Consider the following 461,373-nt stretch of genomic DNA (forward strand, 5'->3'; position numbering starts at 1 on the left):
GATGACGTAAGATCTGTCAGGCATTCAGCAGGTTTGATTTTTTCGATATTTCTCAGTGCCTCTGCGCCTCCGCGTCCTCTGCGTTCCCACCCCCTGTAGTAATATTCATTCCGGAAACACCAGCCTAACCACATCCTGATAACGTGCGGCGAAATGCGCCGTCATCTTCTCGGTGATGTGCCCGGGCAGTTCCTCGTAGTCGCGCCGGTTGGCCTCGGGCAGGATCACCTCGAATACCCGGTTGCGCCGCGCGGCGATCACCTTCTCGCGAATGCCACCGACCGGCAGTACCCGCCCGGTCAGGGTCAGCTCGCCGGTCATGGCCACCGGCCGTTTGATGCGCTGGCCGCGGGCCAGGGACAGCAGGGCGGTGGCCATGGTGATGCCGGCTGAGGGCCCGTCCTTGGGGGTGGCGCCCTCGGGCACGTGCAGGTGGACGAAGGCCTCGTCGAAGAAGTCCCGACGGCCGCCGAATTCCTGCAGGTGACTGGCGACGTAGCTGTAGGCGATGTCGGCGGACTCGCGCATGACCTCGCCCAGCTGGCCGGTGAGCTTGAAGCCGCGGTTCCTGCTGTGCACCAGGGTGGCCTCGATGTTGAGCGTGGCGCCGCCCAGGGCGGTCCAGGCCAGGCCGGTGACGATGCCCACGCCGGCAAAGGGCCGTTCGCGGGCGAACACCGGCTTGCCCAGCAACGCCTCCACCTGCTGCGTGCCGATGCGCACCGGCTTCGCCCTCGATTTTCGCTTCACGAACTGCACTGCAGTCTTGCGGATCAGCTTGCGCAGCTGTTTCTCCAGGTTGCGCACCCCGGCCTCGCGGGCATAGCCCTCGATGACGCGGCGGATGGCCGCGTCGGTGATCCGCAGTCGGGTGCGCGGGATGCCGGCCTTGTCCAGCTGCCGCGGCCACAGGTGGTGCTTCGCGATCAGCACCTTCTCTTCGGTGATGTAGCCCGACAGCCGGATCACCTCCATGCGGTCGAGCAGCGGGGAGGGGATGGTGTCGAGCTGATTCGCGGTGCAGATGAACAGGGTCTTCGACAGATCCAGCCGTACGTCCAGGTAGTGATCCAGGAACTCGCTGTTCTGTTCCGGATCCAGCACCTCCAGCAGGGCCGAGGCCGGATCGCCGTGGAAGGAGGCGCCGATCTTGTCGATCTCGTCCAGCATGATGACCGGGTTGGCCACGCCGGCCTCCTTCAGCGCCTGGGCGAACTTGCCCGGCATGGCACCGATGTAGGTGCGGCGGTGGCCCTTGATCTCGGCCTCGTCGCGCATCCCGCCCAGGCTGAAGCGGTAGAAGCGCCGACCCAGAGCATCGGCCACCGAGCGGCCGATGGAGGTCTTGCCCACGCCGGGCGGCCCGACCAGCAGCAGGATGGAGCCGGCCACCTCGCCCTTGAGGTTGCCGACGGCGAGAAACTCGATGATGCGGTCCTTGACGTCTTCCAGCCCGTCATGGTCACGCGCCAGGATGTCCCGGGCATGGTCCAGGTCGAGGTTGTCCTCGGAGTAGCGGCCCCAGGGCATGCTCGTCATCCAGTCGAGGTAGTTGCGGGTGACGGCGTATTCGGGCGAGCCGGATTCCAGTACCGAGAACTTCTGCAGTTCGTCGTCGATGCGCCGCTGCACCGCCTCCGGCATCGCCAGGTTCTCCAGCCGCTGTTTGAAGCGTTCACTGTCGGCGGTCCGATCGTCCTTGGAGATGCCGAGTTCCTTCTGGATCGCCTTGAGCTGCTCGCGCAGGAAGAACTTGCGCTGCTGCTCGCTCAACTTCTCCTCGACCTGCTCGCGGATCTCGACCTGCAGCCGGGCGACCTCCAGTTCCTTCTTGATCAGGACCAGGACCTTCTTCATCCGTTCCAGCACATGCGTGGTCTCGAGTACCTCCTGCAGTTCGTCGCGCGAGGCCGTGGTCAGACTGGCGGCGAAGTCGGTCAGCGCCGAGGGCTCGTTGGGATTGAAGCGGTTGAGGAAGAACTTGAGTTCCTCGCTGTAGAGCGGATTGAGCGGCACCAGTTCCTTGAGGGTGTTGATGATGGCAATGCCGTAGGCCTTGAGCTGCTCCTCCTCATCGAGCACGTCGTCGGGGAATTCCACCCGCACCAGGTAGGGCGGCTGCTTCGATATCCAGTCCAGGATGCGGAAGCGCTGCAGGCCCTCGGCGATGAACTGGAGCTTGCCCGAATTGCGCATGGGATGATGCATGCGCACGGCGGTGCCGATGAGGCGGAAATCCTCGGGCTGCGCCTGGTCGGCGTCGCGGGTATCGACCACCACCAGCCCGGCCAGCTGATGGGCGGTATCGCCGATGGCCTTGATGGTGTCCACCCAGGGCGTGTCGTTCATCAGTACCGGCACGCTCTGGGCCGGAAAGAAGGGCCGTTCGGTCAGCGGCAGCAGGTGCAGGGTGTTGGGCATGACCTCGCCCGGCAGCACCAGATCCGAGCCCGGTTCCGGGGGCGGCTGCGAGGTGATGATGCGTTCGGCGTCGTCGGAGGGGCTTGTCATTGGTTGTTCCCGTCGTCGATGATAGATCGCAAACATGGGACGGAATGCGGGCTGTTTCAACCCGATCATTGCATGATTGCGGTTGCCCTGCCCATTGTCGTCATCCCGGCCTGCGCCGGAATGACGGGAAAACATAGTCTTGTAGGTCGGGTTAGCGCAGCCTAACCCGACAGCAGGGCGGTCCGGGTGTCGGATTACGCCCTTCGGGCTAATCCGACCTACGGGTTTGGCGATGGATTCATGATTGTTCCGTGTGCTTCCGTGGCCGTAAACAGCCTTATACCAACCCGGCAAAGGGCTGGATCTGCACCATCGCGCCGGCCTCGGCGCCGCCCGATTCGGCCGGTAGAATGATGAAGCAGTTGGCCCGGCTCATGGACGTCATCAGGTGCGAGCCCTGGCCGCCGGTGGGGCGGACATGCAACTCACCGTTGGCGGTCGCCTCCATGAAGCCGCGCTGGAACTCCAGCCGGCCGGGGCTTTTCTTCAGCGGTACGGCGACGCGTGCCTGCAGCAGCGGCGGCGGGTTCGGGGTGGTGCCCATCATCTTCTCCAGCGCCGGCTGGGTGAACTGGTAGAAGGTGGCCATGACCGAGACCGGGTTGCCGGGCAGGCCGAAGAAGCGCGCCGCGCCCAGGCGGCCGATGGCCAGCGGTTTGCCGGGCTTCATGGCGATGCGCCAGAAGTCGATCTCGCCCATGGCCTCCAGGGTCTCCTTGACGTAGTCGGCCTCGCCCACCGAGACCCCGCCGGAGGTGATGACTGCGTCGGCCTGGGCGGCGGCGTCGGCGAAGGCCATGCGCACCGCATCGCGGCTGTCGGGTATCACGCCCAGATCGATCACCTCCGCGCCCAGCCGGGTCAGCATGGCGTGCAGGGTGTAGCGGTTGCTGTCGTAGATCCGGCCCGGTCCCAGCGGCTGGCCCAGCCCGACCAGTTCGTCGCCGGTGGAGAAGAAGGCCACCCGCAGCCGGCGCCGGACCCGCACTTCGGCCTGGCCCAGCGAGGCGATCACGCCCAGCTGCGGCGGCAGCAGCCGGATGCCGGCCTCCAGCACCGTCTCGCCGGCACGGATGTCCTCGCCGGCGTGGCGGACATTGGCACCGGCCTTCTGCCCCGGACCGATGCGCACGCGCCTGCCGTCGACTTCGACCTGCTCCTGCATGATCACGGTGTCGGCCCCCTCGGGTATCACCGCCCCGGTCATGATGCGCACGGCCTGGCCCGGGCCTACGCTACCATCGAAGGGGGTGCCGGCCATGGCCTGGCCGATCAACTCGAATGCGCAGGCAGTGTCGGCAGCGAGGTCGGCGCCGCGCACGGCATAGCCGTCCATGGCCGAATTGGCGAAGGCAGGCACGTCAATGCCGGCGCGCACCGGCTCGGCCAGGATGCGGCCGAGGGCGCTGCGCAGCGGCAGCATCTCGTCACCCTCGATGGGCGCGACGGCGTCGAGGATGCGGCTCCGGGCCTCGGCGACCGGCAGCAGTTTCTGTTCGGGGGCGGCACAGGGGTCCTGGTTACTGGCTGTCATGGCGAATCCATCAGGTTGAACGGACGTAGTCGAGAATGAAGGCAGTGATGGCCGGGATGTCGTTGATGTCCAGCTGCGGCAGTGTCGTGTCCACCACGGCATCGCTCAGCACGGCCATGATCGAGTCGTCGTCGGGATAAAGCAAGGGTTTGCCGGTGGCCGCGCGATGCAGTTCCAGCTTGGGAAAGCGTTCATGGCGAAAGCCCTCGACCAGGATCAGGTCCAGTGCGTCGCGGTCCAGCTGCCCGATGAGTTGGGTGAGGTCGGCCTCGTCCTGTTCCGGGGTTTCCGTCATCAGCGCCCAGCGCCGGCGGGAGGCGATCAGCAGCTGGCCGGCACCGGCCTGGCGCAGCCGGTGGCTGTCCTTGCCGGGGTGGTCGATATCGAAGTCATGGTGGGCGTGCTTGATCAGACCGATGCGCAAGCCCTGTGCGCGCAGCCGTGGCAGCAACTGTTCCAGCAGGGTGGTCTTGCCGGTGCCGCTCCAGGCGGCGAAGCCCAGCACCGGCGGTCGGTTGAACAACTCTTGCATCACTGCAACCCCTTGATGGCCACGCAATCCACGAAACCCACTAAAGGGGTTATTGCTTGCATTGCCATGGCGCTATGCGCCTGGCAATGCATACACAAGGCATTTTTGTGGTTTTCGTGGATTGCGTGGCCATTCACAGCATAGCCTCGATGCGCCGCAGATCCTCCGGCGTGTTGACGTTGGCGAACCAGTCCGGGTGGTCGCTGCAGTCCACGATCACCGGCGTCAGCGACTGCAGCCAGAGCTGGGTCTTGCGCTCGCCTGCGTCCAGGAACCGGCGCAGCGACGGCGCCACTTCGCGTTTGAGCAGGCAGAAGGTCGGCTGCAGCCGTTCGCTGTCGCGGGCCAGGCAGGCGATGCCGCCCTGACTGTCCTGGGCGGCGACGAGCCGGTCAAACAGTGCCGGCGATGCCAGCGGGGTATCGCAGGGCATGACCAGCAGGCGCTCTGTTTCCAGCTGTTCCAGCGCAGTCAGGATGCCAGCCAGCGGGCCGGGGTAATCGACCAGCGCGTCGGCCAGTACCGGCCAGCCGCGGCGGGCGTAGTCGGCCCGGTGGCGGTTGGCGCTGATCAGGATGCGCGGTGTGAACTGGCGCAGGACGGCGATGGCGTAATCGACCAGGGCGTGGCCGCCCACCTCGATCAACCCCTTGTCCCGCCCGCCCAGCCGGGTGGCCCGGCCGCCGGCCAGAATCAGGCCGGTGAGATCATGACACACAGTGGCGGTGGCGGACATGGTTGAGGACAGGGCAGCTGGTACGGTTGCATCAAGGGGATTCTAGCACTGTGCGCTGTTTCATTTCCGCGGGCGGACGGGGGTAGAATCCCACGCATCCATTCATCGCTTCCGGAGACCTTCCATGACGCCTTTGCTTCGCGGGTTCCCCCTCCTGTTCGCCGCCCTGGCCCTGCCGCTTGCCGCTGCCGAGGACGACCACTACAACCGCATCCGCTTCCAGGTGGAGGTGAACGAACGCGTCGCCAACGACCGCATGCAGGCAGTACTGGCCGCCGAAACCGAGGCGGCTTCGGCCGATGAGGTGGCCGACAGCATCAACCGGAGCATGCGCTGGGCGCTGGAGCAGAGTCGCGACATCGAAGGCGTCACGGTCAGTACCGGCAGCTACCGCATCACGCCCGTCTATCGCAAGGACCGGCCGGAACGCTGGCGCGGGCTGCAGGAACTGCGCCTGGAAGGCCGTGACTTCGCCGCGCTGGGGCAGCTGATCGGCACCCTGCAGCAGCGGCTGCAGATCAAGCACACCGGCTTTTTCATCGCCGCTGCCACCCGCGAGGCGGTCGAGACGCGCCTGATCGATCAGGCGATCGAGCGCTTTCAGCAGCGGGCCGGTCAGATCCGTCAGCGTTTCGGCGCTGAAACCTACCACCTGGTCGAGGCCAGTGTGAACGCCGCTGGCGGCGGCCAGCCGCAGCCGCTGCTGCGGATGCAGGCCATGGCCGAGGCGGCGGCGCCGCCGGCCCTGGAAGGCGGAGAGGGCGAGGTCACAGTCAGCGTCAGCGGGGTGATCGAACTGGAGTGAACAGGCCGGGGATTCGTCCCGGCCTTGATTTCGGTCATTACCCGTGGCGCGGGATCTGTACTAGATTCAAAGACAGGGAAGAACATCAGCGCCGGGGAGGTGCCCATGCAGATTCCGCTGGAACTCACTTTTCGCAATATGGATCCCTCGGATGCCGTGGAAGCGGCAGTTCGGGAAAAGGTCGACAAGCTGGAACAGTTCCACACCAGCATCACCAGTTGCCGGGTGGCGGTGGAGGCGCAGCACCGTCACCACCACAAGGGCAATACCTACCGGGTGCGGGTTGACCTGACCCTGCCCGGGCACGAGTTGGTGGCCAGCCGCGACCCCGGTCAGAATCACGCCCATGAGGACGTCTATGTCGCGCTCCGCGATGCCTTCAATGCCGCCCGGCGCCAGCTCGAGGCGCTGAACCACAAGCAAAAGCGCCACGTTAAGTATCACGAGGCGCCGCCGCACGGGCGCATCCGCCTACTGGACCGGGATCACGGCCGCATCGAGACCGCCGACGGCAGGGATATCTATTTTCATCGCAACAGCCTGGTCAATGGGGATTTCGATCAGCTCGAGCCGGGGGACGAGGTCCGCTTCGACGAGGAAATGGGCGACGACGGGCCGCAGGCGAGCAGCGTGCACGCCATCGGCAAGCATCATATCGTGGGGTAAGCCCGGTGGCCCTGGCGCAGACCCTGAAGGCGCACCTGGAGCGTCACGGTGTTGCCTGGCGCACGCTCCGGCATCCCGCCACCGCTTCCAGTCACGACACGGCAGCCGTCGTGCACGTCCCCGAGGACCACATCGCCAAGGCCGTGGTGGTGCGGGATGAGCGGGGCCCGGCCATGGTGGTGATCCCGGCCAGCCACTGGCTGCGCCTGGAAACCCTGAACGCAAAGCTCGACCGCGGCTTCGGCCTGGCGGACGAGTCCGGGTTGGACCGGTTGTTTCCGGATTGCGCCGCCGGCGCCATTCCACCGGTCGGTCCGGCCTACGGCCTGGAAACCTTCGTCGACGAAAACCTCGCCAGCCTGGCCCGGGTCTTCCTCGAGGCGGGCGATCATGAAGCGCTGATCGAGGTCAGCGGCGAGGATTTTCTCCGCCTGCAGGACGGGGCCCGCCGCGATTATTACAGTCACGACGGCACCACCTGAACCCTCGTCACATACCCGGGTCCCGGACCAGATCCGGTTCCGCGCACTGCGCCAGGATCACCGCCCGCGCCCGGTCGCGCAGCGCGATGACCGCGCTCCAGCCTTCGCCCGCGGACGCGAGCGGCTCGCCGGTATGGACTTCCACCCGGCCGCGGCGCGGGAACCAGCGGTCGCCGCGCAGGATCTGCCGGGTGCCGCGGATGGCCACCGGCAGCACCGGGGTGGCGGTGTCCACCGCGATCTGGAAGGCGCCCGGCTTGAAGGCGAGCAGGCCCGGGGCGGCGGTGAAGGTGCCCTCGGGGAAGAACACGATGCCGTTGCCCTGCTGCACCCGCCGTACCAGCCGTTCACTGGCGGCGATGCTCTCCCTGACGTCGTCCCGCTGCACGAACTCGTTGCCGAGCCTGCGCAGTACATGCCGCATCAGCGGAAAGCGGGCCAGTTCCTGCTTGGCGACGAAGTGCAGTGGGTGGTCGTAGGCGGCGGTCAGCACGATGGCATCCAGGTAGCTGGCATGGTTGGCGACCACCACCAGGGCGCGGTCGCGCACGAAGCGTTCCCGGTGCCTGACGTCCAGGCTGATGCCGGCCAGCCACAGGCCGGCCCGGGCCCCCCAGTGGGCGCTGCGCTGCGCCAGGCGTCGGCTCGGCAGGACCAGTACCAGCAGCCCGACCGCCAGGGCGCACAGGCCGAACAGGCTCCAGGCCCAGCCGGCATAGAGGAGGTCGACGCTGTGGTGGAGCAGGCGCCGCAGCCCGGTCATCGCGGCCCCGGCATATAACCTGGTTTTAAGCCGCCTTTCCACCTGTCCGGTCTCGCCGCCCTCGCCCAGTTTCCCCTGCTCGTAGAGGTGACGGCAGTCGCGGCGGCGGATCTTGCCGCTGGAGGTCTTGAGCACGCTGCGCGGCGGGGCCAGAACCACGTCGTCGACCGGCGTCTCCAGCAGGTCGATGCCGAGTTGGCGGATCTGTTCACGCAGTCGCTCTCGGGTGTCCGGGTCGCGCTCGCGGGTCTCGGCCAGCACCACCAGGCGTTCGGTATCCTCCTCCGCGGAGTTGGCGCCGAACACGGCCACCGAGCCCTTGCGGATGCCCTCCAGGTCGCCCACGGCCTGTTCCAGTTCATAGGGATAGAGGTTGCGTCCGGCGCGGATGATCACGTCCTTGGTGCGGCCGGTGATGAAGATCTCGGCATCGGCCAGGTAGCCGAAGTCGCCGGTGTTGCGCCAGTCGCCGCGGCACAGTCCGGCTGTGGCCTCGGGATTGCGGTAATAGCCGGCGCTGGCGGAGGGGCCGCGGAACTGGATCTGTCCCTGCACCCGCTCGGGCAGCGGCTGATCCTGCTCATCCACCACCCGGATGGCGTGGTCGGGCAGGGCCCGTCCGCCGCTGACCACGGCCAGGGCCTGTGGCTGGTCGGCGGCGACTGCGTCGGCGCGATTCGTGGTTGCCAGGCGTTCGCGGTCGATGTGATCGATGCGCGGGCCGCGCTCCAGCGGCGGGAAGGCGAGTCCCACGGCGTTCTCGGCCAGACCGTAGACCGGGGTCATGGCCTGACGCCGGAATCCGAGCGGTTCAAACCGTGTTATGAAATCCTCCAGGGTGCCGGCATGCACCGGCTCGGCACCGTTGAAGGCCAGCCGCCAGCTGGACAGGTCCAGGCCCTCGAGGTCGGCATCCTGCAGTCGCGAGGCGCACAGCTGGTAGGCGAAGTTGGGTGCGGCCGACAGGGTCCCGCCGTGACGGTCAATGAGTTGCAGCCAGCGGATCGGCCTGGCGATGAACGACAGGGGCGACATCAGCACCAGCGGGATGCCGTGATAGAGCGAACCCAGGCAGGCGCCGATCAGGCCCATGTCGTGATACAGCGGCAGCCAACTCACAAACACATCGTCGGCCGTGGCCGCGCTGGCCTCGCCCATGGCACGTACATTGGCCAGCAGGTTGGCGTGGCTGAGCATCACCCCCTTGGGGGTGCCGGTGCTGCCGGAGGTGTACTGCAGCAGGGCCAGGTCCGCGCCGCCGCCGGGCAGGAAATGTTCGGGCGCGGCCGCGCGGTAGTGCTCGGGCGTATGCACCGCCTGCAGGGATTCAACCTGCTGCTGCAGCCGCTCGGCGAAGGGCGCGACCTGGTCATCGGTGATCAGCAGCCGGGCGCCGGCGTTGGTCAGGATACTGACCTGGCGCTGCATGAACTCCAGGATGCGGGCGCGGCTGGCCGGCGGGTACAGCGGCACCGGCACGGCCCCGGCCAGCAGGACGGCGTAGAAGCATTCGAAGAAGTCGACGCCCGAGGGCAGCATCAGGGCGACGCGGTCGCCCGGCTCCACCGGGATGCGGCGCAGGTGGCCGGCGACCTGCCGGGCGCGGCTGAACAGCCGGGTGTAGCTCAGGTGCGTGACCTGGTCTTCACTGGCGTAGAAACTGAGATGGGTGCGCTCGCCGTGGTGTTCGGCGTGATGGGCCAGCACCGCGCCCAGGCTGTCCGCGCTCACCGGCAGCGATGCGATGCGCACCTCGCGGTTGGCCGTGGCAGCGGGCGCGGCGGCCGCTGCCGGCGGCGGTGTGCGGCCCAGCAGTTCCAGCCACTGCCGCGGGGTTTCCAGTGGCAGGGCGCGGTCCTGATCGATGGGCAGTTTCAGGTCGCGCTCGATCCGCAGCAGCAACTCCAGCCGGCCCAGACTGTCCAGTCCCAGCGTATCCAGCGAACTGTCCCAGTCCACCCGCGGCGGCCGGCGGCCGGGCTGGGTTTCCTCGACCAGCTGCTGGACCAGGGCCAGGAAGCGTCTGGCGATGTCGGTGTCGGACTCGGTCATGGGTACGGACAATGGACAGGTTTACGGCCACGATGCCATAGTAACCGGGTGATTTCACCGGATACCCTCCCAGCGCTGCCGGAATCCGATCGTCAGGAGATCGAGGGCTTTCTCGACCGCCTGTGGATGGAGGCGGGCCTGAGCGAGCATACCCTTGCCGCCTACCGCAGCGACCTGAGCCAGTTTGCCCGCTGGCTGGCCGGACGCGGCTGCAGCCTGCGGCAGGCCGGCCAGGCCGACCTGCTGGCCTACCTGGCCCACCGCGCCGGCAATTCCAAGGCGCGCAGCGCCGCTCGCGGCCTGTCCAGCCTGCGCCGCTTCTACCGCTTCCAAGTGCGCGAGGGTCGGCGCCGGGACGATCCCACTGCGCGCATCGACTCGCCCAAGCTGGGCCGGCCCCTGCCCAAGGCGCTGACCGAGGCCGAGGTGGAGGCCCTGCTGGATGCACCGGACACCCGCACTGCCCTGGGGCTGCGCGACCGCACCCTGCTGGAACTGGTCTATGCCTGCGGCCTGCGGGTGAGCGAACTGGTTGCGCTCACGCTGCCGCAACTCAACCTGCGCCAGGGGGTGGTGCGGGTCACCGGCAAGGGCAACAAGGAACGGCTGGTGCCGCTGGGCGAGGAGGCCGCCGGCTGGGTCGAGCGTTATCTCGGGCAGTCGCGGCCGGCACTGCTGCGCGGCCGGGTCAGCGATTACCTGTTTCCCGGCCGCGGTGGTGCGCCCCTGACCCGCCAGGCCTGCTGGCACCGGATCAAGCGTTATGCCCTTGCGGCCGGCATCCGCAGTCCCATCTCGCCCCACACCCTGCGCCACGCCTTCGCCACCCATCTGCTCAATCACGGTGCCGACCTGCGCGTGGTGCAGCTGCTGCTGGGCCACAGCGACCTGTCCACCACCCAGATCTACACCCACGTGGCCCGGGCCCGGCTGCAGCAGTTGCATGGCGAGCATCACCCGCGCGGCTGATCGCGGTGTGCGGTTGAAATGTGTAAACTTTCCGTCCCATCCGGCGTCTATACTGGCGAACCCACTGGGCAGACGCCTTTCCCGACCATTGCAGAGATTGTGATTTATGTCTGATTTGAAACGAATTGTGGCCGGACTCACGGCCCTGCTGGCGAGTCTTGTCAGCGTACCCGCACTGGCGCTGGAACTGCCGGAGAAGGTCAGCCAGGCGCTGGAGGACTTCCAGCCCGGGCGCAGTCCGGACGCGGTCAGGGAGGGGCCGATCGCGGGCCTGTACGAGGTCGCCTATGGGGCGCAGATCTTCTATGTCAGCGCCGATGGTCGCTTCCTGTTGCAGGGCGCCTTTCTCAATACCGAGACCGGCGAGAACGTGACCGAACAGCGCCGGGGCGAACTGATCCAGGCCGAACTGCAGCGCATCGGCGAGGAGCGGATGGTGATCTTCGCCGCCGACAAGCCCGAGCACACCGTGACCGTGTTCACCGACATCGACTGCGGCTACTGTCGCAAACTGCACCAGGAGGTCGATGAGCTCAATGCGCGCGGCATCACGGTGCGCTACCTGTTCTTCCCCCGCAGTGGTCCCGGCACGCCGTCCTGGCGCAAGGCCATCTCGGTCTGGTGCGCCGATGACCGTCAGCAGGCCCTGACCGACGCCAAGAACGACAGGCCCGTGGCGACCGCGCACTGCGACAACCCGGTCGACGCACACATGGAACTGGTGCGTGGTTTCGGCCTGCGCGGCACTCCCGCCATCGTCATGGAGGACGGCAGCATCATCCCCGGCTATGTGCCGGCGGAGAAGCTGGCCGCCGCGCTGGACGGCAAACCCTTGCGATGATGTAGACGCAAGAGACAAGGTGCAAGGATCAAGGATCAAAGGGGTTTGACTTGAATGGCACTTAGTTGGCCGTCATTGCGAGCGCAGCGTGGCAATCTCATACTGCAGAATCAATTGATTGGGGATTGCCACGTCACTTCGTTCCTCGCAATGACGGGTGTTATGTGGCTTAACTAAGCGCCATTCGGGTTTGACTTGTATCTTGTATCCTGAATCTTGTATTTCATAACAGGTAATTGGACATCTGCCGCCGGTAGCGGCTGACCAGTTCGCCCTGGTTGCCGAGGATCTCGAAGATGTCGATCAGGCCGCGCCGGGCGATGCCCTCGTTGTAGTTCTTGTCCCGCTTGAGGATCTCCAGGTATTGCTGCATGGCGGCCTCGTAGTCGCCGGCCAGGGCGTGGCGGGCGGCCAGCTGTTCGCGCGCCTGCAGGTTGGCGCCGTCGTCGGCGACCTGCTGTTCGAGCGCTGAGGTATCCGGCGCATCCTCCGCCGCCCGTGCCAGTTCCAGCTGCGCGAACAGGCGCTTGGTCTCGTCCTCTTCCTGGATTGCCAGCGGCAGGCAGGCCAGGGCCTTGCGCGCCTCCTCCAGCCGGCCGATGCGCATGGCGATGCGGGCGATGTCGAGCTGGACGCGGCTGTTGTCGGGGTCGTCGGCGGCGGCGATCTGCAGCATGCCCAGCGCCTCCTCGCCCTGGCCGGCCTCGGCCCTGGCCAGCGCCTGCTCGCGCACCGCGTCGGAGGGGCGCGGCAGGTAGCGGTCCAGCAGCGCGCGCAGTGCGGACTCGGGCTGGGCGCCGAGGATCTCCTCGACCACCTGGCCGTCGCGGAACAGTTTCATGGTCGGGATGCTGCGGGTCTGGAAATACTCGGCCAGTCCGCGCTCGGCCTCGGTGTCGACCTTGGCCAGCAGGAACCGGCCGGCGTATTCCTCGGCCAGCTGCAGCAGCACCGGCAGCTGCATCTGGCAGGGGCCGCACCACTCGGCCCAGAAATCGACCAGCACCGGGACCCGGCGGGAGTTCTCGATGACGACCTGTTCGAAGGTGTCGAGGGTGACATCCACTACGTTCGGATGGTCGCTCATGGGGGCTCCTTCAATACTCTTACTGAATCATTGCATGGATGCATGCAGGTCGGGTTAGCGAAGCGTAACCCGACAGAGATGCCGCGCCGTGAACGTCGGGTTACGCCCTTCGGGCTAACCCGACCTACGAGGTTCGCAGGATATGCAGGTATCAATCGATATCCAGCAGCACCAGTTCGCGCGAATGGGTGTAGAGGATACCGCATTCAATCGGCAGCTGCGGCCACAGGCGCCGCGCGCCGGCGGCATAGTAACGCATCTGGCCCTGGAAGGACGCGGCATGTTGCGCGGCCGGCGCGGTGCCCAGCCGATGGGTCTTGTAATCGATGAGCAGCAGCCGGTCGGCCCGGCGCACCAGCCGGTCGACGATGCCCTCGACCAGCACGCCGTTGTCCAGATAGTGCAGCGGCATCTCCTTCCAGGCCGTTTCATAGCGGGCCGGATCGAACAGGTCGGCCAGCCCGGGGTGGGCGAGCACGGCGCGGGCCTCGGCCAACCAGGCCTGCAGGTCGTCCTCCCCGGCATCCCGGCCCGCCCAGGCGGCCAGCCGCTGCAGGGCGATCCCTGCGGTGATCGGTGCCGGCGCGCTCAGCCATTCCAGCAGCAGGTGCACTGCCTGGCCGCGCAGGCGGCCGTCGGCATCGAACCCCTCGCTGTCGGCGATGGTCTCGTTGCCCCGGCTCGGCGCCAGTCGGTCGCGCGGCAGGGAGAGTTCCAGCGGTCGGGCCAGGCGCGGGTCCGGGGCCGGGGGTTCGGCCCCGGCCGGCGTTGCCACGCTTGCCGCCGCGGCCGGCGCCACGCCGGTTTCCAGCACCAGCGGCGTGTCGAGGGCTTCCGTCTCCGGTGCCAGCCCGGTGCGGATCAGGCCGTGCCAGCCGCTGCCGCTGCCGCGCGCCGGGGCGGTGCCGGAGACGATCAGCAGCTGCCGGGCCCGGGTCAGGGCCACGTACAGCAGGTTGGCGTCTTCGCGCGTCTCGGCCTGCTGCTGCGCCGCCTGCCAGTCGCGGCTGATGCGGTCGCGCCGCGCCTGGCCCGGGTTGAGCAGGAAATAACTGGGGCGCGCTTCGCTTGCCGGCCAGTCCACCAGCGCCTGCCAGGCGCTGCGGTCGCGTTCCGCCGCGGCGGCATCCAGCAGCAGTACCACCGGTGCCTCCAGGCCCTTGGCGCCGTGGATGGTGAGCATCCGCACCCGGTCGCCCGCCGCCGGCGGGGCGTCGTCCGGGGCCTCGTCGCTGCGTTCGCGCAGGCGGCTCAGCTGCTGCAGGAAGCGCGGCAGGCTGGGGTAGCGGCCGCTGTCGATTTCCAGCGCCAGTTCCAGGAACCGCTGCAGGTTGGCCAGTACCTGTGGGCGCAGCGCCGTGGGGGTGGCCGCGGCGTAGCGCGCCAGCACGTCCCCTTCGAAGAAGATCCGGTCCAGCAGGTCATGCACCGGCAGCCGTCCGACCCGTTCGCCCCAGCGCGGCAGGCAGTCGGCGGCCCGGCGCAGGGCTTCCGGCGTGGCCGGATCATCGGCCAGTGCACTCAGCCGGGCCATCCAGTCGCCCTGCTTCAGTCCGGCCAGGCGGACCAGATCGGCATCCGTGGCGGCAAACAGGGGCGAGCGCAGCACCTGGGCCAGGGCCAGGTTGTTGTGCGGCGCGATCAGGGTCTGCAGCAGCGCCTCCAGGTCGCGTGCCTCCAGGCTGTCGAGCAGGGCGCCGCGGGAGGTGCCCAGGCAGGGGATGCCGGCGTCGCGCAGGGCGCGCTCGTAGTCGGCGGCATGGGTGCGGCTGCGCAGCAGGATCAGGATGTCGCCGTAGCGCACGGGGCGGGCCCGGTCGCCTTCCTCCAGCAGACAGCCGCCGGCGATGAGCGTCTGGATGCGCTCGGCGGCCTGGCGGCCTTCGCGGTAGTAGCGCTCATCCAGCGGCAGTTCCCGCGGCTGGCGCAGCGGGTCGCGCAGGGTGGATGCGTCTGACGCGGGCTGTTCCTCCCCGTCTTCATCCACCGTCCCGGGCTGAATCAGGGGCAGTACCTCGACCCGGCCCCACAGGTCGGGATGGAAGGTGCCGTGCGGTTCGAAGTGCGGCATGCGGCTGCGCAGTTCGGGCTGGGCGAAGACCCGGTTCACGCAGTCGATGACGGCCGCGGCCGAGCGCCGCGAGTGCGTCAGGCTGTGGCGGCGGCTGGCGAGATGCTGTTCCAGCCACTGGCTGGCCGCGCCGAGCAGGCGCGAATCGGCGCGGCGGAAGCGGTAGATGGACTGCTTTTCGTCACCGACCAGGAACACGCTGCGCGGCCGCTCGCTGCCGGCGGCCAGTTCCTCCAGCAGCGGCAGCAGCAGGCGCCACTGGGTGGGGTTGGTGTCCTGGAACTCGTCGACCAGCAGGTGATCGATGCGGTTGTCCAGCTTGTACTGCACCCAGTGCGCCTGCTCGCTGCGGTTCAATAACTGATAGGCGTGCCATTCCAGGTCGCTGAAGTCCAGCTGGCGCTGGTTGCGTTTGATGGCCTGGAACTGTTCCAGCAGCCGGGCGCCGGCATGATACCAGGCGCGATTGAGTTGCCAGTTGGCACGGCGCTGGCGGGCGTCGAGCAGGTCGAGGAACTGCTCGCACAGCTGGGTATGCAGTTCCAGCAGCCGTTCCATGCCGTCAGCGCCGAGTTTGCTTTCCAGCGTCTTGCTGGCTTTGCGGCTGAGCGGTTCGCCTTTCTGCGTCAGCAGCGCCGGCCACAGGGCCTCGATGCGTGCCGGTGCCGGTGTGCCGGTGTTGAGGGCGGCAGCGATGGCCGCCGCCTGTTTCTTGTGGGTGGCGGTCGGATGCAGCAGTAGCAGGTCGCGGAACTGCTGCAGCCGCTGGCAGGTCAGGTCGTTGAAGAAGCTCCGTTCCGGGTCGCTGTCCGCATCGATATCGAGTTGTTCGCGCAGCCGCTCCCCGGCCCAGGCGGCCGGGTCGTCCCGGCCATCGGTGTAGGCCCACCAGTCGATGCGGTGGGCGAGGAAACTGCCCAGCGCCGTCTGCACGCTGCCCAGACCGCCGCAGCCGTCCATCAGCGTGTCCAGGGCCCGTCCGATGTCGCCCTCGGGCGCGGCGGTGGCCTCGGCATAGAGGGCATCCCAGGCGGCGTCGCGGGCGTCGCCCTCGGCCTCCAGCAGCTCGAAGCCCGGCGGCACCCCGGCCTCCAGCGGGAAGCGCTGCAGGATCTCCTGGCAGACCGAATGGAAGGTGGTGGCGCGCAGGTTGAAGTCGGCGCGCAGCAGGGTCTCATAGAGCCGGCGGGCCTGCCGGCGAAGTTCCGGTTCAGGCGCCACGCCCATCTGCGCCAGCAGCGGATCGAGGTCGGCGTCCGGCACCGTGGCCAGCAGACGCAGGCGTTCGGTGAGCCGCTCCAGCATCTCGGCGGCGGCCTTGCGGGTGAAGGTCACCGCCAGGATGCGGCCCGGCTCGGCCCCGTCCAGCAGCAGCCGTACCAGTCGGGTGACCAGCAGCCAGGTCTTGCCGGTGCCGGCCGAGGCATGGACGGTGGCGTTGGCCGCCGGCCGGGCCGCATCCAGGGAAGGGTTCGGGGGGGAGGTCATGGCGGCAGAGCATACGTCAGCCCCGCAGGCCGGTAAACTCGGCGGCGGAATGTCGGCGGCAGCGGCGTATTTCCGCCGCGTGAGAGCGGGGATCGCAGCCGCCGACAACAGCCGTTTCGGTTAAAAATATATTAAAAACAGCAAATAAAGTATTATTCCTGGGATGATACGCCAGCTTTGGCACGGAATTCGCTTGTTTCATGGCGAAACACAGTACAGGGACAACTGTGCAAGCCAGGGGAAGCAACAGGGACAGGTCCGGGACGGACAGGATTACAGGGAAGTAAGGGGACAGGGATGCCCGTGGGAAGGGCGGCCATGCGGCCGCCCTTTTTCTTTGTCAGTCAGGCCGGCCGGGCGCGGCAGACCCCATCATTCCGGCGCCTGCCCCGTCTGTTGATCCCACAAGGCTTTCCGGCACAGGCCGTCGTACTCGCAGCGCCGGCAGGTCTGTTCGTCGCCCCAGGCCGGCAGGTCGGCGCCGGCATCGATCTCTGCCGTCACTGTCTCCAGGCGTGTCTGCACGGCCCGGCTGAGTTGTTCCAGGTCCTCGTCCGCGAGCGCGACCCGGTCCTGCATCCTCCTGTCCTTGTCATCCAACGGCAGGTAACTGCTGCGCGCCACCGGCTGTTCCAGCAGCAGCCGGTAGAAGGGCAGCTGCACCGCCTCGCCGCTTGCCACCTGTTCCGCGTCCGGGGTCCGGCCGGTCTTGTAGTCGATGATGGCCAGGCCGTCGGCACCGCGATCGAGGCGGTCGAGGCGGCCGCGCAGCACCAGGTCCGGACCCAGCGTCCGGTCGATGCGCTGCTCCACCGCCTCGACCTGCCAGTCGCGGGCCCGTTCGATCTGCCAGTCGATATAGGCGGGAATGCGCTCCTGCCAGCGCTTGAGCCAGCCGCGGTGCTGGAAATTGTCTTCCAGATCGCGGGCGAACACCGCCTGGCTGATTTCATCGAGCAGGGTGATGGCCGCGTCCCGGTTGGCCGCGGTGAGCGGTTCGGGGAAGGGGCCGGGCAGCCCCCGCACCCGGCCGTGGAAGGCCTCCAGACATCTGTGCACGCGCTCGCCGTAATCCTGTTTCTGCAGTGCCTCGCGGATGGCCTCGGGCGGTTTCAGGCCCAGGCCGTCCGCGGCAAACCAGGCATAGGGACAGTCGATCAGGCGCTGGTGGCTGCTGGCGCTGACCCGGGGCGGGCGCAGGCCCGCGGGCAGGATCGGGCGCGGACGGTCCGGCGGTTCGGGCAGCGGCGGCGGGGCGGCGGGGCGGACCCGGCTGGCGGGCTGGTCGAGCGCGGCGGCAAGCCCGGTGTCTTCCAGGTCGTCATTCCAGGCCAGGCGGTGGAAGCCCTGCAGCAGTTCCAGCCAGGGGCTGGGCAGGACCGGCTCGCCCTGATCCTCGCGCCGGTGGGTGAGCAGGACCTGCCCGGCAGCGCCGAGCAGGCAGCGGAACAGGGCGAAGCGCCGGTCCAGGCGTTCGCGCCACACAGGCAGGCCCAGTTCGCGCCGTACCCGGTCGTTGAAGAAGGGGCCGGTGGGCGGACCGCCGGGCAGATGCCGGGCATCGCAGGCGGCCAGGATCAGCCCGTCGAAGCGCAGGCCCTGGCTCTGCTCCAGCGACAGCAGCCGCACCGGGCCGCCGGTGCCGGGCGGCGTGAAGTGGGCCGTCTCCAGGCTGCGGCCGAACCAGGTGCGGAACTCGGTCCAGTCGAGTGCCAGCGGGGTCAGGTTCACCGCGCTGTGCAGCCGCTCCCACACCCGCAGGATACGTTCGCCCGCCGGGTCCTGCTCCAGGGCGCGCCACACGCCCAGTTCATCCAGGCTGTCGCGCAGGGCCTGCAGGAGTCGTTCGGCGGGATGCCTGCCGGTGAGGCATTCGCGCAGGCCTGCGGCGGCCGACTCCAGCCGGTCGAGCAGGGCGAACAGGCCCTGGTACTCGGCGGCCGGCCAGTCGCCCAGCAGTTCCTGGCGGGTGCCCAGCTGCCGGCGGTAGCGGGGGATGCCGCGGGCGATGCGGCCCTGCAGGATGACATCCTGCTCCAGCCGGTAGACCTGCAGCAGGTGCTGTTCGCGCTCGGCGCCGCTGGCGAAGGGGGATTTGAGGAAATCCAGCAGCGGCCGGTGTTCGAAGTCCTGCTCCACCGATTCCAGCCAGCGCTCCACCACGGTGGCCGCGCTGGTGGTGGACAGGGCCCAGCCGCCGGTATCGTTGAGCGTCACCCCGGCGCGCTCCAGCAGGGCGCGCACCCGCCGCGCCAGGCGCCGGTCCTCGGTGACGATGCCCAGGTTGCGCCGGCCCGCCAGCAGCCACTGGCGGATGCGCAGTTCAATGGCGCGCGCCTCCTGCTCGGCCGAATCGGCACCGAATACCGCCAGCTGCCCCTGCAGCGGGCTTGCCGGATGCGCCGCGGCGAACTCCAGTGCGCGCCGGCGCAGCTCCGGTGCGGTCCCGGTGTCGGCGTAAATGCTGTCCAGACAGCGGGCCGCAGGCGGCGTGGGGCCGGCAACGATGTCGATGCCGGGGCAGAGGGCGTCCAGGGCGGTGTTGTCGCCCTGGCGCAGCCACAGGCAGTCCGGGTGCTGCAGACGCTGCGCCAGCCAGGCGCGTTCGGCGCTGTTGAGATCCGGCTCGCCGACCAGCACCAGCCCGAGTTCATCGGCAGCCGGCACGGCGGCCCGGGCCAGGCACTGCAGCCTGGCCCGGGCCGGATCCTCGACCTGGAGCGCGGCAAGCTGCTCATGCCAGGCCCGCCACAGACGGTGGACGATCCCGGCCTCGCGTTCCAGTGCCGGCGGGGGGCGGCCGGCGATGCGGTAGGCCTGCCCCAGACGCCGGTGAAAGCCGTCCGCATCCGCCAGTTCGACCCGGTTCAGGGTCAACTCCTGGAACAACTCCAGCAGGTGTTCGGCCAGGCGCCAGGTGTCCTCGTCGCCGAACAAGGCCTCGTGGCCGCGCAGGGCCTCGACCAGCGCCAGCAGCCCGGCCTCCCGGCTCCAGACCGGCTGCGGGGCATCCAGGTGGGTGTCGAGGTAGTCGGACAGGGTGAGCAGGCGCGGGCCGAGCAGGCTGCCCGGGCCGTCGGCGGGGAGGGCCGCGAGCAGACGTCGGCGCAGGTCGGAGGCCGCCAGCGGCTGCGGCAGGATGACGCTGAGCCGCGACAGGTCCGGCAGGTGTTCGCCCCAGCGCGCGACGATGGCGTGGGCGGCCGCGGCCAGCAGGTCGGTGTGCCAGGGGTGGCGCTGGACCGTGGATACAGGTGATGTGTGCATGTGCCGACCGCGGTCTGGTAGTCCGGTAGGGTGGGTGAAGCGCAGCGCAACCCATCGCAGTGGCGGCAAACGATGGGTTGCGGCGCAAACGCCTTCACCCATCCTGCGCCTTCAGGCAGTCCGCAGGTTGGGCTTTACTGCGTTCAGCCCAGCCTGCACCTGACGACGACATCCCACGCCGTCTTCTACTTTTCCAGCAGCTTCAGCTTGTCCGGCTTGCCGTTCCATTCGTCGGCGTCGTCCGGCGCGTCCTTCTTCTGGGTGAGCACCGGCCAGTTCTGCGCCAGTTCGGCGTTGAGTTCGAGGAAATGCTCCTGGCCCTCGGGGATGTCGTCCTCGGCGAAGATCGCCTCGGCCGGGCATTCGGGCTCGCACAGGGTGCAGTCGATGCATTCCTCCGGATCGATGACCAGGAAGTTGGGGCCTTCGTGGAAGCAGTCGACCGGGCAGACCTCGACACAGTCCGTGTACTTGCACTTGATACAGTTCTCAACCACGACAAAGGTCATAACGGGCTCCGTAATCAGTTCCGGTCAACGGCCCGTAATGATAGGGGATTACGCAGGGTTTGGCGAGACCGGCCGGGCGGCCGGGTCAGCCCGCGACGGGGATGTCGGACTTGACCACGATGCGGTTGCGGCCCTGGCTCTTGGCCTCGTAGAGGGCGGCATCGGCCTGCTTGAGCAGGTCGTCGGGCAGGCCGCCGCGCGGACTGGCGGTGGCGATGCCGATGCTGAGCGTGATGCGGTCGGAGACCTTCGAGGCCTCGTGCTCGATGTTGAGGTCGTGGATGACCTGCTGCATCTTCTCGGCCACCTGCAGCGCGCCTTCCTCGTCGGTGTCGGGCAGGATCACTGCGAATTCCTCGCCACCGTAGCGGGCCACCAGGTCGGAGGGACGGTGCACGACATGATCGAGTTCGCGCGCCACGACCTTGAGGCAGTCGTCGCCGAGCTGATGGCCGTGGGTGTCGTTGTAGAGCTTGAAGTAGTCGATGTCGATCATGACCAGCGCCAGGCCGGTGCAGTTGCGCAGGGCCCGCTGCCATTCCTTGTCCAGCATCTTGTCGAACTGGCGGCGGTTGGCGATGCCGGTCAGGCCGTCCAGCGAGGACAGGCGCTGCAGCTCGCGGTTGCTTTCCTCGAGCTGGGTGTTGCTTTCCTCGAGCTGGCGCTGGATCTCGCGCAGGGCGTGATAGGCCGCGTCGCGCTCCTTCTGCAGCAGGTAGCTGCGCGAGTGGGCGCGGACCCGGGCCACCAGTTCGATCTTGTCCGGCAGCTTGACCAGGTAGTCGTTGGCGCCGCAGCTGAAGGCGTCGCTCTTGATGGACGGATCCTCCTTGCTGGAGAGCACGATCACGGGGATGTCCTGGGTGACCGGGTTGGCGCGGTAGAAGCGCACCAGCATGATGCCGTCGATCTCGGGCATGACCAGGTCCTGGAGGATGGTCGTGACCTTGAGCTCAGTGGCCATCTGGATGGCGTTGCGCGGGTCCTGGCAATAGTGCAGCTCGATGCCCGGTTCATCCTCCACCATGCGGCGGATGCCCTCGGCCACCATCTCCTGGTCGTCGACCAGCAGCACCACGCACGGCTGATCCGTGTCGGTCTCGCTGGCCTGCGGCTGCATGAGTGCGGATTCCTTCATGAGCTGTGTGATGCTATCCCTTGTTGCGGCTGATCGCCTCTTCAATGGCGACGGCAATCTGATTCAACGGCAGGATTTCACTGGTTGCCTGCAGGTCGGCGGCGGTTTTGGGCATGCCATAGATGGCGCTGGTCTCACGATCCTGCGCGATAGTATGACAGCCGGCCTGTTTCAGGGCCAGCAGCCCGGCGCCGCCGTCGCGGCCCATCCCTGTCAATAAGATACCAACGGCATGATGCGTCCAAAATTGAGCCATGGATTCGAAAAAAACGTTAACCGACGGGCGGTAGGGGTAGTTTTCCGGCTCCCGGGCGTAGCCCAGGCGCTGCCGCTCGTCCATCACCAGATGGGCCTCGCCGCCGCCGGCGACCAGCACCTGGCCGACCCGGACCGGGTCGCCCTGGCGGGCCAGGCGCACCGGCAGGGCCACTTCCTCGTCCAGCCAGCGGGCGAAGCTGGGCGCGAACTGCTCGTCCACGTGCTGGATGATGACGAAGGCGGCCGGGAACCCGTCCGGGAAGGCCGACAGGATGGTGCGGATGGCGGCCGGCCCCCCGGTGGAGGCGCCGATGGCGACCAGGTACTCGCCCCGGTGCGGTACGGCCGGCGGTGGCGGCTGCGGCCGGTCCAGCGGCTGGACCCGCCGCGTGGCCTCGACCAGCCGGGCGATGGTGTCGAGCTTGTAGAGCAACTGCTCCCGGCCCTCCTGTTCGCCCGACAGCCCCAGCACCGGGGTGTTGATCGCGTCCAGGGCGCCCGCGCCCATGGCCTCGAACACCCGGGCGGCGTTGGTGTTCACGCTGGAGGTGACGATGACGATGGCGCAGGCGGCCCGCTGCATGATCCGCCGGGTGGCCTCCACGCCGTCCAGTTCCGGCATGATCAGATCCATCAGGATGATGTCGGGTTTGTCCTGTTCGGCCAGTTCCACGGCCTGGGCGCCGTCCTCGGCCACCCAGGCGATGCGGTAACGGCCGCTGGCCAGGATCAGCTGCTGCAGCACCTGGCGGGCGAGCGGCATGTCGTTGACGATGGCGATACGCAGCATGTGCGGTTAACTCCGTTTAAACAGCAAAAAAGCAACTCAAAAAATCAATACACAAATCTTCAACGTCATTGCGAGGCGCGTAGCGCCGTGGCAATCTCCCACCAGATGATGGGCCGTTTCGAGATTGCCGCGCTTCGCTCGCAATGACGGAACACTATAAGACTCACGGCTCCCCGATCAGGTCCTGCACGGCATCGATCAGGGTGGCGTCCTGGAAACTGCCCTTGGTCAGGTAATAGTCGGCACCGACCTCCAGCCCGCGGGTGCGGTCCTCGTCGCGGTCCTTGTAGGAGACGATCATCACCGGGGTATGTTTCAGGTTCGGGTCCTGCTTGATCTGGCTGACGAACTCGAAACCGTTCATGCGCGGCATGTCGATGTCGCTGATGACCAGGTCATAATCACCCATGCGCACGGCGTTCCAGCCGTCCATGCCGTCGACGGCCACCTCGACCTGGTAGCCGATATTGGCGAGCATGTTGCGCTCGACCTCGCGCACGGTGATGGAGTCGTCCACCACCAGGATGCGCTTGCCGGTCTTGACCGCCTGGTGCGAACGGGCCTGTTCGATCCGGTCCAGACGCCCGCCGGCGATCACCAGGTCGGCCGAGCGCAGCAGATCGTCCACATCCAGGATCAGACAGGGACGGCCGTCTTCCAGTATGGAGCAGGCGGCGATGTCCTTGAGCTTGCCCAGGCGCTGATCCAGCGGGTTGACCACCAGCGTGCGTTCGCCCAGGAACCGGTCGACCACGAAGCCGTAGCGGTCCAGGCGCTCGCCCAGCACGACGATGCAGGCCTCGTCTTCATCCGGCGGCCCCTCGGGCAGGCCCAGCAGCTGGTTGGCCGCCACCAGGCCGATGTGATGATTGCCCAGGGTGAAGTACTGGCGCCCCTCCAGGACCTGGATCTGGCCGCGGTCGAGCTTGAGCGTGCGGTTGATCTGGGCCAGCGGCACGGCATAGGGTTCGCCGGAGATCTCCACCAGCAGCGAGCGCATGACGGAAAGCGTGAGCGGCAGCTGCATGTGGAAGCGCATGCCCCGGCCCGGGTGCGAGACCGCGTTGACCAGGCCGTGCATCTCCTGGACCACGCTGTGCACCACGTCCAGACCGACGCCGCGCCCGGAGATCTCGGTGACCTCGCTGCGGGTGGAGAAGCCGGGCAGGAAGATGAACTCCATCAACTCGGATTCGCTCAGATCCTTCGCCATTTCCGCGCTGACCAGCTGCTTGTCCACCACCTTCTGCCGCAGCAGCTCCAGGTCCATGCCGCGGCCGTCGTCCTCGACGATGATCGACAGCATCCCGGCACTGTGTATCGCCTCCAGACGCAGCCGCGCCTGTTCCGGCTTGCCGGCCGCGGCGCGCGCCTCCGGCGTCTCGATGCCGTGATCCAGGGCGTTGCGCAGCAGGTGATTGAGCGGCGCCTCGATCTTTTCCAGGATGTCGCGGTCGACCCGGGTCTCCAGCCCGCGGATGTCCAGCCGCACCTGCTTGCCCAGCGCGCGGCTGATGTCGCGCACCATGCGCTGGAAGCCATGCACGCCGTCGGCGAAGGGCCGCATCCGGCTGGCCACCACCTCGCGGCTGAGCCGGCCGGCCAGGTTGTGGGTGCGGCGGTCGTATTCCTCCAGTTCACCCAGGCGATCGCTGAGCAGATGCCGGCAGTCGCCGGCCCGGCGCAGGGCGTCGTTGAACAGGTTGCGGCCGAAATCGTCGACCCGGGGCGAGTCCATGTAGTCGCGCAGTCGGTCCAGCAGCCCGATCAGTTCCGACTGATACTGCTTGATGTGCTGCAGGCCGTCGGCGAAGGGCCGCAGCCAGCGCGCCTCGACCTGAACCTCGCCGGCCAGACCCATCAGCCGGTTGAGGCTTTCGCTGGAGACCCGGATGGCACTGTCCGCGGCGTGAGTTGCGCCGCTGCCGGCGGCCGGCTGGGTGGGTTCCGGGCTGGGGGCGGTCGGAGCCGGGGGCTGAACCTCGCGCCCGGCCAGGACGTCGGCCAGCAGGCCGCCCAGTCGGTCGACCTCGCCGGCATGCTGGCGGCACCAGTCACCGATGTCGGGACTCTGGCTCAGGCGCTGCAGCATGTCGGTGCTCTGCAGCAGCACGTCTATCGCCTCGGGACTGGGTTCCAGCCCGCCCTGCTGGGCGGCAACGAAGATATCCTCCATGGCGTGCGCCAGCCGCACTGCGGTGTCGATGCCGACCATGCGGGCCGCGCCCTTGAGCGAGTGGGCCGCGCGCATCAACTGCTCGTGGGCGACACTGTCGCCGGGTGCGGATTCCAGCTGCAGCAATCCGTCCATCAGCATGGCCAGCTGGGCCCCGGCCTCGCCGCGGAACAACTCCAGCATGGCGGGCTCGAGGTTCGCGTCCGGCGCGGCGTCTGCCGCTTGCGCCGCGCCGCCGGAAGCGGCGGACCCGGAGGTGACCGGCGCGGTGGGCTGTGCGCCGGTGGGCGGATCCGTTGCCGCCGCGGCCTCACCGCCCAGGGACTGCACGATGGCGTCGATGGCCGCTTCCTGCTGCTGCAGCCAGGCCGGGTCATCGGCATGGGCGGCGATGCCGCGCACCAGGTCGGTGGCCCGCAGCAGGGCATCGATGTGTGCGGCGGCGGGGGGGCGGCGCCCCTGCTGGGCAGTGACGAACACATCCTCCATGGCATGCGCCAGCCGCACCGCCGGTGCGATGTCCACGATCCGGGCCGCGCCCTTGATGGAATGGGCGGCGCGCATCAGGCCCTCCAGCGGGGCGCTGGCCGTGGGATCCTCCTCCAGCTGCAGCAGGCCCTCGCCCAGCGCCCGGGCATGCGTCTCCAGTTCCGTGCGGAACAGTTCCAGCATCACCGGGTTGATCGACTGGCCGCTCATCGCAGGCTCCGTTCCAGGCTGTGGAAGATCAGGTCGTCGTCGAGGATGCCCACCTGGACCTCGCGCCAGCTCAGGACGCCGCGGGTGTAGGTGCCGCGGGCCTTGCTCAGTGTGGCCGGCGGGCTGTGCAGTTCACTGTCATGATAGCGATGCAGCCCGTGCACTTCGGTGACCGGGAACACATAACGCTTACCGTCGCGCTGGACCTGGATCATGCGATCGCCGATGCCGACGCTGCCCATGCGCGGGGTGTGGTCGCCGCGCTCCAGCCCCAGCAGTCCGCCGAGCGAGACGCACAGCTGCAACTCGCCGCGCAGGTTGACCAGCCCCTTGACCAGGTTGCCGGGTACGTTCGGCAGTCGCTGCACCGGACGGGCGCCGGTGATCTCGTCGACGCTGCGGCCGTTCAGGCCCAGCCATTCGTCGCCCAGCCGGAAGATGAGGGCACTGCGGTTGTGCCGCTGTGCCGCCGCCGGCGGCTCGGCATAGCTGCGGGTGAACTCGGCGCGCACCGACTCGGCCAGCGGGCGTTCCAGCATGCGTCGGCCAGCGCGGGAATAGACCTCGCAGTTGTGACAGTGCATGAGCTCGGCCAGCCGTGGGCAGGGCTCGCCCTTACGGCGCCAGATGCCGATGCGGTTCCAGCAGTCGTCGATGGTGAATTCCCTGTCGGCACGCGTGTTCATCGTGTATTGGCAGCCTCGCGTTGCTGGCAGCGTTCAAGGCGTTCCTGCATGCGTTGCGCCGCCCGGGCCTCGCCGCGGCGCTGCAGCACCAGGGCCAGGTGCAGCATGGCGGGACAGTGCGCCGGATCCAGGTAGATGGCCTGGCGCAGCAGACGCTCGGCTTCCTCGGGCTCGCCGGCGGCATCACGGATCAGTCCCAGCAGATACAGGGCCTGGGCCTGGGCGCCCTGGGCCTCCAGCAGCTGCTCGCACAACTCGGCCGCCTCGACCAGGTGGCCGTCGTCGGCCAGCCGGGTGGCCTGTTCGAGTTGCTCCACGCCCGGGTCGGCCGCGCTCTGCGGCGGCGCGGCCACGGCCTGCTCCTGCTGGTCGATCCAGTGCGGCCGCGGCTGGCGCCGCGGCCTGATCGGCGTGCGCCGTGACCGGCGCGACTGGCGCAGCCGGGGTGCGGCCGGGACTGCGGCGCCGGCCGTTCCGAGTTCGCGGTGAAAACCGAAACTCTGCGGCAGGTTCAGTGAGCGGAAGCCGCGACCGGCGAGCACCCCGGTCTCAGCATGGCCGACGAACAGCAGGCCGTCGCGGCCGAGCAGTCCTTCCAGGATGTCGATCGCCTGCGCCTGGGTCGGGCGGTCGAAATAGATGAGCAGGTTGCGGCAGAAGATCACGTCGTAGGGTGCGCGGTCGCGGCTGAATTCCGGATCGAGCAGATTGCCCTGCTCGAACCGGACCCGGTCGCGGATGTCGGGGTGCAGGTGGTAGCGGTCATCGGTCTGGCGGAACCAGGTGTCACGGTAATCGAGATGGTCGCCGCGGAAGGAGTTCTGGCGGTAGATGCCCAGGCGCGCGGTATCGATGTTGTACCGACTGATGTCCACGCCGTGCACCTCGGTCTGGTCCGGGGCCAGCCCCAGGTTGGCCAGCACCATGGCCAGGGTGTAGGGTTCCTCGCCGGTCGAGCAGGGCAGGCTGAGCAGGCGCAGCCTGCGCTCGCCCGCGCGCGGCAGCCAGTGCTGCTCCAGGTGCCGCTTCAGGGCCTGGAACGGGTGCCAGTTGCGGAAGAACCAGGTCTCGGGGATGACCACCAGTTCGATCAGCTCGCGCATTTCCTCCGGGCTGCTTTCCAGGCGCTGCTGATAGCGTTCGCTGTCGTCGATGTGGGTGCGCCGCATGCGCTCGCGCACGGCGCGCTGGATGGCGCTGGAGCCGATGGAGGCGGCATTCAGCCCCATGGTGTCCTGCAGCAGTTGCTCGATCCGGGTCAGCTGCATGCGGCCGCGTCCCGGAACAGCAGCGCTTCCACCTCGGGGGTGAGCAGCGCATCCGTCTCCACGGCCTGAAGCAGACCGCGTTCATCGCGGGCCACCCGGCCGAGATAATGGGCATCGGGGATCTCCACCCCGGTGTCGGTGAAGGCCTCCGGCGCCAGCGTGAGGGTTTCCACGACCTGTTCGGCCAGCAGGCCCAGCGGCCGGCTGCCGCCGGCCGTGAGCTGGTGGTCGATGACCAGGATGCGGGTGCTGTGCAGGACCCGGCTGGACCGTCCCAGCGTCAGGGCGGTCAGGTCGATGACCGGCACCGTGCGGCCGCGGTAGTCGAACAGGCCGGCCACGTATGCCGGTGCCCGCGGCAGTGGACGCAGTTCCACGAAGGGCACGATCTCGATCAGCCGCCCGGTGTCCAGGGCGTAGCGCTGGGCGTCGAGATGAAACAGCACATGAAGCATGGCGGTTGCCGCTCCCGCTCAGGCATTGAGCCTGATGTGCGAGACGCCTTCCTGCAGCCGGCGCGCCGCCTCGTTGAGTTGCTGGATGGCGCCGTTGGACTGGCGCAGCGACTCGGCCGTCTGCTGCGAGGTCTCGGCCAGCTGCACCATGGCATCGTTGATCTGGTTCGCACCCTGGGCCTGCGACTGCATGCCCTCGTGCACCTCCTCGTAACGCGGGATGAGATTCTCCACCTCCTCGATGATGCGTCCGAGTTGCGAACTGACGTTGCGCACGTCGTCCACGCCGGTGCGCACCTCGGTGGAGAACTTCTCCATGCCCATGACGCCGGCCGAGACCGCCGACTGCATCTCCTTGACCATCTGTTCGATGTCCCAGGTCGCCACGGCGGTCTGGTCGGCCAGGCGGCGGATCTCGGTGGCCACCACGGAAAAGCCCACGCCATACTCGCCAGCCTTTTCCGCCTCGATGGCGGCGTTGAGCGACAGCAGGTTGGTCTGGTCGGAGACCTTGTTGATGGTGGTCACCACGGTGTTGATGTTGGCGGCCTTCTCGCTCAGCACCGCCAGCTTGGAATTGATGGTGTTGGTCGCCTCCAGCATGTGGCGCATGGTCTCCTCCATGCGGGTGAGCGAACTGCGCCCGGCGTTGGCCTGCTCGGCGGTCTTGAGCGCGACGTCGGTGACCTCGTGCATGGTGTTGACGAGTTCGTTGGAAGTGGCCGAGATCTGGGTCACGGTGGCGCGGATCTCGTTGGTGGTGGCGGCCTGTTCGTTCACCGTGGCCTCCTGCTGCTTGGCGGTGGCGGCGATCTCGGTCACCGAGGAGGTCACCTGGATGCCGGCCTGCTGGATGCGGGCGACCAGGCTGTTGAGACTGTCCAGCATGCCCTGTACGCCGCTGGCCAGTTCCGAAATGATGTCGTCGTCGCGATAGATCATCAGCTGGCCGGTGAGGTCGCCGCGGGCGGCCATCTCGACGACTTCCTGAATGAGTTCCACCTTGCCGGTCAGGTCCTCGGCGGCCTGGCGCTCGCGCTCCAGGTTCTCCTTCATCTTGCGGGTCATGCGGTTGAAGGCCTGGCCCAGCAGGCTGAATTCGCGCAGCTGGTCCTCGCGCACCTGGCTGTCCAGATCGCCGTCGGCGCCGCGGCGCATGTCCTGGATCAGGGCATTGACCGGGGCGAACAGGAAGCGGTTGAAGATGCCCAGCGCGATCAGCAGCGCGCCGCCGAACAGCACCACGTAGGCCACGGCGGTCTGGTTGCGCACGTCGAGCATGTTGGCCACCAGTCGTTCCTGCGGCTGCTGGGCACTGAGGGTGAGCAGGGGGCTGCCCGCGGCATCCTGCAGCACGTGCTGCACACTGATGCGCTCGCCCTGCCTGCCGGACTGCCAGTCGGGAGAGCGGTACAGCGGCTTGCCGGTGCGGGTGGCGAGCAGCAGCGGCTGTCCCAGTGCGGCCTCCAGCTGCTGCACGGCGGTGTCCAGTCCGGCCTGGATTTCCAGCCAGGCGCTGCGTTGCGGGGTGCCGGCCGGCAGTGTCAGGCTCAGTACCGGCCCGGTCGGCGTCAGACGCAGCTGGCCGCTGTCTCCCGCCCCCCGACGGGCCTGCAGGGTCTCGGGATCGAGGGCGCCGTCCATGGCCAGTTCACCGCTGCCGGCCAGCGGCTCGCCGTCGGCGGAATAGACGCCGACCCGGTAGCCCTCCAGGCCGGTGGTCTGCCCCAGGTCGTGGATTGACTGCTCCAGATAGGCGGCCAGCCGGCGGCTGCCCATGCCGCTGTTGACCAGGATGTGCTGAAACGCCGGATCATTGCCCAGCGCATGGCCGACCAGACGGGCGTTGCGCTCGAGTTGCTGCAGCAACTGGCTGGCATGGGTCTGCAGCTTGCGCTCACTCAGGTCGGTCTGTTCCGTCAGGGCGGCCGCGCGGTAGCGGTTGCCGGAGTACAGGGCCAGTGCCACGGTGGTGGCGCCAACCAGCAGGATGGTGCCGATGGTGATGGCCTTCAACGAAATCTTGTTCAGTTGCATGACGCGTCCTTGTTGCCGATGGGGGCGACCCCGGGCTGTTGTTGTATCCGGTTTGAGTGGCACTTGTTTGTGCCGCGTCATCCCGCGACGGCAGGGGGCCAGCGTTTGTCGGTTCGGCCGCGCATGGATCCCCGCTTTCGCGGGGATGACGGAGAGACCGAAAACCGGCTGATGCAAGGGCCCTCATGTCCGAGTTGGCAGGTCGGGTTGGCCCGTAAGGGCGTAATCCGACAACATCAGCGGTACCTGTCGGGTTACGCTGGCGCCAACCCGACCTACACCTAAGTTTCTTATTTGAATAGCAAAATGGGTGCCATGCGGGGAGAAAAGGCAGCCGGCTGGAGAATGGTATTGATTTCAGAGGGTTAAGGGGTGACGTGAGGCGCGAGAACGGCGGCTGATGTGACGGTTTCGTGGCGGGTCGGGCGCAGCGGCGTCAGTCCAGCAGGCCCTTGAGCTTGTACAGCACATCCAGGGCCTGGCGCGGGGTGAGCTCGTCGGGCTCGATGCCCTCCAGGGCCTCCAGCAGGGGATGGTCGGCCGGGGTGGAGAACAGCCCCAGCTGGGGGCCGTCGGCCGCGCCGGCGGTGGCCGGTTCGATCGGCTGGGCTTCCAGTTCGCGCAGTCGCTCCCGGGCCTGGCGCAGCACCGGCTGCGGGATGCCGGCGAGCGCGGCCACGTGCAGGCCGTAGCTGCGATCGGCCGGGCCCTCCTTGACCGCGTGCAGAAAGACGATGCGCTCGCCGTGTTCCATGGCGTCCAGGTGCACATTGGCGATGCCGGGGTAGTGCTCCGGCAGCTGGGTGAGTTCGAAGTAGTGGGTGGCGAACAGGGTGAAGGCGCGGATGCGCTGCGCCAGGTCCGCCGCACAGGCCCAGGCCAGCGACAGGCCGTCGTAGGTGCTGGTGCCGCGGCCGATCTCGTCCATCAGTACCAGGCTCTGCTCGCTGGCGTTGTGCAGGATGTTGGCGGTCTCGGTCATCTCCACCATGAAGGTGGAGCGCCCGCCGGCCAGATCGTCCGAGGCGCCGATGCGGGTGAAGATGCGGTCGATCGGCCCGATCACGGCCGCTTGCGCCGGCACGAAGCTGCCGATGTGCGCCAGCAGCACGATCAGCGCGGTCTGGCGCATGAAGGTGGATTTGCCGCCCATGTTGGGGCCGGTGATGATGAGCATCCGGCGCGCGTCGTCGAACTCGACATCGTTGGGCACGAAAGGCCTGTCCATCACCTGTTCCACCACCGGGTGGCGGCCGGCGCGGATCGACAGGCCCGGGGTGGGGGACAGGCTGGGCCGGCGCAGGTCCAGGGCATCGGCGCGTTCGGCCAGGGTGGCCAGCACGTCCAGTTCGGCCAGGCCCTCGGCACAGCCCTGCAGCGTGGCCAGATGCTCGCACAGCTGCTCCAGCAGGCTGTCGTAGAGCGCCTTCTCCCGCGCCAGGGCGCGTTCGCGTGCGCTCAGCACCTTGTCCTCGAACTGCTTCAACTCCGGGGTGATGTAGCGCTCGGCGCCCTTGAGCGTCTGGCGGCGCTGGTAGTCGGCCGGGACCTGATCGGACTGGGCTCTGCTCACCTCGATGTAATAGCCGTGCACCCGGTTGTAGCGCACCTTCAGGGTGCTGATGCCGGTGCGTTCGCGCTCGCGGTTTTCCAGTTCCAGCAGAAACTGGTCGGCATGCTCGCTCAGGCCGCGCAACTCGTCCAGCTCGCTGTCGTAGCCGGCGGCGATGACGCCGCCGTCGCGGATCAGTACCGGCGGCGATTCGATGATGGCGCGGCGCAGCAGCTTGTGCAGCTGCGGATGCTCGCCGATGCGCTGGCGCAGTTCGGTCACCAGCGGATCGTCGCTGGCGCGCAGCTGCTCGCGCAGTGCGGGCAGCTGGCCGAGGCTGTCGCGCAGCCCGGCCAGGTCGCGCGGCCGCGCCGATTTCAACGCCACGCGCGAGAGGATACGCTCCATGTCGCTGATACCGCGCAGGCTGTCCTGGTAGGCGGCGTAATTGCAGTTATCGAGCAGCGCGTCCACGCACTGATGACGCTGATGCAGGCGGGCGGTGTCGCGCAACGGCCGGTGCAGCCAGCGCCGCAGCAGCCGGCTGCCCATGCTGGTGGCGGCGGTGTCCAGCACCCCGAGCAGGGTGTGGCGGCGCTCGCCCGAAGGCGCGCTGTCGAGTTCCAGGTTGCGGCGGCTGGCGGCGTCCAGAATGATGGCGTCCTCGCGCCGTTCGTGGGCCAGGCCGCGCAGATGCGGCAGGGCCGCGCGCTGGGTCTCCTGCACATAGCCCAGCAGACAGCCGGCCGCGCCCACCGCCAGCGGCAGGCCCTGACAGCCGAAGCCGGTGAGATCCCGGGTGCCGAACTGCTCGGTCAGCCGGCGATAGGCGGCCTCGGTGTCGAACAGCCAGGCCGGGCGCTGGCGGCTGCCGGGGCGATCATTCAGCCAGGCGGGCAGGGCCGCGCCCTCCGGCAGCAGCAGCTCACTCGGCGCCAGGCGCTCCAGTTCGCCGGCCAGGGCCTCCTCGCCGGCCAGTTCCTGCACCGTGAAGCGGCCGCTGGCCAGGTCCAGCGCGGCCAGGCCGTAGTCGCCCTCGTCATCGACCGCCACGGCAGCCAGCAGGTTGTCGCGGCGCTCGTCCAGCAGGGCCTCGTCGGTCAGCGTGCCCGGGGTAACGATGCGCACCACCTTGCGCTCCACCGGACCCTTGCTCTTGGCCGGGTCGCCGACCTGTTCGCAGATGGCCACGGACTCGCCCAGCTTGAGCAGCCGGCCCAGGTACTGCTCCACGCTGTGCACCGGCACGCCGGCCATGGGGATAGGCTCGCCGGCCGACTGGCCGCGTCGGGTCAGGGTGATGTCGAGCAGGGCGGCGGCGCGGCGGGCGTCATCATAGAAGAGTTCGTAGAAGTCGCCCATGCGGTAGAAGACCAGGATGTCGGGGTGCCCGGCCTTGATGCGCAGGTACTGCTGCATCATCGGGGTATGTTGTTCTGTTTTTCCTAATGAACTCATGCCGTTATGCTGCTCTACTTATTGAATTATAAGCATTTATAGTTTTTCTTCCGTCTCTTAAGGTCTCATTGTGTCTCACGAAATATCAGCCAATCTCACGAAAAAGTGTAACTTGAAGTGTAACTTTTGTTGGTGTAGCTTTTGTTGAAACCCGAAAAGTTACACTTTTCTCCGTTGCGTCGGACAAACTGACATCGATTCAAGAGGATACCAATGGCAACAGCACAGGGTACCAAACCTCTATCTTCCAGAACAGTGGAGGCGATGAAGCCGGGCGATAAGATCAAGGCCGACACGGGAGAAAACATTGGGTTGCGAGTGAAATGCGGTGTTACCGGGCTAAAGACGTTTTTCTATCGCTATACCAGCCCGATCACCGCAAAGCTCGTTCAGGTGAAAATCGGCAACTTCCCGGACACCTCCCTGGCCGAAGCGAGGTTGAAGCTCCAGGAACTGAAGCAGATTCGCCGCCAGGGGCGCTGCCCGGCATCTGAGGCCAAAGAGGAGAAACAGCAGGAACGGGAGCAAGCCCAGGAGTCGGAGCAGGGACAGGTTGAGTCAGTCGAGAAGGCCTTCACGATTGAGAAGCTCGTAGAACTCTACCTGACCCAATATATCGAAGACCGGAAATCGCCAAGCGGAAAGGTCATCGCCGGTGCACGTAAACCGAAAGGCCAGTCTGAGACGCGCAGAACCCTCTATGGCGATGTGATTCCCAAGTTGGGGGAGATGCCGGCAAATGCCGTCACGCGAAAGGCTGTGGTGGATATGATCATGGCAATCGTTCAACGTGGGGCAAATGTTCAAGCAGGCAATGTACTGAGAGAGCTTTCCGCCGCCTACGAATTTGCGATTGGTCTGGGCTATTTTTCAGATGAGTTTGCAAATCCGGCAATTCTCGCCAAAGCAAGCCTCAGACAGGCCAAGGTGAAACTTACCCATCAACGAGGAAAAAGAGTCCTCTCTGATACCGAATTGGCGACGTTGCTGAAATGGCTGCCCGGCGCTGATTACACCGCAACACAGAAGAATGTTCTTCGATTCACCCTCTGGACAGGGTGTCGTACCGGAGAGGTCTGCAATGCAGCCTGGAAAGACATTGACCTGGAAAAGAAGACATTCCACATAAGGGAGAGCAAGACCGAGGTCGAGCGCTATGTGCAATTGCCCCGTCAAGCGGTGGAGTTTTTGACCGCTCTTCGCCTGACCACTGGAGACTATCCGTTCCCATCCCAGAAAACCCGGCTGCCTATCCAGCAAAAGCAACTAACCGAGCAGGCCTGGCGTATGAGGCAAAGCAACAAGATGGTAGATCTACCGGCCTGGACACCTCATGATCTGCGCAGAAGCGTCAGAACCGGCTTGTCACGCCTGCAATGTCCTAGTGAAGTGGCTGAAGCTGTATTGGGGCATTCACGTAAGGGGATTGAAGGAACCTACGATTTACACCGGTATGAGGCGGAGTGTAGGCAGTGGTTACAGAAATGGGCCGATCATCTGGACTCGCTTATTTAGTAGTTGAGACTCGATCTGACAGTAAGCGTCAAGTTTCAATTGGCTTGGTTAGACACAAGGCGAGCATTCGCGAGGATTGCCCCGAACGCCGAGGTCAGGAAGGCCGTGACAACCTGGCGCGAAGAGGCTGCGCGACAGGGTTTGTCGCAAGCCGAGATCGATCGCATGGCCTCGGCCTTTGAACATGAGGACTTGAAGGCGGCGCTTTCTATGCCTTAACAGGCTGCTGAAAAAATACACACGAAACGAGCACTCATCGCATGACATGCCGATTTTTTCATGGTCCTGCGCATCAAGCGGTGATTTTGCATCGTTTCCCTCATGTTTTTCGCCCCTTTGCAGGGGATTTTCCGCCCAGCGGGCGGACTGCTCCTGTCGCCGGCCTACGCCGGCGCTGTACGCAGCAGGTTGGCCAGGTGCAGCAGGTTGAAGGCAACCGCATTGAAGCGCATCTGGTCGTCGACGTAGGCGGTGCCGCGCAGTTTGGTCTTGCGTATCGTGCCGATGGTCTTCATCCAGCCAAAGCGGGTCTCGATGAGCTTGCGGATGCGCAGGCTGACGGCGTAGCCGGGATGGCGCGTAGTGCGCTCATCAATGGCCGAGCGGCGGTTGGTGTCGTTCTGCGCCACGTGCGGAGTCACGCCCAGCAGGCGCAGCATGTCGACACACTCCGCCGTGTCATAGCCCTTGTCAGCTCCCATCGTCGCACCATGGGACAGATCGATGGCGAAGTCCACCGCGGCATCGCGCTCAGCCGTCCCGGAGGGCGGCGTGACGGTAGTGGCGACGATGAAGCCGTTGCGGTTTTCCATCAGCAGATGGCCCATGTGGCTCAGCTTGGAGGACTGGCCGGCTGCCTTGCGGTAGAGCCGGCACTGCGGGTCGGTGGTGCTTTCATGGGTGTCGTTGGTGCGGGTCTCGCCGCGGAAATCCACTTCGCCGTTGCGTCCCGGTCCGGGCGGCGGTGGCGGGTCATCCTTGCGGCGGAAGCTCTTCATCGAGGCCCACGCCTCGATGAGGGTGCCGTCGACGCTGAAATGCTCGCTGCTGGTCAGTCCCTTGCGCCGGGCCTGGCCCAGCACCTCGGCAAACAGCTTGTGCACGATCTCGGCCTGGAGCAGGCGGTCACGGTTGTGGGTGAACACCGTCGGCACCCAGACTTCATCATCCATCGACAGCCCGACGAACCAGCGGAACAGCAGGTTGTAGTCGATTTGCTCCATCAGCAGCCGCTCGCTGCGGTTGCTGTAGAACACCTGCAATAGCGCGGCGCGAATCAGTTTCTCCGGGGCAATGGAAGGGCGACCGAACTCCGAGTAGGCGGCATCGAAGTCCGCCGACAGGGCGGCCAGACCTTCATCCACCAGCGTCAGTATCGTGCGCAGCGGGTGGTTCTTGGGCACCCGCGATTCTGTCGATACGTAGGAGAACAGTCCTTCTTGCCGAGTGTCCGCGCCGCGCATGGTTTCAGGCTCCGTTATATTGAACTCTCCGATCTGATCGGCTCGGCTGGACAAAGTTCCGGGTGGGGACGTCATTTCGGGACTTTTTCAGCAACCTGTTAATGTCAGGTGAGCAAGGCCTTCTCTGTACGTTTGGTAATACCTGTGTTCTTGTTGTTCAGCTTAGTGGCCTTGGTAAACGGTCTCGTACGGCGGGATCTTCGACGATGGGGAGGCGGGCGAGAAAGTTCTTTTGTCGGCTCTTCCCCGGATCGAGTGGGTAGCTTAGCCTGTTGAGCCATGAGAGACATAGACTTGTACGCCCAGATTCTTGGATTGCGGTCGCCGTGGAAGGTGGCCGATGTGGAGTTGTTGCGTGAGCGGAAGAGGTTCGGGTTCACGTGGTGCCGGAGCCTGGCGTGACATGGACGTGTCCGCAGTGTGGACGCACCAGCCCCGGCTACGACAGTCGGCGGCGCCAATGGCGGCATCTGGATACCTGCCAGTACAAGACGGTGCTGGAGGCGGAGGTGCCGCGGGTGCAGTGCGCGGAGCATGGCGTGGTGACGGTGGCGGTGCCGTGGGCGGAGCCGGGTTCGGGATTCACGGCCTTGTTCGAGGCACTGGTCATCGACTGGCTGAAGGAAGCGAGTATTCAGGCGGTGGCGCGGCAATTGAAGCTGGGCTGGGGGGCCATCGACAGAGTGATGCAGCGCGCGGTAAAGCGTGGTTTGAAACGACGCACCACTCAATCGCCCGAGTACCTGAGCGTGGACGAGACCGCCTTCGCCCGGCGCCACGAGTACGTGACCGTAGTGACCGACCAGGAACGCGGTATCGTGCTGCACGTGGCAGATGACCGCAAGACGGAAAGCCTGTCGGCTTACTATGCCGAGTTGAGCGGCGAACAGAAGGCCAACATCAGGGCAGTAGCAATGGACATGTGGCCGGCCTACATCAGCGCCACCGAGGCGCACATCCCACAGGCACGGGAGAAGATCGCCTTCGATAAGTTTCATGTTGCCAACGAACGAGGCAGGAGCCGAGGAGCCCGCGGTAGGCGAGCCTTGGCGGGCGAAGCAGCCAAGGTGTGTCGCCGTAGAGTCATTGTGGCCAGGGCCTCAAGGAGGCCCGAAGCCGCAGGACGTGCCGCGGCTGCGCGAAGCGCATACTTGCCCCGAGTACGAATGTCGCCAGGGTGACTTGGATGTCCCGTGGCGACTTCATGAGGGCCGGGGCACGCTTGGTACCTGGGCGAGGCGGTGGACAAGGTGCGCCGGCAGGAGCGTCGCACCCTGCTGGCAGTGGGTGAGGATTGCCTCAAGGGCAGCAAATATGACTGGCTCACCAACCCGGCCAACATGACGCGCGCGCAACAGAATCGTTTCCGTGCCTTGCGCGACAGTAGCCTGAAGACGGCGCGCGCCTGGGCCATCAAGGAATTCGCCATGGGCCTGTGGCACTACAGCAGCCGCACCTGGGCGGCCAAGGGCTGGGCACGCTGGCTGTCCTGGGCGGTGCGCAGCCAATTGGAGCCGGTGAAGAAAACGGCTGCGACTATCAAGACACACTTGTGGGGCATCATCAACGCTGTCGTCTTGAAGGTTCACAATGGCCATGCCGAGAGCATCAACAGCCGCATCCAGCGCATGAAGAGTCGGGCGCGGGGATTTCGCAATCGGGAGCGCTTTCGCAATGCGATCTACTTCCATCTCGGTGGTCTTGACCTATACCCGGCTCAGGTGGGAAATCGGTGATTCAACCCACTCAAATGAGTGATGACCCCTTTTGTCTACTATTATGCGAAGAAAGCAGCGATACCACTCGTGGTGCTGACATGGGTAGTGTACCTGTCACTTACATTCAGCCTGCATCCGACGAAGTACGTGGTGTCGCAGGTGATCGGGCTATATCAAGGGCAAGAGCGCGATTCATTTGGCGCGTGTCTACGGAGAAAGGAAACGGAATTTCGTTGGACAGCATTTCTGGGCCCGAGGGTATTTCGTATCGACGGTGGGGCGAGATGGGGCGGTGATTTGGGAGTACATCCGTCTGGCTATTCCGACGAAGATGACCGTCGATTCCGACGATCGTGACCGCCTGTGAAGTGGCAGTCGCGCTGGTGGCGTTTTTGTAAGTCAACCGGTCACGATGGGTCAAGCTTTCGCTGCTTTTTACGCATTGAATCTCCTTTCAGCGGTAGTCGGTGGGCGTTGTGCAGCAGTCGGTCGAGAATGGCGTCGGCGAGGGTGGCCTCGCCGATGTATTCGTGCCAGCTCTCCACGGGTAGCTGACTGGCGATCAGGGTCGAGGACAGCCCGTTGCGATCCTCGATTACCTCCATCAGGTCGTTGCGCTGCGGGGCGGTGAGTTTCTGGATCCCCCAGTCGTCGAGGATCAGCAGGTCGGTATTGGCCAGCTGATTCATGAGACGGGCGTAGCTGCCGTCGCCGTGGGCGATGCGCAGCTGCTCGAAGAGCCTTGGCACCCGGAAGTAGCGGACCGAGTGGCCTTGGCGGCAGGCTTGGTTGCCAAGGGCGCAGGCCAGCCAGGTCTTCCCTGTACCGGTCGGGCCAGTGATGCACAGGTTCTGCTTACGTTCGATCCAGTGTCCATGGGTCAGGCTGGTCAAGTAGGAGCGGTCGATGCCGCGGGGATGGCGGTAGTCGATCTCCTCGACACAGGCGCTCTGGCGCAGCTTGGCGGCCTTGAGTAGGCGCGCCAGGCGGCGGTTGTCGCGGTAAAGCAGCTCCTCATCGACTAGCAGGGCGAGGCGTTCCTCGAAGGAGAGTTGGCCAATCTCCGGCTGGGCCAGTTGATGGGTGAGCGCTTCGGCCATGCCGGTCAGGCGCAGGGTGCGCAGGCGTTCGATGGTGTGTTGATGGGCCATGATGTGGGTTCCTCTCGAAGTCAGTGGTAGTAGCCGGGACCGCGGACGTTGGCGTGGACGGGCAGCTCGCCCGGCTCGGCCGTTGCCGAGGGCTGAGGCTGGCGGTCGAGGCCATGGTCGAGGATGGAGTGGATGCTGCGGTAGCTCGGTGAGCCAAGGGCCAAGGCCCGTTCGCAGGCATCCTCCAACCGGGGCCGGGTGAAGCGCTTGGCCAGGTTTAACAGCCCCAGGCAGGCGCGGTAGCCGTGCTCGGGGTGGGGCCGCTCGGTGAGCTGGCGCTTGACCACCTCCAGGGTGCAGGGGCCGATGTCGGCGGCCCAGTTCATGAAGCGCCCCGGGGTCCAGCTCTGATGGCGCTGGTGGGACTTGGGCATGTGCTCGGGATTCGTAGTGAAGCCGCCCTTGGGCTTGCGGGGATGGCTGGCCACGCGGGTGCCCTTGTGGAAGACCTCCACCAGGGCGGTGCTGGCGCGCACGTCCAGGCGCTGGCCGACCAGGCGATGGGGGACGCTGTAGTAGTGATGACCGACCTCGACGTGGTAGTCGATCCCGGCCTTGGCCTGCTTCCACTCGGCGTAGTCGTAGGCACTCGCCGGTAGCGGCTTCAGGGCCAGGCGGTCGAGCGATTCGAAGGCGCTCTGGCGCGAGCCGGGCAGCTTCTGGAAGGGGCGCTCGTTCAGCTCGACCAGCAGCTTGGCGATGGCGGCATTGAGCTGGTCCAGCGACAGGAAGGTGTGGTGGCGCAGGCGCGCCAGGATCCACCGCTCGACCACTTGGACACCGACCTCGGCCTTGGCCTTGTCCTGGGGCTTGTAGGGCCTGGCCGGGAGGATGGCCGTGCCATAGGCGGGCCAGCTCCTGGTAGGTCTCGTTGGGCTCCGGGGCGTAGCGGCAGGGGTGGCTGACGGCGCTGCGCAGGTTGTCCGGGACCAGCAGCGCCGGGACCCCGCCGAAGAAGGCGAAGGCGCGCTGGTGGGAGGCGATCCAGTCAGGCAGCCCCTGCGTCCAGGTCGCCTCGGCGTAGGTGTAGCTGGAGGCGCCGAGCACGGCGACGAAGACCTGCGCGTGGCGGATCTCGCCGCTGGTCGGGTCGACCACCTTGACGGTCGGCCCGCAGTAGTCGATGAACAGCTTCTCTCCGGCCTGATGAAGCTGGCGCATGCTGCGCTTCTGCCGACCGGCCCAGTCCCGATACAGGTTGCAGTAGCGGCTGTAACGATAGGCGCGCTCGCCGTGGGTGGTGGCGTACTCGGACCACTGCAGTTGCAGGGTCACGCCCTTGCGTTTGAGTTCCTGGTGGATGGTGGGGAAATCCGGTTCGACCAGGCGCACCGGCGTCTCGGCGACCGGAAACAGCTGCCGCTCCAGGGCCGTATCGTCGAGGTCCTCCGGCAGAGGCCAGCTCAGTCCCTGGGCTTGACTCAGGCTCAGATACTTGGCGACGGCGCCCTTGGAGACCCCGACCGCTCGGGCGATTTTTTCGTAGCTCAGCCCCGCCTCATGGCGCAGGCGTAGTACATCTCGGATCTTTCGCATTGGAATCCTCTTGGTCGGCATCGCCCTCTCCCCAAAAGGGGTGGGGTATGCCGCATTGGTTAGGAGAATTCCAGCGCACTGCCGGGTGATTCCGAGGCATCGTGACCGGCCATTCCGACATCGTGACCGATTCTTCGCCTTCGTCGGAATCCGCGGTCACGTTCCGTCGGAATGAGCGGTCACGCTCGCTCGGAATACGCACCGTCACCAGGAGGAGGAAGACAAACGCCTCGATCAGATAGATCTGTGGCGCTAAGTGTGGGCCACCGAACGGTGGCCCGAACGGATACGGGGCCGCGTCAGCGACCCCGAACAGCCGCTTTGAGCGGCTCACAAACTAAAGCCCCCGGCTCTGCCGGGGGATACTTACTCCTGTTGGCGTCGTCGGCATCGGCCAAGTGCCTCAGATCGGCCGCCGGGTTCGACTCCGCTTATGTCAGATCTCGATCACCTCTATCTTCGGCAGGCAATTTACATCGCCAAGAGTCATTATCTATACTAAACGTTCGTTAAGTTACCTGGTGGAAAGCATACATGAGCAGACAGGCGATCAAGACCATTCCCAAGCGAAAAACGCGGGAAGAGATTCTTGAGTTATCGGTGCCTCTATTTGCCCAACGCGGCTATGACGGCGTTTCGATGCGCGATGTTGCTGCCGCCGTCGGCTTTACCCAAGCGGCGCTTTACTACCACTTCTCCGACAAGGATCAGCTCTATCTGGATGCGGTGGGGTACGAATTCAGAGAAAGAGAGGCCGCGCTGAAAGACATGCTGGCCGGCAACGGACCTCCGTTGGAGCGGCTTGAGCGTTTTGTTGCCGAGCTCGCCCGGATGATGGCCATGGATAAGGACTTTCTGCGGCTGATGCAGTGGGTGCTGTTGGACACCGACGAAGCGCGTCAGAGCACCTTGGCCAAACAGGTATTCAGGGACATGTTCGTTGCCGTCCATGATCTCGCCAGCGAACTGTACCCGCATCAAGATGCCCACCTATTTGCGATGTCGATCTTTGGCTTGGTGATATTCCATTTCCAGGCCGGTACAACTCGCAAGTTTATGCCAGGACACCGGCCCCGCCAGGACAACCCCGAGGTGTTGGCACGCCACGTATGCGAACTGCTGCGACGGAGCCTGGCCGCTGATGGGGATGAGTAGTGATGATCGGTCTGCTGGCTAGCCCTGCGATACCCGGCCCTGTACAGGCCAGATTTTCCACACACTTCACTTTAGAAAAGGAGCAGCGACCATGGCAAAAACCAAATCCGCAGGCGCACGGAATGTGACACCGGAATCCGTTGCTGAGATGAACCCGCCTGTCACCGCGGAGGAACGCTATCGAATGATCGCGGAGGCCGCCTATTTCCGCGCCGAGAAGCGCGACTTTCTGGGCGGCGACGTGGCTGGAGACTGGCTGCAGGCCGAGGCCGAGGTCGACCGGATGCTCAAAGAGCAGGGACGTCTTCCCCTTCTCCCACCGGAGGAAATCGAGCGACAGGTACAGGACGCCCTCGCTACCGAGCCGGCCGCGATCGCCGATCAAGTGCGCGCGATCACGCTTGATGCGCTGACGCGCGGCCATCTTGATCGCGACGCGCTCAAACGCGTGACGGCGGCGGTGGTCAAAGGCGCCCGCGAAGGCGCCGCCCCGCTCGGGGAAGACGGCGGACGAGCGCTGAAAGAGGCAATGCGCGGTCTGGACGAGGCGCTCGCCGGGGCAGCGGAGGCCGCTCAGTTGGCCATTCAGGAGGCGGCGGGTCGCAGCAGCGAGTTCTCCCGGGAGGGACTGAAGCGAGCGGTGGACGATCTCGCCACGCTACAGACGCTGTTCCTTGAAACCTTGCAAGTTACCGCACGGGAGACCAAGGGCGTCGCCCAGGCAACCTTCACCGAGCTTGCCGAACATGCCCACCGCAGCGGCTCGGCCGTCAGCCGGCGGGTCAGGACGGCGCTCGAACAGTTGCCCCACGCCATGGAGGAAGGCGCGCGCGATCAGACCAAAAAAGGTGTGAAAGTCCTGCGCCATGAAGGCGCACTGCTGGCCGGTTTGGCCGCTGGTCTACTGCGGGGCGTCGCCGCGCGCCTGGAATCGAAAACCTCAGACAAGGACGTTTGATGCTCTGGCAAGCGATCAGCGCCGTCCGCGACCTGGGCCGCCTGCATGACATCGCCACCGTCCTGATCCGTTACGGCTTCGGCGACCTGGTGCGGCGAGTCGGCCTGGCGGGGGCGCTGGAGCGGGCCGGCCGCGCGCTGCACTGGCAGGCGCCGGAAGAGCTGGCGCGGTTGGATCCGCCGGCCCGCGTGCGCCGCGCGCTGGAGGACCTGGGGCCGAGCTTCGTCAAGCTGGGGCAGATCCTCGCCACCCGTGTCGACCTGTTTCCGCCGGAGTGGATCGCCGAGTTCAGCAAGCTGCAGGACGCGGCGCCCGCCCTTCCCTTCGCCGAGCTGCTGGCGCAACTGACGGAGGATCTGGGAGAGCCGCCGGAGACGGTCTTCGCACGTATAGAGACACAGCCGCTGGCTGCGGCCTCGCTGGCCCAGGTGCATCGCGCTTGGCTTGCGGACGGCACGGCCGTCATCCTCAAGGTGCGGCGCCCCGGGATTCGGCCGATCGTCGAGGCCGACCTGCGCCTGCTGGCGCGGCTGGCCGAGATCATCGAGTCAGAAGCGCCCGAGTTGCGTCGCTACCGGCCGCGGGAGGTGGTGCGCCAGTTCACCCAGTCACTGCGCCGCGAGCTGGATTTTTCCGCCGAGGGCCGCAGCGCCGAGCGCATCGCCGCCCACTTCGCGGACCACCCCGAGATCGTCGTGCCCCGCATCCATTGGCCGTGGACCGGCGAGCGGCTCAATGTGCAGGACTATGTCGAGGGCATTCCCGGCCGTAACCTAGCCGCCGTGGACGCCGCCGGCCTCGACCGCCAACTGCTGGCCCGGCGCGGCGCGCAGGCCGTGCTCAAGATGATGCTCGAAGATGGCTTTTTCCACGCCGATCCGCACCCCGGCAATGTCTTCTACCTGCCGGACAACCGCATTGCCTTCATCGACTTCGGCATGGTCGGCCGCCTCTCCGAGGAACGCCGCTATCAACTGGCACTGCTGCTGCACGGTCTGGTCAGCCACGAGGCGGGCGAGGTGGCCGACGTGTTGCTGGACTGGGGTGGCGACGTTCAGACCGACGGCGAAACCCTGGCTACCGAAATCGACGCCTTCGTCGACCAGTATCACGGCGTGCCGCTCAAGCGCCTCGATCTGGCTGCCATGCTCTCCGACCTCATCGCCATCCTGCGCGAGCACGGCCTCGCCCTGCCGCCCGACCTGGCACTGCTGATCAAGGCCTTCATCACGCTGGAGGGCATGGGGCGCCAGCTCGACCCCGACTTCGACATGGCGGGCGAGGCCGCGCCATTCCTCGAACGGGTGCTGCTCGCCCACGCCATGCCTGGCGCCCTGGTTCGGCGCGGCTGGCGCAGCGTGAGCAACGCGCTTGCCCTGCTCGCCAGCCTGCCCCAGGATCTGCGCCAGCTGCTGCGCGCCGCGCGGCGCGGCAAGCTCCAGGTGCAAGTCGAAGTCCTGCCCCTAAAGCAATTTGGCGACCGGCTCGATCGCGCCGCCAGCCGCCTGGCGATCAGCGTCGTCACCGCCGCCCTGATCGTCGGTTCGGCCATCGTCATAACCGTCGAGCGTGCGCCCGGCCTGCCCTCCCTCGGGCTGATGGGCTTCATTGCCGCCGTGATCGGCGGCATCTGGCTGCTGATCTCAATCTGGCGCGGGGGAAAAGGATGAATATGGCCCAACTTGAACGCAGTAGCGTTTCGACCCCGTCTGCGCACAAGGTCGGCCTGGCGCTGGGCAGCGGCTCGGCGCGCGGGCTGGCGCACATCGGCGTGTTGCGCGCTATCGAGGAGGCCGGCATCGAGGTGGATTGCATCGCCGGCACCAGCATCGGGGCCGTGATCGGCGCCATCTACTCGGCCGGTAAGCTGGAAGGACTGACCGAGCGCTTTCTCCAATTCGACTGGAAGCGCATCATCTCCCTGCTCGACCCGGTCTTCCCCCGCTCGGGACTGATCGATGGCCAGAAGATCGACGATTTCGTGCGCGCTCATGTGCAGGCCCAGCGCATCGAGGACCTGCCCATTCCCTTTCGCGCCGTGGCCACCTGCATCATGAGCGGCGAGGAGGTGGTGGTCGGGGCGGGCGACCTGATCGAGGCGGTGCGTGCCAGCATCTCGGTGCCCGGCATCTTCACGCCGGTGCGCAGCAACGGCCGCATCCTGGTCGACGGCGGCCTGGTCAACCCGGTGCCGGTGAGCGTGGCGCGCGCCATGGGCGCCGACCTGATCATCGCCGTCGATCTCAACCACGACATCGTGGCGCATCGGACGACGCACCCGCAGCGGGGCGTCCAGGCACTCAGTTCGAACGCCACCATGACGCGCCTGCTGACCAGCTTGCAAGCCGTGAAAAGCCCGGTCCTGGCCCAGTTCGAGGCTTGGCTGCACCAGGAACCGCTGCCGGGCATCTTCGATGTGCTGCTGAGCTCAATTTACATCATGCAGGCGCGCGTCACCCAGACCAACCTGCGGCACGACAAACCGGACATCCTCATTCAGCCGCCCCTCGGGGCGGTGCGGTTCATAGAGTTCGACCGCGCCGAGGAAATCATCGAGATCGGCTACCGCAGCGCGGCGGAGCAGCTGGCCCGCTGGAAAGCGATGCAAACTCATGACTGACACTCATCCCATGAACTTTGCCGAGACCGTCATGACTGGCGTGCGCGCCGCCGTAGCGGGCACCCTGTCCTGCGAGGCTGCGCCCGTCCAGCTTGCCTTGCGTCTCTTACTGTCGAACCAGCAAATGCCGATCCGTGCGTTTGTCACCTCTAGCCTCCATTCAGGCCAGACGGGCATCGATGCCGGCACGGCGCTGGACCTGATCCACATCAGCCTGCAGCAGTTGCACGCCCACGTCGATGCGCCTGGCGGCGTTTCAGCGCTGCTCGGCAACGCCGCCGCGGTGCTGGCGGGTGACTACCTGACCACCGGGGCCTTTCGCCTCCTGGTGCGCTGCGCCAATCCGCACGTCCTGGCCGTGGTTTCCGATGCGGTCACCCGCGCGGCAGAACTGGAGGCCGCCAATCTGAGTCGGGCGCAAGACACTAGCGGCGATCCGGTCCTATGGCTGCGGACTCGTCAACGATTGGCGGCGCCGCTGGGTGAGGCTGCCGGCACTGTGGGCGCCATCCTTGCGGGCTACCCTGATCCGCTCGCCGACGTCGCCCGGCGCTACGGCGCAAGCCTCGTGGCCAGCCAGGTCTTGATGCAGGAAGCCGATGTCATGGACCGCTGCGGGGCGCGCACGGCCCTGCATGGGGGCGCGCTCGACCTGTGCCGCCAGGCGACGCAGCACGCGCAGACCATCGCGACGGCCACCGGGAACCAGCGGCCGCTCGAACTGGTTGATCTGAACATGGCAAATATCGAGGCGGTGCGCTCGGCGCCATGACCCACACCCTTTCCAGCACCAAGAAAACCCCATCGGAAGATTGCATTTGATGAGAAGAAGAAACCTGTTGATAGGCGTGGCGCCGCTGGCGATGTCCGTGCTTTTGGCCGCTTGCGACAAAGCGCCGGAGGCCCAACTCCAACCGAACCCGAAAAGCTGGAACCTGCCGATCATGACGGCGCCGATGGGTGCGCCGATCGAGCACACCACGGTGGGTTCGGTGGTGTCCGACCAGCGTGTCGATATCGCCTCGCGCCTGAGCGGCTATATCCGGGAGATTCAGGTGCAGGAGGGCGACCGGGTACAGCGCGGGCAGGTGCTCGCCCGCCTGGACGCCGCCGATGTGGAAGGCGGCATCCGTCAGGCGGCAGCTGCGCACGGCGCGGCGCAGGCCGCCTTGCGGGATGCGCAAACCGATCTCGAGCGCTTCGAGCGCCTGTTCGAGCGCGGCGGCGTCTCGGACAACGAAATGCGCAAGGTGCGGCTGAAATTCGACGCCGCCCGCGAGGCCCTGAACCAGGCGCGCGCCGGTCTCGACACGGCACTCGCCCAGCGCGCCTATGCCGAGATCAGCAGTCCGGTGGACGGGCTGGTGGTGGCCCGCCTCAAACGGGTCGGCGACCTGGCCGTACCCGGCGTGCCGCTGCTGACCGTGGAATCGGGGCGCGACCTGCTGTTTGAAACCTTCGTGGCCGAAAGCCGGATCGCCGCCATCGAGACGGGCCAGGCGGCGCGGGTCAGTCTCGATAGCCTGCCCGCGCCTCTGTCCGGCAGGGTGACCCGGGTGGTGCCCTCCGGTGACCCGGTCAGCCGCCGCTACCAGGTCAAGATCGCCTTGCCCGAAACGCCTGGGCTGATGCCTGGGATGTTCGGTCGTGCCGTCTTTACCCTGGGGGAAAGCCCTGCGCCGGTGGTGCCCCGGCGGGCGCTGACCGAGCGCGGCGGGCTCACCGGCGTGTTCGTGGTGGACGGCGAAGGCCTGGCGCGCTTCCGCTGGCTGCGCACCGGCCGTGAATGGCCCGATCGGGTCGAGGTGAGCGCCGGTCTCGCGGCGGATGAGCGCTTCGTGGCGGCGGTCGAACCCGCCCTGCGCGAGGGCGACCGCGTCATCCCGGCGGAGGCCGCGCAATGACTGACCGCCGGCTCAACAGCGCCGGGCGCCTGGCGGACATCTTCGTCACCTCCAAACTGACCGTCTTGTTCATGCTGGCCTGCGCCCTGCTGGGGCTGCTGGCGCTGGCGCTCACCCCGCGCGAGGAAAACCCGCAGATCGTGGTGCCCGGCGCCGAGGTGCAGGTATTGTTGCCCGGCGCCTCGGCCGAAGAGGTAGAGGACCTGGTGATCCGCCCCCTGGAGGGCATCGTCAAACAGATCGCGGGGGTCGATCACACCTACGCCACCGCCGTGAACTCGATGGGTGTGCTGATGGTGCAGTTCAAGGTGGGTGAAGACAAGGAGCAATCCCTGGTCAAGCTCTACGACCGTGTGCTGGGCCAGCGCGACCGCTTGCCGCCTGATGCCGGCAATCCGCTGATCCGTAGCGTGGACGTGGACGACGTGCCCATCGTCACCGTCACCCTGGCATCGGAACACTACGACGACTACGCCCTGAAGCGACTGGCCGACCGCCTGCTCGAAGGCGTACGCAGCCTGGAGGCGGTATCGGCTGCCTACGTACAGGGTGGCCGCGACCGGGAGCTGCGCATCGAGCTGGATCCCGAGCGCCTGCAGGCCTTCGGCGTGACCCTCGATCAACTGCGCGCCGCCCTGGCCGCGGGCAATGTCTCCGCCCCGCTGGGCACGGTGGTGCGGCAGGGACAGAATCGCGACGTGTTCCTGGATGGCTTTTTCGCCTCGACGGAGGATCTGCAGCATCTGATCGTCGGCCATCACGCCGGCCGCCCGATTTATCTGGGCGACGTGGCGCAGGTCATTGACGGCCCGCCCGAGGAGCGTACGCAACTGAGCCGTCTCGCCTTTGGCCCCGCCGATGCGCGCTTCGGCAAGTCGCAGCAGCCTGAAATGCCGGCGGTGACGCTGGCGGTCGCCAAGAAAACCGGCACCAACGCCGTGCGGGTGGCCGATGAGGTGATCGAGCGCATCGCGCGGATGCAGGCGCAATTCGTGCCCGCCGGGGTTGATCTGGTGGTGACCCGCAACGATGGCCAGAAGGCCGACGCGGCCGTGAACGTGCTGATCATGCACCTGGGGGTCGCCGTGCTGGCGGTATTCCTGGTAACCGCGGCCTTCCTGGGGCTGAAGGAGGCACTGATCGTCGGCGTCACGGTGCCGCTGATCCTGGCGCTCACCCTGGGCGCGGCCTACTTCGCCGACCTGACCATCAACCGCGTCTCGCTGTTTGCGCTGATCCTCTCGCTCGGGCTGCTGGTCGATGCCGCCATCGTCGTCATCGAGAACATCCACCGCCGCTACGGCCGCCTCGGCCGGGCGGAAAAGCCCCGCGTCACGGTGGATGCCGTCAACGAGATCGGCTCACCCACCAACCTGGCGACCCTGGCGGTGATACTGGTATTCGGCTCGCTGCTGGTGGTCAGCGGCATGCCGGGGCAGTACTTCTATCCGGTCGCCTTCAACGTCCCTGTCGCCATGGCTGCCTCCCTGCTGGTGGGCTATGCCGTGGTGCCCTGGGCGGCCAACCGCTGGCTCAAGCCGGGCGAGGGTCATGACCTGGAGGACCACGACAGCCGAGACCGCCTGCACCGCTATTACCACGTGCTCATGACGCCCCTGGTGGACAGTCCGTCCCGGCGACGGGCCGTGTTTGCGCTGGCTGCCCTGGCGATCATGCTGTCGCTGTTCCAGCCCGCCTGGCAGTTTGTGCGGCCGGCCGGCCTGAGCGGGCCGCAGGCCTGGTTCGGCGTCGAGATGGCGATGATGCCCAAGGACAACAAGAACACCTTCAACATCACCCTCGACCTGCCGCAGACCGCCCCGGTGGAGACCACCGACCGGCTGGCCCGCGAGGTCGGCGCCCTGTTGCGCCAGAATCCCTACGTCACCGATTACCAGAGCTGGATCGGCCAGGCCGGGGTGATCGATTTCAACGGTCTGCTGCGCGGTGCCGGCAACAAACAGGGGCCACATGTGGCGGAGATCCGCGTCAACCTGCAGGACAAGACCACCCGCCGCGTGAGCTCGATCGAGATCGTGCGCGCGCTGCGCCCGGCGGTGCAGGCCATCGCCGCGCGTTATCCCGGCAGCACCGTGCAACTGCTGGAAGACCCGCCGGGGCCGCCGGTGCGCGCCACCGTGCTGGCCGAGATTTACGGGAAGGATCCGCAACAGTTGCGCGCGCTCTCCGCGCAAGTCAAGGCGGCTTTCCGGCAGACCTATGACATGGTGGAGGTGAATGATTCCGAGGGGGAGGATGTGTACGAGCACCGCTTAGTGGTCGACCGGGAAAAGGCCGCGCTGTCGGGCCTGAGCGTCGCGGAGGTGGCCATGGCGCTGCGCCGCCTGATCGATGGCGAGGAGTTGGGGCGCGCCCATGTTCAGGGCGAGAAGAACCCGGTGCCCATCCGTCTGCAGATCCCGCGCCGTCATCAGATCGCCCCCGAGCTGCTGTCACGGGTGTCGCTCACCAACCGGCAGGGGCAGCGCGTGCCGCTGTCCGAACTGGTGCGTGTGACGCCGGCCCTAGCCGATCGCCCCATCCTGCGCAAGGACGGCGAGCGCGTCAGCTTCGTGGGCGGGGAACTCGCATCCACCGCGCCCCTCTATGCCGTGCTCGACCTCGACCGGCGCCTGGACGGCCTGCTGTTGGACGATGGCAGCCGGCTGACCACCGGCAACCTGCGCCTCAACCCGGTGACCGCGGACACCCTGGACGGCCCGCGTCTGCTCTGGGATGGCGAGCTGCGCATGACGCTCGATACCTACCGCGACATGCTCGGTGCCCTGGGACTGGCGATCACCTTCATCTTCCTGGTGCTGGTGGCCTATTACCAGTCGTTCACCCTGCCGCTGGTCGCCATGGCGGCAATCCCGCTGGGGCTGGCGGGCGTCTTTCCCGGACACTGGTTGATGGGGCAGCCGTTCAACGCCACCTCGATGATCGGCATCATCGCCCTGGCCGGCGTGGTGGTACGCAACTCCCTGCTGATCATCGACTTCGTGCTCGACTACCAACGCCAGGGCATGGGCCTGCGCGAGGCCATCCTCGAGGCCGGCGCGGTGCGCTTTCGGCCCATCCTGCTGACCGCCCTGGCCATCGTGCTCGGCAGCGCGGTGATCCTCTCCGACCCGGTGTTCGGTGGTCTGGCCGTGTCGTTGATTTTCGGCACCATCGCTTCCACCGTGCTCACCCTGATCGTCATCCCCTTGCTCCTTTATCTGCTGCTCCAGCGCAAGCAGTAGGCACAAGCGGAAACGGCAACCATAATGGCAGAAGGAAAACCATGATACGCAAGCATCGTTTACGGAGGTTTCGCGGCGCGCTCCTGATCACGGCACTGATCGCGGGCAACGCCGCCGCCGAATCCTTGCAGCAGGCATGGGACACCGCCCTGGCAGTGGATCGCGGCCTCAGGGCCACACGGGAAAACACCGCCGCCACCGCCAGCCTGCTGGAGGCGGCCAAGTCGGCGCGCCTGCCCAATGTGGCGCTGGAGGCGGGTTACACTGCCCTCGACAACACGCCGGCAGCCAAGGCCGAGTTCTTCGGCCAGTCGCTGCAAATGCCGCTGGCGCAAAAAGAGAGCGGTGCCTACAAGGCCATGGCCACGCTGCCGCTCTACACGGGCGGGCGTATCGAGCGCGGCATCGAGGCCGCCGCCTCGGCCCTCGAAGCGGCCAGGCTGGGCGAAACCGGCGATGAGCAGAACCTCAAGCTGCGCGTGGCCGAGGCCTATGTCGGAGTGCTGCGCACAGGTCGCCTGCTGAAAGTGGCCGAAAGCCATGTGCGCAGCCTGGAAGCCCATGCCCGCGATGTCGAGAACCTGCTCGGCCAGGGCATGGTGGCGAGAAGCGATCTCTTATCGGTTCAGGTGGCTCTGGCCGATGCACGGCAGAAGGCTTTGCAGGTCGCCAACGCCGTGGACCTGGCTCGGGCCGCCTACAACCGGCCGCTTGGGCGGCCGCTGGAGCAGACGGTCAGCCTGGACGAGCTGACGCCGCCGGACGGCGATCCGCCGCCCCTGGCCGGGCTCACCGCGCGTGCGCAGGAACAACGCAGCGAGCTGGCCGCGCTCCGCCACCAGGTCGAGGCCTTGCGCCAGCAGGCGGCCGCCGTGCGCGGGGAGAACCGTCCACAGGTCGCGCTGTCCGGTGGCTATGGCTATCAGGAAAACCGCTATCAGGTCCACGAAGGCCAGTGGATGGTCACCTTGGGCGCCAAGTGGAACGTCTTCGATGGAGGGGTGGTGAACCACCGCGCCAGTGCCGTCGAGCGGCAGGCGGCCGCGCTTTCGGAACAGCGCGAGGACCTGGCCTCCGTCATCGCCTTGCAGGCACGCCAGGCCTGGCTGGATGTGCTGGAAACCCGCAAGCGCCTGGCCGTGACGCAGTCCGCCATCGCCCAGGCCGAGGAAAACCTGCGCGTGGTGCGCGACCGCTATGCCAACGGTCTGTCCACCCATACCGAGGTGCTCGACGCCGAAACCTTGCGTGCCAACAGCGAGGCCAATCACGCCGCCGCGCTCTATGACGCCGCGCTGGCCGGACTGCGGCTCAAGCGTGCCGTGGGCGATCTCTAGAGAGGGGGAGGGGGCCACCGTGAAGAAAAACATCCCACCCGTCTGGCTCGTTTCCGGATTGACCGTGCTGGCCCTGCTCGCCGTCGCGGGTTGGTGGTTCTGGCTGCGCACGCCGCCGCTGCCGGAGGGCCTGATCCAGGTCAACGGCCGTATTGAGGGCGATCACTATGCGGTCGCCGGGAAGGTCCCGGGCAAGGTGGCGGACCTCCCGGCCCGTGAAGGGGATAGCGTAAAGAAGGGCGAGGTGCTCGCCCGCCTGGACGATGCCCAGGTCCGCGCCAGGCTCGATCAGGCTCGCCAAGCGGTCAGTGCCATGGAGGCGCAATTGAAAGCGGCGCAGACGGCGCTCGCCGTGGCGCGCAAGGACCTGCCCTTGGCGATCCAGACCGCCGAGGCCCACCTCGCCCATGCCCGCGCGCAGCTCGCCTCGGCCCGTTCCAGCGCGGAGCAGGCGGCGCGGGATGCCGAACGCTTCCGCAGGCTGGCCGAGGTGGGCACGGTGGACCGGCACCGTTACGAGCAGATGGCGCTCGCCGCCGAGGTCGCGGCCAACCAGGCGCACTCAGCCGAAGAGGCCGTGCGCGTGGCGGAAAGGCAGCTCGCCCAGGCGCGTCTGGGCGATGAACGGCTGCGCGCCAAGGAGGATGAGGTCAAGGCCCTGGCCGCCCAGCTCGATCAGGCGCGGGCCGCGCTGAAAGAGGCCGAGAGCGTGCTCGCCGACCTCACCATCGTCGCGCCCGCCGACGGCATCATCACCCAGCGCCTGGTGAATGCGGGCGAGGTGGTCGCCGCGGGTGCGCCACTTTTCGACATCGTCGATCTCGACCGGCTCTATCTGAAGGTTTACGTGCCGGGCAAGGAGATCGGCAAGGTGCGTCTGGGCCTGCCGGCGCGCATCCACACCGACGCCTTCCCCGACCAGCCCTTCGCGGCCACGGTGCGCTACATTGCCTCCCAGGCCCAGTTCACGCCCAAGGAGGTGCAGACACCGGACGAGCGGGTCAAGCTGGTGTATGAGGTGCGCCTCTATCTGGATGCGAACCCCGAGCACCGCGCCACGCCGGGCCTGCCCGCGGATGCGGTGATCCGCTGGCAGGAGGACGCGCCGTGGGCGAAACCGCGCTGGTGAGCGACGCCGCGCCCGTGGTGCGGGTGGAGGGCTTGCGCAAACGCTACCGCAAGCAAACCGCCGTGGACGGGGTGAGCCTTGCGGTTCAACGCGGTGAGATCTACGGCCTGATCGGTCCTGACGGGGCGGGCAAGAGCAGTCTGATGAAGGCCGTCGCCGGGGTGCTCGCCTTCGAGGGCGGCCGCATCGAGGTTTTTGACCAGCGCATCGATTCGGAGGCCGCGGCGGAGAAGGTCAAGGGACGCATCGGCTTCATGCCGCAGGGGCTGGGGCTCAACCTCTACCCGGAATTGTCGGTGGAAGAAAACATCGATTTCTTCGCAGAATTGCGTGAGGTGCCGCAGGTGATGCTCGCGACGCGCAAGGCCAGGCTGCTGGCCATGACGCGCCTGGACAGGTTTCGCGACCGGCCGATGAAACAGCTCTCCGGCGGCATGAAGCAGAAGCTGGGCCTGGTCTGCACCCTGATCCACGAGCCGGAGCTCATCGTCCTCGACGAGCCGACCACCGGCGTCGATCCGGTCTCGCGCCGCGACTTCTGGGCGATCCTGACGCAACTGCTGCGCGAGCGCGGCGTGACGGCGCTGGTCTCCACCGCCTATCTGGACGAGGCCGAGCGTTTCGCGCGCCTGGCCCTGCTGCATGGCGGCCGCGTGCTGGCGGAAGGCCCGCCGCAGGCGATCCTGGACGCGGCGCCGGGCACCCTGGTCGAACTCGCCGCCCCTGCGCAGATGGAGGCGCTCGAACGACTCAAGCCCCACTTCCCCGATATCGAGGCGGTCGGCGGGCGGATTCGGGTCTTCGTCCCGGATGGGGCGCACGCGGCCGCCCTGGAACGGGTGCATGCCCTGCTCGATGGCCTTGAAGTCCACGAGACGAGCGCCTCGCCCCCGACCCTGGAGGACGCCTTCATCATCCTTTTGCGCCGCGAGCAGGCGGTCGAAGAGGAGCAGCGGACGGTCGCGCAGCGCACGGACGACCCGCCACCTGCCGATGGTGTGGCCATCGAGGCGCGGGGGCTGACGCGTGACTTCGACCACTTCCGCGCCGTCGATCAGGTCAGCTTCAGCGTGCAGCAGGGGGAAATCTTCGGTCTGCTCGGCGCCAACGGGGCGGGCAAGACCACGGTGATCAAGATGCTCACCGGCATCCTGCCGCCCACGGGCGGCGCGGGCGCGGTGGCCGGGGCGGACATGCGCCATGCCGGATGGGCCATCAAGGAGCGCATCGGCTATGTATCGCAGGCGTTTTCGCTCTACCAGGACATGACGGTACGCGAGAACCTGCGCCTGTTCGCGCGCCTCTACGGCGTGACGCGCCAGCATCTCGATGCCCGCATCCGGCGCGTGGTCGAGCTGACCGGGATCGGCAAGGTCTGCGATGAACTCGTCGCGCGCCTGCCGATGGGCATCCGCCAGCGCCTGGCGCTCGCCTGCGCGCTGGTGCACGGGCCGCGCGTGCTGTTCCTGGATGAGCCGACCTCCGGCGTGGACCCCATCGGCCGGCGGCGCTTCTGGGAGATTCTGGTGCACCTGGCACGCGTGGATGGCGTGGCGATCCTGCTCACCACCCATTACATGAGCGAGGCCGAGCACTGCGACCGCCTGGCGCTGATGCATGCCGGACAGATCATTGCCGACGATACCCCGCAAGCACTGAAGGACGCGCTGCAGCGGGAGGCGGGGCAGATGCTCGACATCGCCGCCGAGCCCGTGCTGCCGGCGTTGCAGGCGCTGGAACAGGCAGGCATGGGACAGCCGGCCCTGTTTGGCCGCCGCCTGCATGTGCTGGCGCAGGATGTGGACGCGACCCGCGCGCGCATCCGCACCCTGCTCGAAGGGAAAGGCGTGACGGTGCATGACATCACGCTGAAGATGCCGTCGCTCGAGGATGTGTTCGTTCACCGCATCCTGGCACGCGAACGCGCGGAGGCGGGGCGATGAACCTGCGCCGCATCCTGGCCGTGAGCTACAAGGAATGGCGCGAGATCGTCCGCGACCGGCTGTTCCTCAGCCTGGCCTTCGTCGTGCCCAGCGCCCTGATGCTGATCTTCGGCTACGGCCTCACGCTGGACGTGGAGCACATCCCCTTCGCCGTGGTGGACCACGACAAGAGCGCCGCCAGCCGCGACTACCTGCACCGCTATATCGACTCACGTTACTTCGACTACCGGGGAGAGCTTGCCAGCGAGCGCGAGATCGAACCGCTGTTGGCCGACAGCCGCATTCGCCTGGCCATCGTCATCCCGCCGCGCTTTGGCGAGCGTCTCGCCCAGGGGCGCGCCGTGGCGGTGCAGACCCTGATCGACGGCACCTTCCCGTTCCGCACCTCGAGCAGCCAGGGCTACGTGGTGGCCATCAATGCCGCCTACAACACGGAACAGCTCTCGCGTTACATCGCCGCCCGCCTGGGCGTGCCGCCCGCCACGGCCCAGGCCATGGCGCAACCGGTCACGGTGGAGATGCGCTACATGTTCAACCAGGCCATCCGCAGCACCTGGTCGATCGCCTCGGTGCTGGTGATGTTCGTGCTGATGATCACCCCGCCGTTTCTGACCGCGCTGGGCGTGGTGCGCGAGAAGGAAAACGGCTCCATCTACAACATCTATGCCTCGACGGTGACGCGCGGCGAGTTCCTGATCGGCAAACTCACCCCCTACGTCGGCATCTCCCTGCTCAACTTCCTCATCCTGTGGCTGTTCGCCACCCGCCTGTTCGGCGCGCCGTTCAAGGGCGACCCGCTGTTTTTCGCCCTGGCCTCGACGGTGTTCGTCGTGTGCACCACCGGCATCGGCCTTTTGGTGTCGCTGCTGGTGCGCACCCAGGTGGCGGCGATGATGCTGACCGTGGTGGTCACCATCGTCCCCTCGGTGCTCTATTCGGGACTCTTGGTGCCCATCGCCTCCATGGACCCCATGGGGCAGTTCGAGGCGCACCTGTTCCCCGCCATGTACTACGCCGACATCGTGCTCGGCAGCTTCCTCAAGGGCGTGGGGCTCGACGTGCTGTGGGGCAAGGTGCTGGCGCTGGCGATTTACGCCTTCGTTCTCTGGACGGCCAGCTTCCTCCTGTTCAATAAGAGGCCCAAGGCATGATGACGCCGAACGAGCGGATGACGAGCCGGCTCGGCCTGTGGCTGTGGCGCTTCTGGGCGATGACGCTCAAGGAACTGATCCAGCTCGGCCGCGATGGCCTGCTGGTGTTCGCCATCGCCTACCTGTTCCTGTTCGATACCTACATGGCGGGCAATGTCGGCATGAACCTGAACAACGCCGTGGTAGTGGTGCACGATGCCGACCAGAGCGCCGCCTCCCGCGAGCTGATCTACCGTTTCCAGCCGCCCTACTTCAAGCAGGGCGGCGAGGTGGCGGACGTGCGTACGGGTCAACGTCTGCTCGACACCGGCGGGGCGCTGGTGGTGCTCGATATTCCGCCGCGCTTCGAGCACGACCTTCTCACCGGCAGACCGACCGCCGTGCAGGTGCAGGTGGATGCCGCCAACACCGTGCTCGGCTTTCTCGCCGCCAGCTACAGCAGCCAGATCATCGGCCAGTATGGCTTCGATCAGGCGCTCGCGCGGCTGGGCCAGAGCGCCAGCGCCCTGGAAAACGTGCCGATCGTCCAAAGCGAGCATCGGGTCTGGTACAACCCCAACCAGAAGGATGCCTGGTTCATGCCGCTCTCCGAGCTGCTGGTGGTGATCACCATCATGTCCATCATGCTGCCGGCGGCGGCCGCAGTGCGCGAGAAGGAGCGCGGCACCATCGAGCAACTGTTGGTCACCCCGCTTTCCTCCCTGCAGATCCTGCTGCCCAAGGTGGTCGCCATGACCCTGGTGATCCTGCTGGGCACGGCGGCGAGCCTTGGGCTGGTGCTGCACGGCGCCTTCGATTTCCCCATGAAAGGCAGCCTTACACTTTTCTTCACCGTCACCGCGCTGTATGCCTTCACCACGGCGGGGCTGGGCCTCTACATCGCCACCCTCGCCCGCAACCTCGCCCAGGCCGCGCTGCTCGCCATCCTCGTGCTGATGCCGATGATCTTCCTCTCCGGCGCCTGGACCCCGCCCGAGGCCATGCCGGCGGGACTGCGCCAGGCCATGTACCTCTCGCCGCTCTACCACTTCATCGAGATGGGCTACGGCATTCTGCTCAAGGGCGCTGGGCTCGACGTGCTATGGGACGCATTGCTGGGCTTGGCGTTGCTCGGCATGGCGATTTTTGGGCTGGGTGCGTGGCGTTTCAGGCGCCAGTTCGGGTAGCACGGTATGAAACTTCCCAAGGGCGTCGTTGCACTCGGCCTTGTGAGCCTCACCATGGACCTCTCCTCGGAGATGATCCATAGCCTGCTGCCGGTGTTCCTGGTCACGGTGCTGGGCGCATCCGCGATGGCGGTAGGCACGATCGAAGGCATCGCCGAGGCGACAGCCTCGATCGCCAAGGTATTTTCCGGCGTGATCTCCGACTGGGTAGGGCGCCGCAAGCCGCTGGTGCTCATCGGCTATGGCATGGCGGCGCTGACCAAGCCGCTGTTCCCGCTTGCCACGGGCGTCACGGCCGTGCTCGTCGCCCGATTTCTCGACCGCATCGGCAAGGGTATACGCGGCGCTCCGCGCGATGCGCTGATCGCGGACATCACCCCAGAGGCGCAGCGTGGCGCCGCCTACGGCCTGCGCCAGGCGATGGACACGGTGGGGGCCTTCGCCGGGCCACTCGCCGCGATGGGCTTGATGGCGGCGAGCCACGACGATTTCCGTCTGGTGTTCTGGGTGGCGGTGCTGCCCGCTGTCATCTGTGTGCTCCTGATCGCTTTCGGCGTCGAGGAGCCCGCGGCCACGCGCTCCGCGGCCAGGACACAGTTTCCCATCAGCCGCGCCAGCCTCGCGCGGCTCACCGGCCGTTTCTGGCGGGTGGTGGCATTTGCCGCAGTGCTGACCCTGGCGCGCTTCTCTGAGGCCTTTCTGCTCCTGCGCGCCGAAGACGTGGGGCTCGCCCCGACCTGGGTACCGATGATCCTGATCGTGATGAACGTCGTCTACGCGGCGAGCGCCTATCCCTTCGGCAAGTTCTCCGACAACGGCGGCCGCCGCACCTTACTCGTCTGGGGCGTGGTTTTCCTGATCGCCGCGGACCTCACACTCGCGCTCGCCGCGAACGTCTGGGTCGTTGGCCTCGGGGCGGCGATCTGGGGCCTGCACATTGGCGCGACGCAAGGGCTGTTGTCGGCGCTGGTCGCTGACGCCGCGCCGGCCGACCTGCGCGGCACCGCCTTCGGCGTATACAATCTGGTGAGTGGCGCGGCTTTGCTCGCCGCCAGCGTCATCGCCGGCGGACTGTGGACCTGGGCTGGTCCGGCGATGACGTTCTACGCGGGCGCCGTATTCTCCCTGGTTGCGCTGGCAGGGCTTGTGGCGCGGCGCTGAGCGCGCCGTAGCGTCTCACCTGGTTAGCGAGCTTGCTTATCGATCTGCTGCGTGATCTCGTGGCGCGTGGGGAGTTTCGCGCGGCATGGAAACAAACAAACTGCAGGGTAGTTTGTCGAGGAGGGAATGGCCTACCGATCCGCGCCACCAGCGGTCGAAGGCCGAGCGCCGATGGTGGCCGACGATAACGAGGTCGGCGCCGACCTCGCGGACAAAATCGCCGATGGCCTCGGCCGGCGCCTCCCATATCCTGATGGAGCCGGTAGCGTCCAACCCCGCCTCGCGCAGGCGTGCGAGGCCTATCTCAAGGATGGCGCTGATGTAGGCACGGTCTTTTTCCGACAGATCTTCTTGCAGCGGACCCGCAGCCAGGAAATATGGCGACAGCGGCGGAACAACCGCCAGCAGATGACAGCGGGCGTTGAAGCGACTTGAAAGCGCGATACCCTCCTCAAGCGCATCTTGGCACTCGGCGCTGCCATCATAGGCGAAAACGATAGTCTGAAACATGCAATTGTCCTCCGATGGCGTCAAAAGTATGTCTGCTATTCACCAATTGTTTGCGGTCGCATATTCGGCAGCGCGGCCGTCACTCCATCGCCGCGTTCCCCCCGTTCACTGCAGCTTTCTTCGGTGACGCCCGCAACAGGATTATCAGCGGGATGGCGGCCACCGTGATCCACATCATCAGTCGGAAGTCCTGCAAGTAGGCCAGCGTAGCGGCCTGGCGCGTCACCTCGCCGTTGATTGCTGCCAATCCCTGGGGTGTCGTCAAATCGTAGGCACCGGCCTCGACGGCACGTTTGAGTGCCAGGTTGAACGGGTTGATGTAGTCGGCGAGGGCGGCGTGATTGGCCTGAGTGCGTTGCGCCAGATAGGTCATCACCACCGAGATGCCGATGCTGCTGCCGATGTTGCGCATCAGGCTGAACAGCGCTGTGCCCTCATTGCGGTATCGCGGCGCCAGGGTGGCAAAGGTGATGGTGGATAGCGGCACGAAGATAAATCCCAGCCCCAACCCTTGCGTGATGCCGGTGCGCACGATGTCCCAGCCGCTGATGTCCATGTCGAAAAGGGTCATCTCCCACAGGGAGAGACTGGTCAAAACGAGGCCCAGAAAAATCATGTGGCGCACGTCCACCTTGCCGGACAATTTGCCCACCGCAATCATTGCGATCATGGTGCCCACGCCGCGCGGGGCCAGCAGATAACCGACATCGATCACCGGGTAGCCCAGCAGGCCTTGCATGAACGGCGGCAGCAGGGCCATGGTGGCGAGCAGGATGACCCCAACGATGAAGATGAACAGCAGGCCGACGCTGAAGTTGCGGTCTTTGAACAGCCCGGGTTCGATGAACGGATGCTCGTGGGTGAACATGTGAGCGATGAAAAGAAAGAGCGCGAGGCCCGCGAGCATGGCCTCGATCACCACTTCCGGGTTGGTAAACCAGTCGAGCGATTCTCCACGGTCCAGCATCATCTGCAGCGCGCCGATGCCGAGGCTCAGCAGTGCAAAGCCGAGCAAGTCGAAACGCCGCGTACGGTCAATCGGCGTTTCACGCACGAACGACGCCAGGCCGAACCATGCCAGCAGGCCAAACGGTAGGTTGATATAGAAGACCCAGCGCCAGTTGTAATACTCGGTCAGCCAGCCGCCGAGCGTGGGGCCGAGAATCGGCCCCACCATCACGCCCACGCCCCACATCGCCATCGCCGATCCATGGCGCTCGCGCGGAAACGTATCGAGCAGTACGGCCTGCGATAGTGGTACGAGGCTCGCGCCGAATATTCCTTGCAGCAGACGAAAAAGTACGATCTGGTTCAGGCTTTGCGCGGCGCCGCATAGCATCGACGCAAGAGTAAAGCCGATCACCGACCACATGAAAACGCGCTTGCGTCCCCAGCGCGCCGAAAGAAAACCGGTCAGGGGCATGAAGATCGCTGCCGCCACGATATACGAGGTCAGCACCCAAGCAATCTGATCCTGGGTGGCGCCCATTGTCCCCTGCATGTGCGGTAGCGCCACGTTGGCGATAGTCGTGTCCAATGCCTGCATGATGGTCGCCAGCATGACCGATACGGTGATCAAGCCGCGATGTGCGCTTTCCGGGCTTGTGGCTGTCGTCGCAGCGGTCATTATTTGATCTCAGAGCGAAAATCCGAGTACGCGACGGCGATGGCCAGTGTCGATTTCCACCGTGGCGCTCAACCCCGCGCGCAGTCGCGGCAGGTTCGGTGCGGTTTCGATCTTGACCCGCACGGGCACGCGCTGTGCAATCTTGACCCAGTTGCCGGTGGCATTTTGAGCGGGGATTATCGAGAACTCCGCCCCTGTGGCGGGACTCAGGCTTTGCACCATCCCCTTCCATACCGTGTCGGGGTAGGTATCGACATGGATAGTGACCGGTTGGCCCGGATGAACGTAGGTGAGATCCGTCTCGGTGAAGTTGGCTTCGACCCACAAGTTCCCACTGACCACCAAGGCGAGCGCCATGGAGCCGGCGGCGACATACTGCCCGGGCTTAGGTGGCTTGCTGACGATGCCGGGCAGGGAGGCGCGCACCTCGACCCGCGCCAGATCGAGCCTGGCTTGCTCCAGTTCGGCCAGCGCCACCCGATAGCTTGGGTGGCGCTCCACTGGCGAATCGACGCTGCCTCCCATGGTTTCCGCGATGCGCTTTAGATCCTGCTCCAAGGCTTTGATTTGCTGCGTGGCGATGTCGGTACTTTGCGTGGCGTCGTCGAACTTCGACGCCGAGATAAGATGCCGCCCCACCAAATCTGCTTGTCGCCGTAGGTCCTTTTGGGCAAACGTGTACTTGGTTCGCGCCAGCGCGATTTCCGCCTGTTTCTCGCGGTAACTCGCCTTGAGTGAAGCTAGATCGATGCGCACCTGCGCCAGTTTGGCTTCGGCTTTAGCCAGCGCAATCTGAAACGGCGCAGGATCAAGCCGGAACAGCGGCGTGCCTGCCGCGACGGACTGGTTTTCTTGAACCAGCACTTCCTTGACCATCCCGGACACCTCGGCACTGACCGGTACCTTGTCGGCCTTGACATAGGCATTGTCGGTTTCGACATATCGCCCGCCCTTGAGGTAGACGATCGCAACGACGAGTGCAGCGACCAACGGAACCCCAAGCAGCAGCATCAGCCGTTTTAAGCGGTGCTTGGGTGGTCGTACGGTTTCGATGGTAGTCGTTTCGTCGACGATCGGGGAATCGCTCATGAACAGGTGGCTCCGGGAATAACGTTGATTTGCGGGTTCTCACCGCGATCCGAGGTTGTCGCGCATCTTGCGAAGAGCGAGGAAGACGAGGGCGACTTTTTGTTCGTCGAGATCGCGCAGGGCATCGGCCTGGATCGCCGCAGCGACCTGTCCAATTGTTGTCAGGCGGGAAGCAGCGGCTGGCGTCAGAAATATCTGATAGGCCCGCCGATCAACGGAATCAGGCCGGCGCTCTACCAACCCGGCATTGGCCAGTTGGTCGATCAAACGGGCGAGCGTAATGGGTTGCACTTCCAGCAATTCGGCCAACTTCACTTGGTGGACACCCTCATGGCGAGAGACATAAACGAGCGTCCGCGCTTGAGCAAGGGTGAGGGAACTGCTCTCCAAGCGCTGCTGGAACTCCCGCCGCATCAGACGGGAAACGTCCGCCAGCAGGAAACCAAGGCTGTCTTGTGGCAATTTCATGAGTTGGCATCATCAATTAATACGTATTGCTTATTATATAAGTAAGACATAATAACTGTCAAAATACGCCATATGTCGCACCTTTGGCCCCGTCCACGTAAGCCATTCAGCGAAATCGGACAGCTATCAAGGGGCGTGGATGTGGCAGAAGAGTGGCTGCAGGCCGAGATTGACCAGATGCTCAAAGAGCAATGCAAAGATTCAGAGGGCAGTTCGGATGAATCGAGTCGAAACGGAAAGAATGCATCCAGCGCTTTGATCACGCGGTCGGCGTCTGATCCGTTGCGCTCAACCGAAGCGAAACGCGCGATGCCGCGCCCAGGTATCGGGCGGCTCCCACTCCATGAAGAAGCAGGGGCCGCCGCCGTGGGGAGTGAACAGGCTGGGTTGACGCATCAGAACTCGGTATAGCCCTTCGCACCGGGGGTGTAGAAGGTGTCCGGATCGGGCGCCTCAAGTTCCGCGCCGGTCTTGAGTTTTTGCACCAGGTCCGGATTGGCGATGAAGGGGCGGCCGAAGGCGACCAGATCGCCCTTGCCGGCGTCCAGGTCGGCATTGGCGCGTGTGGCGTCGTAGCCGCCGGAGAGGATGTATTTGCCCTTGAAGGCCGCGCGCAATTTCGCCTTGAGCTCTTCGCTCACCGGTGGCGCGCCCATTGAGCTGTGGTCGACCACGTGGATATAGGCCAGACCAATACCATTGAGCGCCTCGACCAGACGCAGGTACAGGGCATCCACCTCAGCATCCGGCGCCATGCCGTTGAACACGCCATAGGGCGAGATGCGTATGCCGACCCGCTCTGCCCCGATGGCCGCCGCGGCCGCGCGGGCCACTTCCACCGCGAAGCGGATGCGGTTCTCCAGCGAACCGCCCCAGCGGTCGCTGCGCTGGTTGGAGGCGGTGTTGAGGAACTGGTCGATCAGGTAGCCGTTGGCGCCATGCAGCTCGACACCGTCGAAGCCCGCGGACCTGGCGTTCTTGCAGGCAGCGGCGTATTCCTCGATCGCCGCCGCGATGTCCTGCTCCGACATTTCGCGTGGTACGGGATGGGGCTGCATCCCTTCGCTGTCGGTCCACATCTCACCCGGCGCGGCGATGGCCGACGGCCCGACCATGCGGGCGCCTTGCGGCAGGTTGGCCGGATGCGCGATGCGCCCGGTATGCATCAGCTGCACGAAGATACGCCCGCCGGCCGCGTGCACGGCGTCCGTCACCTGGCGCCAGCCGGCGATCTGCGCCTCGGAATACAGGCCGGGGATGCGTGCATAGCCCAGGCCGTTGGGCGAGGGCGAGGTGCCTTCGGTGATGAGCAGCCCGGCCTCGGCGCGCAGACTGTAGTATTGGGCCATCAATTCGTTAGGCACGTTGTCCAGTGCGCGCGAGCGGGTCATCGGCGCCATGGCGATTCGGTTGGGCAGGGAAAGGGGGCCGAGCTGGGTCGATGTGAACAACGTTGTCATTCTCATTCTCCTTGTTGGGCAGCGGGAACCAGGCCTTCTGCGGCCAGCGCGGCCTGGACGGCGGGACGGGCGGCGACGCGGCCGAGGTAGGCGGCCAGCCCTGGCCAGGGCGAGAGGTCGATCCCCACGTATTGTCCCCAGCTGAGCACGGTGAACAAGTAGGCATCGGCCACGCTGAAGTCATCGCCCATCAGCCAGGTCTTGTCCCCGATGAGCCGCTCGACATGTCCGATGCGATCTTTCAGCTGCGCGGTGACGAGCGCCTTCGCGTCGTCCGGGAAGGCCGGGTTGAACAGCGCGCCGAAGCCCTTGTGCAACTCGGTGGAAATGAAGTTGAGCCGCTCCATCAACCGGTAGCGCGCCGGCGTACCCGCCGGCGGTGCCAGGCGCTTGTCGGGCACCTGGTCGGCGAGGTATTGCACGATGGCCGGGCCCTCGGTGAGCACCTGGCCGTCGTCGAGCTGCAAGGCCGGGACATAGCTCAGGGAGTTGATCTGGGTGTAATCGATACCGGTTTCGGTCGTTCCGGCCTGCAGATCGACGCGCTCGAGCTGGAAGTCGAACCCGCCTTCACGCAGGACGATGTGGGGCGAGAGCGAGCAGGCGCCGGGACTGTAGTAGAGTTTCATGAGGTTCCTCCCAGTTTATTTGTGAGTGTTGGTCTTATAAAGTAACCTTGCTATTTAGACAAGAAGGCACACCCACCGCTCATAGTTACCTTGAGAGAACCGACATGACGCCCGACGACCTGAATACCGACGCCGCTTCAGCCCTCGACCCGGCACCTTCGTCCACCGGACACCGCAATTGTCCGGTGCGCGACGTGCTAGATCGCCTGGGCGATAAGTGGTCGACACTGATCCTGGTCACCCTGTCGCAGAGCCCACAGCGATTCAATGCGCTGGCCCGCGCCGTACCCGATATCTCGCGCCGAATGCTGACCCAGACATTACGTCACCTGGAACGCGACGGACTCATCTGGCGCGAGGTCACGCCCTCGACACCACCCTCAGTGCGCTACGGACTCACTCCGCTCGGGGCCTCGCTGATGTCGCCCCTCACCGAACTCATCGCTTGGGCCGAGCGCCACCAGCCCGAGATCGTCGCTGCTCGTGCCCGATTCAATGGACGTATGGCCAACAGCTGAAGGGACAAAGGAATGCGATCAATGCATGCCGCATTGAAGCAGAATTTGACACTCCCAGTTGGGAGGAAGAGTAACTCCAATATCGTGCTTGGCAGCTTCCTCAAAGCTCGGGCGGGGGATTGCTTATTCGGAGCATGCGCCATTTCCCCTCGTTATTTTGTCGCTCGAGCTGATGCCTGGGGAGAAACCACGCCGCACCTTGATCGAGTTATCCGTTCCCTGATCTCCTTTTGTGATTCACGATAGCCATCTCATTCTCCGTGGGCTTTTCGTGCAGATGATCGGGAACAGATATTCAATACGCTTCTTCTTGCCGGTATCGGCTCTTCTCGCTGCCGCAGTTGCACCTGCGGGTGAACTGGTAGACATGCGTCCCCACATCGTCGAGGTATTTACCACGACCGAATCGCCTGTCACGGGTAAATCAACCTTCAACCGGCAGCTGGATTCCACGGGAATGGAGTTCCACATCTACGAACTGGATGGCATCCAGCGTATCGAAACAAAGCTGTCTGATGGCCTTACGGCCGATCCCGAGCAATCCAAGCAAGTTGTGCTGCAGCGTTTCCAGCAACTCCATGAAGAAGATCGCGCGCGGATGCAACGTGCGGCGATGGGTTTGGCGAAGGCAGTGCCGGCAACCGCACCGAAGACAGCTCCGACAACCGCGACCACAAGAACATGGTCTTCAGTGAGACGGATGCCATCGGGCATCCGCTCAGTTCGCTGTCGGGCGTCGTCGCTGGTGTCAGTATGTTTTGCCAGACGGAAGCAACCTCTTTCGTTCCGTATTTCCAATCCGGGCTCGATGCGCTGTCATGGCGCCAGGAAGTGCGGCCAGTGGCTCCTGTTCGACATCGACTGGATCTCCTATCCACCATGAGTAACGAGCAAGGATACCCAATGGGGACGACACACCGAACCACAGTCAATCAATTGGCCAGAGTCTGCCGCTTTTCTATAAGGCTTTTTACCACGGTCTGAAGTTCCTCTGTCGTCTTTCCTGAGGCGTAGGCACTCAACATCGTGTCCACTTCATGGGCCAGCCAGCCGACAGAACGATTGCCAAGGGAAACCCCGGGAGGGAACAAGCCTTCACTGATTCGGCGATAGAGGGTCGCGTGACTCATTCCGGTCCGATTTAACACTGCTGGCTTTCTTTCGATTCGGATTGTGTGGTGCTCAGGCATACGCGATCCAAAGTGGGGGTTGGTGTGCGATTGTTGGTTGCCTCATGAGTTCACGTGCTCCACCGTGCTTTGATACGCAGTTCATACTAACGGTGGGTCGTGCGAGAAAAACCTGGGAAAGCGACAAGACATGTGGGGGCTTTCGCGTTTATTCGCGCAACGCCTGAATAGGTGGGCTCACAGATATTTCTTGAAGTACGCCACGCTTATTCGCACGGTGATCGCGAAGATGGCAACAAAAGGCGGGATCACGCTCTTGGGATCAAGTGGGATGGGTGGCGCCAGGTAGACAGCGCATAGCGCAAATATCGCGATCCACAACGCAAACTTGGCCCGGTGATAGATGAACCCCGACTCGCGGTCGACCTTTGTGCGCCGCAGATACCAGGCTGCGGCACCGTCAACCGCCCCGCCGACAGCGGCCACCAGGAACAGAGGCAGAGATACCAGCAGCACGCCGAGTCGCAGCCCGATCAGCTGCACGCTCCAGTAGAAGGTTTCGGTCAGGTCACGCAGGCCGATGGCCATGCGCTTCGAGATCTCGTCGGCGCTGTTCTCGGTGGATGGTTCGGCCGCCGAGTGCATGAAGCCATCCAGTCCTGTCCACTCGAAGGTGATCCGGTACGCCCACTCGATGACCGTGCCGATGAGCTCAATGGACGGTCCCCCAGCCAGCTCCTCGACTCGGGCTCGCTCCACTATGACCGCCTCTCGCAGCGGTCCCGAACCACGCGGTGCTTCGGGCCAGGGCCAGACGGCGTAGATGAAGTGCACTGCCAGGGTCAGCAGGATGAGCAGGCCGATACCGATAGCCAGCCCCGCAAGCCCGGTGCGGCGACGATTATTCATGCAGTGCCACGTTCGGTGTTCATGCGGCCGCTCCGTAGCGATCGCGGCTCCACTCGGCAATCGCGTTCATGTCCTTGGGCAGGAGCGGGTCGTCGCCGGCGAGGGGCAGCCGCAGCTTGTAAAGTCGTCCGCCCTCGATGAGGGCGAAAGCCTGTCCCTTGGGCAGGCTCACCAGATCGGCCGGCATCAGCATATCGACCTCCGTCTCGGTGAGGCGGTCGGCGTTCTGGGAGGTGAAGTCGACCGGGCTGTCCGGGTCGTTGTTGTCGGTGGTACGGCTCTCCGCGATCTTGGTGTAGACCCGCACCTTGGGCAACTGGTCGGTGAGCAGGCAGGCGGTCTCCTCATTGCGTACGCGCAGCATCACCAGATTGTTGAAGTTGCCGAAGATCTGGCCCGCCTTGGCGCGGTCGCCGATACCTGCCTCCACATCGGAGGCGGTCTGGGTGTAGGCGGTCACCTGAATGCCGGCGCCGCCCGCCTTGTTGACCATCGGGATGAACTCCTTGCCGACGATCTCGTTGAACTCGTCCAGATGCATGTTGATCACCGGGCGGCGGCCTGCGTCACCGGGCAGGCCGTGGGCGTGGCCGTGCTTGTACAGGCGCCCGGCGATGGAGGTCAGGTCTGCCAGCATGGCGTTGCCCACCGCATGGGCCACCTCAACGTCGGAGAGGGCGTCCAGCCCCACGTAGACGATGCCGCCCTCACGGATCACCTTGTTCCAATCCAGAATCGGGCGCGGGTCGCTGGTGTCGTCGTAGTCGGGGGCGATCAGCTCGCCGACACTGCCGGAGGTCAATTTCTCGATGAGCGGCAGCAGACTCGCGGTGAGCTTGTCGAAGTAGGTCTTGTCGTATTCCAGCGTGCTCTTCAGGCTGTCGCAGACCGGATCGTAGAGATTGCGCTCCTTGTAGAAGGTCACCAGCGCCGCGGCGTAGCGGTCGCGGCTCTTGAGTTCCCTGGGCAGGCGCTTGGGGAACTCCTCGTCGGCCGCCATCCGGTCGACCGTCTGCTTCCAGTCCTCCGGACCGTTCTGGTCCAGCCACAGCTTGTAGTAGTCCACCAGCAGTGGCTCGATGTGGGTGACGTAACGGCCTAGGGACTTGAGATCGGGCTTGCGCCCGAGCCCCACCAGGGCCTGGGCGACGGCGTTGGAGAATCGCCAGGCGAACTCCTTGAAGGCCGCGGAGTTGCCCTGATCGGGCAGCGGTGAGGTGGTGCGGGTGGCCACCTCGGTGATGCGGCCGAACTCGCCCACCGGGTTGTAGCGCTCGCTGACCTCGGCGAAGCCCAGGTGGAACATGTGAAACCGATCGAGCCTGCCCGCGCGCTTCGCCTCTGCGAACATGCGGCGCAGCAGGTCCAGGTCACCCTTGGGGTCGACGACGATGACCACCTCGCCGCGGCGGATGTCCTGGGAGACCAGCAGCTCGGCCAGGCGTGTCTTGCCCACGCGGGTGGTGCCCAGCACCAGGGTGTGCCCCGGACGCTCCTCCAACGGCAGCCAAGCGTCGTCCTCGTCCTCAAGCCCGACGCCGTGGAGCGAGGCATCGCCGCCCAATGGCGGCAGGGGGCGTACCGGGTTCCACCAAGCGTTGGTGCGGGTGAGCTTCGACAGCCGTCGCAGCAGGCGCTGCTTCTCCCACTTCAGCTCCAGGGCGCGGGCCATACGGTAGATCGGTCCCGGCTCAAGGTACTTGCGGGCCTCGGGATTGCGGGCTTCCACCAGGCGCTGGCTGTGGCGCTGGTCCCAGCGGAAGCCGCGTCCGAGGAAAAGCCGGGAGGTGGACCAGGGGATCTGGTCGCCGCGGAGCACCCAGCGCGGCAGGCGCTTCAGGCGCGAGCGGTAGGCCAGCACACGGGCTGCCTGGACCGTGCGCCAAACCGCGGCGGCCGCGAACAGTCCAGCGGTCGTGGTGGCCACGCCGGGCATCATGGGGGCGATGGTGTCGGGCTGCAGGAAAATAATCCCACTAAGCCCGGTCAGCACCGTCGCAGGCAGGAGCTCGACGGCGGGTCGGAGGCGGTTATCAAACAGCTTGGCCATTTGCCGCCTCCTTTGAGTTCGAGTTACCGCCATCCTCGGTCAACAGGGTCACTGCGGGGTTGGGGGGAGGTAGTGTCACACCCAGGGCTTTCTCCGGCTCCGGGATCAGCATGACCTTGATGCGCGATTGCTTACGATCTTTGGCCACGCGGCAGGTCCAGATGTTGGTGCCGTCGGGGCGCTTGAGGTGGAGCTTCAGCTTCTGGAACCGCTTCTGCGCCTTGTCCCAGCACGCCCCATCGAAGTCACGGAAGATGCCCGGGGAGATGAGAGCAAGCCCCTCCTGCAGGACATGAATGCGGGCGCGGGCCGTGTTGATCTCCACCCGTCCGCTGGCGATGTTCTCTTTGAGCCAGGCGACAAATCGCCGGCCAGGGTCGTCGTCCTCTGCTGCCTTGTCGCCAGCCGTGGGATGCGCGTCTGTTGAAGGATGAACGGCTTCAGCAGATGCTGAGGCTGCCTGAGTGGTGGGCGTTTTCGCCGCTGAGAGGTCATAGGGCAGGGGAAGGTCGTCGAAATCAACCTCGGGCGCCACCTCTTGTCGGTCGGAGCCGGCAGGCGCTGTGGTGGAGGATGTTTCCGCAGTTTGGTGTTCGTGAGCCGAGTCGGGAACCTCAGCTTCGGTGCTGCCGGCAACAGGCGTCACCGAGCCTTCGAGTGGCGCGGGCCGGCGCTCCGGGTCAGGCCATACCGTCGAGGCCTCCAGCCGGAGCAGAGTGAGCCGATGCGCCCAATCGCCGATTCTGACCTCGCAGGTCCAAATCGCCTGCTCGTCATTGGGGATGAGCAGGCCATGCTGTTGCAGCTCGTCCATCAGCCGGTCATTGCGTGATGGGATGCCTGTCTGGCCCTCGCGGGCAAGGTGCTCCTTGATGGCGTCCAGGACCCGCTTCGAGACTAGCCACAGATCCTCGCCTACCAGGAAGCCGGCAGCACCACGTCGATTGAGGGGCAACTCCTCCTGTGCCAGCAGATGCCGCAGCGTGGTGATCAGGCGGTCGGCCAGCGGCTTTGTCCGTGCTGTCGGCATGCGGACCCGGTCACCACCGGTAAGGTCACGGGCCACCGACAGGCCGTCGGCCCTGGAAACGATGGCACCCAGCGGGCCCGCCTCCTCGTAATCGCCCTGCAGGGTAGCCAGCCAGGCATCCATGGCCTCCGGCTCGCTGGCGAGCCAGCGGAGGCCTTCAACCGGAACGATATGCCCCGCAAGGAGTGGCGTCAGGCGCTCATGGCGCCGGTACCGCCGCCTAGCCACGAACTCGACCCGGTAGTACCGGGCCGGCAGCCTCATAGGCCCGTCGGTAGGGTTCCACTGTCCCAGTGGCGCATGGTCGGCACCAAACAGGGTGACCCGCTGGTCAGCGAGTGGTTTTCCGATGTCGTGAAGCAATGCCGCACTGACACAGGCGTAGGTCCACACATCCTGAAGGCGTGCCAACTCCTCAGCGGATGCCCCCGGTGGCAGGAGCGCACCCCTGCGCAGCTTCATCGCCTCAAGGGCGACCTCCAGAGCATGACTCAGTAGGCCTCCAGGTCCAGCATGGTGGTGTGCTTCGGAGGCGGGCAGCTGCTGAACGAACCCAGCCAGGGCCTCGAACATGGGGCGGTAGAGCCTGTCCCAGTGGCTGTCGGGGACACCGATGAGGGAGCGGGTGGAGTCGAGTGTGGCCTGATGTGGAGACAGCAGTACCTTCCCTGGGGCGACACAGAGCCACCTATCAGAAGGGGTTGCCTCGTCAAGGGGAGTACTGCGATGGAACAGGCGGCCTAGCATGGGCCGCATGTTTCCTTTGCATAGTTCGGGAGTCTATGGATAATTCAGATAGGTTGGAGGCGGAATTTTTCTGTGCAGTTCGCTGATGGGTAGACTTCTCGACCCCGTTGTGTGATTCGATGATCCAGTCATTCCATGAAACACATTGTGGATATGGCAAACGTTGTTGGGTGTGATGTTGAAATCAAGGAAGGACGACAAAGCTTCGATGCAGACATGGGACAGTGACCAGGAACTCGTTATCACTGCCCTGCCAACGGACAGGCTTGTCGTCGATGCAGGCCCCGGAACTGGCAAGACCGCGGTAGCCTGCGCGCGGGTCGCCTACCTTATCGATGCTGAAGGCTGCGAACCTTCTGATATTTGGCTCATCAGTTTCACCCGTACTGCTGTCGCCGAACTTCGGCAGCGCATCGCCACGTACATGGAAGATCCCGAGGATGCATACTCTGTCCGTATCGCGACTCTGGATTCCCATGCATGGAGTCTGCATTCCGGTTTCAGTCCCGAAGCACGGCTGGATGGGAGTTACGACTCCAACATTGCCCAATTCACGGACACGTTGCGTCAGGATCCTGAAGTTCAGGAGTACGTGGGTTCGATTCGTCATCTGATTATTGACGAAGCCCAGGACATCGTGGGTATACGGGCTGAACTGGTGGAGGAGATTCTGAAGCATTTGCATGACGAGTGTGGTGTTACCATCTTTGCCGACCGTGCACAGTCCATTTACGGCTTCTCCTCCGATGATGTTGTTGACGAAGTCTCCGGTAGCGAAACGCTCATTGAGCGACTTGGAAAAGCCGGTGCGGACAGCGCATTCGATCATCTGGCTCTTAGTCAGGTGTTTCGTACTGACTCGGAGCGACTTCTTCAGATATTCTCAAACGTGCGCCAGCGTGTGCTGGAGGATGTGTCGGATAGCGCCAGCAGATTCCGCGATGTGGCTGAAACCATCAAGCAGCTCGCCGACGGCGAACCGGATGAAGAGTTCAGTGATGAGCTGCGAGAGCGCAACGACCTGTTGATACTGTATCGTCGCCGGGGCGAAGCGTTATTTGCGTCGTCACAGCTCAGGCAACGTGGTGTCGCTCACCGCCTCCGCATGTCCGGACTGCCCATCTGTATTAAACCATGGGTGGCACTCTGCCTCGCTGAACATGTCGAACCGACTCTTTCGCGCCAGCTTTTTTCAGAGCTGTGGAAACGAATGCCAGGGTGTCACGGTGATGAGGAGGCGGCATGGGCGGCTCTAATCCGCTACGGGGGGAAAACCGCCAGCCTTGTGGATATGGCCAGATTGACCTCCGTGCTTGGCCGAAATCGTCCCCCTGCAGACTTTTGCGTGCCGGACCTCGGCACGTCTGGCCCGATCGTGGGGACAATCCATGCGTCCAAGGGCCGCGAGGCACCAACAGTACACCTGATGATCCCACCGTCCCGCGGGGCTTCCGAGTCCGGCGACCTGGACGAGGAAACTCGAGTCATTTTTGTGGGAGCTACACGTGCGAAAACTGAGTTGCTCGTGGGAGAAGGCGACAAGCGTTTTTATCAAAGCCTGGACTCCTCCGGGCGGGTGTTCCGAAAGCTGAAGTCAACTGGAAGCTTCCCACGAGCCCAGGTCGAAATTGGACACGAGGGCGACATCGACGCAACGGGCGTAGCTGGCACAAAGCGGTTTTCGGAAGCATCGGATGTGCAGCGAGCTCAGGAGCGACTCAGGCGTATTGAACTTCCGCTTCATGCGCGCGCAATTATGCAGCATGAGAATGAGTTTGCTTACGCGATAACACCTGAAACTGATGACGTAATGCCATTGGCATTTCTTGCCGACCAAGTGAATAAAGATATGTTTGATATTGGTCGTCGGTCTGCCGAGCGATCGGAGTCCCGCAAGATACGTCCTCCAGACAAGATTTTTCATCTTTCGATAGTGGGGATATGCTCTCTCATTGTCGCACCCGACTCAGCTGAAAGAGAAAGCCTTCATTATCCGTGGTCTGAAAGTGGGATCATGCTGGCGCCCGTGGTGATCGGTTTCACCACCGTGAGTTTTCCGTTCCAGAAACACAAGAAAAAGTGGTAAGTCTATCGGTTGCCCGGAGGAATATGTGGACAGGGACATTATACTCGAACGTTTGTCGCAGGACCTGATGGGGCCATTCGAGGAGCTTGAAGAACTCCAGGATGCCAGACCATCCGATGTATATCTCACAGGCATACTCTGGCCGAAGCAGTCTGTAATGAGCGGGGAAGAGGATGACCGACTGGCCGCTGCCGGAGCCGGGGAGGATACAGAAGGGCCGGACCCTGAAGAGGAACAAGTACCACCGGCGAATCAGATGCGTCCGTCGGTCGCTGGATTGTCCTTTGCGGTCAATGCGGGGCCTCCGCATGTACCCACTATTTCCATTATTGTCACGTTTGGCACCTATGTAAAAACGGACGTTGCCTGCGATCCCGCGGATGCTTCTCGCGGCAAGACTGCTATATGGAAACGGCGGCACCATCACATCAGGATCGGGCCTATCATCTGTCCACATGAGCCTTTGAGTTTTCCACTGGCTGCCTCTTCAGAAACAGGTATTCCTATTTCCGCATTGACGGATGCAGATATGCCTGAAGGCGTGCGCGTCCATATCCGTTCCGTTCCGTGGGACGAGAATCGACTGGTCACGGTAACTCTTGTGAACGATTCACTTCCCGACTCCGCAGAGGGGCGGGCCGGCCGGGAGCGGGCAACGCTGTTCCAAACAGCAATACGGGTGGAGACCGCAGAAGGGACAATTTTCGTCGCGAGGCCATCGCGTCGCGCAGTCATTGATGATGAAGACAAGTCCCTTGCACTACTGTACCGAAATGCACGGGAGTTCGCGGCAGGGCATACATGCTCTGCCGAGTGGGATGAGCCGGAGGACGGCTCAGTCCCGTCGTGGGTTGGCTCAACCTGGATACCAACAGCTGTTGTACGGGCCGTCAGCAGTGCCGGTCATGAAGTGTTTGCATCTCTCCTGTCAGGCGAGAACCCGCTCCTCTCATTGGAATGGTTAATTGCTGCGAATAGAGAACAATTGGTGCAAGGCCTCAAGGGCTTTGTCGAAGCATACGGGAACTGGATCGATCTTAAGTCTGCCACGGTACATATGCTACCCACCGATATGCGGAATGTAGCAAACGATAATCTGCGTCAGTGCCGCGAAGTCAAGGGACGCATGCTGGCCGGGGCGAGCTTAGTTGGTAGTGATGAAAGAACATGGCAGGCCCTAAAGCTCGCGTTCATAGCAATGAGGCTTCAGTACACCTGGGGCCGCGGCAAACCAAGTCAGGGCCGCTTCACTTGGCGTCCATTCCAGCTGGGATTCATCCTGCTCTCGATTCCATCAATCGCCAGCCGGGAAGAACCTGAAAGGGCGGTTATGGACCTGCTCTGGTTTCCCACCGGTGGGGGAAAAACGGAGGCCTATCTCGGTCTCGTCGCGTTTACTGCCTTTCACCGCAGACTTCTAGGGGGGGATGATGAAGCCGGGGTGGCTGCTGTCATGCGTTATACGCTGCGGCTGCTCACTACCCAACAGTTCGCACGCGCTGCCGCTGTAATCCTCGCCTGCGAGACAATTCGGCGTGGGCGTGTGTCGGATGTTCCGGAAGGGCTTAATTTGGGGCAGGCTCCCTTCTCAATCGGGCTCTGGGCGGGCGATGCCGCAACCCCCAACCGTTACGATGATGCTCGCAAGTCTCTTCAGGGCAGCATGGAGGTCTCATCGCCAAAACAACTTGCAGTATGCCCGGCGTGTGGAACGGTTTTGCGTTGGGAGGCTGATGATAACCGCAAAGCGATATTGGCCAGATGCGTGAATGATTCGTGCATTCTTCACGACGAGTCACACCTCCCCGTGTGGACAGTGGACGATGACATCTACCGCGAGCGCCCGACTTTGCTCATCGGCACAATTGACAAATTTGCACAAATTGTCAGGAAAAAGGAGATTAACAGGCTTTTCGCAGTGAATTCCGGATCGCCGCCCGACCTTGTGATCCAGGATGAGCTTCACCTGATATCGGGGCCGTTAGGTACTGTAGCCGGCCTCTATGAAGTTGCAATTGACCTTATGTTCTCCAGGGAGAACAGGCGGCCAAAGATCATTGGTTCCACTGCAACCATACGCCGTGCATCAGAACAGGTCAGGGCGCTGTTTAATCGGGACCTGTGTCAATTCCCTCCTTCAGGTATAGATTCTGATGACTCCGGATTTGCAGTTGCTGAGCCGGTAACGCAACGTGCGCCAGGCCGGAGGTATGCAGCGGTGACAACTGCTGGGCGTTCTGCCAAGTTCACCTTGCAGGCGGTTTCAGCGTCTTTGCTGCAAAGTGCCGGTTCCCTGTCCGACAGCACCAGCCGTGATCACTATGGAACCCTGGTTTCATACTTCAACTCGTTGCGTGAGCTTGGGGGAGCACTGGTACTGATGCAGGACGACGTGACTGACTCAGTAAAGATGCTTGCGAAACGCCGTAGTGAGAACCCCAGGGGGTTGGAGAACCTTCAAGAGCTGACATCCAGAAGAACACAGGCGGAGATCCGGGAGATGCTCGATATGCTGGAGGTGCCCGCCGATCAGCCGGGCACGGTGGACGCTGTGCTTGCCACAAACATGCTGAGTGTCGGCGTCGATATACCACGCCTCGGACTGATGGTAGTCAATGGTCAGCCCAAGGGGATATCTGAATATATCCAGGCTACCAGCCGTGTAGGGAGGGGGAGTGTCCCGGGGCTTGTGGTTGCCGTTCTGAACAATGCAAAGGCAAGGGACCGCTCACACTTCGAGACGTTCCGCACTTGGCATACGACATTGTACCGCGATGTTGAGGCGACGAGCGTAACTCCATTTGCATCCCGTGCGCGTGATCGGGCTCTCCATGCGATTCTTGTTGCGCTATGCCAGCACATGGTGCCGGGCATGTTGGATTCCCCGAGGATTGATGCAACGAACGAGGCAGATGTCAGACGGATTGTTGACGAAATCACAGCCAGAGCAAGGGATGTGGATGAGACGGAAACTGATGTGCGGGCGGAACTGCTTCGTTTGGTTGAGGTTTGGAAGGCTAGAGAACCGGAGCAATACTGGAACGACTATGCACCAAGGAAATCATTGCTGCAAAGCGCTGAACGTGCTGCCGCGAAACGCACAATGGGCTGGAGTGAAGGGGCCGCATGGCCGACGTTGAATAACATGCGGAACGTTGAACCGGCCACGCCTTTCAGACTGGTGCCGGCGCTTCGTAATCCCAACAAGGGCGCACAGGAGGACGGTCATGGCAAATGATATAGGAATGTTGCGCCGTAGTGCCGTGGCGTCCACATTCGGACCAGGTGCGGTGGTCGATTTTCGGGCTGGTGGCGCACCGGTTTCGGTTGTGGTCGCGGGACTTGAGGAGTGGGACAGCAATTTTGGCCCCGCTGGTTTGGCAAATCCTCAAAGCACACGAGAGCCACGCCTACAGCAGAAACTTGGTGTTGCAGGGTTCCGGTTGCCACCAGTGAGCTTGGGAGATCTGGGTGTCCACAACACAGGGAGTGCGGATGATCGCAAACGGCTGATTGGGGTACGTTTCCCGCGTTGGCTTCAATGCCCTCAATGTGACCGGATTGCACCTGTTGAAAAGTGGGCAGATGATCCTGGCAAGCCTGGACGCCGCTGTGCGAGATGTACCAACAAGCAGCCAGGGACGCAACCTGTTTACGTCATTCCTGTACGCTTTGTTCTGGCCTGCGATAAAGGTCATCTTGACGACTTTCCCTGGCACTGGTGGGTGGGACACAAACCGGACTGTCCACGGAAGAAGGGATTCCTGAGGCTGAAATCCGAAGGGCCAGGGTTGGCGGGCCTTATCGTAAGTTGCCCGGAATGTGGCGCCCGAAGATCGATGGACGGAGTATTCAATCAGTCCACGTGGGAAAGTCACAGTTGCGGTGGATACAGCCATTGGCTTGGCACAAGGGTGGATGGATGCAAGGGCGATGTTCGTGCAATGCAGCGCGGCGCCTCCAATCTGTATTTCCCTGTTGTAGAGTCGGCCCTCAGCATACCCCCCTGGTCTGACCAGTTGCAGGAGGCGCTTGGAATGTTTTGGGGTACGCTGGTAAACACTGAGCCATCGGATCGCGCCAAGTTCATCGGGATGCTTGCACAGGGAGAACTGCGGGTCGTCCTGGACGAATTGCACATGACACCGGAGCAGCTTGCAGCAGAAATAGAGAACAGGGTCCGGATTCTGGCGCAAGAAGGTGGCACGGATATCCGAGGCGAGGAATACCGTCAGTTCACATTAGGACTGTCCGGGCAGGGTCTTCCAGACAGGGAGTTCGAGACACGGGGAGAGACGGTTCCCGCGGAACTCGGCAGCTTGGTTGCTAAGGTGGTCCGCGTTGTGCGGTTGAGGGAGGTTCGGGCTCTCCGAGGGTTCACTAGAATCAATCCACCCGACGGTGAAGACAGCAATGTTGCGCCGATCTCTCGTGGTAATCTCGATTGGCTGCCCGCGATAGAGGTGCGGGGTGAGGGGGTGTTCATCCAGCTGGACACTTCAGCCGTTAACTCATGGGAACAGCAGGACGTAGTGCAAGGGCGGGCAACGGTGCTTGATGAACGTGCTGTTGCAGAGTGGACAAACCGGTACGGCGCCGGACGGCCTCCAAGAATTGTGACCCCACGCCTACTGCTTGTGCATTCGCTGGCGCATGCTTTGATGCGGCAACTGACGCTCTCCTGCGGCTACTCAAGCGCATCGTTGCGTGAGCGGCTTTATGTCAGTGAAGGTGACGACGAGTAACCTGGGATGGCTGCACTTCTGATATACACGGCCACAACTGACGCTGATGGCACGCTTGGCGGATTGCAGCGCGAAGGGATGCCGGAGCGCATCGGCAGCACCTTTCATGCCGCGATAAGGGCAATGGAATGGTGCTCTTCAGATCCACTGTGCATCGAGGGGGCGATGGCCACCGCCCAGGGATTGTCGCTTGCAGCCTGTCACGCCTGCCTCTTGGCCCCTGAAACATCCTGTGAGGAGTTTAACAGCCTGCTTGATCGAGCGATGTTGGTGGGTACGCCGGATGCACCAGAGATAGGCTTCTTTACATCAATACTGAAGGGGGACTGAATGGCTAGGATGTGGCCGCGGGAGCTGCCGGACGAGATTCTATCCAATCCGCTTCGTTCTTCCGAAGTACGGGTATACATGGCATTAGCCTCGTCGCTTGATGACAGTTATGTGGTGTTCTACTCGCGGCCGTGGCTGGGTTTGACCTGGGACGGACGTGAAATCGATGGTGAATGTGACTTCGTCGTAGCGCACCCTAACAGGGGGATGCTGGCCATCGAAGTAAAAGGGGGTGGAATTGAGTACAATCCTGAGGAGGAACGTTGGTTTTCTGTAGATCGTTATGGCTGCAGGCACAACATCAAAAATCCGGTTGCACAAGCCCGAACGTCAAAACACGAATTGTTACGTAAGCTCAGAGAGGACACGGCATGGCGCGGTCGCTACATTAGAGCAAGGCATGGTGTCATCCTGCCGGACTGCCTGCCTTCTTCTTCGGACCTCGGTGCCGATATGCCAAGAGGCATTTTTTGCTTCGCAGATCGATTTGAACGTGATTTGCCCGACTGGGTACAGGAGCGTTTGGGCGGTGCCTCCACCACGAAAGAGGAGCCGCTCGGGGATAATGGCATCCGGGTACTTGAGAGGCTGCTTGCCAAACCTTTCAGGCTGCGAACCTCACTCGCTCCCTCTCTCCGTGAAGATGCCAGAGTACAGGATTACCTGACAACGCAGCAGTACCACATCCTCTCCATGCTTGACAGCCTGCCCAGAGCGGCAATTGCGGGCGCCGCGGGTACAGGAAAGACAATCCTTGCGGTGGAGAAGGCGCGTCGCTGCGCAGATGTCGGGATGGCCACACTTTTCGTGTGCTACAACAGACCGCTTGCGACAGCCGTTGCCGAATTGCTCACGGGTGTCTCTGTTCGCGTCGAAACATTCCATGGTTTGTGCGCTTGGATGGCGAAGGAGGCGGGAATGGATATCCCCAAGGGCGAGTCATCGGAACAGTTGTTTGACGATATATATCCTTCACTGCTCGCGGACTCTGCAGAGCTGAGACATGATATCCGATTTGACGCGATAATTGTGGACGAGGGCCAGGACTTCATGAGTCACTGGTGGGCTGCGATCGACGCTCTTCTGGAACCCTCACCGGGAAGCAATCTTTATGTCTTTTTTGACAGCAATCAGCGAGTATACGGGAGTGTGCCGTCACTTCCCGGCGACGCATCATTGCTGCCCATACGTCTGACCCGGAATCTACGGAACACGAAAGCCATACACGCTACGGCATCGGCATTCTACGAGGGTTTTGCTATCCAGGCTGCGGGCCCGCAGGGCACAGAACCTGAGTGGTTTGTGGTTGAACCTGCCAGGATCCCAAAAGCAGTAGCCGAGAAGGTGACCGAGCTTGTCCGCCATGAAAAGGTCGATCCGGAATCAATCGCTGTTCTGGTACCGAATCGAAGCGTCCGGGACGAGCTCATCGAAGACAACTGCTTGGGAGCCTATCCGGTCCACGAGGCGGGGAATAGAGGAACTCATTCAACCCTAACCGTTGACACGATACGGCGGTTCAAAGGCCTGGAAAGCCCAGTGGTGGTGCTGGTCGTCCCTGAAGCACTGACGGAAGAATTGGCTTATGTCGCATTCTCCCGCGCGAGGAGCCACCTGACCGTGATTGGTACAGACGGGCCGGTGAGCTATCTGCGCAGCGTCATTGAGTCGTCAGAGTAGGCTGGAATGCGTCTTCTAGGACGTACCGTTCCGGCGCTGCACACTTGGATGGTGCTCCCAGAGGCGGAATCTGAGTTGTGCAGCCAAGAGGTTCAGGTATATTGGTTGAGTGCCGAGTACACCTGCGCATCAGGTCTGCGTTTCATTGATCAGGCTTCGGATCAGTGAGACGCATGCGTCCAGCGAATCACGCACTTCATGCTCCCAGATTCGCTGGACATGCCAGCCCATTGCGGTTAGTTGCCGGTCGACTTGCCGGTCACGTTCCACGTTTCTGGCAATCTTGTTGGCCCAGAACTCCGCATTGTGCTCGGGTGCCTGGAAGTGCTCTGGGCACTGATGCCAGAAGCAGCCGTCGACGAAGATGGCCACCTTCTTGCCAGGAAAGATGATATCGGGGCGCCCGGGGAGGTTGCTCCTGAGCCGGTATCGTAAACCAACGGCCCAGAGGGCTTTGCGCAGCACCAGCTCCGGCTTGGTGTTCTTCCCCCGGATACGGGACATGCATCGGCTGCGTTGTTCGGGACTCAGAACATCCATAAGCCTGGTGTGTTGCTCGGACTTCTGCTAACTTGGCAATTAATATATAGTATCGCTTATGTACATGATATGCATAAAAATATTGAAAAAACAGCTCCCATGAAGTTTGTTGATCTCTTTTGTGGGGGGGGCTTTGGCGCCCGCGGCGCGGTTCGGGCTGGCGCGAAGCCGATACTGGCTGTGGATGCCTGGGATGTCGCGGCGAACACCTACAAGGACAACTTTCCGGATACCAAGGTGATCTGTTCGCCCATTGATGACCTCGCCCCTGAGGATTTGGCAAAGCACTACAAACCAGATGTTCTCCTGACCTCGCCGGAATGCACATCACATTCGATCGCTCGTGGTGCTCGCCCAGCCTGTGAGAAAAGCCGTGAGACGGCAATAGGGATTGTTCCATGGCTGGAGTCGATGTCACCGCGCTGGCTGATAGTCGAGAATGTGAATCGCATGAAGAAGTGGGATCGCCACAACGAGCTCGTACGGACGGTTGAGTCGTCTGGCTATACAGTCAGCGATCTCTACCTGAATGCCGCCGACTTCGGGGCTCCCCAGTCACGTAAACGCATGTTCTTGGTTTGCAGCCGGCACGGCTTGTCTATCAGCAGGGACGAACTGCTGGACATCCATAACAGGACCCCAAAAGACGCCGCATCGATTATCGACTGGTCCGGGAAATACGCGAGCCAGCCTCTGTATAGGAAAGGCAGGGCCAAACCAACCCTTGAGCGTGCCGAACGTGCAATGGCCGAGCTTGGGGAGGGTGTTCCATTCATCGTTGTCTATTACGGGTCGGATTACGCCGGTGGCTGGCAGTCGATTGATGTGCCGTTGCGGACGGTCACGACAATTGATCGATTCGGCTTGGTCACCTGGAAGGGCAAGACGCCTTATCTTCGGATGTTGCAGCCGCCTGAGCTCCTGAAAGCGATGGGTGCCGGTTTGGTGCATGAGCTCAACCATGGTAGCCGCCGTGACAAGATTAAGCTTTGTGGTAATGGCGTCTGCTCGCCCGTAATGGAGGTCATTTTCAGGCGGATTGCGCAGATTGACATAATCAGGAAAAGCAAGGCTGCATGATAGACAGTAATCTGTCTGAAGTGGACTTGGTCGTCGATGAGGTGTATGGCGGCTCACGTAATGGAAATGCATCCGATGACCCACTTCCTGCGTTGATGGGTGTCGACTGCGGTGCAGGGTTTCGCCATCTTGGCAAACGGCCCGACACCGACACGCTCAATATGCTGGTACTGAAGACCAATTTCAGTGATATCAACTGGCCCGATTCTCTGAATCGCGAGACCGGTGTTTTCACCTATTACGGAGACAAGCACGAACCAGGTGATCTCCACAAAACGCCGCGTCAAGGTAATGCGATGCTCCGAAGCCTTTTCGACTGTGCGCACAACCACCAATATACCCAACACTTCCCGCCAATATTTTTGTTTGGCAGCACCGGCCAGTATCGCGATGTCCAGTTTTTGGGGCTTGCGGTACCTGGAGTTGAGGGCATGAGTGCAGATGAGGATTTGGTTGCGGTCTGGCGTACCACCAGAGATCGTGGACGATTCCAGAATTACAAGGCCAGCTTCACTGTCCTTGATGTTGCAACAGTATCGCGTCGTTGGATTTCGGATATACAGAAAGGCAACCCAACGTCGTCACCCCACGCACCAAAGGTCTGGCTCGACTGGGTAAAGGCGCGCAAGCTCCGTGCCTTGAAATCCAGCCCCACATCATCAAGGCGTACAAAAAGCCAGCAGCTTCCCCAGGACGCCAAGGACAAGGCTCTTGTAGCCGCAATATACCAGCGTTACAAGGAACGGCCGACCGATTTTGAACGGTGTGCGATGGAGATTGCCCGCCTCGTGATCCCAGATATACATCAGTGGGAATTGACCCGCCCGTGGCGTGATGGAGGGAGGGACGCCACAGGAACGTACCGCATAGGTGCATCGGTGGGACATATTGATGTCGAGTTTGCTTTGGAAGCAAAGTGTTATGCCGATGTGCATGGGGTTGGCGTAAAGGAGTTGTCCAGGCTTATTTCGCGACTGCGGCATCGGCAATTCGGGATACTGGTCACAACGTCATATTTGGCCGACTCTGCCTACAAAGAGCTCAATGAGGACGGGCACCCGGTGGTTGTTATATCCGCCTCTGATATTGCCAACATCACCAAGCAGAAGCTGGGTTCTTTGGAAGCACTGACCGCATGGCTTGACCGGATTTAGCCGTCCAACCCTTCCTTGATTGGGAAAGGTTATGGTGCTGCTTGGTAGGTCGCGCCGAAGATGGTGTCGCCTAACCATTTCTTGAATGACGGGTTGTCGCTGAATTGCTTGAACAGCTCGGTGTGGTCGGACAAGAGGTCGATCATGACGCGTTGCAGCGCGGCGTCGTGCTCGATCCGGGCGGTCTTCTTGTCGTTGTTCTTCATCGCGTTCTGGTAGGCCGCGTCAGCCGCCACCTTGGCCGGGATCTCCTCGGCGATGACCTTGCGGATCTTGTCGCCGTCTTTCCACTCGATGTTGCCGAACTGGTCGTTGAACGCCTTGATGATGTTGCTCAGTTGGTCCAACTCGGGTTCCGGTTTGCGGCCACCTCCGCTGGTCGGCACCGGTCCGACTTCGGCATCCTGATCCGCAAGACCGATCTTCAGACTGGTCTTCACCTCGACACGGTAGCTGTCCATGTCGATGGCCTCCAGGATGCCCCGGGACAGATCCTCTTCCTTGGGCGCGGGAAGCTTCGGGATCAGGAAGTTCAGGAAGATCGACAGCTTCTCCCAGTCGGCATTCGAGTACGGGATGATCGAGGCCAGAAAGCCGTAGGTGCGGACGAAGGCCTTGGCCTTGCCCTTGAAGTCCACCTGGCCGTCTTCATCGAGATCGGTGTTGTAGGTGGCCACGCAGGCATCCAGGATCGGGTCGAGCTTGTCGCGGTCCGCGCCGTTCAGGTAGAGCCCCACTAGGTCGTCGATTTGCGCTTGCGAATAAACCTGGTAGCCGTCCAGATCCGACTTCAGATCGTGGAGCTTGTTGGGGTCGGTCTCGTCACTGAGGATGGTGGTGCGGTAATAGGGCTCGAACGATTTCTGGATGGTCTCCGAGTCATTGTAAAAATCGAGCACAAAGGTGTCGTGCTTCTGCGGATGGGCGCGATTGAGGCGCGACAGTGTCTGCACCGCCTTGATGCTGGAAAGCGCCTTGTCCACGTACATGGTGTGCAGCAGCGGTTCATCGTAGCCGGTCTGATACTTGTCGGCGACGATCAGGAAACGGTACGGGTCCTGCTGAACCTTGTCCGGGATCTGACTGCTGGGAAAGCCGTTCAGGGTCGCCTCAGTGACCTTTTTGCCGCCGTACTCGTGCTCCCCGGAAAAAGCCACGATGGGCTCGTAAGGGCTCTTGCGCTCCTTGAGGTAATCCTTGAAGGCGTGGAAATACTGGATGGCCCGCACAATGCCGTTGGTGATGACCATGGCCCGGGCATGGCCGCCGATCTTGCGGTGGCCGATCACCTGGGCATGGAAGTGGTCCACCATGATCTCGGCCTTCTCGCGGATGGCATGATCATGGGACTCCACATAGCGGCGCAGCTTTTTCTGGGCCTTGTTGGCGTCGAAGAGCGGGTCGTCCTCCACCGTCTTGGCCAGGCGGTAGTAGCTCTCCACCGGGGTGTAGTTCTTCAGCACATCAAGGATGAAGCCCTCCTGGATGGCCTGTTTCATGGTGTAGCTGTGGAACGGGTGGTGCTTCACGGTGCCGTCGGGTTGCGGGTCCGGCTCGCCGAAGATCTCCAGGGTCTTGTTCTTGGGGGTCGCGGTGAAGGCGAAGTAGCTGGCGTTGGTCACCATCTTCCGGCCTTCCATGATCTTGTTGATCTTGTCCTCGACCGTCTCTTCCTCGTCGCCATAGGGCGCGGTCTCTTCCAGTACACGGTTCATGGCGGCGGTGGTCTTGCCACCCTGGCTGGAATGGGCCTCGTCAATAATGATGGCGAACTTGCTCTTGCGGTGTTCGTCGCCGATCTCATCGAGGATGAACGGGAACTTCTGCACCGTGGTGATGATGATCTTTTTCCCGGCCTTGAGGAATTTGCGCAGGTCGCCGGAATGTTCGGCATGGCCGACGGTGGCGGAAACCTGGGCAAACTGCTTGATGGTGTCGCGGATCTGCTTGTCGAGCACGCGCCGGTCGGTGACCACAATGACCGAATCGAACAACGCCTTGCTCTCGTGCTCCAGCCCCACGAGCTGGTGCGCCAGCCAGGCAATGGAGTTGCTCTTGCCGCTGCCCGCCGAGTGTTGGATCAGATAGCGCCTGCCGACGCCGCTCTCGGCTGCATTAGCCAGCAGCATGCGCACCACCTTCAACTGGTGGTAGCGAGGGAAGATCTGCTTGTACCTCTTTTTGCCGGTCTTCTCGTCCTTTTCCTCCACCACCTGGGCGTAGTTTTCCAGGATGTCGGTCAGACCCGCCTTGGAGAGAGTCTCCTTCCACAGGTAATCGGTGGCGAGCCCGGCTGGGTTGGGCGGATTGCCAGCGCCGTCGTTGTAGCCCTTGTCGAAGGGCAGAAACCACGAGCCCTTGCCCTTGAGATGGGTACAGAAACGCACCTCGTGATCGTCCACGGCAAAGTGGACGGCGCAGCGGCCGAACTGGAACAACAGCTCCTTCGGGTCGCGGTCGCGCTGGTACTGCTGCACGGCATCGAGCACCGTCTGCTTGGTGAGCTTATTCTTGAGTTCGAAGGTGGCGATGGGCAGGCCGTTGATGAACACGGCCATGTCGAGGGAGAGCGCGGTCTCGTTGCGGCTGTAGCGGAGCTGGCGGGTGACGCTAAAGATGTTGGCCGCGAACCGTTCCGCCGCCTTCACGTTGCCAGGCGTCGGCGTGCCGTAGAAAAGGTCCACATGGGACGGGCCGTGCTTGATGCCGCCACGCAGCACATCCACCAAACCGCGCTTGGCGATCTCGCCCTGCAGGCGGTGCAGGAACTGGGTGCGCTTGGGGCCTTCCTCGTCGATGCCGAGCGCCTCATAGGTGTCGGGCTGGGTGGCGGCGAGAAATTGTAGCAACTTGGCCAGGTCGACGGCGTGTTCCCGGTCGTAGTCCTGCGGGTCGCCCTGGAGGTAGCCTGCCGCCTCCACGAGGGAGGCGACGATGATCGATTCCAGGCCCTTTTCGCTGGTGTCAGTCGGTTTCATCCATATCCCCCTCGTCATCGATCACGTCATCGGCATCGGCGGTGTCCTCTTCCAGCGCCAGCAGTTCGTCCTCGGCAACCTCCGGCACCTCGATGCCGCGCACGTCCACCTGACCGGTGACCACATCGGAAATCAGTCGGGTGCGGTATTCGCGCATCAGCTCGATCTCACGCTCGGCCCTTGAAATCGCCTGGCTGATCTCTGCGCACTTCTCGTTGATGTGAGCAATAATCGCCCGCTGTTCCTCCAACGGCGGCTTGCAGAAAGAGACTGCGACGAGCTTTTCTCTGGTTAAATGCGCAATGCTGACCCGATTGACAATCGCCTTAAAAACACCTTTGCCGCCGAAGGCAGAAAACTGATACAGGAGAAAGAGTGGCAAAATCTCTGCACCGGCAGTGACTTTGTGAACCGAATTCTGTATATAGCACTCTTCAAGTTCGTCCTTCCAAATGCATGCACGGCCGACCTCGCCACCTTCACTTACCAAAATATCGTTTTTCGATATGCGGTACTGCTCCATCTCCGCCGGTGAAAACCACATGGAAGCGACATCGGAAAGGTTCACTTCAAACCACTGAATGTTGGCAGACCGCAAATAAGGCTTGAGTTGATCGTCTTTTGAGGGAGACGTTTTTAACATCTTTCCGAGAACAACATTGGCTATGGTTTTGAGCCGTCTGGCCTCCCAATGCTCCGGAATATCTCCGATCCATTCCACGCCGCTGGGCTTGAGTTTGACGTTGGGATCAAGCCCCCGGGTCACGGCCTGGTTGATGACGTTCTGCTTCTGCTCCTTGAGCAGTTCGATGAGCCGCCGCTTGTTGCGGATGAATTTACGGAACAAGCGGTCCTGCGCCTTCAGGAATCGTGCGATGGTCTGTTGCTCTTCCTGCGGAGGGCAGACCACCGGCATGCTCAGAAATTTATCGGGATAGAGCCTGAGCCGTGAAGAGCGAATGCCCGTTGACCGGCAAATATATTCCGACCGATATCCTTCAATCCGCAACAGATGATCGAGATAATAGTTATCGTAGGCCTGGTTGCTTCTTGGCCGGTAAACGCCATAAGCGGGGCTTACAATTCCAGCATGATTCGAGACACCGAGTGCAGACATCCAGGCCCACATCGTATTGATGACCAGATCGCCTGGTTGGCAGCGTTTTTGGCCGACATTCGACTCGGCCTTGAACATGGTTACGTTCTTCTGGCTGCGGGGTGTCACTCCCGTGATGTGCGACACCGAGAGCATTTCTTCGTCGCCTGCCTGGGAGCGTTCATCGATCTCTTTGAAGTAATATTTTGCCCGCTTCTCAGGCCAATGCGCGGGAATGCTCCCGACCCAGCTCACACCCGCGTCCTTGTAGTCTGGATAAGGGGCCAGCTTCATTATTCAGCCTCCCCGACAATCTGTTCCAGCAGCCCTTCGGTTTCCTGCTCCAGGGCATAGATGTCATCCTTAATCTCATCCAGGGTACGCATGGGCGCTGGCCGGTAGAAATGGCGAGTGAAGGAGATTTCATAGCCCACCAACGTCTTGCCCGGGTCGATCCAGGCATCCGGGGTGTAGGGCAGCACCTCGCGCCGGAAGAATGCCTCGATGCCGCCTTCTTCCAGCAGCGGCACCTGCTCGCTGTCGCGCAGGGCGGTATCCGGCTCGTATTCGACCACACAGGTCTTGCCGTTCACCTCGGTTTCGAAGAGACCATGGATGGGATCGGGTGTGGCCTTGCCGGGTTTGTAAATCTTCTTCAGCACCGGTGCGGCGTCCTCGCGGGTGTCGCAGAGTTCGCTCTGCAGCAGCTTCTTGCGCTTGGCAGTGAGCTTGACACCGTGCTTGTCGGCATCGACGTCGCAGGCATTCATGAAGGCATTGAAGTCCAGGTGCGGCCCAGCATCGAGAGCATCAGCCACGCGGCGGGCCAGGTTGACCAGCGGCTCTTCTTTGGCCTTGGCGCAGGTTCGCTCGAACCGACCCACCCGGGCCGGGCTCAAGTCAACGGCGAGGCGCAGCGGGCGGTCCACCGTTACCTTCCAGTAGCCGAAGGCCTCGTTGGGGAAGATCTTGGATTTCTCGGTTTCGACCGGATTGACCACCAGGTCGCAGATGGCGCGGATGTGTTCCTCGGAGTATTCGCAATTCTTCTTCCCAAGATTGCGGCGCAGCGGAACGTACCATTCGGTGGCGTCGATGAGTTGGACCTTGCCTTTGCGTTCCTCGCTCTTGCGGTTGGTCAGCATCCAGATATAGGTGGCGATGCCAGTGTTGTAGAACATGTTGTCCGGCAGGGCGATGATGGCCTCCAACCAGTCGTTCTCGATGATCCAGCGGCGGATGTTGCTCTCGCCCTGACCGGCGTCGCCGGTGAAGAGCGATGAGCCGTTGTGAACCTCGGCAATGCGGCTGCCGAGGCGGGTGGTGTGCTTCATCTTGGAGAGCTTATTGACCAGGAACATGAGCTGCCCATCCGAGGAACGGGTGATCATCTTGTATTCCGGGTCGCCGCCGTGCTGGGTGACAAAGCGCGGGTCCTTGATGTCACCCTTACCGCCCAGTCGTTCCAGGTCGGTTTTCCAGCTCTTGCCGTAGGGCGGATTGGAGAGCATGAAGTCGAATTCCTGCGACGGAAAGGCATCGCTGGAGAGCGTGGAGCCGTACTTCATGTTCTCGGCCTCGGCCCCTTCGCCTTTGAGCAGCAGGTCGGCCTTGGAGATGGCGTAGGTTTCCGGCTGCACCTCCTGACCGAACAGATGGATGGAGACATCCTTGTCGTGACTCTGGGCCAGCTCGGCGAGGCGCTCCTCCGCCACGGTCAGCATGCCACCGGTGCCGCAGGCCCCGTCATAGACAAGGTAGGTGCCCGATTCGATGTCGTCGGCCACCGGCAGAAAGATCAGGTCGGCCATGAGCTTGACCACGTCGCGGGGCGTGAAGTGCTCTCCGGCCTCTTCGTTGTTCTCTTCATTGAAGCGGCGGATCAGCTCCTCAAAGATGGTGCCCATCGAATGGTTGTCGAGCGCCGGAAGGATCTCGTTGCCGTCCACGTCCTGCACCGGTTTGGGGCTGAGATTGACGCGGCCGTCGAGAAACTTCTCAATCAGGTGGCCGAGGATGTCGGCCTCGATCAACGTGGGGATCTGGTTGCGAAACTTGAACTTGTCGAGGATCTCCTGGACGTTGGGTGAAAAGCCATCCAGATAAGCTTCGAAATCGGCCTTGAGCTGTTGTTGCTTGGCGCGGTTCTTCAGGTCGCGCAGGGTAAAGGGCGAAACGTTGTAAAAGGCCTCGCCGGAGGCCTGGCAGAGGGCGGCGTGTTGATTGGCGATCCCGGCCCCGTCGAGCTGCTTCTTCATGCCGAGCACCTTTTCCTTGCTCGGCTCCAAGAGCGCGTCAAGGCGGCGGATAACCGTCATCGGCAGGATTACGTCGCGGTACTTGCCGCGTACATAGACATCGCGCAACACGTCGTCAGCGATGCCCCAGATGAAGTTGACAATGGAGTTGTGGGTCTGATGATTCATCTTACGACTTATTCCTTAGCGCTTTTTCTGGTTATCTGAATGTTCTGCTGCGCCGCCTGCTTCGACCCATGCGTCAACCTGCTCTTTCTTGAACTTCCAGAGACGCCCGACTCGGTGGGCGGGCATTTCATGCTTTTCAATCCACCTGTAAACCGTGTCATTGCTCACCCCGAGGTAGGTGCAAATTTCACCCACGGAAAGCCAGCGGTCTTCCAACGCAGTCATTATTAACCCCATAAACAGTCAGGTTTAGTGTCACTCCGCCATATCCCTGAATCGGCTGGATGCTTGGGATGGGCCGCAACCCTAAATGCTGCTCAATATATTAAGGTAATCACCGACTGTCTACCGCTTTTTGCCGCATATACCCGCATCATGCTTTGCGTGGTTCCTGGCATTGACGGTCGATATCCAGAGGTTTCATCTTTACAGGCCCTTTCTCCATTTGAAACAGCGCCCCATATGGCGCTGTGACGGCCCTTTCGGATAAGCCCCTTCCCATTACTGCCCCTTCCCTTCATGTCCGCCGTTTAGCCTTTTCCGTTGGAAGCACAGGTGACTTCGTGCCCTACAAGCTCGGGGAAAAGGAATTCGAATAGTTCGGCGTATTGGCTGTCGGACTCGTACGTCGGGTCATTGGCTTTCAGAAGTGGGGCATATTGTTGGACCTTTGCCTGCCATTTCCCCTCGCGGTCCTCGCTTCGAATCTGATTTTTCCGGTTGTATGTCAATAGAAGTTGCCGGAAGCGGCGCAGATACCCCTTGTGGCGACCATGCACACAATGCGCAACCTCTATGAGCTTGTTGAATTTCCAGCCCACCGGTCTTCCTTCGCGTGCCGAATAGAATGCATTCAGTGCGCCAGCAAGTGAATGTTCACCGGGGTGATCTGGAATATCCAAGCCCTCCAAAGACAGTTCAAGTTGAAGTTCTGCCCATTCATCACGCACTTGTTTCCAACCAGCGCTGGAAGCGTTTATTCCGCCCCTGTTTATCCAGAACTCGGCAAAGCGTCGTCGGATAGCTTCCTGCGTCCTTTGATGGGCCGCTTCTTCTGATTCATCTCTTGCACGGGACACGGCAGTTTCATAATCGAACAGGAAGATCCGTTGCCGTTTTTGATCAAGCTGGAATTCGTCGAATGGGGCGATTCTTTCGGACCAGCGGGTTTCGACCTGGCTAGTCGCGACATAGGGCTCGGCCCAGCGGCAGTCCAACATCAATCGCCCGACTTTTCGTGATGCCGTCAACGTGTCTTCGCTGGCGAGGAAGAGGTTATGGTTATTGCTGTAGAAGATATCGTCTTGGGTCAGACGAGCGCGGTCTTCGTCGTAGGACTTGAATATCCAGCAGAGCAAACCACCCTCACGCTGATAGAAATCGCGTCGTTCGGCAATGACGCGAAGAAACGTCGTTGAAAGTTGTATCTCGAAGGCAACGGGTAAGCCTTTGTAGAGAGCTTGCACATCCGGTTTGCGCCAGGTGGCTCGTTCCTGCCCTCTCCATACTGCCTCGACTTTCACATCCGAGAAGTTTGGATCGCATCGCAGGCTCTCTGCGATGATCTGCTTCATGCGGATATGAGCGTGGCTTTCTTTAGCGCCATTGTATTTGCGCGCATTGATTTCCTGTTCGTTGAGTTCGCCGCGTGTTTTGGCAGGGCATCGGCCGTCTTCCAACTCGTGCCGAAAGAAGAATCGCCGCGTCTCCTTCCGGGATACAAGGTAGACCGGGGTGCCACACAAGGGACAGACGTAGACTGGTTCACTGCGGGCGCGGGCCTCACCGAGCTCCATGCGAAGGGCCATTGCCTGGTCGTAATCCGAACCTATAGCCTCATGAGCCGGGATGATCGAGCCCGTGCGCATGTCGAGGACCTCTGCAATTTCAGGGTCGTCGACGGCGAATGTCGATGCGTTATGGTTGCCAGCCATATTTATGCAAGACCTCCTATGGAATGACTCCAAGACGGATTTTTACTCGGATCTCATCCAACCAACCTGCGCGATAATGACGGGCCAGGGCACTGATTTGACCATGTGTCACACCGGATTCGTTGGCCAGATGCTCCAGGGAAGTAAGCGAGTCGAGCCATCCGATATTACCGGTGGCCACGATAGCCGCCTTATCGGCCGTGGAAACGAGGATAAGGGCATTGGGAAGCAGCCCCTGGGCATGGAGCCAGGCGAGGAGATGCAGCTCGCCATCATCGAGGCCGTGGCATGAGGGATGGGTAAGGACGAGCTTCGCCAGCTCTAACTTCCCTACCTGGTGCCGGCCGGCAAGTCCTTCCAGAAGGGCATCCCTGTCGATGTGTACACGCGCGGGATCATCGGGGTTGCCGGTGAGGGCTTCCTCGACGCATTTGTCGACGGTCTCGATAGCGAACCTGTTGCAGATCGCCGTCCAGCAGCCCGTCCGGAATGCCTCGATGATGATGTTGGTGTCGATGAATACCCGCGTCTTTGCCATGCCCGGCGTACCCCTTACAGTTCGAAGGGGGAGGGTAGGGAGTGCTCGGCAAACAGGTCTACAAGCTGCGTCAGAGTTGCACCCATCGCCTTTGCCGCCTTGCGGGCGGACAGGTGGCCTCTGTCGATTGCGCGGTGCAGCATGTTAATGAAGGCAGGGGAGAATCGCTTCGGCGTACCGGCCACGGATGGACGCTGGTGCTCCTGTTGAAGGGCATCCCGTGTTTCGGCGCCGATCCAGGTCAGATTGAACAGTCTCCAGGCAAGGGCCACTGGCGCGACACGCAACTGCATGGCCACCTCAGCAAGATGGCTTACGTCATCGATTCGACGCTTGTCGATCAGATTCGCCAAAGAAGCCTGGGGCATCAGCAGAGCAGCGGCGAAGTTGTTGGCCAGCTGCTCGATGCGTTTGCCCTTGGCCCGGTCCTCGACCGAATTGGATTCGCGGTGATCCGGCTTCATGGCATCCCAGGTCAGGGCGTGGAACAGTTCATGGGCCAGGTCGAAGAAGCGACGGGCCTCCGGCTCGTTGCGGTTGATCAGGATCATACCCATATCCTGGAGATGACAGGTCGCGCCGGAGATCGAATCCCCCTCCGGGGTTTCGATCGTGTCGACGTACAGGACCGGGATGTCGAGTTCCTGCTCGATCTTCTCGGCCAGCCGCTCGGCCGGAACAACACCCAGGTCGAGCGCCTCGACCAGGCTTTCGGCACGGGCGATCGCATCCTCGAATGAGGACTGCGCGGTAAGCCGCAGGGTGTGCTTGAGGGGGTTGGAGCGGTCCTGCTCCTTCTCACGCAACCAGCGCAGCAGGCCGATCCACTGACCGGCCCTCAGCTCGAAACCGTCCAGGCTGTCCTCGGCCAGTCCGGGGGAGGCGCGCCAGGAAAACTGGGCCTCGCCGGCAACCTGGAATGGATCGAGGAAGAAGTCGAGTTCGCGATCCAGGGTGTCGGTCAGCAGGACGAGTTCATCCGGCTTGAGCGCCCGCTTGCCATTCTCGATATCGGAAACGCTCTGGCGGTCTTTCAGGCCCATGGCCTCGGCCAGCCGGTCCTGTGTCCAGCCGGCCGCCTCGCGGGCAGCCTTGACGCGATAGCCGATGAGTCTCTGTGACAGGTGTTCAAGCATGGCAGGCTCCCTCTTTAGGAGAGGGAGTATAAACTTGCGAAACAGGATTCGCAAGAAAACATTGCGTTACCAGGATAGCATGGTTGACATTGGGGGGTGGTGGGGCTAAATATCCATATTGGAGGAGAGGAAAATGAGCATCGGACTGTTTTTCGTGATTTTCTTTGCGCTGCTGCTGGGAGCTGTCGTATGGATTCTGCGGCACCCGAATTCGCGACCGCTGACGGGGGAGGAATGGAGTGATTATCACGAACGCAGGAGAAAGGACGAGGATGACTATTGGTTCTTTTTCCGTCCCGGTCGCGACGATTGATGTGGTCGGCAATGGCCTACTTTGGCCGCTACCTCAGAACGGCCACCAGTCTTTAGTCTCTTTCTTACCCTCCTCAATGTTCTCCTTGACCTCACTCTCGCGCAGGTGACGCTCACCGGCCGCATGGCCCGACGCCTCGTCGATCTCCAGTGATGCCTGCCCCAGATCCGGATCGGACTTGGCGTCCACTTCTTCCTTGAAGTCATTGACCCACTGCCGATCCGCAAACGGCGTCTGCCCCAGCTTGTCAGGATCAAGACCTAGCGGTGCAGCGCCCGAGTGGGGCGAGTCAGGGCTGAGCGGTTTGTGGAGGACCTGATTTTCATGCCGATCCACAGCATGGCGTACAGCGCCATCGCCAGCGACGGTGCGTTGGTATTCCCGGTCAGCCTGATCAACAGCCTGCTCTGCGCTTTCAACCTTGATGGCGGTCTCCTGGCGCTGTCCCATGGCAAAGCCTGTCTGGCCATAACCTGGGTTGGTGACGAACTCAATAGCGTTATAAGCCGCCTGATCGCCCTCAAAGGCACCCCCAAACTTGTTGGCGGCCCAGCTCGCGGCTACTTGGGCAAGTTCGCGGCTGCGTGTGGGGTCGGACAACAGCTCCTGTGCCTGGCTGTGCCCGGAGGCGCGCATGTCGGCCGCGAATTCCGGGATGATGTTGGCCCGGATCGACTGACTGTCGGTTCCGACCCTTGACCACTCTTCCTGTGCCTGGACCTGCTCGGAGCGCGCCTTCTGCCAGCTTTGCTCGTGGCGTTGGGTGTCCTGCAGGGATGAGTGAAGCCTCGACGAGAGTTCGTCGCTTCCGCTTTCCGTGGCCTGGTAGTTGGTCGTGCGGCCGTAATTCTCCAGGGCCTGGACACCCTCGTTGACGGTCTGCCGATCCAATGAGGAGCGGGCCGTCTCGTAGGCCTGGGTCAGCTTGTCGGTTTCTGTATGGTCACCTTGTACCCTGAGTTGGCCTCCAATTCCCGCACCTCCTGACACTCCTTGTCCTCCAGGACCACCGCCGCGGACGTCGACACTTGCATGCAAATCAGCAACTGCTGTGTAAGCAATCTTGTCTGCCTGCTCCTGACTGAACCCATACCTGTCCTGGAGTTGCTGACTGACCTCTTCAGTCTGCTGTGCCAGCCGGCTCCAGGCCGCCGCGTCCTGCTGGTTCCAGCCATCGCCCTTCTGGAAGCCGAAGCCCGTGGATCTGGACATGTCCATTGCAGTGTCCAGACTGCCGGTCAGTCCATCGGCATACTGTCGTGCCTCGGTCTTTGTCGCCTGCTCGAGATTGGACAGTGCATCCCGCTTGGCGAACTGAATCGCTTCGCCCAACTCAGCGTTGGTTCCCAGATCGGTTTTCAGGTTGACCTGGCCATGCGCTCCGTTTCGCGCGAGTGTGTGGGTGTTGCCGCCGAGATCGTTGTACTGCCCCTGGCCGTAGTTCGTGGTCGCGTTGGTGTCGTGCTTGAACATGCCGGTGTTGTAGGCACCCAGGTTTGCCAGGTTGATGTTGCCGGTGGCCGCGGCAGCCGATGCCTGGTTCGCGGCCGTCTGGGCGACGGCGCCTACCTGGGCCGCCAGCTGCGTCAGGGCCATCTGGCCGCCCGAGACCAGGCCGTAGGCGATGAGGGGGATCGACAGGCCCATGTAGCCGGCGATGATAGCCGTGTCGGTGTTGACGGCCATCAGGCCAGAGTGGGTGGCAAGGGAGAGCGCCTGGCCGCCCAGCTGTGCCGCTGCAGCTGTGGAGTCGGATTGGGCGTGCAGGGTCATGAGCAGGTTCAGGATGGCGTACAGAGGCGCCCAGAGTTGCAGCCAGACGATGTTCTTGAGGTAGGCGAGGAATATCTTCACCCCGATGGGCAGCATGAATACCAGGAACAGGAAGGTGAACATGCCATATAGCAGGCCCTCGTAGATGTTCTTGAGCAAAGGGAGGAACTTGGAAGCGAGCTTTCCCATTACCGCATAGGTGGATCGCTGCTGCTGCTCGGCCTGGGCCACGGCGAAGTCCTGGGCGGCAGCGCCGGCATCGGCGGCCGCGGCCGCATTGCCGAATGCCCGGCGAAACAGATTGGCCATCATGTTGGCGCGGATGATGTCGCCACCGGATTTCGATATCCCCGCCAGATAGTCGTAGCTTACGGGGAGGTCCGACATGAGCTTGGCTGCGGCGTCCGTCATGGTCAGGTTGGAATTGAATCGCTTGCCGTAGAGACGTTTGGCGCGGTCGATCTCCGTGTTCCAGTCGGTGGACAGCACCCCCTGGGCGCCTGTCTGACAGGCAATGATGGACTGAGAGCCGTCGGCCGCGATGTAGGCAAAGGAGCGGGAGGTCGAGGCTGTGTTGCTCTTGATGAACTCCCACGCATCCTCGGCCTCGAGGAGGTCCGTCCAGGTGTAGCGCCTGAACAGCACGTCATAAAAGACGCATTGGCGGGTGAACTCGCTCATGTTGCCAGCGAAGCGGCCGTCCGTGATCTCGAACTGGGAGGCCGCCTCGATGAGCGTGGAGCCGAACACCACACCGTTGCGCTGGTAGCGCAGATCATCGGGCAGGGTCATGACCGCTTCTGTGCTCCGGGTGAACCAGTCACCGATCTTGGCGGTCGCACCGGCGAAGGTTCCGAGGCCCCAGGGTACATTGGCCACCACGCGCGTATGATTGTTGTCGAGCCGGTCGACGATTACCACGTCGACCTTGGGTACGAACAGCACTCCGTAGATGAGCATGAACCAGAGCACGTAGGTCCACTCCACGGGGCCTCTATAAAGGGCTGCCTTAATGCTGACCCACATCAGACCGAAGATGCCTGCCAGTCGCATCAAGGTGGTGAAGTTGCTGTCCCCGACCAGGGCAACCACCCCGTTGAATATCATCGACAGAAACTCGCCGTTTCCGTAGGTGTAGATCTCCCAGACCGGCATCACCGACCTCCCGGTGTTGCGGTCTTTACGTCACCCATTTCCGTGCATGCTGACATGGTGATTCCTCATTGCACGGCCTTGGACCACTGGACAGAGTTGGCAAGGCCCGGCGACATGGCGGAGATCAGCATCCGTTCAATGGTCATGCTCTCCTGCATCATCTGGATGGTCTGGTCCACCTGAGTGGTCTTGTCGGAGCGCATGCGCTCGAGGCTGGTGCGGGTTGAGGAGACACGCTTGCGGAAGTCCTCGGTGATGGCCTCGGGAAGCTGCAGGAGGCTCACGGCATCGCCCACGACATAGGTAAGCGACTTGAAGTACTGGTAGATCAGATCGAGTGCGATGGAGTCGGCGTAGGCCGACTTCCAGTTCTCGGCGTATGCCGGGCTGTAGGCGGTTGCCACGTTCAGCATCTTGTACACGGGCAGGGAGGTTTCATTCAGCAGATTGCGCTGCTCAGTCGACAACGGGCTCTCGCTGTACATGTTGTCGATCATGCCGGTGAGCAGGGCCGCGACCCGTGCCGAGTAGCCGTTGTTGGCGCTGAGCGTGATGGTCTGTTTGGTGGGGGAACGGCACTCGAACTCGCCGGTGCTGTCACAGCGCCAGATCGTGACTTCGCCCCCCTTGAGGAAGGCCAGGAGATCCCTGTCGTTCTCTGCCTTGATGGTGGGTGGAAGGATCTGGGGTGTGATAGGGGTGTCGTCGTTGGGGGCCAGCGGGTAGATCACGGTGCCGGTCAGCGACATGACCATCTCGGCTAGCTGTGTGTCGGCGCTGGTCGACGAGATCTTCTTCAGGGCATTCCATACGATGTTCCCGTCCGGAATCAGGTCCTTGAAGCGAGGATCGGTGCGTGCGCCGGCGATGATGGAGGAGCGTTGGCCTCCGGTACCGCATCCCTGGCGGCTCGCCGCATAGTCACCGAAGATGCCGTCACCGGTACCGATGCTCTGGCACAGTGCCTTCTGCGACGCCTCCGTCTTCGGCAGCATCCCGCCAAGCATGTTGGCGGCCGCCTCGCAGGAGTTAATGCTCGAGGAGTTTATCTTGTTGGCCATGTCCTGCATGTCCTGCAGGAGCCCGGAAAGCTTCGGGCTGATGGTCGAGAGCGCCACCTGAAAGGCCAGCCCCACGGCGTTGGAGCCGATGTTCTTCATCATGGCGACCAGCTGGTCGGAGTTGATGAATGAGAAACCTCCGGTGAAGAGATCGATGCCGCCGCAACCAGCTCTCGCGCTGGGCAACTGGACGGTCATGAGGTTGTAGTTACGAGAAGGTGCCCGCGCAAAGAGGTTGCCACCCGTATAGTAGCCGGCAGTCTGTCCCTCATAGGCGCCACCGGGGGTGACGTTGGAGGCGAGCCCCATGCTGTCGAAGAAGTTGTTCAGATCAGACTGGACATTGGCGGCCGTCGGCCCGCAGGCCAGTGTCATGGCGACAGCTAACAGTAACTTGCGCATGGTCTTCTCCTTCACTCCTAGTAATCCTTGCCCGGCTCGGTCTGGGTCAGCACATAGATACGCTCGGCCAGCTCGTCGACACTCATCACGCCGGCGCCCACCGGCACCACATTCCGGCGGCGCGGGTCGACGAGAAACACACTGGGCACGGTCTCCACGCCCAGCTCGGTCGCGACGCGGGTATCCGTTCTGGCCTGAGGGAAGTCCGGGAGCGTTCCTCCGTCGAGACTGACGGGGAGCACGTCGATGCCGTACATCTCACTGAACCGTCGAAGGATGGGCCCGAAGGCATGGCAGTAGGGGCATGAGCCTTTGAAGAAAAAGAACAGGCCGTGGGTTTTGGCAATTTGGGCCACGGCCTGTGCCTGGGCGGCATTTTTCTGATCTTGGAACTCATGGACGGCCAGATTTGTGACCGGGCGCCGCAGGCTGTAGTCAAGGTCCGGGGTCTGCCACACCACCCGGCGCCAGACGTCCGAGAACAGGGATGACTGATTAAGCTGCCACTGGTTCAGGCGCAGGTATTCGCCGACGTTCTCCTCGGTCGGGTACAGCACCGCCCTGGCCTCGGCCCGGGCGATGGTCTTCTGAATGCGCTCGAGCTGATCTAGAGGGTCATCCGGAACCGTGGCCACAGTGTCTGCCGGCGTGGCAACTTTCTCCTGCTTCTCCTCGTCCTGAATCACCTCAGGCTTCTCGTACCAGAACCAACCCTCGGCATTGCGACTGAAATAATCGGCCGCAGAGGCCTCGGCAATTGCGGTAGAACAGAACAGAACGACCACGACCGGCAGGAGAATAGCCCCGTTGACCTTCATACGCTTCATGGCAGTAATTGGTTCATTCGGTCGGTCATGCGATCCTGCATCTCACCGGGGTTGATGGTGGGCATCGAGGCAAGCACATCGGCATAGAACTCGGACAGATCCATGGCCTCGAAGTCCAGCGAGGCGACCTCATCCATGGTGAAACCACTGCAGTCCGGTGACCTGGCGTTCCCCCATCCTTTGCCCAGCTGGGGGTGACCTTGCTCTGCGATGATGCGTGAGAGCTTGGAGCCGAAGCAGCAGTGGGTCTGAGTGTTGACCGTGCAGATGCCAAAGAAAGTCTCATGGGAGCAGTAAGTGCCGACATAGTGGCATCGACCGGCCTGGCGCATGTCGGCCAGCAGCTCCTCGTCGAAACTGCAGCTGAACGTACCTTCGGCCCATCCGGATATCCGGCAGCAATTCTGTGCGCCGATTGCGTCGGTAATCGATATGCCGCAGCGGCGGTCCTCCCCCCTGAATACCTCCATCGTGTCGACCGAGAGTTCGTCGGAAACCGCCTCGAGAACGGAAAGCAGCGCGCCGACGCGCCCCATGTTTCCGTTGGCCTGGTAGCCGGTGTCGAAACAGTTCCCCTCGAGGCAGAACAGCTGACCGCCACAGTCGAGCACCGCCTGTTCGGCTGGCGGCTGATCCGAAGGACATTCGTAGGTCTGCTCGTAGGTCATGCAGCCAGAGTCCGACTCGGTGATGCATTGCGAACCCACCTGCGAGCACCCCCTGGCCCGAAGTTCGTCGCAGTAGGCGTCCTCCGTGACGTCAGGGGCCAGGCACTCATACGTGTCCTGGTACTCCCAGCACTCGCGGAACACTGACATACCATTGACCAACCGTGTTTCGTTCGGCGCCACACACTCTTCGCTGGTCTTGCGACACCCGATTGCAGCCCAAGCGGATGCGTTGGTCAGTAACATGAGCAGGAGAAGCGCCGTTCTCATGGTTGTGACCTCGCCTGTAACGTTGCGCACTGGCTGTCGTCCCAGGTGTCATGGCAGTCGCGGGGGCATTTCTGCCGGGTCGTGATCTGGATCGCCCCCTCGCCACCGCCAGCGACGACGGTGCGCATGAAGATGGTGTTGGGGCCCTCCACCAGGTAGGGCGTGAGGTCGACGTTGGGGCTCTTGTTCCAGCTTGTGGAGAGTTCGGGGGATCCGAAACAGGTCTCGCAGTACTGGACCTGCTTGAGTTGAAACCAGCCGGTGTCATTAGTGACAACCTCAAGGCGATCGCCGCCGTAGGGTCCGACATAGACAACGGTGCCGTTGACCTTGACGAGCAACCAGTCATCGAAGGCGGCACGGGTAAGTTCAAACTTGGTGATGAGATCCGCGTCAGTGATCTCGAAGGTCAGTGTCCGGTCGTACACCGCGCCATAGCCGCCCCAATAGTTGTCGGCGATGGTGCCGAACTGGAGGATGAAGTTGCCGTTGTTGGCCGGCGTCAGTGCCACCCTCATGTCGCCAGCCCAACTGCCGGGCACGATGCCACCTGCATCGCAACCGTCAGTCTCCGGATCACACGCCACCACCAGAATGCGGGAGCACGTATGGTTTTCTGCCAGGCGGTTCTCGTAGCACGCCTCGGTGGTCGGCGGATACGGAGTTTCCAGCGCTACCGGCTGGCAGGAAGAGTACTCGCCCTGCATGGCGCCGGTGATGGATGCGGCGTTCGCCTCCACCTCGCCCATGCGCTGGAACATCGGGTCGGTGGACTGATCGATGGTGAACATGGGACGCGAGACGAAGCCCTCCGTGACAGATTGCGCTGCCTCGTTCTGTGCCGCCGCCTGATTAGCCGCGTCGCTGAGGCCCGCAGGGTTGCCATAGTGGTCAGCTTCAGGGGGAGCCGCTGTTTCGTACCCGGGTACGGACTCCGGAGGCAGGGTCGAGGCATCGGGCATCGTGGAGTTGACGGTCGCGCCATAGGATTTGCCGTCCTCGATGGCGTCTCCGTACGTCTCGGCCGGTGTGGCGGTGGAAATGACGTAGAGCACGGCTGCAAAGCAACCGACGGCCAACGGTTTTGACGATAGTCGCTGACGATTCGTCATGGCGTACCTCCCAACCGCGCAAGCAATGCATAGGCTACAGACTTTGCTTCGGGGTGTGTGCGGGCGATGTGATCGAGGACGTAGTCGAGCGTCACGTCGCCGGCGACGTGAATGTGGACCGGTGTGGCGTGCGGGCATGCCCGAATCCCAGCCACGCACGCACCGTCAGGAACAAGCACCATTGCCGGTACCTGCCGAACGTCGAACCGTGCAAACAGGGTCGGGTCAATCAGGGCGCGGGCTTTCCTTTGGCCCTGGCCCTTCTCGGACGATGTCGCCGGAGGTCTGTCATCGTTTTCCGGTTCGCCGAGGATGTCGTGCATGAACTCCGCGGTGGCCGGAAAATCACCACCGACCACCCCTCGCAACACCAGCGGTGCCCCAACGCTGGCTGCCTGTCGTGCCAACCTCCGGAGCGACTCCTTGGGCACGGATGCGGAAATGAACACCAGCAGCTGCTCCCTGTCGCCGGCCAATGCAGGTGTCGGGCGCATGGCGCCGTACCGCGCCATGAGGGTGTCGAGATCAACGTCGGGCGAGGTCGGACGGATCCCGTCGATGGAGCCGAGGGGGGCGGGTTCGACGCTTGTCACCTGCCGCATCTCCTTGCCAACCGGCGCGCTTCCTCCTGGCGCGCCGGAATACCGCCCATCCGTGGGCATAACCGAATTCCCTTCCATCATCAGAGACTCAGCCTGCCTGGTCGCCTCGGCGGAGCTGACCCGGCTATCAGCCATGGCGGCCTCCGCCTTCTCGACTGCCTGAATGCGTGGGTTCTCCTCCGCGGTGACAGCGACGGAAATGGCGAGCACTGCAAGCGCGAGTGTCAGTTGCTGACGCAGCATCGACGCTTCCTCCAAATCAGGTAACCGAAGTCCTCACCGGCGTAGGGGAACTCCTGACCGATCGCCGTGGGCACCTCGGTCGCCCCGTACGCCGGGCAACTGGAGGTGCGGGGGATCGGATAGGTGATCTGGGTGCGGTACTGGCTCTTCTTGATGATCGGCATCGGCTCGTTTCCGCATTCCCAACTTGTGGTATCCCAGGCCAGCCCCTGCCGATGCATCTTGGCCACGAGTCGCTCGGCAAGAAGACCGGAGGCCATCACGCCACCCGTCTGCTCCGAGGTGTTCCCGCCAAGGGGGTACATGGATCCCTGGCAGCCTGCGCACCAGAATAGTGGGTCGAGCGGGTTTCCTGCCGTGGCGGCCACACAGTCGGCGGCGCAGGCGGTTTGGGCGATGGTGTTGGCGAAAAGAGCGGACTCTGCCCCGAGGATGAAGGCCAGTTCGTCGTCGGCCCACAACGGGTCGAACTCGGTGATCCACTCCACCGAGTAGTTGGGCCCACCCGAATAGGCGAGTTTGCAGGCGGAATTGATCATCGAACCGAACGACGCAGACCAGAAGAAGTTTTCATAGATATGCGCCTGATAGAACGCGCTCTTGTCGCGGCTTCCGGGGCTGTTGCGAGGCCGGCCGGTGGGTGCATCGAAGCCGGGATCTATCTCCATATCCAGGTTGGTGAAGCAGAACGGTTCGCGGGTCACGTCGACCAGCCATGCCGGTTCCCAGAAACTGAAGACGATGCCGAACCGCACGAACTGCGGCCACGGCGCCGGGCAGATGCATACACCAGGCTCATCGATCATCACCGGCAGGACGCATTCCCAGCAGATATCGGTTATGGGGTTGAGAAAACGTCCCTCGCATGTCTCCGACTGCGCCGGAGAGTCGATCATCAGCAGGACGGCGACTGTCATGAGCCAGCGCCTGATCATGGCACCACCTCATCGATGCGCAGGCGGTTTCCCTCCTGGCGGACAATGGCCGGCACCTGCCTGATGCCCAGCTTCTCGACGAGCAGGCCGTGCTGGTCGAACGACACCGGCCGCTGCCACTGTCGCCCGAGTTCCAGGGGCGCGCCGGCGACGATGATGGGCTTCACATGCCACTTCTCCCGTGTGGAGACGATCTCGGCCCACTGGACCTGTTCTTCGTCGGTCGCGTCGAAGAAGAGGAGCTGGCGTGTCAGCGAACGCCACTCCAGAGGGTTGATGGTGGTGCCGGCGGGATGGATGACACGGCCCTCGTGGTCGAGCAGGTCGTAGGGGACCGTGATCGAGGGATCGAACCAGCGGGTGACCGGCTCCGTTGTGCGGGGAAGGCTGGTGCCGGGCGGGTGCTCCGAGTATTGGCGCGTCGCCTCCCGATGTTCCTTCTGCATCCTGGCAATCACTTCCGGTGTGAACTGCGCCGCAGCGTGCTCCTTCATCCAGGCGATCAAGTCCGGTTCGATGACGGGATGGACCGGACCGATTATGTCCACGATTGGGCGGGATTCCGGTGCGCCAGGAGGAACGCCGGTGATTTCGGACGCAGCATGGGTGGCGCTCACCGCCATCGCGAACAAGAGAGCACAGATATTACGGAAACGCATAGGCCCTCCCGACTATCTGTGCACAACTGACCCAGCCTATGTCGCTGTAGCGGCTGTCATAGCCGTCGGGGTGCTCTGTGGCGACGAAATACCTGCAATCCGGCAGGACGCCTGTTGGCCCTGGGATGAGCCGGCTTCCGTCCTTCGCCCGTGGCTTGGTGGTGGCCACGGGCTCGCCATTGACGAAGAAGGTGTTGCCATCGTAGGTCACAGCGTCCCCTGGCAGGCCCACCAGCCGTTTGACGAAAATGCTGTTGGCAGGATAGAAGCGGTTAGGGCCCGGGTGGAAGGCGACCAGCTCACCCCGATCGGGAACCAGGCCGTTCTTTAACACCAGGATCAGTGGATAGTCCTTGATGGGGAGACTGCCGGTTCGGTTGGGTCCGATGGCGACGTAGTGGGTGAGCACCCACAGCGCCATCATCACCATAACCAACGGTGGCAGCACGCGGCGTGACGCCACCCTGATCTGTTCGCGCAGAGGTCGGCGCCAGACCGGTATGGCGGTCTGGCTGGCATCGGTGCGTGGCGTGATCCCGTACATCAGCGTAATTGCCTCCGTACCTCGTCCGTCAGGTCGGGGACCTCATCCATGGGCCCGGCGATCAGGGCCTGCCGTGCCAGAATGGTCCGACCAGACTCTGCCGCAACGGCCGCCACGGCGCTCTGGATTCGTGCGGCCCTGGCCTGCGGGTCGACTTCACTTCCGCCGATCTTCTGGCGGGCCATGCCCGCGATCTCGGTTTCCATGATGGCCACCAGGTCTACCTGGGCGAAGCGTGGCGGTTGCGGCACGGTCAGCCAGATGACGCCCTGCAGGGCGATAGCGCCGAGCGCCCCGAAGGCCATTGCGAAGAGTGCCTGACGAATCATCGTCTGCTCCCCCTGACCAGCTCCTCAATGGCCTGCTCCAGCGTGAGGCCCTGGGCGAGCATGCGCTCGATGGCCTCGTATTCATCGGCCTTGGTCGAGTAGAGCTTCTCCGCAAACGGGTCGACCATCAGACGGCCGATAGTCCAGCCGTTGGGCCCGTAGACCATCAGCTCCGAATACTGCCCCTGCTTGGTATCCACGGATCTCAGCGCGCGGTTCATGAAATCGTTCATGACCAGGCGGTCGCTTTTCGCGAGCTGCTGGATGGACTCGGGCTTCTGCCGAAGCAGATAGACCCAGTCGGCGTTCTGCAGCGCGGCCTTGGCGGTCTCGGATTTGTAGTAGTCGTCGATGCCCTGGGTGATGGTGACGAAGTTGCCGCCGTGCTTGCGGGCCACGCGGTAACCTTCCTCGATGAACTTGCCGGCGTTGCCGCTGGACATCAGGCGCCAGGCCTCGTCGATGATGCACATCTTGCGGACCGAGCGGTCGCCCAGATACATCGCCTGCGCGATCTGCATCATCAGGATGAGGACCACCACCGACTGCAGGTCCGGCTTGTTGTTGAGTTCGCCGAGCTCGAGGACGACGAAGGGGTTGTCGAACGTGATGGTGGATGGGCCCTCGAAGAAGCGGGCGTACATGCCGTCCTTGGTGTAGGGAAAGAGCTGCACCCCCAGGTCCCGGGCGCGCGGGTCAGGGTGATCGAGCAGGAACTGGGCTACCGGCGTGATGGTGGCGTCTGTGCCGTGTTGTGCCCAGGCGTTATTGAGGGCCTGCTCGATGAACGAGGCCTGGATGTCGCTCACCGGTGCTGACGGGGAGGCCATCTGTGCCACCAGGGGTTTGAGCATCGGCAGGCCTTCGTCGGCCCAGTCCTCGATGCGGGTGAAGGGATTTAGGTTGAGGTTCGAGTTAGGGCCAAATTCCAGGTACATGCCGCCGATGATGTTGGTCAGGCGCATGTAGGAACGGCCGACATCGATGATCCAGGCGCGGCCGCCCATGCCACGGATGGCCAAGGCCATTTCCTGCACGAAGAAGCTTTTGCCGGCGCCGGAGGCTGCCGCGACGGCGACGTTGTAGTTGCCCTTGTCGTTGTCGTAGGGGTCGGTGTAGAAGAGCTGGCCGCGCCGACCGACCAGCATCAGCACCGGCGAGCCGCCACCCTTCCACTCGCCGATCACCGGAAGCAGGTTGGCAGCCGACCAGGTCAGCATGGTGCGCATCCTTCCCAGCTTCTCCATCTCCCTGACCATTGTCGGCGACAGCGTGAAGGGGAGTGCCGACAGCAGGGCATGGACCTGGATGAAGCGGTCCAGCACCAGATCCCACCCCTTGGACTTGAACAGGCTCTTCACGGCGTTGGCTGCGGTGTCTCCTTCACCCGCGGCGGCGAACAGCACCATCTGGTGGCTGACCCTGCAGAGGGTGTGACCCTCTTCGACCTTTTTGTTGACGTAGTCCCACTCCGCCTTCTTGTCCCGCCATACCGGCACGAAGCGCCCGACAGGCGATTCCGACGCCTGGGTGGCGCGCGCCGCCTTGAGCTTGGTGACGTTCTTTGCCGCGACCTGATCGGGAATGTGGATGTTGACCGTGAAGAGGAACGGACAGGGGATGCGCAGCGAATCCTGGAAGAAGTCGCCCACCAGCTCACTCATCCCCCACAGCGCCCAGGCTGACGGATAGGTCCGAACACTGAAGGCCCGCACGTCGGTGTTGTTGAGCATCATCCCGTCCCGGCCGATGAGCAGGGAGGTGTCGGGTCGGACCACCTGGTCACGGATCAGCGACAGCTCGTCCCAGCTTTGACGGTCGCGCTTTTTGTCCATCCCGGCCCGTGGATTCAGGATATCGTCAATCAGGTCTACGAACGCATCGGCGTCGAGGTGATCACCATAGAGGCCGGCGCTGTTGAAACTGCCAAGAAGAGCCTTGCGCAGCTGCATCGCCTGGCGCTCGACGTAGACCCGGCGCGAGGGGAGCGGCTTGGGCAGGATGACCGAGACGATCAGCCGGCAATCGCGTACCAGCATGGGCTGGGTGGAGAGGAGGGAGGCGTGGGCGCCTCTGGCGAGGTAGTCCACACGTCGGCGTGCCAGGGAGCGGAAGATGTTGTGGCTGCGTTGGTCGTCGCGACCCGTAGAGCCGGCGGCAGCGGATTGATCGTCCTCCCCATCCGGCTGACGGGCCCGCGCCCACCGCGTGAGTCTTGGCATCACCGTTGGCGATGCCCACAAGGTGAACTGGAAGCTGATCCTGTCGGGCAGACCCTGGGTAAAGATGCCGGCAAGGATCCGGGCTGCACTTTCATCGGCTCCCGTTACCGGGTGGAGCTCGTAGATGAAGCCGAAGCTGTCGTCGTTGTGAAACAGTCCCGTCTCCGCGTCGTACGACTCGAACGGCAGCAGATCGGCGAGACGGTGGGTGTCGAAGAACTCGCGGATACGGTGCTGCGACGGGGGAAGCTTGTCCTCCTGAGCTTCCTGGACCGGGTGCGCGCCGTCGTTCAGTGCGGCATACACAAGATCGCGCAAACGGATGAGTGGGTTAGCGGACATACTCGTCCACTCCCTCCAGCAGACGCTCACGCATCGCCGGCAAAACCCACTCGCCGTTGTCCACCCGTAAATAGAGGTAATGGTTCGGGTGATAGACACTGTTGGTGTCCTCCCAATCCACCACCCAAAGACGCAGGCGCCGCGGCTCGCGGAAGATGGGGTCCCCCGGCGCGACGGCCATCGGGCCTGAGAAGCCATCCGGCGCCGGCAGCTTCGGGGGGGCTTCTGTGTTCCCGTCATCGTGTTTGATCTTCGGGCGAATGGCCTCCCCACGGGCATCACGGTCGTAGATCTCCGAAGCGCTCATGCAGGTGACGCCGTCGGGCGCCCGGCAGCCGTATTCCGGCGTCAGTGAGCAGCCGGCGGTGAGCGCAACGAGTGCGGGAATCAGGAGATGAACGGGTGTGTATCTCATTGGCCTGTGACCTCCTGCTTTTCGGTGGCCGGAGAAACGGCCCTTCCTTCACGGAGCCAAGCAAGCAGTTGGTCGGGCGGCAGATAGCCGCGGTGAACTCGTCCGTCACCGCTGATCAGCAAGGGGGTGCCGGTCAGGCCATGCTCTCTGGCGAATTTGCGCACGGCCTCAAGCGCCGGTTCGCTCTTGCACCCGCGAGTGCGCCACATGCGATCAGGAGGGGATTTGGAAGCAGCCATGTCTGCGCTGAACCTCTCGGCAAACCCGTCCGCCATAGCCCGCTCCAGATTCGACTCGGGTACCGTGCCGCAGACGATGCGGTCTGCCACGTCATAGGCAAATTTCTCCGACGTTTTCAGATATCCTGGCGTGGGCTTGGGCTTGTCAGGGGCGAGCAGCATGATTCGCACATCGGCCTGGAACTCGAGCCCCTTCCTGGTGATGGCCCCGTCCTTGTCCTTCTCGCTCTTGATGTCGTGGTAGAGCTTCCTGCACCAGGGGCACTGCAGGCTGAACAGGACCGCCAGCTGTGGTGCCTCAGGCGGCGCGAGGTTCTCCCGCAGCGCATGCTCCAGCGGGAGGCTGTCCCAGGGGATTCGCCGCGAGGCACTCACCTCGTCAATCCGCTGCTGGGTGATGTCCTGCTGGGTCTGCACGTCATAGATATGCCCGAAGATCAGGTACCGGCCCGTACCGTCTCCGTAGACCACCTTGTCGCCCATCACGATCTCGAACATGCCCGGTAAATGTTGCTCTGGGCGGACCTCGCTGATCCTTGTGTTTGGCAGAACGCTGCGCCATATATCGCCGCCGTTGGAGGCCCCCTTTGCTTCCTCCGCATTCGCAGCGGCCGACACCATCAGCAGAGTGGCCAGCGCAGCGCCGGCGATCCTGATAATCACTTTCTCCATGGGTGTTTCTCCAGGGTTGCAGCCTTCTTTCGATCCTCTTCAGTGACCAGTGCGCGGCGCGGCCCGTCCGGATCGTGCTCGACTATGTCGCCGAGGCTCGCGCCCTGGGTCAGGACGATATCGACAATGCGGGCAGCGTCCGCCTCTATGACCGGATAGGTCTCATCGGCCCTCTCCAAATACCACTTGGAGATCCGATCAAGGGCATTGCCTATCCCCTGAGCGGCGCCCTGCTCGAACACCTTGTTCGGATCGACGTTCGACACCGTTCCAAGAGCGCTGGTGGTGACGGTCTGATAACTTTCGGAAACACCTTCCCCGATGCCGCCGAAGACACCGGCAAGCATGGAGCGCGCGATCAGGGCGCCCTGCTTCGAGACCAGGCGGCCGCGCATGCCGGCCTTGCCGTCCTCGCCCGATATGTAACCCTTGATGGCTGTCTCGAGGATGCGTCCGTCCTTCAGTACGCAGCTCAGCGTCTCGGTGCGGGCATAGACCCGCTCGCTGGAAATGTCGCCATAGCCCGCCAGCACCACATGGCAGGCCTTGACCCGCGAACGGAACCCGTTGGGCAACCTGCCGTGGTCCTTCAGCTTCACCACGAACGGCACCGGGTTGTTCTGGGAGGCGCCACCTGTCGGCGCGTCGATGCCGGACAACAGAATCGCCCGCCCGAACGATCCGGCAGGAATGTAGTTGTCGATGGTGCGGGATGGGGCCTCCTCCTCGGGAGCCTCCGGCAGCGGTATCACCAGCTCGGCGATGGCCTCCTGCTGGGTTTGACGTCCGGCTTGACCTCGTACCGAAGGGGAGGCGACTGGCGGCAGTGAACTCGACACTGCCGCGGCGCCAGGGGGAGGCGGCAAGCGGCTCCCTCCAGCGACGGCAGAAGGTTGCGGCGGCGCCGGGAGGGGTGGCAACAGGCTGGTGCCTGCAGCGCCACCCTTCCGTGCTTCAGCTTCCTCCTTCTGTTGCGCCTTTAGCGCCGACAGCTCCTCGCGCAGCTCACGCAGATCGCCTTGCAGCTCCTTGCGGCCCTCCTTCATACGCAACAGTTCCTCTTCGGATTTCGCGATCCAAACGTCGCGCGGGTCGACCGGAGCAGGGGGTTGTATCTTGCGGGCGACCGGTTTCTCCTCGGGGCGGCGGACATCGCCCTTGGGCTGGAAGGATGACCACAGTGCCCAGCCGGCGAATCCGATGGTGACCAGGACGATGCCGGCCAATGCGACGTACTGCCGCGTCTTGACCCGGTTGCGGTCTGGAACGATGGGAGTGTCCTGGGGTGTGGTCATTGTTCGCCACCCCTTGTGACCAGGTAGATCCGCGTCCGCTCGCCGGGGGCAAGCTCATGACGCTCGACGGACACCGCCAGTACACCATCCCGATAGAACTCCTGTTCTTCGAGCCGCACCTTGTTCTCGTCCACATTGGTCAGCTCATACACTTCACCTTCCAGGCGTCCTCCGGTATAGCGGCTGACGAGGACCAGACGGGCCTCCTGCCACAGCTTGATCTCCCGCCCAATCTCCGCCCGTGCATACCCCTCCGGCACTTCGTTCAGCGCCATGTTGCTAATAAGTTCGAGCAGCGTCCCCTCATAGGGCTGCCCGGTCTCCCAGGCGACAGCCTTCCTTCGGTCGACGACTCGGGCACGCTCCGGCCGAATCAGTGTCACCGTCTCCGAGGGCATGTCGGTCGGCGTGAGCACCAGGGTATAGACGCCGCCATCCGCGTCCTTCACGAACAGCGAGAAGGGCCGCGTGTGCCATCCCTCCGTGGGCTGGAGATACACCTGCCCCGAGTCGCTGTCCGGTTTGAGCACCACCCGGCCCTCCGCGCCCCACACCCGGTGTATCCGGCCATCCCGGATCACCAGTCGGTTGGGCTCACTTCCCGAGATGCGCGCTGTCACGACTGCGCCATCCCGGACCTCGAGCAGCTGGGCTGCGCTAGCGCTACTCGCCCACAGCAGGACCAGCAGCGCTGCCAGCCGCTTTTTCAAACGGATGCTCACTGTTAACCTCCATGAATTCGGAAACCCACAGGCGGCCGCCTGTGAATGCGTAATCGAACCGCCATGACCTGCGCACCGACGACACCTGCTGTTTACCCACCGTGGTGACGAAATCGCCGGTAATCACAACCTGGCGTTTCTCCGCCCTGGTCTGGTATCCCACCGGATAGAAGGCGGTTGTCACGTCGTCACGCTTCAGGCGTTCCGCCTGTACCGCCATGCGGGTCCGGATGGCGCCATGGGCTTCCGGTGCCACGTAGCGCAGGAAGATGTCGATGTTGGCGTCGATGCTTTTCGGCGTAACGTTCAGCACCAGGGTCGAGAGGTAGCGGGACATTTCCTCAAGATATTCTGGTGACGTCTCAGCGCCCTTTACCCAGAACGGGCGCTCGATGGTGGGCGGGACGATGACGGTCTTTTCCGTGGTATCGGTTCTCGCGATGGTCATGGCGAGCAGGATGTTGGCGACAAGCAGCCCGAAGGCTGCCAGCCGCCACCTGGCCTCACGCGCCTTGGCGGCGATCTTCTCGCTCTCGTAGTGTTGGCGCCTCATCCGACGAACTCCCGCACATCGGACGACGGCGTCCGCTTGAATTTGAACCAGGCGTCCGTCGGGGTGTACCAGTAGAGTGCGTGCTTGATGAGCTGCTTGCCGCCGGCGGATTTGATGCGGGCCAGGGTCCGCATCGAGAAGAAGCCAAGAATTCCGCCCAGCAGGAAATTCATCAGGCTGGGTGAAAATGTCACCACCAGGAACACCGGGCCGAGAAAGGCGTAGGCCTCATCCGCATCCCACATCAGGTACATGGGCGGATCGTCCAGATGCTTCGGAATGATGTGGCTCTCCTCAGACATGGCAGGTCAGATGAGGGCGGTGATCATGCTGTTGACGAACGCCACACCGAAAGCGGAGGCGATGACAACGAACAGCAGCCCGCCGATGCCGCCGACCTTGAGGCTGACCGCGGACACGGCGACTGCGCCGATGAGCGCCAGCACGCCGAGCAGCCGGCCACCGGTGCCCTGGATGAGCCCGGTGAACCAGTCGTAGACGCCGGAAAACTCGGCACCGCCGGTTCCGGCCAACGCCGGCGCCGAGATCACCAGCGCCACGGCAACGACGAACAGGGTGTTGATTACGGAAGACCTTCTGCTTGCACTGCTCATTGAAACGACTCCTTGATGTTCTGATTGGAGAAAAGGTGGATTTCAGCGCGGCGGTTTAGCGCGCGGCCTTGCGGCGTCTCGTTGTCCGCCACATAGCAGCATTTGCCCTTCGCTTCGATGCGGACAGAGTCGATCCCCAGGTCGCGAAGCGTCCTGACCACGCTGTCGGCGCGTTTGCGCGCAAGGAGCTGGTTGTAGTGGTGCGAGCCAATGTCATCGGTGTACCCGATCACCAGCAGCGCCTTTCGCTGCAGGGTGGGCCACACTTCGCTGGCAAACTGTGCAAGCAGCTGCCGGTGCTCGGGCTGGATGCGCGACACGTCGAAGGGGAATCTCAGTGTCAGAAGGGGTTTGGCGGATGCCGTTGTTGCGGTGTTGGAATCGGTGTTGTCTTTCGCATTCGATCTCATCGAAGTGCCACCCGGACCGATGGCCATGTCCGCGGCAATGGATTGACCGGCAGACGACGCGGTGCCGCCGCGGGTGGTCTCGCTCCCGGTGCCATCAATGGACTGCCATGGTGTTTTCGCGGTTTTCGTCGGACAGGTGTCGCAGACGACATACCGCCCACCTGTGGCTTGTTCGATGCCAAGACGCGATATCTTCATGAACTCACCGATGCTTGCCGGCTGCGTGGCGCAGCCCGCCAGAGCGGCTATCCAGATCAAGCTGAGAAGCGACCATGCGTGCATAGTTCTCCCGTCGCCTTCCGGCCTCTTTCGTTGACCCAGTGCCCGCGTTGTAGGCGCCCACGGCATCCCAGGTGTAGCCGTACCGTGCGATGTTGCCCGCGAGTATCCAGGCACCCACCTGCACATTCGTGCACGGCTCCCGCAGGTGTTCCTCTCCGATGCCGTATTTGGCCAGCCTCGGCAGCCACCAGGTATTGATTTGCATGACGCCGATATCCCGACTGCCGTCAGCGTTGTGACCAACGGTGGATGGATCGAACCGGCTCTCCTGCGCGGCGATGGCGTGCAGCAGTTCAGCGGCAATGCCGTAGCGGTGTGCCGCATCCGCGAAACACTTCTCGAGTTCTGCGCCAATCGCTGTTGTGGACATGAGTGTGAGCCACGCCGTTGCTGTAATCGCTGCATTCAACCGTCTCGTCCGAATAAGGCCGCGCCCCGAGGGGGCGGTGGATGGTGTCGCCGGGCTCCATGAGTCACGGCGCGGATACAGTGCGATATGCGGAGGAGGGGCGGAAGCGGAAACTCAGACGAGTTTGAGGCGGAATTAACGTTTCGTCGGGCGTGAAACGTGGCAGCAAGAGGTGGCTAGTGGGCGAGGGGCCAGGGACGGTACCGCGGTAAAGAAAACGCCCGGCTGTTGCCGGGCGTGCACTGGAGATGGATGTTCAACATGGCGGCGTCCTGTCATCGTGAAATAGGACTGCACGCATACTCGGAATCTGCCCCCTTGCAACGGCCGTCAGGCTCTCCCGTATCGACCTGCTGCTCATTGCCAACCTGGTAACCGGGGGCTGCAGGTTCGGACATGCATGGCGCGGTATTCCGCACAAAGGGGCACAGCCAAGATTTCCGGTGGCGGGCGACCGGCGCGTACGAATGAAAGCCGATGGCCTTCCCGGAGGCCTCTGGCGCCTCGGGGAAGGCCACCGACAGCACGCGCCGCTCTTGTGCGGGCCTCCCGTTCAAACGGGAGCGATGCGTCAGACATGAGGGTAAGGAAGAGGTGCCGGTTCACGGCCGACGCGGTGTGGAGCGGCCCCAGGTCCAGAAGGGCTGTTGTGAAATGCCGCGGGATCGGAGCCCGAAGGCTCTGCCCCTATTACCGGTCCGAAGGGGCTTTGGCGCCAGCTCGCGCCGGCAGGGTGCCACTGGTACCGCAGCGGCCACGGGTGAAACTTTGTTCCGCGAAATTCTAACAGAAAAAAGGTACTGCATTCCATGGGTGCCTGCTCCCTGTCCACGATCTTCTCGGCCGCATCCAACAACTTGTCAATCAGGCACCATCCTGATCATCACCACCAATCTCTTATTCTCAGAATGGGTGCAGGTCTTAGGTGATGCCAATATGACAACCGCCATGCTGGTTCGCATCACCCATCACTGCAACATCATTGAAACAAGGAATGACTCTTACCGCTCCAGGTACCGTAAATAGGCCTTATAACCTAGTCAATTTAGGACGCCGATTGACAGATAAAATTGACAAATCTCAATAATAACCACACAAAAAATGTGTAATTTCACACATATGACTGTGTGATATAACTGATTGATATATATGCATATTAATGTTGAACTGTTTTAGTTTTCAATAATTAAGAGCAATTGAAAAAACAAAGAAGAGGCCAATCTTACATGAAAAATACTGCTAAACATGTTTATGCAAGACGAAGCTTGCTGGTAATAATTTCATCATTACTCACTGTCCCGGCCCAGTCGACTATTGCGGGTGAATCACTGGAGTTGGGGCGCGTTGTGGTTACCGCTACCCGTACCGAGAGGGATATCTCGGAAGTGCCCGCTAGCGTCAGCGTGATTACCTCTGAAGAGATCGAGAAATCCACGGCACAAAGTGCCGATGAACTGCTGCAGGGGCTGGCGGGCGTCGATGTGCGCCACAGCATGGGAGTGTTGTCGGTCGGCACCTCCAACAAGGTGACCATGCGTGGCATGGGCGGCCTCACCGAGGCACGCGCCTTAATGTTGATCGACGGTGTGCCGGTAAACGAGGTCTGGAGCGGCGGTGTTGAATGGAATCAGATCCCCGTCGAGGATATCGAGCGTATCGAGGTTGTCCGAGGCGCGGGCTCGGCACTCTATGGATCCAACGCCATGGGCGGTGTCATCAATATCATCACTAAGAAACCCTCCGAGGAGACACAGACAAAGGTCACGCTGGGTTATGGCTCTATGGACACCAAGGACGGCTCTGCCTCGATGAGTGGTTCGGCGGGTAAGTGGGGCTATCGACTCTCGGGCGGTATCACCAGGAGCGACGGTTACCAGCCCTTGCCGGAAAATAAGCTGAAAGCCACCTCCATCGACAAAGGCGCCGAGCGTGAGAATTTCCGTGGCGTACTCTCCTACGACTTGACCGATAGTTCGTTGCTCAGTCTCACCGGTGAATATTATCACCACCAGACTACCGGAACCTATGACATTCCGGGATACAACCCCTTCGAGCAAAAGAATAAAGTCCTCAGTGCGAAATATAACAACCGCTTGGGTGGAGGCCGGGAACTCTCCGCCACGCTGTACACCAAGTCCGAGGACAGTAGCTACGATAACGCCAACTATCTCACCGGTTACACTACGAACCGCTTTGACAGCGTTAGTGAACAGAGTAATGTCGGCGGCAACCTGCAGTACACAGCTCCCTTCTCCAGCTCGGGTGCCGCCAATCATGTCATCACGACCGGGCTCGATTTTCGCCAGGGGGAGATCGATCGGCAAGACACCTATTATGATGGCAGTGGCCGCTTTATCCAGGTAAAAGGCAGTCAACGCTACGCCGGCCTCTATGCGCAGGACGAAATTTTTTTAATGGATGATGACCTCGTCCTCAACATTGGCGGACGTTATGACTACTGGAAGAACTACGACGGCTACAACTACGATACCGTTGCCTCGCCGGTTGAAACGAATTTCGAGGATGCCTCCCATAGCTCGTTCAATCCCAAATTGGGCGCCATCTATCAACTGAACCCTTCGACCGCCATCCGGGGTTCGGTCGGCAAGGCATTCCGGGCCCCGAATTTGTATGACCTGTATCGGACCTATATCGCCACGTCAACCATGATCTATTATCCAAACGCCGATCTTGGTCCTGAAAAGGTGCTTTCCTACGAGGTTGGGCTTGATCAGCAGCTTGGAGACTCGGCAACCTTGTCCGTTACCCTGTACCATAACGACGCAGAAGATTTCATCTCCACCCTCTCCATCACCTGTACCGATCCTGCCTTCACAAGCTGTTATGAAAAGCAAAACGTCGGAGAGGTCTCTACCCAGGGCGTCGAGGTGGATTTCCGCTATGCGTTCACGCGGCACTGGGGGCTCTCGGCGAATTATACTTACAACCGTTCAGAGGTGGAGAAATATGACCCCGATCCAACACTGGAAGGCAACCTCCTGCCCGATACCCCGGAGCATAAAGGCGCCCTCAGCCTGACCTTCTCCGATCCCTCCCTGTTCACCGCGAAGGTGACCGCACGTTACGTGGGTGAGCGGTACTCGAACGACACAAACACCACCGAGTACGATAGCTACACTCTGGTCGACCTCCATCTCTCGAAAGACGTGGGGAAACACTACCGCCTCAGTCTGGATGTCAACGACCTGTTCGACAAGACCTACACCGAGTACAACGTCTCGCCGGGTCGCACGGTTATGGCCAAGCTGACTGCGAGTTTCTGAGGCAGAGCGCCATTTCTACGCCTCATTGAATAGGCGGACGGCATCATGGGGCAGGGATGCCCCACCCTCCAACTGCATTCGACCAGAGAGCATAGCGATGCGAGGAATCAACAAATTTTTTCAATTTACCGGGCTCGGCCTGATGGCCCTGCTTGCGCTTTGCCCAGCCTCGGCTAGCGCTTCGATTTGGCTCAGCCAAGCAGATCCCGCATCGGGGTGTTGCACGTCCTCTAATTCCCCTGACAAGACCTTTTATATTGTGAGTGGTGAATACCCGAAGGGCGCCTTGTATACAAGCAGCACTTCCGGGTCGGAAGACACAGTGGCCTATGCAGTGGACCCGGGCGGAAAGATCCATGATGCGTATGTCGATGGGAGCGCCATCCATTTCCGCGCACCGCTGCAAGGGCATCACTGGTTGTTCTATCAGCAGCGAGAACTGCGCGGCGATACGCTGCATGTCTCGCTGGCGAAGTACCGGTTCTACAACCAACATGGTGATGCCGGCGAGTCCATCCTCAAGGAGATCCGCGGCCGGACCATCGATTCGAAATTTGGGCGGCCACCCGTTGAAGTGATTCCCTTTGAAATCATCCTGCAGAAGCCTTTGCAAGATCATCATATCTCGTGCTGCATGTACTCCGGGGATACGGTCCGCCTCAAGATCTTTCATGATCAACAGCCCCTCTCGGACGTGCCGGTGAAAGTCGTTACCGACACCGGCTGGAGCGCCGCACTGCGTCCCGGCGCCGATGAAATGGTGAGTTTCGAGATCCCCCGCAACACATACGTCGACACCACCAAGGACAAGCACCACAAGCAGCATCTCCTGATCACTGCGGATTACGCAGTGGATGCCGAAGGCAGCTATCAGGGACAGCCGTACCGCCGCGTCCATTACAGTACGACTGAGCCGATCGATTTCGGTCCCTCTCCCCTGGAGTGGGCGGCGAAAATGCCCGCATTCCTGGTGGTTTTCGCCGTCATACTCGTATGTGGCTTCGGAGTTTTTCTTTATCGCCTGTGGATCAGGAAGCGTCGGCTGGCAAGTGCATGAACGTATTGAACCGTACCTTCCTGGGCACGATGTTCTGCATCGGGGCCTTTTCGCTGACGTGTCAGGTGCAGGCGGAACAAACCGCGGCGTCCCCTAGCCTGAACGGTGGCAGCGTGGTGCTGATGCAGGCCGATATCAAGGCGCTCAATGTCAATACGGTTGTCGAATTGCTCAATCGCCTCCCCGGGGTCAGCGCGACGGACGGTTCGATCAGCCTGCAGGGCTCGGCGTCGAAGCACGTTCTGGTGTTGCTGGATGGGCGGCCGCTGAATAACCCGGTTACCGGACTGGTCGATCTGAGTGGAATTTCCGCCGACCGGCTGGCGCAATTGAAGGTAATAAAGGGATCGGGGGCGGTCCAGTACGGCGACAATACCAGCGGCGGCGTGGTGCTCATCACCACCCGCTCGCCTACGCGCAAGGCTACGCGAAAGGTCGAGTTTCAATACGGCACCTATAACACCAGCGAGCTCTCCGCGGACCTGGCTGCTACGGTCAATGATACCGGGTTGGAGCTGGGCCTAAATCGGGAGAGCAGCGATGGTCATCGGCTGAACGGCGACAGCACCAATGAGGGGGCCACGTTCGCCCTCAGCCGGACCTTTTGGTCGGTGCTCGACACCCGGTTGGCGCTGAACCTTTCCAACAAAGAGAGCGGCTATTCAGGCAAGATATTCGATCCGACGCCAAGGGCGCGCAGCCGCAAGAACAACCGCGGCGCTTTGCTGATGGCAAAGTACCGCGATCTGGAGAGCCGGACCTATTACAACACCTTCGAAGACAAATTCAGGGATCCCGACCGAGGACTCGACAACAGCCTGGATATCGCTGTTTTCGGCCAGGAGTTTCGCTACAGTGGCCCTTTTTCCGCCGGCCTCGAATACGAACACCAGTCGGCCGACTCGACCGATTACGGCACACATGAAGAGAACCGCGTCAGCGCTTTCCTGATCAAGCGTTTTTCATTTTCGGAATCTGTAGGCAAGGAGGTAGCCGCCGGGCTGCGCGTGAACAATCATTCGGAGTTCGGTGTCAGCTACAATCCGCAAATCGGTTTCAGCTTCAAGCCATCTCCCTTTGACGTGGCGTTGGAGCTGAATCGCTCGTCCAACACGCCGTCCTTCAATCAGCGTTACTACGAGAGCACCTTCACCAAACCCAACCCCGGGTTGGACATGGAGCAGGCCACCAACCTCAAGGCCAGCTTTTCCTACGCGGCGGGGGATGCAGTGTCGCTGAGCCTGTCCGGTTTCTACAGCAAGGTCGATGACGCCATCGCCTACAGCGCCAACGGGGACGGCACCTATTCTTACCAGAACATCGCCTCCAGCATGCGCCGGGGCGCCGACGTGGGTCTCGACTGGCGGATCACGCCGGTGCTCAAGCTCAATGCCTCCTACCTCTATCTGCGCTTCACCGACGACGCCACCGGCCTCGACCTGCCGCACAAGCCCCGGCACAAGGCCAAACTCGACCTCGACGCGACGGCAGGTAAAACCCTACTCACCCTGACCGGCAACTGGGTATCCGACAGCTACGACGACAAGCAAAACACCGTAGTCCAAGCAGGTCGATTCACCGCCGACGCCAAGGCGGCCTACTCATTTGGCAATACCAAGCTGCTGTTCAGCGTCGAGAACCTGTTCGACGAAGAGTACGAGTCCCACGTAGGATACCCCGCCGCGGGCAGGACCTTTATGGCGGGTATCCGTCACCCGTTTTGATTGTGAAGAGGATGTTATGGCAAGCCCAAATCGCCTGAGAGAACGCATCAATAACGTCGATCTGAAACGGTTTCGCAACTGGTTTCAACTAGGGGCCTTCGTGCTGCTGGTATACGGCGGCTATATCGGCTTCGACCTGGGCGACAAGCTGCCCACCTTCGCTTGCGTATTCAACTCCGACGGGCGCGGGGGGGTCTGCTATCTGGGGATTCTGCAGCACGATCTGAATCATCCGCTGGACTATTTCCTCGGCTTTGGGGGCATGATGTTCCTGATCTCCCTGGGCGTGTTCATTCTGTGGTTCCTGCTGCTCAACAAGGCCTGGTGCGGCTACGTCTGCCCGCTTGGCACCCTGCAGGATTGGATCACCCAGATTCGCACGGCGCTCAATATACGCTATTCCGAATATCAATGGCGGACGAGAAAGGAGATTCAGAGTATCAAATACATACTGCTGGTCCTGCTGATCCTGATCCCGATTGGCATCAGCAACTCCCTGTTAGGTCTCGGCCAATTGCCTAACGGCCTCTCCATGCCGTTCTGCAAGATTTGCCCAGGCCGGATGCTGATTCCGCTCTTCACCGGCGACTTCAGCCAGTTCTATATCGACTTCTCCTCCACCAGCGGCCTGGTTCTCACCAGCCTGGGGATGATCATCGTCGGCCTGTTCTTCGTCGGCGCCTTCGTTAAGAAGCGCTTCTTCTGCTACTTCTGCCCGTTCAGCGCCTTTCTTTATCTCTTCTCCAAGGGCGCAGTACTGAAACTGAACAAGGACGGTGCCAAGTGCACCCGTTGCGGCGACTGCTATCGGGCCTGCGACCTGGATATCCAGGAGATCGCAGACGAAGTCGAAAAGACCAATCTGGTGACGGAGGACTGTACTGTTTGCCTCAAATGTGTCGCCGTCTGTCCTGAGGAGGGCGCGCTCAAGGCCACCTTCGCCGGCATCCCCATCTTTGAGTCCACCGAAGCTGGGTTCAAAAAACGCGTGCAAGGAGAAAAAGAAAGTGACCAATAAGGCCGAACGCGCGCCCGATTTGGAGCAGAGCGCCTACAGCCGCAGCCGCCAGGCCGGTGAGGCGCAGGCCATGCTCGACCGGATCGAAAACGACTTTTCCGACAACCCGCAGGCGATGCAGTACTTCTACGACCTGTTCAATCGTGTTTACTGCCAGGGCGAGGCGGTGGAACATCAGGGGCCGCTGGTGGGGACGACCTGCATCCAGGCGCCGGAGGAGCTTATCTATGCCTTGGGCGCCACCCCAGTGCGGTTGTGTAACGGTTCCTATTTCTATGATCAGATTGGCGCCGAATTCATGCCGGCCAAATCCTGTTCACTGGTTAAGGCGACTCTGGGTATGCTTCAATCCGAGGCGCCTATCCCACGCATCGGCCCACTCGAGCTGGTGGTAAATCCCACCACCTGCGACCAAAAGACCAAGGCAAGCGCCATGATCGCCTCCATGGGCCACCCGATCTACGATGTGGAGATGCCACGCACCAAGGAGAGTGAAGGGGCCAGGCTCTATTGGCGCGAATCGGTTCACAGTCTTGTCGATAGACTGTCCGCAATGACCGGGCGCAAGTTGACGCGCAAGAACCTGAAAGATGCCATGGCCCGCACCGCACGGGCCCGTAACGCCTTCCGAGATATGCACCGGTTGCGCAAGAGCCAGCCGGCCTGTTTTCTCGGCAAGGACGCCTTCCTGGTGACCAACGCCTACTTTTTCGATGACCTTGAGCGTTGGTGCGAGGCGGTGGAGCGACTCAACGCCGAGTTGCGACAACGGCGCGACGCGGGCTTTCAGGCGGCGCAGACCAAGGCGCCGCGTATCCTCTTTACCGGCTCGCCGCCGGTTTTCCCGAACCTCAAGCTGCCATTGTTGATCGAGGAATCCGGCGGCGTGGTGGTGGCCGATGAGACTTGTTCGGCCAATCGCCTGCTCTACGATCAGACCGCCGTGGACGAATGGCGGCTGTACGATATGGTCGACGCCATTGCTGACCGCTATCTCAAGCCTTGCACCTGCCCCACCTTCACCCAGAATGAGGACCGCCGGCGGCGTCTACTGGAACTGGCTGACAGTTTCGCCGTGGATGGCGTCATCTACCAGGCCTTTTCGGGTTGCCAGGTCTACGAGATGGAGCATCGAAGTATCGCCGAAGCGATGGAGATGCACGGCCTGCCGATGCTCTACGTAGAGACCGACTACAGCCCGGACGACATGGGCCAGCTCTCCACCCGCATCGAGGCCTTCATCGAATCGATAAAAGGCCGTAGGAGGAAGAGACGATGACTTGTTTTGCTGGACTGGATATCGGCTCCACCGCCATCAAGGCGGCGCTGGTGGACGAGAGGGGAGAGCTGATCAGCAGCAGTGTCGCCGCCACCGGCAGCCTGTTCTACAAAAACACCTTGGAACTCTTCGAACGGCTGCTGCAGCAAGCAGGTCTACGGCGGGAGGATGTGGCCTATATCATCGCCACCGGCTACGGACGCAAGCTGTTCAAGGATGCCGATGACTCCATCAGTGAGATCACCGCCAATGCGGTCGGCGCCCACCATGTGGGCAAGGCCTTCGGTGGGGTGCGCACCATCATCAATATCGGCGGCCAGGACTCCAAGGCGATCCGGATCGATGCCGAAGGTCATGTGGCCAATTTCGCCATGAACGACAAATGCGCGGCCGGAACCGGCCGTTTTCTGGACGCCGCCGCGCGCAACCTGGAGGTCGATCTCGAAGAGCTGGGCGACCTTCATTTAACCGCTGAGCGTGCACCACTCAACATCAACAGTACCTGCACGGTCTTCGCCGAGTCAGAGATCATCGGCCTGCTCGCCAATGGTCATGGCAAGGGGGAGGTCGTCGCCGGCATTCACTACTCCATCGCCAACCGCACCGTGCGCCTAGCCAAACGCGTTGGGCTGGAGGACCGGGTCTATTTCGACGGTGGCCCGGCACTCAACAAGGGACTGGTGGCGGCGTTGGAAGATGAGTTGCGGCGGGAGCTGGTCGTGCCTGAGCATCCACAGATCACCACCGCGCTCGGTGCAGCCATTCTGGCGCACGACGCCTACCTGAGAGAGGGTGAGTGATGGCTACCACTCCCGAATTGCAGATACATATCGATTATCTGCAGGGTTTTGGCAGTGTCTACCTTGGTGTGCTAACTATGGGTTTCTTTTATGGCCTGACCCTCTGCAGTTTCTCCTGCATCCCCCTGCTCAGTCCGTACATCTTCAGCACCCAGGCGGGCTTTAAGCGCGGGTTTGATGCCACGGCGATATTCGTGCTTTCGAGGGTGTTGGCCTACACCCTGCTGGGAGGCATCTCTGGCCTGATCGGGGGTATTGCTCTGGAGCGAGTCGATTCAGGTTGGCCGCTTACTGTGGCGGGTGGTCTGATTCTACTGATCGGAGCCAGGGTTGTATTCAAGTCAAAGAGCGCATGCGGGCAGTATGGGCGGCTACAGGGACCGGTGCGGCGCACTTGGCTGCACATGGCGGCGCTGGGTTTCTCCACCAGCCTCATGCCCTGTCTGCCATTATCGGCTGTGCTCCTGTATGCCGCTACAACCCAGTCATTCACAACCGGCTGCCTGTTGGCCCTGGTATTCGGTATCGGCGCCTCGGCCACGCCGCTTTATTACATCGGAGGCGCGATCGGCTGGCTCTCCGGGAAGATTGGTGGCGAAATTCCGCGTTACATCGGCATGTTGCGAATCTTAAGCGGGGCGATCCTGGCGATCTTCGGTATACGGCTGATGATGATGGGTGGAATTCTGAATTAATTGGAGAGACCGGGTTGGTCACTATGAAAACGCGGGTTCAAGTCGCTAGTGCAACAAGTGGGTTGATGCCGAAAAATACCTGATTGGGTGTTTTCATGCCAAGACATTTTTTTGGTCGGTTGTTGAGCCTGTTCATGACGCGCTGTATGTCCTTGTCGGTGATTGTGGTGAAGTCGCAGCCCTTGGGGAAATACTGGCGGATGAGGCCGTTGGTGTTCTCGTTCAGGCCGCGCTCCCACGAGGCATAGGGGTGCGTGAAATAGAATTCGGTGCTGAGGGCTTTGGCGATATCTTCATGGCGCGCAAACTCCTTGCCGTTGTCCGACGTGATGGTGTGGACATGCGCTGCCAGCGGCCGCAGCAGGGCCAGGACGGCGTCTTTCACGCCATCGGCCTCCTTGGTCGGCACCTTGGCGATGAGGGCCAGGCGCGATTTACGCTCGGTCAGAGAGACGATGGCCTGCTTGTGCCCCTTACCGACAACGGTGTCGAGTTCCCAATCACCGAGGCGCTGACGACGCTCGACGATGGCTGGGCGCTCATCGATGGAGATGCGGTTGGGAAGCTGGCCACGACGGTCGTAAGTGCCGTAACGCTTCTTGCGGGGCTTCTGGCAACGCAGATGACGGTGCAGGTCGCCGCCATGGCGCTTGTCCGCCAGCACGCACTGGTAGATCCATTCGTGTCTGATGGATAGGCGCTTTTGCTGAGCCAGCCAGAGGCTGATTTGCTCAGGGCTCCAGTCCTCGCGCAGCAGGTGTTCCACCAGGCGCCAGTCCTCGTAGAGGATGCGTGGCTGGGCCTTGGTATGGCGGCGATGCATCGCCAGCTGATGGGCTTGCTTGGGCCGATACCCCTTCAGGCCACGGTTGCGCCCCAACTCCCGGCTGACCGTGGACTTGTGGACGCCGACGATGGCGGCGATCTCTGACTGGTTAAGCGCGGCTTTCATCAGGGCGTAAATTTGATATCGTTGTTCCTGGGTAAGCTGTGTGTAGACTCTCATTAGTGCTTCTCATTCTTGGCGGAACGAAAGGCATAGATGCTACCGCAGCTTGCCCTCCATTCCGAACTGTTGAGTTGCACTTACGAGTTGAATCCGCCTATGGCAATAGTAAGACAATTAGGGAACTTCTGCAAAAGTCCCCGATCTGATCCTGCAACCGCATGATCGGATTCGAGGATGGGAAAAATGAAACAACTGAGCATGACCACGGGGTTCGAGAAATACACCAAGGCGACCAAGCGCCTGGCGTTTCTGTCCGACATGGACCGCCTGCTGCCGTGGGCGGAGCTGTGCGCGCTGATTGCGCCGCACTACCCACAGGCCGGCAACGGCCGGCCGCCCAAGGAGCTGGAAATGATGCTGCGCATCTACTTCCTCCAGCAGTGGTTCAACCTGTCCGACCCGATGGCCGAAGAGGCGCTGTACGACTCGCTCAGCATGCGCGCCTTTGCCGGCATCGACCTGGGTGAGCAGCCGGTGCCGGATGAAACCACGATTTGCCGATTCCGCCACCTGCTGGAGCAGCACGGGCTGGGCCGCAAGCTGTTCAAGCAGATGCACCAGTACCTGCAACGCCATGGCTTCAAGCTCGGCACCGGCACCATCGTCGACGCCACCCTCATCAGCGCCCCGTCCTCGACCAAGAACAAGGACCAGCAGCACGACCCGGACATGCACCAGACCAAGAAGGGCAACCAGTGGTATTTCGGCATGAAGGCCCATGTCGGTGTCGACAGCCGCACCAAGCTCATCCACTCGGTCGTCGCTACTGCCGCCAACGTCCATGACTCGCATTGTCTGCCCGACCTGCTGCATGGCGAGGAAACCCGCGTCTGGGGCGACTCGGCCTACCAGGGGCAGACCGAGGTCATCAAACAGCACGCCCCCAGGGCCCGTGACCTGACTCACCGACGCTACCGCTACAAGGGCTGGGTCGATGAAGTCGAACGGGCGAAGAACCGCGTCAAGTCCACCACCCGGGCACGGGTCGAACACAGCATCGGCGTCATCAAGCGGATATTCGGTTTTGCAAAGACCCGCTACCGAGGGTTGGAGAAGAACGCCAACCGGCTGTTTGTCACCTGCGCCCTGGCCAATATCTATCTGGTGCGCAGGCAACTGCTGCACACTTTGCAGGCGTAGTGCCGATGCACTGCGCCAAACGCGGCCCAAAGGCCGCAGGGATGAGCAAATGCCGGCCGTGCCGGTGAGATTCGGTGCGTGATGAGGCGCTTGTGTCGACGATTTGCTCATTATTGGTTACTTATTCAGAGCATCCTTAGAGATTATCTAGAGGAACGAACCTGAAGCAGAAAATGAGGAATTGCAGCGATACGTCTAGGGGCACATCCCATTGAGGGCGGTGCAAGGTGCGATAACTGATGTGCACGGTGGTTGCCGTTCGGTGGCGGAGAAGTCGGCCGCAAGATGTTCGTCCATCCAACCAATGGCCGCACCGACGTACGGTTCGGCAGAGGTGCGTGGCAGGGCATGAGCGGCTACTGCGAGGACTTGGCTTCGTCCACCGATATGATTGAGGCACATGCGCGCCAGGGTGTGCCCCTAAGCCGGCGCAACATGCAGTGACAGGCCAGTATGGCTTGGATCAGGTTACTGCAGATAGACCAATATGTCTGCGGTCGATCATCCTAGGTCGTAACCTGTCAATACGAGAACTGGTGAACACGCATCAATCACAGTTGCGCTGAATATCAGAAAAAATGGCCGCCCGAAGGCGGCCTGGAGATTAGGCGGCAAGCCGCCTGGCAAGTTCGACCTCGATGCTGTCCCCATCCTGGTTCAGCACGTCGAGGCCTGTCTCCGGCATGTCACCCGATGTGGACTGGGCGACCGCGATCTTCTTGGCCATGAGGCTAAGACAGGCCGTCTGAGCTGTATCCGCATAGCCGAGGAAGATCACATCCACCGGTTCCTTCTGGCCGATGCGCCATGAGCGCCTGGCCGCTTGCTGCAGGGTATAGACGTTGTAACCGGTCTGCATGAAGACGATGGTGGGAAAGTCCAGAAGATCGAGGCCGGTCTTCACCAACTCAGGGTTGGTGACCAGTACATCGATTCCCCGTTCCACCTGCTCCATGATCCAGTCCTCCCGGCGGGAGGTGTCCACGGAGGCCTTCAGAACCCCGACCTTTAGCCCAGCCTGCTCCAGGAGCGCCTTCAGCCGTCCCGAAGTGTCCCGCATGCCGGTGTAGACCGTGTAGGCCAACACACGGCGACCACGGGCCTTCTCCCGGCGGCACAGGTCGATGAGGGCCTGCTCCTTGGGGCCGGGCTCACCCTCGTCGTACACCGAACCGGCGAAGGCGAGGAGTGACCGCGTACGCGGATGCTTCACGACCTCCTCCCGGAAACAGGTGTCCGGCCAGGCGAGGAGCGTGTTGAGCACGACGCCCAGCAGACTGTTGTCTCCCTTGCGCAGCGCTTCCTTGAGCTCTGCAGTAAGGGTCGATGACAACTGCTCGTAGCGTTCGGCCTGCTCAGGTCCCATGGCCACGTCCACATAGCGCTCCTCATACGGCGGCAGCACGTCCGCCCCGATATCCTTGAGCTTGAGGAAGGCCGTGAAGGGCAGCACATAGCGGGCAATTCCCCGTGGTCCGAAACCAGGAGCCTTGACCGTGCGTACTGTCACCTGCTTGCCGCGGGACGTACGGTGGGCATCGCCCTCGGACTCCTTGTAGATGTCCTTCAGCACGCCATGCTGGCGCATGAAGGCCATGGCCGCGGAACCGAGACTGCCCCGCCCGTTGGCCCGGAACCCGTCCTCAACCATCCGCTGTGGCATGATCCGCCACAGCAGAAAGAAGAGGTCGTCGGCGTAGCCACCCATCAGCGTGCCGGTCAACAGCAGGACCTTGCGCACGTGATTGGCGAGCACACCCATGGCCTGTCCCTGGGCCGATCCCTCGTTCTTGAACTCGTGGCCTTCGTCCACGATCAGCAGGTCGAAGAAGTTCTGCGGCAGATACCGCTTGATGAACTCCGTGGGTTGATAGCCGCCTTGCCCGAAGCCGAATTCGAGGGTTGCCAGCCTGCGCTCGATGCGAGCTGCCTGACGATCCGCGAACACTAGCTCACCGTTACCATCCATGAGGTTGACGAACTCGTAGACATTGTCGGAGAGCATTTCCTCGAGTGCCTCTTCGCCAAACATGGACAGCAGCCGATCCGCCGACTTCGGTCCGATGGTCGGGATCTGAAGCAGAGCCCGGTGTACCAGCTCGCGCTGGCTTTTCGGTCTCCTCGGTCGGATCAGCGTCCACAGAGCTGTCCCACACTCGGGACAGTTGCGACGTACATCAGCGGGAAAAGCGGCGGGCACCAGTGGGTTCCCGTCTCCATCCACCAGCACGTGGCCACAGCCGGGGCAGGAGGCGACCTCCAGCGTCCTGATGAAGGAGGGCGACCGCTCGTTCCCGGTCTCAGTGAACTGCCGGATGTGCTGCTTTCTTACAGCCACGGCGGGCTTCCAGTGGAAACCCATGCGCATGCGCACCCGGCCGAGCACGAAGAATTCGGGCTCATCGGTTGACGGCATGCCGGCCATCTCCCGCATGGCGATGAGCTTGCGCAGGGTGTCCGGGCCATTGAGCACCCACACCTTGGCACCTGGTATGGTCTCCCTGATTTCGCGCCGCCACTTGTACACCAGGTGTGGCGGCGAGATGACCAGGAAGCGCTTGGCGCCTTCGGCATGCATGACGGCCGCGGTGCTGATGGCCATCATGGTCTTGCCGGTGCCCATCTCTGCGTTGATGACCGCGGCAGGCTCGCCGGCGTCCACCAGCAGCCGGGTGACCGCCTGCACCACCTCCCGCTGGGCGTCGAACGGATTGCGTGCCAGGCCATCCATGACCATGTCCCGATAGGGATCCGCCTGTCCGTCGTAGACGGGCGGATTCTGCCGGGCGACCGCATCCAGCAGCCCATCGCCGAAATCCTCGACGAACTGCGACAGTGAAATAACGTTTGAGCTTTCCATATGAACCTCCGGTAGTGTTGAAGTGAAACCACCGAAGGCACGTCTCCCCACCGGGGATAGATGCCCCGGTGGGGAAGATGACGCTAGTGTCAATGTGAAGCGCAGAGCCGCTGCATGGCATTGCGGGCCTCGGCAATCGCCTCGTCGGCCAGCTCGAAAGCCGTCTCGGTGAAATACTCCTCGCCCGAGTCGGATTCGATGCCCCAGAGGCTGGCGTTGCCAAGCTCGATGCCGGAGCGCCTGGCTACGACCTCGATGCCGACATACCACCAACCACTTCCGTAGTCACAGGCGCGGTCGTAGTCCTGCCTGGCGTATTCCGGGTTGGCCGGGACGAACCATTGGCAGTCCCGTGAGCCACCACGCCAGTGGCGTACGGCGCCCGGCTGCCACGCTGTGCTGAATTTGCCGTAGGTCTCGCTCCCGGTAGTCCACCAGGCATCGTTGTCCTCGACGATTCGGGCGACGATGTCGAAGCCGCCCTCGGACCATTGTGCGAACTTCCGGTACTGGCGATCCTGCTGCCATTCAAATCCGGTAGCCGCGATCCTGTTTTGGATAGCCAGTCTGTGTCGTGCCCACTGCAAGGCAACCCTGGCGGGCGCAGTGTGGTGTTCCCGGCGTAGCTGGCGATAGAGTTGATGAAGGTCTTCCATGGTGTGTCTCCTCGATTGGTTCCGGAGGCACACCACGCCCCTGCAGGGGAAGTGTTCCCCGGCAGGGTTGACGAAGTAGTTGAACAGGGACCGAGACCCGAACCCCCTAAGGGGATAAAGGTCCGCCTCTCTTCCCGATCCGGAGAGGCTTTGCAGCGCCGGTGTAACCGGCAGGGCGCGACTGGGCCGCAGTCGCCACGGTAGAAACCGCCTTTCCGCAAGGCCCGCGCCGCAGGCCTTCGGGAAAGGCCCGCCCCGGAGGGGCGGGTAATGTCAACGCTCGGGCGTGGATTCCAACGCAGCCTCAAGGGCTTGGTCGACATCCTCCCAAGCCACAGAGCCACCACGCTCCTCGCCGCGGCGATAGGCCTCAACCAGCAGGCCTGCGGCACGAAAGGCGGCATTCTGCCGTCGAATCGACTTCACGCTCGCCTCTGCATCAGGCCATGGCTCATTGCTGCGCCACGTTTGTTCGACGGTGAACTGGAGCGGGATGCCTGCATCGCCTTGCTCTTCGTAATCATCGAAAAGCAACGGAATGTCTGGCGTGTCATTCCAAATATCACCGCCGTCGAACAGCTGCTTCGCCCTGGCGATCGCCTCATCCGGACTTCCGGCCTCAATGCCAACCTGAACCCGGTGCACATAGGGCAACTCGTACTGGACAACGTATTTCATCCTCATGCCCTCCGTTACCGAATCGTCAGCACGTCGCCGAACGTCTCACTGCCAGGCGTAAAGTCGATGGCGCGCACCACAGGGACGAAGCGGTCAAGGTGGATACGGGTTTCGCGCGTATCCCCGGTCCGCTCGTTGACTTCGTGTTCCACCCGGACCTCCTTCTCCTTGTGGGTGTCGCCCCTGACCAGGAATGTCCGCCCATCGCAGGATCGGACGGCTCCGGAGATCTGGCCTGCCGACAGCGCCAGTGCCAGGTGCCAGCGGGACAGTGCCCTCAACGGGCGCCGATGCTCCCGAGCACCTGACTGGAACGTGGTTACGAACCGATCCCACAGCGTTGGACCCGTACGCCGCGTTTCGTCAGCAAGCTGCTTCGGGTCGAGCCGCAGCGTGAAGAACTTGGGTTCACCCTGCGGCGCGACCGGGATTGTGTAGTGCGGGCCGTCCCAGAACTCGGGCAACACAGGTGCCTGCCTGTCTCCCGCGCCGATCCCCACAAGCAGATCGCGGGCTGTGGTGTCCATGCCCTCTGATACAGGCTTGCGAACGCCGAAGACCACAACCTGCTTGAACTGATCGGTTGCGCCCCGGAACACCTGCACTGACGAGCAGTGCCGTGCGATCCACGTGGCGAACTCCCGGTCCAGGGCATAGTGCGGGACGATCAGCACCAGCACACCCCCAAACTGAAGTCCTCCGATGGTCCGTTCGTAGAACAGCTTCTCCAGGCGCTTGCGGCCCTTCCATTTGGCTGCCGATGCGGCGACTTGATCGGAGACCAGGTCACCATAGGGCGGATTGAGCCATAGCAACCCGAAGGAGCGCGGTTGGATCACCGTGTCCATGAGGTCAGCGTGTATGCACCGGTCGAGCAGCGTCTTCGCGTGGTAGGCCCGCTCCTCGTTGTACTCGACAGCGAAGGACTCCACAGTGTTTTGCCCAGCCGCCACGAGGTGGTGGGCGGCTTCCGCCAACGCCACCCCTTCGCCACAGCACGGATCGAGGATCCGCATCGGTCCGCCCGAGGGCGCCACCGCCGCGAGAATGCGTGCAGTAGTCTCCTCGTCGGTCGGGAAGTACCCGTTCTTGATGAAGTTGCGCGCAAGGCGCTGGAACATGAGTGCCATGATTACCTCCAATGGTTGATTGAAAAGCCACGGGAGGCGATGCCCCGCAAGGGGGCATACGCCCCCGAGGGGTTTGGGCCGGCAATGCCGGCCGATGGGTTAAACGAGCCCGCGCTCGGCGAAGCTCACGGTATCGGTACCGCCGACCACAATGTGGTCGAGGACACGGATGTCGACGAAATTCAACGCCTCCTTGAGGCGGTTGGTGATGGCTTCATCGGCACGTGACGGCTCGGGTACACCCGATGGATGGTTGTGCGCGAGAATCACCGCCGCCGCATTGTGCTGCAGTGCCGCTTTCACGACCTCCCGCGGATGGACAGAAGCGCCGTCTATCGTTCCGAAGAACATCTCATCGTATTTGATCAACCTGTGCCGGTTGTCCAGGAACAGGACCGCGAACACCTCTCGTTCACGTTCGGCGAGTTTGAGCACAAGATAGTGCTTCGTCTCATCCGGACTTGTGAACTTGACGCCATCCGGCGACAGGCGATACGAGAGCCGCTGTTCCAGAACCCGGCAGGCATAGTTGATCACCTCGTCATCCGACAGTTCGATGATCGACACCTGTTGCGTCATGGGACACCTCCGTATGAAAAAGCCGGAGGCATCCCTTGCCGGGGTATGCCATACCCGGCAGGGTTGAAGAAATAGTCGAACAGGGATCGAGACCCGAGGGCCCGCACCTCTCCCCGATCCGAAGGTGCTTGGTTGGCGCCGGCAGTGACCGGCAGGGCACGACTGAACCGCAGTCGCCACGGTAGAAACTACCTTTCCCGAAGGCCCGCGCCGCAGGCCTTCGGGAAAGGCCCCCCGCAGGGGACCGGGATGACGGTTCTAAGCCGCCTCTGGACAGGAGTCGGTTGCCCCGTCTTCAAGCGACAACCGCCTGCTCCGTACAAGGAAGGAGATCTCGTTCTCGATACGATCTCTCTCAGACAGGTCGATCTCGAAAGCGCTGACGCGACAGCCATCAATCCTTCTTAGGCAACCCATATCGTCAAGGCGGGCAAGCAACACATCCTGCCAATGATCGAGCACGGGTACCCAGAGGATCTGTTTGAGCATCTGCCACAGGGCTTCGGTGAGGTTCTGCGCTCCTTCGTGCTGAAGCAGCAGGGCGCGGCCGTTCGAGCGATCGGCGTCGACCGCGAGCCGATCATAGAGCCAGAGGTGGACCAGCTCGCCGAATACCGAGCCTGAGCGGCGCGCTGTCAGGCGCATAAGGCCGTCAGGATCAGCGTTGGATGCGGTGCAAGCGTCCGCATCACCTGGGCCACCGATACGGAACGTACGAAGCCCGCCATCACGCTCAGGAAGGGAAAGTCGGGCCAGAAACTCCTGAATCGCCGTATCTCTTCCCCAAAGTGACAGGAAGCGTACGCCTCTGTCGTCTACAAGGTGGGCATCGACGAAGATGCCCGGCACTTCTCTAATCTCAAGCATGATGTTTCTCCTGGTTGAGCCGGTAACACCATGCCCCGTGGGGGAAGATGGTTTCCCCGGCGGGATTGAAAATGAACAGGTTCTCAATACGGCACATCATTTCCGAAGGGATAGATGACAAATCCCGTATCGAAGTAACCGGTTTCATTCGGAATTAACGTCTCCGAGATACGGATCTCGCAATCAGGAAAACGCGCCTCGATAGTCGAGGCGGCTTCCCGTGCCGCGGTTTCTGTGTAGGCGTAGGCGATGTCCTCAATAGTTCCAGGCATCACCGTCACCATCCCGAGTAGGTCAGGAGTAGTTCCGCAATGATCTCCGCGTGCTCACGGTCGAGTTTCGACGCGATATCGCATATGTTTGGAAAACCTGCGTCTTCCAGGAGCCTCTGGCCCCACTCGGCGTTGTAGAACGAGCACATCGCTCCAAGGAACGCGGCTTCGCCGCGGCTCAGGACGCCGATGTCCTGCTCGACAAGGTCCCAGTTGGGGCGCAACTGATTTTTGTCTGTTGCAGACCCGGCCGACGACGTCTTGACCTCGAAGAACCGCGTGCCGATGAGTGTGACTCCGCGCTTCCAGGCCTCCAGAAACCGCTGTGCGCGGATCCTGTAATCGTTCAATGGATGGGACAGTTCCTGCAGATGAGCTTCCAGCATGATGGCTCTCCTTAGTGAAGGGGTTGGATCGACAGCAGACGAATGGAACCATCCGCTGCAATGTACAGGCTGCACCGGCGGCTGCCGCTGATCGCGACGTGGGACGGTTCACCGAACCTGCGCTGCGTGCTCATCGGGATCCGCCGAATCGTTTGATATGACGTTGACATGGTGTGTCTCCTGAATTGATACAGGAGGCACACCACTGCTCTGCAGGAAGGTGTCTCCCCCGCAGGGTTGATGAAGTTGTTGAGCAGGGACCGAGACCCGAACCCCCTAAGGGGATAAAGGTCCGCCTCTCTTCCCGATCCGGAGAAGCGTTGCAGAGCCGGTGTAACCGGCAGGGCGCGACTGGGCCGCAGTCGCCACGGTGAAATCGCCTTTCCCCAAGGCCCGCAGCGCAGGCCTTTGGGAAAGGCCGCCCCCGAAGGGGCGGAGGGTTGTCAGGTGATCACCTCAAGCTCGAGATCCATTGCCTCCGGCGGTGCACCCACCGAACTGGGTATGCTGCCTTCATACTGGTCCGCATACCGTCGTTCGAGAGCCCTCAACTTTACCGCTGCCTCAGCAAGCGATGATGCGGACTCTACGATGCACACGGCGTCGACGATGCCATCGAGGCGACCAAACAGCTCGGCACGCTCGACCGGATCCGTCGTTTCGACCCAGCGGCAATGCCGCATTACCACGGAAACGCCGCGTCGCATGGCTATTCCTCCCTATGTCGCTTTTTGGAAGAACCGTCCGACCGGTTGGAACTGGAAGCCCAGCTCCTTCAGGCGTGTGGCCTGACGGCGGAGCAGGGAACGGTCCACGGTCGGATCGAGTTTCACCTTCTCGTCAAGCGGCCAAAGTTCACCGAACAGCTCAGCATCTTCGCCGGGCAGCTCCGTTTCCACTTCCGGTTCGGGCTCGACCGCGGCAATTACCTCCTGCTCGTCGATAGTGGTATCGACATCGACCAGTGCGATGGCCTCGATGTCAGCCCTTACTTCGACGATGGAGCGACCACCGATGACATAAGATGCGGGATAGATCCTGGAAATGGTGAACTCACCGGAGTAGGCGCCGGGATCGAACTCCTCGATGCCGCGCTTTACGGCAAATTCACCAATCTCCGTGGTGAGCCGACCCACATTGAATGAGCCGTGACGGCCGTCGATGCTCCGAATTTGCACGGAGCCTGAAAGCTTTATCATGATAGATGCCTCCTTGAGTTGAGTATTGATAATCCGTCGGAGGCGTTCGTCCCCACCGGGGAGTTGCCTGCCCGGCGGAGTGGTTGCGTTGAAACAGAATCGAGACCTGAAGGTCCGCACCTCCTCCCGATTCGAAGGTGCTTTGTTGGCACCGGCTCGCGCCGGCAGGGTGCCACTGGTGCCGCAGTGGCCACGGTAGTAATCGTCTCTCCGCAGGGCCGACACGCGACCCTCTGGAGAGACGCCGCAAAATGCGGCGCCATGACTACTCTTCGTCAGACTCTTCGCTGGCAAGAATGATCTCCTCGACCTCCAGCTCCTCCACCTCAATGCCGTCTGTGCTCATATCCAGTTCCTCCTCGTATTCCCGTTTATGAAGACCGAGGTCTCCCCCCAACACCGCATCGCGGCGCTCGGGGGAGACCCCGGCCATGGGCCGGGGAGGTTTGTCATCATAGGGTGATCGCCATTGCGATCATCTGGCTGACGACGAAATACAGCACAAACATTTGAGGAGTGAAGATGGACGTAGACATGGATATATCTCCTTGGTTAAGGCGCCGGAGACACACCACGCCCCTGCACGGGAAGGTGTTTCCCGGCAGGGCGGTTGAAAATGTAGTCGAACAGAGACCGAGACCCTAAGGCCCGCACCTCCTCCCGATCCGAAGGTGCTTCAAGGGGCCGGGATTGACCCCGGCGTTTGTGTGATGAATGTCAGGCCGCCTTCGGCAGGCGCCAGACCTTGGCCTGTCCGTTGAACCGGTAGCCCTTCTTCTTCAGCTCCGCCTTGCGGGCCTCGAAGTCGGGATCGTCCTTCGACAGACTGACCTCTTCTGGCAGAAGCGCATCGATCTCGTCATCGACATTGCAGGATTCCGAAGTCGTTGCGACAGCTTCTTCATTGCTCTGCTCGTCGGAGGTTTCAGCATTGCCCTGATAGACGATGTTGCCGTCAACCTTCACCCAGTCCAGGCGCAGCAGCCGGGCTTTGAGGCTTACGCCTGTCTCGCCCTGCTTTTGGCCTTTCTCGTAGGTGAACGTGTCGGTATAGAGATCACCGAGACGGAACCCCGCCAGTACCTTGTGGCGCAGGGTAGTACCGTCACCGGCCATGCGTCCCTGATCATTGATTTGGGGCATAAGCCGTTCAATGACCTCTTTCGCCTCACTGCCGACAACACGGCAGTCGAAGCGGGTCTTCTGGACGTTATCGGACGGTCCGTACAGGGCGGTCACATCGACGGCGATGAACGATTCCCTGCGTTTGGGTGACACCTCACGCGCGCGGTTGAGGTAACCGATGCCGTTAATGTGGAGGTCGAAGTACTTCTCGTTGGAATTGCTCATGGCGTTTCTCCTTTCAGATGGTTGAACAGGGGAAACACCACGCTTGTGACAGCGCCCGCAACGGGAAGGTGATTCCCCGCTGGGGTTGGATTGAAGTGGAACAGGGACCGAGACCTTAAGGTCTGCCTCTCTTCCCGATCCGGAGAGGCTTTGCAGCGCCGGTGAAACCGGCAGGGCGCGACTGGGCCGCAGTCGCCACGGATGAATGTGCAAACTAATAGACGATAACGTCAGTCCTCATCAAGGATAAATGTCGAGCATTCATCGATGAAATAATTGCGGACCGCCGATGCGAACTCCATCAGTTCCGGCATCTCCTCTGCCATCGCAACAAAATCCAAGACCGTAGAGTGGCGAGTCAGCTGGAGCATGATGTGCTGTGCCTGTTCTCGCTGACTGTCCGTCAATGCGTAGCCAGTCGCTTCTTCAAAAATTGAAGTGATCGCGATCGCGTCACTGGGTTCCGTTCTGTCCAGAACAGGTGAATCCATCTGTCTTCCTCCTTGTCTTATCGTTCCAGTTGTACTCCGAGGCGCACGAGAATCCCTTCGAGTTCTTCGAGATTGTGGAACCTGAAGAGTATCGTACCGTCCTTCGAGACCTCATTGAAGTCGAGTGAAGTAGGGGATCCTACCGTCTCACCAACCATACGCTCCAGGCGATCTATGTTGGGGTCCCGCCCGGACCTGTTGCCGACTTCCTCGGCCTGCAGGCGCACCTCGCGCTCGAGGTGACGGACGGTCCAGTGCCTGGCAGCGGCCTGTTGCGCAACACGAATCTGTTGGTTGCCGTTAAGACCAGCAAGCACCTTCGCATGGCCCAGCATCAGCTTGCCGGATGCGATCAGATCCTTTACCGGGATCTCGAGCCGGGAGACGCGAAGCAGGTGCGATATCTGCTCACGCTTGTACCCCAATGCTTCCGCGATTTCCTTGTGTGTCAGCCCCAGCTCATCCACCAGACGGGCAATGCCCTCCGCTTCATCGACCGGGTTCAGGTCCTCCCGCTGCACGTTCTCCGTCATCGCAAGCAATGCGGCTGCCTTGTCGTCCATCTCACGGACGACAACGGGCACCTCATGGAGACCTGCCAGCTGTGCCGCCCGCCAGCGTCGCTCGCCGGCGAGGATTTCGTAGCCACCATCAGGCAACGGTCGGACCACGATAGGCTGCACCACCCCCTGACTGCGGATCGAGTCGGCGAGTTCAAGGAGAGTTTCGGCAGGGAAATCATGCCGCGGCTGGAAACGGCCGCGGCGCAACTGCTCTACGCCAACATGAAGCAGGGTGTCATCCCCGGTTAGCGCTGAGGCATCCATGAGAAATACCGACACTTTGGATAGTTCGAGCACCCGAGGAACGGACTGCCCTCGTTCTTGCCGCTCTTCATCGTGCGCTGGACCAGTGTGCCTTTGCCGCACTCTGGACAGGAGTTGCCTGCATAGGCCTGGTGGCAGGTAGCTTTCAAGGTCGATCGAGAATGGCTCGGTTCTTCACGCCCATAGGCATCAAATACCAACGTCAGTTTGCCGTCCACAATGCGGGCGCTTGCGTCAAATTTCCTGCCTGTCTTGCCCTTCAACCCCTTGAGCGCCACCTGCTCGCCTGTCAATAGCCCCAAAGCTTGTTTCTCGGACAGCTTTTTCCCGAACGACTCCTTCCACACGATGTTGTTGCAGGCTTTGCACTGCCAGGCTTTCGGCGACTCATGGATGTCACCGCCGCATTGACAGGTGCCGACAGCCTCGTCCCTTCGCCGTCCGGGTTTGCCGCCACTGTCGGGAAGACTGATTTGGCACTCCGGATATCCGGAGCAGCCCCAGAAGAATCCACTCTTGCCCTTGCGTCGTCGCAATGGCTTACCGCACTCGGGGCACGGGGGCTGTTCTACGGACATGCCGCCCAGGTCGCCCAGCTCGCCGCTTTGCTTCGCGCGCGAGACCATAGCCGCAACCCACTCGGCCTGGCGCTGCACAAACTCATCAAGATGGCCGCGCCCCTGGGCAATATCGTCCAGCGCCTGTTCCCAAAGCGCCGTCGTTCCGGGATCCTTGACCGGGCCGGGCAGGGCGTCGACAAGGGCCCGGCCTGTTTCGGTGGAGATCAGGTTCTTCTTGCGCTTCATCATGAATCCGCGGTCGAGCAGAGTCTTGATGATGCCGGCACGCGTCGCCTCGGTACCGATAACGGAGGTCTCCCTCAGTACCTGCCTCAGCCGCTCGTCGTTGATCAGCTTCGCCACGTTTTTCATGGCGGCGATCAACGTCCCTTCTGTGAATCGCGCCGGTGGCTTGGTGTGTTTGACTGCCACCGCTGCCTCGACAACGGGGCAGGTTGTGCCCTTGGTGAGCTGGGGTAGGTCCTGGTCCGGCGCGCTATTTCCTGGCGCGCCGGAATCCCCGGCCGCGCTCCCTGCGCGGCTCGGGATACCCCCCATCCCTGGGGGTAACCGTCCATCCGTGGACATAACATCGGCGTCATCATCGCCGTCAACGCTGGATGACTGGTACAGGGACTTCCATCCTTCAGCCACGATGCGCCGGCCGGTCGCCCGGAACGTTTCGCAGGACCGCGAAATGTGGCCGTCGGAGGCGATCCCGGAGGGACTCGGGACAGGGATGTCCCGAGTCAAGATATCCTGTTGGACCCAGAGGCAAACCACTGTCTTGTCGAACTCGTGGGCCGGATAGAACTGGGCCAGGTAGCGACGGCGGATCAGGTCGTAGACTTTTCGCTCACCGTCGCCCATACGTGTAATGTCGGCTGGCGCAGTGGTCGGCATGATCGCATGGTGGGCCGTTATTTTGCCGTCGTTCCAGGCCCTGGACCGCAGGTTCAGATCCGCGTTCGATACCGTTTGGACAAGTTCAGGGTCCGAACGGGTCAAGGCCTCCAGCACTGTCGAGGCCTCCGCCAGCATGCTTTCCGGAAGATAGGGGCAGTCGGTTCGCGGATAGGTGACCGCTTTGTGTGACTCGTAGAGCGCCTGGACCGTATCCAGAACCTGCTGCGCACCCATTCCGAACCGTTTGTCCGCCTCCTGCTGCAGCGTCCCCAGGTCATAGGGCAGGGGCGGCAGCTCGTGCCCGCGCTTCGTCTCGATGCTCGTGACAGAACCATGCTTGCCTGAAAGCTGCTGCGCCAAAGTGCGGGCCGCCTGTTCATTGATGCAGCGGCCCTCGGCATCCGATATCTCCTGCCGCGGCACCCACTTGGCTCGAAACCGTCCACCGTCAGTGTCAAACGTTACCAGCACATCCCAGTACGGAACCGGCTGGAATGAATCGATGTCCCTGTCGCGATCCACCACAAGTCTCAACGTGGGTGTCTGGACGCGACCGACCGACAGGACTCCGTCATGCCCCTGCTCACGGCCGAGAACCGTGTATGCGCGGGTCAGGTTCATGCCGACGAGCCAGTCGGCCCGGGAACGTCCCAGGCCGGCCCAGTAGAGTGGCTGTGTCTGCTCCCCGGGACACAGGGAGGCAAGCGCCTTTCGGATACTCGTCTCGTCCAGGGCTGAAAGCCACAGGCGCGACAGCGGCCCGTTCCACCGGCAAAGCTGCAACACCTCACGTGCGATCATCTCGCCCTCACGATCCGCGTCGGTGGCGATCACGACCTCACCGGCTTTCGACAACAGCGCCTTGATGATCCCGAACTGTTTGCGCGCATCCCGCTTCACCTCGAGCCGCCAGTCCATCGGCAATATCGGCAGGGTCTCCAGGGACCAGTGTTTGTACTGCTCGCCATACCCTTCCGGAGACGCCATCTCCAGGAGGTGGCCGAAACACCACGTCACCGTAACGCCGTCACCCTGCAGGCAGCCGTCTCCCTTGCCGTTGGCGCCAAGCACGCGAGCGATGTCACGCGCCTGGGACGGCTTCTCGCAGAGGAACAAGCGGGTCATGGCACCAGAATCCGCCAGGACTCATCCTGGACGGCCTCGATGTTGTCTGAGAGGGGGTGGAGATTCATCATGCCTCCACCTCGCGCTCGTCTTCAAGGGAAACCAGTTCCCATCCACCGTCACGGGTGAAGCGGGCAACGCCATCCTGCTCAAGGCGGCGCAACTCAGCCCCAATTCGGGAGTCATGGCGGGTGGCGGTCACGCGTCTCCTCAGTGTGGAGATGGGAACTGGTGACCGCGCTGCTGCCAGGGCAGTCACCAGTTCCTCCCGTAACGTGGAACACGCTGCGCTCATGGCTGATTCACCGAGTCGCACAACACGCTGCCAGGCGCAAACCGCACCAGTCGTGATTCCAGCGCCACCATGGCAAGGTCGTAATTAGTCAGCTTCGGTTTCATCGGCTGACTCCTTCCTGCGCAGCTGAATGCTTTCCACACGGTAGAGATCGAGATCGACATTGTCGGCCTGCACCTCGGGTCGGGTGCGGGGCTCGCCGCTCTCCTTGTCGGTCCACTCGTGATTGACGAGTGTACCCGTCACGGCCACGCGGGCACCCTTGCCCAAGACCTTCGCGGCGGCCTCTCCCTTCGGCCCCCAAAGGTTGACGTTGAGCCAGAACCCGCCGCGGTCGACGAAACCGCCGTCCCCGTCCGGAACGCTCCTGTCAAAGTAGACACGCATTTCCGCCACGGAACGTTTCTCTCCGTCCACCTCGACCTGCTTGATCGATGGCGCCGCACCCAGGTTACCTCTGCCCCTGAACTCGTTAGCCATGTAACACTCCTTGGTTTGATTGGAATCCCGTGCAGATTTATCGGGATGCGACCTTGCGGCAATGGACAATGGCGACTGATTCCGATGCCGATTACTGCGGTACACACAAATGCAATGCCCAGTCGCATACGCAAACCCCACGAACCCTCCAACCCTTACACCTCTGCTTCGCGCAAACGGTCAATACGTCCCAGAAAATCCCGCAGACGAATGCGCTCGTAGTCGGTGAGCGCCAGTGCCAGATTCAGGTGTATCCGTCGCCGCTCGAACGCCAGCCACACCTTCCGCACATCGGTCGGCAATCTATCCAGGAGCGAACGACCGGTTTCGGACGTCAGGTCAAAGCTGACTGCCTTGTGGCCTGCTCGGCGCCAGCGGTAGCCTGTCAGTGTCCTGTCCGAGTAGCGTGTCGGGTAGGCAGGCGCCGAAGGAAATCGCTCCCGAAACTCCTGAAGCATCTCCTGTCCCATCTGCTGCAGTTTGCCCCTGCGTCGCTCCAACTCACCAAGCCGTGCCCTGGCCTCCCGGATGTTGTGGAACGGAAGCTCCAGGTTGCCGATCCACTTCTCACTCACCGGGTTCCCCCCTTACCCTTAAAGGGCCCTTTAGGGCGCACACTGCTACGTCAGCATGCGTGCTGGTTTTGTACGTCAGCATCAGGCATCCACCTCATCGGCTGGCGCATCAACTTCGTCCTTATCCTCGGATTCCTCGGTATCGGCAGCTGCCTCATCTGCTCCCCGCACCCTGGGCGCATAAGCGGCCCGCAGTTCCCCTGCAATGACGGGCTGCGGCAGGTCACCCATTGCCTCCAGGGCCTTCCGGGCTTTCGCGGTGCCCTGCGCCAGATCCACACGTGTGATGCCCATGTAGCGGTAGCCCTTCGCTGTCTCGTATGCGGAGCGCAGTACGCGACCGCCCAGCGCCAGCAACTTCTCGCTGGTCTGAGAGTCCATGAGCCCTACATGGCGGGCAGTCAGCGACGCACGGACCAGTGCGTCGTAGTCGGCTAGGAGGTAGGCACCATGGAAGGCGTAGGGGTTGGAGAAGTTGAGCTCGAGCCGCGCCGGCGACAGGGACTGCGCCACCACGACATTGACTGCCGGTGCACCGGTAAGGTGCTGCTCGACCGTGCTCTCCATCTCCTTCAACTGGTCCCGGGCCCGCATCAGTTCCCGCTCTATCTTCACGAGCCACCAGTCGGCATAGGGATCGTCGGCGATGCTGCCGCCCCAGATGGGGCGGAGCATCGCGGCAAAGCGGAGCAGCCCCACGATCTCGTGTTTCCCTTCGGAGGTCATGCGCCCATAGACCAGCCGTTGTGCCTGGCGGGTCTGTATCTCCATGGTTGCCTGGCTGCGCAGGGCGCCGGGCGCATCGGCGCGGGAACGATTGTCCTGCTGTGCAGATGGAGCTGATGTGGTCATGATGTGGTCTCCTGTAGTTCGGTTGATGTAAGGGCGGGGCACCGTCAGGTACCTTCCGCTGTCGCCATGGCTTGATTCTTATCGTCGATGTGGATGTGCCACGTGGCACATCAGTGCTTCGCCTGTTCAAGTTCGCGCAGCTCCTCCCGTCGTCGGGCAAGCTGCGCCTCGAGGGCCTGGACATTTCCCCTGCCGGTATGGCGCGTGGCCTCAATCAGGCGCAGCAACGAACCGATCTCGCCGCGCAGGTTGCTGATGTTCAGCTTCTTGTCAGGAGGGCGGGGTCGTTCAGGCGGGCAGGGGGGCTCCACGGGGCACAGCTCGCCCGCTCTGGCCAGCTTGCAGAGCTTGGTGACGTAGTTGCCCAGGTTTCGGATGGGGGCATCCTTGTCGGCAAGCTTTGCCGCAAGCGCATTGATCACCTCCTGGTGATCGCCGGGACGATCCGGCAGATGGTGCTGCAGCATGCGCTGTACCAGCCGCTTGCGGTTATCGTCGACAGTTTGAGGCCAGTCGAGGGGAGGGAGAGAGGTGTCCACACTGTGGACAGGGCTCGAGTCCATGTGGGGGGTGTTTGAACTGCCTCCGGAGTCGTCCACACTGTGGACGAAGGAAAAATGATGTGGACTCTTCTGCTTCTCCCTGTTTGTAGTAGTAGTTATTTCAATACTACTACTGCTACGGTGTTTGCCGGTTTCAAATTCTGGAGCGTGGGCAGGATCAATGGGCCAGTCATAGGTTTCAAGATTTGAAATCAGTCCTGTTCCGCTGATTTCAAAATTTGAAATCGGCCCCTGGCCGCCCGACTCACAGGTTTCAGGATTTGAAATCCGCTTATCGGTGTTCGCGATGCCGGATTCACAATTTGAATCCTGTTTGTCGCCGAAGTATCCGGCAAAGCAGCGGCCATGGCCCGTTCGGATGGTTTCCATGGCCTCGAGTCGTTGCTCCATTGGGGTGATCGCCGCCAGGGGGTCACGTCCCTCGCCGATGTCATGATCGATAGCCGCCAGCACCAATTTGGCCACGCGGCGGGCGATACGGTCGAAATGCCCGGCGGCAGCCTGCTCCAGCAGCCCCATATATTCCGAATCGAGTGATGTGGTCTCCGCAAGGGAGGCCGGTTCGCTGTGCAGGCTCCAGACGAGTCCCCGCATCCGCCCCTGTGCGTCTCGCACCCTTCTGCATTGGGTGGCCCACCGGGCCATGCGGATGATCGCCCGGTCTCGCACTACGGTTGTAGGCGACTTGCCCAGATCGCGGGCGGTTTTGCCGACAGAGGGGAGAGGGTTGGCGCCATAGGGGTTGGTGCGTCCCGCCTGCATCAGATAGAGCAACTGGATCTTGGCGCTGTCTGGAAGAATGGGATCGCGTACGAGGATGGCCGGGTAGGCATCGCTCCAGACGCCAGTGAAAAACACTTGGTCCTGTGTGTCATCGGTGGCTTGGCCGTTCAGCATCTGCTGAGCGACCATTTCAACCATCGAGGCTACCGGGTTTGGCGAAGTGGCGTGTTTTGACGACATGGCGCCATTGCCCCACGTGGATCAGCAGGATGCTCCGCTGTTCGGGACCAGGGCGGAGTGGCCGCCTCATCGTCTCCGTCTTCACGCCAGCGTTGGGTGACCCGCCAGATCAGCCGAAGAGGAAGCTTGGTCGTCTCCGCCAGCTCGAGCCAGGCCTTCGGCGACACCAGGCTCGGTTCTTGTCCCAGCTTCTCCCAGGCCAACCACACGACTCTTTCCTGTTCTGCAGTGGGCTCCGGAGGCCTGCCGACCCCGGGAGGGGCGCCGAGCACCCGTCTGGCGAAGGTGTATTCTTTGACGCCCATGCCGAAGAGCGTCTGCATCATGTCTGAGGGCGCATCGTGGCTGATCAGCTCCATCCGCAGTTGCTGCATTTTTGCTTCCCTTCGGATCTGATCCACCACGGTCCAGAACGCTTCACGGTCCAACTCCACATGCAGGACGTGGCCGGCAAGCTTCCGTTCCAGATTGATAAGCTCGGACAGAGAGATGCCCCTGAGGGCCTCAGCCTCCCTTGGGCCGATGCCTATGTCGCGTAAAGCTGGCCAGTCTCCTTCGCTCAGGCAGGAGGCGACGTATCGAAGCACCGCATGTGTCAGCTCAAACTCTTTTCTCGCCATGATTCACTTCCACACCTTGCCGTCGCTTGCGGTGCGGATCGCGCAGTAGACATCGATGAGTACAAACAGAGCTCGTTTGGCGTAATCGCTCATCCGCGGCCACAACAGGGCACCGAGAAAGTTGATGGAGGCGGGCGGTATGTCCTGCCACATCGCCTCGGCACGAGGCTCCTGACCGGTGCCGAACAGTTTCTTGGCAGCCATGTGCCATGTGGGAAAGTCGGGTTCGCCGCCTTTGCACGCCACAGCGATACCCTCTTCGAGGGGGCGGTTCCTCCAGTGATCCGGCAGATACTCTGCGGCACGGTTGTCCGGCATGAACTGCTCCGAGATGCCGGCTAGCGTCCACCACAGGTAGCGCAGGTGGTTGATGTGATCAGCTCCAAGCTGTTGCTCGGCCTGCGCGATGACCTCATAGGAGTTGGGTCCGACCAGATACCCTACACCTGACGGAATAGGGTGGACGATGTCAGGACCCAACCTGGCCATGACAGTGACGCCCCGTGCCAGCGCCCATGCACGCTCCCGCAATACAGGAAGATCGTCCAGGGTGGGATTGGTGGGCACCGGATCGTTGACGATTGCCGGATTGGTTGCATCCTGGTACGCCCCCACTGCCGGCCTTTTCTGTGTCTCCTTGGCAGGCGTCTGTGCCGCGGTTTCTATGACGGGGGATGGACCTGTCTCACGGCTGACAGCATCATTCGTCACAGCGCTGGCGTCTTCCGTATGGCCGTCTTCGCTTGTCGACCGTGTTGCCGATCCTGACGGGTAGTCCTCCTGAAGGGGTGTGCCGGTTATGGTCGTGGCCCCGGCAGGGGAGAGGGACGATTTCTCGTCGCTGTCCTTCGGTGATTCTGTCATGGGCCGCCCGTCGAGTGCGGCACCGAACAGCAGGCTGGCCCGTTGCAGGTCGATGTCGGCGGAGACGGTCAGCTCCGTCTCCAGGTCACGGCGTATTGCGTCCAGGTCTAGTTGTTCTGCATCGTGCCTTGACATGACTTCGACGAATACGTCTTGGGCCATGTTGTCCGCGCCGAGTCCGAGGGACAGCCAGCATTGCCCGAAGGCCCGATCCAACGTCTTGATGCGCTCGATCTGGGGGCGCCCCATTCCAGCCTGGAGGGCGACTGGGATAGTCTGATACAGGACATCCACTGCATAATCGAACCAACCGAGCAACGTCTTGCCGATTCTGTATCCGCGCTCTTTGAGAACCGTCTCAAACCTGCGTAAGGAGAGATCTTCTTCGATTTCGTTACTGATCAGTTCTCTGAGTTCCCGGACAGCCAGAGCCCTGTCGATGAATATCAGGTCGCCGCGAAGATCGTTCTCCTTGAGATGCCCGAGCAGGGCGTCGGACTCCCTGGTCCAGGGCTGAAACAGGCAGTGGATGCGGTGGAAGCGCTCCTCTCCCGTCTCTGAATAAAGCTCCTTCAGTGCTCTCAGGCGGGTGTTGCCGCCTTTGAAGACCATATAGCGTTGTGCGCCGACGCGCCGCGTGATGGTGAGCGGCTGATCCATTTCACCCGCGGCCATTGACGCCTTGATCTCGTGATACTTGTCGTTGGGCGAGCGTCGGGGGTTGCGATCATAGAAGTCGATCGCGTCGATTTCGACGACCATTGGCGTTGCCGTTATCGGGTCCTCGGGGGGAGTCTCAGGGCGACGTTGGCCGAAGTGCGGCGTGGTCAGCATTTCAGCGAGCTGTGCGTCGGACGGGCGTTTCTTGCTCATGAGCTCACCTTCATCCCCTTTGTCCATGCATTGAGTTCATGGGGCGCAGGTGCTGCACATCGACCACCTCTGCACGGGCGCTGTGCCTCCTACGGTTTGGATCGAGAGCGAGGTGGGCTGCCTCCTCATGACTGCGAGCCTGGACGGTTAGCGTTCGGCATTCGATAGTCTCTCCGGCCGGCCAGCACACCTCTACGCCGAACATGGCTGGCGATGCCGCGTACGGAGACAGCAGAGAACGCATGTCATATCTCTCCGACCAAGTCAGCGGGAAGGTCAACGTGCGGCAGCAGCTCCTGCACCAGGGCTACCATGGTTTCCCTCGCACATGGGGTAGGGCCGCGGCGCTGCTTCTCCCAACGATGAACAGGGACTTGTCCGGTGGCGGCCTCGCGGTAAGCCACAGTGGCCGGTATGACAGTGTCGAGGATTGAGATGGTGCCATGCGATTCCGCGAAGGTTGCTTTGCGGAGTCCATCGGCAACGCGCCTTGCATCCACCGTGTGGTCCATACGGTAGATGAGGCCGTAGAGGTGTCCGACCGGGGCTCCCAGGTACTTCATCGGCTCCAGCCGGTCCAGCATAGCCAGCGTGCCACGGGCGAACTCCCGGGCCGAGAGGATTTCCGGAGGGATGGGGGATACAAGGAGGTCGGCGGCGAGGACCCCAACGTCCTGCAGGGGGCCAACCGCACCCTGAGTGTCGATCAGGACAACGTCATAGCCGCTCAGATTCTTGAGGGCCTGCTTCATCCGAACACGGCCGTCGGGGGTGTGCAACACCCAGTTTTCCAGGCTGCCTTCCGGGTCGTCAGACACCACGATATCGAGATTGGGAATGACGGTCCCGCTGATGGTGCCGTCGAACAAGCCTCCGGTGACCAGGCGGTGGAGGCCGTCGGGCGCCTGAAACTCAAGGGGGTAATACGAGCTCAGCGTGGGTTGGATATCCGCATCCACCAGCAGCACCCGATTGCCGGCATCCGCCAGGAGTCCTCCCAGATTGGCAGTAAGCGTCGTCTTGCCGACACCCCCCTTCGTGCTGGTGATAGTAATCTTCAGTGTCATCGACTACCCCTTGTGGCTATGAAGCTTTCGCGGCGCCTGCCTGTTCGACGGCTGTGCATGACGTTCAATGATGCTTCCCTCCATACCGCGTGTTCCCGCACTGGCCGCAGACCACGCGCCTGCGTCCTCTGCGCCGCGGGTCCATGGAGGCGCCGCAATGATGGCAGCGATGAAGGTGATAAAGCCGGCAACCAGGGCACTCGGCGCTGTTGCTGTCTACCGCGGACAGGAACGTCATGCCGCAGAACTCGCACACTCTTTCGTGCCATGTCTCCATGGTGACGAGACGCGGCACGAAAACGGTACGGGTCAGGTCGAGCTGTGGTTCTCGTACGAGCCGGGTATACGTCTCGTATACATCGATGACGATGCGCGCGGCGCTCCGCTCTGTCTGAACCAGGCGCTGGTGCAGCCGCCAGACGAGAGTGGCTTGCAACATGCGCACATCGCTTTCCCGGTACCAGGTATCGGTGAATGGTGTCTGGCCAGGGGGGGAGGGCGTGCCACACAATTGACGGTACAGACGGTTGGCCGTGGATTTTTCCAGCTTTGTCAGCTGGCAGACGAGCCCTGCACGCGCACCGAGCTGAATCAGTCGTATGGCCTCCATGATTCGCGTGGCGTGAACGCAAAGTTCGACATCGCAGCCAGTGCGATCGATTCGTCTGCCACAAGGCGGCGGGATCGAAGGGGCCAGTGCTGAACATACTGCGGGTTTCATTCACGTATCCTCTCCCCTACGGCACCGTGACCAACGGCGCATGCTCGATTACTGCCTCGATTTCTTCGGCACGTCCTTCGCGTAACGCCACGAACAGACGTGACCACCACCAGTGCTCCTGTCGAGGCATGAGTAACGGCTGCTTGATAAGCGAAATACGTGCGAGTTCCTTGGGTTTCAAATCCGCCAATAAGGAAGCCATCTCGACCTCCAAGCCGAGCATGGTGGCCCCCAATTCGGGATCTCGTTTGGCGAGGTCGCGGGCTTGGATCAGGTATTCAATATTTACCTCCGAAAAATCGAACTCCATGGCTACAGCTCCTTTGCTTCGATTGCAGTGACAAATTCCATTTCGGCGCTGTAGCGTGCGTCCTTGTCCGGCAAACAAAGTACGGAGTGTCTTTCCCGCATGTGCCGTGTAGGGTTCTTTCTACAACCCATGCCGACAGATACCGACCAAATGGTGGCGTGCAATGGACAGTCTGTTGGCTTCCTCAATTCGATCTCTCACTTCAGTTATTCTTCTGTTTCATGGCTGAGTGCATATTAGGGAACGTTCCGGTGCCTGTAATGAAACGCCGGTTTCAGTGGGGCGATCTTTCAGTGGCTTACTCGTCATGCCTTGGTCAATGACATCGGCGACCAACCGCGCCTCGAAGTACACCCTGCGGCCCAACTGCCTTCTGGCGTTTGAAAGCGCGACTGCCAACGGTTGCCGTTTGCGCGCGATGGCCATGCGCACCCCATTCGGACTCGTATGCATCACTTCGGCCAGATGCTTGATCGTCAGTAGCGGTCCGTAGTGCGTCAGGAGATACTCATGGGTCGCAGAGATAGACTGATTCACCGTTTGTGCTCCACTGTGCTCAATACGGCTATCGATGCTAGCGTTTAGCGGCGCGGAAATAACGGACGAAAGATGGCACCTGGAGGCCATCTTTCGCACTTGAAAAACACAAGGAGGATGAGCAGAAGCGGAACGTTTACCCGCTTGACCTACTGATTGGAGCCATTCCCGCAAATACGTGGAGTCACTCAAATGACGGCATGTGCGCCTGCCCAGCTTGGTGGTGCATGAGGTTTCGAGGCTGTGTGGGCCACCGGCACGTTCCGTACTGAGCACAGCCACTATGCATGGCTGATACCAGTTACACGCTGATGACGGACAGCCTAAGCCCTATGACTGATAGCTGCTATGGGAGGATTTCAGAATACTCTGAGGACGTCGCAATAGACATCACCATTCTGGAAACCGGTCCACCGAGTCTGGTACATCATCCAATATGTCCTGCTCATACTCCCTGGATTCCGCCGAAATCAGAATGAGCCTTTGCCCGTAGTACGGCATGTCAGCCGTTGATTGACTCAATGACCATGAGGCCGCCCGCTGTTCATCCAGCCATGTCTTCGCATCGATCTGGTTATCGTGCGAGGATGATATGTCTGGTATGGGATCGCCTTTGTTCAGCCAGAAGCCCGTCTGAGCCATGCGATCATTGCGTCGCCAACGGTGTATTCGTCCATCCTTTACGATGACGAGCGCCAATGCCTGGTGCGAAAGCTCCACCATCCGGTAGGCGGTGGCAGTCAGCGATGTCTGATACCGGTCAGCTAGTTGCGAGAGGTGTGCAACTGACGCCGCCGTGCCCTTGATGGAGCGCCTGAAATCATCGGGTGGCATGAGCAGGGTGACAGCGAAGCGATTGGCTTCCTGCTCAATGTTAGCGGCGTGCGTCGGATTTGCGCTGAAGTTGGTCAAGTCTGCCAGGGAGCACCGGAGTTCTTTTCTGTCCTTGTGCAGGAAGAAATGGCCAAGTTCGTGTCCCAGTGTGAAGTTCTTTCGTCCCTCCTCCCGGATGTTGTTGTTGTAGATTATGGCCGTGAGGCCAGGTTCGATGAACAAACCACCCTCAAATTCGGCATCGATGTCATCGCCATGCACCGTGATCCCGAAACCCTCGGCGATCGCGCGACAGTCCACCGGAAAGCGTTTGTCCTCGGGCTTGTCGTAAAACCAGGCTCTCAGGATTTCAATGGCTGCGCGTGTCGGTGTCATAACTACTGATCATTTGCTCTGTTTCAGAGCATCAAGTATCGACTTGAGTTGCTTCTTGGTCTCTTGCTTCAGACCCTGATACTCACGGAAGAAGACCTGATCCTGAACGTCATCAGCATTGATGGGCTTGCCCATGAGGTCCTCGACCGTTGTTTCCAGGGCTACGGCGATCTTGTAGACGGTTTCCGCCGACGGTCGGATGCCGGGTTTGTTCTCCAGTTCCCACACATAGCTCTTGGTCGACCCGATTTTTTTCGCGAGCCCCTCCAGCGTCAGGCCCTTGCTCTTTCGTAACTCACTGATTCTATTGCCTAGTTCGTTATCACTCATCATGACTCCTGAAAAGTTCGCTATAGCGATACTATCTGTTATACTAAATGTCGTATGATACTTAATAGTATCGCCCTAGCGAACCACTTTTTCCAGCATGAGGTAGTGACGATGACAGCAGAAACACACCATCTCGAGTTCGATGGCTACTGGCGGGAGCCCAATGTCGGTGGCATTCCCGCCCAATCCGGGATCTATTGCGTTTACGCTTGCAGGCACAACGTAAACGAGAAGACCGTCAGTCTGAAGCGGCTCATCTATATCGGGGAATCCGAAAATGTGCATGAGCGCATTGCCGGCCATGAGAAGTGGCCGGTGTGGCGCCGTTACCTGGAGGCGGGGCAGGAGTTGAGTTTCAGCTTTGCTCCGATCACCAACAGCAGGGTCCGCGTGGAGGCGGCTTGCATCTATGAGCACAAGCCGCCGGCAAATACCGAATATGTGGATAACTTCCCTTACGACACCACCACGGTCATCACGTCCGGGCGGAATGCGCTGCTCAAGGGCAGGTTCACGGCCTATCCCACTGGGAACAGCAGGGTGGGTTATGGCCTGTTGTCGCGATAACTAATCACAGGAGATGCCAAGATGGGCAAGAAACGCGATATCCATGTAGTACCGCACCCTGACGGGGGCTGGGCAACCCGCCGTGAAGGCGCCGACCGGGTCAGTGATCGCCATCGCACACAGCGAGAGGCAATTGATACGGCGAGGGATCGTGCCAGGAGCGAAAGGGTGGAGGTTGTCATTCATCGACCAAACGGGCAGATTCGTGATAGCGACAGTTACGGAAATGATCCCTGCCCGCCCAAGGACCGCAAGCACTGAGAATGGATGCCACGCAAGGGGCTGCAGTAGCCCCTTGCCATAGCATGGGGACAGGAATGGCCGAACCGACCGAGAAGACGATAAAGCGCCTGTTTGCCTTGTCCGGCAACATCTGCGCGTATCCGGGATGTCTGCTGCCGATTGTGGAGCGCGCGGGGACCATCACCGGGGAGATCTGCCATATCAGGGCGAGAAGCCAGGGAGGGCCGCGGTTTGACTCAACCCAAACCGATGTAGTGCGACACGGGTACGACAACCTGATTCTTCTGTGCAGACACCATCACAAGATTATTGACGCGCAACCGGATATCTACACAGCTGACGCTCTGCAAGAGATGAAGGCGGTTCACGAGGGTGTCGTGGGACGGCAGGAACAGGCTGCGGACGGTTTCTTCGCCAAGATCCTGCTGAATGACTTCCATCGGATCTCGGTCGTCGGCAACAGCGGCAATGTCGCGATCAACAGCCCAGGTGCGATACAGGCCAAAACGGTCAACGTCCGGACCACTCACCGCACGGTGTCGGTGAATGCCCCTCCCGGAACCATAGGCGCCGATCAGCAGGCAAGCCGATACCTGCAGTATTTGATCCAGCGATATAACGAGTATGCAAGCGCCAACGAGCAGCGGACGAGGAAGTTCAATTACGGTGCCATCTCGAAGAACATCGAGAGCCGCTTCGGCGCAACTTGGAAGTTGCTGCCTGTTGAGAAGTTCGATGCCGTGTGCGAGTACCTGCAGCAGCGGATTGGCAAGACGATTATCGCGAAACTGAATGCCTCCAAGAGGCATCGCTCATTCTCAACCTATGCAGAGTTCCTCGAGAAATAGAGCCACATGAGTGCTGGCGTCCTCAGAAATATCTGCGCATAGGGCATGGGGTGAGAGGGGCGCTGCCGGTGCAGCGCCCCGGAACATCAGGACGCCCAGGTCTGCAAAGACTTGACGGCAGCATCCACCTTGTTCAGAAGCGATCGCAACGGTGGGCAATCCGGATAGTGGCTGCGCAGCATCTGCTTGACCCGATTGAGACTGTCGATGTGACGTTCCCGCTCCGCAAGTACAAGGGAGCGTGAGAACGTGGCACCGGATTCGCGGTAGTAAAGGTCGAAGAAGCGCTCGTTCGGCAATTCGTCGTGACTGTACTCGCGCTGTGTCCATTCGTCGAGTTCGCTGCGAACCGCATTGATGCGGTTGTACACGCCCTTGCGATGATATGAGGCGACAAGTACAGACTTGAGTAGTGCACCGACCTCGGCGTGGGCCTCGATCGGCATTTTGCCTTTCGGCCGTCGTCGTGGACCGACGAAGGTCTGGATATAGCCGGTTGTGTTGCGCTGTCCGCTCGTGCTCTGGGTCCTTTTGGGGGCCCGCTTCCTGGCCTCCGCTTCCGCAACCGTCCCCGGGCTGACGAAGATCGGGCGCGTTGGTGCCGATTCGCCGTCCCATGTCGCCTCGACGACGGGCGATGGGAGCCGATCGAGTGCGTCAACGATGGGTTCCAGCGGAACACCTTTCTCCCTGTCGGCGATCAAATAGAGCCGTGAGCCACCATCGGGATTGTATATCCCAGCCCATTCCGGTTTGGCAATCACATACCCGTGCAGCTGTGCCCAGGCTGTGCGCTCTGCGGCCTTGCCCTCGGCCGCTGCCTCATAGGGCTCGTCGACGAACAGGTAGCGCTTGGACTCGCGGTCATACCAGATACTGTGGTGATCCCGGCCCGGGATGGCGTTGCTCGACCGGCCGCCCGGATAGACTCTGCTATGGCTCTTGGAAGGACGCAGCTTGGTCGTATCCATAAACTGCAGGGTACGTACCGCAGCACATGCTGCGCGGCGCGCCTGGGATTGTGAGTGTACGAGATGCTGACGTGCCAGGTGATCTGGACCTTCCGATCTGAAATTGATCAGTGCCCGGTGATTCTGGAGTTGGGATGGGGTGATCAATTCGCTCCATGGCTGTGACAGCAGGCAGCTCAATGTTTCCCGGCCATCACGGCCGGCCTCACGGTCTTTCCAATACACGGTGACGAAGATGCGGTGGCCGGGATGCTGCTGTTCCGGTTTGGCGCCATTGGCCAGCGCCTTGCTCGCGTGCCGGAAGTTCTGAAAACCTGCCAGCCGGGCGGATTCGTCCAGAGCCCGCGTGTGTTGGATGCCTCTCTCGCGTTTGAGTGACTTGGCAAGGCGTTTGATGCCGTCCAGGGTGGACGGTCGAATGGCTTCTCTCGACATGACTGTTCTCCCGGTTCATGACGAAACGTCACCCGTCTGCCGCTTCTCGAACCCGAACATGACATGTACAGGAAGAGAGGGAGTGTCGGCAGTGCTGTCAACAGCTTTGCTATGACGGGTGGCAGGCTCCTGCCCGAAGCCAAGGCCATTATCGCACTGGCTAGCTTGCCCGGCAATGATGAGTGTCGCCTGGGACGAAGAGCGGGAAGTGATGAAGTTTGGCTCGTGGGGAACAGGCTAGAGTTTGTCGATCTGTTTCCCGATCTTCTCGATGATGCTCTCGAAGTCCGGCTGCCCGCTGTAATAGAGTGGTGCCGTGGCTTGGTAGGCAAGGGCGTACTGCTCCCTGGTTGCCGGGTCTGACAACAGAAACGCCTCGTTTTCGGCGATGATCAGCTTGTCGTCTTTCCTGAACCGCTGTTCCTTGCGGGCGTGGTATTCCGGGGTGGCGATGAACGCTTCCACCTCCGAATAGTCCAGCAGTTGGCTGATGTCGTAATAGTGGCGCAGAAAGTTTGGGGGCAATTCGCCGGTGCTCTGCTGCTGGCGGAATTTGGTGGAAACGGTCTGCAGCTTTTCGACAAAGGTGTAGCCGGGGTGGTAGCAGGATACGTCGACGGCGCGGTTGTCGCGAGCAGCGACGTCTGCCATGGCGGCACGGTCGAAGGCCCAGGAGGAAATGGTCTGGGGCATGTTCGGTGTGGTGTCGTCGAAGCCCACCTCCAACAGGATGCCTTCCTTGAGACCCGTCGGATGGTCGAATGGACTCTCGTAATGAAGACGGATTCCACCGCTCCGGTATTTCTCGTCATCGAATGCGTGATCGCGGGTGACGCCGACGATTCCGTCGATTTGAATGTTCGCCGCAAGCCAGTCGTAGAAGTCCCGCCGTGATTCGATGTGCCGCGCCTTCTTGGTTTGATTCGGCGCGGTAAAGACCTCAAAGGGGGCACAGGCTGGGTCGATGCGAATGTCGATGTCCTCGGAGAAGCGCTGGATGATGCCGAACCCCTTCGACAGCGAAGTACCGCCCTTGAGCTCGAAGCCGAAGCCCTGCACGCCGAGGCCATAGAGGCATTGCATGATCCAGTAGTCCTTCTCGACGAGCGCCGGTAGCAAACCACGCTCATCGGCGACGATGCGGATCAGGTCGGCGAAATCCTCGCGCTCATGGAGGAAAGATTCAGGCGGCACGTGACAACGCCCGCTCGAAGAACTTGCGGGTGGCGACCTTGCCGTAGTCCCGCGCGGCGCGCTGGAGCCTGTCGGCGTTCAGTTCCTTCGCCTTGGCCCGCGCCCGCTCGCGAACCGCGGTCGGATCCTCCGCCAGTTCGGACAGGTTGTTCAGCAGCTCCACGAGGAGGAACTCTTCCGTCAGTTGCCGGGGGAAACGGGGCTTCCTGCGGAACTCGAAGGGTTTGCCGCCCAAGGTGAAGCGGCCATGGCGCTTGTGGTTGTAGACCACGCGGGAGTTGTAGAGCTGCGTGGTCCCCACCCCCAAGGCGTTGTAGGCATTGGGGGAGGTGAGAAGGAAGTCGTCTTCCTTCAGGAAGGTGCGGACGAGCTCCTTCTCATCGGGCGGAACCCGGCCGAAAGCCGAGGCCTTGGGATAGTAATAGAGGCCGTTGCGGAGCTTCTGCAGCATGCCCTGATCGACCAGCTCTCGCGCATGCCGGTCAACGCTCTTCGACCACTGGGCGAGGTCCGCACGCCGGTACACGCGGCCGGGGCGCAGGTGTCTTTTCAGTTGTTCCAAACGATTCATAGTGCTTGCCTCTGTGGGAAATATAGCTCCGGGAGGTGCATTCGGCAACAATTTTAGTAAAAATTCATGCATTTATGGCGTCTTTGATTTGAGAAATGCATAGTTAATACAATGGGTTGTGATTTTTTCTGGTGGCGCAGCTATTTGTCGAGAAGCCGCTGGGGTAAACGCGGAAGTGTAGGTAGCCCCTACCGAACCAGGCGCCGCTCAAGTAACGACTGCATGTCTCGTCGCCCATCCAGGACGCAATGAACAAAGACGTCCTGCCCTATGACCTCGTAGATGACGCGATACGGCTTGAAGTGAATCTCCCGGTAATTCGTCACGCCGATCCGATCCAGCTCGGGCGGGACATGGCCCCGCATGGGTAGGTCGGCAAGGCTCGAACAGAGCGGTTCCAGTTGATCCAACACGTACGTTGCCTTCTCCACCGAGTCATGGATAGCAACGTAACGGTAGATGTCGATCAGGTCCTCTTCCGCTTCTTCTGAAACCCGGACGCGGTAGCGTGTCACCCGGTGCTTTCCTTGATGCGCTTGCGGATATCCGCGAAGGCCGTTTTGACGGGCTTGCTACGCCCCTCTCGAATGCATTTGGAGCTCTGGGCCAGCATCTTGAGCAGCGCCAGCGATTCCTGGGTTTGTTCGTAACTGGCGATGTCCTGGAGAACCGCTTTGGCCTCACCGTGTTGGGTGATCACTATGGTCCGCTGGCCCTCGTTGACGTCTCGTAAGGCCTCGGCCGTATGACTTTTGAGGTAGCTAATGGGTTTGACCGATTCGCTGAGTTTCATAATGTGTCCACCGTAACTCTACTTCCAGAACGTACCAAATATAGTCCGTATTTGGTACCAACGCAAAGCGGGTTACGGTTTGTAAGAGGCGGCGGCCACCATTGGAAGCAAGGTCACTGCCCATTTAGTGTAGCTTTTATGCCGTGTTATTTGAAAATATGTTTGTTAAACAATGTGTTAACACCGTTGTGGCAGGAGTAATGGGTAATGGGTGCTAAGAATTAAGTTAAATAAAACAATTGGTTACAACAAAAACACACACCATTAAGCAAGGGGCTAAAAAACTGTAACATTTAGTGTAGCTTTTGTGCTGCTGATGTTAAAAATACCTTTGTAAAACAATGATGAAACACCTATGCATCATTGGAGTGTGGGCGGCATTGGCTGGAGCGGTCCCGGTCATGGCGCGAAGTTTACGTCCCTCGTCCCGGCAAGGCCACAGTCGTTACTGCGCCGGCTCGCTTGCGCCACCCGGATGGCTCTGGTAGGTAGAATAAAACGGCAGGAGAGTAAGTCCCATGTGGCGAGACTATGACGAGAAACGCGACTTCCGGCGCATGGCGCTGGACACCCGGATCCAGTGCAAGGACCTGGCCAGCGGCGAGACCTTCTACGGCCATGCCCAGGACCTGAGCAGCCAGGGGCTGTCCATCGACACCGACCGGGAATTCGCCCCCGGCGCGCGGCTGGAGGTGCGCATCGTCCCGGAGAAGGCCCTGGTGCCGCCGCTGTATGCCGCGGTCGAGGTGGTGCGGGTGGAGCCCGCGGCCAACGGCCAGGGCTACAATCTCGGCGTGCGCATCCTCGAGCACAAATCCTGACCGATAGAAGGTGGGCAGTAGGATGGGGGCAGGCGCGGAGCACCGTAACCCATCGACCGTCCGGCCTCGATGGGTTGCGCTGCGCTCCACCCATCCTACCCGGGCGGGGTATGTTGTAGGTCGGGTTGGCGCAGCGTAACCTGACACCCCGGCGGTGCTGCCGCACATGTCGGGTTATGCCCACCGGGCCAACCCGACCTACAAGGCTGATCCATGACCCAGAGCACCAATAGCAATGAAGCGCGGCTGTCGGACCTGAGCCGGGCCCTCGGCCGGGCGGCGACCGAAGCCGGGGTGATGCTGACCGTGGCTGAATCCTGCACCGGTGGCTGGCTGGCCAAGGTCATCACCGACACCCCCGGCAGTTCGCACTGGTTCGAGCGCGGCTTCGTCACCTATACCAACGCCGCCAAGCAGGACCTGCTCGGCGTGAGTCCGGCGACGCTGGAGGCGCAGGGCGCGGTGAGCGAGGCGACGGTCCGGGAGATGGCCGCCGGCGCCCTCGCGCACAGCCGGGCGCAGCTGGCCGTGGCCATCAGTGGCATCGCCGGCCCCGAGGGCGGCACCGAGGACAAGCCGGTCGGCACTGTCTGCTTCGCCTGGAACCGGCTCCACCAGGCGCCCCGCGCCGAAACCCTGAAACTGCCGGGCGACCGCGAAGCGGTACGCCGCCAGGCGGTGGAGCGGGCACTCTATGGCCTTCTCGCAGCCCTCGGACATCACGACTGACGCGACGCAGCGGCTGTTCTTTGCCCTGTGGCCGGACGGCGGGGTGCGCGAGCGGCTCGATGCCGCGGCCGCGGCCGCGGCCCGGGACAGCGGCCGGCGGGTCCCGCGGGGCAACCTGCACCTGACCCTGGTGTTCCTGGGCCAGACCCCGGCCGCACGGCGCGACTGCATGATTCAGGCGGCCGCGGCCATCCGCTGCCCGGCCTTTGAGTTGTGCCTGGACCGCTTCGGCCACTTCCGCCGTGCCCGCATCGCCTGGCTGGGACCGACCGCGCCGCCGCCGGCGCTGGTCGATCTGTACCGGCAGCTGAACGCGGCCCTGGCCGACTGCGGCGGCACGCCGGAGACCCGGCCCTTCGCGCCGCACGTCACCCTGGCGCGCAAGGCCGGACGCTGCCGGGCCCCGGCGGAATTCGTGCCCATCGACTGGGCGGTGCGCAGCTTCGCCCTGGTGGAGTCCCCCGGCGACGGCAGCGGCTACCGGGTGCTGGCGACCTGGCCGCTGGCCGCTGCGTGATGGGTTGCGCTGCACCTCACCCGTTCCATCGGGGGGATTGTAGGATGGGTGCAGGCGCGGAGCGCCGTAACCCATCGTCTGGCCGCTCCGCGATGGGCTGCGCTGCGCTCCACCCATCCTACCCGGGCGGGAATTTGTAGGATGGGTACAGGCGCGCAGCGCCGTAACCCATCGACCGGGCGGTCCGCGATGGGTTGCGCTGTGCTCCACCCATCCTACCCGGGTGAGGGATGTTGTAGGATGGGAGGCGGCCCCGCCCCTCTGGACAACTGGATATTCATCCAGTATAAAGAAAAACCACAAGGGCACGGCCCGAACACCCCTGACAGCACAGCCTGGAGACCCCTATGGACGACAACAAGCGCAAGGCCCTGAGTGCCGCTCTCAACCAGATCGAAAAACAGTTCGGCAAGGGTGCCGTGATGCGGATGGGCGACGTCGGCGCCGTGCGCGATGTCGAGGCCATCTCCACCGGCTCGCTGGGACTGGACGTGGCCCTGGGCATCGGCGGCCTGCCCGCCGGCCGCGTGGTCGAGATCTACGGGCCGGAATCCTCCGGCAAGACCACGCTCACCCTGCAGGCGATCGCCGAATGCCAGAAGACCGGCGGCACCGCCGCCTTCGTCGACGCCGAGCATGCGCTGGATCCCACCTATGCCGAAAAGCTGGGCGTGAACGTCGACGACCTGCTGGTCTCCCAGCCCGACACCGGCGAACAGGCGCTGGAGATCGCCGACATGCTGGTGCGCTCCGGCGCCGTGGACGTGGTGGTGGTCGACTCGGTCGCCGCGCTCACCCCCAAGGCCGAGATCGAGGGCGAGATGGGCGACTCCCACGTCGGCCTGCAGGCGCGCCTGATGTCCCAGGCCCTGCGCAAGCTCACCGGCAACATCAAGCGCTCCAACACCCTGGTCATCTTCATCAACCAGATCCGCATGAAGATCGGCGTCATGTTCGGCAATCCCGAGACCACCACCGGCGGCAACGCCCTCAAGTTCTACTCCTCGGTGCGCCTGGACATCCGCCGCATCGGTGCCATCAAGAAGGGCGACGAGATCGTCGGCAACCAGACCCGCGTCAAGGTGGTCAAGAACAAGATGGCCCCGCCCTTCAAGCAGGTCGAGTTCGAGATCCTTTACGGCGAGGGCATCTCGCGCGAGGGCGAGATCATCGACATGGGCGTGGCCGAGGGCCTGGTCGAGAAGTCCGGCGCCTGGTACTCCTACCAGGGCGAACGCATCGGCCAGGGCAAGGAGAACGTGCGCAACTTCCTCAAGGAAAACCCGGACATCGCCAACGACATCGATCAGCAGCTGCGGGCCAGACTGCTGGTCAAGCCCAAGTCCAGTGCCGAGGAGGCCATGGACGAGGCGCCCGAGCCGGAGGCGCTGAACTAGTCGCGACGGTGGCATGAACGCAGAGGCGCGGAGACGCAAAGAAAGATCAATATATTGAAAAAACCTTTGCGCCTCTGTGCCTCTGCGCCCTCCGCGTTATTATCACCGCACTACACAAGTCCAGAGATTTCGCGTAACGGATATTGCCCGGCTTCGGCCGGGTAATGTCTTTATGGGAACCGGAGATGTCGGAACACGACGAAGCCGAAATGCCGGAGCCGGAAGACCGCTCCGTCGAGATCGAGCACAAACTGGTCGAACTGCTGGCACGGCGCGAGCACAGCCGTCTGGAGTTGCGGCGCAAGCTGGAGCAGCGCGGCTACGGTTTTGACGAGATCGAACCGGTGCTGGCGGATCTGGCCGCCCGGGGCCTGCAGAGCGAGGCGCGCTTCGCCGAGCACTATGCCCGCGGCCGCGAGCAGCGCGGCTACGGCCCGGTGCGTATCCGCCAGGAACTGCGCGAGCGTGGCATCGACGACGGCCTGATTGCGACGGCGCTGGAAGCGCTGGAGGTGGACTGGTTCGCCGCCGCCCGCGCCGCCCGGCACAAGCGCTTCGGGGCGGCGGCCCCGGCCGATTTCCGGGAGCAGGCCCGGCAGCTGCGGTTTCTCAACAACCGCGGTTTCGACGCCGAGCAATGCCGCGTCGCGCTGGAGAACGACCCGGCGGACCGGTGACGCGCGGTCCCGCATCAGGTAAGCTTTGAGCCGGATCCAGCGGGCTTGTGTCCAGGCCCGACACATTACCCGTCATCCCGGTGCAGGCCGGGATCCAGTGGCCGCAGCGGTATCTGGATCCCGGCCTGCACCGGGATGACGATCACAGGCATGACAACCGCGATTCATACGGTTGTGGGAATGAGCGGCATGAAGACAAGCGCGGACATCCGCACCCTGTTTCTGGAATTCTTCCGCGAGCGCGGCCACGAGGTCGTGGCGTCGAGTCCGCTCGTGCCGGCCAACGACCCGACCCTGCTGTTCACCAATGCCGGCATGGTCCAGTTCAAGGATGTCTTCGTCGGCAAGGAGACCCGCAGCTACAGCCGCGCGGCCAGTTCCCAGCGCTGCGTGCGCGCCGGCGGCAAGCACAACGACCTGGAGAACGTCGGCTACACCGCCCGCCACCACACCTTCTTCGAGATGCTGGGCAACTTCAGCTTCGGCGACTATTTCAAGCGCGAGGCCATCCAGTACGCCTGGGAGTTCCTGACGCAGACCGCCGGTCTGCCGGCGGAGAAGCTGTGGGTGACCGTGTACGAGGAGGACGATGAGGCCGCCGACATCTGGCTGAACGAAATCGGCGTCGACCCCGATCGCTTCACCCGCATCGGCGACAAGCCCGGCGGGGCCAGGTACGAAAGCGACAACTTCTGGTCCATGGGCGACACCGGCCCCTGCGGCCCCTGCACCGAGATCTTCTACGATCACGGCCCCGAGGTCGAAGGCGGTCCGCCCGGCACCCCGGAGGAGGACGGCGACCGCTACATCGAGATCTGGAACCTGGTGTTCATGCAGTACAACCGGGACAAGGACGGCAACATGAGCCCGCTGCCCAAGCCCTCGGTGGACACCGGTATGGGCCTGGAGCGCCTGGCCGCCGTGCTGCAGGGCGTGCACAGCAATTACGAGATCGACCTGTTCCGCAACCTGATCCTGGCCGCCGCCGAGGTGGTGGGCGTCAAGGACGCGGGCCAGAGCTCGCTGCGGGTGATCGCCGACCACATCCGCTCCTGCGCCTTCCTGATCACCGACGGCGTGCTGCCGTCCAACGAGGGCCGCGGCTATGTGCTGCGCCGCATCGTGCGCCGCGCTGTGCGTCACGGCTATCGCCTCGGCGCCGATGACATCTTCTTCCACAAGCTGGTCGCGCCGCTGGTCGCCGAGATGGGCGAGGCCTATCCGGAACTCACGCAGGCGCAGGCCCAGGTCGAGCGGGCGCTGAAACAGGAAGAGGAACGCTTCGCCGAGACCCTGGACCAGGGCATGAAGATCCTCGAGGCCGACATCGCCGAACTCGCCGGCAACGAGATCCCCGGCGAGACGGTGTTCAAGCTCTATGACACCTACGGCTTCCCCGTCGATCTGACCGCCGACATCGCCCGCGAGCGCGAGCTCACCCTGGACATGGCCGGCTTCGAGCGCGAGATGGCCGCCCAGCGCGAGCGCGCCCGTGCCGCCAGCCAGTTCGGCGCCGACTACTCCAGCGACATCGACGTCCGGTGCAGCAGCGAATTCACCGGCTACGAACACCTGATCGACCGCGGCCGGATCTCCGCGCTGTTCCGCGGCGCCGAGCCGGTCGAGGTGCTGCATGCCGGCGAGTCGGGCATCGTGATTCTGGACAACACCCCCTTCTATGCCGAGAGCGGCGGCCAGGTCGGTGACAGCGGCACGCTGGAGACCGCCGGCGCCCGCTTCACCGTCAACGACACCCAGAAGCGCGGCACCGGCGCGCACGCCCATATCGGCGTGCTCGAATCCGGCGAACTCAAGCTGGGCGAGCAGGTCGAGGCCCGGGTCGACGCCGAACGCCGCCAGGCCACCCGGCTCAACCACTCCGCCACCCACCTGCTGCACGCCGCCCTGCGCCGGCTGCTGGGCGAGCATGTGCAGCAGAAGGGCTCGCTGGTCGAGCCCGAGCGGCTGCGCTTCGATTTCTCCCATCCCCAGGCGATCACGCCCGAGGAACTGCAGCGCATCGAGAATATGGTCAACGACCAGATCCGCCGCAACGTGTCGGTCGATACCCGCATCATGGACATCGATTCCGCCATGCAGGCCGGGGCCATGGCCCTGTTCGGCGAGAAGTACGGCGATCAGGTGCGGGTGCTGAGCATGGGCGACTTCTCGGTCGAACTGTGCGGCGGCACCCACGTCGAGCGGGTCGGCGATATCGGCCTGTTCAAGATCACCAATGAAACCGGCATCGCCTCCGGCGTGCGCCGCATCGAGGCGGTCACCGGCGACCGGGCCCTGGCTTACGTCGAGCAGACCGAGCAGGCGCTGGGTCGCATCGCGCGCCTGGTCAAGGGCAGCAGCCAGGACGCCGAATCCCGGGTGCAGCAGCTGCTGGAGAAGAACCGCCAGCTGGAGAAGGAACTGGAGCAGCTCAAGAGCAAGCTGGCCAGCAGCCGCGGTGGCGATCTGGCCAGCGAGGCGGTGGAGGTCGAGGGCATCCAGGTGCTGGCCGCCCGCCTGGACGGCGCCGATCCCAAGTCGCTGCGCGACACCCTGGACCAGCTCAAGAACAAGCTGGGGGCAGCGGCCATCGTGCTGGCCGCGGTCAATGATGACAAGATCAGCCTGGCCGCCGGCGTGACCAAGGCCGAGACCGGGCGCGTCAAGGCCGGCGAACTGGTCAATCACGTGGCGCGGCAGGTGGGTGGCAAGGGCGGCGGCCGGCCCGACATGGCCCAGGCCGGCGGCAGCCAGCCCGAGCATCTGGATGCGGCCCTGGCCTCGGTGCCGGAGTGGGTGCGCGCCGTGCTGTCAGAAAGCCAGAGCGCCTGAGCGGTCTCCGTCATTGCGAGCGTAGCGTGGCAATCTCGTCCCGCATAATCAGCCGGTTAGAGATTGCCGCGTCACTTCGTTCCTCGCAATGACGTTTATTGTTTTCATGCCCGAAAATCCCATCGGGCGTTTCATCCCGCCGCGATTTGTAGTTTAATTCACGCCTTTCGTGCCCCGCCCGGGGCCAGACAATCGGGTTTACACGCATGGCACTGCTGGTACAGAAATTCGGCGGCACCTCGGTCGGCAGCCCCGAGCGCATCGAGGCCGTCGCCGCCAAGATCAAGCAATACCGCGACAACGGCGATGACGTGGTGGTGGTGGTCTCGGCCATGAGCGGCGAGACCGACCGTCTCATCGGCCTGGCCCGCGCGCTGACCGAGGCGCCGCCGCCGCGCGAGATGGACGTGCTGCTCTCCACCGGTGAGCAGGTCACCATCGCCCTGCTCAGCATGGCGCTGCAGAAGCGCGGCTGCCCGGCCAAGTCCTACACCGGGAGCCAGGTGCATATCCGCACCGACAATGCCCACTGCAAGGCCCGCATCCAGGACATCGACGGCAGCCGCATCCAGCAGGATCTGAAGGAAGGCAAGGTGGTGGTCGTCGCCGGCTTCCAGGGCGTGGACGAGCAGGGCAACATCACCACCCTGGGCCGGGGCGGTTCGGACACCACTGCCGTGGCCCTGGCCGCCGCGCTCAAGGCCGACGAATGCCAGATCTTCACCGACGTCGACGGTGTCTACACCACCGATCCGCGGGTGGTGCCCAACGCCCGCCGGCTGGAGCGCATCACCTTCGAGGAGATGCTGGAAATGGCCAGTCTCGGCTCCAAGGTACTCCAGATCCGCTCGGTCGAGTTCGCCGGCAAGTACAATGTCCCGCTGCGGGTCCTGTCCTCCTTTCAGGAGGGCCCCGGGACCCTGATCACCTACGAGGATGACACCATGGAAAACGCCCTGATTTCCGGCATCGCCTTCAACCGCGACGAGGCCAAGATCACGGTGCTGGGCGTGCCCGACCAGCCCGGCGTGGCGCACAAGCTGCTCGGCCCGGTGGCCGCGGCCAATATCGAGGTGGACATGATCGTGCAGAACATGGCCCCCGACGGCGCGACCACCGACTTCACCTTCACCGTGCACCGCAACGACTACGAACGCGCCCTGGAGGTGGTCCGCCGCACCGCCGGCGAGATGGGGGCCCGCGAGGTCTCCGGCGACGACAGGATCGTCAAGCTGTCGCTGGTGGGCGTGGGTATGCGCTCGCACGCCGGCATCGCCTCCACCATGTTCGAGACCCTGGCCAACGAGGGCATCAATATCCGCATGATTTCCACCTCCGAAATAAAGATTTCCGTGGTGGTGGACGAAAAATACCTCGAGCTGGGGGTGCGCGCGCTGCACGATGCCTTCCAACTCGAGGCTCCGGCTGCGGGCTGAGAAGCGCGAAAATATCGCTGTTCAGCGGTTTGCTCTTCAACGTATTGAAATAAATAAAAATCCATAAATGACCGGGGACGGAAAATTGACTATAGTTTCCGTTGCCCGTGCCGAAATAGAGTGTGTGCAGACGCGCATGCGCCAGTGGGATGTTGGCGCAGGCGGCCGTACCGGGTTCTTTTGAGTTGCTCGTAATTGAAAGTGTTAAGGAGATAACACATGTTGATTCTGACTCGCCGGGTTGGCGAAACCCTGATGATCGGTGACGAAGTGACCGTGACCGTTCTGGGGGTGAAGGGTAATCAGGTTCGGATCGGGGTGAATGCGCCCAAGGACGTCGCCGTTCACCGCGAGGAGATCTACGAGCGCATCCAGAAGGAAAACGGCGAGGAACCCGTCGCTACCGCCAAGGGCGACTGATCCGGAAGCCCTTGATTCCAGAGTTACATACTTTACCTCGACCGGCCGCGCCGGTATCCTACGCATCTTCCAACCCGGAGAGATGGCCGAGCGGCTGAAGGCGCTCCCCTGCTAAGGGAGTATGGGGTTAAAAGCTCCATCGAGGGTTCGAATCCCTCTCTCTCCGCCATATAAAAAGGGCCCCAACCGGGGCCCTTTTTATATGGCGGAGAGAGCGGTCCTGATGAGAACCCTGTGTTCGACCGCGAAGGCGCGCCAGCGCCGGAGCAGCGCCGAGCGCAGCGAGACAACGCGCAGCGAACACAGTGAGCGAGCGGCCCCCTTGAGGGGTGAGGCGCGCAGCGACGAATAATCCCTCGACCCTGCCGACATGCCCGATCGGCCCAGCAGGTACCTCATCCGCGTTTTCCGGCGCGTGGTCCGGTTCTGGGGTGCGCCGGGTCAGGCGGGTAATCGTTTCCTGCGACTGATGCCGGCAAACGCCACCAGTGCGCTGCCCATCAGCAGGCCGGCCCCCGGCAGGGGCACGGCGGTGACGTCATCCACACCGTCAACGCGGCGGATATCGAAACCTGCCAGCCCCAGGTGTTGATTCAGTTCGGGGATATGGTCAGCGTGGTAGAACACGTTGAGATAATACTGTGTGCCCGGTGTCGCCTCGAAATCGAAGAAACCCGAATATTCCTCCAGCCCCAGTCTCTGAGTCGAGGTCGTGACCGTCATGGCCAGTTCGAGAAAGGGAGCGGGGAACTGCATGTCCGTGAGCGTAGCGGTATAGGTCCCCGCCTCGCTCACCTGGAACGGGTCGGTAAACCAGCCGTAATCCTCCAGAAACCGCACGTCTTCATAGGCCACGGTTGCTGCTTGAGCGCTGAAGCCGAAAAGCCAGAAGAGGCCGGCGCAGAACAGCGTGATGGTGGTTCGCCTTGTTTTCATCTCGATATCCTCCGTTCGTCGTTTCTGTTTATTGCAGTGACTGATTGTGGCTGGGGTCCCCATCGGACTGGCGCTGGCCATATTTTTCCTGCAGATACTTGTGCAGCATGCGCTGGGCATCGTCCGCATCGATTGCCTGTCCGGTGATTTCCTGCAGTCTGTTCTGAATGTAATGCGGTGACAGTGCGCACATCGCGAGCAGTTCGATATCCGTGCGCTCAACCCTGTTCTGTTCCGGGATTTCTTCGTTGTTGATGATCCCTTCCAACCGGTCGGCATCCAGGTCGAAATGACGGTTGAGTTCGTTGTACTGACCAAGCAGGAGCGGCAGAAGCCGCTGTCCACCCATCCGGGGATCACACAGATCCATCAGCCGGGTCAGGGCGGTTTTGACCGCATAACGGATGACGTCCGAGTTGCGCGCACCCAAGCGTCGGGCAATGCGTTCGATACGCTCCAGATCCGATGGTTTGAACCGGACAGAGACGCATTGTTTCTTGTTGTTCACTGACCTCTCCTGGCGTGTCCTGTGGTTGTTCAATGTGCCAGTGGCGTATGGCGCGAAGGTGACGGAATGGATGCATTTTTATGACGATCGTCGTGCAGAACGATGAAAATGTGTTGCGTTGGTGACAGTTTCTGGATGGATTTCCGTGCGATCGGTCACAAACCGTGAGATTGGCCGGTGCCAGGCCGGCAATGTCGGTCAAGCGACGACTGCGGTGAGCCGTTAGGCATGACAGGTCGGGTAACGGAGCAGTCCCATGGCAGAGAGGGTGGCAAGTCGGCGTGGAGGGTTGCGGTCTCTGGTCCTGCTGCTGGGGCTGTGTGCAGTCGCCGTCGGGGTGGCTGCTGATGATGACGGAGAATCCGGGGATTACCTGCAGTGGCAGCGGTTGCTGATCGGATTGGCCGGTGAGGCGGAAAGAATCCAGGTCGGGACGGTGAACCGGTTCGTCAATGGCATGCGGGAGCGCAGTGACCGGGAGCTCTGGGGGGTGGAGGACTATTGGGCCAGCCCGGATGAATTCCTGTCACGCGGCGCGGGTGACTGTGAGGATTTCGTTATCACGAAATACATCAGCCTGCGCCGCCTGGGCATCCCCGATGGGCGGCTGAGGCTTGCCCACAGCCGGATCTATAACCGGGAACGTGGGCGCATCGAACCGCACATGGTGCTGTTGTATCGGGATACTGCCGGCGGCGAGTGGGTGCTGGACAACCTGCATTCCGAGCCGGTTGTGCGTGGGCAGCGTACCGATATGGTCGTGAATTATGTCTTCAATACCACGGGTCTCTGGTATTCCGGGCGTGGTGATGCCGCGGACCGTCCCACTGACCCGGCCGAGCATGGAAAATGGCTGGCATTCAGGCAGCGGGTCCAGAGCCCAGGGTGATTCTGGTGCAGGTGGCGCGACCGCCGCTGACAACAATCGGCGCGAGAGATTAGCGGGCTTGTTTGGAGTCAGGAGCCTGGGTGGCGGCGCCGGCGTCCTTCGTCCTGTCGCTGCGGTCGGCCGCGGCACGCATGCGTGCAATCACCTCGCCGGTGATGTCCGTGCGCGGATCGAACCACAGGGTGGCGACGTTTGCCAGCATGACGCTGGTCGCCCCGCGCTGGCGGGCGATCTCGGCTGCCTCGGCGCGGACCTCCTCCTGGAAGGCCAGTACCAGTGAGCTGCGATAGGCGAGCGCCTTCTGTTGTGCAAGCGCCCGGGTCTGTTCCAGGGTCTGCCTGGCCTGCAATGCGAGCGCCTGCAGTTCCTGTGTCTGCGCCTCGTCGGCCTGTTCAGCGAGTTCAGCCTGCTTCTCCTCCAGTTGGGAGTTGAGGTTATGGGTGATTTCGTCCAGCTGGCGGTTGAGTTGATCGCGTGTGGCTGCCAGCTGCTGTTCCATCACCTCATCCCGCCCCAGTGCCTTGGCTACGGCTGTGATGTCGACAACAAGCGGCGAGTCTGGTGTGTTTTCACCGGGCGTGCAGGCCAGCAGGACGACTGCTGACAGGAGAATGCTACCGAGACGGACGATGGGGAACATGATCGGGATCCGCGGTTGTGATGTATACGGGGCTGCGGATTCTACACGCGATCAACCTCGGACTGAAGTTGAAAACATGCGTAGTCGCACTGTAATTTGAGTGTCATAAAGCACCGGCACAATCGCGGGTTCCAGCAATAACCGGCAGTCCCGGGGCAGAACGATTCCGGCATGATGTGACTGTCGTCTCGACAAATCCGCAACCGGCTACAGGAACCTCGCATGCCCTCCCGTCAGCTCATACTGGTTGTACTTCTGCTGTTTGTCGGCGGGATGACGACGGTACATGCACAGACTGCAACTGAGAAAAGCGCCCCCGGTTTCGATGTCTGGGAAATTCGTGTCAGCGGTAATTCAATGCTCGATCGCCGTCTGGTCGAGCGCGCTGTCTACCCCTATCTCGGGCCCGACCGGGGCATCGCGGATGTCGAGTCTGCGCGCAAGGCATTGGAGACACTATACAGGGACCAGGGGTTTCCCACCGTTATCGTGAATATCCCGGAGCAGGATGTTTCCGAGGGTATTGTGAAGCTGGAAGTGGTGCAGGGCCGGGTGGACCGTATGCGCATCAGCGGTTCGACCTATTTCTCGCTGGGCCGGATCCGAAAGTCGGTCCCTGCGCTCGCCGAAGGGGAGGTCCCGCATCTGCCCAGGGTGCAGGAACAGCTGCAGGCGCTGAATCAGGAAAGCGGCGACCGCCGCATCACGCCGGTGTTCCGCCCCGGGCGGCGGCCGGGAACAGTGGAGGTGGAATTGCGGGTCAAGGACGAATTGCCCTTGCATGGTAGTGTGGAGCTCAACGGTCGCAACAGTGCCGACACGAGCCGTACCCGCGCATCGGCCAACCTGCGCTACGACAACCTGTGGCAGCGGATGCACAGCCTGTCGCTGCAGTACCAGACGTCACCGCAGGAGCCGGATGAGGTTTCGGTGCTGGCTGCCACCTACGTGCTGCCGGTGCGGGATGGCAGGGACCGGCTGGCCCTGTATGCAATCAATTCCGAGTCCGACACAGAGGTGGGCGGCACGGGTGATCTTTCCGTGATCGGCAACGGCACCATCCTCGGCATGCGCTGGGTGCGGCCCCTGGCGGCCAGCGGTGATTATTCGCATTCGCTCACCATGGGGGCGGATTACAAGGATTTCGACGAGGCGATCGAGCTGGTGGGTGCCGACAGCCTGCAGACGCCGATAGACTATACCCGCTTCTCCGCCGATTACCGCGCCAACCTGTTCGGCGACCAGCACATGAGCAGCTTCTCGGCCGGCGTCAACTTCGGTGTGCGCGGGCTGGGCAATTCCGAGGCGGAATTCGAGGACAAGCGGTTCCAGGCGCGGCCGAATTTCGCCTATCTCAGCACCCGGCTGAGTCACGAACGCCAGCTTGAGAGCGGTATCCGACTGCGGGGGCTACTCGAGGGTCAGCTGGCCGGGCAGCCGCTGATCAGCAACGAACAGTTCGCGGCCGGCGGTGCTGAATCCGTACGCGGCTACTATGAATCGCAGCAGCTGGGTGACGACGGCGTGAGTGCCACACTGGAACTTTACACGCCCTCGCTGGCCGGACATCTGCACGAAAGGGTCGACAACCTGCGCCTGCTGGCCTTTGCCGATGCCGCCTATCTGCGCAATCACGACACCCTGCCGGGCAGTCCCACCAGTTTTGAACTCTACGGTGCCGGGATCGGGTTGCGTCTGTCGGCATTCCGCAGTCTGAGCCTGAATCTGGATCTTGCCTGGCCCCTGACGGATTCCGATGAAATCGAGCGTGGCGACAGCCGCACGCATTTCTCGCTCAACTACGGTTTCTGAGCCTGCGCCGTTCCGGGGTTGCCGGTTCCAGTTTCAACCCCCTGCCTGCGTTCTTTGTGATACCTCTGTTTCACGTCCCTGCACTGCGTCGTCGCTGCGTATCATTTTCATGATACGACTGTAAACATTCGTACGACAATATTGATCCTTTTGTGACGGAGAGCGGCGATTTGCTGTCTTCCGCGCCATCCATGTCATAAAAAGATCATGCCCATTTCACTGCAGCGTCATTCTGCACGTTTAGTGTCCCTCCTGCGATGCAAGGGAGGGGTATCGGCAGCCGCTGCGAATGCTTGAGCGGAATCAAGAAAAGTTAAAGGGAACTTCACCGACCGGTAAGAAAGGCTGGCTAGGCTGGCACTGCGATTGTTCGCTGCGGCCTCTGTGCCGGGGGTGGGATCGCGGACTGCCGGTGATGCGGGGAGTCGGAAGCGCTGCCGGCAATCAGGGACGCTAAGGAAATTTGGAAAACCAACAAACTCAACGGGAGTCATCTGTCATGTTCAAACTCAAAGCTACAGTCGTTGCCGTGGCGCTTGCCGCCTCCGGTGCCGCTCAGGCTATCGCTATCGATGAGACCGATATCGTCGTCAACATCGTACGTAACGGTCTGTCCGGCGATTCCATGGTCATCAATACCGACGTCAAGGCCGAGGATATCTTCAGTGGTGCCGTGTCCAGCTTTTCATCGGATACGGCCCTGAGCACGGCGATCTTCGACTTTATCGATGGTGCCTCGGATGTCCGTTACTGGGTAGTGGGCCGTTTCACCAGCGGTTTCGATAAGTTCATGCTGTCGAATTTCAGTGTTACTGACCAGACTGCGGTCGGTCCGGCTGTCGACAGCAATATCCCGGCCTACATCACCGGCGCCAATACCGATTGGTTCAACGCCGCGCCCGACAATTACGTCACCGATATTCCGGACGGCGATCGCTCGCATTTCGGCGAAACCAACGTGTACGGCAATGGCCTTGTCAATGGCGTGAGTCTTGGCGATTCCTACGACTTCCTGTACAGCCAGGTCGGCTTCTTCGCTGGCACCAAGAACGGCCAACTGGGAAGCTGGAACCTCGCCACCAACGGTACCCTGAGCTATGACGCCGTCAGCGCCGTCCCGGTCCCGGCCGCGGTCTGGCTGTTCGGTTCCGGCCTGATCGGTCTGGTCGGCATCGCGCGCCGTCGCAAGCAGGCCTGAACCCATATCTGAATATCATTTTCCGAAGGAGTCTCAATCATGCGTACCAAACTGAATCTGGTTGCCGCCAGCGTGGCCATGGCCGTTTCCGGCGGGGCCCAGGCCGGCGCCCTCGGCGCAGCCAACGAAATCTTCATCGGCGGTGCCACCGCCCCGCAGAACTTCCTCCGCGAAGACCTGACCATTCGTGTCTGCGATCCCTCCGATCCCATCCAGGTGTTCGTCGACGAAGTGGAAAGCCTGCCGTCCGAAACGCCCGGCGGCGGTATCCTGAACCAGGGCGACCATGTGGTCGTGCGCTGCACCGTCAAGGGCAGCTTCCCGGCTCCGATGGGCGGTGCCGATCTTGCCGTGTACAAGTACAACGGTGGTTCCTCCACCGGCGTTGCACCGGTTGCCGTCCCGGACGGTGCCAGCCCCGGCAACAAGATCTATCTGGATGCCTCGGTGGCCGGTTGTGACGCCGTGACCAATTCCCAGGGCGACAATGCCTGGCCGATCGGCCTGACCGGCAACAGCTACGAGCTGTACGAGTGCACCGACCCCAGCCTGATCAAAAACCAGGATCCGGATGCCGGTATCTCCGACATCGAGCCCGCGCCCTTCGTCGGTCCCCTGGCCCTGAGTGCCGGCACCGAGCCCCTCGGCGTGCCGCAGCGTCCGACCCAGGAATTCGAGGACAAGGGCAATCTCGATATCAAGCCCGGCCCCGGTCTGCTCTTCGGTACTGCCGTGACCCTGCCCATGTACGACGACCTGGTGGAGAGCCAGGCCAACGCCGGCATGCTGCCCGCCGACTGCGCCGTGACCCAGGGCTCGACCCGTGCCGAGCGCGACGCCGTGCGCTGCATGCCCAGCCTGCCGTCGGCCTTCATCAAGTCCGTGTTCCTCGGTCAGGTCACATCCTGGGCCGATGCCGCGCCCTATGGTCTGTCGCTGAACCCGACCAGCTTCAACGGCGGCGTCAACCAGGGCAACAATGTGCATCTGTGCAAGCGCACCAACGGCTCCGGTACCCATGCCCAGTTCTCCATCAACTTCCTGGGCACCAACTGCCGTGCCAACTCCAACCTGTCCATGGTTGAGCAGAACGACGGTGTCTCCTTCGCCGGTATCGGTCTGGTCGGCATGTACGCGAACAGCGGCTCTTCCGACATGGATGACTGCCTGAATGCGCTGGGTACCGGCAACGGTTTCGACGGTGACTTTGCCGGCCTGCCGCAGACCGATGCAGCCAATTTCGGCACCGGTGACTCCTCCGTGGTTCCCGGCAAGGATCTGGATCCCACTGCCGGTGTGGTGCAGACGGCCTCCGGCGCTCACCCGCTGGGCATCACCTATGACAACGGCGGCGTGCCCTTCACCGCCTACGGTATGGGTTACAACTCGCTGGAGAAGAACACCAAGCTGAACCTGGCCTACCGCTTCGTGAAGGTGGACGGCGTGGCGCCGACGCTGGAGAACGCCATCTCCGGCGAGTACAAGGATGTCTACTACCTGTCCTACCAGAACCGCGTTGTCAATGGCGAGCCTGATCTGCGCACCGGCGGCATCCGCACCACGCCGGCCGATGCCACCGAGAAGGCCGTGGCCAAGGAGTACTTCAAGGTCTGGAACGCCGTGGCTGCCTCCGCCATCAAGGCCGTCAATGAAACCCTGGTGGTCGACCCCAATGGCACCAAGGGTGATGCCGATGACTGGCAGGGCGGTTACGTGACCCCGGTCGCCGGCGCCTCTGCGGCCTACGACGGCTCCAATCCGGAGACTCCCTGGGCACGTCAGACCCTGACGGGTGCGCCTGACAGCTGCCAGGACCTGGGTGCGGTCCGGTAAGGATGAGGGTGTGACATACACCTGAAGCCACCCGCAAGGGAGTGTCGGGCGGGGCCGTGCAACGCGGCTTCGCCCGGCGCTTTTTCATGTGCACCGCGACAGGTGTGCATGAACAAGCGCCGGTCATGTGAAGAGCGGGGTTGTCCTGAAACTGGTGCGCCATGCGCGCCCTGCGTTGAATGATGCAGCTTATGCGTACAACAAAAAAACACGACACAGAATCCCCCGGCCAGGCCTGCCGTCGCGGCGTGCCGCTCACGGCCGCTGTCCGCGCGGGCGTGACCGGACTGCTGGTCGGCCTGACGCCGGCCCCGACGGTGCTCGCCGACGACCTGCCCGTGGTGCTGCGCGACCAGACCGGCGCGGTGGTGCGCTTCGACGGCGCCAACCTGCCCGGTCAGCCCTTCGCCAATGCCTACGGCGGCCGCAGCCTGCGGATCGACCAGAGCGCCGACCGCGCGACCCTGCACTGGGAAAGCTTCAATATCTCGAAGGACAATGAGGTCATCTTCGATCAGCCGCGCGCCTCCTCCATTGCGCTCAACCGGGTGCTGGGCACGGCTGATCTGCCCAGCGTGATCGACGGCCGACTCACCGCCAATGGCCGGGTATTCCTGATCAACCAGAACGGTGTGCTGTTCGGCCCCAACGCCCGGGTCGACACCCGCAGCCTGGTCGCGTCCACGCTGGATATCGATGATGAGCTGTATCAGGAGGTCGGCTTCGAGAACGCCATCAATGAGGACGGCAATCCGGCGGCCTTTGCTGCCGGCGGACCCATGGGTGAGATACGGGTGGAGGCGGGCGCGCAGATCCGCTCCGGCAGGAACGGCAGGGTGATGCTGCTCGCGCCGAGGGTGAGCAATGCCGGCGAGATCGAGTCGCCGGAGGGGCAGATCATACTCGCCGCCGCGGAAGACGAGGTCTATATCGCCCCGGCCGGGGAGGACGACCCCCTGCGTGGTCTGCTGGTGGGCGTAAAGACCGGTGGCGAGGTGACCAACCTGGGCAAACTGGTGGCCGAGCGGGGCGATGTCTCGCTGCTGGGGCTGGCGGTGAACCAGCAGGGGCTGGCGCGTGCCACGACCAGCGTTTCGCTCAATGGCAGTGTGCGCCTGGTGGCCCAGGACATGAACGGCACCGCTGCCGGCAATATCAGCGGCAACGAGGTGGACGGTTTTCGTTCGGTGGCGGCCCGTGCCGGCGAGGTGCGCCTCGGCACCGGCAGTGTCACCGAGGTGGTGGCGGATGCCGATCCCGCCACCGCGCCCGATACCCAGGCACAGGCCCTGTCGCGCATCACCATTCAGGGTGAGCGTATCCTGTTCGAGCGCGGCTCGCGTACCACGGCCACCGGTGGTGAGGTGGTGGTCGAAGCCAACGCCCAGCCGAAACAGCCGAGTTTCGACACCGCGGCCGATCCCGAGGGTTCCAGTGCCGGGATCCGGCTCGAGTCGGGGGCCGTGATCGACGTCTCCGGTGATGACACCACCGAGGTGTCGGTGGCACGCAACCTGGTCGAGATCGAGGCCCGCGGCAACGAACTGGCCGATGCACCGCAGCAGCGGGACGGGGTACTCGACGGCAAGACACTGAAGATCGATGTCCGCAAGGGCGCCGGTTTTCTCAATGTGGATACCAGTGGTGCCATTCAGCGGGGCGTGAACGAACGCCTGTCCGCGGGCGGCAGGATCGAACTGAAATCACGCGGGCGCATCGAGGTCGAATCGGGCGCCACACTGGATATCAGCGGCGGCGCGGTGACCAGCACGGGTGCCAAGCTGAGCACCAGCAAACTGGTGACGCGGGACGGCCGGGTCGTGGACATCGCTGAGGCGGATCCCAATCTGAGTTATGCCGGCGTGCTGGGGGAGCTCGAGATCGAGCATGCCAAGTGGGGTGTGACCGAGGCCTTCCGCATGAGCCGGGGCAGCTTCGAGCCCGGCTACGTCGAGGGCAAGGATGCCGGAACGCTCACGCTGACCGCGCCGGGCCTGCGCTTTGACGGCGATCTGATTGCCCGCACCACGGTGGGACGCAATCAACGCCGCCAGCCCGTCGATCTCGGCGGTGAGCGGTTCGCTGCGGTCATGCGTGACTTCGATCAGTTGCCGCGCGGCGGCGAACTGGTGATCAAGAAGCTCAACATCAATCTGCAGGATCTGGTGATCGGCAGTGACGGGGCGTTGCCGGCGCTGGACGGACATCCCGCCGGTGCCGGTGCCGCCTTCGTGCTCGATCCGGCGGTGCTGGCCGGCAGTGGTGTGAGCCGGATCGACATCGACAACGCCGGTCGCATCATCGTCAACCGGGATCTCGCGCTGCCCGCCTTCAGTGATCTGGAGTTGCTCGGCACGCAGGTCTGGATGCAGGCCGATGTCAGCGCACCAGGTGGCCGCGTGGCACTGGAGGCGCTGCGCAGCGGTCGTTCGGCCGCCGATCTCGGCGATCTGGGCAGCCTCGGCGCGCTGCTGCCGACGGCGGAACATGCCAGGGTGAATGTCGGCGGCAAGCTCGATGTCAGCGGTCGCTGGGTCAACGACAGCGCTGCGGTCAATCCGCAGCTGCCCACAGCGCTGATCGTGACCGACGGCGGCGACATCCTGCTGCACTCGGCACGCGACATCGAGGTCGGTGCCGGTGCTGTGCTGAATGTGGACGGCGGCGCCCATCTGGGGGCCAACGGCGACTTCGCTGCCGGTCGCGGCGGCAGTATCGCATTGCAGGGCTGGACCTCGGGCGAGTTGGGACTGCAGTCGCGGCTGGACCTGGCGGGCGAGTTGCGCGGCTTCGGCATGGGCGGCGGCGGCCGGCTGGCCGTCGAGGCCGGCCGGATCCGCATCGCCGGTGCCGGGTCCGATGCAAGTGGTGACTACAGGCTGCAGGGCAGCCGCCAGTTCGGATTGCAGGTGCCGACCACCGGGGCGCAACCGGTGCTGACCGTCGGTGCCGATACCTTCCAGCGCGGCGGGTTCCAGGCCTTCGATCTCACCGCTCTGCGTGATGATCTCGAAGTGGCGGCCGGGACCGAGGCCGCGTTGATCGCGGCCACACCGGTCCTGGACCCGGTGGCTGCACTGCAGCTGCAGACCGCGGCGGATGCCCCCGCGGCCATGAATCCGGGCTCCAACGACAGCCCGTTCGAACGGCTGCCATCGGCAGATTCGGTCGCGGTCTTCACCCGCGCGCAACGACTCCCGGCCTTCAAGCGCACGCCGGTGGACCTGCGTCTGGCCTCCGGCGATCTGGGGCAGTTGGTGCTCGGCAGCAACAGCAGTCTGCTGGCCGAGCCCGGCGCGGACATCCGCCTGACCTCCGGTTCCAATATCCTGATTGACGGCACCGTCAGTGCCCCGGCCGGCACGATCGAGGTGCTGCTCGACGGCGCCGGCGACAGCGCAAGCATCCAGGACCGGATCTGGCTCGGCCCCCATGCCGCCCTGCTGGCCGCGGGCGTAGTGCGCGTCGATCCTGTCAGCGCTACCGGCCGGCGCATCGGCGAGGTGCTGGATGCCGGCCGGGTCAGCCTGCGGGCGCAACAGGGCTCACTCCTGGCCGAGGCGGGCGCGCATATCGGTGTCGATGCCGCGGTCGGCACGCTCGATCTCGGGGCCGGAGGCATGCTGGGCCGCCGCGAGGTGGCCGGGGCGGCGGGCAGCATCGAGCTCAGCGCGGCGGAAAGCCTCATATATACCGGTACCCTGAGCGCCCGGGACCGGCTGAATGCTCCGGGGGGCAGCCTGTCGCTGCGGCTGGATCCGAACAGCCGCGGCGCTGCCGCGCCGGACCCGGACGTGGTGGACTTCTTCCATCGCGGTGAGACGGTGGTGCGCTTCGAGGACTTCAGTGGCACTTTGCCCGGCGCCACGGACACCCTCCCGGATGCCCTGATCGGCACCGCCCACGTCCCGGTCAGCCAACTCGTCGCGGGCGGCTTCGACAGCTTCGATCTCAGTGTGCGGACCTCGGCAGTGAACGAAAATGTGCCCGACCGGCCGGATTCTATCCCGGTGATCGAATTCACCCGCGATACCGCGCTTGGCCTGGATCGGCGCATCCGGCTGGATGCCCCCGTGATCCGCACCACCGGGGCGGCCAGGGTCGACCTGTCCGCGCCGCATGTTGTGCTCGGTTCCACCGCTGCCCGGGTGCGACTCGACGGGGCCACGCCGGCCGTGCGCTTCGATGCCGGCGGCGATGTGGAAAACAATGCCGACGATGCCGCCCGCGTAAGCATGAGCCTCGACCCGAGCGCCGGCGCCGGCCGGCTGCGGGTGGACGGTGAACTGGTCGAATTCGCCGGCGAACTGGTGACCCGCGGTTTCGGCGGCCCGGGCACGCCGGCGATCGATGTCAACGCCAAAGGTGATGTGCGTCTGCGCGGTGTGCGGGTGGTGAACAGTGATGACTTCACCGGCCTGCTGCGCAGCGCCGGCGACCTGCACCTGAACGCGCAGCGGGTGCATGCGACCACATTGAGCGAGTTCGCGCTCGAGGTCGTCGGTGCCGGGGGCGCCATCGAAATCCACAGCCCGTCCGCTGCGCTGACGGATATTCCACTGTCCATCGGCAGCAGGCTGCGCCTTGCCGCGGACCGGATCCGTCAGTTCGGCAACCTGTTCGCACCGCTGGGCGAAATCGCGCTGGAGGCGGATTCGCAGCTGCTGGTCGACGCTGCCAGCCTGACCTCGACCTCGGCACAGGACGTGCAGGCGCCCTTCTTCCGTACCCAGCCCGACGGTTCGCTGGTCTTCCCCAACCGGTTGAACGACGACGGCGACATCGTGTTCACGGAATCGGTTTCGGCCGCGTTCGAACGTGCCCTGCCGCAGCAGCGCATGCACCTCAGCGCTCCCGATATTCAGATCAATCCGGATGCGGTGTTCGACCTGCGCGGCGGTACCGAGGCCCGCGCCACCGAGTTCGTGCCCGGCCCCGGCGGCAGCCGCGACATCCTGCTGGCCGACATCGGCGCCGACGACAGCACCATCCCCAACCCCGCCTTCGCCATCGTGCCGCATGCCGGCGAGTTCGCCCCCTACGATCCGCTGGAGACGCCGCTCGCCGAGGCCATTCAGGGCTTCACCAGTGGCGATAGCCTGCTGCTCGATGAAGGCATCGCCGGTCTGCCGGCGGGTGAGTATGCCATCCTGCCGCCACGGTATGCCCTGTTCGGCGGCTACCTGGTCACGCCGGTGGCCGGAACCCGCGACCTCACGGCCGGCGCGGGTCGGTTGCGCGCCGATGGCGCACCAGTGCTGAGCGGCCGTTACGGCGTGGCCGGCAGCGATGCCGTTGCCAGCCGCAGCCAGGGTTTTGCCATCGTGACTGGCGCGCAGGTGCGCCAGCGCGCCGAATACCGCGAGACGGCACTGGCGGAGTTCTACGGCGAGGGTAATGCCCGGCGGCCGCAGGATGCCGGTACCCTGAGTCTGGAAGCCGGTACGGCGCTGCGGCTGGAAGGCCGGTTGGCGCAGGGCGGGGCGAGCGAGGGTCTGGGCTCGCAGGTCGATATCGTGGCGGATGCGATCCGCATTCGGGAACAGGCCAGCGGGCAGGACGGCATCGAACTGCTGGCCGTGCAGCTCGAAGCTCTGGGGGCGGACAGCCTGCTGATCGGCGGCAGCCGCCGCGTCTCCCCTGACGGCCTGGTGATCAGCGCGCGCGCCGATGCGGTCGAGGTCGCTGCCGGCGTGGAGCTTGAAGTGCCCGAACTGATCCTGGTGGGTGATGAGGTGCGCGTGGGTGAAGCCGGTGGCGCCTCGACCCGTCTGAGTTCCAGCCGCGAGGCCGGTGGCGAGCGCGAAACCCTGATTGTCGCCGGCGACGGCGGCAGCAACGGCGATGCCGCGGTGGTGGCGGTCTCGGATCGCAGGCTCGAACTGTCACGGCCGAGCCCGACCGGAACGGCGAGCGGGCAGCTGGAGGTGACGGCCGGCAGTCGGCTGGAGGCGACCGGCGCCGTGGTCGCCGATGTGGCGGGCGATGCCGTGATCGCCGGACGGATCGAGGCCGCCGATGGGGCCCGGGTCAGCCTGGGCGCGGCCGGCATCAGTCTGGGCGAGACCGACGGCCGGGGTCTGAGTTACGGCCTGATCCTGTCCAATGCCAACCTGGCGGGACTGGCCGGCAGCGACCTGGTGCTGCGTTCCGGCACGACCATCGAGGTGTTCGGCAAACTGGCGGACCCGGCGACGGGAAATAACATTAGTTTCGACCGCCTTGAACTGGATGCACAGGGGGTTGTCGGGCGTGACAATGACGGCCTCACCGTCGGTCTCGACGCCGGCGAGATCCGGCTGGGCAACAGCGGCGGCGGGAGCCTGGCCGAGGTCGGTCTGGCGCCGGCGGCCGGCGGACTGGAACTGCTGGCCGATCGCCTGCGCCTGGAGGCGGGTGACTTCGCCCTGCAGGGCTTCGGCAGGGTAACGGCGCAGGCGCGTGAATCGCTGCTGGTCTTCGGCACCGGCGAACTCGGGGCCGAAGCGCCGCTGACCATCGACACACCTGTGATTGCCGGCGCGGCCGGCGCCGACAGTGCCATCCGCGCCCGGGGCGGCGCACTCGCAATCAGCGGTGGTGATGCCGCGGCCGAACTGCCGTCCGGCACCGGGCTCGCGGCAGCCCTGCGGCTGGAGGGCACTGCCGTCCATTACAGCGGCCGCACGGTACTGCGCTCCGGTCGCTTGACGCTGCAGCAGACCGGCGACCCGGCCGCGGCGGTGGCGAGCGACGATCTGGTGCTCGGTGCCGGTGCCATCATCGATGTCGGTGGCCGCGACCTGGATTTCGGCCCGGAGACGGTGGGAACCCCCGGCGGGGACATCCTCCTGCGTGCCGACACCGGCAACGTGCGCGTGGACAACGGGGTGGTACTGAATGTCGCGCCGGGTACGGCCGGCGGGGGATGGGCCGGCACCATCCGGATCGATACGCCCGCGGGCGAGTTCCGGATCGCCGACGACGCCGAACTGCGTTCCGGATTGCGCGGGGGCGGTTTCATCCTGGATGCCCGGCGGCTCGATGTCGCCGGTGACGCATCCGCCGGTGCCTTCGGCGCACTCAACGATCTCCTCGGCAGCGGCTTCAGCGTCCGCCGTGACATCCGCCTGCGCGAACAGTCCATCCTGATCGGGGCCGGCGAGACCCTGCGCAGTCACAGCCTGCGCGCGGTATCCGATACCGGGGATGTCCGGGTGGCGGGCTCCCTGGACGCCTCCGGGCTCGTGCCGGACAGCGTGTATGAAAACGGTGGCCGCATCCTGCTGGCTGCGGGTGACCGGCTCGACATCGAGTCCACCGCCGTGCTGCGCGCCACCGGTACGCCCGCGGCAAACGGCGCCCCGCGCCCGGATACCAGGGGCGGCGAGATCGACCTGATCGCCCTGGATGCCGATGGCGATGACCCGGATGGTCTGCGTGACCGGGTGGAGATCGCCGGCGGCGCCCGCTTCGACACCCGGGGCGGGGCAGCCGCGCCGGCGTCGGATCCCTTCCTGGTCCGGGCCCCCGCCGAACGCGACGGCGTGGTGCGGGTGCATACCCGCCGGCTGGACAGCGACCAGGACGGCCAGACCGAGACCCTGGTCGCCGGCAGCCTGGATGCACAGTTGACCGGTGTGGTCCGGGCCGAACTCATCGCCACCTGGCGCATTGACGATACGCTGATCGATGCCGCCGATATCAGCGCCTGGCGAGCCGAGACCGAGGCCTTCCTGCAGGCCGCGCCCGCCTCGGTGGGCGGTTTCACCGTCCTGCCCGGCCTGAGCGTGGAGAGCGCCGGCGACCTGGTGCTGGCGGACGACTGGGACTTCCAGGGCGCGGCCAGCGCCGGCGGCTGGCGCTTCGGCCAGACCGCGACCGATCCGGGCCGGCCCGGCCATCTCACCCTGCGCGCGGCGGATGAGCTGCGCCTGCAGGGGGATCTGAGCGATTCCTTCTTCGATAACCCCGGGTTCGGCTTCTTCCTGCCCGGTCTGCCCGACCGCTTGGATACCAATCCCTTCGCCTGGAGCTTCAACCTGGTGGCCGGTGCCGATGCGAGCGCAGCCGACCCCCTGGCCGCCGGGCCCGATGTCGCCGATCTGGTACTGGATCCGGCCGTGCGGATCCGCACCGGCAGTGGAGACCTCCAGCTCGCCGCCAGTGGTGACATCCGCTTCGGTGACGGTGCGGCGGTCTACACCGCCGGGCGAGACCGGGGTCTGTCTCCTAACATAGAATCAGCGCGCCCGTCCACGGGGATCTTCACCACCGAGTTCACCTTCAACGACTGGATGGGCGAGGGGGCCATCTTCCCGGTCGACGGCGGCGATGTCAGTGTGCGCGCCGGCGGTAACATCCTGGGCGCGACCGCGCCGGCGCTGCCCACCGAATGGCAGCCGCGCATCGGCGAACCGACCCCGGACGGCGACCCGGACTTCCAGGGCCGTGAACTGGCGCTTGACGAGGGCGCGGTGCCGTCCCACTGGGGTCTCGCCTTCCACCGCTTCGCCAACGGCATCGGCGCCCTGGGCGGCGGTGAGGTCGACATCCGGGCCGGTGGTGATCTGCGCCGCCTGACGCTGGCCATCCCCACCACTGGGCGGACGCTGGATGGTGCCGTGACGGATACGAACGGCGACTTCGTGGTGGCGCAGGAGATCACGGAGGTCGCAGGCGGCGGTGTGTTGCGGGTCGGGCTCGGCGGCGATATGCACGACAGCCTGTTCTATCTGGGCGACGGGGTCGCCGATATCCGGGTCGCCGGCACTGCCGGTGCCGGCGACCTGGGACATCCACTGGAGATCGTCGCTGGCGGTGACAGCCGCGTGCGCGTGACCAGTGGCGGCGACCTCGACATCGCCCGGATGCAGGACTTCGGCATGGTGGGGATCAGCCCCAGCCAGGGGCTTCGGATCGGTGAGAGCGCGACCTATTTCGACAACGCCTTCTATACCTACACCGAGACCGCGAGCCTGGACCTGCGCGCGCTGGCGGGGGATCTGAGTCTGAGCGGCACGGCGGGTGACAGCAATGCCCTGGCGCCGAACTTCCGCGCGGCCAGCCTCAGCGCCGATCTGCGCATCCTTGAAAACATGACCCAGCTGCCGGCTGCCCGCGGCCAGCTCGATCTGCTCGCCGGGCGGGATCTGCTGGTGCTGACGCAGGCGGTCAGGATCCGTCTGCGGCAATCGGATCAGGACCGCGCGCTGCTGCCTGACGTTCAGACACCTGCGGGCAGTCTCAGCAGTCTCCGCCTGCATGCCGAGGTCCCGGTCCATCTGGGCGACCCCCGGCCCAACCTGATCGTCGCCCGGGACGGCTCCATCGAGACCGCCGGCACACCCTTCTGGGAACTCGATCTGGCCAAGGCCACTCATGTACAGGCCGGTCGCGACATTCTCAATGTCTCAGCCAAGGTCCAGAACACCAACGACACCGACATCAGTTCCTTCATCGCCGGTCGTGACATCCGCCAGCTCACTCAGCGCGATCCCGCCACAGGTGAGTTCCTGACCTTCAGGGAGGATTCCGACCTGGTCAGCCAGTTCGAGATCGCCGGTCCCGGTGTGGCGGAGTTCCTGGCCGGGCGCAGCATCCGGCTCGGCACCAGCGATGGCATCGAGACCGTCGGCAACATCAAGAACCGCTTCCTGGCCGACACCGGGGCCCGCCTCATTACCATGGCCGGCCTGGGCGGCGATCCGGACTATGCGGGCTTCATTCAGGCCTACCTGGTGGATGGCGTCGATACCGGCGAGCAGGCCGGCGTGGTCGATTACCGCGAGGAACTGGCCGCGTTCCTGCAGACGCGCGACGTTGCCGTTCCGGCCGGCGATCCGGTGGCTGCCTTCCGCGGTCTCGCACGCCGGGAGCAGCGTCAGTTCCTGAGTGACATCCTGTTCACAGAACTGCGTGAATCCGGTGTGTATGCCCAGACCAGCGGCACCGAGGATTTCTCCCGCGGCTTTGCTGCCATCGACACCCTGTTTCCGCAGCAGGATCCGGACGGCGGCATCAGCATGCTGCTGAGCCAGGTGCAGACCCTGGATGGCGGCGGTATCGACATGCTGGTCCCCGGCGGCAGCATCAATGCCGGCGCGGCCAGCGACAGCCTGATCGACAAGGGAGCCAGCGAACTCGGCATCGTCGCCGCCCGGACCGGGGATGTGAACATCTTCGTCGACCGCGACCTGCTGGTGAACTCGACCCGCGTGTTCGCCCTGCAGGGCGATCTGCTGGTGTGGTCGTCCAACGGCAGCATCGACGCCGGCAAGGGGGCCAAGACCGTTGCTTCCATTCCCGCGCCCATCACCCGGATCGGTCCCTCGGGCGAGACCGTGATCGAGTTCCCCCCGGCGGTGGAGGGCAGCGGCCTGCAGGGCGTGAACGCCTTCCTGTTCGCACCGCGCGGGGCGATCAACGCCGGTGATGCGGGCATCCGCACCTCGGGCAATCTCACCCTGGCCGCGACCGAGGTGATCGGTGCCGACAACATCGATGTCGGTGGTGTTTCGGTGGGCGTGCCGGTGGCCAGTTCCGGCGTGGGCGCGAGCTTCGCCGGTGTCAGTAATGTCGCCAGCTCCACATCCAAGCTGGCCGAGGATTCCACGGCCAGCATCGGCGGCAGCGGTGATGACGGTCAGGCCGGCGAGCAGTCGGCGGCGGGCATTCTCAGCGTCAAGGTGGTCGGCTTCGGTGACTGTCCGGCGGATGATCCGGCATGCAACAGTGACTGAATGCCGCCTGCGGACCAAGCTTCACATTCGTGCAACATAGTTTTTCGATAATCCCACACTTGGAATACACACGTCATCAAGGAACCGGTATGCGGCGCTCCATTGTATTTTTACTGATCTGTTTCATGCTGCCAGTCTCGGCTCAGGCCTGGTGGAACGAGGACTGGCAGTTCCGCAAGCAGATCACGCTGGATACCACGGCTGTCGGCGCCGATATTGCGGAGCCGCTCACCGATGTGCCGGTGCTGGTGCGATTGCATACCGGCAACTTCGGTTATTTCCTCGACATCATGGCCGCAGGCGAGGATATCCGCTTCATCGCCGACGATGACAAGACGCCGCTGGAATACCACATCGAGAAATTCGACCCCATCAACGAGATGGCGCTGATCTGGGTGCGCATCCCCGAGTTGCCGGCCAATGCCGCCACCCGTTCCATCTGGATGTACTACGGCAATGCCGCTGCCGTCGATGCCCAGGATGCGGCGGGCAGCTTCGGTGCCCGGGAGGCGCTGGCCTATCACTTCATGGAGGGCGAGGCAACGCCGCGCGATGCCACCGCCTATGGCAATCATGTCGGCGAGTTCAGCGCCGCGTTGGACCCGGCCGCGCTGATCGGCCACGGAGTGGTGTTCGACGGCAACGGCGCCCTGGTGGTCCCCGATGCGCCATCGCTTGGCTTTACCCCGGAAGACGGTTGGACCTGGTCGGCCTGGGTGAAGGTCGATGCCGGGCAGAGCGGCGCGGTGCTGCTGGAGCGCGGCGATGCCGCCGGCTGGCTCAGCCTCACGCTCGAGGAGTTGAGCGTGATCGCCCGGGTCGAGGCCGACGGCACGCTGCTGGCCGAGACGCCGGGCAACGCCGCCCTCAGCCCGGGCAACTGGCACCACCTGGCGCTGCGTCTGCAACAGGGACGCCTGGCGTTGTTCCTGGACGGGGTGGAGACGGCGTTCGTGGAAACCGAACTGCCGCCATTGCAGGGCGATCTGCGACTGGGTATGGCCGCTGACGGCGAGGGTGGCTTCATCGGCGCGCTGGACGAGATGCGCGTCAGCAACACCGCCCGCAGCGCGGCCTGGATCCAGGCCGCCGTCAGCGGCCAGGGCCCGGCCTCCAGCTTGCTGGTCTATGGTGAGGACGGTCAGCAGGAAGGCGGCGGAGAGAGCCACTCCTATTTCGCCGTGACCCTGGCCAATGTAACGGTCGACGGCTGGGTGGTGATCGTCATGCTCGCGATCATGGCCGCCATCAGCTGGGTGGTCATGGTATCCAAGGGACTGGTGATCCGCCGTACCCGCAAGGACAACGCCCGCTTCCAGCAGGCCTTCGTCAGACTCAGCGCCGGCGAGGTGGATGCGCTCGACGACGACAGTCTGGATGAAGACGACGACGGCAATGACTCCCCCCTGCTGACCGCCCTGTCCGGCCGGCATGACCACTTTGAGAGTTCGCCCATCTACCGTATCTATCACGCCGCCGTGCAGGAGATGCACCATCGCACGGCGCGCGCCGTCGGCGCCCAGGCCGCGGATCTGGAGCTTTCCCCGCAGGCGGTCAATGCCATCCGCGCCACCATGGACAGCGCCCTGGTACGGGAGAACCAGAAGCTCAACAGCCAGATGGTGCTGCTGACCATCGCCATCTCCGGCGGACCCTTCCTGGGCTTGCTCGGCACGGTGGTCGGCGTGATGATCACCTTCGCCTCCATCGCCGCCTCCGGCGATGTCGACGTCAACGCCATCGCCCCCGGCATCGCTGCCGCGCTGGTCGCCACCGTCGCCGGCCTGGCCGTCGCGATACCGGCCCTGTTCGGATACAACTACCTGAGTTCGCGCATCAAGGAGATCTCGGCCGACATGCGCGTGTTCGCCGACGAGTTCGTGGCCAAGGTCGCGGAACAACACAGCTGAGTCTGCAGGAAACCGTGCCATGAACGTACAAGAGGACAACGAACCCTACGACGACATCAATGTCGTGCCCATGCTCGACCTGGCCTTCGTGCTGCTGGTGATCTTCATCATCATGACCACCGCGACCGTGCAGGGCATCATGGTGAACCTGCCCAAGGCCAGCGCCACCCCGAGTATCGGCAAGTCCGAGACCAAGGCGATCACCATCACCGCCGAGGGCACGATCTACCTCGACACCTATCCGGTCACCATGGAACAGCTGGAAACCAGCCTCCAGCAGCACAAGGCGGTCAACCCCGATCTGCCGGTGGTGGTCAAGGGCGATTCGGCGATCCAGTATCAGGCCGTGGTCGATGTGCTCGACCTGCTGGGACGACTGGAGATTACCCAGATCGGGCTGGTCACGCAGAAGCTGGTCAAGTAGCGCTCCGTCGCCATGTCCCGTCGTGGCCTGTCAAGTCATCTCCCCAAGCTCATCGGTGCCGCGGTGGTGGTGGGCGTGGGCGTGGGCATGGTGCTGCTCATCATGCACTTCATGGGTGCCGAGCCGCCACAGCCGGATGAGCGCAAGGTGCAACAGATTACGGTGGTCAAGCCGCCGCCACCCAAGCCGGAAAAGAAGATTGAAAAGCCGCCCGAGCCCAAACCGCAGGAGGAAGTGGACGTGCCGGAGCCGGAAGCCATGCCCGAGGAGATGCCCGAGGTCGCCGAGCAGCCACCGCTGGGTGAGGAACTCGGGCTGGATGCCGAGGGCGTGGCCGGTGCCGATGGTTTCGGCCTGGCTGCCCGCAAGGGTGGGCGTGGGTTGCTCGGCGGCCAGGCGGGGGATCCCTTCGTCTGGTACGCCTCGCAGTTGCAGCGCCAGTTGGAAACAGCGCTGCTGGAAGACGACGAGATGCGCCGGCGTGACTACAGCGTCGTGGCCCGGATCTGGGTGGCCGGCGATGGCAGCATCCACCGCGCCGAGCTGGCCGGCTCCACCGGCAGCGAACAGACAGACCGGCTCCTGCTCAGCCGGATCGAGAATTTGCCGCCGCTGGCGGATATGCCGCCCGACGACATGCCGCAGCCCATACGGCTGCGGATTTCATCGCAGATCTGAACCACCTGCTGCAATCCGACATCACCACACCCTGGCCCGAATATGATTATGAAATCGACCCGCTACGCGACCCTCCTGCTGTTCGTCCTGCCACTCGCACAGCCCGTTGTGGCCAGCGAGAAGGAAGAACTGCTCAAGCTCAAGAGCACGACCCTCAATCTGATCGAGGCGCTGGTCAACGAAGGGGTGCTGTCGGCGGAGCGCGCCGACGCCATCATTGCCCGGGCCGAGGCATCCGCCCAACGGGAGCTCCAGGTCCGGGAACGGGCCGAGGCCCAGGGGGAACCGGATGTGGTACGCGTGCCCTATGTGCCGGATTTCGTGCGTGAGGAGATCCGCCAGCAGGTGCGCGCCGATCTGCGCAACGAGGTGGTCGTGGATGTCATGTCGCAGGCCAAGCAGGAGCAGTGGGGAATCCCCCAGGCACTGCCTGACTGGACCCGGCGCTTCAAGTTCAGCGGCGATCTGCGTCTGCGTACCCAGGCCGACCTGTACAGTTCCGACAATCCGGACTTCGGAACCGCCTTCGTCGATTATGGCGAAGTCAATGAGAACGGCGGTTTCAACCGTGCGTTTCTGAATACCCGCGAGGACCGCTACCGCGCGCGCCTGCGGGCACGCCTGGGCATCAAGGCCGAGGTCACCCGCGGCCTTACCGCCGGTCTGCGCCTGGCCAGTGGCTCGACCGGTGCCGCGGTCTCCACCAACGAAAGCCTGGACAATGATTTCGGCTCGATGGATCTGAACCTTGACCGGGCCTATCTGAAGTACAACATACTCGGTCTGCGGGGCGAGCCCTGGTTGACCGCCTGGGGCGGGCGCATGCCCAATCCCTGGTTCTCCACCGACCTGGTTTGGGACTCGGATCTGAACTTCGACGGCGGTGCGGTGACCTACCACCACAAGCTGGGCGGGGGCAACAGTCTGCTCGCACTGGACGAGCGTGATCGCCATCTGTTCGCCACGCTGGGCGCCTTTGTACTGGATGAGGTCGAGCTCGACAGCCGTGACAAATATCTGCTCGGTGCCCAGTTGGGGGCCGATCTGAATTTCGAAGACCAGTCACGACTGCGTCTGGGTGTGGCCTATTACGACTATATCGATGTCACCGGCAAGCGCAGTCCGCTGAGTCAACCCAACCTGTATGATTTCACCGCGCCGGGGATTGTGCAGAAGGGCAACAGCATGTTCGATATCAGCAACGATCCGGCCGACCCCTTCCAGCGCTTCGGTCTGGCCTCGGATTTCAATCTGCTCAACCTCACGGCCGAGTATGATATCGCCAGTTTCGCGCCCATTCATGTCGTGCTGACCGGTGACTACGTGCAGAACATCGGCTATGACGCGGACGATATCCGCGATCGTCTCGACGGTGGCGATATGTTCGTCAACAGCACTCTATTCACCGACGATCCCGACGAGGAACAGAACGAGGGCTATTACGCCCGGGTGACGGTGGGATGGCCCAGCCTGCTGGAACGCCGTTCCTGGCAGGTTTCCTTCGGCTATAAATATCTGGAGCGCGATGCCGTTCTCGATGCCTTCACCGATTCCGATTTCCACCTGGGTGGCACCAATACCAAGGGCTGGATCCTCGGTGCGAGCTACGGTGTGCTGCAGAACACCTATCTCAAGTTCCGCTACATGAGCGCGGACGAGATCGATGGTCCTGCGCTCGGCATCGACGTGCTGCAGCTGGATCTGGTGTCCAAATTCTAGGAGCCGACATGATGATGCATAGTCCGAAATCATGGCTGTTGCTGATGCCGCTGCTGGGGCTGTTGTGCACATCCCCTTCCCAGGCTGAAACCCGCCGCGACAGCGGCGGTGATCAGGCTGTGCGCAAGGCCCAGTATCAGCTGCGCCTGCTGAGCCAGGAAAACACCGCCCTGCAGGGGCAGTTGACAGAATTGCAGGCTGTCAACGATGAGCTCGAGGCGGAACTGAAAGGGCTGCGCGACGAGCATCAGGCCACCGAGTCCCGTCTGGATAAATTCCGCGACAACAATGACAAGCTGGTCGAGCGCATCCGTTCCGATCTGGAACGCTACAAGGAACTCATGGCCCGTTACCAGGAGGCCGTCACCACCCTGCGCGGCCTGTATGCCGACAACCAGCATCTGGTGCGCGCAGTGCAGGAGCGCGAAGCCTGGATTGAAGAGTGCCGTGACCGTAATGACAGCCTGTTCGAGGCCAACGCCGATCTGCTCGAACGTTACCGCGACGTGGCCGTCAGCCGGGAGGAGCCCTTTACCGGGATCGGCAGGGTCAAGGTTGAGAACGAATATCAGGACTACCGCTTCAAACTTGAAGACCTGCAGGTGATGGAGTTCCAGTCCAGCGTGAATGCCGAACGGCATCGGCGCGCTGATCCGCCCGCGCAGATCGCGGCGCGGGAAGCGGGCGAATCCGCCGACAGCAGGTGAATCCGGCCTGCGCCGGAATGTCGGGACGATGTGATCAGGCCGCGCTGGGCAGCGAGTATGAAAACAGATGTGATCCGGTGATGGCCACCGGGTCGAGGTCGAAACCCTCCACCTTCTCCAGCGTACGGGCCGAGAACAGCGTGAGGGCCTCGGCCGGTCGGCGGAAGCCGAAGCTGACCACGAAGTGTTCCCCGTCCCGGGTCAACTCGATGCCGCGCGGATTCTCCAACTCATAGAAGCGGATCAGTTCGCCGCTGGCCATGTCCCAGAAGGTCAGCAGATTGCCCTCCGGGGTGGTCGCGCCGACCACCCCGGTGGGGGCGTGGATGCGCACGCTCAGGGTCTCGCCCCGCAGGCGCTTGATCAGGCCCGAGGGCTTGCGCAGGGTTCTGAACCCGCCCCCGGCCGGCCTCAGGCTGATGCCGCCCGGGGCCTCCTGAGGCAGACCCTGGCGCTGGGCGGAAATCACCGCCAGGCTGCCGTCGGCGGCGATATCCAGGTGGCCGGCATTGATGTCCCGGCGCTCGAATTCCAACTTCTCCAGCAGTTGTTCGCTGCGTATGTCGATATAGGCCACATTGGGTGCCGCACCCTCGCGTGGGCCGCCGCCGTTGGTCACCACCAGCGTTCTGCCATCGTCGATCAGCCGGCAGTCGTGCGGGTGGGCACCATAACTCGGAAACTCGCCCAGGTAGTCGTGGCTGCGGGCATCGCGCACCGCGATCACGCCCGGGCAGTCCCCCTCCATGATCGTCTCGGTGCAGAACAGAAGCCGACCGTCATGGGAATAGGCGCCGTGGCCGTAGAACTGGCGGTTGTCCGCCGTAGGGATGCTGCGGCTCACGCGGCCCTGGCCCAGGTCGATCTCGCAGGCGCCGCGGCCGCGTTTCTCGAATACGCTGATGCATTGCGGGTTGAGCGGATCGGCTGCGATGCCGTGGCCGAAGAAATCCATCGGGATCAGGGTCAGGGGCAGGGCCGGATCGTCAAGATCGATGACGCTCAGATCGAAGCGCTTGGCGCCGTCGGCCGTACGCAGGTGCTGACCGGCGCCCAGAATCAGGCCCAGCCGCGGTTGCGGCGACTGGGTGAGCGGCACCGCCTCGCCCCGGAAGCCGGGCTGGCGGGGATGATGTTTGAACTCGGCCCTGGTTCTCATGGGCGGGGCGGCTGTGCAACGAAGAGACGCATCAGCCATTCACTCCGGCGAAGGTATAGCTGCACAGTACCTGGTCATTGCCGTCGTTGGACAGCCGACAGGTGAGCAGGTAACGACAGCCGTAGTTCTGCGTCATGCTTCGCAATGCGCCTTCGGAGGTGTCTTGTGGCAGGGCGCCGGGGCAGTTGGCCGTGGCCATGTGTGGCTGCTCCGGATCCTGGTTCAGGTCCGGTTCGTCATTATCCGTTTCATCCACCTGATCGTGCCTGCGTGGTGTCGCTCCGGACGCTGAACCGGTCGGGGCGGCTGCGGCAGTCGAGCCACGGCTGACACGGATCTCGTCACCCGCGTTCGAGATATGGATTACCTCGGCGTCACCTGCATGCAATGCCGCCTGAATCCGTTCCCGTCCCGCAGATATATAGCCGCTGTTGTAGTAATTCAGGACTGCCTCAGGGGATTGCGTCCGATCCGGGGAGGAATTGCGGAGGGCGGGTTGGTCTGCGCGTGCAGCCAGACCTTCGATGTCGGCGTCCCTGGCAGTGGGGGCGGGGTTCTGAGCCTCGACTGTCGACGTGCCGGGGGCCCCATATTCGGCAGCTGAATCCGCCCGCAGCGTTGCCGTTGCCACGGAGGCGGCACGCGGTGTCCCCGTTGTGGTGACCGCCAGCCGATTCGTCGCTTCGGTCGACGCCACAGGCTGGGGCGAATCCGGTACCGGCGCCATCGGTTCGGGTACTGCCTCGAGCCTGTCCGGGACTGGCGTCACGGCCTCGTGGGCATCCGGCTGAGTCAGATGCCAGCCGCCGGCGAATACGGTGCCGCCAGCCAGCAGCAGAACTGGCATGACTGCGTGCCGCCGGGAGCGGGCAAAACAGGAACTGATACGTTCGAGCATAACGGATCTGCCGTGCCGGACTGCCGATTCGGAAATCGGCCGGTTTCTGAATCAGATTCCTGGATTGTATCTATGGCATGTTAAAGTTTGGTGTCAGTTTTCCCGGCTGGGGCTGGCAATACTGCTAGGCCTGGAGTGGATGCGTCGCTACGCAGTGACGCCTGTAATGGCTGGACAGGCGCAGTGGTTGAAATGCCGGCGCTCCCCCACGCAGGAGGATGGCTATGGAGGCATCGTCGTTATGGGAACGACGGGATCGTCGGCTCAGTGCCGTGGACTTCGGCGTCGGGGTGATGCTGTTTGATTTTGTCCTCGATCTCCTTGACCCTCTCCTTGCCGACATCGACCATCATCAGCACCTTTCCCGACTCAATGGCCTGTTGAAACTGCTTCAGCCGGGTATTTGGTATGTCCACCCCGATCATGCTCGACATGAGGGCGCCGACGCCGGCACCGGTCAGGCCGGTTGCCAGGATGGCGCCGCCACCGAGAACGAGCCCGGCGGGCGGGAAGGTGACCGCGACGATCCCGGCGAGGATGCCGGCGGCGCCACCGATGGCAAGCCCGCGTTCGAGGGCGGGCACGAGGTCGCTTTTCTGGGACAGCCTGGCCTCGGGCAGATCTCCCATTGGCGTGCTTTCCCGGGCCAGTACATGAATACGCCGTTCCTCGATTCTGGCCAGGAGCAGCTCATCCACGATGGCCTTTGCCGTCTCGATATCGGGAACGAGAAAATACAGGCGTCGCATGTCTGCCTCCTGGGTTGTTGTGGTGTGTCCGGCAGTTGAGATCAGTAAGGCCCCGCCATCTTGAAAGTTAGCCGGTTTCTGCTGCTGCGTAAGCCCCTACCGGGCGGCATCCCATCCGCCCGATCCTCATGGCGTGTTGATCGGAGTGCAAGTGCGGCCGGATGGCAGCCCGTCAGGGGCAGGGGAGACGGGCTTGCCCGGGTGCGGGGGCAGTGAAATTCACCTATCACGCAGATTCCTCAACTATCTGATCGAGCAGGTAATGTTGAGGTTTACAATTTTCACGGGGCAGTTTATCCTACCCCGCTTTCGCCGTCCCGATGCGGGCCGGGCGCGTATTTCCGGAGAGGTGTCCGAGTGGCTGAAGGAGCACGCCTGGAAAGTGTGTATACGGCAACGTATCGAGGGTTCGAGCCGAGGCCGGCGGGAGCCGGCCGAGACAACGCGCAGCGAACGCAGTGAGCGAGCGGCCCCCTTGAGGGGTGAGGAGCGGGAGCGACGAATAATCCCTCCCTCTCCGCCACGCCGCGCAGCGGCGTTGAAGTACGAGCAACAGACAATCAGATAGATCCAGGTTTCCGGAGAGGTGTCCGAGTGGCTGAAGGAGCACGCCTGGAAAGTGTGTATACGGCAACGTATCGAGGGTTCGAATCCCTCCCTCTCCGCCATATTACCAGTATTTAGTGGGTTTCCGGCATGGTTGCACGCCTTACCCGCCTAAGTACCCGCCTAGCGGAAAACGCTGGAAACTCCAGCCCGCAGGCACCGAAAGTCGAAAGGCCGCCCCTAACCCGGGCGGCCTTTTTCGTTCATGGACAGAACGGGGCTAGAACCATATCATGTCAGTAAATCATAAGTTACTGACGGAACTGGTTATATGGCCTTACACGATAACGTCTCGAATCTTCGCGAGGAGCGACTCAAATACAACGTCTCTGCTATACCGAATAGCCTGCAAGGCGTGACAAAAGACAAAATCAAGCAGGTGCTGACGCGTCTCGACTTGGGAGACAATGCTGATCTCATTGATGGGGTCTTTGCGCTCCTCGACAACGAGACGTCAAGCTGGTTTGCCCGTCCGCCCGAAGGGGCGACGTTCTCCGACGGGGCAACTACAGCCCACCTTGCATGCCATATCGGCATCCTCCAGCGCGGTAACTGGAAGCTGGATCGGGAAGGCCGCGACTACTGGATCAAGCCGCTGCGCCAGCTTGGTGGAATCGAGCCGCTTACCCTTCATGAAGGCGAGTTTGTCGCTGGGCACATCAAGGCAAAGTCGCCAAATTCTTGCTACCGCCTTGAGGAAGGGCTTGTGTCCATTCTTCGCGCACCTGACGATGAATGGCCGAATCTGCTTTCAGAGTGGGCGCGGCAAGATATTGCAAGGGCACGTCGAGAGTTTCAGGCCGACGCGGCAGAGGCTTCCCGGTCACTTGTTCAGACAGGCCACGGTGACCTTATTAAGGCTTCGGTCGAGGTTTACGTTCCTCGCTTCCTCGATGGCTTTCGCGTCCTTTATGTTGATGACAGCGATGGCGATAGGGTTTCTGATGCTGAGCGCGCCAAGCTCAAGGAGGCAGGCATTGAACTTACTCTCGAAGACGCAATGCCAGATGTCCTTCTTTGGAATCCGGAGACGGATTGGCTGTGGATAATTGAAGCCGTCACCAGTGACGGCGAGGTCGATATTCACAAAGTGAATCAACTCAACCGTCTTGCGGAGCGTTGCGGCAAGGCTGGGGTCGGTTTCACAACCACCTACCGGACTTGGAAAGAAACAGCGTCCCGACAAGGTGCCCATAAGAACATTGCTGTGGACACCTATATCTGGATTCAGGCAGACCCAGCCAAACAGTTCTTAGTTGAGTCGTTTCAATAGATCAGACTAGAAGCGCCTCGACTATTTCGTCAATTTCCTCCTGTGAGGGTAGCTCGCCACCCATCCGGCGACCTACCTTCTCAAGCTGCTCTAGCGTCGGATAGTGGAGGCCACGAAGGTCGGTGGCGTTCACCTGTGTGTGCCCACTGAACTGACGAAAATACTGGTCCACTGCTGTGGAGTTCAAGAACATCGCCAAGCCTCTTGCAAGGTCCCCGCTCAATCCCTTCCCGCCGATGTGGAAGTAATTAAGGTGGTTCTCGAAACCGACTTTGTCGGCGTCGATCCTTTCTGGATCATAGATCACAGCAACCAGCCGCCGCTTCTCCTCTTTCGATGAAAACCGCTTGGTGAGCACATAGATGCCCTTGGGCACCATCAGTTTTTCTGTGTCTTCGTTATCGGCTAGTGCGTTGGCCTTCTTACCACCCAGGTTAGGCCATGAAATGTAACCGGCATCAAAATGGCTCGGATAGATAAGGGGGACCGTTCCCGGCTCTGGGTCTTTTCTCAGGTGTTCGCGTGCCCTGAAATCGACAACACGCCCCGTTGACACCTTGATTCCCAAATCGGCTAGGGATTGCGGAAGTGCTCGAACCCGGAGGGCTAGGGTGCCGTCTTCCTCAGATACCGCCAGCCGGATGTAGCAGTGCTTGTCATTCGGAACCACTACCTCGTTGAACGATATTTCGCGTGAAGTCGGGGTCAAGTCAGCAGGACTGTGGCTTGATGAAAGGGTTATCGACTCCGCTTGTGGTTCCCCAGTCACCAGCCGATAGATAATGTTTTCTTGGAGAACATCATCATCCTTAAATGCGTGTTTCCGAGAGTCGTAAACATGTACATGTTTGAGCGAAGCCCGCTCAAACATCAGGCGTCGGAACGGCTCGAAATAGGTGCCGTTGCAAAAACTGCGAGGGGTAATTGCTACTAGCTGTCCTTTCTCTTCAAGCTGGAGCAAAGCAACCGCAACGAAGGCGGTGTATAAATTGGTTGTTTCAATGCCCATTCCTCGGAGCGCTCGGCGGGTAGTCGAGTTGCTATTAATCTTCGCATACGGAGGATTAAGGATTGCGCAATTGTATTGATTCGGAGCGGCTTGCTCTGACAGCAAAGGCTCCGCCGCATGAAGAATGTAATCCTCGCTGATGACACGGCAAGTGAAGGCAATACCCGACGCGTGGCACTCAGCTTCACAATCACTCAAGGTGGCGATTAGCTGTTCACATAGGGCTGGATCAACCTCGAAAGCGGTCAGGTCGATACTTTTAACTTCGGGGTGGTTCTGACATACCTCGTTGATGAATGCAGCGCTCAAAGAACCGACACCCGCACCAGCATCCAACAGCCTGACTTCTTCAGGAAGTCTGTCGAACAGACGCGCCATGAATGTCGCTACCGGGGCGGGGCTCATGTACTGCCCTAGCTTACTGCGACGTTCGGGGTCGAGCGTGGGGGATATTACTTGCCTGCGGTTGTCCGCATGGTTCAGAGCAGTCAAAAGCTGGGCTGATTCTTCGGCTAAGGTCATGGGTTCTCTGCAAGTATCTGTGTCATATACAAGTTTCGGGAATTTTGTTGAGTTATTATCGCCTTTTTAGGGTGGCCCCGGCTACCAAAAAGAAGCCCCCGGAAGCCTCCGGCCCGGGTGAGGATAGCGGCGTGACGACGCTCCCGGGCTTTCGACTTCGCGAGGGCTAAGGCGCGCCATCACGGCGCGCTACCTCTGGGCACACCCACCACAAGTGTTCGGTTACTCCTCGCCTTCCGCTTCGGCGGCGGCCTGACGGCTCAGGGCAAGGGAAAGGTTCATCAGCGGATCGGCCTTGCCGCGCACGAACTCCCGATCAGCGGCAACGGCGGTCTTGTAGGCCAGCCGGACGCCTTCGATTTTCGCATTCACGCGGTCGTGTACCTCGCCCATCACGCGTTCGGCCAGATCGGCTACCGGGAACGGGCGGCGGTCCCGGGTACGGCGGTCGATCACCGTCGCAACGGCGGCGGCCAGCACCATATCCCCGGACATGACGGCCTGACGGGCGGCGGTTTCGAGTTCGACCGGCCCGGCTCCTTCGAGCTGCTGCTGGTACTGGGTCCGCTTCGGCTCGCCCAAGGCAACGCGCCCCAGCATCATCGCGGGCGTCACGTTGACGGCGGCAACGGCTTCGGCTTCATCAGAATAGGTTTTCAAGGCGCGGAGGAGTTCGGCGCGCTCGCCTTCGGAATTGGAGATCAGGGAGCGGCGAAGTTCAGCAATTTTGTTGGCGGCGTTCTTCTTGGCGAAGGCGCGGGCGGCGCTCCGGTCCTCGGGGCTGGCGTCGGCAACCATCGCTTCGGCGTCGCGGGAATAGCGGTCCCGGGCCTCGGCAAAGGTCGCTTGGAGCTTGTCCAGCTTCCGGTGAAAGGCGGTCGCGGTTTCGGTCGCGCGGTCACTCAGACGTTGTACGTTGTCCTCGCTCAGGCTCACCCCGGTCGGGACGTTGTCGAAGTCGATGCGCTTCTTGGCGGTGTTCGGCGTATTGGGCATGGGGCTGTTCCTCAAACCAGTTTCATCACGATTCCGGGAGGTCTTGCCCTTGATGCTCAGTAGCGGGGGCTGTTCCCGGCCTTCAGTGGCGCGCGGTATCGCGTCACGTTACCGGGGAGAATAGCTGGCGGGGTGTGGCGCAGTCTACTGGAAAAACTTGTTGAATCAACAGGTTAATTTACTTTTTAGGGTCGCAGACCAGCGTTCCCGGCTTCGCCGGAGTGGGCCGACACACCTTAGATGAAAATCACCCGGTTCCCGGTGTCGAGAGGTTTCGGAGGTGGCCCGTAGAAGCCGCTGACGTGTACCGCACCCTGCGACGCCCCGGCGATCAGGTACGAAGTCGCGTCAAGCATGTGATCGTTCGCGGAGCTGTCCACGTCCTCCGGGTTCCTCGCGTCCCGGGGCAACGCTGGGACGGTCGCCAGCCAGTACCGGCAGCGCGAGGCCACGAAGAACTCCCCGTTAACCATGAGCGACTTGAGATGCTCAAAGCGGGGCACCCGCGCCCCCTTCCGGGCGGGCGATACCCGGACCCCAGCGGCCCGGAACAGGTCGGCAATCGAGGCTTCGGAGCGGCCCGCCGTCCGGGCTTCGGCGGCGGAGTCGATCAGGCCCCGAGCACGGCACCGGCTACGGGCGGCCATTGCGTGGAGCGCGGGGGCGATCTGCCCGGGCGTCCGGCCCGTCCCCCGGCTGATGTTCTTCGGGTCGCACTCGAAATGCTCGTCATAGATCGCCCAAGCCCCGCGCGGCATCACCCGGTCATGGCTCAAGCGCACGTCATAGGCGAGGCGTCCGCCCAAGACAGACGCGCAAGGCGCGGCGCTCCCCCAGTCAACCGACAGCTTCAAGGTCGCGAACATATCCGGCGGGACCTCGTGATGGTCGAACACGGCGCGATCCGGAAACCACACGCCCCCGAAGTAATCGCCCACGATGGCCGACCAATCGCCGTGCCGGTGCGCCTTGTACAAAGCCGGGTCGGTATGGCGCAGCACCTCAAAGTTCTTCCGGTACGGGTCCGGCAGGTGCGGGTTATCGTCCACCGTCGAAGGAGCATAGACCCATTTCTGGTCTGCGAACTCGAAAGGCGCGAACGGCTCCCGGCCCGTGACGTACCGCTCAGCCAGCGCGGAGTGGTTCGCCCCGCCCGGGTTCCCTGCCAGTACCATCCGCAACGGGACACCCGGGGAACGGAGCGTCAGCGCCAGCGAGTCGATTACCGGCAGCTCAGGACCTTCGCCCGCCTCATCGACCACGATCAGCGAGAAGGACATGCCCTGTACCGTGTCTTGTAGGGCGGCGCTCGATTCGCAGTGCGTGAGCTGGACGGTTGCGCCGTTCGGGACCCGGAAGATGTTGTCATTCAGGTTGTAGCTCACCCCGGAGCCGTAGGCCGACCGGAGCAACCCGCGCAACTCCTCCGCGAACTGGAGCAACGACTTCAACCGGCGGCGCGTCACCAATACCCGGGCGCGGTGACGATACTGGTTGCAGTGCCGGAGGATGAGGAGCTGGAGCGCGAAGGACTTGCCGCCGCCCCGGCCTCCGCCCAGGAACAGGAAGTGGTCCTCTGGCACCGACAAGACGGCGGCCTGAAAAGGCGTCGGGCGGATGACCGCCTCAGTGGTCGTGCTGGACATTGATGACCCTCCCGTAATCCTCCGGCGATAGCGCGGCGTTGATCTGGATGAGGACGCGCGGGGCGTCGTCCCCGTTGCCGTCGCCTTTGTTGATCTTGAAGACGCGATCCGCCAGCCATTCAGCGGCGCGTTCGGAGCCTTCGGCCAGCATCTTGTTCTTCATGAAGGCGACTATCTCCCCGGCCCCCTCTGCGCGGCCTTCTTCGAGCGCCAGCGCCAGCGGTGATAGCTCGCCTTCCTCGCCATCCTCCTTGAGCTTGTTCCACTGGGCGGGGGATAGCCCAAGGGTCCGGCGGATTGTGTGTTCTCGCACGCCCTCGGTGGCGAGTTCGCGGGCGATGTCGAGGGCTTCGGACGGGAGGGCCGGGAGCGCGGCTTGCTCCTTCTTGGTCAGTGCTGTTCTACGTCGCTTGGTTTGCATTCCAAGTCCCTCTTGATCCGGTAAATGGCGGCCTTCCCGACGTTGGTCAGGGTCCGTACCCGATGGGGGCAGACTCCGGCCTGTAGCAGGGCGGCAACGCGGTTCTCTTTGCTGGGCGATAGCCTGGGCGCGCCGATCCGCTTGCCCTTGGCCCGGGCCTTGCGGTATCCACGCCGGGCGCGCTCGCTCATGATTGCTTTGTCGAAGTCGTTGAGCGCCCCGAGCAGGGAAACCGCCTGCTGGCCTGCAGGGTTCGAGGTATCGAGGGCGAGGCTGTCGATGTAGACGGTGACGCCCAGCGTCTCGAACTCCCGGAGGAGGCCGAACAGGTGCTTCAGCGAACGCCCAAGGCGGTCGAGGGATACGGCGGCCACCATGTCCGTCTTGCCGTCGAAGGCGAGTTGGCAGAGGCGGTCCAGTGCCGGGCGCGCGGCGTCCGCCTGTAGGCTCCGGGTGTTGTCGTCGGTGAACTCGCCCACGACGGTGTGGCCTTCGGAGGCGGCCCAAGCCCGTAGGCGTTCGAGCTGGTCGCTCAGGGGCCGGTCGGTATCGGTACTGACCCGGGCGTAAAGGGATAGATTGGCCATGTCGGCGCTCCGCATATCGGTTGATATGCCAATCTATTCTAGCGCCCGGAACTCACCCTTAGAAGCCTTTTAGGCGGGTATTTAGGCGGGTAAGATTGCGTAACCATCTATAAAACCAACGGAGTGTGGCGGAGGGGCGGACGGATACTCCGCCGAACTGGACTGGCAAGGACAACCGGCCCGGTCTTGGTGGTTTGCCCAGCCGGGCGGCGGCACGGGCGGCCTTCAGCCCAAGGGGAGCGGCAGCCGTCGGGCGTAACGGGTATAACGCGAAGTAACGCTGAATCATCGGTCCGCGTTTCTGCCGCTATCCCACGTCCCTATTGGGTTTCCCTTCTCTTAGTAACGCGGTAACGGGAAATATAGGTAAAAGACTAGGAAGGCGGGAGGAGCCGTTACAGTACCCGCTCCCGCGTCCTGGGCGATATTCCCGGGGTCCTATAAGCGGGCCGGGTAATAGAGTAACCCGCGTTACGGGTTACGCACCCCCCGAAAATCCAGCCGAAACCCACGGCCCGTGTGGACTTTCACCGTTACGGTGGGAGGCGTTACGGCAAGCCCGAAAAAGCAACGGCGAGGTCGCCCCCGCCGTCGTGTCCAGCCCAGCACCCCCGATCCGGATCAGAACGGGCATCCGCCCCCGCCATCCGCAGCGGTAAGGCTTCCGGGTTCCCCTTCGCCTTCCCAGACATAGATGCGGCACACTTCACCGTCGATGCGGATAGGGCCGCCCGGCTTCCAGCCAAGCGCGGTCATCGCCTCCTTGACCTTGCGAGGCATAGCCCCGTTGCGGTCCTTCGTCGGTATCCCCAGCCGGTCATAGATAGCCGACGTTTTGATGATCCACTGTCCCTTCCATGTCTGGATACCTTCGCGGAGTCCTTCGAGGCTTTCGATGAATCCTTCATCAACCACCCGCCGCCGGTCTTGCGCGTCCTTCGCCAAGGCCGACGCCTCCGGCCCGAGCAGCAGGCTATGCGTCCCGGCCCGATACCGCGCCAGCGCTTCGGCAAACAGTTGGCTCCTCGCGGCGGCCAGCCCTTCGAGGTCTACCCGGGTCACTTCCACCGGCCAGAAGCGACGGTTGCCCGCCGGGTCGAGCAGGAAGCGGTCCTCATTGGTCGTGCCGCCCAGAATGAACCGCCGGGGCCTCGTCACGGGACTGCGCGCATAGGCGGGGCGTCCGGTATCGACTTGGCGCGTGATCGTGGCGCGGAGCGTGTTCACGTCCCGCTTCCCGATCCCGTCCAGCTCCGCGCATTCCAGAATCCAGACACCCGCCGTCACCTCCAGCACTTCGCGGGTATCGCGGGCGTGGAGAAACGGGGCATCAGAGAAGAACTCATCACCGGCCAGTATCCGCAGCGCGGTCGATTTTCCGACGCCTTGCGCCCCCATGAGCACCAGCATCTGGTCGAACTTCGCACCCTCCTCGAAGGCGCGCACGATGGCGGCCATGAGCCAAGCCGCCCCGGCCTCCCGGGTGTAGGCGTTTTCCTCCGTGCCCAGGTACCGGGTCAGCCAAGTATCGAGGCGCGGCGTTCCATCCCACGACGGCAGGGCTTGGATATGGTCGATCAGCGAGTCAAAGCGGTTTTCCGTACACAGCGAAAGGACCGCCTTGTTCACGTTCACATCGCCCGGGTCAAAGCCGAACCGGCGGATGATCTCATCACGCAGGATGCGTTCGGCGTGGTCGGAGAAGTCGCCGCTGAATTCTTGTAGCTCGTGGGCACCAATCAGGTTCCTGTCGCGGAACTTGTCGTGCCGACATTCGACGCCCATGAGCTGTAGCGCCGTCCGCGTATTCCAGTAGCTGGGTTGCGGCTCGCCTTCCTTGTTCACCCGGTCCCATGTCGGCTGCGATTCGATCAGCGCCCGGGCCTTTGCGATCTGGTCGAGCGCGTACCGCTTCGGGTCGGACTTGTCACGGACGCTGGCGGCGATCTCGTTCGGGCCGGTGATGACCCGGAAGATGACGCCATCATCCACATCGGCCCGGACCAGATCACAGACCACCGCCCACAGGGCTTCGGACCGGGACGGGTACTTAGTCGGGTCGAGCGGGTCGGCGCCGGTGGCGATCCGCGCCAAGGTCGCGTCCTTCAGCGTCTTGCCATTCGTCTCCGCCCACTCCCTTAGCTCCTCCGTGCCCATCGGCGTACCGTCGCCCAGGTCTAGTACGGCGGCGGCCTTACCGCTGGCCGTAGGTGTGGCAGAGGTGGCAGACGGGGCAGGCTTCGCCGTGACCTTCAGCCGGTCGAAGTCTTCCAGTGGATAGCGCGTCCCTTCCCAGCTCAGGAGGCGGGCGACCGTCGGGACGCGGCCCTTGCTCGCCTTCTTCTTGTTGGGCAGGTTCACGGTCCCCGGTAGCCGCATCAGCCGGTCGCAGTTGTGGCAGGAGTCAGCGCGGAAGGCCAGCTCAAGGCCCCGGTTGTAGGCTTCGCCATCGGCCCACGGTTCGGGCGCGGCCTCGCTGGGCTTGTCGATGGGCAACGGGTCGGCCAGCAGCCAGAACGCTTGGAAGCCGCCCCCGCTGTCGATCACAACCGACGGGGCCGGGATACCCTTGGGCAGGTTGTCGCTCAGCATCGCGGCGATCCGCTGGCGCTCCTCCTCGAAGTCCTCGCCAGCCGCCGGGTCGATGTCCACATGGAACGCGCGGAAGGCGGCCATGTCCGGCTTCTTGGGCTTCGAGGTACGGCGGCCCCGGGTCGCGTTGACGTGAAAGTACAGGTTCTTGTGTCCCTGCCGGTCGTCAATCCACGCGCGGGCCTTCTCCTCCTCGGAGGGCTTGAAGGTGGCCGTTTCGGTCTTGCCGTCCGGGATAATCGCCGTCAGGCACCAGTCAGCATCAGGCGACCAGCGGCGCAGGAAGTCGAGCGCGGCGGCGGTGTCGTGTTGAATCGCGGTCATACGTCACCCCCTTCCAGTAGGAACAGGGGGCAGCGGTAGCCGTCGGTGTTCTCATACTCGCCGTGTTCGTTCGGGGCGGGAGGTTCGGCGGTCCCGTCCATCACGTCGCAGCAGTGGTGAAGTGTCCGCATGTGCTGATAAAAGCGGGGCGGCTTGGTGCCGGGCCTCGCCTTGATCTGAGCGGCGTTATCGACCAGACGCCCAAGGTAGTCGAGGACGAAATCAACAAGATGCTGATTGCCTTCCTCGGTCGCGTCGGGACCTATCGGGTAGACCTTGGAGGGGTCGAGTTGAAGGATCAGAGCGACATAGCGCGCCCGCTCGAACTCTGGCACGGCTTTCCGTGCTTGCTTGTTGCTTTTCATGGGGGACGCCTCCTCAACGCTGGTTCGACTGCTGGGCGTCAACCCATGCGTCAATCTCGTTGAGGTCCCAGACTGTCACGCGCGGCCCGATCTTGCGGCTGCGAGGGAAGTCTTGGCGTTCAGCAGCCCATCGCCAGATGGTCGCTATGCTCACACCCAGATATTCAGCGACTTGGCGAGGGCGGGCTTGGCGGCGCTCTTGTGGAGAGGTAATTGTCTGTGTCATGGCAGCGGTTCCTGTTCGTCCGCGCTGCCCCATAACGACGAAGGGGAAGCGCGGGCCTAATCGAACAGCTCGAACGCTTCCCCTTCGGATGACTCACCACAGAAATGGGAAGGTCGAGCCAGTGGCTCGCTCCTTTTCTTCTCCATTTCTGTGTTGCTACCTCGCCCCGGAGGACCCGGGGCTGGTATTGCTTAGTATCGTATCGGCTCGCAACGTCTCCGTAAAGTCTTTTTTCTTGTATATCAGACGCTTACACGAAAAAGTATAGTCGGTCAGCCCTCGCAATAGGCCGCCCAATCGGCCATAAGTCCCTGACGCTTCTCGAACAGATCGCCCCGGCGGTAGGCGGCTTCAGCCTTGTTCTTGATCGTGTGAGCCAGCGCCATTTCCACGACTTCGTTGGCGTAGTCGGTCGCCTCTGCGGCCCAATCGCGGAAGGTCGAGCGGAAGCCGTGAGGGGTGATGATCTTGTCCTGCTTCGGGTCGAGATACCCTTTGCCCCCAGCCTTCACTTTGGCGTCGTGCATCCGCTTGATAACGGCCTTCATGGCTTGGTCCGACATGACCCCGCCGCGCGGAGCCGGGAACACCAGATCATTGCCCTTGAGCCGGGGGAGGTCCCGGAGCAGTTGAACAGCGGCCTCGCTCAGCGGCACCCGGTGTTCCTTACCGGCCTTCATCCGCTCAGCGGGCACCGTCCAGACTTTGCCCTCAAGGTCGAACTCCGCCCAGGACGCCTCGCGAACCTCCCCGGAGCGGGCAGCGGTCAAGATACCGAACTCCAACGCCCGGGCGGCAAGGGCTTCCCGGTCCCGAAGGTCGGCCATGAAGTCGGCGGCCATCGGGTACGGAAGCGCGGGGTGGTTCTTCGTCGGTTTGATCTTGGTCGGCTTCGCCAACATCGTGTCGAGGTGGCCTTTCCAGCGGGCCGGGTTTTCCCCCTCGCGGTACTTCCTCGCGGTCGCCCAATCAAGAATGACCTCCATCCGCTGACGTACTCGGGTCGCGGTTTCGGTCTTGGTGGTCCAGATCGGTTCGAGGACGGCCAGAATATGGGGCGTGTCGATGTCGCTGATGCGAAGGGTCCCCAGCTCCGGGAAGGCGTATGTCTTGAGCGTATTTTCCCACTGCTGGCGGTGCTTCGCGTTCTTCCACTCGCCTCCCTTCGCTTCGATGTACTGCGAGGCCGCCTGCTCAAAGGTAATCGCCCGGGCCTGCTCAGCGGCAAGCGCGCTCCGCTGGGCTTTGCGCTGCTCAACCGGGTCCGTCCCTTCGGCTAGTTGCTCGCGTAGCTCCCGGGCCTTCTCTCGGGCCTGCTTGAGCGTCACGGTAGGGTAGCCGCCCAAGCCGAGTTCGCGGCGCTTCTGCTTGCTGCCGGGCAGGCCCGGGACCGTGTACCGCAACAGCCAAGACTTACCGCCCGCCGGGGTGACTTGGAGACTGAGGCCGGAGACGCCCCCGACCGGATAGCTCACGGGGAGGCGCTGACCGGGCTTCGGTCCCAGTCGCTTCACCGCAAGGTCTGTGAGTTCTTTCGCTACTCGTGGCATGATATACCCGCCTTCTTACCCGCCTAAGATTTTACTATCTTAGACGATTCCGTAAGACGACGCTAGACGTACAAAACCACCAAGATGCTGAATTTACTTGGGTTAGCGCGGTTTCTCGCGATGATATAAGACGCTAACACGGCGGACTCCCTCTCCGCCAATTCACGAAACAACCGGTTCTCTGAAGCCGGTTTTTTTGTCTCTGAATCCCGCTATTCCGGGGCCTTCCGGGCGGTTCAAGCGTACCGGGCCGTTTCCGTTCCATCCCGACATTCCCCCTCTCTGGCTCTCTCTTCGGCCGATATTCTCCGTGACTGCCCCTCGGAAGCGTACCCATCAAGTGCCGATGCTACGCTTGCAGATCTACTGTAAATCAATAGGTTGTAGAGGTGCACCGGATCTTGTTCGATATCGAAGACCGGCTCCGAATAACGGCGCGAACATCCGTGGCGCTTACTAGCGGGTATTGGTGTCGAGGCTACCAAAGTTATCGCCGGTCTGGCAGGCTAACTGCAGATATTGTGAACAGGCGGACTATCTTAGGGGGTTGGTTTTTTGTCAGGCATACCGAGTTCGGCCACGAGTGGACCTTTTGCGCGCCCGTCCTTCGGCGACCAGCGATGGTGTCACAACCGCCATTCGGATCATCGTGCTTAGCTACCCAGTACTTGGCACCGTAAAAGAAGAAGTGTAAGTTACTAAAATTACGTGGGAAACTGAGATCAAAGGTTGCAAGTGATTAACGCGATCCTCGCGCTCGACGCTTTCCATCGAGGCGGCGCGTCATGGCGGCGTGGCGCAGTGGACCACTCTATATGTAAAAGGATCGCGCTTTGCCAATTATCCTGAACTCGTTCCCGCTAAAAGTCCCGGACCTGTTTCTTGCAGCCTGTCAGATTCCCTACGATAAGCAGACCCTCGACGGCCTCCGCACTAAGTACCGATCGACGCACGCCTTCCGGCGGCAGGGCGAGAGCATCCTGGTTTTTTCAAGGGACGGGCAGTTTCCAGTTTCCGGTTCGACGCAGAACGTTGCACTCAAGGACAACTTCGGCATTTTTTGTTTTCTGGTCAAAGACGGATTGACGAGACATCTTGCCGGTCTCGGGCGCCGCCCTCTCGGTTTCACACCAATCGAACTAATCAGCGCCAAGCCTGAGGACAATCTGCTGGTCCCGATACTTGGCGATGCTTACCCCTTTCAGGTCTGCGCCAAGTACACCATAGATACGCGTTATGTTCAGGGGCAGCCGAGCCTGATCATTGATTGCACAACGCGCAGGGTGCTTAAGGAGACGTGTCTTTTCTTCCTTCGCGCTGGGTTCGATCTCATAGGGCGCTATGTCGTCACCGAAGAACAGGACGGATACAGGAAGCTCCTGGGGTCGGTGAGCGCGCTCAAGGGCGAAACGCTCCATGTTACGCGGCCAGACGGGCAGATTGAGCAGATCGACGCCAAGGATGCCTATCTGGAGGCGAGCCGGACGAACTTCGACGACTACATTCTTCATACGCATGGCGCGCAGAAGGATGCAATCGTGGAGCGTATCCGGCAATCCGTGTCGTCGTTCAATGGCGGCGAGAACAAGAAGGTCCGCATCGAGACGCTCAAGAAATACATCCAGTCAAATACAGTCACGATGATCGACGGAACCCGCATCGAGATCGAAGACGCGCCGGACATTCAGCGTCAGTGCGAGCAGATGCACAAGCCGGTGTTCGTCTTCAATGATAACGGCGAGGCAGATTGGGCTGAAAAAGGTCTGACGCAATACGGTCCCTATACAAAGCGCACCTTTGATCGGAACGATCCGTCAATCTGTGTGATTTGTGGCCAGCACGACAAGGGGCGTGTAGAGCAGTTCGTCCGCAAGCTCTTGAAAGGGATTTCCTCAAGCAAGTATTTCAGCAACGGCCTTGAGGGCAAGTTCGCGCTGGGAACCAGTCGCGTGGAGGTCTTTGCTACTACGACGGATAGCGTGGAGGCATACAAGAGCGCTATCGAAACGGCGATCCGGAAGAAGGCGGACGACGGAGGCCGTTGGGACTTGGCGCTCGTTCAGGTTCGGCAATCCTTCAAGAAGCTCAAGGTCACGGAGAATCCCTACTATCTCGGAAAGAGCCTATTCTTTCTGCATCAAGTCCCCGTTCAGGACTTCACGATCGAGCTACTAGATCAATCCGACTACTCGCTCGGCTATTCCCTCAACAATATGGCGCTGGCCTGCTACGCGAAGATGGGCGGCGTGCCATGGCTGCTCAAGTGCTCACCGACCCTTTCCCACGAACTGGTGATCGGCATCGGTAGCGCAAATATCGGACAGGAGCGCGGCGCCGGCAATCAGCGGATCATGGGTATTACCACCGTATTTTCCGGGGACGGCAGCTACATTGTCTCGAATACGTCGAAGGCGGTCGTGCCGGAAGCCTATTGCGAGGCATTGACGGCAGTTCTCGGGGAGACAATTGAGAAGATTCAGAAACGCATGAACTGGCAGAAAGGTGACACGATCCGCCTGATCTTTCATGCGCAGGTGAAGAAGTTCAACAAGGAGGAGATCGAGGCCGTCCGCGCCGTCATCGACAAGTACCGAGAATATCAGGTCGAGTATGCGTTCCTGAAACTCTCGGAAGATCATGGGCTGCATATGTTCGACTCCGCGACTGCCGGGGCGCAGAAAGGACGACTGGCGCCGCTTCGCGGAAAGACATTCAAACTCTCCAAACATGAGATGCTTGTCTACCTGATCGGCCAGCGGGAGTTGCGGCAGAATACTGACGGGCATCCGCGCGGCGTGATCCTGGCTGTCCATAAGGACTCGACCTTCAAGGACATCAAGTATTTGAGCGCCCAGGTCTGCAGCTTCGCATCGCATTCTTGGCGTAGTTACTTCCCGAATCCCATGCCGGTCACGATCAGTTACTCCGATCTGATCGCCAGGAATCTCGGATGGCTGAACCAGCTTCCCGGCTGGAACGACTCGGTCATGATTGGGAAGATAGGGCAATCCCAATGGTTCCTATAGAGAAGGAGAACGCGTACCAGTTGCGCGACCATCTGCATAGCAGGGTAGTCGAGAGTGCTCACGCCGATCCTTTCAAATACTCCTTTATGCATTTCCTGGGATTGTCGAAAGACGGCATTCCTACTTTCGAGTTTTCAACGCTCTCCTTGTACCAGCGCTGCGTGATTTCCGGATTGGGCATTTTGGAAGAAACCGTGCCCAGTCAGGATATATCCCGCCTTCTTGGGCAGGCCGCTAAAATCGATTCTACACCCCGGCCTTGGGTCTCCGACGTGTTCGGCGTGATGGCCGTTAAGTGGCTGGTCGCACAGATGAATGACGAGCGCATCTCCGGAGAGTTTGAGCATTGGATCTCGGGATTTCTGGCTCAGCAGGTCACTGGCGACCATCTCAATCTCTTCGAGAAGGATGTTGCGGCTTATATCACTGGCGCGGAGTCTGCCGTCTATGCGAGCGCCTGCGTCCCGCTCTTTCTTCATTACCGAAAAATACGGCGGATCCACGATCATCAACTTCGCCTCGACCTGATTAGCCGCTTCATGCACGAATTCCGGGATCAGGCACGAGGAAATGCTTCGGCGGCTCTGTTGAGTGTAATAGTTTATGTCTTTGATCAGGTGAATCAGGATGTCGCGATCGTGCCGCCGAAGGGCTGGAGCCTCGACGATCTATTGGGATTCCTGGAGCATATTCCGGTTGGCCTCAAGCGGTGGACGTGGGAAGACTTAGGGCGCACGAAAGGCGCCGAACCCGTCAAGTGGCGCGTGGAGAACGAATACCACGTGCAGAACCTTCTTTATGTGCTGCTCGCGCCAGTCTTTAACGACATCGCGGACGAAGTGTATCTGCAACCTGTTGGACAGAAGACGCCGCGCGTTGACCTGTATCTACCGTCCCTGCACACGATCATCGAGGTTAAATACAGAAAGGACGCCAAGAAATCCTTTCAGAGTCTCATAGGTGAGATTGCCGAAGACGCTTCGCTTTATCGTTCCGACGTCAAGTATAAGGACGCGCTGCTTGTGGGGTTCCTGTGGGATTCCACGCGTGCAACGCAGGAACACACGAAGTTCAAAGAGGGCGTTTTGAAGATTGACGGCGTAAACGGGTGCGTTGTGGTCAGCGCGCCGTCAACAATGCATGAGTAATTCAGAACGAAACGAAGGGCCAGATACGTAAACTTTTTGGCACTGGATGACGTCGGTAGTTGCTTTGTTGCTGTATCAGGCCTAACCACGCGCTGCAGGCGATCCGGAACAGCGGCGCATTGCTTGCTGTTCCGGGCGCCTGAGCGCGACGTTATCCGAAATGGGTTCCGTCCTGAGCATGGCGACGCGTGGATGAGTGGTACTGAATCAGAAGGACGGAGGAGTCCGATGAGGATAAGGGGGTAAATTGTGCAAGACAAGCTGAGCATAAGTGATCTGAATGCGGAAATAAGGGAACTGGGGGAGCGTTATCCAGAACTGAAGAACGACGACCTCTTCGTGCTCTGGTTTCTACGTGCTTACATCACAGATGATGAACGCCTTGCCGCGGAGGCTATCGCCGGTGGACCGAACGATAAGGGTATCGATGGTGTGTTCGTGGATGACAAAGCGAGGTCTGTCTTCGTGCTTCAAGGGAAATACCGTCATCAGGTCGGAAATAAGACCGAGGCGCGAAATGACGTGCTCAGTTTCGCAGATACAGCCCGCATACTTTCCTCACCGGAAACAGATACCTTTAAAGGATTCTTGGAAGGAATGGAGCCAAGAACTGCCAGCCTATTGGAAAGAGCCCGCCACGCCTTACGCCGCCGTGGTTACCGGCTATGGCTGTACTACGTAACCTTGGGGAAATGCTCAACCAAGACATTCGATGATGCGAGGCGTACAGCCCGTTCGAATGGTACACGTGCTGAATTTGACCTTATTGATGGGAAGCGGTGTATGCTACTTCTCCGCGACTATCTGGACGGTGTCGCCCCGCCAATACCCTCACTAGAGTTAGAAATGGAATCGGGTAGCGCGGTGAAAGTAAACGGAATATTACAACGTTTCGACGGCCTCACAGATGTGGAGTCCTGGGTATTCTCGATGAAGGGAAGCGATGTTGCAGAGCTATATCAGAGAAGCGGTATCCGAGTGTTTGCGCGCAATATCCGAGGATTTCTCGGGGATACGCCGGTGAACCAGTCGATGGTGGAAACCCTCGAACAAGAACCTGAGCGATTCTTCTATTATAACAATGGCATTACGGTAGTCTGTGACCAGGCGGAGAAACGCAGCAGTAAGGGGAAGGATTTCCTGGTTGTCGGCAATCCGCAAATTATCAATGGCCAACAGACCACGAGGACACTGGCAGCAAATGCAAAACACGCGGCCAACGCCAGCGTCCTGGTAAAGGTCATCCAGGTTCCGAGGGAAAATGGAAACGGAAATGACCACTTCGACTCTTTAATTTCTCAGATAGTGGCTGGAACTAACTGGCAGAATGCCATCAGTGCTGCGGACTTGATGGCAAACGATCGGCGACAGATTGAGATTGAGCGAGAGTTCCGAAAGCTAGGTTACCTCTACGTCCGTAAGAAGCAGTCAAAGTCTGAGGCGAAGCGGTTGTCCACAATTAAGCACCAACGTACAGTAAAGAAAGAGGAGCTGGCCCGTTGCGTGGCAGGTTGCGAACTGGACCCAGTGCTTCCCAGGTCGGGCATCAACAATCTGTTCGAGAGCGAGCTGTATCCGCGGGTGTTCCCATGCGCAGACCCTAACTACTACCTTCCTCGTTACCACCTCATGCGAAAAGTTACATACTGCTCGCGCGGTTATCCGGAGCGTGGATACGCCAAGTGGCTGGTCTTGAGGTTTATGTGGAAAGAGTTAAATACAATGGTTCGTGGGGCGCGTCAGGCAGAGGCATTCCGGGTTGCCTGTGAGAGGCAGGTCGATGAGGTTATTGTGCCCCTTAACCGTGCTATTGAGAAAGCGTTCGTTGCTGCCACCAAGTACTACCATCTGAACCGTGGGAAAGGTGCCAAGGCAGAAGACCCATCGCGGTTTTTCCGAAGTAAGCGCGGACGTGATAAGGAATTCGCCGCCTTTTGGAAATCGTCGGAAAACAAGGGCCAGCGTGTATTCAATAAGCACATGGCCAATGTGGAAGCTGGATTAAAAGCGTTTCATGGGAAGTGATGCTAGAAAAATATGCGATTCAAATATTTCTGAACAACGAAAATGGGGAATGGAGCTGAACGCAAACCTGGCGTCCGCTGATGTAAATGCAGTAGATCCGTTTGTGGCACATATCGGCTGAAAATATGCTTCATGGCAAAATGCTGCTTTAGGGTGAACGCGCCCCTCAGTGTCTCGATGAACTCGAGAACCGGTACCGGGGTCTTGCCGCCGCGGTTCGGGTTGACGCGCGGGTTCATGCGCTGGTTGTGATATGAGAGCGACCTCCTACCATGAATTGCCCCAACGCACTGCGTCGAATATGCTTGACAGTATGTTGGACGTTCTTTCTGAACCAGCCCGACGGCTAATACTGAGATAGCAATGCCCATTCTTTCAGCATTTAAAGATTTCCCAGATGAGGCAGCCCTTATTGGGCGTATGCTGGCAGGTTATGCCGATCTTGAAATTGATCTGATGTATTGTGCGAAAGCTGTGCGTGACGATCTTGATCTAGCGCTGAAGGCAATGTTTCGGGGTCGCGGCAACAGCCAGCGGATTGACGTCGCGGACGCAATTGCACGACAATCATATGTGGATTTAGGCTTGGCTGAGGAGTTCGGCGAAGCGATTGCTGAAGTGCGAGTGTGTTTGCGTATCAGGAACCTATATGCGCACTGCACATGGTGGAACGACAACTCTGGACAATTGGCATTTGCCAACCTAGAAGAGCTGGCGAAAGGGGATGCGGTCGTTGCTGATCTTCACGCTCTGACGGTGAACCACGTTACTGTCCCACATCTACAGCAGCAGTTTGACTACTTTGAGCATGCTGACCAAATGCTCATTGGAGTGCTTCAAGAAGGAAACCGTCGAGCCGGTAGGCCAGCTCATCCTGGAATCGCTATACCGAAAGCTATGGCGGCACCTGCAATTACGCTATGAAACTCGCTAGTTTATTGAGCGGCGATCCAGGTCGACCTGCTACCGCGCCGGTCCTATCGTCGCTATGCGGCAGCGATCACCTGAGCTAGGTCGCTGGACAGCTGAGTCAGGGAGGCTGAGGTGGCCGCAAAGTTCTTAATACCGCTGCCGGACTATCAGCGTATACATATGACTATCTACTCCGTTTTGAGTAGTGAACAGGCTAATGTCCTAAAGAGTTGCTTCTTTTTCTCAATGTTTGCAGCGGCGATACTCCGCCGGCACTACAAGATTGAAGCTGCGGCTGTGGCGGGGATCGCTGGCTACAGAATTGGTAGCGGTGAAAAGAACGTATTAATGTTCGCTGAAGCAGTTGGTAATGAACTTCATTGCACCGAGAATGGATTCCATGCGTGGGTCCAGGCGGAGGGGTGGCTCATCGATTTTATTGCGCCGATGTTTCCTCGCATTGTGCCTGGATCACCAAAGATGCTGCAAAAAAGGCTTTCTGATGTTTCGCCGAGTCCTGATGCGCTGATATCGCCGGGAGACTTCTTTGTTGAGGCCAATCCAGGGCGTACCAATGACTTATTTGAGCATTTTCTGTCCAAGCCTGCTCATGCGGATCTTCTTGATATAGCCGAACAGTGGTATCGCCGGCCTCCCAAGAAGATGCAGAAAACAATCCAAGTCAGTGACGGCAAGGGAGCAGTTAAGCCGGTCCCTTTCATCGGTACGCAAGTAGTTGGGGCTTGGTAGAAACATTCCCAGCCATCTAATCAAACCGACCTTCGCTACTCTAAGATCGCGCGGCTTATCGGTGCTGTTGAAAGTCTGCTTTTTCGATTGTTGCGCAAATTCACGAGCGCTCTGAACAAGGTGAAATACGCCGTTCGCCCCAATGAGCCCGATAACCCGTGTCAGAGCTGAGTGCTAGACGATTGCAATCGGATAACGAGGTTCAGAATCCAAGCTGTTTCCGCTGCAGCTCCCAGACCTGGGGAAAGGGATCCATTAACTCGGCCAGGGTCAAGGTGGCCGGATGCCTACTGTTGAGAATCGCCTCCTGGATGTCCGGGGCCAGCAGAACCAGACGCAGGATACGTGATGCATAGCTGGGGCTGGTGATCCCCTCGTCGGTGGCGATCTCTTTGACGCTGTCGTACTTGCCCTTGGCCAGCCAGCGGTTCCAGCGATGGGCCCGGACCAGGGCGTTGATCAACGTGACGTCTGCCTCAGTGTTGCGGTCGGGATTCACCGGCTGGCCTGTGGGCGAGAGAATGGTCTTGCGGCCGGAGTGGCGTCCCAACTGGGCGGGGATGAAGATGTGGATCACCTTGCCATCACGGCTAAGGTTTATGCTGGATTTCATGCGCTCATCTCCTTGGTTTCCCGGGCTGCGGTCTTCAGATCCAGCAACAGGCTGTTGATGCCATTTGTCCTGAGGTCGATATGGACGCCCTCAGGCTCCACCCGGATCCTCTCGATAAAGAGTTGCAGCAGCCGGGCCTGCTCCTTGTGGTAGAGGTGGTCCCAGACCGCCTCGATGGACTGGAGCCCTTCGCGTACTTCTTCCTCAGTGATGCCCTCATCCATGGTGGCGGCCGCCTTCCAGGTGCTGACGACCATGGCCGGGTTCCGAAAGATGGCCTTGATCTGGTCGAAGACGATGCCCTCGAGGTCACCGGCCCGCACCATGCGCACCGGGCAGTCCTCGTGGCCGCGTTTGTTGGCGGTGTGAGTGACGTAGTAGCGGTACCTTTTGTCGCCCCGTTTGGTATGGGTCGGCGTCATCGCCTTACCGTCGGGGCCGTAGAGCAACCCCTTGAGCGGGGCAGGCGTCTGTCGTCTGGAGTCCGCGGCACGCTGGGTGCGGTCCTGGGCCATGACCGTGTGTGCCTTGTCCCAAAGATCTTGGTCGATGATCGCCTTATGCTCGCCGGGGTACCATTTGTCCTTGTGCCGGATCTCGCCCAGGTAGATCCGGTTTCCGAGGATCTTGTAAAGGGTGGTCTTGTTGAACGGGAAGCCATCATTCATCCGACCGTCGCGACCGCGGCGGCGCTTGGTGCGGAAGCCCTGTTCGTTGAGTTCCTTGCACAGCAAGGTGGTGGAGCCCAGGCGGATGAAGCGGTTGAAAATGCGCCGCACCAAGTCCGCTTCCGGCTCGTTGGGAACCAGCTTGCGGCTGGCCACGTCGTAGCCCAGCGGTACGTAGCCGCCCATCCACATCCCTTTCTTTTTCGACAGGGCGATCTTGTCGCGGATGCGCTCGCCGGTGACCTCGCGCTCGAACTGGGCGAAGGAGAGCAGGATATTCAGCGTCAGCCGCCCCATGGAGGAGGTGGTGTTGAACTGCTGGGTGACCGAGACGAAGGAGACGCCGTGCTTGTCGAACAGGTCGATGATCTGGGCGAAGTCCCCGAGGGAGCGGCTGAGGCGGTCCACCTTGTAGACCACCACCACATCGAGCCTGTCGGCCTTCACGTCGGCTAATAGTTGCTGCAGCCCGGGCCGGTCCATGGTGCCGCCGGAGATGCCGCCGTCGTCGTAGCGGTTGGGCAGCAGCGTCCAGCCCTCGTGCTTCTGCGAATGGATATAGGATTCACCTGCCTCCCGCTGGGCATCCAGCGAGTTGAATTCCTGTTCCAGGCCCTCCTCGGACGACTTGCGGGTGTATACCACGCAGCGGATCGTTTTCTTCTTGTCGGTCATTTGCCGCTCCTGGTCAGGCCGAAGAACAGCGGTCCCGACCAGCGGGTGCCGGTGATCTCCCGGGCGATGTGGGACAGGCTGCGGAAGGTGCGGCCCTGATACTCGAAGCCGTTGCGGGTGACGGTGACGTGGTGCTCGACGCCCTGGTACTCGCGGATCAGCTTGGTGCCCACGGCGGGGCGCTTGAGCCGGTTGCTGCTGGGCTTGAGCTGCTCCTTGCTGCGCAGCAGCCGGTTGATGCGATCCTGGGCGTTGTCGGAGAGACCACCATAGGCCAACTCCTGAATGCGCCAGGCCAGCCGCGGGATCAGATAATCCCGCTTCTTGCGCGGGGCCGATTCGTCGAACAGCTCCCGCCACAGCTTTTTCAGTTCGTTATTTTCCAGTGACGGCAGCGCCGCCACCTTACCGATTACATCTGCGCTCATCGTTGTTCTTCTCCGTTGTGATAACGGTCATGATGAACGCTTCCGGTGGGCAGGAAGTCCAGTGGAAAATCGCTATCTTGCTGGGCGTTGCGGAGCCGGATGAGGCCGGCGGCGAGGATCTCGGCCGCCTCAGCCGTCCGCTCCTCGTCAGAGAGCATGTCTGCGGGTAGAAGGGTTTGCATCGCTTATCCTGGGTATCATTTTTGGAATTCGAAACCGTTGATAAGCACATTGTCCAGAGACGGCCCGACTAAATAAATCAGGAAGTTGCGGAGCATATGGGGCGGGAGGGGGTAAGCGAGTACTTGAAAGAATAATCCAATGTCCCCATCTAACGCGCGGGATCATGCTGTCTATTCTCGGGCGGTGTGACACATGCCTATTGAACAACAAAGAGGGACAGCGATGAATGATGCGGAAAACCTGAGTAAAATGCTCAACCATGTGCAGCCGGATTACTTCAGGAAATTCATAGCAGAGCATTTCCAGGTCGAACTGCAAGAGATCGATCCCAAGAAAGGCAAACGAGAAATCCGCGCGGGGTTTGCCGACACCCTGTCTTCACTACCGGTCGCTGAACGCCAGAAGATGGAGGAGCTGGCCGAGAAAATCGTGCTTCTCACCGACGGGCCCGGGCAGGACGCGGTCGACAGTGTCCGGTATGAACATTTCACCGAGGCAGCACAGCAGGAGGCTTTCGAAAAGCTTGGCAACCAATATGATCGCAGCCTGTGGTTGTTTGGTGAGGATCTCCGCCTGTTCAATGAGGCGATCGATGCGCGCTCGGCCGCCGTGTTCCGGCAGAGCGCAAGCTGCTACTCGGGGTTTATCGGCCCGAAAGATCTGGTGCTGAGAGAAGACACCGCCTCTGTCGATACTTTCCACGAAAAGGTCGCGGAGCAATTCAAATGCCCAAAAGATCAGGTGGCCGTCCAGGTATTCAGGCGACTGCATCCGGATTCCCAAACCGGTGACGATGTCGCGCTGTACCAGGTCAGCATTCACTACAACCTGGCACCGGAAGCGGTCGAGTGCGTGAAGGACAGCCAACTCGATAGCCAACAGGTGACGCGAGCCGTGTCTTCTTTCATCACCTATGAACCCGATAACGGGAACCTGGAGGTGCTGTCCAAAGATGGCAACGGTCGGGAAGCGCTGGCGCGACTGGCGGCCGATCACCTGCTCAGGTCATCGATTACCGGGGAGCGCATCCCATTGAAGCGGTATGACTACCAGTGCCTGGCGACACCGTTTCAGTTCGATATCCAAGGCGAGAACGTGGACTGGGCCCGGGTGACCCAGCTCGGCTATACGAAATCGGGCCGGAGCATGATCCTGAAGATCGGCATCAAGGATCCGGATGATATCTACCAGGCGTCACGTGACATGGTGACTGCCGATTTTAAATTCAGCCGGCACGTCATTACTTTCGCTCAGATCTCCCTCAAGATTCGCAAACAGTCCGGGGAGCGGGCAAGGACGGTACACATCGTCCTGCGGGGCGAGAATGGTTGCAACATCAAGACCAAACGCGAAAAAGACCGGGTGCTTTGTGACCACCTGCTGGAAAAATGGGGGATCGTGCGGGAGATCGGTGATGAGAGCCTTGCCGCCGCATAGGTCGCATGACCTGATCGGCCTGTTCGAGGCTTCTGCCCAGCCGATCGTGGGAAGCGATGGGCAGCGATTGTGCGGCATCCCGGCATGGGAGCTGGATAGACGCTATCCTGATTTTTCCAAGTCCCCGCTGGATGATTGGTTGACTACGGCTGGTTACGCCGGAGTGATCGAGGCGGACTTTGATGACGAGCCGGTTCAGGTGGAAATTGAAGAGGATGATGATCCTGCCTGGGTCCGCTTCCGGGAGCCGAACACGCTCCGATGGCAAAGGATACCGTTTACGGATACCGAGGTAAGGCAGATTGCCGAACAGCGTTTTCTGAACGCGGTAGCAGACCTGCTGGACATACCTCTGGCGCAACGTGATGGCATTGCCAGTCCGGCTATTCCCGGTGTCCTATGGGCGCTGGGAACCGCCCGGTTGGGTGATGGATTGCATCGCCAGGTCTGGCTGGTGAGGAAACTGGACCGATATTTGCCGGAGGTGGCGACATGGCTTTCGTCGCGCAGCAGCAGTGGTCTGTTGCTCTCCACCGGTCAGTGGCATTCCGATCTCATTCGGCTGCCCGAAGGCATCGTGCTCTGTCCATTGTGTGACGCCGTCGTGTCGCATCTGGAAGAGACGCGACTCGATACAGATTGGCTATATCGCCGGATGCTTGGTGTGTCGGAGAATATGGACGACTCCAATTTTCCGATCGAATTCGATCCCTACCGCAAGAGGCTTGTTATTCGTGGCAAGGCACCTTGGGTTCTTAAGGGGCCGAAACACGTCAAGGCCGTCGAGTATATGTTCAAGCAAGCCCGCAAGGGGCGCTGGGAATTGCCCGCCAAGGAGATTCTCGCCGCTGTCCGGGATAACGGGCAAGTAGGCGGGTCGGTACGAATGTCATCCCTGTTCGGAGCCAACATCGAATGGGAGGACTACATCACCCGAGTGAGGAAAGGCATCTACGCCTTCAAGCTGGACTAATCGATTCCCTATAGCCTATCCATCGCGTCCCGGATCTTCGCCAGGATGGCGCCGAAGGGCGGTTGTCCGCCGAAATACAGCGGTGCCGTTGCCTGGTAGGCGAGAGTGTATTGCTCGCGGGTCGCCGCGTCGGACAAAAGAAAGGCCTCGTTCTCTGCGATGATCAGGTTGTCATCTTGCCTGAAACGCTGTTCCTTTCTTGCATGGTATTCCGGCGTGCCGATGAACGCGGCCACGTCGGGATGGTCCAGGAGCTGACTGATATCGTAATAGTGCCGGAGGAAGTTCGGCGGCAATTCCCCGTTGGCCTGCTGTTGGCGGAATTTGGTGGAGACGGTCTGCAGTTTCTCCACAAAGGTATAGCCGGGATGATAGCAGGGCACGTTCATGGCACGGTTATCGGCGATGGCTACGTCAGCCGCCACGCCTCGATCAAAGGCCCAGGACGAAATCGTCCGGGGTAGGTTAGGCATGGTGTCGTCGAACCCGACCTCCAGCAGGATGCCTTCCTTCAAGCTCACCGGCTGATCGAAGGCGCTGTCGTAATGGAGGCGGATGCCACCGCTGCGGTATTTTTCGTCATCGAAGGCGTGATCACGGGCGATGCCGACGATACCGTCGATGTGAATGTTCCCGGCAAGCCAGTCGTAGAACTGCCTTCTTGATTCGATGTGCCGCGGTTTCTTGGTTTGGTTCTGCCCAGTGAAGACCTCGAAGGGCGCGCATGCCGGGTCGATGCGAATGTCGATGTCCTCGGAGAAACGCTGGATGATGCCGAAGCCCTTCGACAGCGAGGTACCGCCCTTGAGTTCGAAGCCGAGACTCTGCGCGCCCAAACCGTACAGGCAGTGCATGATCCAGTAGTCCTTCTCTACGAGCGCTGGTAGCACCCCGCGCTCGTCGGCGACGATTCGGACCAGATCGGAAAAATCAGAGCGTTCGTGCAGGTAAGGATCAGGCGGCATTCGACAATGCCTGCTCGAAGAACTTGCGCGTGGCGACCTTGCCGTAGTCACGCGCGGCGCGCCGGAGTCGGGCGGCGTCCAGTTCCTTTGCCTTGGCGCGCGCACGCTCACGGACCGCGGCAGGATCCTCCGCCAACTCGGAGAGGTTGTTCAGCAGGTCCACGAGCAGGAATTCTTCCGTGAGTCGCTTGGGGAAGCGGGGTTTCCTGCGGAACTCGAAGGGCATGCCGCCCAGGGTGAACTGGCCATGGCGCTTGTGGTTGTAGACGACGCGGCGGTTATAGAGCTGCGTGGTACCCAGGCCCAGGGCGTTGTAGGCATTGGGGGAGGTGAGCAGGAAGTCGTCCTCCTTGAGAAAGGTGCGGACAAGGTCCAGTTCATCCGGCGGAACGCGGCCGAAAACGGAAGCCTTGGGGTAGTAGTACAGGCCGTTCCGGAGCTTTTGCAGCACGCCCTCATCGACCAGCGCACGGGCATGGCGGTCGACGCTTCGCGACCACTGCGCCAAGTCAGCACGCCGGTAGACACGACCGGGGTGCAGGTGCCGTTTCAATTGCTCTAAACGCGTCATTGCCATCACCTCCGCAGGAAAATATAGCCCTTGTCGGCTATTTTGACAATAAATTTATTAAAAAATCATGCAAAACAAACAAGAAAAGTACAATTAAACAAATAAATACAGTGCCTTAAAAGATTTTCGTCGCCCATTCTTTCCCGGAAACAGGCCGCCGCAGGCCACGCGCACCCCCTTGATGCCTAAATACCGCCTCCTGGCGGTTCCTCGTTCTCAGGGGCATGAAATAGCCCCTTTCCGTTCACTCCGTACATTTCCCCGTACATGGCGGGTGCCGACGCCCGTACAAGTCGCTTCCGACAATGCACCTCACGTTTTGGCAACAACCCTACGGAGGCGAACGTGAGCGTCAAACACCTAAACCAACAAGATCTGGCCGAGCGCTGGGACTTATCGGAAAGAACCCTGGAACGGTGGCGGTCCATCGGCTGGGGACCCTGCTTCCTCAAGATCGGGGGACGCGTGGTCTACCGCCTCGAGGACATCGAGGCCTACGAGCGTCTGCATATGCGCGAGTCCACCTCCGAACCTGCCCATCCGGCGTCGGTGGGAGGTGTGGCATGAGCATCACGCTGGATGACGCCAGGCTCCTGTCCGTCGCCGAGATGACCGGGCTCTGTGCGCAGGACCTGATGCAGCTGCAATCCACGGCCGCCGATTCTCTGCGCCAGGCCAAGGATCTCAAGGACTGGATCGACGGGGCCATCGCCCTGAAATACGACGCCCAGGCCAAGGCGCTGCGCGCCCAGCTCGGCAAGGACACCGGCACCGTCCACTTCGAGGATGGCGGTATCCGCGTCACCTCGGATCTTCCGAAGAAGCCGGTCTGGGACCAGAGCAAGCTGTCCGAGATCGCCGAGCGCATCGCCGCCAGTGGCGACGATCCCACCGAGTACCTGGACATCACCTGCAAAGTCGCCGAGCGCAAATACAGCGCCTGGCCGCAGAGCATGCGCGAGGTGTTCGCGCCGGCCCGCACGCTCAAGACCGGCAAGCCCACCTTTCATCTGTCTCTGAACGAGGAGTAGCGCCATGTTCAAGAAACGCACTTTGCTCGAGAAGCTGAAAAATCAGCATCCCTATCTGTTGGATGCCTTGCCCGAACAGATCCGGTCGGACGGTGTGGAGGTGTCCATCGAAGACGCCACGCTCGACCAGATCGCCTTTGCCGTCCTCGCCCTCGAAAACGAGGTCCGGCCCATCAGTCGGCGTATGAACGCCTTGCGTGAGCTCTACGATCTCGCCCGCAAACGGGGGGCCCTGGGCGCGCATCGGGTCGGGGATGCCTTCTCGGATGAGGAGGGCCGTTCATGAGTCTGCCCATCATATCCGCCGATCAGCGGCTGGCCGAGAAGCGCGGCATCAAGGGCTGCATCTTCGGCAAGTCGGGCATCGGCAAGACCAGTCTGCTGTGGACCCTGGAGCCGGAGAGCACCCTGTTCTTCGATCTGGAAGCCGGGGATCTGGCCATCGAAGGCTGGGCCGGCGATAGCATCCGGCCCAAGACCTGGCAGGAGTGCCGCGACTTCGCGGTGTTCATCGGCGGGCCCAATCCGGCGCTGCGCGAGGACCAGCCCTATAGCCAGGCCCACTTCGATGCGGTGTGCGAGCGTTTCGGTGATCCGGTGGCGCTGGCCAAGTACGAGACGGTGTTCATTGACTCGATCACGGTTGCGGGCCGTCTCTGCTTCCAGTGGTGCAAGGGCCAGCCGCAGGCCTTTAGCGAGCGCAGCGGCAAACCGGACATGCGCGGCGCCTACGGTCTGCACGGCCAAGAGATGATCGCCTGGCTCACCCATCTGCAGCACACCCGCAACAAAAACATCTGGTTCGTCGGCATCCTCGATGAACGGGTCGACGACTTCAACCGCAAGGTGTTCGCGCCGCAGATCGACGGCTCCAAGACCGGTCTGGAACTTCCCGGGATCGTCGATCAGGTGATCGCCATGGCGGAGGTGACGGACGACGATGGGCAAGGCTATCGCGCCTTCATCAACCACACCCTGAACCCCTGGGGCTACCCGGCCAAGGATCGCAGCGGGCGCCTGGCCATGATCGAAGAACCGCACCTCGGTCGCCTGATGGTGAAGATCCGCAGCGCCGTCAAGCCCGCCGCGGAACGCCTGACCTTTGGTGGCGCTGACCACACCAGGGTGCCGCAAGACCCCAATACCGTTTCTCCCGAATCCAACCTCTCTGAAGAAGGAGTCCAATAATGACTGCTTGGAATGATTACAACTCTGCCGACGATCAGAACAGCTTCGATCTGATTCCCAAGGGCACCCTGGTGAAGGTGCGCATGACCATCAAGCCGGGTGGCCACGATGACCCGGCACAGGGCTGGACCGGCGGCTACGCCACTCAGAACCAGACCACCGGCTCGGTCTATCTCAACTGCGAGTTCGTAGTGCTGGATGATCCCTACGCACGCCGCAAGATGTGGAGCCTGATCGGCCTGCACAGCCCCAAGGGACCCGAGTGGGCCAACATGGGTCGCGCCTTCATCAAGGGCATCCTCAACTCCGCGCGCGGTCTGCACCCGCAGGATAACTCGCCCCCGGCCCAGCAGGCCCGGCGCATCAACGGCTTCGCCGATCTCGATGGCATCGAGTTCGTCGGCAAGGTGGAGATGGAGAAGGACCAGCACGGCGAGGACAAGAACGTCATCAAGATGGCCATCACGCCGGAGCGCAAGGAATACGCCGGGGTGATGGGCAAGGTCGCTCCGCAGCCCGTGCAGCATCAGGCGCCATCCCATCCGCAACAGCCGGCGGCAGCACCCATCGGCCGTCCCAGCTGGGCACAGTAAGGAGGGGCGGCGATGATTCTGAGACCCCGCCAGAAGGTGTTCGTCGAGCGTTCGATCAAGGCGCTCGACGAGCACGGCAACACCCTCGGCGTCGCCCCGACCGGCGCAGGCAAGACCATCATGCTCTCCGGCGTTGCCGGGGAATGGTTGGACGATACGGATGCCAAGGCCTGCGTGCTGGCCCACCGGGACGAGCTGACGAGCCAGAACAAGGCCAAGTTCCGCAAGGTCAATCCCGGCATCGAGACCTCCGTGTTCGATGCCCGGGAGAAGTCCTGGTCCGGCCAGGCCACCTTTGCCATGGTCCAGACCCTCTCGCGCGAGGCCAACCTCAAGCGCATGCCGACGCTGGACCTGCTGGTGATCGACGAGGCGCATCACGTCGCGGCACCGAGCTACCGGCGCATCATCGACCACGCCCGGGAGCGCAATCCGGATCTGGCCGTGTTCGGCGTGACCGCCACGCCCAATCGCGGCGATCGCAAGGGACTGCGGCCGGTGTTCAGTAACGTGGCGGACCAGATCACCCTGGGCGAGTTGATCCAGTCCGGTCATCTGGTGCCGCCGCGCACCTTCGTGGTCGATGTCGGCACCCAGGCAGCATTGTCCGGCGTGAAGCGCACCGCCGACGACTTCGACATGGCCGAGGTGGACGCCATCATGAACAAGGCGCCCATCACCGAGGCGGTCATCCGCCACTGGCAGGAAAAGGCCGGGAACCGCAAGACGGCAGTGTTTTGCTCTACCATCGGCCATGCCCGCAACGTCGCCGAGGCCTTCACTGCCGCCGACGTGCCCGCCGTGCTCGTCCACGGCGAGCTGTCCAACAGCGAGCGCAAGGCGGCCCTGGCCCGGTTCGAGCAGGGCGAGGCGCAGGTGGTGGTCAATGTCGCGGTGCTCACCGAGGGCTGGGACCATCCGCCGACCGACTGTGTCGTGTTGCTGCGGCCGAGTTCCTTCAAGTCCACCCTGATCCAGATGATCGGCCGCGGTTTGCGCACCGTCGATCCCAACGAATATCCCGGCGTCACTAAGACTGATTGCATCGTTCTCGATTTCGGCACCAGCACCTTGCTGCACGGCTCGCTGGAGCAGGACGTCAATTTGGACGGCCGGGACCTCACCGGCGAGGCACCGCAGAAGGAATGTCCCGAGTGCGGCGCGCAGGTGCCTGCAGCATCCCTGGAGTGTCCGCTCTGCGGTCACCGCTGGGAGCGTGCCGAGTCCGGTGAGCCGATCGAGCTGACCGACTTCGTCATGTCCGAGCTGGACCTGCTCAAGCGCTCTTCGTTCCGCTGGTGCGATCTGTTCGGTGACGACGGGGCGTTGATGGCCACCGGCTTCGATGCCTGGGCCGGTGTGTTCTTCCTGAACGGCCGCTGGTACAGCGTCGGCGGCGGCAAGAACCTCGCTACCTGCCTGCTGGCGCTCGGCGAGCGCACGGTTTGTCTCGCCGCGGCGGACGACTGGCTCAACGCGCACGAGTCGGAGGATACCGCGCTCAAGTCCCGCCGCTGGTTGAATCAGGCCGCGACCCAGCAGCAGCTGCGTTACCTGCCGCCGGCCTATCGCCAGGACTTCGGTCTCACCCGCTACCAGGCTTCCTGTCTGCTGGCCTTCCAGTTCAACAAGCGTGACATCCAGTCCCGGGTGTTTGGTGCGGCGGATCAACGGGAGGCGGCATGAATGCTCTGCGCAGTTTGTGGACGGGAAGGACGGGGCTTCTGCTGGGTGTCACCGCCGAGATCCGAGGTGAAACGTCAGTTCAAGCGCTTCTGCTCGATGCAATGCCAGTCGCTGTATGCGAAGCGCTTCAAAGCGGGTGGTGGCGTCGTGATTGATCCCACTCATAACGAAAAGGCCGCTATGGAAGCCGTGCTGCCTCAGCTCGGAGAGTACGTGGCATCAATCGGGATGGATAAGCCTCTGTCGGTGTACAGCCGCGCGGAGATCCTGCAGCTGGTGGACGTAGTGCTCACCGCCTACTTCGACAACCTGCGTGATCTCACGCCGGAAGACGTACCGTTCTGAGGGGGCGCGGATGCTGGATTTCAATTCTTCCGCGTCGTTCAGCGAGCGGGTGACGGGCTTCATCGATGAGGCACTGGCGTCAGAGCGCGATGCGCAGACACCGCGTGCCTACCTAGGCGCATCCCGGCTGGGTGTCGCCTGCGACCGGGCGCTGCAGTACGAGTATCTGCAGGCCCCGGTCGATCCGGGCCGCGAGTTCTCAGGAACCACACTGCGCATCTTCGAGGCGGGTCATGTGTTCGAGGACCTTGCGATCCGCTGGCTGCGGCAGGCCGGCTTCGAACTGCATACGGCAACCTCGCAAGGCGGGCAATACGGTTTCTCTGCCGCCGGCGGCCGTATCCAGGGCCATGTGGACGGCATTCTGGCCACGGCACCGGCATCACTCGGGCTCGGCTGCCCGGCGCTGTGGGAGTGCAAGTCGCTCAATGCCAAATCGTGGAAGGACACGGTCAAGCGCGGGGTGACGCTGTCCAAGCCGGTCTATGCGGCACAGATCGCGCTCTACCAGGCTTATATGGAACCGCAGATCCCGGGCATCAGTGCAAACCCGGCGCTTTTCACCGCCATCAACAAGGACACTGCAGAGATCTATTTCGAGCTCGTGCCATTCAATGGCCAGTTGGCACAACGTGCCTCGGACCGTGGCGTGCGCATCCTGCAGTCCTGTGACGCCCACGAGTTGTTGCCGCGCATGAGCAACGATCCGACCCACTACGAGTGCAAGTTCTGTCCCTGGCAGGACCGCTGTTGGGGAGGCGGATCTTGATGGTGGACAACATCGTCTGGCTCGACTTCAACGACGCGCCCGACCAGGAGATCACAGCCACCGATTCCGTGCCCGACGCCAAGGTGCTGAAGGCGCGCCTGCTGGCACGGCTGCCGGAGGTGCTGGCCTGGCTGTTCCCCAACGGCAAGATCCGCGGCAGGCAGTTTTTCATCGGTGATCTGCAGGGCAACCCCGGCAAGAGCCTGGTGGTGGAACTCGACGGTCCCAAGGCGGGCATGTGGATCGACTTCGCCACCGGAGAGAGCGACGACGTGTTCGGTCTCTGGGCGGCGAACCTTTGCCTGGACAGCCAGCGGCAGTTCCCGGAGCTGGTGCGTGAGATCAGCCGCTGGTTGGGTGATGTACCGCCTGCCGTATCTCCATCACCTTCATACAAGCCGCCGGTCGACGACCTCGGCCCCTGGTCGGCCAAGTGGGACTACCACGACGGTGACGGGAGACTCATCGCCTGTGTTTACCGCTACGACACCCCGGACGGCAAGGAATACCGGCCGTGGGATGTGCGCGAACGCAAGATGCGCGCGCCCAACCCGAGACCGCTCTACAACCAGCCGGGGTTGTTGGCCGCCTCCGAGGTGGTGTTGGTCGAAGGCGAGAAAGCGGCCGATGCGCTGATCAATCAGGGTATCGCCGCCACCACCGCCATGAACGGCGCCAATGCGCCGGTGGACAAGACCGACTGGTCGCCGCTTGTGGGCAAGCGCGTGCTGATCTGGCCGGACAAGGATGAGGCCGGGATCCAATACGCCGAACGTGCGCGGGATGCGCTACTCCGTTCGGGCGCAGCATCGGTGGCCGTCCTCGATCCGCCTGCCGACAAGCCGGAAAAATGGGACGCGGCGGATGCGGTGGCGGAGCAGCTGGATGTCGCCGCCTTCCTCCGATCCGCGCCGAGAGCCGAGGTACGTGGCGCGTCCGGTATCCCGGTGTTCAGCCTGGGAGAGCTACTGGCGGACACATCCCCCATGCCCGATGACCTGATCGAACCCCGGGTGCTGACGCCGGGCGGCATGATCGTCTTCGGCGGCGCGCCCAAGGTGGGCAAGAGCGATTTCCTGCTCACTATGCTCACCCACATGGCGGCAGGCGAGCCGTTTCTGGAACTCAACCCGCCCCGGCCGTTGCGCGTCTTCTATCTGCAGGCGGAAGTGCAGTACCACTACCTGCGTGAGCGCTTTCAGGCGATGAACCTGCCGCCGGCGGTGATCCGCAGAGCGGCCGGCAACCTCAAGGTCACGCCGCAACTCAAGCTGGTGCTCAACGACGAGGGCATGGCCTCGGTGCTGGTCGCCATGCGGCAGGCCTTCACCGAGCCGTCGTTGGACGTGCTGGTCATCGATCCCATCCGCAACGTCTTCGACGGCGGCCCGGAGGGCGCCAGCGAGAACGACAACAACGCCATGCTGTTCTTTCTGCGCGAGCGGGTGGAGCAGCTGCGCGATGCGGTGAATGCCGAGGCGGGCATCATCCTGGCCCATCACACCAAGAAGATCGGTAAGAAGCAGGTCGAGGAAGATCCGTTCCTGGCGCTTTCCGGCGCGGGCAGCCTGCGCGGCTATTACACCACCGGCATGTTGCTGTATCGCCCGGACGAGAGCCGCACCGATCGCATGCTGGTGTTCGAACTGCGCAACGGCCCGGGCCTGGCGCCCAAACGTGTCGACAAGTCCGGCGGGCGCTGGGTGGAACTCGATCCGCACAGCGAGCGCCTGGTCAACCAGGACCACGGCGCGCGCCTGGACGCCGAACGGCGCCGCAAGCGCGATGTGATCCTGCAGCTGATCTTCGACGAGGCCGCCGAGGGCCGGATCTATACCGCCAACCAGTTCGCCGAAGCCTTCGAAGGCAAGGCCGGGCTCGGCGCCAACCGCACCATCAACGAACGGCTGGCCGTGCTGGCCACCAAGGGCTACATCAAGTTCTTCCGCAATCCCGAGGACTACGGCCTGCCGCCGCTGACCCGCAGCAAGTTCGGCAACCTCTGCGTCGAGCAGATGACCCTGCCGGGTAACGAACAGATCGATACCGACACCGGCGAGATCACCCGCTCACACCGCATCGTCAAACCCACCCATTACAAATGTCCGCAGACCGGCGCGGTGCTGCCCGTCGAGGACCCGGACGTCTGGATCTATCACGAGGAGGACCAACAATGAATCAACCGACATCCGCCGACAGGACTACGCGCGCAGGCCGTCTGCAAACTGACCCAGTTTGCTGCAATCTGCAAACTGCCTGCAAACTGGAATCGAGGCAAAACAAGGCTTTGCGCCAGTTTGCAGTTTGCAGGTCCCAGTTTGCAGACACCCCCTGCAAACTGACCCGAAACCCAGTCGTATCAAGGGTTTCAGAGCGATTTCCAGTTTGCACGCAGACCCCCTCTCCCTACGGGAGAGAAGAGCCCCGGAGGGTGGCTCTTCATCCCGGGGAGGAGGGTGAGCTGGCCTCGGCCTGCCTGACGGTGCTCTGCCTCGACCTCGGTACCCACACCGGCTGGGCGCTGCGCTCGACCGATGCGCTCATCACCAGCGGGACGGCGGTGTTCAAACACGACCGCTATCAGGGCGGTGGCATGCGCTTCCTGCGGTTCAAGCATTGGCTCGACACGATGCTGGCGACGGTGACCCGGATCGACGCCATCTACTTCGAGGAGGTCCGGCGGCACCTCGGGGTCGATGCCGCTCACGCCTACGGTGGCTTCCTGGCTCATCTCTCGGCCTGGTGCGAGCAGCACGACATCGCCTACGAGGGTGTGCCGGTCGGCACCATCAAGCGCCATATCACCGGCAAGGGCAATGCAGGCAAGGCGCAAGTCATCCAAGCGGTGCGCCAACGCGGCCACCACCCCACTGACGACAACGAGGCCGATGCCCTGGCGCTGCTGCACTGGGTGATCGACACCCGGCTTGGGGGTGCAGCATGAGCGTGCCCAATCCACGCTACCGCTGTCCCCTGGGACGACTGCAGCCCAACCGCTCCGATCCCGAGGCGACCAAGCGCGAAGGTTGGCGCGAGCAGGGCATCCTGGTGATCTCGCCCGACGACGATCGGCTCGACTGGGTCGAACGGGAGTTGGTGCAGCGCATCGGCGAGCGGCTGTATGGTCGCAGGCAGGCACGCCATGGCTGAGTGGACCATCGAGCAGGTAGCCGAGCGTTTCAACGAGGCCGCCCAGACCGCCCATCGGTTGCCGGCCGTGCGCGTTCAGGGTTATTTCAACACCTGGCCGGCCATCCTGCGTCAGCCGTGGGAGACCTTTGCGGGCGAGGATGGAGAGTATCGCCTGCCACCGGATCCAACGGCCATCGACCGCATGGAGGAGACCATGGGCTGGGTGTTGTGGCTTGGGGAGGAAGACCGCCACCTGGTGTGGATGCGCGCGGACGGCTACCGCTGGCGTGATATCTGCCGCCGCTTTGGCTGCGACCGGACTACGGCCTGGCGGCGATGGCAGCGGGCGCTGCTCACGGTGGCGATGCAATTGAATGCCACATCCAAACCGATCAAGGCGAGTGAGATTGCGTGAAGTAAAGTGTTGTCGCAGACCATCACAAAGCCGTGCGTATTCGTGCGTAATCTGACCGCTTTGCAGGGTGCAACACTTTCGCCGGTTTTGCGTTAGGATTGCACTATCATCGCGAGAGAAGTCTATGTGAAGGCTGCGGATAGTTCCGTGGCCTTCGGCGTTTCTGGGCCTCCCACGTCTGCCGAACGCTACGGGTCCTTCCCGGCCAAAAAAGCCCTGCGGGGGGCGGAGGCGCGGCATTTCGCTAGCGTTGCCCGAGAAAACCGGGTTCGCAGGTTCGCGGTTCGCACTTTCATCCCAAGGACATCGAATGCAATCGACCTCGATCGAATCGGTGGAGCACTGGCCGCTCCAGCGCCTGATCCCCTATGCGCGCAACGCGCGCACCCATGACGAGGGGCAGGTGGCGCAGATCGCCGGTTCGATTGCCGAGTTCGGTTTCGTCAATCCCATCCTGGTGGGCGATGATAATGTCATCATCGCCGGCCATGGGCGCCTGCTGGCCGCGCAACAGCTGGGCCTCGAGCAAGTTCCGGTGATCGTACTCGCTCATCTGACCGAGGCGCAGTGCCGCGCGCTGGTGATCGCCGACAACAAGATCGCCGAGAATGCCGGCTGGAACGAGGAGTTGCTGCAACTGGAGCTGGCGGAGTTGCAGGAGCTGGGCTTCGATCTTGACCTCATCGGTTTCAGCGACGAGGAACTCGATGCCTTGCTGAAGGGAGAAGCGGAGCCGGGTCTGACCGAGGATGACGCGGTACCCGAGGTGGAGGCGCAGGCGGTGAGCCGCACCGGTGATCTCTGGATCCTGGGCGGCCATCGGCTGCTCTGTGGTGATGCCACCAACCCGGATGACATGGCCCGACTCATGGACGGCCAGCTTGCCGACATGGTCTTCACCGATCCGCCCTACAATGTGGACTACGGCAACTCGGCTAAGGACAAGCTGCGCGGCAAGGACCGCCGCATCCTGAACGATAATCTCGGCGAAGGCTTTTACGGCTTTCTGCGGGCATCACTTGCCAACCTGCTCGAGGTGACCAAGGGCGCGTGCTACATCGCCATGTCGTCCAGCGAGCTGGACACGCTCCAGCAGGCCTTTCGCGACGCCGGTGGCAAGTGGTCCACCTTCATCATCTGGGCCAAGAACACCTTCACCCTGGGGCGCGCCGATTATCAGCGCCAGTATGAGCCCATCCTCTACGGCTGGCGCGAAGGCGCCGACCACTTCTGGTGTGGCGCCCGCGACCAGGGGGATGTCTGGTTCTTCAACAAGCCAGCCAAGAACGACCTGCACCCCACCATGAAACCGGTGGAACTGGTCGAACGCGCAGTGCGCAATTCCAGCAAGAGCCGGGACATCGTGTTGGATCCCTTCGGCGGTTCGGGCAGCACCCTGATCGCCTGCGAGAAGAGTGGCCGCCAGGCGCGCCTGATGGAACTGGATCCCAGATACGCCGATGTGATCATCCGGCGCTGGCAGGAGTACACCGGTGTCGAGGCCGTACTGGATGAATCCGGTGAGACCTTCGATGCGACTTCTGTCGAGAGACTAAATACTGAAGAACAAGAAGCCCAAGCGCCTGATGAGGCACTTGAGCCAGTGCAGGGGTGAGGATCAGGCGATCCGATAGCGCCGCGGTTCGCCCTCGGCCTTTTCAGAGGTCAAGGTCAGCCCCAGCCGCTTCTTGAGCGCGTTGGTCATGGTGCCGCGCACGGTGTGGGGCAGCCAGCCGGTTTCCGCCACGATCTCCTCGATGCTGGCCCCCTTAGGGCGGCGCAGGAGTTCGATCATCCGCGCCTGCTTGGTGCCGGATCGTAGCGTTGGCTTATCCGTTTTGGGCGGCTTGCCGATGGCTTCATGGCCGGCGGTGCTGATGCGGTAGACGCCGCGCTTGAACTCGACCAGGCCGCGCTTGACCAGGCCATCGATGACCCGCTGGCGGATGCCGGCATTCACGTTGGGCGGCAAGGGTTCGATGTCGTGGCTGGGGCGTCCGGCGGCGGCGTGAAGGATGCGTTCTTGCGTGGCGGTCAGTTTCATGGTGTGGGTTCTCCTATCGGGGTTCATTCGGCGTATTCGTCTTCACCGAAGGCGAAGGCGGTGATCTCTTTGAGTTGCTCGGCGATGTGGCCCAGGGTGCCGACATCCGCCCAGTTCACCTTGTCGGGCGCTGTGTCGAAATGGTCGTCGCTGAGGGCCTGGAGCCGAGCCAGCATGGCGTCGATCTCGGCTTTCCGGGCGATGAAGGTGTCGAGGGCGGTGGGTTTCTTGCTCATGGCCGTGCTCCTCATGCGATGTTGATCTCGATGCCGTTGTCGAGGGTTAACCCGCTGCAGGCGGGTTCTTGCTCGATGTAGGCGATAGCCTTGAGCAGGCTCGGGCTCTGGATCTGCCCGCGAGGCAGGGTCATGGGCTGTTCGCCCGGGAAGGTGATCGTGTAGGTGGGTTCAGGTTGGGTTGCGTTCATCTGCGTGTCTCCGTTTGTGCTTGACCGTGGTGACATGAACGCTTCCTTCGGCGAACTAATCAACTCATTTCTGCTTATTTTTCAGATAATTATCGTTTTATTAAACAAAGAGATACGGGCATGGGGATTTCCATTCGGGCTTATGGTCGCCAGCGTGGCGTCTCCGATGCCGCCGTGCGTAAGGCGATCAAGGCGGGCCGCATCACGCCCGCGCCGGACGGGACCATCGACCCGGCCAAGGCCGATGCCCAGTGGGCGGCCAATACCGATACATCGCAGCAACGAAAGGCCCAGGCCCAACGGGCGGTGCCGGTGGAGGCGGTCAACACGGTGCGCGAGGCGACCGGCGAGGCGGCGCTGCCGTCCGGCGGCACGACGTTGTTGCAGGCGCGGACCGCCAACGAGGTGCTGAAGGCACAGACCGCCAAGGTGCGGCTCGCGCGTCTCAAGGGCGAGTTGGTCGATCGCGCCAAGGCGCTGGCCCACGTGTTCAAATTGGCGCGGGCCGAGCGTGATGCCTGGCTCAACTGGCCCGCGCGCGTCTCGAGTCAGATGGCGGCGGAGTTGGGTGTGGATGCGCACGCCCTACACGTCCTGCTCGAGCGCGAGGTGCGCCGCCATCTCGACGAGCTCGGTGACGTGGCGCCGCGGGTGGATTGACATGCGCCGTGTTCGAGTATGACGGTGTACAGGAGATCGAACGCGCCTGGCGCGAGGGACTGACACCTGATCCGCCGCTGACCGTGTCCGAGTGGGCGGATCAATACCGGATGCTCTCGTCGAAGTCGGCCTCGGAGCCGGGCCGCTGGTCTACCCGGCGCACGCCTTATCTCAAAGCCATCATGGATTGCCTTTCGCCGGCGTCACCCGCCGAACGGGTGGTGTTCATGAAAGGCGCGCAGGTGGGCGGCACCGAATGCGGCAACAACTGGATCGGCTTCTGCATCCACCTCGCGCCCGGGCCGATGATGGCGGTCTCGCCCACGGTGGAGATGGCCAAGCGCAACTCCAAGCAGCGCATCGATCCGCTCATCGAGGAATCGCCGGCGCTGTCCGAGCGTATTTCGCCGTCACGCTCGCGCGATGCCGGCAATACGGTGCTGGCCAAGGAGTTCCGCGGCGGGGTTCTGGTGATGACCGGTGCCAACAGCGCGGTGGGGCTGCGTTCCATGCCGGTGCGCTACCTGTTTCTCGACGAGGTGGACGGCTATCCGGCCGACGTGGAAGGCGAGGGCGATGCGATCCAATTGGCCGAGGCGCGCACGCGCACCTTTGCGCGGCGCAAGATCCTGATCGTATCCACCCCGACCGTGGCGGGTGCGAGTCCCATCGAACGTGAGTTCGAGGCCAGCGATCAGCGTCGCTACTTCGTGCCCTGTCCGCATTGCGGTCACCCGCAGTGGTTGCGATTCGAGCAGCTGCGCTGGCAGTGGGGCGAGCCGCACACGGCCCGCTATGTGTGCGAGGCCTGCGAGGCCGAGATCGCCGAGCAGCACAAGACCCGCATGCTCGAGCAGGGCGAGTGGCGCGCGACCGTGCCGGGGAACGCCGGCAAGACGGTGGGCTTTCATCTCTCGTCGCTTTACAGCCCCCTGGGCTGGCGCTCGTGGGCCGACATCGCGGCGGCCTGGGAGCAGGCACAGGGTTCGGCCACCCGGCTCAAGGCATTCAAGAACACCGAGCTCGGCGAGACCTGGGTGGAGGAGGGCGAGGCGCCCGATTGGGAACGCCTGCTGGAGCGGCGCGAGGATTATCCGATCGGCACCGTGCCCGCCGGTGGCCTGTTGCTGGTCGGCGGCGCGGACGTGCAGAAGGATCGCATCGAGGCCTCGATCTGGGCCTTCGGCCGGGGCAAGAGCGCTTGGCTCGTCGAGCACCGTGTGCTGATGGGCGATACCGCGCGCGAGGCCGTGTGGCGCAGTCTTGCTGAACTTCTCGCGGAGACCTGGACCCATGCCAGTGGCGCGCAACTGCCGCTCGCCCGGTTCGCACTCGATACCGGTTTCGCCACGCAGGAGGCCTACGCCTTCGTGCGTGCGGTGCGCGATGCGCGGGTGATGGCGGTGAAGGGTGTGCCGCGCGGTGCCGCACTGGTCGGCACGCCCTCGGCGGTCGATGTCACCATCGGCGGCAAGCGGCTGCGCCGCGGCGTGAAGGTGTTTGCGGTCGCGGGCGGCATCGCCAAGCTCGAACTCTACAACAACCTGCGCAAGGGCCTGGAGCTGAGCGAGGACGGAGAGATCCGGTATCCCGCCGGCTTCGTGCACCTGCCCAAGGTGGATGCCGAGTACCTACAGCAGCTCTGTGCCGAGCAGTTGGTGACCCGGCGCAACCGCAACGGCTTCCCGGTGCGCGAGTGGCAGAAACTGCGTGAGCGCAACGAGGCGCTGGACTGCTATGTGTATGCCCGCGCCGCGGCGGCGGCCAGTGGACTGGACCGCTTCGAGGACCGCCACTGGGTGAAGCTCGAGAAGCAACTGGGCATCGCCGCACCACCGGATCCCGATGTGCCGATTGATACCGCAACTGACGCCCCCGAGACCGGGGGCGTCGTCGTTTCCGGCCGCCGCACGCGCGGCAGGGCCGTGGTCAAGAGTCGATGGATGAGCTGATATGAATGTGATCGAAGGTGTTTTTCGCAGCCCGAATACCGGCCTCGATGAACGTTATGTGCTGGTGTGCGATGCCGAGGGGCGACTGATCACCACGGTCAGTAATCGGCCGGTCGATGTCTTCGATGTCGGCGCCCTGCCGATCAACGAGAACTTTACCTCGCCGGCGATCGACTTCGGCGACGGTCATCCCTATGCGCTGCTCATCGTCCGCAAGGCCGGTCTCGCGTCGGCCGGCGAGAATCTCACGATCGAGACGTCGGTGGATGGATATCGCTGGTTGCCGGCAGCGGGGATCGGCTTCATCAACGGTCCCGCGTATTACCAGACGGGTGTGGGCGCCGCCAACATCCTTCTCAAGGGGCACCCCACCGGACGCTTTGCCCGCGTCGTGTACAACAACGGCGGCACGGCGCAGACCGATCTGATGATCGAGTTCGCGGCCTTGGTGACGGGCGCCTGACGGTGGCCTATACCACTGCGGATCGCGAGGTGCTCGAGCGCGCCTTGGCCCGGGGCGAGCGGCGCGTCACCTTCGGTGACAAGACCGTGGAGTACCGCTCGGTGGACGAGCTGCGCGCGGCCTTGCGTGACATCGATGCGGCACTGGCCCGCCAGGCGGGCCAATCACGGGTGCGGCAGATCCGGGTCACTACGAGCAAGGGGCTGTGATGGGCTTCTGGTCCCGTCTCAAGCTCGCCTGCGGCGCGACTCCAACCTACGACGGTGTGGGCTTCGGGCGCCGGGCGTTGGCCTGGATGCCGGGCAACCCCGGTGCGGTGGCCGCATTGCTCACCACGCAGACGGAGTTGCGCGCCAAGAGCCGTGACCTGGTGCGCCGCAATGCCTGGGCGGCCGCCGGTATTGAGGCCTTCGTGGCCAATGCCATCGGCACCGGTATCAAGCCGCAGTCCCTGGTCGAGGACCCGAGCCTGCGCGAATCGATCCAGGCCCTGTGGCGCGACTGGACCGACGAGGCCGACGCGCAGGGGCTCACCGACTTCTACGGCCAGCAGGCCCTGGCCTGCCGCGCCATGCTCGAAGGCGGGGAAGCGCTGCTGCGGCTGCGCTACCGGCGCGCGGACGACGGGCTGCCGGTGGCGATGCAGATCCAGGTACTGGAGCCCGAGCACCTGCCGGTGACGCTCAACACGGTGGCCGACAACGGCAACGTCATTCGCTCCGGCATCGAATTCGACCGGCTGGGGCGGCGGGTGGCTTATCACCTGTACCGCGCGCATCCCGAGGACGGCCTGCTCGCGCCCATGTCCGGTGCGGGCGGCATGGAGACGGTCCGCGTGCCGGCCGCCGAGGTCGTGCACCTGTTCCGGCCCTTGCGACCCGGTCAGATCCGCGGCGAGCCCTGGCTCGCCCGGGCGCTGGTGAAGCTCAACGAGCTGGACCAGTACGACGACGCCGAGCTGGTGCGCAAGAAGACCGCCGCCATGTTCGCCGGCTTCGTCACCCGCGATCATCCGGAGGACGCCCTGATGGGCGAGGGCCCGGCCGATGCCGCGGGCGTGGCCTTGGCCGGCCTCGAGCCGGGCACCTTGCAGATCCTCGAACCGGGCGAGGACGTGAAGTTTTCGCAGCCGGCGGATGTGGGCGGTTCGTATGCCGAGTTCATGCGCCAGCAGTTCCGGGCGGTGGCCGCCGCGATGGGTGTCACTTACGAGCAGCTGACCGGCGACCTCACCCAGGTGAACTACTCCTCGATCCGGGCGGGGCTGCTGGAGTTCCGCCGCCGCTGCGAGGCGATCCAGCACGGCGTCATCGTCCACCAGCTGTGTCGCCCGGTGTGGCGCGCCTGGATGACCCAAGCCGTGCTCGAGGGACAACTTCGGCTTCCCGGCTTCGCGCGGGACGGCGCACGCCGCCGCGAGTATCTGGCCTGCAAATGGATCCCGCAGGGCTGGCAGTGGGTCGATCCGCAGAAAGAGTTCAACGCCATGCTCACCGCGATCCGGGCTGGGCTCTTGTCGCGCTCGGAGGCGGTGTCTTCCTTCGGCTACGACGCCGAGGACGTGGATCGGGAGATCGCCACCGACAACCGGCGCGCCGATGAACTCGGCCTCGTGTTCGAGTCCGACCCGCGCCACGACCGTAACTCATCTACGGCGACACGCGAGCCCGCGTCGTCGCAAGACCGTAAGGCACCCTGACATGCAGCTCGTACACTTGGCGTCCCGCATCGTCGGGACGCCGCTTCTCATTGCGCGTCCGAAACTGGACGTGATCCTGTCCGTCCTCGGTCCGCGCATCGGCCTGCCGGATGTGGAAGCGGCCAGTGCGGCCGTGATGACGCAGAGGGCAATGAGCCCGGCGCCGGCCGGCATTGCCGTGATCCCGATCCACGGCACCCTGGTACGTCGCACGCTGGGGTTGGAGGCGGCCTCCGGGCTCACCAGTTACGGCGAGATCCGCGCGCAGATCGACACCGCACTCGCCGATCCCGGGATCAAGGGCATCCTGCTCGACGTGGATTCCCCCGGCGGCGAGGCGGGCGGCGTGTTCGAACTCGCCGAACGCATCCGGGAGGCTTCCGCGGTGAAACCGGTCTGGGCGGTGGCCTCCGACTCGGCCTTCTCGGCAGCCTACGCCATCGCCTGCGCCGCCTCGCACCTCGCGGTCACGCGCACCGGCGGGGTCGGCTCGATCGGCGTCATCGCCATGCACGTCGACCAGTCGGTCCGCGATGCCCAGCAGGGCTATCGCTACACGGCGATCACCGCCGGCAAACACAAGAACGACTTCTCTCCCCACGAGCCGCTCGACCCGCAGGCCGCCGAGAGCCTGCAGGCGGAGGTGGATCGCCTCTATGGGATGTTCGTCGGGCACGTGGCCGCGATGCGCGGGCTCGAAGCCGACGCCGTGCGCGCCACCGAGGCCGGACTCTTCTTCGGCGAGCAGACGCTCACCGCGGGTCTCGCCGATGCCGTGGCGAGCCGCGACCAGTTGCTCGAGATCTTCGCAACCTTCTTGAACCCGCAGGGCCGTTCGCGGAACCCGGCCCCGCAGACGCGACCCGGTTCCGCGCCCATGACACAGGAGAACGACATGACGGAATCCCCTGATCCGACCCTCGAAGCCTCCGAGGCGGAGCCCGATCCGATCGGCACCGAGACGGAGACCGCCGCCGAGGAAAGACCCACTCCGACCCCTGCGGCGGACCGGCATGAGGTCGTGGCCATCGCCGAGCTGTGCCAGCTTGGCGGCTGCCCGGAACGCACTGCCGAATTTCTCGCCGCAGGACTTTCGGAAGCCGACGTCCGCCGCACGCTGCTCGCCGTCCGGGCCGAAAGCCCGGCGCCCGAGATCAGCTCGGCGATCCACCCGGATGCCCACGCGGCCCAGCGCGCATCCGCCGAACACAACCCGCTGATCAAGGCGGTCAAGCACCTGACCGGGAAGGAGTAAGCCATGCCCAGCCTCGCTGAACCGATGAACCTGGGTGACCTCCTCAAGTACGAGGCGCCCAACCTGTACTCGCGCGACCAAGCCGTGGTCGCCGCCGGTGAAAACCTTGCCCTCGGCAGCGTCGTTGGCCGTGAGACGGCCAGCGGCAACCTGAAGGTGCTGGATTCGGCCGCCACCGACGGCACCGAGGTGCCAGCGGGTGTCCTGATTGAGGACGTGGATGCGACCGCCGCCGACGCCCCTTCGGTGATCATCGCGCGCCACGCCATCGTCGCCCGCCATGCGCTGGTCTGGCCTGCCGGCATCACGGCCGCGCAGCAGTCCGCCGCTATCGCCGCACTCGAGATGCGCGGCATCCTCGTTCGTGAAGGAGTCTGACCATGCAGAACCCGTTTGCCAATCCCGCCTTTTCGATGACGTCCTTGACCGCCGCCATCAACCTGATCCCCAACCGCTACGGGCGGCTGGAGTCGCTGGGACTGTTCCCGATCAAGCCGGTGCGCACCCGCCAGGTGGTAGTGGAAGAGATGCACGGTGTGTTGAACCTGCTGCCGACCCTGCCGCCGGGTTCGCCCGGTACCGTGGGCAAGCGCGGCAAGCGCACCATGCGTGCGTTCATCGTGCCGCACATCCCGCACGACGACGTGGTGCTGCCCGAGGAGGTCCAGGGCATTCGCAGCTTCGGCCAGGAGACCGAAACCGAGAGCGTAGCCGGCGTGCTCGCCCGTCACCTCGATACCATGCGCAACAAGCACGCCATCACCCTGGAGCACCTGCGTATGGGTGCGCTGAAGGGTGAGATCCTCGACGCCGACGCCACGCCGCTGGTCAATCTCTATACCGAGTTCGGCATCACCCCCAAGAGCGTGAACTTCGCGCTCGGCACCGCCAACACCAACGTCAAGAGCAAGTGCGCCGAGGTGCTGCGCCATATCGAGGACAATCTGCTGGGTGAGTACTCGACCGGTGTGCACTGCCTGTGCTCGCCGGAGTTCTTCGACGCGCTGACTGGGCACAGCAAGGTCGAGGAGGCCTATAAGAACTGGCAGCAGGGCGCGGTGCTCATCAATGACATGCGCCGCGGTTTCAGCTTCGGTGGCATCACCTTCGAGGAGTACCGCGGCCAGGCGAGCGACGCGAACGGAACCACCCGGCGCTTCATCGCGGCGGGCGAGGCGCACTGCTTCCCGCTCGGCACCATCGATACCTTCGCCACCTACGCCGCACCGGCCGATTTCAACGAGACGGTCAACACCTTAGGGTTGCCGCTCTACGCCAAGCAGGAGCCGCGCAAGTTCGATCGCGGCACCGACCTGCACACGCAGAGCAATCCCCTGCCCATGTGCCACCGGCCTGGGGTACTGGTGAAGCTGACGGCATCCTGATGATGCAGGTAACGGATCTCTACGAGGCCGCCGACCGCGCCGGCCTGCTCACGCAGGTGGTGGTCGGCGCGGTCACGGTGCCGTGCGTCTTCAGTGCACCGGACGAGTTGGCACTCGATGGGCTGGCCCTGAACCGCGACTACCACCTCGAGTATCCGAGCGCCTGGCTCACGCTTGCCGCCGACGACACGGTGGAGATCGCGGGCAGTCCGTATCGGGTCCGCGAGGTGCGGCAGCTGCGTGACGGCTCCGAGATGCAGGCCAGGCTGACCCGGCTATGACGGCCTCCCTCCGCGAACGCCTGGTGCAGGCAGTCGTGGCACGGCTCGATGCCGCGATCGCGCCGACCCCTGTGCATCGCCAACCCACGGAACCCATCCCTCGTGAGGCGAGCCCCGCGCTGCTGATCTTCATCGAAGGCGATCAGGTCCTCGCGCACGCGAACGATCGAGTCGACCGCGCCTTGACGCTGCGACTCGTCGCGCTCGCGCGCGGTGACGACGCCTTCGACGTGGCCGATCAGCTGATCGTTACCGCGCACGGCGCGCTGATGGCGGACCCGAGCATCACCGGCTTGTCGCTGGGCGTTCAGGAACTCGACTGCGAGTGGGATGCGGACGATGCCGATGCCGGCGCCCTGGCCGTGCCCGCCCGTTACGAGATCCGTTACCGAACCCGTGTTCATGACATCACCCAAGCAGGATAGAGACCCATGCGCATTGCACTGTTGCAGCCCCACACCCATGCCGGCAGGCACCACGCCCCCGGCGACACCCTCGAACTGGACGAGCAGACCGCCCGCTGGCTGATCGACCTCAAAGTGGCGAAGCCCCTGGAGGACTCGCCCAAGACCCCAACGCGTAAAGGAGACTGAACATGGCCTATTTTTCCGGACAGGGGCGCGTCTATATCGGCGCCCGTGACGCGGCCGGCAACCCGCAAGGGTTGAGCTACGTGGGCAACGTGCCCGAACTGAAGGTGTCGCTGTCGGTGGAAACCCTGGAGCACCAGGAATCCACCAGTGGTCAGCGCCTGACCGATCTGCAGCTCATCAAGACCAAGAAGGGCGAGTTCGCCTGTACCCTGGAGGAACTCATCGCCACCAACCTGTCGCTGGCGTTGTATGGCGCCACCACCGATCAGGGCAGCGGCACCGTGACCGCCGAGGCGCTGCCGAATCCGGTGACCCCCGGCAGCCTCTACCTGTTGAACTATCAGAATGTCTCCACGGTGGTGGTGAAAGACTCGAGCGCCACACCGCAGACCCTGCCGGCGACGCAGTATTCGGTCAATGAGAAGCACGGTTCCATCAGCATTCTGGACGCCACCACCGGCGGTCCCTACGTCGAGCCCTTCACGGTGGACTATGCCTACGCCACGGCCCAGGTGACCGCCATGTTCACCCAGCCGTTGCCTGAGCGCTGGGTACGCTTCGAAGGACTCAACACCGCCGACAGCAACCGCGAGGTGGTGATCGATTTGTACCGCGTGGCCATCAACCCGGCCAAGGAACTCTCGGTCATCACCGACGAGCTGCTGAAGTTCGAGTTGTCCGGCCAGGTGCTGGCCGACACGCTCAAGCCCGCCGCCGGCAGCCTGGGTCAGTTCGGCCGCATCGTATTGCTGTGAGGACGGACATGAACGACCTGGAAACATTGCTACCCCAGCCGACCGTGCTGGAGATCGACGGCGCGCGGCTCGAGATCACGCCGCTTCGTCTCGGTGAACTGCCGGCCATGCTCAAGGCCGTGAGGCCCTTTGCCGGGCAACTGGTCGAGGAGCCCGATTGGCTGTCGCTGTTGGCGGAGCAGGGCGAGGACCTGCTCGAGGCCCTCTGTATCGCCTGCCGTCGGTCGCGCGAGTGGGTGGATGCGCTCGCCCTGGACGATGCGCTGAAACTCGCCGCCGCGGTGTTCGAGGTGAACGCGGATTTTTTCGTTCAGAAGGTGGTGCCGAACGTCACCGAGCTGGCGGCAAGGATCGGCCAACGGCTGGATGGGTCGACGCCGCCCACCGGCTCGTCCGCGCCGGCCACCGCCTCGACGACATCCTGAACTACACGCTGGCCCAAATGAACGCCTTTCTGGCCGCGGAGGCGCGGCTCGAGCGCGAGCGCCTAGCCGCCTTGCTGACGGTCACCAGTGTCGGTGCCCAGGGCGGCAAGGAGGCCATCGAACGACTGCAGCGGGAATTGCGGCGTGAAGATTAGCCTGACCACCGAGGGCCTGCTCGATCGCCGTCGTTTCAATGCCTGGCGCAACCAGACGCGACAAGAGATGCGTGAAGGCGCCGTCCGGGCCATGCGCAGCGTCGGCCGCGAGATGGTCGACGATGTGCGTCGCGACATGCGTGCCGGATTCAAGGTGCGGAAAGCGGCCTTCCTCAGATCCATGCGCGTCAAGGTCTACGACCGACAGCGGACGCGTTTTCCGGCCCTCTACATCGGTTCTAAGATCCCCTGGCTCGGTATCCACGAGCAGGGCGGTGTGATCGGCAGGCGCATGCTGATCCCGTTGCTGCCCCAGCATCAACGCATCGGTCGCAAGGCCTTCCGTCGTGTCATCGATAACCTGATGCGCTCGGGCAATGCCTTCTTTATCGAACGCAACGGCAAAACCATCCTGATGGCGGAGAACATCCGCGAGAACGATCGGGCGCTGGCGCGCTTCAAGCGGGGTGAACGGTTGCGCAGCGGCCAAAAACGGCTGCGGCGTGGGCAGGAGATCCCCGTGGCGGTGTTGGTCGATCGGGTCCGGTTGCGCCGCCGCTTCGATATCGAATCCACTGTCCGACGCAAGCTGCCCCGGCTCGCCCGGGCCATCCAACGGGAGTTCAATCGCTGATGGCACGCAACCGCGCTCAGATCCTGATCAGCGCCGTCGACGAGACGCGCCGAGCCTTCCAGTCCATCGACGGGAACCTCACCCGGCTACGCGACCAGGCCAGTCGGGTCGGCGATACCCTGCGCAACATCGGCGCCGCCATCGGTGTAGGCTTGGGATTACGCGAGTTGGCCGAGGCGGCCGACCAGTACAAGGGATTGCAGGCGCGGCTGCAGCTGGCCGTCACCTCGCAGGAGGCGTTCAACCGGGCCGACAGCGAGCTGTTCGATATCGCCCAGCGCAGCCGTGCGCCGCTGGCGGAAACCGTGACCCTGTATGCCAAGCTGGCGCCTTCCATTCGCAGCCTCGGCCGCGAACAGCAGGATGCGCTCACCGTCACCGAGGCAATCAGCCAGTCGGTGGCGTTGTCCGGTGCCTCCGCCGAGGCGGCGAGCGGCGCGCTGCTGCAGTTCGGCCAGGCCTTGGCCGCCGGGCAACTGCGGGGTGATGAATTCAACTCGGTGATCGAGCAGACGCCGCGCTTGGCCCAGGCCATCGCCGATGGGCTGGGCGTGCCGCTGGGGGCTTTGCGATCCCTGGCCCAGCAGGGCAAGCTCACCGCGCAAGTTGTCCTCGATGCGCTACTCGATCAGAAGACCCGTCTGGCCCAAGAGTATGCAGCGCTGCCGGACACGGTATCCGGCGCGCTCACCCGGCTCAGAAATGCCTTTCTGCGCGTCTTTGGCGAGCGGGATGCTGGTTCCGGATTTACTGCGGGGCTCGCCAAGGCGATCCAGCTGGCCGCCACGCACATCGACTTGCTGATCCAGCTGGTCGGCACCGCGCTGGTCGCGGCCTTTGGGCGCATGGTGGCCTCGCTCGCGGCCAGTGTCGCCGCCGCCAGGGCAGAGGCCGCCGCGCGGCTCAACAACCTGCGTCTGATCGAGGCCGAGACCACCGCCCGGTTGCGTACCGCCCAGGCGGCGCTGGCCCAGGCCGCGGCCCAGGGCAAGGCCACCGTGGCCTTCCGCGCGGAGCTGGCCCGGGTGGCACAGGAGACCCTCAAGGCGCGCCAGGCCGTCACCCAGGCGGCCGCAAGTACCGGTCTGCTGGCACGCGCCGGCGGGGTGTTGCGCGGGGCGCTGGCGGTGCTGGGCGGTCCCCTCGGTCTCATCGTGACCGGTCTTACCCTATTGGGCACGGCGGCCTTTTCGGCCCGCGACAAGGTGGTGGCTTTCGGTGGTACCACGGCGAGCATCGGACAGATCGCCGTGGCTGCCTGGGATCTTGTCAGCGAAAAGGTCGGGCAGGCCGTCGCGGCGCTGAGTCGCCTGGTGGGGATCAACGACGGTACCTGGACCGACCTGCGTGAAACGGTCTCGGCAGGGGCTGTTGCAATCGGGCGCACCCTGCGCGGTTGGGTCAATGACATCATCGGGGCCTTCAACGCTGTGGGCCAGGTGGTGGGGATCACCGCCGGCTTTCTTGTGCGCCGCTTCAGCCAGGCATTCGCCGACATCGGCGCATTGGCCCGCGCCCTGGGCCAGGATGTGGCCGCGGCCTTCCAGGGCGATTTCTCCCTGAGTCGTCTCAAGGCCACCTTGCGTCGCGGCATGGATGAAATGCGCGGCTATGGCGAGGCGCTGGGTGAGGCGGTCAAAGAGTCGCTGGGGCGCAACTATGTAGGCGAAGCCGCCCGCGCCGTCGCCGCGCGCATCAAGACCGAGCAGCAAAAGGAACGACTCTTCGCCCGACCGCAGGCGAGTGGCGGCGGCGCGACGGAAGACGACAGCAAGGCGCGCCTTAAGCTCGCCCAAGCGCAGAGCGATGCGGAACTCAAGATCCTCAAGGAAGGCCTGCAGCAGGCGACCACGGCACTGGACCGGGCGCTGGAGGATCGACTGGTCTCGATCCGCGACTATTACGCCGCCAAGACCGCGCTCGAGCAGCAGGGCATCAATGCGGAGATCACCCGCATCCGCACGGCACTGGCCGCGCAGCGGGATCTCGCATCCTCCACCGCCGATGAAAAGGCCCGGCTCGATGCGCGCGCCCAGGTGGCGAAACTCGAAGCCGAGCTGATCACGCTCAACAACCGCCGTGCCGACATCGAGGTCGCCAACGCGCGCAAGGCGGCCGCGGCCGAACGCGAGCTGAGTGACGCGCTGGCGCAGGCGCGTGAGGAACTGGCGCAAATCACTGGTACCGCCACCGATGCGCAACGTCGTGAGGCCATCGCGCGCGGCTATCGCGATCTGCGCGCGCGACTGCTGGCTGAGGGCGACACCCAGGGTGTGGCCCTCGTCGACCGGCTCATCGACGTTAAGGCGGCCCAGGCCAACCTGGAGGCGCTGGAGTCGCAGTGGCGGCTCACCGCCGAACGCCTGCGCAATGCCCAGGAGGCGATCCGGATCCAGCAACAGGCGGGGCTGCTCACCGAGGCCCAGGCGCGCGAGCAGATCGTGCAGCTTCAGCAGCAGTCCGCCGCCGAGATGGAACAACTGCTGCCCGCCATGGAGGCGGCGGCCGAGGCCATCGGTCCCGAGGCGGTGGCCCGAGTGCAGGCGTGGAAGAACGAGCTGGCCCGCACGACCCTGGTGGTCGACGAGGTCGCCACCCGGGTACGGGGTCAGGTACAGGACGCTTTTGCCACGATGTTCGAGAACATTGGCGCGGGCACCAAGAACGCCAAGGAGGCATTTCGGGACTTCGCCCGCTCCGTGATCACCTCGATCAACCGCATCGCCAGTCAGAAGCTGGCGCAGGCGCTGTTCGGTGGTTTGAGTGGCGGGATCGGCGGCTTTGTCGGCACGCTGTTCAAGGGATTCGCCGCCGGCGGCTACGTCACCGGCCCCGGCACCTCGACCAGTGATTCCATTCCGGCACGGCTTTCCAGCGGCGAGTATGTGCTCAATGCCGCGGCTGTCAAACGCGTGGGCATCGGCTTCCTGAATACGATCAACGGCCTGTCGCGCGGGCCGGTGGTGGCCGGATCGAGCCTGGCTTTTGCCGCCGGCGGCCTGGTGCCCGATCTGCCGCCTGCCGCCGCACCACAAGGGCAGGGTGTGCGCATCGTCAATGTTGTCGATCCCGCCATGGCGGCGGACTACCTCAACTCGTCGGCGGGCGAGAAGACCATCCTCAACGTCCTTCAACGCAATGCGGGAGCCGTCAGACAGGTGCTTGCCTAATGGCATTCGAAACAGGCACGGCCAGCGGTTACCGGGATCTGCTGGATCGTTTCCATGCCTTCATCACCACCCATCCGGATCTGGTGGCCGCAAGCCAGCAATGGCAGGTGATGCGTTGGACCACGGACGCCCAGAACAAGGAGCTGATCCTCAAGGCGCCAGGGCTCGCGGGGGCGGAGGAGATCTACTGCGGTATTCGCACCTACGAGAGTGCCACGTCCGCGTATTACATGTGGGACCTGAACGGCTTTATCGGCTACAACGCCGCGAACGATTTCTACACCCAGCCGGGGACGGTGACCGGCTGGGTGCCCAAGATGTCGCTGTGGAACACGGCGATCCCGTACTGGTTTGTAGCCAACGGCCGCCGTGCCGTGGTGGTGGCCAAGATCTCCACCGTCTATCAGACGGCCCACCTGGGGGTCATCCTGCCGTATGCGACACCCGGCCAGTACCCGTACCCGCTGCTCATCGGTGGCTCCATGACCGGCCAGCGCGGCCGCAACTACAGTCTTATTTCACCCAACCATCGCCACTTCACCGACCCGGGCGAGGACAGTCAGAACAGCGCCAACACCGCCTGCATGCTGCGCGGACCGAGCGGTGCCTGGCTGGCGTTCCAGAACCGCTATTACGACCCGTATGAATACCGCTATGACGGCCGCCGCCCGGTATGGCCGGGTATCTATGACCGCCTGTCCTCCGTGCGCGAGGCGCCGGACGGGGCCTATGTGCTCACGCCCCTTGTGCTGGTCCAGTACAACAGCAGCTCGGACCACGACCTGTTCGGTGAGATCGAGGGCTGCTATCACCTCTCCGGGTTCAACAACGCGGCGGAAAACCTGATCGACATCGGCGGCGTGGATCACCTGGTGGTGCAGAACGTCCATCGCACCGGCGTGGAGGATTACTGGGCGCTGCGCCTGGAGTGATGCATGGCCTATCAAACCGGAACTGCCACCACACCCGACCAGCTGCTCGATGCGCTGCGCGTGTTCGCCGTCGCCAACGGCTGGACAGAGCTGCGCTGGGCGCCCTCGGGCACAGGACAGGAGTTGTCCCTCGCCAAGGCGGGTCTTTACGTGCATTTGCGGAGCGCGGTGGACGAACGCCTGCGCTCGGGATATTCCAACGTTACGGGCATCTTTTTGACCGCCTCCACGGCATGGGACAATGCACAGCCTTGGAGCAGCCAACCGGGCACCATACGCAACACCTCGAACCAGGTCGAGGCCTGCGGCCTGTATGAAGTGGGCGTGAACAACACCTACCACCTGTTCGCGCTCACCGGGCCCGAGATGATCCTGCTGGTGGCCGAGATCTCGCCGGGCGTCTATCACCATCTGGTGTTCGGCGAGCTGGCCAAGTATGGCACTTACAGCGGCGGACTGTTCGTCTCCGGGTCCTATGGCTCCGACGGCTACACCTATACCTACAGCGGCTTTACCGACTACGTGTTCGGCTACAACGTGGATCGGCACGCAGGGTTGCCGTTCAACGACTACAAGTACTACGGGCAGAACTATATCAAGGCCACGGTGGATGGCTTCGACGGCTGGTTCTCGGTGTGCTCGAATTCGCCAAAGACCGGCAAACGGGCGCGATCGCTGTTCGAGGCGGGGGCCACCTCCAACGCCAGTCTCGGGCGGCTGTGGTTCTCCCGGGCGCCCAACACGCTGAACGGCGTGTCGCCCATGCTGCCGTTTTACTTGTCCGTGGAACGCCCGGACGGTTTTTTCTCGCCCTTCGGCTACACATCGCACCTGCGCTACCTCAACATCACCCACTATGCGCCGGCGGAGACCTTCAGCCTGGGCGCCGAGCAGTGGATGGCCTTCCCGGCGCACTCCAAGAACGGCTTTTCCGGCGTGCACGGTTATGCCGTTAGGAAGGTGCTCTAGGTCATGGCCGTGATTCCCGGCGCCATTTTGCCCGGCGCGAGTCGGCAGGAGCCGCCGTCCTGGACGCGGTCGCAAGAGATCTCGGAGCGCCAGCGCCTCACCTGGCCGTTCGACCCGAGGGAGGCGAGCGGGGCGCAACCCGGCGCAAAACAGGACACCCAGCCGGTCGTCGAGGTCGCCTCGGCGAAGACCGGCAGTGCGTTGGCGGCCTTTGGTGGTGACTGGTACCACCGCATCCACGTGATCCCCTCGATCATCGACCTCGGCAACCTGGTAAGCCCAGTCGAGCGGGTCCTGGAGGTGTGGAACGCGCAGTTCACAGGGCAGACGCTCGATGCCATCGACGAGACGGGCACGGACGGCCTGTTGCTGTCCGGCCAGCCGGCGCCGCCGCTCGCTTTCGGTCCGCTGCAATCGCGCCTCTACACCTTCACGGCGGGCACCCGCGGCGCACCGGTGATCGATGCCAGTTATCGCTTTACCTTCGCCGGTGGCGTCACCGCGCTGTTGTTGGTCACGGGCCGGCGGGTGGTGGTCTTCGGCATGCGGCCCGACTGGTCGTCCGGCATCACCGAGCGGCTGGAATGGCTTACCGAGATCCTCGAGGCCTACGACGGCACCGAGCAGCGGGTGCGGCTGCGCCGGTTGCCGCGACGCGCCTTCGAGTACGGCTTCCTGATCGAAGGCGTCGATGCCCGTGTGCTGGACCATCTGCTGTTCGCCTGGGGCGCCCGGATCTACTGCCTGCCGGTGTGGACCGATGTCTCCGTCCTGACGGGCGAGGTCGCCGTCGGCAGCACCACGCTCACGGTGCAGGACGCCGCCAACAGCGACTACCATGCCGGCGGGTTGGCAGTGCTGTGGCGTTCCAATACGCGCCACGAGGCGGTGGAGATCCTCTCCATCGCCGGCGACACCCTGACGCTGAAGCTGCCCCTGGGCGGCAGCTGGCCCGCCGGTACGCGGGTGTTTCCGGCGCGGCTCGCCCGCCTCGAGGGCGAGGTCACGGTGACGCGTCCCACCGACACGATTGCGCTGGGCCGCTGCCGTTTCAGCGTCGAGGACATCACGTCCCTTACGGTCACCGACGTCGGTCCGGCCTACCAGGGCTACCGGGTGTTCGACTGGCCACCGGATCGGAGCACCGAGCTCGAGGACGCGTGGCGCCGCAAGCTCGCGGTCATCGACTACGGGACCGGCCTGCCGAGCTTCGACGACGAGTCGGGCTCGCCGAAGATCGGGCGCCGGCTTACCTGGCTGCTTACCGACCGGGGCAAGATCACGGCCTTCCGAGGCTGGCTCGCCGCACGGGCAGGAAGGGCCAACCCGGCCTGGCTGCCGACCTTCGAGTCCGACCTCGAGGTCAGCCGCACGGTGGCGGCCACCGATGCCGGCATCACGGTGCGCAATGTCGGCTACGCCCGCTTCGTCGCCGCCGATCCTCTGCGGCGCGACCTGATGCTGCGCACCACGGCCGGCAGCTTCCAGCGCCGCATCACCGGGGCCACGGAGATCTCCGAAGACGAGGAACTGCTGTCCCTGGACGCGCCGCTGGGTGTGACCCTGCAGCCCGAGCAGTTCCTGCAGGCCTCGTATCTGGAGCTGGCCCGGCTCGATCAGGACGCGGTCGAGCTGCATTGGGAGACGGATGCCGTTGCGCGCGTACAGCTCTCCACCCGGACATTGAGATCATGACCTACCAGACCCTAGAACAATCCGCCCATGACGGCGAGCCGCAGGAACTCTATCGCTTTGCCCAGGGCACCCAGCGTTGGCTGTACACCTCCGGACAGGTGGCGGTGGACTACCAGTCCGAGACCTACCAACCGGCCACGATCTCGCGCGGCCGCCTCGAGCAGGGCAACGAACTCGCGCGCCTGGGTGTTGAGATCCGCATGCCACGCGATCTGGCCGTGGCGAGCCTGTTCATCGCCGCGCCGCCCGAGGGCGTGGTGAGCCTGACGCTGTACCGGCGCCACGCCGGGGACCCCGAGTTCATCACCTACTGGAAGGGGCGGGTCGCAGGTAGCAGGCTGTCCGGCGCCGAGGCCACCCTCAAATGCGAACCCATCGCCTCGAGTCTCAAGCGGCCGGGCTTGCGTGCCTGCTACCAGCTGCTATGCCGCCACGTGCTGTACTCCAGCGGCTGCGGTGCGCTCAAGGACAGCTTCCGCGTGGACGGCACCGTGGCGGCCGTGACCGGTGTGACTGTCCAGGTGGCCATCGCCGCCAGCCAGCCGGATGGCTACTTCGTGGGCGGCATGCTCGCCACCCCCACGGGCGCGCGCATGATCGTCGCCCACACCGGCGTCGACCTCACCCTGGTCGCGCCCATGCTCGGCCTCGCCGCGGGTGATGCGGTGCAACTCTATGCCGGCTGTGACCACACCATGAATCATTGTTCGAGCCGCTTTGCCAACCTGGACAACTTCGGTGGCTTTCCCTTCATCCCGGTGAAGAACCCGTTCACCGGCGATGCCGTGGTGTGAGGTAGCGCATGTGGCCGCAGATCATCATCTGGGTCGTCACCACGGTCCTGTCGGCGCTGCTCGCGCCGCGCCCGAAGGGGCAGGATGCACAGCCCGGCCAGATCGGCGACAAGGACGTGCCCGTCGCCTCCCAGGATGCCCCCATCCCGGTGCTGTTCGGCACGCGAATCATCTCCGGGCCCAATGTCGTCTGGTACGGCGACGTCCAGGTGCGGCCGATCCGCAAGTCCTCGGGTGGTAAGAAGTGACGAGTGTGATGGCACGGTTGGAGCATGCCCGTGCCCTGGGTTACTGCGCCCGCGGCATGCGCCGCTGGTTCGAAGGGCGCAGCCACACCTGGAGCGAGTTCGTTGAGCAAGGCGTCCCGGCCGATTGGCTGCGTGCCACGGGTGATGCGATGGCGATCCGCGTCGCCGAGCAAGCCGAGAAGGAGCGGACGCTATGAGCGGCGGCGGCAAGGGCAGCCAGGAGTACACGGTCGGCTACTGGTACGGGCTCGGCGCGCACCTCGCCCTGTGTCACGGTCCGGTGGACGCCATCACCGAGATCCGTGTGGGCGAGCGCGTCGCCTGGTCGGGCAACGTGACCGGCAACACCACGATCACCATCGACAACCCCAACCTGTTCGGCGGGGAGGAACGCGAGGGTGGCGTCCAGGGGCCGGTGGACATCCTGATGGGCGGCTCGTCCCAGGGCCGCAACGCCTACCTGCAGGAGCGGCTCGGTGCCGACATCCCGGCCTTCCGCGGCGTGGTATCGCTGATCCTGCGCCGGGTGTGGGTGGCGGCCATGAACCCCTACATCAAGCCCTGGTCGGTGCGTGCGAAGCGCGTGCCGCGGCAGTGGTATGCAGTCAAGGCCGAGATCTCCGGTGACGCCAACCCGGCTCATATCATTCGTGAATGCCTCACCAATGGCGAGTGGGGCATGGGCTACCCGGCAAGCGACATCGACGACGCCAGCTTCACGGTGGCCGCCGACGCCCTGTATACGGAAGGCTTCGGGCTGTCACTGCTGTGGAACCGGGAGGAGACCATCGAGGACTTCATTCTGTCGGTGCTCAAGCACGTCGACGGGCTGCTCTATGTCCACCCGCGCACCGGGCTCTTCACGCTCAAGCTCGCACGTGCCGATTACACGCTGTCCAGCCTGGCGACGTTCGATCCGAGCAACATCCTGCGCATCGAGGAGTTCACGCGACCATCCTGGGGCGAGATCACCAACCAGGTGACCGTCGTCTACCGCGACGGCACCACGGACAAGGACGGAAGCGTCACGGTCCAGGACATCGCCGCCGTGCAGCTCAACGGCGGCGTGGTGGCGACCATGGTCAACTATCCCGGCATCAGCCGGGCCGATCTCGCCAACCGGGTGGCGATGCGTGAATTGAAACAGCTCTCGAGCAGCCTCGCCAAGTGCACCTTCGTCGCCAACCGCCAGGCCTCCAGCCTCAACATCGGCGATGTGATCAAGCTCTCCTGGCCGCCCTATGGCATCGACCAGTTGCCCATGCGCGTCGCGCGCATCGCTTACGGTGAACTGGCGAACGGCGCGGTGCGGGTGGAGTGTGTGCAGGACATCTTCGGGTTACCGCAGTCGGTCTACTCGGCACCACCGCCCTCGGGCTGGACTGAGCCGACCAATCTGCCGGCGCCGTGCCCGTACCAAACCCTGTTCGAGGTACCGTACTGGTCGGTGGTGAAGGACTTCACCGGCGAGTCCCAGAGCCTGCTTGGTGACATCGACGATTTGGATGGACTGGTGGCCGCTTGTGGATCGCGCCCTTCGTCGGACGCCTTCGGCTTCAAGACGCTGGCGCGTATCAGCGGCAGCTTCTCGGCCAAAGGCTTCGGCATCTTCACGCCCACCGCCATCCTGACCGAACCGTTACTGCAGGCGGCTACCCAGGTAAGCGTGGGGTTGACCTCCGGCATCGGCCTCGAGGAGGTGGAGGCGGGCGGCCTGGCGCTGATCGACGGCGAATGGTTCAAAGTGGTGTCGCTCAACCTCGCCACCCAGACCGTCACCCTGGAGCGCGGGATGCTCGACACGGTGCCGGCGAGCCACCCGGCCGGCAGCCGCCTCTGGTTTGTGGAGGGTTTCCGCCACTACCTTACGCCGGAGTATGTCGCCGGTGAGACGGTGCGCGTGAAGCTCCTCACCCGCACGGCACGCGGCACCCTGCCCGAGGCGGCAGCCACGGAGATGAGCTTGCCGCTCAACAAGCGGTTCATCCGCCCGTACTGCCCCGGCAACGCCCAGATCAACGGCAAGCGCTACCCGCCGGTGGTGGCCGGCGAACTCAGCGTGAGCTGGGCCACGCGCAACCGCCAGTCCCAAACCGCGTACCTCGTCCTGCAGACCGAGGGGGTGATCACGCCGGAAGTGGGGCAGACCACCACGGTGCGCTTCTACAACGAGAACGGGCAACTCAAACGCACGGTGAGCGGCATCACCGGCAGCAACACCAGCTGGCCGCTGGCACAGGAACTCGCTGACTCCGGCTTGGGGCGCGTCAATGCGCACGTCAAGGTCGAGATCGAGGCGAGCCGTGACGGCCATGTGTCCTGGCAGAAACACGTCATCGAATTTGACCGTACCGGCTACGGCCTGCGCTACGGCGACTACTACGGAGGTGCCTGATGGCAAACATCGATCCCAACCTTGGTCTCACCTACGGCTGGGCCCAGGGCGAAAACAACTGGAACGGTGGCATGGACGCCAATCTGAAGCGACTCGGCGCCGTGGTCGGCCTGTCCGTCAAGGACCGCGACCTCGCCACCCCGCCCGCGACACCCGTAGACGGCGATCGATACATCATTCCGGCGGCGGCCACCGGCGCCTGGACGGGGCGCACCGACCAGATCGCCGTCAACATCGCGGGTGTGTGGGAGTATCACGTTCCGCAAATCGGCTGGCTCTGCTTCATCGAGGATGAGGACGTGCTCTCCGTCTACAAGGCGGCCGGTTGGAGCCCCGGCACCGCCGTCTGATTCTTTCATCTCTCATTATCACCCGAACCCGCCATACGGCGGGTTCTTCGTTTCCGGAGGACGATGATGACACCACCCAACCTGCAAGACGGCATGGTCGTCATGCCGCGTGATGAATTCGAGGAGCTGCTGTCGCGTGCCGCCGAGCGTGGTGCGAAGCGAGCCCTGGCCGACGTCGGCCTTGATGGTGAGGACGCCGCCCATGACATCCGCGAGCTGCGCAGTCTGCTCGAGGCCTTCAACGCCGCCAAACACACCGCTTGGCAAACCCTAGTACGCATCACTACCACCGGCCTGATTCTCGCGCTGATGGCGGGGGCGGTCATCAAGCTCAAGGTGTTCGGAGGTGGTCAATGATCGAGACTTTGCTTGGTGGCCTCCTTGGCGGGGCCTTCCGCCTGGCGCCAGAACTCCTCAAGTGGCTGGATCGCAGAGGCGAGCGTGGTCACGAACTGGCCATGCAGGACAAGGCGCTTGAGTTCGAGAAGCTGCGCGGCGCTACGCGCATGGCGGAGATCAACGCCGCGGCCGATGCGGCCTGGAACAGCGGTGCGGTAGAGGCCTTGCGGGAGGCCGTCGCCGCTCAAGGCCAGCGGTCCGGCGTGCGGTGGGCCGATGCGCTGTCCAGCAGCGTGCGGCCGGTCATAACCTACTGGTTCATGGCGCTGTACTGCGCGGCCAAGACCGCCGCCTTTGTCGGTGGGATCGATGCAGGTGTGGAATGGATTGCGGCCATACAGGCTGCCTGGACCGAGGCAGACCAGGCCCTGTGGGCAGGCGTGCTTAATTTCTGGTTCCTCGGTCGCGTGTTTGATCGGGTAAGGCAGTGACCGCTATACCGCAGGCGGCCATCGAGCTTGCCAAGCGCTTTGAAGGCTTTCACCGGGTGCCGAAGATCGACCCACTGCACAGGGCGTATCCCTACATCTGCCCAGCAGGTTACTGGACCATTGGGTACGGCCGTCTCTGCAAACCCGACCACCGTCCCATCACCGAGGAGGAGGGCGAGGATTACTTGTGCCAGGATCTCCTCACGGCACTGAATGCTACGCTGCGATACTGCCCAGTACTGGCGACCGAGCCTGAGGGGCGGCTCGCGGCCATCGTCGATTTCACCTTCAATCTCGGGGCAGGGCGCCTGCAAACCTCAACACTTCGGCGTCGGATCAACCAGCGCGACTGGCCGGGCGCGGCCAAGGAGCTGCGGCGGTGGGTGTATGGCGGTGGGAAGGTGCTGCCGGGGTTGGTAGCGAGACGGGAGGCCGAAGCCGTGTTGCTGTTTTCCAGATTTCCCGCCCAGCTTGATGGTACCCATTCGACGTCCTAAATGATGCATATAAAACATATAATGTGCTATATTATGTATAATATGCATCAATACGGGAATCCGTTCGTGGCAATCACCACTGTGGCTGAATTGGTTCGCACGGCACGAAACGGCCGTAGTCAGAAGGACTTCGCCCGAGAAATCGGCGTCGGACAGTCAATGGTGAGCCGCTATGAGAGCGGACGGGCGAGCCCCCCGGTCAAGGTGATCGAGCACTGTATGCGTCTTGTGCATGCAAGAGGCGTCGAGACCGCGCCGACTGCCGATGAACTCGCGGCCAAGGTGCTGACTGAACTCGCAAATTCGGATCTCGGCGAAGTTCGTCTCGCGCTTGCGAGACTTATCGACACGCTGGCGAGCGAACACGCGCAGGCTCGTGCAGTGAGTCCGACATCAAGATAGGATGGAGGTTACTATGGCAACGCAATCGACGATTGAGTGGACTGAGCAGACCTGGAACCCAACAACGGGTTGCACCAAGATATCCCCTGGCTGCAAGCATTGCTATGCCGAGGTGATGGCGCGTCGCCTCAAGGCCATGGGGGCAGCGGGATATCAGAATGGATTCCATCTGGCCTTGCATCCGGAGCGACTCGAACAGCCCCTGCGGCGCAAGAAATCCACTGTGTATTTCGTGAATTCGATGAGTGACCTCTTCCACGAGGACATCCCAGACGAGTTCTTGGACCGGGTCTTCTCCGTGATCCGGAAAACCCCGCAGCATACCTATCAGATTCTCACGAAGCGGGGAGACCGGCTACCGCAGTACTTCAGAGACAGGGATTGCCCTCAGAACGTCTGGCTCGGCGTCTCCGTAGAAGACCGGAAGTACGGTGTGCCGCGTATCGACCATCTACGTCAGGTCGATGCGCACATCCGGTTCCTGTCGGTCGAGCCGTTGCTGGAGGATCTCGGTACACTGGATCTCACAGATATCCACTGGGTCATAGTCGGGGGGGAGTCCGGGCACAAAGCGCGGCCCATGCGCGAAGAATGGGTAGCTAATGTCAAAGAGCAGGCCGATGCCGCGGGTGCAGCCTTTTTCTTCAAGCAGTGGGGCGGCTGGGGTGCGGACGGCGTGAAGCGACATAAGAAGGCGAATGGGCGAACCTTCAAGGGACGTACGTGGGACGCATACCCGAGCGTTCATCCGGTCCTGTAGTCCAGCGATCAAAAATCGAACTTCCCCTGCCCATCGACATTGGATGCTGCAGCCCAGAATTTGTGCGCAAGCTCGTGCTTCGCAGCAAGCAATAGCCAATAGAGGGGTTGATTCTTGCTGCCGCGGATCAACTTCATCTCGGTCGACGGCCAGACGCCTAGGCTCGCCACCAGATCTCGCCAATACTTAAATACCTGTTGCCGGACTTCCTGGTGCCCTTGAGCTATATCAACCTTGTCCCTCCATCCCGGGGCGAAAGAATCGAACGCTGATTCTTCAGATGTCGCATTCGTCACGAGGTTGCGCTGGAGATCCATTTGGTTGACGTGAACCAGTATGTCGATCCGTTTCAGTGTGGATAGTGTTCGGATAATCCCGAAATCGAGCGCTTCCAGGTTGAACGGATCGAGAAATGCAAAGTGAAGTCCGTATGGGTTCAGCCCGGGGACTATCTGCTGAACAGCATGTGCTGCTGTCCCGGTAACCACGGCGACAGGCGCGCCCAGTCGCCGCAAGCGTTCGGCGGCAGCTTCTCGTCGTATTTCGTCGAGGTCACCGATGAAGACCTGTGAGAATGGAGTACCAGCTTCAAGGCTTTTCTTCCATGCTGCGACGGCACCACCATCGATCCATTCTCCTGTCTCTCGTACCTTGCATCGGCCAGGACCACAGAACAGGTCTATGAACGTCGCCCCTGCCTTGCCGATGCCAAGCCATCCCGAACGCACGGCACGTGAGATATCGATATATCTGCAGAGGTAGTCATGCTTCTCCTTGGCCCACACACCGACATCTTCGGCCGGCAATCCATCGTCTCCCTCGATCAACTTTCCCATGCTTCTCAATCCTCGGTCATAAAGCTCACCGTTTGATGGCTTGGTGGTTGGTTCACTTTGCTCTGAAATCGAATCGGCGCAGCCGATTGACTCATGTAAACCGCCTTAAAATTGGAGAACCTCCTATTTCTCCCTTATGGCGTGTTCCTCTCAGCCAGTTGGCGACCCGGATCGCCACCGCTTCCTCGGGATACTCGCGTTTGCCCTTCAGGGCACACTCCCATACGGTCATCACGCGCCAGCCGTCGGCGAGTAGCAAAGTGACGTTCCTCTGGTCGCGAGCCTTGTTTGCCGCGAACTTCTCCGCCCAGAACTCCTTACGGGACGCTGGTGTCGTCGAATACTTGCAACCGTGCACGTGCCAGAAGCAACCGTGCACGAATACCACGGCCTTGAATCGCGGAAACACTAGATCCGGCGAACCCGGCAGTTTTCGGTCATGCAGCCGGTATCGGAGGCCGAGACGGTGCAATGCCCTCCGTAGACGCATTTCGGGTCCGGTATCGCGCTGCCTGACGGACGCCATGATCCGGGACCGTACAGCCTTGTCCACCGTATCCATTCAGACCGTCTCGACGATTCCAGTGTTGACCAACGCGTCCAGATGGCGGTCGAGGTTGTCGGGAAGGGAACCACCCTTGATCATGACACCCAGTTCCATGTTCCGTTCCATTGCGGCGGTGCTCAGGTTGGCGCTCGTGATGAAGGCGAGTGCGCCATCCGCTACGGCGCACTTCGCGTGTACCGCCCTCCTGGCATACCCAAGTGCGGTATTTTCGTTCTCAGGCTTCCAAACGTAGATGTTTGCCGACGGCACTGACTCTTTCATCACTTTCACTGAATCGTACGATACCGAGCCGCCGTGGGCACTGGACGTTTCGAGCAACACGTCCACTTGAACCTGTCGGCCCACTGCGCCACGCAGGGCCTTCGCGATCGATTGCACATCGTACGCGACGAAGCTGACCAAGAAGAGTCTGTATCTGGCCGAATCGATTACCTCACAGAGCACCTGTTCGGTGTGTCGGACCGGTACCAGACCGGTCGACGGGCCTGTCCACACGAGTTCGATGGACCCACGGCTCGAAGCCAGTTCGGATGTCGCAGAGGCACACTTGAGGGCGGCCGAGAGTTCCCGAGGGCCTATTTCCGCCGTTTCCCGCCAAGCTCGTTCCAAGCGGCAGATCAAGTCGGGATCGGCATTGGGACCGAAACTCGATTTTATGGAGCCGATTTCGTCGATCGACCGCAACGACGCGATTTTCTCGGCAATCGCCACCATACGTTGTGGATGCAGTTCAAGACCGAGTTCGGCGACCACTCGCCATAGGTCATTCATCGCTGCTGCCTGGTGACGGGAAGAACGCCGCATCTTGGCAATCGAACGTGCCAACCAGCAAAGCGCGGTCGAGATAGCGGTTTCCGCGTTCGCATGACGTTTCGGCAACGAACGCGCATGCGTGGCATGAGGCCCCATGAAGCGACTTGTCCGTTGCGGCATCGTGCTCGGAGCACAATGGGTCCGATGAGCAAATGCCGGCACGGATCAGTGCATGTTCGATCAGACGTCCGAGGTTCTCCGGTTTGCCCAATTCCACGAGACCTCCCAGGGTACCGTCGGAATCCGCGGCGGCGGTGTATAGGAGAACGCCCGCCATGGATGAAGTCGGATCGGCACTCGCGTAGATACGTTCGCGGATACTGGCGGCGTTGTAACCGCATTCCAGAGCCAGTTCACGTATGAGGAGATGGGCGAAAGTGTGCAACATTGCATAGCGATTGCCGGGATATCCTTCATCGGGCGCCAGGCCACGCGCGCTACGCCAGGCTCGGTGGCCTGCGAGAAGCATCCTGTCCCGCTCCGCGACCGCCGGCTTCCCTTCCCATGCCCTGACAGCGTCCTCCCGGAAACGGATAAAAATCCCTTCGCCATGCACCTCGGACGCAGGTATCCATTCCGGTTTGTGCCTGCTCAGGTCGGCCATGGGAGGGCGCTCGTCCGGATCGGTCGTCTCCTCCGGTGCCTCCACGCGCGTATAACCGATCAGCGCGTTTACCTCTCGCAACCGCTCCAGTAGTAGAACCTCCTCGAGCAGGTCGCCGAACTGTGTCGGGACTTCGCTCTTTCTACTCAGGAAATGAGGCCAATCCTCAGGCGGGGAAGGGTCTGTCAGTACGTCCCATTCCGGTTGTTTAATGTCCCCTTCCGAGACCACCACGGCGCCCGTCGTGCCGGCATGCAGGTCTTGGATCGTCTTCCACACTTCCTGTGCGTCGTACCGCTCGATCCCCGGTAGGCTTCCGCTCTTGGTCAGTGTCTTCACGACGACTTTCAACTCTTCCGGCGATTCGACGTCAGCGAAGTATTCCCATCCCTCCAGTACTAGCTGTGACAGCCTGTCGTCGCCCAATGGAATCGACAGTACCGAGAGCGTGACCGGAAACCAGCCATTGGTGGCGCCGAGCAGAATTGTCCGCGGATCCGCGTCGCACTCTTCGTAACGGTCGAGATGGGGATGTCGTCCGCGACAGGCGGGCAGGTGTTCGCGCCCTTCCGAGCCGAACGCGAGGGACATGGGGCGCGTGGCACCGCACGAGTCACACTTCACCATCAGATCTGCCGTCTGCAGCGAAGCCGAGCGTTCGACGAAGCGTAGGGTACCCTTGCATTCGGACGATCCGCCGTGCACGAACCAGTGCCAGGGAAAATCGTCGAGATGACCGTTCCGGCAGGCGAGGAGAAAGCGTGCCGGCACGACAGGCGAGTTCGCCCGCTTCTCGCAGTTCGTGTGCACGAAATGGGTCCGATCCGTCCGGAAAGGATGCGCCTTGATTTCGAACAGACCGGAGTCGTATTCCGCCAGTAGCTGACACCTGGTGCATCTGAGCCAGCGGGGGAAAGGTCTGACGGGGACCCCGATTCGACCCTCGGCCGAGAACGGACTCGCACCTTCTTCCTTCAGGAATGGTGGCATGCGTAGCCGTTCCACCTGAGGACCCACGACCCTTCGGACCGCCTCTAGCAACCGTGCCTCGTTCACGGGCAGGCAGCGCTCGGTATCCCATCGCTCCAATCCCATGACGACTACCGAAAGATTGGGAAGGTCCACCAAGGCACCCGGACCGTATGTCCAGAGAATCTGGCTCGGTCTCACCTGTCCTACCGGGATACCGCTCATGAATCACCTCCATCTCCGGCGTCGTTCCTCACTCTGACCCTCCAGGCGGGTGGATCAGGCAATCTGGCTTCGTCCATCACCAGCTGGACACCCGGCTCGACTTCACGCATCGACATGGGAACCGTCAGTTCGTCCCAAACCTGGACACCGGGTTTCTTCAACAGTGCCACGACGTCGCCCTGGCGTCGCTCCGTTTCGTAACCGAGCCTGCGGCCACCTTTGCATGCTTCCTTCACCCAGCGATCGAATCGATCCGACACCATCGTTTCCGTGAGGTCTCGGACCGGTTTCCGGTCGGTGACCATCCAGGCTCGATCGGATATCGTCCTTCTGGTCCTGCCGACCTCCGGGCGGCCGGTGCTGTTCATCTGTTCCGCCCCGAGATTGGGATTCAGGTCGTTCTCGGTCAGTCGAATCAGGCTCACCATCGCACCCGTGAGCCCTCGGTCGAGGGCGCGCGGCGCGTAGGGTGTCACGGACTGTGCCTCGACGTGTTTGTAGAAAGTCGCGTGATAATGCTCGAAAGTCTCGTAGTGTGAGAGGTCGCGTGGTCGGGCCCAGTTGAACACGGTGCACACGAGACCCGGCGAGGCTCGTCCGACACGGCTGGTGGCCTGGATGTATTCCGCCGTGTTCTTCGGCTGACCGTTCACCGCCATGAGGCCGAGGCGGTTGACGTCCACACCCACAGAAAGCATGTTGGTCGCCAGCACGACGTCGACGGCGCGAGTTTCTCCTTTCTGCCAGACGGGTTTGAACTTCACCTCGAGTCGGTCGAGCTTGGTGGGAATGTCGCGACTCTGCACTCGTGAAGTGAGTTCGTCGATCGTGTCGACCGAGCGTTGCGCAAGGCCGGGGCGGGCGGTACGTGTCCGCAGTACACGGAAGGCACGGGCCTGAACGTCGTCCTCTGCCAGCCGACGCATCCCTCCGAGTTCGCGCAACGAGTTGAAGTATCCAACGGCCGTCATGTATGGATCGGCCGCTTGACCGAAGCGATCGAAAAGGGCCTGGCTCGCCGTCAGGAGCGCCACGTAGACACGGATCAGCACCGCTGGCCTCGAGCTACCGGGTGAACAGATGCCCAGGTAGCGACGGCCGGGCTTGTCGGTTATCGGTCTCTGGACGGAAAAGAAATTGTCCTCGACGTCGAGGCCGTGTGGCGGAAACACCGACACCCGCCTTAGGAACACGTCGTTGACCTGTTCCGCGGCTTTGCGCACCGTGGCCGTCGAGGCGATGATTTTGGGACGGATCGCATTTCCGTCCATCGACCAAGTGGAGAGTTCGTCCACCGCGGTTTCATAGAGGCCTACCATGGTTCCGAGGGGGCCGCTGATCAGATGGAACTCGTCCTGGATAATCAGATCGGGCGGACGAATCGGCGTTATTGAACGAACATGTGTCGGTGGCAGGAATCCTTTTTTCTGGTGGTTTCCGGTACAGTCGGCCTCCGGCCAGAGCAGGCCGTGCCGCGGGCATTCCTGAGTCGCCTTGCCGAACAGGTTACGGACCTGTCCCCGCCAGGCCATCATCGCGAACTTGTCGACGGTAGCCACGATCATGCTGGGTGGGCGACGATAGATCTCGTCGTCCACTACCGACACGGGCAACCCGAGATTTTTGGATCTGGCATGGCTGAAATCGCAGCGGCCCAGCTTGTCGCCACAGTAGATCGTGGTCCTTCCAACGTCACGATGTACACGGATGTCGCGGCCGGAAGCTATCTCCGAACCGCACCAGGGACAGTTGGTGAGCTGCGCCGGTGTCGATCCGCTCCCGTACCTGCCGTCGCGCTCTTTCTCGATGGCTTGATGGCTCTCCTCGGTGGAATTCGGCGTCACACGCTGACCGACCCAGAGACCGATGGTGAACGGCTCGGTGCCCCAGGTCTCCGGATCGCTTCGACGGTGTACCTCCATCGCGCAGATCAGCGCCGTCGCGCGCTGGAACTGCTGCAAGGTCAGGAGCCGCAACGTGTAACGCATGATTACGGCCAGGCCTCGCCCCCCGTCTAGGCCGCCGAGATTCCCCTGCAGACGGCGGATCGCCATGGTGAAAGCCGCCACACCCAGGTAGGCCTCCGTCTTGCCGCCGCCGGTCGGGAACCACAGGAGGTCGGCGTAGGCTTCCAGCGGTTCGGTTCGATCGCGGTGCGTCGGATCGGCGAGGGCCGGTATGGACAGCAGGATGAAGGCGAGCTGAAAAGGGCGCCAGGATCGGTTTGCGGTGATGTCGAGAGAGGCGAGATCTGGCGCGCCTCCGCGGCGCCGTTCCAACGAATAGATGCTGCGGACGCGTTGGGCGGCCATCACGCGATTGGCGAAACGGAACGCCTCCAGCGCGTCGTTGTCGGTGCCGAGCACGTTCACGCCTTCAAGCAAACGATTCAATACTTCTCCGCATCGATCCAACGCCTCAGCCGCGGAAGAATCGTATCCGACTACATCTTTGCCGATGCGATCCCGTTGCTCTGCAATCCAGACTCCGTAATCGTCCGTGAGCAGGGACAGCACCTCGACCAGGCGCGCCCGTTCCATGTCCGCCAGCGACTTCATGTCCAACCAGCCTTCCTCGACTATGCGTCGCATCGCCGGTCGATCGTCCTGAGCGGTTCCCGGTGTTTCCGTTACCGCCACTTCGTATCGCGGCAGTACGACGGTCCGAACTTCCACGGCGCGTTCGACGTCGCTCTTCGCCGTTCGAGCGTGTACGGAAACCCCGTGACCGACCGCGAATTCCACTCGTTTGCGGTAGATCATCTCCAGTGCCTCTCTTTCCGGGTCGGCACCTTTTCCCCAAAGCAAGGGCTTGCGTAGGAATACAGGCCTCATTTTCGGATCGCGGACGATCAGTTCCGGCTGGAAGGTCCACGCGGCATCCTGGTTCTCTTCCTGACGTGTTTGTGTGTTGACCAGGAAGAGCGTCACCAGACGATCGCCGTTTTCCAGTGGCGGTCGGATCGTCCCCTGCACGACGACTTCCGGGTTGGAGGTATCCAACGACAGCGGATCGATCACGCCTTCCCGCATGGAGAGGGCTGTCCGTCCACCCGAGGGGATTCGTTTCCAGGCGCGCAAAGGTTTTCCCGTTTCCTCGTTCATGTGCAGCTCGCTCTCGCCGCGTTCGTAGCGCCCCCAGCGCGCCTCGATTTCCAACGACTCGACCTTTCCGTCCACGCAGAATGTCAACCCGACGGACGACGGCATGAGCGACTGGTTCGTGGTGGCGTCCGTTTCCCGGTCTCCGCCGTCGCCATCCGGACCCGCGGCATCGGATAGGTCTTCCACCTGATCGTCCGGCACGGCCGTATCCAGTGGCGCGATCTTGCCGACCAGGTACCGGTCGCGCACGCTCATTTCCACGATCTCCTCGAACGGTCCACCGGCGGGGCCCAGCAGGTCATCCATCGTCGCCAGTTCCAGGAGTTCGCGTACGTAGGCCTGTTCCTGGGGCGTGTCACCGGGGAGCACGGGAAGTGTCGAGAATTCGATACCGGCGGCCGTCCTCAGGGCGCCGGAGAAGACCGGCCAGTCGAGCCGGGTGATAGCGGCTGTCGAGGCGGGTAGGGTGACACCTAGGCCGCCGGGGTCCATGGGAGGGGAAAGCCGTTCGACGCCGTCGAAGAAGAAGGTGACCTCGTCGAGTGTGGCCCTCACACGATAGACACGCCCGAAAGCGACGGTACCCCCAGCCGTCTCGTCGACGATCATGAAGCCGTCGCCTTCCGATATGGCTCCATAGTTCCGACCATCGCCATGGACTCTTACGGAATAGTGGTCGAAGAGTGTGTCTTTACTGGCCCGGACGAGCCACGCGTTAGGTGCTTCACTTCCACCGGATATCGATTCGTTTCGTTCTATTTGTTCCATAATTCTGGATCCTCAATCGCCGTAGATCTCGGTGTGATCCACTCGCTCTACTCTGGAATGGCTTATTGGCTTGATATCGCGGTGCGGAACCACTCGAGCGATGTTGTCCGCATCCTCCGTGAGACCGATCGCTACCGTGACCCTGGTGCCGATTTCGTCCCCGGAGAGTCGTGACGCTGGACTGAGCGAATCCAATTCGATGAATCGGAAGCGCCTGTTTGGACCCATCTTGCTTTTCACCGCGTCTTGCGCTTTTTCGATGGCCCGACGATAGAGTTCGCAAGCCGCTCCACCACCGGTGACGAAGATGGGCAATCCTTCTTTCCATGCCTCACTTCTCGGGTCTCCACGTCGGCTGGTACGGGTGCCATCGATCACCGCCGTAATGCACCTCGATACCTTGTTCGTGAACTCCCCATCGAGTGCGTCGATTTCGCTGAGCTGTCTGCCCAGTCGTTTCGCCATTTCATCGGCCGGCTCGACCGGGGCGTCGTCGTCCCAGGTGGGTTCCATGCCAAGTCGTGAGTACCGGTTGTGGGAAAGATAGTGAGTACCTAGCGATTTGACGGCCGAGAAAAAAATCGGAATCCGTGGCAATGAGTCGAAATCGGTCGGCAACACGACGTTGAACGTCGCGACGTCGACAGTCGCCGCGCCGATATCGACCAAGGCGTGCAGGCCTTCGTTGACTTGGGGCGATCGCAGGTAGCCGGCGATCTGCGCCACGAACTCCGGAGTGACGCCTGGCTCAGCCTCGAGACCGAGATCCCCCATCGTGTCCCGCCATGCAGAGGCGATATCGACTTCGCGCAGAGTATCCGTATCCGCGAGTCGCCAGGCGGTTCGAGCGATCTTTTGGAAGGTCTCGACGACCTCCGGTCTTTCGTGTGGTTCCGTTGGACATCCGATGTTGAGCTCCCAACGAAGCGTTCGGGTCGGCAGCTTCCGTCCGACTTCGGGATGTCGGTACAGGAACGCCCTGGCGTATCGGATGACGAGAGCTAGGAACGCCAAGGTGGCAATAGGGCAGTCGTCGGTGGCGGCGTTTTCGATAACGGGAAGCTTGAGATTGCCATGGACATCCTGCCGTTCGGTCGGCCGCCAGCAATACTCTCCGGCCGGTGTGCGACAGACTACGCCAGGCATTACGTAGCGGCCTATTCGGGACTCGTCGCCGCTCGCTGCAGACCAGTCGACCAGGACCACGTCGACACCGGCCCGGATCGCCACTTTCGTGAAGGCGGTACCGAAATCGACGCCCATCCTCACGACCATGGGCGGTCCGTTACCCGAGTGATCGGGGTGTTGTAACGACCGCCCGGTTTCGACCCAGTCCGGCATCGTGAGGGGATGCTTCAGATCGATCCGAGGCCGGAAAACCGGCAGGTTCGTTTCCCGATCCTGAGGCTTCGATCGCGCCGAGGATGACGGTTCGCCACCACTCGATACGGTCGATCTCGCATCTCCCTTCGTCACCGTTCTGGGTGTCTGCGAGTTTGTTCCTGAATCCCTGGAGGGCTGGCCGGTGGGCTTGGCGACCGCACTGGTGGAATTCGTATCGTGACGAGATGCGGTACGTTTCGGGGACGGCTTTTCGGGATTGTCGGATCGGGCGTCTCGTTTCCCGGGCTCGGTCGACGTCCCACCCAGCATAACCCGCTTGATTTTCCGCAGTTGTTCTTTCCAGTCTCCCATGATTACCCCCCCCTACGTGACATCGACGAGCAAAGCGCAAATGTCGCGTTTCTCCGCCGAAAACGTCGCGCCTTTTCTCTCCAAAGTGGAGCGACGCGTCTCCATTCTCGCCAGGAAGTCATCCAACTTCTTTCGTTCCGCGTTCGCGAGACCCTTGCGTCGCTTGCCTTCCAAGCTGTCGCCCGACAACGAGACGAAGAATTCGTGGCTTTCGATCCGTTTCTCGAAGCCATCGCGCTTCTTTTGAATGTGATCGTCCAGCAACTGGAGGAGTACTTCGGTCCGGTCGCGGTTTTCTCGATTCTTCTCGTCCTTGAGTTCCCGGTATCTCTCTCTCAGTCGATCTTCGCATCGCTCGAGTGCGGTGATCACGTGATCGGGCGAGACGTCTATGGTCACCGTAGTCCAGTCGACCCCGGACACCCTGACCACATCCAGTAGCGCCTCGGCCATACCGTGCTCCATAGGGGAATCGTCGCCGAGGGAGGCGGCTTCCACCACGAGATGCTCCTCGTCCTTCACGCCCGAAAAGCTCGCGAGCCAGGGAACCAAAACATACCGGCCGGAGACAAAGCCATCCGCTGCTATTCTGGCGGCATAAAGCGGGTAAACCGCTTCCTGATCGTCCTCGATGGAATCCGTGAGAAACCGAATCAGGGGGTGGAATCGGTGAACGACCTCCTCCCCGCGCTTGGCCTTCTCCGTGATCTTGTCCGTGAAGCGGCATCTGCGCATCTGACCGCTGACGAGCGTGGTTTTCCCGACCAGGTTTTCACGTCGCACGAACTCGTCCAGTCTGGCTGCCAAAGCCGGACTCAATCCGATGTCGTAGACATCGGCTTCGCCATGCGCCGCGACGAAACGGCTACCCTGAACCGTCCGCAAATAGCCGTCGACATACCTCACCAGGTCGTGCCGCGTGACAGTCTTTCCTTCGCCACGCGATGATTCGATCTGCGCGAGCAATTGTTGGCCGTGGGCGACCAACTGGATCGCCTCCCGTTCCAGTTCTTCTTGCTTGCGCTTGACGTTCTCGATCGCGAGCGCGACTTCCTCGATAAGGTGTGCTTCTTCCTCCGTTGTCAGATGCTTCGACAGCAGTACGTCTTCCAGATGTCTGACCTTGCCTAGGATCTCTTCCGTTTCACCCAGCGTGCTCTCGAAGACACCGATACGCCTGGTCAAGCGATCGAGGATCAAGGCGTCGATGGTGTCCTTGTGTACGAAGTTCCATACGAGGATGCGTTTAGCGCGCTGCCCGATACGGTCGATACGGCCGATACGCTGTTCGATGCGCATCGGGTTCCACGGTAGGTCGTAGTTGACCACCAGCCGGCAGAACTGGAGATCGACGCCCTCGGCCGCGACATCGGTGCACACCAGTACCCGGCAGGTGCGGTCTTCCCGGAACGCGTCGACGATGGCCTCCTTGTCGAACTCCGCTCCGCCCATCAACAGGCCCGCTTCGACGTTTTCCCTGGAAAGCCGATCGACCAGATAGCGGGCGGTGCCCCGGAAGGTCGTGAAGACGATCGCCTTGCTCTCGCGGTCTTCGGCAAGGAAATTCTTCAGGGCTTCGTTCAGTCGCGAAAACTTCGAATCCTGTCTGACCAGCTCTCCGAATTCGAACTCGCGGAGTACGCGAGTGGCCAGGAATCGTTTCAAACCGGAAGACGCGTCCCTCACACGCTCCTCTTCCACATCGGCTTCGTCGGACGCGACGGCCAGAGCGTCTTCGTCCGTGACGTCGTCTCTCCAGGTCCGCAGCAGAGCGGCGGGGCTCGAGGCGACCATCCGCTGCGGTGTGCTCAAGAGGAACCCGTGCTCGATCCCGTTGGCCAACGCGTATTCTCTCGTACCTTCCGTGATCGCCTGATAGAGATCCCTTTCGACGGGAGACATGTCCGCTTCGAACACGCCCGCGTCACGCATCACCAGATCGGTCTGAACCTCACGCTTCCTCGTGCGACTGACGATGTGCGCGATCAGGTTGAGCCGTTCGATCTTCGCCGCGAATTCGATGCGTCGCCGAGTCGTCCATTCCGTGACGGCTTCGGTCTCCTCGATCAAGCGATCGACTCGCTCGGATCGCGCGAAGTACCGTGATGACTTGATCTCTCGGATCGCGTCCACGATGCGTGCCTCGTCGTTCGCCGGGTCACGGATGACGCCACTGGCGGCGATGACCGGCCTGTTCGCCGAAACGACGTTGCGGAAGTCGTCTGGATACTCGAAATGGTCCGGGTCGAGCAGTCTCAAGAGGTTGAATAGATCGTCCGAGCCGAGGTTGATGGGTGTGGCCGAGAGCATCACTTGATGTGTGCTGACGTCCTGTAGAAGGCTGCCGATGCGCCAGGAGCCGGTTTCCTGATTCCTCATGTAGTGCGCCTCGTCGAAGATCACGAGATCGAGCAGGGGCTCCTGGTCGGCGTGGCGATCGAGGAAATCGGCGATGCGGGCACGAACGGACCGTCGCGGCGTATCGGTTTTCGTCGGGTCCCACCCGCTCGGCACACGTATTCCCTGGTAACTGACGATCCAGGCCCGCTCTCGGTGCTCGGCCGTATCGAGTTCCTGGAGCAGTTCCGCCGCGTCGACGATACGGGCGTCGAGACCGAATCGTGACGAGAGTTCCAGACGCCACTTCTCTCGCAGCATCGCAGGGCAAACCACGAGCAGGCGCCGCATGTCGTAACGGGCACGCAGTTCCGTCCAAATCAAACCGGCTTCGATCGTCTTGCCTAGCCCCACCTCGTCCGCGATCAGCAGGCCGTTGACCGGGGAGTCCAGCAAAGTCAGGAGTGGCTTGTACTGGTGAGGGTAGAAATCCGTCTGGGTCAACCCCATGGCATAGACGACGTTCGCCAGCCGTCCGGCCAGATGGACATGGGTGAGCAGGCGCCGAAGATCGTCGACCCGGCCGTACCGTCCTGCGCGGACCAGTTCGTGAACGTCGTCGTCGCCGGAATCGGCGATGACCAGCTCCTCCTCGTAATGCCAGTCCAGGCGGCCGTTCCAGTTCACACGGTATTGGGGTCCGGACGCACGCAGACGTGTCTGATCGGTGACCGTGCCTATCTTGGCGGGGTCGTCGATGTGTCTGACGAGTTGTCCGGGGTTCCATGGCATGCCGTTCGTTCCTCGCTATTCGATGAACCGATACCGTGCACCACGCCGTTCTCCCTGGCGTTCGGCGAGGCCGCGGTCGAGGAGAGCGGTTATCGCCGAGTTCCACTGACCTGGCACGATGCCAGTCGCCTCGAGAACGTCTTTTTTCGCGTGCCAGCCGGAATGGTTTCGCAGGAAGGTGAGAATGGTGGCGGCGGCCCCATCTACACGTGACGATTCTCCTTCACCGTATGAAGCCTGCGTTTCGGCTGCGCGAGGATACGCGGTTGTTAGGTCTTGTCGGTCGTAATTATGTCCATTCGTTCCGGGAGATGACGGTGTCGCAGTCGTTCCTGTATCGAAATCCAGGCTGGCCTGAGCGGGTGCCTCAGTTCGAGCACGGCGGGCTCGTTTCGTGCCGGTGGGCCGCCTTTCGTGAAGCCCCTGTGCGACCTCTTCTTCGTAGCGCTGGCGATTCAACTCCGAAAGGCGGCTCAATACTTCGACGCGTGCGGCCCCGGATATGGTAAAACGCAAGCGATCCTTTTCGGGTAGGTATGGCAACTCATGGAAATCGTGGCTAAGGTTAATGTCGTCCCAACCGTAACTCTGAGCGACCGCCAAATCGATTTCACGGTGCAGCTCGCGTAGCTCTTCTATATCGGGTTCGTTAGCGGTGGAGTCGTGGAAGCGGTTGTATAGCGCCGTTAACCCGCAGTTCAGGTCAATGCATATATCCGTACGGAGTTTGTGGTAGGTCGCGCCTAAGTCATGCAACGAACCTACATCCCGAGGAAGAGCAAGAGTCAGAAACGAATCCGATGGCGAATAATTAATATCGACTTTCATTGTTGAACTTGTCTTTCTTGTCCACTCCTGATGTATCGAAGATGACACTAGCGAAAATCGCGCATAGTCACCCCAGGTGAAAACGGCGAGCTTATGCGCGTAAATTTGGTTGTTTTCAACTAAAGTAAACTTGAGGTAATTCTGGACCAGGCTACACACCAATACTTTATCCAACGGCTGTAGCTTGGGGTCCCACTCCTTTGGATGGCTTTCGAAATAGTGGCCCCGCCCAATGGCGTGATAAAGGCCTGGGCGTTTTTCCCCGTATTGCCACCAACGTTCGGGTAATGGTCTCCGTAATACGAATTGGCCTTGTTCGTTTCGACGCTGCCTTTCCGGCTTCACTCGCTCCTCTATCCAACGCCAAGGCAGTTCGTATTCCCGTGCTCGTTCTTCCGGCCAATCCCAGAAGTTGATTGCCCAACGGTTCGGGCGTTGCTCTGGGTCGGAGTTGACGTCCTTCCCATTGAGGTAAGGGAAGATCACCTCTGCGTTCTTCGGATCAGATTCAAGCATGCGCTTCGCCTCGGTGGGCGTGAGTACAAAGCCCATACCGAGCACGATCGACCCTTGGAAGACGATACCCTCGTTCGCCCGAAGTCGCTTGGGGCTCCATTCCTCACGATCGGAAAGGAAAGCAGAGATGAAGGGTACGGGATGGCCAAGTAGGCTCCGTTCACCTTTCCAGTCCCCCTTTCGAACGTGAACGCGACTGGTGACAACCGCGGCTTTGCCTGGCCATGGTTCGTTTGGATAGGCGGCGTGAATCACTGCACCGCCTCGAACCATCGCTTCCAAGCCGACGTGCCTCGTGTCACCTTCAGCGATGGTATTGACCGCGAGTAGCCCGAAACCGCTATCCATGCGAAGCAGCGAATAGGTCCGCAGGAAGAAATATGCGACGAGGTCGGCCGAACCACGCCGGCCCTCGGCGACGTGAGTCACAAGGAAGTTGCGGTAGTCCGTTCCGAGCACGCCCGTAATGCGCTGTCCTCCAAGAAATGGCGGATTGCCGACAAAGGCGTCGAATCCGCCGTTCTGCCGTATGAACACTTCGGGAAACTCCAGCGGCCAATGGAATGGTTTGTGAGGTGGTTTGCTCTCCGGCATGTCCACGGCGAGGGCGTTCTGGGCTCTACGCATAACCATTCGCCCAGAGTCCTCGTCACCGTCGAGATAGCCTTGCGCCTCTATTGCCAGCGCCTGCAGCGCGGCTTCCAGAGGCCCGGCGTTACCGCCGGCCTGTAACGCTTCTCCGAACAGCGCGTCTGCTACGCGTTCTGGTGCTTCGAGCATCCGCCGAGCCTCGGCATCCAGTCGGGCCATGGCTTCGACGTCCCGGATATCGCGGATGGGCGTATCACGCAGCCGTCTGCGTAGTTCGATCGCCCGTTCGACAGCCTTTTCGATGGTGTCGATGTTGCGGAAGGCGGGGAAGCCATCGGCGGCTGGACTCATCCGCAACTGGGTGAGCTGGTCGAGTCTATGGATACCGAGTAGGCTGTCGCCGCATCGCAGGTTGTGATCCAGGAAGCCGAAGGGTCGGCCCTTGGCCAGTGTCGTGAGCCAGAGGGAGAGTTTGGCTAGCTCCACCGCCAAGGGATTCATGTCCACGCCATAGAGGCAGCGTTCTGCGACGAGACGGCGGGCGATGGTGACGCGGTCGTCGAGGCTCGTCGGCATCGGATCGCGACTACCCAGACCGTCCATCACCTCGCCGTCCACGGTGATGCGGCGACCGGCGTCTTCCTCCTTCCCCCAGGCCTCGACCAACCGCTCAGCGAGCCAGCGGCAGACCTGTACCAGGAAGGCGCCCGAACCCATGGCTGGGTCACAGACCTTGAGGTCGAGAAGCTCGGCGGTGGACCTCAATCGCCATTCCTCACGTGGCAGGCCCTCGGCGGGCCCGAGGTAGGCGGCCGGTTCAAGGGTCGTCTCGACGATAGTTTCGGTGAGGGATTTTGGCGTGTAGTGGGTGCCGGTCTCGCGTCGGTCGGTGCCCAACGTGACCGCGAACGAACCCTCCCGATAGACGAGTGGCTCACCCCAGTTGTCGGTGCGCAGCAGGTTGGCGAAGGGGAGTACCCGCTTGGCGAATTCGACACCGCCGCCGCAGGCCTGGAGGACCTTTCCGGCAAGGACTTCGTCCGGTTCGCGCGCCAGAGCGTTACGCAAGACGGTTTCCGAACGTCCGGTGGTTTCCAGCAACAGTGCGATCAGGGCGTCGTCGCCGTCCAGCCTGGCGGATTCCAGCTCGGCCAGGATGACGTTGGGGTTCTTGGCTCTCTGCGAGCCGATGAGTCCCAAAGTGATGCGCGGGACACGTCCCACGGTGTATTCGAGCAGGCCTTCGTAGACGTGACCAATCTGCTCTACGTCCAGCGCCTTGTAGGACAGCAGCAGGGCGCCGCTTCGCTGCTCCAGGATCTGCAAGGCCTCGAGCAACATCAGTACGGTACGGTTGTCGATGGGGAGCGGTGATGCGGGCGTGTCGCGCCAGTTCGTCCCCTTGGCCCGGCCCTCCAGGAACGGAAAGCGGTCCGGATCGAACAGGGAGCCGCCGAGCGCCGGTAAGAGAAGGTTCTCGTATTCGATGCCACCGTAGACCGCCCGGAACACCGCAAGCAACCGCGACCAGGCGTCGTGGCGACGCTCCAGCACCTCGGGCCCGTGACGGCCGGCCTCGTCCGCCAGCTGTGCGCGGAGCGGGGAGACGGCGTAGCAGCGGTCGTAGACCGGGTCGCCGAGCAGGAGCAAGCCGCGTTCCTCGGCAGAGAGCACGAATACCAGCCGCATCATGACCGTCAGACCGGCTTCGTACAGCTCCGCCGGTCGGACGTCCCGCAGCAGCTCGCGGTTACGGTCGACGTCGGCGCGGTCGAGCGCCTGGACCAGAACCTCCACCGCCCGGCGAACCTGCTGCCCGAGGGTGTCGGTCACCTCTTCCTGGTATTCGAGGGACTTCTCCAGTAACGCTTCGAGGCGCTCCTCGCGTGGACCGAAACAGCGGCGAACCCCGAGAAGGGATCGGAACGCCTGAAGCGTCACCGGTTCCTGGAACCAGAGGCGGGCGTACCAAGAGGCGTGGCTGGACGTGGCGCCGAGCGGCGCGTTCACCAGGACCCAACGCTCGCCGTCGGTGACGAGGCCGAGACGTACACCCGTCGCTCGGCAGAGCAGGGTCATGCGCTCGATGGGCGAAGCGGGCCAGCTGTCACCGGCGAGGTGCGACTCCAGAGCGGTGCCGGGCGGATGGATGGCGACGAGCAGGCATGCCCGATCCTCGGACAGGACCGCCCAATCCGGAACCAAGGTGATGCCGTGTTCGGGTGATGTGTAGGACAGAGAATCTTCGAGTTCTTCACGGGGCCTGGATACCTCGGCGTCGTACTCAAGCAACTCTTCCAGCACGAGTCGTATCCATTCGCGATGTAGTGCTTCGAGTTGCGGGTCGTGTTCGTCCACGGCCTCGCGCCACTCCTCGTAGGCGCTGCGTAGCCGTTGGCGATGGTCCGTCTTGACCACCTCGATCCCTTGGGGGAACACCGCCTCGAGCACGGGCACCGCAAGGAACGGCCCGGACCACTCGACGAGCGAGAGCCACTCGGCATGCCGGGAGACACCGCTCATCGCGCAGCCCCTGCACCAATCGAAGATTGGGGTACCAGGAAAACGACCGCCACCGGGAAGGTGCGATCGACGAGACCGGCGTAGCGGGCCTCGATGGCCGCGGTTTCACGTTCGCGCTCCTCAGGAATGCGTTCCAGGCGCGCTCGCAACGCTTCGACGTCACGGCGCAGCTGATCGCGTTGCTCCGTGGGCCACAGTTCCATCTGCGCCGGAGGGGGGGCTTCGAGTTCGTGGCGAATGGCGCCCTCCAGCTCGGCCAAGACTCCAGCGAGATCCTCGATCTCTGCCACCTTGCGCCGTTCCAGGGTGTTTTCCAGATACTTCAGGCGATCGCGGGAACGCGCCTCCACCGACGCTCGGATCGGTTCCTCGTGACGGAGGAAACGGTCGGCGAGGGCATCGAAAAGCTCCGCCGGCGGGTCAATCGGGCGGCCCGCGTCGACGAGTCGTTCCAGGCGCCCCACCTGCGGGATGCGCCGGAAGGTTCCGTGCTCGATCTCTCCTCCGGCGAGCGTCAGTTCCTCGTGAAGGCGATGATGGTTGCCGCCCGTGATCACGAGACGCGACCATACGGCGACGGCGGGGACGCGCAGATCGGAATCGGAGACGGCCAGGACAGTCACGCGATGAAGATTCTTGCGGCCATGAGATTCCAGCGCCCAAACCTGCTCCCTGAGCAGTCGGAGGCACATTTGCACCAGGCGATGATTGAGGTGGGCGAGCACCACGTCGTCACGCCCCTTGGCGACCTCGTGGTCGAAGGTGATCGGTCTTCGCGCGCCCGTGTGCGGATGCTCCAGGCCGGCCGTTGCCCGTCCCCAGGAACCGGGCAGCCACGGCACCTCGTAGGCGCTTCCCTCTGGCGCGCCTCGTAACGGCACCGGCTTCAGCGGTGGCAGCTCCGCCAGTTCCAGTGCGACCCGTACGGTCCTGGAGATACGGTCGGGCGAGAGATGGAAATCGTTACGCGCCTCCAACAGGCGTTCGTGCAGTTTGGCGACCCGCTCCTTCAGCTTGCGTTCGGTAGCGACGAAGCGACGGGCTCGTTCGGCCTTCCCTTCGGCGATGCGCGTGTCGAGCCGGTCACGATGCCCCAGCATCGCTTGCTCGATCTGTTCAGCGATCACGGGGCCGACGCTGCCCAGGTCTTCGCGAATGGCGTTCACCTTGAGTACGGCCCGCATGAGGTATTCGTGATCGCCCTCCAGTTCTCCGATAGCGGGATCGGTTGCCTCAGCGGCATTGGAAAACCCGTTCCCGACAGGATGCCAGATGTGCACGCGGTCGTGTTTCTGGCCGTGACGATCGATACGGCCGTTGCGCTGCTCCATCACGTTCGGGTTCCAGGGGATCTCGATGTGGACGAGGTAGCTGCAGTGGTTCTGTAGGTCGATGCCTTCCGAAGCGGCGTCCGTGGCCAGGAGGATTCTCACGGGTGATACGTCCGGGTGGGCCTGGAATGCCGCCTTGACTCGCTCGCGCTCGTCCCTGTCCATACCACCATGGAGGATGGCGAGGCGGTCGCCTCCATAGTCGTGGCTCGCGAGGATCCGGTGCAGCCATGCATGGGTGGCGCGATATTCGGTGAACAAGATGACGCGGCTGTCGCTCCATCGTCCGTCGGTCTTCAAATGCGATTCCAGCCATTCCAGGATGGCCCGTGCCTTCGAGTCCGGCCTGTCCTTCGCCGATTCGGCCCAGTGTCCGAGTCGGTCGAGCATGTCGCGTTGCTCGGTCGTCAAGGGTGTCGCCGAAGCGCCCGCCTCGCGGGTGGCATCGTCCAGGGCCTCCTCGAGCCGCTCGTCGTCGGCCCAGTCCTCCTCGGCGCGCAGGATGGCCTTGCGCAGGATGCGGTCCTCCAGGGTTTTGCCGCTCTTTTTGGTCGGCCCTCGCTCCAAGCTTTCCCGGTGCTTGGCCAGTGTGGCCGCGAAAGCGGCGGGTGAAGAGAACAGCCTTTTCTTGAGGAGCTTGTGGACAAAATCCGTTCCGTACTCGGAACGGCTGTCCTGGACGCTCCGCGACCGGTTTTCGGTGTACTTACGGAGGAGTCCGTGCATTTCGCGTTCTTCCGCCGTGTATTCGATTTCCAGCGGCATCAATTCGCGCCTTGGGTAGATCGGCTTCCCGTCCGCGTCCACCAGGTCGGTCTTCAGTCGCCTGACCATGACGCGCTGGAGCTGACGTTCGTCGGGCATTACGGAGCGAGCGAACCTCTGGTCGTCCAGCAGTTCGAGGAGGGAAGTGAAAGACTCCTGATAACCGTTGTGCGGCGTCGCGCTCAAAAACAGCCGATGCTCGAAATGAGGTGCAATGGTGCGGATCAGTCGGGTGCGTTGGCTTTCGAGGGCATATTGGGTCGCTGCCGCGGGCGCCACGTTGTGGGCTTCGTCCACCACGAGGATATCGAACTTGCGGGGATAGGTGACATGAGGTGGCAGGACATCCTTCATGAGGCGCAGGCCCTCGCCGCTCTTCATCCAGTCCATCGAGGTCACTAGCCGGGGGAACGAGGTCCACGGATTGGCGTGTATACCACGTTCACGACGCAGTCGCTTGACGTAGTCGGTGTCGACGATCCGGAACTCCAGACCGAACTTTTCGTGCATCTCGGTTTGCCACTTCACCTGGAGGGAGGCGGGGCAGACGACGAGTACCGAACGGGCGCGGTGGCGTACCAGAAGCTCCTGGATCACCAGCCCGGCCTCGATGGTCTTGCCGAGACCGACGTCGTCGGCGATCAGAATATTGACCCTGGCCATGTCGATCGCGCGCACGAGCGGATCGAGTTGATAGTCCTCGATGGTCACGCCGCTGCGAAAAGGCGCCTGGAGGAACGACCTGTCTGCATTGGTGGCCGCACCCCAGCTTACGGCGTCGAGGAAAGCATCCAACCGATCGGCGGCATCGTGCCCAGTGATCACGGGCAACCCAGCCTTCTCCAGTATCCGAGCGCCGGGCTCGATCTCCCAAACGACATCGAGTTCTTCGCCCAGCGCGTCCTCGTCGATCGACGTCAAGTTCACAAGATGCTGCCAGGGAGCTCCTTCGGTGCCGCCATCGATGGCGGCACCCTGGACGTCTCCGACGACCCACCGCCGCCGGCGGACTTCCACGAGCTGGCCCGGCTCCGGAACCGCGAAGGCGAGCACTTGCCGAGACTGATCTGGTGTAACGATCGCGGACATACATTTCCCATGGTGTGATGGCGCATGGAAGCGCCGAATGCCGCGACGACCATGCTCCTTGGTGAGGTCGACGCGGCTCTTCAAACGTAAATCGTCAGCCGTATTCGCCGACGTGCTTCAGAATGCTCCTGCCAATGACTTCGCCCAGCCTCACCGGCACGGCATTACCTATGAGGCGGCCCAGTTCGTTGCGACCGATACGTTCCCCTGGCTCGAAGAAGCGATAATTGCGTGGAAAACCTTGGATGAGCGCACCCTCCCGGAAAGAGATCGCTCTGTCCTGTTCCGGGTGGCCATATCGTCCGCTACCGAAGTTGTAGAACTGAGTGGTCAAGGTCGGCGCAGGAAGATCCCAGCACATGCGACCATAGATGCTCGAATATTTCTTGCCCGACGAACGCTTGTGGCATGCGGCAACCAGACGTTCGTCCCAGTCGCGCCACGAACCACCGGGGACCGATGCCTTTATCCGCTCCAGGTTGATCGGTGAGAGCGAGCACGCTTGGTGCAATGGGTCGCGTTCATGTGTCTCGCCCGCCTCTATGGGGGGGAGCTTGCCAATGGCGTCTTGGACGGTGCGGTGCTTCCCTTGTGCATGTGTCGGTGGAATCAGCTCGATTGGTCCGAGTCTGGACGCGAGGAGAACCAAGCGTTGGCGTTGTTGCGGTACACCGTAATCCGCACAATGGACGGTTCGATAGGAAACGTGGAACTTCAATCGCCGAAGTTTGGCCACGAATTCGTCGAAGATATCCTGCTCTGCGAGTCTCGGGACGTTTTCCATCGTGACCAACTCGGGTTCGGTCTCGCGGACCAGGCGAGCGAACTGGCGCAGAAGGTGCCACCGATGGTCGGAAGATTTGTCCTTCCCCTGGCTGTAGGTCGAGAAGGGCTGACAAGGTGCGCATCCCGCGAGCAATCGATATGGTGCACCGTTCAGGGCTTCGAGCAACTCAGGTGCCGAGACCCGTTCGACAGGCTTTAAAAGGAATCGTGCCTCGTTGTTCGCTTCATAGGGGTAGGCGCATGTGGGATCGATATCCACACCTAGGCGTACGTCCACGCCGACTTTCTCGAGCCCTTTTGTAAGTCCCCCCGCGCCACAGAACAAATCGACGGCGGCTATCGTTTCCTTCATGTTATTTTTTCTCGTTCAATACAATTACGCCGTGAAAGCACTTTGACCGTATGACCCTAGAGTCCCTTTTCGTGTCCGGTTTTGACGTCTTGGACATATCGCTCGGCAGCCTGGCGGACCACCCAGGCCAGTGAAACCTTGTGGGATTCGGCGATTCGCTCCAGCTCCGCATACACTTCGGCCGGGAAACTGATCGAGGCTCGTACGGTCTTGGGGTCGGTCTTTCTGCTGGATCGTTTGGTCATCATTGGATTTTTCCAGTTTTCACCACTTTACACCAGGGTGGTGCAAGGGTGTAGCTGAAAGTTGCATGGAAAGTGAAAATTAGACTGTGTCTAGAGCGGTTCAATCAACCATTGGATCCGCCTGATGATCCTTCGCCACTACTTTAGAGTGGAGGCTATCTTCTGCTTGAAGGAACAGGGCTGCTGAAATTATTTAGTGCTGAATACTCTGATTAGACGATCGTTGCCTCTAATTGGCCGGTTTTGGGTACCAGCCTGTTCAAAGGCCTCGATATCTGCCATTCTGTAACGAACCGAGTGGCCCAGTTTGATGTATACCGGACCTAGTCCCGTGCAGCGCCAGCGCTCCAGGGTGCGTTCGCTCAGGGCCCACCGCTGAGCCAGCTGTTTCTGGGTGAGTAGGTCATCTGCCATGTTTGCGTTCCTCCGCTGTGTTTCCGCAATGAACGCTTCATAGGCCGGGGGTATCAAGGGCTTGGCGGTTACTGGGTATTTCTGGGAAACGGCAATAAGCGGATAGTCAGAATAATTTGCCTTGTGTTATCTTTCCACCGCCATTCAAAAGCCCCATTGCGGGGCTTTTTTTGTGCGTGAAAGGTTCGTACACTCCCTTAATGATTATTTGAAGTAAGTACCCCAGTGCAGAAAAAAACAAGGATTTATACGCTGAATGTCCCACCTGCATGAAGCCTTGGCCGGCCGTGTCAGTGAGTGGCGCGAACAAGGCTATCCATCTGAACAGTATCCCACGATTGCCGAGATACTGGATTTCGCGGTCGAAGACGCGGAAGAAGGCCAGCTTCGGTTCCTGCGCAAGGCGCAGTACCGTGCCCTGGAAACCTACTGGTATCTGCGCCTGGTCCAGAATACACCCCGCATCATCAAGCTCTATGAGCAACTGTTTCCCAAGGCCAGAGAACGCCGGGAGGCAATGGGGCTCAATGCGGAGGAAGTGCGCGATTTTATCGAGGACGAAGGCTGGGACGCGCTCTATGAGCGCATTCGGACCGACAACCGGTTTGTCAAAAAACACTCCCTGGAGAGCCTGCGTGAAACCCTGACCCTCGATTACCCCAGCTATATCCTGGCCCTGGCCATGGGGGCGGGGAAAACCATTCTGATGGGCACCATCGTGGCGACCGAATTCGCTATGGCGCAGGAATATCCCGAGGGTCCCTTTGTCCAGAACGCGCTGATCTTCGCCCCGGGCAAGACCATTGTGGAATCCCTGCGCGAGATCGCCGATATCCCCTTTGAGCGGATTCTGCCGCCGCGCATGTACAAACCCTTCGCGGCCAGTCTCAAGCTCACCTTTACCCGTGACGGCGACAAGGAACTGCCGGTGGTCTGGGGCAGTTCCTGGAATGTGGTGGTCACCAACACCGAGAAGATCCGCATTCAGAAATCCACCGGCCGGCGCAAGAGCTATGGCCAGATGGACTGGCTGAACAAGACCGAGGAACACGCCCGGGAAGAGGCCAACCTGCGCCTCAGTGCCATCGCCTCTCTGCCGCATCTGGCCATCTTCTCCGATGAGGCGCATCACACCTACGGTCAGAAACTGCTGGGACAGTGGAAAGAGAATAGCGAGACCGGTGAGCTGGAGTTCGTCGAACAGGGCATCAAGAAGGTTCGCAAGACGGTGGATTATCTCGCCAGCGAGACCAACCTGATCGTGGTGGTCAACACCACGGGTACACCCTATTTCGAGCGCCAGCCGCTGCGCGACGTGGTCATCTGGTACGGCCTTGGCGAGGGCATTCAGGACGGTGTGCTCAAGGAGTTGGCGAACAACATCCGCATTTTCGATATGGACGAGGCCGATGCGGAGCACCTGGTCCGGGAAATCATCGACGACTTCATCGAAGACTATTGGGATGTGCGCATCCATGACGGCTCGCCCGCACGCCTGGCTCTGTACTTCCCCAATACCAATACCCTGGACGATCTGCGACCGGCGGTGGATTCCGCGCTCGCCCTGAAAGGCATCGACACCTCCTCCGTGCTGGCCGTGCACAGCAAATCGAGCGAGGAGACCAAGCGTGAGTTCTACCGGGTCGCCAACGACCCGGCGTCGCCGCATCGGATCATCCTGCTGGTGAACATGGGTACGGAGGGCTGGAACTGTCCGAGCCTGTTCGCCTGCGGCCTGGTGCGCAAACTCAAGTCCAGCAACAACTTCGTGTTGCAGGCGGCCACGCGTTGCCTGCGCCAGGTGCCGGACAACGACCGCTCCGCCCGGGTGTATGTCTCCAAGGGCAACAAGTCCATTCTGGAAAAGCAACTTACAGAGACCTACGGCACCAGTCTGGTGGATCTGAACTCGACCCAGACCGAGCGGGTGGAGAAGACGGTGGAACTGCGCACGCCGGACCTGCCGCCGATTCTGATCAAGAAGCAGGTCATGCGTTTCCGTCGCAAGCCGGACGCTGAGAAAAAACCGCTCAAACTGGTCAAGCCCACTGTCGAATATGCGCACAAGGGCCTGGTGGGGACCTTCACCATCGCCGAGCCCAAGGAGGGCAAGACCCGCCTGATCCGGGTCGACGGCAGCGAGGACAGCTTCGAGATCGAACCCATGACTTACGAACTCTACGGTGCCGCCGCCGAGCTTGCCGCCAACTATCATCTTGCGCTCGATGAGACCCTGACCGCCCTGCGTGCCGCCTATGGCGATGCCGATGTCGTGCCCGAGCATCACCTGGAGGATCTCGCCAGACAGATCGAAGCCCAGCGCAGCGACTATGAACAGGACTGGGAAGAGATCGACGTAGCCCTGGCTCTGGTCAAGACCGACGGCTTCCAGGTAAAAACCAGGAACGGTGTGCCCGTCTATACCGCCCGGATCAGTTTCGCCAAAGATCGAGAGAATCTATATAAGGTGGCGAACAACTTCGCCGACGATGAACTGGCGCAGAAGTACAGCTTCCACTACGAGGGCTACAACTTCGATTCCCAGCCTGAAGTCGAGTATCTGGAGCGGGTCCTGCAGCTGCTCAAGCAGCACCCCGACGAGGTCGACGGCGTCTGGTTCACCGGCGGGCTGACCGATCCGGGCAAGACGGAGCTGTTCGCCGAATACCTGGGCGACGACGGCCGCTGGCACCGCTATACCCCCGACTTCGTCATCCGGCGCAAGGACGGCCGGCACCTGATCGTGGAGGTGAAAAAGGACGAACACAGCGCCGACATCCGGGCCGACCTGGAACGCTATCGCAACGGCGAGGCCCCGCAGACCGCCGAGGGCCGCAAGGCCGTCGCCCTGCAGCGCTGGCAGGACCTGAACCCCGACACCCTCCACTACGAGGTGGTGTTCGCCAACGGCATGCTGCACGCCGACGCCCTGGAGACGGCCAGGGCCTTCATCAGTGGCGACTGAATCCCTGTGCAGCTTTAACCTGATAAGATTTAATAAGAAATCGCCAGAATCACGCAAATTCCTGGAAGTTGCATAAGCCGCTCGATTCAGCCTTATTACGCAACTTTATCCATGAAAAGTTGCATAATAAGCGGTTTCCGCCTAGGCTATGCAACCTTGAGTCACCCATAGGAACGAGGGGAAAGTTTGGAGCGCCAGAGCGGCCAGTACGTGAACTGTACCACGACCGGGGAGACCTACCGCGCCTTCCTGCCCACCCCGCTGCCGCCCGAACCGCCGCTGGAACTGGACGGTGACCTGCTCGATCTGCTCGCCGGCGCGAATCAGGCCCTCGGCCGCCTGGATGGCATGGCTGCCGTCCTGCCGGACACCCGGCTGTTTCTCTATCAATATGTCCGCAAGGAAGCGGTGTTGTCCTCCCAGATCGAGGGCACCCAGTCCTCGCTCTCGGACCTGCTGCTGTTCGAGCTGGACGAGGCCCCAGGCGTACCCGTGGACGACACCCGCGAGGTTTCCCGCTACGTGGCCGCCATGGAGCACGGCCTGCGTCGGATGCGCGAGGGCTTCCCGCTGTCCCTGCGGCTGCTGCGCGAGATTCATGCCGTGCTCATGGACGGCGCCCGCGGCAGTGACAAGACCCCGGGCGAATTTCGCCGCAGCCAGGTGTGGCTGGGCGGCACCCGGCCGGGCAATGCCGCCTTCGTGCCGCCGCCGGCGGAACGGCTCATGGACTGCCTGGACCCCTTCGAGCACTTCCTGCACCATGACAGCCTGCCGGTGCTGATGAAGGCGGGCCTGGCGCACGCCCAGTTCGAGACCATCCACCCCTTCCTTGACGGCAACGGCCGGCTGGGGCGGCTGCTCATCACCCTGCTGCTGTGCACCGAGGGGTTGCTGGCCGAGCCCCTGCTGTACCTGAGTCTGTACTTCAAGCTCAACCGCACCGAATACTACGATCGCCTCAACCGCATCCGCACCCACGGCGACTGGGAGGGCTGGATGCGCTTCTTCCTGCGCGGTGTGCGTGACACCGCGCAACAGGCCGTGGACAGCGCCCGCCGGCTGCTGGCCCTGTTCGAGCAGGACCGCGAGCGGATCAAAGAGCTGGGCCGCATTGCCGGTTCCTGCCTGCAGCTGCACGAGCTGCTCAAGCAGCGGCCCATCGTCAACATCGGCCAGGCCGCCGCGGCCACCGGTATTAACCGCACCAGCATCAGCCGTTGCATCGGCCTGCTGGAGGAGCAGGGGATGCTGCGCGAGCTGACCGGCAACCGCCGCAACCGGTTGTTCGTGTACGATCAATATATCCAGGTGCTGAGCGAAGGCACCGAACCCATTCGCTAGACGGAACCGTGTGATGAGCAAGAACCCCGAGAAAGCCAATAACGTCAAAATCACCAAGGCCAAGGGCCGGCCCATGCTCACCTGGGTGGGCAAGCGCCCGCTGACGTCGGTGCGCGCCTATCCCGCACAACTGGTCGAGCGTTTCGAGGTGCAGACGGACGCCCCGCTGGCCGACGTCGACTGGTCCGACTGGCCGGAGCAGTTCCCGAAGGGCGGCCTGCTGTTCCACGGCGACAACAAGGACGTGCTGGCCTATCTGCTGGCCAACGGCTTTCGCGGCAAGGTCAAACTGATCTACATCGACCCGCCGTTCGATTCCGGCGCGGATTATGTGCGCAAGGTACAGCTGCGCGGCGCCAAGGGCACGACCAAGATCGACGGCGAGGAATACACCCTCGGCGAGCAGATCCAGTACACGGATATCTGGGCGAATGATAATTATCTGCAGTTTATGTATGAGCGGTTTCTGCTACTTAAAGAGCTACTATCTGAAGATGGATGGTTCTTTATGCATTGTGATTTCAGAAGAAATTCGTATTTGCGAATTATTCTTGATGAGGTGTTTGGAGAAGGTAACTTTCGAAGCGAGGTTGTATGGCATTATTCCGGTTGGAATCGCTATCTTGAAACTTCATTCAACAAGCGGCATGACACGGTTTATATCTATTCAAAGTCAAATTCATCCAGATTAAATCCTGTTTCCATTGAATGGAATTCGAAAGAAGAATATGTCAGGGCTAGAAAGCAAAAGATATTAACTGACGAAGAAGGTAGAGAGTATGTTTTGTCTGACGCTGGAAATGGTAAATGAATCGCCCCGGTTCTGGTAGACACCTCCGAGCCATATTATGATGGCTGAAAAAGAGGTGACCAATGAGCGGAAAGCGATACACAGACGAATTTAAGCAGGAGGCGGTTCGCCAAGTCACGGACCGGGGGTATCCGGTCGCCGAGGTGGCGCAGCGACTGGGGGTGACCACGCACAGCCTGTATGCCTGGCTGAAGCAGTTCGGGCCCAAACAGGCCAAAGACGAGGAGCTGGATGAAGCGCAGCGCGAGCTGCGGCGCCTGAAGACTGAGTTGCGCCGTGTCACGGAGGAGCGTGACATCCTAAAAAAGGCCGCAACGTACTTCGCCAAGGAGTCCGGCTGAAGTACGAATTTATTCGAAGCCACCGGCAAGAATTCCGTGTGCGCACGATGTGTCGGGTGCTGGACGTGCACCCCAGTGGCTTTTATGCCTGGCTCAAGGAGCCCTTGTCGCCTCGGGCGAAAGAAGACCGAAGACAGACGGGGCTGGTGAAGCAATCATGGTTGGAAAGCGGCTGTGTGTATGGCTACCGCAAGATCCACGACGACCTGCGTGAACTGGGTGAGGGCTGCGGTAAGCACCGCGTTTACCGCCTTATGCGCCTGGCAGGCATCAAGGCCGAGGTCGGCTACAACAAGCGGCGCAGCCACTATGGTGGTAAGCCCGCCGTTGTCGCCGCGAATACGTTGGATCGGCAGTTCGACCCCGAGGCACCGAACCAGGCTTGGGTGACGGACATCACTATGATCCGGACCTATGAGGGCTGGCTGTACCTGGCGGTGGTGGTGGATCTGTGCTCGCGCCAGGTGGTGGGTTGGTCTATGCAGTCTCGGATCTACGCCGACTTGGTGCTCAAGGCACTGCTGATGGCGGTATGGCGACGCAAGCCCAAGCCGGGTCTGATCATCCATTCCGACCAAGGGAGCCAGTACACCGGCCACGAGTGGCAGCACTTCATCAAGGAGCATGGCTTGATCTGCTCAATGAGTCGGCGCGGCAACTGCCACGACAATGCGGTGGCTGAGAGCTTCTTCCAGCTGCTGAAGCGGGAACGGATCAAACGGCGGATCTATGCCACGCGTGATGAGGCGCGGGCCGATATCTTTGATTACATCGAGCTGTTTTACAACACCAAACGGCGTCACGGCTACAACGCGGGACTGCCTCCGGTCCAGTTCGAGCAGAAGACTACCGGACGGCTCGGGAGTGTCTAGGGAACCCGGGGCGATTCAGCCCCGCGCAGTCGGCGTGCCGCATCCCGGTCAACTGCTCATGGCGTTCATTGATGGCGGCAAGACGATAGACGTCGTCGCCCTCAACGTCGATCACGAACGCGGCGATGCCGAGGTAGTTGAGGATGCTGTGAAGTTCCGCATAGTCGCGGCTTTCCAGGAGTCCGTGCACTTTGAGCCTGCTCAGTGACCTGGGTCCTTGGGAGGGCGGCAGCGGAGGTCTCCTGCTGACGACTCTCAACAACGAACGCATGTAGCGCCCCGCATATCATACGCGCAGCTTAGCATGAATCTCGCGCCCGTCATAAGAATGGAGCATGTGAGGTTTATAGCGCTGGTCAAACTGGGTGCGATTGGGTAATTTGTTGATGTGTGTAATATTTATTAATCAATGCCGTAGTGGTTATTACAGCAGGGTTGCGGCTTCCGATCAGATGGATTTGTGGATTTCCACCGGCATTGATATATACGCAAGGGGATGTTGCATTTGCGTAGACTATCAACCGTTACCCAGGAGAGACCAATGTACAGTCTGGCCAGTGATCGTGTTTCAGCGCTTCAGATTTCCGAGAATACCCCTTACCGCCACCTCACAACCCACTACGAGGAGAAGTACAGGGTCGGCTGGTACTTTATGCATGCAGCACCGCGTCCCTGCTTCAATCCCGAGTTGCTGCAGGACATCGATCAGTGGTTCACCTGCGTCCGCCAGGAGCAGGATAGCGAGGGAGGGCGTGACTACCGTTATCTGGTGCTTGCTTCCGACGTCGATGGTGTCTTCAATCTCGGCGGTGATCTCAATCTGTTCCGTTCCCTGATCGCCGCCGGTGATCATGATGGCCTGCTCGATTATGCCAAGGCATGCATCAATGTTCTCTACCAGAATATTGTCCATCTGGAGCGCGACCTGACCACGATATCGCTGGTGCAGGGCGATGCGCTGGGCGGCGGATTCGAGGCGGCACTGTCGAGCAACGTGCTCATTGCGGAGCGCGGCACCCGGATGGGACTGCCTGAGATCCTGTTCAATCTGTTCCCGGGGATGGGTGCCTACAGCCTGCTGTCGCGGAGAATCGGTACCGGGCGGGCTGAACAGATGATTCTGAGCGGGCAACTCTACAGTGCCGAGGAACTGTATGAGATGGGGGTGGTGGATATCCTTGCTGAGAAGGGTGAGGGTGAACTGGCCGTGCTCGAGTACATCAAGCGTGCCGACAGGGCTGCCAACGGATATCGTGCCATGCGTGAGGTCAGGGATATCTGCAATACCCTGGATTACAGGGAGCTTCTCGCTATCACCACGGTCTGGGTCGAAGCAGCGCTGCGCCTGGGGAAGCGTGATCTGCGTATGATGGAGCGTCTTGTCAGTCGGCAGAACGCCAAGTAGGAGACTTGCGGCACGGGGTTTTCTGGGGCCACTCCATTCCGCAAAATGGGGTGGTTTCAACGCATTTCGCGTTGTTGAGTAAGATATCCCTGCATTGTCTCGAGCAGGTGTCCATGGGCGAGGCGCAGCTGCCTCATGCTGTTCGCGGGGGCCGGGCCAGACATTTCATAGGGCTTGATCGTTTCGGTCTTTTCGCAGAGCTGCACGAATTCTATGGCGCCGAGTTCGACCGCGCTGCCCTTGAGCGCGTGTACCGCCTCGCGAAAATCAAGGTAGTCCTGTTCCTCGATCGCCTGCTCCGCCCGGCGCAGCAGTGCGCGACTGTCGTCGCAGAAGCCATCGATAAGTTCTGCCACGAAGTCGATTCCCGAACCCAGATTGGCGAGACGGTTCAGTGCTTCCTGGTCGAGAACGATGTTCTTTGTCAGGCTGCTGGTCCTGCCTTGCCGTTCAGTGTCCGCCGTGCGTCCTGTGGTTGCCTCACCGCCCCTGACCAGTCCGGCAATCGTCTCCAGAAGATTGTGGGCGTCGATCGGCTTGGTGATATAGGCGTGTGCGCCGGCATCCAGGCAGCTGTTCATTGTCTCCAGCGTGGCATCGGCGGTGACCATGATCACCGGTACCGAGCCGGAAGTGTCGAAAAACCGGAATGCCTTCAGCACTTCGATGCCACTGCTATGCGGCATGTTCATATCGAGTATTGCAAGATCGTAGTGTCGGCGGCCGTCGGTTAGTGCATCCAGCGCTTTCTCGCCATCGTCCACGATGTCGACATGGTGTCCCGCGCGCTTGAGGATGCCGTTGATAACCTTCTGGTTGATGTCGTTGTCTTCGGCAACGAGGATATTGAGTTCGGAGACGCTGCTGTTCTGGCGGTGGTAGTCGGATAGAGTGACGACGTTTTCATCCAGCTGCATTTCGCTGCGTGCGGCATGGATGGCGTTGAACAGAAGGGTTTTCTCCGGCGGCTGCGACAGGACGGAGGAATAGTCGCATTCAAGCCTGTGCATGCCGACACGATCGAGCTCTCTGTCCACAAGGAGGATCAGCGCGATCTCCATAATGGAGTCGTCGCTGCGAATGACTCTGGCGAACAGGTCCGGCTCCATATTGAGTGCGGTCTGGTCGAGCAGCGCCACGTCGTAGGCGCATTCGCTCTCGCTTGCCTCCAGCATCAGCGAAAGCGCATGCGCGGGGGTGGTCGCCCAATCGAACTCGACCCCCCAGCCGCGCAGGGCAGGGCGGATTGCCGCAGCCAGCTTCTCGCTGGCGAGCAGCAGGATACGCATTGACTCCAGCCTGCCGTTGTCGCTTTCCACCTCATCGCGCAGCAGTGTCATCGGAACTTCAAACCAGAAGGTGGAGCCCTCTCCCGGCGTGCTCCGGACACCGATGGTGCCCCCCATGAGTTCCACCAACTGCTTGGCAATCGTTGTTCCCAGTCCCGAGCCGCCATACTGTCGTGTGACGGAGTGATCGGCCTGGCTGAAATTCTCGAAGATGTGGTCGAGTTTGTCCTCCGCAATACCGATCCCGGTATCTTCGATTTCGAAACGTATGCGGGGTTTGAAGCTGGTTCCGCCCGCCGGTAGGACGCGCAGCGTTACGGATCCGTGATCGGTGAATTTGATGGCGTTGCCGAGCAGGTTCACCAGGACCTGCCGGAGGTGAAGTTCATCTCCCTCGAGCATGAACGGAATCTGCGGGTCGATATGGGCGGAGACAAGCAGTTCCTTGCGTTTGCCCTGTACCTCGAGCAGTCGCACCGTGCTGTTTACCAGCGAGTGCAGATCGAAGCGGTTCTTCTCTATGCTGGTCTTGCCTGCCTCGATCCTGGTGAGGTCGAGAACATTGTTGATCAGGCCGAGCAGCGTCCTTGCCGAGAGGTGGACCGTCTTGACCAGGTCGCGCTGTTCGTCATCCAGGCGCGTATCCTGCAGCAATTCGCTCATCCCGATAACCCCGTTGAGCGGGGTGCGGAGTTCGTGGCTCATATTGGCCAGGAAGCGCGATTTCGCCTCGTTGGCCTGGTTGGCCTTCTGAATCGCCTCGTAGAGTTTGCGCAGCAGTACCTTGATGTAGAGCGGCAGCATGATGAGCAGCAACAGCAGGCTGACGCCGATGTCCAGGTGCTGCTGCCAATACTCGCTCAACAGCAGAACCGCGGAGAAGCCGACAAGGCTCAGTGCCATCGAGATGTCCACATAGCGCTCGCCGTAACGGAAGCCGTTGCCGACGATCACCCACAGATAGATGGCGAACAGCGGTGTTCCGTAGCCCCCCGTCAGGGCCATGACCAGGGAGAGGGTGGCGAGATCGACGACCATGCCCAGGAGGCGTCTGGCGGTAGATTTTGCCGGCCTTATCAGGATAGCGGCAATGATTCCCAGCGATACCAGGAGGAAGCTGCTGCTGATCAGTCTGGGGAAGAGAAGATCCGATTCGTGCTCATCCCAGAGCAATGGCATCGGCGAAATGAAGTAGAGGAAGATGATGCCGCCGATGGCGAGGCGGATGAGGGCCTGTTCGTGTTCGCTGTCATCCCTGGCCGCAAGCGTTTTCCTGATCCTGTCCCATGCAGTTTTTATTGTGTATTGATTGTTCTGCATCCAGACTTCCGTTTATTCCGGGGCATCAATCACCGAGCCCGTTTGTTCAGGGTCATTAATCCGTGGGGTCGTTCAACTGTATTTCGATCTCGTCGATAAGCTCCAGCTGTTCGTTGAAGGCCTCGACACAGGCCGGATCGAAATGCTTCCCGGACTGCTCGTTTATGAAATCGACCGCTCTCTGCCGCTCCCATGCCGGTTTGTATGGGCGGGTCGATCGAAGTGCATCGTATACGTCGGCAACGGCGACGATCCGGGCTGCCAGCGGAATATCCTCACCGCTCAGACCATAAGGATAGCCGCTTCCGTCAAATTTTTCATGATGACTGAGCGCGATGACCGCACCTGCCTGGATGAAGCGGGAATCGCTGTCCGCCAGTATGCCATGGCCGATCACCGTGTGCTGTTTCATCCATTCCCACTCCTGCGGGGTGAGTTTCCCCGGTTTGAGGAGGATATGGTCGGGGATTCCGATCTTGCCGATGTCATGCATCGGCGAAGCGTACTCGATTTCGTCGCAGTCCGCCTTGGACAGGCCGAGATGCTCGGCGATGGCGCGGCTGTACCTGGCGATGCGCAGAATGTGGTTGCCGGTCTCCTCGTCGCGGTATTCGCCCGCCTTGGCCAGTCGCAGCAGGGTTTCGCGTTCCCGTTGAAGTACCCGACGCGTGGCAAGTTCAACCTGTGTCTGCAGCCAGTCTGCCCGGTCCTGGATAATGGTCTGTTGTCTGCGGATGGTCAGCAGATTGCGGCAGCGGCTGCGGCATTCGTACTGATCCAGTGGCCGGGTCAGAAAATCAGTCGCGCCGGCGTTGAGTGCTTCGTAACGAACGCTGCGATCGCCGACCACCGTGATCATGACAATCGGGATATCACAGCAACTGTTGATATTCCTGACCCGCCTGATGAACTCAATGCCGTTCATCTGCGGCATGCGGTAATCAGTGAGGATCAGATCGGGCGCGACATGATGAATCTGCTGCAGTGCTTCGTTGGGGTCGGAGAAGCTGGTAACTTCGATCTTCTCGTCGAGGGTGTGGACGATGCCTTCGAGGATCCGTCTGCCGATGGACTGGTCGTCCAGGATGAGGACGTGTTGTGCCTTCTCGCCGGCCTGCGAGCTATTGTCAAGCCGGCGGTGGACCAGCCGCGGTTTCCTGTAACCGCGAGCTTTCCCCCCGGAACTGGCAATACTGCTTACAGTGCTCATTTCTTGTCTCCGCTGGCGCGCAAAATGTGTATCAAAATTTAACGCCTATACGATAAATCTGCCAGACTTTCTGCAGGAAATACCCGGTTCTTTGTCGTGGTTATCCTGCGCGGGTTGCATGCGGACTCGGAAACCTGGTCGTGCGGCCTGTTCCAGTGTGAAACGCGCCGGGTTGTTCAAGGGAGGCTGTCTCATTCCGGCTGCACTCAGCGGCTCCCGTGACCTTGATAATGCACCGTGTGGATTTATCGGCAGATTGTTGTCTTACATTAACATCCAATCGGTCTCAGTCGTGGATGACGATGCCGGGATCGACGCCAGGGCGGTTGCGCGCAGTGTTGCGTCGGGATTGCAAGGGGGCGTGATGGTACAGGATGGAAAATCCCGCTTGATGTGGATGGGACGCGTAACCGCCCTGTCACTTTCGAGATGGATTGTCAGTCTTTCGCTGACTTCAGACGACCTGTCCCGCTGCCCAGCCCGAGGACCAGGCCCACTGGAAATTGTAGCCGCCCAGCCAGCCGGTGACATCCACCACCTCGCCGACGAAATACAGGCCGGCTACCCGTTTCGATTCCAGGGTTTTCGATGACAGTTCGTCGCAGTCCACGCCGCCCACGGTGACCTCTGCCGTGCGGTAGCCTTCGGTGCCGTTGGGTCTGAGCTGCCAGTGCTGCAGAGATTCGGCGATGGCCTCGAACCGGCGATGTGAAAATGACTGCAGCGGTTGATCGGCCGGTTCCGTCCCGAGCATGGCGCTGATCAGGCGTTTCGGCAGCCATTCCCCCAGTACGGTTTTCAGATGACTGTTGGGCTGCGCTGCCTGCCGTGCCTTCAGCCAGCCGGCCGCATCCAGGTCGGGCAGCAGGTTGATGCTGACCGCCTCGCCCGGCTGCCAGTAGGAGGAGATCTGCAGGATCACCGGCCCGCTCAGGCCGCGGTGGGTGAACAGGAGGTTTTCCCGAAACGAGATGCGGGCATTGCTGACCTGGCTGTCCACGGCGATGCCGGCGAGTTCGGCGAAGCGCGCCTTGTCGCCCGGCTGCAGGGTGAAGGGCACCAGGCCGGGGCGGGTCGGGACAATGCGGTGGCCGAACTGCCCGGCCACCTGGTAGCCGAAGGGACTGGCGCACATCCGCGGGATGGACAGGCCGCCGGTGGCGATGACGCAGGCCCCGGCCTTGAACATCCCCTTCGAGCTATCGATAGTGAAGCCTGCATCGGTCTTGTCGATGCGATCAATGGTGCAGTTCAGCCGGATCTCGACCCCTGCCTTCCGGCATTCGTTCAGCAGCATGTCGAGGATGTCGCGGGCGCTGTCATTGCAGAACAGCTGGCCGTGATCCCGCTCGTGCCAGGGGATGCCGTAACGGTCGACCAGGGCGATGAAGTCCCACTGGGTGTAGCGGCTGAGCGCCGACTTGCAGAAATGCGGGTTGTCGGAGATGTAGTTGTCGGCGCTGACGTCCAGGTTGGTGAAGTTGCAGCGTCCGCCGCCGGACATGAGGATCTTCTTCCCGGCCCTGTTGGCATGATCGAGTACCACTACCCGGCGCCCGCGTCTGCCCGCCTCGGCGGCGCACATGAGTCCGGCGGCGCTGGCGCCGATGATGACGACATCTGTCTGCATGGTCAGGAAGGAGTGTCGAGGCCTGTCTGCGGTGGGGCGTGAGAATATCAGCCCGGGCGGATCGGGGCGAGTCTGCGCTGTTGCCAGGCCCGGGGCATGTCTTACACTTGCTGTATCAAGCCGGCGATCCGCCGGTACGGCTGATGGAGTCCGTCATGCAGCGATTCTTCCTTTCGGTGTTGCCGGGTATCGCCTTGTTGTTGAGCGGCTGTGTGAGCATGCCGCCCGATCTGGCGGCGGGCGGCCCCTACCGGGACATTACGCCGGACGAGGCCGGTGACGGTCGCTCCGACGGGCAACGGGTACGCTGGGGCGGGCTCGTGGTGCAGGCCGTGCCCCAGGATGGAATGACCTGTTTCGACATGGTGGGGCTTGCCCTGGACCGGGTGGGCGAGCCGCTGGACAGTGATCGCTCCAGCGGTCGCTTCCAGGCCTGCGCCAGTGGCTTCTACGATCCGGCCATTTACAGCAGCGGCCGGCATGTCACCTTCACCGGCCGTATCGAGGGAACCGCCACCCAGCGCATCGGCGAGGCCGAATTCAGTCTGCCGCGGCTGCGGGCCGATCAGGTCCATCTGTGGCCCCGACGCCGGGAAATCCAGTATGTGCCGTATCCCGCCCCCTATTACTGGGATCCGTTCTACGACCCGTACTGGCGCTACCGGCGCCTGGAGTAGGGTGTACCCTCCCCGGACCCGCGCGGTTCAGTGTGCGCCGCCCGTGACCGGCGTGACGGTGTCGCGGATGACCGACTCGCCGCTGCGCGAGGGCAGGCGCGGCAGTTCCATGGCCGGGAATTCGCCGGTCAGGGCCTCGAGAAAGGCGAGGATGTCATCGACCTGCTGTTCGCTCAGCTGCTTGTTGAGCTGGGTCTCACCCATGATCAGCACTGCCTCGCGCAGGCTGTTCACCGCGCCGTTGTGGAAGTAGGGGGCGGTGAGGGTGATGTTGCGCAGGGTCGGCACCTTGTACATGTACTTGTCCGCGTCCTTGCCGGTGACCTGGTGGCGGCCGGTATCCGCCAGCAGCTGGTATTTCTCCACATAAGCGCTGTCGGCGAACAGGGGGAACTTCTGGTAGAAGCCGCTGCCTTCGGGCAGCTCGGGCTGCGGGCCATTGAAGGCCGGACCGCCGTGGCAGGCAGTGCAGCCGACCTCGTTGAAGGTGCGCATGCCGCGAATCTGCTGCTCGCTCATGGCGCCTTCCTCGCCCTTGACGTGGCGGTCGTAGGGGCTGTTCGGGGTGATCAGGGTGCGTTCGAAGGCGGCCACGGCGCGTGCGGCATTGTCGACGGTGACCGGATTCTCGTCCTCGGGGAAGGCCTGCTTGAACAGTTCCTGGTAGCCCGGGATCGAGGCCACCACGTTGAGGGCGACCTGCAGCTCCTTCACGCCCATTTCCACATCGGCCAGCACCGGTCCCTTGGCCTGCTCCTCCAGGTTTTTCGCCCGGCCGTCCCAGAACTGGACCGAGGCAAAGGCCGAGTTCCACACCGTCGGCGAGTTGCGCGGGCCGGTCTTGCCATGCACGCCCATGGAGGTCGGGCGGCCGTCGTCACCGCCCTCCATGACATTGTGGCAGGTGTTGCAGGAGACGGTGCCGGTGGCCGAATAGCGGGGATCGAAGAACAGCTTCCGGCCCAGGTCGACCTTGGCCGGCGTGGTCGGGTTGTGGCTCGGGGAGGGCGGTTCTTCCGGCAGGGGTTTCCAGTCGTAGGCGGCGGCGCTGCCTGTGCCGAGCAGGGCAGCGAGGGCGGCAGCGGCAACGAGCGGTTTGCGCCGGATGCCGGCAAGGGGCTGGAAAACGACCATGTTGACTCTCCTTCTGGATCGGGATTGATGTACAGAGATTTGTATATAATTTAATGCTTATGGACGCAGGAATCCATGATCCAGGGCAAGGACCGGTGCATTGCCGAGCCGGCCGGACCGACAGGAGGTGGCAGGCAGCATGATCGGCGCCATTGCCGGAGACATCATCGGCTCGGTCTACGAGGCCGCGCCGATCAAGACCACGGCGTTTCCCCTGTTCGGGCCGGGCAGCCGCTTTACCGACGACAGCGTGATGAGCGTGGCCGTGGCTGCGGCCATCCTCGACAATCGTCCGTACGCGGAAACACTGCGCCACTATGGCCGGCGTTACCCTGACGCCGGCTATGGCGGCAACTTCCACCAGTGGCTGTTCTCGCCCGATCCCAGCCCCTATCACAGCTTCGGTAACGGCTCGGCCATGCGGGTGAGCCCGGTGGGTTACGCCTGTGACAGAATCGAGACGGTACTGGCCGAGGCCGCACGTTCGGCCCGCTGCACCCACGATCATCCCGAGGGCATCAAGGGCGCGCAGAGCGTGGCCCTGGCCGTGTTCCTGGCGCGACGCGGCCTGGACAAGGCGGCTATCCGCGACGAGATCGAAGGCAGGTTCGGTTACGATCTCCGCCGCCGCCTGGCACAGATCCGCCCGCGCTATCGCTTCGATGTTTCCTGCCAGGGCTCGGTGCCGGAGGCGATCATCTGTTTTCTGGAATCCGCGGACTGGGAGTCGGCCGTGCGTAATGCCGTTTCGCTGGGCGGTGACAGCGACACCCAGGCCTGTATCGCCGGCGGCATCGCCGAGGCCTTCTATGGCCCGGTACCGGTGACGGTGCGCGAGCAGGTAAGGGCTGATCTCACCGAGGAGTTGTGGGAGGTGGTCGCGCGTTTCCAGCGCCGTTTTGTGCTGCAGATTGATTGAGGCATGTATCCCGCGTTTTCTCTGAGCCCTGCATATACGCCGGTTAACCGCCCCCGTTATTCCCGCGCAGGCGGAAATCCGGATACCTGTGCGGTTACCGCATCCCGGCCTGTGTCGGACGACGGAAAGGAAAATAACAGGAAATTGAAATTTCGCTGCTGAATTCCATCGAGACAGGATGGAATTTATCCATCAGTCAAATCGCATGATATGCATTGCCAATTGCAATTATATTTTCCCCCGCTGGTAAGCTAGTTTGATCTCACAAGATGTTATGCGGCTTTACAGGTCCTGACCGGACCGGGGAGGCATAATGATGTGGGATACCCTGTTGTCGCCGGGGATATTGATTCTGGTTTCCCCGTTGTTGCTCGGCATTGTCGGGCTGCTGCCGGACCGTCTGGCCAATGACTGTCCGCTGCGGATGAGCCGGCTGGTCCAGGCCGCGTCCCTGTCCGGCGTCCTGGTGGTTGTGGTCCTGTTGTTGGCGGCATTGACACAGTCGTCCGATGTCACGACCTATCAGCTGTTCGGTGCGCAGGGCGGCGACGCCTGGGCGAGCGCGTTTTCGGTGATGGTGGACAGCCTGAGCCTGACCATCCTGGCACTGGTGGCACTGCTGACCGCACTGGTGGCGCGCTTCAGTACCCAGTATCTGCTCGGCGATGCCCGCCACGGCAGCTTCTTCCGCTGGCTGGCGTTGACGGCGGGCGCCTTCATGCTGGTGGTGATCGCCGGGGATCTGCTCACCTTCGCCCTGGCCATCATCCTGACCGGCACCGGGCTGAACCGGCTGCTGACCTATTACAGTCAGCGCCAGCCGGCACAGATGGTGGCGCACAAGAAGCTGCTGTTCAGTCGCGGTGCCGATGCCTGCCTGCTGGCGGCGACCCTGCTGATCGGCTTCGCTGCGGGCACCCTGTCCTTCGAGGGGCTTGCCGCCGCCGTGTCCCGGGGGGAGTTGGTGCATAACTGGCAGCTGCACCTGGCCGCCTGGCTGATCGTGGGCTATGCGGTGCTCAAGACCGGCCAGTTCCCCTTCCACGGCTGGCTGCTGCAGGTGATGGAGGCGCCGACCCCGGTCTCGGCCCTGCTGCATGCGGGCATCGTCTACAGTGGTCCCATTCTGATCCTGCGCACGCACGAGCTGCTGCTGGCGGACGGTATCGCGCTGGTGCTGCTGTTGCTGGTGGGCCTGGTGACGGTCACGCTGGCCTCGCTGGCCATGCTCACCCAGACCGCGATCAAGAGTTCGCTGGCCTGGTCCACCGCCGGACAGCTCGGTTTCATGCTGGTGGAGTTGGGCCTGGGCCTGTTCGTGCTGGCGCTGCTGCATCTGCTGGCGCACTCCCTGTACAAGGCGCATGCCTTCCTGTCCTCGGGCAGCATCGTCGATCAGCTGCGGGCGCCGGCACCGGCGGCGCGCGGACCGGTCACGGCCGGTCAGTGGCTGGCCGTACTGGCGGCGAGCGCCCTGGTCACCTTCGGCGTGGCGGCCCTGTGGGGCATCACGCCGGCGACCGAACCGGCGCTGCTCGCACTCGGGACCATTCTCAGTGTCGCCCTGGCCCAGTTGCTGGCCTCCGGGCAGAGCCTGGGACTGGGCTCTGCCCTGTGGCTGCGCCTGGGCGGGCTGTCAGCGCTGGTCGCGGCAGTGTATTTCGGGCTGCACAGCCTGTTTGCCCATCTCTACAGCGGTGTCCTCAGTCCGATCCCGCACACGGCCGGTGTTTCGGAATACGCGCTGATCGTCCTGGTGGCCGCGGTCTTCCTCGGTCTGTCCTTCCTGCAGTCGGTGCTCATTCCGGGTTCCACCGCGCCCTGGCTGCAGCGACTCTATGTGCATCTCTATAACGGGCTCTATATCGATCTCCCGGTCGAGCGTCTGGTCTACCGCATCTGGCCGGCCCGTTTCCGCGGCACGCACCGGCGCGCCGCCTGAGTACAGGAATCAGAACCTGCTGCGGAGGAGGACAAGCGATGTCGAATCTGAACCTCGGGATCAATCTGAATCAGGCCGTGCCGGAGGCGATTGACATGAACTCCGTCATCGAGGCGGTGTGCGAGCGCATCCCGCCCTTCTGGCCGCTGGATGCCATGGTCGCGACCAACCCCTACCTCGGCTATGTGCAGCACCCCTTCGAGCAGGCGGCGGAGTATCAGCTGCGCATCCTCGGTCGCCGCATGACCGCGGAGCGGGCCTGGTTCCGCCAGCAGTTCGAGGCGGGCCGTATCACGCGTGCGGATCTGCAACAGGCGCTGGATGAGAACACCTCCGGCATCACTGTCGATGAAGTCGTGGCTGCGCTGCACGAGCCCGAGCCCGCGGCCTGCGCCCCGCTGCTGTATTCCAGCCTGCTGGACGAACGCTATCGGCCGGCCCAGTCGCGCTATGTCGTCCAGCAGATCAGCCAGTTCTGCGCCGCCTGGTACGATCAGGGCCAGGCCCTGTGGCGCATGCCGCGTTTCGCTGACAGTCTCTACGGTGCCTGGCGCGCCTACCTGCGCATCGACCGCAGTCCCGGCTGGATGGAGATCTCGGACGTCGAGACCCCGCTGGCCGCGGTGCCGGAGACGGCGCGCGAGGCGATCCCGGTGGTGTTGCGACAACTCGGTGTGCCCGCCGACAAGCAGGAGGATTTCCTCACCGTGGCGCTGGCCAGCATCGGCGGCTGGGCCAGTTATCTGCGTGCCCGGCGCTGGGAGGCGGAGCTCGACGGCGGCGGCGATGAGGATCTGGTCGATCTGCTGGCGATCCGGTTGACCTGGGAGCTGATCCTGCTGAGCAACGACGACCGGCCCGAACGGGTCGCGCAATGGCGGCAGTCGCTGTGCTGCTGGCCCGAGCGCCTCGGTGCCGAGCAGAGACAGGTCCTGGAGTCTGACCTGCTGTGGCAGCGTGCACTGGAGATCGGCTATCAACGCCAACTGGCCGCCGGGCTGGCCGTCACGCCGGCCCCCGCGGATGAACAGCAGACCGCGCGGCCGCTGGCCCTGGCCGCCTTCTGCATCGATGTCCGCTCCGAGGTGTTCCGGCGCGCGCTGGAGACGGCCGATGGCGCTATCCGCACCCAGGGCTTCGCCGGCTTTTTCGGGGTGATGGCCCGGTTCCGGCCGCTGGGGGCGCAGCGGGCGCGCAAACACCTGCCCGTGCTGCTGCCGGCCCGCTATGAGGTGTGCGAGACCGCCGGCGACGGCGGTGGTCAGGCCACCGCTGCCCTGGACACCCGGCGCCGGCTGGCGCTGGGGCTGGGCAAGGCCTGGAAGCAGTTCAAGCTTTCCGCCAGTTCCTGCTTCTCCTTTGTCGAGACCGCCGGGCTGCTGCTGTATGCGCCCAAGCTGATCAGCGACAGCCTGGCCTGGACCACGCCGGTGACTCAGCCCGAGACGGCCGGTCTGTCCGCCGCGGATCAGGCCCGGTTGCGCCCCGACCTGGACGCGCAGGGCGACGGGGCGACGGGTATCCCGGCCGAGGCGCGCCCGGAGGCGGCCGCCTTCATCCTCAACGCGATGGGCCTGCAGGCGCCCTTCCCGCGCCTGGTGCTGCTGGCCGGCCACGGCAGCAGCACGGTGAACAACCCCCAGCGCGCGGGACTGGACTGCGGCGCCTGCGCCGGCCAGACCGGCGCGGCCAGCGTGCGCATGGCCGCGACCCTGCTCAACGAGGCCGGGGTGCGCGCGGCATTGCGCAGCCAGGGGACCGACATCCCCGACGATACCTGGTTCGTGCCGGCCGTGCATGACACCACCACGGACGCAGTGACAGTGCTGGACCGGGACCAGGTGCCGGCGAGCCTGGTGGCGGATCTGGCGCGGCTGGAGCGGGCGCTGCAGCAGGCCGGGACGCTGACTCGCAGCGAACGCCTGAGCCGGCTGCTGCCCCAGGTGCCGGCCACGGACGCCGAACGTCAGCAGGCAGTGGAACAGCGCAGCCGCGACTGGTCGCAGGTGCGCCCCGAATGGGGCCTGGCCGGCAATGCCGCCTTCATCGCCGCGCCGCGCACGCGCACCGCGCACCTGTCACTGGAGGGCCGTGCCTTCCTGCACGAATACGACTGGACCCGCGATCAGGACTTTCAGGTGCTGAAGCTGATCATGACCGCGCCCATGGTGGTGGCGAACTGGATCAACCTGCAGTACTACGGCTCGGTGGTCGATCCCGAGCACCTGGGGGCGGGCAACAAGGTGCTGCACAACGTGGTGGGCGGGCGCCTCGGTGTGCTGGAGGGCAACGGCGGCGATCTGCGCATCGGCCTGGCGCTGCAGTCGCTGCACGATGGCCGCGACTGGGTGCACGAGCCGCTGCGCCTGAGCGTGTTCATCGAGGCGCCGCAGGCGGCCATGGAGCAGGTGCTGGCGGATAACCCCAACGTCGCCGCGCTGGTGGACAACGGCTGGCTGTACCTGTTCCGCATCGATCCGGAGCAGGGCGTGTTCCGCCGCAGCCGCGGCGGCGAGTGGCTGCCCGCGGCCTGAGCGGCCGTGTAGGTCGGGTTAGCGCAGCGTAACCCGACAGCGCCGCGGAAGTGTCGGGTTACGCCCTTTCGGGCTAACCCGACCTACGTGCTGTGGCCCTCAGTCCCTGCGACTGAGGATCAGGCCCATGGGGCCGACCAGCTGATCGTCCTTCCGCTCGAATACCAGGTTGCCGTGCGGGCCGTGGACGATGACATTGTTGTCGTCGATCTCGTATTCACCGGCGACCCGGGTGCCCATGGCGTTCATGTAGACGGTGCCGTCGGAGTCGAATTCGTACTCCATGATGCCCATCTCGTCGGCGTACTTGCCAGACAGGCCGGAGCCGCAGGCGGTGAGCAGAAACAGCATTGGAACCAGGAGCGTCAGCGCCGGCCGGCGCAGGGTGCGGGTGAGACGGGCATGCAGCATGGCGGTTTCCTTTGCGGTGGCTGAACCGGAGGTCACTGCAAGTATAGTCCCCGTCTGCGCGGAGTTCTGACTCCCACTCAGGTCGCACGCCTGCGCAGGTCGGGTCAGCCCGGCCCGGCAGGGCATAACCCGACGCGGACTCCCTGTGTCGGGTTACGCTGCGCTGATCCGACCTGCAGCTCAGGCTGCGACCGGCCGGCGGCGAAACCCGGCCGGCTCATTGTGGCCTGTGCTTGTCGTCGGACCAGTAGTCGCTCAGTGCCCCGTCACCGGCCCGGGTCAGGCTGCGCAGGATGTCCCACTCGGCCTTGATGCGGGCACGGACCTGCTCCCAGGCCGATTCCTCCTCGCGCGTGTGTTCGGGATGCTGCCGGCGCAGATGCGCGAAGCACTCCAGGGCGTTGTCGGCGGAGCGGTCCATGGAGAACGCCCTCGCCGTTGCCTGCGCCGCGTCGTTCAACTGCCGGCGCTGTTCCGGGCTGCGTTCGTGCACCCATGCCAGTGCGGTACAGAAATCATCCACATTTTCCTCCCGCAGCAGCCGGCCGTTGTGCCGGTCGCGCACCACCTCGCGCGCGCCGGAGGCATCCAGTGCCACCACCGGCAGGCCGGCGGCCATGGCCTCGGTCAGCACCATGCCCTGGGTCTCGCTGTGCGAGGCGAAGCCGAACACATCCATGGCGGATAATGCATCCGCCAGGTCGCGCCCCTGCTGTGTGCCCAGGATCTGCAGCCGGTCGGCGCAGCCGGCGCGGCTGAAGGTTTCACGGATGGCGGGCTCGGACGGACCGGTGCCCACCACGACGAACCAGGCGTTGTTGCGGGTGCGGACGAATTCGGCCACCGCGCGGGCGAGGAATTCCAGACTCTTCTCCGGTGCCAGCCGGCCCAGGTGCCCGACCACGAACGCGTCCTCCGGAATGTCCTGACGCTCTCGGAAGGCAGCGCGATCCCCGTTGGCGAAATCCGCCACCTCCACCCCTGTGGGTACCACCCGCACCGGCACGGTCACGCCGCGGGCATGCAGCAGGTCGCGCACGCTTTCACTGGGGGCGAACACCTGGTCGGCCAGGTTGGCGTAGTGGGTGGCCAGCTCGATGACGAAACGCCTGAGCAGGGGCGAGTCGCCCGGTACGTAATGGGTGTACTGCTCATACAGGGTGTGATGGGTGAACACCAGCGGCCGCTGCAGGTAACGCGCCATGCGTACCGCGGTCATGCCGAGCAGAAAGGGGTGTTGGGAATGGACGACATCGGGCGCGAATGTCTCCAGCGCCTCGCTCAGGCCGGCGGGGATGGGCAGGGCAACGGAGAAGTCGCTGGCGTTGAAGTTCTGGATCGCCGGCACCCGGATGACGTCGGTTTCCGCTTCCGGCATGTTCTTGAACTCGGGGGCGACCGTCAGCACCCGGTGGCCGCGCTGACGGTAGTGGCGGGTGAAGGCCTGCACCGAACGGGCCACGCCGCCGACGTGGGGGGTGAAGGTGTTGGTGAAGATGACGATGTTCATGACATGAAGGCTACGCGGCTCAGTGGATCCCATAGGCAGGCAATACGTGATTCCGTCATCCCGGCGCAGGCCGGGATCCAGAAGCCGCCGCGGGTATCGGATTCCGGCCTGCGCCGGAATGACATCGAAGGGCTATGTGCGACCATAACTATGCAGGCTTCGAAAGTATAAAACTGCGGGTGGTGTCATTCACTTCGACCGGCGCAAAGCCCGGCAGCCGCGCCTCGATGACGAGCGCGGCGGCGTGCCAGTCGGCCTGCCAGTCCAGTTGGACGTCGCCCCCCGGCTGCGGGGTGAGTTGCACCGAGACGCGGCCGAAGCGGGTCGGCGACGGGCCGAAGCGGATCGGCTGATCCTGCTCCAGCCAGCGCTCGGGTACCCCGCTGGCCAGGATCAGTCTGTCGTCTTCCTCGCGCACGAAGACGTTGCGCAGCATCAGCACCCATTCGGCGCTGGCCCAGACATGATGGCCGTCGCCCATGCAGCCGCCGCCGGTGCGCGGATGGATGGCCTCAGGCCACTGGCCGGTGGGGCTGGCCAGTTCCGCCACCGTGTCCATCAGTTCGAGATAGCGGGGATCGCCCGCCCGCAGCAGGATCTGCGCCACGTGCAGGGTGAGGTAGGCATTGAGTCCGGAATGGATCATGTCCTGGAAGAAGGCGCCGTTCACAAAACAGTTAGCCAGCAGGAATTCGACGCAGTCCAGCAGCCGGGGGTCGTCCGCGGCGCACTGCTGCAGCGGATAGCCGACGGCGAGCGAGCCGATGGCGCCGGCGTCCAGGCGCCGGTAGGGTGAGGCGGGCATGGCCGGGCGGCCGAGGCGCTCGGCGCAGCCGGCCAGGCTGCGGTCGATGGCGGCGGAGAAATCCTCCGCGTCCGCGGCGCTGGTGCGGGCCGCCTCCGGTTCGGCCACGGCCAGCAGTTCGCCGGCGGCGCGCAGTCCGGCCACCCCCCAGAAGTCGTCCCAGTAGTAGTAGTCGTTAGGGCCCAGGTGCTCGGCACTGAAGCCGGCCGGCAGCAGCCCGGCATGGGGCGAGGCGGGCGTGGCCGGCAGGCGTTTGCGGGTGATCCAGCGGGCACCGCGCGCGATGGGGTTGTGCCAGTGCGTGCCCAGGCGTCTGCCGGTGAGTTGCTCAAACCGGCGCAGGATCCACAGGACTTCGCCGTTGGCGTCCCATTCGCCTTCCTGCGAGCGGAAGTAACCACGCGCGGTCTGGCGCGGCGGGAAGCGCTCCAGGGCGCGTTCGGCGCGTTCATTCAGACCCAGGCACAGCAGGGCGTGAATGATGAAGGCGGCATCCCGGAACCAGAAGCGCTTGTAGGTATAGGGGCCGGGATAGACGTCATCCGGCGAGTGCAGCAGCAGCGAGGCGACGGCGGCGTCATACAGGAACTGGTAGCGCGGCTCGGGGCAGTCCAGTCGGCAGGTCTGTTCGTGCAGTGCGGGCCAGGCATTGCGCAGCAGCGGCCGGTCCTGTTTCAACGGGATGCGTACCTGCAGCCGGGTGGTGTCGGCCTGACCGATGGGAAACAGGGCGGCGGCGGTGAGCATGCCCAGTTCGCAGCGTCCGCCGGGCTGGTCGTCCTGATCCTGCAGGTGGATGTAGACATCGCCGGCACGGTAGTCCGAGACGTGATGACGTTCGGCCGGGGCGCTGAACTCGATCTCGCGTTCACCGTCGACGTTCCAGCGGCGGCGGTCGTCGGACAGCGTCAGTTCGTGCACGAAGCTGATGCCTTCCGGATTGTAGGGGCGCAGTGAGACCACCAGCCAGGCGGGCGTGGTGCTGGCGGCCTCCAGATCCAGTTCGCAAACCGGCTGGCCGGAGGCGTCGAGCACCACCCGCGAGGTGCTGTGCAGGGACAGGCCGTCCTGGTAGGTGCGGGTGTGGATGGCCGGTTCCGGCGCGAGCGTCTGGTGCTGCTCGCAGGCCGCGGCGCGCGAGGGCAGCAGGGCGCGGCCGTCGCTGTCCAGCAGCACCCAGGCATCCAGCGAGGGGCCGTCATAGTCCGGCGTGAGCAGGCCGCGCGGATCCACCAGCGGCAGCGCCTCGGCGTCGGGATAGCCGATGGCGGTCCAGTTGCGATGGGTGAGATTGATGTGCGAGACGGAGAAGGCGCGCGGGATGAAGGCCGGATCGTGCGGATCGAACTGGCGCTCGATCCAGTAGGGCCAGACCCAGTCCAGGTTGTGCTGGATCACCTTGCTGTTGATCAGACCGCGGGCGTGGAATACCACGCCGGCGCGCAGCAGTTCCACCGGCTCGCCCACCTCGGAGGGCTGGGCGAAGCTGCGCAGCCGTGCCATCAACTCGATGGGGTCGAGAAACCCCTGGCTGCGGGCGGCGCGGCGCAGGATGAAGCGCAGGGGCAGCCATTTGGTCCAGCTCACGGCGACTCCTTAGGTTACGGGGGAAAAGGCCATTGTCGCGGAAAAGCGGCGGCCGTTAAACCGCGGCCCGGTATAACTGCAGGCTGTATGCGGGTTATAGCTGTGGGGCGGCATAAACGCAAAGGACGCAGAGGCGCGGAGACGCAGAGTCATGCAAATAATGATTGATGCTTGCGGGTCTACTGACGGTTTTCCCGTCATCCCGGTCTGCGCTGGAATGACACTATGAGCCCGGTAGGATGGGTGGAGCGCAGCGCAACCCATCGCGGCGCGGCAAACGATGGGTTGCGGCGCAGCAGGCGCCTTCACCCATCCTACGTCTTCAGGCAGCGTTCCCATCGCTGCACGGCGCGGTAAATGATGGGTTACGGCGCATTGCGCCTCCACCCATCCTACGCCTTCAGACAATGCTCCCAGTAGGGCTCGCCGGCGAAGCGCTCGACCAGGAAATCGACGAAGGCGCGCACCCGCTGGGACAGGTGCCGTGTCTGCGGGTAGACGGCGTAGGCGTGTACGCCCTGCCATTCATGGTCGATGAGCAGCGGCACCAGCTGGCCGGCCTCGATGGCCCGGTAGCAGATGAACAGCGGTTGCAGCACGATGCCGTGGCCGTCCACCGCGGCCCGGTGCAGAAAGTCGCCGTTGTTGGCCTGCAGGGCCGCGCTGACCCGGACCTCGCCTGGATGTCCCTGCGGATCACGGTAGCGCCACAGGCCGGGGTCGGGCAGGTGGGTGTAGAGCAGGCAGCGGTGCAGTGCCAGTTCCTGCGGGCTGGCGGGGCTGCCATGGGCATCGAGATAGGCGGGGCTGGCCGCCAGCACGCTGCGGATGGGTGCAATGGGGCGGGCGATCAGGCTGGAGTCGGGCAGTTCGGCGATGCGGACGGCCACATCGAAGCTCTCCTGCAGGATGTCCACCTGACGGTCATTGAAATCGAGATCGAAACGGATTTCGGGGTGCATGCGGATGAAGTCGTTGACCGCGGGCGTCAGGTGCAGCAGCCCGAAGCTCAAGGGGGCGGCCACCCGCAGACTGCCGGACAGGGCGCCGTGCTCGCTGGACACCGCGAGTTCGGTCTCCTGCAGGTCGGCGAGCAGACGCACGGCGCGTTCGTACAGGCTGCGGCCGGTGTCGGTGAGGTCCATGCGCCGGGTGGTGCGGCGGAACAGCTGCACGCCCAGGTGCTGTTCCAGTTCGGTCAGGCGGCGGCTGACCGCGGACTTGGCTACCTGACGGCGTTCGGCCGCGCCGCTGATGCTGCCGGCCTCGACCACGCGCACAAAGTTTTCCAGGGCCTCGAAACGGTCCATGCAATTGTTCCTTATTCGAGAATAATCTATTCGTAATAATAGTATTTATTCTGAATAATTCAACAGATAGGCTGATCACATGCCGTCCGGACAGGCCGGGCGACCGCCGCAAACACAGGAGGCAGTCAGCCATGAATCACACGACCAACGCTCTCAATGTTCTCACCGTCACCGCCAGCGCCCGTCAGCAGGGCTCGGTCAGCCGGGGGCTGGTCGCGCACCTGCTGGACAGGCTGCGCGCGCATCATCCCGATCTGCAGCTGCGTGAACGGGATGTGTCCGCGGGGCTGCCGGTGGTGGACGCGGACTGGATCGGGGCCAGCTATACCCCGGCGGAACAGCGCGATGCCGCGCAGCGTGCGGCATTGGCGCAGTCGGATGCGCTGGTGCGGGAACTGCAGGACGCGGATGTCCTAGTGATCGGCACACCGATCTACAATTTCTCCATTCCCGCCAGTCTCAAGGCCTGGATCGACCAGGTGGCGCGTGTCGGCGAGACCTTCCGTTACACCGAGTCCGGCCCGCAGGGGCTGCTGCGGGGCAGGCAGGCCTTCCTGCTGCTGGCCAGCGGCGGTACCCCCGTGGGCAGCGACATCGACTTTGCCAGCGGCTATCTGCGGCAGGTGCTGGGGTTTCTGGGGATCGAGGACGTGACGGTCATTGCGGCCGATCGCATCATGCAGCAGCAGGATGAGGCGGTGGCAGCGGCGCAGCGGCGGATTGCGGAGACGGCCGCGGCGCTTCGCGCGGCCGCATGAGTCAGCGGCGCTGACATGGAGAGTGTGCCTGCCGGAGTCCGGGCCTCACCCCCTCCTCAATCCTCCCCCATCAAGAGGGAGGAAGCGGGTCTCCCCGCCCGTTGAGGGAGGGTGTTATTGGACGGTACCTCCGGGCCATCCCGGCATCGGCAGGAAGTAACGGCTATACAAGGAGAACAGCGATGACCTATCGCGAAGTCAGACAACTCATTCCGGCGCAGGAGATCACCGAAGGCGCGGGCGTGACCGTGCGCCGCACCCTGGGTACGCCGGCGCGGCGCAATCTGGATCCCTTCCTGCTGCTGGATCATTTCAGCAGCGACGATCCCGACGACTACATCGCCGGCTTTCCGGACCATCCGCACCGGGGCTTCGTCACCTTCACCTATATGCTGGACGGGCACATGCTGCACCGCGACAGCATGGGCAACCAGGGCGACCTGCAATCCGGCGGCGCCCAGTGGATGAAGGCCGCCGGCGGGGTGATCCATTCGGAGATGCCGCAGCAGTCCGCCGGGCTGATGCGCGGCTTCCAACTCTGGATCAATCTGCCGGCCAGCGACAAGCTGAGTGCGCCGGCCTACCAGGAATTCAGCGCCGCCGCCTTCCCGGTGCACCGGGAGCCGGGGCTGGAGGTGAAGGTGCTGAGCGGCGAGCACGCCGGCCTGTGCGGGCCGGTGGAGGATCCGCATACCCGGGTGCAGTACCTGGACGTGTCACTGGAGCCCGGCCGGTGCTTCGAGCATGATCTGCCGGTGACGCATACCGCCTTCCTTCATGTGTTCGAGGGGGCGGTCGAAGTGGCCGGCACCGGCGTGCCTGCACACAGTCTGGCGGTGCTGGACACGGGCGAGCGGGTGGGCGTGACGGCCGGTGAGGCGGGTGCGCGCCTGATCCTGGTGGCGGGACAACCGATCGGCGAGCCCATTGCGCAGTACGGCCCCTTCGTCATGAACACCCAGGACGAGATCCATCAGGCCATGCGCGATTACCGCGACGGGCGGTTGGTACAGCAGCGGGCGGATGTGATCCGCGACTGATCGGCAATGTCTGGCTGGGTTGAAAAGACACCGGCCCCGGTGGCGAACCGGGGCCGGTGCAGCGGGCGGGACGGGCCTTGCGGCCCGCAGGTCAGGCGCCGATGATGCCGCCGTCGCGGCGGGTGATCACCACGGTGGCATCGCGCGGGATGGTCACGCCGTCCGGCGCGGCATTGAGCAGAGGGAAGTTGGTCTGGTTCGGATCGCCGTCGCCCGGGTGCTGGATATTGACGAACAGGGTGCGCCGATCCGGCGTGACCGCAATCCCGGTCACTTCACAGCCGCTGACCCCGGTGAACAGACGCCGCAGTTCGCCGCTGTTGATGTCGGCCACCAGCAGCTGGTTGTTCAGTCCCTTCTTCTGGCCGCCGTCGGTCTCGATGAACAGGCGGCCGTCCGGGTCGGCCCACAGACCGTCGGGATCGCTGAAGGTGTCCTCCCGGTCGTCAGCGTGGGTGTCCTCGGCGATCAGGAAGATGTCCCAGGCGAAGGTGGTGCCGGCAAAGCCCGAGGTCTCGCTCCAGCGGATGATGTGACCGTCGGGGTTCGGGGCCAGCGGGTTGGGGCCGTCGGCGACACTGCGCCGGCTGTTGTTGGTCAGGGCGCAGTAGACCTTGTCGTCGGCGCCGACCGTGACCCATTCCGGGCGGTCCATCGGGGTGGCACCGACGATGTCGGCGGCGATGCGGGTGTTGACCAGCAGTTCGCCCATGTCGGCGAAGCGGGCGGCCAGGGCCGGGATGTTCATGCTCAGTTCCAGCCATTCGCCGTTGCCGTCATCGCCGAACCGGGCCACGTACAGGGTGCCGTGATCCAGCGGGCTTTCGCCGCGTGCGCGCATGGCGCGCCAGTTGTCGGCGGAGACGAACTTGTAGATGTAGTCGAAGGTCTGATCGTCGCCGGAATAGACCACCACGCGGCCATAGTCGTCGACATGCACCGTGGCGCCCTCGTGCTTGGTGCGGCCCAGGGCGGTACGCTTGACCGGGATCCGGGTCGGATCGAAGGGGTCGATCTCGACGATCCAGCCGAAGCGGTTTTCCTCGTTGCGATAATCCGGGTCGGCCAGGTCGAAGCGCTTGTCGAACAGGTGCCAGCCATAGCCGAAGCCGGTGTTGAGGAAGCCGTAGCGCTGCTGCGATTCGTTCGGCGTCCAGGCCGGGTCCTCGGTGCCGAAGTAGCCGTTGAAGTTCTCCTCGCAGGTCAGGTAGGTGCCCCAGGGGGTGTAGCCGTTGGCGCAGTTGTTGACGGTACCGAGCGGGATGTTGCCGTTGGGGGTCTGCAGCAGCGGGTGGCCGGCCGCCGGGCCGCTGAAGTTCACCGGCGTGTTGACGTGAATGCGGCGCGAGAGCCTGCTCCGGACCGGCTGCCAACGATTATCGCGGCCATGGCCTTTGCGGATCTCGACCACCGATACACCATGGGCGTGCTGGGAGGCGCGCACGTCCTCCAGGCTTTCCGGCACCGGTTTGCCCAGTACGTGGTCATTGCCGCCGAACTCGTGGTTCAGGCACAGCACGCCGTGGTCATTGCCCTGGCCGAAGGCCAGCGCGCGGCCGCGCCAGGGGTTGTTCTCCCGGTCCTCGTCCCAGCCGAAGCGGCGGCCGTGCTCGTGGATCATGGGGAAGAACCACATGCCGTCATGGCCGATACCCAGCTGCAGCGCCTGATCGGCTGCCGTGGGCGGCCAGCTGTAGGCCGGGCCGCCGGGTTCCAGCGGATCGCCCCAGGGCAGGATGATGTCGTACTGGTAATCCGGGGAGATACCGGGATTGGGGCCGCTGCCGTCGGCGATGGCGACCGGGGTGAAGTTGATCAGACCGCGATTGCGGGGATTGCGCTGCCAGGGGGTACGGCCCCGGTCGTCGCGGCCGAAGGCCTGCGCCACCGCGGGCCCGGCGAAGAAACCGGTCGCGGCCACGGCCAGGCCGCCCTTGAGCACCTGACGGCGGTGTAAACGGGTTTCCAGGATATCGGCGAAGGGGCGGTTGCCCGAGTTGTTGCTGCTGTTGTCGTCGTGATCGTTCACGGTTGTTGCCTCCTGATCAGGCGGTTTGAGGGGTACCGTGAAGCTAGCAGGCAGATGTTGCCGGGAAATGAAGTTTGTGTGATGCCGATATGTCAGGCAAAGAAAAAGGCCCCTGAAAAGGGGCCTTTGACTTGCTGCGGTTACCCCGCGACGGCTCAGGCCGTCTTGAGGTTGGCGTCGTCGGCCATGGCCTTGGCGCGGTCGGTCTTCTCCCAGGAGAATTCCGGCTCCTCGCGGCCGAAGTGGCCGTTGGAGGCGGTCTTGCGGTAGATCGGGCGCAGCAGGTCCAGCATCTGCACGATGCCCTTGGGCCGCAGGTCGAAGTGGGCGCGGATCAGGGCCTCGATCTTGGACTCGTCGATCTTGGCGGTGCCGAAGGTCTCGACATGGATGGAGACCGGCTTGGCCACACCGATGGCGTAGGCGACCTGCACTTCGCACTTGTCGGCCAGGCCCGCGGCGACCACGTTCTTGGCCACGTAGCGCGCGGCATAGGCAGCAGAGCGGTCGACCTTTGTCGGATCCTTGCCGGAGAAGGCGCCGCCGCCGTGACGACCCACGCCGCCGTAGGTGTCGACGATGATCTTGCGCCCGGTCAGGCCGCAGTCGCCGACCGGACCGCCGATGACGAAACGCCCGGTGGGGTTGATGAAGTACTCGGTCTTGTCGGAGATCATGCTGCTCGGGATGATCGGCTTGATGATCTCCTCCATCACGGCTTCCTTCAGCTGATCGTAGCTGATGTCCTCGGCGTGCTGGGTGGACAGGACCACGGCGTCGATCATCTTGGGCTCGTTGCCCTCGTAGCGCACGGAGACCTGCGATTTGCAGTCCGGACGCAGCCACGGCAGGGTGCCGTCCTTGCGCACCTTGGTCTGCTGCTGGGTCAGCTTGTGCGCATACTGGATCGGCATGGGCATCAGCTCATTGGTCTCGTTGGTGGCATAGCCGTACATCAGGCCCTGGTCGCCGGCGCCCTGGTCCAGATCCAGACCGGTGCCCTCGTCCACGCCCTGGGCGATGTCGGGAGACTGCTTGTCCAGCGCGACCAGCACGGCGCAGTTCTTGCCGTCGAAGCCCATGGCGCCGTCGTTGTAGCCGATGTCGAGGATGGTCTCGCGCACCACGTCGGTGTAGTCGACGGTGGCCTTGCTGGTGATCTCGCCGGAGATGATGGCCATGCCGGTGTTGACCATGGTCTCGCAGGCCACGCGCGAGAGCGGATCCTGCGCGAGCAGGGCGTCGAGAATGGCGTCAGAAACGTTGTCGGCCACCTTGTCCGGGTGACCCTCGCCTACCGATTCGGAAGACACGATATATTCGCGTGCCATGTAAACCTCCTGATGGGTTTTTGGACAACCGCCTCGTGCGGTCGAGTTAATGAAAAAAGTCGGGCCGTCTGCCGCCGCGCGGGCGGCGGCGCGGGCCGGGTGTATTCAGATCAGTCCGCGGTCTTGCGGAAATGCAGGATGCCCCAGCTCAGGTAGCCCTTGCTGCCGGCATCGACCCAGTGTCCCAGGCCGGTGATCATGCGGTCAATGTACTCTTCGGAGACCCGGTTCACCAGATCGTCGCGGTTGCGGGTCAGTTCCTCGCGCACGCGGCCGTAATGGACGGGCAGGCGCGCGGTCAGATCCTCGATCTCGATTTCCTTGAGACCGTTGCGGGCGGCCTGCTCGCGGTAGAAGCCGATCGAGCCCAGGCTGCTGAGGTGGATGCGGTCGTAGACCGGCTGCAGCACGTCCTCGGGGCAGTCGTCGGCCTGCATCGGGTCGGTGAAGATCAGCTCGCCGCCCGGCTTGAGCACGCGCGCGGCCTCCGAGATCACCTTGTCACGATGGCCGCTGTGCAGGAAGGAGTCCTGCGACCAGACCACGTCGAAGGTGCCGCTGTCGTAGGGCAGGTTCTCGAAGTTGCCGTCGACCACCTCGATCAGGTGATCCAGGCCCTGCTCCCTGTTCATCTGCCGGTCGCGTTCGTTCTCCTTCTCGCTCAGGTTGAGCGCAACGACCCGGCAGCCGTAGGTCTTCGCCAGGTAGCGGGCGGCGCCGCCGTAGCCGGCGCCCACGTCCAGGACGTAGCTGTCCGGGCCCAGGTTGTCGAGCTTGGAGGCGATGCGTTCCACGGTGCGGCGGCTGGCATCGGCAATGGGCTCCTGGTCGTCCTGGTACAGACCGATATGGATGTCTTCACCGCCCCAGACGTGGAAGTAGAAATTGTCGGCGTCATCGCTGTTGTAATAGCTGCGTGCCGTCTCCACGACCTCGGAATAGGATGGGGTGGTACTCATTCAGTATCCTCCTGCTGATGATATTTCTTCTCAGCGATGTGGATGTAGAAGTCGGGCTCTTCCTCGCGGTAGGTCTCCTGGAAATCACCGTAGGTGGTTACCTTCTGGAAGCCTACCTCCTTCATCAGGCGGCGCGTGTAGTCCTTGCGCAGCGGGAACATGTTGAGGTGATACACCGACTTGTCGGGGAACTCGTAACGGAACCGGGCCAGCGAGTCGTCGACATATTCCGGCGAGGCGCTGACATTGTCGCCACAGTAGTAATAGTTGTGCGTCGGCTGAACCTTGTGGTCCAGGATGGCGTCGTAGTTGCGCTGGTCCAGGATCAGGATGCCGTCATGACGCAGGGTGGCGTAGAATTCCGCCAGGGCCTTGCGGCGGTCGTTCTCGTCATGCAGGTGGGTGAAGGAGTTGCCCAGACAAATGACGGCATCGTAGAGATCGTGCACGTCGCGGTTGAGCCAGCGCCAGTCGGCGTGGACCGTGCGCAGGATATGACCGCGCTTGCGGGCATTCTCGAAGGCCTTGGCCAGCATTTCCGGACTGCCGTCCGCGCTGGTCACTTCGAAACCGGCCTTCATCAATTGCACGGAGTGAAAGCCCGTGCCGGAGGCGACGTCGAGGATCTTCTTGGCGCCGCGTTCCTTGAGGGCCTGGATGAAGAAGTCGCCTTCACTGTTGGCGCGGCCGTCCCAGTCGATCAGTTCGTCCCACTTGTCGACGAAGCCATGAACGTATTCGTCCTTGTACTGGTCGGTGTCGCGGACCTTGAGGGGGTCGTCGCCATAATTCTGCTGGGCAGTTTTTTGCACAGTATTTCCTCCCGTTGCGGTGCCAAACGGTCCTACGGGCGATCTCGTGCAAAGCGGGTAGTTACGCTTAACTTCTGGTATTTCACCTTCCGCCGGGATGGTTTGGCACCAGTTGTCGTTTATCGCGAACAGGACGTAACGGTCCTGATAGTGATTCATGGTCGCGGACCTCAATGGCCCGCCGAAAAAACACGATGACGGAAGAGTTACACCGTTGCCCGCTTAAGGGCAGAGACAGTCGCGTTCCCGTGTCCCGGAGGGGCGGCAACGCTGACCCGTGATGTACAGTCTGCATATCTTACAGATTTCCGAGTGAATTTTCACCCCTGATTCCGGTTTAATTTCCTGTGGGGGGCGGAAATGTGCGGGAAAAACAGGTATTTTTCCATGTATTACAAGTGTCTTGGATGATTGTGAAATATAATCACAGAGTATGCAGGGAATAATGCCCGGTGCGTGGCGCCGGGGCTGTTGTGTGCGGCCTGCCGCGGCATATGCGTCGGCAGGCATGCATAATCAGTATAATGCACGAACGGCGTTCAACGGTCTCAATGGTGTTATACAACTATGTTAGATGTCATACGGGGTAATCTGTTGTGCAAGTGCCTGGGCGGGGCCGCCTGCCTGCTGTTGTCGGCCTGCACCTGGGTGGAGCCCACGCCCGCGGGTGCGCAGGTGCAGGTGGTGACGGCGGAGGCGGTGGCCGACTGCCTGCGCCTCGGCACCACCCGGGTGTCGGTGCTGGACCGGCTGGCGGGGATCCCGCGCAGCTATCGCAAACTCGAGCAGGAACTGGATGTGCTGGCGCGCAACAGCGCGGCGCGCATGGACGGCGACCGGGTGGTGGCGGAGAGCGAAATCGTCGAGGGTGAACGTATCTATGCGGTTTATGACTGCCGCCGGCCGGCGCAGGAGCAGGCCGGCGAGGCAGGGGCGGAAGTCTTTCCCCTGCGCTGAAACCGGCATGAGACTTGCGCAATAAGCGATTGAGGAAAATGGGAAACTGTTATACCCTGCGGGCTCCTGGCAATACCGGTCAATGGTGGCTTGTGCCGGTCCCTCCGCAACGATAAGCTGTGAACCCCGTCAGGCCCGGAAGGGAGCAGCGGCAGCAGTGGACTCGGGTGCCGGAGTGTGGCGGGTACAGGCCGCCTCCTAATTCATCTTTCATGAAATATTCCCTACACTGGGGACAGCCCCGAATGGCGCTTACCTTGGCCGCGTCATCCCCGCGAAGGCGGGGATCCAGCGTCTGTGTGCCCTGCCGGGTACTGGATTCCCGCCTTCGCGGGAATGACGGACGGGCTGAAATCCGCTTTACGTAACGGCCATTCGGGGCTGTCCCCGGTTTGCGGTTTGAGTTGATCACATGTCCTATCAGGTTCTTGCCCGAAAATGGCGGCCCCGCAGCTTCGCTGAACTGGTGGGGCAGGCCCATGTCCTGCGCGCGCTGGTCAATGCGCTGGACAATGACCGCCTGCACCACGCCTATCTGTTCACCGGTACCCGCGGTGTGGGCAAGACCACCCTGGCCCGCATCCTGGCCAAGTCCCTGAACTGCGAGACCGGCGTCGGCTCGCATCCCTGCGGCGAATGCTCGGCCTGCCGCGAGATCGACGAGGGGCGCTTCGTCGATCTGATCGAGGTCGATGCCGCTTCCCGCACCAAGGTCGACGAGACCCGCGAGCTGCTGGAGAACGTCCAGTACGCCCCCACCCGCGGGCGTTACAAGGTGTACCTCATCGACGAGGTGCACATGTTCTCCAACCACAGTTTCAACGCCCTGCTCAAGACCCTGGAGGAGCCGCCGCCGCACGTGAAGTTCCTGCTGGCGACCACCGATCCGCAGAAGCTGCCGGTGACCATCCTGTCGCGCTGCCTGCAGTTCAACCTCAAGCGCCTGCCGCCGGAGCAGATCCGTGACTACCTGGAGCAGATCCTGGAACGCGAGGGCATCAATGCCGAGGCGGGGGCGTTGCGCGAACTGGCCCGCGCCGCCGACGGCAGCATGCGCGACGGCCTGAGCCTGCTGGACCAGGCCATCGCCTACGGCGGCGGCGAGGTGCGCGAGGCCGAGGTGCGCACCATGCTCGGCACCATCGAGCGCGAGTTCGTCTACGACCTGGTGCGGGCGCTCGCCGCCGGGGACGGCAAGGCGCTGCTGGCGCGGGTGGGCGATGCCGCCGAGCGCAGCACCGATTTCGCCGCGCTGCTGGCCGAGTTGTTATCGGTGCTGCAGCGCATTGCCGTTCACCAGGCATTGCCCGGGGAGGGGATGGACGAATATGCCGATGCCCCGGAAGTGATCGCCGAACTGGCCGCGGCCCTGACTCCCGAGGATGTCCAACTCCACTATCAGATCGGCCTGATCGGCCGCCGCGACCTGCCGCTGGCGCCGGACCCGCGCGGCGGACTGGAGATGATCCTGCTGCGCATGCTCAGTTTCCGCCCGGCGGCCGCCGCGCAGACGCCGGCCGCCGCGGCCCCGGCCCGGGCCGCGCGGCCGGGTGCCCGAGGGGCGGCAAGCCAGGCCTCCGCGCCCGCGGCGCCGACTGCAGCGGCATCCGGGGGCGGCGCGGCTCAGCCGGCCGGCGACGACTGGCCCGGCCTGATCGCCGCCATGGGCCTGCGCGGCCTGGCCGGACAGCTGGCGGAGAACTGCACCCTGATCAGCTGCGGGGACAGCCGGGTGCAGCTGCATCTGGATCCGGCCCACCAGCACCTGCTGACCCCGGCGCTGCAGGCCAAGCTGGCCGAGGCGCTGAACCGCTGCCTGGGGCGTGAGGTGCGGCTGGAGATCGACAGCGGCAGCGGGACGCCGCCGCCGGCCGAGACCCCGGCCCAGCAGCAGGCCCGGCGCAGCCAGGAGCGCCAGCAGGCCGCCGAGAGTGCGATTGCCGCCGACGAGACGGTCCGGGCGCTGCAGGATACCTTCAACGCCCGGGTGCAGCCCGACAGCATCCGGCCCCTGGACGATGCATGAACGCATAACCCATGAACTCACTCTGGGTGTATTCGGAAACTTCTGAGAGGAAAGGCAATGAAAGGCGGATTAGGCAACATCATGAAGCAGGCCCAGCAGATGCAGGCCAACATGCAGAAGGCCCAGGAGGAGCTGGCCAACGTGGAAGTCACCGGTCAGGCCGGCGGCGGCATGGTCACGGTGGTGATGACCTGCCGCAACGAGGTGCGCCGGGTCAATATCGACGACAGTCTGATCGGCGATGACAAGGAGATGCTGGAGGATCTGATCGCTGCGGCCATGAACGACGCCGTGCACAAGGCCGAGGCGACGACCCAGGAGAAGATGTCCGGGCTGACCGCCGGCATGGGGCTTCCGCCCGGCTTCAAGATGCCGTTCTGAAGCGCTGACCCATGTCCCTGTCCCCGGCGATTCAACGCCTGGTCGAGGCGCTGCGCTGCCTGCCCGGCGTGGGACCCAAGTCGGCCCAGCGCATGGCCTTCCACCTGCTGGAGCGCGACCGCGAGGGCGGCCGCCGGCTGGCCGCCGCGCTGACCGATGCCATCGACAAGGTCGGCCACTGCGAGCAGTGCCGCACTCTGACCGAGGAGCCGGTGTGCGGCATCTGCCGCAGTGACAGCCGCGACCGCAGCCAGTTGTGCGTGGTCGAGACCCCGGCCGACATCGTCGCCGTGGAACAGGCCACCGATTTCCGCGGCCTGTATTTCGTCCTCATGGGTCACCTCTCGCCCCTGGACGGCATCGGACCGGCCGATATCGGCCTGGACCGGCTGGCGGAGCGCCTGGCCCGGGGCGAAGTGGCCGAGATCATCCTCGCCACCAATCCCACAGTGGAGGGCGAGGCCACGGCCCAGTACATCGCCGATCTGGCCCGCAGCCACGGCATCCGGGCCACGCGCCTGGCGCATGGCATCCCGCTCGGGGGTGAACTAGAATACGTGGACGGCGGCACCCTGTCGCACGCCTTCAGCGGCCGCCGGGACCTCTGAGTCTCCACCCTGTCACCCGAGGGAAGGTAAGGTCACGGAATGGACGTCTCACGCCTACCTGTCATCGCCCACGGCGCGGGCCTCCCGACGTCGGCCGGCGCCCATGCCCAGCGCAGCCGCGGGGGCGAACCGGTGATCGAGCCCGCCGCCGTGCGCCGCCCGCGCGACGCCGCCGAGCAGGCCATTCAGGGCGAACTGCTTGAACGCAGCCGCAGCGAGCACCGTTACAGCCCCACCAGCGACTTCCTGCGCTCACGCCTGTATGAGAGCGGCGAGGATGCCGCAACCGGCCAGCGCAGAGGCGCTGCCGACAACTTCGCCGGCCGCCAAGCCGTCGGCGCCTACCTCTCCCATACCCGCGAACTGATCCAGCCCGACGCCAACCGCGGCACCGCGGTCGATTATTTCATCTGAGGTTCGGTGATATAAACGCAGGGTGCGCAGAGGCGCGAAGAGCAGTAAGTATTCCGTCATTGCGAGCGCAGCGAAGCAATCTCGTGCCGCGTGATCAGTCGGTTGGCGATTATTCGCCACGCTCGCCCCTGAGCACCCAGGGGGCATAAAGGCGTTGTGCCCTCGTAAGCCCGCTTGTGCCACGGCGCTGCGCGCCATGGAATCCCTGCGGGCTTCATCATGGCTATCCCCCCCTTCGAGTCAGGGCATCGCAATGACGGAGTCATCACAAGATCCTCACACCCTTTGCGACTCTGCGTCTTTGCGCACTCTGCGTTATCCTCACCACTGGTCGAAGTTATCATGATCTCAAGATGAGGAGGAGCGAGTCCCATGACCGACTGTCTGTTCTGCAAGATGGCCGCCGGCGAGATCCAGCCCGACACCGTACTGGAAACCGACGACGTCATCGCCTTTCGCGACATCAATCCACAGGCCCCCACCCATGTGCTGGTTATTCCGAAACAGCATATCGCCACCCTCAACGACCTGCAGCCGGCGCAGGCCGAGCTGGTCGGGAAGATGTATCTCGCCGCCCGGGAGGTTGCGCGCATCGACGGCCTGGACCAGCGCGGCTATCGCACCGTGATGAACTGCCTGGAAGAGGCCGGGCAGTCGGTATTCCATCTGCACCTGCACGTGCTCGGCGGCCGGCCGATGCAGTGGCCGCCGGGATGAGTTCTGCCATGCCGGGGTGACAATAACGCGGAGAACGCAGAGACACGGAGGCGCAAAGGGTAATCAATCAGGTTGCTGCAGGTTGGGCGGGACAAAGCAAAGCGAAGACTGACCTGCATTCGCTGCATTTGCCGACCTGGTACACGCAGGTCGGGTTAGTACAGCGTAACCCGACATGCCGCGGTCGGTGCCGGCTTGCGCCTTTCAGGCTGCCCCGACCTGCGGTTGCCGACAGATACACAGCGCTGAAGACACGATATCAGTAATCACCAAGTCGCTCTTCGGCCGCCTCCAGTTGCGCATACAGCTTGCGGTAGCTCTCCAGCCGCCGCGCGCTGATCTCGCCGGCATCCACCGCTGCCTGCACTGCGCAGCCGGGCTCGTTCAGGTGCCGGCAATTGTGGAAGCGGCAGTGACCGGCGGGGTCGTGGAATTCGCGAAAGCCCCGCTCCAGCTGCGCCTTGTCGATGTGCCAGAGATGAAAGTCGCGCACCCCGGGTGAGTCGATCAGCTTGCCGCCGCCCGGCAGATGATAGAGGGTGGTGTCAGAGGTGGTATGCCGGCCCTGGCCGCTGGCCTCGGACAACTCGCCGACGCGGATCTCGTGTTCCGGCAGCAGCGTATTCACCAGCGAGGATTTGCCCACGCCCGACTGGCCGACCAGGATGCTGGTGTGGGTGGCAAGCAGTTCGATCAGCGGCTGCAGGGCACCGGGCTCGCGGGTATTCACCCGTACCACCGGTATATCCAGGGCGGCGAATTCCGCCAGCAGGGCATCGATATGCGTACGCGTGTCGGCAGTGAGCCGGTCGGTCTTGTTCAGCACCAGGGCCGGCCGGGCGGGCATCAGTTCGGCGGCGATCAGGTAGCGGTCGATGAGGGCGGCGGTGGGCTCGGGCGCGGGCGCGATGACGATCAGCAACTGGTCGATGTTGGCCGCCAGGGACCGCGGTCGGCCGCGATGATCGGGGCGGGAGAGGGCACTGGTACGTGGCAGTACGCGCTCGATTACGCCCTGGTCATCGCCCGCGGATGACCATTCCACCCGATCGCCGCAGGCCAGGTCATGCACCCGCTTGCGCGCAGTGCATTCGAGCCGCTCCCCGTTCTCGGCCTCCACCAGGGCGTTGCGGCCGTGGTGCCGGATCACTTGGCCGGTATGGATGTCGGTCTGCGCTGAGATCGCGGAGCGGGGCTTCAGCGGGTTACGGCGCGGCATCCTGTGGTTCCGGCGAGGCGCTTTCAGCCGTTGCCCGCTTCCAGCGCGTCCACCCGGGCGGCGCAGATGAAGTCGTTGTCCGACAGCCCGCCGACCGAATGGGTGGTGAAATGCACCGTGCAGCGGTTGTAGCTGACCTCCAGGTCGGGGTGATGGTCCTGCCGGTTGGCGATCCAGGCCACGGCGTTGACGAAGGCGACGGTCTGGTAGAAATCCTTGAACCTGAAGCTGCGTACCAACGCAGGGGTATCCCGGTCCAGCGTCCAGTCGTCATGCAACTGGCTCAGCTTGTCCTGGGCCTCGTCCAGGACCAGCGCCGGGCTGCCTTTGGGCAGCGGTTTGCAGTGCTGTTCCTTGAGCGGTGTGGTCATGGTCGGTTCACTTGAATCGGTAGTGGGTTTGATTCAGGTACTCTACGACATTTTCCACGTCCTGGTCGAACCAGCGCAGGCCCAGGCTGGCGTCGCAGCGCCTTACCTGCTTGTGCAGGGCCTCCAGCGAATTGACCCGGCGGTCCTCGCGGGTATAGACGCCGCTGTCATGGCACTGCATGCAGTGCTGGTCGTGCAGCTTTTTGCCGGCCTGGGCATCTGCCGCCGCGGCAGGGCCGGCGGCCAGCAGGCCGAGGGTCAGAAACAATGGGATCGATCGTATGAACATGGCTACGCTCCTTCAGGCAGGCTGCCTGGTGTTGGCGTTCAGCTGTGCGACCCGCAACGGTGCGGGTGGGTGCGAGTCATAGAAGCTGGAATACAGCGGGTCCGGCGTCAGGGTGCTGGCGTTCTCCCGGTACAGCTTGACCAGGGCCTGGACCAGGTCGCCGGCACGCGTCTGGCTGGCGGCGTAGGCGTCGGCCTCGAACTCGTGCTTGCGCGACAGGGCGTTCATCAGCGGTGACAGGAAGAAGCCGAACAGCGGGCTGACCAGCAGGAACAGGATCAGGCCCATGTGCAGCGAGGGCTCGTTCACGCCCAGGCCATGGAAGAAGGCAGGCTGCTGGATCAGCCAGCCCAGTGCCGCCAGGCCGGCGAGGCTCAGCAGGGCCATGGAGACCAGCCGTTTGTGCACGTGCTTGTGTTTGAAGTGCCCCAGTTCGTGCGCCAGCACGGCCTCGACCTCGTCCGGGTCCAGCGACTTGAGCAGGGTATCGAAGAAGACGATGCGCTTGTTCTCGCCCAGGCCGGTGAAGTAGGCGTTGCCGTGCCCGGAGCGTTTTGAGCCGTCCATGACGAAGATGCCGTTGCTGGTGAAGCCGCAACGGCTCAGCAGTGACTCGATGCGCTGTCTGAGTTCATTGTCTTCCAGCGGGCTGAACTTGTTGAACAGCGGCGCGATGAAGGCCGGATAGGCCCACAGCATCAGCAGGGTGAAGCCCATCCACACAATCCAGACGTACAGCCACCAGAGGCTGCCCGAGGCCTGCATCAGCCACAGCACCACGGCGATCAGCGGCGTGCCCAGCAGCAGCAGGAGCAGACCGTTCTTCAGCATATCGCCGATGAAGGTCGGGAGATCGGTGCGGTTGAAGCCGAACCGCGCCTCCAGGCCGAAGGTGTGATAGAGCGAGAACGGCAGGTCCAGCAGGCTGGAGAGCATGAACAGGCTGAGCATGACCGCCACGCCGGTCCACAACGGGCTCCACTCCAGCTGCGACCAGGCCCCGTTGAGCAGGGCCAGGCCGCCGCCCAGGGTCCAGGCCAGCAGGATCAGGTAGCCGTATGCGCCCTCGGCCAGTCCCAGCCGGGTCTTGGCCAGGGTATAGTCGGCGGCCTTGCGGTGGGATGCGAGCGGGATATGATCGCGAAAGGCCGCCGGCACCTGCCCGCGGTGATTGCGGATATAGCGCATGTGCCGCGCCGCCAGCCACCACTGGGTCAGGGCGGTGGCGAGCAGCATAACGAGAAAGATGGCGGTGTAGAGATTCATGGCATGCCGCATGTTGGCTGGAACTGACCCGGATTATACTCACCGGTTCCCGGGCCCGGCCAGCGCTGTCGGCCGGCAAAATCCGGACAAATAACCGTGTTTCATCTCCGGCGGTCGATGCTGGCCTTTGGGAAAGGCATTCGGTAGCATGGCCGGACAGTTCAGGCACAGGAAATTCCACACAATATCATGGCCCAGGATCCCAATAATCTCATCTGGATCGATCTGGAAATGACCGGTCTGGATACCCAGAACGACCGCATCATCGAGATCGCCACCATCGTCACCGATGCCAACCTCAACCTGGTCGCCGAGGGCCCGGTGCTGGCGGTGCACCAGGACGAGGCGTTGATGAAGGCCATGGACGACTGGAACCGCAAGACCCATGGCGAGTCCGGCCTGATCGAGCGGGTCAAGAACAGCCGCCTCGACGAGCGCGCCGCCGAACTGCAGACCCTGGAGTTCCTGCGTCAGCATGTTCCCCAGGGCAGATCCCCCATGTGCGGCAACAGCATCTGCCAGGACCGGCGCTTTCTCGCCCGCTGCATGCCCGAACTGGAGGCCTGGTTTCATTACCGCAACCTGGATGTGAGCACGCTCAAGGAGCTGGCCGCACGCTGGACGCCGGACCTGCTGTCGCGCTTCACCAAGAAGGCCACCCACCAGGCCCTGGACGATATCCGCGAGTCCATCGAGGAACTGCGCTTCTACCGCGAGCATTTCATCAGGTTGTAATCGTTTGCTTTTGCGCCGGGAACGCAGAGGGCGCAAAGGCACAGAGGCGCAGAGGTTCAAAAATGTAAATGCCTCTGAATAATTCGTCATTGCGAGCGAAGCGTGGCAATCTCCAACCGATTGATCCTGCATTACGAGATTGCCGCGCTTTCTCATAGAATCCCTTCGGGATCCATCATGAGTACCCTACCCTTCGGGTCAGGGCATCGCAATGACGGGAGTAATCGGATTAATCAGGAGTACCGTAATACTCTGCGTGCTCTGCGTTTCTGTCACCCCCCTGAAGAGTCAGCAGTTATTGCGGATGCCGCTTCGCCAGGTGCAGCCAGGTCTTGAGCACGCTGTCGGGGTTGAGCGAGACGGTCTCGATGCCCTGCTCGATCAGCCAGGCGGCGAGATCGGGGTGATCCGAGGGCCCCTGACCGCAGATGCCGATGTATTTCCCCTTGGCCCGGCACTTCTCGATCGCCATGGCGATCAGTGCCTTCACCGCCGGGTTGCGTTCATCGAAGCTCGCCGACACCAGCCCGGAGTCGCGGTCCAGTCCCAGGGTGAGCTGGGTGAGGTCGTTGGAGCCGATGGAGAAGCCGTCGAAATGCTCCAGGAACTCGTCCGCCAGCAGCGGGTTGGAGGGCAGTTCGCACATCATGATCAGGCGCAGCCCGTCCTCGCCGCGCTTCAGGCCGTTGTCGGCAAGCAGTGAGACCACCTGTTCCGCCTCCTGCAGGGTGCGCACGAAGGGAATCATGACATCCACATTGATGAGTCCGATCTCCTTGCGCACCTTGTTCAACGCCCGGCACTCCAGTTCGAAACAGGGCCGGAAGGCCTCGCTGATGTAGCGCGCGGCACCGCGGAAGCCCAGCATGGGATTTTCCTCCTCGGGCTCGTACTGCGTCCCGCCAAGCAGGTGGGCGTATTCGTTGGACTTGAAGTCCGACATGCGCACGATCACCTTCTTCGGCCAGAAGGCGGCGGCGATGGTGCTGATCCCCTCGGCCAGCTTGTCGACATAGAAACTGACCGGGTCGGTATAGCCGGCGCTGAGCCGGTCGATCTGCTGTTTGATCTCGTCCGACTGGCCGGCGTACTCCAATACCGCGCGTGGATGCACGGCGATGGACTTGTTGATGATGAACTCCAGCCGGGCCAGCCCGACGCCGTGATTGGGCAGGGCCTGGAAGTTGAAGGCCTGATCGGGGTTGGCGACGTTCATCATGATCTTCACCGGCAGTTCCGGCAGCCGGTCCAGGTCGTGGGTGCTGCGTTCGTAATCCAGTTTGCCGCGATAGACATTGCCGGTGTCGCCCTCGGCGCAGGAGACCGTCACGGCCGCGCCGTCGGGGACCTGTTCGGTGGCGTCGCCGCAGCCGACCACCGCGGGGATACCCAGCTCGCGGGCGATGATGGCGGCGTGACAGGTGCGGCCGCCGCGGTTGGTGACAATGGCCGCGGCGCGTTTCATCACCGGCTCCCAGTCCGGGTCGGTCATGTCGGTGATCAGCACATCGCCGGCCTCGACCCGGTGCATGTCCTCGATGCGGTCGACGATGCGGGCCGGGCCGTCGCCGATGCGGCCGCCGATGGCGCGGCCCTCGGCTAAAATCTCGCCGCGTTCGTGCAGACGGTATTCCTCCAGCTGCAACGCGTCGCTGCGGCTCTTTACGGTTTCGGGCCGGGCCTGGACGATGAAGATGCCGCCGTCGCCGCCGTCCTTCGCCCATTCGATGTCCATGGGCCGGCCGTAGTGATCCTCGATGGCGATGGCCTGGCGCCCGAGCTCGATCAAGTCGTCGTCGTCGAGTGCAAACCGCAGTCGCTCGGCCTCGGGAACCTCCACGGTCTCCACCGGCGGCTCGCCCGGCGCGGCCTCGCGGTAGACCATCTTGACGGCTTTCTCGCCGCGGATGCGACGGATGATGGCGGGTCTGCCCTCGCGCAGCAGCGGCTTGTGCAGGTAGAACTCGTCGGGATTGACCGCACCCTGCACCACGGTCTCGCCCAGACCCCAGGCGGCGGTGATGAAGACGGCGTCGCGGAAGCCGGATTCGGTGTCCAGGGTGAACATCACTCCGGAGGCGCCGATGTCGCTGCGCACCATGCGCTGCACGCCGGCCGATAGCGCCACCTGATCGTGCTCGAAGCCGTGGTGCTCGCGGTAGGTGATGGCGCGGTCGTTGAACAGGGAGGCGAATACGCCCTTGACCGCGTGCAGCACCGCGTCGATGCCTGCGATGTTGAGAAAGGTCTCCTGCTGACCGGCGAAGGAGGCGTTGGGCAGATCCTCTGCCGTGGCCGAGGAGCGCACCGCCACCGAGACGCCCTCGGTATGGCGACGCTCCATCTCGGCATAGGCGTCACGGATGGCGGTCTCCAGTTCGGCGGGGAAGGGTGTATCCATGATCCATTGTCGGATCTGACCGCCGGTGCGGCTCAGGGCCTGAACGTCCTCGATGTCGAGTTCGCGCAGCGCGGCGTAGATGCGCTGATCCAGTTCCTCATGGGCGAGGAAGGTGCGGTAGGCATCGGCGGTGGTGGCGAAGCCGCCGGGCACCTGCACGCCGGCCGCGGTCAGTTCGCGTACCATCTCGCCGAGCGAAGCGTTCTTGCCGCCGACGCTGGGTACGTCATCGATAGTCAGTTCCTCGAACCAGACAACCAGACTGTTCATTGTGTTCCTGCCTGCCGAAGGGGATGTGTGGGTGTGGATATGATCCGTCTGCGAGCCTAGCACGGGCCCGATCGGGATAAAACCAGAGTCGCCGGGCCGCCGTTCCCGCGGCCTGTTCCGGGCAGGCCGCAGAGGAGTGAACGGATTCCCAACAGGATGGTGGCATGAGGTGCCCGGCTGCTTACTCTTTCTGCGTCAGGTTGCTGTATCATGCGCGGCTGACCCCGCTGGTGCAGCGGCACCGTGAGGCCCGCTCCGGTTATGGTGATGTCGCAGCCTTATCGTAGCGGAAGGTGCCTTAAGGAGAGTTTCCATGAAATATCACTCGATTGATGAATTCCTCGCTCATGTAGCAGAACGCAATCCCGGCCAGCCGGAGTTCCTGCAGGCGGTCACCAAGGTGATGAAAAGCCTCTGGCCCTTCATCCAGACGCATCCCAGATATGCCGAACACGGGCTGCTGGATCGACTGGTCGAGCCGGAGCGCATTGTCATGTTCCGCGTTTCATGGGTGAACGACCAGGGCGAGGTGCAGGTCAATCGTGGCTATCGGGTGCAGTACAGTTCGGCGATCGGCCCCTACAAGGGAGGGCTGCGTTTCCATCCCTCGGTGAATCTGTCTATCCTGAAGTTCCTCGCCTTTGAGCAGACCTTCAAGAATGCGCTTACCACCCTGCCGCTGGGCGGGGGCAAGGGCGGCTCGGATTTCGATCCCAAGGGCCGCAGTCCCGGCGAGGTGATGCGTTTCTGCCAGGCCTTTGCCGCGGAACTGTTCCGGCATGTGGGTTCCGATACCGATGTGCCGGCTGGTGATATCGGTGTGGGCGCGCGCGAGGTCGGATTCATGACCGGCATGGTGAAAAAGCTCACCAATCGTGCCGACTGCGTGTTCACCGGGAAGGGGCTGAGCTTCGGCGGTTCTCTGATCCGCCCCGAGGCGACCGGCTATGGCACGGTATATTTTGCCGAGGAGATGCTCAATCGCATGGGCCGCGGCCTGGATGGCCTGCGCGTGGGCGTGTCCGGTTCAGGCAACGTGGCACAGTATGCAGTGGAGAAGGCCACGGCCCTGGGCGGCAGGGTGGTGACGGTTTCGGATTCCAGCGGCGTCATCGTGGATGAAGACGGCTTTACCGCCGAGAAGCTGGCCGAACTGATGGAAGTGAAGAACCACCTCTACGGACGGGTGAGCGACTACGCGGAACGGGTGCGGGTGAAATTCATCCCCGGCAAGCGGCCGTGGCATGTGCCAGTGGATGTTGCCCTGCCCTGCGCGACCCAGAATGAACTGGACGAGGGGGATGCCGAGCAGCTGGTGAAAAACGGTGTGCTGTGTGTGTCCGAGGGCGCCAACATGCCCTGCACACCCGAGGCGGTGAAATGCCTCGAGGATAACGGCGTGCTGTACGCACCCAGCAAGGCGTGCAATGCCGGCGGTGTGGCCACCTCTGGACTGGAGATGAGTCAGAATGCCATGCGCTTGTCCTGGCGTCGGGATGAGGTTGATGACCGTCTGCGCATCATCATGCGCAGTATCCACGAGGCCTGTCTCGAACACGGGCAACGCGAAGACGGCGGTTTCAGCTATGTGGACGGGGCCAATGTGGCCGGATTCGTCAAGGTGGCCGATGCCATGCTGGCGCAAGGTGTGGTATAGCCTTTCCTCTCCATGACGGGAAGCAAGATGAGCGATGAGACACCCTATCCGGTCTTTCTGCTGTCCGACCACACCGGCATCACGGTGGAGAAGCTGGCGCGCAGTCTGCTGTCGCAGTTCACCGGGCTGGAGTTCGATATCCATACCATACCCTTTGTCGATACCGCTGCAGCGCTCTGCTCGGCGGTCGACCGTATCGACGCCAGCGCCGAGGCAGCCGGCGTGCCGCCGCTGGTCTTCGCCACCCTGATCGATGCCCCCCTGCGCGAGCAGCTGCACGGCTGTCGGGGTACGGTGTTCGACATCTACGCCGTCCTGCTGGGGCCGGTGGCCGAGGCCCTGCATGCCGAGGCCACGCCGCGCCGGGGCCAGACCCATGGCGGGGCCGACAATGGCTATCTCGACCGCATCGGCGCCCTGGAGTTCGCGCTCGCCACCGACGACGGGGTGGCGGTCAAGCGCTACCAGGATGCCGACCTGATCCTGATCGGCCTGTCGCGCAGCGGCAAGACCCCGACCTCGCTCTATCTGGCGCTGCAGTACGGCCTGCGTGCGGCCAACGATCCGTTGACCGAGGAGGATCTGGACAGTCCGCAGTTGCCCGGGCGCCTGCAATCCTTCCGTCACAAGCTGATCGCGCTGCGCATCGAACCGGAGCGTCTGCGCCGGGTGCGCGAGCAGCGCCGCCCCGGCAGCCGCTATGCGTCACTGGAGCAGTGCCGCCGCGAGGTCAGGCAGTTCGAGACGATGCTGGCAGGACTGGACATTCCGGTGTTGGACAGCTCGCGCATGTCGATCGAGGAGCTGGCGGCGAGTGTGGTGAGGATGGTGAGGAGTGAGGAGTGAGGATAGCTTCCCCTTCACTCCGCACTCGACTTCATGTAATCACCGACGGCGCCTCGCGTCCGGTATGGGTGCGGATACCGGCCACCTCGTCGGCCAGGCGGATCAGTCCGGCCAGCGCGGTCTGGGCATCCTGGTGTTGCTGGTCGGGGTCGGCCTCGTAGCGTTCCAGGTAGACGCGCAGGGTCGCGCCCTGGGTGCCGGTGCCGGAGAGTCGGAATACCATGCGCGAGCCGTCGCTGAAGCCGATGCGCACGCCCTGAGCCTCGCTCACACTCTGATCGATGGGATCCTCGTAGCGGAAGTCGTCGGCATAGGCGACTTCGTGCTCGCCCAGCCGCCGGCCCTGGAGCTCGGGCAGGCGCTGCCTGAGGGCCTGCATCAGGGTGTGCGCGCCCTCACTTTCCACATCCTCGTAATCATGGCGGGAGTAGTAATTGCGGCCATAGGTGGCCCAGTGATCATGTACCAGCTGCTCGACCGACTTGCCGGTCACCGCCAGCAGATTGAGCCAGAACAGTACCGCCCACAGGCCGTCCTTCTCCCGCACATGCGCGGAGCCGGTGCCGAAGCTCTCCTCGCCGCACAGGGTGACCTCGCCGGCGTCCAGCAGGTTGCCGAAGAACTTCCAGCCGGTCGGGGTCTCGTAGCACTTGATCCCGAGTGCCGCGGCCACCCGGTCGGCGGCCTGGCTGGTGGGCATGGAGCGGGCCACGCCCTTGAGGCCCTCGGCATAGCCGGGCACCAGGGTGGCATTGGCGGTGAGCACGGCCAGGCTGTCGCTTGGCGTGACGAAGAATCGGCGGCCCAATATCATGTTGCGATCGCCGTCGCCGTCGGAAGCCGCGCCGAAGTCCGGGGCGTCGTCGGCGTAGAGGATATCCACCAGTTCGCGCGCATAGGTGAGGTTGGGGTCGGGATGGCCGCCGGCAAAATCCTCCTGCGGCACGGTGTGCATCAGGCTGCGGGTCGGGGCGCCCAGGCGCCGCACCAGGATCTCCTCGGCGTAGGGACCGGTCACGGCATGCATGGCATCGAAGCGCAGGCTGAAATCGCCCTGCAGCAGGGTGCGGATGCGGTCGAAGTCGAACAGTTCCTCCATCAGGCCGGCATAGTCGTCCACCGGATCGATGACATCCACCGTCATGCCTCCCAGTTCAGTGCTGCCGGTACGGGACAGGTCGATGTCCCCGGCCTCCAGGATGCGATAGCGGTCGAGTTCGCGGCTGCGGCTGAAAATGGCCTCGGTGATGCGTTCCGGCGCCGGACCTCCGTTGGCGGTGTTGTACTTGATGCCGAAATCCGCATCCGGGCCGGCCGGATTGTGGCTGGCCGAGAGAATGATGCCGCCGAAGCAGTGATACTTGCGGATCACGCAGGAGGCGGCCGGCGTGGAGAGGATGCCGTCGCGTCCGACCAGGATGCGGCCCACGCCATTGGCCGCAGCCATTCTCAGGATGATCTGGATGGCGCTGCGGTTGTAATAGCGTCCGTCGCCGCCGACGACCAGGGTCTGACCCTCGAGCCCGTCCAGGCTGTCGAAGATGGACTGGACGAAATTCTCCAGGTAATGCGGCTGTTGAAAGACCCTGACCTTCTTGCGCAGCCCCGAGGTACCTGGGCGCTGGTCGGGGAAGGGCTGGGTCGGGATTTCAAGGCTGGACATCGAGGCTCTCTGCGGCTGCTGAGGGTAGGGATGGTATCGTTATATTATGGGGTCTGCCGACACCGCTTTGAAGTGGTACTGAAAGATATTGCGTGACGGCCGCTAGAGGTATAGCTTTCGGTTGAAATGCGAACGACTGTGGTATCCTGACAAGTATGCTGGTTACTGATCACAAAACCCGGTTGCACGGTCGCCAGAACGATCTGAGTGATCTGATGGCCATCTACGAGTGCAACTATATCCGCCTGCGCCAGCTGCTGCGGGAGCTGGACGCCTACGCGCTGGATACCAGCTATGTCTCGCAGGCGGCGCGGGCGCTTGACCTGCATCTGCACCTGCATGAACGCAGCCGCTACACCACCACCCTGTCACTGACCTATCTGTTCCAGGACGCGTTGGGTGAATTCCCCGCGCCGGACATCCGCGTACGCCTGTATCACGATGCCCGCCTGGCCGAGGTCATCGCCTGCGGCCGGCGGCGCGGGCGGCGGGACGCCGTCTATGACCGGATGCGCAACCGCTACAGTCTGGACCGCAAGTGGCACATGAACCGTTTCCTGCAGAAATGGCTCGGCTACTGCCTGCGCCAGGGACACCGTTTCCTCCCGCCCGGGGAGGCCGATGCGGCGCTGCCGGACTGGGAAGGCCTGGCCGGCGGTCCGCTCCGCTAGCCGCGCGCCTCGCGACTTTATTCCACTCTGTTGATTTCGCTGATATAACCGCCGTCGCCGGCCGGCTCCGCCGGCAGTGTCCCGGCAAAAACCCTGCACGCCTTATAGTTGACTGATTTGCTCAGGATTAGTATAAAGCCTTACTAATCATGTAAGGATTTGCAGGTATACCTCATGCGACTTTCAACCAAGGGCCGTTATGCGGTCACCGCAATGATGGATCTGGCGGTGCATCAGGACACCGGGCCGGTCACGCTGGCGGACATCTCGCGCTGTCAGGGCATCTCCCTGTCCTACCTGGAGCAGCTGTTCGCCAAGCTGCGCCGCCAGGGTCTGGTCAAGGGTGTACGCGGGCCCGGTGGCGGCTACCGCCTGGCCAAGCCGCCGTGCGACATCTCGGTGGCCGACATCATCCTGGCCGTCGACGAGAAGGTCGACACCACCCTGTGCGAGGGGCAGGAGAACTGCCAGGGCGGCAAGCGCTGCCTGACCCATGAGTTGTGGAACAATCTCTCGCAGCAGATCTACGACTACCTCGCCCAGATCAACCTCGAGGAGTTCCTCTCCCGTCCCTCGGTGCGCGAGGTGATCGAGCGCCAGGGCGAGGCCGGACAGCACAAGCACGAGCACGAAGTCCGGCGCTTTACCCTGGCCTGAGCGGTGGCCGCAGGCCGCAAGCCGTCACGCGCGGCCTGATCGGTTGCGTCGGCCAGCCTTCTGTCCGCTCGGGCGTCAGACCGGGAGGGTGTCTCTGCCCGGTTACCGCCTTCAGTCCGCATTGGCGGGTTTTTCCCATACCAGGATACGGTTGTTCTCCGGCATTTCGTAGTCTTCGGCCGGCCTGAGTCCCGCCTGTTCCGCCAGGGCGTTGAGATCATCCACATCGCGGATGCCGCTTTCCGGGTCGCGTTCCTTCAACCACTGATCGAAGCGTTCGTTGCTCGGGCTGGTGTAGGTGCCGTGATAGTTGAACGGCCCGTACAGACAGAAGCGGCCGCCCGACCTGAGGATGCGGCCGATGCCGCGGAACATGGCCTCCACCTCGTGCCAGTGCATGATGTGCACGGTGTTGGCGCTGAACACGCCGTCGAAGCTCTGTTCCGGCCAGGCATCGGTGGCCACGTCCAGGGCGATGGGCGGGACCAGGTTTGCCAGATCCGCCTCTTCCAGCCACTGTACGATTCCCGCATGCATGTCGCGCACGTCGCTGGTGTGCCAGCGCAGGTGCGGCAGTTCAGTGCTGAAGAAGACTGCATGCTGGCCGGTGCCGCTGCCGATCTCCAGCACACTCTCGATGCCGGCGAATTCGTGTTGCAGCACGGCCAGGATGGGCAGCTTGTTCTGCTCACTGGATTCGGCGAAGGGTTTGTTTGTCATCGTCAGAGCCTTTGTTCCAGCAGGTGGGTGATATCGGCGTCGGTCAGGACCACCGGGTTGGTCTTCATGCTGCTGCCGCGGCTGCTGGCCACGATGCGCGGCAGGTCGGTCGCTTCCACGCCCAATTCGCCGAGCTCCGGCAGATCCAGCTGTTCGGTCCAGTCATAGAGCAGCTGTACCAGTTTTTCCCTGGCCGCCTCGGGCTCGCGGATGCGCTGCTGGCACAGGATCTCGGCCAGGCGGGCGTACTTGGCCAGCGCCGGATTGTCGGGTTCGCGCTCGCGCATCACATCGATGTTGACCCGCGTCGCCTCGGCCACGAGGGTGCCGCAGACCACGCCATGACCGATGGGGAAGTAGGCGCCCAGCGGCGAGGCCAGGCCGTGCACCGAGCCCAGCCCGGTCTGGGCCAGGGTGATGCCCGAGATCAGGGCGGCATAGGCCATGCGGGCGCGCGCCTCCAGGGCGCTGCTGCCGTGGTGGTACCAGTCCAGCAGGCCGTCGCGCGCCGCCCGCAGCCCGGAGATGGCGAGCGCATCGGTGAAGGTGTTGGCCCGCAACGAGACATAGGATTCGATCAGCTGGGTCAGGGCGTCCATGCCGTTGGCCGCGATCAGCTCCGGCGGACAGCCGCTGAGCAGGTCGGGATCGACCACGGCGTATTCCGGCACCAGCTGCTCATCGCGGAAGGATTTCTTGAAGCCGGTCTCGCCCTGGCGGCTGAGCACGGCGTTCTTGGTCGCCTCGCTGCCGGTGCCGGCGGTGGTCGGCACGGCAATGAAGGGCACGGCCGGTCCCGCGTAAGGCAGTTCCGGGCCGACGCCTTCCAGGTAGTCCATCACCGAGTTCCCCACCCGCAGCAGCCCGGCGACGGCCTTGGCGGCATCCAGTACGCTGCCGCCGCCGATGCCGATGACCACGGCGAAATCCCCGTCACGGTATTTCGCCACGGCGGCGTCGACCAGTTCGGGCGAGGGTTCGCCGGCCACCTGGAACTGTTTCCAGCTCAGCCCCGCCTCCTTCAGCCCCGAATACAGACCGGCGGCGTGGGGCGAATCGGTGAAGGAGCGGGCACCCGTGATCAGCAGGGCACGACTGCCGTAGCGGGCGGCCAGCGCGGGTACCCGCTGCAGCCGGCCGCTGCCGAATTCGATACGCGGCAGGCGGGCGAGGGAGAAGGGCGCGATCATGCCCCGGCTCCGCCGTGCGGGAACAGGCCCCGCCAGGGGATGCCCTGGCGGGGTTCGGCCATCCAGTCGGCCACCGCATCGCGCCAGGCCTGGTAGTGCGGGGTGTCCTTGTGCGCCCGGGCCGCATCGGTGTCGGTATAGGCCTCGTAGAGCAGAAAGCGGGTGGCGTCCTCGGGCGACTGCAGCACGTCGAAGCGCAGATTGCCCGGCTCCTGGATCGAGGCCCGGTGATTGGCCTCGGTCGCGGCGATGAAGTCCTCCAGGTGTTCGGGCCGGACATGAACCTGGACCAGAGTGACGTGCATGACAACCTCCTGTTGCTGATATGGTTTTTCTGAGCCGGCAAGCCGGGGTTCAAGCCCTTGCGCTGCTGTCCGACATATTATGATAAGCCGTTAAACCCCTCCCGAGTCCATTATGGCAGATGATGCAATCCTGCAGGCCGACGCCCAGGTGTCCACGCCCGAGCCTGACGCGAAGAATCCGCGCAACCTGGCCGAATGGGTCGATGTGCTGAGCCAGCAGGGCATGCCCATTTTCACCCATACCCTGCGCTCGATCTCGGGGATGGCGGCCGACCGTCAGAGTTCGGCCTCGGAACTGGCCAACGTGATCCTGCAGGATGCGGCCATGACCGCCAAGCTGCTGCGCATCGCCAACAGTCCCTACTACAACACCCAGGCCAAGAGCATCAGCACTGTCTCACGCGCGGTGGTGCTGCTGGGCTTCGATGCCGTGCGCGGCCTGGCGCTGTCCATCGCGGTGGTGGAGTCGGCCGCCAGGGGGGCGAACAAGGCGCGTCTGGCGGCGGACATGGCGCGGGCTTTCCATGCCGCGGTGCAGGCGCGCGCCTTCGCACAGCAGCGGCGCGACCGCTCCCCCGAGGAGGTGTTCATCGCCACCCTGCTGTTCAGTCTGGGGCGGCTGGCCTTCTGGGGCCATGCCAGCGAGGTGGCCGACCGGCTCAATGCCGAACTGGAGCAGCCCGGCGCCGACCCCGTGGCGCTGGAACGCGAACTGCTGGGTTTCGCCTTCGATGAGTTGTCGCTGCAACTGGCCCGCGAGTGGCGCCTCGGCACCCTGGTGGAGAACGCCCTGGAGGGCAAAGGCGAAGCCGATCCGCGCGTGAGCAACGTGGAACTGGCCCGCGAACTGGCCCTGACCGCCGAGCAGGGCTGGGACACGCCGGAGATGAAGCAGCTGTTGAGCCGGTTGGCGGAGAATCTGTACCTGCCGGTCAATGATGTGGAGCAGATGGTGGTCAGGAATGCCGGCGAAGCCCAGAAGGTCGCTGCCTGCTTCGGTGCCGGCGATGCCTCGGAACTGATCCCGCTGCCGCAGAAGCCGCGGGCGCGGGTGCGCCGCGAGGCCGAGGATGAACCGGGACAGATCAACCGCTTCCCAGAACCCGATCCCATGCTGCAACTCAAGATCCTGCGCGAGGTGACCTCGCTGGTCGAGGGGCGGTTCGATTTCAACCTGATGCTGGAGATGGTGCTGGAAGGCATCTACCGCGGCGCGGGCATGGACCGCACCCTGTTCGCCCTGCTGTCCCGCGACCGCAGCCAGCTCAAGGCCCGCTATGTGCTGGGATGGGACCAGCAGGCGCTGCGCCAGCACTTCGCCTTCGAGGTGTCGCCGGTCAAGGCCAACATCTTTCTGCACGTGCTCGACAGCCACGAACCCTGCTGGATTTCACGCGAGAGCGATTCCCGCCTGCTCGGTCTGGTCACCGACGAGGTCCGTTATGTGACCGGCGAGGCGCCGTTCATGGCCATGCCGATCCTGATCCAGAATCGGGCCATCGGGTTGTTCTATGCCGACCGTCTGCCCAGCCGGCGGCCGCTGCGCGAGGACGATTACTCCAGTTTCAGGCATTTCGGGCAGCAGGCCAACATGGCGTTGTCGCTGCTGTATCAGGGCAGGTAGGCGCAGGTGTCGGAGGCGGATATGAGCGCAAGCGGGATCGACAGCGTCGACGAACGCCTGCGTCTGTCGCGGGCGCTGCTCACCGCCACCGCCGGCATGATGCGCAGTACCGATCCGGCCATGATGTTCCGTGCCATCTGCGATGCCCTGCCGGCCGCCAGTCCCCGCATCCAGCTGGCCTGGCTGGTGCTGGGCGAGCTGGATACGCCCATCCTGCATCCGGAGTATGCGGTCGGCCCGGCCGCGGTCTATGCCGAGGCGGTACAGGTACCGCGCAGCCCGCAGGCGGCCGAGCACTGTCCGGTGCGTGATGCCATCCGCCGCTGGGAGGCGGTCAGCGGCAACATCCCCGCCAGCGGGGGAGCGGCGGGCGCGGCCGGTCTGCGCAGCCTGCTGGCCCTGCCTCTGGGGCGGGCGGGCAATGGCCTGAACGGGCTGATCGTGCTGTATGCCGACCGGCCGGATTATTTCGAGCAGGTCGGCATGGCACTGTTCCAGGCCTTTGTGCACCTGGGCAATGCTTCGCTGGAGCAGGCTGCGCTGCTGAACAATCTCACTCATCTCGCCACGCATGATCTGCTCACCGGTGTACTCAACCGGCGTGGCATCCAGGAAAGCATGGAACGCGAACTGGCCCGCAGCCAACGCCGCCAGCTGCCGTTCTCGGTACTGCTGTTCGACATCGATCGCTTCAAGCTGGTCAATGACCGGCTGGGCCATCGCGAGGGGGATATCGTATTGCGCTGCGTGGCCGATGCCGCCCACGCGGTACTGCGCAACGAGGATTATCTCGGCCGCTGGGGCGGGGAGGAGTTCATCTGCCTGATGCCCGAGACCGATTGCGAGACCGCCCTGACCCTGGCCGAGCGCATTCGCCGCGCTGTGCGGGAAACCCCCATTGCCGTGTCCTCGGGTGAGTTGCAGGTCACCGTCAGCGTGGGCGTGGCCAGCTACCCCGGGGATGGTGAGTCGCTGGACAAGCTCATCGCCACGGCCGACTCCGCCCTGTATCAGGCCAAGCGCAGCGGCCGTGACCGGGTGGTGTGCGCCAGCCGGGTCGAGCAGCATGTGCACAGCCTGGGCAACATGCTCGATGCCGCCCTGCGCGAGCGGCGCATCGTGGCGGCCTATCAGCCCATTGTGGATCTGGCCACCGGCGAGGTGGTGGCCGAGGAGACCCTGGCACGGCTGATCACGCCCGATGGAGACATCATTCCGGCCGGCGATTTCATCGAGGCCGCCCAGCAGCTGCAGCTGCTGCACCGGATCGATCACACTATCCTGATGCAGGCCTTCAGCCACTGCGTGACCGGGCTGAAGACCGGCATGAACCGGCTCAATCACTTCGTCAACATCTCCGCCGATCTGCTGCGTCACCGCGAGCTGGTCGAAGAGATCCTGGCCGCGGCCTGCGAGCACTGCCGGGGCTGCGGCGATGCCATCGGCGACACCAAACCCATGATCATCGAGATCACCGAGCGCGAGCTGCTGGCCGACATCGACCAGGCCCGGGAACTGCTGCTGCCCTTCACCGAGTTCGGCCTGCGGCTGGCGCTGGACGACTTCGGCAGCGGCTATTCCTCCTATCAGTATCTGGCCGACCTGCCGGTGCAGTTCATCAAGATCGACGGCAGCCTGGTGCGGCGGGTGAGCGAGCCCAAGGTCAGGGCCATTCTCGAGGGCATTCAGGGCATGGCCGAGCAGTTGGGCGTCATCACGCTGGCCGAGTTCATCGAGTCTGCCGAGACCGAGGCCCGGCTGCGCGAGATCGGCATCCACTGGGGCCAGGGCTACTATTACGGCAAGCCGATCATCATCAGCAGCCAGGGCCTGCTCGGCAGTCTGCCGGCGCTGGCTGCGCCCGGGATCTGATGCCCCGACCCGTGGGGAATGCATTTGCCCGCGTCTCCCGGAGCGGGTATTGTCCATGACTGTCTTGCGACCCAGGGATGGCGTCATAAGCTGTATATTTTCTGGAGGTTTTACCTCCTTTCGTTGAGTTGTCAGCGGCGCCCGACGGTGCCGTCCCATGGGGAAGCCTTGAACGTTCGATACCCACCCGCCCCGACCACGCCCGCGGGGCTGGCCGCTGCCTGGCTGCTGCTTGCCGCCGGCTATTTCCTGACCGCGTTGGTGAGTTCACAATTCGTCCTCTCCAGCAGCCAGGACATCGGTCTGTGGTCGCCCCTGTGGCTGCCCACCGGTCTGGGCGTGGCGGCGGTGCTGCGCCTGGGTGCGCGGGTCTGGCCCGGCATCCTGTTCGGGGCCCTGGCACATGATCTCCTCATCCTGGAACTGCCGCTGGCACTGGCCCTGAGCCTGGATGCCGGCAATGTGCTGGAGGCCCTGGTCGGTGCCGCGCTGTTCCGGCGGCTGAGCGGCAGCGGCGACCCCCTGGCGGGAGCGCGAACCGTCATGCTGTTCGCGCTGGCCGTGTTCACCGCCGTCGCCTGCCTGAGCGCGTCCCTGGGCGTCGGCGCCCTGATCCTCGGTGGGGTGGTGAGCTGGAACGACGCCGGCCTGATGTGGTGGATCTGGAGCCTGGGCAACACCGCCGGTGCGCTGGCCCTGGCACCGTTACTGCTCAGCTGGCATGACGTCGGTGGCCGCGGCTGGAACCGCCGCCGCCTGCTGGAATCGGCATTGATCATCGCCCTGGCCCTGGTCGTGACGCACGGCGCCTTCGGCGGCTGGCTGAACACGCCGGGCAGCGGTCTGCCGCTGAGCTTCCTGGCCCTGCCGTTCCTGGCCTGGGCGGCCTTCCGCAGCGGCATCCGCGGTACCGCCGTTCTGGTGTTCCTGCTGAGTCTGACCAGTCTGTGGAATACCGTCCACGGCGCCGGGCCCTTCGTGCGGGACTCGGGTCTGGAGTCGGTCTGGCTGCTGCAGGGCTACATCCTGGTGTTGAGCCTGACCGGCCTGCTGCTGGGGGCGGTGATCGGCGAACGCGAGCGGGCCAGGCACTCACTGCAGCAGACGCTGAATGAGCAGGAAGACCGCATCCAGTCCGGAACCCGCGAACTGCGCCAGGCCAACGCCACCCTGGAGCGGGAGATCGGCGAGCGCACCCGGGCCGAACGGATCAGCCGTGGCCATGGCAGGGTCCTGGAGCAGTTGGCCACCGGCAAGCCGCTGCAGGACATTCTTTATGTCCTGCTCGAGGAGACCGAGGCCGCACGTCCGGGCATTGTGTGTTCCATCCTGCTGCTGGATGCGGACGGTCGGCACCTGCGCCACGGCGCCGCGCCCAGCCTGCCGCAGCATTACTGCGAGGCGGTCGACGGCCTGGAGATCGGGCCCCGGGTCGGCTCCTGCGGTGCGGCGAGCTACACCGGCGAGCGGGTCATCGTCGAGGACATCATGACCCACCCCTACTGGGATGGTCTGCGCGAACCGGCCGCCGCCGCGGGCCTGCGCGCCTGCTGGTCCGAGCCCGTCAAGTCCGCCGCCGGCGAGGTGCTGGGCGCCTTCGGCATCTACCAGCGGGAAGTGGCCTCCCCCCGCCCGGAGGACCTGGAACTGTTGACCGGCGCCGCCCATCTGGCCGGCATCGCCATCGAGCGCAAGCAGGTCGAGGAACGCCTGTTCGAACTGGCCAACTACGACAAACTGACCGGGTTGGCCAACCGCTCGGCCTTCACCTCGGCGCTCAATCATGCCCTGCAGCATGCCCATCGCCAGCAGGCCAGGATCGGCATCTTCTTTCTGGACCTGGACAACTTCAAGCTCATCAATGACACGTTAGGACATGACGTCGGCGACCAGCTGCTGCAGGACGTGGCCCGGCGCCTGGACGAGAACGTGCGCAGCGATGATCAGCTGGCCCGGCTGGGCGGCGACGAATTCACGGTACTGTTGAGCGATGCCGACGATTTCCAGCGGGTGGGCGAACTGGCCGAGCGCCTGCTGGAAGTGCTGGCCCGGCCTTACCAGCTGGCCGGTCAGGATACCGCGGTCACTGCCAGCATCGGCATCAGTCTTTATCCCGACGATGCCGAGGACGCCGCCACCCTGCTCAAGAATGCCGATATCGCCATGTACCGCAGTAAACGCCAGGGCGGGCACAGCGAGCAGTTCTACACCCCCGAGATGAACGCCGAGGCGCATGACCGCCTGCAGCTGGAAAACGAACTGCGCAAGGCGCTGGAACGCGACGAATTCCTGCTGTATTTCCAGCCGCAGTGGGATCTGGGCGGCGGCACCCTGGTGGGGCTGGAGGTGTTGCTGCGCTGGCAGCACCCCGTCCACGGCCTGATCGGACCCGACCGCTTCATGCCTACGGCCGAGCACAGCGGCCTGATCGTGCCCATCGGCAACCGGGTGCTGCGCGCGGCCTGCGAGCAGGGGGTGGCCTGGCGGGAGCAGGGACTGCTGCTGCAGCGCATCGCGGTGAACATTTCCTCGCGCCAGTTCCAGCGCCAGGACATGATCGAGGTGATCTCACGCACCCTGGAGGAGACCGGTTTCGACGCCGGCCGGCTGGAACTGGAACTGACCGAGACGGTGCTGATGGATAACGGCGATGCCACCGTGACCATGCTGCGTGCGCTCAAGGCCATGGGCGTGCATCTGGCCATCGATGACTTCGGCACCGGCTATTCCTCCCTGGCCTACCTCAAGCTCTTCCCCATCGACCGGCTCAAGATCGACCGCTCCTTCGTCATGGATCTGACCCACGACTCGGACGATGCCGCCATCGTTGCCGCCACCATTGCCCTGGGGCACAACCTCAACCGTACCGTCATCGCCGAGGGCGTGGAGACGCAGGCCCAGCTCGAGTTCCTGCGTCAGCATGGCTGCGATCTGGTGCAGGGTCATCTGCTGAGCCGGCCGCTGCCGGCAGAAGAAATCACTGAATTGCTGCGGGCGCAGCGGGTGGCGACACCCGAGGCGGATGTCCCGGCCTGAGGCTCGCCTGTTGCGCATCCAACGCGCATGGCATTCTTTGCCTCTCAGCGCCTTTGCGCCCTCTGCGTTTGTATCTCCCCGACCGATCTTCAGCACAGCACCTCGGACAACCGGCAGTCGGCGTCCGGGAGCAGCGCCAGGAACAACTCCGCCGTGGCCAGGGCATCACTCAACGCATGGTGGGCACGGTAGCGCGGCAGCCCCAGTTCGGTACGCAGGTTGGGCAGGCGCAGATCGCGGCCGCGGAAGGCCTGGCCGCTGCGCTGCAGACGCCGCCGCGCCAGGGTCTGGGTATCGACCACCCGGGTCAGCAGCGGGGCGTCGTACCAGTCCCGGCACAGCCGGTTCAGAAAGCCCAACTCCAGTGCGGCGTGATGCGCCAGCAGTACCCGGCCGGCCAGCTGTTCCAGCAGTTCGGGCAGGACCAGGCGCAGTGGCAGGCCGGCCGCTGCCTGGTCGTCCGTTATGTGGTGGATGCGGACGTTGTCCTCTGTCAGCGTCCGGCCCGGCCGTACCAGCCGGTACCAGGCGCTGTCGAGCTGGACGGCCAGATCACGGATGACCACCGTCCCCAGGCTCAGGATGCGGTCACGGGCCGGATCCAGGCCGCTGGTTTCGATGTCCAGGGCCAGCAATTCCAGTTCCCGACAGCGGGCCCGGGGTGCGGGCAGAGGCGCGGCCAGGTAGGCCTGCAGGGGATTGGGTGGCAGCCGCCGACGCAGCCAGCGGCGGCGCAGGTCCGCACCGGGCAGCCGCGTCCACATCAGCCGAAGCGCCCCGCCTGGTAGCGGTTCCCGAGGGTTGCCTGCAGGCTCTGGATCAGCCGGAAGGCGTCCTTGAGGTGGCTGCGTTCCAGAGCGGAGAGCGTATCCGGCGGCAGATAGTTGTCGGGTGCGCGACCGGCGCGCAGGCAGTCCGACTGGTGGTGGATGCGCAGCCCGGCGATGAACTCCAGCGCATCCAGCAGGCTCTCGCCCAGGTCACGGCCGAGGGCGCCGGCGGCCATGGCCGCCTCCAGGCGCTCGCGGGTGTTGACCGCGCCGATGCCCTCGGACAGGGCATAGACCCGGGCCAGGTCGACGATCGGGAGCAGGCCGCGGCGCTTGAGATCCAGGGTGGCGTCGTGCTCGCCGTCATGGATGAGCACGAAATTGCGGAAAAACCCCAGCGGCGGGCGGTGCTGCAGGGCGGCGGCGGTCAGGTGGGCAATGAAGATGCGATTGGCGCGGGTCTGTGCCAGTACCTGTTCCTGCAGGGTGTGCAGCAGTGCGGCCTCGCCGTGGACGGCGCGCAGGTCGAAGAAGATGCTGGCGTGCATCAGCGCCTGCGGCTGCGGCCGTTCGATCCAGCCGGTGAAACAGTCGCCCCATACCTGCAGCGGCTGGCGCCACTGCGGGTTGCTGGCCATGGCATTGCCCGGGCAATAGGGGAAACCGCAGGCGTTCAGGCCGTCGCTGACGAAGCGGGCGAGTTCGGTGAAGTATTCCCTGTCCGGCGCATTCAGCTCATCGGCGATGATCAGGGCATGATCCTGATCCGAGTGCACCGTCTGTTCCTGCCGGCCCTGGGAGCCGCCCGCGGCCCAGACATAGGGCACCGGTGCCGATCCCAGCCGGGATTCGGCCAGTTCCAGCAGCCGGCGGGTGAGGGCGTCGGTGATCGAGGCGATGGCCGCACCGATATGCGCGGCCCGGGTATTGGCATTGTCTAACTGTAATTGGAGTTCAGGAAGCCGGCGGCTGATCGCGGTCAGCGTCTCGATGTCGGCGGCGCGCTGGATGTCGGTGGCGAGCAGCACCGGGCTGCCGCCCTGGTGCCGGGCCAGGTCGGACAGGGTCAGCATGCCGGCGAGCCGGCCGCGTATCAGCACCGGCAGGTGATGGACCTGCAGCCGGGTCATGCGCAGCAGGGCCTCGGCCAGCACCTCCTCGCCGTCGAGGGTGACCGGGTCCGGGGTCATGATGCTGCGCGCCGGGCTGTCCGCGCCCAGGCCCCTGGCCAGGCAGCGGTGGCGCAGGTCGCTGTCGGTGATCAGACCGACCAGGCCCTCGCCCTCGGTGATCAGTACCGAGGAAACCCGCTGGGCCGACATGAGTTGTGCGGCCTGGCGGATGTTCATGTCGCCGTCCAGGGTCACGGGCTCGCGGTGGAGCAGGTCGGCCGCCTTCACGCTCAGTACATCCAGTCCCGCGGCCGCCCGCGGTGCGCTCGCCCGGTGCAGGCGCTCGGCGCGGTCGGCGGCGAACTGGCGGTCGAAGGCCGGCGAGGCCTCGCGCAGACTGGCCAGGGCCCGGCAGTCGAGCAGATACAGCAGACTGTCCTCGACCGTGACGCCGGTGCCGGCGGAGTCGGCTTCACACAAACCGGCATACAGGTCGCCTTCACCCAGCTTGTCTGACAGGGTGCCGTCGCTGTCGCGCAGTTCGACGGCGCCGCTGCGCACGATGTACAGGGCGGCGTCTCCGGCGTCGGTGGGGGGAAAGGGGCTGCCGCGGCGCAGATAGCGCACGACCAGCTGGCGCGGCAGCACCTCCAGCAGTTCCGGACTCAGCACATCGAAGGGCGCATGGGCGGCGAGAAAGTCCCGGATCTCGAGCAGTTCGACTTCCATGCTTCCCGCCTGCCGTGCTCAGCGCCGCGCGGTGAGTATGGCCGCGCGCGGCACCCGGATGTCCTCGACCAGGTGCTGGATGTGTTCGGGCGGGGCGGCGGTGACCCGCGCCACCACCAGGGCTACGGCGAAATTGATCAGGGCGCCGACCGCACCGAAGGATTCGGGCTGTATCCCCAGCAGCCAGTGTTCGGCCGTGTTGGGCAGGTTGTTGGTGCCCGGGATGAACAGCCAGCCCTTGTAGACGAAGATGTAGACCAGGGTCGCGCCCAGTCCGGCCAGCATGCCGGCCACGGCGCCGGCGCGGTTCATGCGCTTGTGGAAGATGCCCAGCATCAGCGCCGGAAAGATGGAGGAGGCGGCCAGGCCGAAGGCCAGCGCCACCACCTCGGCGGCGAAGCCGGGCGGGTTCATGCCCAGGTAACCGGCCAGGACGATGGCGCCGAACATGGCCAGACGCCCGGCCAGCAACTCGCGCTTCTCCGAGATGCCGGGCATGAGTACGCCCTTGAGCAGGTCATGCGAGATGGCCGAGGAGATGGCCAGCAGCAGCCCCGCCGCGGTGGACAGTGCCGCGGCCAGGCCGCCGGCGGCGACCAGGGCGATGACCCAGTTGGGCAGCCCGGCGATTTCCGGGTTGGCCAGCACCATGATGTCGCGGTCGACCGTGACCAGTTCGTTGCCCTCCCAGCCCCACTGCCGCGCCCGTTCGGCGAAGTCGGGATCGGCTTCGTTGTAGTACTGGATGCGGCCGTCGTTGTTTTTGTCCTGGAACGCCAGCAGCCCGGTGGTCTCCCAGGTGCGGAACCACTGCGGTCGCTCCGCATACAGCAGGTTGGCCCCGGGCTCGCCCACCGGCCCGGTCTGGACCGTCTCGGTCAGGTTGAGCCGGGCCATGGAGCCGACCGCCGGCGCGGTGGTGTAGAGGATGGCGATGAACAGCAGCGCCCAGCCGGCCGAGTAGCGCGCGTCGCGCACCTTCGGCACGGTGAAGAAACGGATGATCACGTGCGGCAGGCCGGCGGTGCCGATCATCAGCGACAGGGTCAGCAGACTGAGATTCAGGGTCGACCCCTTCTGCTCGGTGTAGGCGGCAAAGCCCAGGTCGGTGATGATCCGATCCAGCTTGTCCAGCATATAGGCGCCGTTGCCGGCCAGTTCGCTGCCCAGGCCCAGCTGCGGGAGGGGGGTGCCGGTGAGCTGCAGCGAGATGAACACGGCCGGCACGGTGTAGGCGAAGATCAGCACGCAGTACTGGGCGATCTGGGTGTAGGTGATGCCCTTCATGCCGCCGAGCACGGCATAGAAGAAGACGATGCCCATGCCGACCAGCACCCCGGTCTCGAACTCCACTTCCAGGAACCGGCCGAAGGCCACGCCCACGCCCTTCATCTGGCCGATGACATAGGTGATGGAGGCCGCGATCAGGCACACCACCGCCACCAGCCGCGCGGTCTGGGAATAGTAGCGCTCGCCGATGAACTCGGGCACGGTGAACTTGCCGAACTTGCGCAGGTAGGGGGCGAGCAGCATGGCCAGCAGCACATAGCCGCCGGTCCAGCCCATCAGATAGACCGAGGCGTCGTAGCCGCTGAAGGCGATCAGCCCGGCCATGGAGATGAAGGAGGCCGCCGACATCCAGTCCGCGGCCGTGGCCATGCCGTTGGCGACCGGGTGCACGCCCTTGCCGGCGACGTAGAACTCACCGGTGCTGCCCGCCCGGGCCCAGATGGCGATGCCGATGTAGAGCAGGAAGGTGGCGCCCACCACCAGGTAGATCAGGGTCTGCAGTTCCATGGCGGCTTCAGTCCTCGTGTACGCCGAAGCGGCGGTCCAGGCGGTTCATCCCGATGGCGTAGACGAAGATCAGGACCAGGAAGGTGTAGATGGAGCCCTGCTGGGCGAACCAGAAGCCCAGCTTGACGCCGCCCAGGCGGATGCTGTTCAGCGGCTCCACCAGCAGGATGCCGAACACGTAGGAGACCAGAAACCAGATGATCAGCAGCAGGCCGACCAGGCGGAGGTTGGCCTTCCAGTAGGCGCGGGCAGGGTCCTGCATGGCGTTGTCTCCCGTGGTGGCCCCAGGCCCGGTCAATGTAAAACAATTGAAATCAATCCGGTAGTCCGGCGCGGCCGTGGGCGGGAGCGGCTGCGCGGGCGCCGCGGTTCCGGTATCCGGCCCCGCTTGCAGACTGGCCTATACTTGAAGGCAGAAGACGGCATTGGGAGGCCTTATGGACAACAACTCTTCCAATCGGCTGGTGCGGCTGGTCATGGCGGCGCTGGCCAATCATCCCGAAATCGACATGCACCATTATCCCATCCGGGTCATCCACCGCGACTCCGGCCTGATTCTGGAAGGCGAGGTGGAGAATATCGCCGCCAAGCGTTGTGCTGCGGCCGTGGTGCGCCGCATCGCCCACCAGATGCCGGTGCTGGACCACCTGCGGGTGGTGCCGGCCCAGGTGGAGGAGGACGGCGCGCTGCGCGACGAGGTGGTGCGCAACCTCAGCCAGGAATCGGCGTTCAACGACTATCTGCTGTGCGTGACCCGCAACGGCGTGACCGAACGCATCCGCGAGGGTCACAACGGCGAGCGCGGCTGGATCGAGATCGAGGCCGCCGACGGGGTGGTCGGGCTGCACGGCCAGGTCGGCAGCCTGACCCATCGACGCCTGGCGGATGTCCTGGCCTGGTGGTCCGGCGGCTGCGAGGATGTACAGAATGACCTGCGGGTGGTGCCGGCGGAGCGTGACAACGACGGGGAACTGGCCGATGCCGTGCGCATCGTGCTGGAAAAGGATCCGCTGGTGCACGCCGAACAGCTGAGTGTCAGGGCCCGCGACGGCCGGGTGATCCTGCAGGGCTCGGTCTCCAGCCGCGAGGAGAAGCGCCTGGCCAAGCTGGATGCCTGGTATGTGCTGGGCGTGCATGAGGTGCAGGACCGGATCCAGACGCATGGTTGATCTGGGTCAATGGCAACGCCGGGACCGGAGAGCCGACGTTGACGCGCGATCCCCAACCGCGCTTAAATTGCGCGCTCTCGCAGTCCGACAACAAGATCAGGGAACCGGGCCATGACTGTTTCATTCCACCGCCTCATTGCCGCCATCGGCATCTTCCTCCTCGCCGGCGTGTTCGCCGACGCCGATGCCATGCCGGCCTTCGCCCGCAAGTACGATATGAGCTGCGCCGCCTGCCATTCGGCCTTCCCCAGGCTGAACCAGTTCGGGGAGCACTTCGCAGCCAACAACATGCGCCTGCCCAACTGGAAGGACGGAACGATGTCGGGCGGCGACGAGCGCTTGGCCCTGCCGAAGGAACTGCCGCTGGCGGTGCGCGCCCAGGCCTACATGCAGGCGCGCCAGGCCGATAACATCAACCCGCTGGACGGCAGCAGCCGTTCGGCCACCACCGATTTCCAATCGCCCTATCTGATCAAGCTGCTGTCCAGCGCACCGCTCAGCGACCACATCACCTATTACTTCTATGCCATCTTCGCCGAGAAGGGCGGTAACGGCGAGGTGGTGGTCGAGGACGCCTGGTTCCAGCACGACGATATTTTCGGCACGGGTACCAGCCTGATGCTGGGTCAGTTTCAGATTTCGGATCTGATGTTTCCGCGCGAGGTGCGCCTGCCGTTCCAGGACTACATGGCCTACCGCCTGGCCGGCATCACCTATGATCGCGGCGTGCTGTTCGGCCGCGACCTCGGCCCGGTCGAGGCCTCGCTCGGCCTGGTCAACGGCAACGGGGTGAGCAGCAGCTTCGATCTCAACAGCCCCGGCCTGAACCGGCCCGACAACATGTTCGACAACGACAACAGCAAGACCGCCTTCGGCCGGCTCGGGACCGATATCGGTCCGGTCAATGTCGGCCTGTTCGGCCTGACCGGCAAGCAGCGCAGCATCACCGGCCCGGCCGGGCTGGACGAGGGGCTGCACAACCGCGACAAGGAGGTCTGGGGGCTGGATGCCTCGGGCAGCATCGGCCCGGACATTCACTGGTACGCCCAGTTCCTGCACAATCGCTGGGACCGCTTCATCGACGGCGGCCCGGATCGGGACTATGAATGGTCCGGCGGTTTCGCCGGCGTTGACTACATCCCCAACGACCGCTGGGCGTATTCCCTGCTGTACAACTACGCCGATGCCAACGACCTGGATGACACCGACACCATCTACGAAGGCATCGACATCAACAGCCTGACGCTGACCGCGTCCTACTATTTCATGCGCAACGTCAAGGGCATCGCCGAGCTCAATGTGGATCTGCAGGACAAGGAAGACAAGACCGGCCAGTACTGGACCGGCCATCTCAGCCGCGAGCACTACTTCCTGTTCGGATTCGATGCGGCCTTCTGAGTTGCCGCGCCGCGCGCTTGCCGCGCTGCTGGCGCTGGGTCTGGGCAGTCAGGCGCCGGCCGCGTTCGGGGTGGAGCGCTTCCGCGTCGACTCCGAACCGGCCGGGGCCCAGGTCTTCACCATCGCCGGCCGCGCAGGCACCACGCCCCTGACCCTGTCCGAGCGCGATATCTATCCCAACAGTTACCCGCCGGAGGATGTCGATCTCTACGGCATCATCATTCTGCGCAAGGATGGCTGTACCGATTATCGCCGGCGGGTGACGCGCAGCGATATCGAGCAGGGCATCGTGGCGCAGCTGGACTGCGGAGCGTCTGCGGGCGCCGTCGCCCCCGCCGTGCCGGCCTTGGAACCGCCCGCTGCCCGAGCGGCGCCGGCCCGCCCGGGCGCCGCCCCCGCGCCATCCCCGAAGGCGGCAGTGGAGTCTCCCGCCCAGCGCCGCCTGCGTCAGCTGCGGGTAATCCAGGAACTGCACGACGAAGGGCTGCTGAGCGACGCGGAAGAGCAGCGCATCCGCCGCCGCATCCTGGAAGCGGACTGATTCCGCTGTGCGGTTCGCTGCATTCCCGGCTACAATCCAGGGCAATACCAACACCATCCGGAGGGTGCCATGAGACGTTTTCTGATCGTGCTGACCGCGCTGCTTGCCGCTCCCCTGGCCGGGGCTGCAGTGGTCGGCGAGGAAGTGGTCTATACCAGCGGTGACACCGAACTGCACGGCTACATTGCTCATGACGAGGCGGTCAAGGGCAAACGTCCGGGCGTACTGGTGGTACACGAGTGGTGGGGACACAACGACTATGCCCGCGATCGGGCCAGGCAGCTGGCCGAACTGGGCTATGTCGCCCTGGCGGTGGACATGTACGGCCAGGGCAAACGCGCCGACCACCCTGAGGATGCGGGCAAGTTCGCCGGCGAGGTCAGGTCCAACCTGGCTGCGGCCGAGGCCCGCTTCCGTGCCGCCATGCAGCGGCTGCAGCAGCATCCGCTGGTGCGCGAGGATGACATCGCCGCCATCGGCTACTGCTTCGGCGGCGGCATGGTGCTGGAGATGGCCCGCCGCGGCCTGCCGCTGGACGCCGTGGCCAGCTTCCACGGTTCCCTGACCACCGACAATCCGGCCGGGCCGGGCGTGATCCAGGCCGAGATCCTGGTGGCCAACGGCGGTGCCGATCCCTTCGTCAAACTGGAACAGATCCAGGCCTTCGTCGCCGAGATGGAGCGGGCCGGCGCGGCCTATACCTACGTCAGCTATCCCGGGGTCAAGCACAGCTTCACCAATCCGGGCGCGGACGCGATGGGGGAGAAATTCGACCTGCCGCTGGTGTATGACGCCGCGGCCGACCGGGATTCCTGGGAGAAGATGAAGGCCCTGCTGACAGAGGTGTTTGCGCGCTAGCCGACAGCGGACCGTGCAATCCGGCCCGCATTTGTTATAGTCAACCGAGTAGGACGGATACCCCGGGAGGCGCCATGAACACCACCGACAACTGGCTGGTCCATGACCATCGCAAGTACGAGACTGCCCTGCGCGAGGTGGAACTGGCCGCGGGCGCCGGTCGGTGGGAGGAGGCCGAGCGCCTGTTCCGGGAATTCGTGGAGGACTTCAAACTGCACATGCGCATCGAGGACGAGGTTCTTTATCCCATGTTTCGCGAGACGGTAGCCGATTCACGCGAGGATATCGACAGCCTGGTCGAGGACCATGACGACATTGTCCGCATGCTGCACGATCTCGCCTATGTGCTCAGGCACCGCGAATCCGAGCACTTCGAGGCCTCGCTCGAGCCGCTGTATCGGATGATGCTCGATCACGATGCCTACGAGGAAGAGGTGTTCAGCCGTTTCGGGGACAGCACCCTGCTGGCGCGCCGCGACGAGGCCATGGCCCGGCTCAATCGCATGCAGCCGTCGGACAACCGTCGGGAGTGGTCCTTCTGACCGCGTCCATGCAGCAGGATCGTTCCAATATCCTCACCGTCCATCCCGAGCTGACCGATCTGCCGCCGCTGGCGATGGAGGGTCCGGCCCTGGATGAGGACTTCCTGCGCTATTTCAATCGTACCCTGGGCCGGGACCGGCAGCACTGCACCAATCATTACCTGTACGAGGCCCTGGCCTATGCCGTGCGCGACCGCCTGATGGAGCGCTGGAAGGCCACCCGGGCGGCCTACGAGAAGCGCAATGCCAGGCGCACCTGCTACCTGTCGCTGGAATTCCTCATGGGCCGGGCGCTCGGCAATGCCATGCTCAACCTGGATATCACCGACGCCATACGCGAACTCCTGCACCGTTACGGCATCGCCCTGGAGGAACTGGCCGAGGCCGAGCATGATGCCGGGCTGGGCAACGGCGGTCTGGGCCGGCTGGCGGCCTGCTTCCTCGACAGCTGCGCCACCCTGCAGCTGCCGGTGCTGGGCTACGGCCTGCGCTATGAATACGGAATGTTCCGTCAGGAGATCGTCGACGGCCGCCAGGTCGAGGAGCCCGATCACTGGCTGCGCGACGGCCATGTGTGGGAACTGGAGCGGCCCGAGTACACCCAGCGCATCCACTTCGGGGGGCGTACCGAGTTCTACCGCGATCAGGATGGACAGCAGCGGGTGCGCTGGGTCGACACCCACGATGTGCTGGCCGTGCCCTACGACGTACCGGTGCCGGGCTATCGCAACGACACCGTCAACAGTCTGCGCCTGTGGTCAGCCAGTTCCACCGACGAGTTCGACCTGGACGATTTCAATGCCGGCGACTATGACCGGGCCGTGGAGTCCAAATACGATGCCGAGCACATCACCATGGTGCTCTATCCCAACGACGCCAGCGAGAACGGCAAGGAACTGCGGCTGCGCCAGCAGTATTTCCTGGCTTCGGCCAGCCTCAAGGACGTGCTGCGCCGCCACCTGCGGCTCAATGGCACTGACTTCGAGCAGCTGGCCGAACGCAACTGCTTCCAGCTCAATGATACCCATCCCAGCATCGCCGTGGCCGAGCTGATGCGGCTGCTGGTCGATGAGCAGCGCCTGGACTGGGACCGGGCCTGGTCCATCGTCACCCGTTCCATGGCCTACACCAACCATACCCTGTTGCCGGAGGCGCTGGAGAGGTGGCCGGTATACCTGTTCGAGAAGCTGCTGCCGCGGCTGCTGGAAATCATCTACGAGATCAATGCCCGTTTCCTGGACGAGGTCGGACGGCGCTGGCCCGGCGATGCCGACCGGCTGCAGCGCATGTCGCTGATCGAGGAGGGCGACACGCCCATGGTGCGTATGGCCTGGCTGGCCATCGTCGGCAGCTTCTCGGTCAACGGCGTGGCCGGCCTGCACTCGCGGCTGCTCACCGAAGGACTGTTCCGCGACTTCTACGAATTATGGCCGGAGAAGTTCAACAACAAAACCAACGGCGTGACCCAGCGACGCTGGCTGGCCATGTGCAATCCGCAGCTGAATCGCCTGATCACGGAGCGCATCGGTGATGGCTGGGTGACTGACCTTGCCCAACTCAGGCAACTCGAGGCCATGGCTGAAGACGCCGATTTCCAGCGCCGCTGGCGCGAGGTCAAGCAGTTCAACAAGCAACGTCTGGCGACGCTGGTCCGGGACGAGACCGGGGTGGTGTTCGATCCCGAAGCCCTGTTCGATATCCAGGTCAAGCGTATCCACGAGTACAAGCGCCAATTGCTCAACTGCCTGCACGTGATCCATCTCTATGCCCGCATCAAGCGCGGCGACACCACCGACTGGACCCCGCGCTGCGTACTGATCGGCGGCAAGGCGGCACCGGGCTACGCCATGGCCAAGCTGATCATCCGGCTGATCAACAATGTGGCCCGGGTGGTCAATGGCGATCCGGACGTGGGCGACCGTCTCCGGGTGGTGTTCCTGCCCAATTACCGCGTCTCCAGCATGGAACTGATCTGCCCCGGCGCGGACCTGTCGGAGCAGATCTCCACCGCCGGCAAGGAGGCCTCGGGGACCGGCAACATGAAGTTCATGATGAACGGCGCCATCACCATCGGGACCTACGACGGCGCCAACATCGAGATCCTGGACGAGGTCGGTGATGATAATTTCTTCCGCTTCGGCCTGAGCGCCGAAGAGGTGGCCGCCACCCGCGCCGACTACCGCCCGCAGGCGATCATCGACAGTGATCCTGACCTGCAGCAGGTGATGGAACTGTTGCAGGACGAGCGGTTCAGTCCCGGTGAACCCGGTCTGTTCGCCCCCCTGATCCGGGCCCTGACCAGCCCGGACGATCCCTGGCTCACGCTGGCCGATTTCCGCAGTTATGCCGACGCCCAGGCGCAGGCCGCTGCGGCCTATCGCGATCCGGCGCGCTGGACCCGCATGAGCATCATCAACAGCGCCCGCAGCGGGCGTTTCTCCACCGACCGCACCATGCAGGAATACAACCGCGATATCTGGAAACTCGAGGCCACGCCGCCCGAGGCCCTGTAAAGACCCTGCCCGGGACCTGCCTTCTCCGGGAACGAATGGGGTATAATGCCGCGCTGGATTTCAAGCAAGCGGTGAATGCTCCATGTCTGAATCGGAAAAAACCTGTCTGTTCTGCCGCCAGCACGACAAGGTGCTGGAAAATGAACTGGCCTGGGCCAGCTTCGACACCTATCCGGTCTCGCCCGGTCATATGCTGGTCATGCCCAAGCGCCATGTGGCGAATTATTTCGACATGACGCGGGAAGAGAAGATCGCCGTCATGGAACTGGTTGACGAGTGCAAGGCGCTCAACGACCGCGAGCGCCAGCCGGACGGCTACAATGTGGGCGTGAACTGCGGGCCCGCCGCTGGCCAGTCGGTCATGCATGTGCACATTCATGTCATGCCCCGCTACTGGGGCGACATGGAAAACCCGCGCGGCGGTGTGCGCGGCGTGATCCCGGACAAGCAGAAATACGTGAAGCAGCAGAGTGCCTGAAGCAGGCGAGGCGGATATGCAGGCGACAGCGGAATTTCAGGTGGTCCCCATCGGCACCGGCGTCTCGGTCCGGCCCCAGATCATGCGCGTGATGGAACTGCTGCAGGGGCATGACTTCCTCATCGAGACCCACGCCTCCGGCACCAACATCCAGGGCGAGCTCGCTGCCATCCTGGCGGCGGTGCAGGAGGTGCACGCTGCCCTGCACGCCGAGGGTACGGTGCGGCTGGTGAGCTATCTCAAGCTCGAGACCCGCACCGACAAGCCCCCGACCCTGGCCGGCAAGCGGTTGTGATCTGATTGTGTTCCAAATCTCTCAACGCAGAGGCGCAAAGGCGCAGAGGACGCAAAGGTTCTGAACGTATATGAATACCATTCAGGAGTTTGTTTGTTAATAATAATTACTTTGCGTTCTTAGCGCCTTTACGCCTCTGCGTTGAATAAATTCAAATCAAATCATCATGAAAATATCCGCATGCGACAACTGATCCGATTCTTCTTCCGCGGCGTGCGCGCCGTGCTCGGTCCTTTCATGCTGCTGGGGGAAAAGCTCAGCCGTGCCCAGCCGATCGAACGCAGTGCCGCCGAGCAGGCCGAAGTGGATGCCGCCACCCGCCGTCTGGCACTGTACCAGTACCGGACCTGTCCCTTCTGCATCAAGGTGCGGCGCACGCTGCGGGCGCTGGCATTGAACATCGAACTGCGCGATGCCCAGCATGACCCCGGGCACCGGCAGGCGCTCGAAGCCGGCGGCGGCAAGGTTCAGGTCCCCTGCCTGCGCATCGAGGAGGACGACGGCAGCGTGACCTGGCTGTACGAGTCCGATGCCATCAACCAGTACCTGCATAGCCGCTTCGGCTGATCCGGTTATTCTGGTCTGGTATGCGGGGGGCTGCAATACTGATTGCAAACCCAAAAACATCGCCTCCCCCGTACCACTTACGTCATCCCCGCGCAGGCGGGGATCCAGCCACCGCGAGGGTTTGTGGATTCCCGCCTGCGCGTGAATGACGTTGGGTGTCGCGATGTATCCTGACACCTCGGTCGAAAGCCTCTCCGGCTTGTTGCCGCGAGTGAGGAGGAACCATGTACTTCAGAGCCATTCTGCTCCTGCCGCTGGTCATGCTGCTGATGAGTCCGGGCTGCAGCCGGGCCCCGGACTCCGGCATTGCCTACCGGGACCTGGCGTCGATCCGCGAGTCCGGCAAACTGGTGGTCCTCACCCGCAACGCCCCCACCACCTGGTACATCGGCCGTGACGACGCGCCGACCGGTCCCGAACACGACATGGTCGAGGCCTTCGCCGCCCATCTGGGCGTAGAGGCCGAATACCGCGTCAAGGCCGGTGTGCCCGAGATTCTGCAGGCCCTGGAGGCGGGCGAGGGCGATCTGGCCGCGGCCGGTCTGACCCGCCTCGACAGTCGCCGCGAACAGTTCGCCTATGGACCGGCCTACCAGGACGTGACCCAGCAGGTGGTGTGCAGGCGCGACAATGTGCAGCCGGAGACGGTGGAGGAACTGGTCGGGCTCGAGCTTGAGGTGATCGCCGACAGCAGCTACAGCCGGCGGCTGCAGCAGCTGCGGCAGGATCATCCGCGGCTGGAATGGCAGGAGACTGCAGAGCGCACTACCGAAGAGCTGCTGCGCGCCGTATGGGAGCGCGAGCTGGACTGCACCGTGGCCGATTCCACCATTGTCGACATCAATCGCCGCTACTTTCCCGAGTTGATCACGCCCATGAACCTCGCCCGCGCCCAGTCCCTGGGCTGGATGCTTGCGCGCGGCAACGATTCACTGCAGCGCGCAGTGCACGACTGGTTTGAGGATTTCTCCGCCAGCGGCCGCCTTGCCAGCCTGCAGGAACGTTACTATGGTTTCTTCGAGGTGTTCGATTATGTGGACATCCGGACCTACATCCGCCGTATCGATGCCCGCTTCCCCGAATACCGCGGATTGTTCCGGCAGGCAGCGGAGGAATACGGGCTGCCCTACACGGTGCTGGCCGCGCAGGGGTACCAGGAATCCCACTGGAATGCCCGGGCCCGCTCGCCCACCGGGGTCCGCGGCATCATGATGCTGACCCTGAGCACCGCCCGCGCGATGGGGGTGGAGAACCGGCTGGACCCGGAACAGAGCATCTTCGGCGGCGCCAGGTACCTGGCGCGGATGATGGAGCGCTTCTCCGATGAGGTGACGGGCGAAGACCGCCTCTGGCTGGCACTGGCGGCCTACAACCTCGGCCGGGCCCACATGCACGATGCCCAGGTCCTGGCGCGGCGTCTGGATCTGAGTCCGCATCACTGGCGCGACCTCAAGCAGGTATTGCCGCTGCTGGCGAAGAAGGAATATTACAAGGATCTCAAATACGGTTATGCCCGCGGCACCGAACCTGTCCGCTACGTGCAACGTATCCGTGAATACCGGCATGTACTGGAGAATCACCTGGAATAGAAACGCTGCAGCGGGAGTGGCCGGTGCGTTCTGACCGCCGCCGCTTCCTGCAGGGGCTGGCCGGGCTGGGCGCGGCACTCGCCCTGCGCCCGGTCCACGCCGGCTGCGAGCCCCGGCGCACCCGCCCCATTCCGGGCAGCGATGCGGCCATTCCGGTCATCGGGATGGGCACCTGGCTGACCTTCGGTATCGACCCCGGCAATGAAAGCGCGCTGGCGCAGCGTACCGCCGTGCTGCGCACCCTGCTCGAGGCGGGCGGCGGCATGGTGGATTCCTCGCCCATGTACGGCACCTCGGAACAGGTGATCGGCCGCTGTCTGCAGCGTATCGGCCATCATCGCGGCCTGTTCGGCGCCACCAAGGTCTGGACCACCACCGCCCGCCAAGGCTATGTCCAGATGGAACACTCCAAGGCGCTGTGGGGCCTGCCGCGGCTCGATCTGATGCAGGTGCACAACCTGCTGGACTGGAAGACCCACCTGCCCAATCTGTTCGCCATGAAGGCGCGGGGCGAGATCCGCTATGTTGGCGTGACCACCTCCCACGGCCGCCGCCACCAGGAACTGATTGGCATCATGCAGCGCGCGCCGCTGGATTTCGTCCAGTTCACCTACAACGTGCTGGACCGGGAAGCCGAGCAGACGCTGCTGCCGCTGGCCCGGGACCGCGGCATGGCAGTGATCGTCAACCGGCCGTTTCGCCGCGGCGCCCTGTTCGAGCATATCGGCAATGCGCCGCTGCCGGGCTGGGCGAGCGAGATCGAATGTGACAATTGGGCCCAGGTACTGCTCAAATTCATCGTTTCGCATCCCGCCGTGACCTGCGCCATCCCGGCCACCCGGCGGGTGGATCACCTGCGAGAGAACCTGGGCGCGGGCTGCGGCACGCTGCCGGACGCGGCCCTGCGGCGGCGGATTGCAGAGCATGTCGCCGGGCTGTAGCGTGTAACGGACAGACGGGGACCGTTCCGCCTTCTATACTCATGCACCAGGTCGAATATCAATATCGGGGGAGTCGTTCATGATCAAACTCACTGTCAACGGAGAGCCGCGCTCACTGGATGTCGATCCCGACATGCCGCTGCTGTGGGCGCTGCGCGACGAACTGGGCCTGACCGGCACCAAGTACGGCTGCGGCATTGCCCGCTGCGGCGCCTGCTACGTGCACATGGACGGCCACACCCTGCCGTCCTGCGTGACCCCGGTGAGCGCGGCCGAGGGCAAGGCCATCACCACCATCGAGGGGGTGGATTCCGACACGGCACGCGCGGTGCGTGCGGCCTGGGCCGAACTGAACGTGGTCCAGTGCGGCTATTGCCAGTCCGGCCAGATTATGAGCGCCATCGATCTGCTGAACGGCAATGCCGAACCGGACGACGCCGCCATCAACGCCGCCATGCAGGGCAATCTGTGCCGCTGCAACACCTACGCCCGCATCCGTCAGGCGATCAAGCAGGCGGCCGCCTCACTCCGGGCGCAGGGAGGTGAGGCATGAACGCACCCTTCAGCCTGACCCGCCGCCAGTTCCTGGTCCGCAGCCTGTCCACCGGCGCCGGGCTGACCCTGGCCCTGTACCTGCCCGGCTGCGGCCGCGAGCCCGAAGCTGATACGGGCACCGCCGGTCCCGGTCAGGCCGGGGCGCGGGTCGCCCCCGAGGCCGAATTCGAGCCCAACGCCTTCGTTCGCATCCTGCCTGACGACCGCGTCGAGGTGGTGATCAAGCACCTGGAGATGGGGCAGGGCACCTTCACCGGGCTGGCCACCCTGGTGGCCGAGGAACTCGACGCCGACTGGTCGCAGATCGTGCCGGTGCCGGCGCCGGCCGATCCGGAGCGCTACAACAATCTGAACTGGGGCAAACTGCAGGGCACCGGCGGCAGTACCGCCATCGCCAACGCCTACACCCAGATGCGCCAGGCCGGCGCCACGGCGCGCCATATGCTGGTGCAGGCCGCCGCGGCCGAATGGGGCGTGCCGGCCAGTGAGATCCGGGTCAGCAAGGGTGAGCTCAGCCATCCCGACAGCGGCCGCACGGCCCGCTTCGGCGAACTGGCCGCGGCCGCGGCCGCGCAGCCGGTACCGGAGGAGGTCCTGCTCAAGGAGCCCGGAGAATTCACTCTGATCGGGACCTTCCTGCCGCGACTGGACAACGCGGCCAAGCTCGACGGCAGCGCCGTCTATACCCAGGATATCCAACTGCCCGGCATGCGCGTGGCGGTGGTGGCGCATCCGCCGCGCTTCGGGGCCAGGGTCAAGGCCTACGACGCTGCGGCGGCGAAGCAGGTGAAGGGTGTCACCGAAGTGGTCGGGATCCCGACCGGCGTGGCCGTCCTCGCCGATAATACCTGGAGCGCCATCAAGGGTCGTGAAGCACTCAAGGTGGAGTGGGACGAATCCGCTGCCTTTCGCATGAGCAGTCGTGAGATCCTGGACGACTACCGGGGCAGGGCGCAGGGACCCGCGGCGGTCGCGCGCAGCGAGGGTGATGCCGCCGCCGCGCTGGAGCGCGCCTCCACCCGCCTGACCGCGGCCATGCACATGCCCTATCTGGCCCACGCCGCCATGGAGCCGCTCAACTGCGTGATGCAACTCACCGAGGACGGCTGCGAGATCTGGAACGGCGAGCAGTTCCAGACCGTCGACCAGCAGAACGTGGCGCAGGTGCTGGGCCTGGAGCCGGGACAGGTGAAGATCAACATGCTCTATGCCGGCGGCTCCTTCGGCCGGCGCGCCAATCCGCATTCGGACTACCTGGTGGAGACGGCGCATATTGTGAAATCCGCCTCGGGCAAGGCCCCGGTGAAACTGGTCTGGACCCGCGAGGACGATATGCTCGGCGGCTACTACCGGCCGTTCTACTACCATGAGCTCGAGGCCGGTCTGGACGGCGAGGGCATGCCGGTCGCCTGGCGTCACCGCATCGTGGGACAGTCCATCATGACCGGGACCGTCATGGAGGGCGGCATGGTCAGGGACGGGGTGGACGCCACCTCGGTGGAGGGCGCGGCCAATCTGCCCTATGCCATTCCCAATCTCGAGGTGGACCTGGTCACCACCGAGTTGCCGGTCACGGTGCAGTGGTGGCGCTCGGTAGGCTCGACCCACACCGCCTTCGCCGTCGAGACCTTCATCGACCGACTGGCCCGCGCCGCCGGCCGCGATCCGGTCGACTACCGCCGCGGGCTGCTCAAGGACCATCCGCGTCACCTCGGCGTGCTGGAACTGGCCGCACAGAAGGCCGGCTGGGGTAGGCCGCTGCCGGAGGGCAGGGCACGCGGGGTGGCGGTGCACGAGTCCTTCAACTCCTACGTGGCCGAGGTGGCCGAGGTCAGCATCGGCGACAACGGACGCATCAATGTGGAGCGGGTGGTGATTGCCCTGGACTGCGGCGTGGCGGTCAATCCCGACAATATCCGTGCCCAGATGGAAGGCGGCATGGCCTTCGGCCTGGCCGCGGCCCTGATGAGCGAGATCACGCTGGAGGACGGGCAGGTGGTGCAGTCCAATTTCGACGGCTACGAGGTGCTGGGGATCGACCGCATGCCCGTGGTCGAGGTGCATATCGTGCCCTCGACCGAGCCGCCCACCGGTGTGGGCGAGCCGGCCACGCCGGTGATCGCACCGGCGGTGGCCAACGCCCTGAGCGTACTCACCGGGCAGGACTTCGACCGGCTGCCACTGCAGCTGGCGGTCTGATCGAGGTTATGAACGGATCTCGCGTCTGCAGCGACGATTACGGGCTCCTGACGACTGCCCGCGACTGGCTGGCCGCCGGCCGCCAGCCCGCGCTGGTCACGGTGCTGAAGACCTGGGGCTCTTCGCCGCGTCCGCCCGGCTCGCTGCTGGTCATGTGCCGCGATGGCAGTCATGCCGGCTCGGTCTCCGGCGGCTGCGTGGAGGAGGATCTGCTGGCGCGCTACCGGTCCGGCGAACTGGGCGAGCTGCCTACCCGCATCGACTATGGCGTCAACCGCGAGGAGGCGACGCGTTTCGGTCTGCCCTGCGGCGGGCGGCTGGAACTGCTGGTCGAGGCGCTGACCGATACCGCCGAGCTGGATGCGCTGCTCGCGGCCATGGACGGCCACCGGCTGCTGGCGCGCGAAGTCGATCCGGCCAGCGGCAGGGTGCAGCTGCGGCCGGCCGGCCCGGAGCCGACCTTTGCCTGCGGCGAGTCGAGTGTCATCCGGGTGTTCGGACCGGCCTGGCGCATGCTGTTGATCGGGGCCGGGCATCTTTCCCAGTACGTTTCGCGCCTGGCGCTGATGCTGGATTTCGACGTCATCGTCTGCGATCCCCGGGAGGAGTACGCACGTGACTGGCAGGTGCCCGGCACCCGGCTGGTCACCCTGATGCCCGACGATGCCGTCGCCGCCCATACCGGCCATTCGCGCAGCATCGTGCTGGCCCTGACCCATGACCCCAAGCTGGACGATATGGCGCTGCTGGACGCACTGGCCTCCGATGCCTTCTACGTCGGCGCCATCGGCTCGCACCGCAACTGCGAACTGCGCCGGCAACGGCTGCGCGACCTGGGGGTGCCGGAGACGCAGCTGCAGCGTCTGCACGCCCCGGTCGGCCTGCCCATCGGCAGCCACACCCCGCCTGAGATCGCCGTCGCCATCCTGGCCGAGATCACCGCCCTGCGTAATGCCGCGGCGCCCGCCGCCGGCGTGCACCGCATCAGCGCCGCATGAGCCGCCCCGTGGGTATCCTGCTGGCGGCTGGACAGAGTCGCCGCTTCGGCAGCGACAAGCTGCTGCAGCCATTGCCGGACGGCACCCCGCTGGCCCTGGCCGCGGCTGAAAACCTGCGCCTGGCGCTGCCTGAAACCGTCGCCGTGGTGGCAAAGGCTGATGCCGCCGTGGCCGGGCTGCTGCGCGCTGCCGGCATACCGGTGGTGGTCAATCCCGGGGCCGAGGCGGGCATGGGGACCAGCATTGCCTGCGGCGTGCGGGCCCGGGATTCGGCGGCGGGCTGGGTGATCGCCCTGGCGGACATGCCGTTCATCCGGCCGGAGACCATTGCCGCCATCGCGGCCACGCTTGTAGACGAACATGTGATCGGGGCGCCTGCGTACGCGGGAAAACGGGGCCATCCGGTGGGCTTCGGCGCGGCGTATCGCGACGCATTGCTCAAGCTCGACGGCGATGTCGGCGCGCGCGGGATCGTGCAGGCGCATGCGCATCGGCTCCGCCGGGTGCCGACGGACGATCCCGGCGTCCTGCGTGACATTGACCGCCCGGAGGATTTTCAGAACCTTCATCGATGGCGTAGGTCGGGTTAGCCTGCAAGGCGTAACCCGACGTCTACCCCGCGTGTCGGGTTACGCTGCGCTAACCCGACCTACGGCTGCCCCGACCTACTCCGGCAGCAGCAGTTCCGGCACCCCGGCCGAGCGGGTGCCTGGTTTGGGCGGGTTGTCGGCGGCGCGGAAGGTGAATACCACCGAGTACTTGGTGCGGTCGCTGTAGTTGCGGGTGGCGGCGTGCAGGGTACGGGCGTGGAAGAACAGCACGTCGCCCGGCTCCAGCAGGGCGATCTGCTGCTGCGCGATCAGCGTGCGGTTCTCTTCCAGGTCCTCGCGGAAGAATTCCTGTTCATCGTAACGTTCACGCGGCAGTTCCAGCCGGTGGCTGCCGGGGATCAGCCGCATGCAGCCGTTGTCTTCGCGCTCCGGCCCCAGCGCCAGCCAGGCGTTGACCAGGTCGGGACGGGTGAAATTCCAGTAACGGGTGTCCTGGTGCCAGCCGGTATCGGAACTGAACTGCGGCTGCTTGGTCATGATGCAGTTGTGGTGGGCCAGCGGCACGATCAGCGCAGGGCCGAGCAGCTGACGCACCCGGTTGAGCAGGGGCGGGTGGGTGAGCCACTCGCTGAAGGCCCAGTCGCGCGACTGCGCGCGCAGCAGACGGCGGACGGTGCGCCCGCCGGCCTGCTCGCGCGAGGTGGGGGCGCCCGGGTAGTGCAGATCGGCCTCGTATTCGAGCGGCGGCACCTGGGCGGCCAGCTGGGCCTCGGCGACCTCGAGCAGCCGCTGCATCAGGGCCGGCGGTGCCAGGTTGCGGACGATGACGTAGCCGTCACGGGAAAAACCGGCCTGTTCCCCGGTGCTGAAGGCGGCGGTCTGCTGGGCGGTATCGGGCATGGCGGCGGGTATCGGTCCGGGTCGCTGACAATCTCCCGGGCAGCGTGCCCGGACCGCCCATTTTATCCTATTGCGGGCCGAGGATTACAGAGCAAGTAGGATGGGTGAAGGCGCGCGGCGCCGCAACCCATTATCCAGCTGGCGATGGGTTGCGCTGTGCTTCACCCATCCTGCTCGCTATTGCGGGCCGCGGGCTCAGCCGTTGCCGGCCTGGCGGGTGACGTCGACGTAGAGGGTCAGTACCTGGCCCGGCTGCAGGTAGCGGCGGCGGTCCAGATCGTTCCACTGCTCCAGGTCGCGGATGCTGACCTTGAAGCGCTGCGAGATGCGCGCCAGCGAATCCCCCTGGCGGACCCGGTAGCGCACCCGCTGCAGGGCGATATTGGGATTGGCGGCTGCCGGCGTCTGGGTCCAGACCACCAGTTTCTGCCCTACCCGCAGGGTATCGGTCGGGGCCATGCTGTTCCAGCCGGCCAGTTCCCTCACCCCCACCTTGTAGCGCCGCGCCAGATCCCAGAAGCTGTCGCCCGCGCGCACCACATGCACCTGCCTGTTGCCGGCACGCTTGCGGTTCTGCAGCGCCAGTTTGCGCTGGCCGGCCGACAGGCTGTAGCGCTCCAGCGACTCCCGGGCAGTGGGAATGAGCAGGTGATCCCCCTGGCGGATGCGGTGATCACGCAGCTGGTTGACCTCCTGCAGCAGCGCCACGGTGGTGTGATACTGACTGGCCAGACCGATCAGGGTGTCGCCGGCCGCGACCCGGTGGCGTTGCCACTGTACCCGCTGAGCCTCGGGCAGTTCGGCCAGCGCCTGGCTGAATCTGGCAGATGCGCCGTGCGGCAGCACCAGCCGGTGCGGCCCGTCGGGCGGGGTGGCCCAGCGGTTGAAACCGGGATTGAGCCGGTAGAGGGTCTCCAGCGGCAGCCCGGCCAGTTCGGCGGCCAGCGCCAGGTCCAGCTGGCCGCCGGTCTCGACCAGTTCCAGGCGCTGGTCCGGGTCCAGCGGCGGCAGTTCCAGGCCGTAGTCCGCGGGATGGGTGAAGACCTCGCGCAGCGCCAGCAGCTTGGGCACGTACTTTTCCGTCTCCCGCGGCAGATCCAGGGACCAGAAATCGGTGGCCCGGTTGCGCGCCCGGTTGCGTCGCTGGGCCTTGAGTACGTTACCCTCACCGGCATTGTAGGCGGCCAGGGACAGCAGCCAGTCGCCGTCGAAGCGTGCGTGGTTGGCCTGCAGGTAGGCCAGCGCGGCGTCGGTGGCGGCGACCCAGTCCCGGCGGCCGTCATACCACCAGTTCTGTTCCAGCCCGAAGCGCCGGCCGGTGGCCGGGATAAACTGCCACAGGCCGGCGGCGCGGCCGTGGGAGTAGGCAAAGGGATTGAACCCGCTTTCCACGATGGGCAGCAGGGCGATCTCGGTGGGGACCCCGGCCTGTTCGATGCGGTCCAGGATCCAGGGCAGGTAGGGTTCGGCCCGCTCTACCACCCGGCTGAGGTAATGCGGGTGACGCTTGAACCACTGCAGATGCAGCTGGACCCGGCGGTCGTCGAGACGGGTGGGCAGGGTGAAACCGGCACGCAGCCGGGTCCAGAGATCCGGCGGCGGGGCCGGTTCGATGCGGGCCTCGGGTGCGGCCGGGGTCGGCGGTGTCGTCTTCGTCTCGGGTTCGGGGGTGGCGGTCGGGTGTTCAGCGACGGCCGGGGCCGCGTCCCCGGCGCGGGGCTGCGCGTCACGCACCCACGGGGTCTGGCAGGCAGCCAGGGCCAGGGCGAGGAGGGTGCACAGTACTAGGTTGTATTTTGGGATCATGCGCGCGAATCCTGACAGCGGGCCGGGGTGAAATCAAGCAAACCTGTCTCACGCTCGCAGGCCCGCTTCGGTTATGATGCAAGCCCATGCGGCGGTTGAAAAAACAATCCGACAGCGTCAAATGTCCGATGCCGGTCTTCCCCGGCTTGCAAGAATGGTACCGGACCCCGCTCGGCCAGGCCCTGGAACAGGTCGAACTGACCGCGGTACGGGACTGTCTGACGACCCTGTTCGGCTATCACCTGTTGAGCGTGGCGCCGCCCTGGCAGGCGGATCCCCTGGACAGCAGCCGGGTGCAGCACCGGGTGGTGCAGACGCCGGAGGCCATCCCGGGCCGCACCGGACTGGTGAGCGCCAATGATGTCTGGCCGGTCAGCAGCGACAGCCTGGATGTCATCCTGCTGCCGCATGTGCTGGAGTTTGCCGCCGAGCCGCACCAGATCCTGCGCGAGGCCGAACGCTGTCTGATCCCGGAAGGGCACCTGGTCATCGTGGGATTCAATCCCTGGGGGATCTGGGGCGGGCGCAGCCTGCTGACCCGCTGGCGCGGTCGGCTGCCCTGGTGCGGGCGTTTCCTGGGGGTGGCCCGGCTGCGCGACTGGCTGGCGCTGCTGGGATTCGACACCCTGGCGGTGCAGCCGCTGCTGTACCGCCTGCCGGTCAACCATGCCGGCTTGCTGGAACGGACCCGTTTTCTCGATCAGCTGGAGGCGGTCAATCACATCCCCGGCAATGCCGGATTCCTGCTGCTGGCCCGCAAACGGGTGGTGGGCATGACGCCCATCCGACCGCGCTGGCGGCCGCGACGCAGGTTTCTCTCCCCCGGTGTGATCGAACCCACCCGCCGAGGCTGACACGAAAAGTTCATGACCAGCGACAACACTACAGTCGAGATCTACACCGACGGCGCCTGCCGCGGCAATCCCGGTCCCGGCGGCTGGGGCGCGGTGCTGCGCTACGGCGGCCACGAACGCGAACTCTACGGTGGCGAGCTCCATACCACCAACAACCGCATGGAGTTGCTGGCCGCCATCCGGGCGCTGGAGGCGCTCAAACGCCCCTGCCGGGTGCAGCTGACCACCGATTCGCAGTATGTGCGCAAGGGCATTACCGAGTGGCTGCCGAACTGGAAGCGCAAACACTGGAAAACCGCGGCCGGCAAACCGGTGAAGAACGCCGATCTGTGGCGCGAACTGGATGAACTGGCGGCCCGACATCAGGTAGACTGGCACTGGGTGCGCGGCCATACCGGCCACCCCGAGAACGAACGTGCCGACCAGCTGGCCAACCGCGGCATCGACGAACTGGCGGACTGACTTGACGATGGTGAGATTAACGCCGAGGACGCAAAGGCGCAGAGGTTCTGAAACTTCTATTTTCTTCGCGTCCCTGTGCCTCTGCGACCTTCCGTTATTGCCGGAACAGTCAGGCGCATGCACACCACGGTACCTGGCCGCCATGAATGAAGCGAGGGGAAGGGCATAATGCGGCAGATCGTACTGGACACCGAAACCACCGGCCTGGAGCCCAGCCAGGGGCACCGGATCATCGAGATCGGCTGTGTGGAACTGGTCAACCGGCGCCACACCCGCCGCAGCTTCCACCAGTACCTGCAGCCGGACCGCGAGATCGACGAGGGCGCGATCGAGGTCCATGGCATCACCAACGAGTTCCTCACCGACAAACCGCGCTTTGCCGACGTGGCAGAGGATTTCCTGAAGTTCATCAGCGGGGCGGAACTGGTGATCCACAACGCCCCCTTCGACGTCGGCTTCATCAACCACGAACTGTCGCTGTTGGGCGGAGGGCAGGGCCGGCTGGAGGATCACTGCACGGTACTGGATACCCTGGAACTGGCGCGGCGGCTGCATCCGGGGCAGAAGAACAACCTGGATGCCCTGTGCCGGCGCTACGAGGTGGACAACTCCAACCGCGAACTGCACGGAGCGCTGCTCGACGCCGAGATCCTGGCCGACGTCTATCTGCACATGACCGGCGGCCAGACCAGCCTCACCCTGGAAGGCCGGGAGGCGGAGCAGGCCGGGCAGGGCGGGGCTCAGGCCATTCGCCGGCTGGCGGCGGAGCGCCCGCCGCTGCCGGTACTGCGGGCCAGCACGACCGAGTGCGAGGCCCACAGGCGTTATCTGGAGACGCTGGCCGCCGCCGGCAGCTGCGCCTGGCTGGAACTGGAATCCCTCCCGGGCGACAGCTGACGCCTCCTCCCGGTTACAGAATCTGCGGCGACGGGCCGATACCCGGCGGGAGCCGGTTGTGTCGGTCGAGAGAATAAAACTCAGTACAATCAAGGGGTATATCAGGATGATGAAGCTGGAACAGGCCCGGATCGCGGTCGTCGGACTGGGCTATGTGGGGCTGCCGCTGGCGGTCGAGTTCGGCCGGCGCTATGACACCCTGGGCTTCGATATCAATGCCGGGCGCATCGCCGAGCTGCGCCGGGGCCATGACAGCACGCTGGAAGTCAGCGACGAGGAACTGCGCCAGGCAGCCCGGCTGCGCTACACCGACGACGCCGGCGAACTCGCCGATGCCAATGTCTATATCGCCACCGTGCCCACCCCGATCGACGACGCCAAGCGTCCGGACCTGCGGCCGCTGGAAGGCGCCAGCCGCACCATCGGTCGCGCGCTGAAGCCGGGCGATGTCGCCATCTTCGAGTCCACCGTCTACCCGGGGGCGACCGAGGAGGTCTGCGTGCCGATCATGGAGGCCGAGTCCGGACTGAAGTTCAACCGGGACTTCTTCGTCGGCTACAGCCCCGAGCGCATCAATCCGGGCGACAAGGAGCATCGCGTCACCACCATCCTCAAGGTCACCTCGGGCTCGACCCCGGAGACGGCCGAGTTCGTCGATGCGCTGTACCGTTCCGTGATCACGGCCGGCACCCACAAGGCCAGCAGCATCCGGGTGGCCGAGGCCGCCAAGGTGATCGAGAACACCCAGCGCGACGTCAACATCGCCCTGGTCAACGAACTGGCCCTGATCTTCAACCGCCTCGGCATCGACACCGAGGAGGTGCTCAAGGCCGCCGGCACCAAGTGGAACTTCCTGCCCTTCCGCCCCGGCCTGGTCGGCGGCCACTGCATCGGCGTGGATCCCTATTATCTGACCCACAAGGCGCAGCAGATCGGCTATCACCCCAGCATGATCCTGGCCGGGCGGCGGGTGAACGACGGCATGGGCGCCTTTGTGGCCGAGCAGGTCATCAAGCTGATGACCAAGAAGCGCATCCACGTTTCAGATGCCAACATCCTGATCATGGGGCTGACCTTCAAGGAGAACTGCCCGGATCTGCGCAACACCCGGGTGGTGGATGTGGTCGCGGAGTTCAGGGATTACCATCCGCGCGTGGACGTCTACGATCCCTGGGTCGATCCCGATGAGGCGCGCGAGGAATACGGCATCGAGGTCATCCCCGAGCCTGAACCCGGCAGCTACGACGCCATTATTCTGGCCGTGGCGCATCGCCAGTTCGTGGAGATGGGTGCCGAGCGCATCCGCGCCCTGGGCAAACCCGGCGCGGTGCTGTTCGACGTGAAATACGTGCTGCCGCCGGAGATGGTGGACGGGCGGCTCTAGCGATTTTCAACGCAGAGTCGCACAGACGCAGAGGATGCAAGGCTTTTTGTAGTAATGATGCTTTGCGTCCCCCGCGTCTCTGCGACTCTGCGTTGGGGTTTTATCTTGTTCATGTATCAGCCGAGATTTCGCAAGGGAGAGAATAATGAAGGTTCTGATCACGGGTTCGGCGGGATTCATCGGCTCCACACTGGCGCTGCGGCTGCTCGAGCGCGGCGACGAGGTCATCGGCATCGACAATCTCAACGACTATTACGATGTCAGCCTCAAGCAGGCGCGGCTGGACCGCACCCTCGGCCACTCCGGCTACACCGATGTGCGCATCGACCTGGAGGACCGGGAGGGCATCGCCCGGGTGTTCGAGCAGCACCGGCCGCAGCGGGTGGTCAATCTGGCCGCTCAGGCCGGCGTGCGCTATTCGATCGAGAACCCGCTCGCCTATGTCGACACCAACCTGGTCGGCTTCGCCAACATCCTGGAGGGCTGCCGCCACAACGGGGTCGAGCACCTGGTCTATGCCTCGAGCAGTTCGGTTTACGGGGCCAATACCAAGATGCCCTTCTCGGTGCACGACAATGTGGATCATCCGGTCAGCCTGTACGCCGCCTCCAAGAAGGCCAACGAGCTGATGGCGCATACCTACAGCCACCTGTACCGGATCCCGACCACGGGGCTGCGCTTCTTCACCGTCTACGGCCCCTGGGGGCGGCCGGACATGGCGCTGTTCAAGTTCACCCGCAGCATCCTGGCCGGCGAACCCATCGACGTGTTCAATTACGGCAAGCATCGGCGCGATTTCACCTACATCGACGACATCGTCGAGGGTGTGATCCGCACCCTGGACCGGGTGCCCGAGCCCAACCCCGAGTGGAGCGGCGACGCGCCGGACTCGGCCTCCTCGACCGCCCCTTACCGGCTGTACAACATCGGCAACAATCAGCCGGTGGAACTGCTGCACTACATCAAGGTGCTGGAGGACTGCCTGGGCCGCAAGGCGGAGATGAACATGCTGCCGCTGCAGCCCGGTGACGTGCCGGATACCTACGCCGACGTCCAGGACCTGATCCGCGATGTCGGCTACAAGCCCGCCACCACCGTGGAGGAGGGGGTGGCGCGTTTCGTGGACTGGTACCGGGATTTCTACAGGGTCTGAGCACAGGGGAGGCTTGCAGTGGTGCCGTCTCTGCAGTCGCTGCTGCAGCACCCCGGGTTCGCCGAGGGCAGGTACTGGCACCGGGCCGACTATCCGGCCAACCACTGTCTGTTCCGGGCCGGGGATCCGGGCGATGAAGTCTATGTGCTGCTCAGCGGGCGGGTGCGCGTCACCGGTGACGTCAGCCTGGACGATGAGCGCCATATTCGTCCCGGGGTGTGCGACCTCGGGCCGGGCGCGGTGTTCGGCGAACTGGCGCTGTTCGATGCCGGCCCGCGTTCGGCCAGCGTGACCACGCTGGAACCGGTGGAACTGGCCGTGCTCGACGGGGTGGAACTGCTGCGCTTCTTCGATGCCCATCCGGATATAGGTTATCCGGTGCTGCGCGAGATCATCGAGATGCTGGTGGGGCGGCTGCGGCTGACCAACGACAAGGTCTGGTCGCTGCTGGCCTGGGGGCTGAAGGTGCATTCCATCGATCGGCTGCTGTAGTCCGCATTGGCGGTCAATTTTCATTCCCGGCCGCCGATAGCCACAATATAGTCCAGACTATAAGGAAGCCGCCTCCGGGAAGCGGCTTGTACCGAGGTGACAATCCCGGCGGAGTGCCCCGCATTCCGCCATGGAACGGCATAATGGCAACGATCAGGATATTCCGCCACTACATCCCCACCGCCTTTCTCTATCTGGCGGTGCTCGAGGGTGTGTTCTTCTTTCTCGCCTTCGAATGGGCCGTGGCCATCCGCTTCTGGGAGTCCGATCCGGCCACCGTGGCCAGCGTCCAGCCGGTCTGGCCCAAGGCGATCGTGTTCTCCCTGACGCTGGTACTCAGCATGGCCGGGATGGGACTGTACGAGCGGCGCACCCGGGACGGCTTCGAGGGCCTGCTGCTGCGCGCCATGGCCAGTTTCGCGCTGAGCCTGGTGCCGCTGGCGGTGATCTTCTACCTGGCGCCGGAACTGTTCCTCGGCCGCGGGGCACTGGCCATCGCCTATTCCATCAGCCTGCTCGGGCTGGTCCTGACCCGCGGCCTGTTCCTGCGCCTGGGTGACCAGCCCATGCTCAAGCGGCGGGTGCTGGTGCTGGGTACGGGCAGAAAGGCCGCCCTGATCACCCGCTACCGGCGCAGCAGCGACATGCGGGAACTGCATCTGGTCGGGTTTGCCCGCATGGGCGATGCCGAGGAGCAGGTCGATCCCGAACGCATCCTCGAAATCGACAGCCCGCTGGCAGAATATGTCACCGATCATGATATCGACGAAATCGTGGTGGCGGTGGACGACCGTCGCCGCGGCCTGCCTGTGGACGAGATCCTGGACTGCAAGATGAGCGGCGTCGACGTGGTCGACCTGCTGAGTTTCTTCGAGCGCGAACTGGGCAAGATCAAACTCGATGTGCTGGACCCGAGTTGGATGTTCCTCTCGGACGGGTTCCGGGGCGGGGCGGTGCGTGCTTATCTCAAGCGCCTGTTCGATCTCACGCTGGCCCTGGTGCTGCTGCCGCTGCTGCTGCCGTTCATGCTGGTGGTGGCCATCGCCGTGTTCGTCGAGGGCGGTTTCCGCGGGCCGATCCTGTACCGTCAGGTGCGGGTCGGGGAAAACGGCCGTCCCTTCCGGATCGTGAAGTTCCGCAGCATGCGCACGGATGCCGAAAAGGACGGCGCCCAATGGGCCAGCCGCAACGATGCCCGGGTGACGCGCGTGGGCGGGATCATACGCAAGGTGCGTCTGGACGAACTGCCGCAGATCTTCAATGTGCTCCGGGGCAACATGAGTTTCGTCGGGCCGCGTCCGGAACGGCCCGAGTTCGTGGAGCAGCTGGCCGAGAAGATCCTGTATTACAACGAGCGTCACCGGGTCAAACCGGGACTGACCGGCTGGGCACAGGTCTGCTACCAATACGGCTCTTCGGAAGAGGACGCCTTCGAGAAGCTGCAGTACGATCTGTACTATGTGAAGAACTACAGCCTGCTGCTGGATCTGATGATACTGGTGCAGACCGTGGAGGTTGTTCTGATGGGCAAAGGGGCCCACTGAAGCCCCGGCGCTGTCAATCGGCCGCGGCCCGGTTGTGTTTCCTCATCAGCATTGCCCGCCGGGCACGGCACTTTCATAATGCAGGTATCCGGGCCCGTGATGGCGGGCTGAGCGGCATGCAGGCGGGGCGTCTCGCTGACTGCTGAATCTGACCGGGACCGATCAAACCGTCGAGGGAAGATTGAGCATCGGTATATACAGCTACGGACTGGCCGCTCTGGCCTACCTGATCCTGACGCTGGTGCTTGCCAGTGGCTGGCGTGGCCGCCTTCAGGGCGGGGTGCTGCTGGCAGGGGTGGGCGTCTCGGCGCTGTGGGCTGTGCATGCCATGCTGGTGGCGGCAGAGTATCCGCTTGCCGTGGTCTTCATCCCCACGGCAGAGGCCCTGCGGTTCATCGGCTGGTTCATCTTCCTGTTCGGTATCCTGCGCACCCAGCGCGGCGCGGCCACCTTCTTCGGGGCTTTTTCGCCCGGGCCGCTGGCGGCCTACGGCCTGTCGGGGCTGCTGGCGCTGCTGCCGCTGTTTCCGGTGGCTATCTTCAATGCCATTCCCTTCAAGCTTGTCTATGCCCTGTATCTGGGTCTGGTGGTGGGTGTGCTGTGGCTGGTCGAGAACCTGTTCCGCAACACCAAGTCCGACCAGCGCTGGGGAATCAAGTACCTGTGCTTCGGGATTGCCGGGATCTCCTCTATGATTTCATCCTTTATTCCAATGCGGTGATGTTCAATCAGCTGGATCCGGCGATCTGGCAGGCACGCGGAGCGATCAATGCCCTGGCCGTGCCTCTGATCGCGGTTTCTGCTGCGCGCAATCCGGACTGGTCGCTGGACGTTTTTGTCTCGAGGCGCATGGTCTTTCACACGGCCACTCTGATCGGAACGGGCATTTATCTGCTGGTGATGGCGGCAGCCGGTTACTATATCCGCGCGGTAGGCGGCGAATGGGGGGATGTTCTCCAGATTGTGTTTGTCGCCGCCGCCCTGCTGGGGCTGGCCGCGCTGTTGTTTTCGGGGCATGCGCGGGCGCAGCTGCGGGTATTCTTCAGCAAGCACTTCTTCAATTACCAGTACGACTATCGCGAACAGTGGCTGCGCTTTACCCGCACCCTGTCGGCCTGCAAACAGGAAGCCGATCCCAGGGTCTGCGTGATCCGGGCCGTGGCCAGCATCGTGGACAGTCCGGCGGGTATCCTGTGGCTGCGCCGCTCGACCACGGCCTACACACCGGTTGCCCACTGGAACCAACCCTTTGAGGCGGCCTGGATGCTGGAGGCGGAATCGGATCTGGTGCGCTTCGTCGAGGCCAATGGGTGGGTCATAGATCTGCAGGAATGGCGCGAGCGCCCGGAGCGCTATGCCGACATGCACCTGCCGGGGTGGCTGCCCGAGATCCCCCAGGCCTGGCTGATTGTGCCGCTGCTTGACGGGGGGGAGCTTATCGGACTGATTTTCCTCGCGAAGCCCCTGGCGACGGTGCGACTGGACTGGGAAGTGATGGACCTGCTCAAGACCGCGACCTGCCAGGCCGCGGCCTACCTGGGGCAACTCGAGGCCAACCTGGCGCTCACCGAGGCCCGGCAGTTCGAGGGCTTCCACCGGCTCTCGGCCTATATTCTTCATGATTTGAAGAATATAATTGCCCAACAATCAATAATTACCAAGAACGCCGCCAAGCATAAACACAATCCGGCCTTTATCGACGATGTGGTCGCCGTAATGGAACACTCGGTCACCAAGATGAACCGCCTGATGAATCTGCTCAAGTCCGGATTGAGCGAGAACCGGCCACGCCCGATCAGGCTGGAGCGGCTGTTGAACTCGGTGATGGAGGAGTTGTCCGTCTATGAGCCCCGTCCCCAACTGCACAACGAGCTCGCGGAGATCGAGTTGACCGTGGATCCGGACCGGCTGCGCACTGCCCTGCGCAATATCGTGCAGAATGCCCAGCAGGCCACTACCCGGGACGGTCATGTCCGGGTCAGCGTGGAGCGCACGGAGGGGCATGTCCAGGTGAGCGTCAGTGACGACGGCATCGGCATGGAACCCGAGTTCATCCAGGAACGCCTGTTCCGTCCCTTCGACACCACCAAGGGTGACGTCGGCATGGGGGTCGGTGCATACGAGAGTCGCGAATACATCCGGTCGCTGGGCGGCGATATCATGGTGCAGAGCCAGCCGGGTGCGGGATCAACCTTCAGGATTCTGTTGCCCTGCCCCGACACGGAGCAGGAGCAGGTCGCCTGAATGTGCGGGGAATCCGATCACCTCAGCTGATGTGGGAGTACAGGTGAACGCAAGGAAGAAAACACTGCTGATCGTCGAGGATGACCCCGGTCTGCAAAGCGCGCTGAAATGGTCATTCGATGAGTTCGAGGTCGTCACCGCCAGTGACCGCGAGAACGCCATCGCCCAGCTGCGGCGTCACGAACCGGCGGTGGTGACGCTGGATCTGGGATTGCCGCCGGACCCGGGCGGCGCCACCGAGGGGCTGGCCACGCTGGGCCAGATTCTGTCCCTGGCGCCCAGGACCAAGGTGATCGTGGTCACCGGCAACAACGACAGTGAAAATGCCATTCGCGCCATCGCTGAGGGTGCCTGGCTGTTCTGCCAGAAACCGGCGGATCCGGAACTGCTGGGTTTCATCGTGGAACGGGCCTGGCATCTGCATGAACTGGAAGAACAGCAGCGGAGTGTGAATCCGGCCGCCGAATCCCCCCTGGCGGGCATCATCGCGACCAGCCCCGAAATGCTCGAGGTCTGCCGCAAGATCGAGAAGCTCGCGCCCACCGATGCCACGGCCCTGCTGCTGGGGGATTCCGGCACCGGCAAGGAACTGCTCGCCCGCAGCCTCCATGAACTGAGCCCGCGCGCCGACCAGCCCTGGATTGCCATCAACTGTGCCGCCATCCCGGAGAACCTGCTGGAAAGCGAGTTGTTCGGTTATGAGAAGGGCGCTTTCACCGGCGCCAACAAGACTACCCCGGGCAACGTCGAGTGCGCCAACGGCGGCACCCTGTTCCTGGACGAGGTGGGTGATCTGCCGCTGCCGTTGCAGGCCAAGCTGCTCCGCTTCCTGCAGGAACGGGTGATCGTGCGTGTGGGCGGGCGCAAGGAGATCCCGGTCGATGTCCGCGTGGTCTGCGCCACCCATCGCAACCTGCAGGAACAGATCCAGCAGGGCGCCTTCCGCGAGGATCTCTACTATCGCATCAGCGAAATCACCATCAATATCCCGTCACTGAGCGAGCGTCAGGGCGAGGCGGTGGTGCTGGCGAATTATTTCCTCAATCAGTATGCCGATCAGTTCAAGAAGAATTCCGTCCGCTTTGCCCCCGACGCCCTGGCCGCGATCGAGAATTACAGCTGGCCGGGCAACGTGCGTGAACTGGAGAACCGGGTCAAGCGCGCCATCATCATGGCTGAGGGCAAGCACATCGCCGCCGCCGACCTGGAACTGGACCCCGGCGATCAGGACCAGTCCCTGCCCTTCAACCTGCGTCAGATCCGCGAGGAAGCGGAAAGCAAGGCGCTGCTGCGTGCCTACCAGTATGCCTCCGGCAATGTTTCGCAGGCCGCCGAACTGCTCGGCATCACCCGTCCCACCTTCTATTCACTGGTAAAGAAATACAACCTGAATATCCAGGCGAAATAGCGGAATAAAAAGGATATGACCATGCATGCCAGCACACGATTGATCCGGGGAATGATCGCAGGACTGCTGCTTCCCATCACCGCGGTGGCCGCGGACTATCTGGAGGAGGCCAGGGACTACTATGCCAGGCAGGAATACCGGGCCGCGGTGATCCAGCTGAAAAACGCCCTGAAGGAGGCGCCGGACAACCGTGATGCCCGGCTGCTGCTGGCCCGGATCCATCTCGAAACCGGCGATGCCGCGGCGGCGGAAAAGGAGTTCAGGCAGGCGCGGCGGCTAAAGGCGGCGCGCGCCGACTGGGTCACCGGACTGGCCCAGTCCCTGCTGCGGCAGGCCAGGTTCGACGAGGTACTGCAGGAAATCGAGGTCACGGCGGATGATCCGGCGGCGCTGGCCGCCGATATCCGGGTGCTGCGTGCCCAGGCCCTGATGGCCCAGGGCGAACTGACTCAGGCCGAGGAGCAGTTCCGCCAGGCGCTGACCCTGGACGACAAGCACGCCGATGCCCATCTCGGCCTGGCCCAGCTGGCCTACAACGCCGGCGATCATGCACAGGCGCACCAGCTTGTCGACCGGGCGCTGGACAGCGATCGCGGCAGCTACAGTGCCAACCTGGTCAAGGCACAGATTCTCGCGGCCGAGAAACGACCGGAGGCGGTGACCTGGTTCGACCGGGCGCTGGAGGTCAGGCCGGACGATATCGTTGCCCGTCTCGGCAAGGCCCAGGCGCTGATCGTCCAGGGCGAGTTCTCCGCGGCGCGTCCGGTTGTCGACGAGTTGCTGGAAGTGCTGCCGGAGAACGCCCAGGTGATACACCTTGATGGCCTGCTCGAATTCAGTGCCGGCAACCATGATCAGGCGCTCGCCGCCTTCAACAAGGTCCTGTCGGTGCAGCCCAAGCACGCGCCGGCGATGCTGTTCCTGGGGACCATTCATCATCAGCGCGGCAATCTGGATCAGGCCCGGCTCTATCTGAGCGATTATCTGGAATACGCCCCGGCGCATGTACCGGCAAGGCAGATGCTGGGCAGCATCAGTCTGCAGCAGGGCAAGGTGAAGGAGGCGATCGAGATCATGCAGCCGGCCGCCGAAGCCGCCAGGGACAATGCCGGGTATCTGGCTCAACTCGGTGCGGCCTACATGCAGGTCGGCGAGGTCGAACGGGCCATGGAGTATCTGGAACGGGCGCGGGAAATCGCGCCGGAAGCGCTGCCGGTCCAGGCGCAGCTGGCGATGGGACGCATTCTGCAGGGGGACCGGGAAACGGGACTGGAGGAACTGCGTTCACTCACTGATGCCGAGGGCGGCATGGGCTATGACCGCCTGCTGGTCATGTCCTACATGGCGCTGGAGGATCATGCCGCCGCCTTGCGTGCCGTGGAGGCAATGCGCAACAGGTATCCGGACAGCGCGGAAGCGGCCAATCTGCATGCTGTGGTCCAGCTGGCCATGGGTGAGCGCAGGGCCGCGCGTCAGACCCTGCAGCAGGCGATCGACGCGGATCCGGCGTTCTCCGCTGCCTATATCAACCTGGCCAATGTCGAGTTTCAGGACGGCAATGCGGCCGCCGCCGCGGATATCCTCGAACGTGCCGAACGCCAGGGGGCGGGATCACCAGGGGTACTGCTGGCACGGGCCAGACTTGCCGAGGCCACGGGTGATCGGAAAGGCGCCGCGGACCTGTACCGGAAGGCCTATGAAGGCCATGACAACGAACTGCAGCCGGGACTGGCCTATGCCGATTATCTGGCCCGCAACGATGAGTTGAACAAGGCCCTGGTCGTATTGTCCGATCTGGACCGCCGGCATCCGGGACAGCCGCGGGTGCTTGCCAAGCTCGGCCTGGTGCAGATCAACAGCGGCAACCATGCCAATGCCGAGGCCACCATCAGATCACTGGTCGAAAAGACGCCGGAAAACGGCTATGCGCATTATCTGCTCGGCCGCCTGCATCTGGCGCGAAATGAGACCGGCAAGGCCATCGCCCCGCTGGAACGTGCCCTGGAACTGGGAGTGGAGGACATCGAAGCCCGGATTCTGCTGACCGAGGCCTATGCCGCGCAGGGACAGGACGACAAGGCCCTGGCCCTGATTGAACGGACGCAAGAAGAATATGCGGACATCGGCCTGGGATTCGAACTGGAAGGTGACTTTCACATGCGCCGACAGGCGCCGGCTGAGGCGCTTGAGGCCTATCGCCAGGCCTATGCCAGAAGCGCCACGCGTCCCCTGATGACCAAGCTCTACCGTGTGCATAAGGCGCAGGGAGACACCGGCCCGGCGCGGACAGTGCTTGAGACCTGGCTGCAGTCATACCCTGACGATACCGATGTTCGACTGATCTATGCCTCCGACCTCGGTCGCGCCGGCGAGTCCGCGGCCGCGCTGGAGGAATATCAGACGGTGCTCGAAAGGCAGCCGGACAACGTCCCGGCGCTGAACAATGCCGCGGTCATCGCCGCCGAAACGGATCCCGAACGCGGGCTGGAGTACGCGGCCAGGGCCTATGAGCTGTCGGCTTCACGTCCCGAGATCATCGATACCTATGGCTGGCTGCTGTTGAAGAACGACCGACCGGTCGAGGCCGAGCGGCTGCTGAAGGAAGCGGCGGTGCTGGCCCCGCATATCCCCGATATCCGCTATCACCTGGCAGCGGCCTATCACCGCAACGGCAAGAACAAGGCTGCCCTGCTGGAACTCAGGGAGATCGAACGCCGGTTCGATGAGCTGTCCCGACCCGAACAGGCGCGCTCGCTGTATCAGCAGTTGAACAGCGCAGACTGACAACCCCCCGACACGGATTATTCCAGATGATTTGTATTGGCAGATTGCTCCGCAACGCGCCCGTCATACTCGCAACCTGTGTACTTGCCCTGGCGCTTGCCGCCTGCGGCTTTGACTCAATGACCCCGGAAGAGACCCGCCTGGAGGCGAAAAGCCGGATTGCCGAGTACGACTACAAGGCGGCGGAGATCCATCTCAAGAATCTGCTGCGGGCCGACCCCGACGATATCGAGGCCAGGTGGCTGCTCGCCGATGCCTACATGAAGCAGTGGAAGCTGGATGCGGCCTACAAGGAACTGGAGAAGGCGCTGGAACTGGGCATGGCGCCGGCAGCCGTCTATCCGCGGCTGGCCAGGGCCTATTATTCCGCGCCCAGTCATCAGCGCCTGCTGGCGCTGGAACCCGAGGGGCTGGGGAGCGCGGTCACTGCACAGGTACTGGCGTACAAGTCACTGGCAACACTGCAGGCCGGGGATGTTCGGCGGGCGCAGACCTATCTGCAGCAGGCCGAGTCGCTTGCGCCGGAGCTTGGCGACGTCCAGCTGGCCGGCATCATGTACAGGCTTGGCCAGGGTGACAGGGAGACGGCCCGGGAACGTCTGGATGCCCTGGAGCCGGGTGACCCCTATCTCCAGGCATTGATCGGCCGGCTCTACCTGCGGCTGCAGGCGCTGGAACAGGCAAAGCGGCATCTTCTCGCTGCGGTGGATGCGGGCGCGCGTTTCTACAACGTCTACATCGATCTGGCGCTGATCGCGATGGCCGACTCCGATCGCGAGGCGGCCGTGGCCAATCTCAAGCAGCTCAAGGCGATTGCACCCCGGCATCCCGCGGTTGATTACATCGAGGGGCTGCTGCTGTTCACCGAGGCCGATTACCCGCCGGCACTGAGTCACTTCGAGCGCGTGGTCAGTACCTATGACGCCTTTGTCCCGGCCCATATGTATCTGGGACTGACCCACTATGCGCTGGGCAACGATCAGCAGGCGAATACCCATATCGAACGATTCGTCAGTTCGATACAACGCAGCTTCTATCCGCTGGACAAGATCCGCGCACATGTCTTTTTCCGGCTCGGCGACTATCCCCGCGCCATCGAGCTGCTGCAGGGTCTGAGACAGATCCGGCCGGATGATCCTTCGGTGCTGACCCTGCTGGGTGAAACCTATCTGCGCGCGGGCGACATGGCCCGGGTCAGGGAGGTGGTCGATGCGCTGCTGGACCAGGATCCCGACAACGTTGCCTACCGGATGAACCTGGGCATGCTGCTGCTGGACTCCGGGCAGAGCGAGGCCGGTCTGGCCGAAATCGACCAGGTGGTGGAGAGCGCGGCCGAGCCGCTGGAGATCCGCAAGCTGGTCGCGCTCAAGCTGATCGACAGAGGCGAAGTGGACAAGGCCGGGGCCCTGATCGAGTCGGTGCTTGCCGAGTCCCCTGATAATGCCGATTTCCGCGAACTGCGTGCCCTGATTCATGCCTCCAGAGGCGAGTCGGAGCAGGCCGAAGACGCCTTCCTCGCCGCCATCGAGGCCGATCCCGACGATATCGGTGCGATCAGCAATCTGGCTGTGTTCTATATGCGCTCGGGCGATCTGGAGGACGCCGAGTCCTACTATCGCAGGATTCTGGCCATTGAGCCGCAGGAGCCCCGGGCCAACCTCGGACTGGCACGGATCATGGCACAGCGTGGCGAGGCCGGGGCAGCCGAGACTCACATCGAGCGTGCCCTGCATGACAACGATCCGCGCACTCGCGTCAGTGCCGCGAATATCTACACGCTGCTCGGGCGCTACGACAAGGCGGTCGGTTTGCTGCGCAGCGAGACATCCGGCGCCGTTGGTACCCAGGCCGGGCTGGCCCTGGCACGGGCCTATCTCGAACAGGGCAACTTCCCCTCCGCCGACTATGCCCTCAGCGGGCTGCCGGCCTCGGTTCAGGACAGTCTGGAGTATCTGCAGCTGCGGGCCCGTACCTCGCTGGCGCTGGGGCAGCCGCAGCAGGCGGCTGCGGCGGCACAGCGCATCCTGGAACGGGATGAGAGGAACTTCACCGCGCTGATGATCCGGTCCCAGGCCGCGCTGCTGGAAGGCCGGGTCGAGACCGCGGCAGCGACGGTCGCGCGGCTGGAGCAGTTCTACCCGGACAGTCGGGAAGCCAGGATGTTCGCCGGCGTCCTCGAGTCGGTCCAGGGCAACGAGGAGGCCTCCATCCAGTATTTCGAGGCGCTGTATGAGCAACTGCATCTGCCGCGGATCGCGATTCTGCTGTCGGACAAGTACCTCAGAACCGGCGCAGCCGATCGGGCGGAGGTGGTCCTGGACGATTGGCTGAAACAGGAAGGCGAGGATCTGGAGGTGATGGCGGCCCTGGGGAGGGTTTATATCCAGACCGGGGCGCACGCCCGGGCCAGGGAGTTGTACCAGCGTCTGCTCGAGCGGGCCCCGGATCATGTCGCCGCGCTCAACAACTACGCCATGCTGATTGCCGAGGAGCGGCCCGAAGAAGCCCTGCGGCATGCCGAGAAGGCCTACCTGATGCAGCGCAACAATCCGGCGGTCAAGGATACCTATAACAGGATGCTGGAGCACAACGGCAGGGCGCCGGTGGAATGAGGGGAAGCCGGACCGCGTCCGGGATCACACCAGGCCGCATTTCATCCCGGCCAGCCGGAAGATGGTTTTCAGATCCTTCAGATCGGTCTTGTGATTCGGCGGCAGGGCGGCGGCGATTGCGGCCAGCGCCGGACGCAGCCGCGCCTGCTCGGTGCTGCGTGCCGCACTCTTTACCGCCAGCATGAAGGGCATGACATGCGGGGCGTAGAGCCGGGCCCGGCCGTCCAGGTGCGCGGTCGCGGCGCGGAAGTCGGCCACACTGAAGGCCGCCTTGAGCGAGTAGAGATAATCGAGCGTGAACAACTCGGGCTGGCGGTCCGCGTACTGGTAGGCAAAGTACTGGATGGAGGCCGGTGACCTGAGCCGGGCGAAATCCGCCAGGTAGATCCCGCCTCCGGGCCTGAGCACCCGGCTGATCTCGCGGAAGGTGGCCTCCAGATGCGCCGGGTCCGGCAGATGGTGCAGGGCCATGGTGGAGAAGACCGCATCCACGCTGTTGTCCTCCAGGGCCTGCAGGCGGCTGATGTCGCTGCGCAGCAGCGAGACATTGTCATACCCCCGTTCCTGGATGTAGCGCTCCGCGATCCCGAGCATTTCATCGGACAGATCGATGCCGGTGAAATTCACCTCGGGGGCGAGTTCGGCCACCATGCCCAGCTGGGTGGCAGGGCCGCAGGCCAGATCGATGGCCCGGTCGCCGGGTTTCAGGATCTCCAGGATATTGGCGCCGTGGAAGAGATAGACCGGCGCCATGACGCCGTCCACGCGTCCGGCCCGGGTATAGGCCGCCACCTTGTCCGGGTCGTCCATGACCAGATCCGGCTCGGGCTCGCGCTCGACCTGGCTGAAGGTGAACAACTCCCGGAGCATGACTCTGGCGATGGCGAGACTGGGCATGGGCGGGGCTCTATCCGGTTGGCTCTCGGTATTGGAAAAGATCTCTCCGCGAAGGCGCAAAGGCGCAGAGACCGTGAGTTTTACCTGACAGTTGCATGAAGAAGCTGTCAGACATCATGTAGTACTGATTTCCGTCATTCCCGCGCAGGCGGGAATCCAGATACCGCTGTGGTGACTGGATCCCCGCCTGCGCGGGGATGACGACGCGGTTATGATAACCGAATATAGGCAATGACCGGGCCTGCTGATAGGAGAAGTTTCTACTGGATCAACAATAGCTGCGTCCTGCGTGCCCTGGCGTCGCTGCGTTGTGATATTTTTGCAGTGTACATAAAAAAAGCCCGCAATCTGAATTGCGGGCTTTTTCGTGAGTGCCTGAGTTGGTGCGATCAGGCGGACTTGCGGCGGCGGCTCGTCAGGGTCAGCCCCAGGATGCCGGCGCCCAGCAGGGCCAGGATGCCCGGCTCGGGGATGCGGAAGCTGCCATCTTCCTCGAAGCAGAAGTTGGTGGCGGAGTTGCCGCAGTTGAAGGCGCCGATGTTGAAGCTGAAGGGCGTGCCGGTGCCGTCCGGATCGGAGTCGAAGTTGGAATCCGACATGCCGATCAGGGTGCCGTCAGCGGTCAGGCTGTCGCCGTCCTTGTCCAGGAACACACCGGGCAGGGCCCAGTCGAGCTCGAAGCGGGCGTCGTCGGAGCCGTCGCCGGTCAGGAAGCTGAAGACACCGCCGTCACCGGCCCTGATCAGGAAGGTGGCGATGTGGGTGCCGTCGTCAGCCTGCGGGGCGGCTGCGGACAGGGCCGACTTGGAGCCGTCGGTGATGTCGTCGATGTAGAACTTCAGTTCACCGGTGGTGCCCGCCATGCCGGCGGCTAGGTGGGTGAACTCGGCGGAGCCGGCGTTGAGCGCGGTGTAGGCGCCGCTCACCTCGAAGGTGAAGGTCATTTCCCAGCCGTTCTGGGCACCGGAGGAGGCGTCGGTGTTGAGCAGGATGGGGGACACGCTGCTGCCGCCGTTGTCGACGAAGTCGCTGATGCGGCCGTTGGCGAAGACGTCGAAGGTCTCGCCGACGCTGGGCAGGCCGTCGCCGTTGGTGTCGTTGGTCACCGACAGCCCCTGGGCCAGGAAGGACATCTGGCTGATCCCGGAGACCACGGTGTGCGGCGTGCCGAGCACGTCACCGGCCACCAGGCCGTCGACGCCTGTCACGTCCAGGGTCCAGTCATCCAGCAGAAAGGCGGCATTGGCCGCGCCGCTGACGGCCAGCATGCTTGCCCCAAGGCTTGCCAAGAGTTGCTTTTTCATTATCCGACTCCCGTTGTACCGATTTTCGAAGGCTGATAGCACGTATCAGGGTTGCCAAGAGCAAAGCAGTTTGCGTGCCAATTTAAAATATTACTAAAAATCATATATTTATTATTGCCGAGGAATGGTGCCGGATGTGAATGTAAAAAAAATGGACATGATCGGGCGTCGGCCATGCCACTCAATTGCGCTGCGCCGGGATGATTTGCCCGGTCAGTTGCAACCAACTGGAAAATATGAAAAATATTCTGTAAAAAAGCCTGACAATCACTCAGTCAGGACGCATGAGGCTGTCCAGGGGCTTGCGTGTCGAGCGTGCCCGGGGCGGGTCGCCGGCGCCGATCCGACCCAGGAAGAGGGCCCGATGGCAGGCCTCCTGGCCGAACAGTTCACGCAGCCGCTGGCTGACCTGGCGCGCGCGCGCGCGGGACGGCGCATGTTCGGTGAAGGGTGTGTCCAGCCGGACGTATTCGTCGAACACCAGCGGCGTGTATTCGGGCTGGAGTTGCAGCCCCAGGCGGCTGGCGGTGAGCCAGAACCGCTGCACGGCCTCGCCGCCGGCGATGTAGTCCCGGTGGTCCACCGGCGGGCGTGGGGCGACGAGCAGGAAATGCGCGCCGCACAGCAGGGCGGGCAGCACATCGAGCTGCAGCCGTGGCATCAGGGTGCCGGCCAGGTAGCGGTTCATGAAGGCCACCCGGTTCCAGCTGCCGAGCACCCATTGCATCAAGCGGGCGGTGAGGTAATCGACCCCCACGGCCTGTTCCGGGATGCGGTCGGTGCTGTAGCGGGCCCCCCACTCGATGATGCTGCTGTGGGTGGGGTAGGCCTCGGGCAGGGTCAGACGCAGCTTGCCGTTCAGTGACAACAGCCCGGCCATCTGCCGCCGCGAGCGCCAGCCCTCCAGCCATACCAGCCCGTAATCCGGCCCGACGGCGGCCTCCAGCCGGGCCTTTTCCCGGGCGGTCAGCGCCCGGGTCGACAGGGGGCGGCGCTGAACGGCCCGGTGGGTGATGAAATGGCGCAGGGGATCGGGACTGACGGTGGGATCCGGCTCCAGCCGTACCCGCAGCCGCGGGGCCTGCTCGTGCGAGTCGGGCTCGAACCCGGCCTGCAGCCGGCAGCCTTCACCGCTGGCCGCGATGCGGGCCGTCGCCAGGAGGGTGCCGACAGCGAGCTGGCTGGCATGGCCGTTGAGGTCATAGACACAGTGGTCACGGGTATCACAGCCCTGAATGATGAACTGGTCGGCGTCGACGCGCTCGAAGGTCCAGGGCTGGGTGTTGTCGCCGCTCGGCGCCCAGCGGGCCAGGTCCAGGACCCGGTCCAGAGTGGCCTCGGGAGGCGCGGCGGCCGGCGGGCTCGGGGCGTCTGCCAGACGCTGCATCTGCCGCCGCGCCAGGGTCAGGGTCAGCCGCTGCAGCGGATGCCGGTTGCCGCCGGGCCGCCAGGTGCGTCGGGCGCGGTTGCGGTAGGCGTCATACTGGATACCGTGAGGAGCGGCCAGGACCGGACCGCGGTTGAGCAGGAGCTTCAGCGCCTGGCTGGCGGCGGCGCCGGCGGCCAGTTCGCAGCCCATGCTGGTCGAGGGGCCGCGGTGGCGGGCCAGGTCGATACTGCGTGGATCCACCAGATAGGCCCGATGCAGGCCGGCCGGGGCCAGTCCGACCAGGAAGCGCAGCAGCTGTTGGGTCTCGTCCCGGCCTTCGAGGCAGAAATAGTCCTCGAAGCTCATGCCGCCGGGCAGAAAGCACAGCACCGCCGTGCCCATGCCCAGCGGGGCGGCGGTTACCGCCGGGATGCCCAGCCGGTGGCAGGCGGCGAACATGGCCCGGCGGATGGCCATGGCAAAGAAATCCAGGCCATCGATATACAGATCGCAATCATCCAGAAAGGCCTCCAGGTCGGCCTCGCCGATGCCGGCCGGGAACCGGCGCAGATCCACTTCCGGGTTGATGTCGGCGGCCATCCGCGCCAGCACATCCACCTTGGGCTGTCCCAGGGTGGAGGACATGGCCCCGGCCTGGCGGTTGAAATTGGCCAGTTCGAAGTCATCGAAATCGGCGATGGAGAAGGCGCCCACGCCCAGTCGGCTGAGGGTGAGCAGGTGGCTGCCGCCGACGCCACCCATGCCGGCGATGGCCACGCGCCGGTCGCGCAGGACGGCCTGCTCCCGGGGCGTGACCCAGCCGAGGTTGCGTGAAACGGCTTCCTGATAGTCGTACGCGGGTGGCGTCATTTGTTATATCCGTTGTCCAGCTGCCGGCCGCGGGGCGGAAATAGCCCATTGTATTCTCTTTTGCGGGCTTTGTGACCCGGTTCACGGTTCCGGCTCAATGAATGCGCCTGTCGGGCCGATTTTGACATCAAAGTCTGGTAGGTTTGGCTGTGACCCGTGACACTCCGGGCTGGCCGATGGGCGTAAATGTGAACGATTTAACGGTTGTCCGGCGTCAGAGGGCGTATGTAGTGCTTGTGACAGGTGTTTGATTTTTTTATTTGAATTTTGGGGGTTGGGCATGGATCTGTTAACCAGTTTTTACCGCTATCTCGAAGGAATGGAAGCCACCACCGAGCCGTTGCGCGAACGGGCCCACCGGGTGCGCTACGAGGTCTACTGCCTGGAGCGCGGCTTCGAGGACCCCGCGGCCTTCCCGGACGGGCAGGAGCGTGACGCCTACGATGCCCGCTCGCTGCAGGCCCTGGTCCAGCACCGCAGCACCGGCTATCCCGCCGGCGTGGTGCGTCTGATCCAGCCGGACCCGGATGACATCGAGACCCCCTTCCCGGTCGAACTGCAGTGCGCCGGGATGCTGGACCAGAAGGTGATTGACCGCTTCGGTGTCGACCGGGCGCACCTGGCGGAAGTCTCGCGTTTCGCGGTTGCCCGCGGATTCAAGCGCCGCCCGGGCGAGTCGGGCACGGTCGCCGGTGTGAGCGGCGAACTGGAATATGCCACCGAACAGCAGATCGAGGATGCGCGACGCATCTTCCCCCACATCTCGCTGGGTCTGATTGCGATGCTGTTCGTCATGAGCCGCCGCCGAGGCATCACCCACTGGTACGCGGTGATGGAGCCTTCACTCAGCCGGCTGCTGACCCGGTTCGGCATCAATTTCACCCCCATCGGTCCGATTGTCGACTATCACGGCCGGCGTCAGCCCATGATTGCCCGGCCCGAGCAGCTGCTCGAGACCATCCAGCGCAAGCGCCCTGACTTCCGCGCCCTGATCGACTCCCTCTCCGGCGACCAGCCGACCCTGCGGGTCCCTGCCTCCCGCAGCGCGGCCGGTTGACAGATTCCCGGTGTCAGCCTTGGCTGACACCGGGAATCTGATTTTCCCCTATACTTTCGCACTGTATTGCCGATGTTCTTTACAGTCCGCCGGTACAGCGCCGGCGGCCGCTCCGGGTAGCCCGTCCACGGGCGAGTCGTTACACTGGCCGGGGTGTCAACAAGATCGCCGGTTCCACCGGGAGGGTGGGCACTGCGGCCTGGACATCGGTTGCTTGATAAATAATCAGAATTCATGATGTTGAAAACGTCAACCTACCGCGTTAAGGGGATTCACTCGTGAAAATGGAACTCAGATCACTCGCCTGCAAGTTCATGGCCCTGGCGGCGGCTGCCCTGCTGGGCGTGGCCGGTTGCGCCACCAATTACGAGCAGCTCGGCGGCGAGCCGCCGGCCGTGACCCAGTCGCCCGATTATGTGATCGGCCCGGGCGATTCGGTCAACATCTTCGTCTGGCGCAACCCCGAGTTGTCCAGCACCGTGCCGGTGCGGCCCGACGGGCGCATCACCACGCCTCTGATCGAGGATATCCAGGCCAGCGGTCGTACCCCGACCGAGCTGGCCCGGGTGATGGAGGAGAAGCTGGGCACCTACGTGAAGAATCCGGTGGTGACGGTCATGGTCACCAGCTTCCAGGGAACCTACGACAGCCAGATCCGGGTGGTCGGCCAGGCCTCCGATCCCAAGATCATTCCCTACCGTGACGGCATGACGCTGCTGGATGTCATGATCGCGGTGGGCGGACTGACCGATTTCGCCGCCGGCAACCGCGCCACCGTGGTGCGCAGGGTCGATGGCGAGTCCAGACAGTTCAATGTGCGCATCGACGACCTGATCAACGGCGGCGATATCCGGGCCAATGTCGGCATGATGCCAGGTGATATCCTGATCATCCCCGAAGCCTGGTTCTGAGCCGAGAGAGAAGGTCGCAATCATGCAGGAGCTGCTCGATCAGCTGATCCGTTATGCGCGCGGTATGTGGCGTTACCGCTGGATGATGATGGCCGTGACCTGGCTGGTCTGCATCATAGGCTGGGCGGCGGTGCTGCGCATGCCGGACGTCTACCAGGCCTCGGCGCGGGTGCATGTGGACACCCAGTCCATGCTGCGGCCGCTGCTGCGCGGCCTGGCCGTCGATTCCGGCGCTGTCGAGCAGGTGGGGCTGATCACCCGCACCCTGCTCAGCAATCCCAACCTCGAGCAGCTGGCGCGCATGACCGATCTGGATCTGCGCGCCGAGAATCCGAAGCAGATGGAGGACCTCATCTCGGGCCTGCGCAGCAAGATCCGCATCGAGAGCACACGCAACGAAAACCTCTACACCATTTCCTACACCGACAGTGACCGCAACCTGGCCAAACGGGTGGTGCAGTCGCTGCTGACCATCTTCGTGGAGAATACCCTGGGCCAGAGCCGGGCCGATACCGATGCCGCGCAGGATTTTCTCGACCGCCAGATCGCGGAGTACGAGTCGCGCCTGCGCGAGGCCGAGGACCGGCTGGCCGAGTTCAAGCGTGAGCACGTCGGTATGATGCCGGGGGAGGGCGAGGACTATTACAAGCGCCTGGAGTCGGCGCTGGCCGAACAGCAGAACGCCCAGCTGCAGTTGCGCGAACTGGAGAACCGCCTGGCCGCCCAGCAGCGCCAGCTGCAGGACTTCGAGGAACAGACCAGTGAGTTCACCCTGTACGGCGCCGGCGAGTCGCCGGAACGGGCGGCGCTGGATGCGCGCATCCGGTCGCTGGAGCAGCAACTCGACGACCTGCTGCTGCGCTATACCAACAAGCACCCGGATGTCATCGAGATCCAGGGCCTGATCCGCAAGCTGGAACGGGAGCGTGCGCAGATCAAGCCGCCTTCGGCCGACAGCGGTCAGCAGGCCAATCCCGTCTACCAGCAGCTCAAGATCATGATCGGCGAGACCGAGTCCCAGATCGCCGGACTGCAGGTACGGGTGAACGAGTACGAGGAGCGCGTGGCCAAACTCCGGGAAATGATCAACACCATTCCCCAGGTCGAGGCCGAACTGGCGCGCCTGAACCGGGATTACAACGTCAACAAGGCAAACTACGAGGAACTGCTGGAGCGGCGCGAGGCGGCCAAGCTGTCCAAGCAGGCCGACATCTCGGCCGATGACGTCAAGTTCCGGGTGGTGGATCCGCCGCGGGTGCCGATCGAGCCCTCCGGCCCGCCGCGCGTGATGTTCATGTCGATCGTGCTGGGCCTGGCCTTCGGCGTCGGGGGCGGGATCGGCTTTCTCCTGTATCAGATCCGCCCGACCTTCGAGGATGCCCGCCTGCTCAAGGAACTCACCGGCCATCCGGTGTTCGGCAGCGTGTGCATGATCTACACCGACGACTATCTGAAGAAACGCCGGCTGGCCCTGGCCGGACTGGCCATGGCCACCGTGGGCCTCCTGTGCCTGTACGGTCTGGTGGTCACCGCCGAGATACTGAACCTGAACCTGTTGCGGGCCTGACGGGGAGAGCCGCATGAGCATAATCGAAAAGGCGATGGAGAAGCTGGGCGGTGCGGAGAAGGTCGATACCCCCGAGCTGATCGAAGACACCGCAGCCGCGCCAGAACCTGCGCCCCGGGAGTCGCGCCGATCGACCCCGGACCAGGATTACGCACAGCCGGCTGCGGAGGCGCCCGGTTTCAACGATACCCGCGACCCGGATGCCCAGATCCGGATCGATGCCCTCTATGCGCATGGTATCCTCGATCCCAGCGCCGATCCCAAGGACAACTACATGGCCGAGGAATTCCGGCGCATCAAGCGCCCGGTCCTGGCCCATGTGATGGGGGAGTCGGCCTCTCAGGTCGAGCATCCCAACCTGGTGATGGTCACCAGTTCGGTGGCCGGCGAGGGCAAGACCTTCACCGCCATCAACCTGGCCATGAGCATCGCCATGGAGATGGACAAGACGGTGCTGCTGGTGGATGCCGATATCGCCAAGCCGGAAGTGACCTCGCGCCTGGGGGTGTCGGCCCGTCAGGGCCTGACCGACGTGCTGCTCGGTGAGTGCCGGGTGCAGGATGCCCTGCTGCGCACCAATGTACCCAGCCTGAGCCTGCTGCCGGCGGGCAAGCGTCACACCCATTCGACCGAACTGCTCGGTAGCAGCAACATGCGCCGGTTGGCCGACGAGTTGTCATTGCGCTATCCGGACCGGGTCATCATCTTCGATTCACCGCCGCTGATGCTGACCAGCGAGGCCCGGGTGCTGGCCGGGCTGATGGGGCAGATCCTGGTGGTGGTCGAGGAATCCAGGACGCCGCAGCGCATCGTCACCGAGGCCCTGGGCATGCTGAATGACTCCGAGATCGTCGGCCTGGTATTGAACAAGAGCCACCGCACATTCGGAGGGGACTACTACGGTTATGGTTATGGATACGGCCAATAAGAACAAACGTCCACAGGGATACGTGCTGGTTGCGGCCCTGGTCTCGCTCCTGCTCAGTCCGGCGGTTCTGGCCGAGGAGGAGGAGTTGGCGCAGGGCTGGCAGGTGACGCCGCGCCTGACCCTGAGCGAGACCTTCACCGATAACATCGAACTGGAACCGGACGGCGACGCCGACCTGGTGACCGAGGTCAGCCCCGGGGTGAACCTCAGCAAGCAGGGCGGCCGCTCCCGGGTGGAATTCGATTACGAGCTGCAGGGGCTGTTGTTCGCCGATACCAGTTCCAGTAACGACATCAATCACAAGCTGTTCGGGGCCGGCCAGTTCGAGCTCAAGCCGGACTGGTTCTATCTGGACAGCCTGGCCACCTACACCCAGCGCAACACCAACCAGTCCGGACGCCTGTCGCTGGACACGGTGACCGGCGCCGGCGATCTGGACGACGTCGGAACCCTGCGCATCAGTCCCTATCTGGTGCACGATTTCGGCGGCCAGGTGGAAGTCCTGGCCCGCTATACCCGCGACGAGATCCGCTATGAGAGCGGCGGCGCCTCCGACTCCAGCGCCGACGGCGCCGATATCAACCTGGCCAGCGGCCGGTTCTGGCGCGTGGTGACCTGGTCCCTGAACCACAACCGCAACCGCATCAGCCGCAGCAGTGCACCCAACGCCAGCTTCGAGTCCACCCGTGCCGATGTCGCCTACCGGCTGACCGACAGCTTCCGGCTGCTGGCCCGCGCCGGCAACGAGGACAACGATTATCCCAGTTCCCGCCAGGTGGAGAACGGCAGTTATGTCGCCGGCGGTGCGCTGTGGCGTCCCAGCCGCTATATCGGCATGGAGGCCCTGTACGGCGACGAGTACAAGACCGCCACCCTGCGGCTCAATCCCACCCGCCGCACCGACATGGAGATCACCTATTACGACCGCGACGTCGGCACCATCCTGGGCGCGGCCTGGGACGCGCGCATCCGCCATCGCGGGCCGGCGCTGACCCTGAGCGCCACCTATAACGAGGACACCACCACGGTGCAGCAGGCGGAACTGGAGCGGGGCTACCTGGATCTCTTCACCGGCGAGGTGAGTTTCGACCAGCCGCAGCCAGGATCGTTTTTCCTTCCCGTCGACGTGCTGGTGTTGACCGACGAGATCATCGAACGTAAACGCGCCAGCGGCACCGCCAGCTACGACACCGGCCGCAGCACCTTCACCGGCCGCATCTTCAACGAGCGCCGGCTGTTCCTGACCAGCCGCACCACCGAGCGGGTCAACGGCGGCGACGCCGCCTGGCGCTGGGCCTATGACGGCACCACCGATTTCATCCTGCGCGGCGGCCTGGTCAACACCCTGCGCGCCAGCGGCACCCAGGACGACCGGCTCTGGTTCGCCCAGTGGTCGGTGGAACACGACTTCACGCCCCGGGCCCGGGGCTCGCTGGAACTGCGGCGCACCGAGCAGGAGTCGGATCGCGCCGCCAACGAGTACGAGGAAAACCGCATCACCGCCAGAGTGCGGATGGAGTTCTGATGTACGAGCGCTTCTACAATCTGAAATCCAAGCCCTTCCGGCTGAGTCCGGATCCGCGCTTCCTGTTTCAGAGCCGGGGCCATTCCAAGGCGCTGGCCTACCTGCGCTACGGACTGCAGCTGGGTGAGGGCTTCATCATCATCACCGGCGACATCGGCACCGGCAAGACCACGCTGGCGCGCGCCCTGCTCAACAGCCTGCAGCAGGAAAACATCATCGCCGCCCAGATCGTCACCACCCAGCTGGAATCCGACGACCTGGTGCGCGCGGTGGCCACCGCCTTCGGCCTGCAGAGCCAGGGTGCGGACAAGGCCCAGGTGCTGCGCAATCTGGAGACCTTCATGACCGCCCGCGCCCGCGAGGGCAAGCGGCTGCTGCTGCTGGTGGACGAGTCGCAGAACCTGCCGGCGCGCTCGCTGGAGGAGTTGCGCATGCTGTCCAACTTCCAGGTCGGCGAGAAGGCGCTGCTGCAGAGCTTCCTGCTCGGGCAGGGCGAGTTCCAGTACACCCTGCAGTCGCCCGGCATGGAGCAGTTCCGCCAGCGCGTGATCGCCTCCTATCACCTCGGGCCGCTGGAGCAGGAGGAGACCATCGACTACGTCAAGCACCGGCTGCGGCTGGTCGGCTGGCAGGACGATCCGGTCATCACCGAGCCCGCCTTCGCCGCCATTCATGAATTCAGCGATGGCGTGCCCCGGCGCATCAACAACCTCTGCGACCGCCTGTTCCTGTATGGCTGTCTGGAGGAGATCCACGAGTTCAATGCCGATACGGTCCAGTTCGTGGTCGAGGAGCAGCGCCAGGAAACTCCGGACCTTGACCGCATCGCCCGCACCGCCCAGCCGGCCCCGCACAACCGGCTGGCGGAGCCCGCCCCGGAAGCCGACCGTCCCAGCAACACGGTCACCGACACCGAGCGGCGCCTGATCGCGCTGGAGAAGAAGGTCGAGGCGCTGGAGGAACGGGTACGCAAGGACCGCGACCGGATGCAGAAACTGATCATGATGGCCATGCTCTCCGGCGACGACGTCGATTATTCCGAGGCCCTGGAACAGTTGAAGAAGGCCGACAAGGCCTGATCCCTGCGTCGTTCATCCGCCACTGACAGGTCCTGCATCCATGAGTGCCAACGCCCGTCCCAAACTGCTGTGTGTCGTCGGTGCCCGACCCAATTTTATGAAGATCGCGCCCCTGATGGCGGCTTTCCGCAGCGGTCCGCAGCCGCTCACCGCCACCCTGGTGCATACCGGCCAGCATTACGATGCCGCCATGAAGACCGCCTTCTTCGATCAGCTCGGCATCCCGGAGCCGGACATCGACCTGGGGGTCGGCTCCGGCAGCCACAGCCAGCAGACCGCCGAGATCATGCGCCGCTTCGAGCCGGTGCTGGAGGCCGAGGCGCCGGACGCCGTGCTGGTGGTCGGCGATGTGAACTCCACCATCGCCTGCGCCCTGGTGGCGGCCAAGCAGGGCGTGCCGGTGATCCATGTCGAGGCCGGGCTGCGCAGCTATGACCGCGGCATGCCGGAAGAGATCAACCGCGTACTGACCGATCAACTCTCCGAACTGCTGTTCCTGACCGAGGCCGGCGCCCGCGACAACCTGCGGCGCGAGGGCATTGCCGACGAGCGCATCCATTTCGTCGGCAATGTGATGATCGATACCCTGCTGGGGCATCTGTCCCGGGCGGTGCCGGCCGAACAGACCCTGGAACGTGCCGGCGGCATGGGCTTTCTGCAGGATGGCCGCGGGTTCGGCGTACTCACCCTGCACCGGCCCTCCAATGTCGATGAACCGGTCGTGCTCAGACGTCTGCTGGGTGTGATCCGTGAGCTCAGTACACGCACGCCCATCGTCTTCCCCATGCATCCGCGCACCCGTGCCCGCGCCCGCGATATGGGCCTGATGGAACTGCTCGAGACCCCGGACATCCTGACCCTGGAGCCGCTGGGCTACCTGGAACTGCTGGGGCTGATGTCCCGTGCCCGCCTGGTCCTGACCGATTCCGGCGGCCTGCAGGAGGAAACCACCGCCCTGGGCGTGCCCTGCATCACCCTGCGCGAGAACACCGAGCGGCCCATCACGGTCAGCCAGGGCACCAACACCATCGTCGGCACCGATGTGGCGCGCATTCGCGCCGTGGTCGAGGAGACGCTGGCCACCGGCGGCAAGCGCGGCCGGGTGCCCGAGTTGTGGGACGGTAAGGCGGCCCAGCGCATCAAGCAGATCATCCTCGACTGGCACGACCGACGGGAGGCCGCCAGGGCCGTTTCATGAGTACTGTTCGCTCTGCCTGTGCCAACGCCATGACCGTGGACGTGGAGGACTACTTCCAGGTCTCGGCCTTCGAGCCCTTCATCCGCCGCGACGACTGGGAGCAGTTGCCGCGCCGGGTCGAACGCAACACCGCGCGCATCCTGGACCTGTTCGGCCGGGCCGGGGTGCGCGCCACCTTCTTCACCCTGGGCTGGGTGGCCGAGCGCCATCCGCAGCTGATCCGGCGCATGGTGGCCGAGGGCCACGAAGTGGCCAGCCACGGCTTCCAGCACACCCGGGTGACCCAGCAGGGACCGGAGGATTTCCGCGCCGACGTGCGCCGGACCAAGGCGCTGCTGGAGGACATCGCCGGCGTGCCGGTGACCGGTTACCGCGCCGCCAGCTATTCCATCGGCCGCGACAACCTCTGGGCCCTGGCGGTACTGGAGGAGGAAGGCTACCGCTACAGTTCCAGCATCTACCCCATCAACCATGACCTCTACGGCATGCCCGAGGCGCCGCGCTTCGCCTTCCGGGTCAACGGCGGCGACTTCGTCGAGGTGCCCGTCACCACCCTGCGTCTGGGCGCGCGCAACCTGCCCTGCGGTGGCGGCGGCTATTTCCGGCTGCTGCCCTACCGGATCTCGCGCTGGGCCATGCGCCGGGTCAATCAGGATGACGGTCAGCCGTGCGTGTTCTATTTCCATCCCTGGGAGATCGACCCGGACCAGCCGCGTCAGCCGGGGCTGAATGCACGGACCCGGTTCCGGCACTATCTCAATCTGCGGCGCATGGAGGCGCGCTTGCAACGCCTGCTGACGGATTTCGCCTGGCAGCGCATGGACGAGACCTTCACCCCGGCAGCGAGGTTCCCCGCATGGAACGCGCCGTGAGCGACACCGTACAGATCCGCGAACTGGATGACGCCAGCGCCGGGCGCTGGGACGCCTTCGTGCAGCAGTGTCCCGAGGCCACCTTCTTTCATCGCGCCGGCTGGAAGCGCGTCATCGAGCGCACCTACGGCCACCCCATGACCTGCCTCTACGCCGAGCGCGACGGCGACATCCAGGGCGTGCTGCCGCTGGGGCAGCTGAAGAGCCTGTTGTTCGGCAATTCGCTGGTCAGCACCCCCTTCTGCGTCTATGGCGGGGTGGCCGCCGCGGATGAAGCCGCGCGCCAGGCCCTGATCGCGGCGGCGGTCGAGCGGGCGGAACGCCTGCAGGTCGATTTCCTGGAACTGCGCCACCCGCGCGCGACCTGCAGCGACTGGCCGACCAAGGATCTGTATGTCACCTTCCGCAAGCCGCTGGATCCGGATCCGGAGGTGAACCTGCAGGCGATTCCACGCAAGCAGCGCGCCATGGTGCGCAAGGGCATCCAGGCCGGTCTGGTCAGCGAGATCGACGCCGACGTGGAGCGGCTCTACGACGCCTACTCCGAGAGCGTGCGCAACCTGGGCACGCCGGTGTTTCCCCGCAGCTTCTTCGAGAATCTCAAGCAGGAATTCGGCGACGACTGCGAGATACTGACCGTGCTCAAGGACGGCGAGACCGTGGCCGCGGTGATGAGCTTCTATTTCCGCGACCAGGTGCTGCCCTACTATGGCGGCGGCAAGGCCAGCGCCCGCCAGCTCAAGGGCAACGACTTCATGTACTGGGAACTGATGCGCCGCAGCTGCGAGCGCGGCGTGCGTCTGTTCGATTACGGCCGCAGCAAGCAGGGTACCGGTTCCTACAGTTTCAAGAAGAACTGGGGCTTCGAGCCCGAGCCGCTGTATTACGAATACCACCTGGTCCGGGCCACGGACATGCCCAACATCAGCCCGACCAACCCCAAATACAAGCTGTTCATCGACCTGTGGTCGAAACTGCCGCTGGGATTGAGCCGTTCGCTCGGGCCCTATCTGGCCAAATACCTGGGATAGTGTGTCTCATGGAACGGATTCTCTATCTCGCTCACCGCATTCCCTACCCCCCGAACAAGGGGGACAAGATCCGGTCCTATCACGTCCTGCGTTATCTGGCCGAGCGCTATCAGGTCTATCTGGGCGCCTTCGTCGACGACCCGCGCGACTGGCGCTATGCCGAAACGCTGCAGCGCTGGTGCCGCCAGTGCCGGCTGCTGCCGCTGCCGCCGCGTCGGGCACGACTGCGCAGCCTGCGCGGGCTGCTTACCGGTGCGCCGCTGACGCTGCCGTACTACCGCGATGCGCGCATGGCGGACTGGGTGCGGCAATGCGTGGCGGAGCAGGGCATCGAGACCGCCTTCGTGTTTTCCTCTTCCATGGCCCAGTATCTTGACGCTGATGAGTTCACCGGCCTGCGGCGGGTGATCGACTTCGTGGACGTGGATTCGGACAAGTGGGAACAGTACAGCCGTGCCCAGCGCTGGCCCATGAGCTGGGTCTACCGGCGCGAGGGACGCCGGCTGGACCGCTACGAGCGCCGCATCGCGCAGTGCTTCGACGCCAGCGTGTTCGTCTCGGCCGAAGAGGCGGCCCTGTTCGCCCAGCGGGTGCCGGCCGCATGCAATATCGGCTATTACGACAACGGCGTGGACTGGGGCTATTTCACCCCGCGGCCGGAGATCGACAGCCCCTTTGATCCCGGGGCCCGGGTGCTGGTGTTCACCGGCGCCATGGATTACTGGGCCAACGCCGATGCGGTGAACTGGTTTGCCAGCGACATCTTCCCGGCCGTGCGCGAGCAGGTGCCGGATGCGCTGTTCGCCATCGTCGGCGCGCGGCCGACCGAGGCGGTCAGGCGGCTGGAGCGCCTGCCCGGGGTGCGGGTGACCGGGGCGGTGGAAGACATCCGGCCCTATCTCGAGCATGCCCATGCCGCGGTCGCGCCGCTGCGGATCGCCCGCGGGGTGCAGAACAAGGTGCTCGAGGCCATGGCCATGGCCCGGCCGGTGATCGCCAGCCCGCAGGCGCTGGACGGCATCGATTATCCCGTGGGCGCGGACCTGCGCCGGGCCGAGACCGAGGCGCAGTTCGTGAGCGCAGCGGTGGAGTTGCTGGGCGAACGCCAGACCGCGCCGGCTGCGCGCGACTGGATCCGGCGCCGCTACGACTGGGACATCAACCTGTCACGTCTGCAGGCGATGCTGGATCCGGGGACAGGGCGGGCAGCGGACGCGCTGCTCGCAGGGGCCGTACCGGGGGGATGATGAATCAGTCGACGAGCATGCAGATGCAGGCGTCGGGCGTGCAGCAACAGCTGCTGCTGTTCGTGGTCGCGCTGCTGTCCCTGCTGGCGTTCTATCACCAGACCCTGGCCGGGATGATCGATATCTGGTCGCGTTCCGAGACCTTCGCCCACGGCTTCCTGATCTTTCCCATCGTGCTGTTCCTGGTCTGGCGCCGCCGCGAGCACCTGGCCGTGACGCCGGTGGCGGCCGACGCCCGGGCGCTGTGGCTGCTGCCGCTGCCGGGGCTGCTGTGGCTGCTGGCCGAGGTGGTCGATGCGGCCGTCATCAGGCAACTCGGCTTCATTGCCATGATCCCGCTGCTGGTGTGGGCGCTGCTCGGCTGGGCGGTGGTGCGCCAGATCGCCTTTCCGCTGTTCTTCCTGATCTTCGCCGTGCCCATGGGTGAGGGCCTGATTCCGCCGTTGATGGACTTCACCGCTGTGTTCACGGTGAGTCTGATCAAGCTCAGCGGCATCCCCGTCTACGTGGAAGGAACCTATTTCAGCATTCCCAGCGGTAACTGGTCCGTGGTCGAGGCCTGCAGCGGCATCCGCTACCTGATCGCCTCGCTCACCATGGGGGCACTGTATGCCTATCTGAACTACACCAGCCTGCGGCGGCGGATCCTGTTCATCCTGTTCGCCATCGCCCTGCCCATCCTCGCCAACGGCCTGCGTGCCTACATGATCGTGATGATCGCCCATCTCAGCGACATGAAGCTGGCCCTCGGGGTGGATCACTTCATCTATGGCTGGGTCTTCTTCGGCATCGTGATGCTGCTGATGTTCTGGATCGGCAGCTTCTGGCGCGAGGAACCCGAGCCGGTACCGGCACCGGCCGGGCGTGCGGGGGCGGCTGCGGGCGGCGCTCCGCGTTATGGCCTGTTCGCGCTGCTCATCCTGCTGCTGGCCGCCTGGCCGGTGGCCGCGCAATTGCTGGAGCGCGATATCGGTCCGGAGCGGGAGCGCATCGCCCTGACGCTGCCCGAAGCCGCCGCGGGCTGGCAGCGGGTCGAGCCCTTCACCGATTGGCAGCCCGACTATCGGGGCATGGACGCCGAGGCCCTGGGCTTCTTCGCGCAGGGCGAGGCCAGCGTGGGTGTGTATCTGGCCTATTACGCCCGGCCGCGCCAGGGGGCGGAGCTGATCAATTCGCAGAATGTGATGATTGCGCAGAAACACCCGGTCTGGCATCAGGTGGGCGAATCCCGGGTCAGCGTCGAGGGCGGCCCCGGCCGGGTCATCCAGACCCGGCTCAAGTCCGCCGCCCAGCGGCTGCTGATCCACGACTGGTACCGGATCGGCGGCCACCACACGGCCAACCCCTACCTGGGCAAGCTGCTGGAGGCCTGGGAGCGGCTGCGTGGCAACGGCCGCCCCTCGGTCGGCATCGTGATCTTCACCGAGGAGGATCCGGCCGGCAGCACCGACCGCGAGGCGTTGCGCCGGTTCCAGCGTGACCTGCTGCCGCGGCTGGAGGCGCGCATCGAACTGGCCTGGCAGCGCAGCCGGGAGGGTGACGGATGAGTCGGGCGGCCATGCCGCCCACGTCCCTGACCATACTGCATGTCGTTTATCACTTTGGCGTGGGCGGTCTCGAGAACGGTGTGGTCAACCTGATCAACCGGCTGCCGCGCGAGCGCTTCCGGCACCATATCGTCAGCCTGACCGACTACACCGATTTCAGCCGCCGCATCGAACGCGACGACGTGCAGATCCATGCCCTGCACAAGCGTCCCGGCCACGACTGGCGCATGTATGTGCAACTCCATCGGCTGTTCCGGCGCCTGCGGCCGGACATTGTGCATTCGCGCAATCTGGCCGCGATGGAGGCGCAGCTGCCGGCCTGGCTGGCCGGCGTACCCTGCCGCATCCATGGGGAACACGGTCGCGATGTGCTGGATGTGGATGGCACCAACCGCAAGTACATCCTGCAGCGGCGACTGCTCCGGCCCTTCATTCACCACTTCATCCCCCTGTCGCGCGATCTGGAGCGTTATCTCGACACGCGCATCGGCGTGCAGCCGGCGCGGCTGACCCGTATCATCAATGGTGTGGATATCGGGCGTTTTCACCCGGACGGCGCGCAGGCGCGGGCCCGGCTGCCGGCTGGTTTCGCCGCTGCCGACAGCATCCTCATCGGCACGGTCGGGCGCCTGGCCGCGATCAAGGACCAGCACAGCCTGGTCCGGGCCTTTGTCCGGCTGCAGCGGCTGGCGCCGGAGATCAGTTCGCGCCTGCGCCTGGTGCTGATCGGGGAGGGCGGTGAACGCGCCCGGCTGGAACAGGCACTGGAGGCGTCCGGCCTCCTGGCGCAGGCCTGGCTGGCCGGGTCACGCGACGACGTGGCGGAACTGCTGCCGGCGCTGGATCTGTTCGTGCTGCCCTCGCTGGCCGAGGGGATTTCCAATACGCTGATGGAAGCCATGGCCTGCGGCCTGCCAGTGATCGCGACCGATGTGGGAGGCAATGCTGAACTGGTGCTCGACGGCGAGACCGGCGCCCTGGTGCCGCGCGCCGATCCCGAGGCGTTGGCACAGGCATTGAAGCCTTATGTGCAGGATGCCGCTATGCGGGAACGGCACGGCCGCGCCGCCCGCCGGCGCGCCGAGACCGAATTCAGTCTGGAGCGGATGGTGGAACGCTACCGGGCTGTGTATGAGCAGCAGTGCCCGGGTAACTCATAATGAATGGATTGGAGTATTTCGTGGCGATTTTTTCAGGGTCAGCAACATGTGCGGCATAGCCGGTATATTCGATACCCGGGGAATGATGTCCATCGACGAGGGTCTGCTCTCGCGCATGAACGAGTTGCAGTTCCATCGCGGCCCCGACGAGGGCGGCGTGCATGTGGAGCCCGGCGTCGGTCTGGCGCACCGGCGCCTGTCCATCATCGACCTCTCCGGCGGTCATCAGCCGCTGTTCAATGAGGACGGCAGCGTGGCCGTGGTCTACAACGGCGAGATCTACAACTTCCACGAGTTGACCGATGAACTGATCAAGGCCGGGCACCGGTTCCGGACCCGCTGCGACACCGAGGTCATCGTGCATGCCTGGGAGGAGTGGGGCGAGGCCTGCGTCGAGCGGTTCCGCGGCATGTTCGCCTTCGCCATCTGGGATCGCAATCACCAGACCCTGTTCCTGGCCCGCGACCGGCTGGGCATCAAGCCGCTGCATTATGCGCTGCTGCCCGACGGGCGCCTGCTGTTCGCTTCCGAGATCAAATCGCTGCTGTGCGACCCGGTGCTGTCGCGCGAAATCGATCCCTATGCGGTGGAGGATTACTTCGCCTTCGGCTATATCCCCGATCCGCGCAGCATCTTCAAACAGGTCAGCAAGCTGCCGCCGGCGCACTGCCTGACACTGCGGCGCGGCGAGGCCCCGTCGGCGCCGCGCGCCTACTGGGACGTGCCGTTCCAGGACAACGGCCTGCGCAACCCGGAGGAGGCCAAACGCGAACTGGTCGAGCGGCTGCGCGAGGCGGTCAATATCCGCATGATCGCCGAGGTGCCGCTGGGGGCCTTTCTTTCCGGCGGGGTCGACTCCAGTGCCGTGGTCGCGCTCATGGCCGGCCTGTCCGACGGTCCTGTCAACACCTGCTCCATCTCCTTCGGCGATCCGGCTTTCAACGAAAGCGAGTATGCCGCCCGGGTGGCCGAGCAGTATCACACCCGGCACCAGGTCGAGGAGGTCAATCCGGACGACTTCGAACTGATCGACCGGCTGGCCACCCTGTATGACGAGCCCTACGCCGACAGTTCCGCCATGCCCACCTACCGGGTGTGCGAACTGGCGAAGCGGCGGGTGACGGTGGCGCTGTCCGGCGACGGCGGCGACGAGAACTTCGCCGGTTACCGTCGCTATCGCTGGCATATGGACGAGGAGCGCTTCCGCGGCCTGCTGCCGGGCTGGCTGCGCGGGCCGCTGTTCGGTACTGCCGGGCGCCTGTACCCCAAGCTGGACTGGGCGCCGCGCTACCTGCGGGCCAAATCCACCTTCCAGGCGCTGGCGCGCGACAGCCTGGAGGGCTATTTCCACAACTTCTCCATCCTGCCGGATGCGCTGCGCCGCCAACTTTACAGCACCGAACTGAACCGGGACCTGGGCGGCTATCGCGGCATCGAGGTGTTCCGGCGCTACCTGGACAACGCGCCCGAGCATCCCCTGTCCCGGGTCCAGTACCTGGACATGAAGACCTATCTCGCCGGGGATATCCTGACCAAGGTGGATCGGGCCAGCATGGCCCACAGCCTGGAGGTGCGGGTACCGGTGCTGGACCACAAGTTCGTGGAATGGGTCTCGGGCCTGCCGCCGCAGCTGAAGCTGCACAAGCGCGAGGGCAAGCTGATCTTCAAGCGGGCCATGGAGCGCTACCTGCCCGATGACATCCTGTACCGGAAGAAGATGGGCTTCGCCGTGCCGCTGGCGGCCTGGTTCCGCGGCCCGCTGCGGGAGAAGGTCCGCCGCAGCCTGCTCGGTCCCGACCTGCTGGACACCGGCCTGTTCAATCCGGACTTCATCCGCCGGCTGGTCGATCAGCACCAGTCGGGCCAGCGCGATCACAGCGCCGTGCTCTGGTCGCTGCTGATGTATGCCTCCTTCCAGCGCCAGGTCATGAACGCATGAAGATCCTGCATGTGCTCGACCATTCCATCCCGCTGCACAGCGGCTATACCTTCCGCACCCGGGCCATCCTGACCCAGCAGCACCGGCTGGGCTGGGAGACGGCACACCTGACCAGCCCCAAGCACAATGCCCCGGCCGGGGTCGACGGCGGCGAGGAGGACAGCGACGGGCTGCATTTCTATCGCAGCCGCACGCCGAGCGGGCCGCTCGCACGCATCCCGCCGCTGGATCAGTGGGCGGTGGTGCAGGCGACCCTGGCCCGGCTGCGCGAGGTCATCCCGCGCGAGCGGCCCGACATCCTGCATGCCCATTCACCGGCCCTGAACGGTCTGGCCGCCCTGCGCGCCGGGCGCGAGTTCGGCCTGCCGGTGGTCTACGAGATCCGTGCCTTCTGGGAGGACGCCGCGGTCGATCACGGCACCAGTCGCGAGGGCGATCTGCGCTATCGCCTGACCCGCGCCCTGGAGACCCATGTGGTGCGCCGCGCCGACGCCGTGACCACCATCTGCGAGGGGCTGCGCGGTGATCTGGTCGCCCGTGGAGTCGCAGCAGGAAAGATCACCGTCATCCCCAATGCCGTGGATATCGAACGCTTCGCGTTCGATCTGCCGCGGGACGCGGGACTGGCTGCCGAACTCGGCCTGGAAGATAAAATCGTGCTGGGTTTCATCGGCTCCTTCTATGCCTACGAGGGCCTGGCGCTGCTGCTGGAGGCGATGCCGGGCCTGCTGCGGGCGCGCGCCGACATCAGATTACTGCTGGTCGGCGGCGGACCGCAGGCGGACCGGCTCCGGACCCGCGCGGCGGAACTCGGTATCGATCGGCAGGTCATCTTCGTCGGCCGGGTGCCGCACGACCAGGTGCATCGCTACTACAGCCTGGTGGATGCCTTCGTCTATCCGCGCCTGCCCATGCGCCTGACCGAGCTGGTCACGCCGCTCAAGCCGCTCGAGGCCATGGCCCAGGGCAAGCTGGTGGTAGCCTCGGATGTGGGCGGGCACCGCGAACTGATCGAGGACGGGGTGACCGGGCAGTTGTTCCGCGCCGGTGATCCGCAGGCCCTGACCCACGCCGTGCTGGCGTTGCTGGATGACCGCGACAACTGGTCCCGAAGACGCCGGGCGGGCCGGGACTTCGTGGAGCAGGAACGCAATTGGGCCGTCAGCGTCGGGCGTTATCAATCCGTGTACACGCGCCTGCTCCAGGGTGCGGCGGGATGAGCGAGGGACCGCGGCTGCTGGTGTTCACCACCCTGTTTCCGCACCCCGGCCAGCCGCACGCCGGCCTGTTCATCCGCGAGCGCATGTTCCGGGTCGCCGCCCACTGCCCGCTCACCGTGGTGGCGCCCGTGCCCTGGTTTCCGCTGCAGGGGCTGATCCGCCGCTTCCGGCCGCATTACCGTCCGTCCGCCCCGCGGCACGAGATCCAGCAGGGCATCGAGGTGTACCATCCGCGCTTTCTGGCGCTGCCCGGAATCGGCCGGCGCTTCGACGGCCTGATGCTGGCGCTGGGCAGCCGCCGGCTGCTGCGCCGTCTGGACCGGCAGGGCCGGGTGGACCTGGTCGATGCCCATTTCGGCTATCCCGACGGCTATGCCGCCGTGCGCCTGGGACGCTGGCTGCGGCGTCCGGTGACCCTGACCCTGCGCGGCACCGAGCCGCGCCACAGCCGCACCCCCGGCCTGCGGCCGCGGCTGCTGCAGGCGCTGCGGGGGGCGAGCCATGTCATCAGCGTGTCGGATTCCCTGCGCCGGGTGGCGATCGGACTGGGGGTGTCACCCGACAAGGCCACGGTGGTGGGCAACGGCGTGGACACCGACCGGTTCCAGCCGGTGGACCGGGACGAGGCGCGCCGCCGGCTGGGTCTGCCGGCGCAGGCGCAGGTGCTGGTCACCGTGGGCGGGCTGTGCGAACGCAAGGGTTTTCACCGGGTGATCGAGCAGCTGCCGCAGCTGCGCGAGCGGTTCCCCGGGTTGCGCTATCTGGTGGTCGGCGGGCCGAGCGCCGAGGGCGACTGGAGCGACCGGCTCAGGGCGCAGGTGGCGACGCTGGGGCTGGAGGCGCAGGTGCAGTTTCTCGGCAGCCTGCCGCCGGAGCAGCTCAAGGGCGTGCTCAGCGCCGCCGATGTGTTCGTACTGGCCACCCGCAACGAGGGCTGGGCCAACGTGATCCTCGAGGCCATGGCCTGCGGCCTGCCCGTGGTGGCCACCGACGTGGGCGGCAATGCCGAGGTGGTCAATGCGCCGGAACTCGGCCGCATCGTGCCCTTCGGCGACGGCGAGGCGCTGCGGGCCGCGCTGGCGGCGGCACTGGAGCATGACTGGGATCGCCAGGCCATTATCGACTACGCCCGCGCCAATCGCTGGGAGACACGGGTCGAGGCCCTGCTCGGGATCTATGCCCGGGTGCTGGGGAAGGTGTGACAGGACGCTGGGGATGGGACGACGCGCAACAGCTTACTACCTCGGCCGGCTGGAACTGGAGTTCTGGCTGCGGCTGAAATGGCTGGTGCAGCACGCCTGGCACGGGCCGCGCCGGCGCGGCCCGGCGGCGGTGAGTTTCATCGCCGGGGTGCAGCGCTCGGGTACCAACATGCTGATGGATGTGCTGGAACAGAGCCTGCTCACCGATGTCTATCACGAGCGCGATCCCCGTGCCTTCGACAACTACAGTATGCGCGAGACCGATATCATCGCCGCCCTGCACGCGCGCTGCCGGGCCCCGCATTTCATCATCAAATCCCTGTGCGAACTGCAGCGGCTGCCGCAGCTGCGCCAGCGCTTTCCCGGGACACGTATCGTCTGGATCGTGCGTCACTACGACGACGTGGTCAATTCCATGCTGGTCTCCTTCCGCAATCACGCCAGCCAGATCCGGCGCCTGGCGCAGGACAAGCTCGCTGTCGACTGGCGCGGCGAGGGCATGTCCGATGCCACCCAGGCCCTCCTGCGGCGCTTTGCGGGTCCGGAACTCAGTGATGCCGGCGGTGCCGCCCTGATGTGGTATCTGCGCAATGTGTTGTTCTTCGAGCAGGGTTTCGACCGGGACGAGAAGGTGCTGCTGGTCAGCTACGAGCGACTGGTGGCGATGCCGCAGGCCGAGTTCGCCCGCATCTTCGCCTTCCTCGGGCTGCCGTACCGGCCCTGGCACAGCCGCCGGGTGGTGGCCAGTTCGGTCGGCAAACGCCAGCCGCCGGCGATCGAGCCCGCAGTGCGGGCGGAATGTGATGCCCTGCTGGCACGGTTTCACGCACTGCTGCCGGCTGCGCCCGGGGAGGCGGCATGAGCGGCGTCTACACCCGGCTGGTCTCCGGCCTGCTGTTTCCTTTGCAGGAACGGCTCAAGGGCCACAGTACGGTGGCGGTGCGCCGCGCGCTGGAGGCCTCGCAATGGTGGTCGACGGCACAATTGGCCGAATACCGGCTGGAGCGGCTGCGCGCGCTGCTGCTGCATGCCGGCCGCCAGGTGCCCTATTACCAGAGACTGTTCGCCGACCACGGTTTTGATCCGGCGACGGTGACCGATGTCGCCGACCTGCAGTCGCTGCCGCTGCTGGGCAAGGCCGACATCCGCGCCCATCTGGACGGGCTCAAGGCGCGGGATGCCCGCGGCCTGGCCCGGTTCAACACCGGCGGTTCCAGCGGTGAGCCGTTGATCTTCTACATCGGAACCGAACGGGTCAGCCACGATGTCGCCGCCAAGTGGCGCGCCACCCGCTGGTGGGACGTGGATATCGGCGATCGCGAGATCGTCATGTGGGGCTCGCCCATCGAGTTGGGCGCACAGGATCGCCTCCGCAGGCTGCGTGACGGCCTGATGCGCACCCGGCTGCTGGCGGCGTTCGAGATGTCGCCGGAGAAGGTGGCGGGCTTCATCGACCAGATCCGTCGTTTCCGTCCGCGCATGCTGTTCGGCTACCCGTCGGCGTTCGCCCATATCGCCCGCCAGGCCGAGGCCGATGGCAGCCGGCTCGACGATCTCGGCATCCGGGTCGCCTTTGTGACCTCGGAGCGCCTGTATCCGGATCAACGCCAGCTGATCGAGCGCGTGTTCGGCTGTCCGGTGGCCAACGGCTATGGCGGCCGCGACGCCGGCTTCATTGCCCACGAGTGCCCCGCGGGCGGGATGCACATCACCGCCGAGGACATCATTGTCGAGACAGTGGACGCGAACGGTGCGCCGGTCCCGCCGGGCACGGCGGGCGAGGTCGTGGTGACGCACCTTGCCACGCGGGATTTTCCCTTCATCCGTTATCGCACGGGCGATGTCGCCGTGCTCGGCAGCGCTGCCTGCAGCTGCGGCCGGGGACTGCCGCTGCTGGAGGAAATCCAGGGGCGGACCACGGATTTCATCGTCGCCCGTGACGGCACGGTGATGCACGGGCTGGCGCTCATCTACGAGGTGCGTGACCGGCCCGGCGTGCAGGCCTTCAAGATCGTGCAGGAGTCGCTCGATCTCACCCGGGTGCTGCTGGTCACCGATGCCGGTTTCGATCCGGCCGCGATCGGGCAGATCAGGGCCGCCTTCGGTCAGCGGTTGGGTGAAGGGGTCGAGATCCGGGTGGAGCAGGTCGACAGCATCCCGCCCGAGCGCAGCGGCAAGTACCGTTATGTGGTCAGTCAGGTGGACTCGCAACAGGGAAGGAACGTCTAGATGCCGATTCGCGATATCGCTGTCACCGTGGCCGTGCTGGCACTGCTGCCGTTGATCCTCCGGCGTCCTTACATCGGCATCCTGGCCTGGTCCTGGATCGGCTACATGAACCCGCACCGTCTGGCCTATGGTTTCGCCCGCGAGGCACCCTTCGCCATGATCATCGGCGCCACCACCCTGGTCGCCATGCTGTTCATGAAGGAGAAGATCCGCCTGCCCTGGAGCCGGGAAACGGCTGTGCTGCTGTTGTTCGTGCTGTGGATGTGCCTGACCACCGTATTTTCATTGCAGCAGGAGTATTCCGTCCTGCAGCTGGAGAAGGTGGTCAAGATCCAGGTGATGACCTTCGTCACCATGATGCTGATGCTGCATCGGGACCGGCTCGATCTCCTGGTGTGGGTGATCGTGCTCTCGCTCGGATTCTACGGGGTGAAGGGGGGTATCTTCACCCTGATGACCGGCGGCGGCTATCACGTCATGGGGCCGCTGGGTTCCTTCATCGGCGGCAACAACGAACTGGGGCTGGCCATGATCATGACGCTGCCGCTGATGCGCTACCTGCAGCTGCAGCGGGACAGGAAATGGCAGCGCAACCTGTTCACCGCGGCCATGGCGCTGACCGTGATCGCCATCCTCGGGACCCAGTCACGCGGCGCCCTGGTCGGGCTGGCGGTCATGGCGGTGGTGCTTATCCTGAAGAGCCGGCGGCGTTTCGCCCTGCTGCTGCTCGCCGCCCTGATGATCCCGGCGGCGATGACCATCATGCCCGAGAGCTGGTTCGAGCGCATGCACACCATCAAGGAATACGAGGAGGACCAGTCCGCCCAGGGTCGCATCAATGCCTGGCACTTCGCCGTCAACCTGGCGCAGGACCGCCCCCTGGTCGGCGGCGGCTTCGAGGCCTTCCACTGGCGCAATTTCCGCTACTATGCCCCTGATCCGCACGACGTCAAGGATGCGCACAGTATCTACTTCGAGGTGCTGGGCGAACACGGCTTTGCCGGCCTGTTGATCTACCTGCTGCTGGGTTTCTTCACCTGGCGATCGGCGACCTGGATCATCCGCAATACCCGTGAGCGAGGGGATCTGCTCTGGTCGCGGGACCTGGCGGCGATGATCCAGGTGAGCCTGGCGGGGTATGCCAGCGCCGGCGCCTTCCTGGGGCTGGCCTATTTCGATCTTTATTATCACCTGATTGCGATGATCGTCATCCTCAGGGTGCTGGTGCGGCAGCAACTGGCACAAGTACCGCAAGCGCAACCGGAGGCGCAATCGGCGAAAGGAGGGCGGCGCCGGCAACGCGCGGCCCCGGCAGGCGCATAGGAGACAGCGGATATCGTCGGCTGTCATGGGAGCTGCGCGGCCAGAGGGCGAATGGCATCTGCCAGCCGATCACCGTCATTCCGGTGCAGGCCGGAATCCAGTCACCGCCGCGATCCCTGGATCCCGGCCTGCGCCGGGATGACGGCAGCGGCGAGTTCAACTGAGCGAGTTTCTGCTAAGGGCCCGACCTTCGCCACTTGTCGCGGAAGGCCCGGATCTGCTCGGGCGTATAGAAATGCCGCATGTACTCGGAATCGTACAGGCGCTCGATGTAATCCTGCGGCAGTCGGATGCGTGAGAGCATCTCGCGGTAGGCGGTGCCGGCCCGTGCATCGTCGCTGCTGATGTGGGTATGCACGGGCCGCGCCGGCGCCGGTCGGCCGAAGAAGGCCTCCAGCCCGGCCTTGAACACTTCGTCGAAACGCTCCAGCTGGAAGATCAGTACATGCACATTGTCGCGGTGCAGGATCTGGTAGCCCTGCGCCGGATCGAACGGCTCCCGATAGACATCAAGGCCGAAATTGGCGTTGAGCTCGTCGCGAATCCAGTCGGTGTGGGCGTCGTGGTTGAAGTCACGGAAGAAGACCTCCAGCGCCTGGTCAACGCCGATCTCGCCCCGTTCATAGCGGCGGAAGAAACCGGGGATGTGGAAGCGTTCGATGTCGAGGATGAAGTTGGACAGGTTGCGCCCGACGGGTTCGCGTATGGTGGATACGATATACCACTGGCGGGCATCGAGACGATGGGTGATGGCCGCACTGAGCAGGCGGGCCACGCGCAGGTGGCGCTGCCAGACAAACCACTGCACCTTCTGCCGGCGCTCAATGTTGCGGGCGAGATTGTCCGGGTTCAGGTAATGAGTGTGATAGATCGGCCAGGGCAGCTGCATCGCGCGCAGCGTGTTGACCAGGGTCATGGAGCCGACCCGACCCATCTGATGCACCAGCAGCAGGGGGGTGTCGGTTGCAAGTTCGCGGCGCAGGCCGGACAGCAGCCGCCGGGTGTTCACCTCGGAGCGCAGTGAATACAGCAGCGACCGGAGCATGCTCAGGCGTGTTCCTGCAGCCAGAGTTCCAGCATCATGATGACCCAGATCATCACGCCGTAGTAGGCGGAATGGCCGTCGCGGTGGGCGTCGGTCAGGCGGTCCAGGTAGCCGGGATTGAGATAGCCGCGGCGGCGGAATCCGGCCAGGGAGTCATAGGCAAGTTCGCGCAGCTGTTGGTCCTCGGACATCCAGACGCCGAAGGGCAGTCCGAAACCGTGCTTGCTCTTCTCCAGCGTCGCAGCCGGCAGGAAGTCCCTCAGTGAACGTTTGTAGAAGGAACGCAGTTCCAGGCCCCGCATCAACAGCCGGTCGGGGATGCCGGTGCTGAATTCCACCAGTTCCTGGTCCAGCATGGGATAGCGGACCTCCACACCGGCCAGTTGGCAGGTATGGCTGACCTTGCGCAGGTCATTGTCGGCCAGGGTGATTTTCCAGTCCAGATGCAGCATGCTCTTGAGCATGGAGTCCGAGTCGGCGCGCTGGTAGGCCTCGCGGATGTTCCGGATCGGGTCGTCCGGGGCAATCCCCTCCAGGAAATCGGCGGTGAAGATTTCCTGCAGCGGGGTCCGATGCAGAAAGTTGTAGCTTTCCATGCGTTCGGGCATGGGCAGGCGGGCCTGTTCCACATAGCTGCGGAGCTTGCGCAGCGGCGGAACCCCCTGCGGCAGATGCAGCGCCAGCGGCTCGATCAGGGACCGCTTCAGGATGCCGGGCAGGGCATCATAGACGGCGAACACCTTCTGCTTGGCGTAGCGGGCATTACCGGCGAACAACTCATCTCCGCCGTCGCCTGCCAGCAGGCAGCGTATGCCCTCATCGCGGGCGAAACGGGCGCAATAGTAGGCGCCGACGGCGGAGGCGTTGCCGAAAGGCTCGTCATAGGCGCGTGCCAGCAGGGGCAGGGCGCTGGTGACATCCTCCGGCGTGACGTAATAGGTGTTGAGCCGGGCGCCGAAATGATCGGCGCTGGTGCGGGCGAAGGGGGTTTCGTCATAACCCTCGGCCTCGAAGCCGATGGAATAGGCCTGCACCGGACTGTCGGTCAGACCGGCATAGACACCGGTCACGGTGCTGCTGTCCAGACCGCCGCTGAGAAAGGCGCCGGTGGGGGCGAGGGCGGGATCCAGACAGCGCTCGACGGCGTTGTGCAGATGCGTCTTGAGTTCCGTCGCCAGCGCAGCTTCCGGATCATGGCGGTCCCGGTACTCGGGATGCCAGTAGAATCCGGCATCGAAACGATCCGCCTCAATCAGCACGTACTGGCCGGGCAGGAGCTTGGAGGTATGGCGGTAGATGGTGACGGGGCTGGGCACCATGTGGAAATAGAGATAGTCGAACAGGGCCTGGGGATTGATGTCGGCGATGAAGTCCGGGTGCCGGCGCAGGCTGTTGAGGGAACTCCCGAACACCACGCCGTCGGCGGTGATCTGATAGGCCAGCGGATGGATCCCCAGCCGGTCAGTGGCCAACAGGACGGTGGCGCGGGCCGGGTCGATGATCGCGAGTGCAAAGTGACCATGCACCTGATCCAGACAGGCCGGGCCGCGCTCGAGAAAAGCGCCGGCCAGACGCTCGGCGAGGGCCTTCGCCTCCAGCGTCTCACGCTGCCAGCGGGGCTGGCCGGCCAGGGCGATGAGCAGTCCGCGGCTTTCCACCACCTGCCCGGCCGGTCCGGCCGTGGCGCAGAAGGCCGGCTCGCGGACACAACGATTCACAGGCGTCAGCGGACAGGCCGAGAGCATGGCCTCGGCCATTTCCGTGGTCTGGCCCCGGCCGGCCGTGAAGCCGATCCATCCGCACAGGTTGGTCATTCCGGAACAGGTCCTTCTAAGGTATGGTTGCAGTTGTTGTGGGCGTTCTAACCGGTCGAATGTCGATTGCGGTATGATCCTGGAACTGTTGACAAAAGTCCACTTGCCGCCGCCGCGGTCCGTATTGGGTTTTTTCGTCAATTCATTATGCTAAAGTCGATCGGCGCGATCTGTACAAACTTTAAAGGGCCTAGCATGCACTGGTTGAAATGCCTGCGGATTTTCCTTGCCGCGCCCCTGCTGCTGCCGGCGGGCGTCGGCGCCATTGGATCCTTCAATCCCTCGGCGGCGGAGCTCAGCCTGCTGCCGCCCTACTGCGTCCCGCGTGCCCAGCGCTGGGGCAATGACCTGGCGCATCCCGAGGTCCAGCGCTGGCGTTCCGTGTTCGGCAGTGACTATTTCCACATGCATCACTATTGCCAGGGCATGCTGCTGCTGCTGCGGGGCGATCGTCAACCCCTGGGCTCGCGTCAGGCCTCAGGTGAATACGAAGCGGCCCTCAACAATCTGGAATACATGGAAAGCCGGGCCTCAAGGGGGTTCGTCCTGATGCCGGAACTGTACCTGAAGAAGGCACGGGTGCTGCAGCGCCTCGGCCGCGACCACGAGGCACAGCGGGCCCTGCGCCATGCCATCGAACTCAAACGGGATTATGTGCCCGCCTATGCCGCGCTCAGTGATTTCCATCTGGATCGCGGCAAGGCGGAGCCGGCTCGCCAGGTGCTGCAGGAGGGGCTGGCGGTTGTTCCGGATGCCGTTATTCTGCAGCGCAGACTGGGTGAGATGTCCCGGCGCCAGGATCAGACGCCCGAACCCGGTCAGGCAGAACAGGAGGGAGCGGCTGCATCAGCGCCACCGCCGACCGTTCCGGGCATGGATGCAGCGCCCTAGGCCGCGCGGCCTGGACCCCGGGATGCAGGCATGAGCCAGTTACAGGACAAGGCCGCCTTGGTCATCAGTGAATTGTTCCTGCCGACCAAGGGCGGCACGGCGGTCTGGTTCGATGAGGTTTACCGGCGTCTGGGAGGGAAGAATATCCATATCCTGACGGCAGAGGTGCCGGGCAGCCGGGCGCATGATGCCGATCATCCCAACTCCATTCACCGTGTCAGCCTGACCCGGCACTGGTGGTTGCGGCCTGAATCACTGGCCATGTACGCCAAGCTGCTGTGGCGGGCCTTTGCGATCACATTGCGGCAACCGGTGGCCACGCTGCACGCCGGGCGGGTATTGCCCGAGGGGATGGTGGCGCTGCTGGTCGGTCGCCTGCTGGGCAAGCCGGTGGTGATCTACGCCCACGGCGAGGAGATCACCACCTGGAACACGCCGCTGAAGCAGCGCGTGCTGCGTTTCGTCTACCGCCATGCCGATACCGTGGTCGCCAACAGCCGTTTCACCCGGGATCTGCTGCTGGTCAGGGGAGTGGATGCGGCGCGCATCCGGTTGATCTATCCCGGGGTGGATACCCGGCGTTTCCGGCCCGGCCTGGAGATCGGAGATCTGCGTCGCGGCATCGGTGCCGAGGGCGCCAAGCTGATACTCTCAGTGGGCCGGCTGACCCGGCGCAAGGGATTCGACCAGGTGATCCAGGCACTGCCGGCGCTGCACGAGCGTGGCATCGACGTGCACTATGCCCTGATCGGGATCGGCGAGGACGAGGATTACCTGCGCCGTCTGGCCGCGGAACAGGGGATGAGCGAGCGGGTGCACCTGCTCGGGCATGTGAGCCCGGAGGATCTGCCGCGCTGGTATAACGCGGCGGATGTGTTCGCCATGCCCAACCGCGAGATCGGCGGCGACACCGAGGGCTTCGGCATGGTGTTCATCGAGGCCGCGGCCTGCGGTACGCCAGCCATCGCCGGTCAGGCGGGCGGCACCGGATCGGCGGTGCTGGACGATGAGACCGGGCTGCGCATCGAGGGTGCCGACCTCAATCAGGTGACCGAAGCGCTGGCGCGCATCCTCGGCGACGAGGCGCTGGCGCGTCGTCTCAGTCGCAATGCCCTGGAGCGGGTGCAGCGCGAATTCGCCTGGGAAGCGGTGGCCGAGAAGACCCGGCCGTTGTTGTGAGAGACAAGAGCGCCACGGAATACACGGAATACACGGAAAATATATTGGTAAAAACTGAACAGGGCCCGCCTGACTCGAGGCTCGTCATTCCGGCGCAGGCCGGAATCCATTGACCACAGTGGTTTCTGGATTCCGGCCTGCGCCGGAATGACAGGGAATCTCAAATATTGCCCTCCGACTTGTCATCAATTATGTCCGTGCTTGCCGTGTATTCCGTGGCGCTCTTGACTTGATCTTGACCGTTTCTGGATCAGTCCGCGAACTCCAGCCGCATCTCGTATTCCTTCACCGCATTGGCCGCGCATTCCTCGTCGATGTCGCCGCCCGGGGCGCCGCTCACGCCCACCGCGCCGATCAGGCTGCCGCCGGAGCGGATCTCGACCCCGCCGCGCATCATGATCAGACCGTCGATATGGTTGAGCTCGCGGGCGATGTCGCCGCGGTTACTGATCAGGGTACCGGTATCCACGCCACCCATGATGACGGCGTTGGCCTTCTCCTCCGAGATCTGCAGGGTGAAGCGCGGGGCCAGGTCGTCGCGCAGGGCCGCACGCAGGTTGCCGTTGCGGTCAACCACAACCGCGCTGACCTGGTAGCCCTTTTCGCGGCAGTCCATGACAGCGGTGTTGGCGATGTCGCGGGCCAGATCCAGGCCGATGTTCTTCTGGGTGAGCATGTCCTCGGCGCCGGCGCTGGCCGTGATGCCGAGACCGAGCAGCAGGGTGAGTCCCGTGGAATTCTTCCGCTTCATATCGACCTCCTGTGTTGGTGGTGTTGTTCAAGCCGTTTCAACGTAACCGTCATTGCCGCGCAGGTGGGTATCCAGCTGTCTCCGGGCACAGGTGCGTTCTGTTCCCGCCTCTGCGGGAGATATCCCTGAAACAGAGACACGCGAATCTGGTATTTGTTCCGGCCTTGATCTGACTATAGAGACGGGACAGGAGGTTGTCGATATTCCATTCGCCGCCCTAGCGGCGCCCGGTTCAGGCCGGGGCTGAGGCGTTCTGCTGAGCCGCCCTGGCCTGGTTCTTCATCATTTCGAACAGGGCATAGACGCCGATATGGCGGTTGGGGGAGAGCTGCTCGTCGAGCTGGAGTTTTTCGAAGATCTCGTCCATGTCGAGTTGATTGATCTCGGCGGCGCTGCGGCCGCTGGAGAGCTGGATCAGCAGGGCCAGAACGCCCTTGATCACGGCAGTGTCGCAGTCGCCATGGTACTGGATCGCACCCGGCTGTTCCGGGTCGGGGTAGGCATGTATATGCACGGTGCTCATGCAGCCCTTGACCCGGTTGTCCTCGGTCTTGAGTTCCCCCGGCATGGGCGGCAGCTGCTCGCCCAGTTCGATCAGGTACTGGTAACGCTGGTCCCAGTCGCCCAGCAGTTCGAAGGTGTCGACGAATTCCTGTAGGTCGGTCATGCCTGTCCCGTTACTGCCCGGTGTGAATGGCCTTCAGACGCTGAAGGATTCGCCGCAGCCGCAGCTGTCCTTGACGTTGGGGTTGTTGAACTCGAAACCCTCGTTCAGGGCATTCTGGCGGACATAGTCGAGCTCCATGCCGTCGAGCATGGGCATGCTTCTGCTGTCGACTACGACCTTCACGCCATGGCATTCGAACACCTGGTCGTCGTCACCGATCTCGTCGGCGTAATCGACCACGTAGGCGAAGCCGCTGCAGCCGCTCTTGCGGGTGCCCAGGCGCAGCCCGAGGCCTTCGCCGCGTTTGGCCAGCATGGTGCGGACGCGTTCGGCGGCCGCTTCGGTAAGCTGTATGGACATCAATTGCCTCCCGTCAAAACTCGTGGTGCGTAAACTGGGGTCAGAGCATGCCCAGTTCAAGCCGGGCCTCGTCGCTCATGCGGTCCATGGTCCAGGGCGGATCCCAGACCAGTTCCACGTTGACCTCGTTGACCTCTTCCAGGCGCCTGACCGCCTTGGCCACCATGCCCGGCATGCTGCCGGCGACCGGGCAGGCCGGGGCGGTGAGGGTCATGTCGATGTCGACTTTGCCGCTGGCCTGGTGGATCACGATCTTGTAGATCAGGCCCAGGTCATACAGATTGACCGGGATCTCCGGGTCATAGACGGTGCGCAGCGCGGCGATGACACGCTCCTCAAGGGTGTCGCCCTCGACCTCCAGCGGCGTGTCCTGATCCGGCTCGCTGTGGCCCTGACCGGCCTGGTCGAGTTCCTCTTTGTCGATGAAGCGGGCGATGCGTTCAAACATGGCCTTGTCTCCGTGTTTCCAGGTGGTTAACCGCTGGCGGTCGTGTCGATGTTCACATCGGCCAGCCGATGCTGCAGCTTCTGGTCGACCCGCTCGATGAAGGCAGGTACCGTACAGCTTTCCAGCACCTCGTCGGCAAAACCCAGGCACAGCATCTTGCGGGCGGTGTCGGCATTGATGCCGCGGGCGCGCAGGTAGAACAACTGCATCGGATCCAGCTGACCGACCGTGGTGCCGTGACTGCACTTGACGTCGTCGGCGAAGATCTCCAGCTGTGGCTTGGTGTCGACCTCGGCGCTGCGCGACAGCAGCAGGGTGTCGTTGGACAGGTGCGCCTCGGTCTGCTGGGCGTCCTGGATCACGCGGATGCGACCGTCCAGCACAGCCTTGCCCCTGCCGGCCAGGATGCCCTTGAACTTCTGCTCGCTGTTGCAGCGCGGCACCGGGTGGCGTACATCCAGATGGATGTCGGTGAGCTGGCCGTCGCCGGCGAAGTAGAAGCCGGCCAGTTCGCAGTTGGCTTCCTCGGCGCTGAATGCGGTGTGGTACTCGGTGCGCGCCCAGGTGCCGCCGAGGCTGGCCACCATGCCGCGATAGCGGCTGCGCGCGGCCTGGGCCAGGTGGATCACGCTCATGTGATAGGCCTGGGCGGCCTCGTCCTGCAGCCGGTCATGCTCCAGTTCGGCGTCCTCGCCGAGCATGATCTCGGTCAGGCCGTTGTTGAAGTAGGCCGCGTCGGTGGTACTGGCGTACTGTTCGACCAGCCGGGCGCTGGCGCCCTGGTCCAGCACGATCAGGTTGCGCGGGGTCATCACGCTGGGCTCGTCCAGGCCCACCGACAGGTACAGCACCTCGATGGGCTGTTCGATGGCGACCCCGGCCGGGATGTACAGGCACATGCCGTCGTTGAGCAGGGCGGTGTTCAGGGCCTCGAAGGTCTCCAGGTCATTGTCGATGATGGCCTTGCCCAGCCACTGATCGACGAAGTCGCTGCCGCTCTCGATGGCCCCGCGCAGGCTGATCAGGCTGACGGCGCTGTCCAGGCCGCCGGTGGCCGACAGGTGCGGCACCAGCCGACCGTTGGCGAACACCAGCCGGGCCGCGGGCTGTTCCACCAGCAGCAGATCCTCGATGTCGGAGTCGGTCAGGGCCTCGAAGGCCTCGTCGCGGTAGCGGAACGGCTGTTCCAGCACCTGGCCGATGTTGCTGTAGCGCCACTCCTCGGCCTTGCGGGTGGGAAAGCCCTGTTCCTCGAACCGGGCGGCCGCGGCCTGGCGGCGCGTCTCCAGCCACTGCTGGCCGGCGCCCGGCAGCGTCGACCGCGCGGCGTCGATCAGCTCGCGGTAGTGCTCGACAGGCTTGAGGGCCTCGCTCATGCCGCGGCCTCCTCGAGGACCCAGTTGTAGCCCTTCTCTTCCAGTTCCAGGGCCAGCGACTTGTCACCGCTGCGGATGATCCTGCCGTTGGCCAGCACATGGACGAAGTCCGGCTCGATGTAGTCGAGCAGACGCTGGTAGTGGGTCACCAGGATCATGCCGCGCTCGGGGCTGCGCAGGGCGTTGACCCCGTCGGCGACGATGCGCAGGGCGTCGATGTCCAGACCCGAGTCGGTCTCGTCCAGGATGGCCAGTTTCGGCTCCAGCACGGCCATCTGCAGGATCTCGTTGCGTTTCTTCTCACCGCCGGAGAAGCCGGCATTGACCGAGCGCTTGAGCAGGTCGGGCTTCATCTCGACGATCTTGAGCTTCTCCTGCATCAGCTTCATGAAATCAACGGCGCTCAGCGCCGGCTCGCCGCGTTCGACGCGGATGGCATTCAGCGATTCGCGCAGGAACACGGTGTTGTTCACGCCGGGCAGTTCCACCGGGTACTGCATGGCCAGGAACAGGCCCTTGCGGGCGCGCTCCTCGACCTCCAGGTCGAGCAGGTCCTGATCCTCGAACCTGACCTCGCCGCCGGTGACCTCGTAGCCGTCGCGGCCGGACAGGACATGGGCGAGGGTGCTCTTGCCGGAGCCGTTGGGGCCCATGATGGCGTGCACCTCGCCGGCGTTGACCTCCAGGTTCAGGCCCTTGAGGATGGGCTGGCCGTCGACGTCGACCGTGAGATCCTTGATAGAAAGCAGCATGTTGATAATCCTCCTGCGTTAATCCGGGTTCGGTTCAGCCGACAGCGCCTTCCAGGCTGACACTCAACAGTTTCTGGGCCTCGGCGGCGAATTCCATGGGCAGCTCCTGGAACACTTCCTTGCAGAAGCCGTTGACGATCATGGAGACGGCGTCCTCTTCCGACATGCCGCGCTGGCGGCAGTAGAAGAGCTGGTCCTCGCCGATCTTGGAGGTGGTCGCCTCGTGCTCGACCTTGGCGGTCGGGTTGCGCACCTCCATATAGGGATAGGTGTGGGCGGCGCACTTGTCGCCGATCAGCAGCGAGTCGCACTGGGTGTGGTTGCGCGCGTTCTCGGCCTTCGGGGCCATGCGCACCAGGCCGCGATAGGCATTGCTGCTGTGGGCGGCCGAGATGCCCTTGGAGACGATGGTGCTGCGGGTGTTGCGGCCCATGTGGATCATCTTGGTGCCGGTATCGGCCTGCTGGCGGCCCTTGGTCACGGCCACGGAATAGAACTCACCGCGCGAGTCGTCGCCGCGCAGGATGCAGCTCGGGTACTTCCAGGTAATGGCCGAGCCGGTCTCGACCTGGGTCCAGGAGATGTGCGAGCGGTCGCCGCGGCAGTCGCCGCGCTTGGTGACGAAGTTGTAGATGCCGCCCTTGCCCTGCTCGTCGCCCGGGTACCAGTTCTGCACCGTGGAATACTTGATATAGGCATCCTCCAGCGCGACCAGCTCGACCACGGCGGCGTGCAGCTGGTTCTCGTCGCGCATGGGCGCGGTGCAGCCCTCCAGGTAGCTCACCGTGCTGCGGTCGTCGGCGATGATTAGGGTGCGCTCGAACTGTCCGGTATTGGCCGCGTTGATGCGGAAATAGGTGGACAGCTCCATCGGGCAGCGGGTGTCCTTGGGGATGTAGACGAAGGTGCCGTCGGTGAACACGGCCGTGTTCAGGGCGGCGAAGTAGTTGTCGCGCGCCGGCACCACCGAGCCCAGGTACTGTTTGACCAGCTCGGGATGCTCCTGCACCGCCTCGGAGATGGAGCAGAAGATCACGCCGGCCTCGGCCAGCTTCTCCTTGAAGGTGGTCGCCACCGAGACGCTGTCGAACACCGCGTCCACCGCCACGCCGGCCAGGGCCTTCTGTTCCTCCAGCGGGATGCCCAGCTTCTCGTAGGTCTCCAGCAGGGTGGGGTCGACCTCGTCCAGGCTCTTCGGGCCTTCCTTCTTCTTGGGCGAGGAGTAATAGGAGATGGCCTGGAAATCGATATCCGGGTGGTGCACCGAGGCCCACTCGGGCTTGGTCATGGTCAGCCACTGGCGATAGGCCTCCAGCCGCCATTCGAGCAGCCACTCGGGCTCGTTCTTGCGGGCGGAGATCTGCCGGATCACGTCCTCGTTGAGCCCCGGCGGAATGGTCTCGGATTCGATTTCGGTGACAAACCCGTGCTCGTATTCCTGGCGGATCAGTTCGTCGACTTGTTCGGTTCCGGTACTCATCGATTGAGCTCCTCTCCCGGCAGACCCGATGCGTGTTCGGTGCTGCCTGCTTTAAGATGCTGGCCCGGGCCCGGCCTGGTTCAGGGGGGCCGTTGCGGTCGGCGGCGCGGTCCTGTCGTCTCGCGACGACGGTGAATCCCAGCCGGATTGTACAATTTTTGCCACTTTCCGGTGGGTTCCCGGGTGTCGGGCCCCGACGAATTTCCTTAGCTAATTGGTCGGGTATTCTAATAATTGTTGACCAAAATAGTCAACATTATTTCCGGTGGGGATTGGGTGTCGGAAAAACAGTGACTTGGACCTGCGGGAGACGGGCTTTCCCGGCTGGCTGGGAGTTTGTTACCCCTGAGCGGGCGGGACCGTGCCGGTAACTTTATTATATTAACGCTGTCAGCCGCAGTATCGCAAGCTGTCGGACGTCGGTCGGGGAGTTGATTGTCCGGTTTTCACCGGATGGGGTAGGATGGCCGCACGATCGGGTGCCCCGATCCCATTGTCCGAAAACCAGCGAAGGAGAAACAGCGTGGCGAACGAAGGTTACCATGAACCTGTCGAGGAACTGGATGACGAGACCCGCGATATGCATCGCGCCATCACCTCCCTGATGGAGGAGCTGGAAGCGGTGGACTGGTACAACCAGCGGGTCACCGCCTGCAAGGACGACGAGCTGCGCGCCATTCTCAAGCACAACCGCGACGAGGAGAAGGAACACGCCGCCATGGTTCTGGAATGGATCCGCCGGCGCGATCCCAAGTTCGACGAGGAACTGCGCGACTACCTGTTCACCGACAAGCCCATCGCGCACGACTGATCCTGAATCCGCGGCGGCCCGTCCGGGCCGCTGTCATCCCTTTCCGTTCCCCGCCGCCCGCGGCTGCAGCAACTGGCCGTCCCATTCCATACCGGGTTCCAGCGACATCCATTCGATCAGTTCCCGCTTCAGCCGGGCCGCGACGTCCGGATAATCGTCGATGACGTTGTCATAGCACAGCGGGTCGTTCTCGATGTCGAACAGCCAGTACTCGGCACCGTCGCGCATGGGCAGGTAGACCAGTTTCCATTTGTCGGTGCGGATCATGCGGTCCTTGGCCTGAATCACCCGGCTCCGATACTCCGGCTTGATCGCGAGCGTGCCGGTGTGCTTGTCCGGCACCTCCAGCATCTCCAGCAGCGGCGGATATTGCAGGTGATTGTCCTGCAGTCCGGGGATCTGTCCCAGCCAGACGCCGGTCTCGTGGAAGGCGGGCAGGTCGAGATCGAAATCCGCCTGCTGCAGATAGCCGGCAAGTGAGACGCCGTCCACCGATTCAGGCACCGGAAGCTGCAGCAGTTCCAGCAGGGTGGGCATCAGGTCCACGCTGCGCACGGTGCGGTGTACCGCCCGGCCGTCGCGGTAACGCGGATCGAGAATCAGTATCGGGATGCGGGCGCTGGGGTCGTCCCCGACCACGCTGTTGCCCTGGCCCCAGGTGTGGCGCTCGAACAGGTCGGTGCCGTGGTCGCTGTAGATGACGATCAGGGTGTTGTCGCGCAGGCCCAGTGATTCCAGGTGCTCGACAATGGCGCGGACCTGATCATCGAAGCTCCTGACCGCGCCGTCGTAGAGATCGATCACCTGCTGGATGTCGAAGGCCTCCTTGCCCTGCTCCTGGCGCTTGATGATGGAGGAGGGGTCGGTCAGCCCGGACAGCGCGAACTTGGAATCGCCGTAATAGTCAGCGGCTGCGAACATCCCGTAATAGGGGTATTCCGAGCCGAAGGGCGCATGGGTCGCACCCATGAACACGTTCAGGTGAAAGGGGCGATCCCCGGCGGCGTATTCGCTCAGCAGCTGCCTGGCCTTGTAGGTGATCTCGGTGTAGATGGGAAAGCCGGCGAGGTAATAGATCTCGGGCAGCAGGCGCTTGCCCAGCGGGTTGTGGGCGAACAGGCTCAGGAACAGCCGGATGTCCTTCGGGCCCTGGCGGATGAGAAATTTGATATTCCACTGGTCCTCCGGCAGGTCGGTCTTCCGGTAGCCGAAGCTGAGCTTGGCCAGATCGCCGCCGGCCCAGTCGCCGACGGCGGCGGTATGGTAGCCGGCACGGCTGAGCAGTTCGGGCAGACCGGTCGCCGGAAGCCGGGTCTCGGGATCCCCGATGTAGTTGCTGCGGATGCCGGTGCGCTGCGGCCAGGCGCCGGTGAGCATGCTCGCCAGGCTGGGCGCGGTGCGGGCGACCGGGACATAGGCCTGGGTGAAGAAGGTGCCTTCGCGGGCCAGGTCGTCGATGTAGGGGGTGAGTTCGCGCGCGTAGCCGGTGACGCTGAAGCGGTCGGCGCGCAGGGTGTCCGAGCCGATCATCAACAGGTTCATGCGCGGCGTCGTGGTGCCGGCCTGCAGGCCGTGGCTGACCGGCTCAGGGTGATAGTTCAACCCCAGGTACAGGGCGGCGCCGGCGATCGCGTAGGCGGTCAGAAAGCGTGCGGTGCCCACGGCACCGCGGCGGCGTCCGGCCATGATGCCGCTCAGCAGGGCCAGTCCCAGCAGCCCGATGATCAGGATCTGAAGCAGGGTAAGCCGCGTCGGGGTGAGCAGATCCCAGACCGGGTACAGCCTGGCCGGATCGTAGAGGAAGGAGGCGATGATCCCGGAGGGGTTGTAGAGCAGCAGATGCAGGAACAGGGCACCGGTGATGATGCTCCAGGCCAGCCCGGCCCAGATCAGTGCCGGCAGGAAACGGACCGGGCGGCCATGGCTCTGGCAGCGGGCGAGATGGATTACGCTGCCCACGCTGGCCAGGGCGAATGAGATCAGCCAGGTCCAGGCGGCCAGCCGCAGCATGGCAAGGGCGGCATAGCTACTGTAGGAGTCCAGGATCTCGCCGCGGATCTCGGGCCCGGTGCGGGTGAAATCGAGCAGTGACTTGGCTGTCAGGACCAGGGTGACCAGGGTGGCGACCACGGCCGCCGCCGCCAGCAGTTTCCAGTATTGTCTGTGTTCGCGCATATCTTGAGTACCAGCCGCGGCTCGTAACGGCCGCTTCCTCGGTCAAACCCTGAGCTTAGCGCCGCTCCGGTGTGGCCGGCAATAGCCGGAGGCTTACAAGGCCGGCTCAGAGACGCGCCACCGGGCGCTGGTGAAAGGTGCGGTTGAACCATTTGCGCACCCGGTTGTGCAGCCGGTAGCCGGCGCGCAGGGGCAGGGGCAGAGGCGCGACGGTTGCCGACAGCGGGTAAGCGTATGCGCGCAGCAGGTCCGGTACCGCCCGTTCAAAGGTGGCGATCTGGCGCGGCGTCATGCGCTCGCGCCACTTCCCGACGTTGCCCTGCTGCAGTCCCTGCGAGACCAGCGGCGTGGTCTTGAGCAGCTTGCTGTCCATCTGGCCGGGACGTTCGAAGTCGAGGATCTCCTCGCTGTAGGGTTCGTGCAGGAAATCGCACAGGCGTTCGAGCTGCTCCTGCGGCGCGTCCAGCAGGTCCTCGTAGCGCAGCTCCAGGTAGCGCTCCGGCCCCAGCCGGCGGCCGCTGCGCCGGCCCGCCTCGACGCATTCCTCCCAGTAGCGGGCGGCGTGATAGATGTTATAGACATCGAAGTCGTGGCGCCGCGCCAGCATGGACAGGGCCACGTCGCGGCCGTCGCGGATCAGATGCACCACCTGGCAGTTCGGGAACAGGGCGTCGATGGTGTCCAGGTGCTGGACATAATAGGGGGTCTTGTCACCCCAGCGCACCTTGCCGGCGCGCCGGGCCAGATGCCGGTAGAGAGCGTCGATGAGCCCGGCCAGGCCGACGGGCCGTTCTGCGGCCAGGGCCCGGGCCAGTCCGGCCAGCTGCGGGTCGCCGGCCTCGACAAACTCGCGGAAGAACACCGGCCGCAGCTTCTGCATGGCCTGGAGCAGGTCCTGAATCTGTTCGCTGCGGTCCAACGGCGGTTGCGGGCCGTAGCGGCGGTACAGGGGGATGAAGAAGTGCGATTCGTCCCCGGGCAGGAACAGCCGCGGATGCGAGCGCAGCATGTACAGCAGCAGGGTGGTGCCGGAGCGGGGCGCGCCGACGATGAACAGGGGCCTTTCCGGATTCATGGAGACAGCGATACCTCGGCAACGACACGACAGCCAGCGCGTAGGATGGGTGAAGGCGCTCTGCGCCGCAACCCATCAGCGGCGGGGATGATGGGTTGCGCCTCGCTCTGCCCGGCCGGCGATTCAGCCACGGCGCAGCAGCCAGCGCCGCCAGCGCTGCGCCTCGTCGCGGATACCCGCCAGTGGCAGCGCCAGAAACACCAGCAGATAGAACAGCACCGCCGCCGCCGCCATCCCGAACAGATAGGGCCAGCTCAAGGTGCTGCCCAGCTGCTGCTGCCAGAGGCCGTCCAGCCCGGCCAGGAAGCCGAACAGCAGCAGGTTCAGCAGCACCGGGGCGGCCAGGGCCGCCGGCAGATCCGACCAGCGTGCGTCCAGGCTGCGCCGGGCCAGGGCGAAGAAGCGCAGCGCGATCCAGGCCTGGCAGGGCACCATGGCCCAGGCCACGCCGACCATGCCCCAGCGCAGTCCGATCAGGCAACCCACGGCAATGACCAGCGCCGACTCGACCTGCAGCGCCAGTTCCCGCCCCAGCCAGTTGCGCGCCGCGGTCACCGCCCGCGACGGCCGGATGATGCACTGGCTGAGGCCGATCAGGGACAGGATCTGCAGCGGCAGCGCGGCCGGGCTCCAGTTGGGACCGTAGACCAGGGTGATGAAGGCCGGCGCCAGCCAGAACAGGCTGACATAGATCGGCAGCATGTACAGGGTGACCAGGCTGAGCGTGCGCCGGTACAGCCAGCGCGACTGGTCGGCGTTGTCCTGCAGCTTGGACAGGGCGCGGAAGGTGGTGGCGTAGGCCGGGGTGCCGATCATCTCGGCCGGGATCTGGAACAGGCTGCCGGCCTTGTTGTACAGGCCGAGGAAATGCTCGCCCAGGGTGCGGCTGATGAGAAAGTTTTCCACCTGGCGGTTGATGTGGAAGGCGACATTGTTGGCCTGGATTCGTACCCCGTAGCGGCCGAGGTCGCCCACTGCCCGGCGGTCCAGCTGCAGGGTCAGCGGCAGACGCACCACCCGTTTGCTCAGCAGGATCTGGATGAAGGTGCCGAGCAGACCGCTCAGCACCAGGCTCCATACGCCCATGCCGTGCCAGGCCATGGCGATGCCGGCCAGCCCCGACAGGAACATGCCGCCGAAGGAGACCAGGGCGAAGGCCTTGAAGCGCATCTCGCGGTGCATCCAGGCCGCCTGGGTGTTCATCAGCGGCCGCAGCAGGAAACCCACCGCCGCCGTCTGCAGCAGCGGCCGGTACAGCGGGTCGTCGTACCAGGCGGCGAAGGGCCAGGCCAGGAGGTAGAACAGCAGAAACAGGCCGGCGCCGATCAGCAGCTGCAGGGTGAAGGCGGTATTGTAGTGGCGCTGTTCCACCTCGCGGGCCTGGACCAGCGCCTTGGACATGCCGCCCACCGCCACCACCGTGGCCAGGCCGGTGAAGATCTGGATGGTGACCATCATGCCGAATTCTTCCGGCACCAGCAGGCGGGCCAGGATCACGCCGAACACGAATTGCACGGCGAAGCTGCCCGTGCCCTTGGTGATCAGCCAGGTGGTGCCGGAACGGAGCGAATCCTGCAGGGCCATGGGCAGCGGGTCAGCGGGCGCGACGGGTGGAGCCGTCGTTAACGAATGATGCGACGTTCAATCTCGCCTTCCTTGTCAAAGCGTACAAGCTCCACCTGCGAGCCGTCGCGCGCGAACCACCACTGGCTGCGGCGTTCGCCGCTGCGGATCTCGCAGCCGACGGCGTTGTCGCGATCGGGCAGGCGGCGGACCTCGGTCGCCCGCCCTGCATCCAGCAGCGAGGGCAGCATCACCACCAGATAGTGGTCCAGCCGGGCCGGTGCGGACGGGCTGACCTCCAGGCGCCAGGCGCCCGGCTCCAGGGTGCGGCCGCGCTCGTCGCGTTTGGCGATGCGCGTATAGACGGCGCCGTCGTCGTCATAGTTTCGGTCGCCCAACCGGAACTCTTGACCCTCACCGCCGATGCGCTGGATGCGCGGCTGTTCGGGCAGCAGGATATGACCTTCCAGGCGGCCGCCGGCGTGGCCGGGACGATCCTGCCCGGGTGGCAGTTCGATCAGGAACTCGCTGCCCTCGACCCGCGGCTCGGTCTGGCTGTGCAGCAGCCAGCGCTTGGTGAAGTCGGCGCGGGTGGCCTCGACCCGGTCGAACACGATGACGGCATCCTGCACCCGGTCGTAGACGAAGGCCCGGCGCAGCGATTCCACCCGCCGGGTGCGGTGGGCGAAGGTGCCCTTGCCCGACAGGCGGTTGGTGTAGGCCGGGGTGAGGTCGGCCAGTTTGACCGCTGCGCCGGCATCCCGGTACACGGCCAGGGTCTCGGCGGTGTGGTAGAGGTCGTACTGTTCCCGCCAGTGTTCCAGGTCGAGCGGAGCGGCCAGGCCCCAGCCGGAGCCGATGCGACGCTGGCCGCCGTCGTTGTGGATGTGGCGGATCCTGTCGCCCTGGTGCCGGGGCACGGTATCGGCCGGATCCGTCACCGTGATCACATTGTGGGCGATGCTCTGGTAGGCATAGTTCAGGTGATGATCGGAGCCGTACTGCTGCGGATAGATGCCGCTGTCGATGGCCAGGGCGCCGCCCTTGTAAATGGTGAAGGCGCCCTGGTCGAGGTGCATGTGCGACCAGTAGTTGTCGCCGGCCTTGAAGCTGACGAAGGTGGCCTCGGGCGACCAGTCGCTGCGCGCGAGCAGCAGGCCGACGCCGTCGGCGTAATGGCTCAAAGGCAGTTGCTGCCTGGCCCCGGGCCGACACAGGCCGGTATCGGGCAGCGGTCCCCAGGGCCAGCTCAGGGGCTGGGGACGTTTCGGGTTCGGGCAGCCGTCGAGACTGTAGACCGCCGGGTGGTTCAGTTCCACGCCCAGGGCGGCGGCGTCCGGTACACTGTTCTCGTACAGTCCGCCATCGCCGATATGGATGTCCTCGCCGTCGGGCCGCTTGCGGTGGACCAGAAAGTCGGCGAAGCCGCGCAGTCCGGACTCGCTGGCGAACAGGTCCTCGCCGGTGGCGGCGCGCCACATATTGGGCAGCTGGAACACGGCGTCGCCGATGCCGATGGCGACATACTCGGCACCCTCGTGCCAGCCGCCGTTCGCGCCCATCACCTGTCGCCAGACCGGCAGCACGCTGTGCTTCCAGTAATGGTGGGTGAAATTCATCACCGCCCCGGCGCGCGGGTGGTCGCCATGCACGGCGATGGCGCAGGCCATCAGGGCCTGGAACGGGCTGTTGTACAGATACACGTTATAGGGCGAGAGCTGGTTGCGGCGGATGAAGCGGATCTGGTACTCGCAGGCATCCAGGGTCTTTTCCAGCAGACTGGCACGCTGCGCCTCGCTCCATTTGTCATACAGCCAGTCGTAGGCCATGGCCAGCGGCTTGGTCTGCTGATTGCCGCGCCAGCGCAGTTCCAGTTCGAGCAGTTCGGCGTGCAACTGGCCCAGATCCTGGCTGCCCGGGACCAGTACCTCGGCCATCACGGCGTCGAAGACGCGGTGATGGCGCCGATTGGCGTCGCTGGCCCGGCGCTGCAGATGCTCCAGGTAGTGGGGATTTTCCGCGCGGATGATATCCAGCTGCCGGGGTGTCGGGTAGGGCAGACGCGGATGTGCCATGCGGAAGCCGGGCAGCTCGGCCGTCGGCAGGCTTTCCGGCGCCGGGATCTCGCGCACCTGCAGTTCCTGCCCGGCGTTGCCGGGCTGGGGGCGGATCAGCAGGGTGGCGGCCAGGCTGGCGGCGAGCAGGATGCCGAAGGCGTACAGGGCCTGACTGGCGGCCAGCGGCCGGAGCGGGCGTGGGCGCGGTTGCGGGGCGCTCAGCAGCCAGGCCAGCAGCCAGCCGAGCAGGGCCAGGATCACATCGGTGATATCGCCCTGGCGCCCGGGCAGACCGCGCTGCTGCCACTCCAGGCCGAAGGACAGGGCCGCAATGGCCAGCACCCCGGACCACAGCAGCAGACCGCCGGCACGGGCCAGCGGCGTCTGCCGCAGGAACAGGCCCAGGGCCAGGAACGGCCAGAGTTGGGCGGCGACATCGGTCAGTCCGAAGCCGTGGCTGATCTGGGGCGAGAAGGGCCGCCAGTTGAACGGGTGCAGCCGGGCGGCGCCGGGGTCGACCTGGCTCTGGGCGAGAATATAGCCGCACAGCGCCGCGGCCGCGCCGATCCAGGGCCACAGGGTTTCACGCCGCCGCAGCAGCAGCACCAGACCGAAGCCGAGCAGGGTGCCCAGCACCAGATCGAGTGTCAGCTGGCTGCCACTGATCAGTACCCGGGCGGCCAGCAGTGCCGCCAGCAGCAGCGCCAGCAGCCGCAGACGCGGCTGTTGCGGTTTCAGCAGCTGCAGCAGGGCCAGGGCGAAGGCCAGCACCAGGCCCAGCCGTGCCAGGGCGGCCGGCAGGTCCAGCAGTGCCGGGTTGCGCAGCCCGTTGTACAGCGGCAGCAGGCTGTGGCGGATGCCGCCCGGGCTGAGATCGGGCAGCAGGGGGCTGAGTTCGATGAACAGCCACAGCAGCACCGTCAGCCCGGCCGCCGCGGCGGGGGCGTCATCCCGCAGCCAGCGCAACCGCTGGCGTTGCAGCCAGCCCGGCAGGCCGGTCCGGGTGCCGGTGGCCAGCAGTGCGCCCAGCCCCGCGCCGGTGATATTGAGCAGGCTGTCCAGGCCCGAAGTGGTGCGCCCGGGCAGAAAGTGCTGCAGGGCTTCCAGGCCGAGACTGGTGCCGGCCGCCAGCAGCAGCACGGGGGCCAGGCCCGTGCGGCCGCGGCGACGCCGGTGGCCGGCCCAGAGAAAGCCGAACGGCATGTAGACCAGCAGGTTCAGCAGCGCGTCGGCGCCGTTGAATCCCGGCAGCAGACTGTCGGGCAGCCAGCCGGCGGCCGGCAGCCGCCAGCCGCTGAGCGGATACAGGCTGCCGTAAGCGATCAGCAGGGTATAGCTGAGTGCCAGGACAAGAAGCAGGCGTATGTCGCTGCGTGAACGCATGAGGGCATCGCGGGATCGTTGTATTTGTCGGCCGTTTGGGTATTGTAACGCCTAAACCTCATCCGGCTCGATAACAACAAGGCACAGTGACATGCGGTTTACCTGGCTGAAGCTTCTGGCCGTGCTGACCCTGTTATGCAGCGCTCCGCCAGCGCTCGCCGCCGCGGACTATGCCGGCATCATCGATCGGACCAAGCCGGCCATTGTCGGGATCGGCACCTTCCAGAAGACCCGGCGGCCGCCGATCCGGCTGCTGGGGACCGGCTTCGGCGTGCTGGACGGGCGTCACGTCCTCACCAACCTGCACGTGATCCCGGACGAACTCGATGCCGTGCACCATGAGTATCTTACCGTGATGGTCGGCAGCGGGCGTCGTCCGGAACTGCGCCGGGCCAGGCTGCATGCCTCCGATCCGACGCATGACCTGGCCGTGCTGCGGATCGAGGGCGCGCCGGTCCCGGTGCTGGAACTGGCCCCGCAGGCGCGGGTGCGCGAGGGCGGCATCTACCTGTTCACCGGGTTCCCCATCGGCGCCGTGCTGGGGCTGTATCCCGCCACCCATCGGGCCATGATTGCCGCCATCACGCCCATCGTGATCCCGGCCGACCGCTCCAGCCAGCTCGATCCGGCCACGGTGCGGCGTCTGCGGGCTCCCTATGATGTCTATCAGCTCGATGGCACCGCCTACCCGGGCAACAGCGGCAGTCCGCTGTATCAGCCGGAGTCGGGCAGGGTTGTCGGAATTATTAACAAGGTATTCGTCAAGGAGACCCGGGAATCGGCCCTGAGCGATCCCAGTGGCATCAGCTACGCCATTCCGGTCACGCATGCCGCGGCCTTGCTGCAGCGCATCCGGCAGGCACAGAACTGAACCGGAATCATGCGCCTGTGCTATCTTTCCAGGAACGCGCAAGACAGACCGGCCGCGAAACCGCCGGTACCGGGAGGCGTCAAAGAATTTTACATATCCGGGATGACTGCCGCTGTCCTGCGGACACGGGGCTTCGTGTCGGACCACAGCTGTTTGATTTGGCAATGATAAATTCTGTATGGCATGGCATGTGCTTAGCTTAAGGTATGAATCTGCCCGTTCCAGTCCGGGCACTGTCCAGGATGCAGCTTAAAATGGCCACTGAAAAAGACACAGAAAAAACCGAAAATCAGATAGTTGAATCAGAATCTGCAACGCCCGTCGGCAGCGGGACCCGGCGCCGCATCCTCAAGGGTGCGGCCCTGACCCCGGTGCTGCTGAGCCTGAGCAGCCGGCCGGTGCTGGGCGCGGAGTGCACCATCTCCGGCTTCATGTCCGGCAACGTGTCCGATCACGGCCACGACGACTGCGCCTGCGGTTTCACCCCCGGGGCCTGGAAGACGCCCGACAGAGGCGACGGCAACTGGAACCACACCCCCTTCGATCCGGGTACCTGTGCCAACAGTAAGGGTAAGGGGAAGGGTCAGTGCAACAGCTACAACAGCGACGGCACTCCCTTCTTCAGCCCCGGCACCTTCAGCGGCAGCGACCCGCACTACGCCGGCAAGACCCTGATGCAGGTGCTGTGGCTGCAGGGCAACCAGGACCCGCACCAGTTCGGCGCCCATATCGTCGCCGCCCTGCTCAATTCCTATGCCATCCCGGGCTACGGCATGAGCCCCGCCGATGTCCAGGCCATCTACGCCAACGTCGATGCCAACGGCGGTGCGGCCGCCGGCTACTACATGGGCAACAATGGCAAGATCCTCACCGTTGAACAGGTCGTCGCCTTTATCCAGAGTACCCTCTGCGCCTATCAGTGATGTCCGACCGCCGTTGGCAGGTCTGCGGTCCGTCCGGGCTGGCCCGGGTGGACTGGGACGGAGAGGTCGCGATCTATCACCGCGGCAGCGGTGACACCCATCTGCTCGATCCCCTGGCCGCCGAACTGCTCCGGGCCCTGGAGCAGCAGCCCCGCAGCGACGCGGATTTGGTTTCCCTCCTGAGTGAGTTAGTATCCCCGGAACCGGCGCGGCCGCCGCAGGCGCTGGTTGAGACCATCCTGGGAGAACTCAAGCGATTGAACATTATCGAGCAGGTCGAGCCTTGACCCTGGCCGCCATCGCCCCGGGGCGGCTGCCGGGGCAGCTGGCCGGTCCGGGGATCTGTGTCAGAACCGGCCCCTTCGTTTCGCGCATCCAGTCGCGCCTGCCCGCCGTGGCGGCCGGCCTGGCGCTGCTCTATCCCGATTATCCCCTGGCCGACCCCGACGGATTCACCGACTTCCGGGTGCGATTGTTCAGCCCGAACCCACTGCGCCGCTGGTGGCGGCCGCAGGTGCAGTTCGCCATGGACGGCCGGATTCCGTTCAAGCCGCTGCCCCTGAGCCAGGCCTACCCGCTGCTGGAATGGGGGCTGAACTGGTGCATCACCAGCCATATGCATCACTATCTGTTGATTCATTCGGCGGTGGTGGAGCGGAACGGCCTGGGCGTGATCCTGCCCGGCGAGCCGGGGGCGGGCAAGAGCACGCTCTGCGCTGCGCTGGTGCTGCGCGGCTGGCGGCTGCTGTCAGACGAGATGGCGGTGATCGATCTGGACCGCCTGGAACTGATCCCGGTGGTACGGCCGGTGAGCCTGAAGAACGCCTCCATCGAGGTGATCCGCCGCTTTGCCCCCGAGGCGGTCATCAGCCCGCCGGCGCTGGACACCCTCAAGGGCACGGTGGCCCACCTGCGGGTGCCGCGTGCCAGCATCGAGGGCATGGACGAACCGGTCCGGGCCGGGGCCATTGTGTTTCCCCGCTACCGCCCCGATGCCGTGCCGGCACAGGCCGCGTCCGAGACGCCGGGGCGCACCCTGCTGCGCATCGCGCAGAACACCTTCAACTACAGCCTGCTGGGCGAGCGTGCCTTCCAGGCCCTCGCCGCCGTGGTGCAGGGCAGTCGCTGTCACGACCTGAGCTATGCCGATCTCGACGAGGCCATCGCCTGGTTCGACCGCCTGAGCGGGGGCGCCCATGCCTGACACCGGCCTGCCCCTGCTGGTTCGGGTGCTGCGGGCGCCGGAGGTGGCTGCAACGCTGGATGCGCCCGCCTGGGAACGGCTCATCCGCCAGGCCCGGCATGCCAACCTGCTGGCCCGGCTGGCGCACCAGGTCGCCGCCGTCTGTGAGCCGGCGGCGCTGCCGCCGCCGGTGCAGCGGCATCTGGATTCGGCCCGCAATTTCGCTGCCGCCCATGCCCGGGTGGTGCGCTGGGAGGTCAACCGCATCCGCCGTGCCCTGGCGCCGCTGGGCGTGCCGGTGGTGCTGCTGAAGGGCGCCGCCTATCTCATGAGTGGGTCGCCGGTGGCGATCGGCCGGGTGTTCAGCGACGTGGATATCCTGGTGCCGCGCGCGCAGCTGGATGCGGTGGAGGAGTCGTTGTACTGGGCCGGGTGGTTGACCACGCATCACGACGCCTATGATCAGCGCTACTACCGCCAGTGGATGCATGAGTTGCCGCCGCTGCGCCATGTCCGCCGCAGGACGGTGCTGGATGTCCATCACAACATCCTGCCCGAGACGGCACGACTCAGCCCGGATCCGGAAAAACTGCTGGCGGCGGCCGAGTGCATCGACGCGCCCGAGCTGCATGTCCTGTCCGCCGAAGATCGTATCCTGCACAGCGCCACCCATCTGTTCCATGATGGCGAGTTCGAGCATGGGCTGCGCGACCTGGTCGACCTGGACGGACTGCTCCGCGCAGCGGCCGGGACGAGCCCGGATGTCTGGGAGCGCCTGCCGGTGCGCGCCGGGGAACTGCAGCTGTCACGTCCGCTGGCCTATGCCCTGCGCTACTGCCGGGAGATCCTGGGCACACCGGTGCCGGACGCGCTGCTGCAGTGGACGGATCGGGCTCTGCCCGGTCAGGGTGTGCGCGGTCTGATGGACGCCCTGATGGCACGCGCCCTGCGTCCGCCGCACCCCGACTGCGATGATGCCTTCAGCCCGCTGGCGCGCTGGTTGCTGTATCTGCGCGGCCATGCCCTGCGCATGCCGCCGCAGCTGCTGTTGCCGCATCTGGTGCGCAAGGCGGTGAGGAGTGAGGAGTGACGGGGTGTTCTCCACCCATCCTACCTGTCCGGGGCGGCAGGTCGTGCGGTGTGTAGGATGGGTGAAGGCGCGTGCGCCGTAACCCATCGTCTCCAGCGGTGTGATGATGGGTTGCGCTGAGCTTCACCCATCCTACCCGTTGCAACGCGAATTGCGTGGCTGTGTTCAGGCCCCGTAGGCCGTGCCGGCGGCGAGCTTCTTTTCCCACTCCAGCGAGGTCTGCACGATGAAGTCCAGGTCGTCGTAGCGCGGGGTCCAGCCAAGGACTTCGCGAGCGCGTTCGGAGCGGGCGATGAGGGTCGGCGGGTCACCGGGGCGCCGGTCGGTCTCTTCCACTGCAATGGGATGGCCGGCCACGCGTTCCACCGCCTCGATCACCTCGCGCACGCTGTAGCCGTGGCCGTAGCCGCAGTTGAGCGTGGCCGAGTCACCGCCGTCGCGCAGGTAGTCCAGCGCCTTGAGGTGGGCGTCGGCAAGGTCCTCCACATGAATGTAATCGCGCACCCCGGTGCCGTCAGGGGTGGGATAGTCGGTACCGAAGACGTACATGCGGTCGCGTCGGCCGGCGGCGACCTCGCAGGCGACCTTGATCAGCAGGGTGGCGCGCGGCGTTGACTGGCCGATGTCGCCGTCGGGGCTGGTGCCGGCGACATTGAAGTAGCGCAGCGCCACATGCCGCAGATCGCTGGCGCGACTGAGGTCGCGCAGCATCATCTCGCTCATCAACTTGGAGGCGCCGTAGGCGTTGATCGGATCGGTCGGGGTATCCTCGGTGCAATAGGGCGAATCGGGGATGCCGTAGACCGCCGCCGTGGAGGAGAAGATGAAATGCTTGACCCCGTGATGCTGGCAGCAGCTGAGCAGGCTGCGGGTGTGGCAGGTGTTGTTGCCGTAATATTTCAACGGATTCTCAACGGATTCCGGCACCACGGTATGAGCGGCGAAGTGCAGGACGGATTCGATGCCATGCTCGGTCAGCAGCCGGCCGACCAGGGCGGCATCGCCGGTGTCCCCCACCACCAGTTCGGCGCCCTGGACCGCCTCGGCAAAGCCGGTGGAGAGGTTGTCCAGCACCACCACCCGCTCCCCGCGCCGGACCAGCTGGCGTACCACATGGCTGCCGATGTAGCCGGCGCCGCCGGTGACCAGGATCGCACCTGACTGCATTGAATCATCTCCCATATCGCAATGTTTTCAATCTTTTGGTTTAATTTCCGGCAATCTTAACAGGATGCCGGGAACAAAACGACGCCTTCCCGCATTCCGCGGCCACCGAAAAGGATAAGCCATGCGAACACTACTCCTGGCGCTGGGACTGCTGCTGTGCATGACCGCCAGGGCTGCCGATCCCCGGATTCATTCGGGGGAGCAGTCACTGACCTTCGCGGATTACCTGGAACTGTACGAACGCTGCAAGGCCCGGGAGGAATTCACCCCGCCGCGCGGCGAGTACGAAACCCGGGAGGAATACCGGCTGCGACTGGAGCGGCTGCGCGTGGGCTGCGACCGCCACCGCCTGATCGAACGGGCGCAGCTGCAGGTGCCGGTATTCCTCGACTACCAGGCCGATCAGCAGCGGTTCGTGTTCGAGTTGCCGCAGGCGGAGGCCTTCCGCATTCATTACCAGCCGCTGATCTGGGACGATTTCCCGGCCTTTCTCGGCAAACTGCCGCGCGACAAGTGGCATGTGGACGACCCCACCGCCAAGGCCAGCGTCTACAAGGAGTGTCAGCCGCGCCGGGTGGTACTCAACGAGGCCTTCTTCACCGCGCTGGAACCCTTCCGCGCCGATTCCTGGCGCGGCTGCATGACCTATTACGAACGCGGTGAGGAATTCGCCTGGCGGCGGGACGAGAACACCTTCTATATCGAGGATGTCACCTTCCATGTGCAGGCATCGGTGGATCGGGCCCGCATGCTCAAGGAGCAGGAGGCGCAGCTGTACTTCGTGATCGACGGCCAGCTGAAGGTGCCGGAGCGGGAATTCGTGGCTCAGCGGGTGCGACTGCGCAATACCGCCACCGGCACCGATTTCCTGCAACTGCTGCCTGAATGAGGTCGCCGGCCGGGCTGCGGTCAGTACTGCGGGACGGTCATTTCTGGCTGGCCCATCTGGCAGCGGTCCTGCTGTGGCTGGTCGGGCTGGCCTGGTTGCGGCCGGAAACCGATCCGCTGTGGCCGCTGCATGCCGTTCAGGCCTTCGTCCTGCTCGGGCTGGCCTATCCGGTGGTCGAGGAGGTCCTGTTCCGTGGCCTGCTGCAGGGCTGGTTGCGGGAGCGGCCACGGCTGCGGGTGTCCCGCTTCGGCATCACCCCGGCCAATCTCATCACCAGCCTGGTGTTCACTGCGCTGCATTTCATCAATCATCCGCCGCTGGCCGCGGCCGCGGTGCTGGCGCCGTCGCTGGTGTTCGGCTATTTCCGCGACCGGCACGACAGCCTGATCGCGCCGATCTGGCTGCACTGCTTCTACAACATCGGCTATTTCTGGCTGTTCGCTGCGTAATTTTATAATGGCCACGGAAAACACGGAAAGCACGGAAAGCACGGAAAGCACGGAAAGCACGGACACCTTAATGCTCAAGAAGTCTGTGATATCCCTCTACCCGTCATTCCCGCGAAGGCGGGAATCCAGAAGCCACCGAGGTCTATGGATTATTCGCTTCGCTCACCCTACGGGCCGCCCTCCGGGCATTCAACGCGCTGCGCGCTTTTGTCCCGCCTTCGCGGGAATGACGGGGAAGCGCTGTAGGTTGATTAGCCCGCAGGGCGTAACTCAACAGCCTTGACCGTATTCGTTGGGTTACGGCGCTGTCGCGCCTAACCCAACCTACAGGTTGCCATCACTAATCATTATGGTGGGGTTTCGTGGCCGACAAAAACTCAGGCCGTGTCCTTCGCCCGCTCACGCACGCCGCCGGCCCACCAGATGCGGCAGGCACCTTCATCGGAGACCATGCAGGGGCCGATGGGGTGGCGCGGGGTGCAGGCCGCGCCATAGAGGATGCATTCATTGGGATAGATCTTCCCCAGCACCACCCGGGCGCAGTCGCAGCCGGGCGGCATCTGGCCGGCGCGCTTGCGCGCGCTGTCCTGCTGGGCGGGATACAGGCGGCGGGCATCCTGGGCGGCATAGGCCGCACGCAGGTGAAAGCCGGAGTCCGGAATCACGCCCACGCCGCGCCAGTTGGCGTCACCCACCTCCATGACCTGGTCGAGCAGCCGGCGGGCGGCCGTATTGCCGCCGGGGCGCACCAGTTCCGGATAGCAGTTGTCCAGGAAGGGCCGGCCCTCGCGGTACTGGCGCAGGGTGGAGTACATGGCCGCCAGCAGCGACTCCGGGCTGAAACCGGCCACGGCGGCCGGAATGCCGTGGCGCTGGACCACGAACTCCCATTCCTCCGGACCCATCACGGTGCTGACATGGCCGGGGGCGACCAGGCAGTCGAAGCCGGCCTGCTCGGAGTCCAGCAGCATGGCCACCGCCGGCCAGGTCAGTCGGCCCGAGAGCAGTACGCTCAGGTTGTCGGGCACGCCCTCGGCCAGCATGGCGGCCACCGGCGCGGTGGTGGTCTCGAAACCGGCGGCGAAGAAGACCACCGGCCTTCCAGGCTCGGCACGGGCGATGCGCACGGCCTCGGCGGGTGAGGCGATGGGGCGGATGTCGGCCCCGGCCGCCCGGGCCTGTTCCAGCGAGCGCGGGTCCTTCTTCGGGGCGTTGACCGGGACCCGCAGCATGTCGCCGAAGGCGACCAGGATGACATCCTCGTTCAGGGCCAGCTGGATGGCGTGATAGACGTCCTCTTCCGGGCATACGCACACCGGACAGCCCGGTCCGGGAATCAGTTCGATGTTCTCCGGCAGGGCGCCGCGCAGCCCGGCCTGGGTGATGGAGCGTTCGTGGCCGCCGCAGACGTTCATGATGCGCACCGGCTCGCGGATAGCCAGGTCGTGGATGCGCTGCAGCCAGCGGCGGGCGGCGGAGTCGCTCATGGTGATGGCCTCAGGGGTGTGGGCGCGGGCCGCTGTGCAAAGCCGCGCCCTCGGGCTGAATCGCCGGGCGCAGGGTTTCGCTGCGCGCGCGGCGTTCGCGCTGGGCGTCGACCTCGGCGCGCAGCCAGTCCAGCCAGGCGTCCAGACCCTGCCCCTTGCGGGCCGAAAGATTGAACACGGGCGCGGGATTGGCCAGTTCACGCAGGCAGCGGGTGGCGCGGTCGGGGTCGAAATCGTCCAGCACCGCCAGCAGGTCGGCCTTGGTCAGCAGCATCAGGTCAGCGGCGCGGAACATCACCGGATACTTGGCCGGTTTGTCGTCGCCCTCGGTCACCGACAGCAGGGTGACGTTGCGATGATGACCCAGATCGAAGCTGGCCGGACAGACCAGGTTGCCGACGTTCTCGATGAACAGGATGTCCAGGTCGTCGAGGTCCAGATGATGCAGGGCGTCATGCACCATGTGGGCATCCAGGTGGCAGGCGGTGCCGGTGGCGATCTGGAAGGCCGGCACGCCGCGGGCGCGGATGCGCTCGGCGTCGTTCTCGGTTTCCAGGTCGCCCTCGATGACGCCGATCCGCAGTTCATTGCCCAGCGCATCGATGGTCGCCTCCAGCAGCGCCGTTTTGCCCGAGCCGGGTGAGGACATCAGATTGACCGCCAGCACGCCGTGGCGGTCGAAGTGTTCGCGGTTGTGGGCGGCCTGGCGGTCGTTTTCCGACAGCAGGCCCTGCAGTACCTCCACGCTTTCGTGTCCCTGACGGGTGAATCTGAGCTTGCCGTCGATTTCCAGCAGGTGACGGTTGCCGGGAGTGAGGTTGCAGCCGCAGGTGTCACACATGGTGTAAGTTCCCGTTATGCGTTCAGTTCAGATAAGCGGATTCGGTTTCGGGCATGATGAACTCCACGCTGGCCAGCAGCAGTTCGTCCCCGCTGATGAGCCGGGTCTGCCAGGAGCCGCATTGGTTGCACAGCAGCCGGTTGGGTCGGACCTCGGATTCGGTGCCGCATTCGTTGCAGTGCACGCGCAGGGCGTCCGTCTCCACGACCAGATCGGCACTCGCGGCCAGGGTGCCGGCGCTGGCGATGGGGAAGGCCTGGCGCAGCAGTTCGGGCTCCACCCCGGCAAGCGGACCGATGCGTACCACGATGCGCGAGACCCTCTCGGCGCGGTGACGGCGGGCCAGGTCGCTGACCTGGCGCAGCATGCCCTGGCACACGGACAACTCATGCATCGACGCCGCCGCCTTCCAGTTGCCCCAGCATCTCATCGTAGAGTTCCCAGGCCGAACGCGCCTCCTGTGCGCTCATCTTCTGGATGGCGTAGCCGACGTGCACCATCACGAAATCGCCCGGGGCCAGAGGTTCATCCTGAAGCAGGAACAGGCTGACATCGCGCTGTACCCCCTTGGCCTCGCACTGGGCGACGAAACCGTCGACATTGAGAACCTGCATGGGTATGCCCAGGCACATGGGCGGGCCTCCGTGATCGGGCGTTTGGGCCGGTGTTTCCCAGTATAGTCCTACGATTGGTTCATGCATGCAAGGCACCGCCTTGCGCCGCGTCATATGGCTGTCATACTCAGTCCATAACTTCGATAAGGGAGTGGCAGCGGTATGCACGACAGGCGAGTGGCGACGGCAGGCTCTGCCGCGCGGGCGTGGCTGGGACTGCTGATGCTGGGTGCGGGCGTCAGTGCCTGCTCGTCCGGGACGGCAACCGAAACGGGCAGGGCACTGTATGAGCAGAATTGCCAGTCCTGCCATCGATCCATATCAGTTTTTGCTGATATGGAGCCGGCCCGGCTGCAGGCCGAACTGGCCGCGCCCGCGCTGCGCAAACACCGTTTCCGGCTGTCGCTGGAAGAGCAGCAGGCATTGCTGGATTACCTGCGCAGTGGCCGATAGACAGGTATTTCACATTCTGCTATATCCTGTCCGCAGGGCGCTTGATATGCGTCAATCCATTACCTGTTGACCTGTGGCGCACAGGGGCAATAATAGGGTCCATGGAAGCGTCCATACAAAGACACGCTCAAGAATGAATAACAACTGCCTTGTACTTGGACTCGGCAATACCCTGCTCAGCGATGAAGGGGTCGGCGTCCATGTCGTAAAACGGCTGGAAGAAGCTGCCCTGCTCGACGGGAACGTGACCTGCATGGACGGCGGCACCCTGAGCTTCACCCTGGCCGAAGCCATCGAATCCACCAATCGGCTTATCGTTGTCGATGCCGCCGAACTCAATGCCGCGCCCGGTACCGTTCAGGTCTACGAGAACGAAGGCATGGACGAATTCATCGGCAGCAACCGCAAGCGCAGCGTGCATGAGGTCAGTCTGCTCGACCTGCTGGCCATCGCCCGCCTGACCGATTCACTGCCACAGCGCCGCGCCCTGGTCGCCATCCAGCCGGAGCAGGTCGACTGGGGCGATATGCCCACCGAAGCGGTGCAGGCGGCCATCGAGCCGGCCTGCGAGGCCATCCATTCGCTCATTCAACGGTGGCGTCAGTGGGCGGCCTGAACGATATCCCGGTCGTCACTGTTGCGGATGAGGTCGTGTCGGACACGGACATCACGCCGGCGGTACAGGCCCTGTTGATGGAACTGGCCGAAAGGCTGGAGATATTCCGCCGGACCGGCGAGACCCATGTCATCGACCTGCGCAGCCTGCCGATGCCGGTGGCCGAGCACGAACTGCTGCGTGAATGGCTGGGGGTGGGTGAGGTGCGTATCGAACTCGACTCCCTCGGCCCCACGGCCATCCACGAGACAGCCTATCCGGGGATCTGGTGGGTGGTGCATCGCAACCGCGACGGGGAAATCATGACCCAGCAGGTCGAAGTCACCGCCTGTCCCGAGATTATCCGTTCCCAGCAGGAAGACATCCATGAAGGGCTGCAGCGCCTGCACGAGGCGCTGCCCACAGGAGAATCCGCATGACACGACCGACGCTTGCCCAGCAGCTGGCCCGACAGGGCATCAGCCGCCGCGCCTTTCTCAAGTTCTGTGCGGCCACCGCCTCCATGATGGCGTTGCCGCCGACCATGGCGCCGGCCATCGCCGAGGCCCTGGGCAAACGCACCCGCCCCTCGGTGATCTGGCTGTCGTTCCAGGAGTGCACCGGCTGCACCGAGTCGCTGACCCGCTCGCACTCGCCGACGGTGGAGAACCTGATCTTCGACCTGATTTCGCTGGACTATCACCACACCCTGCAGGCCGCCGCCGGCGAAGCCGCCGAACTGGCGCGCGAACAGGCCATGGAGGAGGGCGGTTATCTGGTACTGGTCGACGGTTCCATTCCGGTTGCTGACGGCGGTGTCTACTCCACCATCGCGGGCATGACCAACCTGGACATGCTGGCGCATACGGTCAAGGATGCCGCGGCCGTGGTGGCCATCGGTTCCTGCGCCGCCTTCGGCGGCATCCCCAAGGCCGACCCCAACCCCACCGGGGCGAAGAGCGTCGCCGCCCTGATGGCCGACGGCAGCATCGCCAGCAAGCCGCTGATCAACGTCTCCGGCTGCCCGCCCATCCCGGTGGTCATCACCGGCGTGCTGGCGCACTACCTCACTTTCGGCAGCGTGCCCGAGCTCGACGATCTGGGCCGGCCCAAGGCCTTCTTCGGCGACTCCATCCATGATCGCTGTTACCGCCGGCCCTTCTACGACGCCGGCAAGTTCGCCAAGACCTTCGACGACGAGGGCGCGCGCAAGGGCTGGTGCCTGTACGAACTGGGCTGCAAGGGCCCGACCACCCACAACGCCTGCGCCACCGCCAAGTGGAACATGGGGACCAGCTTCCCCATCGAATCCGGTCACGGCTGCATCGGGTGTTCGGAGCCGGATTTCTGGGATGCCGGCAGCTTCTACAAACCGCTGAGCGCGCCGGCGGGCGACGTGTCCGGTCTGGCCGGCGGGGCGATCGCCGCCGGCGCTGTGGCCGGCGCGGCCGCCGGGCTGTATGCGCGTAGTCAGAAGCATAAGGCGGCCGCCAGCCGGGAGAAGATGACGGTGGATGATCTGAAGGACTAGATATTCATGGCCACGGAAGCACACGGAACAACACGGAATGCAATCAATTCAGTGAACAGGCTCTTGCCCCAGCCTCGTCACCCCCGCGCAGGCGGAGATCCAGTGTGTATCTGCTCTGCCGGACACTGGGTTCCCGCCTTCGCGGGAACGACGGATAAGCGGGTATCCGGGTTATGCGAGAGCCATTCAAACCATTGGATGAATATTTTCCGTTCCATACCATGTGTTTCCGTGGCAAGTAAACGAGCTGATTGAGTAGCAGGGCAGGTCTGGGGAGACCGATATGGAATTTCTCAACTGGGTAAGGGGTCCGGGCCTGGAATATGCAACTGTGATATTCCTGGTCGGGATCTTCATGCGCTTCATCGAAATGTGGCTGATCGGGCGCAAGCCGGATCTGTCCAGACCGCGCGCCAGCGCCTCGCGGGCCGGTTGGCGTGCCGTGTGGCGGCGCTCCCTGCCAAGCGAGGGCCTGATGAAGAACTCGCCGCTGGTGTTGATCGCCGGCTATGTGTTCCACATCGGCTTCCTGCTGGTACTGCTGTTCTTCATCCCCCACATCCAGTTCTTCAAGGACGTGCTGGGCTTCGGCTGGGCCGGGCTGCCGTCGCCAGTGATCGATTTTCTGTCCATTCTCACCATCGCCGCGCTGGTGGCGCTGCTGGTGCACCGGCTGATCGACCCGGTGCGCCGCTTCCTGTCCACATCTCAGGACTACATCGCCTGGGTCGTTACCACCCTGCCGGTAGTGACCGGCTACATGGCCATGCACATGGACGTGGTGCCCTACACCACCATGCTGGCCTTGCACATCCTGAGCGTGGAGATCCTGATGGTGGTGTTTCCCTTCACCAAGCTGATGCACGCCTTCACCTTCGCGGTGTCGCGCTACTATAACGGTGCGGCCATGGGTCGCAAGGGAGTCCAGCTATGAGTCCCTCACTCGAACGCGGTCTCAACGCCTTCGTCAACCAGATCGACGGGCCCATTGCCTCCTATTTCAACAGCTGCGTGCACTGCGGCATGTGTGCCCATGCCTGCCTGTTCTACACCGAGACCGGTGATCCGAAGTACACGCCCATCTACAAGACCGAACCGCTGCGCCGCGCCTGGAAGCAGAACTTCACCTTCTGGGGCCGGTTGCTGTCGAAGCTGGGTCTGGAGAAGAAGATCACCGATGAGGAACTGGCCGAGTGGGAGACGCTGATCTACGACGGCTGCACCCTGTGCGGACGCTGCACTGCCGTGTGCCCGGTCGGCAATGACATCACCTACATGATCCGCAAGTCGCGCGAGGCCATGGCCGCTTCCGGTCATGCCCCGGAAGGGTTGAAGATGGCCACCACCCGCGCCATCGAGATCGGCAGCCCCATGGGCGTGACCCTGGATACCCTGAAGGCGCAGATCAAGCACACCGAGAAGGACACCGGCATGACGGTGCCGCTGGATGTCGAGGGCGCCGAATACCTGATGCTGCTGTCCTCGGCCGAGATCGCCCAGTTCAACGAGATCATCGGGGCGGTCACGGAGATATTCGACCGTGCCGGCGTGTCCTGGACCCTGTCCTCGACCGCCTTCGAGGCCACCAACAGCGGCATCCAGATCGGCTCGTCCGACTTGGCCGCGGAACTGGTGCAGCGCATCGTCGACAGTGCCGAACGGCTCGGGGTCAGGACCGTTATCAGCCCCGAGTGCGGCCACGCCTACACCGCCCTGCGCTGGGAGGGGCCCAACCTCATCGGCCGCAGCTACCCGTTCGAGGTCAAGCATATCCTGGAGGTGCTGGATGAACTGCGCGCCGAGGGCCGGCTGCAGACCAGCGGCAGGGAATCGGCGCGGGTGACCTTCCACGACCCCTGCCAGTTGGTGCGCCGCGGCGGCGTGGTGCAGCAGCCGCGCAGCCTGCTCAACATGGTGGCGGAGGACTTCGTCGAGATGCCCGATGCCGGGGTGATGAACTGGTGCTGCGGCGGCGGCGGCGGCGTGAGCGCCAACGAACGCGCCAACCCGCTGCGGGCCCAGGTGTTCAGCCGCAAGAAGAAGCAACTCGACGGTCTGCAGGTGGAGAAGTTGGTCACGGCCTGTTCCAACTGCCGCAACATGCTCGAGGAAGGCCTGGAGGAGAACCGCATGGAGGATATCGAGGTGGTGGGCCTGACCGAGATGCTGGCGGAGTTTCTGCCGGAGAAGACGTGAAAATCATTAGCCACGGAAAACACGGAAAGCACGGACAATACCCAATACAAATGGGGCACAAACCGGAATCTACCCCGTCATCCCGGCCTGCGCCGGAATGACGGGAAATTCGTCAAGTAGCCAATTAAACCCCAATTCCCCATATGTCCGTGCTTTCCGTGTATTCCGTGGCCATTATTCACCAGATAAAAGGACCCTGACATGACAGCAGAACGCGTCGTCGTCGATCCCATCACCCGCATCGAGGGGCATCTGCGCATCGAGGCCGAAACCGATGCTGACGGCAGCATCACCCAGGCCTACAGTTCCGGTACCATGGTGCGCGGCATCGAGATCATCCTGCGCGGGCGCGATCCACGCGATGCCTGGGCCTTCGCCCAGCGCATCTGCGGTGTGTGCACCCTGGTGCACGGCATCGCCTCGGTGCGGGCAGTGGAGGATGCGCTGGATTACAGCATTCCGCCCAATGCCCAGCTGATCCGCAACCTGATGATCGCCGCCCAGTACGTGCACGACCATGTCATGCATTTCTACCACCTGCATGCCCTGGACTGGGTGGACGTGGTCTCCGCACTCAAGGCCGATCCCAGGGCGACCTCGGAACTGGCGCAGTCGATCAGCAACTACGCCAAATCCTCACCCGGCTATTTCAGCGACATCCAGAAGCGGGTGAAGACCTTCGTCGAGTCCGGCCAGCTCGGCATCTTCGCCAACGGCTACTGGGGCCATCCGGCCTACAAACTGCCGCCCGAGGCCAACCTGATGGCGGTGGCGCATTATCTGGAGGCGCTGGAATGGCAGCGTGACGTGGCGCGGCTGCATGCCATCTTCGGCGGCAAGAATCCGCATCCCAATTTCCTGGTCGGTGGCACGCCTTCCGCCATCGCCATCAGCGCCGGCGGCGACGGTGCCGGACGCCAGCGCCGCTTCCGCGGCGGCGCCGAGGGCACGGCCATCAACACCGTCGGCCTGCAGAAGGTAAAGACCATCATCGAGCGCATGCGCGATTTCGTCGATCAGGTCTACGTGCCCGATACCCTGGCCATCGCCGGTTTCTACAAGGACTGGGCCTTCCAGGGCGAGGGCATCGGCAATTTCATGACCTATGGCGATTTCCCCGAGCAGGGCATGGACGATCCCTCCAGCTATCTGATTCCCTCCGGGGTGATCCTGGACCGCGATCTGTCGCGCGTCTACGAGGTGGACCTCAACGCCGAGGACCAGATCCAGGAGTTCGTCTCCCATTCCTGGTACAAATACCGGGACGGCAAGGACGTCGGCCTGCATCCCTACCAGGGCGAAACCGAGCTCGATTACACCGGTCCCAAGCCGCCCTACGACCAGCTCGATGTGGAACAGGACTATTCCTGGATGAAATCCCCCCGCTGGCGCGGCAAGCCGGTGGAGGTCGGGCCGCTGGCCCGGGTGCTGATGCTCTATGCCCGCGGTCATGAGCAGACAAAGGATCTGGTGCACATGACGCTGAACAAGCTGGACCTGCCGGTCGAAGGCCTGTACTCCACCCTCGGCCGGACCGCTGCCCGCACCCTGGAGACCAAGATCATCGCCGATGCCATGGGCACCTGGTACGACAACCTGATCGCCAACATCAAGGCCGGTGACGTGAAGACCTTCAACGAGACCAAATGGGAGCCCTCCACCTGGCCGAAGAAGGCGCAGGGCGTGGGTTTCATGGAGGCGCCGCGCGGGGCGCTGGCGCACTGGATCGTGATCGAGGACGAGAAGATTGCCAACTACCAGGCGGTGGTGCCCAGCACCTGGAACGCCGGTCCGCGTGATGCCGAGGGCAACGACGGTCCCTACGAGGCCGCCCTTGCCGGGCACAAGCTGCACGATCCGAAGCAGCCGATCGAGATTCTGCGCACCATCCACAGCTTCGATCCCTGCATCGCCTGCGCGGTGCATGTCACCGATCCGGAGGGTGAGGAACTGGTCAAGGTTAAAGTAAGGTGACGGCCGGGGGCGGGCGAATGGCCCATACCGGCCGTCATTGCGAGGAACGAAGTGACGCGGCAATCTCCATCAGGTTGCTTCTGCGGTACGAGATTGCCACGCTACGCTCGCAATGACGTGGTTTTATCCAGCCCCGGCAGAAACAGGGTTGCAGGCACTGGAATTGCCCGCTATCCCTGTACTGGAATTTTCACGCAACGAGGTGAAACGATGACACGCTCCACGACGCAATGGCTGATCGCGATACTGTCACTGGCAACGGTTACGGGCGCTCATGCCCACGAAGGCCATGCCGTGGCCACCACGCCGGGTGACAGCCTGCTGCACTGGCTGACGCATCCGGATCATATCCTGCCCCTGGTCGCTGGCGTTGCCCTGGTGGTCGTTCTGGGCGGTCTGCTGGTCAGGCACTTCAGACGCTAGACGCGGGTGGCTGTCAACGCTACGTCTCCGGTCCGACGCGGCTTCCTGCCACGGGAGGCGTTCGATACGCTGCTGCGGGCCCTCGATGGCGCCGGTTATGACTGCATCGGACCGCGGGTCGACGCTGACGCCATCCTGTATCGCGAGGTGAGCGCCGGCGCCGATCTGCCACAGGGGATGGAGGAGACCCAGGCACCGGGCCAGTATCGCCTCCGGGAAACCGGCACGCCGCGCTGTTTCGCCTGGGCCTGCGGACCGCAGGCGCTCAAGCCGCACCTGTTTGCCCCGCGCGAGCCCTTGTGGCGAAGCGAGCGCGACGGCGAGGGCCGTTTGCAGTTCCAGTCCACCGCGCCCGAGCCGCGGCCGCTGGCCGTCATCGGCGTGCGCGCCTGCGATCTGGCCGCGCTGGCGCTGCAGGACCAGCACTTTCTCCGGGCGGGCAGTACGGACCCTTACTATGCGCGCCGTCGCGAGGGCCTGTTCCTGGTGGCGGTCAATTGCACCCATCCCGCGGCGACCTGTTTCTGCGTATCCACCGGCGACGGCCCCCAGGCCGGGGATGACTGCGATCTGGTGCTGGACGAACTGGATGAGGGCTATGCCGTACGCGCCGCCAGCAGCAAAGGCGAGACCCTCGCGCAGCAACTGCCGCTGCAGGCAGTGACCGAGGCGCAGCAGGGGCAGATCGACCGCGAGCGCGAGGCGGCCCGCACCGCCCAGTCGCGCGCCATGCCCGCCGGCAATCTGCGCGAGCATCTGTTCAACGCCTGGGAGCATCCGCGCTGGACGCAGGTGGCCGAACGCTGCCTGAGTTGCGGCAACTGCACCTCGGTGTGTCCCACCTGTTTCTGCCATCAGCAGGTCGACGTCCCGACGCTGGACGGCAGCAGCGCCACCCACTATCGGGAATGGGACTCCTGCTTCACGCAGAATCACAGCTACATCCACGGCATCACCCTGCGGCCTGACACCCGCTCGCGCTACCGCCAGTGGCTGACCCACAAGCTGGGCAGCTGGCATGACCAGTACGGGCGCAGCGGCTGCGTAGGTTGCGGCCGCTGCCTCACCTGGTGCCCGGTGGGCATCGACATCACCGAAGAGGTCAGCGCGCTGTTGAAGGAGGCCGGCACATGAACGCCTCCCTGCAGGTGCCCTGGCAGGCCGAGGTGGTCAGCCGGGTGCAGGAGACCCCCAGCGTATTCACCCTGGGGCTGAAGCTGGATGACCCGGCCGCGCCCGCGCCCTACCGCTTCGCGCCGGGGCAGTTCAACATGCTCTATCTTTACGGGGTGGGCGAGGTGCCTGTCTCGGTGGTCTCCGATCCCGAGCACGACGATGAGATCCAGCACACCGTGCGCGCCGTCGGCCGCGTCACCCACGGACTGGAGGCGCTGCGTCCCGGCGACCGGATCGGCCTGCGCGGACCGTTCGGCCGCGGCTGGCCGCTGGAGGCGGCCGCCGGCCGGGATCTGCTGCTGGTCACCGGCGGACTGGGCTGCGCGCCGGTGGTCTCGGTGATCAATTACGTCATGCAGCGCCGCGAGCGCTTCGGCCGCCTGGCCATCGTCCAGGGCGTGAAGCATATGGACGACCTGATCTGGCGCGAGCGCTACGAGGCCTGGAGCGGCCGGCCGGACACCGAGGTCCAACTCGCGGCCGATGTCGCCGGCAGCGGCTGGAACTGGCACGTCGGCCTGGTCACCGACCTGTTCGACCGATTGAGCATGTCGGTGCAGCAGGCCATGGTCATGCTGTGCGGGCCCGAGCCCATGATGATCGCCGCCATCCGCCGGCTGCTGGAACTGGGTGTGACGCCCGAGTCGATCTGGCTCAGCATGGAGCGCAACATGCAGTGCGCCGTGGGCCTGTGCGGCCACTGTCAGTACGGCAAGGATTTCCTCTGTCGCCAGGGACCGGTGTTCAACTACCCCGAGATCAGCGGCCGGCTGGGAGTGAAGGGGTTTTGACAACCGAGTTCAAGAGCGCCACGGAATACACGGAAGACACGGAATGTCTGGGATTGCCATTGCCGTGGCGCTGCGCGCCCGGCAATGGCGACTCGGGTTTCACATGCATATTTTCCGTGCTTTCCGTGTATTCCGTGGCGCTCTTATAAAAAAGGCGTATCGCTATGGATGAATCAACCGCCAAACCGAAAGTCGCCGTGCACAAGTTCAGCTCCTGCGACGGCTGTCAGCTGGCCTTCCTGGACATGGGCGAGGACCTGCTCACTCTGTCCGCCATGGTCGATATCGTCCATTTCGCCGAGGCCGGCATGCTGGACGAGAACACGCCGGTGGATGTCGCCTTCGTCGAGGGCAGCCTCAATACCCGCCATGACCTGGAACGCATCCAGGCCATACGCAAGAACAGCCGCTTCCTCGTCACCATCGGCGCCTGCGCCACCGCCGGCGGGCTGCAGGCGTTGCGCAACTTCACCGACGCCGATGCCTGGCACAGTGCGGTCTACGCCACGCCCGAATACCTGGACAGCCTGACCACGGCCAGCCCGATCAGGTCCGCCGTGCACGTGGATCTGGAATTGTGGGGCTGTCCGGTCAACACCCGCCAGGTGACCGCTGCCGTGCGCGCGCTGCTGAGCGGCGTCACCCCGGCGGCGGAGCAGGACAAGGTATGCATGGAGTGCAAGCGTCGCCAGGCCGTGTGCGTCATGGTGGCGCACGGCACGCCCTGCATGGGCCCGGTGACGCGCACCGGCTGCGGCGCCCTGTGCCCGAGCTTCGAGCGCGGCTGCTATGCCTGCTACGGCCCGGCCGAGAATCCCAATACCGATGCCCTGTCGCACTGGTTCGAGGGGCTCGGGCTGCTGCCCGAACAGCTGCGCGAGCAGTATCACGGCATCACCAGCCAGGCCGAACCCTTCACCGCGGCCGGCAACAGGTACCGCAAATGACAGAATCGAAAAAAATCGCGGTGAAGGTGCCGGTGCTGGCCCGGGTGGAGGGCGAGGGCGCGCTGGATCTGGCCATCGAGAACGGGGCCATCACCGAACTGAAGCTGGAGATCTACGAGCCGCCGCGCCTGTTCGAGAAATTCCTGGAGGGCTGCGAGGCCCAGTCAGTGATAGACCGGGTGGCGCGCATCTGCGGCATCTGTCCGGTGGCCTACCAGATGAGCGCGGTGCACGCCTACGAGAAGGCCTGGGGGGTGGAGGTCGCGCCCTGGGTGCGCGACATGCGCCGGGTGCTGTACTGCGGCGAATGGATCCAGAGCCATGCCCTGCATATTCATTTACTGGCCGCGCCGGATTTCCTCGGCTTCGAGTCGGCCACCGCCATGGCCCGCGACTATCCCGAGCAGGTGCGCCGCGGCCTGCGGCTGCAGGGGCTGGGCAACGAGCTGATCGCCCTGTTCGGCGGCCGTGCCGTGCATCCCATCGGGGTCAGGGTGGGCGGTTTCCACCACGCCCCCGAAGCGCACAAGGTCGCGGCCATGGTCGGTGAGCTGACCGCGGCCCGCGTCGAGGCCGAGGCGCTGCTGGACTGGCTGTTCACCCTGGAGCTGCCGGCGGACGAACAGGACTTCGTCAATGTCGCCATGCGCCACCCGCAGGAATATCCCATGAACGCCGGACGCATCGTCTCCAGCGCCCGCCACGACCTGGACCCGGAGGACTTCGAACGGCACTTCCGCGAATTCCAGGCGCCGCATTCCACCGCCCTGCATGCCCACCTGGACGGCCGGCCCTACCTGGTCGGGCCGCTGGCGCGGCTGAACCTCAATGCCGACCAGCTGCCGGGCGAACTCACCCAGCGCCTGGCCGCCGCCGGCATCGAACTGCCCAGCCGCAACATGTATCACAGCATCATCGCCCGCGCGGTGGAACTGCTGTATGCCATCGACGAGGCCCTGCGGCTGCTGCGCGACTACCATCGCCCGGACAAGGCGTATGTGGAATCCACCCCGGGCCCGGGAACGGCGGCCTGGGTGACCGAGGCGCCGCGCGGCATTCTCTGGCACCGCTACCGCCTCGACGACCGGGGCCGGGTGCAGGCCGTTACCATCGTCCCGCCCACCAGCCAGAACCAGGCCCGTATCGAGGAGGACCTGCGGCTGGGCCTGACCCGCGCCGGCCTGGACCGCGACGAGGAGGCCCTGCGACGCCAGGGCGAGATGATCATCCGCAACTATGATCCCTGCATCTCCTGTGCGACCCATTTCCTGCGCCTGAGTGTGCGGCGCTGAGGCGCCGCGCCCTGCCCATGTACCGGTTTGCGCCCGCAACAGTTTCGGGTCGTGCGGTCCGAAGCACCGATCTGTGTTTCGCCCTGTTGTTCGCCTCGGTACTGCTGACCGCTCCCGGGCAGGTGGTGGGTGCGGTCAATGACGCCCCGCCGCCGCCCTGGCCGTCCATCGGCCTGGCGCTGGGATCGGGTGGGGCAGGAGGACTGGCGCACATCGCCATGCTGCAGGTCTTCGATGATCTGTCGATCCGCCCTGATCGCATTGCCGGCACCAGCATCGGGGCGGTGATCGGTGCCCTCTATGCCGCGGGCCTGAGTGCGCAGCAGATCCGTGACATCTTCGCCGAGTTCGGCGGTTCCAGCCTGGATGCCCTGTCCCGGCTGGCCGACCCGGATGCCGGGCTGACATTCGCCGACCTCGTCGAGATCGATATCGACAACGGCGGGCTGATCGACTCAGGCGGCTTTCTCGACTTCCTGGCAGAGAAGATCGAGGCGCGAACCTTTGCGGAGTTGGAAATCCCGCTGGAGATCGTCGCCACGGATTACTGGAGCGGCCAGACGGTGGTGCTGAAGGAGGGTGATCTGTTTGCTGCAATCGGGGCGAGCATGGCGGTGCCCGGCCTGTTTGCGCCGGTGCCGCGTGGCGAGCAGCTGCTGATCGACGGCGGGACCTCGGATCCGCTGCCGTTCGATCTGCTGGAAGGTCGGCATGCCCTGATCGTCGCAATCGATGTCTCCGGTTCACGCCGGGACGGCGGACAGGATGAGGTGGAATGGAATCGCCTGGTCTTCAGTACCTTCGAAATCATGCAGCAGTCCATCATCGCGGCGCGGATGCGTGCCTGGAAGCCGGATATCTACATCAAGCCGGATACGAGTGGCGTGCGGCTGCTGCACTTCAATCGCATCGACAGGATTCTCGAGCAGGCCGGACCGGCAGCGCGCACGTTGAAGCAGCAGCTGCTGGAAGCCCGGAAAGCAATGACTGAATAAACGCCGCCGGGTTCTATCTGGCCGATTTGGGGCCGACCAGCAGCCAGACGATGAAGCCGACCAGCGGCAGGATGAGCAGCACCAGGATCCAGGCCACCTTGGCGCCGGTGGAGGCGGTGCTCTGGACTGTACTGACAATGGCCCAGATGATCAGGATGAGAAGGATCAGGCCAAGCAGGCCGCCGACTTCGATGCCCATGTGAGTTCCCCGCTGGTGGTTGCTGTTTTCCAGACCGCAGGATAACAGGAATCCGGCGCGGTCTCAGCCGGACGGCCGGATCCGGGCCCGCTGCAGGATCTCGCTGACCAGCCGCTCCAGATCCACCTCGGTCGAGGTGTCCACGACTATGCTGATCCGGCGTTCGTCCCCGGTCAGCGGTTCCTGGTGTTCCAGCTGTTGATCGAGTACCGCGAGATCGGCCTCGGAGGGATCGCCGCCGCTGCGGGCGCGGGCCTGGATGCGCTGGCGCAGTACGGGTTCGGGCGCGGCCACGTCGAGGATCACCAGCGGGATGCCGGCCACCTGGGCCAGGCGCTGGAAATTCTGCCGTTGCTCGCGCATGAGGAAGGTGGCGTCGACGAACACCGGCAGGCCGGCGTCGACGATGCCATAGGCCAGTGCCTGGAGGCGCTGGTAGGTCTTGCGCGTGAGCGAGGGGCTGTAGGCGTCGGCGCCCTGCGCATGGGTGGAGTCCAGCGGTGACAGGCCCAGCAGACGCTTGCGTTCCACATCGGAGCGGATGCGGATGCAGTTGCAGGTCTCGGCCAGCTGCTGGGCCAGCCGGCTCTTGCCGGAGCCCGACAGCCCGTGCATGAGCACGATGGGGGTGGCGCCGTGGTTCTGGGTATAGGCCCGCGCCAGCTTCAAATGGCGGACTAGCTGGTGACGGGCCGCTTCGGCGCGCTCGGTATCGTCCCGGTGCTGCTCGCACTCGATGGCCGCGACCTTGGCCCGCACCATGGCGCGGTAGACGCGGTAGTCGTTCAGCAGCGACAGCCCCATGTAGTCGTTGGCGTATTCCAGGTATTCGTTCAGAAAGCGCCAGGCCAGGTTATGCTGCCCCTGATAGTCGAGGTCCATCAGCAGGAAGGCGATCTCGCTCAGGGTGTCGATCCAGCGCAGGTCGGGGGAGAACTCCAGACAGTCGAAGATCTCCACCCCGCCGTCGATGTCGACCATGTTGGCCAGGTGCAGGTCGCCGTGGCATTCCCGGATCCAGCCCTCGCGCCGGCGCTGCTCCATGTCGTCCTGATGCTGCTCTAGCTGGGTTTCGGACCATTCCCGCAGCGGTTCAAGCTCGGCCAGCAGGGCCGGTTCATCGATGCGGGCGTCGATCTGATTGAAGTTCTCGCGGATGCGTTCGGCGATGCCCTCGAAGCTGCCGTAGCCGCTGTCCGGCGACGCCGGCGGCAGGCTGCGGTGAAAGGCCGCCAGGGTCGCGGCCAGCTGGTCGATGTGGTCGGTAGTGAGTTCTTCCCTGGCGGCGAGCCGGTCCAGACGACGCGTATCGTCGAACTGCTTCATCTTGAGCGCATATTCGATCGGCTCCCCGGTGCCGCCGAGCTGCGGGTCTTCCGGTGTGCCGGTCACCGCGACCACATCGAGATACAGCGCCGGGGCCAGGCGCCGGTTGAGTTCCAGTTCAACCTCACAGTCCTCGCGGCGTTGTTCGAGGGTGCTGAAATCGAGAAATCCGAGGTCGACCGGTTTCTTGAACTTGTAGGCGATGCCGCCGGTGAGCAGAATATATGAGATATGGGTTTCGATCACGCGGAAGTCGCCGACCGGATGCGGAAAGCGCTCGGCTGACTGCAACGCAGTTATGATAGTCTCCAGTCTGGATGCGGTAGCGCTCATGCAGCGGTCCGGCCCGGCGCCCATGTGCGGACGCGAATATGTGTGTCAACGCTGTTTCTGATATCCAGACATCCTACGTCGCGGCCGGGAGGCCGCATTGACCGGAGTCAAGCTTGGCGCATTTACAGGAGCAGGCAGGGGTTTTCGGCGTCGGTTCCGCCCAGGGCGTGGATGCCCTGGGCTGGGCCGCGATTGATTATCTGCGCACCGCCCTGTCCGGGCATCCGGCCGTCGAGTCTGTCCGCTGGCATGTCTGCCGCACGCCGGCGGACATGCTGCCGCACTGGGACGCTCTGGACCGGGTCATCCTGCTGGATGCCATGCCGGTGACAGGCCCGGACGCCGGCCCGCGCTGGGTGACGCTGCAGGCACTGGAAGCGGCCGGCGGCCTTTCCTCACATGGCCTGGGTATCCGCGAGGTGGTCGAACTGGCGGCGGCGCTGGAGTTGCGGCCGCGGCTGTCCATCCTCGGGCTGGTGGTGGATCCGCAGGCCGGTCAGACGCCGGCCGACTGGCTGGCGCAACAGGGGCCGGCGCTGACGCGGATGGTGGCGGCACGGTTGCAGGGTATGGAGTCAGACGAAGCCTTGTAGGTTGGGTTAGCCCGCAGGGCGTAAGCCAACGTTCAGGCCTGTTCGTTGGGTTACGGCGCTGTCGCGCCTAACCCAACCTACGGTGTTCCAGACCTCCTCGTTCCCTGGATGTCAGGCCGGGTTAAGCGCAGCGTTCCCCGCACGCTTCCGGGTATGGCGGTGCAATGAAAAGTCAGCAGATCCGCGGCAGCGGATCGTCCTCGAGCTCCTCCAGCAGCCGTTCGCCGCCGATGCCGGTCTCCAGCAACACCCGGTCGGCGCCGGCCTCCAGGGTGCCGATCAGGCAGGCCTCGCTGCCCTCGGGCAGGGCCTGCCAGCGCGCCAGCAGGGCCTCGGCCTGCGCCGGCGCGACCACCGCCACCACCCGGCCCTCGCAGGCCAGGTACAGCGGGTCATAGCCTAACATTTCGCACACCGACCGTACCGGATCGCGCACCGGCAGCGCGGCCTCACGCAGACGCACACCCAGGCCGGTGGCGCGGCTGATCTCGTGACAGACGCTGGCCAGCCCGCCGCGGGTGGGGTCGCGCATGAAGCGCAGTCCGTCCAGATCACGCGCGGCGCGGGTGAGCGGCAGCACGCTGGCGGCATCCGAGCGCAGATCGCCGCGCAGGCCGAACTGCTCGCGTGCCAGCATGACCGCAATGCCGTGATCGCCCACCGGGCCGCTGACCAGGACCGCATCGCCGGGCCGGATCCGGTCCAGCCCGAGTACCGGGCCGGGCAGGGCCAGGCCGATGCCGGTGGTGGCCAGGTACAGGCCGCCGCCCTCGCCACGACGCAGCACCTTGGTGTCGCCGGCCACCACCTGTACCCCGATGTCCCGCGCCGCCGCGGCCAGGCTGGCGATCAGTCGGTCCAGCAGCGCCAGTTCCAGCCCCTCCTCGATGAAGGCGTTGAGGCTGAGGTACTTCGGTTCGGCGCCGGCCACGGCCAGATCGTTGGTGGTGCCGTGCACGGCCAGGGAGCCGATGTCACCGCCGGGGAATTCCAGCGGCTGGACGGTGAAACCGTCAGTGGTGAACAGGCAGTGCGCAGCGTCCAGCTGCAGCTTCACCGCATCGGCCTGGACGTCCAGGGCCGGGTTGCCGAGATGGCGCTGGAACACGGACTCGATCAGTTCGCGCATGAAGCGGCCGCCGTTGCCGTGGGCCAGAGAGATGTAGGTATCGTCGTTCATAACCCTGTTGGGGAAACGCTGATCAGAAGACCGGAGATATGGCGACGCTGGTACAGCGTCATTCCCGCTTTCGCCGCATGACGGATGGGTCAGGGCGTCCTCAATCTTCTCCGCACCGACTCCCGAGGTAATCATACACCTGTCCCGCACTGATGCCGGCATCATTGCAGGGCAGCTGCCTGCAGAGCAAGACCTGAAAGCCTGCGTCCTGCAACTGGCGTTGCGCCAGCTCGGTCAGCAGACGGTTCTGGAACACCCCGCCGGTGAGACCGACACGGGTGAAGGCATGCACCCCGGCCGCGCGCCGGGCAAGGTCACGGATGGCGGCAGCCAGGCTGGCGTGAAAGTCGGCGGCGCGCTGTGCCGCCGGCCGGCCGGCGTCGCGCAGACGGGGCAGCAGGGGCGCCCAGTCGAGCTGCCAGGGCAGGCTGTCGGTGTTCAGCGGCAGCGCCAGCGCCTCGCCCGGGCAGTTCGCAGCCGCCTGTTCCAGCCACATCGGCCCCTGGCCCTCATAGCTGGCCGTCTCCAGCAGTCCGGTCAGGCTGGCGGCGGCATCGAACAAGCGACCGGCGGCGCTGGTGGCCGGTGCGTTCAGGCCGCGCTGCCAGGCCTGGCGCAGCAGATCCGGTGCCGGCACCGGTGGGGTGTAGCCGACGCCGCTTTCCCAGCACAGGGCCGCCGCCGCCCGCCAGGGCTCGCGTCCGCCGCGGTCGCCCCCGGGCAGACGGAACGGGCGCAACCGGGCCAGATGCCGCCAGTCGCCGGGCCGGCCGTAGAGGGCCTCGCCGCCCCACAGGCTGCCGTCGGCGCCGTAGCCGGTGCCGTCCCAGGTAAAGACCAGGCAGGGCTCGTCGATGCCGTGTTCGCCGCACAGGGCGCTGGCATGGGCATGATGATGGAACACCGGCGTGACCGGCAGCTGCGTCTCACAAGCCCAGCGGTGGGTGGTGTAATCGGGATGGGCGTCGCACAGCAGTCGTGCGGCGCGCACGCCATAGAGTGCCTGCAGGTCCGTGACCAGCTGTTCGAACACGCTCAGACTGCGCCGACCACCCATATCGCCGATGTGGGGTGAGACAATCAGGCGCCGGTCCCAGGCCAGCGCCAGGGTGTTTTTCATGTGGGCGCCCACGGCGAGCAGCGGTTCGGGCACGGGCCGGGGGAGTTCCAACTCCAGCGGCGCGTCGCCGCGGCCCAGTCGCAGCGGGCGCACGGCACCGGCGATGGGCCGCTGCACGCTGTCATCGGCCGGGCGCTGGATGGGCCGGTTGTGATGCAGAAAGCCGTCCGCGATCCCGGACAGCCGGGTATCCGCCTCGGCGTTGTCGGTGAGCACCGGCTCGCCGCTGAGATTGCCCGAGGTGGCCACCAGCGGGGCGCCGACCGCCTCCAGCAGCAGGCTGTGCAGCGGCGAGCAGGGCAGCATGACCCCCAGTTCGCGCAGCCCGGGCGCCAGTGCCTCCGGCAGAGTGGCCTGCGGCGCGCGCGGCAGCAGCAGGATCGGCCGCTGCGGGCTGCGCAGACGGGCCAGGGTCTCCCGGCTGCAGCTGACCTCCTGCTGCAACAGGGTGTCGTCATCCGGAAACAGCACGGCCAGCGGTTTGTGCGGCCGCGGTTTGCGCGCCCGCAACCGTTCGATGGCGGCCGGGTCGGCGGCGGCGCACATCAGGTGATAACCGCCGATCCCCTTGACTGCCAGCACGGCGCCGTCGCGCAGCGCGGCTGCCGCGGCCGTCAGCGCCGCTTCACCTTCGGCGGTTGCGGCCGTGGCCATGCCAGGCCGGTAGCTCAGCCAGGGGCCGCAGACGGGACAGGCGATGGGTTCGGCATGAAAGCGCCGGTCGGCCGGCTCGCGGTACTCGGCTGCACAGGCCGGGCACAGGTCGAAGCCGGCCATGGTGGTGTTGGGCCGGTCATAGGGCAGGGTGCGGATGAGGGTGTAGCGCGGCCCGCACTGGGTGCAGTTGTTGAACGGATAGTGGTAGCGGCGGTCGGCCGGATTGCGGATCTCGGCCAGGCACTCGGGGCAGGCGAAGTGATCAGGCGGGATATGGATCCAGGGCCGGGCGTCGGACCGGCTGGGCTTGATGCGGAAGTCCTCCAGCCGCTGCCAGGCAAGCGACTCGCGCGCGGCGATGCGCGGTGCGGCGGCAGGCGGGGCCTGGGCAGTCAGCGCCTGTTCGAACCGGGCCAGCCGACCGGACTCGCCCTGGCCCAGGATCTCGACCTGGCCGGAGCGGTTGCGGATCCAGCCGTGGATGCCGTGTTCGAGCGCCAGACGATAGACGAAGGGACGGAAGCCCACGCCCTGGACGCGACCGGTGAGCAACCAGCGAAGGGTCTGAAGGGATGGGGACACGGGCGATAGTCGCGGCGACCTGCCTCGATCAGTGGCAACCCTGCAACCTTCGCATCGATCAATGCGCCGCGCAAGCGGCGGCCGGAAACGAAAACGCCCCGGCCTGGACCGGGGCGCCACGGTTCTGTCTGCAGACAGCCGCCGTATCAGAGACTGCGGTCCGTCTCCTGCTCCAGCCGGTACTGCTTGACGGCCAACTCGGCCTGTTCGCGGGCCTTGGTGGCCAGCTTCATGGCCTCGTCCTTGTTGCCCTTCTTGGCGGCTTCCTGAGCCTCATTGAAGAATTTCTCGGTATCGCGCCAGATCCAGTCGTTGGACTTGGCCTCGGCGATGGCGGTCGCGGCCTGATCCAGGGCCTTGTCGACCGAGCCGGCGACGGCGGTGAGCGGCAGGGCACTGCCCAGGGCCAGGCCGGCGGCGAGGGCGAAAGCAGAGGTGCTGTGGGTCATGCGCATAGTGTCAACTCCTTGTATTGCTGGTGGTTTTGTGGTGCGTATTGTTGTGGTGCGCGGTGGCGGGCGAGCGCTGCATACCGCGCGGCTTGTAAGGTAGAGACGAATCAGCGGCGGCAGGTATTCCCGCCTCTGTTTCAATCGGGGATGGCGCTGAGACTGCGGCCGCGAATCCCCGGGGCGCCGCCTGCCCGTCTGATTATAGAGCCCGGGCGGCGCTTCATCAGCCCCGCCGGCCCGGCTCAGCGCATCAGCCCGCTCAGGGTGTCGACGATCTCGGGCTTGTCCCACTCCAGGCCGCCGAACAGGCCGTAGCGGATCCTGCCCTCGGGATCGAGAATGAAGGTGGTCGGCACGGCCGTGATCATCCATTGCGAGACCACTGTGCCGTCCGGGTCGAGCAGCACGGGGAAACTGACGTCGATATCGTGCTTGTGCAGAAAGCCCTCGACCTCGTCGCGCGGCTCGGCCATGTTCACCGCCAGGATGGCAAACCGCTCCTCGCCGAGCTTGTCGCTGAGCCGCTGCATGGAAGGCATTTCCTTGATGCAGGGCGGGCAGTAGGTGGCCCAGAAGTTCACCATCACCACCTTGCCCCGGTAGTCCTCCAGGCTGTGGCTATTCCCCTCCAGGTCCTGCAGTGCGAAGGCGGGCAGCGGCTCGCCGCGGTATTCCATCAGTTCGTCGGCCGACAACGGCGGGGCGGTCAGTGCCAGTATCAGGAGGAACAATCGCAGCATCATGGGGCCTCCATCTGCTTGAGTTGTTGCAACGCCTGTTCCACCAGTTCGGGCAGGCGCCGGGCCATGGCGCGTTCCGCCTCGGTGGCGTCCTCGCGGTCGTAGAAGTGACCGCGCACGCCCGGCAGCAGTTCCACCCGCACCCGGCTGCCGCCCTGTGCCAGCGTCTGCCTGAGCTTGTCGACCCAGAAGCGGGCCGGGGTGTTGGTCGGTTGCATGATCACGATCGGCAGCCGGGTCTGATGCACCACCGGCAGGTAGTCCATGGGCTGGCCGGGTTGGGGGTTGCTTGCATTGAGCATCGGGTAGAACAGGATGGCGCCGCCCAGTCGGGTGTCCTCCGGGCGCTCGGCCTGCCAGATGCGCGCGCCGCGCAGCGCCGGCACGGCACCATAGCCGCTGGCGATCAGGATGATGCGTTTGTCGGTGGTTTCCACCGCATGCCGGATCAGCCGGGCCACCTCGCGGCCTTCCAGGCTGCGCATGCTGCTGGGCGCGATGGGCAGGAAATGCGCCCCCAGCAGGTCGGCCATCCAGACCTCGATCCCGCGCCGCGACAGCACCTCACCGGCCTGCGCCTCGGCCCGGCCCAGGCCCAGATCGCAGGGGAAGCCCAGCAGCAGGGTGTCGCCCCCGGCGCTGAAACGGCGCAGGTCCATGTCGATGCCGTCGCCGAGCCGGATGCGCTCGATTTCGGCCTCCGCGTACACCGCGGGTGCGAGCAGGAACAGAGACAACAGCAGGACGAGGCGATAGGGCAAGCCCGGACTCCCTTTACTTGCTGACTGGCAGGGATATCCTAGCACACAGATCCGCTGACGGGCTCAGAGTCGCCCGCAGACAGGATTGAGTATGAAAACCATTATCACCACCGCGGGTGACCGGCGGGTGGGCAGCGGCCTGGACGGTCAGCCGGAGAACCGGGCGTTTCAGCCCGGAGGCGGGAGGTGCCGGCGACGCACCGATGCAGCCATGTGCGCCGCCGGCGCCAGCGGAGAGCCGGACAGCGTCTGGCTCAGCCGAACACCTCTTCGTTGGCGGGCAGCTGGGGATCGCGCGACCATTCGTTCCAGGATCCGAAATAGTTGCGTACCTTCTGGAAGCCGGCTTCCTTCAGTGCCACATAGGTGTTGGAGGCCCGTGCGCCCTTGAAGCAGTAGATGATGATGTTGTCTTCGGGATAGAGTCCGTACTCGGCGCACAGGGCGCGGATCTTCTCGGGCGATTTGAAATACGGGATCTGGCCGTCGCGTTCGAGGAAGCTGTACCACTCCATCCAGCGCGCGCCCGGCAGGCGGCCCTTGCGGGGGGCGAAATCCACGCCATAGGGCGAGGAACTCTTTGCATCCCATTCCACCCGGTCGCGGATGTCCAGGAGCTTGACGTCCGGCTTGTCCAGGCAGTTCAGCACCTCGTCACGCGTCGCCAGCATCTCCGGCTGCGGGTCGATGGCGAAGTCGACCGGCGTGGTCGGCACCGGCTCGGCATCGGCGGGCAGGCCTTCCTCCAGCCAGGCGCTGAAGCCGCCGTCCAGCACGCCGGTGCGGGCATGGCCCAGGTAGCGCAGCAGCCAGTAGCCGCGGCAGGATCCGCCGTAGCGGCTGTCGTAGGCATCCTCGTAGACGATGGCGGTGGTGTCCGGGGTCAGTCCGATCGCGGAGAGCTGCTGGCGGAAATGCTCGTGCAGCTTCTCCAGTCCTTCCGGCGTGGTCTCGGCCAGGTAATAGAAAATGTCCGGAAGATTGACTGCGCCCTGGATGTGGCTCTCGGCATAGTCGTCGCTGTCCCGGATATCGATCAGCACGACCTTGTCCGTTTTCATCAGTTCCATGGCCTCGCCCGGGGTATACAGGATCTTGTCTTTCATTGTTTTCCTCCAGTGTGGTTTGGTCTGATACTGCGCATGGATATTCACTGCGGCCGCTCGAACCGCTGCGCGGCAGGCGCACCGCTGGTCTCGCCTTCCTTCAGCGGCGGACGCGGCGGCACGGCGGGAAAGAAGATGCGCTCCTCTTCCTCGGCCCGCAGGCCATGGCGGCGGTCCTGGTTGAAGGGCCCGTTCATCACCACTCTGCCGCCGTGTTCGCGTGCCTCGCGTTGCGATATCTCCAGTTCCTCCGCGGCCTGGCCGGACCAGGGCATGACGTAGTAGGCCGGCTGCGGGCTGCCCGGCAGCTGCAGCCAGAGATAGATGGCCTCGCCGCTGCGCGGGTGGGTGGCCAGCACCACGGCCTCCTCGGCGTTGTTGAAGAATTCCTGGCTGAGCGGGCGGGGCTGCGACAGCAGCTGGTTGTAGAGATACAGCGCCAGGCCGACCGAGACGCCCAGGTAGAGCAGGCTGATTCCCCGGAACAGGGGGCTGCGCGTGGTCTTGAGCGAGAACAGGGCATAGCCCAGGCACAGCAGCAGGTAGGCGACGAGCAGGGCGGTGAGTTCAGAATTCATCATTGTTTGTAGGCATCGAAGTTGTAGCCGCCGGTGGGCGCGGTGACCAGTTTTCTCGGTGCTGAACCGACGCTTCCGTCCACCAGTTCGCCGTCCGCATCCAGCTGAAAGTTGAACACCGTCAACTCTTCGCCCAGCCGACGCAGCTCCACCTCGCTGACCAGGATCTGGCGGGTGGTACGGGTGGTGCCGGAGGGTTTCACTGTCGAGACCAGCACCGTGACCGGAACCGGCCAGCTGTCGGCGCGGTTGAAGTACATGTGCAGGTTGACCGTGTATTCGCCCTCCACGATGCCGCGCGAGTAGGCGTTTTCGTAATTCAGCTGCGAGACGTCATTGCGAAAGCCGATGTCGTCGCGCAGCAGGTTGAAGACCTCCCCGGCCAGGTTGGAGTAACCGACGGGCCGGTCCTGCGGGCCCTGCACCCAGAGATCGACATCGGCGTCGATGTCGTCATCCCAGCGGGCCTCGATCATCACGTTGCCGGGGGCGGCCACCTCCTGCTCCGTGCGTTTCTTCTCCGGCGGGTTGATGTGCGGCAGGAGGATGATCACCAGGGCGATGAAACCCAGCAGGGCCAGGGTGATGACATCACGGAAGACGACGTCGGAATCGTCCTCGGCCTCGGCGGCGAAGGAGAAGTGCTTGCTCATGCGGCCGCTTCCGGCTCGGCCGACTCCAGGATGGCCGCGATCAGGTTGATGACGCCGGTGCGCAGCATGGTGTAGTTGGCGTTCAGCCACAGATTGGTCACCGCGCCGACCAGGGTGGTATACAGCGCCACGCCCATGCCGTTGGTGAGCACCGCCACCAGCTTGCCCACCTGGGAACTGTCGCCCACGGCGTTGGCCGGCACCTGGGTCAGGACCAGGATGAAGCCGATGACCGTGCCCAGCAGGCCCAGCGTCACCAGGCTGGTGGCGATGTACTTGACGAAGGCGATGCGCGCGAGCAACTTGATTTCGAAGGCCTCCTTCACGCTTTCGCGGTCGGTATGCGCACTGAGGTCGATGAAATCGCGCAGCTTGCCCTTGCCGCCCTGCTTGACGGCGTCGATCTCGCGGCTGGTCTTCCATACCCGGTAGCCGCACAGCACCATGCCGTAGACGAACAGGGCGGCGATGACATAGGTCAGGCGGGAACTGTCGGAACTGAATACCGGCGCCACCAGGCCCTGCACGCTGAACACGAGCAGCAGCGCGGCCCCGACCAGATTGAAGGCAATCCAGCGGTAAAACAGCAGATGGTTCCAGGCCATGGGTCCCCCTTGCCGATGGCCATGCATCGGTAGTCGTTGTTGTGTCGAATACAAAGCTCCCGATGCCAGGGCAAGGCCCGTGCCAGCCGATTATCCAGTTGATAATCAAGGGAGGAGAGGACACAATCGAACGGCTCGCGGTGTTTGTGTTCCGAACCGGAACAGGGGCTGTAACATTTTGGAAAGGCGGGTGGATGCTGCAGCAATTGAAAAGCTGGAGGCGCCGGCGGGTCCTCCGGCGTCATGCGATCGCGGATCCGCTATGGGATGAGCTCGCCGCTGCGCTGCCCGTGCTGCAGGGACTGGACGCCGGCGAGCGGGAGAGGCTGCGCGAACTGACCACCCTGTTCCTGCATGACAAGGAGTTCTATGGCGCCCGCGGTTTCGAGGTGACGCCGGCCATGGCATTGCACGTCGCGGTACAGGCCTGCCTGCTGATCCTGAATCTGGAACTGGATCTGTATCGTGACTGGTCCACCGTCATCCTCTATCCCGATACCTTCGTTGCCCCGCGCGAGGAGACTGATGAGGCCGGGCTGGTGCACAGCAGCCGGCATGAACTGGCGGGCGAGTCCTGGGACGGCGGTCCGGTCGTGCTGTCCTGGGCGGATGCCGCGCCGGGGGCTTCGCCCCACGGCCCCGGCACCAATGTCGTCATCCATGAGTTTGCGCACAAGCTGGATATGCGGACCGGAAGCGCCAACGGACTGCCGCCGCTGCATCGCGGCATGGCCGTGGAGGCATGGTCGGAAATCTTCACAGCGGCTTTCGAGCAGCTGCTGCGCCAGGTCGGGCAGGGACGGGAGACGCTTGTCGACCCCTATGCGGCGGAGGACCCGGCGGAGTTCTTCGCCGTTGCCAGTGAGTATTTCTTCGAGGCCCCGGCTGTTTTGCGACATGAATTCCCACAGGTGTATCGGCAACTCGCGCTCTACTACCGGCAGGATCCGGCGCTCAGGGCTGAGCCGCCCGAGGGGGCGGCGTGATCCCGACCGACCTACCGGCACCCGGTACGTACTGTTGACCGGCTGCTGAAGAATATTTATGTTTCGGGATCACCTGCTACACTTTCGATCAATAACAATCGTTAAACTGCGATTTTCAATCTCTCGAACGCGTCCATGCTGGCAGGTTTCAAGGGAGAGCCGTCCGGCCGACAATTCATAACCTGAATAACTGCAAGAGGAGCCCCTTCATGTTCAACAGGATCATGGTGCCGGTGGATCTTGCGCATCTGAATGCGTTGGAAAAATCACTCACTGTCGCCGCCGATCTGGCGCGGCACTACCAGGCGGCGCTCAGTTATGTCGGCGTGACGACCTCCCAGCCCAGTTCGGTGGCGCGCACTCCCGATGAATACGAGCAGAAGCTCAGGGAGTTCGCCCACCAGCATGCCCCGGATAACGGACACGAACCCAGCGCCCGCGTTTACAACAGCCACGATCCGGTGACCGATCTGGACGATATTCTGATCCAGGCGATCGGCGACACCGGTGCCGACCTTGTGGTCATGGCCACGCACCTGCCCAGGCATCTCGATGCGATCATGCCGGCCAACGGCAGCAAGATCGCTGCACATACCCAGGCATCCGTGTTTCTCGTCCGGCCGGATGCAGTGGAATAACAAACCGATATTCAAGGGAGAGTTCCGTGGCCAATACACCCGAAGAATCCCCGGAGAAGCTGAGCGAATCCACCGGCGTACCCGCCCCCGAGGGCGCGGCCAACCTGATCGACACCGATTACCAGATCGGTCAGGACAACTACCAGGCCAGCCCGCTCGGGGTGAACATCGACATCCACGGTGCGGTCTTCGCCGTCTCCTCGCTGGTGATCCTCGCCTTCGTCGTGCTCACCCTGGCCCTGCCCGAGCAGTCGACCACGGTCTTCGACGGGATCAAGAACTGGATCAACAGTCACATGACCTGGTTGTTCCTGCTCGCCGGCAATATCTTCGTGCTCCTGTGCCTGGGCCTGATCCTGTCGCCACTGGGCAGCATCCGCATCGGCGGGGCGAAGGCGACCCCGGATTTCTCCCGGCCGTCCTGGTTCGCCATGCTGTTCGCCGCGGGCATGGGTATCGGCCTGATGTTCTACGGCGTGTCCGAACCGCTCAGTCATTACGGCACCGCGTTCGGCGGCATCAGCGTCGGCGAGGACGGCGTGCGTACCGATTGGGCCCCGCTGGGGGCGGCGGCCGATGACCCGGCCGGTTCCACCCGGCTGGCGATGGCCGCCACCATCTTCCACTGGGGTCTGCATCCGTGGGCGATCTACGCCATCGTGGCGCTGTCGTTGTCGATCTTCGCCTACAACAAGGGCCTGCCGCTGACTGTGCGTTCCATCTTCTATCCGCTGCTGGGCGAGCGCATCTGGGGCTGGCCGGGGCATGTCATCGATATCCTGGCGGTGTTCGCCACCCTGTTCGGGCTGGCCACCTCGCTGGGGATCGGCGCCCAGCAGGCCGCCTCCGGGCTGAATCATCTGTTCGGGTTCGGCAGCGGCGACACCGTGCTGGTGCTGCTGATCACGGGGATTACCGCCATCGCGGTCTTCTCCATCGTGGCCGGCGTGGACAAGGGCGTGAAGCGCCTGTCCGAGATCAACATGGTCCTGGCCTTCCTGCTGCTGATGTTCGTGGTCTTAGTCGGACCGACGCTCATGATCGCCACCGGCTTCTTCGCCAATCTGGGCAGTTACCTGACGGAGTTGCCGTTTCTGGCCAATCCCTTCGGTCGGGAGGATGCCAATTTCAGCCAGGGCTGGACCACCTTCTACTGGGCCTGGTGGATCAGCTGGTCGCCCTTCGTGGGCATGTTCATCGCCCGCGTGAGCCGGGGGCGCACGGTGCGCGAATTTCTGGTGTCGGTGCTGCTGATACCGTCGATCGTGTCGGTGTTCTGGATGACGGCCTTCGGCACTACGGCAATCAAGCAGCTCCAGGAAGGTTTCGAGGGCGCCGTAAATGCGGAGTTGCAGCTGCAGCTGTTCATGATGCTCGAGCAGCTGCCGCTGGCGGATATCACCTCCTTCATCGGCATCGTGCTGGTGATCGTGTTCTTCGTCACCTCCTCGGACTCGGGATCGCTGGTGATCGATACCATCACGGCCGGCGGCAAGATCGATGCACCCAAGCCGCAGCGTGTGTTCTGGGGCGTGATCGAGGGCGCCATCGCCATCGCGCTGCTGCTCGGCGGTGGACTGGCGGCGCTGCAGGCCGCCGCAGTCTCCGCCGGACTTCCCTTCACCCTGGTGCTGCTGGTGGGCTGCTTTGCCATCGTCATGGGGCTGAGAAGCGAGCCGCGCTAGCGATGCGCATGCGCGGGTATTCCTGACCCGGTGAAAAAAGGCGGCCGCGGCCGCCTTTTTCATGTCCCTCCGGTTGTCAGGGGCTACAGCCAGAGTTCGGAGACCGGCGTGTCCGGCGAGTAGTGGCGCGCGATCTGGGCCTGGAACAGTTCGGCCGTGGCCATCGCATCCACCTTGGCATGATGGGAGGAGTAGGCCGGCAGACCATAGCGTTCGCGGCTGTCGGCCAGGCGGATGGAGGTGGGCTGAACGCCGAGGAAGCGTTTGAGGCGCCGCCATCGGTCGATGCGTTCGTGCCGGGCCTCGAGCGCCATGGTATCGATGAGCGGGAACAGGCAGTGTTCGCCGAGTGCGGCCATCACTGCGGCATCCAGGAACGGGCGTTCGATGTTGCGGTAATGCACGACCACCAGATGTCCGGCAAGGCTGGCCAGAATGTCGTCGAGCACGGCCTCGAAGGGCGGGGCGTGCTCGACTTCCGAGTGCGTAATGCGATGGAAGGCGATGGATTCCTCCCGCAACGGCCGCTGCGGCTTGATGACCCAGTAGCGCCCTGCGGCCGGGCGGATGCTGCGCAGATTGAACGGCACCATGCCGATGCTGACGATGGCGTGCCGATGGGGATCCAGTCCGGTGGTCTCGAAATCCAGTGCCAGCAGGGAGGCGTTGGCGATCGGGGTATCTGCAGCCGGTAGTCCGGCAGCGTAAAAGCGTTTGAGCGCAGGGGTTCTGCAGGCCTGTGTCTGGCGGGCGAAATACTCGGGCCAACTCGGTGCTTCGCCCTGACCCCGGGCGTCATCCGACATGGCGATCACCGCCCGGGACTGGGATAGCGGAAGCGCAGAAACTTCTGGGCGTTGCTCAGTACCTGGAAAGCCTCCTTGAGATTGTGGCGGTCGACATCCGAGACCTGCTCCGGATCGATGGAATTGTCGGGCGGGTGCTCGTGCTTGATCTCATGGGCCTGGTGGCGCAGGCGTACGCTGGAAAGAAACTCCAGTGCATAGCGCAGCTTCTCAGTCTGCCCGGAGGGCAGGGCACCGGCCTGTTCGATGTCATCGAGCCGTTCAAAGCAGTTCTGGGAGCGTGAGCCCACACCCAGCGCATGTACCCGGATCACGTCGTTCATCGGTGCCACGCCCCGGCGCTTGATGTTGATGGAATTGTTGTGCTTGCCGTCCTGTTCCAGCACGAAGGTGCGGAACAGTCCCAGCGGCGGGGTGCGGCTGAGTGCGTTGCGCGCCAGCGCGGCGAGGAACAGCGGACTGGCCTGGGCGCGGGTGGCAATCAGATCCTGGAGTTCCTCGACGAAACGCTCCTCGCCATACACGGCATCCAGATCGAAGAAGATCGAACTGTGCAGTAGTCGTTGCGGGTCGGGTTTGGCGATCCAGGTCTCGAAGTAGCGCTTCCACTGTGACAGCGGCTGGCGCCACTGCTCGTTGGTGGCCATGATCCCGCCCTTGCAGTAGGGGTAGCCGCAGGCATCGAGTCCGTCGCTGACGCGTTGGGCGAGTTCCCTGAAATAGGCATCGTGCTGCTCCGGATTGAAGGAGTCGTGCAGCACCATCGCATTGTCCTGATCGGTGGTGATGGACTGGTCATTGCGCGCCAGCGAGCCATGCACCATGAAGCAGTAGGGAATGGGTGGCTCCCCGAGTTCGGTCTCGGCGAGTTCGATCAGGCGCCGCATCAGGCTGCGGCCCACACTCGACATGGCGATGCCGATCATCTGCGAGGTCGCGCCTTCATCCACCAGCCGCACGAAGGCGGCCCGGATCTCCGGGGTAAGGCGCGCCAGGGCGTTGACCGAACTCCGGTTGAAGATGTTGCTGACCAGGTAGGCGCTGTTGTTGGTCTCGTAGCGCACGATATCGGACAGGTGCACCACGCCCACCGGGCGCCGCCGGTGCAGGATGGGAAGGCGCTGGATATTGTTGCGCAGCATCACCAGCATCGCTTCATTCACCGATTCATCGGACTGGACCGTGATCAGCCGGCCATGGGTGATGTCTGACAGCGGGGTCCGGGCCGGGGCGCCTTCGGCGAGAACGCGCACGCGCAGATCCTTGTCCGTCACCATGCCGGCCAGGCGCCATTGCCGGTTTTCGGTATCGGTGAATACCCGGTCGGAATCCTCATCGTTGCCCGGTGCCAGCACCAGGACCGAGGAGACGTCATGTTCGGTCATCAGCCGTGCGGCGTCCTGCACGGAGGCGGATTCCTCGATCATGACCGGCATGCGGGTGATGAGCCGGCGCACGCGCGTGGCGATCATGTCGTTGTCGCGCAGCCTCTGTTCCACCGTGCTCTTCAGACGGGAGCCCGTGAGTTCGACGAAGTCCGCGAAGTTCTCGTCCTCTTCGCACAGGTGCTCGAACACGGGTTCGGGAATCAGGTACAGCAGGGTGTCCTCGATGGCCTTGACCGGAAAGCGCGCACGATGATTACGCAACAGTCCGAACTGGCCGAAGATGTCGCCCTCGCCCAGCTGGTTGTACAGTTGGCCGTTGTGCAGATAGACCTCGACGGCACCGCTGCGAATGTAATAAAGCGCATGGGTCGGCGCGTCGCGCTCGAGGATGGTGGTGCCGGCCTTGAAGTAGCTGATCTCGACTGAGCCGGCCACCTGGTCGAGCAATCCATCGCTCAGGTTGTCAAAGGGGGGATACTGGGCGAAGTGATCACGGATTTCCCTGAGTTCCGCTTCCATGTCAGTCCCTGCAAAATCAACCGGATGGGGATGCGGCCAAGTTCAGCATGGAACCGGCCGGGATTGCAACGCGCAGACCGGGGGCAGAAATAGAAAAGGACCTGACCGGTTCCGGCCAAGTCCTTGATTTCATGGTGGGCGGTACTGGGATTGAACCAGTGACCCCTGCCGTGTGAAGGCAGTGCTCTCCCGCTGAGCTAACCGCCCGGGATGGCGGCAAATAGTAGCGGAGTCAGGGATATAAAATCAACTGCACCAGCCGCGACCATCCCGTGTTCCGTCCCGTGACTGACTAAGCCTCTGTATTCCGGCCGGATGCTGCGCATCCGGCCGTGGCGTCCCGGCATCGCGCCGTCCGGGCGCGATTTGCTAGAATGCGCGCCTGCTTACCTCACTGGGTGGGATATCCATGACCGTACGTACCCGTTTCGCCCCCAGCCCGACCGGCTATCTGCACATCGGCGGCGCCCGCACGGCGCTGTTTTCCTGGCTCTACGCCCGCAAGCACGGCGGCAGCTTCGTGCTGCGCATCGAGGATACCGACCTCGAGCGCTCCACCCGCGAGTCGGTCAACGCCATTCTCGAGGGGATGACCTGGCTGGGGCTGGAGTACGACGAGGGGCCCTTCTACCAGACCGAGCGCTTCGACCGTTACAAGGTCATTGTCGATCAGCTTCTGGAATCCGGCCACGCCTATAAATGTTATTGCAGCAAGGAGCGCCTGGAGAAGCTGCGTGAAGAGCAGATGGCGCGCAAGGAGAAGCCGCGCTACGACGGTCATTGCCGCGAGCTCGCCGCGCCGCCGTCGCCGGATGCGCCCCATGTGATCCGTTTCCGCAACCCGCAGGATGGCCAGGTGGTGGTCGATGACCTGATCCGCGGCCGGGTGGTGTTCAACAACAGCGAACTGGACGATCTCATCATCGCCCGCACCGACGGCTCGCCGACCTACAATCTGACCGTGGTGGTGGATGACTCCGACATGGATATCACCCATGTTATCCGCGGCGACGATCACCTGAACAACACGCCGCGCCAGATCAACATCCTGCGCGCGCTCGGGGTGGAGCCGCCGGTCTATGCCCATGTGCCCATGATCCTGGGTCACGACGGCAAGCGTCTGTCCAAGCGCCATGGCGCGGTGAGCGTGATGCAGTACCGGGAAGAGGGCTACCTGCCCGAGGCGCTGATCAACTACCTGGTGCGTCTGGGCTGGTCCCACGGCGACCAGGAGATCTTTTCCGTGGAGGAGATGATCGAACTGTTCGACATTCCCGACATCAACAAGGCCGCCTCCAGCTTCAATCCGGACAAGCTGCTGTGGCTGAATCAGCACTACATCAAGAGCAGCGAGCCGCAGCACGTGGCGCGCCACCTGAGTTATCACTTCAGCAAGCTGGATGTGGACCCGGCGCCGGCGCCGGAACTGAGCGAGGTGGTGGTGGCCCAGCAGGAACGGGCCCGGACCCTGGTGGAAATGGCGCAAAACAGCGTCTTCTTCTACCGCGACATCGAGGGTTACGACGAGAAGGCGGCGAAGAAGAACCTCAAGGCCGAGGCCCGGGAGCCGCTGGCGCAACTGCGTCAGCGCCTGGCGGCGCTGGAACCCTGGGAGCAGGAGACGATCCATCAGGCAGTGAGCGAAGTGGGCGAGGCGCTGGACCTGAAGCTGGGCAAGGTGGCCCAGCCGCTGCGCGTGGCCGTCTCCGGCGGGCCGGTCTCGCCGCCCATCGATGTCACCCTCTACCTGCTCGGCCGCGAGCGTACCCTTGCGCGCATCGACCGGGCGCTGGAATACATCGATACCCACGACGTTAGCTGATCCAGATCATGACGGCCGGCGCCGGCCTGTTCTATAAAGGGATGAAGGGAGGGTGTTGCTTGGTTAGCCTGCATTCTTCCGTCATTGCGCGGAACGAAGTGACGCGGCAATCTCCCAATACCTGGTCTGCAGTACGAGATTGCCGCGCTTTCTCATAGAATCCCTTCGGGTCAGGGCATCGCAATGACGGTTAACCAAGTGCCATCTGGAGCAGGGAACAAAGACGGGAGGGCAGGAGCATGAGTCGAACCTGGATAGTGGTGGCCGAGAGCAGCCGGGCGAAGATCTACGAGGCCGCGAACGCGGGGGCGGATCTGGTCGAGCGCGAGGACCTGGTGCATCCGGAAGGCCGGCTGCATGAACGTGATCTGGTGAGCGACCGGCCCGGCCATGACAGCGGTACGGCCGGCAGTGGACCGCATGTGCTGGACGAGTCCACATCGGCGCATGTCGAGGAGATGCAGAAGTTCGCCCGCGAGATCGCCGCCAGGCTGGAGCAGGGTCTGAACGACAAGGCCTATGACCGGCTGGTGCTGGTCGCACCGCCGAAGTTCCTCGGCGTACTGCGGGATGTACTCGCACAGGGCGTAGCGGCTACCGTAGCCGAGACCCTGCACAAGAATCTGGTGCAGCATGGCGCCGAAGAGGTGCGTGAGCACGTCCAGGCACTACTGTAAGGATAAGCTTCCAGTCATTCCCGCGCAGGCGGGAATCCAGTGACCGCGTGGTATCTGGATCCCCGCCTGCGCGGGGATGACGATGGCGGTTATAGTAACCGCAATCTATGTAATGATGGTGACTTATCCATTCCATAAGTTAAAGCTTATGGCCCATATCTCGGATATTTATTTATTCTGATCGTTCACCTGGGGCAGAATAGCGGACTGAGTTTTCCGTCAAGCCGCTACAGGAGGGTGCCTCCATGGCCCTGGTGAACATGAAAGACATGCTCGTGCATGCCCACCGCAACGGCTATGCCGTCGGTGCCTTCGACCTGGTCAGCCTGGACTTTCTGCAGGGGATCCTCGACGGGGCCGAGCGCTGCGAGGCCCCGGTGATCCTGAGCCTGGCCGAATCCCACTTCGAGTATTTCGACTTCGAGATCATCATGCCCGCGGTCGAGGCCGCGGCGCGGCGCGCCAACGTGCCCGTGGCCATCCATCTGGATCACGGCGCCTCGCTGGAGAGCGCCATTGCCGGCATCCGCCTGGGCTGCAACGGCGTCATGGTGGATGCCTCCACCCAGCCGTTCGAGGACAACGTCAACTATACCCGCCGGATCGTCGACATGGCGCACGGTTGCGGGGTGCCGGTGGAGGGCGAACTGGGCTATGTCGCCGGGGTGGAAGGCGAGGACGCCGAGCGCCACCCGGGCGAGGTGATCTACACCTCGGTGGAGGAGGCCAGCGAATACGTCGAGCGCAGCGGGGTGGACTTCCTGGCCGTGTCCATCGGCACCGTGCACGGCCGCATGCGCGGCGAGCCGCAGCTGGACATCGAGCGTCTGGGCCGGATCAATCAGGCCCTGGGCATCCCCCTGGTGATCCACGGCGGCACCGGGCTGAGCGACGCCCAGTTCACTGCCCTGATCGAGAACGGTGTGACCAAGATCAATTATTACACTGCCCTGTCCGATGCCGCCGCCCGCCGCATCCGCGCCAATGCCGATGCCGACAGTGGCTGCGGCTACACCGGTCTGGTCAAGGGGGCGGCCGCGGCCATCCAGGAGGAGGTCGAGCGCTGCATCCGGCTGTGGGGCAGCGCCGGCCGCGCCGAGGCGGTGCTGGCCGAGGCCGCCCCCTGGCAGGAGGTCGAGCACGTGATCGTGTACAACACCGAGGGTGCCGATGCCCAGCAGGTCGATGAACTGATGGCCATCGGCCGCGACACCCTGGGGCAGATTCCCGGTGTGCGGCGGGTGTTCACCGGCCACGCCCTGGCCGAGGACGCGAAATACCGCCACTGCTGGGTGGTGCGTTTCGCCCATGCCGAGGTGGTGGACAGCTACAGGCACCACCCCGATCACCAGGCCTATGCCGACACCCATTTCCGCCCCGTGGCGGGCGACCGCATCAGCATCGATTTCGAGGATGCGGGCTGAGGTTCAGGAGCGCCACGGAATACACGGAAGGCACGGACGATATAACGCAGTCGTAGGATGGGTGGAGCGCAGCGCAACCCATCGTCGCGTCCGGGGCATGATGGGTTACGGCGCCGGGGCGCCTGCACCCATCCTACTGTCTGGTTTGTTTGAGCAGCTTGCGCAATGCGGTCAATGACCGGGTGTTGAGCACGTCGTCCTTCTCCAGCCAGCCGCGCCGGGCCTGGCCGATGCCGAAGCGCAGGTGCTCGAAGGCCGCCGGGCTGTGCGCGTCCGAGTTGATGCTCACCAGCACGCCTTCCTCCTTCGCCAGCCGGCAGTGGCTGTCGAGCAGATCCAGCCGGTCCGGGTTGGCGTTGAGTTCCAGATAGCAGCCGCGCTGGGCGGCCTGGTGGATGATGCGTTCCATGTCCACGGCGTAGGGTTCGCGTTTGTCGATCAGCCGGCCGCTGGGATGGGCCAGCAGGGTGAAGTGCGGGCTGTCCATGGCGCGCAGGATGCGCTCGGTCTGTTGTTTCCGGCTGAGGTTGAACTGGCTGTGCACGGCACCGATCACCAGATCCAGTCTGTCCAGTACCTCATCCGGCAGGTCCAGGCTGCCGTCCTCCAGGATGTCCACCTCGATGCCGCTGAGCAGGGTGATGCCGTCGAGGCTGTCGTTCAGTTCGGCGATGGCGTCGACCTGTTTCAGCAGCCGATCGCTGTCCAGGCCATGGGCGACGGCGAGGTGCTTCGAGTGCTCGGTGATCGCCAGGTAGTCCAGACCCCGGTCGCGTGCGGCCTCGGCCATGGCCCTGAGTGAGCCCTGACCGTCGCTGGCGCGGGTGTGACAGTGCAGGTCGCCGCGCAGGTCGGTGAGTTTGATCAGCTTCGGTAATTTATCCTCGCGCGCGGCCTCGATCTCGCCGCGGTTCTCGCGCAGTTCGGGCTCGATATACGCCAGCCCCAGCTGCTTGAACAGACTGGCCTCGGTTTCACCGGCGATGCGTTTGTCGCCCTCGTACAGGCCGTATTCGTTGATCTTCCAACCCTTCTTCTGGGCGATGCGGCGCACGGCGATATTGTGCGCCTTGCTGCCGGTGAAGTAGTACAGGGCCGCGCCGTAGCTGACCCTGGGCACCACCCGCAGGTCCACCTGCAGGCCGTTGTTCAGGATGACGGTGGCGCGGGTGCTGCCGCTGGAGACGACGGTGTCGACCTCCTCATAGCGGGTGAAGTGCTGGATGGCCTGCCTGCCGTCGCGGGCGATCACCAGGATATCCAGATCGCCGACCGTCTCCTTCGCCCGCCGGTAGCTGCCGGCGATGACCACCTGCTCGATGTCCTTGCCGTCCTCCAGCCAGGCCGTCAGCGGCTCGGCGTAGCGCGCCGCCTCGGCCAGCTTGAAGCGGCGTTCACTGTCGCGGTGCTTTTCCACCGCCTCCATGAGGCGCGCCTCGGTCTTGGGGCCGAAGCCCGACAACTCGCGGATCTCGCCATCACGGGCGGCGCGCTGCAGCTGCTCCAGGTTCTGGATGTCGAGCTCGTGGTACAGGGCATGCACCCGCTTCGGGCCGATGCCGGGCAGGCGCAGCAACTCGCCCAGATCGGGCGGCACCTTCCTGCGCAGCTTGTCCAGGGCGCGGCAGCGGCCGGTGTCCAGTATCTCCTCGATCTTGGCGGCCAGGTCCTTGCCGATGCCGGGAAAGTCGGTCAGGTCCTCGCCGGCATCGCGCATCCGGCGCACGTCCTTGTTCAGGGCGCGCAGATTGCGGGCGGCGTTGCGGTAGGCGCGGATGCGGAAGGGGTTGTCGCCCTCGATCTCCAGCAGGTCGGCGATCTCGTCGAAGATTTCCGCGATCTGTTCGTTGTCGGAGGGCATGTATCACCTTTGTAAAGAGCGCCACGGAATACACGGAAAACACGGACAAAATCATATTGTAATAAAACGGCCAATCACCCGTTACCGTTACCCGTCATTTCCGCGAAGGCGGGAATGACGATGAAAATTTCATTCATCCACCTAACACAACATATGTTGTCCGTGCCTTCCGTGTATTCCGTGGCGCTCTTGATCTTTCATCCTTTAATGCAGACCAGCGGCCGCAGCCGTGCCACCTTGCGTGCCAGGCCGGCCTGCTCGGCGGCCTCGACCACGGCGCTGACATCCTTGTAGGCGCCCGGGGCCTCCTCGGCCACGCCGCGGTAGGAGTGGCTGCGAATGATGATCCCCCGGCCGGCCAGCTCGTCGATCAGGTCCTCGCCGCGCCAGCGTCTGGTGGCCTGGTGCCGGCTCATGGCGCGGCCGGCGCCGTGGCAGGCAGAGGCGAAGGACTTTTCCTCGCTGGTCGCCATGCCGGCCAGTACATAGGAGGCGGTGCCCATGGAGCCGCCGATCAGCACCGGCTGGCCGCTGTTCATGAACATCTCCGGCAAGTCGGCGTGACCGGGACCCAGCGCCCGGGTCGCGCCCTTGCGGTGGACGAACAGCCGGCGCTTCTCACCGTCGACCGTATGCGTCTCCTCCTTGCAGGTGTTGTGGGAGACGTCATAGATCAGCTGCAGATCGGCCTCGGGCAGCACGTGTGCGAAAACATCGCGGGTGAGATGGGTGAGGATCTGACGGTTGGCCAGGGCGCAGTTGATGCCGGCGCGCATCGCGCCCAGATAGCGTTCCCCCAGCGGCGAGTTCAGCGGGGCGCAGGCCAGTTCCCGGTCGGGCAGGCTGATGTGATACTGCTGGGCGCTCAAGGCCATTTCACGCAGGAACTCGGTGCCGATCTGGTGGCCCAGGCCGCGGGAGCCGCAGTGAATGCTGACCACCACGGCATCAGGCTGCAGCCCGAAGGCCGTGGCCGCCTCGGGGTCGTAGATCTCGCTCACCGCCTGCACTTCCAGGTAGTGATTGCCCGAGCCCAGGGTGCCCATCTCGTCGCGCTGGCGCTTGCGGGCACGCTCGGAGACGGCCTCGGGCACGGCGCCGGCCATGCGGCCGTGTTCCTCGATCCGCTCCAGGTCCTCGCGCCGGCCGTAGCCCTGGCGTACCGCCCAGTCGGCGCCGCCTTCCAGCATGGCGGTCATCTCCGCGTCCCTGAGCCGGATGCGGCCGGTGCTGCCCACGCCGGCGGGGATGCGGTAGAGCAGGAAGTCGGCCAGGGTCTCGCGGTGCGGCTGCAGTTCGTCCACGCTCAGGCCGGTAGTCAGGGTGCGCACGCCGCAGGAGATGTCGAAGCCCACGCCGCCGGCCGAGACCACGCCGCCCAGGTCGGGGTCGAAGGCGGCCACGCCGCCGATGGGAAAGCCGTAGCCCCAGTGGGCGTCCGGCATGGCGTAGGCGGCCTGCACGATGCCGGGCAGGGCGGCGACATTGGCCAGCTGTTCCCAGACCTTGTCGTCCATGTCGCTGATGAGCTGCCGGTCGGCATACAGAATGCCCGGCACCCGCATGTTGCCCTGCTGCGGGATCTGCCAGGTGGTGACGTCGAGTTGGGTGAAGCGG

The 461,373-nt window shown here is 63.6% G+C and carries 402 protein-coding genes, 4 tRNA genes, 1 other RNA gene and 5 pseudogenes (1 of these 412 only partly in view); 219 read left to right on the forward strand and 193 right to left on the reverse strand.

Translation table 11 applies throughout. From position 1 onward, the window contains the following. Positions 1–105 precede the first annotated feature (105 nt). From lon to mobA, 4 genes are all read right to left on the reverse strand, one after another. Complete coding sequence (gene lon / locus COW1_RS00005) at positions 106–2,511, reverse strand: endopeptidase La (RefSeq protein ID WP_201344969.1); 2,406 nt, start codon at positions 2,509–2,511, stop codon at positions 106–108. Positions 2,512–2,788: 277 nt separating this feature from the next. Then, positions 2,789–4,045 (reverse strand): gephyrin-like molybdotransferase Glp, encoded by a 1,257-nt coding sequence (gene glp / locus COW1_RS00010; protein ID WP_201344971.1) that lies wholly within the window; start codon positions 4,043–4,045, stop codon positions 2,789–2,791. Between the two features lie 10 nt (positions 4,046–4,055). Further along, entirely contained in the window at positions 4,056–4,577 is a 522-nt protein-coding gene (gene mobB / locus COW1_RS00015; RefSeq protein WP_096366874.1) for a molybdopterin-guanine dinucleotide biosynthesis protein MobB, read from the reverse strand. A 133-nt stretch (positions 4,578–4,710) separates the two neighbouring features. After that, the gene (gene mobA / locus COW1_RS00020) at positions 4,711–5,313 is read right to left on the reverse strand and encodes a molybdenum cofactor guanylyltransferase MobA (protein WP_201344973.1); all 603 of its coding nucleotides are present in this window, start codon (positions 5,311–5,313) and stop codon (positions 4,711–4,713) included. A 124-nt stretch (positions 5,314–5,437) separates the two neighbouring features. Between mobA and COW1_RS00025 the strand changes: the two genes are divergently transcribed. The 3 genes from COW1_RS00025 (at position 5,438) to COW1_RS00035 (ending at position 7,266) form a co-directional block, all read left to right on the forward strand. Then, complete coding sequence (locus COW1_RS00025) at positions 5,438–6,118, forward strand: SIMPL domain-containing protein (RefSeq protein WP_201344974.1); 681 nt, start codon at positions 5,438–5,440, stop codon at positions 6,116–6,118. Between the two features lie 105 nt (positions 6,119–6,223). Further along, positions 6,224–6,784 (forward strand): ribosome hibernation-promoting factor, HPF/YfiA family, encoded by a 561-nt coding sequence (gene hpf, locus COW1_RS00030; protein ID WP_096366871.1) that lies wholly within the window; start codon positions 6,224–6,226, stop codon positions 6,782–6,784. A 5-nt stretch (positions 6,785–6,789) separates the two neighbouring features. After that, positions 6,790–7,266: an aminoacyl-tRNA deacylase gene (locus COW1_RS00035; RefSeq protein ID WP_201344975.1), complete on the forward strand. Its 477-nt coding sequence runs from the start codon at positions 6,790–6,792 to the stop codon at positions 7,264–7,266. A 7-nt stretch (positions 7,267–7,273) separates the two neighbouring features. Here COW1_RS00035 and COW1_RS00040 read toward each other — a convergent pair whose 3' ends face one another. Next, a complete protein-coding gene (locus tag COW1_RS00040) occupies positions 7,274–10,081 on the reverse strand; it encodes a 1-acylglycerol-3-phosphate O-acyltransferase (protein ID WP_096366869.1) in 2,808 nt (935 codons plus the stop codon). A 75-nt stretch (positions 10,082–10,156) separates the two neighbouring features. Between COW1_RS00040 and xerD the strand changes: the two genes are divergently transcribed. After that, on the forward strand, positions 10,157–11,050 hold the full coding sequence (xerD, locus tag COW1_RS00045; protein ID WP_304941096.1) for a site-specific tyrosine recombinase XerD: 894 nt from the start codon (positions 10,157–10,159) through the stop codon (positions 11,048–11,050). Between the two features lie 127 nt (positions 11,051–11,177). Further along, the gene (locus tag COW1_RS00050) at positions 11,178–11,891 is read left to right on the forward strand and encodes a DsbC family protein (RefSeq protein ID WP_242466459.1); all 714 of its coding nucleotides are present in this window, start codon (positions 11,178–11,180) and stop codon (positions 11,889–11,891) included. Positions 11,892–12,114: 223 nt separating this feature from the next. Here the strand turns inward: COW1_RS00050 and COW1_RS00055 are convergent, their stop codons facing one another. The 13 genes from COW1_RS00055 to mutS all read right to left on the reverse strand — a co-directional run bounded on the left by COW1_RS00055 (position 12,115) and on the right by mutS (position 32,830). Continuing rightward, positions 12,115–12,978, reverse strand: a complete 864-nt coding sequence (locus tag COW1_RS00055; RefSeq protein ID WP_201344976.1) for a tetratricopeptide repeat protein — start codon at positions 12,976–12,978, stop codon at positions 12,115–12,117. A 151-nt stretch (positions 12,979–13,129) separates the two neighbouring features. Continuing rightward, positions 13,130–16,537 (reverse strand): exodeoxyribonuclease V subunit beta, encoded by a 3,408-nt coding sequence (locus tag COW1_RS00060; protein WP_201344977.1) that lies wholly within the window; start codon positions 16,535–16,537, stop codon positions 13,130–13,132. A gap of 16 nt (positions 16,538–16,553) precedes the next feature. Beyond that, positions 16,554–16,739, reverse strand: coding sequence for a hypothetical protein (locus tag COW1_RS00065; RefSeq protein ID WP_201344978.1), 186 nt, complete (start codon positions 16,737–16,739; stop codon positions 16,554–16,556). A gap of 170 nt (positions 16,740–16,909) precedes the next feature. Further along, positions 16,910–19,804, reverse strand: a complete 2,895-nt coding sequence (locus COW1_RS00070) for a PD-(D/E)XK nuclease family protein (protein WP_201344979.1) — start codon at positions 19,802–19,804, stop codon at positions 16,910–16,912. A gap of 185 nt (positions 19,805–19,989) precedes the next feature. Then, positions 19,990–20,313 carry a ferredoxin FdxA gene (fdxA, locus tag COW1_RS00075; protein ID WP_096366865.1) on the reverse strand — a complete coding sequence of 108 codons (324 nt, stop codon included), beginning with the start codon at positions 20,311–20,313 and terminating at the stop codon, positions 19,990–19,992. 85 nt (positions 20,314–20,398) lie between these two features. Continuing rightward, entirely contained in the window at positions 20,399–21,451 is a 1,053-nt protein-coding gene (locus COW1_RS00080) for a PleD family two-component system response regulator (protein WP_096366864.1), read from the reverse strand. A 13-nt stretch (positions 21,452–21,464) separates the two neighbouring features. Next, complete coding sequence (locus COW1_RS00085) at positions 21,465–22,496, reverse strand: chemotaxis response regulator protein-glutamate methylesterase (RefSeq protein ID WP_096367604.1); 1,032 nt, start codon at positions 22,494–22,496, stop codon at positions 21,465–21,467. Positions 22,497–22,662: 166 nt separating this feature from the next. After that, complete coding sequence (locus COW1_RS00090; RefSeq protein WP_201344980.1) at positions 22,663–25,374, reverse strand: hybrid sensor histidine kinase/response regulator; 2,712 nt, start codon at positions 25,372–25,374, stop codon at positions 22,663–22,665. Next, positions 25,371–26,060 carry a chemotaxis protein CheW gene (locus COW1_RS00095; RefSeq protein ID WP_201344981.1) on the reverse strand — a complete coding sequence of 230 codons (690 nt, stop codon included), beginning with the start codon at positions 26,058–26,060 and terminating at the stop codon, positions 25,371–25,373. The genes COW1_RS00090 and COW1_RS00095 overlap by 4 nt, the downstream gene beginning before the upstream one ends. Then, positions 26,057–27,328 (reverse strand): protein-glutamate O-methyltransferase CheR, encoded by a 1,272-nt coding sequence (locus COW1_RS00100; protein WP_201344982.1) that lies wholly within the window; start codon positions 27,326–27,328, stop codon positions 26,057–26,059. The genes COW1_RS00095 and COW1_RS00100 overlap by 4 nt, the downstream gene beginning before the upstream one ends. Beyond that, the gene (locus COW1_RS00105) at positions 27,319–27,783 is read right to left on the reverse strand and encodes a chemotaxis protein CheW (RefSeq protein ID WP_201344983.1); all 465 of its coding nucleotides are present in this window, start codon (positions 27,781–27,783) and stop codon (positions 27,319–27,321) included. Before COW1_RS00105 ends, COW1_RS00100 begins: the two co-directional genes overlap by 10 nt. A gap of 18 nt (positions 27,784–27,801) precedes the next feature. Continuing rightward, on the reverse strand, positions 27,802–29,820 hold the full coding sequence (locus COW1_RS00110) for a methyl-accepting chemotaxis protein (protein WP_197702951.1): 2,019 nt from the start codon (positions 29,818–29,820) through the stop codon (positions 27,802–27,804). A gap of 436 nt (positions 29,821–30,256) precedes the next feature. Continuing rightward, positions 30,257–32,830 carry a DNA mismatch repair protein MutS gene (gene mutS, locus COW1_RS00115; RefSeq protein ID WP_242466460.1) on the reverse strand — a complete coding sequence of 858 codons (2,574 nt, stop codon included), beginning with the start codon at positions 32,828–32,830 and terminating at the stop codon, positions 30,257–30,259. Positions 32,831–33,043: 213 nt separating this feature from the next. Here mutS and COW1_RS00120 point away from each other — a divergent pair, with 213 nt between their 5' ends. Then, positions 33,044–34,345: a site-specific integrase gene (locus tag COW1_RS00120; RefSeq protein ID WP_201344984.1), complete on the forward strand. Its 1,302-nt coding sequence runs from the start codon at positions 33,044–33,046 to the stop codon at positions 34,343–34,345. Positions 34,346–34,728: 383 nt separating this feature from the next. On the opposite strand, the gene COW1_RS00125 is transcribed toward COW1_RS00120, so the two are convergent. Continuing rightward, positions 34,729–35,808, reverse strand: coding sequence for an IS5 family transposase (locus tag COW1_RS00125; protein ID WP_201344985.1), 1,080 nt, complete (start codon positions 35,806–35,808; stop codon positions 34,729–34,731). Positions 35,809–35,940: 132 nt separating this feature from the next. Here COW1_RS00125 and COW1_RS00130 point away from each other — a divergent pair. The 4 genes and pseudogenes from COW1_RS00130 to COW1_RS00150 all read left to right on the forward strand — a co-directional run. After that, positions 35,941–36,045 (forward strand): annotated as a pseudogene (locus COW1_RS00130) (DUF4400 domain-containing protein); the annotation flags it as partial. Positions 36,046–36,206: 161 nt separating this feature from the next. Continuing rightward, positions 36,207–36,989 carry an ISL3 family transposase gene (locus tag COW1_RS00135; protein WP_201344986.1) on the forward strand — a complete coding sequence of 261 codons (783 nt, stop codon included), beginning with the start codon at positions 36,207–36,209 and terminating at the stop codon, positions 36,987–36,989. Between the two features lie 48 nt (positions 36,990–37,037). Then, entirely contained in the window at positions 37,038–37,544 is a 507-nt protein-coding gene (locus tag COW1_RS00140) for a transposase (RefSeq protein ID WP_255534327.1), read from the forward strand. Between the two features lie 117 nt (positions 37,545–37,661). Beyond that, positions 37,662–37,893, forward strand: a pseudogene (locus COW1_RS00150) (transposase); the annotation flags it as partial. A gap of 40 nt (positions 37,894–37,933) precedes the next feature. Here the strand turns inward: COW1_RS00150 and istB are convergent. Both istB and istA read right to left on the reverse strand, forming a co-directional pair. Further along, positions 37,934–38,677, reverse strand: coding sequence for an IS21-like element helper ATPase IstB (gene istB, locus COW1_RS00155; protein WP_201344988.1), 744 nt, complete (start codon positions 38,675–38,677; stop codon positions 37,934–37,936). 20 nt (positions 38,678–38,697) lie between these two features. Next, positions 38,698–40,234: pseudogene (gene istA, locus COW1_RS00160) on the reverse strand (IS21 family transposase). Positions 40,235–40,747: 513 nt separating this feature from the next. Between istA and COW1_RS00165 the strand changes: the two are divergent. The 13 genes from COW1_RS00165 to COW1_RS00225 all read left to right on the forward strand — a co-directional run bounded on the left by COW1_RS00165 (position 40,748) and on the right by COW1_RS00225 (position 57,982). Further along, on the forward strand, positions 40,748–41,368 hold the full coding sequence (locus tag COW1_RS00165) for a TetR/AcrR family transcriptional regulator (protein WP_201344989.1): 621 nt from the start codon (positions 40,748–40,750) through the stop codon (positions 41,366–41,368). A gap of 91 nt (positions 41,369–41,459) precedes the next feature. Beyond that, entirely contained in the window at positions 41,460–42,326 is an 867-nt protein-coding gene (locus tag COW1_RS00170) for a DUF2934 domain-containing protein (RefSeq protein ID WP_201344990.1), read from the forward strand. Then, positions 42,326–43,996 (forward strand): AarF/ABC1/UbiB kinase family protein, encoded by a 1,671-nt coding sequence (locus COW1_RS00175; protein WP_201344991.1) that lies wholly within the window; start codon positions 42,326–42,328, stop codon positions 43,994–43,996. The genes COW1_RS00170 and COW1_RS00175 overlap by 1 nt, the downstream gene beginning before the upstream one ends. Beyond that, positions 43,993–44,946, forward strand: a complete 954-nt coding sequence (locus COW1_RS00180) for a patatin-like phospholipase family protein (protein WP_370590877.1) — start codon at positions 43,993–43,995, stop codon at positions 44,944–44,946. Before COW1_RS00175 ends, COW1_RS00180 begins: the two co-directional genes overlap by 4 nt. 10 nt (positions 44,947–44,956) lie before the next feature. Continuing rightward, entirely contained in the window at positions 44,957–45,718 is a 762-nt protein-coding gene (locus tag COW1_RS00185) for a polyprenyl synthetase family protein (protein ID WP_201344993.1), read from the forward strand. Between the two features lie 49 nt (positions 45,719–45,767). After that, positions 45,768–46,850, forward strand: a complete 1,083-nt coding sequence (locus COW1_RS00190; protein WP_201344994.1) for an efflux RND transporter periplasmic adaptor subunit — start codon at positions 45,768–45,770, stop codon at positions 46,848–46,850. Next, on the forward strand, positions 46,847–50,095 hold the full coding sequence (locus COW1_RS00195) for an efflux RND transporter permease subunit (RefSeq protein ID WP_201344995.1): 3,249 nt from the start codon (positions 46,847–46,849) through the stop codon (positions 50,093–50,095). The genes COW1_RS00190 and COW1_RS00195 overlap by 4 nt, the downstream gene beginning before the upstream one ends. A 125-nt stretch (positions 50,096–50,220) precedes the next feature. Further along, positions 50,221–51,432 carry a TolC family protein gene (locus COW1_RS00200; protein ID WP_201344996.1) on the forward strand — a complete coding sequence of 404 codons (1,212 nt, stop codon included), beginning with the start codon at positions 50,221–50,223 and terminating at the stop codon, positions 51,430–51,432. 19 nt (positions 51,433–51,451) lie between these two features. Continuing rightward, positions 51,452–52,561, forward strand: a complete 1,110-nt coding sequence (locus COW1_RS00205; RefSeq protein WP_201344997.1) for an HlyD family secretion protein — start codon at positions 51,452–51,454, stop codon at positions 52,559–52,561. Further along, positions 52,558–54,504 carry an ATP-binding cassette domain-containing protein gene (locus tag COW1_RS00210; protein ID WP_201344998.1) on the forward strand — a complete coding sequence of 649 codons (1,947 nt, stop codon included), beginning with the start codon at positions 52,558–52,560 and terminating at the stop codon, positions 54,502–54,504. Before COW1_RS00205 ends, COW1_RS00210 begins: the two co-directional genes overlap by 4 nt. Next, positions 54,501–55,655 (forward strand): ABC transporter permease, encoded by a 1,155-nt coding sequence (locus COW1_RS00215; RefSeq protein WP_201344999.1) that lies wholly within the window; start codon positions 54,501–54,503, stop codon positions 55,653–55,655. The genes COW1_RS00210 and COW1_RS00215 overlap by 4 nt, the downstream gene beginning before the upstream one ends. After that, on the forward strand, positions 55,652–56,821 hold the full coding sequence (locus tag COW1_RS00220; protein ID WP_201345000.1) for an ABC transporter permease: 1,170 nt from the start codon (positions 55,652–55,654) through the stop codon (positions 56,819–56,821). Before COW1_RS00215 ends, COW1_RS00220 begins: the two co-directional genes overlap by 4 nt. 6 nt (positions 56,822–56,827) lie before the next feature. Then, the gene (locus tag COW1_RS00225; protein ID WP_201345001.1) at positions 56,828–57,982 is read left to right on the forward strand and encodes an MFS transporter; all 1,155 of its coding nucleotides are present in this window, start codon (positions 56,828–56,830) and stop codon (positions 57,980–57,982) included. 36 nt (positions 57,983–58,018) lie between these two features. Here COW1_RS00225 and COW1_RS00230 read toward each other — a convergent pair whose 3' ends face one another. The 6 genes from COW1_RS00230 to gstA all read right to left on the reverse strand — a co-directional run bounded on the left by COW1_RS00230 (position 58,019) and on the right by gstA (position 63,765). After that, positions 58,019–58,492, reverse strand: a complete 474-nt coding sequence (locus COW1_RS00230) for a universal stress protein (RefSeq protein WP_201345002.1) — start codon at positions 58,490–58,492, stop codon at positions 58,019–58,021. Positions 58,493–58,571: 79 nt separating this feature from the next. After that, the gene (locus COW1_RS00235) at positions 58,572–60,119 is read right to left on the reverse strand and encodes a DHA2 family efflux MFS transporter permease subunit (RefSeq protein ID WP_201345003.1); all 1,548 of its coding nucleotides are present in this window, start codon (positions 60,117–60,119) and stop codon (positions 58,572–58,574) included. A gap of 9 nt (positions 60,120–60,128) precedes the next feature. Beyond that, the gene (locus COW1_RS00240) at positions 60,129–61,208 is read right to left on the reverse strand and encodes an HlyD family secretion protein (RefSeq protein ID WP_201345004.1); all 1,080 of its coding nucleotides are present in this window, start codon (positions 61,206–61,208) and stop codon (positions 60,129–60,131) included. Positions 61,209–61,247: 39 nt separating this feature from the next. After that, the gene (locus tag COW1_RS00245) at positions 61,248–61,676 is read right to left on the reverse strand and encodes a MarR family winged helix-turn-helix transcriptional regulator (RefSeq protein WP_201345005.1); all 429 of its coding nucleotides are present in this window, start codon (positions 61,674–61,676) and stop codon (positions 61,248–61,250) included. Positions 61,677–62,071: 395 nt separating this feature from the next. After that, positions 62,072–63,136, reverse strand: a complete 1,065-nt coding sequence (locus COW1_RS00250; RefSeq protein WP_201345006.1) for an alkene reductase — start codon at positions 63,134–63,136, stop codon at positions 62,072–62,074. A gap of 2 nt (positions 63,137–63,138) precedes the next feature. Then, positions 63,139–63,765, reverse strand: a complete 627-nt coding sequence (gene gstA, locus COW1_RS00255; RefSeq protein WP_201345007.1) for a glutathione transferase GstA — start codon at positions 63,763–63,765, stop codon at positions 63,139–63,141. Positions 63,766–63,869: 104 nt separating this feature from the next. On the opposite strand from gstA, the gene COW1_RS00260 reads away from it, so the two are divergent. The 3 genes and pseudogenes from COW1_RS00260 to COW1_RS00265 all read left to right on the forward strand — a co-directional run bounded on the left by COW1_RS00260 (position 63,870) and on the right by COW1_RS00265 (position 65,267). After that, positions 63,870–64,283, forward strand: a complete 414-nt coding sequence (locus COW1_RS00260; RefSeq protein WP_201345008.1) for a helix-turn-helix domain-containing protein — start codon at positions 63,870–63,872, stop codon at positions 64,281–64,283. A gap of 457 nt (positions 64,284–64,740) precedes the next feature. Next, a pseudogene (locus COW1_RS17205) lies at positions 64,741–64,857 on the forward strand (DUF1525 domain-containing protein); the annotation flags it as partial. A 107-nt stretch (positions 64,858–64,964) separates the two neighbouring features. Further along, positions 64,965–65,267 carry a hypothetical protein gene (locus COW1_RS00265; RefSeq protein ID WP_242466461.1) on the forward strand — a complete coding sequence of 101 codons (303 nt, stop codon included), beginning with the start codon at positions 64,965–64,967 and terminating at the stop codon, positions 65,265–65,267. On the opposite strand, the gene COW1_RS00270 is transcribed toward COW1_RS00265, so the two are convergent. The 4 genes from COW1_RS00270 to mobH all read right to left on the reverse strand — a co-directional run bounded on the left by COW1_RS00270 (position 65,216) and on the right by mobH (position 70,158). Next, the gene (locus tag COW1_RS00270; RefSeq protein WP_201345009.1) at positions 65,216–65,473 is read right to left on the reverse strand and encodes an AlpA family transcriptional regulator; all 258 of its coding nucleotides are present in this window, start codon (positions 65,471–65,473) and stop codon (positions 65,216–65,218) included. The genes COW1_RS00265 and COW1_RS00270 overlap by 52 nt on opposite strands. 177 nt (positions 65,474–65,650) lie before the next feature. Then, positions 65,651–66,322, reverse strand: coding sequence for a DUF4400 domain-containing protein (locus COW1_RS00275; RefSeq protein WP_201345010.1), 672 nt, complete (start codon positions 66,320–66,322; stop codon positions 65,651–65,653). Between the two features lie 19 nt (positions 66,323–66,341). After that, positions 66,342–68,372, reverse strand: coding sequence for a type IV conjugative transfer system coupling protein TraD (gene traD / locus COW1_RS00280; protein ID WP_201345011.1), 2,031 nt, complete (start codon positions 68,370–68,372; stop codon positions 66,342–66,344). Next, on the reverse strand, positions 68,356–70,158 hold the full coding sequence (gene mobH / locus COW1_RS00285; protein ID WP_370590878.1) for a MobH family relaxase: 1,803 nt from the start codon (positions 70,156–70,158) through the stop codon (positions 68,356–68,358). Before mobH ends, traD begins: the two co-directional genes overlap by 17 nt. Positions 70,159–70,357: 199 nt before the next feature. Between mobH and COW1_RS00290 the strand changes: the two genes are divergently transcribed. From COW1_RS00290 to COW1_RS00310, 5 genes are read left to right on the forward strand one after another with little or no spacing between them, the layout of a single operon-like run. After that, positions 70,358–72,235 (forward strand): UvrD-helicase domain-containing protein, encoded by a 1,878-nt coding sequence (locus tag COW1_RS00290; protein ID WP_201345013.1) that lies wholly within the window; start codon positions 70,358–70,360, stop codon positions 72,233–72,235. A 25-nt stretch (positions 72,236–72,260) separates the two neighbouring features. Next, positions 72,261–75,473 carry a helicase-related protein gene (locus COW1_RS00295; RefSeq protein ID WP_201345014.1) on the forward strand — a complete coding sequence of 1,071 codons (3,213 nt, stop codon included), beginning with the start codon at positions 72,261–72,263 and terminating at the stop codon, positions 75,471–75,473. 7 nt (positions 75,474–75,480) lie between these two features. Further along, entirely contained in the window at positions 75,481–76,980 is a 1,500-nt protein-coding gene (gene drmB / locus COW1_RS16950) for a DrmB family protein (protein ID WP_242466554.1), read from the forward strand. Between the two features lie 6 nt (positions 76,981–76,986). Continuing rightward, entirely contained in the window at positions 76,987–77,310 is a 324-nt protein-coding gene (locus tag COW1_RS00305; RefSeq protein ID WP_201345016.1) for a hypothetical protein, read from the forward strand. A gap of 9 nt (positions 77,311–77,319) precedes the next feature. Continuing rightward, a complete protein-coding gene (locus tag COW1_RS00310; protein ID WP_255534328.1) occupies positions 77,320–78,990 on the forward strand; it encodes a nuclease-related domain-containing DEAD/DEAH box helicase in 1,671 nt (556 codons plus the stop codon). A gap of 129 nt (positions 78,991–79,119) precedes the next feature. Here COW1_RS00310 and COW1_RS00315 read toward each other — a convergent pair whose 3' ends face one another. Next, entirely contained in the window at positions 79,120–79,530 is a 411-nt protein-coding gene (locus COW1_RS00315; protein ID WP_201345018.1) for a very short patch repair endonuclease, read from the reverse strand. Between the two features lie 69 nt (positions 79,531–79,599). On the opposite strand from COW1_RS00315, the gene COW1_RS00320 reads away from it, so the two are divergent. Together COW1_RS00320 and COW1_RS00325 are read left to right on the forward strand one after the other, a co-directional pair. Then, on the forward strand, positions 79,600–80,610 hold the full coding sequence (locus COW1_RS00320; protein ID WP_201345019.1) for a DNA cytosine methyltransferase: 1,011 nt from the start codon (positions 79,600–79,602) through the stop codon (positions 80,608–80,610). After that, positions 80,607–81,764: a restriction endonuclease gene (locus tag COW1_RS00325; RefSeq protein ID WP_201345020.1), complete on the forward strand. Its 1,158-nt coding sequence runs from the start codon at positions 80,607–80,609 to the stop codon at positions 81,762–81,764. Before COW1_RS00320 ends, COW1_RS00325 begins: the two co-directional genes overlap by 4 nt. Positions 81,765–81,793: 29 nt before the next feature. Here COW1_RS00325 and COW1_RS00330 read toward each other — a convergent pair whose 3' ends face one another. The 7 genes from COW1_RS00330 to COW1_RS00360 all read right to left on the reverse strand — a co-directional run bounded on the left by COW1_RS00330 (position 81,794) and on the right by COW1_RS00360 (position 91,872). After that, the gene (locus COW1_RS00330) at positions 81,794–84,742 is read right to left on the reverse strand and encodes a type I restriction endonuclease subunit R (protein WP_201345021.1); all 2,949 of its coding nucleotides are present in this window, start codon (positions 84,740–84,742) and stop codon (positions 81,794–81,796) included. Then, a complete protein-coding gene (locus COW1_RS00335) occupies positions 84,729–86,135 on the reverse strand; it encodes a restriction endonuclease subunit S (protein WP_370590910.1) in 1,407 nt (468 codons plus the stop codon). The genes COW1_RS00330 and COW1_RS00335 overlap by 14 nt, the downstream gene beginning before the upstream one ends. Then, positions 86,132–88,264 carry a class I SAM-dependent DNA methyltransferase gene (locus COW1_RS00340; protein WP_201345023.1) on the reverse strand — a complete coding sequence of 711 codons (2,133 nt, stop codon included), beginning with the start codon at positions 88,262–88,264 and terminating at the stop codon, positions 86,132–86,134. The genes COW1_RS00335 and COW1_RS00340 overlap by 4 nt, the downstream gene beginning before the upstream one ends. Before the next feature lie 15 nt (positions 88,265–88,279). After that, positions 88,280–88,489 carry a helix-turn-helix domain-containing protein gene (locus tag COW1_RS00345; RefSeq protein WP_201345024.1) on the reverse strand — a complete coding sequence of 70 codons (210 nt, stop codon included), beginning with the start codon at positions 88,487–88,489 and terminating at the stop codon, positions 88,280–88,282. 305 nt (positions 88,490–88,794) lie between these two features. Then, positions 88,795–90,198, reverse strand: coding sequence for a DUF6035 family protein (locus tag COW1_RS00350; RefSeq protein ID WP_201345025.1), 1,404 nt, complete (start codon positions 90,196–90,198; stop codon positions 88,795–88,797). Between the two features lie 16 nt (positions 90,199–90,214). After that, a complete protein-coding gene (locus tag COW1_RS00355) occupies positions 90,215–90,736 on the reverse strand; it encodes a hypothetical protein (RefSeq protein WP_201345026.1) in 522 nt (173 codons plus the stop codon). Between the two features lie 14 nt (positions 90,737–90,750). Then, complete coding sequence (locus tag COW1_RS00360) at positions 90,751–91,872, reverse strand: helix-turn-helix domain-containing protein (protein WP_201345027.1); 1,122 nt, start codon at positions 91,870–91,872, stop codon at positions 90,751–90,753. A gap of 133 nt (positions 91,873–92,005) precedes the next feature. Between COW1_RS00360 and COW1_RS00365 the strand changes: the two genes are divergently transcribed. Then, complete coding sequence (locus tag COW1_RS00365; RefSeq protein WP_201345028.1) at positions 92,006–92,185, forward strand: hypothetical protein; 180 nt, start codon at positions 92,006–92,008, stop codon at positions 92,183–92,185. A gap of 33 nt (positions 92,186–92,218) precedes the next feature. Here the strand turns inward: COW1_RS00365 and COW1_RS00370 are convergent, their stop codons facing one another. From COW1_RS00370 to COW1_RS00465, 20 genes are all read right to left on the reverse strand, one after another. Continuing rightward, positions 92,219–95,113, reverse strand: a complete 2,895-nt coding sequence (locus COW1_RS00370; protein ID WP_201345029.1) for a conjugal transfer protein TraG N-terminal domain-containing protein — start codon at positions 95,111–95,113, stop codon at positions 92,219–92,221. Positions 95,114–95,178: 65 nt separating this feature from the next. Continuing rightward, positions 95,179–96,576, reverse strand: a complete 1,398-nt coding sequence (locus COW1_RS00375) for a conjugal transfer protein TraH (protein ID WP_201345030.1) — start codon at positions 96,574–96,576, stop codon at positions 95,179–95,181. A gap of 17 nt (positions 96,577–96,593) precedes the next feature. Continuing rightward, positions 96,594–97,403, reverse strand: a complete 810-nt coding sequence (gene traF / locus COW1_RS00380; RefSeq protein ID WP_201345031.1) for a type-F conjugative transfer system pilin assembly protein TraF — start codon at positions 97,401–97,403, stop codon at positions 96,594–96,596. After that, on the reverse strand, positions 97,400–98,341 hold the full coding sequence (locus tag COW1_RS00385) for a conjugal transfer protein TraN (protein WP_201345032.1): 942 nt from the start codon (positions 98,339–98,341) through the stop codon (positions 97,400–97,402). Before COW1_RS00385 ends, traF begins: the two co-directional genes overlap by 4 nt. After that, on the reverse strand, positions 98,338–99,453 hold the full coding sequence (locus COW1_RS00390; RefSeq protein WP_201345033.1) for a hypothetical protein: 1,116 nt from the start codon (positions 99,451–99,453) through the stop codon (positions 98,338–98,340). Before COW1_RS00390 ends, COW1_RS00385 begins: the two co-directional genes overlap by 4 nt. Beyond that, a complete protein-coding gene (trbC, locus tag COW1_RS00395) occupies positions 99,450–100,298 on the reverse strand; it encodes a type-F conjugative transfer system pilin assembly protein TrbC (protein WP_201345034.1) in 849 nt (282 codons plus the stop codon). Before trbC ends, COW1_RS00390 begins: the two co-directional genes overlap by 4 nt. Beyond that, positions 100,280–101,215: a TraU family protein gene (locus tag COW1_RS00400; protein WP_201345035.1), complete on the reverse strand. Its 936-nt coding sequence runs from the start codon at positions 101,213–101,215 to the stop codon at positions 100,280–100,282. The genes trbC and COW1_RS00400 overlap by 19 nt, the downstream gene beginning before the upstream one ends. Before the next feature lie 14 nt (positions 101,216–101,229). Continuing rightward, positions 101,230–101,781 (reverse strand): hypothetical protein, encoded by a 552-nt coding sequence (locus COW1_RS00405; RefSeq protein WP_201345036.1) that lies wholly within the window; start codon positions 101,779–101,781, stop codon positions 101,230–101,232. A 97-nt stretch (positions 101,782–101,878) separates the two neighbouring features. Next, on the reverse strand, positions 101,879–102,436 hold the full coding sequence (gene lepB / locus COW1_RS00410) for a signal peptidase I (protein WP_201345037.1): 558 nt from the start codon (positions 102,434–102,436) through the stop codon (positions 101,879–101,881). After that, positions 102,436–102,765: a TrbI F-type domain-containing protein gene (locus tag COW1_RS00415; RefSeq protein ID WP_201345038.1), complete on the reverse strand. Its 330-nt coding sequence runs from the start codon at positions 102,763–102,765 to the stop codon at positions 102,436–102,438. The genes lepB and COW1_RS00415 overlap by 1 nt, the downstream gene beginning before the upstream one ends. Further along, the gene (gene traC / locus COW1_RS00420; RefSeq protein WP_201345039.1) at positions 102,762–105,329 is read right to left on the reverse strand and encodes a type IV secretion system protein TraC; all 2,568 of its coding nucleotides are present in this window, start codon (positions 105,327–105,329) and stop codon (positions 102,762–102,764) included. The genes COW1_RS00415 and traC overlap by 4 nt, the downstream gene beginning before the upstream one ends. Continuing rightward, positions 105,319–105,744, reverse strand: coding sequence for a TraV family lipoprotein (locus COW1_RS00425; protein ID WP_201345040.1), 426 nt, complete (start codon positions 105,742–105,744; stop codon positions 105,319–105,321). The genes traC and COW1_RS00425 overlap by 11 nt, the downstream gene beginning before the upstream one ends. Beyond that, the gene (locus tag COW1_RS00430; RefSeq protein ID WP_201345041.1) at positions 105,741–106,655 is read right to left on the reverse strand and encodes a DsbC family protein; all 915 of its coding nucleotides are present in this window, start codon (positions 106,653–106,655) and stop codon (positions 105,741–105,743) included. Before COW1_RS00430 ends, COW1_RS00425 begins: the two co-directional genes overlap by 4 nt. Continuing rightward, positions 106,643–107,950 (reverse strand): TrbI/VirB10 family protein, encoded by a 1,308-nt coding sequence (locus COW1_RS00435; RefSeq protein WP_201345042.1) that lies wholly within the window; start codon positions 107,948–107,950, stop codon positions 106,643–106,645. The genes COW1_RS00430 and COW1_RS00435 overlap by 13 nt, the downstream gene beginning before the upstream one ends. Further along, positions 107,947–108,672 (reverse strand): type-F conjugative transfer system secretin TraK, encoded by a 726-nt coding sequence (locus COW1_RS00440; RefSeq protein WP_201345043.1) that lies wholly within the window; start codon positions 108,670–108,672, stop codon positions 107,947–107,949. Before COW1_RS00440 ends, COW1_RS00435 begins: the two co-directional genes overlap by 4 nt. Continuing rightward, the gene (gene traE / locus COW1_RS00445) at positions 108,614–109,225 is read right to left on the reverse strand and encodes a type IV conjugative transfer system protein TraE (protein ID WP_201345044.1); all 612 of its coding nucleotides are present in this window, start codon (positions 109,223–109,225) and stop codon (positions 108,614–108,616) included. Before traE ends, COW1_RS00440 begins: the two co-directional genes overlap by 59 nt. Next, positions 109,222–109,527, reverse strand: a complete 306-nt coding sequence (gene traL, locus COW1_RS00450; RefSeq protein WP_201345045.1) for a type IV conjugative transfer system protein TraL — start codon at positions 109,525–109,527, stop codon at positions 109,222–109,224. The genes traE and traL overlap by 4 nt, the downstream gene beginning before the upstream one ends. 6 nt (positions 109,528–109,533) lie before the next feature. Continuing rightward, entirely contained in the window at positions 109,534–109,839 is a 306-nt protein-coding gene (locus COW1_RS00455) for a hypothetical protein (RefSeq protein ID WP_201345046.1), read from the reverse strand. Beyond that, a complete protein-coding gene (locus COW1_RS00460) occupies positions 109,836–110,447 on the reverse strand; it encodes an OmpA family protein (protein WP_201345047.1) in 612 nt (203 codons plus the stop codon). Before COW1_RS00460 ends, COW1_RS00455 begins: the two co-directional genes overlap by 4 nt. Positions 110,448–110,451: 4 nt before the next feature. Then, positions 110,452–110,901 (reverse strand): lytic transglycosylase domain-containing protein, encoded by a 450-nt coding sequence (locus COW1_RS00465; protein ID WP_201345048.1) that lies wholly within the window; start codon positions 110,899–110,901, stop codon positions 110,452–110,454. Between the two features lie 909 nt (positions 110,902–111,810). Here COW1_RS00465 and COW1_RS16960 point away from each other — a divergent pair. The 8 genes and pseudogenes from COW1_RS16960 to COW1_RS00505 form a co-directional block, all read left to right on the forward strand. Continuing rightward, positions 111,811–111,966, forward strand: a pseudogene (locus tag COW1_RS16960) (ATP-binding protein); the annotation flags it as partial. A gap of 200 nt (positions 111,967–112,166) precedes the next feature. After that, positions 112,167–114,224, forward strand: coding sequence for a TonB-dependent siderophore receptor (locus COW1_RS00475; RefSeq protein WP_201345050.1), 2,058 nt, complete (start codon positions 112,167–112,169; stop codon positions 114,222–114,224). A gap of 97 nt (positions 114,225–114,321) precedes the next feature. Further along, a complete protein-coding gene (locus COW1_RS00480) occupies positions 114,322–115,281 on the forward strand; it encodes a hypothetical protein (RefSeq protein WP_201345051.1) in 960 nt (319 codons plus the stop codon). Beyond that, positions 115,278–117,005 carry a TonB-dependent receptor gene (locus COW1_RS00485; protein ID WP_201345052.1) on the forward strand — a complete coding sequence of 576 codons (1,728 nt, stop codon included), beginning with the start codon at positions 115,278–115,280 and terminating at the stop codon, positions 117,003–117,005. The genes COW1_RS00480 and COW1_RS00485 overlap by 4 nt, the downstream gene beginning before the upstream one ends. 16 nt (positions 117,006–117,021) lie before the next feature. Next, positions 117,022–118,023, forward strand: coding sequence for a 4Fe-4S binding protein (locus tag COW1_RS00490; RefSeq protein WP_201345053.1), 1,002 nt, complete (start codon positions 117,022–117,024; stop codon positions 118,021–118,023). Then, the gene (locus COW1_RS00495; RefSeq protein WP_242466463.1) at positions 118,013–119,302 is read left to right on the forward strand and encodes a double-cubane-cluster-containing anaerobic reductase; all 1,290 of its coding nucleotides are present in this window, start codon (positions 118,013–118,015) and stop codon (positions 119,300–119,302) included. The genes COW1_RS00490 and COW1_RS00495 overlap by 11 nt, the downstream gene beginning before the upstream one ends. Further along, positions 119,299–120,102: an acyl-CoA dehydratase activase gene (locus COW1_RS00500; RefSeq protein ID WP_201345054.1), complete on the forward strand. Its 804-nt coding sequence runs from the start codon at positions 119,299–119,301 to the stop codon at positions 120,100–120,102. Before COW1_RS00495 ends, COW1_RS00500 begins: the two co-directional genes overlap by 4 nt. After that, entirely contained in the window at positions 120,102–120,797 is a 696-nt protein-coding gene (locus COW1_RS00505) for a sulfite exporter TauE/SafE family protein (RefSeq protein WP_201345055.1), read from the forward strand. Before COW1_RS00500 ends, COW1_RS00505 begins: the two co-directional genes overlap by 1 nt. 37 nt (positions 120,798–120,834) lie before the next feature. Here the strand turns inward: COW1_RS00505 and COW1_RS00510 are convergent, their stop codons facing one another. Then, a complete protein-coding gene (locus COW1_RS00510) occupies positions 120,835–121,803 on the reverse strand; it encodes an IS30 family transposase (protein ID WP_201345056.1) in 969 nt (322 codons plus the stop codon). A gap of 186 nt (positions 121,804–121,989) precedes the next feature. Between COW1_RS00510 and COW1_RS00515 the strand changes: the two genes are divergently transcribed. Next, positions 121,990–122,946 carry an IS5 family transposase gene (locus COW1_RS00515; protein WP_201345057.1) on the forward strand — a complete coding sequence of 319 codons (957 nt, stop codon included), beginning with the start codon at positions 121,990–121,992 and terminating at the stop codon, positions 122,944–122,946. A 604-nt stretch (positions 122,947–123,550) separates the two neighbouring features. On the opposite strand, the gene COW1_RS00520 is transcribed toward COW1_RS00515, so the two are convergent. The 28 genes from COW1_RS00520 to COW1_RS00650 all read right to left on the reverse strand — a co-directional run bounded on the left by COW1_RS00520 (position 123,551) and on the right by COW1_RS00650 (position 147,091). Further along, entirely contained in the window at positions 123,551–125,806 is a 2,256-nt protein-coding gene (locus tag COW1_RS00520; RefSeq protein ID WP_201345058.1) for a DEAD/DEAH box helicase family protein, read from the reverse strand. Between the two features lie 89 nt (positions 125,807–125,895). Beyond that, positions 125,896–126,462: a hypothetical protein gene (locus COW1_RS00525; RefSeq protein ID WP_201345059.1), complete on the reverse strand. Its 567-nt coding sequence runs from the start codon at positions 126,460–126,462 to the stop codon at positions 125,896–125,898. Between the two features lie 273 nt (positions 126,463–126,735). Then, entirely contained in the window at positions 126,736–127,140 is a 405-nt protein-coding gene (locus tag COW1_RS00530; protein ID WP_201345060.1) for a hypothetical protein, read from the reverse strand. Between the two features lie 14 nt (positions 127,141–127,154). Next, positions 127,155–128,270 carry a DUF6094 domain-containing protein gene (locus tag COW1_RS00535; RefSeq protein WP_201345061.1) on the reverse strand — a complete coding sequence of 372 codons (1,116 nt, stop codon included), beginning with the start codon at positions 128,268–128,270 and terminating at the stop codon, positions 127,155–127,157. Between the two features lie 99 nt (positions 128,271–128,369). After that, positions 128,370–128,849, reverse strand: coding sequence for a DNA repair protein RadC (radC, locus tag COW1_RS00540; protein WP_201345062.1), 480 nt, complete (start codon positions 128,847–128,849; stop codon positions 128,370–128,372). A 258-nt stretch (positions 128,850–129,107) separates the two neighbouring features. Then, the gene (locus COW1_RS00545; protein WP_201345063.1) at positions 129,108–129,716 is read right to left on the reverse strand and encodes a hypothetical protein; all 609 of its coding nucleotides are present in this window, start codon (positions 129,714–129,716) and stop codon (positions 129,108–129,110) included. 83 nt (positions 129,717–129,799) lie between these two features. Continuing rightward, a complete protein-coding gene (locus tag COW1_RS00550) occupies positions 129,800–129,988 on the reverse strand; it encodes a hypothetical protein (RefSeq protein WP_201345064.1) in 189 nt (62 codons plus the stop codon). A 5-nt stretch (positions 129,989–129,993) separates the two neighbouring features. Beyond that, on the reverse strand, positions 129,994–130,374 hold the full coding sequence (locus COW1_RS00555; RefSeq protein WP_201345065.1) for a hypothetical protein: 381 nt from the start codon (positions 130,372–130,374) through the stop codon (positions 129,994–129,996). A gap of 443 nt (positions 130,375–130,817) precedes the next feature. Further along, the gene (locus COW1_RS00560) at positions 130,818–131,081 is read right to left on the reverse strand and encodes a hypothetical protein (RefSeq protein WP_201345066.1); all 264 of its coding nucleotides are present in this window, start codon (positions 131,079–131,081) and stop codon (positions 130,818–130,820) included. A 12-nt stretch (positions 131,082–131,093) separates the two neighbouring features. Further along, the gene (locus COW1_RS00565) at positions 131,094–131,573 is read right to left on the reverse strand and encodes a DUF3275 family protein (RefSeq protein WP_201345067.1); all 480 of its coding nucleotides are present in this window, start codon (positions 131,571–131,573) and stop codon (positions 131,094–131,096) included. Positions 131,574–131,838: 265 nt separating this feature from the next. Further along, on the reverse strand, positions 131,839–132,006 hold the full coding sequence (locus COW1_RS00570; RefSeq protein ID WP_201345068.1) for a hypothetical protein: 168 nt from the start codon (positions 132,004–132,006) through the stop codon (positions 131,839–131,841). A gap of 284 nt (positions 132,007–132,290) precedes the next feature. Next, positions 132,291–132,923 carry a DUF3577 domain-containing protein gene (locus COW1_RS00575; protein ID WP_201345069.1) on the reverse strand — a complete coding sequence of 211 codons (633 nt, stop codon included), beginning with the start codon at positions 132,921–132,923 and terminating at the stop codon, positions 132,291–132,293. 230 nt (positions 132,924–133,153) lie between these two features. Then, entirely contained in the window at positions 133,154–133,414 is a 261-nt protein-coding gene (locus COW1_RS00580; protein WP_201345070.1) for a hypothetical protein, read from the reverse strand. Between the two features lie 17 nt (positions 133,415–133,431). Continuing rightward, positions 133,432–134,241, reverse strand: a complete 810-nt coding sequence (locus COW1_RS00585) for a ParB/RepB/Spo0J family partition protein (RefSeq protein ID WP_201345071.1) — start codon at positions 134,239–134,241, stop codon at positions 133,432–133,434. Further along, positions 134,223–136,832, reverse strand: coding sequence for a DNA topoisomerase III (locus tag COW1_RS00590; protein WP_201345072.1), 2,610 nt, complete (start codon positions 136,830–136,832; stop codon positions 134,223–134,225). Before COW1_RS00590 ends, COW1_RS00585 begins: the two co-directional genes overlap by 19 nt. A gap of 67 nt (positions 136,833–136,899) precedes the next feature. Continuing rightward, a complete protein-coding gene (locus tag COW1_RS17110) occupies positions 136,900–137,034 on the reverse strand; it encodes a hypothetical protein (protein WP_255534267.1) in 135 nt (44 codons plus the stop codon). 177 nt (positions 137,035–137,211) lie between these two features. Further along, on the reverse strand, positions 137,212–137,607 hold the full coding sequence (gene ssb / locus COW1_RS00595) for a single-stranded DNA-binding protein (protein WP_201345073.1): 396 nt from the start codon (positions 137,605–137,607) through the stop codon (positions 137,212–137,214). A 155-nt stretch (positions 137,608–137,762) separates the two neighbouring features. Then, positions 137,763–138,182 (reverse strand): hypothetical protein, encoded by a 420-nt coding sequence (locus COW1_RS00600; RefSeq protein WP_201345074.1) that lies wholly within the window; start codon positions 138,180–138,182, stop codon positions 137,763–137,765. Between the two features lie 81 nt (positions 138,183–138,263). Continuing rightward, positions 138,264–139,034 carry a PFL_4669 family integrating conjugative element protein gene (locus COW1_RS00605; protein ID WP_201345075.1) on the reverse strand — a complete coding sequence of 257 codons (771 nt, stop codon included), beginning with the start codon at positions 139,032–139,034 and terminating at the stop codon, positions 138,264–138,266. Between the two features lie 110 nt (positions 139,035–139,144). Beyond that, on the reverse strand, positions 139,145–140,518 hold the full coding sequence (locus COW1_RS00610; RefSeq protein ID WP_201345076.1) for a hypothetical protein: 1,374 nt from the start codon (positions 140,516–140,518) through the stop codon (positions 139,145–139,147). Between the two features lie 5 nt (positions 140,519–140,523). Further along, a complete protein-coding gene (locus COW1_RS00615; protein ID WP_201345077.1) occupies positions 140,524–141,180 on the reverse strand; it encodes a DUF2857 domain-containing protein in 657 nt (218 codons plus the stop codon). A 3-nt stretch (positions 141,181–141,183) separates the two neighbouring features. Beyond that, a complete protein-coding gene (locus tag COW1_RS00620) occupies positions 141,184–142,917 on the reverse strand; it encodes a ParB family protein (protein ID WP_201345078.1) in 1,734 nt (577 codons plus the stop codon). 245 nt (positions 142,918–143,162) lie between these two features. Then, positions 143,163–143,984 carry a ParA family protein gene (locus tag COW1_RS00625; protein WP_201345079.1) on the reverse strand — a complete coding sequence of 274 codons (822 nt, stop codon included), beginning with the start codon at positions 143,982–143,984 and terminating at the stop codon, positions 143,163–143,165. A gap of 64 nt (positions 143,985–144,048) precedes the next feature. Beyond that, on the reverse strand, positions 144,049–144,705 hold the full coding sequence (locus COW1_RS17210) for a FlhC family transcriptional regulator (protein ID WP_370590879.1): 657 nt from the start codon (positions 144,703–144,705) through the stop codon (positions 144,049–144,051). A gap of 16 nt (positions 144,706–144,721) precedes the next feature. Then, entirely contained in the window at positions 144,722–145,015 is a 294-nt protein-coding gene (locus tag COW1_RS00635) for a flagellar transcriptional regulator FlhD (RefSeq protein ID WP_201345081.1), read from the reverse strand. A gap of 219 nt (positions 145,016–145,234) precedes the next feature. Beyond that, a complete protein-coding gene (locus COW1_RS00640; protein WP_201345082.1) occupies positions 145,235–145,552 on the reverse strand; it encodes a hypothetical protein in 318 nt (105 codons plus the stop codon). A 390-nt stretch (positions 145,553–145,942) separates the two neighbouring features. Continuing rightward, positions 145,943–146,761 (reverse strand): ImmA/IrrE family metallo-endopeptidase, encoded by an 819-nt coding sequence (locus tag COW1_RS00645; protein ID WP_201345083.1) that lies wholly within the window; start codon positions 146,759–146,761, stop codon positions 145,943–145,945. A gap of 9 nt (positions 146,762–146,770) precedes the next feature. After that, on the reverse strand, positions 146,771–147,091 hold the full coding sequence (locus COW1_RS00650) for a helix-turn-helix domain-containing protein (RefSeq protein WP_201345084.1): 321 nt from the start codon (positions 147,089–147,091) through the stop codon (positions 146,771–146,773). Positions 147,092–147,202: 111 nt separating this feature from the next. Between COW1_RS00650 and COW1_RS00655 the strand changes: the two genes are divergently transcribed. The 3 genes from COW1_RS00655 to COW1_RS00665 are packed head-to-tail and all read left to right on the forward strand — an operon-like array spanning position 147,203 to position 148,749. Next, a complete protein-coding gene (locus COW1_RS00655; RefSeq protein ID WP_201345085.1) occupies positions 147,203–147,658 on the forward strand; it encodes a hypothetical protein in 456 nt (151 codons plus the stop codon). Between the two features lie 21 nt (positions 147,659–147,679). Continuing rightward, on the forward strand, positions 147,680–147,919 hold the full coding sequence (locus tag COW1_RS00660) for a DUF2188 domain-containing protein (protein WP_201345086.1): 240 nt from the start codon (positions 147,680–147,682) through the stop codon (positions 147,917–147,919). 56 nt (positions 147,920–147,975) lie between these two features. Continuing rightward, complete coding sequence (locus COW1_RS00665; protein WP_201345087.1) at positions 147,976–148,749, forward strand: HNH endonuclease signature motif containing protein; 774 nt, start codon at positions 147,976–147,978, stop codon at positions 148,747–148,749. 86 nt (positions 148,750–148,835) lie between these two features. On the opposite strand, the gene COW1_RS00670 is transcribed toward COW1_RS00665, so the two are convergent. The 5 genes from COW1_RS00670 to COW1_RS00690 all read right to left on the reverse strand — a co-directional run bounded on the left by COW1_RS00670 (position 148,836) and on the right by COW1_RS00690 (position 152,713). Then, complete coding sequence (locus COW1_RS00670; protein WP_201345088.1) at positions 148,836–150,155, reverse strand: DUF5623 domain-containing protein; 1,320 nt, start codon at positions 150,153–150,155, stop codon at positions 148,836–148,838. 237 nt (positions 150,156–150,392) lie between these two features. Next, the gene (locus COW1_RS00675) at positions 150,393–151,349 is read right to left on the reverse strand and encodes a nucleotidyl transferase AbiEii/AbiGii toxin family protein (protein ID WP_201345089.1); all 957 of its coding nucleotides are present in this window, start codon (positions 151,347–151,349) and stop codon (positions 150,393–150,395) included. After that, positions 151,339–151,920, reverse strand: a complete 582-nt coding sequence (locus tag COW1_RS00680) for a hypothetical protein (RefSeq protein ID WP_201345090.1) — start codon at positions 151,918–151,920, stop codon at positions 151,339–151,341. Before COW1_RS00680 ends, COW1_RS00675 begins: the two co-directional genes overlap by 11 nt. A 188-nt stretch (positions 151,921–152,108) precedes the next feature. Next, on the reverse strand, positions 152,109–152,435 hold the full coding sequence (locus COW1_RS00685) for a type II toxin-antitoxin system RelE/ParE family toxin (protein WP_201345091.1): 327 nt from the start codon (positions 152,433–152,435) through the stop codon (positions 152,109–152,111). Next, positions 152,432–152,713: a type II toxin-antitoxin system Phd/YefM family antitoxin gene (locus tag COW1_RS00690; RefSeq protein ID WP_201345092.1), complete on the reverse strand. Its 282-nt coding sequence runs from the start codon at positions 152,711–152,713 to the stop codon at positions 152,432–152,434. Before COW1_RS00690 ends, COW1_RS00685 begins: the two co-directional genes overlap by 4 nt. A gap of 518 nt (positions 152,714–153,231) precedes the next feature. Here COW1_RS00690 and COW1_RS00695 point away from each other — a divergent pair. The 9 genes from COW1_RS00695 (at position 153,232) to COW1_RS00735 (ending at position 161,711) form a co-directional block, all read left to right on the forward strand. After that, positions 153,232–153,534 (forward strand): PilZ domain-containing protein, encoded by a 303-nt coding sequence (locus COW1_RS00695; protein ID WP_201345093.1) that lies wholly within the window; start codon positions 153,232–153,234, stop codon positions 153,532–153,534. Between the two features lie 213 nt (positions 153,535–153,747). After that, positions 153,748–154,263: a CinA family protein gene (locus COW1_RS00700; RefSeq protein WP_201345094.1), complete on the forward strand. Its 516-nt coding sequence runs from the start codon at positions 153,748–153,750 to the stop codon at positions 154,261–154,263. Then, positions 154,229–154,780, forward strand: a complete 552-nt coding sequence (gene thpR, locus COW1_RS00705; protein WP_096366855.1) for an RNA 2',3'-cyclic phosphodiesterase — start codon at positions 154,229–154,231, stop codon at positions 154,778–154,780. The genes COW1_RS00700 and thpR overlap by 35 nt, the downstream gene beginning before the upstream one ends. A 347-nt stretch (positions 154,781–155,127) precedes the next feature. Beyond that, positions 155,128–156,177, forward strand: a complete 1,050-nt coding sequence (gene recA / locus COW1_RS00710) for a recombinase RecA (protein ID WP_096366854.1) — start codon at positions 155,128–155,130, stop codon at positions 156,175–156,177. Positions 156,178–156,362: 185 nt separating this feature from the next. Next, positions 156,363–156,854, forward strand: coding sequence for a regulatory protein RecX (locus tag COW1_RS00715; protein WP_242466465.1), 492 nt, complete (start codon positions 156,363–156,365; stop codon positions 156,852–156,854). Positions 156,855–157,043: 189 nt separating this feature from the next. Beyond that, positions 157,044–159,686 carry an alanine--tRNA ligase gene (gene alaS, locus COW1_RS00720; protein WP_201345095.1) on the forward strand — a complete coding sequence of 881 codons (2,643 nt, stop codon included), beginning with the start codon at positions 157,044–157,046 and terminating at the stop codon, positions 159,684–159,686. A gap of 206 nt (positions 159,687–159,892) precedes the next feature. Next, on the forward strand, positions 159,893–161,122 hold the full coding sequence (locus COW1_RS00725; protein WP_201345096.1) for an aspartate kinase: 1,230 nt from the start codon (positions 159,893–159,895) through the stop codon (positions 161,120–161,122). Positions 161,123–161,341: 219 nt separating this feature from the next. Then, the gene (gene csrA / locus COW1_RS00730) at positions 161,342–161,542 is read left to right on the forward strand and encodes a carbon storage regulator CsrA (RefSeq protein WP_096366852.1); all 201 of its coding nucleotides are present in this window, start codon (positions 161,342–161,344) and stop codon (positions 161,540–161,542) included. Between the two features lie 76 nt (positions 161,543–161,618). Continuing rightward, positions 161,619–161,711: transfer RNA gene (locus tag COW1_RS00735), tRNA-Ser, on the forward strand. A 272-nt stretch (positions 161,712–161,983) separates the two neighbouring features. On the opposite strand, the gene COW1_RS00740 is transcribed toward COW1_RS00735, so the two are convergent. Both COW1_RS00740 and COW1_RS00745 read right to left on the reverse strand, forming a co-directional pair. Next, positions 161,984–162,478, reverse strand: coding sequence for a VPLPA-CTERM sorting domain-containing protein (locus COW1_RS00740; RefSeq protein ID WP_201345097.1), 495 nt, complete (start codon positions 162,476–162,478; stop codon positions 161,984–161,986). 28 nt (positions 162,479–162,506) lie between these two features. After that, positions 162,507–162,986 carry a hypothetical protein gene (locus COW1_RS00745; RefSeq protein ID WP_201345098.1) on the reverse strand — a complete coding sequence of 160 codons (480 nt, stop codon included), beginning with the start codon at positions 162,984–162,986 and terminating at the stop codon, positions 162,507–162,509. A gap of 256 nt (positions 162,987–163,242) precedes the next feature. Between COW1_RS00745 and COW1_RS00750 the strand changes: the two genes are divergently transcribed. Further along, on the forward strand, positions 163,243–163,875 hold the full coding sequence (locus tag COW1_RS00750) for a transglutaminase-like cysteine peptidase (RefSeq protein WP_201345099.1): 633 nt from the start codon (positions 163,243–163,245) through the stop codon (positions 163,873–163,875). A 49-nt stretch (positions 163,876–163,924) separates the two neighbouring features. Here COW1_RS00750 and COW1_RS00755 read toward each other — a convergent pair whose 3' ends face one another. Further along, positions 163,925–164,515 (reverse strand): OmpH family outer membrane protein, encoded by a 591-nt coding sequence (locus COW1_RS00755; RefSeq protein ID WP_201345100.1) that lies wholly within the window; start codon positions 164,513–164,515, stop codon positions 163,925–163,927. A 273-nt stretch (positions 164,516–164,788) separates the two neighbouring features. On the opposite strand from COW1_RS00755, the gene COW1_RS00760 reads away from it, so the two are divergent. The 9 genes from COW1_RS00760 to COW1_RS00800 all read left to right on the forward strand — a co-directional run bounded on the left by COW1_RS00760 (position 164,789) and on the right by COW1_RS00800 (position 185,517). Next, positions 164,789–166,327: a ShlB/FhaC/HecB family hemolysin secretion/activation protein gene (locus COW1_RS00760; RefSeq protein WP_255534330.1), complete on the forward strand. Its 1,539-nt coding sequence runs from the start codon at positions 164,789–164,791 to the stop codon at positions 166,325–166,327. A 499-nt stretch (positions 166,328–166,826) separates the two neighbouring features. Continuing rightward, the gene (locus tag COW1_RS00765; RefSeq protein WP_201345102.1) at positions 166,827–167,525 is read left to right on the forward strand and encodes a VPLPA-CTERM sorting domain-containing protein; all 699 of its coding nucleotides are present in this window, start codon (positions 166,827–166,829) and stop codon (positions 167,523–167,525) included. A gap of 39 nt (positions 167,526–167,564) precedes the next feature. Further along, the gene (locus COW1_RS00770) at positions 167,565–169,358 is read left to right on the forward strand and encodes a hypothetical protein (protein WP_201345103.1); all 1,794 of its coding nucleotides are present in this window, start codon (positions 167,565–167,567) and stop codon (positions 169,356–169,358) included. A gap of 191 nt (positions 169,359–169,549) precedes the next feature. Continuing rightward, the gene (locus tag COW1_RS00775) at positions 169,550–180,079 is read left to right on the forward strand and encodes a filamentous hemagglutinin family protein (RefSeq protein ID WP_201345104.1); all 10,530 of its coding nucleotides are present in this window, start codon (positions 169,550–169,552) and stop codon (positions 180,077–180,079) included. 125 nt (positions 180,080–180,204) lie between these two features. Further along, entirely contained in the window at positions 180,205–181,989 is a 1,785-nt protein-coding gene (locus tag COW1_RS00780) for a DUF2341 domain-containing protein (RefSeq protein WP_201345105.1), read from the forward strand. A 19-nt stretch (positions 181,990–182,008) separates the two neighbouring features. After that, positions 182,009–182,413, forward strand: coding sequence for a biopolymer transporter ExbD (locus COW1_RS00785; RefSeq protein ID WP_201345106.1), 405 nt, complete (start codon positions 182,009–182,011; stop codon positions 182,411–182,413). A gap of 12 nt (positions 182,414–182,425) precedes the next feature. Next, entirely contained in the window at positions 182,426–183,091 is a 666-nt protein-coding gene (locus COW1_RS00790) for an energy transducer TonB (RefSeq protein ID WP_201345107.1), read from the forward strand. A gap of 48 nt (positions 183,092–183,139) precedes the next feature. Then, positions 183,140–184,810 (forward strand): putative porin, encoded by a 1,671-nt coding sequence (locus tag COW1_RS00795; protein ID WP_201345108.1) that lies wholly within the window; start codon positions 183,140–183,142, stop codon positions 184,808–184,810. Positions 184,811–184,818: 8 nt separating this feature from the next. After that, entirely contained in the window at positions 184,819–185,517 is a 699-nt protein-coding gene (locus COW1_RS00800; RefSeq protein ID WP_201345109.1) for a hypothetical protein, read from the forward strand. A gap of 34 nt (positions 185,518–185,551) precedes the next feature. Here the strand turns inward: COW1_RS00800 and COW1_RS00805 are convergent, their stop codons facing one another. The 3 genes from COW1_RS00805 to COW1_RS00815 all read right to left on the reverse strand — a co-directional run bounded on the left by COW1_RS00805 (position 185,552) and on the right by COW1_RS00815 (position 188,323). Next, on the reverse strand, positions 185,552–186,676 hold the full coding sequence (locus COW1_RS00805) for a DUF1513 domain-containing protein (RefSeq protein WP_201345110.1): 1,125 nt from the start codon (positions 186,674–186,676) through the stop codon (positions 185,552–185,554). Between the two features lie 31 nt (positions 186,677–186,707). Next, a complete protein-coding gene (locus COW1_RS00810; RefSeq protein ID WP_201345111.1) occupies positions 186,708–187,574 on the reverse strand; it encodes a hypothetical protein in 867 nt (288 codons plus the stop codon). A gap of 239 nt (positions 187,575–187,813) precedes the next feature. Then, positions 187,814–188,323 carry a DUF1269 domain-containing protein gene (locus COW1_RS00815; protein WP_201345112.1) on the reverse strand — a complete coding sequence of 170 codons (510 nt, stop codon included), beginning with the start codon at positions 188,321–188,323 and terminating at the stop codon, positions 187,814–187,816. Between the two features lie 343 nt (positions 188,324–188,666). Here COW1_RS00815 and COW1_RS00820 point away from each other — a divergent pair. The 3 genes from COW1_RS00820 to COW1_RS00830 all read left to right on the forward strand — a co-directional run bounded on the left by COW1_RS00820 (position 188,667) and on the right by COW1_RS00830 (position 190,202). Beyond that, a tRNA-Ser gene (locus COW1_RS00820) sits at positions 188,667–188,846 on the forward strand. 57 nt (positions 188,847–188,903) lie between these two features. Continuing rightward, positions 188,904–188,991: transfer RNA gene (locus tag COW1_RS00825), tRNA-Ser, on the forward strand. A gap of 209 nt (positions 188,992–189,200) precedes the next feature. Further along, positions 189,201–190,202, forward strand: coding sequence for a BsuBI/PstI family type II restriction endonuclease (locus COW1_RS00830; protein WP_201345113.1), 1,002 nt, complete (start codon positions 189,201–189,203; stop codon positions 190,200–190,202). A gap of 1 nt (position 190,203) precedes the next feature. Here COW1_RS00830 and COW1_RS00835 read toward each other — a convergent pair whose 3' ends face one another. From COW1_RS00835 to COW1_RS00875, 9 genes are all read right to left on the reverse strand, one after another. Next, positions 190,204–191,733 (reverse strand): Eco57I restriction-modification methylase domain-containing protein, encoded by a 1,530-nt coding sequence (locus COW1_RS00835; RefSeq protein ID WP_201345114.1) that lies wholly within the window; start codon positions 191,731–191,733, stop codon positions 190,204–190,206. Positions 191,734–191,955: 222 nt separating this feature from the next. Beyond that, positions 191,956–192,729 carry a hypothetical protein gene (locus COW1_RS00840; RefSeq protein ID WP_201345115.1) on the reverse strand — a complete coding sequence of 258 codons (774 nt, stop codon included), beginning with the start codon at positions 192,727–192,729 and terminating at the stop codon, positions 191,956–191,958. Positions 192,730–192,965: 236 nt separating this feature from the next. Then, a complete protein-coding gene (locus COW1_RS00845; RefSeq protein ID WP_201345116.1) occupies positions 192,966–194,375 on the reverse strand; it encodes a PBSX family phage terminase large subunit in 1,410 nt (469 codons plus the stop codon). Next, entirely contained in the window at positions 194,356–194,796 is a 441-nt protein-coding gene (locus tag COW1_RS00850) for a hypothetical protein (RefSeq protein WP_201345117.1), read from the reverse strand. Before COW1_RS00850 ends, COW1_RS00845 begins: the two co-directional genes overlap by 20 nt. Beyond that, positions 194,766–195,383 carry a recombinase family protein gene (locus tag COW1_RS00855; protein ID WP_201345118.1) on the reverse strand — a complete coding sequence of 206 codons (618 nt, stop codon included), beginning with the start codon at positions 195,381–195,383 and terminating at the stop codon, positions 194,766–194,768. The genes COW1_RS00850 and COW1_RS00855 overlap by 31 nt, the downstream gene beginning before the upstream one ends. A 621-nt stretch (positions 195,384–196,004) precedes the next feature. Then, positions 196,005–198,299: a VapE domain-containing protein gene (locus COW1_RS00860; RefSeq protein ID WP_201345119.1), complete on the reverse strand. Its 2,295-nt coding sequence runs from the start codon at positions 198,297–198,299 to the stop codon at positions 196,005–196,007. Next, complete coding sequence (locus tag COW1_RS00865) at positions 198,296–198,664, reverse strand: hypothetical protein (protein ID WP_201345120.1); 369 nt, start codon at positions 198,662–198,664, stop codon at positions 198,296–198,298. Before COW1_RS00865 ends, COW1_RS00860 begins: the two co-directional genes overlap by 4 nt. 13 nt (positions 198,665–198,677) lie before the next feature. Then, a complete protein-coding gene (locus tag COW1_RS17215) occupies positions 198,678–198,923 on the reverse strand; it encodes a helix-turn-helix transcriptional regulator (RefSeq protein ID WP_370590882.1) in 246 nt (81 codons plus the stop codon). A 239-nt stretch (positions 198,924–199,162) separates the two neighbouring features. Continuing rightward, a complete protein-coding gene (locus COW1_RS00875; protein WP_201345122.1) occupies positions 199,163–200,440 on the reverse strand; it encodes a site-specific integrase in 1,278 nt (425 codons plus the stop codon). A gap of 833 nt (positions 200,441–201,273) precedes the next feature. Here COW1_RS00875 and COW1_RS00880 point away from each other — a divergent pair. The 5 genes from COW1_RS00880 (at position 201,274) to COW1_RS00900 (ending at position 208,301) form a co-directional block, all read left to right on the forward strand. Further along, the gene (locus COW1_RS00880) at positions 201,274–203,466 is read left to right on the forward strand and encodes a Piwi domain-containing protein (protein WP_201345123.1); all 2,193 of its coding nucleotides are present in this window, start codon (positions 201,274–201,276) and stop codon (positions 203,464–203,466) included. Then, the gene (locus COW1_RS00885; protein ID WP_201345124.1) at positions 203,391–204,614 is read left to right on the forward strand and encodes a hypothetical protein; all 1,224 of its coding nucleotides are present in this window, start codon (positions 203,391–203,393) and stop codon (positions 204,612–204,614) included. The genes COW1_RS00880 and COW1_RS00885 overlap by 76 nt, the downstream gene beginning before the upstream one ends. 249 nt (positions 204,615–204,863) lie before the next feature. Continuing rightward, positions 204,864–206,639: an AIPR family protein gene (locus COW1_RS00890; RefSeq protein WP_201345125.1), complete on the forward strand. Its 1,776-nt coding sequence runs from the start codon at positions 204,864–204,866 to the stop codon at positions 206,637–206,639. A 363-nt stretch (positions 206,640–207,002) separates the two neighbouring features. Next, positions 207,003–207,563 (forward strand): hypothetical protein, encoded by a 561-nt coding sequence (locus COW1_RS00895; protein ID WP_201345126.1) that lies wholly within the window; start codon positions 207,003–207,005, stop codon positions 207,561–207,563. Positions 207,564–207,683: 120 nt separating this feature from the next. Then, positions 207,684–208,301: a DUF2026 family protein gene (locus COW1_RS00900; protein ID WP_201345127.1), complete on the forward strand. Its 618-nt coding sequence runs from the start codon at positions 207,684–207,686 to the stop codon at positions 208,299–208,301. A gap of 202 nt (positions 208,302–208,503) precedes the next feature. Here the strand turns inward: COW1_RS00900 and COW1_RS00905 are convergent, their stop codons facing one another. Genes COW1_RS00905 through COW1_RS00920 form a run of 4 tightly spaced genes read right to left on the reverse strand, consistent with a single transcriptional unit; the run spans position 208,504 to position 210,867 of the window. After that, on the reverse strand, positions 208,504–208,914 hold the full coding sequence (locus COW1_RS00905) for a hypothetical protein (protein ID WP_201345128.1): 411 nt from the start codon (positions 208,912–208,914) through the stop codon (positions 208,504–208,506). Continuing rightward, positions 208,911–210,257 (reverse strand): recombinase family protein, encoded by a 1,347-nt coding sequence (locus tag COW1_RS00910; RefSeq protein WP_201345129.1) that lies wholly within the window; start codon positions 210,255–210,257, stop codon positions 208,911–208,913. Before COW1_RS00910 ends, COW1_RS00905 begins: the two co-directional genes overlap by 4 nt. Then, positions 210,254–210,685 carry a DUF2924 domain-containing protein gene (locus tag COW1_RS00915; RefSeq protein WP_201345130.1) on the reverse strand — a complete coding sequence of 144 codons (432 nt, stop codon included), beginning with the start codon at positions 210,683–210,685 and terminating at the stop codon, positions 210,254–210,256. The genes COW1_RS00910 and COW1_RS00915 overlap by 4 nt, the downstream gene beginning before the upstream one ends. Beyond that, complete coding sequence (locus tag COW1_RS00920) at positions 210,682–210,867, reverse strand: hypothetical protein (RefSeq protein WP_201345131.1); 186 nt, start codon at positions 210,865–210,867, stop codon at positions 210,682–210,684. The genes COW1_RS00915 and COW1_RS00920 overlap by 4 nt, the downstream gene beginning before the upstream one ends. Positions 210,868–211,060: 193 nt before the next feature. On the opposite strand from COW1_RS00920, the gene COW1_RS00925 reads away from it, so the two are divergent. Further along, complete coding sequence (locus tag COW1_RS00925; RefSeq protein WP_201345132.1) at positions 211,061–212,305, forward strand: hypothetical protein; 1,245 nt, start codon at positions 211,061–211,063, stop codon at positions 212,303–212,305. Further along, positions 212,283–213,278 carry a hypothetical protein gene (locus COW1_RS00930; RefSeq protein ID WP_201345133.1) on the forward strand — a complete coding sequence of 332 codons (996 nt, stop codon included), beginning with the start codon at positions 212,283–212,285 and terminating at the stop codon, positions 213,276–213,278. Before COW1_RS00925 ends, COW1_RS00930 begins: the two co-directional genes overlap by 23 nt. Before the next feature lie 8 nt (positions 213,279–213,286). On the opposite strand, the gene COW1_RS00935 is transcribed toward COW1_RS00930, so the two are convergent. Both COW1_RS00935 and COW1_RS00940 read right to left on the reverse strand, forming a co-directional pair. Then, positions 213,287–214,243 carry a nucleotidyl transferase AbiEii/AbiGii toxin family protein gene (locus tag COW1_RS00935; protein WP_201345134.1) on the reverse strand — a complete coding sequence of 319 codons (957 nt, stop codon included), beginning with the start codon at positions 214,241–214,243 and terminating at the stop codon, positions 213,287–213,289. After that, a complete protein-coding gene (locus tag COW1_RS00940) occupies positions 214,233–214,814 on the reverse strand; it encodes a hypothetical protein (protein ID WP_201345135.1) in 582 nt (193 codons plus the stop codon). Before COW1_RS00940 ends, COW1_RS00935 begins: the two co-directional genes overlap by 11 nt. A 345-nt stretch (positions 214,815–215,159) precedes the next feature. Between COW1_RS00940 and COW1_RS00945 the strand changes: the two genes are divergently transcribed. From COW1_RS00945 to COW1_RS01005, 13 genes are all read left to right on the forward strand, one after another. Beyond that, positions 215,160–215,381 carry an AlpA family transcriptional regulator gene (locus COW1_RS00945; protein ID WP_201345136.1) on the forward strand — a complete coding sequence of 74 codons (222 nt, stop codon included), beginning with the start codon at positions 215,160–215,162 and terminating at the stop codon, positions 215,379–215,381. Then, entirely contained in the window at positions 215,378–215,845 is a 468-nt protein-coding gene (locus COW1_RS00950; RefSeq protein ID WP_201345137.1) for a hypothetical protein, read from the forward strand. The genes COW1_RS00945 and COW1_RS00950 overlap by 4 nt, the downstream gene beginning before the upstream one ends. A 4-nt stretch (positions 215,846–215,849) precedes the next feature. Further along, positions 215,850–216,131 carry a hypothetical protein gene (locus COW1_RS00955; protein ID WP_201345138.1) on the forward strand — a complete coding sequence of 94 codons (282 nt, stop codon included), beginning with the start codon at positions 215,850–215,852 and terminating at the stop codon, positions 216,129–216,131. Beyond that, entirely contained in the window at positions 216,128–217,033 is a 906-nt protein-coding gene (locus COW1_RS00960) for an ATP-binding protein (RefSeq protein WP_201345139.1), read from the forward strand. The genes COW1_RS00955 and COW1_RS00960 overlap by 4 nt, the downstream gene beginning before the upstream one ends. Continuing rightward, positions 217,033–217,626 (forward strand): hypothetical protein, encoded by a 594-nt coding sequence (locus tag COW1_RS00965; RefSeq protein WP_201345140.1) that lies wholly within the window; start codon positions 217,033–217,035, stop codon positions 217,624–217,626. The genes COW1_RS00960 and COW1_RS00965 overlap by 1 nt, the downstream gene beginning before the upstream one ends. Positions 217,627–217,638: 12 nt before the next feature. Then, the gene (locus COW1_RS00970) at positions 217,639–219,312 is read left to right on the forward strand and encodes a DEAD/DEAH box helicase (protein ID WP_201345141.1); all 1,674 of its coding nucleotides are present in this window, start codon (positions 217,639–217,641) and stop codon (positions 219,310–219,312) included. A 66-nt stretch (positions 219,313–219,378) separates the two neighbouring features. Continuing rightward, entirely contained in the window at positions 219,379–219,657 is a 279-nt protein-coding gene (locus COW1_RS00975; protein ID WP_201345142.1) for a DUF6511 domain-containing protein, read from the forward strand. Positions 219,658–219,667: 10 nt separating this feature from the next. Continuing rightward, complete coding sequence (locus COW1_RS00980) at positions 219,668–220,426, forward strand: hypothetical protein (RefSeq protein WP_201345143.1); 759 nt, start codon at positions 219,668–219,670, stop codon at positions 220,424–220,426. After that, positions 220,426–222,603: an AAA family ATPase gene (locus tag COW1_RS00985; RefSeq protein ID WP_201345144.1), complete on the forward strand. Its 2,178-nt coding sequence runs from the start codon at positions 220,426–220,428 to the stop codon at positions 222,601–222,603. The genes COW1_RS00980 and COW1_RS00985 overlap by 1 nt, the downstream gene beginning before the upstream one ends. Positions 222,604–222,857: 254 nt before the next feature. Further along, the gene (locus tag COW1_RS00990; protein ID WP_242466466.1) at positions 222,858–223,370 is read left to right on the forward strand and encodes a crossover junction endodeoxyribonuclease RuvC; all 513 of its coding nucleotides are present in this window, start codon (positions 222,858–222,860) and stop codon (positions 223,368–223,370) included. Continuing rightward, positions 223,367–223,576: a hypothetical protein gene (locus COW1_RS00995; RefSeq protein ID WP_201345145.1), complete on the forward strand. Its 210-nt coding sequence runs from the start codon at positions 223,367–223,369 to the stop codon at positions 223,574–223,576. Before COW1_RS00990 ends, COW1_RS00995 begins: the two co-directional genes overlap by 4 nt. Further along, the gene (locus COW1_RS01000; RefSeq protein WP_201345146.1) at positions 223,569–223,973 is read left to right on the forward strand and encodes a DUF6362 family protein; all 405 of its coding nucleotides are present in this window, start codon (positions 223,569–223,571) and stop codon (positions 223,971–223,973) included. Before COW1_RS00995 ends, COW1_RS01000 begins: the two co-directional genes overlap by 8 nt. 310 nt (positions 223,974–224,283) lie before the next feature. Then, positions 224,284–225,588, forward strand: coding sequence for a site-specific DNA-methyltransferase (locus tag COW1_RS01005; RefSeq protein WP_201345147.1), 1,305 nt, complete (start codon positions 224,284–224,286; stop codon positions 225,586–225,588). Between the two features lie 3 nt (positions 225,589–225,591). On the opposite strand, the gene COW1_RS01010 is transcribed toward COW1_RS01005, so the two are convergent. The 3 genes from COW1_RS01010 to COW1_RS01020 are packed head-to-tail and all read right to left on the reverse strand — an operon-like array spanning position 225,592 to position 226,444. After that, the gene (locus COW1_RS01010; protein ID WP_201345148.1) at positions 225,592–226,017 is read right to left on the reverse strand and encodes a DUF3489 domain-containing protein; all 426 of its coding nucleotides are present in this window, start codon (positions 226,015–226,017) and stop codon (positions 225,592–225,594) included. A gap of 23 nt (positions 226,018–226,040) precedes the next feature. Next, positions 226,041–226,253 carry a hypothetical protein gene (locus tag COW1_RS01015; RefSeq protein WP_201345149.1) on the reverse strand — a complete coding sequence of 71 codons (213 nt, stop codon included), beginning with the start codon at positions 226,251–226,253 and terminating at the stop codon, positions 226,041–226,043. 11 nt (positions 226,254–226,264) lie between these two features. Further along, positions 226,265–226,444: a hypothetical protein gene (locus COW1_RS01020; RefSeq protein ID WP_201345150.1), complete on the reverse strand. Its 180-nt coding sequence runs from the start codon at positions 226,442–226,444 to the stop codon at positions 226,265–226,267. Between the two features lie 120 nt (positions 226,445–226,564). Between COW1_RS01020 and COW1_RS01025 the strand changes: the two genes are divergently transcribed. The 29 genes from COW1_RS01025 (at position 226,565) to COW1_RS01165 (ending at position 249,743) form a co-directional block, all read left to right on the forward strand. Beyond that, the gene (locus COW1_RS01025) at positions 226,565–227,104 is read left to right on the forward strand and encodes an elements of external origin (protein WP_201345151.1); all 540 of its coding nucleotides are present in this window, start codon (positions 226,565–226,567) and stop codon (positions 227,102–227,104) included. 8 nt (positions 227,105–227,112) lie between these two features. Further along, positions 227,113–229,056 (forward strand): phage terminase large subunit family protein, encoded by a 1,944-nt coding sequence (locus COW1_RS01030; protein ID WP_201345152.1) that lies wholly within the window; start codon positions 227,113–227,115, stop codon positions 229,054–229,056. Position 229,057: 1 nt separating this feature from the next. Further along, the gene (locus COW1_RS01035) at positions 229,058–229,519 is read left to right on the forward strand and encodes a hypothetical protein (RefSeq protein ID WP_201345153.1); all 462 of its coding nucleotides are present in this window, start codon (positions 229,058–229,060) and stop codon (positions 229,517–229,519) included. A gap of 2 nt (positions 229,520–229,521) precedes the next feature. Continuing rightward, positions 229,522–229,728: a phage head-tail joining protein gene (locus COW1_RS01040; protein WP_201345154.1), complete on the forward strand. Its 207-nt coding sequence runs from the start codon at positions 229,522–229,524 to the stop codon at positions 229,726–229,728. Beyond that, a complete protein-coding gene (locus COW1_RS01045; protein WP_242466526.1) occupies positions 229,728–231,218 on the forward strand; it encodes a phage portal protein in 1,491 nt (496 codons plus the stop codon). The genes COW1_RS01040 and COW1_RS01045 overlap by 1 nt, the downstream gene beginning before the upstream one ends. Before the next feature lies 1 nt (position 231,219). After that, positions 231,220–232,473, forward strand: a complete 1,254-nt coding sequence (locus COW1_RS01050; RefSeq protein ID WP_201345156.1) for a S49 family peptidase — start codon at positions 231,220–231,222, stop codon at positions 232,471–232,473. Between the two features lie 3 nt (positions 232,474–232,476). Beyond that, a complete protein-coding gene (locus tag COW1_RS01055; RefSeq protein ID WP_201345157.1) occupies positions 232,477–232,851 on the forward strand; it encodes a head decoration protein in 375 nt (124 codons plus the stop codon). A 2-nt stretch (positions 232,852–232,853) separates the two neighbouring features. After that, complete coding sequence (locus COW1_RS01060; protein WP_201345158.1) at positions 232,854–233,858, forward strand: major capsid protein; 1,005 nt, start codon at positions 232,854–232,856, stop codon at positions 233,856–233,858. Between the two features lie 2 nt (positions 233,859–233,860). Further along, positions 233,861–234,139: a hypothetical protein gene (locus tag COW1_RS01065; protein ID WP_201345988.1), complete on the forward strand. Its 279-nt coding sequence runs from the start codon at positions 233,861–233,863 to the stop codon at positions 234,137–234,139. Further along, a complete protein-coding gene (locus COW1_RS01070) occupies positions 234,136–234,564 on the forward strand; it encodes a hypothetical protein (RefSeq protein WP_201345159.1) in 429 nt (142 codons plus the stop codon). The genes COW1_RS01065 and COW1_RS01070 overlap by 4 nt, the downstream gene beginning before the upstream one ends. 6 nt (positions 234,565–234,570) lie before the next feature. Continuing rightward, a complete protein-coding gene (locus COW1_RS01075; RefSeq protein WP_201345160.1) occupies positions 234,571–234,732 on the forward strand; it encodes a hypothetical protein in 162 nt (53 codons plus the stop codon). A gap of 2 nt (positions 234,733–234,734) precedes the next feature. Beyond that, the gene (locus COW1_RS01080; protein WP_201345161.1) at positions 234,735–235,487 is read left to right on the forward strand and encodes a hypothetical protein; all 753 of its coding nucleotides are present in this window, start codon (positions 234,735–234,737) and stop codon (positions 235,485–235,487) included. Positions 235,488–235,495: 8 nt separating this feature from the next. Continuing rightward, the gene (locus COW1_RS01085) at positions 235,496–235,912 is read left to right on the forward strand and encodes a DUF6631 family protein (RefSeq protein WP_201345162.1); all 417 of its coding nucleotides are present in this window, start codon (positions 235,496–235,498) and stop codon (positions 235,910–235,912) included. A 17-nt stretch (positions 235,913–235,929) separates the two neighbouring features. After that, on the forward strand, positions 235,930–236,067 hold the full coding sequence (locus tag COW1_RS01090; protein ID WP_201345163.1) for a hypothetical protein: 138 nt from the start codon (positions 235,930–235,932) through the stop codon (positions 236,065–236,067). Further along, positions 236,057–236,701 carry a DUF6441 family protein gene (locus COW1_RS01095; RefSeq protein ID WP_201345164.1) on the forward strand — a complete coding sequence of 215 codons (645 nt, stop codon included), beginning with the start codon at positions 236,057–236,059 and terminating at the stop codon, positions 236,699–236,701. Before COW1_RS01090 ends, COW1_RS01095 begins: the two co-directional genes overlap by 11 nt. Beyond that, positions 236,701–239,871: a tape measure protein gene (locus COW1_RS01100; RefSeq protein WP_201345165.1), complete on the forward strand. Its 3,171-nt coding sequence runs from the start codon at positions 236,701–236,703 to the stop codon at positions 239,869–239,871. The genes COW1_RS01095 and COW1_RS01100 overlap by 1 nt, the downstream gene beginning before the upstream one ends. After that, on the forward strand, positions 239,871–240,803 hold the full coding sequence (locus COW1_RS01105) for a hypothetical protein (RefSeq protein WP_201345166.1): 933 nt from the start codon (positions 239,871–239,873) through the stop codon (positions 240,801–240,803). Before COW1_RS01100 ends, COW1_RS01105 begins: the two co-directional genes overlap by 1 nt. A gap of 3 nt (positions 240,804–240,806) precedes the next feature. Continuing rightward, entirely contained in the window at positions 240,807–241,772 is a 966-nt protein-coding gene (locus COW1_RS01110; RefSeq protein WP_201345167.1) for a hypothetical protein, read from the forward strand. Between the two features lie 300 nt (positions 241,773–242,072). Further along, entirely contained in the window at positions 242,073–243,467 is a 1,395-nt protein-coding gene (locus tag COW1_RS01115) for a hypothetical protein (protein ID WP_201345168.1), read from the forward strand. Further along, positions 243,464–244,261 (forward strand): DUF2163 domain-containing protein, encoded by a 798-nt coding sequence (locus tag COW1_RS01120; RefSeq protein ID WP_201345169.1) that lies wholly within the window; start codon positions 243,464–243,466, stop codon positions 244,259–244,261. Before COW1_RS01115 ends, COW1_RS01120 begins: the two co-directional genes overlap by 4 nt. A gap of 8 nt (positions 244,262–244,269) precedes the next feature. Then, positions 244,270–244,509 (forward strand): hypothetical protein, encoded by a 240-nt coding sequence (locus COW1_RS01125; protein ID WP_201345170.1) that lies wholly within the window; start codon positions 244,270–244,272, stop codon positions 244,507–244,509. Between the two features lie 8 nt (positions 244,510–244,517). Next, entirely contained in the window at positions 244,518–244,706 is a 189-nt protein-coding gene (locus COW1_RS01130; protein WP_201345171.1) for a hypothetical protein, read from the forward strand. Beyond that, on the forward strand, positions 244,703–246,904 hold the full coding sequence (locus COW1_RS01135; RefSeq protein WP_201345172.1) for a phage tail protein: 2,202 nt from the start codon (positions 244,703–244,705) through the stop codon (positions 246,902–246,904). Before COW1_RS01130 ends, COW1_RS01135 begins: the two co-directional genes overlap by 4 nt. After that, positions 246,904–247,254, forward strand: a complete 351-nt coding sequence (locus tag COW1_RS01140; protein WP_242466468.1) for a DUF2793 domain-containing protein — start codon at positions 246,904–246,906, stop codon at positions 247,252–247,254. Before COW1_RS01135 ends, COW1_RS01140 begins: the two co-directional genes overlap by 1 nt. Before the next feature lie 66 nt (positions 247,255–247,320). Continuing rightward, a complete protein-coding gene (locus COW1_RS01145) occupies positions 247,321–247,611 on the forward strand; it encodes a DUF6127 family protein (protein WP_201345991.1) in 291 nt (96 codons plus the stop codon). Beyond that, a complete protein-coding gene (locus COW1_RS01150; protein WP_201345173.1) occupies positions 247,608–248,084 on the forward strand; it encodes a hypothetical protein in 477 nt (158 codons plus the stop codon). Before COW1_RS01145 ends, COW1_RS01150 begins: the two co-directional genes overlap by 4 nt. Continuing rightward, complete coding sequence (locus tag COW1_RS01155; RefSeq protein WP_201345174.1) at positions 248,081–248,581, forward strand: lysozyme; 501 nt, start codon at positions 248,081–248,083, stop codon at positions 248,579–248,581. The genes COW1_RS01150 and COW1_RS01155 overlap by 4 nt, the downstream gene beginning before the upstream one ends. A 66-nt stretch (positions 248,582–248,647) precedes the next feature. Continuing rightward, complete coding sequence (locus COW1_RS01160) at positions 248,648–248,983, forward strand: helix-turn-helix transcriptional regulator (protein WP_201345175.1); 336 nt, start codon at positions 248,648–248,650, stop codon at positions 248,981–248,983. Positions 248,984–248,996: 13 nt separating this feature from the next. Then, the gene (locus COW1_RS01165; RefSeq protein WP_201345176.1) at positions 248,997–249,743 is read left to right on the forward strand and encodes a DUF5131 family protein; all 747 of its coding nucleotides are present in this window, start codon (positions 248,997–248,999) and stop codon (positions 249,741–249,743) included. 8 nt (positions 249,744–249,751) lie between these two features. Here the strand turns inward: COW1_RS01165 and COW1_RS01170 are convergent, their stop codons facing one another. The 12 genes from COW1_RS01170 to COW1_RS01225 form a co-directional block, all read right to left on the reverse strand. Next, entirely contained in the window at positions 249,752–250,579 is an 828-nt protein-coding gene (locus COW1_RS01170; protein ID WP_201345177.1) for a three-Cys-motif partner protein TcmP, read from the reverse strand. Positions 250,580–250,670: 91 nt separating this feature from the next. Continuing rightward, positions 250,671–251,141, reverse strand: a complete 471-nt coding sequence (locus COW1_RS01175; RefSeq protein WP_201345178.1) for a very short patch repair endonuclease — start codon at positions 251,139–251,141, stop codon at positions 250,671–250,673. Then, positions 251,142–251,918, reverse strand: a complete 777-nt coding sequence (drmC, locus tag COW1_RS01180; protein ID WP_201345179.1) for a DISARM system phospholipase D-like protein DrmC — start codon at positions 251,916–251,918, stop codon at positions 251,142–251,144. Next, the gene (drmB, locus tag COW1_RS01185; protein WP_207161338.1) at positions 251,911–253,758 is read right to left on the reverse strand and encodes a DUF1998 domain-containing protein; all 1,848 of its coding nucleotides are present in this window, start codon (positions 253,756–253,758) and stop codon (positions 251,911–251,913) included. Before drmB (COW1_RS01185) ends, drmC begins: the two co-directional genes overlap by 8 nt. Continuing rightward, positions 253,755–257,471, reverse strand: coding sequence for a DISARM system helicase DrmA (drmA, locus tag COW1_RS01190; protein WP_201345181.1), 3,717 nt, complete (start codon positions 257,469–257,471; stop codon positions 253,755–253,757). Before drmA ends, drmB (COW1_RS01185) begins: the two co-directional genes overlap by 4 nt. A 171-nt stretch (positions 257,472–257,642) precedes the next feature. Next, the gene (locus tag COW1_RS01195; RefSeq protein ID WP_201345182.1) at positions 257,643–259,325 is read right to left on the reverse strand and encodes a hypothetical protein; all 1,683 of its coding nucleotides are present in this window, start codon (positions 259,323–259,325) and stop codon (positions 257,643–257,645) included. Positions 259,326–259,337: 12 nt separating this feature from the next. Further along, on the reverse strand, positions 259,338–262,454 hold the full coding sequence (gene drmD, locus COW1_RS01200) for a DISARM system SNF2-like helicase DrmD (protein ID WP_201345183.1): 3,117 nt from the start codon (positions 262,452–262,454) through the stop codon (positions 259,338–259,340). 15 nt (positions 262,455–262,469) lie between these two features. Then, complete coding sequence (locus COW1_RS01205; RefSeq protein WP_201345184.1) at positions 262,470–266,912, reverse strand: type IIL restriction-modification enzyme MmeI; 4,443 nt, start codon at positions 266,910–266,912, stop codon at positions 262,470–262,472. After that, positions 266,909–270,097, reverse strand: coding sequence for a DISARM system SNF2-like helicase DrmD (gene drmD / locus COW1_RS01210; protein ID WP_201345185.1), 3,189 nt, complete (start codon positions 270,095–270,097; stop codon positions 266,909–266,911). Before drmD (COW1_RS01210) ends, COW1_RS01205 begins: the two co-directional genes overlap by 4 nt. Positions 270,098–270,191: 94 nt before the next feature. Continuing rightward, positions 270,192–271,235, reverse strand: coding sequence for a DNA cytosine methyltransferase (locus COW1_RS01215; RefSeq protein ID WP_201345186.1), 1,044 nt, complete (start codon positions 271,233–271,235; stop codon positions 270,192–270,194). Positions 271,236–271,291: 56 nt separating this feature from the next. Then, positions 271,292–271,483: a CopG family transcriptional regulator gene (locus COW1_RS01220; protein WP_201345187.1), complete on the reverse strand. Its 192-nt coding sequence runs from the start codon at positions 271,481–271,483 to the stop codon at positions 271,292–271,294. A gap of 186 nt (positions 271,484–271,669) precedes the next feature. Next, complete coding sequence (locus COW1_RS01225; RefSeq protein ID WP_201345188.1) at positions 271,670–271,894, reverse strand: AlpA family transcriptional regulator; 225 nt, start codon at positions 271,892–271,894, stop codon at positions 271,670–271,672. Positions 271,895–272,150: 256 nt separating this feature from the next. On the opposite strand from COW1_RS01225, the gene COW1_RS01230 reads away from it, so the two are divergent. The 6 genes from COW1_RS01230 (at position 272,151) to COW1_RS01255 (ending at position 279,632) form a co-directional block, all read left to right on the forward strand. Next, entirely contained in the window at positions 272,151–274,859 is a 2,709-nt protein-coding gene (locus tag COW1_RS01230) for a DEAD/DEAH box helicase family protein (protein WP_201345189.1), read from the forward strand. Between the two features lie 186 nt (positions 274,860–275,045). Beyond that, positions 275,046–276,203, forward strand: coding sequence for a Fic family protein (locus tag COW1_RS01235; RefSeq protein ID WP_201345190.1), 1,158 nt, complete (start codon positions 275,046–275,048; stop codon positions 276,201–276,203). Between the two features lie 13 nt (positions 276,204–276,216). Then, positions 276,217–277,014, forward strand: a complete 798-nt coding sequence (locus COW1_RS01240) for a DNA methyltransferase (protein ID WP_201345191.1) — start codon at positions 276,217–276,219, stop codon at positions 277,012–277,014. Between the two features lie 62 nt (positions 277,015–277,076). Continuing rightward, a protein-coding gene (locus COW1_RS01245) for an IS3 family transposase (RefSeq protein ID WP_201345192.1) occupies positions 277,077–278,227 on the forward strand; the annotation gives its coding sequence in 2 pieces (ribosomal slippage) (positions 277,077–277,323 and positions 277,323–278,227; 1,152 coding nt in all). Positions 278,228–278,285: 58 nt separating this feature from the next. Further along, positions 278,286–278,435 carry a hypothetical protein gene (locus COW1_RS01250; RefSeq protein ID WP_201345193.1) on the forward strand — a complete coding sequence of 50 codons (150 nt, stop codon included), beginning with the start codon at positions 278,286–278,288 and terminating at the stop codon, positions 278,433–278,435. Positions 278,436–278,768: 333 nt separating this feature from the next. Continuing rightward, a complete protein-coding gene (locus COW1_RS01255; protein WP_201345194.1) occupies positions 278,769–279,632 on the forward strand; it encodes a crotonase/enoyl-CoA hydratase family protein in 864 nt (287 codons plus the stop codon). Between the two features lie 56 nt (positions 279,633–279,688). On the opposite strand, the gene COW1_RS01260 is transcribed toward COW1_RS01255, so the two are convergent. Together COW1_RS01260 and COW1_RS01265 are read right to left on the reverse strand one after the other, a co-directional pair. Next, positions 279,689–282,241, reverse strand: a complete 2,553-nt coding sequence (locus tag COW1_RS01260) for an ATP-binding protein (protein ID WP_201345195.1) — start codon at positions 282,239–282,241, stop codon at positions 279,689–279,691. A 55-nt stretch (positions 282,242–282,296) separates the two neighbouring features. Beyond that, entirely contained in the window at positions 282,297–283,328 is a 1,032-nt protein-coding gene (locus tag COW1_RS01265; RefSeq protein ID WP_242466528.1) for an HD domain-containing phosphohydrolase, read from the reverse strand. Here COW1_RS01265 and COW1_RS16970 point away from each other — a divergent pair. Next, the gene (locus tag COW1_RS16970) at positions 283,209–283,493 is read left to right on the forward strand and encodes a hypothetical protein (protein ID WP_242466556.1); all 285 of its coding nucleotides are present in this window, start codon (positions 283,209–283,211) and stop codon (positions 283,491–283,493) included. The two genes, COW1_RS01265 and COW1_RS16970, sit on opposite strands and share 120 nt — an antisense overlap. A 412-nt stretch (positions 283,494–283,905) precedes the next feature. Here the strand turns inward: COW1_RS16970 and COW1_RS01270 are convergent, their stop codons facing one another. After that, on the reverse strand, positions 283,906–285,081 hold the full coding sequence (locus COW1_RS01270) for an NAD(P)/FAD-dependent oxidoreductase (RefSeq protein WP_201345197.1): 1,176 nt from the start codon (positions 285,079–285,081) through the stop codon (positions 283,906–283,908). Between the two features lie 155 nt (positions 285,082–285,236). Here COW1_RS01270 and COW1_RS01275 point away from each other — a divergent pair, with 155 nt between their 5' ends. Beyond that, the gene (locus COW1_RS01275; protein ID WP_201345198.1) at positions 285,237–285,758 is read left to right on the forward strand and encodes a Slp family lipoprotein; all 522 of its coding nucleotides are present in this window, start codon (positions 285,237–285,239) and stop codon (positions 285,756–285,758) included. A gap of 27 nt (positions 285,759–285,785) precedes the next feature. On the opposite strand, the gene COW1_RS01280 is transcribed toward COW1_RS01275, so the two are convergent. Then, positions 285,786–286,892 (reverse strand): cytochrome-c peroxidase, encoded by a 1,107-nt coding sequence (locus COW1_RS01280; protein WP_201345199.1) that lies wholly within the window; start codon positions 286,890–286,892, stop codon positions 285,786–285,788. Positions 286,893–287,031: 139 nt separating this feature from the next. On the opposite strand from COW1_RS01280, the gene COW1_RS01285 reads away from it, so the two are divergent. The 3 genes from COW1_RS01285 (at position 287,032) to COW1_RS01295 (ending at position 292,287) form a co-directional block, all read left to right on the forward strand. Beyond that, positions 287,032–287,811, forward strand: coding sequence for an ADP-ribosylglycohydrolase family protein (locus tag COW1_RS01285; RefSeq protein WP_201345200.1), 780 nt, complete (start codon positions 287,032–287,034; stop codon positions 287,809–287,811). A gap of 313 nt (positions 287,812–288,124) precedes the next feature. Further along, positions 288,125–289,753 (forward strand): proton-conducting transporter membrane subunit, encoded by a 1,629-nt coding sequence (locus COW1_RS01290; RefSeq protein WP_201345201.1) that lies wholly within the window; start codon positions 288,125–288,127, stop codon positions 289,751–289,753. A 38-nt stretch (positions 289,754–289,791) separates the two neighbouring features. Further along, positions 289,792–292,287 (forward strand): YbcC family protein, encoded by a 2,496-nt coding sequence (locus COW1_RS01295; protein WP_201345202.1) that lies wholly within the window; start codon positions 289,792–289,794, stop codon positions 292,285–292,287. Positions 292,288–292,386: 99 nt separating this feature from the next. On the opposite strand, the gene COW1_RS01300 is transcribed toward COW1_RS01295, so the two are convergent. From COW1_RS01300 to COW1_RS01315, 4 genes are all read right to left on the reverse strand, one after another. Continuing rightward, on the reverse strand, positions 292,387–292,698 hold the full coding sequence (locus tag COW1_RS01300; RefSeq protein WP_201345203.1) for a hypothetical protein: 312 nt from the start codon (positions 292,696–292,698) through the stop codon (positions 292,387–292,389). A 217-nt stretch (positions 292,699–292,915) separates the two neighbouring features. Next, complete coding sequence (locus COW1_RS01305) at positions 292,916–294,208, reverse strand: glycosyltransferase (RefSeq protein WP_201345204.1); 1,293 nt, start codon at positions 294,206–294,208, stop codon at positions 292,916–292,918. Positions 294,209–294,356: 148 nt separating this feature from the next. Further along, complete coding sequence (locus COW1_RS01310; RefSeq protein WP_201345205.1) at positions 294,357–296,600, reverse strand: hypothetical protein; 2,244 nt, start codon at positions 296,598–296,600, stop codon at positions 294,357–294,359. Positions 296,601–296,992: 392 nt separating this feature from the next. Further along, on the reverse strand, positions 296,993–297,910 hold the full coding sequence (locus COW1_RS01315; RefSeq protein WP_096366835.1) for a LysR family transcriptional regulator: 918 nt from the start codon (positions 297,908–297,910) through the stop codon (positions 296,993–296,995). Between the two features lie 131 nt (positions 297,911–298,041). Here COW1_RS01315 and COW1_RS01320 point away from each other — a divergent pair, with 131 nt between their 5' ends. Both COW1_RS01320 and COW1_RS01325 read left to right on the forward strand, forming a co-directional pair. Then, complete coding sequence (locus COW1_RS01320) at positions 298,042–298,668, forward strand: FMN-dependent NADH-azoreductase (protein WP_096366834.1); 627 nt, start codon at positions 298,042–298,044, stop codon at positions 298,666–298,668. Between the two features lie 182 nt (positions 298,669–298,850). After that, the gene (locus COW1_RS01325) at positions 298,851–299,708 is read left to right on the forward strand and encodes a pirin family protein (RefSeq protein WP_201345206.1); all 858 of its coding nucleotides are present in this window, start codon (positions 298,851–298,853) and stop codon (positions 299,706–299,708) included. Between the two features lie 91 nt (positions 299,709–299,799). Here the strand turns inward: COW1_RS01325 and COW1_RS01330 are convergent, their stop codons facing one another. The 4 genes from COW1_RS01330 to COW1_RS01345 form a co-directional block, all read right to left on the reverse strand. Further along, the gene (locus COW1_RS01330; RefSeq protein ID WP_201345207.1) at positions 299,800–301,737 is read right to left on the reverse strand and encodes a PhoX family phosphatase; all 1,938 of its coding nucleotides are present in this window, start codon (positions 301,735–301,737) and stop codon (positions 299,800–299,802) included. Positions 301,738–301,892: 155 nt separating this feature from the next. Beyond that, a complete protein-coding gene (gene metK / locus COW1_RS01335) occupies positions 301,893–303,068 on the reverse strand; it encodes a methionine adenosyltransferase (protein ID WP_096366831.1) in 1,176 nt (391 codons plus the stop codon). A gap of 110 nt (positions 303,069–303,178) precedes the next feature. After that, positions 303,179–304,027 (reverse strand): cyclopropane-fatty-acyl-phospholipid synthase family protein, encoded by an 849-nt coding sequence (locus COW1_RS01340; protein WP_096366830.1) that lies wholly within the window; start codon positions 304,025–304,027, stop codon positions 303,179–303,181. Next, complete coding sequence (locus COW1_RS01345; protein ID WP_231971506.1) at positions 304,024–304,839, reverse strand: class I SAM-dependent methyltransferase; 816 nt, start codon at positions 304,837–304,839, stop codon at positions 304,024–304,026. The genes COW1_RS01340 and COW1_RS01345 overlap by 4 nt, the downstream gene beginning before the upstream one ends. Before the next feature lie 567 nt (positions 304,840–305,406). Between COW1_RS01345 and COW1_RS01350 the strand changes: the two genes are divergently transcribed. From COW1_RS01350 to COW1_RS01380, 7 genes are all read left to right on the forward strand, one after another. Beyond that, positions 305,407–305,796 (forward strand): DUF4156 domain-containing protein, encoded by a 390-nt coding sequence (locus tag COW1_RS01350; RefSeq protein ID WP_096366828.1) that lies wholly within the window; start codon positions 305,407–305,409, stop codon positions 305,794–305,796. A gap of 93 nt (positions 305,797–305,889) precedes the next feature. Next, an RNA gene (gene ffs, locus COW1_RS01355) (signal recognition particle sRNA small type) lies at positions 305,890–305,986 on the forward strand. Positions 305,987–306,208: 222 nt separating this feature from the next. Further along, positions 306,209–307,822 (forward strand): DNA polymerase III subunit gamma/tau, encoded by a 1,614-nt coding sequence (dnaX, locus tag COW1_RS01360; RefSeq protein WP_201345208.1) that lies wholly within the window; start codon positions 306,209–306,211, stop codon positions 307,820–307,822. A gap of 57 nt (positions 307,823–307,879) precedes the next feature. After that, positions 307,880–308,203 carry a YbaB/EbfC family nucleoid-associated protein gene (locus COW1_RS01365; RefSeq protein WP_096366826.1) on the forward strand — a complete coding sequence of 108 codons (324 nt, stop codon included), beginning with the start codon at positions 307,880–307,882 and terminating at the stop codon, positions 308,201–308,203. Positions 308,204–308,214: 11 nt separating this feature from the next. Then, positions 308,215–308,811, forward strand: coding sequence for a recombination mediator RecR (gene recR, locus COW1_RS01370; RefSeq protein WP_096366825.1), 597 nt, complete (start codon positions 308,215–308,217; stop codon positions 308,809–308,811). Between the two features lie 39 nt (positions 308,812–308,850). Then, positions 308,851–309,225, forward strand: a complete 375-nt coding sequence (locus COW1_RS01375; protein ID WP_096366824.1) for a hypothetical protein — start codon at positions 308,851–308,853, stop codon at positions 309,223–309,225. A 372-nt stretch (positions 309,226–309,597) separates the two neighbouring features. Further along, positions 309,598–309,942 carry a histidine triad nucleotide-binding protein gene (locus tag COW1_RS01380; RefSeq protein ID WP_096366823.1) on the forward strand — a complete coding sequence of 115 codons (345 nt, stop codon included), beginning with the start codon at positions 309,598–309,600 and terminating at the stop codon, positions 309,940–309,942. 259 nt (positions 309,943–310,201) lie between these two features. Here the strand turns inward: COW1_RS01380 and rsgA are convergent, their stop codons facing one another. The 4 genes from rsgA to COW1_RS01400 are packed head-to-tail and all read right to left on the reverse strand — an operon-like array spanning position 310,202 to position 313,087. After that, positions 310,202–311,161, reverse strand: a complete 960-nt coding sequence (gene rsgA / locus COW1_RS01385; RefSeq protein WP_096366822.1) for a ribosome small subunit-dependent GTPase A — start codon at positions 311,159–311,161, stop codon at positions 310,202–310,204. A 23-nt stretch (positions 311,162–311,184) separates the two neighbouring features. Next, on the reverse strand, positions 311,185–311,532 hold the full coding sequence (locus tag COW1_RS01390; protein ID WP_096366821.1) for a 4a-hydroxytetrahydrobiopterin dehydratase: 348 nt from the start codon (positions 311,530–311,532) through the stop codon (positions 311,185–311,187). A 7-nt stretch (positions 311,533–311,539) separates the two neighbouring features. After that, on the reverse strand, positions 311,540–311,821 hold the full coding sequence (locus COW1_RS01395) for a cytochrome c (RefSeq protein WP_201345209.1): 282 nt from the start codon (positions 311,819–311,821) through the stop codon (positions 311,540–311,542). 12 nt (positions 311,822–311,833) lie between these two features. Next, positions 311,834–313,087, reverse strand: coding sequence for a M48 family metallopeptidase (locus COW1_RS01400; protein WP_242466470.1), 1,254 nt, complete (start codon positions 313,085–313,087; stop codon positions 311,834–311,836). A 189-nt stretch (positions 313,088–313,276) separates the two neighbouring features. On the opposite strand from COW1_RS01400, the gene orn reads away from it, so the two are divergent. Further along, complete coding sequence (orn, locus tag COW1_RS01405; protein ID WP_096366818.1) at positions 313,277–313,822, forward strand: oligoribonuclease; 546 nt, start codon at positions 313,277–313,279, stop codon at positions 313,820–313,822. Positions 313,823–314,117: 295 nt separating this feature from the next. Here the strand turns inward: orn and ppsA are convergent, their stop codons facing one another. Further along, positions 314,118–316,493, reverse strand: coding sequence for a phosphoenolpyruvate synthase (gene ppsA / locus COW1_RS01410; protein ID WP_201345211.1), 2,376 nt, complete (start codon positions 316,491–316,493; stop codon positions 314,118–314,120). A 313-nt stretch (positions 316,494–316,806) separates the two neighbouring features. Between ppsA and gdhA the strand changes: the two genes are divergently transcribed. Together gdhA and COW1_RS01420 are read left to right on the forward strand one after the other, a co-directional pair. Further along, on the forward strand, positions 316,807–318,150 hold the full coding sequence (gene gdhA / locus COW1_RS01415) for an NADP-specific glutamate dehydrogenase (RefSeq protein WP_096366816.1): 1,344 nt from the start codon (positions 316,807–316,809) through the stop codon (positions 318,148–318,150). A 27-nt stretch (positions 318,151–318,177) separates the two neighbouring features. Next, entirely contained in the window at positions 318,178–318,996 is an 819-nt protein-coding gene (locus COW1_RS01420; protein ID WP_201345212.1) for a pyruvate, water dikinase regulatory protein, read from the forward strand. Positions 318,997–319,027: 31 nt separating this feature from the next. Here the strand turns inward: COW1_RS01420 and COW1_RS01425 are convergent, their stop codons facing one another. Continuing rightward, positions 319,028–320,659: an alpha-D-glucose phosphate-specific phosphoglucomutase gene (locus COW1_RS01425; RefSeq protein ID WP_201345213.1), complete on the reverse strand. Its 1,632-nt coding sequence runs from the start codon at positions 320,657–320,659 to the stop codon at positions 319,028–319,030. Positions 320,660–320,814: 155 nt separating this feature from the next. Between COW1_RS01425 and COW1_RS01430 the strand changes: the two genes are divergently transcribed. Further along, positions 320,815–321,330, forward strand: a complete 516-nt coding sequence (locus tag COW1_RS01430; RefSeq protein WP_096366813.1) for a DUF1249 domain-containing protein — start codon at positions 320,815–320,817, stop codon at positions 321,328–321,330. 174 nt (positions 321,331–321,504) lie between these two features. Next, the gene (locus COW1_RS01435) at positions 321,505–321,987 is read left to right on the forward strand and encodes an Rrf2 family transcriptional regulator (protein WP_096366812.1); all 483 of its coding nucleotides are present in this window, start codon (positions 321,505–321,507) and stop codon (positions 321,985–321,987) included. Between the two features lie 111 nt (positions 321,988–322,098). Here COW1_RS01435 and COW1_RS01440 read toward each other — a convergent pair whose 3' ends face one another. From COW1_RS01440 to COW1_RS01450, 3 genes are read right to left on the reverse strand one after another with little or no spacing between them, the layout of a single operon-like run. Then, positions 322,099–322,707, reverse strand: a complete 609-nt coding sequence (locus COW1_RS01440; RefSeq protein WP_096366811.1) for a DUF938 domain-containing protein — start codon at positions 322,705–322,707, stop codon at positions 322,099–322,101. Between the two features lie 2 nt (positions 322,708–322,709). Continuing rightward, entirely contained in the window at positions 322,710–323,897 is a 1,188-nt protein-coding gene (locus COW1_RS01445) for an iron-containing alcohol dehydrogenase (RefSeq protein ID WP_201345214.1), read from the reverse strand. Further along, on the reverse strand, positions 323,894–324,202 hold the full coding sequence (locus COW1_RS01450; RefSeq protein ID WP_096366809.1) for an antibiotic biosynthesis monooxygenase: 309 nt from the start codon (positions 324,200–324,202) through the stop codon (positions 323,894–323,896). The genes COW1_RS01445 and COW1_RS01450 overlap by 4 nt, the downstream gene beginning before the upstream one ends. Before the next feature lie 112 nt (positions 324,203–324,314). Here COW1_RS01450 and COW1_RS01455 point away from each other — a divergent pair, with 112 nt between their 5' ends. From COW1_RS01455 to COW1_RS01465, 3 genes are all read left to right on the forward strand, one after another. After that, positions 324,315–325,826 (forward strand): HDOD domain-containing protein, encoded by a 1,512-nt coding sequence (locus tag COW1_RS01455; RefSeq protein WP_201345215.1) that lies wholly within the window; start codon positions 324,315–324,317, stop codon positions 325,824–325,826. Between the two features lie 21 nt (positions 325,827–325,847). Then, on the forward strand, positions 325,848–327,698 hold the full coding sequence (locus tag COW1_RS01460) for a bifunctional diguanylate cyclase/phosphodiesterase (RefSeq protein WP_201345216.1): 1,851 nt from the start codon (positions 325,848–325,850) through the stop codon (positions 327,696–327,698). 168 nt (positions 327,699–327,866) lie between these two features. Then, entirely contained in the window at positions 327,867–330,734 is a 2,868-nt protein-coding gene (locus COW1_RS01465) for an EAL domain-containing protein (protein ID WP_201345217.1), read from the forward strand. An 89-nt stretch (positions 330,735–330,823) separates the two neighbouring features. Here the strand turns inward: COW1_RS01465 and COW1_RS01470 are convergent, their stop codons facing one another. From COW1_RS01470 to COW1_RS01485, 4 genes are read right to left on the reverse strand one after another with little or no spacing between them, the layout of a single operon-like run. Next, complete coding sequence (locus COW1_RS01470; RefSeq protein WP_201345218.1) at positions 330,824–331,498, reverse strand: exonuclease domain-containing protein; 675 nt, start codon at positions 331,496–331,498, stop codon at positions 330,824–330,826. After that, the gene (locus tag COW1_RS01475) at positions 331,498–333,345 is read right to left on the reverse strand and encodes a putative nucleotidyltransferase substrate binding domain-containing protein (RefSeq protein ID WP_201345219.1); all 1,848 of its coding nucleotides are present in this window, start codon (positions 333,343–333,345) and stop codon (positions 331,498–331,500) included. The genes COW1_RS01470 and COW1_RS01475 overlap by 1 nt, the downstream gene beginning before the upstream one ends. Positions 333,346–333,363: 18 nt before the next feature. Further along, positions 333,364–335,142 carry a sodium:solute symporter family protein gene (locus COW1_RS01480; RefSeq protein ID WP_096366804.1) on the reverse strand — a complete coding sequence of 593 codons (1,779 nt, stop codon included), beginning with the start codon at positions 335,140–335,142 and terminating at the stop codon, positions 333,364–333,366. 7 nt (positions 335,143–335,149) lie between these two features. Beyond that, entirely contained in the window at positions 335,150–335,404 is a 255-nt protein-coding gene (locus tag COW1_RS01485) for a DUF4212 domain-containing protein (protein WP_096366803.1), read from the reverse strand. A 175-nt stretch (positions 335,405–335,579) separates the two neighbouring features. Here COW1_RS01485 and COW1_RS01490 point away from each other — a divergent pair, with 175 nt between their 5' ends. The 15 genes from COW1_RS01490 to COW1_RS01560 all read left to right on the forward strand — a co-directional run bounded on the left by COW1_RS01490 (position 335,580) and on the right by COW1_RS01560 (position 350,375). After that, entirely contained in the window at positions 335,580–336,311 is a 732-nt protein-coding gene (locus tag COW1_RS01490; protein WP_096366802.1) for a BON domain-containing protein, read from the forward strand. Positions 336,312–336,422: 111 nt separating this feature from the next. Beyond that, positions 336,423–337,709, forward strand: a complete 1,287-nt coding sequence (locus COW1_RS01495) for a hypothetical protein (protein ID WP_096366801.1) — start codon at positions 336,423–336,425, stop codon at positions 337,707–337,709. Next, the gene (locus COW1_RS01500) at positions 337,696–338,250 is read left to right on the forward strand and encodes a hypothetical protein (RefSeq protein ID WP_197702949.1); all 555 of its coding nucleotides are present in this window, start codon (positions 337,696–337,698) and stop codon (positions 338,248–338,250) included. The genes COW1_RS01495 and COW1_RS01500 overlap by 14 nt, the downstream gene beginning before the upstream one ends. A 69-nt stretch (positions 338,251–338,319) precedes the next feature. Continuing rightward, a complete protein-coding gene (locus COW1_RS01505) occupies positions 338,320–339,108 on the forward strand; it encodes a dienelactone hydrolase family protein (protein ID WP_096366800.1) in 789 nt (262 codons plus the stop codon). Positions 339,109–339,182: 74 nt separating this feature from the next. Beyond that, on the forward strand, positions 339,183–339,650 hold the full coding sequence (locus COW1_RS01510) for a hemerythrin domain-containing protein (RefSeq protein WP_096366799.1): 468 nt from the start codon (positions 339,183–339,185) through the stop codon (positions 339,648–339,650). 8 nt (positions 339,651–339,658) lie between these two features. After that, positions 339,659–342,163 carry a glycogen/starch/alpha-glucan phosphorylase gene (locus COW1_RS01515; RefSeq protein WP_242466471.1) on the forward strand — a complete coding sequence of 835 codons (2,505 nt, stop codon included), beginning with the start codon at positions 339,659–339,661 and terminating at the stop codon, positions 342,161–342,163. An 82-nt stretch (positions 342,164–342,245) separates the two neighbouring features. After that, on the forward strand, positions 342,246–342,641 hold the full coding sequence (locus COW1_RS01520; RefSeq protein ID WP_096366798.1) for an HIT family protein: 396 nt from the start codon (positions 342,246–342,248) through the stop codon (positions 342,639–342,641). A 16-nt stretch (positions 342,642–342,657) separates the two neighbouring features. Then, on the forward strand, positions 342,658–342,936 hold the full coding sequence (locus COW1_RS01525) for an MTH1187 family thiamine-binding protein (protein ID WP_096366797.1): 279 nt from the start codon (positions 342,658–342,660) through the stop codon (positions 342,934–342,936). A gap of 180 nt (positions 342,937–343,116) precedes the next feature. Further along, positions 343,117–343,503: a glutaredoxin gene (locus COW1_RS01530; protein WP_201345220.1), complete on the forward strand. Its 387-nt coding sequence runs from the start codon at positions 343,117–343,119 to the stop codon at positions 343,501–343,503. Between the two features lie 224 nt (positions 343,504–343,727). Continuing rightward, on the forward strand, positions 343,728–345,092 hold the full coding sequence (mltF, locus tag COW1_RS01535) for a membrane-bound lytic murein transglycosylase MltF (protein ID WP_201345221.1): 1,365 nt from the start codon (positions 343,728–343,730) through the stop codon (positions 345,090–345,092). Between the two features lie 5 nt (positions 345,093–345,097). Then, on the forward strand, positions 345,098–346,033 hold the full coding sequence (locus COW1_RS01540) for an aldo/keto reductase (RefSeq protein ID WP_201345994.1): 936 nt from the start codon (positions 345,098–345,100) through the stop codon (positions 346,031–346,033). Between the two features lie 79 nt (positions 346,034–346,112). After that, the gene (locus COW1_RS01545) at positions 346,113–346,586 is read left to right on the forward strand and encodes a (2Fe-2S)-binding protein (protein ID WP_201345222.1); all 474 of its coding nucleotides are present in this window, start codon (positions 346,113–346,115) and stop codon (positions 346,584–346,586) included. Then, positions 346,583–348,787 (forward strand): xanthine dehydrogenase family protein molybdopterin-binding subunit, encoded by a 2,205-nt coding sequence (locus tag COW1_RS01550; RefSeq protein WP_201345223.1) that lies wholly within the window; start codon positions 346,583–346,585, stop codon positions 348,785–348,787. The genes COW1_RS01545 and COW1_RS01550 overlap by 4 nt, the downstream gene beginning before the upstream one ends. 8 nt (positions 348,788–348,795) lie before the next feature. Next, positions 348,796–349,785: an XdhC family protein gene (locus tag COW1_RS01555; RefSeq protein ID WP_201345224.1), complete on the forward strand. Its 990-nt coding sequence runs from the start codon at positions 348,796–348,798 to the stop codon at positions 349,783–349,785. Beyond that, a complete protein-coding gene (locus COW1_RS01560) occupies positions 349,782–350,375 on the forward strand; it encodes an NTP transferase domain-containing protein (RefSeq protein ID WP_201345225.1) in 594 nt (197 codons plus the stop codon). The genes COW1_RS01555 and COW1_RS01560 overlap by 4 nt, the downstream gene beginning before the upstream one ends. A gap of 75 nt (positions 350,376–350,450) precedes the next feature. Here the strand turns inward: COW1_RS01560 and COW1_RS01565 are convergent, their stop codons facing one another. Both COW1_RS01565 and COW1_RS01570 read right to left on the reverse strand, forming a co-directional pair. Beyond that, positions 350,451–351,236, reverse strand: coding sequence for a phytanoyl-CoA dioxygenase family protein (locus COW1_RS01565; protein ID WP_096366790.1), 786 nt, complete (start codon positions 351,234–351,236; stop codon positions 350,451–350,453). A 195-nt stretch (positions 351,237–351,431) separates the two neighbouring features. Continuing rightward, positions 351,432–353,042 carry a LysM peptidoglycan-binding domain-containing protein gene (locus tag COW1_RS01570; protein WP_096366789.1) on the reverse strand — a complete coding sequence of 537 codons (1,611 nt, stop codon included), beginning with the start codon at positions 353,040–353,042 and terminating at the stop codon, positions 351,432–351,434. Between the two features lie 146 nt (positions 353,043–353,188). On the opposite strand from COW1_RS01570, the gene COW1_RS01575 reads away from it, so the two are divergent. The 12 genes from COW1_RS01575 (at position 353,189) to prsT (COW1_RS01630) (ending at position 368,876) form a co-directional block, all read left to right on the forward strand. After that, positions 353,189–353,896, forward strand: a complete 708-nt coding sequence (locus COW1_RS01575) for a methyltransferase domain-containing protein (RefSeq protein WP_157745645.1) — start codon at positions 353,189–353,191, stop codon at positions 353,894–353,896. Between the two features lie 12 nt (positions 353,897–353,908). Then, a complete protein-coding gene (gene rnhA / locus COW1_RS01580) occupies positions 353,909–354,358 on the forward strand; it encodes a ribonuclease HI (RefSeq protein WP_096366787.1) in 450 nt (149 codons plus the stop codon). Between the two features lie 168 nt (positions 354,359–354,526). Next, on the forward strand, positions 354,527–355,255 hold the full coding sequence (gene dnaQ, locus COW1_RS01585; RefSeq protein ID WP_201345226.1) for a DNA polymerase III subunit epsilon: 729 nt from the start codon (positions 354,527–354,529) through the stop codon (positions 355,253–355,255). Between the two features lie 109 nt (positions 355,256–355,364). Further along, positions 355,365–356,639, forward strand: coding sequence for a Vi polysaccharide biosynthesis UDP-N-acetylglucosamine C-6 dehydrogenase TviB (gene tviB / locus COW1_RS01590; RefSeq protein ID WP_370590895.1), 1,275 nt, complete (start codon positions 355,365–355,367; stop codon positions 356,637–356,639). Between the two features lie 145 nt (positions 356,640–356,784). Further along, positions 356,785–357,792, forward strand: a complete 1,008-nt coding sequence (locus COW1_RS01595; RefSeq protein WP_096366785.1) for an NAD-dependent epimerase — start codon at positions 356,785–356,787, stop codon at positions 357,790–357,792. Positions 357,793–357,810: 18 nt separating this feature from the next. After that, positions 357,811–358,284 carry a cyclic nucleotide-binding domain-containing protein gene (locus COW1_RS01600; RefSeq protein ID WP_096366784.1) on the forward strand — a complete coding sequence of 158 codons (474 nt, stop codon included), beginning with the start codon at positions 357,811–357,813 and terminating at the stop codon, positions 358,282–358,284. A 143-nt stretch (positions 358,285–358,427) separates the two neighbouring features. After that, positions 358,428–359,828 carry a TIGR03013 family XrtA/PEP-CTERM system glycosyltransferase gene (locus COW1_RS01605; protein WP_201345228.1) on the forward strand — a complete coding sequence of 467 codons (1,401 nt, stop codon included), beginning with the start codon at positions 358,428–358,430 and terminating at the stop codon, positions 359,826–359,828. Between the two features lie 181 nt (positions 359,829–360,009). Then, complete coding sequence (locus COW1_RS01610) at positions 360,010–360,549, forward strand: hypothetical protein (protein WP_201345229.1); 540 nt, start codon at positions 360,010–360,012, stop codon at positions 360,547–360,549. Continuing rightward, positions 360,549–362,072, forward strand: coding sequence for an XrtA/PEP-CTERM system histidine kinase PrsK (gene prsK, locus COW1_RS01615; RefSeq protein ID WP_201345230.1), 1,524 nt, complete (start codon positions 360,549–360,551; stop codon positions 362,070–362,072). Before COW1_RS01610 ends, prsK begins: the two co-directional genes overlap by 1 nt. 43 nt (positions 362,073–362,115) lie before the next feature. Beyond that, a complete protein-coding gene (gene prsR / locus COW1_RS01620; protein ID WP_096367596.1) occupies positions 362,116–363,480 on the forward strand; it encodes a PEP-CTERM-box response regulator transcription factor in 1,365 nt (454 codons plus the stop codon). Positions 363,481–363,501: 21 nt separating this feature from the next. Continuing rightward, positions 363,502–366,264 (forward strand): XrtA/PEP-CTERM system TPR-repeat protein PrsT, encoded by a 2,763-nt coding sequence (prsT, locus tag COW1_RS01625; protein ID WP_201345231.1) that lies wholly within the window; start codon positions 363,502–363,504, stop codon positions 366,262–366,264. A gap of 26 nt (positions 366,265–366,290) precedes the next feature. Then, entirely contained in the window at positions 366,291–368,876 is a 2,586-nt protein-coding gene (gene prsT / locus COW1_RS01630; protein WP_255534280.1) for an XrtA/PEP-CTERM system TPR-repeat protein PrsT, read from the forward strand. Between the two features lie 24 nt (positions 368,877–368,900). Here the strand turns inward: prsT (COW1_RS01630) and COW1_RS01635 are convergent, their stop codons facing one another. From COW1_RS01635 to COW1_RS01645, 3 genes are all read right to left on the reverse strand, one after another. After that, positions 368,901–369,773, reverse strand: a complete 873-nt coding sequence (locus COW1_RS01635) for a class I SAM-dependent methyltransferase (protein WP_096366779.1) — start codon at positions 369,771–369,773, stop codon at positions 368,901–368,903. Positions 369,774–370,162: 389 nt separating this feature from the next. Further along, positions 370,163–371,077 carry a flocculation-associated PEP-CTERM protein PepA gene (pepA, locus tag COW1_RS01640; RefSeq protein WP_096366778.1) on the reverse strand — a complete coding sequence of 305 codons (915 nt, stop codon included), beginning with the start codon at positions 371,075–371,077 and terminating at the stop codon, positions 370,163–370,165. 271 nt (positions 371,078–371,348) lie between these two features. Further along, positions 371,349–373,316 (reverse strand): ThiF family adenylyltransferase, encoded by a 1,968-nt coding sequence (locus COW1_RS01645; protein ID WP_096366777.1) that lies wholly within the window; start codon positions 373,314–373,316, stop codon positions 371,349–371,351. 280 nt (positions 373,317–373,596) lie between these two features. Here COW1_RS01645 and COW1_RS01650 point away from each other — a divergent pair, with 280 nt between their 5' ends. The 18 genes from COW1_RS01650 (at position 373,597) to COW1_RS01735 (ending at position 395,351) form a co-directional block, all read left to right on the forward strand. Beyond that, positions 373,597–374,373, forward strand: coding sequence for a PEP-CTERM/exosortase system-associated acyltransferase (locus COW1_RS01650; RefSeq protein WP_096366776.1), 777 nt, complete (start codon positions 373,597–373,599; stop codon positions 374,371–374,373). Between the two features lie 284 nt (positions 374,374–374,657). Then, positions 374,658–375,284, forward strand: coding sequence for an XrtA/PEP-CTERM system exopolysaccharide export protein (locus COW1_RS01655; RefSeq protein ID WP_096366775.1), 627 nt, complete (start codon positions 374,658–374,660; stop codon positions 375,282–375,284). Between the two features lie 22 nt (positions 375,285–375,306). After that, the gene (locus COW1_RS01660; protein WP_096366774.1) at positions 375,307–376,851 is read left to right on the forward strand and encodes an XrtA system polysaccharide chain length determinant; all 1,545 of its coding nucleotides are present in this window, start codon (positions 375,307–375,309) and stop codon (positions 376,849–376,851) included. A gap of 13 nt (positions 376,852–376,864) precedes the next feature. Continuing rightward, positions 376,865–377,779 (forward strand): XrtA-associated tyrosine autokinase, encoded by a 915-nt coding sequence (locus COW1_RS01665; protein ID WP_201345233.1) that lies wholly within the window; start codon positions 376,865–376,867, stop codon positions 377,777–377,779. Continuing rightward, positions 377,763–379,304, forward strand: a complete 1,542-nt coding sequence (locus tag COW1_RS01670) for a TIGR03016 family PEP-CTERM system-associated outer membrane protein (protein WP_201345234.1) — start codon at positions 377,763–377,765, stop codon at positions 379,302–379,304. The genes COW1_RS01665 and COW1_RS01670 overlap by 17 nt, the downstream gene beginning before the upstream one ends. After that, positions 379,304–380,383 (forward strand): XrtA/PEP-CTERM system-associated ATPase, encoded by a 1,080-nt coding sequence (locus COW1_RS01675; RefSeq protein ID WP_096366771.1) that lies wholly within the window; start codon positions 379,304–379,306, stop codon positions 380,381–380,383. The genes COW1_RS01670 and COW1_RS01675 overlap by 1 nt, the downstream gene beginning before the upstream one ends. A 40-nt stretch (positions 380,384–380,423) precedes the next feature. Further along, on the forward strand, positions 380,424–381,581 hold the full coding sequence (wecB, locus tag COW1_RS01680; protein ID WP_096366770.1) for a non-hydrolyzing UDP-N-acetylglucosamine 2-epimerase: 1,158 nt from the start codon (positions 380,424–380,426) through the stop codon (positions 381,579–381,581). Then, positions 381,578–382,453: an XrtA system polysaccharide deacetylase gene (locus tag COW1_RS01685; RefSeq protein WP_231971502.1), complete on the forward strand. Its 876-nt coding sequence runs from the start codon at positions 381,578–381,580 to the stop codon at positions 382,451–382,453. Before wecB ends, COW1_RS01685 begins: the two co-directional genes overlap by 4 nt. Next, on the forward strand, positions 382,438–383,484 hold the full coding sequence (locus COW1_RS01690; protein WP_096366768.1) for a FemAB family XrtA/PEP-CTERM system-associated protein: 1,047 nt from the start codon (positions 382,438–382,440) through the stop codon (positions 383,482–383,484). Before COW1_RS01685 ends, COW1_RS01690 begins: the two co-directional genes overlap by 16 nt. A gap of 8 nt (positions 383,485–383,492) precedes the next feature. After that, positions 383,493–384,731: a TIGR03087 family PEP-CTERM/XrtA system glycosyltransferase gene (locus COW1_RS01695; protein ID WP_096366767.1), complete on the forward strand. Its 1,239-nt coding sequence runs from the start codon at positions 383,493–383,495 to the stop codon at positions 384,729–384,731. A 17-nt stretch (positions 384,732–384,748) separates the two neighbouring features. Continuing rightward, a complete protein-coding gene (xrtA, locus tag COW1_RS01700) occupies positions 384,749–386,278 on the forward strand; it encodes an exosortase A (protein ID WP_201345235.1) in 1,530 nt (509 codons plus the stop codon). An 11-nt stretch (positions 386,279–386,289) separates the two neighbouring features. Continuing rightward, positions 386,290–387,438, forward strand: coding sequence for a TIGR03088 family PEP-CTERM/XrtA system glycosyltransferase (locus COW1_RS01705; RefSeq protein WP_096366765.1), 1,149 nt, complete (start codon positions 386,290–386,292; stop codon positions 387,436–387,438). A gap of 46 nt (positions 387,439–387,484) precedes the next feature. Continuing rightward, positions 387,485–389,377: an XrtA/PEP-CTERM system amidotransferase gene (locus COW1_RS01710; RefSeq protein WP_096366764.1), complete on the forward strand. Its 1,893-nt coding sequence runs from the start codon at positions 387,485–387,487 to the stop codon at positions 389,375–389,377. Then, positions 389,374–390,597: a TIGR04063 family PEP-CTERM/XrtA system glycosyltransferase gene (locus COW1_RS01715; protein ID WP_201345236.1), complete on the forward strand. Its 1,224-nt coding sequence runs from the start codon at positions 389,374–389,376 to the stop codon at positions 390,595–390,597. Before COW1_RS01710 ends, COW1_RS01715 begins: the two co-directional genes overlap by 4 nt. Beyond that, positions 390,594–391,799: a glycosyltransferase gene (locus COW1_RS01720; protein ID WP_201345237.1), complete on the forward strand. Its 1,206-nt coding sequence runs from the start codon at positions 390,594–390,596 to the stop codon at positions 391,797–391,799. Before COW1_RS01715 ends, COW1_RS01720 begins: the two co-directional genes overlap by 4 nt. Before the next feature lie 13 nt (positions 391,800–391,812). Then, positions 391,813–392,661, forward strand: coding sequence for a sulfotransferase (locus COW1_RS01725; protein WP_201345238.1), 849 nt, complete (start codon positions 391,813–391,815; stop codon positions 392,659–392,661). Beyond that, positions 392,658–394,028, forward strand: coding sequence for a phenylacetate--CoA ligase family protein (locus tag COW1_RS01730; RefSeq protein ID WP_201345239.1), 1,371 nt, complete (start codon positions 392,658–392,660; stop codon positions 394,026–394,028). Before COW1_RS01725 ends, COW1_RS01730 begins: the two co-directional genes overlap by 4 nt. After that, on the forward strand, positions 394,029–395,351 hold the full coding sequence (locus COW1_RS01735) for a putative O-glycosylation ligase, exosortase A system-associated (protein ID WP_201345240.1): 1,323 nt from the start codon (positions 394,029–394,031) through the stop codon (positions 395,349–395,351). A 175-nt stretch (positions 395,352–395,526) separates the two neighbouring features. Here the strand turns inward: COW1_RS01735 and COW1_RS01740 are convergent, their stop codons facing one another. Continuing rightward, positions 395,527–396,396 (reverse strand): putative capsular polysaccharide synthesis family protein, encoded by an 870-nt coding sequence (locus COW1_RS01740; RefSeq protein ID WP_096366758.1) that lies wholly within the window; start codon positions 396,394–396,396, stop codon positions 395,527–395,529. 2 nt (positions 396,397–396,398) lie between these two features. Then, positions 396,399–398,210 carry an asparagine synthetase B gene (locus tag COW1_RS01745; protein ID WP_201345241.1) on the reverse strand — a complete coding sequence of 604 codons (1,812 nt, stop codon included), beginning with the start codon at positions 398,208–398,210 and terminating at the stop codon, positions 396,399–396,401. Positions 398,211–398,405: 195 nt separating this feature from the next. On the opposite strand from COW1_RS01745, the gene COW1_RS01750 reads away from it, so the two are divergent. Further along, positions 398,406–399,101 carry a lipopolysaccharide assembly protein LapB gene (locus tag COW1_RS01750; protein ID WP_201345242.1) on the forward strand — a complete coding sequence of 232 codons (696 nt, stop codon included), beginning with the start codon at positions 398,406–398,408 and terminating at the stop codon, positions 399,099–399,101. A gap of 30 nt (positions 399,102–399,131) precedes the next feature. Beyond that, positions 399,132–400,280, forward strand: a complete 1,149-nt coding sequence (locus tag COW1_RS01755; RefSeq protein WP_096366755.1) for a glycosyltransferase family 4 protein — start codon at positions 399,132–399,134, stop codon at positions 400,278–400,280. A 250-nt stretch (positions 400,281–400,530) separates the two neighbouring features. Here COW1_RS01755 and COW1_RS01760 read toward each other — a convergent pair whose 3' ends face one another. The 7 genes from COW1_RS01760 to sufB all read right to left on the reverse strand — a co-directional run bounded on the left by COW1_RS01760 (position 400,531) and on the right by sufB (position 406,114). Then, positions 400,531–401,031 carry a heme-binding protein gene (locus COW1_RS01760; RefSeq protein ID WP_096366754.1) on the reverse strand — a complete coding sequence of 167 codons (501 nt, stop codon included), beginning with the start codon at positions 401,029–401,031 and terminating at the stop codon, positions 400,531–400,533. Between the two features lie 232 nt (positions 401,032–401,263). Further along, positions 401,264–401,698 carry a SufE family protein gene (locus COW1_RS01765; RefSeq protein WP_201345243.1) on the reverse strand — a complete coding sequence of 145 codons (435 nt, stop codon included), beginning with the start codon at positions 401,696–401,698 and terminating at the stop codon, positions 401,264–401,266. A gap of 33 nt (positions 401,699–401,731) precedes the next feature. Continuing rightward, positions 401,732–402,058, reverse strand: a complete 327-nt coding sequence (gene iscA, locus COW1_RS01770) for an iron-sulfur cluster assembly protein IscA (protein WP_096366752.1) — start codon at positions 402,056–402,058, stop codon at positions 401,732–401,734. Between the two features lie 40 nt (positions 402,059–402,098). Continuing rightward, complete coding sequence (locus COW1_RS01775; RefSeq protein ID WP_096366751.1) at positions 402,099–402,506, reverse strand: SUF system Fe-S cluster assembly protein; 408 nt, start codon at positions 402,504–402,506, stop codon at positions 402,099–402,101. 26 nt (positions 402,507–402,532) lie between these two features. Continuing rightward, the gene (gene sufD / locus COW1_RS01780) at positions 402,533–403,882 is read right to left on the reverse strand and encodes a Fe-S cluster assembly protein SufD (RefSeq protein ID WP_201345244.1); all 1,350 of its coding nucleotides are present in this window, start codon (positions 403,880–403,882) and stop codon (positions 402,533–402,535) included. Continuing rightward, positions 403,879–404,631 carry a Fe-S cluster assembly ATPase SufC gene (sufC, locus tag COW1_RS01785; protein ID WP_201345996.1) on the reverse strand — a complete coding sequence of 251 codons (753 nt, stop codon included), beginning with the start codon at positions 404,629–404,631 and terminating at the stop codon, positions 403,879–403,881. The genes sufD and sufC overlap by 4 nt, the downstream gene beginning before the upstream one ends. A 37-nt stretch (positions 404,632–404,668) precedes the next feature. Next, positions 404,669–406,114, reverse strand: coding sequence for a Fe-S cluster assembly protein SufB (gene sufB, locus COW1_RS01790; protein ID WP_201345245.1), 1,446 nt, complete (start codon positions 406,112–406,114; stop codon positions 404,669–404,671). 523 nt (positions 406,115–406,637) lie between these two features. Between sufB and COW1_RS01795 the strand changes: the two genes are divergently transcribed. Continuing rightward, complete coding sequence (locus COW1_RS01795) at positions 406,638–406,925, forward strand: encapsulin-associated ferritin-like protein (RefSeq protein WP_096366748.1); 288 nt, start codon at positions 406,638–406,640, stop codon at positions 406,923–406,925. Between the two features lie 33 nt (positions 406,926–406,958). Here COW1_RS01795 and COW1_RS01800 read toward each other — a convergent pair whose 3' ends face one another. From COW1_RS01800 to COW1_RS01815, 4 genes are all read right to left on the reverse strand, one after another. Next, entirely contained in the window at positions 406,959–409,100 is a 2,142-nt protein-coding gene (locus COW1_RS01800; protein WP_201345246.1) for a sulfatase, read from the reverse strand. Between the two features lie 106 nt (positions 409,101–409,206). Beyond that, positions 409,207–410,175, reverse strand: coding sequence for a sulfotransferase (locus COW1_RS01805; RefSeq protein WP_201345247.1), 969 nt, complete (start codon positions 410,173–410,175; stop codon positions 409,207–409,209). Positions 410,176–410,298: 123 nt separating this feature from the next. Further along, positions 410,299–411,759 carry a lipopolysaccharide biosynthesis protein gene (locus tag COW1_RS01810; protein ID WP_201345248.1) on the reverse strand — a complete coding sequence of 487 codons (1,461 nt, stop codon included), beginning with the start codon at positions 411,757–411,759 and terminating at the stop codon, positions 410,299–410,301. Between the two features lie 38 nt (positions 411,760–411,797). Then, complete coding sequence (locus COW1_RS01815; RefSeq protein ID WP_201345249.1) at positions 411,798–415,178, reverse strand: VanZ family protein; 3,381 nt, start codon at positions 415,176–415,178, stop codon at positions 411,798–411,800. A 91-nt stretch (positions 415,179–415,269) separates the two neighbouring features. Between COW1_RS01815 and COW1_RS01820 the strand changes: the two genes are divergently transcribed. The 5 genes from COW1_RS01820 to COW1_RS01840 all read left to right on the forward strand — a co-directional run bounded on the left by COW1_RS01820 (position 415,270) and on the right by COW1_RS01840 (position 419,245). Continuing rightward, entirely contained in the window at positions 415,270–416,049 is a 780-nt protein-coding gene (locus COW1_RS01820; RefSeq protein WP_201345250.1) for a serine protease, read from the forward strand. A 254-nt stretch (positions 416,050–416,303) separates the two neighbouring features. Next, positions 416,304–416,972 carry a hypothetical protein gene (locus COW1_RS01825; protein ID WP_201345251.1) on the forward strand — a complete coding sequence of 223 codons (669 nt, stop codon included), beginning with the start codon at positions 416,304–416,306 and terminating at the stop codon, positions 416,970–416,972. Next, the gene (locus COW1_RS01830) at positions 416,972–417,259 is read left to right on the forward strand and encodes an HPr-rel-A system PqqD family peptide chaperone (RefSeq protein WP_096366741.1); all 288 of its coding nucleotides are present in this window, start codon (positions 416,972–416,974) and stop codon (positions 417,257–417,259) included. The genes COW1_RS01825 and COW1_RS01830 overlap by 1 nt, the downstream gene beginning before the upstream one ends. Beyond that, complete coding sequence (locus tag COW1_RS01835; protein WP_242466473.1) at positions 417,256–418,176, forward strand: HprK-related kinase A; 921 nt, start codon at positions 417,256–417,258, stop codon at positions 418,174–418,176. Before COW1_RS01830 ends, COW1_RS01835 begins: the two co-directional genes overlap by 4 nt. Further along, entirely contained in the window at positions 418,169–419,245 is a 1,077-nt protein-coding gene (locus COW1_RS01840) for a nucleotidyltransferase family protein (protein WP_096366739.1), read from the forward strand. Before COW1_RS01835 ends, COW1_RS01840 begins: the two co-directional genes overlap by 8 nt. 165 nt (positions 419,246–419,410) lie before the next feature. Here COW1_RS01840 and galE read toward each other — a convergent pair whose 3' ends face one another. Further along, positions 419,411–420,412 carry a UDP-glucose 4-epimerase GalE gene (gene galE, locus COW1_RS01845; RefSeq protein ID WP_096366738.1) on the reverse strand — a complete coding sequence of 334 codons (1,002 nt, stop codon included), beginning with the start codon at positions 420,410–420,412 and terminating at the stop codon, positions 419,411–419,413. A gap of 121 nt (positions 420,413–420,533) precedes the next feature. On the opposite strand from galE, the gene COW1_RS01850 reads away from it, so the two are divergent. Next, the gene (locus COW1_RS01850) at positions 420,534–421,301 is read left to right on the forward strand and encodes a hypothetical protein (RefSeq protein WP_201345252.1); all 768 of its coding nucleotides are present in this window, start codon (positions 420,534–420,536) and stop codon (positions 421,299–421,301) included. Next, positions 421,298–421,750, forward strand: coding sequence for a JDVT-CTERM system glutamic-type intramembrane protease (gene mrtJ / locus COW1_RS01855; RefSeq protein WP_201345253.1), 453 nt, complete (start codon positions 421,298–421,300; stop codon positions 421,748–421,750). Before COW1_RS01850 ends, mrtJ begins: the two co-directional genes overlap by 4 nt. Before the next feature lie 377 nt (positions 421,751–422,127). On the opposite strand, the gene hypD is transcribed toward mrtJ, so the two are convergent. Genes hypD through COW1_RS01875 form a run of 4 tightly spaced genes read right to left on the reverse strand, consistent with a single transcriptional unit; the run spans position 422,128 to position 424,710 of the window. Beyond that, complete coding sequence (hypD, locus tag COW1_RS01860) at positions 422,128–423,237, reverse strand: hydrogenase formation protein HypD (protein WP_096366734.1); 1,110 nt, start codon at positions 423,235–423,237, stop codon at positions 422,128–422,130. Between the two features lie 10 nt (positions 423,238–423,247). Next, positions 423,248–424,078, reverse strand: coding sequence for a hydrogenase nickel incorporation protein HypB (gene hypB / locus COW1_RS01865; protein WP_096366733.1), 831 nt, complete (start codon positions 424,076–424,078; stop codon positions 423,248–423,250). 22 nt (positions 424,079–424,100) lie between these two features. After that, positions 424,101–424,472, reverse strand: coding sequence for a hydrogenase maturation nickel metallochaperone HypA (locus COW1_RS01870; protein ID WP_096366732.1), 372 nt, complete (start codon positions 424,470–424,472; stop codon positions 424,101–424,103). Continuing rightward, positions 424,465–424,710: a HypC/HybG/HupF family hydrogenase formation chaperone gene (locus COW1_RS01875; protein WP_096366731.1), complete on the reverse strand. Its 246-nt coding sequence runs from the start codon at positions 424,708–424,710 to the stop codon at positions 424,465–424,467. The genes COW1_RS01870 and COW1_RS01875 overlap by 8 nt, the downstream gene beginning before the upstream one ends. 568 nt (positions 424,711–425,278) lie before the next feature. Between COW1_RS01875 and COW1_RS01880 the strand changes: the two genes are divergently transcribed. The 12 genes from COW1_RS01880 to COW1_RS01935 all read left to right on the forward strand — a co-directional run bounded on the left by COW1_RS01880 (position 425,279) and on the right by COW1_RS01935 (position 437,065). After that, on the forward strand, positions 425,279–425,761 hold the full coding sequence (locus COW1_RS01880; RefSeq protein ID WP_096366730.1) for a HyaD/HybD family hydrogenase maturation endopeptidase: 483 nt from the start codon (positions 425,279–425,281) through the stop codon (positions 425,759–425,761). A gap of 35 nt (positions 425,762–425,796) precedes the next feature. Further along, positions 425,797–426,180 carry a hydrogenase expression/formation C-terminal domain-containing protein gene (locus COW1_RS01885; RefSeq protein WP_157745632.1) on the forward strand — a complete coding sequence of 128 codons (384 nt, stop codon included), beginning with the start codon at positions 425,797–425,799 and terminating at the stop codon, positions 426,178–426,180. After that, on the forward strand, positions 426,177–427,271 hold the full coding sequence (locus COW1_RS01890) for a hydrogenase small subunit (protein ID WP_201345254.1): 1,095 nt from the start codon (positions 426,177–426,179) through the stop codon (positions 427,269–427,271). The genes COW1_RS01885 and COW1_RS01890 overlap by 4 nt, the downstream gene beginning before the upstream one ends. Before the next feature lie 283 nt (positions 427,272–427,554). Then, complete coding sequence (locus COW1_RS01895) at positions 427,555–428,205, forward strand: hypothetical protein (RefSeq protein WP_201345255.1); 651 nt, start codon at positions 427,555–427,557, stop codon at positions 428,203–428,205. Next, on the forward strand, positions 428,202–429,467 hold the full coding sequence (locus COW1_RS01900; protein ID WP_201345256.1) for a (Fe-S)-binding protein: 1,266 nt from the start codon (positions 428,202–428,204) through the stop codon (positions 429,465–429,467). Before COW1_RS01895 ends, COW1_RS01900 begins: the two co-directional genes overlap by 4 nt. A gap of 201 nt (positions 429,468–429,668) precedes the next feature. After that, positions 429,669–431,441 (forward strand): nickel-dependent hydrogenase large subunit, encoded by a 1,773-nt coding sequence (locus tag COW1_RS01905; RefSeq protein WP_096366725.1) that lies wholly within the window; start codon positions 429,669–429,671, stop codon positions 431,439–431,441. Between the two features lie 210 nt (positions 431,442–431,651). Further along, on the forward strand, positions 431,652–431,864 hold the full coding sequence (locus COW1_RS01910; RefSeq protein WP_201345257.1) for a hypothetical protein: 213 nt from the start codon (positions 431,652–431,654) through the stop codon (positions 431,862–431,864). Positions 431,865–431,870: 6 nt separating this feature from the next. Beyond that, a complete protein-coding gene (locus tag COW1_RS01915; protein WP_201345258.1) occupies positions 431,871–432,998 on the forward strand; it encodes a 4Fe-4S dicluster domain-containing protein in 1,128 nt (375 codons plus the stop codon). Continuing rightward, positions 432,995–433,831 carry an FAD/NAD(P)-binding protein gene (locus COW1_RS01920; RefSeq protein WP_201345259.1) on the forward strand — a complete coding sequence of 279 codons (837 nt, stop codon included), beginning with the start codon at positions 432,995–432,997 and terminating at the stop codon, positions 433,829–433,831. The genes COW1_RS01915 and COW1_RS01920 overlap by 4 nt, the downstream gene beginning before the upstream one ends. Positions 433,832–433,995: 164 nt before the next feature. Then, positions 433,996–434,778 carry a sulfhydrogenase subunit delta gene (locus COW1_RS01925; protein WP_201345260.1) on the forward strand — a complete coding sequence of 261 codons (783 nt, stop codon included), beginning with the start codon at positions 433,996–433,998 and terminating at the stop codon, positions 434,776–434,778. Continuing rightward, on the forward strand, positions 434,775–436,070 hold the full coding sequence (locus COW1_RS01930; RefSeq protein ID WP_096366721.1) for a Ni/Fe hydrogenase subunit alpha: 1,296 nt from the start codon (positions 434,775–434,777) through the stop codon (positions 436,068–436,070). The genes COW1_RS01925 and COW1_RS01930 overlap by 4 nt, the downstream gene beginning before the upstream one ends. A gap of 17 nt (positions 436,071–436,087) precedes the next feature. After that, positions 436,088–437,065 (forward strand): patatin-like phospholipase family protein, encoded by a 978-nt coding sequence (locus COW1_RS01935; RefSeq protein WP_201345261.1) that lies wholly within the window; start codon positions 436,088–436,090, stop codon positions 437,063–437,065. A 13-nt stretch (positions 437,066–437,078) separates the two neighbouring features. Here COW1_RS01935 and COW1_RS01940 read toward each other — a convergent pair whose 3' ends face one another. Together COW1_RS01940 and COW1_RS01945 are read right to left on the reverse strand one after the other, a co-directional pair. Beyond that, entirely contained in the window at positions 437,079–437,264 is a 186-nt protein-coding gene (locus COW1_RS01940) for a PLDc N-terminal domain-containing protein (protein WP_096366719.1), read from the reverse strand. Positions 437,265–437,327: 63 nt separating this feature from the next. Continuing rightward, a complete protein-coding gene (locus tag COW1_RS01945) occupies positions 437,328–438,923 on the reverse strand; it encodes a bifunctional aminoglycoside phosphotransferase/ATP-binding protein (RefSeq protein ID WP_242466474.1) in 1,596 nt (531 codons plus the stop codon). A 113-nt stretch (positions 438,924–439,036) separates the two neighbouring features. Here COW1_RS01945 and COW1_RS01950 point away from each other — a divergent pair, with 113 nt between their 5' ends. Beyond that, positions 439,037–439,516 (forward strand): hypothetical protein, encoded by a 480-nt coding sequence (locus COW1_RS01950; RefSeq protein ID WP_096366717.1) that lies wholly within the window; start codon positions 439,037–439,039, stop codon positions 439,514–439,516. A 172-nt stretch (positions 439,517–439,688) separates the two neighbouring features. Here the strand turns inward: COW1_RS01950 and hypE are convergent, their stop codons facing one another. The 9 genes from hypE to COW1_RS01995 form a co-directional block, all read right to left on the reverse strand. Next, positions 439,689–440,696, reverse strand: coding sequence for a hydrogenase expression/formation protein HypE (gene hypE / locus COW1_RS01955; RefSeq protein WP_201345263.1), 1,008 nt, complete (start codon positions 440,694–440,696; stop codon positions 439,689–439,691). 100 nt (positions 440,697–440,796) lie between these two features. After that, entirely contained in the window at positions 440,797–443,055 is a 2,259-nt protein-coding gene (gene hypF, locus COW1_RS01960; protein ID WP_201345264.1) for a carbamoyltransferase HypF, read from the reverse strand. Between the two features lie 146 nt (positions 443,056–443,201). Further along, positions 443,202–443,510 carry a hypothetical protein gene (locus COW1_RS01965; protein WP_096366714.1) on the reverse strand — a complete coding sequence of 103 codons (309 nt, stop codon included), beginning with the start codon at positions 443,508–443,510 and terminating at the stop codon, positions 443,202–443,204. 239 nt (positions 443,511–443,749) lie between these two features. Next, complete coding sequence (locus COW1_RS01970; protein ID WP_096366713.1) at positions 443,750–444,250, reverse strand: TlpA disulfide reductase family protein; 501 nt, start codon at positions 444,248–444,250, stop codon at positions 443,750–443,752. Then, positions 444,247–445,008: a hypothetical protein gene (locus COW1_RS01975; protein WP_201345265.1), complete on the reverse strand. Its 762-nt coding sequence runs from the start codon at positions 445,006–445,008 to the stop codon at positions 444,247–444,249. Before COW1_RS01975 ends, COW1_RS01970 begins: the two co-directional genes overlap by 4 nt. Positions 445,009–445,262: 254 nt before the next feature. Further along, positions 445,263–446,114: a sulfurtransferase gene (locus COW1_RS01980; protein ID WP_242466475.1), complete on the reverse strand. Its 852-nt coding sequence runs from the start codon at positions 446,112–446,114 to the stop codon at positions 445,263–445,265. Positions 446,115–446,158: 44 nt separating this feature from the next. Then, on the reverse strand, positions 446,159–446,695 hold the full coding sequence (locus tag COW1_RS01985) for a hypothetical protein (RefSeq protein WP_201345266.1): 537 nt from the start codon (positions 446,693–446,695) through the stop codon (positions 446,159–446,161). Further along, positions 446,692–447,345: a hypothetical protein gene (locus COW1_RS01990; protein WP_096366708.1), complete on the reverse strand. Its 654-nt coding sequence runs from the start codon at positions 447,343–447,345 to the stop codon at positions 446,692–446,694. Before COW1_RS01990 ends, COW1_RS01985 begins: the two co-directional genes overlap by 4 nt. Next, positions 447,342–447,950, reverse strand: a complete 609-nt coding sequence (locus COW1_RS01995; protein ID WP_157745626.1) for a MotA/TolQ/ExbB proton channel family protein — start codon at positions 447,948–447,950, stop codon at positions 447,342–447,344. Before COW1_RS01995 ends, COW1_RS01990 begins: the two co-directional genes overlap by 4 nt. Before the next feature lie 194 nt (positions 447,951–448,144). Between COW1_RS01995 and COW1_RS02000 the strand changes: the two genes are divergently transcribed. The 3 genes from COW1_RS02000 to COW1_RS02010 all read left to right on the forward strand — a co-directional run bounded on the left by COW1_RS02000 (position 448,145) and on the right by COW1_RS02010 (position 451,259). Continuing rightward, on the forward strand, positions 448,145–448,936 hold the full coding sequence (locus COW1_RS02000) for a zinc-dependent peptidase (RefSeq protein WP_096366706.1): 792 nt from the start codon (positions 448,145–448,147) through the stop codon (positions 448,934–448,936). Positions 448,937–449,145: 209 nt separating this feature from the next. Then, a complete protein-coding gene (locus tag COW1_RS02005) occupies positions 449,146–449,574 on the forward strand; it encodes a universal stress protein (protein WP_096366705.1) in 429 nt (142 codons plus the stop codon). A 26-nt stretch (positions 449,575–449,600) separates the two neighbouring features. Beyond that, positions 449,601–451,259: a BCCT family transporter gene (locus COW1_RS02010; protein WP_201345267.1), complete on the forward strand. Its 1,659-nt coding sequence runs from the start codon at positions 449,601–449,603 to the stop codon at positions 451,257–451,259. Between the two features lie 83 nt (positions 451,260–451,342). Here the strand turns inward: COW1_RS02010 and COW1_RS02015 are convergent, their stop codons facing one another. From COW1_RS02015 to COW1_RS02025, 3 genes are all read right to left on the reverse strand, one after another. Next, on the reverse strand, positions 451,343–452,065 hold the full coding sequence (locus COW1_RS02015) for a 3'-5' exonuclease (protein WP_096367594.1): 723 nt from the start codon (positions 452,063–452,065) through the stop codon (positions 451,343–451,345). 5 nt (positions 452,066–452,070) lie between these two features. Then, complete coding sequence (locus COW1_RS02020) at positions 452,071–453,972, reverse strand: DUF294 nucleotidyltransferase-like domain-containing protein (protein WP_201345268.1); 1,902 nt, start codon at positions 453,970–453,972, stop codon at positions 452,071–452,073. A gap of 132 nt (positions 453,973–454,104) precedes the next feature. Then, positions 454,105–454,179 (reverse strand) — tRNA-Val (locus COW1_RS02025). Between the two features lie 202 nt (positions 454,180–454,381). Here COW1_RS02025 and gltX point away from each other — a divergent pair. The 3 genes from gltX (at position 454,382) to COW1_RS02040 (ending at position 457,895) form a co-directional block, all read left to right on the forward strand. After that, complete coding sequence (gltX, locus tag COW1_RS02030) at positions 454,382–455,794, forward strand: glutamate--tRNA ligase (protein ID WP_201345269.1); 1,413 nt, start codon at positions 454,382–454,384, stop codon at positions 455,792–455,794. Positions 455,795–456,033: 239 nt separating this feature from the next. After that, positions 456,034–456,471 carry a host attachment protein gene (locus COW1_RS02035; protein WP_096366701.1) on the forward strand — a complete coding sequence of 146 codons (438 nt, stop codon included), beginning with the start codon at positions 456,034–456,036 and terminating at the stop codon, positions 456,469–456,471. Between the two features lie 245 nt (positions 456,472–456,716). Continuing rightward, positions 456,717–457,895 carry a ketose-bisphosphate aldolase gene (locus tag COW1_RS02040; RefSeq protein ID WP_096366700.1) on the forward strand — a complete coding sequence of 393 codons (1,179 nt, stop codon included), beginning with the start codon at positions 456,717–456,719 and terminating at the stop codon, positions 457,893–457,895. A 133-nt stretch (positions 457,896–458,028) separates the two neighbouring features. Here the strand turns inward: COW1_RS02040 and polX are convergent, their stop codons facing one another. Together polX and COW1_RS02050 are read right to left on the reverse strand one after the other, a co-directional pair. Further along, complete coding sequence (polX, locus tag COW1_RS02045; RefSeq protein ID WP_201345270.1) at positions 458,029–459,756, reverse strand: DNA polymerase/3'-5' exonuclease PolX; 1,728 nt, start codon at positions 459,754–459,756, stop codon at positions 458,029–458,031. Positions 459,757–459,953: 197 nt separating this feature from the next. Beyond that, a protein-coding gene (locus COW1_RS02050; protein ID WP_201346005.1) for an RtcB family protein crosses the window boundary here: on the reverse strand, positions 459,954–461,373 show its 3' portion. The gene runs 11 nt beyond the window's last position; the window shows 1,420 of its 1,431 coding nt (coding positions 12–1,431); the start codon falls outside the window, past its right edge — the gene reads right to left on this strand; its stop codon occupies positions 459,954–459,956.

Source organism: Thiohalobacter sp. COW1 (assembly GCF_016629505.1).
GTDB classification, from domain to species: Bacteria; Pseudomonadota; Gammaproteobacteria; order Thiohalobacterales; family Thiohalobacteraceae; genus Thiohalobacter; species Thiohalobacter thiocyanaticus_A.

What these genes read in the sequence shown, in the direction of transcription:
- lon (WP_201344969.1), bottom strand. Translation starts at nt 2,511, where the DNA reads ATGACAAGCCCCTCCGACGACGCCGAACGCATCATCACCTCGCAGCCG.
- glp (WP_201344971.1), bottom strand. Translation starts at nt 4,045, where the DNA reads ATGACAGCCAGTAACCAGGACCCCTGTGCCGCCCCCGAACAGAAACTG.
- mobB (WP_096366874.1), bottom strand. Translation starts at nt 4,577, where the DNA reads ATGCAAGAGTTGTTCAACCGACCGCCGGTGCTGGGCTTCGCCGCCTGG.
- mobA (WP_201344973.1), bottom strand. Translation starts at nt 5,313, where the DNA reads ATGTCCGCCACCGCCACTGTGTGTCATGATCTCACCGGCCTGATTCTG.
- COW1_RS00025 (WP_201344974.1), top strand. Translation starts at nt 5,438, where the DNA reads ATGACGCCTTTGCTTCGCGGGTTCCCCCTCCTGTTCGCCGCCCTGGCC.
- hpf (WP_096366871.1), top strand. Translation starts at nt 6,224, where the DNA reads ATGCAGATTCCGCTGGAACTCACTTTTCGCAATATGGATCCCTCGGAT.
- COW1_RS00040 (WP_096366869.1), bottom strand. Translation starts at nt 10,081, where the DNA reads ATGACCGAGTCCGACACCGACATCGCCAGACGCTTCCTGGCCCTGGTC.
- COW1_RS00055 (WP_201344976.1), bottom strand. Translation starts at nt 12,978, where the DNA reads ATGAGCGACCATCCGAACGTAGTGGATGTCACCCTCGACACCTTCGAA.
- COW1_RS00060 (WP_201344977.1), bottom strand. Translation starts at nt 16,537, where the DNA reads ATGACCTCCCCCCCGAACCCTTCCCTGGATGCGGCCCGGCCGGCGGCC.
- COW1_RS00065 (WP_201344978.1), bottom strand. Translation starts at nt 16,739, where the DNA reads ATGAAACAAGCGAATTCCGTGCCAAAGCTGGCGTATCATCCCAGGAAT.
- COW1_RS00070 (WP_201344979.1), bottom strand. Translation starts at nt 19,804, where the DNA reads ATGCACACATCACCTGTATCCACGGTCCAGCGCCACCCCTGGCACACC.
- fdxA (WP_096366865.1), bottom strand. Translation starts at nt 20,313, where the DNA reads ATGACCTTTGTCGTGGTTGAGAACTGTATCAAGTGCAAGTACACGGAC.
- COW1_RS00080 (WP_096366864.1), bottom strand. Translation starts at nt 21,451, where the DNA reads ATGAAGGAATCCGCACTCATGCAGCCGCAGGCCAGCGAGACCGACACG.
- COW1_RS00090 (WP_201344980.1), bottom strand. Translation starts at nt 25,374, where the DNA reads ATGAGCGGCCAGTCGATCAACCCGGTGATGCTGGAACTGTTCCGCACG.
- COW1_RS00095 (WP_201344981.1), bottom strand. Translation starts at nt 26,060, where the DNA reads ATGAACACGCGTGCCGACAGGGAATTCACCATCGACGACTGCTGGAAC.
- COW1_RS00100 (WP_201344982.1), bottom strand. Translation starts at nt 27,328, where the DNA reads ATGCAGCTGACCCGGATCGAGCAACTGCTGCAGGACACCATGGGGCTG.
- COW1_RS00105 (WP_201344983.1), bottom strand. Translation starts at nt 27,783, where the DNA reads ATGCTTCATGTGCTGTTTCATCTCGACGCCCAGCGCTACGCCCTGGAC.
- COW1_RS00110 (WP_197702951.1), bottom strand. Translation starts at nt 29,820, where the DNA reads ATGCAACTGAACAAGATTTCGTTGAAGGCCATCACCATCGGCACCATC.
- mutS (WP_242466460.1), bottom strand. Translation starts at nt 32,830, where the DNA reads ATGAGTTCATTAGGAAAAACAGAACAACATACCCCGATGATGCAGCAG.
- COW1_RS00120 (WP_201344984.1), top strand. Translation starts at nt 33,044, where the DNA reads ATGGCAACAGCACAGGGTACCAAACCTCTATCTTCCAGAACAGTGGAG.
- COW1_RS00125 (WP_201344985.1), bottom strand. Translation starts at nt 35,808, where the DNA reads ATGCGCGGCGCGGACACTCGGCAAGAAGGACTGTTCTCCTACGTATCG.
- istB (WP_201344988.1), bottom strand. Translation starts at nt 38,677, where the DNA reads ATGGCCCATCAACACACCATCGAACGCCTGCGCACCCTGCGCCTGACC.
- COW1_RS00165 (WP_201344989.1), top strand. Translation starts at nt 40,748, where the DNA reads ATGAGCAGACAGGCGATCAAGACCATTCCCAAGCGAAAAACGCGGGAA.
- COW1_RS00170 (WP_201344990.1), top strand. Translation starts at nt 41,460, where the DNA reads ATGGCAAAAACCAAATCCGCAGGCGCACGGAATGTGACACCGGAATCC.
- COW1_RS00175 (WP_201344991.1), top strand. Translation starts at nt 42,326, where the DNA reads ATGCTCTGGCAAGCGATCAGCGCCGTCCGCGACCTGGGCCGCCTGCAT.
- COW1_RS00180 (WP_370590877.1), top strand. Translation starts at nt 43,993, where the DNA reads ATGAATATGGCCCAACTTGAACGCAGTAGCGTTTCGACCCCGTCTGCG.
- COW1_RS00185 (WP_201344993.1), top strand. Translation starts at nt 44,957, where the DNA reads ATGAACTTTGCCGAGACCGTCATGACTGGCGTGCGCGCCGCCGTAGCG.
- COW1_RS00190 (WP_201344994.1), top strand. Translation starts at nt 45,768, where the DNA reads ATGAGAAGAAGAAACCTGTTGATAGGCGTGGCGCCGCTGGCGATGTCC.
- COW1_RS00195 (WP_201344995.1), top strand. Translation starts at nt 46,847, where the DNA reads ATGACTGACCGCCGGCTCAACAGCGCCGGGCGCCTGGCGGACATCTTC.
- COW1_RS00215 (WP_201344999.1), top strand. Translation starts at nt 54,501, where the DNA reads ATGAACCTGCGCCGCATCCTGGCCGTGAGCTACAAGGAATGGCGCGAG.
- COW1_RS00220 (WP_201345000.1), top strand. Translation starts at nt 55,652, where the DNA reads ATGATGACGCCGAACGAGCGGATGACGAGCCGGCTCGGCCTGTGGCTG.
- COW1_RS00225 (WP_201345001.1), top strand. Translation starts at nt 56,828, where the DNA reads ATGAAACTTCCCAAGGGCGTCGTTGCACTCGGCCTTGTGAGCCTCACC.
- COW1_RS00230 (WP_201345002.1), bottom strand. Translation starts at nt 58,492, where the DNA reads ATGTTTCAGACTATCGTTTTCGCCTATGATGGCAGCGCCGAGTGCCAA.
- COW1_RS00235 (WP_201345003.1), bottom strand. Translation starts at nt 60,119, where the DNA reads ATGACCGCTGCGACGACAGCCACAAGCCCGGAAAGCGCACATCGCGGC.
- COW1_RS00240 (WP_201345004.1), bottom strand. Translation starts at nt 61,208, where the DNA reads ATGAGCGATTCCCCGATCGTCGACGAAACGACTACCATCGAAACCGTA.
- COW1_RS00245 (WP_201345005.1), bottom strand. Translation starts at nt 61,676, where the DNA reads ATGAAATTGCCACAAGACAGCCTTGGTTTCCTGCTGGCGGACGTTTCC.
- COW1_RS00250 (WP_201345006.1), bottom strand. Translation starts at nt 63,136, where the DNA reads ATGACAACGTTGTTCACATCGACCCAGCTCGGCCCCCTTTCCCTGCCC.
- gstA (WP_201345007.1), bottom strand. Translation starts at nt 63,765, where the DNA reads ATGAAACTCTACTACAGTCCCGGCGCCTGCTCGCTCTCGCCCCACATC.
- COW1_RS00260 (WP_201345008.1), top strand. Translation starts at nt 63,870, where the DNA reads ATGACGCCCGACGACCTGAATACCGACGCCGCTTCAGCCCTCGACCCG.
- COW1_RS00265 (WP_242466461.1), top strand. Translation starts at nt 64,965, where the DNA reads ATGGTCTTCAGTGAGACGGATGCCATCGGGCATCCGCTCAGTTCGCTG.
- COW1_RS00270 (WP_201345009.1), bottom strand. Translation starts at nt 65,473, where the DNA reads ATGCCTGAGCACCACACAATCCGAATCGAAAGAAAGCCAGCAGTGTTA.
- COW1_RS00275 (WP_201345010.1), bottom strand. Translation starts at nt 66,322, where the DNA reads ATGAATAATCGTCGCCGCACCGGGCTTGCGGGGCTGGCTATCGGTATC.
- traD (WP_201345011.1), bottom strand. Translation starts at nt 68,372, where the DNA reads ATGGCCAAGCTGTTTGATAACCGCCTCCGACCCGCCGTCGAGCTCCTG.
- mobH (WP_370590878.1), bottom strand. Translation starts at nt 70,158, where the DNA reads ATGCGGCCCATGCTAGGCCGCCTGTTCCATCGCAGTACTCCCCTTGAC.
- COW1_RS00290 (WP_201345013.1), top strand. Translation starts at nt 70,358, where the DNA reads ATGCAGACATGGGACAGTGACCAGGAACTCGTTATCACTGCCCTGCCA.
- drmB (WP_242466554.1), top strand. Translation starts at nt 75,481, where the DNA reads ATGTTGCGCCGTAGTGCCGTGGCGTCCACATTCGGACCAGGTGCGGTG.
- COW1_RS00305 (WP_201345016.1), top strand. Translation starts at nt 76,987, where the DNA reads ATGGCTGCACTTCTGATATACACGGCCACAACTGACGCTGATGGCACG.
- COW1_RS00310 (WP_255534328.1), top strand. Translation starts at nt 77,320, where the DNA reads ATGTGGCCGCGGGAGCTGCCGGACGAGATTCTATCCAATCCGCTTCGT.
- COW1_RS00315 (WP_201345018.1), bottom strand. Translation starts at nt 79,530, where the DNA reads ATGGATGTTCTGAGTCCCGAACAACGCAGCCGATGCATGTCCCGTATC.
- COW1_RS00320 (WP_201345019.1), top strand. Translation starts at nt 79,600, where the DNA reads ATGCATAAAAATATTGAAAAAACAGCTCCCATGAAGTTTGTTGATCTC.
- COW1_RS00325 (WP_201345020.1), top strand. Translation starts at nt 80,607, where the DNA reads ATGATAGACAGTAATCTGTCTGAAGTGGACTTGGTCGTCGATGAGGTG.
- COW1_RS00330 (WP_201345021.1), bottom strand. Translation starts at nt 84,742, where the DNA reads ATGAAACCGACTGACACCAGCGAAAAGGGCCTGGAATCGATCATCGTC.
- COW1_RS00340 (WP_201345023.1), bottom strand. Translation starts at nt 88,264, where the DNA reads ATGAATCATCAGACCCACAACTCCATTGTCAACTTCATCTGGGGCATC.
- COW1_RS00345 (WP_201345024.1), bottom strand. Translation starts at nt 88,489, where the DNA reads ATGACTGCGTTGGAAGACCGCTGGCTTTCCGTGGGTGAAATTTGCACC.
- COW1_RS00350 (WP_201345025.1), bottom strand. Translation starts at nt 90,198, where the DNA reads ATGGCTGGCAACCATAACGCATCGACATTCGCCGTCGACGACCCTGAA.
- COW1_RS00355 (WP_201345026.1), bottom strand. Translation starts at nt 90,736, where the DNA reads ATGGCAAAGACGCGGGTATTCATCGACACCAACATCATCATCGAGGCA.
- COW1_RS00360 (WP_201345027.1), bottom strand. Translation starts at nt 91,872, where the DNA reads ATGCTTGAACACCTGTCACAGAGACTCATCGGCTATCGCGTCAAGGCT.
- COW1_RS00365 (WP_201345028.1), top strand. Translation starts at nt 92,006, where the DNA reads ATGAGCATCGGACTGTTTTTCGTGATTTTCTTTGCGCTGCTGCTGGGA.
- COW1_RS00370 (WP_201345029.1), bottom strand. Translation starts at nt 95,113, where the DNA reads ATGCCGGTCTGGGAGATCTACACCTACGGAAACGGCGAGTTTCTGTCG.
- COW1_RS00375 (WP_201345030.1), bottom strand. Translation starts at nt 96,576, where the DNA reads ATGCGCAAGTTACTGTTAGCTGTCGCCATGACACTGGCCTGCGGGCCG.
- traF (WP_201345031.1), bottom strand. Translation starts at nt 97,403, where the DNA reads ATGAAGCGTATGAAGGTCAACGGGGCTATTCTCCTGCCGGTCGTGGTC.
- COW1_RS00385 (WP_201345032.1), bottom strand. Translation starts at nt 98,341, where the DNA reads ATGAGAACGGCGCTTCTCCTGCTCATGTTACTGACCAACGCATCCGCT.
- COW1_RS00390 (WP_201345033.1), bottom strand. Translation starts at nt 99,453, where the DNA reads ATGACGAATCGTCAGCGACTATCGTCAAAACCGTTGGCCGTCGGTTGC.
- trbC (WP_201345034.1), bottom strand. Translation starts at nt 100,298, where the DNA reads ATGCTGCGTCAGCAACTGACACTCGCGCTTGCAGTGCTCGCCATTTCC.
- COW1_RS00400 (WP_201345035.1), bottom strand. Translation starts at nt 101,215, where the DNA reads ATGACAGTCGCCGTCCTGCTGATGATCGACTCTCCGGCGCAGTCGGAG.
- lepB (WP_201345037.1), bottom strand. Translation starts at nt 102,436, where the DNA reads ATGTACGGGATCACGCCACGCACCGATGCCAGCCAGACCGCCATACCG.
- COW1_RS00415 (WP_201345038.1), bottom strand. Translation starts at nt 102,765, where the DNA reads ATGATTCGTCAGGCACTCTTCGCAATGGCCTTCGGGGCGCTCGGCGCT.
- traC (WP_201345039.1), bottom strand. Translation starts at nt 105,329, where the DNA reads ATGTCCGCTAACCCACTCATCCGTTTGCGCGATCTTGTGTATGCCGCA.
- COW1_RS00425 (WP_201345040.1), bottom strand. Translation starts at nt 105,744, where the DNA reads ATGAGATACACACCCGTTCATCTCCTGATTCCCGCACTCGTTGCGCTC.
- COW1_RS00430 (WP_201345041.1), bottom strand. Translation starts at nt 106,655, where the DNA reads ATGGAGAAAGTGATTATCAGGATCGCCGGCGCTGCGCTGGCCACTCTG.
- COW1_RS00435 (WP_201345042.1), bottom strand. Translation starts at nt 107,950, where the DNA reads ATGACCACACCCCAGGACACTCCCATCGTTCCAGACCGCAACCGGGTC.
- traE (WP_201345044.1), bottom strand. Translation starts at nt 109,225, where the DNA reads ATGAGGCGCCAACACTACGAGAGCGAGAAGATCGCCGCCAAGGCGCGT.
- traL (WP_201345045.1), bottom strand. Translation starts at nt 109,527, where the DNA reads ATGTCTGAGGAGAGCCACATCATTCCGAAGCATCTGGACGATCCGCCC.
- COW1_RS00455 (WP_201345046.1), bottom strand. Translation starts at nt 109,839, where the DNA reads ATGAGCAGTGCAAGCAGAAGGTCTTCCGTAATCAACACCCTGTTCGTC.
- COW1_RS00460 (WP_201345047.1), bottom strand. Translation starts at nt 110,447, where the DNA reads ATGAAGATATCGCGTCTTGGCATCGAACAAGCCACAGGTGGGCGGTAT.
- COW1_RS00465 (WP_201345048.1), bottom strand. Translation starts at nt 110,901, where the DNA reads ATGTCCACAACAGCGATTGGCGCAGAACTCGAGAAGTGTTTCGCGGAT.
- COW1_RS00475 (WP_201345050.1), top strand. Translation starts at nt 112,167, where the DNA reads ATGAAAAATACTGCTAAACATGTTTATGCAAGACGAAGCTTGCTGGTA.
- COW1_RS00480 (WP_201345051.1), top strand. Translation starts at nt 114,322, where the DNA reads ATGCGAGGAATCAACAAATTTTTTCAATTTACCGGGCTCGGCCTGATG.
- COW1_RS00485 (WP_201345052.1), top strand. Translation starts at nt 115,278, where the DNA reads ATGAACGTATTGAACCGTACCTTCCTGGGCACGATGTTCTGCATCGGG.
- COW1_RS00490 (WP_201345053.1), top strand. Translation starts at nt 117,022, where the DNA reads ATGGCAAGCCCAAATCGCCTGAGAGAACGCATCAATAACGTCGATCTG.
- COW1_RS00500 (WP_201345054.1), top strand. Translation starts at nt 119,299, where the DNA reads ATGACTTGTTTTGCTGGACTGGATATCGGCTCCACCGCCATCAAGGCG.
- COW1_RS00505 (WP_201345055.1), top strand. Translation starts at nt 120,102, where the DNA reads ATGGCTACCACTCCCGAATTGCAGATACATATCGATTATCTGCAGGGT.
- COW1_RS00510 (WP_201345056.1), bottom strand. Translation starts at nt 121,803, where the DNA reads ATGAGAGTCTACACACAGCTTACCCAGGAACAACGATATCAAATTTAC.
- COW1_RS00515 (WP_201345057.1), top strand. Translation starts at nt 121,990, where the DNA reads ATGAAACAACTGAGCATGACCACGGGGTTCGAGAAATACACCAAGGCG.
- COW1_RS00520 (WP_201345058.1), bottom strand. Translation starts at nt 125,806, where the DNA reads ATGGAAAGCTCAAACGTTATTTCACTGTCGCAGTTCGTCGAGGATTTC.
- COW1_RS00525 (WP_201345059.1), bottom strand. Translation starts at nt 126,462, where the DNA reads ATGGAAGACCTTCATCAACTCTATCGCCAGCTACGCCGGGAACACCAC.
- COW1_RS00530 (WP_201345060.1), bottom strand. Translation starts at nt 127,140, where the DNA reads ATGAAATACGTTGTCCAGTACGAGTTGCCCTATGTGCACCGGGTTCAG.
- COW1_RS00535 (WP_201345061.1), bottom strand. Translation starts at nt 128,270, where the DNA reads ATGGCACTCATGTTCCAGCGCCTTGCGCGCAACTTCATCAAGAACGGG.
- radC (WP_201345062.1), bottom strand. Translation starts at nt 128,849, where the DNA reads ATGACGCAACAGGTGTCGATCATCGAACTGTCGGATGACGAGGTGATC.
- COW1_RS00545 (WP_201345063.1), bottom strand. Translation starts at nt 129,716, where the DNA reads ATGCTTGAGATTAGAGAAGTGCCGGGCATCTTCGTCGATGCCCACCTT.
- COW1_RS00550 (WP_201345064.1), bottom strand. Translation starts at nt 129,988, where the DNA reads ATGCCTGGAACTATTGAGGACATCGCCTACGCCTACACAGAAACCGCG.
- COW1_RS00555 (WP_201345065.1), bottom strand. Translation starts at nt 130,374, where the DNA reads ATGCTGGAAGCTCATCTGCAGGAACTGTCCCATCCATTGAACGATTAC.
- COW1_RS00560 (WP_201345066.1), bottom strand. Translation starts at nt 131,081, where the DNA reads ATGCGACGCGGCGTTTCCGTGGTAATGCGGCATTGCCGCTGGGTCGAA.
- COW1_RS00565 (WP_201345067.1), bottom strand. Translation starts at nt 131,573, where the DNA reads ATGATAAAGCTTTCAGGCTCCGTGCAAATTCGGAGCATCGACGGCCGT.
- COW1_RS00570 (WP_201345068.1), bottom strand. Translation starts at nt 132,006, where the DNA reads ATGGCCGGGGTCTCCCCCGAGCGCCGCGATGCGGTGTTGGGGGGAGAC.
- COW1_RS00575 (WP_201345069.1), bottom strand. Translation starts at nt 132,923, where the DNA reads ATGAGCAATTCCAACGAGAAGTACTTCGACCTCCACATTAACGGCATC.
- COW1_RS00580 (WP_201345070.1), bottom strand. Translation starts at nt 133,414, where the DNA reads ATGGATTCACCTGTTCTGGACAGAACGGAACCCAGTGACGCGATCGCG.
- COW1_RS00585 (WP_201345071.1), bottom strand. Translation starts at nt 134,241, where the DNA reads ATGGATGCCTCAGCGCTAACCGGGGATGACACCCTGCTTCATGTTGGC.
- COW1_RS00590 (WP_201345072.1), bottom strand. Translation starts at nt 136,832, where the DNA reads ATGACCCGCTTGTTCCTCTGCGAGAAGCCGTCCCAGGCGCGTGACATC.
- ssb (WP_201345073.1), bottom strand. Translation starts at nt 137,607, where the DNA reads ATGGCTAACGAGTTCAGGGGCAGAGGTAACCTGGGTGCGGCGCCATCG.
- COW1_RS00605 (WP_201345075.1), bottom strand. Translation starts at nt 139,034, where the DNA reads ATGACCACATCAGCTCCATCTGCACAGCAGGACAATCGTTCCCGCGCC.
- COW1_RS00610 (WP_201345076.1), bottom strand. Translation starts at nt 140,518, where the DNA reads ATGGTTGAAATGGTCGCTCAGCAGATGCTGAACGGCCAAGCCACCGAT.
- COW1_RS00615 (WP_201345077.1), bottom strand. Translation starts at nt 141,180, where the DNA reads ATGGCGAGAAAAGAGTTTGAGCTGACACATGCGGTGCTTCGATACGTC.
- COW1_RS00620 (WP_201345078.1), bottom strand. Translation starts at nt 142,917, where the DNA reads ATGAGCAAGAAACGCCCGTCCGACGCACAGCTCGCTGAAATGCTGACC.
- COW1_RS00625 (WP_201345079.1), bottom strand. Translation starts at nt 143,984, where the DNA reads ATGACACTGAAGATTACTATCACCAGCACGAAGGGGGGTGTCGGCAAG.
- COW1_RS17210 (WP_370590879.1), bottom strand. Translation starts at nt 144,705, where the DNA reads ATGAAACCCGCAGTATGTTCAGCACTGGCCCCTTCGATCCCGCCGCCT.
- COW1_RS00635 (WP_201345081.1), bottom strand. Translation starts at nt 145,015, where the DNA reads ATGGAGTTCGATTTTTCGGAGGTAAATATTGAATACCTGATCCAAGCC.
- COW1_RS00645 (WP_201345083.1), bottom strand. Translation starts at nt 146,761, where the DNA reads ATGACACCGACACGCGCAGCCATTGAAATCCTGAGAGCCTGGTTTTAC.
- COW1_RS00650 (WP_201345084.1), bottom strand. Translation starts at nt 147,091, where the DNA reads ATGAGTGATAACGAACTAGGCAATAGAATCAGTGAGTTACGAAAGAGC.
- COW1_RS00655 (WP_201345085.1), top strand. Translation starts at nt 147,203, where the DNA reads ATGACAGCAGAAACACACCATCTCGAGTTCGATGGCTACTGGCGGGAG.
- COW1_RS00660 (WP_201345086.1), top strand. Translation starts at nt 147,680, where the DNA reads ATGGGCAAGAAACGCGATATCCATGTAGTACCGCACCCTGACGGGGGC.
- COW1_RS00665 (WP_201345087.1), top strand. Translation starts at nt 147,976, where the DNA reads ATGGCCGAACCGACCGAGAAGACGATAAAGCGCCTGTTTGCCTTGTCC.
- COW1_RS00670 (WP_201345088.1), bottom strand. Translation starts at nt 150,155, where the DNA reads ATGTCGAGAGAAGCCATTCGACCGTCCACCCTGGACGGCATCAAACGC.
- COW1_RS00680 (WP_201345090.1), bottom strand. Translation starts at nt 151,920, where the DNA reads ATGAATCGTTTGGAACAACTGAAAAGACACCTGCGCCCCGGCCGCGTG.
- COW1_RS00690 (WP_201345092.1), bottom strand. Translation starts at nt 152,713, where the DNA reads ATGAAACTCAGCGAATCGGTCAAACCCATTAGCTACCTCAAAAGTCAT.
- COW1_RS00695 (WP_201345093.1), top strand. Translation starts at nt 153,232, where the DNA reads ATGTGGCGAGACTATGACGAGAAACGCGACTTCCGGCGCATGGCGCTG.
- COW1_RS00700 (WP_201345094.1), top strand. Translation starts at nt 153,748, where the DNA reads ATGACCCAGAGCACCAATAGCAATGAAGCGCGGCTGTCGGACCTGAGC.
- thpR (WP_096366855.1), top strand. Translation starts at nt 154,229, where the DNA reads ATGGCCTTCTCGCAGCCCTCGGACATCACGACTGACGCGACGCAGCGG.
- recA (WP_096366854.1), top strand. Translation starts at nt 155,128, where the DNA reads ATGGACGACAACAAGCGCAAGGCCCTGAGTGCCGCTCTCAACCAGATC.
- COW1_RS00715 (WP_242466465.1), top strand. Translation starts at nt 156,363, where the DNA reads ATGTCGGAACACGACGAAGCCGAAATGCCGGAGCCGGAAGACCGCTCC.
- alaS (WP_201345095.1), top strand. Translation starts at nt 157,044, where the DNA reads ATGAAGACAAGCGCGGACATCCGCACCCTGTTTCTGGAATTCTTCCGC.
- COW1_RS00725 (WP_201345096.1), top strand. Translation starts at nt 159,893, where the DNA reads ATGGCACTGCTGGTACAGAAATTCGGCGGCACCTCGGTCGGCAGCCCC.
- csrA (WP_096366852.1), top strand. Translation starts at nt 161,342, where the DNA reads ATGTTGATTCTGACTCGCCGGGTTGGCGAAACCCTGATGATCGGTGAC.
- COW1_RS00740 (WP_201345097.1), bottom strand. Translation starts at nt 162,478, where the DNA reads ATGAAAACAAGGCGAACCACCATCACGCTGTTCTGCGCCGGCCTCTTC.
- COW1_RS00750 (WP_201345099.1), top strand. Translation starts at nt 163,243, where the DNA reads ATGGCAGAGAGGGTGGCAAGTCGGCGTGGAGGGTTGCGGTCTCTGGTC.
- COW1_RS00755 (WP_201345100.1), bottom strand. Translation starts at nt 164,515, where the DNA reads ATGTTCCCCATCGTCCGTCTCGGTAGCATTCTCCTGTCAGCAGTCGTC.
- COW1_RS00760 (WP_255534330.1), top strand. Translation starts at nt 164,789, where the DNA reads ATGACGACGGTACATGCACAGACTGCAACTGAGAAAAGCGCCCCCGGT.
- COW1_RS00765 (WP_201345102.1), top strand. Translation starts at nt 166,827, where the DNA reads ATGTTCAAACTCAAAGCTACAGTCGTTGCCGTGGCGCTTGCCGCCTCC.
- COW1_RS00770 (WP_201345103.1), top strand. Translation starts at nt 167,565, where the DNA reads ATGCGTACCAAACTGAATCTGGTTGCCGCCAGCGTGGCCATGGCCGTT.
- COW1_RS00775 (WP_201345104.1), top strand. Translation starts at nt 169,550, where the DNA reads ATGCGTACAACAAAAAAACACGACACAGAATCCCCCGGCCAGGCCTGC.
- COW1_RS00780 (WP_201345105.1), top strand. Translation starts at nt 180,205, where the DNA reads ATGCTGCCAGTCTCGGCTCAGGCCTGGTGGAACGAGGACTGGCAGTTC.
- COW1_RS00785 (WP_201345106.1), top strand. Translation starts at nt 182,009, where the DNA reads ATGAACGTACAAGAGGACAACGAACCCTACGACGACATCAATGTCGTG.
- COW1_RS00790 (WP_201345107.1), top strand. Translation starts at nt 182,426, where the DNA reads ATGTCCCGTCGTGGCCTGTCAAGTCATCTCCCCAAGCTCATCGGTGCC.
- COW1_RS00795 (WP_201345108.1), top strand. Translation starts at nt 183,140, where the DNA reads ATGAAATCGACCCGCTACGCGACCCTCCTGCTGTTCGTCCTGCCACTC.
- COW1_RS00800 (WP_201345109.1), top strand. Translation starts at nt 184,819, where the DNA reads ATGATGATGCATAGTCCGAAATCATGGCTGTTGCTGATGCCGCTGCTG.
- COW1_RS00805 (WP_201345110.1), bottom strand. Translation starts at nt 186,676, where the DNA reads ATGAGAACCAGGGCCGAGTTCAAACATCATCCCCGCCAGCCCGGCTTC.
- COW1_RS00810 (WP_201345111.1), bottom strand. Translation starts at nt 187,574, where the DNA reads ATGCTCGAACGTATCAGTTCCTGTTTTGCCCGCTCCCGGCGGCACGCA.
- COW1_RS00815 (WP_201345112.1), bottom strand. Translation starts at nt 188,323, where the DNA reads ATGCGACGCCTGTATTTTCTCGTTCCCGATATCGAGACGGCAAAGGCC.
- COW1_RS00830 (WP_201345113.1), top strand. Translation starts at nt 189,201, where the DNA reads ATGGCCTTACACGATAACGTCTCGAATCTTCGCGAGGAGCGACTCAAA.
- COW1_RS00835 (WP_201345114.1), bottom strand. Translation starts at nt 191,733, where the DNA reads ATGACCTTAGCCGAAGAATCAGCCCAGCTTTTGACTGCTCTGAACCAT.
- COW1_RS00840 (WP_201345115.1), bottom strand. Translation starts at nt 192,729, where the DNA reads ATGCCCAATACGCCGAACACCGCCAAGAAGCGCATCGACTTCGACAAC.
- COW1_RS00845 (WP_201345116.1), bottom strand. Translation starts at nt 194,375, where the DNA reads ATGTCCAGCACGACCACTGAGGCGGTCATCCGCCCGACGCCTTTTCAG.
- COW1_RS00850 (WP_201345117.1), bottom strand. Translation starts at nt 194,796, where the DNA reads ATGCAAACCAAGCGACGTAGAACAGCACTGACCAAGAAGGAGCAAGCC.
- COW1_RS00855 (WP_201345118.1), bottom strand. Translation starts at nt 195,383, where the DNA reads ATGGCCAATCTATCCCTTTACGCCCGGGTCAGTACCGATACCGACCGG.
- COW1_RS00860 (WP_201345119.1), bottom strand. Translation starts at nt 198,299, where the DNA reads ATGACCGCGATTCAACACGACACCGCCGCCGCGCTCGACTTCCTGCGC.
- COW1_RS00865 (WP_201345120.1), bottom strand. Translation starts at nt 198,664, where the DNA reads ATGAAAAGCAACAAGCAAGCACGGAAAGCCGTGCCAGAGTTCGAGCGG.
- COW1_RS17215 (WP_370590882.1), bottom strand. Translation starts at nt 198,923, where the DNA reads ATGGGGCAGCGCGGACGAACAGGAACCGCTGCCATGACACAGACAATT.
- COW1_RS00875 (WP_201345122.1), bottom strand. Translation starts at nt 200,440, where the DNA reads ATGCCACGAGTAGCGAAAGAACTCACAGACCTTGCGGTGAAGCGACTG.
- COW1_RS00885 (WP_201345124.1), top strand. Translation starts at nt 203,391, where the DNA reads ATGGCTGAACCAGCTTCCCGGCTGGAACGACTCGGTCATGATTGGGAA.
- COW1_RS00895 (WP_201345126.1), top strand. Translation starts at nt 207,003, where the DNA reads ATGCCCATTCTTTCAGCATTTAAAGATTTCCCAGATGAGGCAGCCCTT.
- COW1_RS00905 (WP_201345128.1), bottom strand. Translation starts at nt 208,914, where the DNA reads ATGAAATCCAGCATAAACCTTAGCCGTGATGGCAAGGTGATCCACATC.
- COW1_RS00910 (WP_201345129.1), bottom strand. Translation starts at nt 210,257, where the DNA reads ATGACCGACAAGAAGAAAACGATCCGCTGCGTGGTATACACCCGCAAG.
- COW1_RS00915 (WP_201345130.1), bottom strand. Translation starts at nt 210,685, where the DNA reads ATGAGCGCAGATGTAATCGGTAAGGTGGCGGCGCTGCCGTCACTGGAA.
- COW1_RS00920 (WP_201345131.1), bottom strand. Translation starts at nt 210,867, where the DNA reads ATGCAAACCCTTCTACCCGCAGACATGCTCTCTGACGAGGAGCGGACG.
- COW1_RS00925 (WP_201345132.1), top strand. Translation starts at nt 211,061, where the DNA reads ATGCCTATTGAACAACAAAGAGGGACAGCGATGAATGATGCGGAAAAC.
- COW1_RS00930 (WP_201345133.1), top strand. Translation starts at nt 212,283, where the DNA reads ATGAGAGCCTTGCCGCCGCATAGGTCGCATGACCTGATCGGCCTGTTC.
- COW1_RS00935 (WP_201345134.1), bottom strand. Translation starts at nt 214,243, where the DNA reads ATGCCGCCTGATCCTTACCTGCACGAACGCTCTGATTTTTCCGATCTG.
- COW1_RS00940 (WP_201345135.1), bottom strand. Translation starts at nt 214,814, where the DNA reads ATGACGCGTTTAGAGCAATTGAAACGGCACCTGCACCCCGGTCGTGTC.
- COW1_RS00950 (WP_201345137.1), top strand. Translation starts at nt 215,378, where the DNA reads ATGAGCATCACGCTGGATGACGCCAGGCTCCTGTCCGTCGCCGAGATG.
- COW1_RS00955 (WP_201345138.1), top strand. Translation starts at nt 215,850, where the DNA reads ATGTTCAAGAAACGCACTTTGCTCGAGAAGCTGAAAAATCAGCATCCC.
- COW1_RS00960 (WP_201345139.1), top strand. Translation starts at nt 216,128, where the DNA reads ATGAGTCTGCCCATCATATCCGCCGATCAGCGGCTGGCCGAGAAGCGC.
- COW1_RS00965 (WP_201345140.1), top strand. Translation starts at nt 217,033, where the DNA reads ATGACTGCTTGGAATGATTACAACTCTGCCGACGATCAGAACAGCTTC.
- COW1_RS00970 (WP_201345141.1), top strand. Translation starts at nt 217,639, where the DNA reads ATGATTCTGAGACCCCGCCAGAAGGTGTTCGTCGAGCGTTCGATCAAG.
- COW1_RS00980 (WP_201345143.1), top strand. Translation starts at nt 219,668, where the DNA reads ATGCTGGATTTCAATTCTTCCGCGTCGTTCAGCGAGCGGGTGACGGGC.
- COW1_RS00985 (WP_201345144.1), top strand. Translation starts at nt 220,426, where the DNA reads ATGGTGGACAACATCGTCTGGCTCGACTTCAACGACGCGCCCGACCAG.
- COW1_RS00995 (WP_201345145.1), top strand. Translation starts at nt 223,367, where the DNA reads ATGAGCGTGCCCAATCCACGCTACCGCTGTCCCCTGGGACGACTGCAG.
- COW1_RS01000 (WP_201345146.1), top strand. Translation starts at nt 223,569, where the DNA reads ATGGCTGAGTGGACCATCGAGCAGGTAGCCGAGCGTTTCAACGAGGCC.
- COW1_RS01005 (WP_201345147.1), top strand. Translation starts at nt 224,284, where the DNA reads ATGCAATCGACCTCGATCGAATCGGTGGAGCACTGGCCGCTCCAGCGC.
- COW1_RS01010 (WP_201345148.1), bottom strand. Translation starts at nt 226,017, where the DNA reads ATGAAACTGACCGCCACGCAAGAACGCATCCTTCACGCCGCCGCCGGA.
- COW1_RS01015 (WP_201345149.1), bottom strand. Translation starts at nt 226,253, where the DNA reads ATGAGCAAGAAACCCACCGCCCTCGACACCTTCATCGCCCGGAAAGCC.
- COW1_RS01020 (WP_201345150.1), bottom strand. Translation starts at nt 226,444, where the DNA reads ATGAACGCAACCCAACCTGAACCCACCTACACGATCACCTTCCCGGGC.
- COW1_RS01025 (WP_201345151.1), top strand. Translation starts at nt 226,565, where the DNA reads ATGGGGATTTCCATTCGGGCTTATGGTCGCCAGCGTGGCGTCTCCGAT.
- COW1_RS01035 (WP_201345153.1), top strand. Translation starts at nt 229,058, where the DNA reads ATGAATGTGATCGAAGGTGTTTTTCGCAGCCCGAATACCGGCCTCGAT.
- COW1_RS01045 (WP_242466526.1), top strand. Translation starts at nt 229,728, where the DNA reads ATGGGCTTCTGGTCCCGTCTCAAGCTCGCCTGCGGCGCGACTCCAACC.
- COW1_RS01050 (WP_201345156.1), top strand. Translation starts at nt 231,220, where the DNA reads ATGCAGCTCGTACACTTGGCGTCCCGCATCGTCGGGACGCCGCTTCTC.
- COW1_RS01055 (WP_201345157.1), top strand. Translation starts at nt 232,477, where the DNA reads ATGCCCAGCCTCGCTGAACCGATGAACCTGGGTGACCTCCTCAAGTAC.
- COW1_RS01060 (WP_201345158.1), top strand. Translation starts at nt 232,854, where the DNA reads ATGCAGAACCCGTTTGCCAATCCCGCCTTTTCGATGACGTCCTTGACC.
- COW1_RS01065 (WP_201345988.1), top strand. Translation starts at nt 233,861, where the DNA reads ATGCAGGTAACGGATCTCTACGAGGCCGCCGACCGCGCCGGCCTGCTC.
- COW1_RS01070 (WP_201345159.1), top strand. Translation starts at nt 234,136, where the DNA reads ATGACGGCCTCCCTCCGCGAACGCCTGGTGCAGGCAGTCGTGGCACGG.
- COW1_RS01075 (WP_201345160.1), top strand. Translation starts at nt 234,571, where the DNA reads ATGCGCATTGCACTGTTGCAGCCCCACACCCATGCCGGCAGGCACCAC.
- COW1_RS01080 (WP_201345161.1), top strand. Translation starts at nt 234,735, where the DNA reads ATGGCCTATTTTTCCGGACAGGGGCGCGTCTATATCGGCGCCCGTGAC.
- COW1_RS01085 (WP_201345162.1), top strand. Translation starts at nt 235,496, where the DNA reads ATGAACGACCTGGAAACATTGCTACCCCAGCCGACCGTGCTGGAGATC.
- COW1_RS01090 (WP_201345163.1), top strand. Translation starts at nt 235,930, where the DNA reads ATGAACGCCTTTCTGGCCGCGGAGGCGCGGCTCGAGCGCGAGCGCCTA.
- COW1_RS01100 (WP_201345165.1), top strand. Translation starts at nt 236,701, where the DNA reads ATGGCACGCAACCGCGCTCAGATCCTGATCAGCGCCGTCGACGAGACG.
- COW1_RS01105 (WP_201345166.1), top strand. Translation starts at nt 239,871, where the DNA reads ATGGCATTCGAAACAGGCACGGCCAGCGGTTACCGGGATCTGCTGGAT.
- COW1_RS01110 (WP_201345167.1), top strand. Translation starts at nt 240,807, where the DNA reads ATGGCCTATCAAACCGGAACTGCCACCACACCCGACCAGCTGCTCGAT.
- COW1_RS01120 (WP_201345169.1), top strand. Translation starts at nt 243,464, where the DNA reads ATGACCTACCAGACCCTAGAACAATCCGCCCATGACGGCGAGCCGCAG.
- COW1_RS01125 (WP_201345170.1), top strand. Translation starts at nt 244,270, where the DNA reads ATGTGGCCGCAGATCATCATCTGGGTCGTCACCACGGTCCTGTCGGCG.
- COW1_RS01130 (WP_201345171.1), top strand. Translation starts at nt 244,518, where the DNA reads ATGGCACGGTTGGAGCATGCCCGTGCCCTGGGTTACTGCGCCCGCGGC.
- COW1_RS01135 (WP_201345172.1), top strand. Translation starts at nt 244,703, where the DNA reads ATGAGCGGCGGCGGCAAGGGCAGCCAGGAGTACACGGTCGGCTACTGG.
- COW1_RS01140 (WP_242466468.1), top strand. Translation starts at nt 246,904, where the DNA reads ATGGCAAACATCGATCCCAACCTTGGTCTCACCTACGGCTGGGCCCAG.
- COW1_RS01145 (WP_201345991.1), top strand. Translation starts at nt 247,321, where the DNA reads ATGACACCACCCAACCTGCAAGACGGCATGGTCGTCATGCCGCGTGAT.
- COW1_RS01150 (WP_201345173.1), top strand. Translation starts at nt 247,608, where the DNA reads ATGATCGAGACTTTGCTTGGTGGCCTCCTTGGCGGGGCCTTCCGCCTG.
- COW1_RS01165 (WP_201345176.1), top strand. Translation starts at nt 248,997, where the DNA reads ATGGCAACGCAATCGACGATTGAGTGGACTGAGCAGACCTGGAACCCA.
- COW1_RS01170 (WP_201345177.1), bottom strand. Translation starts at nt 250,579, where the DNA reads ATGGGAAAGTTGATCGAGGGAGACGATGGATTGCCGGCCGAAGATGTC.
- COW1_RS01175 (WP_201345178.1), bottom strand. Translation starts at nt 251,141, where the DNA reads ATGGATACGGTGGACAAGGCTGTACGGTCCCGGATCATGGCGTCCGTC.
- drmC (WP_201345179.1), bottom strand. Translation starts at nt 251,918, where the DNA reads ATGAATGACCTATGGCGAGTGGTCGCCGAACTCGGTCTTGAACTGCAT.
- drmB (WP_207161338.1), bottom strand. Translation starts at nt 253,758, where the DNA reads ATGAGCGGTATCCCGGTAGGACAGGTGAGACCGAGCCAGATTCTCTGG.
- drmA (WP_201345181.1), bottom strand. Translation starts at nt 257,471, where the DNA reads ATGATCGTCGACGAGACGGCTGGGGGTACCGTCGCTTTCGGGCGTGTC.
- COW1_RS01195 (WP_201345182.1), bottom strand. Translation starts at nt 259,325, where the DNA reads ATGGGAGACTGGAAAGAACAACTGCGGAAAATCAAGCGGGTTATGCTG.
- drmD (WP_201345183.1), bottom strand. Translation starts at nt 262,454, where the DNA reads ATGCCATGGAACCCCGGACAACTCGTCAGACACATCGACGACCCCGCC.
- COW1_RS01205 (WP_201345184.1), bottom strand. Translation starts at nt 266,912, where the DNA reads ATGAGCGGTGTCTCCCGGCATGCCGAGTGGCTCTCGCTCGTCGAGTGG.
- drmD (WP_201345185.1), bottom strand. Translation starts at nt 270,097, where the DNA reads ATGTCCGCGATCGTTACACCAGATCAGTCTCGGCAAGTGCTCGCCTTC.
- COW1_RS01215 (WP_201345186.1), bottom strand. Translation starts at nt 271,235, where the DNA reads ATGAAGGAAACGATAGCCGCCGTCGATTTGTTCTGTGGCGCGGGGGGA.
- COW1_RS01220 (WP_201345187.1), bottom strand. Translation starts at nt 271,483, where the DNA reads ATGATGACCAAACGATCCAGCAGAAAGACCGACCCCAAGACCGTACGA.
- COW1_RS01225 (WP_201345188.1), bottom strand. Translation starts at nt 271,894, where the DNA reads ATGGCAGATGACCTACTCACCCAGAAACAGCTGGCTCAGCGGTGGGCC.
- COW1_RS01230 (WP_201345189.1), top strand. Translation starts at nt 272,151, where the DNA reads ATGTCCCACCTGCATGAAGCCTTGGCCGGCCGTGTCAGTGAGTGGCGC.
- COW1_RS01240 (WP_201345191.1), top strand. Translation starts at nt 276,217, where the DNA reads ATGAGCAAGAACCCCGAGAAAGCCAATAACGTCAAAATCACCAAGGCC.
- COW1_RS01250 (WP_201345193.1), top strand. Translation starts at nt 278,286, where the DNA reads ATGGCGTTCATTGATGGCGGCAAGACGATAGACGTCGTCGCCCTCAAC.
- COW1_RS01255 (WP_201345194.1), top strand. Translation starts at nt 278,769, where the DNA reads ATGTACAGTCTGGCCAGTGATCGTGTTTCAGCGCTTCAGATTTCCGAG.
- COW1_RS01260 (WP_201345195.1), bottom strand. Translation starts at nt 282,241, where the DNA reads ATGCAGAACAATCAATACACAATAAAAACTGCATGGGACAGGATCAGG.
- COW1_RS16970 (WP_242466556.1), top strand. Translation starts at nt 283,209, where the DNA reads ATGATGAATCTGCTGCAGTGCTTCGTTGGGGTCGGAGAAGCTGGTAAC.
- COW1_RS01270 (WP_201345197.1), bottom strand. Translation starts at nt 285,081, where the DNA reads ATGCAGACAGATGTCGTCATCATCGGCGCCAGCGCCGCCGGACTCATG.
- COW1_RS01275 (WP_201345198.1), top strand. Translation starts at nt 285,237, where the DNA reads ATGCAGCGATTCTTCCTTTCGGTGTTGCCGGGTATCGCCTTGTTGTTG.
- COW1_RS01280 (WP_201345199.1), bottom strand. Translation starts at nt 286,892, where the DNA reads ATGGTCGTTTTCCAGCCCCTTGCCGGCATCCGGCGCAAACCGCTCGTT.
- COW1_RS01285 (WP_201345200.1), top strand. Translation starts at nt 287,032, where the DNA reads ATGATCGGCGCCATTGCCGGAGACATCATCGGCTCGGTCTACGAGGCC.
- COW1_RS01290 (WP_201345201.1), top strand. Translation starts at nt 288,125, where the DNA reads ATGATGTGGGATACCCTGTTGTCGCCGGGGATATTGATTCTGGTTTCC.
- COW1_RS01295 (WP_201345202.1), top strand. Translation starts at nt 289,792, where the DNA reads ATGTCGAATCTGAACCTCGGGATCAATCTGAATCAGGCCGTGCCGGAG.
- COW1_RS01300 (WP_201345203.1), bottom strand. Translation starts at nt 292,698, where the DNA reads ATGCTGCATGCCCGTCTCACCCGCACCCTGCGCCGGCCGGCGCTGACG.
- COW1_RS01305 (WP_201345204.1), bottom strand. Translation starts at nt 294,208, where the DNA reads ATGAACATCGTCATCTTCACCAACACCTTCACCCCCCACGTCGGCGGC.
- COW1_RS01315 (WP_096366835.1), bottom strand. Translation starts at nt 297,910, where the DNA reads ATGGACCGTTTCGAGGCCCTGGAAAACTTTGTGCGCGTGGTCGAGGCC.
- COW1_RS01320 (WP_096366834.1), top strand. Translation starts at nt 298,042, where the DNA reads ATGAATCACACGACCAACGCTCTCAATGTTCTCACCGTCACCGCCAGC.
- COW1_RS01325 (WP_201345206.1), top strand. Translation starts at nt 298,851, where the DNA reads ATGACCTATCGCGAAGTCAGACAACTCATTCCGGCGCAGGAGATCACC.
- metK (WP_096366831.1), bottom strand. Translation starts at nt 303,068, where the DNA reads ATGGCACGCGAATATATCGTGTCTTCCGAATCGGTAGGCGAGGGTCAC.
- COW1_RS01340 (WP_096366830.1), bottom strand. Translation starts at nt 304,027, where the DNA reads ATGAGTACCACCCCATCCTATTCCGAGGTCGTGGAGACGGCACGCAGC.
- COW1_RS01350 (WP_096366828.1), top strand. Translation starts at nt 305,407, where the DNA reads ATGTTAGATGTCATACGGGGTAATCTGTTGTGCAAGTGCCTGGGCGGG.
- dnaX (WP_201345208.1), top strand. Translation starts at nt 306,209, where the DNA reads ATGTCCTATCAGGTTCTTGCCCGAAAATGGCGGCCCCGCAGCTTCGCT.
- COW1_RS01365 (WP_096366826.1), top strand. Translation starts at nt 307,880, where the DNA reads ATGAAAGGCGGATTAGGCAACATCATGAAGCAGGCCCAGCAGATGCAG.
- recR (WP_096366825.1), top strand. Translation starts at nt 308,215, where the DNA reads ATGTCCCTGTCCCCGGCGATTCAACGCCTGGTCGAGGCGCTGCGCTGC.
- COW1_RS01375 (WP_096366824.1), top strand. Translation starts at nt 308,851, where the DNA reads ATGGACGTCTCACGCCTACCTGTCATCGCCCACGGCGCGGGCCTCCCG.
- COW1_RS01380 (WP_096366823.1), top strand. Translation starts at nt 309,598, where the DNA reads ATGACCGACTGTCTGTTCTGCAAGATGGCCGCCGGCGAGATCCAGCCC.
- rsgA (WP_096366822.1), bottom strand. Translation starts at nt 311,161, where the DNA reads ATGCCGCGCCGTAACCCGCTGAAGCCCCGCTCCGCGATCTCAGCGCAG.
- COW1_RS01390 (WP_096366821.1), bottom strand. Translation starts at nt 311,532, where the DNA reads ATGACCACACCGCTCAAGGAACAGCACTGCAAACCGCTGCCCAAAGGC.
- COW1_RS01395 (WP_201345209.1), bottom strand. Translation starts at nt 311,821, where the DNA reads ATGTTCATACGATCGATCCCATTGTTTCTGACCCTCGGCCTGCTGGCC.
- COW1_RS01400 (WP_242466470.1), bottom strand. Translation starts at nt 313,087, where the DNA reads ATGAATCTCTACACCGCCATCTTTCTCGTTATGCTGCTCGCCACCGCC.
- orn (WP_096366818.1), top strand. Translation starts at nt 313,277, where the DNA reads ATGGCCCAGGATCCCAATAATCTCATCTGGATCGATCTGGAAATGACC.
- ppsA (WP_201345211.1), bottom strand. Translation starts at nt 316,493, where the DNA reads ATGAACAGTCTGGTTGTCTGGTTCGAGGAACTGACTATCGATGACGTA.
- gdhA (WP_096366816.1), top strand. Translation starts at nt 316,807, where the DNA reads ATGAAATATCACTCGATTGATGAATTCCTCGCTCATGTAGCAGAACGC.
- COW1_RS01420 (WP_201345212.1), top strand. Translation starts at nt 318,178, where the DNA reads ATGAGCGATGAGACACCCTATCCGGTCTTTCTGCTGTCCGACCACACC.
- COW1_RS01425 (WP_201345213.1), bottom strand. Translation starts at nt 320,659, where the DNA reads ATGTCCAGCCTTGAAATCCCGACCCAGCCCTTCCCCGACCAGCGCCCA.
- COW1_RS01430 (WP_096366813.1), top strand. Translation starts at nt 320,815, where the DNA reads ATGCTGGTTACTGATCACAAAACCCGGTTGCACGGTCGCCAGAACGAT.
- COW1_RS01435 (WP_096366812.1), top strand. Translation starts at nt 321,505, where the DNA reads ATGCGACTTTCAACCAAGGGCCGTTATGCGGTCACCGCAATGATGGAT.
- COW1_RS01440 (WP_096366811.1), bottom strand. Translation starts at nt 322,707, where the DNA reads ATGACAAACAAACCCTTCGCCGAATCCAGTGAGCAGAACAAGCTGCCC.
- COW1_RS01445 (WP_201345214.1), bottom strand. Translation starts at nt 323,897, where the DNA reads ATGATCGCGCCCTTCTCCCTCGCCCGCCTGCCGCGTATCGAATTCGGC.
- COW1_RS01450 (WP_096366809.1), bottom strand. Translation starts at nt 324,202, where the DNA reads ATGCACGTCACTCTGGTCCAGGTTCATGTCCGGCCCGAACACCTGGAG.
- COW1_RS01455 (WP_201345215.1), top strand. Translation starts at nt 324,315, where the DNA reads ATGGCAGATGATGCAATCCTGCAGGCCGACGCCCAGGTGTCCACGCCC.
- COW1_RS01460 (WP_201345216.1), top strand. Translation starts at nt 325,848, where the DNA reads ATGAGCGCAAGCGGGATCGACAGCGTCGACGAACGCCTGCGTCTGTCG.
- COW1_RS01470 (WP_201345218.1), bottom strand. Translation starts at nt 331,498, where the DNA reads ATGTGGACGCGGCTGCCCGGTGCGGACCTGCGCCGCCGCTGGCTGCGT.
- COW1_RS01475 (WP_201345219.1), bottom strand. Translation starts at nt 333,345, where the DNA reads ATGGAAGTCGAACTGCTCGAGATCCGGGACTTTCTCGCCGCCCATGCG.
- COW1_RS01480 (WP_096366804.1), bottom strand. Translation starts at nt 335,142, where the DNA reads ATGGAACTGCAGACCCTGATCTACCTGGTGGTGGGCGCCACCTTCCTG.
- COW1_RS01485 (WP_096366803.1), bottom strand. Translation starts at nt 335,404, where the DNA reads ATGCAGGACCCTGCCCGCGCCTACTGGAAGGCCAACCTCCGCCTGGTC.
- COW1_RS01490 (WP_096366802.1), top strand. Translation starts at nt 335,580, where the DNA reads ATGGACAACAACTCTTCCAATCGGCTGGTGCGGCTGGTCATGGCGGCG.
- COW1_RS01495 (WP_096366801.1), top strand. Translation starts at nt 336,423, where the DNA reads ATGACTGTTTCATTCCACCGCCTCATTGCCGCCATCGGCATCTTCCTC.
- COW1_RS01500 (WP_197702949.1), top strand. Translation starts at nt 337,696, where the DNA reads ATGCGGCCTTCTGAGTTGCCGCGCCGCGCGCTTGCCGCGCTGCTGGCG.
- COW1_RS01505 (WP_096366800.1), top strand. Translation starts at nt 338,320, where the DNA reads ATGAGACGTTTTCTGATCGTGCTGACCGCGCTGCTTGCCGCTCCCCTG.
- COW1_RS01510 (WP_096366799.1), top strand. Translation starts at nt 339,183, where the DNA reads ATGAACACCACCGACAACTGGCTGGTCCATGACCATCGCAAGTACGAG.
- COW1_RS01515 (WP_242466471.1), top strand. Translation starts at nt 339,659, where the DNA reads ATGCAGCAGGATCGTTCCAATATCCTCACCGTCCATCCCGAGCTGACC.
- COW1_RS01520 (WP_096366798.1), top strand. Translation starts at nt 342,246, where the DNA reads ATGTCTGAATCGGAAAAAACCTGTCTGTTCTGCCGCCAGCACGACAAG.
- COW1_RS01525 (WP_096366797.1), top strand. Translation starts at nt 342,658, where the DNA reads ATGCAGGCGACAGCGGAATTTCAGGTGGTCCCCATCGGCACCGGCGTC.
- COW1_RS01530 (WP_201345220.1), top strand. Translation starts at nt 343,117, where the DNA reads ATGCGACAACTGATCCGATTCTTCTTCCGCGGCGTGCGCGCCGTGCTC.
- mltF (WP_201345221.1), top strand. Translation starts at nt 343,728, where the DNA reads ATGTACTTCAGAGCCATTCTGCTCCTGCCGCTGGTCATGCTGCTGATG.
- COW1_RS01545 (WP_201345222.1), top strand. Translation starts at nt 346,113, where the DNA reads ATGATCAAACTCACTGTCAACGGAGAGCCGCGCTCACTGGATGTCGAT.
- COW1_RS01550 (WP_201345223.1), top strand. Translation starts at nt 346,583, where the DNA reads ATGAACGCACCCTTCAGCCTGACCCGCCGCCAGTTCCTGGTCCGCAGC.
- COW1_RS01555 (WP_201345224.1), top strand. Translation starts at nt 348,796, where the DNA reads ATGAACGGATCTCGCGTCTGCAGCGACGATTACGGGCTCCTGACGACT.
- COW1_RS01560 (WP_201345225.1), top strand. Translation starts at nt 349,782, where the DNA reads ATGAGCCGCCCCGTGGGTATCCTGCTGGCGGCTGGACAGAGTCGCCGC.
- COW1_RS01565 (WP_096366790.1), bottom strand. Translation starts at nt 351,236, where the DNA reads ATGCCCGATACCGCCCAGCAGACCGCCGCCTTCAGCACCGGGGAACAG.
- COW1_RS01570 (WP_096366789.1), bottom strand. Translation starts at nt 353,042, where the DNA reads ATGATCCCAAAATACAACCTAGTACTGTGCACCCTCCTCGCCCTGGCC.
- rnhA (WP_096366787.1), top strand. Translation starts at nt 353,909, where the DNA reads ATGACCAGCGACAACACTACAGTCGAGATCTACACCGACGGCGCCTGC.
- dnaQ (WP_201345226.1), top strand. Translation starts at nt 354,527, where the DNA reads ATGCGGCAGATCGTACTGGACACCGAAACCACCGGCCTGGAGCCCAGC.
- tviB (WP_370590895.1), top strand. Translation starts at nt 355,365, where the DNA reads ATGAAGCTGGAACAGGCCCGGATCGCGGTCGTCGGACTGGGCTATGTG.
- COW1_RS01595 (WP_096366785.1), top strand. Translation starts at nt 356,785, where the DNA reads ATGAAGGTTCTGATCACGGGTTCGGCGGGATTCATCGGCTCCACACTG.
- COW1_RS01605 (WP_201345228.1), top strand. Translation starts at nt 358,428, where the DNA reads ATGGCAACGATCAGGATATTCCGCCACTACATCCCCACCGCCTTTCTC.
- prsK (WP_201345230.1), top strand. Translation starts at nt 360,549, where the DNA reads ATGTTCAATCAGCTGGATCCGGCGATCTGGCAGGCACGCGGAGCGATC.
- prsT (WP_201345231.1), top strand. Translation starts at nt 363,502, where the DNA reads ATGCATGCCAGCACACGATTGATCCGGGGAATGATCGCAGGACTGCTG.
- prsT (WP_255534280.1), top strand. Translation starts at nt 366,291, where the DNA reads ATGATTTGTATTGGCAGATTGCTCCGCAACGCGCCCGTCATACTCGCA.
- COW1_RS01635 (WP_096366779.1), bottom strand. Translation starts at nt 369,773, where the DNA reads ATGCCCAGTCTCGCCATCGCCAGAGTCATGCTCCGGGAGTTGTTCACC.
- pepA (WP_096366778.1), bottom strand. Translation starts at nt 371,077, where the DNA reads ATGAAAAAGCAACTCTTGGCAAGCCTTGGGGCAAGCATGCTGGCCGTC.
- COW1_RS01645 (WP_096366777.1), bottom strand. Translation starts at nt 373,316, where the DNA reads ATGACGCCACCCGCGTACGACTATCAGGAAGCCGTTTCACGCAACCTC.
- COW1_RS01650 (WP_096366776.1), top strand. Translation starts at nt 373,597, where the DNA reads ATGGATCTGTTAACCAGTTTTTACCGCTATCTCGAAGGAATGGAAGCC.
- COW1_RS01655 (WP_096366775.1), top strand. Translation starts at nt 374,658, where the DNA reads ATGGAACTCAGATCACTCGCCTGCAAGTTCATGGCCCTGGCGGCGGCT.
- COW1_RS01660 (WP_096366774.1), top strand. Translation starts at nt 375,307, where the DNA reads ATGCAGGAGCTGCTCGATCAGCTGATCCGTTATGCGCGCGGTATGTGG.
- COW1_RS01665 (WP_201345233.1), top strand. Translation starts at nt 376,865, where the DNA reads ATGAGCATAATCGAAAAGGCGATGGAGAAGCTGGGCGGTGCGGAGAAG.
- COW1_RS01670 (WP_201345234.1), top strand. Translation starts at nt 377,763, where the DNA reads ATGGATACGGCCAATAAGAACAAACGTCCACAGGGATACGTGCTGGTT.
- COW1_RS01675 (WP_096366771.1), top strand. Translation starts at nt 379,304, where the DNA reads ATGTACGAGCGCTTCTACAATCTGAAATCCAAGCCCTTCCGGCTGAGT.
- wecB (WP_096366770.1), top strand. Translation starts at nt 380,424, where the DNA reads ATGAGTGCCAACGCCCGTCCCAAACTGCTGTGTGTCGTCGGTGCCCGA.
- COW1_RS01685 (WP_231971502.1), top strand. Translation starts at nt 381,578, where the DNA reads ATGAGTACTGTTCGCTCTGCCTGTGCCAACGCCATGACCGTGGACGTG.
- COW1_RS01690 (WP_096366768.1), top strand. Translation starts at nt 382,438, where the DNA reads ATGGAACGCGCCGTGAGCGACACCGTACAGATCCGCGAACTGGATGAC.
- COW1_RS01695 (WP_096366767.1), top strand. Translation starts at nt 383,493, where the DNA reads ATGGAACGGATTCTCTATCTCGCTCACCGCATTCCCTACCCCCCGAAC.
- xrtA (WP_201345235.1), top strand. Translation starts at nt 384,749, where the DNA reads ATGCAGATGCAGGCGTCGGGCGTGCAGCAACAGCTGCTGCTGTTCGTG.
- COW1_RS01705 (WP_096366765.1), top strand. Translation starts at nt 386,290, where the DNA reads ATGCCGCCCACGTCCCTGACCATACTGCATGTCGTTTATCACTTTGGC.
- COW1_RS01710 (WP_096366764.1), top strand. Translation starts at nt 387,485, where the DNA reads ATGTGCGGCATAGCCGGTATATTCGATACCCGGGGAATGATGTCCATC.
- COW1_RS01715 (WP_201345236.1), top strand. Translation starts at nt 389,374, where the DNA reads ATGAAGATCCTGCATGTGCTCGACCATTCCATCCCGCTGCACAGCGGC.
- COW1_RS01720 (WP_201345237.1), top strand. Translation starts at nt 390,594, where the DNA reads ATGAGCGAGGGACCGCGGCTGCTGGTGTTCACCACCCTGTTTCCGCAC.
- COW1_RS01725 (WP_201345238.1), top strand. Translation starts at nt 391,813, where the DNA reads ATGGGACGACGCGCAACAGCTTACTACCTCGGCCGGCTGGAACTGGAG.
- COW1_RS01730 (WP_201345239.1), top strand. Translation starts at nt 392,658, where the DNA reads ATGAGCGGCGTCTACACCCGGCTGGTCTCCGGCCTGCTGTTTCCTTTG.
- COW1_RS01735 (WP_201345240.1), top strand. Translation starts at nt 394,029, where the DNA reads ATGCCGATTCGCGATATCGCTGTCACCGTGGCCGTGCTGGCACTGCTG.
- COW1_RS01740 (WP_096366758.1), bottom strand. Translation starts at nt 396,396, where the DNA reads ATGCTCCGGTCGCTGCTGTATTCACTGCGCTCCGAGGTGAACACCCGG.
- COW1_RS01745 (WP_201345241.1), bottom strand. Translation starts at nt 398,210, where the DNA reads ATGACCAACCTGTGCGGATGGATCGGCTTCACGGCCGGCCGGGGCCAG.
- COW1_RS01750 (WP_201345242.1), top strand. Translation starts at nt 398,406, where the DNA reads ATGCACTGGTTGAAATGCCTGCGGATTTTCCTTGCCGCGCCCCTGCTG.
- COW1_RS01755 (WP_096366755.1), top strand. Translation starts at nt 399,132, where the DNA reads ATGAGCCAGTTACAGGACAAGGCCGCCTTGGTCATCAGTGAATTGTTC.
- COW1_RS01760 (WP_096366754.1), bottom strand. Translation starts at nt 401,031, where the DNA reads ATGAAGCGGAAGAATTCCACGGGACTCACCCTGCTGCTCGGTCTCGGC.
- COW1_RS01765 (WP_201345243.1), bottom strand. Translation starts at nt 401,698, where the DNA reads ATGACCGACCTACAGGAATTCGTCGACACCTTCGAACTGCTGGGCGAC.
- iscA (WP_096366752.1), bottom strand. Translation starts at nt 402,058, where the DNA reads ATGTCCATACAGCTTACCGAAGCGGCCGCCGAACGCGTCCGCACCATG.
- COW1_RS01775 (WP_096366751.1), bottom strand. Translation starts at nt 402,506, where the DNA reads ATGTTTGAACGCATCGCCCGCTTCATCGACAAAGAGGAACTCGACCAG.
- sufD (WP_201345244.1), bottom strand. Translation starts at nt 403,882, where the DNA reads ATGAGCGAGGCCCTCAAGCCTGTCGAGCACTACCGCGAGCTGATCGAC.
- sufB (WP_201345245.1), bottom strand. Translation starts at nt 406,114, where the DNA reads ATGAGTACCGGAACCGAACAAGTCGACGAACTGATCCGCCAGGAATAC.
- COW1_RS01800 (WP_201345246.1), bottom strand. Translation starts at nt 409,100, where the DNA reads ATGCGCGAACACAGACAATACTGGAAACTGCTGGCGGCGGCGGCCGTG.
- COW1_RS01805 (WP_201345247.1), bottom strand. Translation starts at nt 410,175, where the DNA reads ATGAATCCGGAAAGGCCCCTGTTCATCGTCGGCGCGCCCCGCTCCGGC.
- COW1_RS01810 (WP_201345248.1), bottom strand. Translation starts at nt 411,759, where the DNA reads ATGGCCCTGCAGGATTCGCTCCGTTCCGGCACCACCTGGCTGATCACC.
- COW1_RS01815 (WP_201345249.1), bottom strand. Translation starts at nt 415,178, where the DNA reads ATGCGTTCACGCAGCGACATACGCCTGCTTCTTGTCCTGGCACTCAGC.
- COW1_RS01820 (WP_201345250.1), top strand. Translation starts at nt 415,270, where the DNA reads ATGCGGTTTACCTGGCTGAAGCTTCTGGCCGTGCTGACCCTGTTATGC.
- COW1_RS01825 (WP_201345251.1), top strand. Translation starts at nt 416,304, where the DNA reads ATGGCCACTGAAAAAGACACAGAAAAAACCGAAAATCAGATAGTTGAA.
- COW1_RS01830 (WP_096366741.1), top strand. Translation starts at nt 416,972, where the DNA reads ATGTCCGACCGCCGTTGGCAGGTCTGCGGTCCGTCCGGGCTGGCCCGG.
- COW1_RS01840 (WP_096366739.1), top strand. Translation starts at nt 418,169, where the DNA reads ATGCCTGACACCGGCCTGCCCCTGCTGGTTCGGGTGCTGCGGGCGCCG.
- galE (WP_096366738.1), bottom strand. Translation starts at nt 420,412, where the DNA reads ATGCAGTCAGGTGCGATCCTGGTCACCGGCGGCGCCGGCTACATCGGC.
- COW1_RS01850 (WP_201345252.1), top strand. Translation starts at nt 420,534, where the DNA reads ATGCGAACACTACTCCTGGCGCTGGGACTGCTGCTGTGCATGACCGCC.
- mrtJ (WP_201345253.1), top strand. Translation starts at nt 421,298, where the DNA reads ATGAGGTCGCCGGCCGGGCTGCGGTCAGTACTGCGGGACGGTCATTTC.
- hypD (WP_096366734.1), bottom strand. Translation starts at nt 423,237, where the DNA reads ATGAGCGACTCCGCCGCCCGCCGCTGGCTGCAGCGCATCCACGACCTG.
- hypB (WP_096366733.1), bottom strand. Translation starts at nt 424,078, where the DNA reads ATGTGTGACACCTGCGGCTGCAACCTCACTCCCGGCAACCGTCACCTG.
- COW1_RS01870 (WP_096366732.1), bottom strand. Translation starts at nt 424,472, where the DNA reads ATGCATGAGTTGTCCGTGTGCCAGGGCATGCTGCGCCAGGTCAGCGAC.
- COW1_RS01875 (WP_096366731.1), bottom strand. Translation starts at nt 424,710, where the DNA reads ATGTGCCTGGGCATACCCATGCAGGTTCTCAATGTCGACGGTTTCGTC.
- COW1_RS01880 (WP_096366730.1), top strand. Translation starts at nt 425,279, where the DNA reads ATGAATAACAACTGCCTTGTACTTGGACTCGGCAATACCCTGCTCAGC.
- COW1_RS01890 (WP_201345254.1), top strand. Translation starts at nt 426,177, where the DNA reads ATGACACGACCGACGCTTGCCCAGCAGCTGGCCCGACAGGGCATCAGC.
- COW1_RS01895 (WP_201345255.1), top strand. Translation starts at nt 427,555, where the DNA reads ATGGAATTTCTCAACTGGGTAAGGGGTCCGGGCCTGGAATATGCAACT.
- COW1_RS01900 (WP_201345256.1), top strand. Translation starts at nt 428,202, where the DNA reads ATGAGTCCCTCACTCGAACGCGGTCTCAACGCCTTCGTCAACCAGATC.
- COW1_RS01905 (WP_096366725.1), top strand. Translation starts at nt 429,669, where the DNA reads ATGACAGCAGAACGCGTCGTCGTCGATCCCATCACCCGCATCGAGGGG.
- COW1_RS01910 (WP_201345257.1), top strand. Translation starts at nt 431,652, where the DNA reads ATGACACGCTCCACGACGCAATGGCTGATCGCGATACTGTCACTGGCA.
- COW1_RS01920 (WP_201345259.1), top strand. Translation starts at nt 432,995, where the DNA reads ATGAACGCCTCCCTGCAGGTGCCCTGGCAGGCCGAGGTGGTCAGCCGG.
- COW1_RS01925 (WP_201345260.1), top strand. Translation starts at nt 433,996, where the DNA reads ATGGATGAATCAACCGCCAAACCGAAAGTCGCCGTGCACAAGTTCAGC.
- COW1_RS01930 (WP_096366721.1), top strand. Translation starts at nt 434,775, where the DNA reads ATGACAGAATCGAAAAAAATCGCGGTGAAGGTGCCGGTGCTGGCCCGG.
- COW1_RS01935 (WP_201345261.1), top strand. Translation starts at nt 436,088, where the DNA reads ATGTACCGGTTTGCGCCCGCAACAGTTTCGGGTCGTGCGGTCCGAAGC.
- COW1_RS01940 (WP_096366719.1), bottom strand. Translation starts at nt 437,264, where the DNA reads ATGGGCATCGAAGTCGGCGGCCTGCTTGGCCTGATCCTTCTCATCCTG.
- COW1_RS01945 (WP_242466474.1), bottom strand. Translation starts at nt 438,923, where the DNA reads ATGAGCGCTACCGCATCCAGACTGGAGACTATCATAACTGCGTTGCAG.
- hypE (WP_201345263.1), bottom strand. Translation starts at nt 440,696, where the DNA reads ATGAACGACGATACCTACATCTCTCTGGCCCACGGCAACGGCGGCCGC.
- COW1_RS01965 (WP_096366714.1), bottom strand. Translation starts at nt 443,510, where the DNA reads ATGCGCATGACCCACAGCACCTCTGCTTTCGCCCTCGCCGCCGGCCTG.
- COW1_RS01970 (WP_096366713.1), bottom strand. Translation starts at nt 444,250, where the DNA reads ATGATGCTGCGATTGTTCCTCCTGATACTGGCACTGACCGCCCCGCCG.
- COW1_RS01980 (WP_242466475.1), bottom strand. Translation starts at nt 446,114, where the DNA reads ATGAAAGACAAGATCCTGTATACCCCGGGCGAGGCCATGGAACTGATG.
- COW1_RS01985 (WP_201345266.1), bottom strand. Translation starts at nt 446,695, where the DNA reads ATGATGAATTCTGAACTCACCGCCCTGCTCGTCGCCTACCTGCTGCTG.
- COW1_RS01990 (WP_096366708.1), bottom strand. Translation starts at nt 447,345, where the DNA reads ATGAGCAAGCACTTCTCCTTCGCCGCCGAGGCCGAGGACGATTCCGAC.
- COW1_RS01995 (WP_157745626.1), bottom strand. Translation starts at nt 447,950, where the DNA reads ATGGCCTGGAACCATCTGCTGTTTTACCGCTGGATTGCCTTCAATCTG.
- COW1_RS02000 (WP_096366706.1), top strand. Translation starts at nt 448,145, where the DNA reads ATGCTGCAGCAATTGAAAAGCTGGAGGCGCCGGCGGGTCCTCCGGCGT.
- COW1_RS02005 (WP_096366705.1), top strand. Translation starts at nt 449,146, where the DNA reads ATGTTCAACAGGATCATGGTGCCGGTGGATCTTGCGCATCTGAATGCG.
- COW1_RS02015 (WP_096367594.1), bottom strand. Translation starts at nt 452,065, where the DNA reads ATGTCGGATGACGCCCGGGGTCAGGGCGAAGCACCGAGTTGGCCCGAG.
- COW1_RS02020 (WP_201345268.1), bottom strand. Translation starts at nt 453,972, where the DNA reads ATGGAAGCGGAACTCAGGGAAATCCGTGATCACTTCGCCCAGTATCCC.
- gltX (WP_201345269.1), top strand. Translation starts at nt 454,382, where the DNA reads ATGACCGTACGTACCCGTTTCGCCCCCAGCCCGACCGGCTATCTGCAC.
- COW1_RS02035 (WP_096366701.1), top strand. Translation starts at nt 456,034, where the DNA reads ATGAGTCGAACCTGGATAGTGGTGGCCGAGAGCAGCCGGGCGAAGATC.
- COW1_RS02040 (WP_096366700.1), top strand. Translation starts at nt 456,717, where the DNA reads ATGGCCCTGGTGAACATGAAAGACATGCTCGTGCATGCCCACCGCAAC.
- polX (WP_201345270.1), bottom strand. Translation starts at nt 459,756, where the DNA reads ATGCCCTCCGACAACGAACAGATCGCGGAAATCTTCGACGAGATCGCC.